This is a genomic window from Micromonospora cynarisoli, assembly GCF_030518815.1.
Taxonomy (GTDB): Bacteria; Actinomycetota; Actinomycetes; order Mycobacteriales; family Micromonosporaceae; genus Micromonospora; species Micromonospora wenchangensis.
This window is the reverse complement of the sequence record NZ_CP130426.1, coordinates 6919269-7380641: the sequence shown is the minus strand read 5'-3', so window position 1 is coordinate 7380641 and position 461373 is coordinate 6919269. Positions and strand designations below refer to the sequence as shown.

The 461373-nt window shown below is 73.0% G+C and carries 393 protein-coding genes, 1 tRNA gene, 3 rRNA genes, 6 pseudogenes and 2 riboswitches (2 of these 405 running past the window's edge); of the genes and pseudogenes, 140 read left to right on the top strand and 263 right to left on the bottom strand.

The features are described 5' to 3' along the window. Positions 1–1951 carry the 3' portion of a beta strand repeat-containing protein gene (locus Q2K16_RS32345; protein WP_302742469.1) on the top strand. 689 nt of this gene lie to the left of the window's left edge, so only the last 1951 of its 2640 coding nucleotides appear in the window; its start codon lies off the left edge, out of view; it ends in the stop codon at positions 1949–1951. A gap of 97 nt (positions 1952–2048) precedes the next feature. Here the strand turns inward: Q2K16_RS32345 and Q2K16_RS32340 are convergent, their stop codons facing one another. Genes Q2K16_RS32340 through Q2K16_RS32325 form a run of 4 tightly spaced genes read right to left on the bottom strand, consistent with a single transcriptional unit; the run spans position 2049 to position 5084 of the window. Further along, positions 2049–2762, bottom strand: coding sequence for a glycosyltransferase family 2 protein (locus tag Q2K16_RS32340; RefSeq protein WP_302742467.1), 714 nt, complete (start codon positions 2760–2762; stop codon positions 2049–2051). A 5-nt stretch (positions 2763–2767) separates the two neighbouring features. Next, the gene (locus tag Q2K16_RS32335; protein ID WP_302742465.1) at positions 2768–3394 is read right to left on the bottom strand and encodes a class I SAM-dependent DNA methyltransferase; all 627 of its coding nucleotides are present in this window, start codon (positions 3392–3394) and stop codon (positions 2768–2770) included. After that, complete coding sequence (locus tag Q2K16_RS32330) at positions 3391–4128, bottom strand: PIG-L deacetylase family protein (protein ID WP_302742463.1); 738 nt, start codon at positions 4126–4128, stop codon at positions 3391–3393. The genes Q2K16_RS32335 and Q2K16_RS32330 overlap by 4 nt, the downstream gene beginning before the upstream one ends. Further along, positions 4122–5084 carry an acyl-CoA dehydrogenase family protein gene (locus Q2K16_RS32325; protein ID WP_302742461.1) on the bottom strand — a complete coding sequence of 321 codons (963 nt, stop codon included), beginning with the start codon at positions 5082–5084 and terminating at the stop codon, positions 4122–4124. The genes Q2K16_RS32330 and Q2K16_RS32325 overlap by 7 nt, the downstream gene beginning before the upstream one ends. Positions 5085–5497: 413 nt before the next feature. On the opposite strand from Q2K16_RS32325, the gene Q2K16_RS32320 reads away from it, so the two are divergent. From Q2K16_RS32320 to Q2K16_RS32290, 7 genes are all read left to right on the top strand, one after another. Continuing rightward, entirely contained in the window at positions 5498–8338 is a 2841-nt protein-coding gene (locus Q2K16_RS32320; RefSeq protein WP_302742459.1) for a PQQ-dependent sugar dehydrogenase, read from the top strand. A gap of 51 nt (positions 8339–8389) precedes the next feature. Continuing rightward, entirely contained in the window at positions 8390–10486 is a 2097-nt protein-coding gene (locus Q2K16_RS32315; protein WP_302742457.1) for a ThuA domain-containing protein, read from the top strand. Between the two features lie 145 nt (positions 10487–10631). Then, positions 10632–10967 (top strand): hypothetical protein, encoded by a 336-nt coding sequence (locus Q2K16_RS32310; RefSeq protein ID WP_302742454.1) that lies wholly within the window; start codon positions 10632–10634, stop codon positions 10965–10967. 245 nt (positions 10968–11212) lie between these two features. Next, the gene (locus Q2K16_RS32305) at positions 11213–12046 is read left to right on the top strand and encodes a CPBP family intramembrane glutamic endopeptidase (RefSeq protein WP_302742452.1); all 834 of its coding nucleotides are present in this window, start codon (positions 11213–11215) and stop codon (positions 12044–12046) included. Continuing rightward, the gene (locus Q2K16_RS32300; RefSeq protein ID WP_302742450.1) at positions 12046–13203 is read left to right on the top strand and encodes a sensor histidine kinase; all 1158 of its coding nucleotides are present in this window, start codon (positions 12046–12048) and stop codon (positions 13201–13203) included. The genes Q2K16_RS32305 and Q2K16_RS32300 overlap by 1 nt, the downstream gene beginning before the upstream one ends. Then, entirely contained in the window at positions 13200–13859 is a 660-nt protein-coding gene (locus Q2K16_RS32295; RefSeq protein WP_302742448.1) for a response regulator, read from the top strand. Before Q2K16_RS32300 ends, Q2K16_RS32295 begins: the two co-directional genes overlap by 4 nt. 136 nt (positions 13860–13995) lie before the next feature. Further along, the gene (locus Q2K16_RS32290) at positions 13996–14955 is read left to right on the top strand and encodes a TIGR03557 family F420-dependent LLM class oxidoreductase (RefSeq protein WP_302742447.1); all 960 of its coding nucleotides are present in this window, start codon (positions 13996–13998) and stop codon (positions 14953–14955) included. A gap of 67 nt (positions 14956–15022) precedes the next feature. Here the strand turns inward: Q2K16_RS32290 and Q2K16_RS32285 are convergent, their stop codons facing one another. From Q2K16_RS32285 to Q2K16_RS32260, 6 genes are all read right to left on the bottom strand, one after another. After that, positions 15023–16252, bottom strand: coding sequence for an MFS transporter (locus Q2K16_RS32285; RefSeq protein WP_302742446.1), 1230 nt, complete (start codon positions 16250–16252; stop codon positions 15023–15025). Position 16253: 1 nt separating this feature from the next. Next, entirely contained in the window at positions 16254–17615 is a 1362-nt protein-coding gene (locus Q2K16_RS32280) for a condensation domain-containing protein (RefSeq protein ID WP_302742445.1), read from the bottom strand. 5 nt (positions 17616–17620) lie between these two features. Beyond that, on the bottom strand, positions 17621–20071 hold the full coding sequence (locus tag Q2K16_RS32275; protein WP_302742444.1) for a tetratricopeptide repeat protein: 2451 nt from the start codon (positions 20069–20071) through the stop codon (positions 17621–17623). 94 nt (positions 20072–20165) lie between these two features. Further along, complete coding sequence (locus Q2K16_RS32270) at positions 20166–20300, bottom strand: hypothetical protein (protein ID WP_302742442.1); 135 nt, start codon at positions 20298–20300, stop codon at positions 20166–20168. 94 nt (positions 20301–20394) lie between these two features. Then, positions 20395–21546: a hypothetical protein gene (locus tag Q2K16_RS32265; RefSeq protein ID WP_302742440.1), complete on the bottom strand. Its 1152-nt coding sequence runs from the start codon at positions 21544–21546 to the stop codon at positions 20395–20397. Between the two features lie 6 nt (positions 21547–21552). Further along, a complete protein-coding gene (locus tag Q2K16_RS32260; RefSeq protein ID WP_302742439.1) occupies positions 21553–21864 on the bottom strand; it encodes a hypothetical protein in 312 nt (103 codons plus the stop codon). Between the two features lie 222 nt (positions 21865–22086). Between Q2K16_RS32260 and Q2K16_RS33320 the strand changes: the two genes are divergently transcribed. Then, entirely contained in the window at positions 22087–22545 is a 459-nt protein-coding gene (locus tag Q2K16_RS33320) for a hypothetical protein (RefSeq protein WP_489671949.1), read from the top strand. A gap of 50 nt (positions 22546–22595) precedes the next feature. Here Q2K16_RS33320 and Q2K16_RS32250 read toward each other — a convergent pair whose 3' ends face one another. Then, positions 22596–23141, bottom strand: coding sequence for an LmbU family transcriptional regulator (locus Q2K16_RS32250; RefSeq protein ID WP_302742436.1), 546 nt, complete (start codon positions 23139–23141; stop codon positions 22596–22598). Positions 23142–23504: 363 nt separating this feature from the next. Here Q2K16_RS32250 and Q2K16_RS32245 point away from each other — a divergent pair, with 363 nt between their 5' ends. Beyond that, on the top strand, positions 23505–24014 hold the full coding sequence (locus Q2K16_RS32245; RefSeq protein ID WP_302742434.1) for a SigE family RNA polymerase sigma factor: 510 nt from the start codon (positions 23505–23507) through the stop codon (positions 24012–24014). After that, positions 24011–25237: a hypothetical protein gene (locus Q2K16_RS32240; RefSeq protein ID WP_302742432.1), complete on the top strand. Its 1227-nt coding sequence runs from the start codon at positions 24011–24013 to the stop codon at positions 25235–25237. Before Q2K16_RS32245 ends, Q2K16_RS32240 begins: the two co-directional genes overlap by 4 nt. A 126-nt stretch (positions 25238–25363) precedes the next feature. Here Q2K16_RS32240 and Q2K16_RS33315 read toward each other — a convergent pair. The 14 genes and pseudogenes from Q2K16_RS33315 to Q2K16_RS32170 all read right to left on the bottom strand — a co-directional run. Beyond that, a pseudogene (locus tag Q2K16_RS33315) lies at positions 25364–25993 on the bottom strand (IS1634 family transposase); the annotation flags it as partial. Positions 25994–26054: 61 nt separating this feature from the next. After that, positions 26055–26564 (bottom strand): RICIN domain-containing protein, encoded by a 510-nt coding sequence (locus Q2K16_RS32230; protein WP_302742430.1) that lies wholly within the window; start codon positions 26562–26564, stop codon positions 26055–26057. Positions 26565–27013: 449 nt separating this feature from the next. Next, on the bottom strand, positions 27014–27358 hold the full coding sequence (locus Q2K16_RS32225; RefSeq protein ID WP_302742428.1) for a hypothetical protein: 345 nt from the start codon (positions 27356–27358) through the stop codon (positions 27014–27016). A gap of 186 nt (positions 27359–27544) precedes the next feature. Beyond that, entirely contained in the window at positions 27545–28168 is a 624-nt protein-coding gene (locus Q2K16_RS32220) for a helix-turn-helix transcriptional regulator (RefSeq protein ID WP_302742427.1), read from the bottom strand. A 657-nt stretch (positions 28169–28825) separates the two neighbouring features. Then, positions 28826–31099, bottom strand: coding sequence for a hypothetical protein (locus tag Q2K16_RS32215; RefSeq protein ID WP_302746693.1), 2274 nt, complete (start codon positions 31097–31099; stop codon positions 28826–28828). Positions 31100–31135: 36 nt separating this feature from the next. After that, the gene (locus tag Q2K16_RS32210) at positions 31136–34381 is read right to left on the bottom strand and encodes a right-handed parallel beta-helix repeat-containing protein (protein ID WP_302742425.1); all 3246 of its coding nucleotides are present in this window, start codon (positions 34379–34381) and stop codon (positions 31136–31138) included. Beyond that, positions 34378–36843: a hypothetical protein gene (locus Q2K16_RS32205; protein WP_302742423.1), complete on the bottom strand. Its 2466-nt coding sequence runs from the start codon at positions 36841–36843 to the stop codon at positions 34378–34380. The genes Q2K16_RS32210 and Q2K16_RS32205 overlap by 4 nt, the downstream gene beginning before the upstream one ends. 5 nt (positions 36844–36848) lie before the next feature. Continuing rightward, the gene (eccB, locus tag Q2K16_RS32200) at positions 36849–38183 is read right to left on the bottom strand and encodes a type VII secretion protein EccB (protein WP_302742421.1); all 1335 of its coding nucleotides are present in this window, start codon (positions 38181–38183) and stop codon (positions 36849–36851) included. 7 nt (positions 38184–38190) lie between these two features. Beyond that, a complete protein-coding gene (gene eccD / locus Q2K16_RS32195) occupies positions 38191–39594 on the bottom strand; it encodes a type VII secretion integral membrane protein EccD (RefSeq protein ID WP_302742420.1) in 1404 nt (467 codons plus the stop codon). Continuing rightward, complete coding sequence (eccCa, locus tag Q2K16_RS32190; RefSeq protein ID WP_302742418.1) at positions 39591–43562, bottom strand: type VII secretion protein EccCa; 3972 nt, start codon at positions 43560–43562, stop codon at positions 39591–39593. Before eccCa ends, eccD begins: the two co-directional genes overlap by 4 nt. Positions 43563–43581: 19 nt before the next feature. Further along, positions 43582–46182, bottom strand: a complete 2601-nt coding sequence (locus tag Q2K16_RS32185) for a hypothetical protein (RefSeq protein WP_302742416.1) — start codon at positions 46180–46182, stop codon at positions 43582–43584. Then, positions 46182–46964: a hypothetical protein gene (locus Q2K16_RS32180; RefSeq protein WP_302742415.1), complete on the bottom strand. Its 783-nt coding sequence runs from the start codon at positions 46962–46964 to the stop codon at positions 46182–46184. The genes Q2K16_RS32185 and Q2K16_RS32180 overlap by 1 nt, the downstream gene beginning before the upstream one ends. Before the next feature lie 107 nt (positions 46965–47071). Continuing rightward, positions 47072–47362 carry a WXG100 family type VII secretion target gene (locus tag Q2K16_RS32175; protein ID WP_302742414.1) on the bottom strand — a complete coding sequence of 97 codons (291 nt, stop codon included), beginning with the start codon at positions 47360–47362 and terminating at the stop codon, positions 47072–47074. Positions 47363–47392: 30 nt separating this feature from the next. Continuing rightward, positions 47393–47725, bottom strand: coding sequence for a WXG100 family type VII secretion target (locus Q2K16_RS32170; RefSeq protein ID WP_302742412.1), 333 nt, complete (start codon positions 47723–47725; stop codon positions 47393–47395). 256 nt (positions 47726–47981) lie between these two features. On the opposite strand from Q2K16_RS32170, the gene Q2K16_RS32165 reads away from it, so the two are divergent. Genes Q2K16_RS32165 through Q2K16_RS32155 form a run of 3 tightly spaced genes read left to right on the top strand, consistent with a single transcriptional unit; the run spans position 47982 to position 50103 of the window. Then, positions 47982–48386 (top strand): YbaB/EbfC family nucleoid-associated protein, encoded by a 405-nt coding sequence (locus Q2K16_RS32165; protein WP_302742411.1) that lies wholly within the window; start codon positions 47982–47984, stop codon positions 48384–48386. 8 nt (positions 48387–48394) lie between these two features. After that, positions 48395–49099, top strand: a complete 705-nt coding sequence (locus tag Q2K16_RS32160) for a WXG100 family type VII secretion target (RefSeq protein ID WP_302742410.1) — start codon at positions 48395–48397, stop codon at positions 49097–49099. Then, a complete protein-coding gene (locus tag Q2K16_RS32155; protein WP_302742408.1) occupies positions 49099–50103 on the top strand; it encodes a hypothetical protein in 1005 nt (334 codons plus the stop codon). The genes Q2K16_RS32160 and Q2K16_RS32155 overlap by 1 nt, the downstream gene beginning before the upstream one ends. A gap of 25 nt (positions 50104–50128) precedes the next feature. Here the strand turns inward: Q2K16_RS32155 and Q2K16_RS32150 are convergent, their stop codons facing one another. Further along, the gene (locus tag Q2K16_RS32150; protein WP_302742406.1) at positions 50129–51769 is read right to left on the bottom strand and encodes a protein kinase domain-containing protein; all 1641 of its coding nucleotides are present in this window, start codon (positions 51767–51769) and stop codon (positions 50129–50131) included. A 353-nt stretch (positions 51770–52122) separates the two neighbouring features. On the opposite strand from Q2K16_RS32150, the gene Q2K16_RS32145 reads away from it, so the two are divergent. The 3 genes from Q2K16_RS32145 to Q2K16_RS32135 all read left to right on the top strand — a co-directional run bounded on the left by Q2K16_RS32145 (position 52123) and on the right by Q2K16_RS32135 (position 62161). Next, on the top strand, positions 52123–60825 hold the full coding sequence (locus Q2K16_RS32145; protein WP_302742405.1) for a DUF8616 domain-containing protein: 8703 nt from the start codon (positions 52123–52125) through the stop codon (positions 60823–60825). A 366-nt stretch (positions 60826–61191) separates the two neighbouring features. Beyond that, positions 61192–61521 (top strand): HflX-like GTP-binding protein, encoded by a 330-nt coding sequence (locus Q2K16_RS32140; protein ID WP_302742404.1) that lies wholly within the window; start codon positions 61192–61194, stop codon positions 61519–61521. A 112-nt stretch (positions 61522–61633) separates the two neighbouring features. Next, on the top strand, positions 61634–62161 hold the full coding sequence (locus tag Q2K16_RS32135; RefSeq protein WP_489671948.1) for an HAD domain-containing protein: 528 nt from the start codon (positions 61634–61636) through the stop codon (positions 62159–62161). Positions 62162–62416: 255 nt separating this feature from the next. Here the strand turns inward: Q2K16_RS32135 and Q2K16_RS32130 are convergent, their stop codons facing one another. Next, positions 62417–62743, bottom strand: coding sequence for a hypothetical protein (locus Q2K16_RS32130; RefSeq protein ID WP_302742401.1), 327 nt, complete (start codon positions 62741–62743; stop codon positions 62417–62419). Positions 62744–62751: 8 nt separating this feature from the next. Between Q2K16_RS32130 and Q2K16_RS32125 the strand changes: the two are divergent. Both Q2K16_RS32125 and Q2K16_RS32120 read left to right on the top strand, forming a co-directional pair. Next, positions 62752–62853: pseudogene (locus Q2K16_RS32125) on the top strand (DNA-binding protein); the annotation flags it as partial. A gap of 3 nt (positions 62854–62856) precedes the next feature. Continuing rightward, positions 62857–64070 (top strand): annotated as a pseudogene (locus tag Q2K16_RS32120) (tyrosine-type recombinase/integrase). A gap of 115 nt (positions 64071–64185) precedes the next feature. Here the strand turns inward: Q2K16_RS32120 and Q2K16_RS32115 are convergent. The 22 genes from Q2K16_RS32115 to Q2K16_RS32010 all read right to left on the bottom strand — a co-directional run bounded on the left by Q2K16_RS32115 (position 64186) and on the right by Q2K16_RS32010 (position 89008). Continuing rightward, positions 64186–64259, bottom strand: a tRNA-Pro gene (locus Q2K16_RS32115). A gap of 184 nt (positions 64260–64443) precedes the next feature. Continuing rightward, entirely contained in the window at positions 64444–65841 is a 1398-nt protein-coding gene (der, locus tag Q2K16_RS32110; protein WP_302742399.1) for a ribosome biogenesis GTPase Der, read from the bottom strand. Then, positions 65838–66518: a (d)CMP kinase gene (gene cmk / locus Q2K16_RS32105; RefSeq protein WP_302742397.1), complete on the bottom strand. Its 681-nt coding sequence runs from the start codon at positions 66516–66518 to the stop codon at positions 65838–65840. Before cmk ends, der begins: the two co-directional genes overlap by 4 nt. A 183-nt stretch (positions 66519–66701) precedes the next feature. After that, on the bottom strand, positions 66702–67472 hold the full coding sequence (locus Q2K16_RS32100; protein WP_204962026.1) for a pseudouridine synthase: 771 nt from the start codon (positions 67470–67472) through the stop codon (positions 66702–66704). Beyond that, a complete protein-coding gene (gene scpB, locus Q2K16_RS32095) occupies positions 67459–68466 on the bottom strand; it encodes an SMC-Scp complex subunit ScpB (RefSeq protein ID WP_302742394.1) in 1008 nt (335 codons plus the stop codon). The genes Q2K16_RS32100 and scpB overlap by 14 nt, the downstream gene beginning before the upstream one ends. 4 nt (positions 68467–68470) lie before the next feature. Further along, entirely contained in the window at positions 68471–69547 is a 1077-nt protein-coding gene (locus Q2K16_RS32090) for a segregation and condensation protein A (RefSeq protein WP_302742392.1), read from the bottom strand. 65 nt (positions 69548–69612) lie between these two features. Continuing rightward, positions 69613–70536 (bottom strand): ParA family protein, encoded by a 924-nt coding sequence (locus tag Q2K16_RS32085; protein ID WP_088644512.1) that lies wholly within the window; start codon positions 70534–70536, stop codon positions 69613–69615. 171 nt (positions 70537–70707) lie between these two features. Continuing rightward, positions 70708–71670, bottom strand: a complete 963-nt coding sequence (locus tag Q2K16_RS32080) for a site-specific tyrosine recombinase XerD (protein ID WP_302746692.1) — start codon at positions 71668–71670, stop codon at positions 70708–70710. Between the two features lie 116 nt (positions 71671–71786). Continuing rightward, a complete protein-coding gene (gene ald, locus Q2K16_RS32075; protein ID WP_302742389.1) occupies positions 71787–72902 on the bottom strand; it encodes an alanine dehydrogenase in 1116 nt (371 codons plus the stop codon). 337 nt (positions 72903–73239) lie between these two features. Then, positions 73240–73845 (bottom strand): NUDIX domain-containing protein, encoded by a 606-nt coding sequence (locus Q2K16_RS32070; protein WP_204962031.1) that lies wholly within the window; start codon positions 73843–73845, stop codon positions 73240–73242. Continuing rightward, a complete protein-coding gene (gene pyrG / locus Q2K16_RS32065; protein WP_302742386.1) occupies positions 73842–75623 on the bottom strand; it encodes a CTP synthase in 1782 nt (593 codons plus the stop codon). Before pyrG ends, Q2K16_RS32070 begins: the two co-directional genes overlap by 4 nt. Before the next feature lie 125 nt (positions 75624–75748). Next, positions 75749–78142 (bottom strand): hypothetical protein, encoded by a 2394-nt coding sequence (locus Q2K16_RS32060; protein WP_302742385.1) that lies wholly within the window; start codon positions 78140–78142, stop codon positions 75749–75751. After that, positions 78142–79317: a glycosyltransferase family 4 protein gene (locus tag Q2K16_RS32055; RefSeq protein WP_302742383.1), complete on the bottom strand. Its 1176-nt coding sequence runs from the start codon at positions 79315–79317 to the stop codon at positions 78142–78144. The genes Q2K16_RS32060 and Q2K16_RS32055 overlap by 1 nt, the downstream gene beginning before the upstream one ends. Next, a complete protein-coding gene (gene murJ / locus Q2K16_RS32050) occupies positions 79314–80984 on the bottom strand; it encodes a murein biosynthesis integral membrane protein MurJ (protein ID WP_302742381.1) in 1671 nt (556 codons plus the stop codon). Before murJ ends, Q2K16_RS32055 begins: the two co-directional genes overlap by 4 nt. 1 nt (position 80985) lies before the next feature. Beyond that, entirely contained in the window at positions 80986–81852 is an 867-nt protein-coding gene (locus Q2K16_RS32045; protein WP_302742380.1) for a hypothetical protein, read from the bottom strand. 58 nt (positions 81853–81910) lie between these two features. Beyond that, positions 81911–82846: a copper transporter gene (locus tag Q2K16_RS32040; RefSeq protein WP_302742379.1), complete on the bottom strand. Its 936-nt coding sequence runs from the start codon at positions 82844–82846 to the stop codon at positions 81911–81913. Positions 82847–82873: 27 nt separating this feature from the next. Further along, the gene (gene steA / locus Q2K16_RS32035) at positions 82874–84052 is read right to left on the bottom strand and encodes a putative cytokinetic ring protein SteA (RefSeq protein WP_302742378.1); all 1179 of its coding nucleotides are present in this window, start codon (positions 84050–84052) and stop codon (positions 82874–82876) included. A 119-nt stretch (positions 84053–84171) separates the two neighbouring features. Next, positions 84172–85929: a DNA repair protein RecN gene (gene recN / locus Q2K16_RS32030; protein ID WP_302742377.1), complete on the bottom strand. Its 1758-nt coding sequence runs from the start codon at positions 85927–85929 to the stop codon at positions 84172–84174. A 161-nt stretch (positions 85930–86090) separates the two neighbouring features. Beyond that, positions 86091–86975, bottom strand: coding sequence for an NAD kinase (locus Q2K16_RS32025; protein WP_302742376.1), 885 nt, complete (start codon positions 86973–86975; stop codon positions 86091–86093). A 109-nt stretch (positions 86976–87084) separates the two neighbouring features. Then, on the bottom strand, positions 87085–87930 hold the full coding sequence (locus Q2K16_RS32020; protein ID WP_302742374.1) for a TlyA family RNA methyltransferase: 846 nt from the start codon (positions 87928–87930) through the stop codon (positions 87085–87087). An 18-nt stretch (positions 87931–87948) separates the two neighbouring features. Then, positions 87949–88209: a hypothetical protein gene (locus Q2K16_RS32015; protein WP_302742372.1), complete on the bottom strand. Its 261-nt coding sequence runs from the start codon at positions 88207–88209 to the stop codon at positions 87949–87951. 97 nt (positions 88210–88306) lie between these two features. Continuing rightward, complete coding sequence (locus Q2K16_RS32010; protein WP_302742370.1) at positions 88307–89008, bottom strand: phasin family protein; 702 nt, start codon at positions 89006–89008, stop codon at positions 88307–88309. A gap of 112 nt (positions 89009–89120) precedes the next feature. Here Q2K16_RS32010 and Q2K16_RS32005 point away from each other — a divergent pair, with 112 nt between their 5' ends. Beyond that, on the top strand, positions 89121–89456 hold the full coding sequence (locus tag Q2K16_RS32005; RefSeq protein ID WP_302742368.1) for an SCP2 sterol-binding domain-containing protein: 336 nt from the start codon (positions 89121–89123) through the stop codon (positions 89454–89456). 72 nt (positions 89457–89528) lie between these two features. Here Q2K16_RS32005 and Q2K16_RS32000 read toward each other — a convergent pair whose 3' ends face one another. Further along, positions 89529–90548 (bottom strand): HAD-IIA family hydrolase, encoded by a 1020-nt coding sequence (locus Q2K16_RS32000; protein ID WP_302742367.1) that lies wholly within the window; start codon positions 90546–90548, stop codon positions 89529–89531. Beyond that, positions 90545–91570 carry a tetratricopeptide repeat protein gene (locus Q2K16_RS31995; RefSeq protein ID WP_368052583.1) on the bottom strand — a complete coding sequence of 342 codons (1026 nt, stop codon included), beginning with the start codon at positions 91568–91570 and terminating at the stop codon, positions 90545–90547. Before Q2K16_RS31995 ends, Q2K16_RS32000 begins: the two co-directional genes overlap by 4 nt. A 207-nt stretch (positions 91571–91777) precedes the next feature. Between Q2K16_RS31995 and Q2K16_RS31990 the strand changes: the two genes are divergently transcribed. Continuing rightward, a complete protein-coding gene (locus Q2K16_RS31990) occupies positions 91778–92998 on the top strand; it encodes a hypothetical protein (RefSeq protein ID WP_302742364.1) in 1221 nt (406 codons plus the stop codon). Positions 92999–93266: 268 nt separating this feature from the next. On the opposite strand, the gene rrf is transcribed toward Q2K16_RS31990, so the two are convergent. The 4 genes from rrf to tyrS all read right to left on the bottom strand — a co-directional run bounded on the left by rrf (position 93267) and on the right by tyrS (position 100602). Continuing rightward, positions 93267–93383 (bottom strand): 5S ribosomal RNA (gene rrf / locus Q2K16_RS31985). Between the two features lie 100 nt (positions 93384–93483). Continuing rightward, positions 93484–96593 (bottom strand): 23S ribosomal RNA (locus tag Q2K16_RS31980). Positions 96594–96981: 388 nt separating this feature from the next. Next, positions 96982–98495 (bottom strand): 16S ribosomal RNA (locus Q2K16_RS31975). Together the 16S, 23S and 5S rRNA genes form the textbook arrangement of a ribosomal RNA operon. Positions 98496–99315: 820 nt before the next feature. Then, complete coding sequence (gene tyrS / locus Q2K16_RS31970; RefSeq protein WP_302746691.1) at positions 99316–100602, bottom strand: tyrosine--tRNA ligase; 1287 nt, start codon at positions 100600–100602, stop codon at positions 99316–99318. Between the two features lie 116 nt (positions 100603–100718). On the opposite strand from tyrS, the gene Q2K16_RS31965 reads away from it, so the two are divergent. The 4 genes from Q2K16_RS31965 (at position 100719) to Q2K16_RS31950 (ending at position 103097) form a co-directional block, all read left to right on the top strand. Then, complete coding sequence (locus Q2K16_RS31965) at positions 100719–101093, top strand: PaaI family thioesterase (RefSeq protein ID WP_302746690.1); 375 nt, start codon at positions 100719–100721, stop codon at positions 101091–101093. 99 nt (positions 101094–101192) lie between these two features. Next, positions 101193–102419, top strand: a complete 1227-nt coding sequence (locus Q2K16_RS31960) for an NRAMP family divalent metal transporter (RefSeq protein ID WP_302742362.1) — start codon at positions 101193–101195, stop codon at positions 102417–102419. A 2-nt stretch (positions 102420–102421) separates the two neighbouring features. Continuing rightward, positions 102422–102793: a hypothetical protein gene (locus tag Q2K16_RS31955; protein ID WP_302746689.1), complete on the top strand. Its 372-nt coding sequence runs from the start codon at positions 102422–102424 to the stop codon at positions 102791–102793. Continuing rightward, a complete protein-coding gene (locus Q2K16_RS31950) occupies positions 102780–103097 on the top strand; it encodes a PRC-barrel domain containing protein (protein ID WP_302742361.1) in 318 nt (105 codons plus the stop codon). The genes Q2K16_RS31955 and Q2K16_RS31950 overlap by 14 nt, the downstream gene beginning before the upstream one ends. 12 nt (positions 103098–103109) lie before the next feature. Here Q2K16_RS31950 and Q2K16_RS31945 read toward each other — a convergent pair whose 3' ends face one another. The 3 genes from Q2K16_RS31945 to Q2K16_RS31935 form a co-directional block, all read right to left on the bottom strand. Further along, positions 103110–104432, bottom strand: a complete 1323-nt coding sequence (locus Q2K16_RS31945) for a hemolysin family protein (RefSeq protein WP_302742360.1) — start codon at positions 104430–104432, stop codon at positions 103110–103112. A gap of 176 nt (positions 104433–104608) precedes the next feature. Beyond that, positions 104609–105247, bottom strand: a complete 639-nt coding sequence (locus Q2K16_RS31940) for a hypothetical protein (protein WP_302742359.1) — start codon at positions 105245–105247, stop codon at positions 104609–104611. A gap of 9 nt (positions 105248–105256) precedes the next feature. After that, positions 105257–105760 carry a GNAT family N-acetyltransferase gene (locus Q2K16_RS31935; protein ID WP_302742358.1) on the bottom strand — a complete coding sequence of 168 codons (504 nt, stop codon included), beginning with the start codon at positions 105758–105760 and terminating at the stop codon, positions 105257–105259. A gap of 136 nt (positions 105761–105896) precedes the next feature. On the opposite strand from Q2K16_RS31935, the gene Q2K16_RS31930 reads away from it, so the two are divergent. The 3 genes from Q2K16_RS31930 to pflA all read left to right on the top strand — a co-directional run bounded on the left by Q2K16_RS31930 (position 105897) and on the right by pflA (position 109519). Continuing rightward, positions 105897–106349, top strand: coding sequence for a hypothetical protein (locus Q2K16_RS31930; protein WP_302742357.1), 453 nt, complete (start codon positions 105897–105899; stop codon positions 106347–106349). A 144-nt stretch (positions 106350–106493) separates the two neighbouring features. Then, a complete protein-coding gene (gene pflB, locus Q2K16_RS31925; RefSeq protein WP_302742355.1) occupies positions 106494–108737 on the top strand; it encodes a formate C-acetyltransferase in 2244 nt (747 codons plus the stop codon). Further along, positions 108734–109519 carry a pyruvate formate-lyase-activating protein gene (pflA, locus tag Q2K16_RS31920; protein ID WP_302742353.1) on the top strand — a complete coding sequence of 262 codons (786 nt, stop codon included), beginning with the start codon at positions 108734–108736 and terminating at the stop codon, positions 109517–109519. Before pflB ends, pflA begins: the two co-directional genes overlap by 4 nt. Positions 109520–109583: 64 nt before the next feature. Here pflA and Q2K16_RS31915 read toward each other — a convergent pair whose 3' ends face one another. Beyond that, positions 109584–110054: a cyclic nucleotide-binding domain-containing protein gene (locus tag Q2K16_RS31915; RefSeq protein WP_302742352.1), complete on the bottom strand. Its 471-nt coding sequence runs from the start codon at positions 110052–110054 to the stop codon at positions 109584–109586. A 178-nt stretch (positions 110055–110232) separates the two neighbouring features. Between Q2K16_RS31915 and Q2K16_RS31910 the strand changes: the two genes are divergently transcribed. From Q2K16_RS31910 to Q2K16_RS31900, 3 genes are all read left to right on the top strand, one after another. After that, a complete protein-coding gene (locus Q2K16_RS31910) occupies positions 110233–112983 on the top strand; it encodes a cation-translocating P-type ATPase (protein WP_302742350.1) in 2751 nt (916 codons plus the stop codon). A 49-nt stretch (positions 112984–113032) separates the two neighbouring features. Further along, positions 113033–113917, top strand: coding sequence for a universal stress protein (locus tag Q2K16_RS31905; protein WP_302742348.1), 885 nt, complete (start codon positions 113033–113035; stop codon positions 113915–113917). Between the two features lie 108 nt (positions 113918–114025). Beyond that, positions 114026–114895 carry a universal stress protein gene (locus Q2K16_RS31900; protein ID WP_302742346.1) on the top strand — a complete coding sequence of 290 codons (870 nt, stop codon included), beginning with the start codon at positions 114026–114028 and terminating at the stop codon, positions 114893–114895. 3 nt (positions 114896–114898) lie between these two features. On the opposite strand, the gene Q2K16_RS31895 is transcribed toward Q2K16_RS31900, so the two are convergent. From Q2K16_RS31895 to Q2K16_RS31880, 4 genes are all read right to left on the bottom strand, one after another. Beyond that, positions 114899–115522, bottom strand: a complete 624-nt coding sequence (locus tag Q2K16_RS31895) for an FMN reductase (RefSeq protein ID WP_302742345.1) — start codon at positions 115520–115522, stop codon at positions 114899–114901. Then, positions 115519–116664, bottom strand: coding sequence for an LLM class flavin-dependent oxidoreductase (locus Q2K16_RS31890; protein WP_302742343.1), 1146 nt, complete (start codon positions 116662–116664; stop codon positions 115519–115521). The genes Q2K16_RS31895 and Q2K16_RS31890 overlap by 4 nt, the downstream gene beginning before the upstream one ends. 113 nt (positions 116665–116777) lie before the next feature. Continuing rightward, entirely contained in the window at positions 116778–117176 is a 399-nt protein-coding gene (locus Q2K16_RS31885; protein ID WP_302742341.1) for a hypothetical protein, read from the bottom strand. A gap of 302 nt (positions 117177–117478) precedes the next feature. Then, positions 117479–118084 (bottom strand): DNA-3-methyladenine glycosylase, encoded by a 606-nt coding sequence (locus Q2K16_RS31880; protein ID WP_302742340.1) that lies wholly within the window; start codon positions 118082–118084, stop codon positions 117479–117481. A gap of 97 nt (positions 118085–118181) precedes the next feature. Between Q2K16_RS31880 and Q2K16_RS31875 the strand changes: the two genes are divergently transcribed. Then, positions 118182–118589, top strand: coding sequence for a DNA-binding protein (locus Q2K16_RS31875; RefSeq protein ID WP_302742339.1), 408 nt, complete (start codon positions 118182–118184; stop codon positions 118587–118589). A gap of 136 nt (positions 118590–118725) precedes the next feature. After that, a complete protein-coding gene (locus tag Q2K16_RS31870) occupies positions 118726–119076 on the top strand; it encodes an MmcQ/YjbR family DNA-binding protein (protein ID WP_302742338.1) in 351 nt (116 codons plus the stop codon). 135 nt (positions 119077–119211) lie between these two features. Here the strand turns inward: Q2K16_RS31870 and argH are convergent, their stop codons facing one another. From argH to argC, 7 genes are all read right to left on the bottom strand, one after another. Further along, positions 119212–120675: an argininosuccinate lyase gene (gene argH / locus Q2K16_RS31865; RefSeq protein ID WP_302746688.1), complete on the bottom strand. Its 1464-nt coding sequence runs from the start codon at positions 120673–120675 to the stop codon at positions 119212–119214. Between the two features lie 91 nt (positions 120676–120766). Continuing rightward, a complete protein-coding gene (locus tag Q2K16_RS31860) occupies positions 120767–121276 on the bottom strand; it encodes an arginine repressor (protein WP_088645179.1) in 510 nt (169 codons plus the stop codon). Continuing rightward, positions 121273–122202 carry an ornithine carbamoyltransferase gene (gene argF / locus Q2K16_RS31855; RefSeq protein WP_302742337.1) on the bottom strand — a complete coding sequence of 310 codons (930 nt, stop codon included), beginning with the start codon at positions 122200–122202 and terminating at the stop codon, positions 121273–121275. Before argF ends, Q2K16_RS31860 begins: the two co-directional genes overlap by 4 nt. Next, positions 122199–123449 (bottom strand): acetylornithine transaminase, encoded by a 1251-nt coding sequence (locus Q2K16_RS31850; protein WP_302742335.1) that lies wholly within the window; start codon positions 123447–123449, stop codon positions 122199–122201. The genes argF and Q2K16_RS31850 overlap by 4 nt, the downstream gene beginning before the upstream one ends. Further along, complete coding sequence (gene argB / locus Q2K16_RS31845) at positions 123446–124372, bottom strand: acetylglutamate kinase (protein WP_302742334.1); 927 nt, start codon at positions 124370–124372, stop codon at positions 123446–123448. The genes Q2K16_RS31850 and argB overlap by 4 nt, the downstream gene beginning before the upstream one ends. Beyond that, complete coding sequence (gene argJ, locus Q2K16_RS31840) at positions 124369–125541, bottom strand: bifunctional glutamate N-acetyltransferase/amino-acid acetyltransferase ArgJ (protein WP_302742332.1); 1173 nt, start codon at positions 125539–125541, stop codon at positions 124369–124371. Before argJ ends, argB begins: the two co-directional genes overlap by 4 nt. Then, positions 125538–126539, bottom strand: coding sequence for an N-acetyl-gamma-glutamyl-phosphate reductase (argC, locus tag Q2K16_RS31835; protein WP_302742330.1), 1002 nt, complete (start codon positions 126537–126539; stop codon positions 125538–125540). Before argC ends, argJ begins: the two co-directional genes overlap by 4 nt. Before the next feature lie 219 nt (positions 126540–126758). On the opposite strand from argC, the gene Q2K16_RS31830 reads away from it, so the two are divergent. Continuing rightward, on the top strand, positions 126759–128492 hold the full coding sequence (locus Q2K16_RS31830; RefSeq protein ID WP_302742329.1) for a beta-1,3-glucanase family protein: 1734 nt from the start codon (positions 126759–126761) through the stop codon (positions 128490–128492). Between the two features lie 313 nt (positions 128493–128805). Here Q2K16_RS31830 and pheT read toward each other — a convergent pair whose 3' ends face one another. From pheT to Q2K16_RS31785, 9 genes are all read right to left on the bottom strand, one after another. Continuing rightward, positions 128806–131352 carry a phenylalanine--tRNA ligase subunit beta gene (gene pheT / locus Q2K16_RS31825; protein ID WP_302742328.1) on the bottom strand — a complete coding sequence of 849 codons (2547 nt, stop codon included), beginning with the start codon at positions 131350–131352 and terminating at the stop codon, positions 128806–128808. Positions 131353–131392: 40 nt separating this feature from the next. Next, on the bottom strand, positions 131393–132472 hold the full coding sequence (pheS, locus tag Q2K16_RS31820) for a phenylalanine--tRNA ligase subunit alpha (RefSeq protein ID WP_302742326.1): 1080 nt from the start codon (positions 132470–132472) through the stop codon (positions 131393–131395). Positions 132473–132642: 170 nt separating this feature from the next. Further along, complete coding sequence (locus Q2K16_RS31815; protein WP_302742324.1) at positions 132643–133524, bottom strand: TrmH family RNA methyltransferase; 882 nt, start codon at positions 133522–133524, stop codon at positions 132643–132645. 31 nt (positions 133525–133555) lie between these two features. Next, positions 133556–133948: a 50S ribosomal protein L20 gene (gene rplT / locus Q2K16_RS31810; RefSeq protein ID WP_030335718.1), complete on the bottom strand. Its 393-nt coding sequence runs from the start codon at positions 133946–133948 to the stop codon at positions 133556–133558. Between the two features lie 33 nt (positions 133949–133981). Beyond that, positions 133982–134176 carry a 50S ribosomal protein L35 gene (rpmI, locus tag Q2K16_RS31805; RefSeq protein ID WP_088645193.1) on the bottom strand — a complete coding sequence of 65 codons (195 nt, stop codon included), beginning with the start codon at positions 134174–134176 and terminating at the stop codon, positions 133982–133984. A gap of 18 nt (positions 134177–134194) precedes the next feature. Further along, positions 134195–134845: a translation initiation factor IF-3 gene (gene infC / locus Q2K16_RS31800; RefSeq protein ID WP_302742323.1), complete on the bottom strand. Its 651-nt coding sequence runs from the start codon at positions 134843–134845 to the stop codon at positions 134195–134197. Between the two features lie 374 nt (positions 134846–135219). Then, positions 135220–135690 (bottom strand): PH domain-containing protein, encoded by a 471-nt coding sequence (locus Q2K16_RS31795; RefSeq protein ID WP_302742322.1) that lies wholly within the window; start codon positions 135688–135690, stop codon positions 135220–135222. Between the two features lie 176 nt (positions 135691–135866). Continuing rightward, positions 135867–136712, bottom strand: a complete 846-nt coding sequence (gene hisG, locus Q2K16_RS31790) for an ATP phosphoribosyltransferase (RefSeq protein WP_302742320.1) — start codon at positions 136710–136712, stop codon at positions 135867–135869. Positions 136713–136758: 46 nt separating this feature from the next. Further along, entirely contained in the window at positions 136759–137022 is a 264-nt protein-coding gene (locus tag Q2K16_RS31785) for a phosphoribosyl-ATP diphosphatase (RefSeq protein WP_067305135.1), read from the bottom strand. A gap of 237 nt (positions 137023–137259) precedes the next feature. Here Q2K16_RS31785 and Q2K16_RS31780 point away from each other — a divergent pair, with 237 nt between their 5' ends. From Q2K16_RS31780 to Q2K16_RS31770, 3 genes are read left to right on the top strand one after another with little or no spacing between them, the layout of a single operon-like run. Then, positions 137260–138129 (top strand): ABC transporter substrate-binding protein, encoded by an 870-nt coding sequence (locus Q2K16_RS31780; protein ID WP_302742319.1) that lies wholly within the window; start codon positions 137260–137262, stop codon positions 138127–138129. Between the two features lie 5 nt (positions 138130–138134). Next, a complete protein-coding gene (locus Q2K16_RS31775; protein ID WP_489671836.1) occupies positions 138135–139004 on the top strand; it encodes an amino acid ABC transporter permease in 870 nt (289 codons plus the stop codon). 2 nt (positions 139005–139006) lie between these two features. Continuing rightward, positions 139007–139750, top strand: a complete 744-nt coding sequence (locus Q2K16_RS31770; RefSeq protein ID WP_302742317.1) for an amino acid ABC transporter ATP-binding protein — start codon at positions 139007–139009, stop codon at positions 139748–139750. Positions 139751–139850: 100 nt separating this feature from the next. On the opposite strand, the gene ribH is transcribed toward Q2K16_RS31770, so the two are convergent. From ribH to rpe, 7 genes are all read right to left on the bottom strand, one after another. Next, the gene (gene ribH, locus Q2K16_RS31765; protein WP_088645198.1) at positions 139851–140351 is read right to left on the bottom strand and encodes a 6,7-dimethyl-8-ribityllumazine synthase; all 501 of its coding nucleotides are present in this window, start codon (positions 140349–140351) and stop codon (positions 139851–139853) included. A gap of 2 nt (positions 140352–140353) precedes the next feature. Further along, the gene (locus tag Q2K16_RS31760) at positions 140354–141631 is read right to left on the bottom strand and encodes a bifunctional 3,4-dihydroxy-2-butanone-4-phosphate synthase/GTP cyclohydrolase II (RefSeq protein WP_302742315.1); all 1278 of its coding nucleotides are present in this window, start codon (positions 141629–141631) and stop codon (positions 140354–140356) included. Continuing rightward, positions 141628–142323, bottom strand: coding sequence for a nicotinamide riboside transporter PnuC (gene pnuC / locus Q2K16_RS31755; protein ID WP_302742313.1), 696 nt, complete (start codon positions 142321–142323; stop codon positions 141628–141630). The genes Q2K16_RS31760 and pnuC overlap by 4 nt, the downstream gene beginning before the upstream one ends. Then, positions 142320–142985: a riboflavin synthase gene (locus tag Q2K16_RS31750; RefSeq protein WP_302742311.1), complete on the bottom strand. Its 666-nt coding sequence runs from the start codon at positions 142983–142985 to the stop codon at positions 142320–142322. Before Q2K16_RS31750 ends, pnuC begins: the two co-directional genes overlap by 4 nt. A gap of 1 nt (position 142986) precedes the next feature. Beyond that, complete coding sequence (gene ribD, locus Q2K16_RS31745; protein WP_302742309.1) at positions 142987–144048, bottom strand: bifunctional diaminohydroxyphosphoribosylaminopyrimidine deaminase/5-amino-6-(5-phosphoribosylamino)uracil reductase RibD; 1062 nt, start codon at positions 144046–144048, stop codon at positions 142987–142989. 140 nt (positions 144049–144188) lie between these two features. Continuing rightward, a riboswitch (FMN riboswitch) is annotated at positions 144189–144359 on the bottom strand. A 62-nt stretch (positions 144360–144421) separates the two neighbouring features. Beyond that, the gene (locus tag Q2K16_RS31740; protein ID WP_302742308.1) at positions 144422–145381 is read right to left on the bottom strand and encodes a response regulator; all 960 of its coding nucleotides are present in this window, start codon (positions 145379–145381) and stop codon (positions 144422–144424) included. A 1-nt stretch (position 145382) separates the two neighbouring features. Next, positions 145383–146063 (bottom strand): ribulose-phosphate 3-epimerase, encoded by a 681-nt coding sequence (rpe, locus tag Q2K16_RS31735; RefSeq protein WP_194822218.1) that lies wholly within the window; start codon positions 146061–146063, stop codon positions 145383–145385. Positions 146064–146321: 258 nt separating this feature from the next. On the opposite strand from rpe, the gene Q2K16_RS31730 reads away from it, so the two are divergent. Beyond that, on the top strand, positions 146322–147212 hold the full coding sequence (locus tag Q2K16_RS31730; RefSeq protein ID WP_302742305.1) for a septum formation family protein: 891 nt from the start codon (positions 146322–146324) through the stop codon (positions 147210–147212). Positions 147213–147356: 144 nt separating this feature from the next. Here Q2K16_RS31730 and Q2K16_RS31725 read toward each other — a convergent pair whose 3' ends face one another. The 18 genes and pseudogenes from Q2K16_RS31725 to pyrR form a co-directional block, all read right to left on the bottom strand. Continuing rightward, positions 147357–148883, bottom strand: a complete 1527-nt coding sequence (locus Q2K16_RS31725; protein ID WP_302742304.1) for an RsmB/NOP family class I SAM-dependent RNA methyltransferase — start codon at positions 148881–148883, stop codon at positions 147357–147359. Next, positions 148880–149806, bottom strand: a complete 927-nt coding sequence (gene fmt, locus Q2K16_RS31720; protein ID WP_302746686.1) for a methionyl-tRNA formyltransferase — start codon at positions 149804–149806, stop codon at positions 148880–148882. Before fmt ends, Q2K16_RS31725 begins: the two co-directional genes overlap by 4 nt. An 8-nt stretch (positions 149807–149814) precedes the next feature. Beyond that, entirely contained in the window at positions 149815–150375 is a 561-nt protein-coding gene (gene def, locus Q2K16_RS31715) for a peptide deformylase (RefSeq protein WP_302742302.1), read from the bottom strand. A gap of 109 nt (positions 150376–150484) precedes the next feature. Next, the gene (locus Q2K16_RS31710) at positions 150485–151468 is read right to left on the bottom strand and encodes an AAA family ATPase (protein WP_302742300.1); all 984 of its coding nucleotides are present in this window, start codon (positions 151466–151468) and stop codon (positions 150485–150487) included. A gap of 190 nt (positions 151469–151658) precedes the next feature. Further along, positions 151659–153701, bottom strand: coding sequence for a primosomal protein N' (locus tag Q2K16_RS31705; RefSeq protein ID WP_302746685.1), 2043 nt, complete (start codon positions 153699–153701; stop codon positions 151659–151661). 71 nt (positions 153702–153772) lie between these two features. Next, positions 153773–154966, bottom strand: a complete 1194-nt coding sequence (gene metK, locus Q2K16_RS31700) for a methionine adenosyltransferase (protein ID WP_302742298.1) — start codon at positions 154964–154966, stop codon at positions 153773–153775. Between the two features lie 89 nt (positions 154967–155055). Continuing rightward, positions 155056–156264 (bottom strand): bifunctional phosphopantothenoylcysteine decarboxylase/phosphopantothenate--cysteine ligase CoaBC, encoded by a 1209-nt coding sequence (coaBC, locus tag Q2K16_RS31695; RefSeq protein WP_302742296.1) that lies wholly within the window; start codon positions 156262–156264, stop codon positions 155056–155058. A 14-nt stretch (positions 156265–156278) separates the two neighbouring features. Beyond that, a complete protein-coding gene (gene rpoZ, locus Q2K16_RS31690) occupies positions 156279–156542 on the bottom strand; it encodes a DNA-directed RNA polymerase subunit omega (protein ID WP_007075826.1) in 264 nt (87 codons plus the stop codon). 60 nt (positions 156543–156602) lie between these two features. Continuing rightward, positions 156603–157134, bottom strand: a pseudogene (locus Q2K16_RS31685) (nucleoside/nucleotide kinase family protein); the annotation flags it as partial. A gap of 25 nt (positions 157135–157159) precedes the next feature. Further along, complete coding sequence (gene mihF / locus Q2K16_RS31680) at positions 157160–157477, bottom strand: integration host factor, actinobacterial type (RefSeq protein WP_067309448.1); 318 nt, start codon at positions 157475–157477, stop codon at positions 157160–157162. A gap of 174 nt (positions 157478–157651) precedes the next feature. Beyond that, positions 157652–158491 carry an orotidine-5'-phosphate decarboxylase gene (gene pyrF / locus Q2K16_RS31675; protein WP_302742284.1) on the bottom strand — a complete coding sequence of 280 codons (840 nt, stop codon included), beginning with the start codon at positions 158489–158491 and terminating at the stop codon, positions 157652–157654. A 71-nt stretch (positions 158492–158562) separates the two neighbouring features. Next, positions 158563–159837 carry an adenosylmethionine--8-amino-7-oxononanoate transaminase gene (locus Q2K16_RS31670; protein ID WP_302742283.1) on the bottom strand — a complete coding sequence of 425 codons (1275 nt, stop codon included), beginning with the start codon at positions 159835–159837 and terminating at the stop codon, positions 158563–158565. Between the two features lie 91 nt (positions 159838–159928). Beyond that, positions 159929–160981 (bottom strand): quinone-dependent dihydroorotate dehydrogenase, encoded by a 1053-nt coding sequence (locus tag Q2K16_RS31665; protein ID WP_302742282.1) that lies wholly within the window; start codon positions 160979–160981, stop codon positions 159929–159931. 115 nt (positions 160982–161096) lie between these two features. Continuing rightward, positions 161097–164492 (bottom strand): carbamoyl-phosphate synthase large subunit, encoded by a 3396-nt coding sequence (gene carB, locus Q2K16_RS31660; RefSeq protein ID WP_302742281.1) that lies wholly within the window; start codon positions 164490–164492, stop codon positions 161097–161099. Beyond that, on the bottom strand, positions 164485–165696 hold the full coding sequence (carA, locus tag Q2K16_RS31655; protein ID WP_302746684.1) for a glutamine-hydrolyzing carbamoyl-phosphate synthase small subunit: 1212 nt from the start codon (positions 165694–165696) through the stop codon (positions 164485–164487). The genes carB and carA overlap by 8 nt, the downstream gene beginning before the upstream one ends. 241 nt (positions 165697–165937) lie before the next feature. Beyond that, on the bottom strand, positions 165938–167269 hold the full coding sequence (locus Q2K16_RS31650; RefSeq protein WP_302742280.1) for a dihydroorotase: 1332 nt from the start codon (positions 167267–167269) through the stop codon (positions 165938–165940). Then, entirely contained in the window at positions 167266–168219 is a 954-nt protein-coding gene (locus Q2K16_RS31645; protein ID WP_302742279.1) for an aspartate carbamoyltransferase catalytic subunit, read from the bottom strand. The genes Q2K16_RS31650 and Q2K16_RS31645 overlap by 4 nt, the downstream gene beginning before the upstream one ends. A 49-nt stretch (positions 168220–168268) precedes the next feature. Further along, positions 168269–168850: a bifunctional pyr operon transcriptional regulator/uracil phosphoribosyltransferase PyrR gene (gene pyrR, locus Q2K16_RS31640; RefSeq protein WP_302742278.1), complete on the bottom strand. Its 582-nt coding sequence runs from the start codon at positions 168848–168850 to the stop codon at positions 168269–168271. A gap of 286 nt (positions 168851–169136) precedes the next feature. Between pyrR and bldD the strand changes: the two genes are divergently transcribed. Beyond that, complete coding sequence (gene bldD, locus Q2K16_RS31635; RefSeq protein ID WP_013285505.1) at positions 169137–169625, top strand: transcriptional regulator BldD; 489 nt, start codon at positions 169137–169139, stop codon at positions 169623–169625. A 95-nt stretch (positions 169626–169720) separates the two neighbouring features. Here bldD and nusB read toward each other — a convergent pair whose 3' ends face one another. From nusB to aroB, 4 genes are all read right to left on the bottom strand, one after another. After that, positions 169721–170131, bottom strand: a complete 411-nt coding sequence (gene nusB, locus Q2K16_RS31630) for a transcription antitermination factor NusB (protein WP_302746683.1) — start codon at positions 170129–170131, stop codon at positions 169721–169723. A 23-nt stretch (positions 170132–170154) separates the two neighbouring features. Continuing rightward, entirely contained in the window at positions 170155–170712 is a 558-nt protein-coding gene (gene efp, locus Q2K16_RS31625; RefSeq protein WP_088645221.1) for an elongation factor P, read from the bottom strand. Between the two features lie 140 nt (positions 170713–170852). After that, entirely contained in the window at positions 170853–171311 is a 459-nt protein-coding gene (gene aroQ / locus Q2K16_RS31620) for a type II 3-dehydroquinate dehydratase (protein ID WP_302742257.1), read from the bottom strand. Beyond that, a complete protein-coding gene (aroB, locus tag Q2K16_RS31615; protein ID WP_302742256.1) occupies positions 171308–172384 on the bottom strand; it encodes a 3-dehydroquinate synthase in 1077 nt (358 codons plus the stop codon). Before aroB ends, aroQ begins: the two co-directional genes overlap by 4 nt. Positions 172385–172547: 163 nt before the next feature. Here aroB and Q2K16_RS31610 point away from each other — a divergent pair, with 163 nt between their 5' ends. Together Q2K16_RS31610 and Q2K16_RS31605 are read left to right on the top strand one after the other, a co-directional pair. Next, the gene (locus Q2K16_RS31610; protein ID WP_302742254.1) at positions 172548–173069 is read left to right on the top strand and encodes a DUF2243 domain-containing protein; all 522 of its coding nucleotides are present in this window, start codon (positions 172548–172550) and stop codon (positions 173067–173069) included. Then, positions 173066–173845: a cytochrome c oxidase assembly protein gene (locus Q2K16_RS31605; RefSeq protein WP_302742253.1), complete on the top strand. Its 780-nt coding sequence runs from the start codon at positions 173066–173068 to the stop codon at positions 173843–173845. The genes Q2K16_RS31610 and Q2K16_RS31605 overlap by 4 nt, the downstream gene beginning before the upstream one ends. Here the strand turns inward: Q2K16_RS31605 and Q2K16_RS31600 are convergent. From Q2K16_RS31600 to Q2K16_RS31500, 21 genes and pseudogenes are all read right to left on the bottom strand, one after another. Further along, complete coding sequence (locus tag Q2K16_RS31600) at positions 173835–174341, bottom strand: shikimate kinase (RefSeq protein ID WP_302742252.1); 507 nt, start codon at positions 174339–174341, stop codon at positions 173835–173837. The two genes, Q2K16_RS31605 and Q2K16_RS31600, sit on opposite strands and share 11 nt — an antisense overlap. 28 nt (positions 174342–174369) lie before the next feature. Next, complete coding sequence (gene aroC / locus Q2K16_RS31595) at positions 174370–175548, bottom strand: chorismate synthase (protein ID WP_302742250.1); 1179 nt, start codon at positions 175546–175548, stop codon at positions 174370–174372. Positions 175549–175648: 100 nt separating this feature from the next. Then, a complete protein-coding gene (locus Q2K16_RS31590; RefSeq protein WP_302742249.1) occupies positions 175649–176536 on the bottom strand; it encodes a sulfotransferase family protein in 888 nt (295 codons plus the stop codon). A 13-nt stretch (positions 176537–176549) separates the two neighbouring features. Beyond that, positions 176550–178151: a lipopolysaccharide biosynthesis protein gene (locus tag Q2K16_RS31585; RefSeq protein ID WP_302742248.1), complete on the bottom strand. Its 1602-nt coding sequence runs from the start codon at positions 178149–178151 to the stop codon at positions 176550–176552. 731 nt (positions 178152–178882) lie between these two features. After that, a pseudogene (locus tag Q2K16_RS33310) lies at positions 178883–180166 on the bottom strand (O-antigen ligase family protein); the annotation flags it as partial. Positions 180167–180173: 7 nt separating this feature from the next. After that, positions 180174–181103, bottom strand: a complete 930-nt coding sequence (locus Q2K16_RS31575; RefSeq protein ID WP_302742245.1) for a glycosyltransferase family 2 protein — start codon at positions 181101–181103, stop codon at positions 180174–180176. Beyond that, entirely contained in the window at positions 181096–182739 is a 1644-nt protein-coding gene (locus Q2K16_RS31570; RefSeq protein ID WP_302742244.1) for a Wzz/FepE/Etk N-terminal domain-containing protein, read from the bottom strand. Before Q2K16_RS31570 ends, Q2K16_RS31575 begins: the two co-directional genes overlap by 8 nt. A gap of 188 nt (positions 182740–182927) precedes the next feature. Then, positions 182928–184934 carry a delta-60 repeat domain-containing protein gene (locus tag Q2K16_RS31565; protein ID WP_489671947.1) on the bottom strand — a complete coding sequence of 669 codons (2007 nt, stop codon included), beginning with the start codon at positions 184932–184934 and terminating at the stop codon, positions 182928–182930. Between the two features lie 133 nt (positions 184935–185067). Further along, complete coding sequence (locus tag Q2K16_RS31560; protein ID WP_302742242.1) at positions 185068–186012, bottom strand: glycosyltransferase; 945 nt, start codon at positions 186010–186012, stop codon at positions 185068–185070. 87 nt (positions 186013–186099) lie between these two features. Beyond that, entirely contained in the window at positions 186100–186939 is an 840-nt protein-coding gene (locus tag Q2K16_RS31555) for a phosphatase PAP2 family protein (RefSeq protein ID WP_302742241.1), read from the bottom strand. A gap of 307 nt (positions 186940–187246) precedes the next feature. Beyond that, positions 187247–188482, bottom strand: a complete 1236-nt coding sequence (locus Q2K16_RS31550) for a hypothetical protein (protein WP_302742240.1) — start codon at positions 188480–188482, stop codon at positions 187247–187249. 114 nt (positions 188483–188596) lie between these two features. Next, positions 188597–190105, bottom strand: coding sequence for a glycoside hydrolase family 16 protein (locus Q2K16_RS31545; RefSeq protein ID WP_302742238.1), 1509 nt, complete (start codon positions 190103–190105; stop codon positions 188597–188599). A 205-nt stretch (positions 190106–190310) separates the two neighbouring features. Further along, positions 190311–191120 (bottom strand): shikimate dehydrogenase, encoded by an 810-nt coding sequence (locus Q2K16_RS31540; RefSeq protein WP_302742236.1) that lies wholly within the window; start codon positions 191118–191120, stop codon positions 190311–190313. Then, entirely contained in the window at positions 191117–192352 is a 1236-nt protein-coding gene (gene mltG, locus Q2K16_RS31535; RefSeq protein WP_302742235.1) for an endolytic transglycosylase MltG, read from the bottom strand. Before mltG ends, Q2K16_RS31540 begins: the two co-directional genes overlap by 4 nt. Further along, positions 192349–192810, bottom strand: coding sequence for a Holliday junction resolvase RuvX (ruvX, locus tag Q2K16_RS31530; RefSeq protein ID WP_302742234.1), 462 nt, complete (start codon positions 192808–192810; stop codon positions 192349–192351). Before ruvX ends, mltG begins: the two co-directional genes overlap by 4 nt. Positions 192811–192882: 72 nt before the next feature. Continuing rightward, positions 192883–195561, bottom strand: coding sequence for an alanine--tRNA ligase (gene alaS / locus Q2K16_RS31525; RefSeq protein WP_302742232.1), 2679 nt, complete (start codon positions 195559–195561; stop codon positions 192883–192885). After that, on the bottom strand, positions 195558–195863 hold the full coding sequence (locus Q2K16_RS31520; protein WP_067312326.1) for a hypothetical protein: 306 nt from the start codon (positions 195861–195863) through the stop codon (positions 195558–195560). Before Q2K16_RS31520 ends, alaS begins: the two co-directional genes overlap by 4 nt. A 34-nt stretch (positions 195864–195897) precedes the next feature. After that, the gene (locus tag Q2K16_RS31515; RefSeq protein WP_088647310.1) at positions 195898–196359 is read right to left on the bottom strand and encodes a DUF948 domain-containing protein; all 462 of its coding nucleotides are present in this window, start codon (positions 196357–196359) and stop codon (positions 195898–195900) included. A 147-nt stretch (positions 196360–196506) separates the two neighbouring features. Next, positions 196507–197112, bottom strand: a complete 606-nt coding sequence (locus tag Q2K16_RS31510; RefSeq protein ID WP_302746682.1) for a hypothetical protein — start codon at positions 197110–197112, stop codon at positions 196507–196509. Between the two features lie 3209 nt (positions 197113–200321). After that, positions 200322–201821: a replication-associated recombination protein A gene (locus Q2K16_RS31505; RefSeq protein ID WP_302742228.1), complete on the bottom strand. Its 1500-nt coding sequence runs from the start codon at positions 201819–201821 to the stop codon at positions 200322–200324. 75 nt (positions 201822–201896) lie between these two features. Beyond that, a complete protein-coding gene (locus Q2K16_RS31500) occupies positions 201897–202109 on the bottom strand; it encodes a hypothetical protein (RefSeq protein ID WP_302742227.1) in 213 nt (70 codons plus the stop codon). A 130-nt stretch (positions 202110–202239) separates the two neighbouring features. Between Q2K16_RS31500 and Q2K16_RS31495 the strand changes: the two genes are divergently transcribed. Then, positions 202240–202983 (top strand): GNAT family N-acetyltransferase, encoded by a 744-nt coding sequence (locus tag Q2K16_RS31495; protein WP_302742226.1) that lies wholly within the window; start codon positions 202240–202242, stop codon positions 202981–202983. Here the strand turns inward: Q2K16_RS31495 and Q2K16_RS31490 are convergent. The 7 genes from Q2K16_RS31490 to Q2K16_RS31460 form a co-directional block, all read right to left on the bottom strand. Then, complete coding sequence (locus Q2K16_RS31490; protein ID WP_302742224.1) at positions 202954–204321, bottom strand: MFS transporter; 1368 nt, start codon at positions 204319–204321, stop codon at positions 202954–202956. The genes Q2K16_RS31495 and Q2K16_RS31490 overlap by 30 nt on opposite strands. Next, on the bottom strand, positions 204318–204923 hold the full coding sequence (locus Q2K16_RS31485; RefSeq protein WP_302742223.1) for an ArsR/SmtB family transcription factor: 606 nt from the start codon (positions 204921–204923) through the stop codon (positions 204318–204320). The genes Q2K16_RS31490 and Q2K16_RS31485 overlap by 4 nt, the downstream gene beginning before the upstream one ends. A gap of 192 nt (positions 204924–205115) precedes the next feature. Beyond that, positions 205116–206936, bottom strand: coding sequence for an aspartate--tRNA ligase (aspS, locus tag Q2K16_RS31480; protein ID WP_302742222.1), 1821 nt, complete (start codon positions 206934–206936; stop codon positions 205116–205118). Positions 206937–207106: 170 nt separating this feature from the next. Continuing rightward, a complete protein-coding gene (locus Q2K16_RS31475) occupies positions 207107–208159 on the bottom strand; it encodes a S1 family peptidase (protein WP_302742221.1) in 1053 nt (350 codons plus the stop codon). A gap of 722 nt (positions 208160–208881) precedes the next feature. Then, the gene (locus tag Q2K16_RS31470; RefSeq protein ID WP_302742220.1) at positions 208882–209817 is read right to left on the bottom strand and encodes an acyl-ACP desaturase; all 936 of its coding nucleotides are present in this window, start codon (positions 209815–209817) and stop codon (positions 208882–208884) included. Positions 209818–209888: 71 nt separating this feature from the next. Continuing rightward, positions 209889–211211 (bottom strand): histidine--tRNA ligase, encoded by a 1323-nt coding sequence (gene hisS / locus Q2K16_RS31465; protein ID WP_302742218.1) that lies wholly within the window; start codon positions 211209–211211, stop codon positions 209889–209891. A 70-nt stretch (positions 211212–211281) separates the two neighbouring features. After that, positions 211282–212001: an MBL fold metallo-hydrolase gene (locus tag Q2K16_RS31460; RefSeq protein WP_302742217.1), complete on the bottom strand. Its 720-nt coding sequence runs from the start codon at positions 211999–212001 to the stop codon at positions 211282–211284. Positions 212002–212261: 260 nt separating this feature from the next. Here Q2K16_RS31460 and Q2K16_RS31455 point away from each other — a divergent pair, with 260 nt between their 5' ends. Both Q2K16_RS31455 and Q2K16_RS31450 read left to right on the top strand, forming a co-directional pair. After that, positions 212262–213146, top strand: coding sequence for a peptidylprolyl isomerase (locus Q2K16_RS31455; protein ID WP_302742215.1), 885 nt, complete (start codon positions 212262–212264; stop codon positions 213144–213146). 60 nt (positions 213147–213206) lie between these two features. After that, positions 213207–214049, top strand: coding sequence for a peptidylprolyl isomerase (locus Q2K16_RS31450; RefSeq protein ID WP_302742213.1), 843 nt, complete (start codon positions 213207–213209; stop codon positions 214047–214049). Between the two features lie 80 nt (positions 214050–214129). Here Q2K16_RS31450 and Q2K16_RS31445 read toward each other — a convergent pair whose 3' ends face one another. The 12 genes from Q2K16_RS31445 to Q2K16_RS31390 all read right to left on the bottom strand — a co-directional run bounded on the left by Q2K16_RS31445 (position 214130) and on the right by Q2K16_RS31390 (position 227745). After that, positions 214130–216562, bottom strand: coding sequence for a RelA/SpoT family protein (locus Q2K16_RS31445; protein ID WP_211291471.1), 2433 nt, complete (start codon positions 216560–216562; stop codon positions 214130–214132). Positions 216563–216841: 279 nt separating this feature from the next. Further along, a complete protein-coding gene (locus Q2K16_RS31440) occupies positions 216842–217408 on the bottom strand; it encodes an adenine phosphoribosyltransferase (RefSeq protein ID WP_302742211.1) in 567 nt (188 codons plus the stop codon). Between the two features lie 100 nt (positions 217409–217508). Next, positions 217509–218708: a protein translocase subunit SecF gene (gene secF, locus Q2K16_RS31435; RefSeq protein ID WP_302742209.1), complete on the bottom strand. Its 1200-nt coding sequence runs from the start codon at positions 218706–218708 to the stop codon at positions 217509–217511. A gap of 1 nt (position 218709) precedes the next feature. After that, positions 218710–220632 (bottom strand): protein translocase subunit SecD, encoded by a 1923-nt coding sequence (secD, locus tag Q2K16_RS31430; RefSeq protein ID WP_302742207.1) that lies wholly within the window; start codon positions 220630–220632, stop codon positions 218710–218712. 230 nt (positions 220633–220862) lie between these two features. Then, positions 220863–221156, bottom strand: a complete 294-nt coding sequence (yajC, locus tag Q2K16_RS31425) for a preprotein translocase subunit YajC (RefSeq protein WP_489671835.1) — start codon at positions 221154–221156, stop codon at positions 220863–220865. A gap of 192 nt (positions 221157–221348) precedes the next feature. Then, positions 221349–222413 (bottom strand): Holliday junction branch migration DNA helicase RuvB, encoded by a 1065-nt coding sequence (gene ruvB / locus Q2K16_RS31420; RefSeq protein ID WP_088644008.1) that lies wholly within the window; start codon positions 222411–222413, stop codon positions 221349–221351. Positions 222414–222447: 34 nt separating this feature from the next. Next, a complete protein-coding gene (ruvA, locus tag Q2K16_RS31415) occupies positions 222448–223050 on the bottom strand; it encodes a Holliday junction branch migration protein RuvA (RefSeq protein ID WP_302742202.1) in 603 nt (200 codons plus the stop codon). Next, entirely contained in the window at positions 223047–223574 is a 528-nt protein-coding gene (gene ruvC, locus Q2K16_RS31410; protein ID WP_302742201.1) for a crossover junction endodeoxyribonuclease RuvC, read from the bottom strand. Before ruvC ends, ruvA begins: the two co-directional genes overlap by 4 nt. A 95-nt stretch (positions 223575–223669) precedes the next feature. Next, on the bottom strand, positions 223670–224278 hold the full coding sequence (locus tag Q2K16_RS31405) for a TetR/AcrR family transcriptional regulator (protein WP_302742199.1): 609 nt from the start codon (positions 224276–224278) through the stop codon (positions 223670–223672). A 12-nt stretch (positions 224279–224290) separates the two neighbouring features. Beyond that, complete coding sequence (locus Q2K16_RS31400; RefSeq protein ID WP_302742197.1) at positions 224291–225856, bottom strand: MFS transporter; 1566 nt, start codon at positions 225854–225856, stop codon at positions 224291–224293. Between the two features lie 84 nt (positions 225857–225940). Continuing rightward, positions 225941–226618, bottom strand: a complete 678-nt coding sequence (locus Q2K16_RS31395; protein ID WP_302742195.1) for a transcriptional regulator — start codon at positions 226616–226618, stop codon at positions 225941–225943. A gap of 89 nt (positions 226619–226707) precedes the next feature. After that, complete coding sequence (locus Q2K16_RS31390; RefSeq protein WP_302742194.1) at positions 226708–227745, bottom strand: aminotransferase class V-fold PLP-dependent enzyme; 1038 nt, start codon at positions 227743–227745, stop codon at positions 226708–226710. Between the two features lie 153 nt (positions 227746–227898). On the opposite strand from Q2K16_RS31390, the gene Q2K16_RS31385 reads away from it, so the two are divergent. Further along, a complete protein-coding gene (locus tag Q2K16_RS31385) occupies positions 227899–228759 on the top strand; it encodes an SPFH domain-containing protein (RefSeq protein ID WP_302742192.1) in 861 nt (286 codons plus the stop codon). 37 nt (positions 228760–228796) lie between these two features. Here the strand turns inward: Q2K16_RS31385 and dnaE are convergent, their stop codons facing one another. The 4 genes from dnaE to Q2K16_RS31365 form a co-directional block, all read right to left on the bottom strand. Next, positions 228797–232327 carry a DNA polymerase III subunit alpha gene (gene dnaE / locus Q2K16_RS31380; protein WP_302742190.1) on the bottom strand — a complete coding sequence of 1177 codons (3531 nt, stop codon included), beginning with the start codon at positions 232325–232327 and terminating at the stop codon, positions 228797–228799. A 168-nt stretch (positions 232328–232495) separates the two neighbouring features. After that, positions 232496–234076: an MDR family MFS transporter gene (locus Q2K16_RS31375; protein WP_302742188.1), complete on the bottom strand. Its 1581-nt coding sequence runs from the start codon at positions 234074–234076 to the stop codon at positions 232496–232498. A gap of 10 nt (positions 234077–234086) precedes the next feature. Further along, positions 234087–234740 carry an acyl-CoA-like ligand-binding transcription factor gene (locus Q2K16_RS31370; RefSeq protein ID WP_302742186.1) on the bottom strand — a complete coding sequence of 218 codons (654 nt, stop codon included), beginning with the start codon at positions 234738–234740 and terminating at the stop codon, positions 234087–234089. 141 nt (positions 234741–234881) lie between these two features. Next, the gene (locus tag Q2K16_RS31365) at positions 234882–235859 is read right to left on the bottom strand and encodes a hypothetical protein (RefSeq protein WP_302742185.1); all 978 of its coding nucleotides are present in this window, start codon (positions 235857–235859) and stop codon (positions 234882–234884) included. A gap of 195 nt (positions 235860–236054) precedes the next feature. Between Q2K16_RS31365 and Q2K16_RS31360 the strand changes: the two genes are divergently transcribed. Beyond that, positions 236055–236594, top strand: coding sequence for an RNA polymerase sigma factor (locus Q2K16_RS31360; protein WP_302742182.1), 540 nt, complete (start codon positions 236055–236057; stop codon positions 236592–236594). Next, a complete protein-coding gene (locus Q2K16_RS31355; RefSeq protein ID WP_302742180.1) occupies positions 236587–237108 on the top strand; it encodes a RodZ family helix-turn-helix domain-containing protein in 522 nt (173 codons plus the stop codon). The genes Q2K16_RS31360 and Q2K16_RS31355 overlap by 8 nt, the downstream gene beginning before the upstream one ends. Here the strand turns inward: Q2K16_RS31355 and Q2K16_RS31350 are convergent. Both Q2K16_RS31350 and Q2K16_RS31345 read right to left on the bottom strand, forming a co-directional pair. After that, positions 237105–237602, bottom strand: coding sequence for a hypothetical protein (locus Q2K16_RS31350; protein ID WP_302742178.1), 498 nt, complete (start codon positions 237600–237602; stop codon positions 237105–237107). The genes Q2K16_RS31355 and Q2K16_RS31350 overlap by 4 nt on opposite strands. A gap of 11 nt (positions 237603–237613) precedes the next feature. Continuing rightward, positions 237614–238585 carry a serine/threonine-protein kinase gene (locus Q2K16_RS31345; RefSeq protein WP_302742176.1) on the bottom strand — a complete coding sequence of 324 codons (972 nt, stop codon included), beginning with the start codon at positions 238583–238585 and terminating at the stop codon, positions 237614–237616. A 136-nt stretch (positions 238586–238721) separates the two neighbouring features. Here Q2K16_RS31345 and Q2K16_RS31340 point away from each other — a divergent pair, with 136 nt between their 5' ends. The 3 genes from Q2K16_RS31340 (at position 238722) to Q2K16_RS31330 (ending at position 240762) form a co-directional block, all read left to right on the top strand. Continuing rightward, complete coding sequence (locus tag Q2K16_RS31340; protein WP_302742174.1) at positions 238722–239336, top strand: hypothetical protein; 615 nt, start codon at positions 238722–238724, stop codon at positions 239334–239336. Between the two features lie 122 nt (positions 239337–239458). Then, on the top strand, positions 239459–239800 hold the full coding sequence (locus Q2K16_RS31335) for a PadR family transcriptional regulator (RefSeq protein WP_302742172.1): 342 nt from the start codon (positions 239459–239461) through the stop codon (positions 239798–239800). Next, positions 239797–240762: a permease prefix domain 1-containing protein gene (locus tag Q2K16_RS31330; RefSeq protein ID WP_302742170.1), complete on the top strand. Its 966-nt coding sequence runs from the start codon at positions 239797–239799 to the stop codon at positions 240760–240762. Before Q2K16_RS31335 ends, Q2K16_RS31330 begins: the two co-directional genes overlap by 4 nt. A gap of 120 nt (positions 240763–240882) precedes the next feature. On the opposite strand, the gene Q2K16_RS31325 is transcribed toward Q2K16_RS31330, so the two are convergent. The 7 genes from Q2K16_RS31325 to pgsA form a co-directional block, all read right to left on the bottom strand. Continuing rightward, positions 240883–241635, bottom strand: a complete 753-nt coding sequence (locus Q2K16_RS31325) for a YebC/PmpR family DNA-binding transcriptional regulator (protein WP_088644024.1) — start codon at positions 241633–241635, stop codon at positions 240883–240885. A 261-nt stretch (positions 241636–241896) separates the two neighbouring features. Beyond that, positions 241897–242502 carry a pyridoxal 5'-phosphate synthase glutaminase subunit PdxT gene (gene pdxT / locus Q2K16_RS31320; protein WP_302742169.1) on the bottom strand — a complete coding sequence of 202 codons (606 nt, stop codon included), beginning with the start codon at positions 242500–242502 and terminating at the stop codon, positions 241897–241899. Between the two features lie 31 nt (positions 242503–242533). Continuing rightward, positions 242534–243451, bottom strand: a complete 918-nt coding sequence (gene pdxS, locus Q2K16_RS31315; RefSeq protein WP_302742168.1) for a pyridoxal 5'-phosphate synthase lyase subunit PdxS — start codon at positions 243449–243451, stop codon at positions 242534–242536. 179 nt (positions 243452–243630) lie between these two features. Further along, entirely contained in the window at positions 243631–244134 is a 504-nt protein-coding gene (locus Q2K16_RS31310; protein ID WP_302742166.1) for a hypothetical protein, read from the bottom strand. A gap of 5 nt (positions 244135–244139) precedes the next feature. Continuing rightward, positions 244140–245312, bottom strand: coding sequence for a glycosyltransferase family 4 protein (locus Q2K16_RS31305; RefSeq protein WP_302742164.1), 1173 nt, complete (start codon positions 245310–245312; stop codon positions 244140–244142). A gap of 14 nt (positions 245313–245326) precedes the next feature. Beyond that, on the bottom strand, positions 245327–246268 hold the full coding sequence (locus Q2K16_RS31300; RefSeq protein ID WP_302742163.1) for a phosphatidylinositol mannoside acyltransferase: 942 nt from the start codon (positions 246266–246268) through the stop codon (positions 245327–245329). Then, complete coding sequence (gene pgsA / locus Q2K16_RS31295) at positions 246265–246885, bottom strand: phosphatidylinositol phosphate synthase (protein WP_302742161.1); 621 nt, start codon at positions 246883–246885, stop codon at positions 246265–246267. Before pgsA ends, Q2K16_RS31300 begins: the two co-directional genes overlap by 4 nt. A gap of 250 nt (positions 246886–247135) precedes the next feature. On the opposite strand from pgsA, the gene Q2K16_RS31290 reads away from it, so the two are divergent. Beyond that, positions 247136–249289, top strand: a complete 2154-nt coding sequence (locus tag Q2K16_RS31290; RefSeq protein WP_302742159.1) for an elongation factor G-like protein EF-G2 — start codon at positions 247136–247138, stop codon at positions 249287–249289. Between the two features lie 179 nt (positions 249290–249468). On the opposite strand, the gene Q2K16_RS31285 is transcribed toward Q2K16_RS31290, so the two are convergent. From Q2K16_RS31285 to thrS, 4 genes are all read right to left on the bottom strand, one after another. Further along, positions 249469–250527, bottom strand: coding sequence for an aldo/keto reductase (locus Q2K16_RS31285; RefSeq protein WP_302742158.1), 1059 nt, complete (start codon positions 250525–250527; stop codon positions 249469–249471). Positions 250528–250634: 107 nt separating this feature from the next. Next, positions 250635–251318, bottom strand: a complete 684-nt coding sequence (locus tag Q2K16_RS31280) for a CG0192-related protein (protein WP_302742156.1) — start codon at positions 251316–251318, stop codon at positions 250635–250637. A gap of 24 nt (positions 251319–251342) precedes the next feature. Further along, on the bottom strand, positions 251343–251915 hold the full coding sequence (locus Q2K16_RS31275) for an HIT family protein (RefSeq protein ID WP_489671834.1): 573 nt from the start codon (positions 251913–251915) through the stop codon (positions 251343–251345). A gap of 80 nt (positions 251916–251995) precedes the next feature. Next, entirely contained in the window at positions 251996–253999 is a 2004-nt protein-coding gene (thrS, locus tag Q2K16_RS31270; protein WP_302742154.1) for a threonine--tRNA ligase, read from the bottom strand. A gap of 211 nt (positions 254000–254210) precedes the next feature. On the opposite strand from thrS, the gene Q2K16_RS31265 reads away from it, so the two are divergent. Next, positions 254211–255062, top strand: a complete 852-nt coding sequence (locus Q2K16_RS31265; protein WP_302742153.1) for a DUF1775 domain-containing protein — start codon at positions 254211–254213, stop codon at positions 255060–255062. A 17-nt stretch (positions 255063–255079) separates the two neighbouring features. On the opposite strand, the gene Q2K16_RS31260 is transcribed toward Q2K16_RS31265, so the two are convergent. Beyond that, a complete protein-coding gene (locus Q2K16_RS31260) occupies positions 255080–256003 on the bottom strand; it encodes an ADP-ribosylglycohydrolase family protein (protein ID WP_302742151.1) in 924 nt (307 codons plus the stop codon). Positions 256004–256076: 73 nt separating this feature from the next. On the opposite strand from Q2K16_RS31260, the gene Q2K16_RS31255 reads away from it, so the two are divergent. Both Q2K16_RS31255 and Q2K16_RS31250 read left to right on the top strand, forming a co-directional pair. Beyond that, complete coding sequence (locus tag Q2K16_RS31255; protein WP_145918861.1) at positions 256077–256766, top strand: response regulator transcription factor; 690 nt, start codon at positions 256077–256079, stop codon at positions 256764–256766. A 29-nt stretch (positions 256767–256795) separates the two neighbouring features. Further along, entirely contained in the window at positions 256796–258199 is a 1404-nt protein-coding gene (locus Q2K16_RS31250) for a HAMP domain-containing sensor histidine kinase (RefSeq protein WP_302742149.1), read from the top strand. Positions 258200–258425: 226 nt separating this feature from the next. Here Q2K16_RS31250 and Q2K16_RS31245 read toward each other — a convergent pair whose 3' ends face one another. Then, positions 258426–259445 (bottom strand): adenosine deaminase, encoded by a 1020-nt coding sequence (locus Q2K16_RS31245; RefSeq protein WP_302742147.1) that lies wholly within the window; start codon positions 259443–259445, stop codon positions 258426–258428. Then, positions 259442–260236: a trans-aconitate 2-methyltransferase gene (locus Q2K16_RS31240; protein ID WP_302746680.1), complete on the bottom strand. Its 795-nt coding sequence runs from the start codon at positions 260234–260236 to the stop codon at positions 259442–259444. Before Q2K16_RS31240 ends, Q2K16_RS31245 begins: the two co-directional genes overlap by 4 nt. Before the next feature lie 87 nt (positions 260237–260323). Between Q2K16_RS31240 and Q2K16_RS31235 the strand changes: the two genes are divergently transcribed. Together Q2K16_RS31235 and Q2K16_RS31230 are read left to right on the top strand one after the other, a co-directional pair. Next, positions 260324–261307 (top strand): aldo/keto reductase, encoded by a 984-nt coding sequence (locus Q2K16_RS31235; protein ID WP_302742146.1) that lies wholly within the window; start codon positions 260324–260326, stop codon positions 261305–261307. A gap of 88 nt (positions 261308–261395) precedes the next feature. Then, complete coding sequence (locus Q2K16_RS31230; protein WP_302742145.1) at positions 261396–261590, top strand: hypothetical protein; 195 nt, start codon at positions 261396–261398, stop codon at positions 261588–261590. A 115-nt stretch (positions 261591–261705) separates the two neighbouring features. On the opposite strand, the gene Q2K16_RS31225 is transcribed toward Q2K16_RS31230, so the two are convergent. From Q2K16_RS31225 to Q2K16_RS31195, 7 genes are all read right to left on the bottom strand, one after another. Then, entirely contained in the window at positions 261706–261909 is a 204-nt protein-coding gene (locus tag Q2K16_RS31225) for a cold-shock protein (RefSeq protein ID WP_011905669.1), read from the bottom strand. A 365-nt stretch (positions 261910–262274) separates the two neighbouring features. After that, complete coding sequence (locus Q2K16_RS31220) at positions 262275–262547, bottom strand: DUF4235 domain-containing protein (RefSeq protein ID WP_302742094.1); 273 nt, start codon at positions 262545–262547, stop codon at positions 262275–262277. Further along, positions 262544–262909, bottom strand: a complete 366-nt coding sequence (locus Q2K16_RS31215) for a DUF3618 domain-containing protein (RefSeq protein WP_302742093.1) — start codon at positions 262907–262909, stop codon at positions 262544–262546. Before Q2K16_RS31215 ends, Q2K16_RS31220 begins: the two co-directional genes overlap by 4 nt. Beyond that, positions 262906–263340: a phage holin family protein gene (locus Q2K16_RS31210; protein ID WP_204927659.1), complete on the bottom strand. Its 435-nt coding sequence runs from the start codon at positions 263338–263340 to the stop codon at positions 262906–262908. Before Q2K16_RS31210 ends, Q2K16_RS31215 begins: the two co-directional genes overlap by 4 nt. A 188-nt stretch (positions 263341–263528) precedes the next feature. Beyond that, on the bottom strand, positions 263529–264767 hold the full coding sequence (locus tag Q2K16_RS31205; RefSeq protein WP_302742090.1) for a mechanosensitive ion channel family protein: 1239 nt from the start codon (positions 264765–264767) through the stop codon (positions 263529–263531). A gap of 80 nt (positions 264768–264847) precedes the next feature. After that, positions 264848–265669, bottom strand: coding sequence for a DUF1206 domain-containing protein (locus Q2K16_RS31200; RefSeq protein ID WP_302742088.1), 822 nt, complete (start codon positions 265667–265669; stop codon positions 264848–264850). A gap of 60 nt (positions 265670–265729) precedes the next feature. Beyond that, positions 265730–266092, bottom strand: coding sequence for a hypothetical protein (locus Q2K16_RS31195; protein WP_302742086.1), 363 nt, complete (start codon positions 266090–266092; stop codon positions 265730–265732). A 79-nt stretch (positions 266093–266171) separates the two neighbouring features. On the opposite strand from Q2K16_RS31195, the gene Q2K16_RS31190 reads away from it, so the two are divergent. Beyond that, on the top strand, positions 266172–267398 hold the full coding sequence (locus tag Q2K16_RS31190; RefSeq protein WP_302742084.1) for a cysteine desulfurase-like protein: 1227 nt from the start codon (positions 266172–266174) through the stop codon (positions 267396–267398). A gap of 11 nt (positions 267399–267409) precedes the next feature. On the opposite strand, the gene Q2K16_RS31185 is transcribed toward Q2K16_RS31190, so the two are convergent. Beyond that, positions 267410–268897 carry a glycoside hydrolase family 3 protein gene (locus tag Q2K16_RS31185; protein ID WP_302742082.1) on the bottom strand — a complete coding sequence of 496 codons (1488 nt, stop codon included), beginning with the start codon at positions 268895–268897 and terminating at the stop codon, positions 267410–267412. A 139-nt stretch (positions 268898–269036) separates the two neighbouring features. Here Q2K16_RS31185 and Q2K16_RS31180 point away from each other — a divergent pair, with 139 nt between their 5' ends. From Q2K16_RS31180 to Q2K16_RS31160, 5 genes are all read left to right on the top strand, one after another. Then, the gene (locus tag Q2K16_RS31180) at positions 269037–269162 is read left to right on the top strand and encodes a hypothetical protein (protein WP_255470159.1); all 126 of its coding nucleotides are present in this window, start codon (positions 269037–269039) and stop codon (positions 269160–269162) included. 111 nt (positions 269163–269273) lie between these two features. After that, complete coding sequence (locus tag Q2K16_RS31175; RefSeq protein WP_302742080.1) at positions 269274–270224, top strand: TIGR03557 family F420-dependent LLM class oxidoreductase; 951 nt, start codon at positions 269274–269276, stop codon at positions 270222–270224. Positions 270225–270397: 173 nt separating this feature from the next. Next, positions 270398–272029, top strand: a complete 1632-nt coding sequence (locus Q2K16_RS31170) for a RecQ family ATP-dependent DNA helicase (RefSeq protein ID WP_302742078.1) — start codon at positions 270398–270400, stop codon at positions 272027–272029. A 62-nt stretch (positions 272030–272091) separates the two neighbouring features. Continuing rightward, positions 272092–272595 carry a hypothetical protein gene (locus Q2K16_RS31165; protein ID WP_282266572.1) on the top strand — a complete coding sequence of 168 codons (504 nt, stop codon included), beginning with the start codon at positions 272092–272094 and terminating at the stop codon, positions 272593–272595. Positions 272596–272842: 247 nt separating this feature from the next. Then, the gene (locus Q2K16_RS31160) at positions 272843–273877 is read left to right on the top strand and encodes an AraC-like ligand-binding domain-containing protein (protein WP_302742075.1); all 1035 of its coding nucleotides are present in this window, start codon (positions 272843–272845) and stop codon (positions 273875–273877) included. A 189-nt stretch (positions 273878–274066) separates the two neighbouring features. Here Q2K16_RS31160 and Q2K16_RS31155 read toward each other — a convergent pair whose 3' ends face one another. From Q2K16_RS31155 to Q2K16_RS31120, 8 genes are read right to left on the bottom strand one after another with little or no spacing between them, the layout of a single operon-like run. Then, the gene (locus tag Q2K16_RS31155) at positions 274067–275050 is read right to left on the bottom strand and encodes a DNA topoisomerase IB (RefSeq protein ID WP_302742073.1); all 984 of its coding nucleotides are present in this window, start codon (positions 275048–275050) and stop codon (positions 274067–274069) included. A 1-nt stretch (position 275051) separates the two neighbouring features. Beyond that, entirely contained in the window at positions 275052–276029 is a 978-nt protein-coding gene (locus Q2K16_RS31150) for a glycosyltransferase family 9 protein (protein ID WP_302742071.1), read from the bottom strand. Beyond that, positions 276026–276727 (bottom strand): SDR family oxidoreductase, encoded by a 702-nt coding sequence (locus Q2K16_RS31145; RefSeq protein ID WP_302742069.1) that lies wholly within the window; start codon positions 276725–276727, stop codon positions 276026–276028. The genes Q2K16_RS31150 and Q2K16_RS31145 overlap by 4 nt, the downstream gene beginning before the upstream one ends. Continuing rightward, positions 276724–278217 (bottom strand): PfkB family carbohydrate kinase, encoded by a 1494-nt coding sequence (locus Q2K16_RS31140; RefSeq protein ID WP_302742067.1) that lies wholly within the window; start codon positions 278215–278217, stop codon positions 276724–276726. The genes Q2K16_RS31145 and Q2K16_RS31140 overlap by 4 nt, the downstream gene beginning before the upstream one ends. Next, positions 278214–279008 (bottom strand): D-sedoheptulose-7-phosphate isomerase, encoded by a 795-nt coding sequence (locus tag Q2K16_RS31135; RefSeq protein ID WP_302742065.1) that lies wholly within the window; start codon positions 279006–279008, stop codon positions 278214–278216. Before Q2K16_RS31135 ends, Q2K16_RS31140 begins: the two co-directional genes overlap by 4 nt. Then, positions 279008–280225 carry a glycosyltransferase gene (locus Q2K16_RS31130; protein ID WP_302742064.1) on the bottom strand — a complete coding sequence of 406 codons (1218 nt, stop codon included), beginning with the start codon at positions 280223–280225 and terminating at the stop codon, positions 279008–279010. Before Q2K16_RS31130 ends, Q2K16_RS31135 begins: the two co-directional genes overlap by 1 nt. Beyond that, positions 280210–281184 (bottom strand): glycosyltransferase, encoded by a 975-nt coding sequence (locus Q2K16_RS31125; protein WP_302742062.1) that lies wholly within the window; start codon positions 281182–281184, stop codon positions 280210–280212. Before Q2K16_RS31125 ends, Q2K16_RS31130 begins: the two co-directional genes overlap by 16 nt. Then, positions 281181–282878, bottom strand: coding sequence for an HAD-IIIA family hydrolase (locus Q2K16_RS31120; protein WP_302742060.1), 1698 nt, complete (start codon positions 282876–282878; stop codon positions 281181–281183). Before Q2K16_RS31120 ends, Q2K16_RS31125 begins: the two co-directional genes overlap by 4 nt. 195 nt (positions 282879–283073) lie before the next feature. On the opposite strand from Q2K16_RS31120, the gene Q2K16_RS31115 reads away from it, so the two are divergent. Beyond that, positions 283074–283523, top strand: a complete 450-nt coding sequence (locus tag Q2K16_RS31115; RefSeq protein ID WP_368052528.1) for an SRPBCC family protein — start codon at positions 283074–283076, stop codon at positions 283521–283523. Between the two features lie 89 nt (positions 283524–283612). Then, positions 283613–284380: a polyprenol monophosphomannose synthase gene (locus Q2K16_RS31110; RefSeq protein ID WP_088644061.1), complete on the top strand. Its 768-nt coding sequence runs from the start codon at positions 283613–283615 to the stop codon at positions 284378–284380. A 28-nt stretch (positions 284381–284408) separates the two neighbouring features. On the opposite strand, the gene Q2K16_RS31105 is transcribed toward Q2K16_RS31110, so the two are convergent. Continuing rightward, on the bottom strand, positions 284409–286013 hold the full coding sequence (locus Q2K16_RS31105) for a phytoene desaturase family protein (RefSeq protein ID WP_302742056.1): 1605 nt from the start codon (positions 286011–286013) through the stop codon (positions 284409–284411). A 70-nt stretch (positions 286014–286083) separates the two neighbouring features. Here Q2K16_RS31105 and Q2K16_RS31100 point away from each other — a divergent pair, with 70 nt between their 5' ends. Beyond that, positions 286084–287517, top strand: coding sequence for an aldehyde dehydrogenase family protein (locus tag Q2K16_RS31100; RefSeq protein WP_302742055.1), 1434 nt, complete (start codon positions 286084–286086; stop codon positions 287515–287517). Positions 287518–287568: 51 nt separating this feature from the next. Here Q2K16_RS31100 and Q2K16_RS31095 read toward each other — a convergent pair whose 3' ends face one another. After that, positions 287569–287970, bottom strand: coding sequence for a ChaB family protein (locus tag Q2K16_RS31095; RefSeq protein WP_145918831.1), 402 nt, complete (start codon positions 287968–287970; stop codon positions 287569–287571). 165 nt (positions 287971–288135) lie between these two features. Here Q2K16_RS31095 and Q2K16_RS31090 point away from each other — a divergent pair, with 165 nt between their 5' ends. From Q2K16_RS31090 to Q2K16_RS31075, 4 genes are all read left to right on the top strand, one after another. Next, positions 288136–289119, top strand: coding sequence for a YihY/virulence factor BrkB family protein (locus tag Q2K16_RS31090; protein ID WP_302742053.1), 984 nt, complete (start codon positions 288136–288138; stop codon positions 289117–289119). Between the two features lie 62 nt (positions 289120–289181). Then, positions 289182–289598, top strand: a complete 417-nt coding sequence (locus tag Q2K16_RS31085) for a DUF2795 domain-containing protein (protein ID WP_302742052.1) — start codon at positions 289182–289184, stop codon at positions 289596–289598. 52 nt (positions 289599–289650) lie between these two features. Continuing rightward, a complete protein-coding gene (locus tag Q2K16_RS31080) occupies positions 289651–290112 on the top strand; it encodes an SRPBCC family protein (protein ID WP_204961292.1) in 462 nt (153 codons plus the stop codon). 104 nt (positions 290113–290216) lie between these two features. Continuing rightward, on the top strand, positions 290217–290480 hold the full coding sequence (locus Q2K16_RS31075) for a hypothetical protein (RefSeq protein ID WP_145918827.1): 264 nt from the start codon (positions 290217–290219) through the stop codon (positions 290478–290480). 124 nt (positions 290481–290604) lie between these two features. On the opposite strand, the gene Q2K16_RS31070 is transcribed toward Q2K16_RS31075, so the two are convergent. Then, positions 290605–291942 (bottom strand): MFS transporter, encoded by a 1338-nt coding sequence (locus Q2K16_RS31070; RefSeq protein WP_302742048.1) that lies wholly within the window; start codon positions 291940–291942, stop codon positions 290605–290607. Positions 291943–292103: 161 nt separating this feature from the next. On the opposite strand from Q2K16_RS31070, the gene Q2K16_RS31065 reads away from it, so the two are divergent. Further along, positions 292104–292316 (top strand): hypothetical protein, encoded by a 213-nt coding sequence (locus Q2K16_RS31065; RefSeq protein ID WP_302742047.1) that lies wholly within the window; start codon positions 292104–292106, stop codon positions 292314–292316. 18 nt (positions 292317–292334) lie between these two features. Here Q2K16_RS31065 and Q2K16_RS31060 read toward each other — a convergent pair whose 3' ends face one another. Then, positions 292335–293168 carry a hypothetical protein gene (locus Q2K16_RS31060; RefSeq protein ID WP_302742046.1) on the bottom strand — a complete coding sequence of 278 codons (834 nt, stop codon included), beginning with the start codon at positions 293166–293168 and terminating at the stop codon, positions 292335–292337. Between the two features lie 207 nt (positions 293169–293375). On the opposite strand from Q2K16_RS31060, the gene Q2K16_RS31055 reads away from it, so the two are divergent. Both Q2K16_RS31055 and Q2K16_RS31050 read left to right on the top strand, forming a co-directional pair. Beyond that, entirely contained in the window at positions 293376–294305 is a 930-nt protein-coding gene (locus tag Q2K16_RS31055) for a hypothetical protein (RefSeq protein ID WP_302742045.1), read from the top strand. Positions 294306–294494: 189 nt separating this feature from the next. Beyond that, the gene (locus Q2K16_RS31050) at positions 294495–294860 is read left to right on the top strand and encodes a DUF6401 family natural product biosynthesis protein (protein WP_302742044.1); all 366 of its coding nucleotides are present in this window, start codon (positions 294495–294497) and stop codon (positions 294858–294860) included. Between the two features lie 64 nt (positions 294861–294924). Here Q2K16_RS31050 and Q2K16_RS31045 read toward each other — a convergent pair whose 3' ends face one another. After that, a complete protein-coding gene (locus tag Q2K16_RS31045) occupies positions 294925–295797 on the bottom strand; it encodes a mechanosensitive ion channel family protein (protein WP_302742041.1) in 873 nt (290 codons plus the stop codon). A 187-nt stretch (positions 295798–295984) separates the two neighbouring features. On the opposite strand from Q2K16_RS31045, the gene Q2K16_RS31040 reads away from it, so the two are divergent. Both Q2K16_RS31040 and Q2K16_RS31035 read left to right on the top strand, forming a co-directional pair. Beyond that, positions 295985–298105, top strand: a complete 2121-nt coding sequence (locus Q2K16_RS31040) for an ATP-binding SpoIIE family protein phosphatase (RefSeq protein ID WP_302742040.1) — start codon at positions 295985–295987, stop codon at positions 298103–298105. A gap of 163 nt (positions 298106–298268) precedes the next feature. Then, positions 298269–299564, top strand: coding sequence for a cation:proton antiporter (locus Q2K16_RS31035; protein ID WP_302742038.1), 1296 nt, complete (start codon positions 298269–298271; stop codon positions 299562–299564). A 21-nt stretch (positions 299565–299585) separates the two neighbouring features. Here the strand turns inward: Q2K16_RS31035 and Q2K16_RS31030 are convergent, their stop codons facing one another. Continuing rightward, on the bottom strand, positions 299586–300524 hold the full coding sequence (locus tag Q2K16_RS31030) for an NAD(P)/FAD-dependent oxidoreductase (RefSeq protein ID WP_302746679.1): 939 nt from the start codon (positions 300522–300524) through the stop codon (positions 299586–299588). Positions 300525–300635: 111 nt separating this feature from the next. Here Q2K16_RS31030 and Q2K16_RS31025 point away from each other — a divergent pair, with 111 nt between their 5' ends. Further along, entirely contained in the window at positions 300636–300851 is a 216-nt protein-coding gene (locus Q2K16_RS31025; RefSeq protein WP_302742036.1) for a DUF3072 domain-containing protein, read from the top strand. 2 nt (positions 300852–300853) lie between these two features. On the opposite strand, the gene Q2K16_RS31020 is transcribed toward Q2K16_RS31025, so the two are convergent. Genes Q2K16_RS31020 through Q2K16_RS31010 form a run of 3 tightly spaced genes read right to left on the bottom strand, consistent with a single transcriptional unit; the run spans position 300854 to position 304065 of the window. Continuing rightward, on the bottom strand, positions 300854–301354 hold the full coding sequence (locus tag Q2K16_RS31020; protein WP_302742035.1) for a metallophosphoesterase family protein: 501 nt from the start codon (positions 301352–301354) through the stop codon (positions 300854–300856). A 43-nt stretch (positions 301355–301397) separates the two neighbouring features. Further along, positions 301398–302177, bottom strand: coding sequence for an SDR family oxidoreductase (locus Q2K16_RS31015; protein WP_302742034.1), 780 nt, complete (start codon positions 302175–302177; stop codon positions 301398–301400). Between the two features lie 40 nt (positions 302178–302217). Then, the gene (locus Q2K16_RS31010) at positions 302218–304065 is read right to left on the bottom strand and encodes a glycoside hydrolase family 15 protein (RefSeq protein WP_302742032.1); all 1848 of its coding nucleotides are present in this window, start codon (positions 304063–304065) and stop codon (positions 302218–302220) included. A 139-nt stretch (positions 304066–304204) separates the two neighbouring features. On the opposite strand from Q2K16_RS31010, the gene Q2K16_RS31005 reads away from it, so the two are divergent. Continuing rightward, positions 304205–304792, top strand: coding sequence for a YflT domain-containing protein (locus tag Q2K16_RS31005; RefSeq protein ID WP_302742030.1), 588 nt, complete (start codon positions 304205–304207; stop codon positions 304790–304792). 64 nt (positions 304793–304856) lie between these two features. Here Q2K16_RS31005 and Q2K16_RS31000 read toward each other — a convergent pair whose 3' ends face one another. Next, a complete protein-coding gene (locus Q2K16_RS31000) occupies positions 304857–305444 on the bottom strand; it encodes a DUF1684 domain-containing protein (protein ID WP_302742029.1) in 588 nt (195 codons plus the stop codon). 193 nt (positions 305445–305637) lie between these two features. After that, positions 305638–306165, bottom strand: a complete 528-nt coding sequence (locus Q2K16_RS30995; protein ID WP_302742028.1) for a GNAT family N-acetyltransferase — start codon at positions 306163–306165, stop codon at positions 305638–305640. Between the two features lie 145 nt (positions 306166–306310). Here Q2K16_RS30995 and Q2K16_RS30990 point away from each other — a divergent pair, with 145 nt between their 5' ends. Further along, positions 306311–306793, top strand: coding sequence for a MarR family winged helix-turn-helix transcriptional regulator (locus Q2K16_RS30990; RefSeq protein WP_302742026.1), 483 nt, complete (start codon positions 306311–306313; stop codon positions 306791–306793). Between the two features lie 10 nt (positions 306794–306803). Further along, a complete protein-coding gene (locus Q2K16_RS30985) occupies positions 306804–307790 on the top strand; it encodes a pirin family protein (RefSeq protein WP_302742024.1) in 987 nt (328 codons plus the stop codon). 60 nt (positions 307791–307850) lie between these two features. Here the strand turns inward: Q2K16_RS30985 and Q2K16_RS30980 are convergent, their stop codons facing one another. Continuing rightward, positions 307851–307979 (bottom strand): hypothetical protein, encoded by a 129-nt coding sequence (locus Q2K16_RS30980; RefSeq protein WP_269756975.1) that lies wholly within the window; start codon positions 307977–307979, stop codon positions 307851–307853. Positions 307980–308115: 136 nt separating this feature from the next. Between Q2K16_RS30980 and Q2K16_RS30975 the strand changes: the two genes are divergently transcribed. After that, the gene (locus Q2K16_RS30975; protein ID WP_302746678.1) at positions 308116–309705 is read left to right on the top strand and encodes a phospholipase D family protein; all 1590 of its coding nucleotides are present in this window, start codon (positions 308116–308118) and stop codon (positions 309703–309705) included. On the opposite strand, the gene Q2K16_RS30970 is transcribed toward Q2K16_RS30975, so the two are convergent. Then, the gene (locus Q2K16_RS30970; RefSeq protein WP_302742023.1) at positions 309654–310406 is read right to left on the bottom strand and encodes an acetoacetate decarboxylase family protein; all 753 of its coding nucleotides are present in this window, start codon (positions 310404–310406) and stop codon (positions 309654–309656) included. The two genes, Q2K16_RS30975 and Q2K16_RS30970, sit on opposite strands and share 52 nt — an antisense overlap. Positions 310407–310728: 322 nt before the next feature. On the opposite strand from Q2K16_RS30970, the gene Q2K16_RS30965 reads away from it, so the two are divergent. Next, entirely contained in the window at positions 310729–311550 is an 822-nt protein-coding gene (locus tag Q2K16_RS30965) for a SigB/SigF/SigG family RNA polymerase sigma factor (protein ID WP_088644086.1), read from the top strand. Between the two features lie 143 nt (positions 311551–311693). Here Q2K16_RS30965 and Q2K16_RS30960 read toward each other — a convergent pair whose 3' ends face one another. Genes Q2K16_RS30960 through Q2K16_RS30950 form a run of 3 tightly spaced genes read right to left on the bottom strand, consistent with a single transcriptional unit; the run spans position 311694 to position 314485 of the window. Then, on the bottom strand, positions 311694–312287 hold the full coding sequence (locus Q2K16_RS30960) for a GNAT family N-acetyltransferase (protein WP_302742022.1): 594 nt from the start codon (positions 312285–312287) through the stop codon (positions 311694–311696). Beyond that, entirely contained in the window at positions 312284–313804 is a 1521-nt protein-coding gene (locus Q2K16_RS30955) for an APC family permease (protein ID WP_302742021.1), read from the bottom strand. Before Q2K16_RS30955 ends, Q2K16_RS30960 begins: the two co-directional genes overlap by 4 nt. A 54-nt stretch (positions 313805–313858) precedes the next feature. Next, positions 313859–314485: a GOLPH3/VPS74 family protein gene (locus Q2K16_RS30950; protein ID WP_302746677.1), complete on the bottom strand. Its 627-nt coding sequence runs from the start codon at positions 314483–314485 to the stop codon at positions 313859–313861. A 142-nt stretch (positions 314486–314627) separates the two neighbouring features. Between Q2K16_RS30950 and Q2K16_RS30945 the strand changes: the two genes are divergently transcribed. From Q2K16_RS30945 to hrpB, 3 genes are read left to right on the top strand one after another with little or no spacing between them, the layout of a single operon-like run. Further along, complete coding sequence (locus Q2K16_RS30945) at positions 314628–315473, top strand: helix-turn-helix domain-containing protein (RefSeq protein ID WP_302742020.1); 846 nt, start codon at positions 314628–314630, stop codon at positions 315471–315473. 43 nt (positions 315474–315516) lie between these two features. Continuing rightward, the gene (locus Q2K16_RS30940) at positions 315517–315717 is read left to right on the top strand and encodes a DUF397 domain-containing protein (protein ID WP_302742019.1); all 201 of its coding nucleotides are present in this window, start codon (positions 315517–315519) and stop codon (positions 315715–315717) included. A 25-nt stretch (positions 315718–315742) separates the two neighbouring features. Continuing rightward, a complete protein-coding gene (hrpB, locus tag Q2K16_RS30935) occupies positions 315743–318253 on the top strand; it encodes an ATP-dependent helicase HrpB (protein ID WP_302742017.1) in 2511 nt (836 codons plus the stop codon). A gap of 22 nt (positions 318254–318275) precedes the next feature. Here the strand turns inward: hrpB and Q2K16_RS30930 are convergent, their stop codons facing one another. Continuing rightward, on the bottom strand, positions 318276–319001 hold the full coding sequence (locus tag Q2K16_RS30930; protein ID WP_302742015.1) for a PP2C family protein-serine/threonine phosphatase: 726 nt from the start codon (positions 318999–319001) through the stop codon (positions 318276–318278). 264 nt (positions 319002–319265) lie between these two features. Here Q2K16_RS30930 and Q2K16_RS30925 point away from each other — a divergent pair, with 264 nt between their 5' ends. Continuing rightward, positions 319266–321875 (top strand): glycoside hydrolase family 9 protein, encoded by a 2610-nt coding sequence (locus tag Q2K16_RS30925; RefSeq protein WP_302746676.1) that lies wholly within the window; start codon positions 319266–319268, stop codon positions 321873–321875. Between the two features lie 134 nt (positions 321876–322009). Next, positions 322010–322420 (top strand): hypothetical protein, encoded by a 411-nt coding sequence (locus Q2K16_RS30920; RefSeq protein WP_302742014.1) that lies wholly within the window; start codon positions 322010–322012, stop codon positions 322418–322420. A gap of 45 nt (positions 322421–322465) precedes the next feature. On the opposite strand, the gene Q2K16_RS30915 is transcribed toward Q2K16_RS30920, so the two are convergent. From Q2K16_RS30915 to Q2K16_RS30880, 8 genes and pseudogenes are all read right to left on the bottom strand, one after another. After that, complete coding sequence (locus Q2K16_RS30915) at positions 322466–322660, bottom strand: DUF397 domain-containing protein (RefSeq protein WP_302746675.1); 195 nt, start codon at positions 322658–322660, stop codon at positions 322466–322468. Further along, positions 322657–323424, bottom strand: a complete 768-nt coding sequence (locus Q2K16_RS30910) for a Scr1 family TA system antitoxin-like transcriptional regulator (protein WP_302742012.1) — start codon at positions 323422–323424, stop codon at positions 322657–322659. The genes Q2K16_RS30915 and Q2K16_RS30910 overlap by 4 nt, the downstream gene beginning before the upstream one ends. Positions 323425–323617: 193 nt before the next feature. Further along, a pseudogene (locus tag Q2K16_RS30905) lies at positions 323618–324181 on the bottom strand (snapalysin family zinc-dependent metalloprotease); the annotation flags it as partial. Positions 324182–324277: 96 nt separating this feature from the next. Next, positions 324278–324535 (bottom strand): UBP-type zinc finger domain-containing protein, encoded by a 258-nt coding sequence (locus tag Q2K16_RS30900; protein ID WP_302742008.1) that lies wholly within the window; start codon positions 324533–324535, stop codon positions 324278–324280. After that, on the bottom strand, positions 324535–326112 hold the full coding sequence (locus tag Q2K16_RS30895; RefSeq protein WP_302742006.1) for a Na+/H+ antiporter: 1578 nt from the start codon (positions 326110–326112) through the stop codon (positions 324535–324537). Before Q2K16_RS30895 ends, Q2K16_RS30900 begins: the two co-directional genes overlap by 1 nt. A gap of 37 nt (positions 326113–326149) precedes the next feature. Continuing rightward, positions 326150–327115, bottom strand: coding sequence for a TIGR03885 family FMN-dependent LLM class oxidoreductase (locus Q2K16_RS30890; protein WP_302742004.1), 966 nt, complete (start codon positions 327113–327115; stop codon positions 326150–326152). 66 nt (positions 327116–327181) lie between these two features. Further along, complete coding sequence (locus Q2K16_RS30885) at positions 327182–328594, bottom strand: NADP-dependent succinic semialdehyde dehydrogenase (RefSeq protein WP_302742002.1); 1413 nt, start codon at positions 328592–328594, stop codon at positions 327182–327184. A 12-nt stretch (positions 328595–328606) separates the two neighbouring features. After that, positions 328607–328870, bottom strand: a complete 264-nt coding sequence (locus tag Q2K16_RS30880) for a DUF6343 family protein (protein WP_302742000.1) — start codon at positions 328868–328870, stop codon at positions 328607–328609. A gap of 258 nt (positions 328871–329128) precedes the next feature. On the opposite strand from Q2K16_RS30880, the gene Q2K16_RS30875 reads away from it, so the two are divergent. Further along, positions 329129–329983, top strand: coding sequence for a GDSL-type esterase/lipase family protein (locus Q2K16_RS30875; protein WP_302741999.1), 855 nt, complete (start codon positions 329129–329131; stop codon positions 329981–329983). 106 nt (positions 329984–330089) lie between these two features. On the opposite strand, the gene Q2K16_RS30870 is transcribed toward Q2K16_RS30875, so the two are convergent. The 3 genes from Q2K16_RS30870 to Q2K16_RS30860 all read right to left on the bottom strand — a co-directional run bounded on the left by Q2K16_RS30870 (position 330090) and on the right by Q2K16_RS30860 (position 332157). Further along, positions 330090–330935 (bottom strand): EcsC family protein, encoded by an 846-nt coding sequence (locus tag Q2K16_RS30870; RefSeq protein ID WP_302741998.1) that lies wholly within the window; start codon positions 330933–330935, stop codon positions 330090–330092. 34 nt (positions 330936–330969) lie between these two features. Then, a complete protein-coding gene (locus tag Q2K16_RS30865; RefSeq protein WP_168222413.1) occupies positions 330970–331119 on the bottom strand; it encodes a hypothetical protein in 150 nt (49 codons plus the stop codon). A gap of 159 nt (positions 331120–331278) precedes the next feature. Beyond that, on the bottom strand, positions 331279–332157 hold the full coding sequence (locus Q2K16_RS30860) for a peptidase M23 (RefSeq protein ID WP_302741996.1): 879 nt from the start codon (positions 332155–332157) through the stop codon (positions 331279–331281). A gap of 418 nt (positions 332158–332575) precedes the next feature. Between Q2K16_RS30860 and Q2K16_RS30855 the strand changes: the two genes are divergently transcribed. The 3 genes from Q2K16_RS30855 to Q2K16_RS30845 all read left to right on the top strand — a co-directional run bounded on the left by Q2K16_RS30855 (position 332576) and on the right by Q2K16_RS30845 (position 334809). Beyond that, complete coding sequence (locus Q2K16_RS30855; protein ID WP_302741994.1) at positions 332576–333496, top strand: proteasome assembly chaperone family protein; 921 nt, start codon at positions 332576–332578, stop codon at positions 333494–333496. A 123-nt stretch (positions 333497–333619) separates the two neighbouring features. Then, on the top strand, positions 333620–334432 hold the full coding sequence (locus Q2K16_RS30850; protein ID WP_302741992.1) for an exodeoxyribonuclease III: 813 nt from the start codon (positions 333620–333622) through the stop codon (positions 334430–334432). A 56-nt stretch (positions 334433–334488) separates the two neighbouring features. Then, positions 334489–334809, top strand: coding sequence for an antibiotic biosynthesis monooxygenase family protein (locus Q2K16_RS30845; protein WP_302741989.1), 321 nt, complete (start codon positions 334489–334491; stop codon positions 334807–334809). 16 nt (positions 334810–334825) lie between these two features. Here the strand turns inward: Q2K16_RS30845 and Q2K16_RS30840 are convergent, their stop codons facing one another. The 3 genes from Q2K16_RS30840 to Q2K16_RS30830 all read right to left on the bottom strand — a co-directional run bounded on the left by Q2K16_RS30840 (position 334826) and on the right by Q2K16_RS30830 (position 336783). After that, positions 334826–335146 (bottom strand): hypothetical protein, encoded by a 321-nt coding sequence (locus Q2K16_RS30840; protein ID WP_302741987.1) that lies wholly within the window; start codon positions 335144–335146, stop codon positions 334826–334828. Positions 335147–335185: 39 nt separating this feature from the next. Next, entirely contained in the window at positions 335186–335848 is a 663-nt protein-coding gene (locus Q2K16_RS30835; protein ID WP_302746674.1) for a class F sortase, read from the bottom strand. 320 nt (positions 335849–336168) lie between these two features. Next, a complete protein-coding gene (locus Q2K16_RS30830) occupies positions 336169–336783 on the bottom strand; it encodes a hypothetical protein (RefSeq protein WP_489671833.1) in 615 nt (204 codons plus the stop codon). Positions 336784–337004: 221 nt separating this feature from the next. On the opposite strand from Q2K16_RS30830, the gene trmB reads away from it, so the two are divergent. From trmB to Q2K16_RS30815, 3 genes are all read left to right on the top strand, one after another. Beyond that, a complete protein-coding gene (trmB, locus tag Q2K16_RS30825) occupies positions 337005–337631 on the top strand; it encodes a tRNA (guanosine(46)-N7)-methyltransferase TrmB (RefSeq protein WP_489671946.1) in 627 nt (208 codons plus the stop codon). A gap of 146 nt (positions 337632–337777) precedes the next feature. Beyond that, complete coding sequence (locus Q2K16_RS30820) at positions 337778–340291, top strand: DEAD/DEAH box helicase (RefSeq protein ID WP_302741982.1); 2514 nt, start codon at positions 337778–337780, stop codon at positions 340289–340291. Positions 340292–340410: 119 nt separating this feature from the next. Then, the gene (locus tag Q2K16_RS30815) at positions 340411–341055 is read left to right on the top strand and encodes a hypothetical protein (protein ID WP_302741980.1); all 645 of its coding nucleotides are present in this window, start codon (positions 340411–340413) and stop codon (positions 341053–341055) included. 231 nt (positions 341056–341286) lie between these two features. On the opposite strand, the gene Q2K16_RS30810 is transcribed toward Q2K16_RS30815, so the two are convergent. Then, the gene (locus Q2K16_RS30810) at positions 341287–341766 is read right to left on the bottom strand and encodes a cytidine deaminase family protein (protein ID WP_302741978.1); all 480 of its coding nucleotides are present in this window, start codon (positions 341764–341766) and stop codon (positions 341287–341289) included. 233 nt (positions 341767–341999) lie between these two features. Between Q2K16_RS30810 and hrpA the strand changes: the two genes are divergently transcribed. Continuing rightward, complete coding sequence (gene hrpA, locus Q2K16_RS30805) at positions 342000–346055, top strand: ATP-dependent RNA helicase HrpA (RefSeq protein ID WP_302741976.1); 4056 nt, start codon at positions 342000–342002, stop codon at positions 346053–346055. Here the strand turns inward: hrpA and Q2K16_RS30800 are convergent, their stop codons facing one another. Next, the gene (locus Q2K16_RS30800) at positions 346056–346994 is read right to left on the bottom strand and encodes a LysR family transcriptional regulator (RefSeq protein ID WP_302741974.1); all 939 of its coding nucleotides are present in this window, start codon (positions 346992–346994) and stop codon (positions 346056–346058) included. It abuts the gene before it with no gap. A 29-nt stretch (positions 346995–347023) separates the two neighbouring features. Here Q2K16_RS30800 and Q2K16_RS30795 point away from each other — a divergent pair, with 29 nt between their 5' ends. The 9 genes from Q2K16_RS30795 (at position 347024) to Q2K16_RS30755 (ending at position 355862) form a co-directional block, all read left to right on the top strand. Next, positions 347024–347755: a succinate dehydrogenase cytochrome b subunit gene (locus Q2K16_RS30795; RefSeq protein ID WP_302741972.1), complete on the top strand. Its 732-nt coding sequence runs from the start codon at positions 347024–347026 to the stop codon at positions 347753–347755. Position 347756: 1 nt separating this feature from the next. Next, positions 347757–349694, top strand: coding sequence for a fumarate reductase/succinate dehydrogenase flavoprotein subunit (locus tag Q2K16_RS30790; protein WP_302741970.1), 1938 nt, complete (start codon positions 347757–347759; stop codon positions 349692–349694). Continuing rightward, complete coding sequence (locus Q2K16_RS30785; RefSeq protein ID WP_145918780.1) at positions 349691–350452, top strand: succinate dehydrogenase/fumarate reductase iron-sulfur subunit; 762 nt, start codon at positions 349691–349693, stop codon at positions 350450–350452. Before Q2K16_RS30790 ends, Q2K16_RS30785 begins: the two co-directional genes overlap by 4 nt. Before the next feature lie 161 nt (positions 350453–350613). Continuing rightward, complete coding sequence (locus tag Q2K16_RS30780; RefSeq protein WP_302741966.1) at positions 350614–351798, top strand: zinc-dependent alcohol dehydrogenase; 1185 nt, start codon at positions 350614–350616, stop codon at positions 351796–351798. After that, positions 351795–351962, top strand: a complete 168-nt coding sequence (locus Q2K16_RS30775; protein WP_302741965.1) for a hypothetical protein — start codon at positions 351795–351797, stop codon at positions 351960–351962. The genes Q2K16_RS30780 and Q2K16_RS30775 overlap by 4 nt, the downstream gene beginning before the upstream one ends. 78 nt (positions 351963–352040) lie before the next feature. Further along, complete coding sequence (locus Q2K16_RS30770) at positions 352041–353057, top strand: serine hydrolase (RefSeq protein ID WP_302741963.1); 1017 nt, start codon at positions 352041–352043, stop codon at positions 353055–353057. Between the two features lie 177 nt (positions 353058–353234). Continuing rightward, complete coding sequence (locus Q2K16_RS30765; RefSeq protein WP_302741961.1) at positions 353235–354380, top strand: MBL fold metallo-hydrolase; 1146 nt, start codon at positions 353235–353237, stop codon at positions 354378–354380. Between the two features lie 184 nt (positions 354381–354564). Next, positions 354565–355221, top strand: a complete 657-nt coding sequence (locus Q2K16_RS30760) for a sugar transferase (RefSeq protein WP_302741960.1) — start codon at positions 354565–354567, stop codon at positions 355219–355221. After that, positions 355218–355862, top strand: a complete 645-nt coding sequence (locus Q2K16_RS30755) for a NeuD/PglB/VioB family sugar acetyltransferase (protein ID WP_302741959.1) — start codon at positions 355218–355220, stop codon at positions 355860–355862. The genes Q2K16_RS30760 and Q2K16_RS30755 overlap by 4 nt, the downstream gene beginning before the upstream one ends. A 35-nt stretch (positions 355863–355897) precedes the next feature. On the opposite strand, the gene Q2K16_RS30750 is transcribed toward Q2K16_RS30755, so the two are convergent. Then, complete coding sequence (locus tag Q2K16_RS30750; protein WP_302741957.1) at positions 355898–357409, bottom strand: deoxyguanosinetriphosphate triphosphohydrolase family protein; 1512 nt, start codon at positions 357407–357409, stop codon at positions 355898–355900. Between the two features lie 194 nt (positions 357410–357603). Between Q2K16_RS30750 and Q2K16_RS30745 the strand changes: the two genes are divergently transcribed. The 4 genes from Q2K16_RS30745 to Q2K16_RS30730 all read left to right on the top strand — a co-directional run bounded on the left by Q2K16_RS30745 (position 357604) and on the right by Q2K16_RS30730 (position 364093). After that, positions 357604–360075, top strand: a complete 2472-nt coding sequence (locus tag Q2K16_RS30745) for a Tex family protein (protein ID WP_302741955.1) — start codon at positions 357604–357606, stop codon at positions 360073–360075. 136 nt (positions 360076–360211) lie between these two features. Beyond that, positions 360212–360646 (top strand): hypothetical protein, encoded by a 435-nt coding sequence (locus Q2K16_RS30740; RefSeq protein WP_302741954.1) that lies wholly within the window; start codon positions 360212–360214, stop codon positions 360644–360646. A gap of 208 nt (positions 360647–360854) precedes the next feature. After that, on the top strand, positions 360855–361988 hold the full coding sequence (locus Q2K16_RS30735) for a DegT/DnrJ/EryC1/StrS family aminotransferase (RefSeq protein WP_302741953.1): 1134 nt from the start codon (positions 360855–360857) through the stop codon (positions 361986–361988). Positions 361989–362260: 272 nt separating this feature from the next. After that, the gene (locus Q2K16_RS30730; RefSeq protein ID WP_302741952.1) at positions 362261–364093 is read left to right on the top strand and encodes an asparagine synthetase B family protein; all 1833 of its coding nucleotides are present in this window, start codon (positions 362261–362263) and stop codon (positions 364091–364093) included. 19 nt (positions 364094–364112) lie between these two features. Here Q2K16_RS30730 and Q2K16_RS30725 read toward each other — a convergent pair whose 3' ends face one another. From Q2K16_RS30725 to glgC, 12 genes are all read right to left on the bottom strand, one after another. Then, the gene (locus Q2K16_RS30725) at positions 364113–365246 is read right to left on the bottom strand and encodes a glycosyltransferase (RefSeq protein WP_302741951.1); all 1134 of its coding nucleotides are present in this window, start codon (positions 365244–365246) and stop codon (positions 364113–364115) included. 182 nt (positions 365247–365428) lie between these two features. Next, positions 365429–366823 carry an MATE family efflux transporter gene (locus tag Q2K16_RS30720; RefSeq protein WP_302741950.1) on the bottom strand — a complete coding sequence of 465 codons (1395 nt, stop codon included), beginning with the start codon at positions 366821–366823 and terminating at the stop codon, positions 365429–365431. After that, entirely contained in the window at positions 366820–368046 is a 1227-nt protein-coding gene (locus tag Q2K16_RS30715; RefSeq protein ID WP_302741949.1) for a polysaccharide pyruvyl transferase family protein, read from the bottom strand. Before Q2K16_RS30715 ends, Q2K16_RS30720 begins: the two co-directional genes overlap by 4 nt. A 41-nt stretch (positions 368047–368087) precedes the next feature. Next, positions 368088–369419, bottom strand: coding sequence for a glycosyltransferase family 4 protein (locus tag Q2K16_RS30710; protein ID WP_302741948.1), 1332 nt, complete (start codon positions 369417–369419; stop codon positions 368088–368090). Next, entirely contained in the window at positions 369413–370168 is a 756-nt protein-coding gene (locus Q2K16_RS30705) for a class I SAM-dependent methyltransferase (protein WP_302741946.1), read from the bottom strand. Before Q2K16_RS30705 ends, Q2K16_RS30710 begins: the two co-directional genes overlap by 7 nt. 228 nt (positions 370169–370396) lie before the next feature. Next, entirely contained in the window at positions 370397–371680 is a 1284-nt protein-coding gene (locus tag Q2K16_RS30700) for a hypothetical protein (RefSeq protein WP_302741945.1), read from the bottom strand. 264 nt (positions 371681–371944) lie between these two features. Continuing rightward, positions 371945–373069, bottom strand: coding sequence for a non-hydrolyzing UDP-N-acetylglucosamine 2-epimerase (wecB, locus tag Q2K16_RS30695; RefSeq protein WP_302741944.1), 1125 nt, complete (start codon positions 373067–373069; stop codon positions 371945–371947). After that, positions 373066–374301 carry a glycosyltransferase family 4 protein gene (locus Q2K16_RS30690; protein ID WP_302741942.1) on the bottom strand — a complete coding sequence of 412 codons (1236 nt, stop codon included), beginning with the start codon at positions 374299–374301 and terminating at the stop codon, positions 373066–373068. Before Q2K16_RS30690 ends, wecB begins: the two co-directional genes overlap by 4 nt. Then, positions 374298–375425 carry a polysaccharide biosynthesis C-terminal domain-containing protein gene (locus tag Q2K16_RS30685; protein ID WP_302741941.1) on the bottom strand — a complete coding sequence of 376 codons (1128 nt, stop codon included), beginning with the start codon at positions 375423–375425 and terminating at the stop codon, positions 374298–374300. Before Q2K16_RS30685 ends, Q2K16_RS30690 begins: the two co-directional genes overlap by 4 nt. After that, complete coding sequence (locus Q2K16_RS30680; protein WP_302741939.1) at positions 375419–376459, bottom strand: polysaccharide biosynthesis protein; 1041 nt, start codon at positions 376457–376459, stop codon at positions 375419–375421. The genes Q2K16_RS30685 and Q2K16_RS30680 overlap by 7 nt, the downstream gene beginning before the upstream one ends. Positions 376460–376850: 391 nt before the next feature. Next, positions 376851–378494 carry a phosphoglucomutase (alpha-D-glucose-1,6-bisphosphate-dependent) gene (gene pgm, locus Q2K16_RS30675; protein ID WP_302741938.1) on the bottom strand — a complete coding sequence of 548 codons (1644 nt, stop codon included), beginning with the start codon at positions 378492–378494 and terminating at the stop codon, positions 376851–376853. A gap of 73 nt (positions 378495–378567) precedes the next feature. After that, positions 378568–379800 carry a glucose-1-phosphate adenylyltransferase gene (glgC, locus tag Q2K16_RS30670; RefSeq protein ID WP_302741936.1) on the bottom strand — a complete coding sequence of 411 codons (1233 nt, stop codon included), beginning with the start codon at positions 379798–379800 and terminating at the stop codon, positions 378568–378570. Between the two features lie 95 nt (positions 379801–379895). On the opposite strand from glgC, the gene glgA reads away from it, so the two are divergent. After that, entirely contained in the window at positions 379896–381098 is a 1203-nt protein-coding gene (gene glgA, locus Q2K16_RS30665; RefSeq protein WP_302741934.1) for a glycogen synthase, read from the top strand. Between the two features lie 291 nt (positions 381099–381389). Here the strand turns inward: glgA and Q2K16_RS30660 are convergent, their stop codons facing one another. Both Q2K16_RS30660 and Q2K16_RS30655 read right to left on the bottom strand, forming a co-directional pair. Next, positions 381390–381701: a hypothetical protein gene (locus Q2K16_RS30660; RefSeq protein WP_088645400.1), complete on the bottom strand. Its 312-nt coding sequence runs from the start codon at positions 381699–381701 to the stop codon at positions 381390–381392. Positions 381702–381768: 67 nt separating this feature from the next. After that, complete coding sequence (locus tag Q2K16_RS30655) at positions 381769–382077, bottom strand: hypothetical protein (protein WP_302741932.1); 309 nt, start codon at positions 382075–382077, stop codon at positions 381769–381771. Positions 382078–382237: 160 nt separating this feature from the next. Here Q2K16_RS30655 and Q2K16_RS30650 point away from each other — a divergent pair, with 160 nt between their 5' ends. Together Q2K16_RS30650 and glgB are read left to right on the top strand one after the other, a co-directional pair. Beyond that, positions 382238–384409: an alpha-1,4-glucan--maltose-1-phosphate maltosyltransferase gene (locus Q2K16_RS30650; RefSeq protein ID WP_302741931.1), complete on the top strand. Its 2172-nt coding sequence runs from the start codon at positions 382238–382240 to the stop codon at positions 384407–384409. Then, a complete protein-coding gene (gene glgB / locus Q2K16_RS30645) occupies positions 384397–386499 on the top strand; it encodes a 1,4-alpha-glucan branching protein GlgB (RefSeq protein WP_302741930.1) in 2103 nt (700 codons plus the stop codon). Before Q2K16_RS30650 ends, glgB begins: the two co-directional genes overlap by 13 nt. Before the next feature lie 27 nt (positions 386500–386526). Here the strand turns inward: glgB and Q2K16_RS30640 are convergent, their stop codons facing one another. Beyond that, positions 386527–387567: an App1 family protein phosphatidate phosphatase gene (locus Q2K16_RS30640; RefSeq protein WP_302741928.1), complete on the bottom strand. Its 1041-nt coding sequence runs from the start codon at positions 387565–387567 to the stop codon at positions 386527–386529. Positions 387568–387716: 149 nt separating this feature from the next. Here Q2K16_RS30640 and Q2K16_RS30635 point away from each other — a divergent pair, with 149 nt between their 5' ends. The 4 genes from Q2K16_RS30635 (at position 387717) to Q2K16_RS30620 (ending at position 391996) form a co-directional block, all read left to right on the top strand. Continuing rightward, a complete protein-coding gene (locus Q2K16_RS30635) occupies positions 387717–389345 on the top strand; it encodes a hypothetical protein (protein WP_368052526.1) in 1629 nt (542 codons plus the stop codon). A gap of 22 nt (positions 389346–389367) precedes the next feature. Beyond that, positions 389368–390168 (top strand): peroxide stress protein YaaA, encoded by an 801-nt coding sequence (gene yaaA, locus Q2K16_RS30630; RefSeq protein ID WP_302741927.1) that lies wholly within the window; start codon positions 389368–389370, stop codon positions 390166–390168. A gap of 97 nt (positions 390169–390265) precedes the next feature. Further along, on the top strand, positions 390266–390931 hold the full coding sequence (locus Q2K16_RS30625) for a hypothetical protein (RefSeq protein ID WP_302741926.1): 666 nt from the start codon (positions 390266–390268) through the stop codon (positions 390929–390931). A 102-nt stretch (positions 390932–391033) separates the two neighbouring features. Further along, positions 391034–391996 (top strand): TAXI family TRAP transporter solute-binding subunit, encoded by a 963-nt coding sequence (locus tag Q2K16_RS30620; protein ID WP_489671832.1) that lies wholly within the window; start codon positions 391034–391036, stop codon positions 391994–391996. A 4-nt stretch (positions 391997–392000) separates the two neighbouring features. Here Q2K16_RS30620 and Q2K16_RS30615 read toward each other — a convergent pair whose 3' ends face one another. The 5 genes from Q2K16_RS30615 to Q2K16_RS30595 all read right to left on the bottom strand — a co-directional run bounded on the left by Q2K16_RS30615 (position 392001) and on the right by Q2K16_RS30595 (position 399206). Beyond that, positions 392001–393497, bottom strand: a complete 1497-nt coding sequence (locus Q2K16_RS30615) for a sensor histidine kinase (protein ID WP_302741924.1) — start codon at positions 393495–393497, stop codon at positions 392001–392003. A 10-nt stretch (positions 393498–393507) separates the two neighbouring features. Further along, positions 393508–394164: a response regulator transcription factor gene (locus Q2K16_RS30610; protein ID WP_302741923.1), complete on the bottom strand. Its 657-nt coding sequence runs from the start codon at positions 394162–394164 to the stop codon at positions 393508–393510. 170 nt (positions 394165–394334) lie between these two features. Next, positions 394335–396089 (bottom strand): CDP-glycerol glycerophosphotransferase family protein, encoded by a 1755-nt coding sequence (locus Q2K16_RS30605; protein ID WP_302741922.1) that lies wholly within the window; start codon positions 396087–396089, stop codon positions 394335–394337. A 214-nt stretch (positions 396090–396303) separates the two neighbouring features. Then, entirely contained in the window at positions 396304–398400 is a 2097-nt protein-coding gene (locus Q2K16_RS30600; RefSeq protein ID WP_302741920.1) for a DUF6077 domain-containing protein, read from the bottom strand. 167 nt (positions 398401–398567) lie between these two features. Continuing rightward, positions 398568–399206, bottom strand: a complete 639-nt coding sequence (locus Q2K16_RS30595) for a TetR/AcrR family transcriptional regulator (protein WP_302741918.1) — start codon at positions 399204–399206, stop codon at positions 398568–398570. A 178-nt stretch (positions 399207–399384) separates the two neighbouring features. Here Q2K16_RS30595 and Q2K16_RS30590 point away from each other — a divergent pair, with 178 nt between their 5' ends. The 4 genes from Q2K16_RS30590 (at position 399385) to Q2K16_RS30575 (ending at position 404520) form a co-directional block, all read left to right on the top strand. Then, a complete protein-coding gene (locus Q2K16_RS30590) occupies positions 399385–400278 on the top strand; it encodes an ABC transporter permease (protein ID WP_302741916.1) in 894 nt (297 codons plus the stop codon). Beyond that, the gene (locus Q2K16_RS30585; RefSeq protein ID WP_302741914.1) at positions 400271–401089 is read left to right on the top strand and encodes an ABC transporter ATP-binding protein; all 819 of its coding nucleotides are present in this window, start codon (positions 400271–400273) and stop codon (positions 401087–401089) included. Before Q2K16_RS30590 ends, Q2K16_RS30585 begins: the two co-directional genes overlap by 8 nt. A gap of 171 nt (positions 401090–401260) precedes the next feature. After that, the gene (locus Q2K16_RS30580) at positions 401261–402769 is read left to right on the top strand and encodes a bifunctional cytidylyltransferase/SDR family oxidoreductase (RefSeq protein ID WP_302741913.1); all 1509 of its coding nucleotides are present in this window, start codon (positions 401261–401263) and stop codon (positions 402767–402769) included. Positions 402770–402792: 23 nt separating this feature from the next. Continuing rightward, positions 402793–404520, top strand: a complete 1728-nt coding sequence (locus Q2K16_RS30575; protein WP_302741912.1) for a CDP-glycerol glycerophosphotransferase family protein — start codon at positions 402793–402795, stop codon at positions 404518–404520. A 55-nt stretch (positions 404521–404575) separates the two neighbouring features. On the opposite strand, the gene Q2K16_RS30570 is transcribed toward Q2K16_RS30575, so the two are convergent. The 4 genes from Q2K16_RS30570 to Q2K16_RS30555 all read right to left on the bottom strand — a co-directional run bounded on the left by Q2K16_RS30570 (position 404576) and on the right by Q2K16_RS30555 (position 409059). Continuing rightward, entirely contained in the window at positions 404576–405412 is an 837-nt protein-coding gene (locus Q2K16_RS30570; protein WP_302746671.1) for a C39 family peptidase, read from the bottom strand. A 275-nt stretch (positions 405413–405687) separates the two neighbouring features. Beyond that, positions 405688–405832, bottom strand: a riboswitch (cyclic di-AMP (ydaO/yuaA leader). Between the two features lie 497 nt (positions 405833–406329). Then, on the bottom strand, positions 406330–407088 hold the full coding sequence (locus Q2K16_RS30565) for a hypothetical protein (protein ID WP_302741910.1): 759 nt from the start codon (positions 407086–407088) through the stop codon (positions 406330–406332). Between the two features lie 137 nt (positions 407089–407225). Next, complete coding sequence (locus Q2K16_RS30560; protein WP_302741909.1) at positions 407226–407621, bottom strand: hypothetical protein; 396 nt, start codon at positions 407619–407621, stop codon at positions 407226–407228. A 211-nt stretch (positions 407622–407832) separates the two neighbouring features. Then, complete coding sequence (locus Q2K16_RS30555; protein ID WP_302741907.1) at positions 407833–409059, bottom strand: acyltransferase family protein; 1227 nt, start codon at positions 409057–409059, stop codon at positions 407833–407835. 182 nt (positions 409060–409241) lie between these two features. Between Q2K16_RS30555 and Q2K16_RS30550 the strand changes: the two genes are divergently transcribed. From Q2K16_RS30550 to pseI, 3 genes are all read left to right on the top strand, one after another. Next, positions 409242–410567, top strand: coding sequence for a polysaccharide pyruvyl transferase family protein (locus Q2K16_RS30550; protein WP_302741905.1), 1326 nt, complete (start codon positions 409242–409244; stop codon positions 410565–410567). A gap of 89 nt (positions 410568–410656) precedes the next feature. Further along, positions 410657–411775, top strand: coding sequence for a glycosyltransferase family 2 protein (locus tag Q2K16_RS30545; RefSeq protein WP_302741904.1), 1119 nt, complete (start codon positions 410657–410659; stop codon positions 411773–411775). Between the two features lie 64 nt (positions 411776–411839). Further along, a complete protein-coding gene (pseI, locus tag Q2K16_RS30540; protein ID WP_302741903.1) occupies positions 411840–412889 on the top strand; it encodes a pseudaminic acid synthase in 1050 nt (349 codons plus the stop codon). A gap of 44 nt (positions 412890–412933) precedes the next feature. Here the strand turns inward: pseI and Q2K16_RS30535 are convergent, their stop codons facing one another. The 4 genes from Q2K16_RS30535 to Q2K16_RS30520 are packed head-to-tail and all read right to left on the bottom strand — an operon-like array spanning position 412934 to position 415646. Further along, a complete protein-coding gene (locus Q2K16_RS30535; protein WP_302741901.1) occupies positions 412934–413368 on the bottom strand; it encodes a hypothetical protein in 435 nt (144 codons plus the stop codon). Between the two features lie 28 nt (positions 413369–413396). Further along, complete coding sequence (locus tag Q2K16_RS30530; protein ID WP_302741900.1) at positions 413397–414143, bottom strand: SDR family NAD(P)-dependent oxidoreductase; 747 nt, start codon at positions 414141–414143, stop codon at positions 413397–413399. Further along, positions 414136–415398, bottom strand: coding sequence for an AMP-binding protein (locus tag Q2K16_RS30525; RefSeq protein WP_302741899.1), 1263 nt, complete (start codon positions 415396–415398; stop codon positions 414136–414138). The genes Q2K16_RS30530 and Q2K16_RS30525 overlap by 8 nt, the downstream gene beginning before the upstream one ends. Beyond that, complete coding sequence (locus Q2K16_RS30520; RefSeq protein WP_302741897.1) at positions 415395–415646, bottom strand: acyl carrier protein; 252 nt, start codon at positions 415644–415646, stop codon at positions 415395–415397. The genes Q2K16_RS30525 and Q2K16_RS30520 overlap by 4 nt, the downstream gene beginning before the upstream one ends. Positions 415647–415735: 89 nt before the next feature. On the opposite strand from Q2K16_RS30520, the gene Q2K16_RS30515 reads away from it, so the two are divergent. Further along, a complete protein-coding gene (locus Q2K16_RS30515) occupies positions 415736–416248 on the top strand; it encodes a GNAT family N-acetyltransferase (protein WP_302741895.1) in 513 nt (170 codons plus the stop codon). Between the two features lie 106 nt (positions 416249–416354). On the opposite strand, the gene Q2K16_RS30510 is transcribed toward Q2K16_RS30515, so the two are convergent. Further along, a complete protein-coding gene (locus Q2K16_RS30510; protein WP_302741894.1) occupies positions 416355–418145 on the bottom strand; it encodes a hypothetical protein in 1791 nt (596 codons plus the stop codon). 346 nt (positions 418146–418491) lie between these two features. Here Q2K16_RS30510 and pseB point away from each other — a divergent pair, with 346 nt between their 5' ends. From pseB to Q2K16_RS30475, 7 genes are all read left to right on the top strand, one after another. Beyond that, the gene (pseB, locus tag Q2K16_RS30505; RefSeq protein WP_302741893.1) at positions 418492–419475 is read left to right on the top strand and encodes a UDP-N-acetylglucosamine 4,6-dehydratase (inverting); all 984 of its coding nucleotides are present in this window, start codon (positions 418492–418494) and stop codon (positions 419473–419475) included. Beyond that, positions 419472–420629: a DegT/DnrJ/EryC1/StrS family aminotransferase gene (locus tag Q2K16_RS30500; RefSeq protein ID WP_302741891.1), complete on the top strand. Its 1158-nt coding sequence runs from the start codon at positions 419472–419474 to the stop codon at positions 420627–420629. Before pseB ends, Q2K16_RS30500 begins: the two co-directional genes overlap by 4 nt. 12 nt (positions 420630–420641) lie before the next feature. Next, positions 420642–421478: a hypothetical protein gene (locus Q2K16_RS30495; RefSeq protein WP_302741890.1), complete on the top strand. Its 837-nt coding sequence runs from the start codon at positions 420642–420644 to the stop codon at positions 421476–421478. After that, positions 421475–423280: a class I SAM-dependent methyltransferase gene (locus tag Q2K16_RS30490; RefSeq protein WP_489671831.1), complete on the top strand. Its 1806-nt coding sequence runs from the start codon at positions 421475–421477 to the stop codon at positions 423278–423280. Before Q2K16_RS30495 ends, Q2K16_RS30490 begins: the two co-directional genes overlap by 4 nt. Before the next feature lie 83 nt (positions 423281–423363). Beyond that, positions 423364–424092 carry a cytidylyltransferase domain-containing protein gene (locus Q2K16_RS30485; RefSeq protein WP_302746669.1) on the top strand — a complete coding sequence of 243 codons (729 nt, stop codon included), beginning with the start codon at positions 423364–423366 and terminating at the stop codon, positions 424090–424092. Further along, positions 424089–425171 carry a PseG/SpsG family protein gene (locus tag Q2K16_RS30480; RefSeq protein WP_302746668.1) on the top strand — a complete coding sequence of 361 codons (1083 nt, stop codon included), beginning with the start codon at positions 424089–424091 and terminating at the stop codon, positions 425169–425171. Before Q2K16_RS30485 ends, Q2K16_RS30480 begins: the two co-directional genes overlap by 4 nt. Positions 425172–425184: 13 nt before the next feature. Further along, positions 425185–425817: an alpha-ketoglutarate-dependent dioxygenase AlkB gene (locus Q2K16_RS30475; protein WP_302741888.1), complete on the top strand. Its 633-nt coding sequence runs from the start codon at positions 425185–425187 to the stop codon at positions 425815–425817. 25 nt (positions 425818–425842) lie between these two features. On the opposite strand, the gene Q2K16_RS30470 is transcribed toward Q2K16_RS30475, so the two are convergent. Both Q2K16_RS30470 and Q2K16_RS30465 read right to left on the bottom strand, forming a co-directional pair. Beyond that, positions 425843–428332 (bottom strand): DNA gyrase/topoisomerase IV subunit A, encoded by a 2490-nt coding sequence (locus Q2K16_RS30470; protein ID WP_302741886.1) that lies wholly within the window; start codon positions 428330–428332, stop codon positions 425843–425845. Between the two features lie 38 nt (positions 428333–428370). Beyond that, a complete protein-coding gene (locus Q2K16_RS30465; protein WP_302741885.1) occupies positions 428371–430428 on the bottom strand; it encodes a DNA gyrase/topoisomerase IV subunit B in 2058 nt (685 codons plus the stop codon). Positions 430429–430740: 312 nt separating this feature from the next. Between Q2K16_RS30465 and Q2K16_RS30460 the strand changes: the two genes are divergently transcribed. The 4 genes from Q2K16_RS30460 (at position 430741) to Q2K16_RS30445 (ending at position 435253) form a co-directional block, all read left to right on the top strand. Next, on the top strand, positions 430741–431997 hold the full coding sequence (locus Q2K16_RS30460; RefSeq protein ID WP_302741883.1) for an SGNH/GDSL hydrolase family protein: 1257 nt from the start codon (positions 430741–430743) through the stop codon (positions 431995–431997). Positions 431998–432386: 389 nt separating this feature from the next. Beyond that, positions 432387–433601, top strand: a complete 1215-nt coding sequence (locus Q2K16_RS30455) for a glycosyltransferase (protein ID WP_302741882.1) — start codon at positions 432387–432389, stop codon at positions 433599–433601. Positions 433602–433665: 64 nt separating this feature from the next. After that, positions 433666–434529: an alpha/beta hydrolase family protein gene (locus Q2K16_RS30450; RefSeq protein WP_302741880.1), complete on the top strand. Its 864-nt coding sequence runs from the start codon at positions 433666–433668 to the stop codon at positions 434527–434529. 100 nt (positions 434530–434629) lie between these two features. Then, positions 434630–435253 carry a hypothetical protein gene (locus Q2K16_RS30445; protein ID WP_088647384.1) on the top strand — a complete coding sequence of 208 codons (624 nt, stop codon included), beginning with the start codon at positions 434630–434632 and terminating at the stop codon, positions 435251–435253. A gap of 69 nt (positions 435254–435322) precedes the next feature. On the opposite strand, the gene Q2K16_RS30440 is transcribed toward Q2K16_RS30445, so the two are convergent. Beyond that, positions 435323–436219 (bottom strand): DUF72 domain-containing protein, encoded by an 897-nt coding sequence (locus Q2K16_RS30440; RefSeq protein WP_302741877.1) that lies wholly within the window; start codon positions 436217–436219, stop codon positions 435323–435325. A 157-nt stretch (positions 436220–436376) separates the two neighbouring features. Here Q2K16_RS30440 and Q2K16_RS30435 point away from each other — a divergent pair, with 157 nt between their 5' ends. Beyond that, entirely contained in the window at positions 436377–436883 is a 507-nt protein-coding gene (locus tag Q2K16_RS30435; protein WP_302741875.1) for a DinB family protein, read from the top strand. A gap of 291 nt (positions 436884–437174) precedes the next feature. After that, positions 437175–437435, top strand: a complete 261-nt coding sequence (locus tag Q2K16_RS30430) for a hypothetical protein (protein WP_302741873.1) — start codon at positions 437175–437177, stop codon at positions 437433–437435. 155 nt (positions 437436–437590) lie between these two features. On the opposite strand, the gene Q2K16_RS30425 is transcribed toward Q2K16_RS30430, so the two are convergent. Continuing rightward, a complete protein-coding gene (locus Q2K16_RS30425; protein WP_302741872.1) occupies positions 437591–438097 on the bottom strand; it encodes a mycothiol transferase in 507 nt (168 codons plus the stop codon). A gap of 101 nt (positions 438098–438198) precedes the next feature. Next, positions 438199–438570: a VOC family protein gene (locus Q2K16_RS30420; protein WP_302741870.1), complete on the bottom strand. Its 372-nt coding sequence runs from the start codon at positions 438568–438570 to the stop codon at positions 438199–438201. A gap of 264 nt (positions 438571–438834) precedes the next feature. On the opposite strand from Q2K16_RS30420, the gene Q2K16_RS30415 reads away from it, so the two are divergent. Further along, positions 438835–440229, top strand: a complete 1395-nt coding sequence (locus Q2K16_RS30415; RefSeq protein ID WP_489671945.1) for an acyl-CoA synthetase — start codon at positions 438835–438837, stop codon at positions 440227–440229. 4 nt (positions 440230–440233) lie between these two features. Here the strand turns inward: Q2K16_RS30415 and Q2K16_RS30410 are convergent, their stop codons facing one another. From Q2K16_RS30410 to Q2K16_RS30395, 4 genes are all read right to left on the bottom strand, one after another. Beyond that, positions 440234–441073, bottom strand: a complete 840-nt coding sequence (locus Q2K16_RS30410; RefSeq protein ID WP_302741867.1) for a metallophosphoesterase family protein — start codon at positions 441071–441073, stop codon at positions 440234–440236. An 85-nt stretch (positions 441074–441158) separates the two neighbouring features. Further along, entirely contained in the window at positions 441159–441797 is a 639-nt protein-coding gene (locus tag Q2K16_RS30405; RefSeq protein ID WP_302741865.1) for a 4'-phosphopantetheinyl transferase family protein, read from the bottom strand. Continuing rightward, the gene (locus Q2K16_RS30400) at positions 441794–442843 is read right to left on the bottom strand and encodes a 2-oxoacid:ferredoxin oxidoreductase subunit beta (protein WP_302741864.1); all 1050 of its coding nucleotides are present in this window, start codon (positions 442841–442843) and stop codon (positions 441794–441796) included. Before Q2K16_RS30400 ends, Q2K16_RS30405 begins: the two co-directional genes overlap by 4 nt. After that, the gene (locus Q2K16_RS30395; RefSeq protein ID WP_489671944.1) at positions 442836–444671 is read right to left on the bottom strand and encodes a 2-oxoacid:acceptor oxidoreductase subunit alpha; all 1836 of its coding nucleotides are present in this window, start codon (positions 444669–444671) and stop codon (positions 442836–442838) included. The genes Q2K16_RS30400 and Q2K16_RS30395 overlap by 8 nt, the downstream gene beginning before the upstream one ends. A 424-nt stretch (positions 444672–445095) precedes the next feature. On the opposite strand from Q2K16_RS30395, the gene Q2K16_RS30390 reads away from it, so the two are divergent. The 3 genes from Q2K16_RS30390 to Q2K16_RS30380 are packed head-to-tail and all read left to right on the top strand — an operon-like array spanning position 445096 to position 448562. Further along, positions 445096–446613 (top strand): serine/threonine-protein kinase, encoded by a 1518-nt coding sequence (locus Q2K16_RS30390; RefSeq protein ID WP_302741844.1) that lies wholly within the window; start codon positions 445096–445098, stop codon positions 446611–446613. A gap of 18 nt (positions 446614–446631) precedes the next feature. Continuing rightward, positions 446632–447936 carry a sensor histidine kinase gene (locus Q2K16_RS30385; RefSeq protein WP_302741842.1) on the top strand — a complete coding sequence of 435 codons (1305 nt, stop codon included), beginning with the start codon at positions 446632–446634 and terminating at the stop codon, positions 447934–447936. Then, positions 447900–448562 carry a response regulator gene (locus Q2K16_RS30380; protein WP_302741841.1) on the top strand — a complete coding sequence of 221 codons (663 nt, stop codon included), beginning with the start codon at positions 447900–447902 and terminating at the stop codon, positions 448560–448562. The genes Q2K16_RS30385 and Q2K16_RS30380 overlap by 37 nt, the downstream gene beginning before the upstream one ends. A gap of 118 nt (positions 448563–448680) precedes the next feature. Here Q2K16_RS30380 and Q2K16_RS30375 read toward each other — a convergent pair whose 3' ends face one another. The 3 genes from Q2K16_RS30375 to Q2K16_RS30365 all read right to left on the bottom strand — a co-directional run bounded on the left by Q2K16_RS30375 (position 448681) and on the right by Q2K16_RS30365 (position 455049). Continuing rightward, a complete protein-coding gene (locus Q2K16_RS30375) occupies positions 448681–451245 on the bottom strand; it encodes an FtsX-like permease family protein (protein ID WP_302741840.1) in 2565 nt (854 codons plus the stop codon). Continuing rightward, entirely contained in the window at positions 451245–452054 is an 810-nt protein-coding gene (locus tag Q2K16_RS30370) for an ABC transporter ATP-binding protein (RefSeq protein ID WP_302741839.1), read from the bottom strand. Before Q2K16_RS30370 ends, Q2K16_RS30375 begins: the two co-directional genes overlap by 1 nt. A gap of 151 nt (positions 452055–452205) precedes the next feature. After that, on the bottom strand, positions 452206–455049 hold the full coding sequence (locus Q2K16_RS30365; RefSeq protein WP_368052525.1) for a helix-turn-helix transcriptional regulator: 2844 nt from the start codon (positions 455047–455049) through the stop codon (positions 452206–452208). A gap of 829 nt (positions 455050–455878) precedes the next feature. Between Q2K16_RS30365 and Q2K16_RS30360 the strand changes: the two genes are divergently transcribed. Further along, positions 455879–456148 (top strand): DUF5988 family protein, encoded by a 270-nt coding sequence (locus Q2K16_RS30360; RefSeq protein WP_302741837.1) that lies wholly within the window; start codon positions 455879–455881, stop codon positions 456146–456148. Positions 456149–456204: 56 nt separating this feature from the next. Here the strand turns inward: Q2K16_RS30360 and Q2K16_RS30355 are convergent, their stop codons facing one another. Then, positions 456205–456981, bottom strand: a complete 777-nt coding sequence (locus tag Q2K16_RS30355; protein WP_302741835.1) for a thioesterase II family protein — start codon at positions 456979–456981, stop codon at positions 456205–456207. Between the two features lie 217 nt (positions 456982–457198). After that, complete coding sequence (locus Q2K16_RS30350) at positions 457199–458977, bottom strand: MFS transporter (RefSeq protein ID WP_302741834.1); 1779 nt, start codon at positions 458975–458977, stop codon at positions 457199–457201. Positions 458978–459059: 82 nt separating this feature from the next. Here Q2K16_RS30350 and Q2K16_RS30345 point away from each other — a divergent pair, with 82 nt between their 5' ends. Continuing rightward, positions 459060–459647, top strand: a complete 588-nt coding sequence (locus Q2K16_RS30345; protein ID WP_302741833.1) for a TetR/AcrR family transcriptional regulator — start codon at positions 459060–459062, stop codon at positions 459645–459647. A 90-nt stretch (positions 459648–459737) separates the two neighbouring features. Here Q2K16_RS30345 and Q2K16_RS30340 read toward each other — a convergent pair whose 3' ends face one another. Continuing rightward, positions 459738–460001, bottom strand: a complete 264-nt coding sequence (locus tag Q2K16_RS30340) for a PqqD family peptide modification chaperone (protein WP_302741832.1) — start codon at positions 459999–460001, stop codon at positions 459738–459740. A 211-nt stretch (positions 460002–460212) separates the two neighbouring features. Next, positions 460213–461373, bottom strand: partial view of an SDR family NAD(P)-dependent oxidoreductase gene (locus Q2K16_RS30335; protein WP_489671943.1) — the 3' end only. It continues 19935 nt past the right edge of the window; 1161 of the gene's 21096 nt are visible here — the last part of the coding sequence; the start codon falls outside the window, past its right edge; its stop codon occupies positions 460213–460215.

Sequence of the window (461373 nt, the reverse complement as noted above, 5' to 3'; positions counted from 1 at the left end):
GCTCTGCGAGCGTCCACCGGCGGCGCCGACCACCGCGACGATCACCCCCGACGAGGGCCCGCAGTCGGGCGGCCAGACCGTGACGATCACCGGCACCGGCTTCATCCCGGGCGGCACCACGGTCACCTTCGACGGCGTCCCCGCGACCGACGTCACGGTCGCTCCGGGCGGCACCTCCCTGACGGCGGTCACCCCGCCCGGCGCGATCGGCCCCGCCGAGGTCGTCGTCAGCACCGTGAACGGCACGGCCGCACCGCTGGGCTACACGTACCTGGCCGACGGCAGCGCGGCCACCATCACCGGCCTCACACCGACCTCCGGGCCGACCGCCGGCGGCACCACCGTGACGATCACCGGCACCGGCTTCACCGGGACGACCGGAGTGGACTTCGACGGCCTGCCCGGCACCGGATTCACCGTCAACCCGGCCGGCACCACGATCACCGTGGTCACCCCGCCGAACGCGGCGGGCCCGGCCCTGGTCGAGCTGGTCTTCCCGGCCGGCCGGGTGACCGCGCCGACGTTCACCTACGTCGCACCGACGATCACCTCGATCGTGCCGGACACCGGACCGACCACCGGCGGCACCACGGTGACCATCACCGGCACCGGGTTCACCGGGGCGACCGGCGTGACCTTCGACGGCACCCCGGGCACGAACGTCACGGTCAACCCGGGCGGCACCTCGCTGACCGTGGTCACCCCGCCCGGTCAGGTCGGCCCGGTGGACGTCACCGTGCTCCTGCCGGGCGCGGACGCGACCGCCCCTGACGGTTTCACGTACGTGGCAGCGCCGCCGACCGTCGCGTCGATCACCCCGAACACGGGTCCCCAGTCCGGCGGACAGACCGTGACGATCACCGGCACCGGCTTCGTCCCCGGTGACACGACCGTCACCTTCGACGGCACACCGGCCACCAACGTCACGGTCGCCCCGGGCGGCACCTCCCTGACGGCGGTCACCCCGCCCGGCGCGGTCGGACCGGCCGTCGTGGTCGTGGCCACCGGCGGCGGAACGGCAGCACCGTTGGACTACACCTACCTCGCCGACGGCAGCGCCGCGACCGTGACCGGGCTGACCCCGACGAGCGGACCGACCTCGGGCGGCACCACGGTCACCATCACCGGGACCGGGTTCACCGGCGCCACCGGGGTGACCTTCGACGGGGTGCCCGGCACCGGGTTCACCGTCAACCCGGCCGGCACCACGATCACCGTGGTGACCCCGCCGAACGCGGCCGGGCCGGCAGACGTCCGACTGGTGTTCCCCGCGGGCACCGCCACCGCGCCCGTCTTCACGTACGTCGCACCGACGATCACCTCGATCGTGCCGGACACCGGACCGACCACCGGCGGCACCACGGTGACCATCACCGGCACCGGGTTCACCGGCGCCACCGGCGTGAACTTCGGCAACACACCCGGCACCAACCTGGTCGTGAACCCGGACGGCACGTCACTGACCGTGGTCACCCCACCGGGCTCGCCCGGGACGGTGGACGTCACCGTCGTGCTGCCCGGTGACGACGTCACCGCACCGGACGGGTTCACCTACGAACCCGTCCCGCCGCGCATCGACACCGTCAGCCCCGGGCAGGGGCCGACCGGTGGCGGCACGACCGTGACGGTCGGTGGCTCCGGGTTCGTACCGGGCGGCACCACGGTCACCATCTGCGGAACCACCATCCCGGCCGACCAGGTCACCGTGTCGCCGGACGGTCGCTCGCTGACCTTCCGCACGCCGCGCTGCGCGGCCGGTGACACCACGATCGTGGTGAGCACCGGCGGCGGCACCTCCAACGGAATCACCTTCCGCTACGTCGGGGGGAGCCTGCCGGTGACCGGTGACGCCCTCACCGCGCCGCTGACCGTCGGGGTGATGCTCACGCTCCTCGGCACCGTCCTCGTCGTGCTGACCCGCCGCCGGCACCGCGCCGGCCGCATCGGCTGACCGGACGCTCCCGGCCAGGGTCCCACCGGGCCCTGGCCGGGAACCGCCCTTCCCGGTACGCGCATGGCTGGGCGACGGGCAGGTCGTCACGTCAGGCTCACCCGCCGCACGGCGTCCGCTCCGGCGCCACCGTCGAGGGGGCCGCCGGCAGGTCGTCGAGGGCGTCGAGGTAGCCGGCGAAGCCGTGCGGGGCCCGGCCGTGACGGCGGGCACTGGTCCGCACCGCACAACCGGCGTCGGCGACGACCCGCATGGCAAGTCGACGACCACGCTCGACGAGATCGTGGTCCTCACCGTGACGCAGGTCGGCGAATCCGCCCAACCGCTCGTACGCGGTGGCGGCGCAGCCCAGGTTCGCACCGTGCACGTGCCGGTGGCCGGCACCGGTCAACCCCTGCCGGTAGCGGGTCTCGAACCGTTCGCGCACACGGGTGGAGCGGGACGCCCACTCGGTGACCCGTACGGTCCCGACCAGCAGCTCGGTGCCGACGCGGGCATGACGCAACTGCCAGCCGCCCCACCGGCGGGGCACCCGGCTGTCCGCGTCGGTGGTGCCGAGCCACAACCCCTGCGGGCCGTTGCGCAACGCGTACGCCATGCCGGCGGCCCGGGCCCGGCCGACGTTACGGGCCCGCACCGTCAGCACGACGACACCGAGACGTGCGGCGACGGCAGCCGTGGCATCCCGACAGTCGTCGGCCACCACGATCACCTCCGCGCGCACCGGCAGGTGCCGCAGCGAATCGAGGACTGAGGTCAGACAGCCGGGCAGCAACGCCTGCTCGTCGTGGGCGGGCACCACGACCGCCATCCGGTTCACCACAGACCCTCGGCCTGCGCGACGGACCTGGCCGGCGGCGGCACCCGCAGGAACACGTCCAGGAGGAAGTCCGCCTCCTCGTGCCGTGTCGTCCGCGTCAGGCCGTCCACGCCGGCGAGCAGCCGGTGCACGTCGTCGCCACTGCGGGCGTGCTCGGCCACCGCCGGCCGCCAGTGCACCGCCACCAGCGTGCCGCCGGGTTCGAGCGAGTCCACCGTACGGGCCACCAGCCGATCCAACCCGGCGTCGTCGAAGTAGTAGCCCAACTCGGAGAGCACGATCAGGTCGAACCGGTCGTCCCCCACGGCCGGCCACTGGTCGGGAACACGCATCCGTTCCACCCGGACGTGTGGCTGCTCCGCCACCCGCCGCCGGGCGCTCGCCACCGGCGCGGCGGCGATGTCGACCGCCAGCAACCGGTCGCACCGCGGGGCGAGGCGACGGGTGAGCATCCCCGTCGAACAGCCCGGTTCGAAGGCCGACCGGTACCGCCGGCGCGGCAGACACGCCACCGTCACCTCGTGCTTACGCTGGTCGTACCAGCGGGTTTCGAAACTCCACGGGTCCTCCGCCCCGGCGTACATGTCGTCGAAGTAGCCGGCCGGGGTGCCGCCCGAGGTCATGGGACGAACACCGTTTCGTAGGGGCGCGCGAAGCGGGCGAGAACGTTCGGGGGCAGGATCGCGGCGTCGGCGGGTGCCGGCCCCAGCGGCAGCACCTGGCTACGGAAGGCGTCGACCGCCGCCAGCTTGGCCGATCTGGCCGGCCCGGTCAGGTCGACCCGACGCGCCCGGTGCCACGGCACGTCGGAATGGTCCGGCCGGGCCCAGTGCCACGTCCACACCGGGAACTCCAGCAGGATCGCGCCCGTACGCCGGCAGGCGACCGCCGCCGCCCGTCCCACCGCCTCGTGGTCCGGGTGTCCGTCGCCGCGCCACGTCGTGACACACCACCGACCCGGTGCCAACCGGCCGGTCAACGCCTCGACGAGCGCCGACTCGTCGACACCGCCGTCGGGATGTCCGAGATGGTCGATGGCGGTGGGGGCGACCCCGAGCAGTCCGCAGGCCGTGACCGTCTCGGCCCGCCGGATCGCGGCCAGCGCCGCCCGCGAGTAAACCGTCGAGTCCGGATGGGAAGCCTCCCCGTCGGTGACCACCGCGATCTCGACGCCGCCGGCGAGCATCGCGACCAGGCCACCCACCCCGAGCACCTCGTCATCGGGATGCGGGGCCACGACCAGCGGCGGCACCGCCCGCACCCGGTCGTCCAACGCCAGTACGGGCCAACCGGCCGGTGCCGGCCATGCGCGCCAGTTGCTCTCGTCGGTGCCCGCGTCGACGATCGGCCTCACCATCCGGGGTCCCCGACCGCCGCCGCCAGCTCGCCGAGGTGGGCCAGGTCCGCCTCCGCGTGGCTCTGCCGTAGGTACACCGTCAGGTCGGCGACCCTACGGGCATGGTGGGCGTCCTGGCACAGCGGGCCCGCCCCCAACGCCCGGCCGACCCGGTCGACGACCGTGGTGGCGGTCGCCTCGACGGTGGCCCGCACCTGGTGGGCCAACCGGTCCGCGTCCCCGGTGGGGTTCGCGTCGATCTCGTCGGCGGCGGCGAACAGCACGGTGCGGGCGGCGGTCAGGGCCGCGTCGACCGCCCCGAGGTGCGCCAGGGCGTGCGGGCCGAGACGGCGGTGCCGTGCCGCGACGTACAGGGTGTCGGCGACACCGACCGCCCCGCCGTACCAGCACGCCGCCACCCCCAACCCGCCGTGCCAGAACCCCGGCCGTGCCGTGTAGCTGCCGGGCCCGCCCACCGCAACGGCGGTCACGCCGTCGAAGCTGACGGTACGGCTGTCGCTGGCGGCCATGCCGACAGCCGGCCACGTGTCGGGCAACGCGGTGACCCCGGCGGCGTCGACCTCGACGGCGAACAGCCGGACGCCGTCGCCTGCGGTCGCGGTGACCAGGGCACGGGACAGCAGACCCGCCCCGGAGCACCAGGGCCGGTCACCTGTCAGCCGCCACCGGTCGCCATCCCGGGTCGCCGTGACCGACGCCGGCACGGCCGCCCACACACCCCACGGCTCACGGCGGCACCCAGGATCGACCGGCACGCCGAGTTCGGCGAGGATCGCCAGGGCGTCGGCGTGCCCCTCGCCCAGCCGGGCCAGCGTCAGGTCGGCGCGGCCGAGTTCGACGAAACGCAGGAAGCGGTCACGGGTCCGGCCGCCGCCGGGCAACGGCAGGTCGAGCAGCCCGGCGCGTACGGCCGACCGGAACGCCGTCCCGGGGTCGTCGCCTCCGGGGGTCACCACCGGGTTCCCGCCGCCCGGAACGGCCTGCTGGACCGCCGATGCCCGGGACGGCCCGATCCGCCGTCGACCACGGGCAACGTTTCCGGACGACCGGCCGTCATCGGGGCACCTCCATCAGTGCGACACGCGGCCCGCACGGGTCGCCGCCGGAAGATGCCCCTCTCCCTCGGGACGAAACATGGCATGGCCACGACTACGAAACTTTTTGTGGATCAGGCGAAAGTCCGCCGTGGTTCAACAGAAGGTATGGACAGGGGGATCGAAAAAGCTTAATGTCTTCGCCATCACGGAAGTGTTTCAGCGAGGTGAACCGGCGGCGCGGTGATCCATCGACCCCCTCCCCCGCTACGGCATCCGGCGCGACGGCGCGCGCCCGCCCTGGCATTCGAACGTCAGGAAGGGACGGACAGCCAGTGTCCTCACACCATGGCGCGTTCGGCCGGCGAACGGCGTCGGTCAGCTCCGCACTACTCCTGGTGGCCACCGCCGGGCTGGTCGCCGTCGGCAGCCCGACCCCCGCCCAGGCCCACACCATCAACCCCACCGACTTCCAGCAGGTCACCCTCGCCAAGGGCGAGCCCGAGGTCGGCGAGCCCATGACCATCGCCGTGCTGCCCGACCGGTCGGTGCTGCACACCGCCCGCAACGGCACGCTGCGTCGCACCGACGCCGCCGGCACCACCACCGTGGTGGGCACGATCCCCGTCTACACCCACGACGAGGAGGGACTGCAGGGCGTCGGGGTGGACCCGAACTTCACCACCAACCGGCACGTCTACCTGTACTACGCCCCGCCGCTGTCCACCCCCGCCGGGGACGCCCCGGCCACCGGCACGGACTTCTCCGCCTGGCAGGGCGTGAACCGGCTCTCCCGGTTCACCCTCAACGCCAACTGGACGCTGAACACGTCCAGCCAGGTCAACATCCTGGACGTGCCGGCCGACCGGGGCATCTGCTGCCACGTCGGCGGGGACATCGACTTCGACGCGGCCGGGAACCTGTACCTGTCGACAGGCGACGACAGCAACCCGTTCGACTCCGCCGGCTACGCGCCGATCGACGAACGGACCAACCGCAACCCCGCCTACGACGCGCAGCGCAGCGCGGCCAACACCAACGACCTGCGCGGCAAGATCCTGCGGATCAAGGTGAACGCGGACGGCAGCTACTCCATACCGGCCGGTAACATGTTCGCCCCGGGCACCGCGCGGACCCGTCCGGAGATCTACGCGATGGGGTTCCGCAACCCGTTCCGGATGAGCGTGGACAAGGCCACCGGGGTCGTCTACGTCGGCGACTACGGCCCGGACGCCGGCACCACCGGCACGCGCGGCCCCAGCGGGCAGGTCGAGTTCAACCGGGTGACCGGGCCGGGCAACTACGGCTGGCCGTACTGCACCGGCACCAACACCGCCACCGAGACGTACGCGGAGTGGGACTTCGCCGCCGGCACCGCCGGTGCCAAGTACAACTGCGCCGGCGGCCCGGCCAACAACTCGTTCCGCAACACCGGCCTGCCCAGCCTGCCCGCGGCACAGCCGGCCTGGATCCGGTACGCCGGTGACGCCGGCAGCCCGGCGGAGTTCGGTGGCGGCTCCGAGTCGCCGATGGCCGGTCCGGTCTACCGGTACAGCGCGTCGAACCCGTCCACCACGAAGTTCCCGCAGTCCTTCGACGGCCAGTTCTTCGCCACCGAACTGGGCCGGGGCTGGATCAAACCGATCCACGTCAACGCCGACGGCTCCCGGGGCACCATCGACGCGTCGTTCCCCTGGAACGGCAAGCAGGTCATGGACTCCGCGTTCGGTCCGGACGGCGCGCTGTACGTCCTCGACTACGGCACCGGCTACTTCAACGGTGACGCCAACTCGGCGCTGTACCGGTACGACTACGTCGCCGGTGGCAACCGCGCGCCGACCGCCGCCGCCGCTGCCGACAAGACCTCCGGGGCGGCACCGCTGACGGTGACCTTCTCGTCGGCCGGGTCGTCGGACCCGGAGGGCGGCGCGCTCACCTACTCGTGGGCGTTCGGTGACGGCACCACCTCCACGGCGGCCAACCCCAGCAAGACGTTCACCGCCAACGGCACCTACAACGTCACCCTGACCGTCCGGGACCCGCAGGGCGCGACCGGCACCGCCAGCGTGCAGATCGGCGTCGGCAACACCGCCCCGACCGTCACCATCACCGGCCCGGCGAACGGCTCGCTGTTCTCCTACGGCGACACGGTGCCGTTCAGCATCACCGTCACCGACCCGGAGGACGGCACGATCGACTGCGCCAGGGTCAAGATGACCTACGTGCTCGGCCACGACCAGCACGGCCACCAGATCACCTCGGCCAACGGCTGCTCCGGCACGATCACCATCCCGGTCGACGGTGAGCACGACGACGCGGCGAACATCTTCGCGATCTTCGACGCCGAGTACACCGACGCCGGCGGGCTGACCACCCACCAGCAGCACACCCTCCAGCCGCGCAAGCGCCAGGCCGAGCACTTCAAGACCTCGTCCGGGATCACCGTCTACGACAAGACCCCCGCCGAGGGCGGCAAGACCGTCGGCAGCATCGACAACGGCGACTGGATCGCGTTCGAGCCGTACCGCCTCGACAAGGCCACCTCGTTCAGCGCCCGGGTCTCCTCCAACGGCGTCGGCGGCACCCTCCAGGTGCGGACGGGTTCACCCACCGGCACGGTGCTGGGCCAGGCGACCGTCCCGGTCACCGGCGGCTGGGAAACCTTCACCACCGTCACCGGCACCATCTCCGGCGCGCCGGCCAGCACCGGCACGCTCTACCTCACCTTCGCCGGGGGTACCGGGGCGCTGTTCGACCTCGACACGTTCACGTTCGTCACCGGCGGCACCACCGCGGGCACCGGGCCGATCGTCGGGCTCGGCGGCAAGTGCCTCGACGTCCGCAACGCCGCCACCGCCGACGGCACCCAGATCCAGATCTACACCTGCAACGGCACCGCCGCACAGACCTGGACGGTCACCCCGAACAGCACCGTCAAGGCACTCGGCAAATGCCTGGACGTCTCCGGCGGGGGCACCGCCGACGGCACGAAGATCCAACTCTGGACCTGCAACGGCACCGCCGCCCAGAACTGGTCGGCGCAGGCCGACGGCACCCTGCGCAACCCCCAGTCCGGCAAGTGCCTCGACGTGTCCAACAACAGCGCCACCGACGGGCAGGCCGTCCACCTCTGGACCTGCCTGGCCGCCGCCAACCAGAAGTGGACCCTGCCGTGACCCGGCAAGCGGGGCACCCGGCACGCTCCTCCACCCGTTCGGGAGAGTGACATGCGCAGACTCCTTCGATCCGTCCTCGGCGCGGTGACCGCCGCCGCCGCGATCCTCGCCGTCCCGACGTCGGCCGGTGCGGCCGACGCCCCGTACGACGTGCTGGTGTTCTCCAAGACCGCCGGGTTCCGGCACGATTCGATCGCCGTCGGTATCCAGACGATCCGGGAACTCGGCACGGCGAACAGTTTCACCGTGACCGCTACCGAGGACGCGTCCCGGTTCACCACCGCGAACCTGGCCCAGTACGAGGCGGTGGTCTTCCTCAACACCACAGGCGACGTCCTGGACGCCGCCCAGCAGTCCGCCTTCGAGTCGTACGTCAACGGCGGCGGCGGTTACGTCGGCGTCCACGCCGCCGCCGACACCGAGTACGGCTGGTCGTACTACGGCAGCCTGGTGGGTGGCTACTTCGCCTCGCACCCGGCCATCCAGCAGGCGAACGTCCGCGTCGAGAACCGGGCGCACCCGGCCACCGGGCACCTGCCGCAGACCTGGACCCGCACCGACGAGTGGTACAACTACCAGACCAACCCGCGCGCGGGCGCCCGGGTCCTCGCCACCCTGGACGAGTCGTCGTACTCGGGCGGCTCGATGGGCGGTGACCATCCGATCTCCTGGTGCAAGACGGTCAACGCCGGCCGGTCGTTCTACACCGGCCTGGGGCACACCCAGGGGTCGTACACGGAGGCGGCGTTCCGCAGCCACCTGCTCGGCGGCATCCGGTACGCGGCCGGGCGGGCGAAGGCCGACTGCCGCCCGGAGAGCGGCTACGTCACCCTCTACAACGGGTCCACGACCGGCTGGTCGCAGGCCGGTCCGGGCAGCTTCGGCAACGCCGACGCCACCCTCACCTCCGTCGGCGGCATGGGCCTGTACTGGTACAGCGCCAAGCAGTTCACCAACTACTCGCTGAAGCTGGACTGGCGGATGGCCGGCGACGACAACTCGGGCGTCTTCATCGGCTTCCCACCGTCGACCGACCCCTGGTCGGCGGTGGACAACGGGTACGAGATCCAGATCGACGCCACCGACGCGGCCGACCGCACCACCGGCGCGGTCTACACGTTCCAGTCCGCCGACCTGGCCGCCCGGGACGCCGCCCTGAACCCGCCGGGAGAGTGGAACACCTACGAACTGCTGGTCGAGGGGGAACGCCTCCAGGTCCTCCTCAACGGGCGGAAGATCAACGACTTCACCAACACCGACCCGGCCCGCTCGCTCGCCGGCCACGTCGGGCTCCAGAACCACGGCACGGGCGACGACGTGTCGTTCCGCAACGTCCGGATCAAGGAGCTGGGCGGCACCCCGGGCGGCACCACCACCGTGCAGGCCGAGGCGTTCGGCTCCGCCAACGGGGTCAGCGCGTTCACCAAGGCCGGGGCCAACGGCGGGCAGACCCTCGGCTACGTCGACCCGGGCGACTGGGCCGCGTACCCCGGTCTCGACCTGACCGGAGTCACCTCGCTGCGGGCCCGGGTGGTCTCCGGTGGGGCGGGCGGCACCATCGGCGTCCGGACCGGCTCGGCCACCGGCCCGCTGCTCGGCCAGGTGGCGGTGCCCAACACCGGAAGCTGGACCACGTACGCCGACGTCAGCACCACCCTGGCCGGGGTGCCCACCGGTACTCAGACCGTCTACCTGACCTTTACCGGCTCCGGGACCGGCCTGTTCGACGTGGACGACTTCACCCTGGTCCGGGGCGGCGGCACCCCCGGCACCGGGCCGATCGTCGGGCTCGGCGGCAAGTGCCTCGACGTCCGCAACGCGGCCACCGCCGACGGTACGCAGATCCAGATCTGGACCTGCAACGGTTCCGCAGCGCAGACCTGGTCGGTGACCCCGAACAGCACGGTGAAGGCACTGGGCAAGTGCCTGGACGTCTCCGGTGGTGGCTCCGCCGACGGCACGAAGATCCAACTGTGGACCTGCAACGGCAGCGGTGCCCAGAACTGGTCGGCGCAGGCCGACGGCACCCTGCGCAACCCGCAGTCCGGCAGGTGCCTCGACGTGTCCAACAACAGCGCCACCGACGGCCAGGCCGTCCACCTCTGGACCTGCCTGTCCGCCGCCAACCAGAAGTGGACCCTGCCGTGACCCGGTAGGCGGGCCCCCTGCCCCCGCTGTCGGACCGGCGGCGGGGGCACGTCGGGTCTGACGGCCCCCCGGTCGCCGCGCGGACACCGCCGCCTACACCGCCGCGATCGCCCTCGACCCCGCAACCGCCGGCCGCGAGGTCCACGTGATCGGTCGACAACTGTCCCTGCTGGAACTCCACCACGAGGTCGAGGCGGCATCCGGACGCCGGTGGGGCCTGGTCCGCAAGGGCACTCCACGGGACCTGCGCGCCGAGATCGCCCGCCGCCAGTTCACCGCGTCCAGCATGTTCGAATACCTGGCTCTGCGATACCAGATCGCGATGCCCGACGGGTCGGCCTCACTGCGGGACATCCGCAACGCCGACTACCCCGACGTGCAGCCGACCTCGGTCGCCGCCTACCTGGTAGGCCCCGGTGCGGCCCACTTCGCCGTACCGGACAGCAACTGGCAGCAGAACGAGTGGCCCACCGCTCCCTGATCCGCCGACCGGGACGACCGACCCTCGACCCGGGACGGATCAGAGCCGGTCCTGACCGGCCATCGACCGGGTGCCCCGATCAGACCGTCGTACGCCCCGGGCTGGCCCGGCGCGACGCCAGGCTTGTCCCCCGTGAGAGCTACCCGCAGGTGTCCACCGCACGGTGACGATTCCCGGCCCGCCGATCCCTAGCGTTCCAGGTGACCCGCGGCACGCCGGCCGCCCACCTCGCAAAGGAACCCGTCATGCGTGTGTTGAAACAGGTCCTCGCCGTCGCGGCAGCCGGTCTCGTCGGTAGCCGGGCCGTCGCGGCGGTGCAGGACGACCCCTGGCTCACCCTGCTCCTCGGCACGGCGACCGCCGTGGCCACGCTCCTCGCGTACCGGTGGGTGGTGCGCCGTACCGAACGACGGGAGGTCACGGAGCTGACCCGGGCCGGTGCCGGCGCTCGGATCGTCCGGGGAACGTTCGTCGGGTGCGCCATGTTCGCCGCCGTCGTCGTCACCATCGCCCTGCTGGGCGGCTACCACGTGCACGGCGTGGGTTCGGTGACCGGCGTGGTGGGGCTGTTCGGGTTCATGGCGGCTGCGGCCGTGACCGAGGAGCTGCTCTTCCGGGGCCTGCTGTTCCGCCTCGTCGAGGAACGCCTCGGGACCTGGCTGTCGCTGCTGCTGACCGGCGTGCTGTTCGGTCTGGTCCACCTAGCCAACCCGGACGCCAGCGTGTGGGGCGCGACCGCCATCACCATCGAGGCGGGCTTCATGCTCGCCGCCTGCTACGCCGCCACCCGCACCCTGTGGGTGCCGATCGGGCTGCACTTCGGGTGGAACTTCGCCGCCGCGGGGATCTTCAGCGTCGTGGTCTCCGGCAACGGCGAATCCCAGGGCCTGCTGGACGCCACCATGTCGGGCCCGACGCTGCTCAGCGGCGGCGACTTCGGGCCGGAGGCCAGCCTCTGCACGGTGCTGGCGGGGCTGACACTGACCGTGGTGTTCCTGGGGCTGGCCCACCGACGGGGTCACATCGTCCCGCGTCGCCGCCCGGTCGACGCGCCGACGGCAGACGTTACCGTCTCCTGATGGTCGACCTGGGGACGCTTGCGGACCGGTGGCGGCGCTGGCCCGTCACGGTCCGGGACCTCCCGCTGGCGCTGTTGCTCGCCCTCGCCTGCCTGCCGGTCCCGGTGTTACAGGACCGCAGTACGCAACTCGGTGACCTGCCCGGCCGCCCGTTCGACATGTTGGCCGTGGTGGCGATCGCCCTGGAGTGCCTGCCGCTGGCCGTACGCCGGCGCTGGCCCGGGGTCTGCCTCGCCCTGGTGTCCCTCGGCTTCACCGTCGACCAGGTACGCGCCTACCACACGGTCGCGGGCACCGCGCTTGCCATCGCGTTGCTCAGCGCCGGCGTCCACCTGGAGCGTCGTCGACGTGCCACCCTGGTCGTGGGCTCCGCCGCGTACCTCGCCCTGGCCGTCGCCCTGCACCGGCAGGGATCGACGGAGGGCGTGGGTGGTTTCCTCACCTTCTACCTGGCGTTGACCGTCGCCTGGGGCGCCGGGGCCTGGCTGCGGCAGAGCCGGGCCGTCGAGGCCGAACGCCGCCAGCAGGCCGCCGTGGCCGCCCGCGCCACCGAACGCGCCCGCATCGCCGGTGAACTGCACGACGTCGTGACGCACCACGTGACGGCGATGGTCGTGCAGGCCGAGGCGGCACGCTACCTGACGACCGCCCCGGACCGCCTCGATACCACCCTCACCGCCATCACCGACACCGGCCGGCGTGCCGTCGCCGACCTGCGGATCCTGCTCGACCTGCTCAACCCCGACCACCACGCCGACCCGCGTGTGCCGTCCGTCGGGGAGCTGCCCGCGCTGGTCGAGCAGACCCGGCGGGCCGGGCAGCCGGTGGAGTTCACCCAGGAGGGCAGCCGGGCGGAAACCACGGGCGGCGCGGAGGCCGTCGCCTACCGGGTGGTGCAGGAGTCGTTGACGAACGCCCTGAAGTACGCCCATGGCAGTCGCACCGCCGTGCACGTCCGCCACGGGAAGAGGGAGATCACGGTGGAGATCACGACCGCCGGCCCGGGTACGCGCCCCGCAGGCCCGGGTGGGGGTGGACGCGGCCTGGCCGGGCTACGGGACCGCGTCACCGTGCTCGGCGGCGAGTTCAGCGCGCAACGCCGGGACGACGACGGCTTCGTCGTCCGGGCCCGCATCCCCACCGGCAGCACGTCGTGACCGCGCCGATCCGGGTGCTGGTCTGCGACGACCAGGCACTGATCCGTACCGGCTTCGCCACGATCATCGGCGCTCAACCCGACCTGGAGGTGGTGGGCGAGTGCGGGAACGGGCGCGAGGCGGTCGACCTCGCCGGCCGGCTGCGCCCGGACGTGGTGGTGATGGACGTACGGATGCCGGTCCTCGACGGCATCGCGGCGACCCGCCTGCTGGCCGGCAGCGGGGCGACCCACCCGGTCAGGGTGCTCGTGGTGACGACGTTCAACCTCGACGAGTACGTCTACCAGGCGCTACGCGCCGGAGCGAGCGGCTTCCTGCTCAAGGACGCCCCGCCAGCGCAGTTGCTGCACGGCATCCGCACCGTCGCCGGCGGGGCCGCGCTGCTGGCACCCGAGGTGACCCGCCAACTCGTCGGCAGGTACGCGGCCCGCATCCGCCCCGCCGAGGGCACACCGGACGACACGGGACTGACGCCGCGCGAGTTGGAGGTGCTGCGCCTGATCGCCGACGGCCTGTCCAACAGCGAGATCGCGGCCCGGCTGGTGATCAGTCAGGAGACCGTCAAGACGTACGTCTCACGCATCCTCACCAAGCTCGACCTGCGCGACCGCGTGCAGGCGGTGGTGTACGCCCACCGGACCGGGCTGGTGACCTGAGCGCCCCGGCCCGCCAGCGCGCACCCGCAGCAACCGCTACTCGCCGACAGCAGGAGTTTTCCGGTCCGACAGTTTCCGTCCCGTCCGGGTGGAAAGGTGACAGTGAGGTCGAGTCGCCCAGCGTCGGGAAGATGCCATGCAGATCGGGTACAAGCTGTCGAGCGAGGGGTTCGGGCCGCAGGAGCTGATCCGGCAGGCCGTACGGGCCGAGGAGGCCGGCTTCGACTTCGTCGAGATGAGCGACCACTTCCACCCCTGGCTCGACGTGCAGGGCCACTCGTCGTTCACCTGGACGGTGCTCGGCGCGATCGCGGCGCGCACCGGACGCATCGGCCTGGCCACCGGGGTGACCTGCCCGACCGTGCGCTACCACCCGGCGATCATCGCGCAGGCCGCAGCGACCCTGGCCATCGTCTCCGACGGACGGTTCACCCTCGGCGTGGGCGCGGGGGAACGACTCAACGAACACGTCGTCGGCCGGGGCTTCCCGAGCGTACGGGGACGCCACGAACGCCTCCGCGAGGCACTGGAGATCATCCGGCTGCTCTGGCGGGGCGGCTACCGCTCCTACGAGGGCAGGCACCTCCAGGTGGAGGACGCGCGGGTGTTCGACCTGCCGGACGAGCCTCCGGTGATCGCGGTGGCGGCGAGCGGTCCGGTGTCCGCGGCGATCGCCGCCGAGTACGGCGACGGGTTGTTCGCCACCGAGCCGAAACCCGACCTGGTCGAGGCGTACCGGCGCGGCGGCGGCGACGGTCCGCGCTACGCCGAGGTGCCGCTGGCGTGGGCGCCCGACGAGCAGCAGGCCGTGCGGGTGGCGTGGGAGACCAGCCGCTGGGCGGTGACCGGCTGGAAGGTGATGAGCGAACTGCCGAACCCGACCAACTTCGACGCCGCCTCCCGCACGGTCACCGACGACGACATCCGGGCCCAGTTCGCCGTCGGACCCGACCCGGACACGCACGTGGCGGCGGTGCGGAAGTACGTCGACGCGGGCTTCGACCACCTCGTGCTGCAGAACGCCGGCCCCGACCCGGACGGCTTCATCGACTTCTACCGCGACACCCTCGCCGCCCGCCTGCGCTCCCTCGGCTGATCACCTCCCACCTCCGAAGCCCACCCGCACGGCACCGGGCGACCCGCCGAGATCTGACCGCCGGGGCTCAGGCGGGCTGCCGGTCGGCGGGGATGCGCAGGCGCAGCAGCGGCAGGCAGGACAGGAGCAGACCGACCGCACCCACCCACAGGGCCACCCGGGCACCGGCGGCGGCTCCCAGCACGGTGCCCAGCAGCGCACCCACCGGCATCGCCCCGCCGAGCAGGAACCGCATGGTGGCGTTCATCCGGCCGAGCAGTTCGGGCGGGCACAACTGTTGGCGCAGACTGACCTGGGCCACGTTGGAGGCTGTCGCCCCCGCCCACAGCAGCAGGTAGCCGCCGGCCGCCAGCCCGATCCCGCCGACGCTGTCGATCAGGGGGGTGAGCAGCGCGAACGGCGCGGTGACGAGCAGGCAGAGCCAGACCGAGCGGTACTGCCCGAGCCGGCGGGTCAGCCGCCGGGCCACGACCGCGCCGAGGATGCCGCCGGCGCCACCCGCGCTGAAGTACGCGCTGGCCGTCGCCGGGGACGCGCCCAGCTCGCTGACCAGCCGCACCGGCACCATCGTCTGCACCACCAGGGCGAACATGTTGTACGCGCCGCCGGCCAGCGCCAGTACCCGCAGCACCGGGTGGCGCAGCACGTAGGCCACGCCGTCGCGGATCTGCCCGGTGAGCCGGGACCGGCCGGTGGTGACGGGCCGTGGATCGGCCGCCCGGATCCGGGCCAGGTACGCGGCGGACCCGGCGAACCCCACCGCGATCAGCAGGACGGCGGGGCCGGTGCCGGCCAGGTCGACGGCCAGCCCGGCCAGCGCGGGCCCCGCGACCTGCGCCACCGCGAGGGTGGTGCTCAGCCGGGCGTTGCCCTCGACCAGCTCGTCGGCCCGCACCACCCGGGGCAGGTAACTCTGGTGGGCGACGTCGAAGAACACGGTGAGCACCCCGACGCCGAGGACGACGACGTACAACTGGCCGAGCGCCACCCCGCCCGGTGCCGCCGGCACGGCCAGCGAGGCGATGAGCGCGGCCCGCCCCAGGTCGGTGCCGATGAGCAGCCGTCGCTGCCGCACCCGGTCGACGACCGCGCCGGCGGGCAGGCCGACGACCAGGAACGCCACCGTGCCCAGGGTGCCGACCAGACCCACCTGCCAGGCGGAGGCGTGCATCGGGCCGGCCGCCACCAACGGCAGCGCCACCAGGGCCATCCGGGCACCGAACTGGCTCGCGACCGCCCCGAGCCACAGGGACCGGAAGTCGTGCTGCCGGAGCAGCCCGCCACGGCGGTCCGCCACGTCAGGTCGACGCGGCCGGGGCCGGGGCGTCGACCGCCCGCAGCCACGTGGCGCGCAGCAGGTCGGCGGCCCGGTCGGCGGCGATGTCGGGCTGCTCGGCCAGCAGCGCGAAGAACCGGACCAGGGCGGCACCGAACGGCGCGGCGGCCGGCAGCACCTCGGGGTCGTGGTGGACGGTCACCTCGGGCTGCTCGGCCGACCACGCCACCGCCAGGTGCAGCGCGTTGTGGGCGGGGAAATCGCGCCGGCCTGCGGGCGGGCGTACGGTGCCGCGCAGCAGCCGGTCCGCCGGACCGATCGTGGCGCCGCCCAGCGTGACGGTGGGCTCCGCCGCCACCACGTTGAGTACGAGGCGACGCCGTTGCCGCAGGGCCTCGACGCCGCCGAAGTCGGTGAGCCACTGGCCGAGCAGCGGCGGCGCGGCGGCGTTGACGGCGGTGAGAGCACGGATGCGGTCGGCGAGCGAGGCGGAGGGCAGATGGTCCGGCGGTACGCTCACCACGGCCTCGTGCAACGCCCCGGGCACCTCGACGCTCTCCCGCGTCCACCGGCCGCCCCGCGCGTACAGCACCGGGACGTCCGCGTCGGCCCAGAGTTCCAGCAGGAACGACAGAGCCGCCAGGAGCAGACCGGAGCCGGTCGCGCCGGTGAGTTCCCGGCCGTACCGGATGGCCTGGGTGGACGTGCGGTCGAGCCGCAGCGGCCAGGCGGTGGTGGCGGTGGTGTCCCGCCACGGTTTCCAGCGCCCGCCGGGGAAGGCGACGGCCGGGACGTCCCGGCTCATCGCCTCCGCCCAGAACTCCCGGGACGCCGTGCGCCGCGGATCGGTGGCGACTTCGGCCGCGTGCGCGAAGAACGACGGCAGCGGCGGCAGTGTGCGCCCCGGATGCTCGTACGCCGCAGCCGTGCGACGCACGAACCGGGTGTGTGTCGCGTGGTCGGCGAAGCCGTGGTCCACCACGAGGGCGAGCGCGTGCTCGTCCGGGGCCAGCCGCACCAGGCAGGCACCGGCCAGCGGGTCGTGGCGCAGGTCGATCGGCGCGTACACCGCCTCGCCGAGTGCCGCCCCGGCCACCGCCGACCGCCGGTCCGCCGGCACGTCGGCACAGTCCACGATGGTCACCGGGAAGGGCTGCTCGGCTCCGTACACCAGCTCCGGACCTGCGGCGAACCGGGCCCGCCACACGTCGTTGCCGGCGGCGACGGCCCGCATGGCGGCGGCCAGCCGCGGCACGTCCACCTCGCCCCGGACGTGCCACAGCGTCCAGGCCCGGGGCATCGGGTTGTGCCGGGGCAGGCCGGCCCCGTCGGTGTCGCTGAGCAGCAGCAGTTCACGCTGCGCGCCGTAGGGTGGCACCCCCACCCGGCTCACCCCGGGAACGCGGGCAGCTGCGACCACGCCGGTTGGCCCGCGATCCAGGCCGCCAGCACTCCCCCGTCGTCGGGCAGCAGGCCGCGCAGGTGCAGGTCACGCAGCCGACGCAGCGGCGTCACCCCGGTCGGCCAGTGCGCGAGCGACAGGCGGTAACACTCGGCGGCCAGGTCCGCCCGGCCGAGTTGCTCGTGCAGCTGGCCGGCGTTGAACCAGGAGATCCGGCCGTACGGGAACTGCAGGTGCGCGGCCCGCAGGTACGCCTGAAGCGCACCGTCGTGGTCGCCGGCCTGGTACCGCAGCTCGCCCGCGGTGAGCCAGGTCTTCGGGTCGATCGGGTCGATCCGCTGCGCCAACTCGTCGACCAGGGCCAGCGCGGCGTCGTGTTCATCGAGGAACGTGTGGGTACGCACGGCGGTCTCCACGGCCGGGAAGTAGTTGTCGGCGGCGATGATCCGGGTGTGTTCGTCGTGCCCGGTCACCTCCCGGGCGATGCCGAGCCACCGGTCCATGTCCGCGCGCAGCAGGTCACGGTCGCCGGTGAGGAACGGCAGGAACCCCATGGCCCGGAACCATCTGCTGGTCATGATCGCGGCGTCGAACTCCGACACCTCGGGCAGCCCGGTGTACCGGGCCAGGTCCTCCTCGCCGAGCTTGCGCCACCTGGCGATGGTGTCGGGCTCGCGGCGTCGGGCCGCGTTGACCGTGGCGTTGATGGTGGTGACCACCCGCGTGCGGGCGTACCGGACGTCGTCGCCGAGCTGGTCGTACAGCGTGCGGAAGTGCGGCTCCAGCTCGGCCGCGTGCCCCGTGGTGAGCATCTGCTCGGCGAAGATCCAACTGGCCAGCGCGTACGCGCTCTCGGGGGCGCGTACCGGCACGTCCGGCCCGGGGAGGATCCGTTTGGCCTCGGCGTGGAAACCCAGCGCGGACAGCAGCCGGCCCAGCAACGCCCGGTCCAGCAGCGGCAGGTCCGACACGTTGGCCAGCCGGTCCCGTACCTCGGGCGGGCAGCCGTCGGATGCCGCCAGCCACGTCGCGTAGTCGGCCGAGGCGGCATCGGAGGCGTACCCGTACACCGCCGCCGTCGCCTGTAGTTCGTCGCGGAACATGACGGCCGTGGCCCGCTGCGGGTGGATCTCCCGGAACCACGGCTCACGACGCTCCAGCACGGCGGCGTACGACATCAGCGGCGTGTGGATCGCGACCGGCGGCGTGTCGACCGGGTCGAGGATTGCGCTCGGGCTCAGGTCGAGGAACGGCCGGTAGCGCTCCAGCGGAAGCGGACGCGCCCCGGCCGCCGGATGCTGCACCGCGACCGCCCACCGCACCGCGTCGGCGCAGACCCTGCCTTCCAGTGCTGGACGCCGCGCCACGAGCACCGCCAACCGGTCCCGCTCCGCACGGCAGTCCGTGGCCAGCAGGTCCGCCACCGCCCCCACCAGCTCACCGGTGTCTGCTGCTGGAGCCGACCCATCGGTGGGCTCGCTGTTCGCGCCGGGGGTCGCCAGGTCGAGCAGTCCGGCCAGCGCGGAGGTCCGCTCCGTCAGGCCGGTCCGGGCGGCCACCCGGTAGTGGGTGCGGGCCGCCTCCCGGTCGCCCGCCGCCCGGGCCGCGTCCGCCGCGAGGAGCCGGGTGGCTGCGCCGGTCGGATCGAGGGCGAGGGCGGCGCTGGCGAACTCGTACGCCGACCCGACACCGGTCCCGTCCAGGGCGGCGCGGGTGGCGGCCCGCAGCAGTGCCAGCGCGGCGTCGCGGGCGAGGAGGTCGGTCCGGTCCGCCCCCAGGTCGTGGGCGACGGCGCGGACCGTGTCGGCGTCGGGCACCGGCTCGCCCGGGCAGCGCAGCCGCACGGCGAGGATCCGGGCCTGGGCGACCGCCCCGATCCGGTCGCCGGCCAGAGCAGCGGCCAGGGACTCCGCCGTGGTGAGCGCCTCCCCGGCGGGCTGCCCGTTGGCCACGGCGGACCGGGCGTGGGCGAGTGCGGTGGTGAGGCGGACCGGCAGGCCCGCCGCCTCGGACGGCACCGGGGGAAGTGGCTGCCGGCTGTCCTCGGCGAGCAGGAGGTCACGCCAGGCGTGGACCGGGGGCGGTGCGTCCCCACCGATGCGCCGCAGCAGTTGCGCGGCGTCGTCCCGGCGGCCCAGGGCGCGCATCAGGCGGGCGGCCCACAGCAGACCGGCGTGGTCCTCGGTGGTGAGCCGTTCCGCCACCTCGGGTGGCGCGACGAGTGGGTCCGTGGCGTCGAGCAGGCCGGCGCAGCGCATCGCGCGACGCAGGTCGGCGGGGGGCGCGTGGACGGGTAGCCAGCCGCAGGGGTCGGGCCGGTCGGCACAGAACAGGGCCGCTTCGGCGACCAGGGACGGCGCGACCGTGGGATCGGCGGTCAGGTCGATGAGCGGGCGCAGCGGCAACGCCGCCGGGTCCCGCCAGGTGAGGTCGGCCAACCCTGTCCTCCCGCCCGGTCGGTTGGTTCGGTGCCGAGGGGCGGACACGCGACGATGGGACAGCCCGTGCCCGCCCGGTTGGTGACCGACGACGTCAGTTGATGACGGCGTTGATCAGACCCACGGCGGTTCCTTCGAGGTCCTCGTAGCGCTCCATGCTCGACACCTCCTCCCGACCGGACGAGGAAGACGGGCGATGACGGCCCCTGATCCCGTCATTCTCGCCCATCAATTGAGTTGAATCAATCAGTTGAAGGCTGATCTCAGGGCCGGCCACGGCGCACGTCGGCGACGGTGGCCAACTCACCGGGCGGTGATCCGCGTCAGGTGTCGAGGCCTACGCGGTTGAGGCGTTCGAGCAGGCTGGGCTTGCGGGCGTGCACCGCCCGTAGCTCAGCCAACCGACCCCGGAACGATGAGCTGTCCCCGTCGCGTTCGCCAAGATCGCGCAGATCGACGAGGAGTTGTACGGCGGTGTCGTACTCGCGGGGTCTCTTCGTGGCGACGAGTTCGTCGACCTGCTGCCATGCGGCGGTCTGGCCGCTCGCGAGGGTGTCGAGGTGCCGTTGCCGGGCGGCTGCGGCGGACCGTTCCCGGCGAACCCGGTCACGTTCGCGCCGCTCGGCGTCCCGTCGTTCCCGCTCGGCGCGCAACTCCACGGCCGTGGCGAGCAGTTCCCCGGCGGTGCGGGCTGCCGTCGGGGTGGACGCATCGGTGGGCTGCGCGTCGCGGTAGCGGCGCAGTAGTCGGCTGCGCAGGTGACTGTCGCCGCCGGTGATCAGGTCGGCCAGGATGGCGTCCTTGTCCCGAGCGGGCAGCCCGACGACCCAGGTGCGTAGTTGCGCGGCGGTCGGTTCACCGGAGACGGCCGGCGTCGACCGGGCCGCCGCAGCCGCGATCAGGTCGGGGTCGATGCGCAGGAACTCGACGACGGCGGTGAGGGACGCGTCGAGGGTACCCAGGCCGGCGGGTACGGGCGGTTCGGGCTCGTCGTCGGCGATGTCCTCGGACTGCACGCAGCGCAGCCAGGCCAGGTAGAGCAGGCGCAGGTCGCCGGCGGCGAGGCAGGCCCGGACCGGGATGATGGAGGCGAGCAGACCGTGGCCGTCGAGGTCCCACTCGTCGGTGCCGTCCTCGTCCTCGTCGTGCAGGTCGATGATGACGTGCTTGCCGGCGGTCCAGGCGGACGCGCTGTCACCCGCGCAGTACCGGGCCACGGTAGCGGGGTCGAGCACGTGTTTCGGTAGCCGCAGCGTGAGCTGACGGGTGCCCCAGTTCGCCAGGTACAGGTGCGCGTCGAAGTACCGCTCCATCAGTTTGCGCGGGTCGCCCTTGAAGTCGCCCCATTCGTAGGTGTTGACGAAGCTGGTGGCGGTGATGTCGGCGCGGGTCGACAGCGACCGCAGCTCGGCCCGCTCCCGACTGGTGAGGGGCCGGTCGACGGCGGTGAATTCGTAGTACTGGTATTCGCTCATCGCGGCCTACCTTCCGGCCCAGTGCCGATAGGCGTCGATCCACCCGGCACCGTCCGGCGCGGGGGTGGGTAGCGGCAGGTCGAGCAGGTCGATCCGCTGCCGGTGGCGGGCTCGGGCGCAGACCGCGACGATACTGTCCGCGGTCAGGTCGATCTTGCTTACGGTGACCTCGACGCCGAGGACGGTGGTGGTGAACGGCATCGCCAGATGTTGCTCGATCATGGTGAACAGGCCGGTGAGCTGTTCGTCGTCGCCGTACACGTCGACGGTGGCTTCCTCGATCATCGCCTCCACCGCGGCGTTGCCTCTCAATGCCATCGGCGGAGGATATCGGACCGGTGTCGGGGTGTTCGGAGCCCGATGCGCGAGGATGGTCGGCCTGGGTTCGGGGGCCGAGTTCGTCGATCTCCGGCGGGAGGTGGAGCGGTTACGGGCGGAGAACGCCCGGCTGGCGCGTCTGCTGGAGCTGCGCGGTCAGGACACGAGTGCCGCGCCGGAGCAGTTGTCCGTGCCGGTTGACCCGAGGGCGGCTTCGGCAACCTGGGCGCCGCGCCGCTTCGGGGTCGCCGCCGCAAGGACGGACTGACCGTCTTCCTCGACCTCGGCACCCTCGGGCCGCACGCCGACCAGTGGGCGCTCCTGTCGACACTGGACCGGCTCAGCCCCGGCGACGCCGAACCCATGGCCCGACAGACCGAGCAAGCCGTCACCGACGCCGATGTCGCCACGATGAGCCGGTCCGCCGCGACCCAGGTCCATCCTCCGCTACCTCTGGTGGTTCACGCGGAGGCCGGTGCCGGGCTGAGCATCGACGCCAGACAGCTCACCCCCGCCGCACTGTCGACGCTCAAACACGCCGCCGCCATGGATCACAGGTGGCCTGCGCATTCGGCCCAGGGGCGTACGACCGGTACCGGGCAGGCCCGGCGGGCTGCCTGTGGTGTGCGGCGGGTGACACCGGATCGGCCGGCCATCCCCGCCCGGGCCCAAGGGCGGTAGCCGCTGCCGCCGGAGGCGGGGGATCTCAATCAGCCGACGCAGCGTGCCGCCTATGCCGGTTCGTCGAGGCAGGCGGCGGCGGCCTCGTCCAGCATGGCGACGATCCAGTGTTCGAAGCTCTCCCGGCTTCGCTGGGCTGCTGCCTGCCAGCGCAGAACACGATCCCGGTCGGCGGCTATGCGAGGGATGGCTACCGCCGCAGCCTTGTCCTCGCCACCCTCGTTGCGGGCCGCCCGGAGACTGAGCCGCAGCTTGTTGCGTGACCAACGCAGGTTTTCCGCTCGGTCGAGCCACATCTCCTGCTGGTCCTCGGACAGTCCCGCGACCTCGGCGTGGTGCTGGAAGCTGAGCGCCTCGCGGCGACGCGCATGGGGGAAACGGCGTGCCGTCGACGCGTAGTTCCTGACCGTCTTGTACTCCAGGCCAACCATCTCGACGGCACGCTGGTAACGGTCGGTGTACCGCTGCTGCCCATGAACGATCCAGTCGCCTATGCACCAGGCCGAGGAGTTCACCACCTGGGCGAGACGGTAACCGGCGCGCTGCCAGCCCTCGAAGTCCAGTCCGCTGGGGATTCGCAGGCCGGTCGGGGTCACGAGGATCTGGCTCGTCGGCGACCCGGGCGGTGCTGTCCTCCTTCGGGCTGTCGGCAGTCCCGTCGCCCGCTCCGTCACGCCGGACCCCGCTCGTCGGTCGCTTGGCACCGTCCGTACCCCCATATTCTGCACAAAGGTGAAGCCGGCCGTACCGGCCCTCACCTTGGTCTGACTCTGCACCCGGACGCGCCTGGTGCCGGATCTGTTGCATCGGGGACATCGACGATGCCACTCGGCGGAGTTTTGTCCCGGCGTGTACCCTCTGGCCGTGGTCGGCGCCGCACCTCCCCGCAGCCCGGTCCTCCGGCGGCGGCCGGGCGCGTCCGCTTTTCGCACGGCCGGCCCGGGCGGACGGGGCAGCGCATGGTAGACGAGCCACAGTTCGCCGAGTTCGTCCGAAACCGGGCGGCGGCGCTTTACCGGTACGGGTTCATGCTCACCGGGAACCACCATGACGCCGACGATCTCGTGCAGGATGCGCTCATCAAGCTTCACGCGCACTGGAACCGGGTCGTTCGCAAAGAAGATCCGACGGGATTCGTGCGAACGACCATGGCTCGACTGAACATCTCGGTCTGGCGGCGCCGCCACCGCGAACTACCGAGCCCGCAGGTGCCGGAGCAGGCCCGCACCGATACCGCGCTGGCCCGAGCGGAAGAAAACGACTACATTAGGCAGATCGCCGAGAGCCTTCGGGCATTGCCACCGCGTCAACGCACCGTGCTGGTCCTCCGCTATTACGAACAATTGTCAGATGAGGAAATCGGCGCCACTCTCGGGGTGAGTCGCGGAACGGTGCGAAGCCAGGCCGCACGCGGGTTGGATAAACTGCGAACGGCCGGGATCAAGGAGTTGGCGGACGAATTGACATGACCATTCCGGAGCTACCCAGGGCGATGGAGAAGGTGGCCGAGTACGCCGCCGCACCCCCGGCTGACCTGCTGGAACGGGTCGTCGCCGGCCGGCGCCGTCAGCGCCGGCGGCGGGTCACCCTGACGGCAGCAGCCGCGGCCACCGTCGTGGCCGCCGGGTCCCTGGTTGCTCTCGAGCGGCTGTCGCCCGAGCCGCCCGCGCCACCGGCCACCGTCACGAGGTTCCGGCTGCCGGCGATGCCGCAATCCCCGCCGGTGCTGTCCGACACCTGGCCGGCGGCGATCATCACTGCGGATCTCCCGAAGGTCCCGAATGACGCGGCCCCCGTCGTCATCGGCCGAATCGGCTCGAAGCTGCTGGTGGGCTCGGAGCGCCCAACCACCGGTGCGAACGCGGTAACATTGGTGCAGGAAGGCCGGATCTGGACCTTCGACCCCGGCCCCCGCCGCTACCAAACCGCGATCGAACTCGCGGAAGGAGCCACGGATTTCCGCGCCTCAGTCGTCGGCGGCGCGATCGCCGTCATCTCAAGCAAAAGTCTGGGCGGAAAACGGACGACCAGAATCGATTTCCGCCATTACATTGGCGATCACAAAACCGCCAGCGCCGACATCGCCGGCACCGGGGCGATCACCGGGACGTACGCGGACGACCGGTACGGATACTGGGACGTCGAATCTCCACCGGGTCAGGCGCGCATCTTCCGGGTACCGTTCGGCGGTACATCGAACGACAGTGCGCCGATAGAAGGATTCGACGGGCTGCGCATCGACGGATCGGGCTGGGCCCGCAATGCCGAGAGCACCGAATTTCGTAACCTCACGACCGGTGAGCGACGCCGGGCGGTCCCGCCCGCCGGCTCGGACAATTTCCGCTGCGTGCCGGCGTTCTGCCTGGGCCACGACACCAGGGGCTGGTTCGTGCAGCGTCTCGACGGCAGCGAGCGAGCCGATCTGCCCTACCCTGGAGTCCCAGCCCTGATCGGCGGGCTCACGGCCGCGTCGGGTCCCGGCCGTCCGCCGGTCGACAGCGGCATGCTCCTGCTGGCGGACGGCGTTCTTCTCGATCCAATAAGCGGGCGATACGGAGCCGTCACGCGCGGGCCGCACTGTGACCTCCGGGCAAGCCAGGCGGATGGCGGCCTCGTGCTCACCTGGCGGATGCAGGACAGCGGAGCCTGTGCCGACCCCCGGACAACGGCCTACCTCGCCGCGACCGACTGAAGCCCCGTCGCGGAACGAGCCTCGACGGTTGGATGCCAGCGATGAGACAGGCTGTACAGGTCAGCACGGCCCGCCGTTCACCTCCGACCCGAGTGGTAGCGGGGTAGGACCACGCCGAGGTCGGGCAGGAGGGCTCGGTGTCGTGGAGCCGACGATGAACAGGAATCCGTCGTCTTCCAACGCCAGGAGGTTCACCGCGGACAGCATCCCGGCGTCGGCCACGACGACGAGTCGCGGGCCTGGTGGCGGTCGCGGAACCGGGGTCAGGACCGGGATCAGCTCCCTGGTCTCGGCCTTGCTGGCGGCGAACAGGTCCACCACCGGCGACGGGGTTCCCGTCGCCGGTGGTGAGCAGCCCGACCTGCGGGTCGACCGGGCGTTCCTCGCTCGTCCCGCCCTTGCGCAGCCCGTCTTCGCGTTCGACCTCGACGTGCAGCGTGGTCACGCCATAGGCACGACCGCCAAGCCACCGCCGCAGGGGGCGCACCGGTGACAGGCCTGCGCGATCACGAACCGGTCCAGGCTCCCCCGATGCGGCAGCGCATGAACCTCACCCGACCCCGCAGCAGCGCCCAGAACACCTCATCACCGAGACGACCCACGTAGCGGCCGTTCAGGACCTCCCACAAGATCGGCGAGGACGTGCCCTCGACCACTGTGGACGTCCCGCGCACACCGACGCCGGCCCCGCCTGTGCACGATCTGGACTGCGGCCGCTCCCGAGACGGTCTTCACCCGCCGCACCAACGTGCCCACCCGGCGAAATTGCCGATGCAGACAAAGCCGCATCGCCACATTTCAGGTGTGGGAGGATCGTTCAGATCGCGAACGCCCACAGTTCGTAAGGGTTGTTGACATCGCAGGCGCTGGTGTACACGTGTCCCACCTCGTTGCTGTCCAGACAGCGGCTCGTCTGCATGCCGAAGATGAGCGTGGGGTTGCCGCCGAAGCCAGCCGCCCAGTTCTGATAATTGTTGTTGCCGTCGCACGGGCTCGTGTAGACAACGCCCGCGGTGTTGCCGTCCAGACAGCGACCCGTCGCGTCACTCCTGAGGTTGTACTGGCCGAACGGTGAGGTGTACACCGACCAGTGCAGGTAGCCGTTGCCGAAATCGCAGCGACTGGTGTAGACGCTACCGTTCTCGTTGCTGTCCAGGCATCGGCCGGTTGCCCGGTCGACCAGCAGGCCACCTCCGACCGGCCCGGCAGCCGAGGCCGGACCGGGATCGGTGATCACCATTCCGGCACTCGCGACGACGGCCATCGCCGCCAGCGCGACCCGCCGTGACCAATGATGTGAATTTTTGGCTCGTGGGGCCAGCGTCATGTCGAACTCCTGATCGTGTGTGGACGAAAGTTCGCGGACGTCCGGCCCGCGCGGAGGTGAATCGGTTGCGGACAACTGCCCGCATGGGCACGACGCATCCCGATCTCGTTGATGACATCTATATCGGCATTTCCCCCTTGTCCGCAACCTGCCGAGACGCGCCTCGTCGGCATTCGTTCAGTTGCATCGCATCGACCGATGTCCGTCCCTCCACGACGCGCGGGCGGACGGATTCGACGAAGGCCACAATGGCTGGCACCGCAGCCAGCACTCGCGCACCCGCTCGCGGGGAACCCCCACATGCGGGCGTGACCGCAAAGGCGCGTCAGGAGCGAGAGGCTCGTGCTTGTCCCGCCGGCGGGACAAGCCGCCCATCTGCACCGATGCCATCGGCGCAGCCAGTGATCAAGCGGCCAGCGGTGCCGCACTCCATCGGTGGAACGATCACCTCAGCGGGGGCCGGCAGCGCCGTCATTACCACCGATCTGTCCTGCCGCGCGCCGGACCGCCTCGATGTACTTGGGTAGTTCGACGCTGGCCACTTCCAGTCGGCCAGGGCAAAGCAACTCGGAGAAGGCCGCGTCGGCCATTTCCTGACCCATCCGATCGTGGGGCCCACTCACGAACTGTCCACGACGCAGCGCTCGCAGCAGCCGCAGTCGGAGCAGGACTATCGCAAGAGTCCGCTCCAGGCTTGCGACGACCTCGTCAGCCTCTGCTGGCGGTAGAACCAGCCGACCCTCGCGAGCGAGCGTGAGGAAGACCTGTCCGGCGAACGGTGTCTGCAGAATCATGGGCATTGGGTGATTCCACCAAGGGGCCTCTCCCGGGAACAGGGATGTGAACGGACCGATGCCCGGAGTAGCCAAGTGTTCTGCCCGCAGGTGCGGGGTACGCCTGACCTCTCAGGCCACGAGCGTGGCTGAAAGATGGCGACGGCACCGTAAGAAATACGCAAATCCTGCGATCCGCTCCGGGGGTCAGATTAATCCCGTACGGACGGCATAGGCCACCGCGTGTGACCGATTACGCAGGTTGAGCCGTCCCGTCACGCCGTGAATGACGTTCTTGACGGTGCGCTCGGAGTAGCTGAGTCGTTCGGCGATCTCCTGGGTGTCCAACCCGTCCGCCATGAGCCGCAACACATCCAGTTCACGGGTGTTGAGACCGGCCGAGTTGAGTCCGTACGGAATCAGCACCTCCCGCTGAAGCCGATCGAGATGCTTGAGCACCTCGCCGATCAGGCTCGGCGGTAGGACGCCACCTCCGGTGGCGGCAGTCAATACGGCCTGCCGCAGGCGCTCGGCAGTCGCCACACCACGTGGAATGACTGCCACCACACGGCATTCCAGCGCCGCCAGGAAGTCAGCTTCGCTAAGGACACCGACGACCAGGACCACCGGCAACGACGTTGAGTTCACCGACCTGCGCAGCACGGCGAACTCGGCCTGGGTGAGTTCCTCGCAGCAGAGCACGACCACGTTGGCTTCACTCAGTCCGTCCGCAGGCACCACCTCGATTCCCGGGTGGGATACCAGCGAGCTCACCAGCCCTGTGTGGGTGACTGGGTCCGGAGCCTGCACGATGACCCGCACCTCATCCACTTGATTCCTCCAGTCTGCGCATCGGGCCAGAACAACAGGTGAGTGTTCAAGACCTGTCTTCATGCAATCTCGGAGCGGCATGGACTGGGGGCATCGCGAACAGCCGAAGGCGACAGAACGACATGACCGCCCCCCAGGTCACCACCCGCTACCCGGCCGAGGCTCAACGTCTATGGACTACACGTCGCCACACTCTATGCCAACCGGCACAGTATCGACGAGAGTGATCGACTCAGCGCACGCCCCACACTCGTCGACAGACGATTCTCCAGGGCTTTCAGAGACTGTCCCGCCGGCGGGACACCAGAGAACCCCTCCGAACGGTGCCACCGCAATGCAACGAAACCGCACCGTACTGGGACCCGGGCTCGAACCTCCACTTCCGTGCGCTCGAAGTGCCGTTGGCAAACGCATGCGGAAGGGCTGGAACGGGAACGCCGACCGCACCGAAAGCCGACCGCACCAGAGCATCGGTCGGGTGCGGCGATCGGCCCCGGCCACCGCCGTCGAATACATCTACCACCACGTCCCCGCGCTGCGCCAACCGCTGGCACCGGTCCGGGGCCCGCCGGACGATCGGCTCGCTGCTCACCTGCGAAAGCGGCACCTACCGGCTGAACCTTCGCACGCCGTCGCGACCCGACCTGCGCCGCTGCGCTACAGGATCAGGCCCGGCAGCGACGTGAACCACTGCCCCGCCGCCGGGCCGATACGCCTGCACGGCTGGGCACCGGCCCACTTGGCGAGGCTGCCCCGAAGCGCAGTCAGCGCGAGTTCGTCGAAGGACACCCGAGACGACACCGGCTCCCCCTCCTCCGACATTTCGGTGGCGGCCAGTTCCCGGGCCAGGACCAGGCCCCGCCGACCGGCCGCCGGTTCGCGCACGTCCAGCAACTTGAACCCGGTTCCCGGAACGAACACCACCCGATCCAGCACGCGATGCTCGTCCTCCGGTTCCAGAAGCGCGGTACGCCGACCGGTCAGCGACCACACGAGCACATCGGTGTCGCCGACTCGCTCGGCGCAGGGCGCAGACAGCGTGGTGACGAAACCCAGGTCACGGACGGCAGTCAGGTCACGATAGAGGGACCAGTCGCCGACCGACGGCGACGTCCGGTAGACGGTGGCGCCCCGGTGCACCGGCAGGCGCAGCAGAGCCTGCCGCACGCACCGACCGAACGGCGTGTGCGGGCCGTCCTCGCCGCTGCGCAGCCCGGCGTTGACCGCGCGTCCGTGCGAGCCCAGGAACAACCGCAGGACGACCGCATCGGTCAGCGCGTCGCCGGCCGCTTCGGCAGCGTCACCCGTTCGGCTCGACTCCCCTGCGAGGATCCGGGCAACCGGGCCGGACATGTCGTCGAAGAGCCGGCCGAGGCCGCGGCGCAGCGTGGCTCGCGCGGCCTCGAGTTCGTCGTCGGACTCGACAGGTGCCGGGATTGCGCGACGGGACTGGACGCGGAAGGCGGGTTTCGTCTTCTCGCCGGTCGGATCTTCGGCCTCGGGCCGCGAGGGTGCCGGCGGCGGCACGGCGTCGCCTACCGCCGACGCCGCGGCCGGTCCGTCGAGGGCCGGGGCCACGGGAACGATCGAGGTCGGCTTGCCCCCACCGCCGACCATCCGGAAGCGGATGGTGGCTTTCTCCTCGGCCGACGGACCGGCCGGGCGGGTGGGGTTGAACTGCGGCACGGACGAGGCCGCCAGCACGACGCCGTAGTCGCGCGCGCCGATGTCCAGCCGGGCGGCAAGGTCATCGGCCAGCTCCCGCATCCGGTGCGTGTCCGGGGCCGAGGTGTCGTCGAAGAACAGCGCGGCACGGCCAGGGTCGGGCTGGGCGGCCCGCAACTTTCCGGCGCTCGCGGGCGGGGTGGGCGGCCGGACCCACAGACCGGCAGCAACCACCTCGACGACCGCGTCCGCCGCGTACCAGTAGACGCGCTCGCTGATCTGCTCGGCGTCCTCGATCGGCGGCCGGTGGCGCAGCGGCCGGGGCCGGTGTGTCCTGCCGGCGGGCCGCCGTGGGGCGAAGCCGAGTTCGAGCACGTACGGCTCCCAGCCGAGTCTGCCGTCGTCGCACACGGTGCGGACGGCGAGGCGGTCCGGCGTGCCGACCGGTAAGCCGGTGTAGCAGACGACGGTCGTCTGCAGGACGTCGGCCAGGCCCTGCCCGAACACCTCTGCGCCGGGAAGCCGCAGGTCGCCGTACTGAGCGAAGCGGACGCGCTCCCGCGTCTCGGAATCCAACAGCCGCCAGAACCGGATCACGTCGTCGAGGTGCAGGGCGGGCAGCATCGGGCAACCGATCACCACCGTCATCGTCTCGGTCGTACAGGGCACGTCGGCGACCAGCCGGTTGCGGAACCGCGCCACGATGGCGTGGTTGCCGGTCGGCCGGATCCACAGACCACCGGGGAACGGCTCGATCTCGCCGGTCGAGCTGGACGCCCGCACGTCGGTGACGGCCCCGTCCCACGGCGGGGCCGGGTACCGGTTGCCGACCGGCACGGGCACCCGGCCACGCCGGAACCGCACCCAGCCGCCACCGCTCGCGGAGTCGACGTACAGGGCCCCGGCGGCACCGCGCACCAGCACCCCGTCGGGAGCGACGACCTGACGGTTGAGGCGCTCGGCGAGCCACTGCCCGACCAGCCCGGCCATCGCCCTGTGCTGGCCGCAGGCGATCAGCCGGATGCCGCGGCGCCGCCGCGGCAGCGCCGCCGCGATCGCCTCCCAGGAGCTGGTCGGTAGGTCAGCGCCGAGATCCAGCACCACGATGTCGTGGTCCGGATCGGCGGTGACCGCGAGCGCGAGGTTCTGCGCCTCCAGGCTGACCTGGCCGGCGAGGTGCAGCACCAACGCGTTGCCGACCGTGTGCCCGACGATCGCGCTCATCCCGGCACGGCCGCCCAGCAGCCCGCGCAGTCTGAAGGCCATCACCACTGTTTCCTTCTCTCACCCTGTCCCGGCACGTCAGCGGACCGAGGCGAGGCCACCTGACGCCCGGTCGCGGACCCCGTACGCGGCAAGCCCCCTGACGTCAGCGACGGTGAGCGTGCGCGCCGCCGCGGTGCGGGCGAGCGCCGCCGAGAGCCGGTGCGCGGCCAGGACGGTCGGTTCCGGCAGGTCCGGCACCATGTCGGCCAATGCGGCGCGGACGTCATCCGGGACTTCGTGGCCGTGGCGGACGAGGTGCCGCACGGCGACCTCGGCCAGTTCGGTCATGGTGAACTCGGGGAAGGCCCACTCCGCCGCGAAGCCGTCGCGCAGTGCCGGCACCTGGCGGAACAGCGCGGCCAGCGCGACCGGTTCGCCGGTCAGCACCACCACCGGATCGCCAGCTTCGGCCAGCGCCACGGCGAGCGCCTCGGCCACCTCGGCCGATTCACCGGTGCCGTGGTCGCCGTGGTCGACCACGAGCACGCCGCCCTCGGCATCGCGGAACGCCTGGGCGACGAGGCTACGCGCCTGCCCGGGCCAGCGGGCGGACAACGCCCCTGCGAAGCCGGCGGTGACGACATGCCCGGAGGCGACGATGTTGAGTTCGGACAGCGCCTGGGCGTACAGCCGGGCGATCTCCTGCCGGCCACTGCCACGCCGTCCGGTCAGCACCACGTTGCCCTGGTTGCCATACCCGCGACGGCGGAGGCGCAGACCGGCCAGCCGTAGCACGGTGGCACCCAGTTCCCGCCGTACCGGATCCAGGCCGCAGAGTTCCCCGACGCGCCGCCACGCGCGGCTGGCCCGCAGCGCCTCCGCGGGATCGGCCGCCGTGTCCGGCGTCGCCGGGCCGGGGTGCAGGTCGCGTAGCTGGGCCAGTTCCGGATCGAGATCGGCGAGTGTGAGCCGGTTCAGCTCGTTGTCGCGCACCGGGGGCCTGAGCGCGAGCCGCGACGCCTGGTTGTTCACGATCGCCTCGAACAGCTTACGGGCGACCCTGCCGTTGCCGAATGTCGAGCCCTTGGGCACCCGCTCAAAGTACGTGCGCAGCCCCTCGACGGCGTCGTCGGTCAGCTCGTAGTAGTGCTTGCGGCACAGGTTGGTCGCGATGGTGACCAGTTCGTCCACGCTGTAGTTGGGGAAGTCGACCGTACGCGTGAATCGGGACGCCAGTCCCGGGTTGGACTCGAGGAACTTCTCCATCAGCTCCGAGTAACCGGCGACGATGACGACCAACTCGTCGCGATGGTCCTCCATCATCTTCATCAACGCGTCGATGGCCTCCTGGCCGAAGTCCGGTCCCGAGCCGCCCGAGCCCGCGCTCAACGTGTACGCCTCGTCGATGAACAACACCCCGCCGATCGCCTTGGTGACCAGCTCGGTGGTCTTGATGGCGGTGGAGCCGATGTACTGCCCCACCAGATCGGCCCGGGCCGCCTCGACAATGTGCCCGCTGGACAACACCCCCAGCTCGGCCAGCACCGTGCCGTAGAGCCGAGCCACCGTCGTCTTGCCGGTCCCCGGCGGGCCCGCGAACACCAGGTGCTGGCTGATGGGTGGCATCGGCAGGCCGATCCGACGCCGCGTCTCGGCCATCTTGATCAGGTTGATCAGGCCGGTGACCTCGCGCTTGACCCCGTCCAGTCCGATCAGGCCGTCCAACTCGCCCAGCGCACCGGTGAGCTGCTTCCCCTGCTCCGGCCCGTTCTCCGGCTCGGCCGGCCGCAGGTCGCTCCGGTCCTCGTCAAGATCTTCGATCACCACCTGGTGCCGCTCCGGCCGGCGCACGGCGTCACCTCCGCTGCCCCGGATGGTGCACCGTGCCAACCGGACCGCCTTGTCGGACTCGACGTGGACGCCGTCCGACGCACTGTCCAGCACTTCGCACTCGGTCATGGTGAGCTGGCCGTCCGATTCGACCCGCACGCCGTGCCCGCCCGCGCCCCGAACCCGGGTGCGGGTCGCGGTCAGCGTGGCCTCCGCGCACACCTGCAGGCCGTCAGCGGCCGGTTCGTTCACCTCGCTGTCGGTCACCGCGGCCTGCGCGCCGCGGCCGACGAGCAGGCCGCCGCCGCTCAGCCGCAGCGAGACCAAGGTCGCGACGGCGGTGCCGGACAGGCTGACCGCGGCGTCGCTGGCCGTCGTCACCCGGCTGTCGCCGACCTGGATCCGGGAGGTGTCGCGCCCGTCCGTCCGGCCCGATGCCACGGTGGCATCACGCATCCGCACCTGGGCGTCGCCTTCCAGCACGATGCCTGCGCCGGCGGTGGCGGTGGCGTGCAGCCCGACGATATCGGCCTGGGCCGCGGTGATCGTCGCGATCCGCTCGGTGGTTCCGGTGATCGTCGTGGCCGTGAAGGTGGGCCGCGCCCCGGCGTCGACAAGCAGTCCGATCGGGGCATCGGCCACGGTGCAGTCGGTGAAGACCGGTGCCGCGCCGCCGGTCACCTGGATCGCGGTCCGGCCCACGCTGCGGAACGTGCAGTCGGTGAACCGGGCCGCCGATGCGCCGGCCAGATGGGTCGATTGCACGGCCGCGCCGGTGAACGCGCAACGGGTGAACGTCACCGCGCCGCTGCCGCGCAGATACAGGTCGACGTTCGCGCTTCCGATCACGGTCAGGCGGTCGGCCGTCAGGTTGCCGCCCTGCTCGACCACGATCGCCGGCTTGGCCGCGTCGACGATCTCACAGTCCTCCAGCGTGCAGTCCGCCTCGGCGTTCACGCACACCGCGTTGCCGGCGACGCCGGCCACCCGGCACTGCCGCAGCGTGAGCCGCCCGGTCTCGGTGACCACGACGGCCGAGGACGCCAGGTCGGCGAACACCGTGTCCTCGATCGCGCTGGGCCGGGCCCCGGTGACCACGACGCCGGCGCCTGCCGAGCTGGCTATGTGGCAGCCGCGCGCGGCCAGTGAGCCCTCGAGCCGGGCCAGGAGGGTGGTCCACGATCGGCCCCGCACCCGGCAGCCGTCGAACGCGGCCTCCCCGTGGTAGACGTCGACCGCCGCCAGGCTCTCGTCGTGGCAGCTCAGGCTCAGATGGCGCAGCGTGACGCCGGCGCCGCCCACGACGAGCACGCTTCCGGACACCGCGTGCACCTCGACGGTGTCCGGGCCGTCCGCGGCGACGATGCTGACCCGCTTGCTGACCGTCAGGTTCTCTTCGTAGCGGCCGGGGCGTACCACGATCGTGGCGTCGTCGTCGGCCCGCGCGAGCGCCGCGCCGATGGTGGGTAGCGCGTCCGGCCCGCGGCCGACCACGAGCTTCTGCCGGTTCATCGTCTCTCCTCGGTCTGCTCCGCCAGTCCCGGCACCGCGCCGATGCGGGGCCGGGTCGGCTCTCCCACCCGTGCGACCGGGTCGGCGTCGGCCCACCGCTCGGCGTACCGGCCCAGGGAGGTCGTCGCCAGTTCGTCGAAGGACGCCCGGTCGTCCCGTATCCGGCCGTCCGGGTGGATCTCGTTGGGGCCTACCTCGCGCAGCAGCAACCGCCCGTGACGGCCGGGAACGGGAGGCGTCCGGTCGAGGATCTTGAACGTGGTGCCGGGAAGGAACAGCACGCGGTCGTCGGCGTGATCGTCGCCGTCCGGTTCCAGCGCCGCGGTCCGCCGCGCGGTCATCGACCAGATGAGCACGTCGGTATCGCCGGTCAGGTCGGGGCTCGGCTCGATCAGCGCGCCGAGAAAACCCCACTCGGTGAGCAGTGTGCGGTCCCCCAGCAGAGCCCACCGGTCCGGTGCCAGGGACGTGGTGAGCCACACCGGGCCACGGTGCGACGGGAGACGTGTCAGCCCCGAGGCGACACAGCGGGCGAACGGAACGTGCGGGCCCTTACGGGCCGAGCGCAATGCCGAGTCGATCGTGCGGCCCTGCGCGGTGAGGTAGAGCCGAACGGCGACCGCGTCGGTCAGCGCGTCGTCCGGTGTGGCACCGGGGCCGCCCTGCAGCGCCGGGTGTTGGGCGAGCACCCGGCTGACAGTCGTCGCGACCAGGTCGAACTCCCTGCTGAGGGTGCGCCTCAGCCACGCGCGTTCCTCGGCGATACCGCGGCCGGGTACGGGCAGCGCAGAGGCACTGCGGTCGGGCACCGGCTGCAGCCGGTGGGCCACCGGCGGCGGGGTGGGCAGCGGCGTGTTCTCCGCCGGTGCCCGGTCGAGCGGCGCCGTCTCGACCGGCGGCATTTCGACCGGCGCCATCGTCACCGTCATCTCGACCGGCGCCAGCGCCGTCGGGGCGACCGGAGGCGGGGGCAGCGGTGGCGGTACGGACCGGGCGGCCGGCTCGACGGGTACCGACGGTGCCGCCACGGCCAGCAGCGTCGCTGCTTCCGGTTCCTTCGTGAGCGGCTCGGAGTGGGCCGGGGCCGCGACGGCCGGGACCTCGGTCGCGAACGCCGGTACCGGGTCCGCGGGAGCCGCGACGGTCGGCGGCCCGACGGCGGACTCGGGCACCAGCCGGCCGGCCGCGCTCACCGGTCCCGGGGCGGTCGCCGCGAGCAGGACCGACGCGGCCTGCGGCACCGTGCGCTCCCGGGTCGCGGGGTCGAGCTGCGCGGCGATGTCCGCCGCGACCGCGCGCATCCGGTGCGCTCGCGGGCCGCGGGAATCGTCGAAGACCAGTACGGGCCGCTGCGGATCAACCGGGGTGGCCCGGATCCGGTCGGCGTCGCGGGGCACCTCGTCGGGCCGCACCCACAGCCCGGACTGCAGGACTTCGATCACGACGTCCTCGCCGTACCAGTAGACGCCCGTGTCCACCGGCTCGCCGAGTTCCAGCGGGGCCCGGTGCCGCACGATCCGTGGCGTGCAGGCGGGGGCACCAGCACGCTCCCGCGGTGTGTAGACCAGTTCCTCCGCGAACGGCTGCCAGCAGAGCCCACCGCCGTCATCCACGGTGAACAGACGGGGCCGATCAGGGGTGCCCACCGGCACCCCGGCGGCGCAGACGACCGGGCCGGTGAGAGTGTCAGCGAGCGCCTGGCCGACCGCGTCGGTCCCCGGGGTGTCGACCGGCCCGAATTCGACGAACCGCACCCGCCGGCGGTCCTCCCCGCCGAGCCTGCGCCAGAACCGGTGCACGTCGTCGAGCGACAGCTTCGGCGAACCGGGGCAGCCGAGCAACACGACGAGCGTCTCGGGCCGGCACGGAACGTTGACGTGCAGCCATTCCCGGTGCGTACGGGCGGCGTCGCCGTCGGAGCTGTCGTGGATCCACACGCCGCCCGGCACCGGCTCGGCCACCCCGGTCGAGCTGGTCGGCACCGGGTCGGCGGCGAGCGTCTCCCACTCCGGCCGGGGGAAGCGCTTACCCTCCAGCTGCGGTGGCCGGCCGGGCCGGTACCGAATCCAGCCGGTGCCCGGCCCGGAGTCGACGAACAACGCACCGGCAGCACCCCGGTGGACCGCGCCGTGCGGGGCGACCACCGCGCGACTGAGCCGCTCCGACAACCATTGACCGACCAGGCTGCTCGGTTCGGCCTGCTCTCCGCAGAGCACCAGGCGGATGCCCCGACGCCGGCGGCGTGGCAGCGACGCCGCTACCGACTCCCAGGCCAGCGCGGACATACGCTCGGCGACGTCGAGCACGACCAGGTCGTGGTCGGGATCGGGCGGCACCGACATGGCGAGCGCCTGCGCCTGCGCGCTGATCCGCTCGCGGGGGTGCAGCACGATCGCGTTGCCCACGGTGTGCCGCGGTATGCCACGGTCGTCGCGTCGCTGCCAGGCCGACATGAGGGACATCGGCGTCACCGATCCGACTCGGCGACGACCGCCGCGCGGGTGAGCGCCGGGCCGCTGGGCAGATCCAGCAACAGATCGCGGGGGAACGGCACGACGGGCGCGGCGGTCAGGCCGAGCGCCCGGTTCGCGTCCGCGTCCGGCAGGCCGAAGCGCTCACCCCGGCCGCCGATCAGGACCAGATCCGCAGCGGCGCCCCTCGTCCGTGGCACGGGCTGGACGACCATCCCTGCGCCCGGGCGCAGCGCCGCCCCACCGCCCGGCGCGCCGGCGGCGAACTCGCGGGACGTCAGGACCACCCGCACGTCGATGCCGCCGTCGGGCGTCGGGCTCTGCCGTTGGCACAGCACCGATCCTGGGAGGCCCGCCGGGGTCGACGTGCTCAGCTCGGCAAACGGCTCCCACAGGGTGCGGTCGGCGGAGCGGGGGGCGGCCGCGACCGCGGCGGCGGACAACGTCACCGCCCGGGTGCCGGACGTGGCCTGCACGATCTGGAACATGGTCCGGTTGATCGGCGCGAGCCCGTCGGCGCGCAGCACGAACAACTGCTCCCGGCCTTGGGCCGCAGCCTGCGTGAACAGCGCTCCGACGGTGGCCCGGCGGCCGTCGATCGTGACGATGGTGCGGCCGTCGCCCGGGAGGGAGGGGACCTCCAGGTCGTCCCCGGCCGGCACCATCGTCAGCCATCGCGGCGGCGCCGTGACGGCGACGGCGTTCGTGGCGCCGAGCGCCACCGGAATCCGTTTGTCGCTGATCCGGTGGCGGTGCCCGCGCCAGATCAGATAATCGTCGTCGGCACCGCCACTGACCAGCATGAACCGGTCCGGGGGCAACTCCGTTGCCGGGGCGGACGGATCGAGATTGACCCCGAGCCGCCCGGCGTCGCCGAGGCAGACCAGCCACGGGCCGCTCAGCACGTCCTCGGGGCCGGTGGGCAACAGCTGCGGTGCGCCGGGGATACCGATCGGCGCGCCGCGCGGGACGCCGGCCAGCGAACTGCGGGAGACCAGCCGCACCGACGGACCGCCGCTGACGATCCGCGCGGCGGCCGGGTCGATCACCGGGTGCAGGCGCTCGCCGGCATAGACGTACCGGTCACCTGTCTCCTTCTCGACGAGGATCGCCCGGGCGGTACGCCAGGAGTCGTTACCGCCGGGCACGATCCAGCCGTAGATACCGAAGCAGACCACCACGAGCACCGCGACCATCACGCCGGCGCCGAGGCCGAGCACCGTCCGGCGCATCGGGTTGTCCGCCATCGACGGGTCACCCAGCAGCAGCGCCGAACTCATCCGGGCCATCTGGAACTGGTGCGCATGCACGTGGTCACGTTGGGTTTGCATGGTCGTCCTATCCGAACAGCCCGCGGGCCCAGGCGTAGGTGTGCAGGAGCTGCAGGCAGACCGGCAGCACGGCGAAGGCGATCACGACGTCGAACACCGTCGCGGTGAACTCCCAGATCGGCAGCAGGCGGCGCGGCCACGGCCGGATCGAGGCCAACACGGTCACCACGAACAGCACCGTGAGCAGGATCAGGATCAGCACGAGCCACCCGGTCGTCACCCGCCCCGAGGCGCGGATCACCACCATGACCGCGCCGGCCGAGCCACCCGCGGTCAACGCCACGCGCTGCCAGGTGTCGAGAAAGACGCGGGCCCGCAACAGCACCCCGGCGGAGAGCACGACGACGATCGCCCACGACGCCCAGCCACCGGCCGGCAGGATCACCGCGAACAGCACCGGCAGAGCCACGCTGACGCACACCACCAGCACGATCAGGTAGTTCTCGGCGCGGTTGGCCCGGCTCGCCACGTCCTCGGCCGGGTACGGCTCCGTGTCGTACTGCAGCTCGCTGCCGGTCTTGGGTAGTTGCGGACCACGCAGCCGGCCGGCCCGCAGCACAAGGTTCGGCGCGAAGAGCACCAGGGCGAACAACACGGTCGCGCCCAGCCCCGCGGCACCGGCCGCGTCCAGGCCGCCGAGGGCACGCAGCCCGAGCACACCGACGACGATCACGCTCAACCCCGCGATGGCCAGGAACACCGGGTACCTGACGGCAGGCGCCCACACCGCCTGCACCACGACGAGCAGCAGCGCGACGATCCCGGCGGCGCCGGCACCGGCGGCCAGACCCGGACCCGTGACGACGGCGCGGGCGGATTCCCCGTCCACGAGGTCGGCCGTCACGATCGCGGCCAGCCCGCACGCGCCGATGCCGGCCAAGGTCGACAGGCCTGGGGTGGGCAGCAGGTGGGCGGCCAGCACGGCGGTGACCAGCAGCCCGACGGCCAGCGCACCGCCGAAGCCCTGGCGCAGCCCGCCCGGACCGGCGTCGAGCAGCACTACGGTCAGCAGCGCCAGGACGACGGCCGACACGCCGATGAACAGCGGCCGCCGATACCCGGCCTGCCACCGGTCAGCGCGTTTGTTCACGGCCTCGGCGATGCCCTCGGCGATGTCGTCGAAGTGCAGTTCCGGCAGCTGGTTGACGACCGGGCGCAGATGCAGCCGCTCACCTTCCAGCCAGTCCAGCGACTCGGGAGTGCCGGCCGGATCGAACGGCGGGCCGCCCAGCCGCTGCAGCACCCAGGACTCCTCGGCGCCGGCCAGATCGGCGCCGGCCGGACCTGCCGTATGCTGCAGGAGCACCGGCAGCAGGGCGGCCACCGTGGTGGTGGCCGGCACGGCGAGGTCAACTCGCTTGGCCGGGCCCTCCACCGAGATCCGGCACAGCTGGTCCCCCGCGCTCGTCACAGCTTCTCGTCCCCTCGGTCCACTTCGCCGGTCTGGATGAGCTGCACACCGCGCCGGGTGACCAGTTGGGCCCGGCCCGGCGGCAGCTTGCGCGGAGTCGCCTCACCCAGGAACCGGCCCTCGTCCTTCGGGTACGACAGCAACGTCGCCGGCGTCCCCAGCTCCCACATCCGCCGGATCGCGGGGTCCCGCATCGCGGTCATCGCGCCGGAGGTGCTGCGGGCAACGATGAGGTGGAACCCGACCGCGACCCCCTGGGCGATCATCGGCAGCAGCGGGGTCAGCGCCGAACCCCCGGCCGGGCCACCGAGCAACTCGTAGTCGTCGACCACCACGAACAGTTCGGGGCCCTCCCACCAGTCGCGGCGGCGCAGGCGTTCGGCGGCCACATCCATGCTCGGCAGCCGCCGGCCCAGCGAGACCGCCGCCTGCTGAGCCAACTCGGCCAGCCCCTCGCCGGTGATCGCGTAACCCACGCGGTAGCCGCCCGGAACGGCGTCCTCCAGGTCCCGACGGGAGTCACCGACGACCACCTTGGCCTGTTCCGGGGTGTACCGCTGCCGGATCGCCCGGAGAACGAGCCGCAGGATGTTGGTCTTGCCGGTCTCGTTGTCGCCGAGCACGAGCAGGTGCGGGGTGACCATGAAGTTGTGCCAGACCGGCGCCAGCCGCTGCTCGTCGAGCCCGAGACACACCTGCAGGTCGGGCTGCGGTGACGGCAGCGCGGCCACGGGCACCCGGGACGGGAGAAGTCGTACCGGCGGCGCCGGCTCGCCCGGCCAGAACGTGGCGATCTCCTCGACGATCGCCTTGGTCGCCTCGGCGAGATCGCCGACGGAGGTGCGGCCGTCGAGCCGCGGCAACGCGGCGAGGAAGTGCAGACCCGCCGACGTGAGACCGCGGCCCGCCTGGGCGGGGACCGTCGCCGCCCGACGCGAACCGACCTCCGACTCCATCGCGTCGCCGAGCCGCAATTCCAGCTTGGTGCCGAGCAGATCGCGTACCCAGGTGCGCACCTCCGACCACCGGTTCGCGGTCACCAGGACGTGAATGCCGAACGACAGGCCACGCGAGGCCAGTTCCCCGAACGCCTGGTCGAGGTCGGCGAAGTCCTGCTTCATCGTGAACCAGCCGTCCACGACGAGGAAGACCCGGCCGTGCGGATCGTAGATCCGGCCCTCGGCGCGCGCGGTGAGATACGCGCCGATCGACTCGAAGCCGTGCTCGGCGAAGGCCGCCTCCCGGCGCTCCATCACCTGCCGCAACTCCTGGATGGTCCTGACCACCCGGTCGCGTTCCATCCGGGTCGCGATCGACCCCACGTGCGGCAGCCCGGCCAGCGACGCGATACCGCCACCGCCGAAGTCCAGGCCGTAGACCTGCACCTCGTACGGAGTGTGGGTCAGCGCGAGCGCGAGCACGATCGTGCGCAGCAGCGTGGACTTGCCGCTCTGCGGTGCCCCGGCGATCCCGACGTGGCCCTCGGCACCGGCCAGGTCGGCGACCAGCAGGTCCCGCAGTTGTTCACCGGGGCGGTCGACCACACCGACCGGCACCCGCAGGCGGCCGTGCATCTCGGCCGCCTCGACGCCCATGCCGCGCACCGCATCGGGCACGACGCTCGGCAGCAGGGAGTCGAGACTCGGCGACTCGGCGAGCGGCGGCAGCCAGACCTGGCGGGCGGGCGGACCGCTGCCCTCCAGCCGGGCGATGATGACGTCCATGAGCATCGCGGTCTCGGTCGCCGTCACCGGCTCGGCCGGCACCGCGCCGCCGTCCGCCGCCTCGGTCGGCGGCCGGCGGCGCGGCCGAGCCGCGCTGCCACTGGTGAACGGGACCACCTGGACCAGGGCCCGCTCCCGCTCGGCGTCGCGCTCCAGCGGTGCGGCCGGCCGCTCGTACGGCCCGGAGACGTACGCGCCCTTGAACCGGATGAGGCTCGTGGTGTCCATCTTGAGGTAGCCGTTGCCGGGCTCGGACGGCAGTTCGTAGGCGCTGCCCACGCCGATCACCGATCGCGACTCCATCGAGGAGAACGTGCGCAGGGCGATCCGGTAGGACAAGTGGCCCTCGACCCGGTTGATCCGGCCCTCGTCCAGGCGTTGCGAGGCCAGCAGCAGGTGTACGCCGAGGCTGCGGCCCAGCCGGCCGATCGAGACGAACAGGTCCATGAACTCCGGTTTGCTCGACAGCAGCTCGCTGAACTCGTCGACCACCACCAGCAGCACGGGCAGCGGGGCGAGCGGGGCACCGGCACCGCGGGCCTTCTCGTAGTCGAACAGTGACGCATACCCGCTCGCGCGGAGCAGTTCCTGCCGCCGGGTCAGTTCGCCGTTGAGCGCGTCCTGCATGCGGTCGACGAGCTGCAGCTCGTCAGCGAGGTTGGTGATGACCGCCGAGGTGTGCGGCAGCCGTTCCATGCCGAGAAACGTGGCGCCGCCCTTGAAGTCGACGAGCACCAGATTCAGGATGTCCGACGAGTGCGTCATCGCGAGGGCGCAGACCAACGTGCGTAGCAACTCGCTCTTGCCCGAGCCGGTGGCGCCGATGACCAGGCCGTGCGGACCCATGCCACCCTGGGCCGACTCCTTGAGGTCCAGCTCGACGACCTCACCGTCCTCGGTGACCCCGATCGGCACCTGCAGCCGAGCCCGCTGGGCCTGACGGGCCCGGGTCAGACCGGCGATGTCGTAGGTGTGCGGGTCCCGCACACCGAGCAGCGTCGTCAGCTCGAAGTCACTGTTCATCGGCTCGTCGACCAGTTCGAGGGTGCCGCTGGTGCGCTTCGGCGCAAGGACCCGGGCCAGGGTCTCGGCCTGTTCGAGGGTCATCGCGTCAGGGACCGCGCTGCCCTTGGCGTCGCCGGCCGGGAACTCCACCCGGTCGGCGTGCACGGTCAGCCGCAGCACCCGCGGGCCGCCCGGGAGCCGGTTGGTGAGATCGAGCAGGCCGACGTTACGGATGCCCTGGCCGAGCAGACGCGAACCGTCCGGCACGGTGGTGTGGTGCGCCACGATCAAGATGTACGGATCGGTGACGCTCGGCGACACCGTCCGGTCGTCGCCACGGTCCAGCAACTCCGGGCCGAGCAGATCGAACAGATCGTCGTGGTCGGCGGCGAACAGCCGCACCGGGCCGGCTTCATCCTCGGCCGTCGGGTGCGCGTTGTGCGGCAGCCACTTGACCCAGTCCCAGTGCTTCTCGCGTTCCGCCTCGCTGCACAGCACGGCGACGCGCAGTTCGTCGGGCGCGTGAAAGGTGACCAGCTGAGCGATCATCGCCCGGGCCAGCGGCAAAGTGTGATCGAGCTGCCCCTCCAGCTCGACGCTGGCGACACTGCGCAGGCCCACCGAGATCGGTACGCCGGACACCGTCCGGTACGCCTCCCCGAACCGGCGCAGTGAGATGGACGACAGCGGCTCCAGGTCCTCGATCGGCTTGGTGGACGGTGCCACGTACGTCACCGACGAGCCCTGCTCACCGAGCCCGATCCGCACCCGGGCGAAGTCGTCGTGGCTCGCCCGTCGCTCCCAGATCCGGCTGCCCATGGCGATCGACCAGAGCGCGCCCGGAGCCGGGTTGTTCCAGAGCACCGCCTGCCGCTGCTGCTGCGCGGACTCGCGGGCCCGACGGCGGATCTGCGCGATGTAGCGCAGGAAGTCCCGGCGCTCGCCGCGCATCTTGGTCTTGCGATCGGCGGCGTTGCGGCCGATCTGCATGGCGCCCATGCCGAGCATGCCGACGCCCATGATGATGCCCATCACATACATCACCGGCGAGCGGTTCGACATGCCGTAGAGCAGGAACATGCCACCCATGCCCAGGCCCATCGGGATGACCATGGCGAAGGCGCGCAGGTCCGGCTGAGCCGCTTCGGCCATCACCGGCGGTTCCTGCAACTCCACCTGGTCGTCGGGCAGCGGCGGGGCGTCGGCACGGGGCCGACGCTTGACGGTGACGACGCTCATCGCGTGCCTCCCACGCCGCTCACCCGATCACTCCGCCGGCCGGTCCGCCGCCCGGCCGCTGCCACACCGAGGTGTCCCGGTCGAGCAGGTCGGCGGCGTGCCGTTCGGGTGGCGTCGCCTCGTCGTCCGCGTCACGCGGGCGCTGTTCCTGGCGTAGCCGCTGCTGTTCCGCGCGGGCCTTCTCCTCGTACTGGCGGAGGATCTCGGCACGCTGCTCCGGCGTGAGGTCGGGGCCGCCGGACCGCACCGGCATTTCGGCCAGCAGCAGCGCCTCGAGGGATCGACCGGCGGGGCGGGCGCGAACGGCCGGTTCGCGGGGCGTCAACGGTACGTCGACCGGAGCGCCCGGTGGCTCGTCGCTCGTCCACGGCAGCCGCTCGCTGTCCCACGAGCTGATGTCGTCGTCCGACTCGCGCACCACGGCGACCCGGTCCGGCGGTGGCACGTCGGCGCCGGGGCTCCATGTGGTCGTCCGCTCGGCCAGCAGTTCGCCGGCCTCGGAGCGTTCTTCACCACGCCGTCGCTGCGGCACCGTGGGCGGAACCGGGAACAGCGGGCCGGCTGGCGGCGTGGTCGCGCTCAGGCCCGGCCGGGCACCGTCCGGCGCGTCCGGGCCACCCGTGGCGGAGGCGGCCGTCCAGTCCGTCTCGTCAGCGCCGAGCAGACCCGACGTGTCTGACCGATCGGTCGGAGCCGTACCCGGCTGCGGAGGCGACATCGGCGGCGCCCCCGGACCCGCACCTGCAGACGCGGCGGCCACCCGGGACGCGACCGGGGTCGTGCTGCCGGGCAGGGCAGGGGCCATGGCGCCCGGGACGGCACCGCTGGGGGCGTCCGGTGTCCCGGGAACCACTCCGGGCTTCCAGTCCGACGCGTCACCACCGAGCAGGCCCGACGAATCCGACCGATCCGTCGGACCCGTACCCGCCTGCGGCGGCGACATCGGCGGCAACATCGGCGGCGACCCCAGACCCGCACCCGGCCCCGACGGCGCACCGGCACCCGGGCCGTTCGGACCACTCAGGCCCGCACCCGGCGTGGTGCCGGCCGGCGCGTCCGGGGCACCGGGAACCGTACCCGGCTTCCAGTCCGACGTGTCACCACCAAGTAGACCCGACGAATCCGACCGATCCGTCGGACCCGTACCCGCCTGCGGCGGCGACATCGGCGGCAACATCGGCGGCGACCCCGCACCCGGCCCCGACGGCGCACCGGCACCCGGGCTGTTGGGCAGACCAGCACCCGGGGTGTTGGGCACACCGGCACCCGGAGCGTTCGGCAGGCCCGCACCGGCCGGGTCGAACGCCGGCGGTGTGGCACCCACGCCCGCGCCCCGTGGTGGTGCGCCGTCGAAGTCGGGTGGCGGGATGTCGGTGGATCGTGGGGTCGTGCTCTTTCCCGGCGTGGGGGGCGGCGGCAACGACGGTGCCTTCAGGCCGGACGAACCGCTACCCGGCCCCTGGCCGAATCCGGGCAGCCCGGCACCCGGACCGAACCCCGGGAGCCCGGCTCCCGGGCCCGAGCCGGCGCCGGGCGGGTCGGGCGGCGGCGTGACACGCAGCGCCGGGGGCAGCTGAGGATTCGGCGACGCCGTACTCAGGGTGGGCACTGCGGGCGGCGGCACCGTAGCGGTCGGCGGCGGGGTGACCGGTGGCGGCTCCACCTTCGGCGTCGGTACGGGCGGCGGCGGCCCGACCGGCGGCGGCACAGGTGGCGGCGGCGGCCCGACCGGCGGCGGCAGCGAGGCCGGCGGCGGAGTCGACCGAGGCCCGGCGGGGGGTGGCGGCGTCGACGGAGGCGGGGTGGGGGGCGGCGGCGGTGGCGGAACCGGTGGCGGGACGGGCGGCGGGACCGGCGGCGGTGGCTGCGGAGTCGGGGGCGGTGGCGGCTGAGGGGCCGGGGGCTGCGGCTGCGGCTGCGGCTGCGGCTGCGAGCCTCCACCCGAGGTGGCCGCGATCCGATCCACCCGGGATGTCTGCACCCGCAGGTACTCGCGAACGACAAGGGCCATGACCTTGCGCATCGCGTCGGTCAGGGCATCGGACGCACCCGGGATCAGGCTGATGTGCACCGTGCCGTCCCCCGTATCAGGAACGTGGTTGCGCGCCCAGTTGGCGTAGTACAGGTCGATGTAGTTGACCTGGTTCTGGCCCCATTCGAGAACGTTCCCGCTGTGGATCAGCGCATTGGGGACGCTCAGCTCCAGACTGGTCGTGGAGTAGTTGATGCGACGGGCCTGCTGGACGAGCGCGTTCGAGATGTCGGTGACCTTGTCGAGGAACGCCTGGGCGGCGGCGCCCTGCCACGCTCCCCCGGGACCGGCGAGCCCCTTCGCCTGCTCCCTCAGGTTCTGACCCACACCGAGCAGGACGGACTGCGCCTGGTCGAACGTCCGGCCCGCGTGGCGCAGAGACTCCGCCGAGATCAGGGCTCGGCTCTCCGCCGCCAGGGTCGCGTTGCCGGGACTGTTGTTGACCGCGGCGGCTCCGGTCAGGGCGGCGAGGATCCACTTCCAGTTGTGTTCGGGCTTGTTGTAGTCGTCGACGTCGGTCGGGCTGCTCTGCGCCCCGCCCGCCAACGTGTAGGTGCCGTCCTTTTCCTTGACGATCGAATCAGCCATCAGGGGGCCTGCCCCTTGCCGGTGCCGTTGGCGTCGTTGGCGCCGGCTCCGGTGCCCGTCCCGGTGGTGGCCGGGGGCTGGGTGCTCGAATTCCCGAACTCGTTGAAGCCGCTGATCTTGCTGAAGGAGTCCTGGAACGCCGCGTTGAGCTGCTGGGCGCTCAGCTTGCTCCACTCCTCGGCGGTGTCGAACTCCTTGACCAGCTTGTCGATGTCGGCCCGGATGAAGCCGAACGTCTCGGCCACGCTGCGCAGGAAACCCAGGGTGTCGTTGCGGAGACCGACCTGAACGGCGGAGGAGATGCGCGCGGCCGCTCCGAACGTCCCGGGTCGCACGTTCACGGTCGACACCGACCTGTACTCGGCCAGCACGAGATCTTCGAGGATCTTGACGTTCGCGGCGAACCGTCTCAGCGCGGTCGTGCTGACCACAAGATCCTTGCCGTCACCACCGGGTGCCTTGATCGGAGGCGGCATGCCGGCGGTGGCCGGCGGCGTGGGAACGGCCTTCGGGTCGGTCGGAATGCCGTCGTTACTCGGGGGCGGGGGGATCTTCCCGTCCCCCTCGCCGTAGTGGTCGATCCGATCCTGCACCTTGGCGACGATCTTCAGCTTTTCCTCGGTGCTCAGATCCGGCGCCACGTGATGCCGTTCGGTGGTGGGGTTCTCACCGCCGCCGGTCACGGTTTCGACGAAATCCGTGTCCTTGGTCCAATAGATCTGCGCTTCGAGGGCCGTGATGACACCCGAGTTGACGAGCGCCTGGACCGTTTCCGTCGACATGTTCGTCCTTTCCTCGCGAAGCTCGTCCTTGGCCCGCCGGAGCCGGCGCCGGGTCGATCGGCGTCGACAGCCGGCGCCGAGGTTGCCGAGAACAGCGCCCGGAGGTCCTAGTTGGACCAGATCTGGGCGGCCCGCTGGTCGGCGCTGCCGTAGCCCTCGGAGATGTCGAACAGTGCCTTCCGGCCGGCGTCCAGGGACGCGGTCATCGTGCTCAGGCCGGCCCGCCACTGCGCCTCGGCCAGGGCATAGGCTTGCTGCGCCGCACCGTCCCATTCACGCAGATGTGCACGGCAGTTCTGCTCCAGCTCGGCCAGCGCCGACTGGAGATTCTTGTTCACCGAGTTCATGTGGTCGAGCGTTTGGTCGGCGACGATGAAGTTGAACCTGTACGAACCCATGATCTGAGCCTTTCGATGGTCGTCGGTCGATCAGATGCCGGGCAGGCCCTGGGTCTGCAGAGTGCTGAAACGCTGAGCGGTCGAGGCCGCGAGGTCTTCCTGCGTCCGGAACAGCGCGGCGTTGCCGCCCAGGCTCTCGATCATGCTGTGCAAGGCGGCGATGGCCTTCTGGAAGCCCTCCTCCCAGTGATCCATGGCCTGGCTGAACGCCATCGAGGCGTCGCCCTGCCACGTGTTCTGCAGCACCGCCATCTCGCTGTTCACACTGGCCAGCTGGCCGGTGAAGATCGAAGCCTTCTGCTCGAACTCGGCACGAGCCGCGCTCATGCCCTCCTGGGTGGTCGATACCTGGGATAGCGCCATCACACGTCCTCTCGCGGTTTCTTCGTGTGCCGGGAGCTTCGCAGCCGACACGAGCCGCAGCACGGGTGGAAACTCGTTCGGTGCACTCGTGGACCGGTGACGTTGCCCTCCACGGGCATCCCCGGCCGAGCCTCGCCACGCGCGCCTGCCCGTGCGGGGAAGCGGACGTGCCCCTCCAACCCCAGTCGGCCCCGTGCCGCTTGTCGTCGCGTCCATGCACCCGGTTCGCTGAATTCCCCGACCGCAGGAGACAGGCGTGAGCGACAACGATCGACTCGAAAAGATCATCGAGGAGTACCAGAGCCGACGCCTGAGCTTCACCGAGCTGCAACAGCGCGTCCAGGCCATCTCGGCCACCGCGACGTCACCGCGCCGCGAGGTCGAGGTGACCGTCGACCACGCCGGCAAGCTGACGGACATCACGTTCACGGGTACCGGGTACCGGCGGATGGCGCCCAAGGAGTTGTCCGCACTGATCCTGCGGACCTGCGAGGACGCCCGCGCCAAGGCCGTGGAAGAGTCCGCGGAACTGCTGGCCCCGCTGATGCCGGGTCATCTCGACGCCCGCACGTTGCTGTCCGGGAAGGCGAGCCTCGACCAGATGATGCCGGCCGACGGGCCGTGCCTGCCCCCGTTCGTCCGCGAACAGCTGAGCCGTTAGGAGCCATCGTGTCCGAGCCGCTGTACGTCGATCCCGAGAACCTCGCCACGTACAGCCGTCCGTACGTGGCGGCGTCGCAGCAGTGGTCTCAGCTGGCCGACACGGTCGCCGACCTCCGGGCCCGCTACCAAGGTGTGTGGGGCGACGACGAACTGGGCCGGCAGTTCGGCCCCTCGTTCGTGGAGGGTATGGACTCGATCGAACAACGCGTCAAGACGATCGGCACCACGCTCACCGGACATGCGGAGGGCCTGGTGGAGAGCACCCGGATCTTCCGCGACGCCCGGGAGGACGCGGACTTCGTCGCCAACACCTTCCGCATCCAGACGGAGCCGATCGGGACCGAGGCCCCTCGACGGGAGAACCTGGTGGCGGCCACCCGAACCGCCGACACCATGCTTACGGGCACCCTGCCCAACCTGGTCCGACTGCCGTCGGAAAAGGACACCGCGGTCCTGCCGGACGTCGTACACCTGCCCACTCCGGCGGACGGCGGATCCCCGCCCGCCGGCTACGTCCGCTCGGTCAACCCCCACGACCAGCCCACCGGCACACCGGAAAACCTCGTCCACTCCGACGCCGTGCATCTCCCGCTCGTGGGAGAGCGACCCGATCTGGTGCACCTCCCCGGTCCGCACGACCAGCACGCCGAGCCACCGGTGACGCCCATCCGCGAAGACGAACTCGCCCTGCCCGTAGCGGAAGGATCCTGATGACCACGGCGGCCCTGCACGAGTTGCTGCTACGTCTGGCCGGCAACACCTCCGACGAACTCACCACAGGTGCCCGCGAGGAGTTGGCCGCGGGCCGCGCCGACGTGGCCGCCCGCCTGATCGCGTCCACCGCCGGTAACGGCTGGTTCCGGCCCACCGACGACGATCTGGCCCTGCTCCGATCCGCCGATCCCACGGTCGCGCTGCCGCCGTACGCGCCCGGCTCCGGCGCTGACTGGGAGTTCGCGCCGACGATCCCCGTCGAGGATGCACCAGGTGTGGTCGCGCTGGACCTGAGCGGCGACGGGCCTCCCGGTGACGTGGCCGACCGCACGGCCGTTCGCAGTACGGCCGGCATGGACGGCGCCGTCGCGCTCTGGTGTGCATGGCGCGCGCCATACGAGTTGAACCCCGACATCGGCCGCGTCTACCTGCTCCTGACGAATGACGCGCCGGACCGGCTCCCCGGTGTCACCGGCGAGCTGCAGGCGGCCCTGCGGACGGCGGGAATCGGCCAGCCTCAGGTCGAGGTCTTCCGCCCGGACACCGAGCTGCCGTGGTACCAGCGGCAGGCGCGCGGCCGCTCGGCCCTGCTCTGGGCACGGACGCCGCCGACGCCGGTGACCATCGCCCGCGACTTCGACACCATCGACCCTGTGCTCGGGCCCGGCTTCGACCCCGACCACGACCACCTGGAGGCCGCGGAGGCCGCCCAGGTGCTCGGCTACCTCGACGCCGGTGAGCCGCTGCTGTCCACGACCACCCGCGAGCCCGACGTCCTCGACACGTCGCTGGGTCAGGTGGTGCCGCAGAGCTTCCGTACCGACGGCACGTGGATCTGGACCGACACCGTCGCCTACTACCTGCGCACCTACGGCCTGGCCCCCGACGGGGAGTTCCTCGCCCACATCCGCGATCGCGGTTATCAAAGCACATCGATCGATGACGTCCTCCGGCACCGCGCGCTGGTCGAGCTGTTCCGCCCGGTCACTGAGCGGGCGTGACGGGCTGGACCGCGAACGGACCCGGTCAACGGACTTCGATCTCGTACAGCGAGTAGCCGTATCTCCCCGCCCGCTGCGTCCCGGTCAACCGGACGAAGCGGGCCGGCAGCTCGGCGACCGGCACCGTCACGGTGCCGCCGGTACCCGAGGCGGTGGCGAAGACCCGGGACCACGTGGTGCCGTCGGCCGACACGTCCACCTGGTAACTCACCGCGTACGCACGTTCCCAGCGCAGCACCACCTCGTTGACCTGCCACCTGGCGCCCAGGTCGACCCGCAGCCACTGCGGGTCACTCCATTCGCTACCCCAGCGGGTGGACAGGTCGCCGTCGACCGCCCGCAGGGGCGACCGGGACACACCCTCCGCGCTGGACGCCTCCACCGGCACGCCCAGGGCCAGGTTGCGGCCGGAGGCATTGATCGCGGCCTGAGGTACGGCGTCCTTCGCGGTCCGTGTGCCGGCGGCCGGCGACCGATGCGACGGTGACGGCGACGAGGTCGACGGGCGAGCCGGTGGCGACACCTCGGCGATCGCCGTCACGGACGGCAACGGGCTCGCAGGCACCGCCCGGCTCGGCAGCGCGGCGGCACTCTCGATCGGGCTCGGCGCGGCGGTCCGATCCTCCGCATCCCTGCCGGCGTCGCGGGACACACCCCAGCCGACGGCCGCGAGCGCACCCAGCACGGACAGGATCGTCGCGGCGACGAGTGGCCGCCGCCCTCCACCCCGGCGGGACGCCACCAGCCGCTTGGTCGGACCATCACCAGCAGCGGCGTCGACATCGTGTGGATGGTCCGCTTCCGGTCCGGGCCCGCACGTCGCCTCCGGCACGGGTTGTTCACCCAGCAGCATCGCCAGCAGCTGCGGGGCGGTGGGGCGATCGTCAGGCTCCTTGGCAAGGGCGAGTCCGACGATGCGGCGCAACGGCTCGGGCACCCCGTCGAGCCGGGGCTCCTGCGTCAGGATCCGGGCGGCGGTGGCCGACGGCGAATCACCCCGGAACGGCGTCCGTGCCGTGCCGGCGTACGTGATCACGCAGCCCCAGGCGAACACGTCGGCCGCGGCGGAGATCGGGACATCGGGGTCCTCGGCGAAGCGCTCCGGCGCCATGTACGCGACTGTGCCGACCCTCATGTCCGTACTCGTGAATCTGCTCGTCGTCACGAACGCCCGCGCCAACCCGAAGTCGATCACCTTGGGACCGCTGCGTGGCAGCAACACGTTGCCCGGCTTCAGATCGCGGTGGATCACGCCGGCGCCGTGGATGCCCGTCAGCGCCGTGGCCACCCCGACGGCCAGCGAGTGCAACGCGCCGCCGAGCAGCGGCCCCCGCTCGTTGACGACCTCCTCCAGGCTCGGCCCGTCGACGTACTCGACCACCAGGTACGGCGGATCGTGCTCAAGGTCGGCGTCCAGGTACTCCGCGGTGCAGAACGAGGGCACCTGCCGGGCCCGCTCCACCTCACTGCGGAACCGTCCGCTGAATTCCGGATCGGCGGCCAGCGCCGGCTGGATCAGCTTGACCGCCGCGTGGCGGCCGTCGTCGTCCTCGGCGAGGTAGACCACACCCATGCCGCCGACCCCCAGTCGGCCCACCAACTGGTAGTCACCCAGGCAGGCCGGGTCGGCGGAGGTCAGCGGGCTCACCCGGTACGCGGTATCCACCTGGTCTCCTGCCTCCAGACGGTTGCTCCGGCCCGCTCTCGGCGGTGAACGCCCACGTCACGACCGAGTCGGCGTGCGTCTCCACCTTCGCTTACCGGCTCCGGATCGCCCCGGTCCAGGCGGCCCGGTCTGCTCGATCGGTAAAGCTCCGCCGCCTGAAGCGGCTACCCACGGGTAGCGTGCCCAGGCCGTCGACCGACAGGGGCAACGACGCAGGGGTGTTCGAGCAGATAGACAGGCACCCCCCTCCTGCACGACCGAGCCAGGCCCGACATTGGTTCCTGTGCCATCGGCCCGGTGTCCGAGATCCGGACACGCCCGGGGACAGCCACGACATCACCGGAGTCCGCGTCATGGATCTACACATCCCCACCGACCCCGAATACCAATGGGCCTACACCGCGATCCTGGTCGCCTCCGGCGAACAACTCCCCGAAGCCGACATCACCGCACTACGCCAGATGACCGCCGAACTCACCACCCTCATCACCACGATGAGCGGACTCACCACCACCGGCCTGCCCACCACCCTCACCAACGCCCTGAGCGGCCACACCGCCGACACCTTCACCACCGCCGTGCACAACACCACCGTCGGCGTCCCCGACGACATCACCCTGCTCCACCAGCTCACCGAACAAGCCAACACCTTCGCCCTCGACGCCGAAAACACCCAGTACGCCATCACCATCGCCCTGTTCCTCACCGTCTTCGACATCTTCCTCGCCCTACTCTCCGGCTTCGCCTTTCTCATCCCGGCACACATCGCCACCGGCGCCGGCATCACCCGCACCCTCATCCGAACCCTCAAGACCCGCCACCTCACCCGGACCACCCTCACCAAACTCCGACCCCACACCCCACCCGCCCGCACCACACCCCCCACCCCATTACGAACCGCCACCGACACCCCAGCTTCAGCCATCAAGACCACCACTGACACACCACCGGCAACTACCACGCACACACCCGCCCCCCGCACCAGAAAACAAACCCTCACCCGATACACCGGCGAAGTCGTCCAGGAAGGCATCGAAGAAGGCGCCCAGGAAACAGCCGAAGACCTCGGCGCCAACCTCTGGCAAGTCAGCGACGGCACCCGCCGCCTCAACCAGATCAGCCCCGAACAACTCAAAATGGCATTCCTCGGCGGACTCACCATCGGAGCCATCGCCACCGCCTGGTCCGGCCTCGCCAAAAACCTGCTCCCCCGCTTCTCCCACACCTACAACGGCCGCGCCGTCAACGGCGCGATCGGCGAAATCCTCGGCGAACTCCTATTCGCCAGCCTCGTCGGTAGCACCTTCACCCCCTGGGCCACCGCCACCAGCAGCATGCTCCACTCCTACGCCAGCGACTACGCCCGCCAACTCAGCCACGCCATCACCAACACTCCCAACCCCCACCACCCCAACAACCGCACCCCCCATGGACCAAGCCCCACCGCCACCGATCACACCACCACCCACACCATCAACACCCACTTCGACAGCCTCATCGACCACATGCAGAACACCTCCTTCAGAAACACCGTCCCGATCCTCGACCTCCTCCGGCAAGAAACTCACCACCAGCACACGGACCGCCCACCCGTCCCCCCGAGCCTCACCACCACTCCGGCTTCCACAGCGGACGAAGTGACACCGCAACAGCAGAGCCCGACCGCACCCGGCCCGACCCGGCCACCCACCACAACGACGACTGCCACCACTGGCGCCGGCACCGGCCCGTCAGCCCTGATGCCAACCGGCGCGGACAGAGACGCCGGACTCCCGGCAATCGGAAAAACCCCGGCAACCACCACGACCGAAGCTCAGGCCGGATTCTCCGCTCCCGACGTGCAGACAGAGGCGACCAGGGTCGACGGTCCCCCGGCCTACGCGGTCGACGCTCCACCCGCCTACGAGGTCGACGCTCCACCGGCGCTGAAGGCCGACGGCCCACCTGCCTATGCGGGCGACAGCCCCACGGCGACCCACGACGTGCCACCGCCCGACAGCAGAGCCGCACCGACAGCCGGCACCGATACACCCAGCGCGGGCAACACCCCCGGATCGACACCCGTTGCCAGCGACGGACAGGCGGTGAGCAACGCAGCAGCGCCGCAGGCCGACAAACCCGCAGCGGCACCAACGTCGACGACATCTCCTCCGGGCACCTCCTCTGCGGGCACCGCTGCCCAGTCGCCCGCCGCGCGCGCCACCACCGTGACCGCGAGCCCTCAGCCGGCGTCCGTAGCTCCCGTCACGTCTCAGCCGGGCACCGGCGACGCCCACCGCGGCGACACCACGACGAGCCCGACCACGGCGACACCGGCGCGCGGGGAACCGACCGGACGATTCACCGAGATCGACGGCCCGGCGGTGGAGACCTCCCTCGACGGACCGGCGACCGCCGACAGCCCGGCGCCGTACCAGGCCAGCACCCCGACCGGGACCCCGCCGGGCCGTGCAGACGCCGTCGCATGGTCGGCCTTCGCGCAGACCGTCGACCGGCCGGGCACCCTCGACGCTGCCACCCCGGGTGGCCTCAGCGTCCGCGGCCTGCCGGCTGCCGACGTCGCGCAGCAGTTCGCCGGGGAACTCGCGGATCTCCGGCGTGTGTTGACCGAGCACGTCGTCGCCGTCGACCACCCCCTGCCCCCGATCGAATCCCGGTTGCAGACGGGAGGCCTGATCGGCGTCGACGCCGTGCCGCACCCCACACCGGTCACCGCACTCCCACCATCGCAGCGGGCGACGGTGTACGTCCCTTCCGGCCTGAACCTGACCGACCCGAATGCGGACCCGGCTCATCACCGGTACGCCCAGGAAGCCGTCACCACCGGCACCTACCGGGTCTACGGCATCGGTAGCCCGGACGGGATCCACCTCGGCAACCGCACGGTCAGCGCCCCCGAGCTCGCCGATCTGATCACGACCGACCCACGCCGGACCGACCCTCGTCAGCCCGTGGAGCTCATCGCCTGCGACACCGGCACCGGCTCGTTCATCAACGAGCTACGCCGACTCCTCCCCGGCACACCCGTCCAGGCACCGCTCGGACCGGTGTGGACCACGACCAGCGGTCATGCGATCGTCGCCGACATCGTCCACGTCGACGGGCGACCACGGCCCGTCCTGCCGGCCGGCAGTCGCACGGGCTGGACCCTCGGCACGGCCACGGCGGAACCCGGCCGGACAGCCGCCGACGACCTGACCGTCACCGAGGAAGTCGTCCCGCAGCAGCTTCCTCCCGGTGACCTCGAACTCGCTCCGGCGACGCACTGGGCGCTCGCTCTCGAGACCGAACTGCACGAGTTCGAGCTGAGCGGGACTCCGCTCACCTACAACGACGTCATCGCCGTCGGGCCCGGCGTCACCATCAAGGTCGACAGCGGCGACCGGTGGAAGATCCCGGAGATCGTCTCCGCACCCGGATCCGTCGATCCCGCCGAGGTACGACCGGACGGTTCCGCCACGGATCTCACCCGACGCACCCTCGATGTCGTCCAAGCCTTCCGGTCACTTCAGCCCAACGAGCGCAAGAGCCTGCCCGAGGTGCTCGCGGGCGTCAACGGGTTCGAAGCCACCGGCAAGGGCCCGGCATTGACGGTCCGGCGCATCGATCCTTCCGAGCTGTGGCAGGACGGTTCTGCCTTCTCCGGTACGTACACGCAGTTCAACACCGGCGTGGCGTACTGGCGCCTGAGAACCGAGCTCGCCGCCGACCTGGCGGCGCAGCCGCAGCACAGCGACTGGATCATTCAGCACCTTCGGAACGACCTCGTGAGCAACGGCCTGAGCATCGGCGACCATTTCGGTGCCACTCTCGCGGAAACCGACTCCCGCGTCGGGCCACTCGACGCCGAGGTGCTCGCCGGCACGCTCGCGCTGGCCTACCCACATGTGATGGCACCGATCGTCAGTGAACTGATCGGCCATTCGGACGTCATCAGCAAGCAGCTCCTCATCGACGCGAGCCGCATGACGTTCCGGGCTCTGCGCAGGGACCAACCCGTATCCGTCCGCCGTTTCCTCAGCGACAACGCCGCGACGATCCGATCGCGTTTCAGCGCGGTCACTCGGGACACACTGGTCACCCGGTTCGGCGAGTCCCGCGCTGTCGGACATCTGCGCGCGCAGGACCTGATCGACGCGCAGGGCGACCTCGATCTGTTCGCCGCGAACGCGGCTGGCCGGGCGCGTAGGGACTACCTGAACAATCTCCTGTTCGACGAGGTCGACGAGCGCGGCGTCCCGGTGCCCTTCATCGACCAGAACCGGGCTGTGGGGATCACCACGCAGTTCGACGAGTCGGACAACCGTGGCGGCCTCCCCCATCCGCTGGTCGTCGTGGAGAAGCGATACGTCAACCACTACCTCGCCGAGCAGGAAATCGCCTCCTTCGTCGAGCAGCTCATGGACAGGAACGCCGGGGCGGCCCCGCCGGAGCTGACCCGTGCCGATGCCATCCGGCTGCTGGCCGCGAACGAAGCCGGGATCCAGGCAATAGCGCAGGCGAACACCGAGCTGACCAACTCCCTGACCGAGTGGGAGGCGCAGATCGGCCAGGCCGGTTGGGCGAACTCGAACAGCGCCGCCGAGCACGACCTCCGGCGCGCGGCGCGCAATCTGGCCGAGGCCGAACTGAGCTTGACCTATGCGCAGGAGCGCCGCGCGGACGTACGCCGGTCCAGCTCGCTGGACGATCTGCGGGCGAAGTTCGACCACCTTGAGCGCAACGCCGCAGAGCAGTTTCGGGCCGCCACCGGTAATCACCGCGCGATCACCGCCGGGCTGGCCGCGGCCCGGAATCACCGGACGTTCACGCCGGTCGACGAACCACGCCTGGCAGCGATCACCGGCCGGATCCAGAGTTTCCCCGCACCACCACCGGCTGCGGTCAACGGAGTGGACCAGGCTCGCCGCCGCCTCGCCGAGGCGCGCGAGAATCTGCGGGACATCACCGGTCTGCTCGCCGAAGCCGGACAGGCACCGCCCAGCCGGCAGGAGTCCCTCCGCTCGCTCCGAGACCTGGCTACCGCGCACGCGCAACAGGCACACGGCGACTACTGGTCGGTCATCGCGACACTGATCCCCGCTGTCGCGGCGCAACCCGCCACCGTGAAGACCACGTTCGAGAACCTGAACGCGGACATCACCCGGGCCAACGACGCCTGGCGGCAGGAACGTGGCCGAACCCCGACCATCAGTCACCTCGACACCGCCCGGTCCAACCTCGCCGACGCGCGGCAGGCCGGCTCGGTCGCCGACCAGCTCCGTGCATCGCCGGCCCCACCTGATGCGGACATGACGCGGAGCAGCCGCACGAATGTGCAGGCCGCCGTCGGCAACCTCGTCGACGCCCTCCACGACGTACGGGCGATGCCGGAGATCGCCCCCGAAACGCCCGCCGAGGGCAACGCCGCCGTCCGAACCCTCCTCGACTCGATGGGCTCGGAGCTGGCCCGGGACAGCGACGACCTCGTCGAGACGGAGTTCAACCGGACGCTCGCGGAACGACACCTCGACGTGGCCTTCGACAATCGCCGGCTCGCGTCCGCGTACGCGTCGACCCTCGCCGACCGACCGGCCAGCGACGCCGGACGGCAACGGGCCGATGCGCTCCGCGATGCCGCGGACGATCTGGCCGATGCCGCCCAGCACCAGTGGGACCAGGCGGCCGACCGGCACGCCCAGGCCGTCCGTCACCGGCCGCGCCCCGGCGGCACGCTCTGGGGCCACGGTGCCGAACCGATCTACACCGACGCCGGCCTCATTCTGCTCGACCAGAACGACGAGACCCACGCCCGTCTGATCACCGCGGCCCGCAACGCCGGACGCAACGACCGCTACTACACGGTGTACGGCGAGGGTCGTGACGGCCGGCCGATCATGAACGGTCGCGAGGTCTCCGGGCCGCAGTTGACCGCCGCACTCGAACGGGACCCTAACTGGCAGGCCAAGCCACGCCCGATCCGGCTGGTCGTCTGCGAAACCGGAACGTCGTACGTCCACGAGGTGGCCGCCCTCAATCCGGGCGTACCCGTCAGCGGCCCGCTCACCGCCGTCTGGGTCACCCCGGGCGGTGACGCGTTCCCCGCCGCCGTGGACCGTTCCGGCGGTCGTCCCCGGCCCGCCCCTCCCGACGCACGGACCGATCTCTGGGTCACCGCCGTATCCCAGGAAGCGGGGCGCACCCCCCGGACCACCGCCATGCCCGACCTCCCCGGCACCCGGCACCCGGATTGGTCGCAGCGGGCCGACGCCCGCGTCCACTTCCTCGACGACGGCGCGGCGTCCGGCTTCGGCCCGGTGCAGCCGGTCTTCTCCGCGGCCGGGCTGCGGCTACTGCACGAGAGCGACAGGGCCCGGGTGGCCGCCTTCGACGATCTGGCGGACGGCGACGACTACAAACTCGCCATGGAGGGCCAGGAAGGCCGGGTCGAGGCCGGTGGTCACACGTGGAACGCCCGCGATGTCGCACGGTTGATCAAGGGCGATCCGGCGTGGACACCGGCCCGGAACATCTCCGTCATCGGTTGTGACGCAGGGATGCACTTCGTGCAGGAGCTCGCCGAGGAGTTCCTGGAGTATCCCGGACTGCGCATCACGGGAGCGCTGGGGCCGACCTGGACGAAGGACCGTCACGTCTTCGTCGCCCGGGCCACCGTGTCCGACGGCCGGCTCAGACCCGGCCGGCGCCTCGACGGTGACAGCTGGCTCACCTACGTCGTGCGGCCGGGCGGGCGGATCGACAGCGAAGGTCACGCGCAGTTCCATCTGCCGGGTTCGCCGCCGCCACCACCCGCCGCCGTCGCCGAAGCCGAGGTCATGTGGCGCCTCGGCATCGAGGTCGAGATATACGTCGAGCTCGATCGGCTCCTACTTCCCGATGAGGGGCCGGATGACGCTTATCTCGCTGGTGAGGAACTCCTGGCCACCTCCGACGACTTCACCTTCGTGGTCGAGATCAAGTACCGCCTCGACGACTCCGTGGACAGTGATCAGGACGACGACTCGGTCGAGGACCGGCCCGCGTACATCCTCGAGGTCGTCACGAGGCCGACCCGCGTGCTCCACGGTGAGAACGGGGTCGACTACGGGGTGGTCCTGCCACGGCTGGAAGGCATCGTACGCGCCCTCCAGCGTGTCCCGAACGGCCAGCGCGCACTACTGGCCGACGTACTGGCGCACGTGCCGGGCATCCAGTTCGAGAACTATCTGACCAATGACCCCGGACAACCGGTCATCTCGAAGGGCTCCGCGATCGAGGTCGTGGGCGGCGAGTTCGGCGCGCTCGGCAAACAGTGGACGCTCGGTGTCGAGAATCATATATGGATCGACATGCTGAGATATGCCGTCGCAAGCTACGACCGCACGGACGACGACCGCCCCCGGCAGATGGCCGACAACGGCGTCGCACTCGGCCGGGAGATCAAGCGGTTGTTTGACGTCTACACGTCCGGACGAGCGTTGCCGTGGGAGGGCTCGGCCGTGGGAGGGCTCCTCGCCGTGACGCTGCCCATACTCCAGGCATTGGTTCTGCTCAGAACCGACCGCACCGACAGCATCCTCAAGAGCTTCTTGATCATGGCACCCCGACACGACCCGCTGACCATGCGCGTCGGGCAGTCCGAGGAGGCGTTGGCGTTCCTCTCCAGTCAGGCGGATGCCATTGAGAACCTGATCCGGCCCTATCTGTCGACGGTCGATCCAGACGGTGAAATCGTCGATCCCATGGATCTCGACGGGTTCGGCGCGGCTCTGCACAGCGTGCTGCACGGACAGTGGTATCCGGACGGATCACCGGTGCCGCCTTTCAACTATCGTCACTATTTCGACATCGCGCCGAGCATCGATCAGGAAGACCCGCCCACGATGTCACCCTTCGAGCTTCGCAATCTGCGATACCACCGGCGCGACGGCATCGCCGGACTGCGCCGCCAGACCAACGAACTGGTCCACCGCACACGGGACGCCCCCGAACAAACCGTCACCAGCGGTGAGAGACGACGGCGCATCAACGGGAATATCAGGCTTGCCAACCGGAACATCGGCCACGCCCTCGAACAGGTTTACGCGTCAATCACGCTGGCTTATTCCGCCCCCTCGGACCTGATTGGCATGGCCCTGTCGCAGACTCAGGAGATCATCCAGGACGCGGTCCGGAACCTGGCCTTCGCGGCGAACGCCCTGGACGCCTTCCGCAACGACAACACGGCACGGGAGAACCACCTCGCGGCCCAGCGCACGTACGAGAATGCCACGACCCTCGAAACGGACATCCAGGCCGGTCGCTACGGCTGGTATCCCGATCCGTTCGTGGGAGCGGTCTTCGTCCCGGACAGCATCGGCACCGAGCACCGTCCGCCGCCGAGACGGCTGCCTCCCACCGCGAGCGCGACCGAACTGTCGACGATCCTCGCCCGGATGGCCGGGGTGTTCGTCGAGCACGGCGCGGCGGTGCGGGACCGGCTGTCCGCCATGCCGCAGGACGATCAGGTGACTGACGCGACCGCGTCATGGCTGAACCTGGCCAGGATGCTCAACGTCGCCCGGACCGAGGCCGGAGCGGCACGGGTCCGGGAGTTGACGCAGAATCTGGTCTGGGAGTACGAACGTGTGCACGAGCTGGTCACCGCAGCCGGTGCCGGCGACGGACTCCCACCGGTCAGCACGACGTTGCCGCCCGACGACTTCGCTGACGGCAGCACCCTGTCGCTCGCCCGGGCCGCGGACGACAGCGAATTCGCCGCGCTCGAACAGTTCGCCCGCGACGGCGCCATCGCCGAGGTGGCCACCCGGGACGCGCTCACCCCGGCCCAGTACTTCGCCCGCGAGGCCATGAAGATCGAGTTCACGGGTACCGACGCGAGCGACTTCGACGCCTACTACCGTGCTCGGGCCGACAGCGAGCACGCCCGCGCCTACGAACATCACTACGCCGCCCTCGTCGGCACCGAACCGCCGGTATCGGGAACGGTGCGCGAACCATCGCACAGCCGGCCGGCGTATCCGTCGATCGCCCCCGTCCCCACCGACGGAGACTCGCGGACACGACCACCCGCCTGAGCACGGGCCCGAGAGCCTCCCGACGGTCGTCCTCAGCCTCGGAACGCCACGGGGGCGGGCGCTGCCCGGCACCTGGTTGTCCTGGGAGATGTGCCGAACAGCACCCGCTCAGCGTCGGCCGGAATCAGCTGAGCTGGACGCCCCGCCCCTGCCGGGAGTGTGTTGATTTCTACGCAGTCCCTTCAAAGAGGCCGGGCTGCCAGACGACCGGGATGCCTGCCGCCAGCTCGCCCAGTGATGAACTCCCATGACCTGGACGTCCTGAGCGGGCACCACGACCGCCCGCGAGGCGGCGGGGCTTTGTAACCTTGCGTAGTGACAGGAAGGCAAACTGGGCACCCAAGCATCCGGCTGGCAGGTGCCGGCGTGATGCTGGTTGGCTTGTTCTCCGCCAAGGACAAACAGGTTGAGGCGAAACTTGACCTTCTGGCGGCTTCAGTGGAAGCACGTGGTGGACGAGTGGTTGGCCGGCAGGTCCAGAGGCGGGGTATCTCCCGCGGCGGCGCGAGCAGGATGACGTCGCCGTTCTCCCGGCGAACCCTGCTCAGCTCGGGCAAGGCCCACGAAGTCGCCGACGCATGCCGGTCAGCCGCGGTCGCGATGGCCATTTTCGTCAACCCGTTGACCGAGCATCAGCGGACAGTTCTCAGCGATCTGTTCGGCTGCCCGGTGGTCAGCGGCGACGACCTCGCCTGAACATCCGCCCATGCCGTTCTCGCGCCGCTGAAGGTCACCGGCCGCTGGCGTCAACGGCCCCGACCGCCCGTCGCGGTACGGTTCCGCAGTGCCCGCCAACGTCAGACGACCATTGATCTTTGTCGACATCGATGACGTGCTGATCCCACTACGGGCCCGACCGCACCAAGTCGGTACTCGTTGGAGCGGCACAGCGGCGGACGGTGCCGACCGCCACGGCAATCCCCTGTTGGACCGGCTCGATCCCGCCGACGGTCAACGGCTACTCGCCCTGCCAGGTGAGCTGACCTGGGCCAGCACCTGGATGGCCGAAGCCAACGAGGTCGTAGCACCCAGGATCGGTCTTCCCGCCCTCCCCGTCATCGACTGGCCCGACGACGAGAAACCACCGCGTGGAGTGCACTGGAAGACCAGACCGTTGGTGCGCTGGGCGGCAGAACGCCCATTCGTCTGGCTCGACGACGAAACCACCGACGCTGACCGGCGATGGGTCGCCGTACATCACCCACAACCGGCACTCCTGCACCACGTCGATCCACAGCGCGGACTGACCCACAGCGACCTCACGGCAGTACGCCGGTGGCTGGACCACCACAACGACATCGGCTGCTGCCGCGAGTCGGGCGGTCCGGCCGACTGACCGGACAGCCGACAAGCGATCGACGTGCTGCCAAGCGACCCAGGCGTGTTCCTGACGCCGATCGGTATCCACTCGCGGCGATGTAGTCGTGTCGGCTGGTCCCACCGACGAACGTTCACGGGAAGGACTCGTCGTCTCCAGCCAAATACACCCATGATCGCCTAAATGCAGTGATGCCTGCCTCAGGCAGCCATCCGGTTGAGAGGGGCCTGTTTCGCAATTAGGTAAGCACAGCTGCACCTCTCGGGTGGGGGCTCAGTCCGCTCCCCCTCCGCCGCCGGCATCGAAGTTCGCAGCGTCTCCATACCAGGCGTTCTCCACGATGGCGGCGGAGTGCCGATCGGGAACACCACGACCCCGGTGAAAGATGTCGCGATCAGGGCGCGGCGAGTCGCGGCGCATCGCCCGCATCGCCGCCCGCGCGGCCGCCGCCTTCTCCGCTGCACTCTGCGGCCGACGACCTCTGCGCTGGAGGATCAGGACCACGACGCCCGCCACAAGCCCGATGCCAGCGAGCAAGAGACACCACTGCATGTCCTCACGGTAGAAACAGCCCGCATCTGGACGGAGAAGCTCTCTCATGCCGCCGTAGGTGCAAGGGCCCCCGCGCCATCCGCGTCGGCAACACCCTGCGCTACCGGCGCAGTGAGGTCGAACGCTGGCTCGACGACCACACCGACTCGGAGCGGTGAGTCATGGCCCGACCCGAACTTCCCATCGGCACCTGGGGTGGCATCCGTACCGAGAAGCTCGCCCCCAACCGGTTCCGCGCCCGGGCCCGGTTTCGTGACTACGACGGCAAGACCCGCGACATCGAAACCACCGACGCCACCCGTGCCGCCGCCGAACGGGCGCTGAAGGTCAAGCTACGTGACCGCACCATCCCCAACGACGACGAGATCACCCGGGAGACCCGCGTCAGCCGGCTGGCCGAAGCGTGGATCGAAGAGATCACCGCCGAGGAACGGATCGCGCCCCAGACCATCCACCGGTACGAGACCAGCGTGCGTACCGCGATCCTGCCCGCCCTCGGCAACCTCCGAATCCGCGAGACCAGCGTCGGACGACTGGACCGGTTCCTCCGCGAGATCGCCAAGGACCGCCCCGCAGCGGCCAAAGGCGTCAAGGTGGTCCTCAGCCAGATGTTCGCGCTGGCCGTCCGTCACGGAGCGATCCCCACCAACCCCGTACGCGACACCGGTCGGGCTCCGCAAACCCCGCCGCACCGTCGTCGCCCTCTCCGACGAACACCTCCACGCCGTCCGCACCGCCAACCGCGACTGGCAGCGACCGATCCCCGGCAAAACCCGGCCCCCGACACACCGGCGACCTGGCCGACGTCGTCGACCTCATGCTCGCCACCGGCGCACGCATCGGCGAGATCCTCGCCCTGCGCTGGGAAGACCTCGACCTCGCCGCCGAACGCCCCACCCTGACGATCTGCGGCACCCTCGTCTTCGTCAAAAGCCAGGGAAACTACCGTCAACCCTGGACCAAGAGCGACGCCGGCTACCGGAGGATCGTCCTGCCCCGCTTCGCCGTCGGCATGCTCATGGCCCGCAAACTCGACGCCCCCGACAACCCCCACGACGCGATCTTCGCGTCCCGACGCGGCACCTGGCTCTCCCCCAACAACGTCCGCCGCCAGTGGCGTCAGGCCCGCGCCGACACCGACCTCGCCTGGGTCACCCCGCACACCTTCCGCAAGACCGTCGCCACCCTCATCAAGGAGGAGAAGGACACCAAGAGCGCGTCCGCGCAGCTCGGACACTCCAGCGAGGAGGTCACCGACACCTACTACATCGCCAAACCCGTCCAAGCCCCGGACGTCTCCGACATCCTCGAACGGCTCGGTGCCCACCGCCAGCGCCGTTCCACACCAGCAACACCCAACGATGCACATGGATGACAGAACCTGACCGCCACCCCTGGTAAACGGGGGGTTTTCGGGGGGCGATTCAAATCTTCATAGAAGAAAGTCAAAGCCCTGACCAACGTTCCCGCTGGTCAGGGCATTTTATCTGTCGGGACGGCCGGATTCGAACCGACGACCCCTTGACCCCCAGTCAAGTGCGCTACCAAGCTGCGCCACGTCCCGATGCTCCCCGCGTGGTCTCCCCCGCGGCAGCCGGTACAGCTTAGCGCAGGATCTTCGCACCGCGCGCACAGCCCCCCGCCGCGCCGGTGGGCACCGCCACCACCCCTAGAGCATCCTAGGAAAGAGGGGATACGACACAGGCTGCCGTCCCGGGGTAAAGCGGGCAGCCTGTGTCGACAGCGGATCAGCCGTGGGCCTTGCCCCGACCGCCGGGACCGAGCTTCTTGCGGGGGCGTACGGAGATCTCTACCGGGCTGCCCTCGAAGCCGAACTCCTCGCGGAGCTTGCGCTCGACGAAACGCTGGTAGCCGGCGTCCAGGGGGGCGGTGGTGAACAGCACGAACCGGGGCGGGGAGACACCCGCCTGGGTGGCGAACAGGATCTTCGGGGCCCGGCCGCCGCGCACCGGGTGCGGGGTGGCCTGGACCAGGGCGGTGAGCCACTGGTTGAGTTGCGCGGTGGGCACCCGGGTCTCCCAGCTCGCCAGCGCCCTGCGCAGCGCGGGGGCGAGCTTGTCGACGGCCCGGCCGGTCTGCGCCGACAGGTTGAGCCGGATCGCCCAGGGGATGCGGCGCAGCTCCCGGTCGATCTCCTTGTCCAGGTAGTACCGGCGGTCGGCGTCGACCAGGTCCCACTTGTTGAAGGCGATCACCAGGGCCCGGCCGGCCTCGACGACCATGGTCAGGATGCGCTGGTCCTGTTCGCTGATCGGCTCGCTGGAGTCGAGCAGCACCACCGCCACCTCGGCCGCCTCGATCGCGCCTGCGGTGCGCAGGCTGGCGTAGTACTCGGTGCCGCTGGCCTTGCCGACCCGCTTGCGCAGCCCGGCGGTGTCGACCAGTTGCCAGGTTTCGCCGCCGATCTCGACGAGGCTGTCCACCGGGTCGACGGTGGTGCCGGCGACCGAGTCGACGACGGCCCGTTCCTCACCGGAGAACCGGTTGAGGAGGCTGGACTTGCCGACGTTGGGGCGGCCGACCAGGGCCACCCGGCGGGGGCCACGCGGCCGGTTCTCGACGATCTTCGGGGCCTCGGGCAGGGCGTCGAGGATGGCGTCGAGCAGTTCCCCGGAGCCCCGGCCGTGCAGGGCGGAGACCGGGTGCGGCTCGCCGAGCCCCAGCGACCACAGCGAGGTGGCCTCCAGCTCGATGGCGCTGTTGTCGGTCTTGTTGGCCACCAGGATCACCGGCTTGGCGCTGCGCCGCAGCATCCGCACCGCGGCCTCGTCCACGTCGGTCGAGCCGACCATCGCGTCGACCACGAAGATCACCACGTCGGCGGTGAGCACCGCCGTCTCGGCCTGCGCGGCGATGGCCGCCGCCCGGTCCTTCGCGTCCGGTTCCCAACCGCCGGTGTCCACCACGGTGAACGAGCGGCCGTTCCACTGCGCGTCGTAGGGTACCCGGTCCCGGGTCACCCCGGGGGTGTCCTCGACGACCGCCTGCCGGCGGCCGATGATCCGGTTGACAAGCGTCGACTTGCCCACGTTGGGGCGGCCCACCACGGCCACCACCGGCTGCGGACCGGTCGGCTCGTCGGTCTCGACGTCCGGTTCGCGTAGCTCCACCCAGCCGTCGCTCATGCCACTCCCCGCTCGGTGAGCAGCCCACGCAGCCGGTCGACGACCTCGTCGATGCCCAGCTCGGTGGTGTCCAGTTCGACGGCGTCGGCGGACTGCCGCAGCGGGTCGACCGTGCGGGTGGAGTCGAGGCGGTCCCGGCGGGCCAGGTCGGCGGCGGTCGCCGCGACGTCGACGGCGTCCTCGGCGCTGCGCCGCCGGGCCCGGGCCGCCTCGGAGGCGGTCAGGTAGACCTTCAGGTCGGCGTCGGGGGCCACCACGGCACCGATGTCCCGACCCTCGACAACGATCCGGCCGGCGTGGGTGATCAGTTCCCGCTGCCGGGCCACGAGCAGCGCCCGCACCGCCGGGACGGCGGCCACCGCGGAGACCGCGCCGGTCACCTCGGGGCCCCGGATCTCCCGGTCGACGTTCACCCCGTCGACGGTCACGCCGTACCCCTGGGGGTCGGTGCCGATGCGCAGCTCGACCTCCTCGGCGACCTTGCCCACCGCGGCGGCGTCGGTCAGGTCGACACCGGAGCGCAGCACCGCCCAGGTGATCGCCCGGTACATCGCGCCGGTGTCCAGGTAGCGGGCACCGAGGCCGACGGCGAGCCGCCGCGAGACGGTGGACTTCCCCGAACCGGACGGCCCGTCCACAGCGACCACGCAGCGCCCGGCCCGTACGTTTTCCTCCACCGTTGTCCTCCTCAGCCCGTATCTCGCGGGTCGCCGGTCGTCCCGACGCCGTTGAGCGGTCGTCAATCGTCGTCCATCATCCCGCGCCTCGCGGGTCCCTCCGCGCCGCCGGGGCGGCGCACGCCACCACCGGCCCGCGGGCCGCGTGGAAGCCTACCGGCACACGTACCCGCTGCGGCGGGGTCAGTCACCCACGGCCTTGAACAGGGCGGCGACCTCCGCGTTGGTCAGCCGCCGGATCCGCCCGGTGCGCAGGTCACCGAGCTTGATCGGCCCGATCGAGGTACGCACCAGCCGCGACACCGGGTGCCCGACCTCGGCCAGCAGCCGCCTGACGATGTGTTTGCGCCCCTCGTGCAGGCTCAGCTCCACCTGGGCGGTTCGCCCCAGGGTGTCCACCACCTTGAACGAGTCGACCTTCACCGGCCCGTCCTCCAGCTCGACGCCGGCCAGCAGCCGCTTGCCGAGGTTACGCGGGATCGGCCCGGCCACCTCGGCCAGGTAGGTCTTGAGCACCTGGTACGACGGGTGCATCAGCTTGTGGGTCAGGGTGCCGTCGTTGGTGAGCAGCAGCAGCCCCTCGCTGTCCGCGTCGAGCCGCCCGACGTGGTAGACCCGCTGCTCGACCCGGTTGCCGATGAACTCGGCCAGCTCGTTGCGGCCCTTCTCGTCGGCCATCGTGGTGACCACCCCGCGCGGCTTGTTCATCGCCACGTACACCAGGCGGTTGTCGGCCTGGAGGCGTTCCCCGTCGACGTGGATCACGGCGGTGGCGGGGTCGACCTTGTCCCCGAGCTGGGCGACCCGTCCGTTCACTGTCACCCGACGCCGGAAGATCAGATCCTCGCAGGCACGTCGGGAGCCGACGCCGGCGGCGGCGAGCACCTTCTGGAGGCGCTCGGCACCCTCGTACACCGGAGCGTCGGGCTTGGGGGAACGGTTATCGCGTGGCATCGGCAAGCTCTTCTACGTCGTCGGGCAGGAACGGGGCGAGCGGGGGCAGGTCGGCGACCGAGTCCAGGCCCAGCTTCTCCAGGAACATCGTGGTGGTCCGGTAGAGGAACGCCCCACTGTCCGGTTCGGCGCCGCACTCCTCGACCAACCCTCGGGAGACCAGGGTACGGAGCACCCCGTCACAGTTGACACCCCGGATGGCCGAGACCCGACCCCGGGTCACCGGCTGCTTGTAGGCGACCACCGCGAGTGTCTCCAGGGCGGCCTGGGTCAACCGGACCGACTGCCCGTCCAGCACGAACCGTTCCACGTGCGCGGCGTATTCCGGCCTGGTGTAGAGCCGCCAGCCTCCGGCCGCCCGGCGCAGCTCGAAACCGTGCCCGGCGGCGGTGTAGCCGGCCGCGATGTCGTCGAGCACCGGCCCGATCCGTTCCGGTTTCTGCTCCAGCACCTGCGCCAGCACCAGTTCGCTGACCGGCTCGTCGACCACCAGCAGGATGGCCTCCAACGCGCCGCGCAGCTCCGCGTCGTCGAGTTCGGGCGCCGGCGGCGGGGCGACCGTCGCCCGCCGTCGCCCGGCCGGCTGCCGCTTCGGTACGCCCGCCGCGCCCCGCTCCCCCACCGCGTCCGGGCCGGCGTCGCCGCCACCGGGCCCACCGGCCGCGGTTGCGGCCTCGGCCGCACCGGGACTGCCTCCCTGGGTACCGACCGTCGCGGCGCCTGCCGCCCCGGACTCGACCGTCCCGGTACCCGGTGCCTCGGCGTCGACCGTCCCCGCGTCGGCCGCTTCGGCGTCGGCTGCCGCCGGGTCGGCCGCTGCCGTTGGCGCGGGCGGCCCGGGAACCGTGTCCGTCGGGGGCACACCGGGAACGTCCACACCCTCGGGCTCGGACGGGGTGGCAGCCGGCTTCCGCGCGGGGGCGGGCCGCTCCCACGGGGGAATCCAGGCGGCGGCCTGGTCGGCCAGCGAGTCCCGACGCTCCTCGTCGTTCATCACGTCACTCCTGCATCGATGCGGGTTCGTCCACCGTCCCGGCCGACGCCGGACCAGCAGGCCCAGGGCCGGCGGGCACCGGGCCGGCGGACACCGGCTCAGCGGGTCCCGGGTCGGTGGCGGCGTCCACCACGGCGGGCGCGGCACCGGCCGGGGTGTCGGCGGCGGCACCGGCCGGGTCGGGGTCGGCGGGGGTGCCGGCGTACTCGTCGACGTGCAGTTCGGCACCGCCCTCGGCGGGGCCGGTCCAGCGCACCGTCAACTCCTCCAGGGCCTCCTCCTGGACAAACGCGACCAGCCCCTCCCGGTACAGCTCCAGCAGCGCCAGGAAACGCGCCACCACCTCCAGGGTGATCTCGCAGTCGGCGCAGAGCAGGGCGAAGGTGGCGATCCCGGCCCGGCGAAGCCGCTCGGCGAGGACCGCCGCGTGTTCCCGCACGCTGACCCGGACCAGGTGCACGTGCGCGATGGACACCTCGGGCACCGGCTTCGGGGTCATCGCCCGCACGGCGAGCGTGAGCAGCCGTTGCGGGCCGATGCCGAGCACCAGGTCGGGCAGGGCCTCGGCGTAGCGGGCTTCCAGGGTGACCGCACGCGGGTAGCGTCGCCCGCCGACCGCCTCCAGTTCGGCGATGTGCGCCGCCGCCTCCTTGTACGCCTTGTACTGCAACAGCCGGGCGAAGAGCAGGTCCCGCGCCTCCAGCAGGGCGAGGTCCTCCTCGTCCTCCACCTCGGCCGACGGCAGCAGCCGGGCCGCCTTCAGGTCGAGCAGGGTGGCGGCGATGAGCAGGAACTCGCTGGTCTCGTCGAGGTCCCACTCGTCGCCCATGGCGCGGATGTAGGAGATGAACTCGTCGGTGACGGTGTGCAACGCCACCTCGGTGACGTCCAGCTTGTGTTTGCTGATCAGTTGCAGCAGCAGGTCGAACGGGCCGGTGAAGTTCGCCAGCCGGACGGTGAAGCCGCTCTGCCCGGCCTGCGGCACCCCCGCCGGGTCGGTCGCCACGTCGGCGGCGACCTCGGCGGCCAGCACGGGCGGCTGCTGCGGGGTCGTCGGTGGGTCCAGCGGCGGCGCGGTCACCGGACGACCGTAGTCCACGTCCCGGACGTCGTCGCCGTCCGGGACGCCCCGGCGTGCACCCCGGCCTACCGGTCGGCCTGGGCCGCGATCACCTCACGGGCCAACTGCCGGTAGTTACGGGCCCCCGAGGAGGCCGGGTCGAGGGTGGTGATCGGCGCACCGGCCACCGTGGACTCGGGGAACTTCACCGTCTTGGTGATCACGGTCTGATAGACCTTGTCGCCGAACGCCTCGACCACCCGTTGCAGCACCTGCCGGCAGTGGGTGGTGCGGCTGTCGTACATGGTGGCGAGGATGCCTTCGAGTTCCAGGTCGAAGTTGAGCCGCTCGCGGACCTTGTCGATGGTGTCCAGCAGCAGCGCCACCCCGCGCAGGCTGAAGAACTCGCATTCCAGGGGGATGAGCACACCGTGCGCGACGGTCAGCGCGTTGATCGCCAGCAGACCCAGGGAGGGCTGGCAGTCGATCAGGATGTAGTCGTACTCCTTGCGGATGGTCCGCAGTACCCGGGCCAGGGCCATCTCCCGGGCGACCTCGTTGACCAGCTGAATCTCGGCGGCCGACAGGTCGATGTTGGCGGGTAGCAGGTGCAGGCCGGCCACGTCCGTCTTGATCAGGACGTCCTCGGCGATGACGTCGTCCTGCATGAGCAGGTTGTAGACGGACAGGTCGAGGTTGTGCGGGTTGACGCCGAGGCCCACCGACAGGGCGCCCTGCGGGTCGAAGTCGACGAGCAGCACCTTGCGGCCGTACTCGGCCAGGGCCGCACCCAGATTGATGGTGGTGGTGGTCTTGCCCACCCCACCCTTCTGGTTGGCCATCGCGATGATCCGCGCCGGGCCGTGCCGGTCGGTGGGCATCGGCTCGGGGATCGGCTTGCGCATCGTGTAGGCGGCCGGATCGGCCGGGCCCAGGTCGGCGCCGAGCGACGCCTGCTGCTCACGGAGCTCCGACGTCCAGGCGTCGGCACGGTCACCGTTGCCAGCCATGTCCTCGTTGCCCCCTCCCGACGACCACCCGGCGTCGGAGCTGTCCGACGTCCTTCGCGGCGCCGCTGCGCACCCCGGTTGTCGCCCAGGAGGTCCGCGCCGATGCCGACTCTACGCCACCGGCGACCAGCGCGTTCGGCACCGGTCCGGCGTGTCGGGCATAGCGGCCGGTCAGCGGGCCGGCGGGGGGTCCGCGTCGCGGGCGCGGGGGTGCGTGGTGGCGTACACCTCGCGGAGCCGGTCCACGGTGACCAACGTGTACACCTGGGTGGTGGTGACCGAGGCGTGGCCGAGCAACTCCTGCACCACCCGCACGTCCGCGCCGCCGTCGAGCAGGTGGGTGGCGTAACAGTGGCGCAGGGTGTGCGGGGAGACGGCGTGCGGCCCGTCCACCGGCAGTCCGGCCCGGCGGGCGGCCCGCCGCAGCACGGTCCACGCCCCCTGCCGGGTCAGCGGCCCACCCCGGGCGTTGACGAAGACCGTCGGGGTGCCCCGCCCTGCGGCGACCAGCGCCGGGCGGGCCCGTACCAGGTAGGCGCGCAGCGCATCGACGGCGTACCCGCCGATCGGCACCAGCCGGGTCCGGCCGCCCTTGCCGCGCAGCAGGGCGGTGCCCTCGTCGACGTCCAGGTCGTCGACGGCCGCGCCGACCGCCTCGGAGATCCGCGCGCCGGTGCCGTACAGGAACTCCAGCAGCGCCCGGTCGCGCAGGGCCAGGGCCGCCCCGTCGCCGGTGGCGGTGACCGGGCCGGCGGTCTCCAGCAGCCGGACCACGTCGTCGACCGGCAGCGCCCGGGGCAGCCGGCGGGCCGGGGTGGGTGGGCGCACGTCGCGGCTGGGGTCGACGCCGGCCAGGCCCTCGCGGACGGCGAAGCGGTGCAGCCCGCGTACGGCGGAGGCGGCCCGCGCGGCCGAGGTCACCGCCAGCGGCGGGTGGTCGTCGTCGCCGGCGCGCAGCCGGGCCAGGTGCGCCTCGACCTGCCGGGCGTCGACGACGGCCAGGTCGCGTATCCCGGCGGCGGCCAGGGTGTCCAGGTAACGGTCCAGGTCCCGCCGGTACGAGGTGAGGGTGTTCACCGACAGCCCGCGCTCGACGGTGAGGTGGTCAAGGTAGCCGCGCACGGCCCGACGCAGGGCCGGCGCAGGCTCCCCGCCCGCCCCGACCCCGTCGTCACCTGCCGCCCCCGCCCCCTCGGCCCCGGCCGCGCGGGGCACGGCGTCGGGTGCCGGGGCGTGCGTCGTCCGCCCGGTCAGACCAGCACCTCGTCCAGCGGGAGGGTGGTCATGCCGTGCGCCTCGGCGACCGGGCCGTAGACGACCCGACCGTCGTGGGTGTTCAGGCCCAGCGCCAGGGCGGGGTCGTGGCGCAGCGCGTCGCGCCAGCCCTGGTCGGCAAGCTCCAGGGCGTACGGGAGGGTGACGTTGGTCAGCGCGTACGTGCTGGTGTGCGGCACCGCGCCGGGCATGTTCGCCACACAGTAGAAGATCGAGTCGTGCACCTGGTAGGTCGGCTCCGCGTGCGTGGTGGGGCGGGAGTCCTCGAAGCAGCCACCCTGGTCGATGGAGATGTCGACAAGCACACTGCCCGGCTTCATCCGGGACACCAGCTCGTTGGAGATCAGCATCGGGGCCTTCGCGCCCGGGACGAGGACCGCGCCGATGACCAGGTCGGCGTCGAGCACCGCCCGTTCGATCTCGTACGCGTTGGACGCGACCGTCTGCAGGTGGCCCCGGTAGATGGCGTCGGCCTGCCGAAGCCGGGCCACGTTCTTGTCCAGCAGCAGCACCTCGGCCTGTAGGCCCAGCGCGATCGCGGCGGCGTTCATCCCGGACACGCCCGCGCCGATGACGACGGTCTTCGCCGCGTACACCCCGGAGACGCCGCCCATCAGGATGCCCCGGCCGCCGCCCTGCCGCTGCAGGTGGTACGCGCCGACCTGCGGGGCGAGCCGACCGGCCACCTCGGACATCGGGGCGAGCAGCGGCAGCGACCGGTCGGGCAGCTCGACGGTCTCGTAGGCGATGCCGGTGACCTTCCGGTCGACCAGCGCGTCGGTGCACTCCTTGGAGGCGGCCAGGTGCAGGTAGGTGAACAGCACCTGCCCGGCGCGCATCCGGTGGTATTCCTCGGCGATCGGTTCCTTGACCTTCAGCACCAGCTCGGCGGTGTCCCACACCTCGTCGGCGGTGCCGAGGATGGTGGCCCCGGCGGCGGTGAACTCGTCGTCGGTGAGGCTGGACCCGACGCCGGCGCCGGCCTCGACGAAGACCTGGTGACCGTGGCGGACGAACTCGTTGACGCCCGCCGGCGTGATCGCCACGCGGTACTCGTGGTTCTTGACCTCGCGGGGGATTCCGACCTTCACGTAAGACACCCTTCTCCGGGATGCCGCACCCCGGACTGCGCGGCGCCCCGCCGGCTCCGTTGCCGACGCGGTCCACCGTTCCCGCCGGCGGCAGTCTAGGCGTGCCGTCCACCCCCGACGGGCGGCACAGTGACAACCGGTGCCCGATGCGCCTGACGGTGTGTCAGGCATACCGCGCGGGCCTGCCGTTCGGCGTCACACCCATCGTCGCACCGCGCGGCCCCGCCCACCGGACGGGAAACGCTCCCGCAACGACGTCGTGACGCACCGCGGGCAGGGTGGGCGCGCGACGCAGGGGCCGCGCGGCGTACCGCGGCGGCCCCTGTCGGCGGACGGATCAGCGGTGCAGCGGGGTGTCGGCGCGGCGCAGCACCGACCAACCGGCGTCCCGGGCCCGCGCGGCGGCCAGCAGCCCGGCCACGCACGGACCGTTGGTGATCTCCCCGGCCAAGGCCATGCCGACCGCCTCGTCCAGGTCGATCCGGACGACCTGCAGGTCGGCCTCCTCGTCGTGTCGCTCGTGCCGCTGCCCGACGGGCACCTCGGCCAGTTCGCGGGCGAGGAACACCCGGACCACCTCGTCGGAGAACCCCGGCGAGGTGTGCACGTCGACCAGCAGGTCCCACCGGGCGGCGGTCAGGTCGGCCTCCTCGGCCAGCTCCCGGGCGGCGGCCACCGGCAGATCCTCACCGGCGACGTCCATCAGCCCGGCGGGCAGCTCCCACAGGTGCCGTCCGACCGGCTGCCGGTACTGCCGCACCAGCACCACCTGACCGGCGTCGTCGAGGGCGACCACGGCGACCGCGCCGACGTGCCGGGCGTAGTCGCGGGTGGCGGTGCCCCCACCGGGCATGGTCACCTCGTCGGTGACCACGGTGAAGATCCGCCCGGCGTACCGCTGCACCCGGGAACGCAGCTCGTAGCGGTGCTCGACGGCGCTCACGACGCGGACGACGCCGTCGCCGGGGCGCCGTTGCGGGACGCGTTCTTCGCCGCCGCCTGCGTCCCCTTCCTCGTCGTCTCGGCCGCCGCCCCGGGCACCGGGTCGAGGTCCACCGGCAGCTGGTCGGCCTGCGAGTACGCCACTGCCGCCTTGACGAACCCGGCGAACAGCGGGTGCGGACGGGTCGGTCGGCTCTTCAGCTCCGGATGCGCCTGGGTCGCCACGAAGAACGGGTGCAGACTGCGGTCCAGCTCCACGAACTCGACCAGCCGGCCGTCCGGGGAGGTGCCGGAGATGTGCAGGCCCGCCTTGGTGAGCTGGTCCCGGTAGGCGTTGTTCACCTCGTAACGGTGCCGGTGCCGCTCGCTGATCTCGGTGGCGCCGTACGCCTCGGCCACGATCGACCCCTCGGCCAGCGTCGCCGGGTACGCCCCCAGCCGCATGGTGCCGCCCAGGTCACCCCGGCCGGCGACGATGTCCTCCTGGTCGGCCATGGTCGCGATGACCGGGTGCTTGGCGTCCTCGTCGAACTCCAGGGAGTTCGCCGCGTCCAGACCGGCCAGGTGACGCGCCACCTCGATGGTCATGCACTGCAGGCCGAGGCAGAGCCCCAGCAGCGGCACCCCGTTCTCCCGGGCGTACCGGGCGGTGCCGATCTTGCCCTCGATGCCGCGGACGCCGAACCCGCCGGGGATGACGATGCCGTCCACACCGGCCAGGGCCGACGCCGCGCCGGCCGGGGTCACGCAGTCGTCGCTGGGCACCCAGCGCAGCTGCACCCGGGCCCGGTGGCCGAACCCGGCGGCCCGGATCGCCTCGCTGACCGACAGGTAGGCGTCGGGCAGGTCGACGTACTTGCCGACGACGGCCACGGTGACCGTGTGGTGTGGCTGGTGCACCCGCTCCAGCAGGTCGTCCCAGCGGGTCCAGTCGACGTCACGGAAGGACAGGCCGAGCCGGCGCACCACGTACGCGTCGAGACCCTCGCGGTGCAGCACCTTGGGGATGTCGTAGATGCTCGGCGCGTCCGGGGCGGCCACGACCGCCTCGGCGTCGACGTCGCAGTAGAGGGACAGCTTCTCCTTGAGCTTCTCCGGGATCTCCCGGTCGCAGCGCAGCACGATCGCGTCGGGCTGGATGCCGATGTTGCGCAGCTGCGCCACCGAGTGCTGGGTCGGCTTGGTCTTCAGCTCCCCCGACGGCGCCAGGTAGGGCACCAGCGACACGTGCAGGTAGAAGCAGTTGTCCCGGCCCAGGTCGTGGCGCACCTGCCGGATCGCCTCCAGGAACGGCAGCGACTCGATGTCGCCGACGGTGCCACCGACCTCGGTGATCACCACGTCGGGGATCTGACCGTCGGCGTCCGGGTCGGCCATGCCGAGGATCCGCGCCTTGATCTCGTTGGTGATGTGCGGGATGACCTGGACGGTGTCGCCCAGGTACTCGCCGCGTCGTTCCTTGGCGATCACGTCGGAGTAGATCTGGCCGGTGGTGACGTTGGCCTTGCCGGACAGGTCCCGGTCGAGGAACCGCTCGTAGTGCCCGACGTCGAGGTCGGTCTCCGCGCCGTCCTCGGTGATGAACACCTCGCCGTGCTGGAACGGGTTCATCGTCCCGGGGTCGACGTTGAGGTAGGGGTCGAGTTTCTGCATGACCACCCGCAGCCCGCGTGCGGTGAGCAGATTGCCGAGGCTGGAGGCGGTGAGGCCCTTACCGAGCGAGGAGGCGACGCCCCCGGTGACGAAGATGTGCCGGGTCGTGCGTGCTGAAGGGGCCAAGGCCTGCTCCCGTGTCGTCCGTAGCGGTCGTGCGAACCGCCGTGCCGATCAAGTGATCACGCGATCCACGGGATTCCACGGTAACACCTCCCCCGGGGGCACCCGGCGTCGCACCCGACCTCGGGCTATTCGGCTCCGACGCCGCGCCGGCCGGCCGGCGTCCCGGTCGCGGCCGACACCCCCGGCGTGGCGGCCCGCGCCACCGGAACCCGTGTCGCACTGCGGCCCGCCGGCCGTGTCCCGGCGTCCGGGCCGCCAGCGCCACCGTCGACCGGCCCGGCCGGCCCGCCGCCGTCGGACGCCGCCGCGGCGTCGGGGCCGTCGCCCGCACGGGCCGCCCCACCGTCGCCATCGGGTCGCCCGCCGGTGGGGTCACCGCCGGACGGTCCCCCACCCGGGCCGTCCGGACGCTGGCCGGTGCCGGGCTGGGTGCGGTCGGTGGAGTGGTCCAGCACCCGCAGTGCGGCCAGCGCCGCCATCGGCACCACCAGCGCCCCGGCCGCCCCGGCCACGTCCAGCGCGGCACCGCCGAGCAGCCCGGCGATCACCGAGGCCAGCGCCGTGCCCGCCAACGCCGCCCGGATCGCCGGGTAGATGCCGAACAGCCGCATCAGCCCACCCCAGGGTTGCAGCAGCGCGAACCACACCAGCAGCACACCGACCACCGCCAGCACCGTCAACGGGCTGTTCACCAACGTCTGGAAGTTCGCCGTGCTCGACCGGTGCACGGTCAGTCCGCCCGTGCCCTCCCCCAGGGCGGTCAGGAACCGACCCAACGCCCCCCGCTCCTCCACCGGACGCCGCAGGTCCACCACCGCGAACCCGATGGTCAACGCCAACCCGGCCATGGTCGCCCACACCAGCCGGCTGACCGTCAACCAGCCGCCGGTGCTGATCGCGGCGGCCACCGCCACCCCGGCGGTCAACGCGATCGCCCCGATCGAGTCGGCCCCCAGGTAGGGGCTGCCGACCACCACCACGGCCAACCCGCCGACCGCCACCACCACCATCGGCCGCCACTGCCGGCGGACCCGCTGCGCCAGCCACCCGGCGCTGAGCAGCGAACCGGCGAGGAACACCCCCAGGCCCACCGTGCCGAGGCCGGAGAACCGGCCACCCTCCAGGGCCGAGTAGCCGACCACCCCGTTGAGCTGCAACCGGGCCCCGCTGAGCACGTCCGCGCCGACCACCAGCGTCGCCAGGGCGGCGACCGCGCCGAGCGGGCCGAGGGTGCGGTCGTGGCCGGGGGTGAACCGGACCAGGGCCGTCGCGCCGACGATCAACGCGACCGTCACCAACCCGAAGTACGCCCCCGCGTGGTCGCCCCGCCACCACGGCACCGCGTCGGCGAGCAGCGCCGCGGGCACCGCCAACGCGACGGCGATCAGCAGCAGCTCCACCGTCGCCACGATCCGCGGCGACACCGGCGGCCGGCTGTGCGGGCCGGCGAGCCGCCGCGCCCGACGCAGCAGCGGCAGCACCGCGACGGCCAGGGCGATCTGGGCGGCGGCGAGCAGCCCGAAGAACCAGCCGGCCACGGCCCGCTGGGCGGCGGCCTCCCGGTCGGCGTCGGCCGGCGCGGCGATCGCACTGGCCAGGTCGTCGGGGCGACCGTCGACCTTCACCGCCGGCCGGCCCAGGAAGAGCCGCTCGGGCATCGGCCGGCCCAGCGCCGTCAACGCCGTCGGCGCGAGGTCGACCAGTTGCAGGTAACCCTCCCGGCCGGTGCTGGCGGAGGTGAGCCACCCGTGCTCCCACCCCGGCCCGTCGGCGACGACCACGTGCAGCCGGGCCGGCGCCTCCGTGTCGGACACCCCGGCGACCAGCACCAGCGACCGCTGCGGCCGGGCGGCCAGCACCTTCGCCAACGCCTCGTCGGCCCGCCGGGCGTCGGCCCGCCGCTCGGCCGGGTCGGTGCCGCTGACCGTGCCCAGGTCGACGATGCTCAGCACACACGAACCGAGCAGCCCGGCCGGGTCGGCAGGCAACGCCGGGGCGTACCTGTCGACCCGGCCGAAGGGGCGGGCGGCGGCGACGGCGGCACCGGGGCCGACCGCCACCGAGCAGCGCACCGACTCCGACAGCGAACCGGGCACCGTGCCCCACGGCTGCCGGTCGGCGTTGTAGGCGACCACCCGTTCCTGGTCGGGCAGGTTCGCGCCGATCCCGTCGGGCTGCTCCACGGTCACCGCCGCCGGTGGGCACCCGCCCGGCCGGCGGCTGCCGTTCCAGCCGGCGTAGCTGCCCGCGCCGAGGGTGAGCCAGCCGTCCACCGGGCACGTCGGTCGGTGCGCGGAACGGGTCGACAACGAACCGATGGACCCCTGCTGGGCCATCCGCCACAGCGTCGGGGTGCTCTGCGGGTCGACGTCGGACCAGCGCAGCCCCGCCACCCCGGCCAGCACCACGTAGTCGGCGGTGCGCCGGGGCGGGCTGCTGTCGGGGCGGGCGGCCAGGGCGGTGACCCCGAGCGCCACCACGACCAGGGTGAGCAGGACCGGGGTGAATCGGCGCAGCATCAGGCGCGTCCCGTCGAGGGGGTGTCGGTGCCGGGGGCGGACGCTCCGGCACGCCCGGCCGGGTCGGCGTCCAGTTCGGTGTAGAGGGCCCGCAACGCGGCGACGGTGTCGGCCTCGGTGGGCCACGCGGCGGCCCGGGCGGCCCCCCGCCTCGCCAGGTCGGCGCGCAGGCTCGGGTCGTCCAGCAGCGACCGGACGGCCGCGTCGACCGCGTCGACGTCACCGGGCGGGACCAGCAACGCGCCGTCGCCGACCAACTCGGGCAGCCCGCCGACGGCCGTCGCCACCAACGGCACGCCGGCGCGCAGCGCCTCCTGGGCGAACAGTTGCCGGGCCTCCCAGTCGCTGGTCACCACCGCCAGGTCCGCCCCGGCGAGCAGGTCCGCCACGTCGGTACGGTGCCCGAGCAGCGTCACCGGGGCGCGGGCGGCGGAGATCCGGGCCGCCAGCGGCAGGTAGGCGGGGCCACTGCCGGCGATCACCACCACCGGCGGCGGGATGCGGGTACGCCACCGGGCGGCGGCGTCGACGAGCACGTCGTAGCGCTTCTGCGGGTGCAGCCGGCCGACGGACAGCACCAGCGGCTGCCCGGCGGCGACACCGAACTCGGCGCGTACGGCGACGCGACGCCGACGCGGGGCGGGCAGGGCCGGGGCGGCGACCGGGGCGAGCCGGGCGTCGGTGGCGCCCAGCGCGGCGGCCCGCTGCACCAGGTCGGCGGAGGCGCCCAGGGCGACCCGGGCGGAGCGGGCGACGACCCGTTCGGCGAGCCGGGACAGCCGCCCACGCAGCCCCCCGGCGAGCACCGCGTTGTGCCAGGTGACCACGAGCGGCGCGACGGGCCGGGCGAGCGCGGCGACCAGCCCGGCGCGCAGCCCGTGGGCGTGCACCACCCGCACGGGCGTGCCGGCCAGCGCCCGGCGCAGCGCGGTGACCGCCCGCGCGTCGGCGGGGGTGGGGTTGGCCGAGATCTCCACCGGTGTGAACCGGGCCCCGGTGGCGGTGAAGTCGAACTGTTCGGCGGTGGCGGCCGGGCCGCAGACCAGCACCGGCTGGCCGGCCTCGACGAGCCCGCGCGCCACCGACCGGACGTGCTGGCCCACCCCGCCGGTGCTGGAGGCGAGCAGCAGCACCACCGTGCCCCGGGCGTCGGGGGCGGACGTCGCGTCGGTCATGGGGAGAGGGTCTCCTTCCCGTCACCGGCGTCGCGGGCAACGCCGTCCTGCGGGTCACCCGCCGGTCGCCGGCCACCCAGCCGACGCCGTACGCCGGTGAGCAGCGGCCCGACGTCCCGCCGGTCCACCAGCCAGGCGACGGCGAGGAACAGCACGCCGACCACGGCCCCGGACAGCATGCCCTGCACGAGTGCCCCGCTCGTCGTCGGGGTGCCGCCGCCGGCCGCCAGCCGGGCGGTGAGCCCACCGGCCGGGGCGGCGACCAGCGCCGCCAGCAGGCCGGCGGTGGCGGCCCGACCGGCACCGGCCAGGGCCGCCGGCCCGGCGCTGCGGCGCACCGCGGCGACCAGCAGCACCCCGAGCAGCAGCATGCCCACGGAGTTGGCCAGGGTGACGGCCAGCACCCGGTCGGCGCGCGGCAGCAGCGCCGCGAGCGGCACCGCGACCAGCGGCACCACCAGCCAGCCGGTGGTGATGGCGGCGGTGGCGGCGCGGGTGGCGCCCCGGGCGTAGAGGGCCCGCGACAGCACCGCGAACAGCCCGTAGCCGACCAGGCCGGGGGCGAACCCGGCGATCGCGGCGGCGGTCGGCTCCGCGCCGAGCGGGAAGAACCGGCCGACCGGTTCGGCGGTGCCGACCAGCGCCGCCGCACCGAGGAAACCGAACAGCAGCACCCCCCGGGTGGTCGAGGCGACCGTGCCGCGGTAGCCCTGCTCGTCACCGGACGCGGCGGCCGCCGACAGGCCCGGGTACGCGGCGACCGCCAGCGGCACCGCGAGCACCGCCCAGGGCAGCAGGTAGACGGTCTGGGCCAGGTTGTACACCTGCGGCGAGCCGGTCGGGCCGCCGGAGACCCGGTTGAGGATGACCACCAGGGCCAGTTGTTGGGCGGTGACGGTGACCGCCCCGGCGACGGCGAGCCCACCGACGCGGGCCCGCGCGTCGGCGGGGAACGCGTAGCCGGGCCGCCAGGTCAGCCCGAGCCGCCGCAGCGGGACCAGCAGCGACAGCGACAGCACCACCACCCCGAGGGTGGTGCCGCCGGAGAGGATCAGCTCACCGCCCCGGCTCACCTGCGCGATGCTCGCGTCCCGCCCCTGGGTGACGCCGAAGACGAGGTAGACCACCACGACGGTGAGGCTGGACAGCAGCGGCGCGACGACCGGCCAGGCGAACCGGCGGTGCGCCTGGAGCACCCCGGTGAGCACGATCCCGATGCCGTAGAGCGGCAGCTGCGGGGCGAACACCCGCAGCATCCGCGCCCCGGCGGCCAGTTCCGCCGGGGACCGCCCGTCGGAGATCGCCGCCACGATCGGGTCGGCGAACACCGCCACCAGCGCCGCCAGCGGCACCAGCAGGGTCACCGTCCAGGTCAGCAGCGCCCCGGTAGTCGCGGCCACCGCCCGCCGGTCACCGGCCGCGACCGGCCCGGCCAGCAGCGGTACGACCAGACTCGCCAGCGCCCCACCGGCCACGATCTCGAAGATGATGTTCGGCACGGTGTTGGCGATGACGTACATGCCGCCGAGGTCGCTGCGTTCGACGACCCAGGTGAACACGGCGGTCCGGCCGAACCCGGCGAGCCGGGCCAGGACGGTGAGCACGGCGATCAGGGCGGCGGCGCCGGCCACCCGACCGGTGCCGGCGAGGGGGGCCGGTCTGGTCACGTCAGTCGGATCGCCGGCCCAGCGCGTCGAGTTCCCGCAGCACCGGGGTGCGCTGGATGACCGCCGTGAAGCTGACCTTCTCGCTGGCCGCGGTGAGACCGGCGAGGACGGCGAGCAGCCCGGCCCGGCCGAGGGGGCCGGTGCGGGCGGCCAGGGCCACCCCGAGCAGCGCGCCGAGCGCGTTGGCCCCGCTGTCGCCGATCATCACCCGTTCGCCGAGGTCCTCGTCGAGCAGCCCGGCGGCGGCACCTACCGCACCGGCGGCGATACCTGCGTGCGGGCCACCGGCCAGCGGCACACCGAGCAGCACCCCCGACTTCAACGCCCGGCCGGGACGCAGGTCCAGCAGGTTGAGCAGGTTGGCGGTGCCGGCCACCACCCCCGCGCCGAGCAGCACGTCGGCGGTCCGGCCGAGCGCGCCGTGGCGCTGCCGGCGGGGATGCGCGGCGACCCGCGGGTCGGCGGCGAGCAGCACGGCCGCGGCAAGCCCGGCCGCACCCACCCCGGCGACCTTGACCATGCCGGCGGTGACCCGGCCGGCCCGCAGGGCGGCGAGGTGACCGGCGAACCCCTTGGCGGCCCTCTGCTCCGGGCGGACGCCGACCACGTCGTCGTAGAGGCCGACCGCGCCCGCGCCCAGACCGGCGACGAGCACCGCCGCGCCGGCCGGGACGCTGGCCGCGCCGAGCGCCCCCGCGCCGGACGCCCCGACGGCCAGCGCCGGGCCGGCGGCGAGGCTGACGGTACGGCCACGGAAGTTGGTCCGCTCCAACGCCGGCCCCGCCGGGGAGGTACGGGCCTGCCGCAGCGCGTACCGGGCGGCGGCGGCACCGGCGGCGGCGGCGAGCAGCCGCCCGATCCCGCTCATGCGGCACCGCCTGACGGCGCGGACGGGTGGTAACCGGTCACCGGGGTACGTGGTTCGCTCACTGGGGCAGTCTAGGCACCAACGTGGCGTTGTCGCCGACGCCGTACTGACCCGTCCGCTTCTCGGTGAGCTGTTGCACCAGGGCCAGGCTGGTGACCAACTGCCCCTGCACGGTGTTGGCGTTGTCGACGGTGGAGATGGTCTGGGCGAGCACCGGGTCGCCCCGGACCACTGCCACCAGGTTGCCGCCGGCGGAACCATTGCCGCCGACGACGATCGCGCCGGTCCGGTCGAACTGCTCGGCGATCTTCACCACCGACTCGTCCTTCTTCGCCGAGTCCTTGTCGACGTACGGCTGCCCGCTGACCACCACCACGGCCTCGGCCGGGCCGGTGACCTTCTCCTCACTGGTCAGGTAGCCGGCGTTGACGTACGCGGCCAGCACCGCCCGCCGGTCGGCGTCGGTCACCGGCGCGGTGCCCTGCGGCCGGTCGAGCAGGACGCTGGCCAGCAGGGCGCTGGAGGTCTCCACGCCGTTGCCGTTGCCGGGCAGCGCCGAGGCGGGGGCGGTGGGCCGGGCGGCGGTGACGGCCAACTCCATCAGGCTGGTGTTGTTGTCCGGGTTGACGAACTTGTCCTGGATGTCGACCCGGCCGGTCACCGAGGCCCCGGCGGTCTGGAGCATCTTCAGCACACCCTCGGTGTGCTCCCGCCCGGTGGGCAGGCTGAGCACCATGACCCGCTTGCCCGTCAACTTGCCCGGGAGGATGATCTGCGCCATCTCGGCGGCGAAATCCTCCTCCATGTCCAGTTCCTTCTGCAGACTGTTGACCGACTGCCGCATCTGCTGGTTGTCCTTGCGCAGCGAGTTGACGGTCTCCTTCAGCGAGTCGGCGACCGGCCCGTTGAGGGCGGCCGTGCCGACCACCAGGCCGATCGCCAACGCCAGGAAGACCGCGGTCAGGGACACCACGTGGTACCGGAAGTTGATCACGCTTGCAGCCTCTTGATCGGTCGGGAGCTAGAAGAGCTGGCCGAGCTGGAACACGAAATTGTCCCACCACTCGGAGACCACACCCAAATACGCCTTGCCGACGGTGGAGACCGCCACGGCCGACGCCATCGCGGCGATCGCCGACAGGACCAGCAGCAGCAGCGACGACCCCGAGATGCTCTGCCGGTACAGCCGGCTCACCCCCTTGGCGTCGACCAGCTTCCCGCCGACCTTCAACCGGGTCAGGAACGTCGAGGCCATCCCCCCGCGCCCCTTGTCCAGGAACTCCACGAGCGTGGCGTGGGTACCGACCGCGACCAGCAGCGAGGCACCCTTCTCGTCGGCCAGCAGCATCGCCAGGTCCTCGCTGGTCGCCGCCGCCGGGAAGGTGATCGCCGGCACCCCCAGCCCGTTGACCCGGGCCAGACCCGGCGCCCGGCCGTCCGGGTAGGCGTGCACGATCACCTCGGCGCCGCACCGCAACACGTCGTCGGTGACCGAATCCATGTCCCCGATGATCATGTCGGGCGTGTACCCCGCCTCGACCAGCGCGTCCGCCCCGCCGTCCACGCCGATCAACACCGGCTTGAACTCCCGGATGTACGGGCGCAACACGTCCAGGTCGGCCTTGTAGTCGTAACCCCGCACCACGATCAGACAGTGCCGCCCCTGCACCGGCGTCTGGATGTCCGGCACACCCACCCCGTCGAGCAGCAGGTCCCGCTCCTGACGCAGGTAGTCCATCGTGTTGGCGGCGAACGCCTCCAACTGCACCGACAGACCCTCCCGGGCGTCGGACATCGCCTTGGCGACCGTCTCGGCATCCTGCAGGTCACCGTGCGCGACCGGCTCGTCGCCCAGGAAGACGGTGTTGCCCTCGATCCGGATGGTGTCACCCTCCCGGATCCGCTCGAACACCCCCTCACCGAGGTCGTCCAGCAGCACGATGCCGGCACCGATCAACACCTCCGGCCCCAGGTTGGGATACCGACCCGACACCGACGGCTTGGCATTCAGCACCGCCGCGACACCGACCGCGACCAGCGAATCGGCCGCCACCCGGTCCAGATCGACATGGTCGATCACCGCGATGTCGCCGGGGCGGAGCCGGCCGACCAGCCGCTTGGTACGGCGATCCAGACGTGCGGTGCCGAGAACTGAGTCCGGTTCCGCGTTCCGGGCCCGGCGCAACGTGGGTAGACGCATCGTGACCATCCTGGCATGGGAGGCAGGCATTTCCGTCGCGACATGCCTGAGCAGGGCCGCCTACCCAGGGAAGCACACCAGAGCACAGGCCGGTGTGCCTCCGCTCACAATCGTTGCCCTCAGGGCCGCCTTTCCTTCGCCGCAACGGCCAGCAACTCCTCGGCATGCGCGATACCCAGATCCGAATCCGGCAAACCCGCAAGCATCCGCGCCAACTCCCGGGCCCGCTCCGTGTCCTCCACCACCCGCACCCCACTGGTCGTCACCGCACCACCGGTGTCCTTCGCCACCACCAGGTGCCGGTCGGCGAACGCCGCCACCTGCGGCAGGTGCGTCACCACCAACACCTGGTGACTGCGCGCCAACCGCGCCAACCGCCGCCCGATCTCCACCGCCGCCTGCCCACCCACACCCGCATCGACCTCGTCGAACACCAACGTCGGCGGCCCACCCGAACCGGCGAACACCACCTCGATGGCGAGCATCACCCGGGACAGCTCACCCCCGGAGGCACCCCGCTGCAACGGCAACGACGGCGCACCCGGATGCGCCAACAACCGCAACTCCACCTCGTCGGCACCGTCCGGACCGACCCCGCACTGCACCCCGTTGACCGGCAACGTCGGCTCCGACCGCCCACCCGGCCGGGGCAGCACCGCCACCTCGATCCGCGCATGCGGCATCGCCAACCCCGCCAACTCCACCGTCACCTGCTCGGCGAACCGCACCGCCGCCTCCTGCCGGGACACCGACAACCGCCCGGCCAACTCCGCCACCTCACCGGCCAGCCGCTGCGCCTCCCGGTCCAACTCGTCGAGCAGCTCGTCGGAGGTGTCCAGGTCGGACAACCGGGTCCGGGCCCGCTCCGCCCACGCGATCACCCCGTCGACGTCGTCGGCGTACTTACGGGTCAACGCCCGCAACGCCGCCCGCCGCTCGTAGATCGTCTGCAACCGGGCCGGGTCGGCGTCCAACGCCGCCAGATACGTCGACAACTCCGCCGACACATCCGCCACCAGAGTCGCCGCCTCCTCCAACCGGCCGGCCAACTCGCCCAACGCCGGATCGGTGCCGGCCTGCGCCTCCAGGGTCCGCCGCGCCGTACCGAGCAACGCCGTCGCATCCGGCGTGTCGTCGGCCGCCTCCACCCCACCGGCCACACACAGATGCGCCAGCTGCGCCGCCGTCCGCAACCCCTCGGCATGCTCCAGCCGCTGCGCCTCGGCCTTCAACTCGTCGTCCTCACCCGGTTGCGGATCGACCCGGGTGATCTCGTCCAACCCCAACCGCAGCAGATCGGCCTCCTGGTGCCGGGCCCGGGCGTTGCTGCGCCGGTCGGCCAGATCGTCGACCACCTGCCGCCACCGCCCGTACGCCTCCCGCAGCGCGTCGACCAGCTTCTCGTGCCCCGGCCCGGCGAACCGGTCCAGCGCCGCCCGCTGCTCCGCCGGCCGCAACAGCCGCAACTGGTCGGACTGGCCGTGCACCGCCACCACCTGCTCGCCGACCTCACCGAGCATCGACACCGGCATGCTCCGGCCACCCAGATGCGCCCGCGAGCGCCCCTCCACCGTCACCGTCCGGCTCATCAGCAGCGAACCGTCGTCGTCGGGCCCACCACCGGCATCCACGATCCGGGCGTGCACCACGTCGGCCACCCGGCCGTCGAGCCGCAGCCGCCCCTCCACCGTCGCCCGCCCCGGCGCGGCCCGCACCCGACCCGCGTCGGCCCGCCCGCCGAACAGCAGGCCGAGACCGGTCACCACCATCGTCTTGCCGGCACCGGTCTCACCGGTGATGACGTTCATCCCGCCGGCCAGCGGCAGGGTGGTGTCCTCGATGACGCCCAGTCCGGTGATCCGCAGCTCTTCCAGCACAGCACCCGACAGTAGACGCGTGCTGCGACAGTTGACCAGCCGGCACGGGGCGCCGCACCGGCAGGAAATCCTCCACCCGCCGGCCACCGGCACAGCACCGCTGGTCGACGGCCCGCAGGTGACCACCGACACCAGCACCGGCCCCCACCCGGGGCCGGGAATCAGCGGCGGCTACCGCGCCAACCCTGCACCGGCAGACCGAACTTCGCCACCAGCCGGTCGGTGAACGGCCGGTCCCGCAACCGCACCACCCGCACCGGCAGCGCACCCCGACGCACCGTCACCGTCGCCCCCGGCGGCAGGTCGTACACCCGCCGCCCGTCACAGCACAGCACCGCCAGCGTGGTGAACGGATCGACCGTGATGACGAACGTGGACGTCGGCGCGGTCACCAGCGGCCGGCTGAACAACGCGTGCGCGCTGATCGGCACCAGCAGCAGCGCCTCCACCTCCGGCCAGACCACCGGCCCACCACCGGAGAACGCGTACGCCGTCGAACCGGTAGGCGTGGCGCACACCACACCGTCGCAGCCGTACCGGGACAACGGACGACCGTCCACGTCGACCAGCAACTCCAGCATCTGGGCACGCTCGCCCTTCTCGACGCTGATCTCGTTGAGCGCCCACGACTCGATCGTCGGGCCACCGTCGAACTCGGCCGTGACGTCGAGGGTGAGCCGCTCGTCCACCGTGTAGTTGCGCCCGACCACGTCCCGCACCGCCGTGTCGAGATCGTCGATCTCGGCCTCGGCCAGAAAACCCACCTTGCCCAGATTGATCCCGAGCAGCGGCACCTTCGCCGGCCGGGCCAGCTCCGCCGCACGCAGGAACGTGCCGTCCCCGCCGAGCGCGAAGACGATCTCGGCACCCTCCGCCGCCTGGAGACCGTCCACCGGCACCACCCCGGGCAGATCGAGATCCTCGGCCTCCTCGGCCACCACCCGCACCTCGAAACCGGCCGCGATCAGATCGGCGGCGACCGCCCGCGCGTGCTCGGTGCTGCGCCGCCGCCCGGTGTGCGTGACCAGCAGGGCCGTCCGGCTCACCGGTGCCACCGTCCGCCCCGCACCCGGCCAGCCCCACCATCGTCGAGGTCCACCGGACCCGCCTCCCGTCCACCCTCGCGGAACACCGTCCCGACGCCACCCACCACGCTCACCCTGCCACCTTCCCCGACACCGGGTCCGGCCCGGGGCCGTTCGGCCCGGCGTCCACCACCGCGCGCACCCGCCCGGCATCCGCCGGCGGCGCGTCCCGGCGCAACCATACGAAGAACTCCACGTTGCCACTCGGACCCGGCAGCGGACTGGCCGCGACGTCCGCCAACCCGAGCCCGAGCCCGGCCGCGCCCGCCGCCACCTCCAGCACCGCCTCGGCCCGCAACGCCGGATCACGCACCACCCCGCCCGCGCCGACCCGCTCCCTGCCCACCTCGAACTGCGGCTTCACCATCAGCGCCAGGTCACCGTCGGCCCGGGTGCAGCCCGCCAGGGCGGGCAGCACCAACCGCAGCGAGATGAACGACAGGTCCGCCACCGTCAGGTCCACCTCCCCACCGATCACCTCCGGGGTCAACGTCCGCACGTTGGTACGGTCCATCGCCCGCACCCGTTCGTCGGTCCGCAACGACCAGGCGAGCTGCCCGTACCCGACGTCCACCGCCACCACCTCGGCCGCGTCCGCACGCAACAGCACGTCGGTGAACCCCCCGGTCGACGCCCCCGCGTCCAGACACCGCCGGCCCGCCACCCGCAACCCACCGGGACCGAACGCGGCCAGCGCGCCGGCCAGCTTGTGCCCACCCCGGGAGACGTACTCGTCGATCGGGTCCGCCCCGGTCACCAGCAGCGGATCGGCCGGGTCGACCATCGCGGCGGCCTTACGCGCGGGCACCCCGCGCAACTGGACCCGACCGGCCTCGATCAACGCACCGGCCTGCTCCCGGGACCGGGCCAGGCCGCGACGGACGAGTTCGGCGTCGAGCCGGGTACGACGTGCCATGGGGGTGGTTCTCTCCGGTCAGGTCTGATCGATGGTGGCAAGGGTTTCCCGCAACGTCTGGTACGCCGCCTCGTACTGCGCGATCTGGTCGGCAGGCGACAGGCCCTCGGCGTTGGCCATCGCCCGCACGGCGGCGTCGACGGCCGGATGCCGGGCGTCGTCGACCTCGTCGTCGTACCCGACGACCGGCGACGAACCGGGACGGCCGGCGGGCGGCCCGGGACGGGCAGCCGGCGGACCCGGCCGACCGGCAGGCGGCGGACCGGGCGTGCCGGGCATGCCCTCCGCCGGCGTTCCCGCGACCGGACCGGGACGGCCGGCGGCCGGCGGACCGGGACGGAACGGGCCGGTCACGACCGGCTACCCACGGGACGACTCATCCGGCACCGCCGGAACCCGCCGCACCGGAGCCGGGCCGCGTGGCCGGGCGGGACGCCGGACCACCCTCGCCGGGGTCGGCCGACCCGGCGGACGACTGGTCCGCTCCCGCCTCCGGCACGGCCCGCTTCGCCACCGCCTTCTTGGCGACTGCCTTCTTCGCCACGGCCTTCGTGGCCACGTCCGTCGTCGCCACCGCCTTCTTCGCGACCGCCTTCTTCGCCACCGCCCTGCTCGGCGGGGTGGTTCCGCCCGTCGCAGGAGCCGGACGACCCGGGACAGCGGTTCCCGCGTCCACCCCGGCACCTGTGGCACCGCCGGCGTCGGTCACCGGGCCGGTCGTCGGCGGGACGGTCGTGTCGGGTGCCGCCTCACCGACCGGCAACCCGCCCGGTGCGCCCTTCGCCTCACGGAGCTGCCGTTCCAGCTCGTGCACCCGGCGGGTCAGCTCGGCGACCTCGTCGGCCGTCGCCAACCCCACCGCGCCGAGCGCCCGGTCCACCTCGAAACGGACCAGCTTGGTCAACGCCTCCCGGTTCGCCGCGCCGGTGGCGAGCAGCTCCTCGGCGAGCGCCTGCAACTGGACGGCCGTCGCGCCGCCCGTACCGGCCAGCCGCCGGGCGGCGTCCTGTGCCCTCTTCCGGGGCGCCTCCGTCAGGCCCAGGGCCAGCTCCAGGTAGGCGCGCCACGCGTCCTGCATGACTCAAGTCCTTCCGCGGGGGCAGTGTGCGGCCCTCACGCTACCGGGCGCCCCGAGCCGTCCCTTGCGGTACGGTGCCGGAAAACGGCGTGGCGGGTACGAAGGAGACGATGTGGCAAGCGTGGACGAGTGCCGACAGGCCCTGCGGGATCTTGCCGACCGGTTGGACCGGCACGCCGACGCCGCCAGCAAGATTGATCTGGACCGGACCCTGGCCTGCCGGATCACCGATCTGGAGACCGCGTTCCACGGCCGGATCGAAGGCGGACGGCTGGTCGACCTCGCCGACGGCGACGACCCCAAGGCGAAGATCGCCCTGGTCACCTCCAGCGACGACCTGGTCGCCCTGGTACGCGGCCAGCTCGACGTCACCAAGGCGGTCGCCGCCCGCCGGGTCTCCATCAAGGCCAGCCCGTTCGACCTGCTGAAACTGCGCAAGCTGCTCTGAGCGGCGACCCGGCGACGAAAGGGCCGGCACCGATGCTCGGTGCCGGCCCGCTCCGCCGTCAGGTGACGTGCGTCAGGTGGCCAGGCCGAACCCGGCCAGCGCCTGCTCCGCCTCCGGCGAGGCCGGGCGCACGTCCGCACCGGTACCCGCCTCCCAGGCGACCGCGCACAGCACGGCCACCGCGTCCAGCGGCCGGCCGGCACCGCGCAACTCCACCGCACCGTCCACCGCCGCCGCCGACCACCCACCGGCCTGCGGGGCACCGGGAACCCGGACCACCGCCGTCGGATCGAAGAGCCCGGCCAGGTCGGCCGCCACATGGGTCGGCCGCCGCTGCTCGGGGGCACCCAACAGCTCGGGTACGTCGCTGACGCCGGTCAGCACCAGCAGGCTGTCCAGCCCGGCCCGGCGGGCACCCTCGATGTCGGTGTCCAGCCGGTCACCGACCACCAGCGTACGGCCGGTGCCGGCCCGCCGGGCGGCCGTGGTGAACAGCGCCGGCTCGGGCTTGCCGACCACCACGTCGGGCGCCCGGTCCAGGGCGTGCCGCAGCGCGGCAACCAGCGACCCGTTGCCGGGCAGCGGACCCCGTCCACTCGGCAGCGTCCGGTCCGTGTTGGTGGCCACCCAGGTCGCCCCGGCCCGGATCGCCACCGACGCCTCGGCCAGGTCCACCCAGCCCACCTGCGGGCCGTACCCCTGCACGACGGCGACCGGTGCGGCGTCGGCACGGTCGACGGGGGTGAGCCCGACGGCGCTGATCTCGGCACGCAGCGCCTCGGCACCGACGACGAGCACCGCCGCGCCGGCCGGAAGCCGGTCCCGCAGCAGTTCCGCGGAGGCGGCGGCCGAGGTGAGCACCTCCGCCGGATCAGCCGGTACGCCGATGCCCGTGAGCAGGTCGGCGACCTCGCTGGAGCGCCGCGAGGCGTTGTTCGTGGCGAACGCCACCGACCGGCCCTCGGCCCGCAGCGCGCCGAGGGCCTCGACCGCGCCGGGGATCGGCCGGTCGATCAGGTAGATCACTCCGTCCAGGTCGAAGACGACCAGGGCGTACCCGTCGACCAGCCGGTCCCCGGCGACCCCGGTCATCGCTGGTCCGCCTCCGCCGCCGCGTCGCCGATCGGCCGCGCCCCGCCCGGGGCCGTCACCTCGTCGGCGCCAGCCGTCGGGGACGCGACTGTGCCGGGCCGGTCGTCCGCAGCGGCACCCGCGACGTCGTCGGTGTCCCGTGCGGTACCGGCGGGCAGATCGTCACCGGCACGGTCGTCCCGGTTGGCATCGCGGACATCCTGGTCGGCGTCGGCGGCGTCCCCTCCGGCCTCGGCGGCGTCCGGGCGGCTCGGCGCGGCACCCGTGTCGTCCCCGGCCCCGTCACGGACCTCGTCGCGGTCGTCGTGGCTGTCGCGAGCCTCGTCGTCGACGTCGTCGTCCTCGTCACGGTCGTCGGCGGTCCGCCGGGCCCCGGCGTCCGGGTCGGCCGGCAGCGTGCCGGTGGCCTCCCCTGCGGCGGCGGATTCCTCGTCCGGCTCGTCGTCCTCGTCGTCGCCCTCGATCACCACACCGTCGAGTTCCAGCAGCCGCTCCGGGGCGTCGGTCTCACCGTCGGCGTCCACGTCGGCGGCGCGCGAGAACCACTCCCGGGCCTCCTCACGGCGGTCCACCGCGAGCAGCGCATCCGCGAACGCGTACCGCAGCCGCGCGGTCCACGGCTCGGCCACGTCGGTGGTCAGCTCCGGAACCTGGAGCATCGCCACCGCCGCGTCCTTCTGCCCCAGGTCACCCCGGGCACCTGCGGCGACGATCAGCAGTTCGACCGCGACCGCCTTGTCGAGCTTGTCGCTGTCGGCGCCCCGGAACAGGTCGATCGCCCGCTCCGGCCGCCCCAGCGCCCGCTCACAGTCGGCCAGCACGGCCAGGTGGCTCTGCAATCCGGTCATCCGGTGGTACGTACGCAGCTCGGCGATCGCCGTCTGCCACTCCCCCGCGTGGTACGCGGCCAGGCCGACCGCCTCACGTACGGCGGAGATCCGGGCGGCCAGCCGCCGGGCGGCCATCGCGTGGGCCAGCGCCTCCGCCGGGTCCTCGTCGATCAGCTGACCGGTGGCGACCAGGTGCCGGGCGACGGTCTCCGCCACCGGCTTGTTCAGCGACAACAGCTCCGCGCGGACGGCCGTGTCGAGGTCACTCGCGGAGATCTCGTCCGGCAGCACCGGCGCGACCGCCCGGCCGTCGGTCTCGTCCCGACGATCCCGGTCGGGGCCGAACCCACCCTCCCGACGGCGGTCGTCCCCCCGCTGGTCGTCCCGGCGCGGCCGGTCGTGGCCGCCGCGCTCGCCGCCCCGGAAACCACCCTCACGACGGTCGCCGCCGCGCGAGTCGTCGCTGCGGAAACCGCCCTCGCGGCGGTCACCACCACGGAAACCGCCGTGGCGGGAGTCACCGTCCCGGCGGAAGCCACCGGGCCGGGAGTCACCCTCACGCGGACCCGACCGGAAACCACCCTCACGACGGTCCCCACCCCGGAAACCAGCGTCCCGACGGTCAGCGCCGAAGCCGCCCTCGCGGCGATCGCCGCCACGGAAACCACCCTCACGGGAATCCCCGCCGCGGAAACCGCCCTCACGACGGTCGCCGCCGAAGCCACCGGGCCGACGGTCGCCGCCCCGGAAGCCGCCCTCGCGGGATTCACCACCACGGAAGCCACCCTCACGCGGGCCAGACCGGAAACCGCCCCTGTCACCACGCGAATCGTCACGACGGTCCCCACCCCGGAAACGACCGTCACGCGAGTCACCGTCCCGACGGAAACCACCAGGCCGGGAGTCACCATCACGCGGACCCGACCGGAAACCACCCTCACGACGGTCACCACCACGGAAGCCACCCTCACGGGAATCGCCGCCACGGAAACCACCCTCGCGGCGGTCACCACCACGGAAACCGCCGTCGCGGGAGTCACCGTCACGGCGGAAACCACCGGGCCGGGAGTCACCATCACGCGGACCGGAGCGGAAGCCGCCCTCACGACGGTCACCGCCCCGGAAGCCGCCGTCGCGGGAGTCGCCGCCACGGAAACCGCCGTCGCGCGGACCCGACCGGAAACCACCACGGTCACCACGCGAATCGTCACGACGATCCCCACCCCGGAAACCACCGTCACGCGAGTCACCGTCCCGACGGAAACCACCAGGCCGGGAGTCACCATCACGCGAACCCGACCGGAAACCACCCTCACGACGCTCACCGCCGAAGCCGCCCTCACGACGGTCATCGCCACGGAAACCACCGCCACGGGAATCCCCGCCACGGAAACCGTCCTCACGACGGTCGCCACCCCGGAAACCGCCTTCGCGGCGGTCGCCGGAGAAGCCGCCCTCACGACGGTCGCCACCTCGGAAGCCGCCGTCGCGGGAGTCGCCGCCACGGAAACCGCCGTCGCGCGGACCCGACCGGAAACCACCCCGGTCACCACGCGAATCGTCACGCCGATCCCCACCCCGGAAACCACCGGAACGCGAATCGCCGTCACGCGGGCCTGATCGGAAACCACCCTCGCGCCGATCGCCGCCTCGGGGTCCACCCCGCGATGCGCCGCGGTCGTCGCGGTCGCCACGGTACGGGGGACGATCGTCCCGGCGGGGGCCGGCGTCCCGCCCCTGGGGACGGTCGGAGCGGTCTTCGTATCGGCGCGGACGATCTCCGCCCTGCGGTCCTGAACTCACAGGTACATCCTTCCTGATTGCGCCACCTGCGGCGCGACGCAGTCGAGGGCCGACCCGGATGGGGCGGCCCTCGACTGGAAAGGTTGTCCGGCGGTGTCCTACTCTCCCACACCCTCCCGAGTGCAGTACCATCGGCGCTGGAGGGCTTAGCTTCCGGGTTCGGAATGTAACCGGGCGTTTCCCCTCCGCCATGACCGCCGTAACACTATGAACATATCAAACAACACACACACCCACACAAACGCGTGTAGGGGGTTGTTTGGTGTTTGTTCAGAGTTGCACAGTGGACGCGTAGCAGCCTTGTTATCAAGTCCTCGGCCTATTAGTACCGGTCAACTGAACCCGTTACCGAGCTTACATTTCCGGCCTATCAACCCAGTCGTCTAGCTGGGGGCCTTACCCCCACAATGTGGGGTGGGATACCTCATCTCGAAGCAGGCTTCCCGCTTAGATGCTTTCAGCGGTTATCCCTTCCGAACGTAGCTAACCAGCCGTGCCCCTGGCGGGACAACTGGCACACCAGAGGTTCGTCCGTCCCGGTCCTCTCGTACTAGGGACAGCCCTTCTCAAGTATCCTACGCGCACGGCGGATAGGGACCGAACTGTCTCACGACGTTCTAAACCCAGCTCGCGTACCGCTTTAATGGGCGAACAGCCCAACCCTTGGGACCTGCTACAGCCCCAGGATGCGACGAGCCGACATCGAGGTGCCAAACCATCCCGTCGATATGGACTCTTGGGGAAGATCAGCCTGTTATCCCCGGGGTACCTTTTATCCGTTGAGCGACACCGCTTCCACACGCAAGTGCCGGATCACTAGTCCCGACTTTCGTCCCTGCTCGACCTGTCAGTCTCACAGTCAAGCCCCCTTGTGCACTTGCACTCAACACCTGATTGCCAACCAGGCTGAGGGAACCTTTGGGCGCCTCCGTTACCCTTTAGGAGGCAACCGCCCCAGTTAAACTACCCACCAGACACTGTCCCTGAACCGGATAACGGCCCGAAGTTAGATACCCAAATCAACCAGAGTGGTATTTCAAGATTGCCTCCACCCATACTGGCGTACAGGCTTCACCGGCTCCCACCTATCCTACACAAGCCCATTCAGATACCAATGTCAAGCTATAGTAAAGGTCCCGGGGTCTTTCCGTCCTGCCGCGCGTAACGAGCATCTTTACTCGTACTGCAATTTCGCCGGGCCTGTGGTTGAGACAGTGGGGAAGTCGTTACGCCATTCGTGCAGGTCGGAACTTACCCGACAAGGAATTTCGCTACCTTAGGATGGTTATAGTTACCACCGCCGTTTACTGGCGCTTAAGTTCTCCGCTTCGCCCCAAAGAGCTAACAGGTCCCCTTAACGTTCCAGCACCGGGCAGGCGTCAGTCCATATACATCGAATTACTTCTTCGCATGGACCTGTGTTTTTAGTAAACAGTCGCTTCCCCCTGCTCTCTGCGGCCATACAACGCTCCACCCGCACGGGGCTTCACGTCTCCGGCCCCCCTTCTCCCTAAGTTACGGGGGCAATTTGCCGAGTTCCTTAACCACAGTTCGCCCGATCGCCTCGGTATTCTCTACCTGACCACCTGTGTCGGTTTGGGGTACGGGCCGCTCGAAACTCGCTAGAGGCTTTTCTCGGCAGCATAGGATCACTGACTTCACCTGAATCGGCTCGGCATCACGTCTCAGCCTCATGTACCGCGGATTTGCCTACGGCACGGCCTACACGCTTACCCCGGCACAACCACCGGCCGGGCTCAGCTACCTTCCTGCGTCACCCCATCGCTTGACTACTACCCGCCAGGTTCCCACGCTCCCCACCGCAGACCCGAAAGTCCTTGGCAGCTCGGGTGGTTAGCACAACGAGGTTCATCAGGGACGCTCCTTCGCGGGTACGGGAATATCAACCCGTTGTCCATCGACTACGCCTCTCGGCCTCGCCTTAGGTCCCGACTCACCCAGGGCGGATTAGCCTGGCCCTGGAACCCTTGGTCATCCGGCGGAAGGGTTTCTCACCCTTCTTTCGCTACTCATGCCTGCATTCTCACTCGTGCCGCGTCCACAACTAGGTCACCCCGCTGCTTCACCCCCGGCACGACGCTCCCCTACCCATCCACACACCTGCACGCACCATCAAGGGCACGCGAAGTTAAAATGTGAATGCCACAGCTTCGGCGGTGTGCTTGAGCCCCGCTACATTGTCGGCGCGGAACCACTTGACCAGTGAGCTATTACGCACTCTTTAAAGGATGGCTGCTTCTAAGCCAACCTCCTGGTTGTCTATGCGACCCCACATCCTTTTCCACTTAGCACACGCTTAGGGGCCTTAGCTGGTGATCTGGGCTGTTTCCCTCTCGACTACGAAGCTTATCCCCCGCAGTCTCACTGCCGCGCTCTCACTTACCGGCATTCGGAGTTTGGCTGATTTCGGTAAGCTTGTAGGCCCCCTAGACCATCCAGTGCTCTACCTCCGGCAAGAAACACACGACGCTGCACCTAAATGCATTTCGGGGAGAACCAGCTATCACGGAGTTTGATTGGCCTTTCACCCCTAACCACAGATCATCCCCCAACTTTTCAACGTTGGTGGGTTCGGCCCTCCACGCGGTCTTACCCACGCTTCAGCCTGCCCATGGCTAGATCACTCCGCTTCGGGTCTAGAACATGCGACTCAAACGCCCTCTTCAGACTCGCTTTCGCTACGGCTCCCCCACACGGGTTAACCTCGCCACATGCCACTAACTCGCAGGCTCATTCTTCAAAAGGCACGCCGTCACCCCGCAAGGCTCCGACGGATTGTAGGCGAACGGTTTCAGGTACTATTTCACTCCCCTCCCGGGGTACTTTTCACCATTCCCTCACGGTACTCGTCCGCTATCGGTCACCAGGAAGTATTTAGGCTTACCAGGTGGTCCTGGCAGATTCACGGCAGATTACAGGAGTCCGCCGCTACTCGGGAACACCCACAGAAGATCAGCAACTTTCACCTACCGGACTCTCACCGACTACGGTTGGCTTTTCCACACCATTCGGCTAGCCACTGACTTTATAACTCCTCGAACAAGTGTCAGCCTGTTCAGCAGGGTCCCACAACCCCGACCACGCAACCCCTGACAGGTATCACACGCAACCGGTTTAGCCTCAATCCGCTTTCGCTCGCCACTACTCACGGAATCACTAAATTGTTTTCTCTTCCTACGGGTACTGAGATGTTTCACTTCCCCGCGTTCCCCCCACACACCCTATGTGTTCAGGTGCAGGTGACACCACATGACTGGTGCCAGGTTTCCCCATTCGGACACCCTGGGATCACAGCTCGGTTGACAGCTCCCCCAGGCCTATCGCGGCCTCCCACGTCCTTCATCGGCTCCTGGTGCCAAGGCATCCACCGTCCGCCCTTGACAACTTGACCACAAAGATGCTCGCGTCCACTGTGCAATTCTCAACAAACAACCAACCCACAACCCCAAAGCCCCACACCAGCAACCCCACCCCACCCACAGGCAGAACAGAATCCGGTATGCGAGACCAGGCCATGCCTGGCAGACCACCGAAGCCAACGCTCCAGAACAGTCCTCCGAAAAAACAACCCACCGGTTGTTCCTTCAGGACCCAACAGGGTGCCCACATCCCTCCACCAGCCGCACCAGAACCCCGCTCCCACCACCAAAGTGGCTGTACTAGGCGTCCCAGCCGTTGCCAGGGAAAAACTTGCCAGTGTCTCCGCCATCCGAGCACCCCGACCCGACATCCGCAGGCCGCGGGCTCCATACCGGCTTTCACCGGATGGTGCTCCTTAGAAAGGAGGTGATCCAGCCGCACCTTCCGGTACGGCTACCTTGTTACGACTTCGTCCCAATCGCCAGCCCCACCTTCGACGGCTCCCTCCACAAGGGTTGGGCCACCGGCTTCGGGTGTTGCCGACTTTCGTGACGTGACGGGCGGTGTGTACAAGGCCCGGGAACGTATTCACCGCAGCGTTGCTGATCTGCGATTACTAGCGACTCCGACTTCACGGGGTCGAGTTGCAGACCCCGATCCGAACTGAGACCGGCTTTTTGGGATTCGCTCCACCTCACGGCATCGCAACCCATTGTACCGGCCATTGTAGCATGCGTGAAGCCCTGGACATAAGGGGCATGATGACTTGACGTCATCCCCACCTTCCTCCGAGTTGACCCCGGCAGTCTTCGATGAGTCCCCGCCATAACGCGCTGGCAACATCGAACGAGGGTTGCGCTCGTTGCGGGACTTAACCCAACATCTCACGACACGAGCTGACGACAGCCATGCACCACCTGTGACCGCCCCCGAAGGACCTCCCATCTCTGGAAGTTTTGCGGCCATGTCAAACCCAGGTAAGGTTCTTCGCGTTGCATCGAATTAATCCGCATGCTCCGCCGCTTGTGCGGGCCCCCGTCAATTCCTTTGAGTTTTAGCCTTGCGGCCGTACTCCCCAGGCGGGGCGCTTAATGCGTTAGCTGCGGCACAGAGAACCGGAGAGGCCCCCACACCTAGCGCCCAACGTTTACAGCGTGGACTACCAGGGTATCTAATCCTGTTCGCTCCCCACGCTTTCGCTCCTCAGCGTCAGTATCGGCCCAGAGACCCGCCTTCGCCACCGGTGTTCCTCCTGATATCTGCGCATTTCACCGCTACACCAGGAATTCCAGTCTCCCCTACCGAACTCTAGCCTGCCCGTATCGACCGCAGGCTTGGAGTTGAGCCCCAAGTTTTCACGGTCGACGCGACAAGCCGCCTACGAGCTCTTTACGCCCAATAAATCCGGACAACGCTCGCGCCCTACGTCTTACCGCGGCTGCTGGCACGTAGTTGGCCGGCGCTTCTTCTGCAGGTACCGTCACTCACGCTTCGTCCCTGCTGAAAGAGGTTTACAACCCGAAGGCCGTCATCCCTCACGCGGCGTCGCTGCATCAGGCTTCCGCCCATTGTGCAATATTCCCCACTGCTGCCTCCCGTAGGAGTCTGGGCCGTGTCTCAGTCCCAGTGTGGCCGGTCGCCCTCTCAGGCCGGCTACCCGTCGTCGCCTTGGTAGGCCATCACCCCACCAACAAGCTGATAGGCCGCGAGCCCATCCCAGGCCGAAAAACTTTCCACCCCACCCCATGCGAGGCAAGGTCATATCCGGTATTAGCCCCCGTTTCCGAGGGTTATCCCAAAGCCTAGGGCAGGTTACTCACGTGTTACTCACCCGTTCGCCGCTCGAGTACCCCAAAGGGCCTTTCCGCTCGACTTGCATGTGTTAAGCACGCCGCCAGCGTTCGTCCTGAGCCAGGATCAAACTCTCCAACAAAAACCTGTCGAACAGCAATCCCGACAACAAACAAATGTTGCCAAAGGAATCCCAACCGAACAGACCAATACTCACAAGCCTGCCCAGCACGGGGTATAAAACAATTGGCACTGGCTTTACAAGCACCCTGTTGAGTTCTCAAAGAACAACCACACACCAACCAAACCACCGCACTAACGGTGACCCGACCGGGGCATTTCGTTCACCACACCCCGCGCTTCCGCGCCGGGCACTTTTACCACATTACCCGGTGGTATCCGCCGTGTCAAACCGCTCTGTCACGATCCACACCACTTCCACCACACTTTTCCACACACCACGAACACCACCAGCTCACACCGGAAGCACTCACGATTCCCGACAGACCGGCCGATACGGTCTCCCGCACCCCCGCCCGGTTCCCTGCCGGCGTCAAACACTACCCGGTCGGTTTCGCCTCACCAAATCGACCCCCCGGGCCGATCCGAGCACCGCCCGGTCCGTGCTCCGCGAAGGACAACCCCACGAAGCCGGTGCCTCACACCGCGCTCCGGCCTTCGAGGCATTCGCCCCGGTTCGTCCGTTCCGCGCTGGCAGAGAGAAAGTTACGCGTCCGCCGAGTTGATCGTCAAATCCGGCGGACGCGTCGCACGTCACACTGCCGCCCACCGGCCCGCCCGCCGGGGGAGCCTCCTCGCCGGCCGCTCACCGGGGACCGACGGGACCGACCGGGAACGGTGAGGACGGCCGACAGGGGACGGACGACGGACCGACCGGGGACAGACGGCAGTAGCACCTGGATCGGGATGGAGATCGCCATCCACCCGCCGAGGTTGGCCGGTCAGGAGCGCAGCTCGACCCCGGCGAAGGACCGCTTACCCCGCCGCAGCACCAGGTAGCGCCCGTGCAGCAGGTCGGCCGGGTCGACGGTGGCGTCGACGTCGGTGACCCGGGTGTTGTTCACGTACGCGCCGCCCTCGGTGATCACCCGGCGGGCCTCCTTGAGCCCGCCGACCAGGCCCGCGTCGCGCAGCAGCCCGGCCACGTCGGGCAGGTCACCGGAGAGCTGCACCAGGCCGGCCTCGGTCAGCGCAGCCCGCAGCGTCTCCGGAGCCAACTCGTCGAGCGAGCCCCGGCCGAAGAGCGCCTGGCTGGCGGCGACGGCCTGCCGGGTCTCCTCCGCGCCGTGGACCAGGGTGGTGAGTTCCTCGGCGAGGGCGCGTTGGGCACCGCGGGCCGCCGGCCGTTCCGCCGTCTCCTTCTCCAGCGCCTCCAGCTCCTCACGGGAGCGGAAGCTGAAGTAGCGCAGGTAGCGGGTGACGTCCCGGTCGTCGGCGTTGACCCAGAACTGGTAGAAGGCGTACGGGCTGGTCATCTCCGGGTCGAGCCAGACCGCGCCGCCCTCGGTCTTGCCGAACTTGGTGCCGTCGGAGCGGGTGACCAGCGGGGTGGTGAAGGCCTGCACCGGGCCCGCCCCCCGGCGACGGACGTAGTCGACGCCGGCGGTGATGTTGCCCCACTGGTCGGAGCCGCCGTACTGGAGCTGGCAGCCGTGCCGGCGGTGCAGCTCGAAGAAGTCGTTGGCCTGGAGCAGCTGGTAGCTGAACTCGGTGAAGCTGATGCCGGTCTCCAGCCGGGCCCGCACCACCTCGCGGGCCAGCATCTTGTTGACCGGGAAGTGCTTGCCGACGTCACGCAGGAACTCGACCACCGACATCTCGCCGGTCCACTCCAGGTTGTTGACCAGTTGCGCCGCGTTCTCCCCGGTGTACGACACGAACGGGGCGAGCTGGTCGCGAATGCGCTGCACCCAGCCGGCCACCACCTCGGGCGGGTTGAGGGTGCGCTCGGCGCTCTCCTTCGGGTCGCCGATCTGGCCGGTGGCGCCGCCCACCAGCAGCAGCGGCCGGTGCCCGGCGAGTTGGAGCCGGCGGGCGGTGGTGACCTGCATCAGGTGGCCGACGTGCAGGCTGGGCGCGGTCGGATCGAAGCCCACATAGAAGGTGGCCGCCCCGCCGTCGAGCAGGTCGCGCAACTCGTCGGGGCCGGTGGAGTCCTGGATCAGGCCGCGCCACCGCAGGTCTTCGGTCAGGGAGTCCCGCCCGTGCGGGAGGTTGCTGTCGGTCACGGTCACCGATTCTCCCCCATTGCCGACCTGCGGCCGTACCGGGTTTGCCGCCCGGCGGCCCGACTAGGCTGGCCGGGCCGGTGCGACGAGGAGGAACAGCCGTGGAGATCCCGGAGATGACGGACGGCCTGGTCGGTCTGCTCGGGCTGACGTTCGACGAGGCCAGCGGGGACCGGGTGGTCATCCGGTGGGAGGTGCGGCCCGAGCTGCACCAACCGGCCGGCATCCTGCACGGCGGGGTCTACTGCGCGGTGGTGGAGACGGTGGGCAGTGTTGGCGGCACGCTGTGGCTGGGCGACCGGGGCAGCGTGGTCGGGGTCTCCAACCAGACGGACTTCCTCCGCGCGGTCCGCAAGGGCGAGCTGGTGGCCGTGGGCACTCCGGTGCACCGGGGGCGCAGCCAGCAGCTCTGGCAGGTGGAGATCACCGACGCGGAGGGGCGGTTGGTGTCGCGGGGTCAGGTGCGGTTGCAGAACCTCAGCCGGGACTGACCCGCCGGGCGGGAGCGGCGATCCTGCCCGGTTCGCCCGGCATGAGCGGTATTGCGCCGATATCGTCGCCTCGATGACCGCCGCCGATCCCGTCCCGACGTGAGGAAGCTCCTCGCCGCCACCCTCGGGGTGCTCTCGGCCATCGGCGGTTTCGTCGACATCGGCGACCTGGTGGCGGCGAGTCAGGCGGGAGCACGCTTCGGCATGGCCCACGCCTGGGTGCTGCTGCTCGGCGTGGTCGGCATCTGCGCGTACGCGGAAATGGCCGGCCGGATCGCGGCGGTCAGCGGACGGGCGGTGTTCGACCTGGTCCGGGAGCGGTTGGGTCCCCGCGTGGCGCTGCTCAACCTGGCGGCGTCCTACCTGGTCACGGTGCTGACCCTGGCCGCCGAGCTGGGCGGGGTGGCGCTGGCGCTGCAACTGGCCTCCCGGGTGAGTTACCTGCTGTGGGTGCCGGTCGCGGCGTTCGCGGTCTGGCTGGTGCTGTGGCGGATGCGGTTCCAGCTCATGGAGCGGGTGTTCGGGCTGGCCGGACTGACCCTGCTGGTCTTCGCCGTGGCGCTGTTCTGGCTGCCGACGGACTGGGCGGCGCTCGGCCACGACGCCCTGCACCCCGGCACGGCCGGGCAGGGCTGGGGGGCGTACTGGTTCGTGGCGGTGGCGTTGTTCGCCTCCACGGTCAGCCCGTACGAGGTGTTCTTCTTCTCCTCCGGTGGGGTGGAGGAGAACTGGGGCGCCGCCGACCTGGCCGACGCCCGGTCGAGCGTGCTGATCGGATTCCCGGTCGGCGGCCTGCTGGCGTTGTCGCTGATCGCCACGGCCGCCGTGGTGTTTCATCCGGTCGGGGCGTCGCTGTCGACCCTCGACCAGGTCGCCCAGCCGGTGGTGCTGGCGTTCGGCGGGGTGGGGCTGGCGGTCGCCGCGCTGGCCTTCTTCGCGGTGACCTTCGGGGCCGCGTTGGAGACCGGGCTGTCGGCGGCGTACGCGGCGGCGCAGTACTTCGGCTGGCAGTGGGGCAAGCGGGTCAGCCCCCGGGAGGCCGCCCGGTTCCACAGCGTCCTGCTGGTCAGCGTGCTGGCCGCGACGCTGCTGCTGTCCACCACCGTCGACCCGGTACGGCTGACCGAGTACATGCTGGTCGCCAGCGCGGTGGTGCTGCCGTTGACGTACCTGCCGATCCTGGTCGTCGCCAACGACCGGACCTACCTGGGCGACAACGTGAACGGGCCGTGGCGGAACCTGCTCGGCGCGGTGTTCCTGCTGGTGATCGTGGCGGCGTCGGTGGCGGCGCTCCCGCTGGCGGTGGGGACGGGGATGGGGCGGTGAGGATGCAGCTCGGCCGGCAGCTGCTCGACCGGCAGATCGTCGACGCCGACGGGCTGCTGCTGGGCAAGGTCGACGACATCGAGTTCGCCGTCGACGACGGGGGCCTGCCGTACGTGGCGTGCCTGCTGACCGGGCAGGGCGCGCTGGGGCGGCGGATCGGTGGCCAGGTCGGGCGGCTGCTGGTGGCGCTCGCCGACCGGTTCGCCGAGGAGGCGTCGTCCCCGCTGCGCATCCCGTTCGGCCAGGTGGCCCGGATCGACAGCGCGGTCCGGCTGCGGGCCCGCGCCGACGAACTGCCCCGCCCGCCGGTGGAGACGTGGCTGCGGCGGCACCTGATCGACCGGATTCCGGGGGCCGACCGTGCGAGCGGGTGAGTTGCTCGGGCGCACCGCGTACGACCTGCACGGCCGGCGGCTGGGGCGGGTGGTGGACGTGGTGGTGCGGGGGGACTTCCCGGACGGCCGGCTGCGGCTGACCGACGTGCTGGTGACCGGGCACTGGTGGAGCCGGGTGTGGGGCCGGCTGATCGGGGCGCAACGGCACCCGTCGGGGCCGTGGGTGATCCGGGTGACCGCGCGGGCGTTGAGCCGCGACACCAGGCAGTTCCCCGCCGACCAGGTGCAGTTGCGCCCGCCGGTGCCGGGTTTCCCGTTCGGTGACCCGGCCCCCTCGGACTGACCCCGGGTCGGGTCAGGCGTGGGCCTCGTCGGGGACGGGTTCCGGTTCCTCGGCGGGGGTCGCGGTCGGGGCGTGGTGCAGCCGGATCTGGGTGATGGCGCGCTGGTCGACGCCGGTGACGGTGATCTCCCAGTCGTCGATGGTGACCTGCTCCCCGGCGACGGTGGGGATGTGCCCGAGGCAGGACAGCACCATCCCGGCGACGGTGGTGTAGTCACCTGCGGGCCGGTTGGGCACCTCGACGCCGATGTCGGTCAGGTCGTGCACGGGGAAGGTGCCGGGCAGCACCAGCGAACCGTCGGCCTCGGTGCGCACCGCGCGGACGTCCCGGTCGGTCTCGTCGTAGATCTCCCCGACGATCTCCTCCAGGATGTCCTCCAGGGTGACGATGCCGTCGACCGCGCCCCGCTCGTCGACCACCAGGGCGATGTGCTGCCGTTCGGCCTTGAACTGGCGCAGCGCGTCGACCACCGGCAGCGAGTCGGGCAGCAGCATCGGTGGGCGGGCGCAGTCGTCGACCGGCCGGTCGTCCGGCACCCCCACCAGGTCGCGCAGGTGGATCACGCCGACCGCGTCGTCGAGGCCGCCGTGGCGGACCACCGGGGCCCGGGAGTGGCCGGTGGCGGCCAGCAGCAGCCGGGCGGCCTCCGCGGTGGTCCCGCTGTCGAGCGTGAAGACCTGCAACCGGGGTACGAGCACCGCGCGCAGCTGCCGGTCGGCGATCTCCACCGCGCCGGCGATGATCGTGCGTTGCTCCTTGGTGAAGCCGTGGTTGCCGGCGACGATGTCGCGCAGTTCGTCCGGGCCGATCTCGTCGGGCTGGTGCTTGGGGTCGACCCCGGCGAGGCGGACCACCAGGTCGCTGGTGGCGCCGAGCAGCCACACCGCCGGGCGGGTGAAGCTGGACAGGATGTCCAGGGGGCGGGCCACCAGCAGCGCCCACCGTTCGGCGCGCTGCATCGCAATCCGCTTCGGGGCCAGCTCGCCGAAGACCAGGGTGACGAAGGTCAGGACCAGGGTGACCAGCACGATGGCCACCGTCTCGGCGGCCCCGCCGAGGAACCCGAGCAGCGGGACCAGCGGCCTGGCCAGGGAGACCGCCGCGGCGGCCGAGGCGAGGAACCCGGCCAGGGTGATGCCGATCTGGATGGTGGCGAGGAAGCGGTTCGGGTCCTTGGCGAGCCGGGCGAGCACCCGGCCGGCCCGGCTGGAGCGTTCCAGCCGCTGCACTTGGCTGTCCCGCAGCGACACCAGCGCCATCTCGCTGCCCGCGAAGATCGCGTTGAGCACCACCAGGACTCCGACCAGGGCCAACTGGCTCCAGTAGCTCTGCACGCCCGGCACTCTCCCTCAGGCGGTGGGCGTCGGCGACGGGCCGACGCCGCCGGACGGAGGACCCGCCCGGCGTAGCCCAGTCTGTGCCCAACCGTGCGGTCCGCGAATCCTCCCGGTGGCCCCGATCGGCGACCGGTGGCGGGTCCCAGCGGCATGCCCGTGCGTCCGGGTGGCGGTCAGCCGCGTCCGGCGGCGGCGGGCGTCAGGTCGAGGACGTACGCGTCGCCCTCGGGGCGGAAGCCGAGCCGGTGGTAGTAGGGGGCGACCATGCCGGGTGGGCTGACCACCCGGCGGAACCCCCGGTCGGTGAACAGGCTGCTGCGGCGGTAGACGAACTCGCCGGGGGTGAAGTCGCGGAAGCGGCGGGTGACGTAGTCCAGGTCGATCTGGGCGGTGCCGTCGGCCTCGGCGTGCGACAGCACCACCCCGACCACCTCGTCGTCGCGGACGACGAGGAAGGCCGACCGGTCCGCGTCGGCCGGGGGTGGGCGGAAGTCGGGGTTGAACCGGGCGATGTCGGCGGCGTGCACCCGCAGCGTGTGGGCCAGGAACTGGTCACCGACGCCCACCTCGACCACCTGGTAGGCGCGGTCGTCGTGCCGGGTGGCCAGCATCGCCCGCAGGTACCACACGTTGATCACGGCGAGCACCACGTTGAGGCCGACCATCGGCCAGACCTGCACGGCGGCGTTGTAGCCGATCAGGATCAGGCAGCCGACCAGGTTGAGGGCGCGCAGCCGCAGGATGCGGGTCTGCAGCAGCGACCAGACCAGCAGCGCGGAGCCGGCCCAGCCGACGAGTTCGAGCCAGTTCACCCCGCGAGACTAGTGCCCGCCCTGGTCAGCGGGGGCGGCGGGCAGTTCCAGCAGCCATTCCTCGACCTCGACGCCCCGGCCGTCGGCGAACCCCGAGTCCTCACCGACGATGACGAAACCGCACTTGCGCAGCACCGCCAGGGAGGCCCGGTTGTCCTTCGCGGCGCGGGCGCGCAACGGCCGGTGCGGCAGCTCCCGCAGCAGGGCGGTCAGCGCGGCGGTGGCGTGGCCGCGCCCCCACCGGCGCGGGTCGATCCAGTAGCTGACCTCGGTGTGCCCGTCCACCGGGAAGGCCGCCACGTGCCCGACCACCGCGCCGTCGACGACGACGGTGCGGTTGACCACGTTCGGGTCGGCGCGGATGCGGGCCCAGTGTGCGTCGAAGACCGCCCGGTCGGTGGGATCGACCGGGCCGAACGCCGCCATCCAGGCCGCCTCCGGGTCCTGCTCGTGGGCGAAGAAGTGCGGCAGGTCGTCGTCGCGCACCGGGCGCAGGGACACATCGGCGGTCACCGCCCGGAGGATACGCACCGGCACCGACAGGACGGGACCTGTGGCCCGGTCGGCGTACCGTCCGGCCCTGCCGGTGGGCGCCCCGGGGTTGCTACCAACGAGGGGACAGGTCCGACCTGCGAGTGGAGGCACCACCATGACCGCGATCTTCAACCCGACCGGACCCGCCCCGCTGGGCCCGCCGCCGGTGCCTCGTACCCCGGTGGAGGCGACCAGGACGACGACGGCCGGGCCGGTGGGGCCGGTGCTGGCGCTGCCCGGCTCGCCGGCCGCCGCGCTGGTGCCGGTGACCCGCGACGGACGGGCCGTCGGGGCGTTCGTGCTCGCCGACGGGCGGGTCCGCTACCGGGCGCTGCCCGACCCGGACCGGGTGCTCGCCGTCGCGGCCGGTACCGCCGCCGTCGCCCTGCTCACCGCGGGCGTGGCGGTGGTGGCGCGGCGTCGGCCGCCGGCGATCGGCACGGTCACCATGGGGCCCGGCGGCTGGGTCAGCCTGCGCGGCGCACGGGTGCCCGCGCTGCGCCCGGCGACGCCCCGGCCGTGGTGGGCCCGGCTGCTGCGCGCCCAGCGACTCGTCGTGCAGCGCTGACCGGCCGCCGGGGGTCTTTGGTCCCGGGCGGGGGTGGTCCTGCGCCTCTGCCCGGGACGGCCCGGCCCGACGAGGCTGATGGTGCAGGCGCAACACCCCGGCGACCCAGGCCGCCGGACCCCGACCAGCGCGGAAGGACCGATCATGACCGGCACCGCACATCTCGACCCGTGGCGCGGCTTCACCGGCGACGCCTGGCGCGACACCGTCGACGTGGCCGCCTTCGTCCGGGACAACCACGAGCCCTACACCGGGGACGCGTCGTTCCTCACCGGGCCCACCTGCCGCACCCTGGAGGTCTGGGGCACGCTGCGGGCGATGTTCGTCGAGGAACGCCGCCACGGCGTGTACGACATCGACGCCGCCACCCCGTCCACCATCACCGCGCACGCCCCCGGGTACATCGACCGGGAGCGGGAGCTGATCGTCGGGTTGCAGACCGACGCGCCGCTGCGCCGGGCCATCATGCCCGCCGGTGGGCTGCGGATGGTGGAGACCGCGCTGAAGGCGTACGGCTACCCCGCCGACCCGCAGGTGCACCGGATCTTCACCACGTACCGCAAGACGCACAACGACGCGGTGTTCGACGCGTACCCGGCCGACGTGCTCGCCGCGCGCCGCTCGCACGTCATCACCGGGCTGCCCGACGCGTACGGGCGGGGGCGGATCATCGGCGACTACCGGCGGGTGGCGCTGTACGGGGTGGACCGGCTGGTCGCCGAGCGGAAGGCACTCAAGGCGGCGCTGGACGACCGGCCGTCGACCGACGAGGTGATCCGGGACCGGGAGGAACTCGCCGAGCAGATCCGGGCCCTCGGCGAGCTGGCGCAGATGGCGGCGGGCTACGGCTACGACATCTCCGGCCCGGCCACCACCGGCCGGGAGGCGATCCAGTGGCTCTACTTCGCCTACCTGGCCGCCACCAAGGAGCAGAACGGCGCGGCGATGTCGCTGGGGCGTACCGCCGGGTTCGTCGACGTCTACCTGCGGCGGGACCTCGCCGAGGGGCGGCTGACCGAGATGGACGCCCAGGAACTGGTCGACGACTTCGTGATCAAGCTGCGGATCGTCAGGTTCCTGCGCACCCCCGAGTACGACCAGCTCTTCTCCGGCGACCCGACCTGGGTCACCGAGGCCCTCGGTGGGATGGACGCCAACGGCCGGCCGCTGGTCACCCGGACCAGCTTCCGCTATCTGCAGACCCTCTACAACCTCGGTCCCGCGCCGGAGCCGAACCTGACGGTGCTCTGGTCGCCCCGGCTGCCCGTCGGGTTCAAGCGGTTCTGCGCCCAGGTGTCGCTGGACACCAGCGCCATCCAGTACGAGAACGACGACCTGATCCGCCCCGCCTACGACGACGACACGGCGATCGCCTGCTGCGTGTCGGCGATGCGGGTGGGCCGGGACATGCAGTTCTTCGGCGCCCGAGCCAACCTCGCCAAGGCCCTGCTGTACGCGATCAACGGCGGGCGCGACGAGATCACCGGTGAGCAGGTCGCCCCGGCCACCGCCCCGGTCGGCGGGGAGACCCTCGACTACGCCGAGGTGCTGGCCGCCTACGAACGCACCCTGGACTGGCTGGCCGAAACGTACGTGGACGCGTTGAACGTGATCCACCACCAGCACGACAGGTACGCCTACGAGCGGCTGGAGATGGCCCTGCACGACCACCCGGTGCGCCGGTTCATGGCCACCGGCATCGCCGGCCTGTCGGTGGCGGTGGACAGCCTCGCCGCGATCCGCTACGGCCGGGTCAAGGTGCTGCGCGACGACACCGGGCTGGCGATCGACTACGTGGTCGAGGGGGAACCGCCGACGTACGGCAACAACGACGAGCGGGCCGACACGATCGCGGTGTGGCTGACCGAGACGTTCGCGGCGAAGCTGCGCCGGCAGCGCACCTACCGCGACGCCGAGCTGACCATGTCGGTGCTGACCATCACCTCGAACGTGGTGTACGGCAAGCACACCGGCAACACCCCGGACGGCAGGCGGGCCGGTGAGCCGTTCGCCCCGGGCGCGAACCCGATGAACGGCCGGGACACCCACGGGCTGGTGGCCGCCGCGCTGTCGGTGGCGAAGCTGCCGTACGACGCCGCCCGCGACGGCATCTCGCTGACCTCGACGGTGACCCCGGACGGGTTGGGCCACACCCGCGACGAGCGGATCGACAACCTGGCCGGCGTGCTGGACGGCTACACCGACGCTGGCGGGTTCCACCTCAACGTCAACGTGCTGGACCGGGCCACCCTGGTCGACGCGATGGCGCACCCGGAGCGTCACCCGCAGTTGACCGTCCGGGTCTCCGGGTACGCGGTGAACTTCGTCCGGCTCACCCGGGAACAGCAGGAGGACGTGGTGTCCCGGACCTTCCACGGGTCGCTGTGAACGTCCGGCCGCGCGACGCCGTCGCCACCGCCACCCGGCGGGGCGACGGCGTGCCGACCGGGGCGGTGCACTCGTGGGACGTGTCGGTGGGGGTGGACGGGCCGGGGACCCGGTTCGTGGCCTTCCTCGCCGGCTGCCCGCTGCGCTGCCGGTACTGCCACAGTCCGGACACCTGGTACCGGCGCAGCGGCCGGCACCGCACGGTCGACGAGCTGATGGCGGAGATCGAGCCGTACCGGCGGTTCATCGCGGTGGCCGGGGGCGGGGTGACGATCAGCGGCGGCGAGCCGTTGATGCAGCCCCGGTTCACCGGTGAGGTGCTGCGCCGCTGCCACGATCTCGGTTTGCACACCGCGTTGGACACCTCGGGTTTCCTCGGGGTCCGCGCCGACGACGCCCTGCTCGACGCCACCGACCTGGTGCTGCTGGACGTCAAGTCGTGGGACCCGGCGACGTACCGGCGGGTCACCCGCACCGGGTCGGTCACCCCGACGTTGCGTTTCGGCCGCCGGCTCGCCGACCGGGGCACCCCGATCTGGGTACGGTTCGTGCTGGTGCCCGGCCTCACCGACGCCGAGGAGAACGTGGCGGGCGTCGCCGACTTCGCCGCCGGGCTGGCCACCGTGCAACGGGTCGAGGTGCTGCCGTTCCACCGCCTCGGCGCGCACAAGTACGCCGAGCTGGGGCTGACCTTTCCGCTGGCCCGCACCGAGCCGCCGACTTCGGAGCTGGTGGCCCGGGTCCGGGGCCAGTTCGCCGAACGCGGCCTGACCGTCACCTGACCCCGCACCCCCGGCGCGATCCCGCCCGACGGCGGGGGTGCCGGTGCGTCGCCGTCGGTCGCGGTCAGCTCGCGGCCGAGGTCGGATAGCCGTACAGGTCGAGCAGCCGGCCCCGGGACGCCTGGAGCCGGTCCACCACCACGCTCATGAACCGGGTGGTGAGCTGCCGACCCAGGGCGTCGTCGGACTCCATCAGCCGGCGCACCCCCTCGGCGGTGAACTCCACGGTCGGGGTCCGCCGGACGGCGACCGCGCCGAACTGCCAGCGGTACGGCGGGAACAGCCACGACCAGCCCAACACCCCACCCGGCCCGATCGACTCGATGCCCACGTCGCCGCGGGCGGGGACCGGGAAGTCCAACGCCACCTCACCGCCCCGGACCAGCCAGAACCGTTCCGCCGGCTGACCGGCGCGGAACAGCCGGTGACCGGGGTGCCAGACCACCGGTCGGGCGTACCCGGTCAGCCGGGGCAGCCACTGCGGCGGCAGCCCGGCGAGGAAGGGGTGCTCGGTGAGCATCTCCAGAGGGGTCATCGGGGTGCCCTTCGCCGGTGGTAGTCGCCTCCATGGCACACCCGTCGGCGACGGAACGGCAGGGCCTTTGGTCCCGTGACCTGCGGCGGATCGCCTCTGCCGGGCCGGCCGGCACGGCGCGACGCTGGACCGGGACGGCGTGCCCCGGACGCGCCGCGACGAGACGGGGAGGTCACCGGTGGCGACATCCGGTGCAGGGTCGGTGCTGGCGGACGACACCCGCGACGCGGAGCCGGTGACCGCCGGCCTGTCCACCGCCGAGGCGATGGCGCGGCTGCGCGCGGACGGCCCGAACACCGTCGCCGCGCCGGCCCGGCGGTGGCTCGTCGGCCGGGTGCTGCGCCAGCTCACCGATCCGCTCGTCGCGCTGCTGCTGGCCGCCGCGGTGGTCACCACCCTGCTCGGCGACTGGCCGGACACGGCGGTGATCGTGCTGGTGGTGGCGGTGAACACCGTCATCGGGGTGGTGCAGGAGGTCCGCGCCGACCGGGCCATCGCCGCCCTGGACCAGCTCTCCGCCCCCACCGCCCGGGTGGTACGCGACGGCCGGGACGTGGTGCTGCCGGCCGCCGACCTGGTCCGCGACGACCTGGTCCGGGTGGAGGCCGGTGACGTCGTCCCGGCGGACCTGCGGCTGGTCGAGGCGAACCGGTTCCAGGTCGACGAGTCGGCGTTGACCGGCGAGTCGGTGCCGGTGCAACGCCACGACGGTGAGGAGGCGCGGGCCGGCACGGTGGTGACCACCGGCCGGGCCGGCGGCACGGTGATCCGCACCGGCGCGGCCTCCGCGCTGGGCAGGATCAGCGCGCTGGTCGCCGGCACCCGGCCGGCCCCGACCCCGTTGCAGCGCCGGCTGGCGGTGCTCGGCCGGGTCCTCGCGGTGGTCGTGGTGGCCCTGTCCGGGCTGGTCTTCGCCATCGGCGTCGCCGGGGGCCGGCCGGTGGTGGAGATGGCGGTGACGGCGGTGAGTCTGGTGGTGGCGGCCGTACCGGAATCGCTGCCGGCGGTGGTGACCCTGGCGTTGGCGCTGGGCGCACGCCGGATGGCCGGGGCACGGGCCATCCCGCGCCGGCTACACGCGGTGGAGACCCTCGGCTCGGTCACGGTGATCGCCTCCGACAAGACCGGCACCCTCACCGAGGGCCGGATGGCGGTACGGACCGCGGTCACCCCCGACGGCACCAGGTACGACGTCGACGGGGTCGGCTACGCCCCGCACGGGCGGGTGGGCCGCGACGGCGTACCGGTGGCCGTGCCGGAGGACCTGCGCCGGCTGGCCCGCGCCGGGCTGCTCTGCAACGACGCGACGCTGTCGCCGCCGCAAGACGACCGGCCCGACTGGGGCGCGGTCGGTGACCCGCTGGAGGCCGCCCTGGTCGCCTTCGCCGGCCGGTGCGGGCTGGAGCCGACGGCCACCCGCAGCGCCTGGCCCCGGATGGCCGAGCACCCGTTCGCGCAGGCCACCCGCCGGATGGTCACCGTGCACCGGGCCTGCGGCGGGCAGCGCCTGGTGGTCTGCAAGGGGGCACCGGAGAACGTGCTGACCACGCCCCTGCTGGACGCCACCGCCGAGGAGATCGACGCGCTGACCACCGCCGCCCGCGAGTTGGCCGCCGAGGGGCTGCGGGTGCTCGCGGTGGCGTCCGCGCTCGTCGACACGACGCCCGACCTGGCGGCACCGGTCGGGTTGCGCCCGGTGGGGCTGGTCGCCGTCGGTGACCCGCTGCGGGCCGGGGCCGCCGGGATCGCCGCCGGTCTCGACACCGCCGGGGTACGGCTGCTGCTGGTCACCGGCGACCATCCGGCGACCGCCGCCGCGATCGGTGGCCGGCTCGGCCTGTGGCAGCCCGGCGACCCGGTGGTGCGGGGCGACACCGACGACGCCACGCAGGCCGGGCCGCACGCCCGGGTGTTCGCCCGCACCCAGCCGGAACAGAAGCTGGACATCATCGCCGACCTCCAGGCCCGGGGGCACGTGGTGGCGATGACCGGGGACGGGGTCAACGACGCCCCGGCGCTGCGCCGCGCCGACATCGGGGTGGCGATGGGCGGCGGCACCGAGGTCGCCCGGCAGGCCGCCGACCTGGTGCTGGTCGACGACGACCTGGCCACCGTCGCCGTCGCGATCGGCGAGGGCCGGCGGATCTACGACAACATCCGCCGGTTCCTGCGCTACGCCCTCTCCGGCGGCGTGGCCGAGATCGTGGTGATGCTGCTGGGTCCGCTGTTCGGGCTGCCCGTACCGCTGCTGCCGGCGCAGATCCTCTGGATCAACCTGCTCACCCACGGGCTGCCGGGGGTGGCGCTCGGCGCGGAACCCGCCGAGCCCGGCACTCTGCGCCGGGCACCCCGCTCACCTCGCGAGTCGGTGCTCGGGGCCGGGCTGGGCCGCGACGTGCTGGTCACCGGGGCGCTGATCGCGTCGGTGGTGCTGGCCGCCGGGGTGACCGCCGCCCACGCCGGGCTGCCCTGGCAGTCGGTGGTGTTCGTGGTGCTGGGCCTGGCCCAACTCGGGGTGGCACTCGCCGTCCGGGCACCCCGGGCGGCCGGGGCGGGGCGGGCCAACCCGGGGCTGCTCGTCGCCGTGGTCGGCTCGGCGCTGCTCCAGGTCGGCGGGGTGCTGCTGCCGCCGCTGCGGATGCTGCTCGGCACCGACCCCCTCGACCCCACCGTCCTGCTGGCCTGCCTGGCGGTCAGCGCCCTGCCCGGCCTGGCGCTGCGGCTGGCCCGCCGCCCCACCACCGGCACTCCGGCCCTGCCCGACCCCCGGCGGCCGGCCGGGGCGGTCACCGACGCGGTGACCGACGTCCCGCGGGCCGCCGTCACCGATCCCACCCGGGTCGCGGTCACCGATGCGGCCCTCGACGGGCCGGGCCGGGAACGTCCGGTGCGGGACCAAGGACCCACCGGCGGGGCCGGACGCCCCTGACCGGGCGGGCCGGGCCCGACCAGGCTGGAGACGGACGAAGGAGGACGTGATGACCAACAGAGCCGGTGCCCCCGTCGTGGTGGGTGTGGACGGTTCCCGATCGGCGTTGGACGCGGTCGGGGTGGCCGCCCGGGAGGCCGTCGCCCGCAACCGCCCGCTGCGGGTGGTGCACGCGTTCATCTGGCCGCTCTTCGGCGTCCCGCTCGGCCCCGCGCCCGTCGGGCCGTCCGACGGCGGGCTGCGCAACGAGGCCGAACGGATCGTCACCGAGGCGGTCGCCGAAGCCGGCAAGGTCGCCCCGGAGTTGACCGTCACCGGGTACCTGTCCGACGGCGCGCCGACCCCGGTGCTGCTGCGCGAGGCCCGCGACGCGGCGCTGGTGGTGCTCGGCACCCGGGGGCTGGGCGGCTTCGCCGGACTGCTGATCGGTTCGGTGGCGGTCCAGGTTTCGGCCCGCGCCGACTGCCCGGTGCTGGTGGTCCGGGGTGAGCCACGGGCGGACGGCCCGGTGCTGGTCGGGGTGGACGGGTCGGCGCTGTCCACCGAGGCGCTCGGGTTCGCCTTCGCCGCGGCGGCGCAGCGCGACACCGGGCTGCTGGCCGTGCACGCCTGGCTGACCCCGGCACCGATCGGCCCGGGTGACGTGCTGCCACTGGTCTACGACGTGGAGGCGCTCGCCGCCGAGGAGGAACGGGTGCTCGCCGAGGCGCTGGCCGGCTGGTCGGACCGCTATCCGGACGTGCCGGTGACCCGGCGGGTGGTGCCCGGCGCGGCGGCCCGGGTGCTGGTCGAGGAGTCGGCGTCGGCCCAGCTCACCGTCGTCGGCGCGCACGGCCGCGGTGCCCTGGGCGGGGTGCTGCTCGGTTCGGTCAGCCACGCGGTGTTGCACCACGCGCACAGCCCGCTGGTGATCGTCCGACGCCGGCCGGCCTGACCGCAGGTGGCGGCACGCCCGGCCGGGTCACCTGCCGGCGCGGGCGGGCCGGCACGTCGACAATGGGTCGGACCGGCGACGAGGGCCGGACCGACCCCGGGAGGGCTGATGAACCGACAGGTGGTGGTGGGGGTGGACGGATCGCCGGCCAGCCTGGCCGCCGCGGAGCAGGCCGCCCACGCGGCGGTGCTGCGTGGCGCGTCCCTGCACCTGGTGCACGGCTACCTGCACCCGCTCGGGTACGGCGTCCCGCTGAACCCGTACGACCTGGGGGTGCCCGCGCCGTCGGAGGAGGCGCAGCGGATGTTGGAGCGGACCGCCGCCGAGCTGGCCGACAGGTGGTCGGGGCTGACCGTGCAGGCGCGGCAGGTCGCCGGTGGGGCGGGCGCGACGCTGGTCGAGGAGTCCCGTCGGGCGGACCTGGTGGTGGTGGGCAGCCGGGGTCTGGGCGGGTTCACCGGGTTGCTGCTCGGCTCGGTCGGCGCGCAGGTCGCGGCGCACGCGCACTGCCCGGTGCTGGTGGTGCGCCCGGAGACTCCCGCGGGTCGCCCGGACGGGCCGGTGCTGGTGGGCGTGGACGGCTCGCCGGCCGCCGGGGTCGCCGCCGACCAGGCCGCCGCCGAGGCCGTCCGGCGGGGGGTCCCACTGGTGCTGGTGCACGTCGGCCCCGCCCCGCAGGAGGGGGACGGGGCCGACGCGGAGCAGGCCGAGGCCGCGTACCGGGCGCATGCGGTGCGGCTGCTCGCCGAGGCGTCCGCCGCCGTACGCGCCGACCACCCGGACGTGGTGCTGCGGGAGCATCCGGTCCGGGCGGTCGGGGTGGCGCAGGGCCTGGTCGAGGCGAGCGCGACGGCGTCGGTGCTGGCCGTCGGCACCCGGGGTCGGGGTGGTTTCACCGGGCTGCTGTTGGGTTCGGTCAGCCAGGCGGTGGTGCAGCACGCCCACTGCCCGGTGCTGGTGGCCCACCCGTACCGGTGAGGCTCAGTCCTCCCGACCGCCGAGGAGCTGCGCGAAGTCGGTGGTGAGGGCGAACGGGTCGGCCGGACCGGCAGCCGGCGGACGCCTGTCGACCTGGTCGGCCAACTCCCGGCCGGCACGCTGGATGCGGGCCCGCAGCGCCCCCTCGGCGGTGCCGCCGGACCAGTCCTCCGGCGCGGCGAAGACCGACGTCGGCAGCACCACCGCCCGCAGGTAGCCGAACATCGGCCGGACGGCGTGCTCCAGGGCGAGGGAGTGCCGGGCGGTGCCGCCTGTCGCGCCGATCAGCACCGGCCGGTCGACCAGCGCCTGGGCGTCCACCACGTCGAAGAAGGACTTGAACAGCCCGTTGTACGACGCGTTGAAGATCGGCGTGACGGCGACGATGCCGTCGGCACCGGTGACCGCGTCGAGGGCGGCCCGCAGCTCGGTCGACGGGAACCCGGTGAGCAGGTTGTTCACCACGTCGTGGGCGTGGTCGCGCAGCTCCACCACCCGCAGTTCCACCTCGTCGCCGCGCCGGACCAGCTCGTCGCGGGCGGCCGTGGCGAGCTGGTCGGCGAGCAGCCGGGTGGACGACGGTTGGCTCAGCCCCGCCGACACCACGGCCAGGGTGCGGCGGGTCATCGCCGACCCTCCGTCCCGGCCCCGGCCAGGTCACCGGCGTCGGCCGCCCCGGTGGCCGCCCGGTCGGCGGCGTCGCGGGCGGCGACCAGCGACGCGTGGGTGGGCGCGACCGGCACGTGCGCCGGGCGCAGCGCGTCGAACTCCTTGCGCAGCACGGGTACGACCTCCTCGCCGAGCAGGTCGAGCTGCTCCAGCACCGTCTTGAGGGGCAGCCCCGCGTGGTCGAGCAGGAACAGCTGCCGCTGGTAGTCGCCGACGTACTCGCGGAAGCCGAGGGTACGGTCGATGACCTGCTGCGGGCTGCCCACGGTGAGCGGGGTCTCCCGGGTGAACTCCTCCAGCGACGGCCCGTGCCCGTAGACCGGCGCGTTGTCGAAGTACGGCCGGAACTCGCGTACCGCGTCCTGCGAGTTGCGCCGCATGAACACCTGGCCGCCGAGCCCGACGATGGCCTGCTCGGGCGAGCCGTGGCCGTAGTGGGCGAAGCGCTGCCGGTAGAGGCCGACCATCCGCTGGGTGTGCTCCCTGGGCCAGAAGATGTGGTTGGCGAAGAAGCCGTCACCGTAGTACGCGGCCTGCTCGGCGATCTCGGGGCTGCGGATCGAGCCGTGCCAGACGAACGGCGGCACGTCGTCGAGCGGGCGCGGGGTCGACGTGAACGACTGCAACGGGGTACGGAACTTGCCCTGCCAGTCGACGACGTCCTCGCGCCACAGCCGGTGCAGCAGCTCGTAGTTCTCGACGGCGAGCCGGATGCCGTTGCGGATGTCCTGCCCGAACCACGGGTAGACCGGTCCGGTGTTGCCGCGCCCCATCATCAGGTCCACCCGGCCGTCGGCCAGGTGCTGGAGCATGGCGTAGTCCTCGGCGATCTTCACCGGGTCGTTGGTGGTGATCAGCGTGGTCGAGGTGGACAGCAGCAGCCGCTCGGTGCGGGCCGCGATGTGCCCCAGCATGGTGGTGGGCGAGGAGGGGACGAACGGGCGGTTGTGGTGCTCGCCGGTGGCGAAGACGTCGAGACCGACCTCCTCGGCCTTGAGGGCGATCGTCACCATCGCCTTGATCCGCTCGTGCTCGGTCGGCTCCCGTCCGGTGGTCGGGTCGACCGTGACATCGCCGACGGTGAAGACTCCGAACTGCATGACCAGCTCCTCGCGTCTGAGATGCCGGGACCGTTCGTGGTGCCCGGACGTCGCGCACAACATAGTTGCTGAGTCAACTATTCCGGCGGCGACTCTGCACGGGGTGGCCCCGGTCACCCCGCCGCCGGCCGCTCCCCCTCCGTGGGCGTACCCGGGCCGGGCTGGTCCGATGCGCCCGGCGGCGGACCGGCGGGGGCCGGCGGCGCGACGCCTGCGGAACCGGTGGCCGGCGGCGCGGCGTCGGACGGGCCGCCCGTCGGCGACGGGCCGGCGGGTGGCGCGGGGTGCGACGGCGCGGCGGGCGGGCCGTACCCGGCCGGGTGGCTCGGGCCGTACCCGGCCGGGCCGGGCGGGGGCCAGGACGGGGCCGGGGGCGGCCCGGGTGGGGTCGGCCGGCGGCGGCCGAACTGCACCGCCACCACGACGACCACGGCCAGCACCAGCATCACCAGCAGCGGAACGACCAGGCAGGCCAGTCGGCCGGCCAGCACTCCGGCGTCGTGTACGTCCATCCGGCCACCTCCAGGGTCACGATTGCGCGCGAATGCTAACCAATTTCGCCGGGACCGGCCGCCCCTGCCTTGCTGCGACGGTGGAAGACGACTGGTATGTCGCCCGCTGCCTGGAACTGGACGTGGCGAGCCAGGGCGAGTCGGTCGACGAGGCACTGGTCAACCTGCGGGAGGCCGTCGAGGCACATCTTGAGGAGGTCGCGCAGCCCACCATCGAGGCGACCCCTCCGCCGGACTCGGGCGAGGTCCGCCAGGACCGGCAGCCCCTCCCCGCGCTGGGATTTCCCGACCGGATCCGCCGGTCAGGTGCGACGTCGGGGTACGTGCCGGCGGTAGGTGCTGACCGTCGGGTCGCCGGTGATCCAGAACCGCCAGGGCACGTCGTGGGCGGCGGCCACCCCGACCCGTGGGCCGGCGGAGACCTCCGCGCGGGTGACCGGGCGGGTCGGCGGGGTCAGCAGCAGGGGGCCGCTCCCGTCGAGCACGCGGGTGCCGTTCGCCGACGCGGTGACGCCGAGCGCGACGGCCAGCCGGGCCGGCCCCCGGGCCAGGTCGCGGTCGGCGACGTCACCCCGGCGGGCGCGGGCGGTCGGCAGCCCGTCGACCACCTCACCGGCGCGCAGCAGGACGGCCGCCGCCTCACCGTCCCGACCGCAGACGATGTTGAGACACCAGTGCATGCCGAACACGAAGTACGTGTAGGCGTGCCCGGCCGGGCCGAACATCACCCTGGTCCGGGGAGTGGGCCCCCGGTGGGCGTGCGACGCCGGGTCCTCGCCGGTGCCCGCGTACGCCTCGACCTCGGTCAGCCTGATCCGGACGCCGTCGGCGGCGAGTTCCCAGCCGAGCAGGGTGCGCGCCGTGTCGGCGACCTCGGTGGCGGGGGCGTGCAGCCACGGGTAGTCCACCGGTCCAGGTAACGCCACCCGGCGAAGATCGGCAAACCGAGGGCAACCCCTTGAACATTTCGTTGACAACGTTTCGTTGGTAGGTTGGGATGGGGTCATGAGCGACGCCTTCACCGCACCCGACGCAAGCCGCGCCCGGGCCGAACGGACCTACGCCGCGCTGCACCGGCTCAGCGAGCGGCACGCCGACACCGACACCCGGCGACGCCGGCACACCAACCCGCACCTCGCCGACCCGTGGGAGGCCGTCTGCGTGGTCACCGCGCTCGCCGCCGGCGGAATCGTGCCCGACACCGACGAGGAACCCGTCGACGGCACCGACCTGATGGCCGCGCTGACCCTGCTGCCGCACCTGCGGGCCGAACTCGACGTGCTGGAGGCGGGCCTGCTGACGACGGCACGGGCCCGGGGACTGACCTGGCAGGCGATCGGCCACGGCCTCGGCCTGGGCAGCGCGCAGGCCGCCCGGCAACGCTACGAACGGCTGGCCGCCCGGACCGCCTGACCCCCGACCGGTCACCTGCCGTGATCTCCAGCCGTCCGCCAGCGGCGACGCGGTGGCACCGGCCAGGACGGCCGACCAGCCGGAGCGGGTCGGTTCGGGGAGACTGGGCCGACCACCACCGCACCGGGAGGACACCATGACCCGCGAGGAGATGCTGGCGTACTGCCTCGGCAAGCCGGGAGCCTGGCTGGACCGGCCCTGGGAGGGCGACGAGGTGGTGAAGGTGGGCAGCCGGATCTTCGCGTTCCTCGGCGCACCCGACGGCACCGACCGGGTCGGGGTGAAGTGCGGCCCGAGCCGCGAGGTCGCCGACGAGTGGCTGCACCGGTTCCCCGCCGACGCCCGACCGATGCCGTACGTCGGCCGCTCCGGCTGGAACGCGCTCGACCTGGACGGTGCCATCCCCGACGACGAACTGGTCGAGGCGGTCGACGGCTCGTACGAGGCGGTGCTGGCGAAGCTGCCCCGCCGCGAACGCCCCGCCTGACCGTGGCGCGGCGACCCACCCGCCCCGCCTGACCGGCGGCCACCCGCACGACCGGCCGCCACGTGGACCGGCCCGACCGCGTCCGGTCGCCCGCGCCCCGGACCACGGGACGACCGACGACCGGCGCGGGTCGGCTCAGCGGGGGACGACCCGCTCGGCGGCCCACTCCCGCCAGCCGGTGAGCTGGTCGGACGCGGCGGCAAGCTGGTCGGCGACCGGGCCGGGGCCGGTGGAGCCGGGGGTGATCCGGGCGGCCAGCGCCGACCGGACCGACAGCACGTCACGCACCGACGGGTCGAGGTGCTCGCTGACCGCCGCCAGGTCGGAATCGGACACGTCGTCGAGGGCGCAGTCCCGGGCGACGCAGAGCGCCACCAGCTTGCCGGTGATCTCGTGCGCGTCACGGAACGGCACGTTGCGCCGTACCAGCCAGTCGGCGACCTCGGTGGCCAGCGAGAAGCCCACCGGCGCGGCGGCCACCAGGCGGTCCACCCGGACCGTCATCGTGGAGATCATTCCGGCCAGCGCCGGCAGCAGCAGCTCCAGGGTGTCGACCGCGTCGAACGCGGGCTCCTTGTCCTCCTGCATGTCCCGGTCGTAGGTCATCGGCAGGCCCTTGAGCATCGTCAGCACGCTCATCAGCCCGCCGACCAGCCGGCCGGACTTGCCCCGGGCCAGCTCGGCGATGTCCGCGTTCTTCTTCTGCGGCATGATCGACGACCCGGTGGCGAACGCGTCGTCCAGCTCCACCCAGCCGAACTCGTGCGACGTCCAGAGCACCACCTCCTCGCCGAGGCGGGACAGGTGCACCCCGACCAGCGCGGTGACGAAGAGGAACTCGGCGACGAAGTCCCGGTCGGCGACCGCGTCCATCGAGTTGGCGAACGACGTCCGGAAGCCCAGCTCCTTGGAGACCGCCACCGGGTCCAGCGGCAGGCCGGAGCCGGCGAGCGCGCCAGCACCGAGCGGGCTGACCGCCGTCCGGTGGTCCCAGTCGCGCAGCCGCTCCAGATCCCGCAGCAACGGCTGGACGTGGGCCAGCAGCCAGTGCCCGAAGGTGACCGGCTGGGCGTGCTGGAGGTGGGTCATCCCCGGCGCCGCCGTGTCGACGTGCCGTTCCGCCTGCTCCACCAGGGCCTCGGCCAGCTCGACCAGCCGGGCGGCCACCCCCCGGGCGTGATCCCGCAGGTAGAGCCGCAGGTCGGTGGCGACCTGGTCGTTGCGGGAGCGGCCCGCGCGCAGCTTGCCGCCGAGGCTGCCGAGCCGCTCCAGCAGGCCTCGCTCCAGCGCGGTGTGCACGTCCTCGTCGTCGATCGTCGGGCGGAACTGCCCGGACGCGCAGGCCGCCTCCAGGTCGTCCAACGCCGCCAGGATCTTCCCCAGCTCGTCGGGGTCGAGCAGCCCCGCGCCGGCCAGCACCCGGGCGTGCGCCCGGGAACCCGCGATGTCGTACGGGGCGAGACGCCAGTCGAACTGGACGCTCACCGACAGCCGCGCCAGGGCCTCGGCGGGGCCGCCGGCGAACCGGCCACCCCACAGGCTCGTCCGGTTCGTCGCGGCGCTGTTCTCGGTCAGGCTCTTGTCGTCCACGCCGCTCATTCTGGCAGTGCTCACCTTTCGCTCCCCGACGGTGGGGTACCCGCCCCCGGTGCCGGCTCGTCCGTCGTCCGTGAACCCGTGACCCGGTCGGTCACGGGGTGTTCGTCTCGCCGCCGTCGTCGCGGCGGGCCCACCCGGCGAGCTTCTCGCCGAGGGCGGCCCCGCCGTCGGCCTCGCGGGCCACCACCAGGATGGTGTCGTCACCGGCGATGGTGCCGACCACCTCGGTCAGGCCCGCCCGGTCCACCGCGCTGGCCAGGTAGTGGGCCGCGCCCGGCGGGGTGCGCAGCACCGCGATGTTGCCGCTGGAGTCGACCCCGTTGAGCAGTTCCCGCAGCAGCCGGATCAGCCGGGCGGGGGCCGCCTCGGCGTCGCGCAGCGGCCGGTGGCCGTCCTCCGGGATCAGGTAGCCGGCCCGCCCGTCGCCGCCCCGCGCCTTCACCGCACCCAACTCCTCCAGGTCCCGGGAGAGGGTGGCCTGGGTGACCTGCACACCGTCGGCGGCCAGCAGGTCGGCCAGCTCGGTCTGGGAACGGATCGCCCTGGCCCGGATCAACTCGACGATGCGGGCGTGCCGGGCGGCGCGGGTCGGGGCGGTCATGATGAGGATGCCTCCAGGAGAAAGGTCAGCAGCGCCTTCTGGGCGTGCAGCCGATTCTCCGCCTGGTCGAAAACCACGCTGTGCGGGCCGTCGAGCACCTCGCTGGTGATCTCCTCGTCCCGGTGCGCGGGCAGGCAGTGCAGCACCTTGACGTCCGGCCGGGCGTGAGCGAGCAGTGCGGTGTTCACCTGGTACGGCAGGAACGGCGTGATCCGGTCCAGCCCGTCGTCCTCCTGCCCCATCGAGGTCCAGGTGTCGGTGGCGACCACGTCGGCGTCCCGGACCGCCTCCACCGGATCGACAAGCGCCCGTACCGAACCGCCCGTACCGGCGGCGATCTTCTCGGCCCGGCCCAGCACCCCCGGATCGGGCTGGAACCCGGCCGGCCCGGCGACCCGCACGTGCATCCCGGCGGTCGCCCCGGCCAGCAGGTACGAGTGGGCCAGGTTGTTCGCCGCGTCCCCCACGTACGCCAGGGTCCGCCCGGCGGTGCCGCCGCAGTGCTCGCGGACGGTGAGCAGGTCGGCGAGGAGCTGGCACGGGTGGTAGCCGTCGGTCAGCGCGTTGACCACCGGCACGGTGGCGTGCGCGGCCACCTCGGCGATCCGGTCGTCGCCGTGGGTACGCAGCACGATGGCGGCGACGTAGCGGGACAGCACCCGGCCGGCGTCGGCCAGCGTCTCGCCCCGCCCGAAGTGGGTGACCTGGGTGTCCACCACCAGCGGATGACCACCGAGCTCGGCGATGCCGGCGTCGAAGGAGATGCGGGTGCGCAGGCTCTGCTTGTCGAACAGCACCGCCACCGAACGCGGCCCGGCCAGCGGGGTGAACCCGAACCGGTCGGCCTTCATCCGGGCGGCCAGGTCGAGCACGGCCGACTGTTCGGCCGGGGTGAGGTCGTCGTCGGCCAGCAGGTGCCGGATCATGTGCGGGTCTCCGTCGGGGTCGGGGTGGAAGTGGACGGCGGCACGGCGCGGGTCTGCGCCCCGGGCGCAGCCGCCGTGCCGTCGGCAGCGGCGTCGAGGGCCGCGGGGAGGGCGGCCAGGAACGCGTCGACCTGCTCGGCGGTGAGGACCAGCGGCGGGGCGAGCCGGATCACCCCCGGCTGCACCGGGTTGACCAGGAACCCCGCCGTGCGCAGCGCTTCGGCCACCGGGCCGGCGACCGGCGCGGCGAGGACGATGCCGAGCAGCAGCCCGGCCCCGCGTACCTCGGTGACGAGCGGGTGGCCCAGCGCCTCGACGCCCCGGCGCAGCCGTTCACCGGTGCGCTTGACGTGGTCGAGCAGCCCCTCGCTGGCGATCGTGGAGACCACCGCGAGGGCGGCTGCGCAGCTCACCGGGTTGCCGCCGAAGGTGGTGCCGTGCGAGCCGGCGCGCAGCAGCTCGGCGGCCCGGCCGAAGGCCAGGCAGGCGCCGATCGGCAGCCCGCCGCCGAGGCCCTTGGCCAGGGTGACGACGTCCGGCTCGACCCCCTCGGCCTGGTGGGCGAACCAGTACCCGGTCCGCCCGATGCCGGTCTGCACCTCGTCGAGCACCAGCAGCGCCCCGTGCCGGGTGGTGATCCGTCGCGCCTCGGCCAGGTAGCCGGGCGGCGGGACGACCACACCGTTCTCGCCCTGCACCGGCTCCAGGATCACCATCGCCGTCGCGTCGGTGACGGCCGCCGCCAGCGCCGCCACGTCGCCGTACGGAACGTGGTCGACGTCGCCTGGCAGCGGGCGGAACGGGTCGGCCTTCGCCGGCTGGCCGGTCAACGCGAGCGCACCCATGGTGCGGCCGTGGAAACCGCCGACGGTGGCGACGACGTGCGACCGGCCGGTGAGCCGGGACAGCTTGAACGCGGCCTCGTTGACCTCCGCGCCGGAGTTGGCGAAGAACACCCGGCCCGGCCGGCCAGCCAGCGCCAGCAGCAGCTCCGCCAACGCCACCGGGGGTTCGGCGACGAACAGGTTGGAGACGTGGCCGAGGGTGGCGACCTGCTTGGAGACGGCGGCCACCACGGCGGGGTGGGCGTGCCCGAGGGAGTTGACCGCGATGCCGCCGAGCAGGTCGACGTACTCCCGGCCGGCCTCGTCGACGACGACCGCGCCCGAACCGGAGGCCAACGCCAGCGGCGGGGTGCCGTAGTTGTCCATCATGGACTGCTGCCAGCGTTCCACCAGCGTGCTCATGAACCGACCGTGCCTTCCTGGTTGGTGGACCCGGCCGGGGTGTCGACGACCATCGTGCCGAACCCCTCCGAGGTGAAGACCTCCAGCAGCGTGGAGTGGGCGACCCGGCCGTCGACGACGTGCGCGGCGGGCACTCCCCCGCGCACCGCCCGCAGGCAGGCCTCCATCTTGGGCACCATCCCCGCCTCCAGGGACGGCAACAGCTTCGCCAACGCCTCCGTGCCGATCTCGCTGACCAGGCTGTCGGTGTCCGGCCAGTCGGCGTACAGGCCCGCGACGTCGGTGAGGACGACCAGCTTGCGGGCCTGAAGGGCGATCGCCAGCGCGGCGGCGGCGGTGTCGGCGTTGAGGTTGTGCAGCACCCCGTCCGCGTCCGGCGCGACCGTCGAGATGACCGGGATCCGGCCGGCCGCGATCAGGTCGGTCACCGCCGACACGTCCACCGACTCCACGTCGCCGACCTGCCCCACGTCGACCGCCTCACCGTCGACCCAGGCGGGCCGGCGCACGGCGGTGAACAGGCCGGCGTCCTCGCCGGACAGGCCCACGGCGAACGGACCGTGCGCGTTGATCAGACCGACCAGTTCCCGGCCCACCTGACCCACCAGCACCATCCGGACGACGTCCATCGCCTCCGGGGTGGTGACCCGCAGGCCGCCCTTGAACTCGCTGGCGATGCCGAGCCGACCCAGCATCGCCGAGATCTGCGGCCCGCCGCCGTGCACCACGACCGGCTTGAGCCCGGCGTACCGGAGGAAGACCATGTCGGCGGCGAAGGCCCGTTGCAGGGTCGGGTCGACCATCGCGTTGCCGCCGTACTTGACCACCACGGTGGCCCCCGAGAACCGGGCCAGCCAGGGCAGCGCCTCGATCAGCGTCTCGGCCTTCGCCTGGGCCCGGGTGAGATCCGCGGACAGGCTCATGTCGAGTACGCCGAGTTCTCGTGCACGTACGCGTGCGACAGGTCGTTGGTCCAGATCGTGGCCGCCGCCGCGCCGGCGTGCAGGTCGATCCGGATGGTGACGTCCCGCCCGGTCAGGTCGACCTTGGCCCGGTCCTCGGCGGCGGCACCGCCACGGCACACCCAGATCCCGTTGACCGCCACGTCCACCGCGTCCGGGTCGAACACGGCGGCCGTGGTGCCGACCGCGGCCAGGATGCGTCCCCAGTTGGGGTCGTTGCCGAACAGCGCCGTCTTGACCAGGTTGTTGCGGGCCACCGAACGGCCCACCTCGACCGCGTCGTCCTCGTCGGCGGCACCGGCCACCTCGATGGCGACCTGTTTGGTCGCCCCCTCGGCGTCGGCCACCAACTGCTGGGCCAGGTCGTGACAGGCCGCCGTGACGGCGGCGGTCAACTCGGCCTCGTCGGGTTCCACCCCGGACGCCCCGCTGGACAGCAGCAGCACCGTGTCGTTGGTGGACATGCAACCGTCGGAGTCGACCCGGTCGAAGGTGACCCGGGTGGCCGCCCGCAACGCCGCGTCCAACAACTCCGGCCCGGCCACCGCGTCGGTGGTCAGCACGCACAGCATGGTGGCCATGCCCGGGGCGAGCATGCCCGCGCCCTTGGCCATCCCGCCCACGCTCCACCCGGTGCCCCGGGCGACGGTGGTCTTCGGCCGGGTGTCCGTGGTCATGATCGCCTCGGCGGCGGCCGGACCGCCGTCGCGGGCCAACGCCCGGATCGCGGTACGCACCCCGGGTAACAGCTTGTCCATCGGCAGCCGCTCACCGATCAGGCCGGTCGAGCAGACCGCCACGTCAGCGGCGCCCAGCCGCAGCCGGGGGCTGGACCCGGTGAGCGCCGCCGCGGTGTGCTCGGCGGTGGCGTGGGTGTCCTGGAAGCCGGCCGGTCCGGTGCAGGCGTTCGCGCCACCGGAGTTCAGCACCACCGCGCGGACCACGCCGCCCCGGACGACCTGCTGCGTCCAGCGCACCGGCGCGGCCTTGACCCGGTTGGTGGTGAACACGCCGGCCACCCCGGCGTCCGGACCGTCGTTGACGACCAGGGCCACGTCGGTGGCCCCGCCGCTCTTCAACCCGGCCGCGACACCGGCCGCACGGAAGCCCCGAGGGGCGGTGACACTCATGGGGCAACTCCAAAGAGGGGCAGGCCGGTGGTTTCGGGCAGGCCGAGCATCAGGTTGGCGTTCTGCACCGCCTGGCCGGCGGCGCCCTTGCCGAGGTTGTCGATGGCGCTGACCACGATCACCCGGCCGGAGTCGACGTCGACGGTGGCCTGGAGGTGGCACGAGTTCGCCCCGGCGGTCGCGGCGGTGTGCGGCCACGCCCCCTCGGGCAGCAGGTGCACGAACGGCGCGTCGGCGTACGCGTCGGCCAGCACCGCGCGCGGGTCGGCGTCGCCGGTGGGCACGGCGGTGACGGTGGCGAGGATGCCGCGCGGCATCGGGGCCAGCACCGGGGTCAGGGACAGCCCGGTCGCGCCGGTGGCCTGCTTGATCTCCGGGACGTGCTGGTGGGCACCCACCTTGTAGGGCGACAGGTCCCCCATCACCTCGCTGCCGAGCAGGTGCGCCTTGGCGGCCCGGCCGGCCCCCGAGGTGCCGGAGGCGGCCACCACGACCACGTCGGCCGGCGCGACCGCACCGGCGGTGATCAGCGGCGCGAGGGCCAGGGTGATGGCGACGGCGTAGCAGCCGGTGTTGGCGACCCGGGTCGCCCCGGCGATCGCCGCCCGCTGGCCGGGCAGCTCCGGCAGGCCGTACGTCCACGCCCCGGCGTGCGGGCCGCCGTAGTAGCGGGACCAGGCGTCGGCGTCGCGCAGCCGGTGGTCGGCACCGAGGTCGACCACCCGCACCGACCCGGGCAGCTCGGCGGCGAGCGCCGCCGACTCGCCGTGCGGCAGGGCCAGGAAGACCAGGTCCGCGTCGGCCAACGTCGTCGGATCGGTCGCCGCGAACACCAGGTCCAACCCCACGAGCTGCGGGTGTACGGCGCTGACCGGTGCACCGGCCTGACGGTGCGCGGTGGCGGCGACCAGGTCGAACTCGGGGTGACCGGCGATCAGGCGCAGCAGCTCGCCCCCGGCGTAGCCGCTCGCCCCGGCGACCGCAACTCGAATACCCATTCCAACCTCCGCATGACTATGCAGAGAAGGCTAGCGGCCCACCGACCGTCTGTGCAAGTTAATACAACCTACTGCATGGACATGAAGAAGTGACCTGGACCACGTACATGCATTGACAGCCGTGATGGTATTGGCCATCCTGAGAGAGCGCTCTCTAGTCGCCCATCAGCCACATACCACCCGCCTGCCGCGTGCGGCCAGCGGTCGAAGGAGCCGTCGTTGCGTACCCCGAGAAGCTGGGCCACCGCCCTCGCCGCGATCGCGATCGCCGGCGCCACCACCCTCGGCCTCACCACCGCGCCCACCCGCGCCGTCGGACCGTCCCCGCTCCCGCTGACGGTCACCAACAGCACCGGCCGGGCCGAGGCCGTCCACCTCTACCTCCTCGGCGTCGACCTCGCCTCCGGCCGGCTCGGCTACGTGACCCCCGGGGGCGTCTTCACCCCCTGGCCCGCCGGCGGTCAGCCGCCCACCCCCGCCCCCGACGTCTCGATCGCCGGACCCGCCAACGGCGGCTCCGTCACGCTCCGGGTTCCCCGTGGCCTCTCCGGGCGGGTCTACTTCTCCTTCGGCCAGAAGCTGCGCTTCTCACTGACCCCGGACGGCCTCGTTCAGCCGGCCCCCTGGGCCGCCGGCGACCCCAACCGCGACATCCTGTTCGACTGGTCCGAGTTCACCTACAACGACGCCGGACTCTGGCTCAACAGCACCCAGGTCGACATGTTCGCCGTCCCGCACGCGGTCAGCGTCACCGGTGCGAGCGGCACCACCCGACGGGCCGGCCAACTCGTCGGCGGCGGCAGGCAGGCCGTCATCGACGCCGTCCGTGCCCAGCCCGGCTGGGCGGACACCGTGCAGACCCGGTCCGACGGCACGGTGCTGCGGGTGCTCTCCCCCGGCAAGGCCGTCGACGCCGGCCGGTTCGCCTCCGGCTACCTCGACCCGTACATCGACGCGGCCTGGCGCTCCTACACCACCCGGACGCTGACCGTCACCCCGTTCACCGACCGGCCCGACGTGCGCTACCTCGGGCGTACCACCGGCACCACGATGACGTTCACCGACCCGGCCGGCCGACAGGTCGCCACCTTCACCAGACCCTCCAGCTCCGACGTGTGGGACTGCGACGGGGCCCTCGCCGCCCCCAACGACCAGGTGGTCGGGCCGATCGCCCGGACGCTCTGCGCCGCCCTGCACCGCGCCACCCTCGACACCATCACCACGCAGCCCGGCGGCGGCCCGGCCGACTTCTACCGGGGCACGCTGACCAACCACTACTCCCGGATCATCCACCAGCACATGGTCGACGGCCGGGCGTACGGCTTCGCCTTCGACGACGTGCTCGCCCAGGAGTCCCTGGTACACGACGGCGACCCGCGCGCCGCCGGCCTCACCCTCACCCCGTTCACCGGCACGGCCACCCCGACGCCCACCGCCGGCCCGACCCGCACCGCCACCCCGACCCCGTCCCCCGGCCAGCCGTGGAACGCGACCCGCCACCTCCAGGCCGACGGCACCCTGGCCGGCACCACCGGACCCACCGGCACGATCAGCCTGGCGGCGGCGAACGGCAACCACGACGGCACCCCCACCAACGCCCGGGTCTTCACCGCCCGTGGGCTCACCGGCACCTGGACCGGCGCAGCCACCACCTTCGACCTGGCCGTCGACGCCGGCACCGCCGTCGGCGACGGCGTCCAGGCCCGGGTGTCGTACGACCTCACCGGCGACGGCACCGCCGACCGGGTCGAGACGTACGTCTACTTCGCCACCGACCCGGTGCCCGGCGTCGAGCGCTACCGGCATACCCAGGGGCTGCGCTCGGCCACCGGCACCCTCGGCAACCTGCGCGGCGGGACGGTGACCGTGCAGGTCTGGAACGCCATCGGCGGCACCCCGACCACCCTCGGCGTCGGCGACGCCTCCCGCGTCGTGCTGCCCTTCACCGGCTGACCGTGCGGCGTCTTCCGGAGGCGGCCCGGCCTCCGGAAGACGCCCCCACTCACCCGGTCCGCTGGACGAGCCCGTGTTCGCGCTCGTACGTCCGCAACGCGACGTCCCATGCCTCGGTGTACTCCGACGGGTCCAGGTTGAGATCGTGGTGGCCCCGGACCGCCGTACGGGACCTTCCTGGAACGGCTCGACCCCCCGGTACGGGACGCGTTGCTGGCCACCGGCGTGCGCCGGCAGGTATCACCGACGTCGCGTGAACCCGCGACGGCCCCGACCCGGTGACCGGGTCGGGGCCGTCGTCGGCCGGCACACCTCAGGCGCCGCGCAGGGTCGCCCCGAAGCGCTGGGCGGCCACGGCCACGGCGGCGTCCCGCGCGGCCACCGCCTCCTCCACGGTCAGCGTCCGGTCCGGCGCCCGGAAGGTGAGCTTGTAGGCCAGCGACCGGCGACCCGCGCCGAGCGACTCCGACGCGTACACGTCGAAGAGCCGGACGTGCTCCAGCAGCTCGCCGGCGCCCTCGACCAGCGCGGCCCGGACGTCGGCGGCCGGCACCGTGTCGTCCAGCACCAGCGCCACGTCGATCAGCGCCGGGGGGAACCCGGACACGGCCGGCGCGGACACCACCGGGGCCGCCGGCAGGGCGTCCAGGTCGAGTTCCATGGCGCTGGTCCGGCGGGGCAGTTCCAACGCGGCCAGCACCGCCGGGTGCAGCTCACCGGCGTGACCTACCACCTCCCCGTCGACCAGCAGCGCGGCGCACCGGCCGGGATGCCAGGGTGCCCGCTCGGCGGCCCGCACCTCGATCCGCTCGGCCGGCAGGTCGGCGGCGGCCAGCACGGCCCGGCCGGCCTCCACCGCGTCGGCCCAGCCGGCGGCGCGGCCGGCACCCCACCAGCCGGCCGGCTCCACGTCACCGGTGAGCACCACCGCGACGTGCCGGGGCTGGGCGGGCACCACCGCGTCGGCGGCGGCGAACTCGGCGTCGGTGGGCCGGCGGTCCACCCCCATGGTCGGCGGCGCGCCCACACCGGGACGCGGGTGGAACACCGCCCCGATCTCGTAGAGCGCCAGGTCACGGTGGCCCCGGCCCAGGTTGCGCCGGAGGATGCCCAGCAGCGGGCCGAGCAGGGTCGTGCGCAGCAGCGGCTCCTCCTCTGACAACGGGTTGGCCAGCCGTACCGCCGGCCGGCGCGGATCGTCGGCGGGCAGCCCGAGCTGGTCGGCCAGCTCCGGCGCGACGAACGGCAGCGCCAGCACCTCGACGTAGCCGCGCTCGGCGAGCGAGCGGGCCACCGCCCGGCGGCGACGCTGCTGCCAGGTCAGCCCCCGGCCGGGGGGCGCGGTGGGCAGCACCGACGGCACCCGGTCGTATCCGTCGAGGCGGACCACCTCCTCGACCAGGTCGGCCGGGTCGGTGAGGTCGGGCCGCCAGGTCGGCGGGGTGACGGTGAGCACGTCGCCGCCGCCGGCGGTCGTCGCGACCGTGCCCGCGTCCTCGGCCAGCCGGTCGGCGCCCCGGATCACCGTGCAACCCACCTGCTCCAGCAGGTCGACCACCCGCTGCGGGGAGTAGTCCACCCCGACCCGGCGCGACGGCAGATCGACCGGGAGGACGACCTGCCGCATCGGCCGGACGTGGTCGAGGTCGAGGATCTCCGCGCCGGCCTCGCCCCCGCCGTGGGCGGTGAGCAGCTCGACGGCACGCTTCAGGGCCACCAGCGGCAGGGCCGGGTCGACGCCCCGTTCCCACCGCTTGGCCGCCTCGCTGAACAGCCTGTGCCGGCGGGCCGTGCGGCCGACCATCACCGGGTCCCAGTGGGCGGCCTCCAGTAGCACGTTCGTGGTGCCGCCGACCACCTCGCTGGTCTCGCCGCCCATCACCGCGGCCAGCGAGACCGGGCCGGTGTCGTCGCAGATCACCATGTCCTCGGCGGTGAGCGAACGGACCACACCGTCCAGGGTGGTCACCTTCTCGCCCGCCTCGGCCCGGCGCACGACCAGCGGGCCGGTGAGCCGGTCGGCGTCGAAGGCATGCATCGGCTGGCCCAGTTCGAGCATCACGTAGTTGGTGACGTCGACCGCCAGGGAGATGCTGCGGACGCCGGCCACGGTCAGCCGCTGCCGCATCCAGCCGGGCGTGGCCGCCGTCGGGTCGACCCCCCGGACCATCCGGGCGGTGAACCGGTCGCAGCCGACGGTGTCGCGCACCTGCACCGGGTACGCCGGCTCCGCCGTACCGGCGGGCGCGGGCACCCGGCCCGGGTCGCGGAAGGCCACCCCGAGGGCGTACGCCAGCTCGCGGGCGATGCCGCGCACGCTCAGCGCGTACCCCCGGTCGGGGGTGATCTCCAGCTCGACCACGACGTCGTCGAGGCCCACCACGGGACGGGCGTCGTCGCCGGGCCGGGCCTGGATGTCCGGCGGCAGCACGATGATGCCGGAGTGGTCGTCGCCGAGGCCCAGCTCCATCGCCGAGCAGATCATGCCGGCCGACATCCGGCCGTACGTCTTGCGCGCGCCGATCGTGAAGTCGCCGGGCAGCACCCCGCCGGGCAGGATCACCACGACCCGGTCGCCGGGGGCGAAGTTACGCGCCCCGCAGACGATCTGCTGCGGCTCGCCGGTGCCGTTGGCGGTGCCGACGTCGACCAGGCAGTGCCGGATCGGCTTCTTGAACCCGGTCAGCTCCTCGATCTCGCGGACCTCACCGACGACCAGCGGACCGGTGACCGTGCGGCGCAGGTCCACCACGGACTCGACCTCGATGCCGAGGTCCACCAAGGCCTGTTCCAGGTCCTCGGTGGGCAGGTCGACGGGGAGGTCGACGTACTCCCGCAGCCAACTGACAGAAACTCGCATGACTCAGACCACCGTCTCCGTGACTCGTACCCGCATCGCCCTACGCCCCGGCCCCGAACGCGCGGGTGAACCGCACGTCGCCCTCGGCCATGTCCCGCATGTCGCTGACCCCGTGCCGGAACATCACCGTCCGGTCGATGCCCATGCCGAACGCGAACCCGGAGTAGACCTCGGGGTCGATGCCGCAGGCGCGCAGCACCCTCGGGTTGACCATGCCGCAGCCGCCCCACTCGACCCAGCGCGGGCCGTCACGGTGCTCGGGGAACCAGACGTCGAACTCCCCCGACGGCTCGGTGAACGGGAAGTAGTGCGGACGCCAGCGGGTCTTGGCCCCCTCGCCGAACATGGCGCGGGCGAAGTGGTCGAGGGTGCCGCGCAGGTGCGCCATCGTGATGCCCCGGTCGACCACCAGGCCCTCGACCTGGTGGAAGACAGGCGCGTGGGTGGCGTCCAGCTCGTCGGTGCGGTAGACCCGGCCGGGCACCACCACGTAGATGGGGGGCTTGCGGGTGAGCATGGTGCGCGCCTGCACCGGCGAGGTGTGGGTGCGCAGCACCAGGCCGGAGGTCTCCGCGCCGGGCGGCGGTGCGATGTGGAAGGTGTCCATCAGCCCGCGCGCCGGATGGTCGGCGGGGATGTTCAACGCGTCGAAGTTGGTCCACTCCAGCTCGACCTCGGGGCCCTCGGCCACCTCGTAGCCCATCCCGACGAACAGGTCGCTGATCTGCTCCATCAGGGTCGACAGCGGGTGCCGCGCCCCCCGGGGCCGCCGGTCGTACGGCAGGGTCACGTCGACCCGCTCCTCGACCAGCACCCGGGCGGCCTGCTCCCGGTCGAGCACCTCGGCGCGGGCCGTGTACGCGGACTCGATCGCCCGGCGGGCCTCGTTGACCCGCTTGCCGGCGTCGGCCTTCGCGGCCGGCGGCAGCGCGCCGATCTCCCGGCGGGCCAGCGACACCGGGGACCGGTCACCGAGGTGCGCGGGGCGCAGCGCGGTCAGCGCGTCGGGGTCGGCGGCGGCGGCGAACGCCTGCTCGGCGTCGGCCACGGCCCCGGCCAGGGCGGCCGGGTCGAGCAGGGCGACCTGCTTCGGGTCGTACGGATCGTTGCGGTAACTCATGGCGTACGGGCACTCCCTCACGGCGGCGCCGGCCCTTCCGGGCGGCTAGGCGAGTCTACGGACGCGCGGCGGTGCCGCAGCCCGCCGGTGGGAGTTACGCGCGGAGGAAGGTCAGGCCCACCGCCCGCCGACACCGGCGGGCTGGCTAAACGAACGCCGTGGCGCGTTCCTCACGTGACCGGCTCCCCTGCTGGGTGTGCGCCCGACCGGGGTCGGCGCAGTGCTCGGGCTGAAGCGTACAGGCAGACGGCGGCAGCCGCAGCCAGGTTCAGGCTCTCGGCCCGCCCGTGCAGCGGCACCCGGACCCGGGCGTCGGCGGCGGCGGTCAGCTCCCCGGGCAGACCGTGCGCCTCGGCACCGAACAGCCAGCCGGTGGGGGCGGCGAGCCGGCCCTGGTCGGCGAGGTCGTCGAGGTCGCTGTCGCCGTACCCGGTGGTGGCGAGGACGGTGAGCCCGGCGGCCCGCAGCGCGTCGACCACGGCCTGCGGGTCGGCGGCGCGGACCACGTCGACGTGGAACAGGCTGCCGGCGGAGGCCCGCACGCACTTGCCGTTGTACGGGTCGACGGTGTCGCCGGCGAAGACCACCACGCCCGCGCCGGCCCCGTCGGCGGTGCGCAGCACGGTGCCGGCGTTGCCCGGGTCACGGATGCCGGCGAGCACCGCGACCAGGCGGGGGCCGCGCGCCAGGGCGGCGTCCAGTGGCACGTCGAGGTGCCTGCAGACGGCGACCACGCCCTGCGGGGTGACGGTCTCGGTCAGCGCGGCCAGGGCCTCGTCGGTGACCTCGGAGACGGGCAGGTCGGCGCGGGCGGCACCGGCGGCCAGGTCGGCGTGCCGGTCCAGCGCGGCCGGGGTGCCGAACAGCTCCACCACCGTGCCGGTGCGGTCGAGGGCCTCGCGGACGGCCTGCGGCCCCTCGGCCAGGAACCGGCCGGTGGCGTCACGGTCGCGTCGGCGGTGCAGCCGGCGGGCGGCGACCACCCTGGGCGTACGCGGGGTGAACGGGCCGGTGACGGCGTCGAGGCGTCTCCCGCGCGGTGGTGACTGCATGGGAGACGCCTCGATCTGCTGCCGGGGTGGGTCAGGCGGCCTGGGCCGCGGCGCCACCGGTGCCCTCGGCCGCCACGGCGGCGCGGGCCAGCTCGACGATCGCGGCGAACGCCGCGGCGTCGTTGACGGCCAGGTCGGCCAGGATCTTGCGGTCGACCTCGATGCCGGCCAGGCGCAGGCCCTGGATCAGCCGGTTGTAGGTCATGCCGTTGGCCCGGGCGCCAGCGTTGATGCGCTGGATCCAGAGCTGCCGGAAGTCGCCCTTGCGGTCACGACGGTCCCGGTAGGCGTACTGCATCGAGTGCAGCACCTGCTCCTTGGCCTTGCGGTACAGCCGGGAGCGCTGACCGCGGTAACCGCTCGCGGTCTCCAGCAGGGTACGACGCTTCTTCTGGGCGTTCACAGCCCGCTTGACGCGTGCCATCTCAACTCCTTGTTAGGTTAAAGGTGGCGCGCGTCAGCGGCCGAGCAGCTTCTTGATGCGCTTGACGTCGGACTTGGCCAGCTCGACCGTGCCGGTCAGCCGCCGGGTCTGGGTGGACGGCTTCTTCTCCAGGTTGTGGCGAAGGCCGGCCTGCTGGGCGACGATCTTGCCCTTGCCGGTCACCTTGACCCGCTTGCCCATACCCGTGTGGCTCTTCATCTTCGGCATGTGGAACGTCTCTCCCTGTTACTGGCCGCTGGCGTCAGCGGTCGGGCCGGTCTCGCCGGCTGCTGCGGTCTCGCCGGCCGCCGGGGTCGCGTCACCTGAGGGGGCGGCCGATTCCTCCGCGGCCCGGTCCCGGGGGCCACCACGGGACGCCGTGGCGGCGACCGCGGATGCCTTGACGGCCCGGTGCGGAGCGAGAACCATGATCATGTTACGGCCGTCCTGCTTCGGAGCGGCCTCGACGTATCCCAGGTCCGTGATCTCGGACTCGAGCCGGCGCAGGAGCCGGTAACCCAGCTCCGGGCGGCTCTGTTCGCGACCGCGGAACATGATCGTCACCTTGACCTTGTCGCCGGCCTTGAGGAACCGCACCACGTGACCCTTCTTGGTCTCGTAGTCGTGCGGGTCGATCTTCGGCCGGAGCTTCATCTCCTTGATGACGGTCTGCTGCTGGTTACGCCGCGCTTCGCGCGCCTTGAGTGCGCTCTCGTACTTGAACTTGCCGAAGTCCATGAGCTTGCACACCGGCGGGCGCGCCATCGGCGCAACCTCGACCAGGTCCAGGTCGACGTCCGCGGCCAGCTGCAGGGCGCGCTCCAGCGGGACGATGCCCACCTGCTCACCCTCAGGGCCGACCAGTCGGACCTCACGTGCCCGGATCTGTTCGTTCACGCGTGGTTCGACGCTGATGTGGCCTCCTCGAGTCGAGTCTGCTGCGTGGCCGACCCCGCGTGGCCCCCGGGTGGGGGCGACCCGGAAAGCAGAAGGCCCCGGCGCATGCCAGGGCCCGCTCGACCGGTCGGCACGATCACATGATCGCGCATCCGGCACCGGGACGGACCCGGAACCGGTGACCGGACCCGGCCGCCTCGGGGGCGACTCGGGTGGGAGCAGGCGCTCCGCTTCGGGACCACCCACACGCCACAGGCGGGGGCAGTCTGGTCGACGTGGCAACACTACACCCCGGCGCAGCCATCCCCCAAACCGGGCCCGCAGGTCAGCACGGTACGAGAACCCCGGCAGCGGGCGGCGGAGGGGCGGGGCGGTCAGCGGGCCGGGGCGCCGCCGAGGTCGGCCAGGTGGGCCTGGTGCAGCCGGCGCAGCGCGCGGACCCCGTCGACCGCGATCTCCTTGTCGGCGGCCTGGAGCGCCACCATCGGCAGCAGGTCGTCGTCGTGCAGCTCCAGGCTGGCCCACGGCGCGCCCCGGTCGAAGCGCACCCCCCGGACGACCTCCCAGGGCAGCTCGTACGAGCCGAGGATGTTGCGCACCCGGACCCCCCGGGCGTCCGCCTCGACCCGGGGCCTGGTGAACAGCAGGATGCCGAGCGCGCCGAGCACCCCGAGGCCGACCATGGCGACCTGGTCGCCGCGCTGGAAGGTGCCGTAGCCCTCGCCGGTCGCCCCGGTCAACGAGGTGGCCACCAGGCTGAAGACCACCAGCAGGGCGATCGCCGAGGCCCAGCAGACGACCCGGATACGACGCGGCCTGAGACGGATCAACGCGGTGTCGCTCACCGGTCCAGTGTGCCATCCGGCCCCGGCAGGCGTCGCGCCGCCACCCGCCCCCCCGGGGCTGGTGGGGTCGGGTGGGTCGGGACGACGGGGCCGACACAGCGGTGTCCGCGGGGGAAGATGCCGCTGTATCGGCCCCACAACGGTCGAGCCCGAGGGCAGGCCGGGCGGCCCCGGGGTCAGAGGCGGCAGGCGTGGATGTTGGTGACCAGGATGGCGCGGGCGCCCAGCTCGTACAGCTCGTCCATGATCCGGTGCACGTCGTCGCGGAGCACCATCGCCTGCACGGCGACCCAGCCCTCCCGGTGCAGCGGGGAGACCGTCGGCGACTCGATGCCCGGGGTCAGGCCGCTGGCCCGGTCGAGCAGGCCGGCCGGCACGTCGTAGGCGAGCATCACGTACCGGCGGGCCACCAGCACCCCGTGCAGGCGACGCAGCAACTGCTCCGCCTGCGGGTGGGCCGGCGCGCCGGCCCGGCGGACCAGCACCGCCGAGGAGCGCAGCAGCGGGTCGCCGAACACGACCAGCCCGGCCTGGCGCAGCGTCGCGCCGGTCTCCACCACGTCGGCGACGACGTCGGCGACCCCGAGCCGGATCGCGTTCTCCACCGCGCCGTCGAGCCGGATCACGTCGGCCTTGACGCCCAGCTCGCCGAGGTACCGCTCGACCAGCCCCGGGTACGCGGTGGCGATCCGGTGCCCGCCCAGCTCCTGCACGTCGCCGACGTCCTCGGGACGGGCGGCGAAGCGGAAGGTGGCCCGGCCGAACGCCAGGTCGACCACCTCCTCGGCGGGCGCGCCGGAGTCGATCAGCAGGTCCCGGCCGGTGATCCCGACGTCGAGGTCACCCGAGCCGACGTAGGTGGCGATGTCCTTCGGGCGCAGGTAGAAGAACTCGATGTCGTTGGCCTCGTCCGGGCAGACCAGGTCCTTGGGGTCGGTGCGCTGGCGGTAGCCCGCCTCACGCAGCATCTGGGCGGCCTTCTCGGCCAGGGCCCCCTTGTTGGGTACGGCGACACGCAGCATGACGGAGTGCTCCTTCGATCGGATCAGATCAACGACGCGGGCGCACTCACAGATGTCGGTAGACGTCCTTCAACTCCAGACCGCTGGCCAGCATCAGCACCTGCACCTGGTACAGCAGCTGGGAGATCTCCTCGGCGGTGCGCTCCGGGCCCTCGTGCTCGGCGGCCATCCACGACTCGGCCGCCTCCTCGACGACCTTCTTGCCGACGAAGTGCACCCCCTTGGCCAGGGCGTCGACCGTGCCGGAACCCGGCGTGCCGGCGGCGGCCTTGGCCTGGAGCTCGGCGAACAACTCCTCGAACGTCTTCACGGAACCGGATTCTTCCAGCCGCCCACCGACGCCGTGCGCTCCGGGTCCGGCCGGGTCGCCCCGCCCACACCACGTTCCCGCAGGCTGGGACGGGGCCGGGGACGCCGGACGCCCCGGCCGACCGGGGCGCGGGTCACCGGCCACCGGCAACGGGCCGGACACGTTTGCACATCGATCTCCCATCTACCTGATGGGACACCCTTCGAGGGATCGGTGCTCTTCTCTATCCTGGCGGCCATGGTCAGCAGCAGCTCACGTACCCGCGCCGCCGCCACCGCCGCCGTGCTCCTCGTCGCCGTGGCCGGATGCGCACCGCAGGACCCCACGCCCACCCCCGACGCCGTCCCCACCGCGGCGTCCTGCGCCAAGGACAGCCTGAAGACCCGGACGCCGGGCAAGCTCACCGTCGCCACCGACGAACCCGCGTACGAGCCGTGGTTCAAGGGCGACAAGCCGGACAGCGGCGAGGGTTTCGAGTCCGCCGTCGCGTACGCGGTCGCCGAGAAGCTCGGGTACACCCGTGCCGACGTCACCTGGATCCGGGTCAAGTTCGACACCGCCATCGCCCCCGGCCCGAAGACCTTCGACTTCGACATCAACCAGTTCTCCATCACCGAGGAACGCAAGCAGGCGGTCGACTTCTCCGCCCCGTACTACCTGGTGCGGCAGACGGTCATCGCGCTCAGGTCGTCGAAGATCGCCGGAAAGAAGTCGGTGGCGGACCTGAAGAACGCCAAGCTCGGCGCGCAGGTCGGCACGACCAGCTACCAGGCGATCACCGCCCTGATCAAGCCCTCGGTCAAGCCGCAGGTCTACAACAGCAACGACGACGCCAAGAAGGCCCTGCAGAACGGCCAGATCGACGGGCTGGTGGTCGACCTGCCGACCGCGTTCTACATCACCGGTTCGGAGGTCACCGACGCCACCATCGTCGGCCAACTGCCGCAGGTGGGTGCGCCGGAGGCGTTCGGGCTGCTGCTGGACAAGGACTCCCCGCTCACCCTCTGCGTCAGCCGCACGGTCGGTGAACTCGCCGAGGCCGGCACGCTCAAGCAGCTGGAGCAGAAGTGGCTCGCCCAGGTGGCGGGGGCGACCGAACTCCAGTGAGCCGGGTGTCACCAGCCAACGACAGCCCGCCGGTGGACCGGCCGTACCTCCCGTCGGCGGCGCAGCGGCGGCGGGCCGCGTACCGGCGTCGGCAGACGACCCGCAGCGTGCTGGTCGCCGCCGCCTCCACGGCGGTGCTCGGCACGCTGCTGGTCGTCGCGGTCACCGGCGCACCCGGCTGGGACCGGGTCCGCCGGTCGTTCCTCGACCCGACGATCGCCCGCGACGCCCTGCCGGAGGTGCTCGCCGGGCTGTGGCTCAACGTCCGGCTGCTGGTCTGCTGCGCCGTCGGGGCGCTGCTGCTCGGCCTGCTGATCGCCCTGCTGCGGACCCTGCGCGGGCCGGTCTTCTTCCCGGTCCGCGCGCTCGCCGCCGGCTACACGTACACCTTCCGTGGCCTGCCGCTGATCATCGTGCTGTACGTGCTCACCCTCGGCGTGCCCGGCCTGCGGTTGCAGGGCATGCCCCCGGTGCTGGTGCTCGGCGGGCTGGCGCTGGTGCTCACCTACGGCGGCTACCTGGCGGAGGTGTTCCGGGCCGGCATCGAGTCGGTCCACCCCAGCCAGCTCGCGGCGGCCCGCTCGCTGGGGCTGACCTACCGGCAGACCATGCGGCACGTGGTGCTGCCGCAGGCCGTCCGACGGGTCGCGCCGCCGCTGCTCAACGACGTGGTGGCGTTGCAGAAGGACGTCGGCCTGGTCTCCCTGGCCGGTCCGATCGACGCCGTCCGGGCGGCCCAGATCGCCACCGCGCAGAACTTCAACTACACCCCGTACATCGTGGCCGGGGTGCTGTTCGTGCTGCTCGCCATCCCGCTGATCGCGGTCACCGACTGGGTGACGCTGCGTGCGGCCCGACGCCAGTCCGGAGGCTGAGAATGGCCGTGCTGACCTGCCGGGGGCTCCGCAAGGAGTTCGGCGGCCGGGTGGTGCTCGACGGGCTCGACCTGACCGTCGACGAACACCGGGTGGTGGCCCTGATCGGGGCGTCCGGGTCGGGCAAGTCGACGCTGCTGCGCTGCGTCAACCTGCTGGAGGAACTCGACGACGGGACCATCACGCTCGACGGCGAGGAGATCTCCGGCCCCCGGGTCGACCCCGACCGGGTCCGCCGACGCATCGGCATGGTCTTCCAGTCGTACAACCTGTTTCCGCACCTGAGCGTGCTGGAGAACGTCACCCTCGCGCCGCGCCGGGTGCACCGGCGGGCGCGCGCCGACGCCGAGGCGCAGGCCCGGGAGCTGCTCGCCCGGGTCGGGTTGGGCGACCGGGCGGACACCTACCCGGACCGGCTCTCCGGCGGCCAGCAGCAGCGGGTGGCGATCGTCCGGGCACTGGCCAACTCGCCCCGGCTGATGCTGCTGGACGAGGTCACCTCGGCGCTCGACCCGGAACTGGTAGGCGAGGTGCTGGCGATGATCCGGGACCTCAAGGCCGACGGGATGACGATGGTGCTGGCCACCCACGAAATGGGGTTCGCCCGGGAGGTCGCCGACCAGGTCTGCTTCCTCGACGCCGGCCGGGTGGTCGAGGCCGGGCCGCCCGCGCAGGTGTTCGGGGAGCCGACCCAGCCCCGTACCCGGCAGTTCCTCAGGCGGATCATCGAGGCCGGCCGGCTGTAGCCGCGGGGTGCCCTCAAGTGGCGCGATGTTGCGGGGTCCGACGGCCGTGGACCCCGCAACATCGGCCCACCAGGCCCAACCCAACGGCCCCGGCGGGTGGTCAACCGGCGAAGCCGACCCGGTGGCCGTTGGCCGTGGACACGGCCCGAACCGCCAGCGCGGCGTCCAGGGCGGCGACCGTCGCCGACCAGCCCTTGTCCTCGGCGGAGCCGGGCAGCCCCGCCCGGTCCCGGGCCTGGTCGAGGTTCTCCACGGTCAGCACCCCGTGCGCCACCGGCTTGCCCTCGTCCAGGGCGACCCGGGTCAGGCCGTCGGTCACCGACCGGCAGACGTAGTCGAAGTGGGCGGTCGCGCCGCGCACCACCACACCCAGCGCCACCACCACGTCGCAGCGCCGGGCCAGCGCCTGCGCCACCACCGGCAGCTCCACCGAACCGGCCACCCGGGCCGTCACGACCCGCGCCCCGCACGCCTGCGCGGCGGCCACCGCCCGGTCGAGCATGTGGTCGGTCAGCTCGCCGTGCCAGCGCGCCGCCACCACCCCGACGGTCAGCCCGGCGGCGTCCACCGGGGTCACTCCGGGTTCACCGAAACCCGCCATCGTCATGCTCCGATCTCGTCGCCGGGGACCGGCCGGCCCAGCGGGGCCTCGGTCACCTCGTCCAGCTCGTCCAACAGGTGGCCCATCCGGTCCCGCTTGGTCCGCAGGTAGCGGACGTTCTCCGGGTGCGGCCGGACCGGCAGCCCCTCCCGGCCGGTGACAATCAGCCCGTACCCCTCCAGCCCGGCCCGCTTGGCCGGGTTGTTGGTGAGCAGCCGCATCGACCGCACCCCCAGGTCGTAGAGGATCTGCGCGCCGGTGCCGTAGTCCCGGGCGTCGGCCGGCAGGCCCAGGTCGAGGTTCGCGTCCACGGTGTCGCGGCCCTGGTCCTGGAGCTGGTACGCCTGGAGCTTGTGCAGCAGGCCGATGCCGCGCCCCTCGTGCCCACGCACGTAGAGCACCACGCCCCGCCCCTCCCGGGCGACCCGGGCCAGCGACGCCTGCAACTGCGGCCCGCAGTCGCAGCGCAGCGACCCGAAGACGTCCCCGGTCAGGCACTCGGAGTGCACCCGGACCAGCACGTCGTGGCCGTCGCCCAGCTCACCGAAGACCAGCGCGACGTGCTCGGCCGGGTCGTGTTCGGCCCGGTAGCCCAGCGCCCGGAACACCCCGTACGGGGTGGGCATCCGCGCCTGCGCCACCTGCTCCACCTGCTTCTCGTGCCGCCGCCGGTAGGCGACCAGGTCGGCGATGGTGACCAGGGTGAGCGAGTGCTCGGCGCAGAACTTCTCCAGGTCCGGCAGGCGCATCATGGTGCCGTCGTCGTTGACCAGCTCGCAGAGCACCCCGGCGGGGCGCAGCCCGGCCAGCCGGGTCAGGTCGACCGCCGCCTCGGTGTGCCCGGGGCGACGCAGCACCCCGCCGGCGCGGGCCCGCAGCGGCACCACGTGGCCGGGGCGGGCCAGGTCCGTCGGATCGGTGCCGGGGTCGGCGAGCAGCCGGATGGTGTGCGCCCGGTCGGCGGCCGAGATGCCGGTGCTGACCCCCTCCCGGGCGTCCACGGTCACCGTGTAGGCGGTGCCACGCCGGTCCTGGTTGGTGTGGTGCATCGGCGGCAGGTCCAGCCGGTCGCACTCCGCCTCGGTCAGCGGCACGCAGACGTAGCCGGAGGTCCAGCGGACCATGAAGGCGAGCAGCTCCGGGGTGGCCAGCTCGGCGGCGAAGATCAGGTCGCCCTCGTTCTCCCGGTCCTCGTCGTCGACCACCACCACGGGCCGGCCGGCGGCGATGTCCGCCACCGCCTCCTCGATCCGGGCGAAGGTGACCGCCTGGGTGCTCATGCCACGACCTCCGAGTAGGTGGACGGAATCCGTGTCGACGCCGTACGGCTGGCCCGCGAGGTGCGCCACCAGGCGGCGAAGCCCCAGCCGCAGAGCGCGCCGTAGACCAGGTACATCGCCGCCGAGGGGTAGAAGCCGCCGCGCAGCAGCAGCGGCACGCCCACCGCGTCCACCGCGATCCAGACCAGCCAGAAGTCCACCCAGCCCCGGGCCATCCCGTAGGTGGCCAGCAGGCTGCCGGTGAGGATCCAGGCGTCCGGCAGCGGCCCCCACGAGCCGAGCGCGGCGAGCAGCGGGTAGCCGAGCGCGGTGCCGAGCACGGCGGCCAGCAGCAGACCGAGCCGTTCCCGGCCGGTGGCCCAGCGGGGGCTGACCGCCGGGGCGTCCCCGCCCTGGCGGCGGTTGCGCGACCAGCGCCACCAGCCGTAGACGCTGACCGCGAAGAAGAAGACCTGCCGGCCGGCCTGGCCGTAGAGGTCGTGCGCCTGCGGGGTGGCGAACACGCCGCCGAGGAAGACGGTGAACAGCAGCCCGTTGCCGATCATGCCGACCGGCCAGGCCCAGACCAGCCGGCGCAGCCCGAGCAGCGCCGAGACCAGCCCGAAGGCGTTGCCGACGATCTCCCGGACCAGCACCGGGGAACCGACGACGTACACCTGCGCGTCGAGCAGCCAGCCGACCGGCCCGCTCACCGCACCCCTCCGGCGGCATCCCCGGGCACCACCGGTGCGGTGCCACCGGGCCCGACCGGGCCGGCGGGCAGGCGGGCGTCGAGGAGGCGTTCGACGTACTTGGCGAGCACGTCCACCTCCAGGTTGACCGGGGCGCCGACCCCCCGCCCGCCGAGCGTGGTGAGCTTGAGGGTGGTGGGGATCAGCCCGACGGCGAACCAGTCGTCACCGACCGCCGCCACGGTCAGCGACACCCCGTCGACGGTGATCGAGCCCTTCTCCACCACGTACCGGGCCAGCGCGGTGGGGAGCCGGAACCGCAGCGTCTCCCACTGCGCGGCCGGTTCCCGGGAGAGCACCTCACCGACGCCGTCGACGTGGCCCTGCACCAGGTGCCCGCCGAGCCGGCTGTTCAGCGCGGCGGCCCGCTCCAGGTTGACCGGGTCGCCGGGGCGCAGCCCGCCGAGCGCCGAGCGGCGCAGCGTCTCGCCCATCACGTCGGCGGTGAACACCCCGCCGTCGACGTCGACCACGGTCAGACAGACGCCGTTGACCGCGATGGAGTCGCCGTGCCGGGCGTCGGAGGTGACCAGCGGGCCGCGGATCGCGACCAGCGCCGAGTCACCCCCGGTGTCGGCGATCCGGACGACCTCGCCCAATTCCTCGACGATGCCGGTGAACATCTCAGGCCTCCCTCTTCCGGGGCAGCGCGGTGATCCTCAGGTCGGACCCGACCCGGGTAACGTCGGTGATCTCCAGATCGATGGCGTCGGCGATGGTCGTCACACCCGCGTCGACGAGCGCGGTCGGGCCGGCCCCGAGCAGCTTCGGCGCGACGTACCCGACGACCCGGTCGACCAGGCCGGCGGCAAGGAACGCCCCGGCCAGCCGGGGACCGCCCTCCAGCAGCGCGGCGCGTACCCCCCGGCGGTGCAGTTCGGCCAGCAGGGCCGGCAGGTCGACCCGGCCGTCCGGGCCGGCCCCGACCTCCGCGACGGTGGCGATCCAGGTGCGGGCGGCGCCGTCGCGGACCCGGGCGTCGGCGGGGGTACGTCCCGCGCTGTCGACCACCACCCGCAGCGGCTGGCGGATCGCCAGGGTGCCGTCACGCAGGTTGCGGGCGGTCAGCCGGGGATCGTCGGCGAGCACGGTGCCGACCCCGGCGACGACCGCGTCGACCGTGCCGCGCAACGCGTGCACGTCCATCCGGGCGGCCTCGGAGGTGATCCACATGCTGCTGCCGTCGGCCGCCGCGGACCGGCCGTCGAGGGTGGCGGCGTACTTCCAGATCAGGTACGGCCAGCCGCGCCGCATCGAGGTCAGCCAGGCGACGTTGCCGGCCTCGGCCTCGTCGGCGCGTACCCCGAACTCGACCCGCACCCCGGCGGCGCGCAGGGTGGCGGCGCCGCCCGAGGCGACCGGGTTGGGGTCGGGTACGGCGATGACCACCCGGGCGATGCCGGCACGGATCAGCGCGTGACTGCACGGGCCGGTGCGACCGGTGTGGTCGCAGGGTTCCAGGGTGACCACGGCGGTGCCGCCCCGGGCCCGCTCGCCGGCCTGGGCGAGCGCGACGATCTCGGCGTGCGGCCCGCCGGTGTAGGCGTGGAAGCCCTCTCCGACGACGACGCCGTCCGCGTCGAGCAGCACGCACCCGACGACCGGGTTGGGGCTGGTGGTGCCGAGGCCCCGCGCGCCCAGTTCGATGGCACGACGCATCGCCTCGTCCACGGAGACGCCGCCCATGCCCTGCCCTCTCGCTCGCCGGTCCCCGCGCGGGCGGTACGGGAGCAGGCGGGCAGGCGGCGGCGGAACCGGGAACGGCAGGGCCGCCCCCCGGGGAGCCGACACGGTCGCAGAGACGCCCGCGCAGGCCCGCCCCGCCCGCGCGCTGTCTCCCATCCGGACTGTCGGGGGTGCGGACGGACCGCTCCCCCACCGTCGGCCCCGGATTCTCACCAGGTCCACCGGGCGGCACAGCCGTCCGGGTCGCGGGCTTACCACGTTGACCGTGGATCACCGCCGGTTCGGAATTTCACCGAGCCCCGCCAGCGCGTGGTGGGTACATGCGAAGTCTTACACGTCAACCCGGGGAGTCCGCCACCTCCAGCGTGCTACTTCACACCCCGTCGGCCCGTCGCCTGTCGACCGCGACGTATGACCCCGGTTGGCTCTTGGCGACCGTTTTCATCTCACTGGCCACGGCGATCGCGGCCAGCGGGTCGGTGAAACGCTTGCGGGCGTCGGAGAGCGAGACGCCGATCGACAGGGTGACCAGGGCGGCCCGCCGGATGTTGCCCCGCCGGTCCTTCAGCTCGACGAAGCCGCGTTCCCGGTCGGTCGGGTCGTAGAGGGTGTCGGCGGTCTTCTCGAAGTCGACCACGGCCCGGGAGGTCAGCGGGCGGATCTGGTCGGGGGCGCAGACGATCACGAAGTCGTCGCCGCCGACGTGGCCGAGGAAGGCCGGCGGCAGCCCGATCGCGACCACCGCCCGGTACAGGCTGCGGGCCAGCGCGGAGATGAACTCGTCGCCCCGCACGAAGCCGTACCGGTCGTTGACGCTCTTGAACCGGTCGATGTCGATGTAGCCGACGGCGTAGTCGACGCCGCTGCGGACCCGGTCGCTGATCTCCCGGCGGATCCGGCTGTTGCCGGGCAGGCCGGTCAGCGGGGAGACCTCGCGGAACTCCTTGTTGCGGCGCAGCGTGGAGCTGACCCGGGCCACCAGCTCGGCGGTGTCGAACGGCTTGACCAGGTAGTCGTCGGCACCGGCGCTGAGCCCGTGCACCTTGTCCACGGTCATGCCCTTGGCGGTCAGCATGATCACCGGCAGGGCCGAGGTGATCGGGTTGGCGCGCAGCCGGCGGGTCAGTTCCAGGCCGTCGATGCGCGGCATCATCAGGTCGACCACGGCCAGGTCCGGCTTGTGCTGCTCGATCATGTCGAGCGCCTCCTGGCCGTCACCGGCGTGCAGCACCTCGAAGCCGTGCAGCCGCAGGTTGAACTCGACGAAACGGGCGATGTCCTCGTCGTCGTCCACGACCAGGATCACGTCGGGACGGTCGCCGCTGGGCTCCACCTCAGGCCCCGGCGTTGGCGCGCTCCGCCAGCCCGCGCAGGCGGCGTACCGCCTCGGCCGGGTCGTCCGCCCCGTACACGGCGGTGCCGGCGACGAAGGCGTCCGCGCCGGCCGCCGCGGCCTGCTCGATGGTGTCGGCGGCGATCCCGCCGTCGACCTCGATGCGCAGTTCCAGGTGGCCGCTGTCGACGTGCCGGCGGGCCGCCCGCACCTTGTCCAGCAGTTGCGGGATGAACCGTTGCCCGCCGAAGCCGGCCTTGATGGTCATGATCAGCAGGGTGTCGAAGCTGGGCAGCAGGTCGAGGTACGGCTCGATCGGGGTGTCCCGGTCGATGGCCAGCCCGGCCTTGGCCCCGGCCGAGCGGAGGTCCTTGGCGAGGGCGACCGGGTCGTCGCACGCCTCGGCGTGGAAGGTGACGTTGTACGCGCCGGCGTCGGCGTAGCCGGGGGCCCACCGCCGCGGGTCGGTGATCATGAGGTGCACGTCGAACGGAAGCCGGGTCACCGCCCGCAGGCTCTGCACCACAGGCAGGCCGATGGTCAGGTTGGGCACGAAGTGGTTGTCCATCACGTCGACGTGCAGCCAGTCCGCGGCGTCCTCGACGGCGCGGACTTCATCGGCGAGGCGGGCGAAATCGGCGGCGAGGATGCTGGGCGCGATGATCGACGGCGGTACGGTCACGGGGCCAGTGTACGAACGCGGCCATCCGCCGCGGACAGCACGGCACCATGAGCGACGCCCTGTGACCCAGGCGTGACCCGTGGTGCACCATCGGCTCCTTTTCCCGGCAGTCGGGGACGAGGAGCCGGTGCCGACTGGCCGAACGGCCCGCAAGAGAGAACACTCCATCAGGGACGGTCACGTATGATGCTCGCCCGGCGGCGGGCGACGCCGGGTGGGGCACGGCGACGGGCCGCCGATCCCCGGAAAGGGCGGACGATGCGACGGTGGCTCGTGGCGCTGGCGCTTGCCGGCACGGTGACGGTGGCATTCAGCGGCTGCGTGCCGCAGCACGGTGCCGACGGCGACCTGCTCGACGACTGGCCGGTGCTGCCGGTGGCCCAGTCGTTCGTGCCCGCCACGGACGCCTGCCTGCCCCGGATCACCCCGGTCGTGCAGGCCGGCACCTACGAGACGGTGGACTGCGCACGCAGTCACCTGGCCGAGACCATCCACGTCGGGACGTTCACCGGCGCGGTGACCCGGGGTGAGCGGCCCGAGCCGGGCTCCGCCGCGTTGCGTCCCGCCCGCACCGAGTGCGACCAGCGGGCCCGCGACGTCCTCGGGGGCGACTGGCACTCGGCCCGGCTGACCATGAACATCGCGCTGCCGGCGAACTCGGCGTGGAACAGCGGTGCGCGCTGGTTCCGGTGCGATCTCAGCGAGACCGACAGCATCGACAACACCCGGCCGGTCAACCGCGTCGGCAGCCTGCGCGGGGCGATGATCGGCGACAATCCGCTCAGCCACCGCTGCTTCGATCCCAAACTGATCGGCAACAACCTCAACTACATGGCCCCGGTGCTCTGCTCCGAGCCGCACCGCGCCGAGTTCGTCGGCGTCTACCTGGAGCGCAGCGACCTGAGCTGGGCCGATTTCAGTCGCGCCAACCAGCGGGTGCACCGGCGGTGCATGGCGTTGATCGCCGGCTTCGCCGAGGTGCCCAACAACAGCGAACTGCCGTACCGGGCCGGGTCGATCTTCTATCCGCCGTCGCAGCGGGAGTGGGAGGAGGGCGACCGGGGCATCCGCTGCTTCCTGTGGAGCGACGACCGGAAGCTGACCCGCTCGATGCGCGGCGTCGGCCCCAAGGGCCTCCCCGCCATCTGACCCACCCCCCCTGCCCGTACGCCGGCGCGCGGTTGCCGCCCTCGGTGATCAAGAGGTTCGCGTCATCCGGCGACGGACCGTTGACGCAATTCTCTTGATCACCGGGGGTGGGCGGAACGGTGACGGGGACGGGGCAGGGCGGGGTCAGGTGCGGCGGAGGAGGGCCAGGAACATGGCGTCGGTGCCGTGGCGGTGCGGCCAGAGCTGGACGGTGGGGCCGTCGCCCAGACCGGGCATGCCCGGCGGCAGGACCGTCCGGGCGTCGACGAAGTCCGCCGGCACCCCGGCGCGGCGGGCCGCCTCGGTGACCGTCACGTGCGTCTCCACCGTGTGCGGGGAACAGGTGACGTAGCCGACCAGCCCACCCGGACGGGCCGCCCGCAGCGCGGCGGTGAGCAGTTCACGCTGCAACCGGGTCAGCGGCGGCAGGTCCGACGGCTGCCGCCGCCAGCGCGACTCGGGCCGGCGGCGCAGCGACCCCAGCCCGGTGCACGGGGCGTCGACCAGCACCCGGTCGAAGTGCCCCTCCGGCAGTTTCGGATCGGCACCGACCGTGCGCCCGTCGGTGTGCAGCACACTCACCGGCAAACCCCGGGTGGCCTGCTCGACCAGCCGGGCCCGGTGCTCGGAGACCTCCACCGCCGTCAGCCGGGCACCCCGCTGCGCGGCGAGCGCGCCGAGTAGGCCCGCCTTGCCCCCGGGGCCGGCGCACAGGTCCAGCCAGCGACCGTCGTGACCGTCCAGCGGGGCCGTCGCCAGCGCGTTCGCCACCAGCTGGGAACCCTCGTCCTGCACGTGCGCCCGGCCGTCGGCCAGCGCCGGCAGGTCACCGGGCGCGCCACCGGCCAGGTAGACCGCGTACGGGGAGAATGCGCCAGGCGCGCCGCCGACCTCGTCGGCCAGCTCGACCGGGTCGACCCGGCCCGGGCGGGCGCACAGGTGCACCGGCGGGCGCTCGTTGTCCTCGATCAGCAGGCGGGTCACCTCGCCCAGGTCACCGCCGAGGGCGTCGGCGAAGGCCCGCACGATCCACTGCGGGTGGCTGTAGGTGACGGCCAGGTGGCCGACCGGGTCGGCGGCCATCGTCGGGGCGAGCTTGGCCGTCCACGCGTCGACGTCCTGGCCGGCCACCTCGCGCAGCACCGCGTTGGCGAAGCCGGTGGCCCCCTCCCCCACCGTGCGGACCAGGTCCACCGTGGAGGACACGGCGGCGTGCGCCGGAACCCGGGTGTGCAGCAGCTGGTAGGCGCCGAGCCGCAACGCGTCGCGGACCGGCGGGTCGATCCGCGCGACGTCCCGGCCGGCCGCGGCGGTGAGGATCGTGTCGAGGGTGCCGAGCTGCCGCAGGGTGCCGTAGGTCAGCTCGGTGGCGAAGGCGGCGTCCCGCCCGGCCAGCCCCTGCTCGCGCAGGATCGCCGGCAACACCAGATTGGCGTACGCGTCGTCGCGGTGCACCGCCGCGACCGCCTGGTAGGCGGCGTACCGGGGCAGGTCCACTGCCGGGCGGACCGGTCGGCCGGGTCGCCCGCCACGCCGGTCGGCCCCGGCCCGGTCGCCCCGACCGTCGGTGCGGGCGGGGCGGTCGCCCCGGGTGCCGCCGGACGGCCGCCGGTCGTCGCCGCGCCGGTCGGTGTCGGCCGGACGGTCCGGGCGTGCGGTCGGCCCGGTCACGCGAGCTCCTCCCCGACGCCGACCCGGACGCCACGCGCCCAGTCGGTCGCCGGCATGGCCTTCTTGCCCGCCGCGCGCACCTCACCGAGCTGCACCGGCACCGTCGCCGTGCCGGCCAGCACGCGGGACTTCTCCACCAGCAGTTCTCCAGGTTTCAGGGTGGGGCCGTTACCGACCGGGGTCACCGGGCCGAGCTTGACCCGGTCGCCGCGGAACGTCGTCCACGGGCCGGGCGCGGGGGTGCAGGCACGCACCAGGCGGTCGACCGCGAACGCGGGGTCGCCCCACCGCACCCGGGCGTCGTCCACTGTCAGTTTCGGGGCCAGCGAGACCCCGTCGGCGGGCTGCGGTTCGGCCCGGGCGGTGCCCGCCGCGATCGCGTCCAGGACGGCGACCAGCAGCCCGGCACCGGAGTGGGCGAGCCGCTCCAGCAGGTCGCCGGAGGTGTCGGTGGGGCGGATCTCGTCGGTGAGCGTGCCGTAGACCGGTCCGGTGTCCAGCCCCTGCTCCAGTTGGAACACGCTGGCCCCGGTCAGCTCGTCGCCGTGCAGCACCGCGTGCTGCACGGGTGCCGCGCCGCGCCAGGCGGGCAGCAGCGAGAAGTGCAGGTTGACCCAGCCGAAGCGGGGGATCTCCAGCGCCGCCGGGGGCACCAGCGCGCCGTAGGCGACCACCGGCACGCAGTCGGGGGCCAGCGTACGGAGCCGGTCGAGGAACTCGGGCTCCCGGGGGCGGGCCGGGGTGAGCACCTCGACGCCGTGCTCGTCGGCCCAGACGCCGACCGGGGAACGCAGCACGCCCCGGCCCCGACCGGCGGGCGCGTCGGGGCGGGTGACCACGGCCACCACCTCGTGTCCGGAGGCGTGCACCGCGGCTAGGGCGGGGACGGCGACCGCCGGCGTGCCGGCGAAGACCAGACGCATCGGGGAGGTCACCGGCCCAGGCCGAAGGGGTTGCCGGCGGCGTGCGGGCTGACCTTGACCGTCGGCGGGGCGGCCTCGTCGTACCAGTCGGCCTGGCGGATCGCCTTCATCGCCTCCTTGCGCCCGGCCGGGTCCAGCCGGTCGACGAAGAGCACCCCGTCGAGGTGGTCGGTCTCGTGCTGGACGCAGCGGGCCATCAGCCCGGTGCCGACGATCTGCAACGGGTCGCCGTAGCCGTTGAAGCCCTTGGCGATCACGTTCTGCCGGCGCTTGGTGTCGAAGTAGAGCCCGGGGATCGACAGACAGCCCTCCGGGCCGTCCTGCTCCTCGGTGTCGGGGAACTCCAGCACCGGGTTGACCAGGTGGCCGAGCACGTCGTCCACCTCGAAGGTGAAGACCCGCAGGCCCACCCCGAGCTGGGGGGCGGCCAGCCCGGCACCGCTGCGGTCACGCATCGTGTCGGTGAGGTCGGCGATGAGCCTACGCAGCTCGACGTCGAAGTCGACGACCGGATCGGCCGGCGTGCGCAGCACCGGGTCCCCGAACAGACGGATGGGCTGGACGGTCACGCGGGGTGGCTCCTTCGTTGGACGGCGTGGTGCCGTACCAGTCTACGGAGTCCGGCGGCGGCACCGGCCGGCGTACCGCGACAGGTGGTGATCGGGGTGTGCGGCCGGCTCAGGCGCCGGCCCCCGGGTCGCCGGCCAGTACGGCGTCCCCGCCGAGCAGGGCGTGCGCGGGCAGCGGGAGCCGGGTGCCGTGGGCGGCCTCCCAGTCGTGCACGAGGCTGGGGCGCACGTGGGCGGCGAAGTAGTCGACGGCGCTCGTCTGCCCGACGACCGGCTCGTCCATCTCGGCGACGAGCTGCGCGGGCACCAGCCGGAAGCCGCTGCGCAGCGCGGCGCTGAGCCGGCGGTGCCCGTCGACGACGAAGAAGTACTCGCCGGTGAAGCCGATCCGCAGCGGCGCGAGGGCCTCGTCGCCGGCCGCCGCCAACTCCTCGACGAGCCCGGACCCGTCGAGCCCGCGCAGGGTGGCGACGTCCTCGGTGGGGTAGACCCGGGCCGGGTCGAGCAGCAGCAGCGGGGGGGCGTCGCGCAGCACGTCGGCGGCGAGCCGGCCCTCGTAGGCGTCGACGATGTGCGTGATGACCTCCTCGGCGGAGGCCCGGGTGGTGTCGCAGACCAGGTCGTAGTTGCGCAGCCGGGCCTTGTCGACGCCGTAGCGGAGGATGAACCGGTTGCGCTCGCTGTCGCTGCGTTCGCGCAGTTTGGCCTCCGCCTCGGCCAGCGAGGTGTAGCTCTCGGCCGGCCCGGAGGGGCGCAGCAGCACCCGGCGGGCCGCCTCGGCCGGCTCGGTGATCATGTGCACCTTGAGCGCGTCGGTGAAGAAGTGCCAGGCCAGCCGGGAGTCCATCACCAGCGACTCGCCGGAGGCGGCGATGTCGCGCTGGAGCTGGTCGACGTAGCCGTCGACGGCCTGGTCCAGCTCGGCGTGCAGGTTGAGCTGGAGCGCGGTCATCTGGCGCTCCTGGGCCATCTGCCGGTAGAGGTCACCGACGCTGACCCGGCGCAGGCCCAGCCGCTTGGCGATCTCGACGGAGACGGTGCTCTTGCCGCTGCCGAGGTCACCGTTGAAGACGATCGACTGACGAACGGTCACGACTGGTCCACCCCTGCTCACCGGCTGATTGACATCATCGATCTGGCGTCGACCCGACGCGTTCCGCCTTCGTCGCGCCATTCGTGCGCCCGGGCATGACGGGCGATGCTATCACGCGTACGCCCGCCGTCCGGCGGACCCGGGGTGCGACGGCGGGCTGGCCGGGCACCCGACGGAACTGATCGGTGACTCAGAAGAGACTGAGCGGGTCGACCTGGAGGCGGACCGGTTCGGCGGCCCGCCTGGCGCTGCGGACGCCGGCGGCGGTGTGCAACGCCCCGGCCAGCGCGGCGGCCCGGGACCGGGGCACCCGGACCAGCATCCGTTCCCGGTCCTCGTCGGCGGGGACCGGGCCGAGCACCTCCGCCCCGTCCGGCAGCCGGGCCTGCGCCAGCAGGTCGGTCACCGCCTCCGCGCCCCCGGTGACGCTGGCCATCTTCACCGCCGGGGGGAAGCCCAACTCCCGCCGCTCGGCCAGCTCCCGCGCGGCGAACCAGCCCGGGTCCCAGCGCAGCAGCGCCTGCACGGGGGCCAGCGCCCCGTCGGCGACCACCACCACCTTCCCACCGGCCGGGGCGGGACGGGCCAACGCCGCCGCGGACAGCCACCGCCGCAGCGCCTCCTCGCCGGCCCGCAGGTCGGCCCGGGTAAGCAGCGCCCAGGAGTCCAGCAGCAGGACCGCGCCGTACCCGCCGTCGGCCACCGGTTCGGCGCCCGGGGTGGCGATGACCAGCGCGGCACCGCCCGGCACGGCGGCGAGCACCTCGTCGCGGCCCGAGGTGCGTACCGGCACACCGGGAAACGCCCGACCCAACTCCTCGGCGGTCCGGCGGGCCCCGGTGACGGCCGCCCGCAGCCGCCGCCCGCCGCACTGCGGGCAGGCGTACGCGGCGGTGACCCGGCCGCACCAGCGGCAGGCCGGGGGGGCGTCGGCGGCGCGCAGCGCCAGCGGGCCGGCGCAGTGCGGGCAGCGGGCCGGGGTGCGGCAGTCCGCGCAGGAGACCGAGGGCAGGTAGCCCCGGCGGGGCACCTGGACCAGCACCGGCGCGTCCGCACGCAGGGTGTCCCGGGCGGTGGTCCAGGCCAGGCTGGGCAGCCGGGCCGTCGCCGCGCCCGGGTCGCGGGCCAGTTGCGGGTCGTCCCCGGTCGGGGCGATCGCCGGGGTACGCGCCCGCAGGGTCGCCCGGTCCGCCACCACCTCGCGGGCCCACCCGGTCTCCACCAGCAACTGCCCCTCGGCGGTCCGGGTCCAGCCGCCGACCAGCGCGGCGGCGTCGGCGAGCCGGGCCCGGGTGAGCAGCACCTCCCGCGCGTGCGGGTAGGGGGCCCGGGGCTCGGCGTGCAGGTCGTCCCCGTCGTCCCAGATCGCCACCAGACCGAGCCGGTCGACCGGGGCGAACATGGCGGCCCGGGTGCCGATCACCACCGGCACGTCGCCCCGCCGGGCGGCCAGGAAGGCCCGGTAGCGGCGGGCCGGCCCGAGCGCGGCGGAGAGGGTCACGTGCCGCCCGGGGCCGAGCAGGGCGGTCAGCGCCACGTCGAGCCGGTCGAGGTCCCGGGCGTCGGCGACCACCACGACCGCGCCCCGCCCACCGGCGAGGGTGGCGGCGACCGCGTCGGCGTAGCGGGCCGCCCAGTCCTCCCCGGCCAGCGCCGACCAGACCGCCCGGGGGGCCCGCCCGTCGGCCAGCGCCGTCAGGAACGCCGGGCCGGCCGGATAGTCCCGCCAGCCACGCGGGTCGACGCCGGGCGGAGCGGCACCTGCCGCATCGCGCGGGACGACGCCGGCCGCACCGGGCGGGTTGGTGCCGGCGGCACCGGGCGGATCCAGTCCGTCCCCGGCGCGCGGGTCCGGGTCGTCCCCGGGGGGCGGCGTCGGGCCGCCGCCGGCCGGGTCGGGGTCGGCCGGGTCGGGGTCGGCGCAGGATTCCTTCTCGACCCGGGCGTGTCGGGGCGGGACGGCCAGCCGGAGCACGTCGGCGAGGTTGCCGGCGTACCGGTCGGCGACCGCGCGGGCCAGCCGGGCCACCTCGGGGGCGAGCACCGGCTCCGGCGAGACCACCTTCTCCAGGTAGGCCAGCCTGCCGTCGTGCGCGGAGGTGTCGACCCGCTCCAGCAGCCACCCGTCGACCAGTTGACCGGCGAAGCGGACCTTGACCCGCACCCCGGGGACCGCGTCGTCGGTCAGCCCGGCGGGAACCAGGTAGTCGAAGGGACGGTCGAGGTGCGGCAGCGCGACGTCGACGCAAACCCGAGCGACCGGCGACCCGTCAGCGGGTCGCCGGTCGCTGGGCGTGGTGCCGGTCAGGCGCCCGCTACCGACTTCAGGTCGGCGGCCCGGTCGGTGTTCTCCCAGGTCAGCTCCGGCAGCTCCCGGCCGAAGTGACCGTAGGCGGCGGTCTGCCGGTAGATCGGGCGCAGCAGGTCGAGGTCCCGGATGATCGCGGCCGGACGCAGGTCGAAGACCTCACCGACGGCCTTCTCGATCGCGGCCACCGGCACCGTCTCGGTGCCGAAGGTCTCGATGAAGAGACTGACCGGGTGGGCCTTGCCGATCGCGTACGCGACCTGCGCCTCGCAACGCTCGGCGAGGCCGGCGGCGACCACGTTCTTGGCCACCCACCGCATCGCGTACGCCGCCGAACGGTCCACCTTGGACGGGTCCTTGCCGGAGAACGCGCCGCCACCGTGCCGGGCGTACCCGCCGTAGGTGTCGACGATGATCTTCCGCCCGGTCAGACCGGCGTCGCCCATCGGGCCACCGATCTCGAACCGGCCGGTCGGGTTGACCAGCAGCCGGTAGCCCTCGGTGTCCAGACCCAGGCTCTCCAGCTCCGGGGCGATGACGTGGTCCCGCACGTCCGGGGTGAGCAGCGAGTCCAGGGAGATGTCGGCGGCGTGCTGGCTGGACACCACGACGGTGTTCAGCCGCACCGGGCGCAGCCCCTCGTACTCGATGGTGACCTGCGTCTTGCCGTCGGGCCGCAGGTACGGAATCGTGCCGTCCTTACGCACCGCGGACAGCCGCTGGGCCAGCCGGTGCGCCAACGCGATCGGCAGCGGCATCAGCTCGGGCGTCTCGGAGCAGGCGAAGCCGAACATCATGCCCTGGTCGCCGGCGCCCTGCGCGTCCAGCGCGCTCTCCGACGCCCCGGTCCGCAACTCGAAGGCGTTGTCGACGCCCTGGGCGATGTCCGGCGACTGCGCGCCGATGGAGACGCTGACGCCACAGGAAGCGCCGTCGAAGCCCTTCTTCGACGAGTCGTAGCCGATACCGAGGATCGTCTCGCGGACGATGGTCGGGATGTCGGCGTACGCCTTGGTGGTCACCTCGCCGGCGACGTGGACCTGACCGGTGGTGATCAGTGTCTCGACCGCCACCCGGCTGTGCGGGTCCTGGGTGAGCAGGGCGTCGAGGATCCCGTCGCTGATCTGGTCGGCGATCTTGTCCGGGTGGCCTTCCGTGACCGATTCGGACGTGAAGAGGCGGCGTGTCACGGCACTCCTAAGCTCTTTAGATAATCGTTGCGCAGCAGTCTAATCACCCTCGTGTACCGCTTACGACCGGACGAGCCGGCATCCACCGTTCAGGATTGGACGGACCAGCTGTCGCGCACGAGGTCCCAGACCCGGTCGGCCAGGTCCTCCTTGGCCTGCTCGGGCAGGTGGTGCACGCTGCCGTCGGCACCGATGACGGTGGCCGCGTTGGTTTCGGCGCCGAAGACCCTGTCGACGCCGACCTCGTTGACGACGACGAGGTCGGCGCGTTTGCGGGCGAGTTTGGCCCGGCCGTTGGCCTCGGCGTCGCCGGTCTCGGCGGCGAACACCACCAGCACCTGCTCCGGTCGACGGCGACGGCCCAACTCGGCGGCGATGTCGGGGTTGGTGACAAGCGCGATGGTCGGCGCGCTGCCGTCGTCCGACTTCTTGATCTTTCCGGTCGCGTAGGTCGCCGGTCGGAAGTCCGACGGTGCCGCCGCCATCACCACCGCGTCGGCGGCCTCCGCGGCGGCCAGGGTGGCCACCCGCAGCTCCTCGGTGGTGCCCACCCGGACCAGGTCGACCCCGGCCGGATCGGGCAGCGAGACGTTGGCGGCGATCAGGGTGACCCGGGCGCCCCGGGCGACGGCGGCCCGGGCGAACGCGTAGCCCTGTTTGCCGGAGGAGCGGTTGCCGAGGAAACGGACCGGGTCGAGGGGTTCCCGGGTGCCGCCGGCGGTGACCACCAGGTGCCGGCCGGCCAGATCGGCGGGGGCGTCGACGCCGCGGGCGAGGGTCCGGCGGGCGACGGCGAAGATCTCGGCCGGGTCGGGTAGCCGACCCTTGCCGCTGTCGACGCCGGTGAGCCGGCCGACGGCGGGCTCGATCACCCGTACCCCCCGGGCCCGCAGGGTGGCCACGTTGGCGACGGTGGCCGGGTGCTCCCACATCTCGGTGTGCATCGCCGGGGCGAGCACCACCGGACAACGGGCGGTGAGCAGGGTGTTGGTGAGCAGGTCGTCGGCGAGGCCGTGGGCGGCCCGGGCGAGCAGGTCCGCCGTGGCCGGCGCGACCACCACCAGGTCGGCCTGCTGGCCGAGCCGCACGTGGGGCACCTCGTGCACCGCGGACCAGACGTCGTCGGCGACCGGCTGGCCGGACAGCGCCGCCCAGGTCGGCGCCCCGACGAAGCGGAGCGCCGACGCGGTGGGCACGACCCGGACCCGGTGGCCCGACTCCGTGAACAGCCGCAGCAGCTCGCACGCCTTGTAGGCGGCGATGCCACCGCCGACTCCGAGCACGATCTCGGCGGACATCGGGGGTACTGGGGTTACGGCTGGTCGGTCGGCTCGGCGGTGAGCAGGCCCGCGTTGATCTCGCGCATGGCGATGGAGAGCGGCTTCTCCTGCGGGGTGGTCTCCACGAGCGGGCCGACGTACTCAAGCAGGCCCTCGCCGAGCTGGCTGTAGTAGGCGTTGACCTGACGCGCCCGCTTGGCGGCGAAGATCACCAGCGCGTACTTCGAGGTGGTCTTCTCGAGCAGCTCGTCGATCGGCGGGTTGGTGATGCCCTCGGGGTTGGCGATGGATCCCACGAAATACCTCTGCCTCTGAAGTGGCTGGTAGCTCGGCCGCGCGGGGCGGCCGGTCGCCCGACCACGCTGCGGTGGCCGGGCGGGAGCCAGATTAGGACGAACCGAGCAAGCCTACCAGCTCAGCGGCGGCGCGCTCGGTGCGGTCGTGGTGGACGACGCGCGTGGCGACGGCCACCAGGGCCGGGTCCGGGCGGTGTCCGGGCGGCAGCAGCAGCACCAGGCTGCTCTGCGGCAGGGCCTCGTGGACGACGAGCGCCCCGGGCGGGTCCAGCGGCAGCAGCACCGGCCGACCCCGCGCCAGCCGGTCGATCAGCGGGGCGCGCGGGGTGCCCCGGCGGTACGGCCCGGCCCGGGACCACTCCAGCAGCTCGCCCGCGGCGATCATCCGGTCGAACTCGGCCGGCTCCCGGAAGAGCCGGTCGAGGCCGTCGGACTCGCCGGTGCGAGGCGCCCGGGTGGTCACCGGGACCGGCACCCACACGGCGGGAGAACGCGCCCGGACCGCCTCGACCACACCGCCCCGGCCGGCACCCGAAGGTCCGGTCAGGACGGTGAGCCGTGCCGCCGGGCACGCCTCCTCATCCGTGCTCACCGCTTGTTTGTACCTGCTGCGACGGTCAGTTGGCGGCGAACTCTCCAAGCAGCGCCTTGCGCTGCTGCTCGCCCAGGCCACGCAGGCGGCGGCTGTCGGCAATCTTGAGCTTCTCCATGATCTGGGTGGCCCGGATCTTGCCGATACCCGGCATCGCCTGCAGCACGGCCGACACCTTGAGCTTGCCGACGACGTCGTCGGACTCGGCTCGCGCAAGGACGGCAGCCAGGGTGGTCTTGCCCTGCTTGAGCTGCTCCTTCAGCTCAGCACGGGCCTTGCGGATCTCCGCGGCCTTTTCCAGCGCGGCAGCGCGCTGCTCGGGGGTCAGTGACGGGAGCGGCACCAGTTCTCCTCAGGTCCCTATCGCGACGGGCGGAACGCACCGCCGCTCTGTGAAACGTGGTGTCGCTGGCAACCAAAGGGGTCCGTGGTTCCCAGCGCGGGGAAAACTAGCGTTCGGCGGAGTTTTCGGCAACGTGGACGCGCGATGATCAACGTAAAGTGACCGAGCCGTCAGTCAGTGTCCGGCAGCCAGAATGTGCCGGCAGTCGGCCGCCAACCGGGCCGCCGCGGCCCGCAACGCGTCGGCGTCGGGACCCGCGTTGAGTACCTCCCGGGAGTACGACGGCAACACTGCGGACAGGCTCGGACCGAACACGGTGGGTAGATCGGCCGCCGTCGCACCCTGCGCGCCGAGGCCCGGAGCGAGCAGTGGGCCATTGACCCGCGACAGGTCGTGACCGGTGTCGCCGATGGTCGCGCCGACCACCAATCCGATGCTGCCCAGCGGCTCAGCACCCCTGTTGAGCTGGGAAATCTCATCGATAACAAGTTGTGCGACGGTACGCCCACCGGGGGTGACGGCACGCTGCACGTCCGCCCCCTCGGGGTTCGAGGTGAGCGCTAACACGAAGACTCCGCCGCCGTGCGCGGCCGCCGTCTCGAACATCGGGGCCAGCGAACCTACTCCCAGGTAGGGGCTCGCCGTGAGCGCGTCGACATACATCGGGCTGGATGGATCAAGGTATGCGGAAGCGTACGCGGCGACGGTCGAGCCGATGTCGCCACGCTTGGCGTCAAGGAGAACGAGCGCGCCAACATCACGTAACTGTCGGATAGTTGACTCAAGAATCGCCACCCCGCGGCTCCCGAATCGCTCGAAGAAGGCCGACTGAGGCTTGAACACCGCAACCCGGTCACCAAGCGCTTCCGCGACGGTCCGGACGAACCGTTCCAGACCGTCGACGTCGTCCGCGAGGCCCCAGCGGGCCAGCAGACCCGGATGCGGGTCGATGCCCACACAGAGCGGCCCGCGCTCGGCCACCGCCCGGTGCAGACGGGTTCCGAAGGTCTCCATCCGTTACTCCCTCTCGTCTCGTACTCCGCTGCTGCGGGACGACGGTCGCCGCCCCAGTTCCGCCCCGGCACTCAGCCGGCCGCCACGGCGGCGGCGATCCCGGCCGCGATCCGGGCCACGTCGTCGTCCCCGGCCACGTACGGCGGCATCGCGTACACCAGGTCGCGGAAGGGGCGTAGCCACACGCCCCGGTCAACCGCGGCGGCCGTCGCCGCCGCCAGGTCCACCTCGTGGTCCAGCTGCACCACGCCGATCGCGCCCAGCACCCGCACGTCCGCCACCCCCGGAGCGCCCCGCAACGGCTCCAGACCGGCCCGCAGCCCCGCACCCACCCGCGCCACCTCGGCCGCCCAGTCGCCGGCCCGCAGCAGCCCCAGGGAGGCGTTGGCGACGGCACAGGCCAACGGGTTGCCCATGAACGTCGGCCCGTGGGCGAGCACCCCGTCGGCGGAGATGCCCCGGGCCACCTCCGGCGTGCACAACGCGGCCGCCAGGGTGAGGTAGCCACCGGTGAGCGCCTTGCCCACGCAGAGCACGTCCGGGGTCACCCCGGCGTGCCCGGCGGCGAACATCGACCCGGTCCGGCCGAACCCGGTGGCGATCTCGTCGAAGATCAGCAGCACCCCGTGCGCCCGGGTCACCTCGCGCAGCACCCGCAGGTACCCGGGGTGGTGGAACCGCATCCCGCCGGCCCCCTGCACCACCGGCTCGACGATCACCGCCGCCAACTCGTCGGCGTGCCGGGCGACCGCGTCGGTCAACGCCGTCACGTACGCCGGGTCGGGCGGGTCGGTGAAACCGCCGGGCGGCACCGGCGCGAAGACCTGCCGGGGCAGCACGTCGCCCCAGAGGTGGTGCATCCCGCCCTCCGGGTCGCAGACGCTCATCGGGTGGAACGTGTCGCCGTGGTAGCCGCCCCGCCAGGTGCCCAGCCGGCGACGCCGCGGCCGGCCGGTGGCCCGCTGGTACTGCAGGCACATCTTGATCGCCACCTCGACCGACACCGACCCCGAGTCGGCCAGGAAGACGTGCGCCAACCCCGGCGGGGCCAGCTCGACGAGCGTCTCGGCCAGCCGGACCGCCGGCTCGTGGGTGAGCCCGCCGAACATCACGTGACTCATCCGGCCGAGCTGGTCGGTGACGGCCGCGTCCAGCACCGGATGCCGGTACCCGTGGATCGCCGCCCACCACGACGACATCCCGTCGACCAGTTCCCGGCCGTCGGCCAACCGCAGCCGGACGCCCTCGGCGCTGTGCACCACGTACGGCGGCTGCGCCGGCGGCAGCGCCGCGTACGGGTGCCAGACGCGGGCCCGGTCGACGGTCAGGATCTCCTCGGGCGTCACGCGTGCTCCTCCGTACCCTCGTCGGTGGCGGCGTCGGGGCGGACGGGCGCGCCGGGCGGGCACGACCGGAACCCCGGACGTGCCCGCCGGCTCACCTGCCGCCCACCGCCCGGTCACCCGCCGGGACCCCGGTCCCGGCCGGAACCCGGGCGGCGGCCCGCACCAGGGCCGGGCCCCGGTAGATGAACCCGGTGTAGAGCTGGACCAGGCTGGCCCCCGCGTCGAACATCCGGGCCGCGTCGTCCGGGTCGAGGATGCCGCCGACCCCGATCACCGGGAGCCGGCCCCCGGTCTCCCGGTGCACGAACGCGACCATCTCCCGGGCCCGCCCGGTCAGCGGACGGCCGGACAGCCCACCGGTCTCGACGCCACGGTCCCGGTCGGCGGGGGCGAGCCCGTCGCGGGCCAGCGTGGTGTTGGTGGCGATCACACCGGCCGCGCCCCGGGCCAGGCACACCTCCAGCAGTTCCGCCACGGCCGGCTCGGTGAGGTCCGGGGCGATCTTCACCAGCACCGGCTTCTCCCCCACCAGGGCGGCCAGCAGGGCGTCCAGGTGCGCCTTGTCCTGCAACGAGCGCAGCCCCGGGGTGTTCGGCGAGGAGACGTTGACCGCGAAGTAGTCGCCGTACCCGCGCAACGCCCGGTACGAGGTGAGGTAGTCCTCGACCGCGTCCTTTAGGGGGGTCACCTTGGACTTGCCCAGCGAGATGCCCAGCGGCACCCCCAGCGGGCGGGGCGCGGCGGCCAGCCGGTCGGCCAGCGCCTGCGCCCCGGCGTTGTTGAAGCCCATCCGGTTGATCACGGCGGCGCTGTCGGGCAGCCGGAACAGCCGGGGCCGGGGGTTGCCCGGCTGGGCGTGCGCGGTGACCGTGCCCACCTCGACGAAGCCGAACCCGAGCGCCGGCCAGGCCGGCAGGGCCACCCCGTTCTTGTCCATCCCCGCCGCCAGGCCCACCGGGTTGGGGAACTCCACCCCGAACACCGTCCGGGGCGCCCGGTGCAGGTTGCGGGCCCGCAGCAGCGCCAACGCCGCCGGCCGCCGGGACAGCGTCGCCAGCCGCCGCAGCGTCCACTCGTGCGCCGCCTCCGCGTCACCGCCCCCGATCCGGAACAGCACCCGCCGTACGCCCCGCTCGAACATCACGATGCCTCCCGGCCGACGCTCTCGTCGGTGATCAGGAGGTTCGCGTCACCGCACCCGCCGTCAGGTGACCGAAACCCCGTGACCACCGAACCGAGCGGGGGGTGGGAGCAGGGGGTCACTGGGCGGCCCGGAGGGCGGCGTGGAGCTCCTGGAGGGGACGCACGCGCATGTCGCCCCGGATGCGGGCCTCGATGCCCATCACCGCCGCCGCCACCCCCGGCACCGTGGTGATGCAGGGGATGTCGGCCGTGACGGCGGCGCTGCGGATCTCGTAGCCGTCCGAGCGGGCGCTCGCGCCCGACCCCTGCGGGGTGTTCACCACCAGCGCCACGTCCCCGGCGAGGATCATCGACACCGCGTCCGCGCCCTCGCCGCTCTGGTAGTGCTTGCGGATCTGCTCACAGGCGATGCCGTGCCGGCGCAGCAGCTCGGCGGTACCCGTGGTGGCGACGATCGCGAAGCCCAGGTCGGCCAGCCGCTTGATCGGGAAGATCATGGACCGCTTGTCCCGGTTCGCCACCGAGACGAAGATCTTCCCGGTGGTCGGCAGCGACCCGTACGCGGCGGACTGGCTCTTGGCGAACGCGTGCCCGAAGCTGGTGTCGATGCCCATCACCTCACCCGTCGACTTCATCTCCGGGCCGAGCAGCGAGTCGACGCCCTTGCCGGCGGGGGTGCGGAACCGCTTGAACGGCAGCACCGCCTCCTTCACCGCGATCGGGGCGTCAGGCGGCAGCTCGCCACCGTCGCCGGCCGCCGGGAGCAGCCCCTCGGCGCGCAGCTCGGCGACGGTCGCGCCGAGGGCGATCCGGGCCGCCGCCTTGGCCAGCGGCACGGCGGTCGCCTTCGAGACGAACGGGACCGTCCGGGACGCCCGCGGATTCGCCTCCAGCACGTACAGCATGTCGTCCTTGAGGGCGTACTGGACGTTGAGCAGACCGCGCACCCCCACGCCCCTGGCGATCGCCTCGGTGTAGCGGCGCACCTCGGTCAGGTGCGAGCCGGCCAGCGTGATCGGCGGCAACGCGCACGACGAGTCGCCGGAGTGGATGCCGGCCTCCTCGATGTGCTCCATCACCCCGCCGAGGTAGACCTCACCGTCGGCGTCGCAGAGCGCGTCCACGTCGATCTCGATGGCGTCGTCGAGGAACCTGTCGACGAGCACCGGGTGGTCCGGGGAGATGTCGGTGGCCCGCCCGATGTAGTCGCGCAACGTGGCGTCGTCGTAGACGATCTCCATGCCCCGCCCGCCGAGCACGTACGACGGGCGCACCAGCACCGGGTAGCCGATCTCGTCGGCGATCGCCTTCGCCTCGTCGTACGAGGTGGCCGTGCCGTGCGCCGGGGCACGCAGGCCGGCGCGGGCCAGCAGCGCCCCGAACGCGCCGCGCTCCTCGGCCAGGTGGATCGACTCCGGGGAGGTGCCCACCACCGGCACCCCGGCGTCCTTGAGCCGCTGCGCCAGCCCCAACGGGGTCTGCCCGCCGAGCTGCACGATCACCCCGACCACGCCGGGGCCGCCGGCCGCCCGGCCGGACGAGTCCTCGGCGTGCCAGACCTCCAGCACGTCCTCGAAGGTCAGCGGCTCGAAATAGAGCCGGTCGGCGGTGTCGTAGTCGGTGGAGACGGTCTCCGGGTTGCAGTTGACCATCACGGTCTCGTAGCCGACGGAACCGGCCACGTCCGCCGCGACGGCGCCCGCCGTGCCGCGCGGGGCGGCCCGCAACGCCTGGACGGCGTGCACGCAGGAGTAGTCGAACTCGATGCCCTGGCCGATCCGGTTCGGCCCGGACCCCAGGATCAGCACCTTGGGCCGGTCCGACGCGGCGACCTCGGTCTCCTCGTCGTACGTCGAGTAGTGGTACGGGGTGCTCGCCGCGAACTCGGCCGCGCAGGTGTCCACCGTCTTGTACACCGGCCGCACGTCGAGCCGGTGCCGCAGGGTGCGGACCCCGTCCTCGGCGGCCAGTTCCGGACGCAGCGCGGCGAGCTGCCGGTCGGACAGCCCGGCCCGCTTGGCCCGGCGCAGCAGCCCGGCGTCGAGCACCGGGGCGGCCACGATCTCGGCCCGCAGCTCGACCAGACCGGCGATCTGGTCCAGGAACCACGGGTCGATCCCGCCGGAGGCCGCCGACACCTCGGCGACCGACGCGCCCAGCCGCAGCGCCCGCTCCACGGTGTAGAGCCGGCCGTCGTGCGGCATCCCCAGCGCGGCGAGGGTGTTCTCCCTCGTCGCGTCCTGCGGGTCCGGCCGGGTCCAGAACCCCGCCGCCGACGTCTCCATCGACCGCATCGCCTTGTTGAGCGCCTCGGTGAAGTTCCGGCCCAGGCTCATCGCCTCGCCCACCGACTTCATCGTGGTGGTCAGCTCCGGGTCGGCGCCGGGGAACTTCTCGAACGCGAACCGGGGGATCTTCACCACCACGTAGTCGAGCGTCGGCTCGAACGCGGCAGGCGTCTTGCGCGTGATGTCGTTGGGGATCTCGTCGAGGGTGTAGCCGATGGCCAGCTTCGCGGCGATCTTGGCGATCGGGAAGCCGGTGGCCTTCGACGCCAGCGCCGACGACCGGGACACCCGGGGGTTCATCTCGATCACCACGATCCGGCCGTCGGCCGGGTTCACCGCGAACTGGATGTTGCAGCCGCCGGTGTCCACCCCGACCTCACGCAGCACCGCGATGCCCAGGTCCCGCAGGTTCTGGTACTCCCGGTCGGTGAGCGTCATCGCCGGGGCGACGGTGACGCTGTCGCCGGTGTGCACGCCCATCGGGTCGACGTTCTCGATCGAGCAGACCACCACCACGTTGTCGTGCCGGTCGCGCATCAGTTCGAGCTCGTACTCCTTCCAGCCGAGCACGCTCTCCTCGATGAGCACCTCGTGCACCGGGCTGGCGGCCAGGCCGGCACCGGCGATACGGTCCAGGTCCTCGTCGGTGTGCGCCATGCCGGACCCCAGGCCGCCCATCGTGAACGACGGCCGGATCACCACCGGCAGGCCCAGCTCGGCGACCGTCTCACGGACCTCGTCCATCGAGTGGCAGACCCGCGACCGGGGCACCAGCGCGTCCGGGTCGGGCAGCCCCAGCCGTACGCCGGCCTTGGCGACGATCTCCTTGAACAGCTGGCGGTCCTCACCCCGGTTGATCGCCTCGATGTTCGCGCCGATCAGCTCGACGCCGTACTTGTCGAGCACCCCGGCGGCGTGCAGGGCGACCGCGGTGTTCAACGCGGTCTGCCCGCCCAGGGTGGGCAGCAGCGCGTCGGGCCGCTCCTTGGCGATGACCAGCTCGACGAACTCCGGCGTGATCGGCTCGACGTAGGTGGCGTCGGCGAACTCCGGGTCGGTCATGATGGTCGCCGGGTTGGAGTTGACCAGGCTGACCCTGATCCCCTCGCTGCGCAGCACCCGGCAGGCCTGGGTGCCCGAGTAGTCGAACTCGCAGGCCTGTCCGATCACGATCGGCCCGGAGCCGATCACCAGGATGTGCTTGAGATCGTCGCGCTTAGGCATTCGTGCGCCCCTCGCTGTGGTTCCGGCCCGCGCCGGGCTGCCCGTCCGGGCCACGGCCCTCGATCAGCTCGGCGAAACGGTCGAAGAGGTAGTCGGCGTCGTGCGGGCCGGCTGCCGCCTCCGGGTGGTACTGGACGGTGAAGGCGGGCACGTCCACGGCCCGCAGCCCCTCGACGACGTTGTCGTTGAGGCAGACGTGCGACACCCGCACGCCGCCGAACTCGGTGTCGATGACCTGGTCGGGGACGACCGCGCCGGCCGGCCCGTCGCCGTGGCCCGGCCAGGCCACCGCGAAGCCGTGGTTGTGGCTGGTCACCTCGACCTTGCCGGTGGCCCGGTCGAGCACCGGCTGGTTGATGCCCCGGTGGCCGTAGCCCAGCTTGTAGGTGCCGAAGCCGAGCGCCCGGCCGAGGATCTGACTGCCGAAGCAGATGCCGAACAGCGGAATCCGCCGGCCGAGCACCTCCCGGGCCAGCGCCACCGGCCCGTCGGCGGTGGCCGGGTCACCCGGGCCGGGCGAGAAGAAGACCGCGTCCGCTCCGGTGGCCAGCAGGTCCTCGATGGTGGATCCGGCGGGCAGCACGTGGGTGGTGACCCCCCGGGCGGCCAGCCGCCGCGGCACGTTGCGCTTGATGCCCAGGTCCAGCGCGGCGACGGTGTACCGGTGCTCGCCCTCCGCCTCGACCACGTACGGCGCGGCGGTGCTCACCTCGGCCGACAGGTCCGCGCCGACCATCTGCGGGGACTCCCGCACCCGTTGCAGCAGGGCGCGCGGATCGTCCTCGACACTGGAGATGCCGACCCGCATCGCGCCACGCTCACGCAGGTGCCGGGTGAGCGCCCGGGTGTCCACCCCGGCGATGCCCACCACGCCCTCCACGCCGAGCCGGTCCTCCAGCCCGCCGGTGGCCCGCCAGTTGGAGCCGACCCGGGCCGGGTCACGGACCACGTACCCGGCGACCCAGATCCGGTCGGACTCGTCGTCCTCCGTGTTCACCCCGGTGTTGCCGATGTGCGGGGCGGTCTGCACCACCACCTGCCGGTGGTAGGACGGGTCGGTCAGGGTCTCCTGGTAGCCGGTCATGCCGGTGTTGAAGACCGCCTCGCCGAAGGTCTCCCCGACACTGCCGTACGACTCACCGTGGAAGGTGCGCCCGTCCTCCAGCACGAGGATCGCGGATCTACGCTTGTTCGTCGCTCGGATCACCGGGCCTGCCCTCCGATCCGGACTGCGGGACTCCGCTTCGCTACGTTCCTCGCTCGAATCACGCGCCCTCCCCCGATCCGGACTGCGGGACTCCGCTTCGCTACGTTCCTCGCTCGAATCACGCGCCCTCCCCCGATCCGGACTGCGGGACTCCGCTTCGCTACGTTCCTCGCTCGAATCACGCGCCCTCCCCCGATCCGGACTGCGGGACTCCGCTTCGCTACGTTCCTCGCTCGAATCACTTGACAGCCTTTCCGTCCAGGACCGTCGGCTCGCCGCGCAGGAAGGTCGCCACGATGCGACCCGGCAGCGTCATGCGGGCGTACGGGGTGTTGCGACTGCGGCTGGCCAGCTCCGCGGGCTCGACCACCCGACGGGCGGCCGGATCGACCAGGGTCAGGTTCGCCGGCACCCCGGGTGCCGGGTCGAGGCCGTGGCCGTCGAGGCCGGCGATCCGGGCCGGGGTCCGTGACATCCGGTCGGCGATCAGGTCCCATCGGGGGCCGAGCACGTCGAGGGCGATGGACAACGCCGTCTCCAGGCCGAGCATGCCCGGCCTGGCGTACGCCCACTCGCACTCCTTGTCCTCCACGGCGTGCGGGGCGTGGTCGGTGGCGACGACGTCGATGACGCCCTCGGCGAGCGCGGCACGCAGCGCGGCGACGTCGGTGCCGGTGCGCAGCGGCGGGTTGACCTTGAACACCGGGTCGTAGCTGGCCGTCGGGCTCCAGTCGGCCCCGAGCCCGGGGCTGGCCAGCGCGCCGCGCCCGGCCACCACCTCGTCGGTGAGCAGCAGGTGGTGCGGGGTGACCTCGGCGGTGACCCGTACCCCGCGCGCCTTGGCCTGGCGCAGCACCTCGACGCTGCCGGCGGTGGAGACGTGGCAGACGTGCAGCCGGCTGCCGACGTGCTCGGCGAGCAGCACGTCCCGGGCGATGATCGCCTCCTCGGCGACGGCCGGCCAGCCGGTCAGCCCGAGCCGGGTGGAGACCTCGCCCTCGTGCATCTGCGCACCCTCGGTGAGCCGGGGCTCCTCGGCGTGCTGGGCGATGATCCCGTCGAACGCCTTGACGTACTCCAGGGCCCGGCGCATCAGCTTCGGGTCGGCGACGCAGTGCCCGTCGTCGGAGAAGATCCGCACCCGGGCCGGCGAGTCGGCCATCGCGCCCAGCTCGGCGAGCCGCTCGCCGGCCAGGCCGACGGTGACCGCGCCGATCGGCTGCACGTCGACCAGCCCGGCCTGCCGGCCGAGCCGCCACACCTGCTCGACCACGCCCGCGGTGTCGGCGACCGGCGAGGTGTTCGCCATCGCGCAGACCGCGGTGTAGCCGCCGAGCGCCGCCGCCCGGGAGCCGGACTCCACGGTCTCGGCGTCCTCCCGGCCGGGTTCACGCAGGTGGGTGTGCAGGTCGACCAGGCCGGGCAGGGCGACCAGCCCGGTGCCGTCGACGACGGCGGCGTCCGGCGCGTCCAGCCCGGGGCCGGTCTCGGCCACGACGCCGTCGCGGAGCAGCAGGTCGGTCGGCGCGCCGCCGACGACGCTCACGTTCTTGATCAGGTACGCGGTCACCGGTTGTTCCCTCCGAGCAGCAGGTAGAGCACGGCCATCCGCACGGAGACCCCGTTGGCGACCTGTTCGACGATGGTGGAGCGGGGCGAGTCGGCGACCTCGGGGGTGATCTCCATCCCCCGGTTCATCGGCCCGGGGTGCATGACGATCGCGTGCTCGGGCAGCCGGCGCAGGCGCGGGCCGTCCAGCCCGTAGCGGCGGGCGTACTCGCGGGCCGAGGGGAAGTAGGAGTCGTTCATCCGTTCCCGCTGCACCCGCAGCATCATCACCACGTCCACCCCGGGCAGCACCGCGTCGAGGTCGTAGCAGACGTCGGTGCCGGGGTCGGCGTCGGTCGCCGCGGACCCGACGCCCGCGCGGGCGGCCCAGTCGACCGGGATCAGCGTCGGCGGGCCGACCAGGGTGACCTTGGCACCGAGGGTGCTCAGCAGCAGCACGTTGGAGCGGGCCACCCGGGAGTGCAGCACGTCGCCGACGATCGCCACGTGCAGGCCGGCGAGCCGGCCCAGTCGGGCCCGCATGGTGTACGCGTCGAGCAGCGCCTGGGTCGGGTGCTCGTGGGTGCCGTCGCCGGCGTTGACCACCGAGCCGTCCACCCAGTTGGCCAGCCGGTGCGGGGCCCCGGAGGCGGGGTGCCGGACGACCACCGCGTCGGCCCCCATCGCCTGGAGGGTCAGCGCGGTGTCCTTCAGGCTCTCGCCCTTGGTGACGCTGGAACCCTTGGCGGAAAAGTTGATCACGTCGGCGCTGAGCCGCTTGGCGGCGGCCTCGAACGAGATCCGGGTCCGGGTGGAGTCCTCGTAGAAGAGGTTCACCACCGTCCGGCCGCGCAGCGCCGGCAGCTTCTTGACCTCCCGGCCGGCGACCGTGGCCATCTCGGCGGCGGTGTCGAGGATCTCGGTTGCGGTGTCGGCGTCCAGGTCGCCCCCGGAGAGCAGGTGTCTGATCATGAGCGGGGCCGCCTCTCGTTCGGGCCTGCCGGGTGGCGTCGGGTCGGGTTCACCGGGTCCCCCCGCAGAGCCGGACCTCGTCGGTGCCGTCGGTCTCGACGAGGGTGACCTTGACGCTCTCGGCGAGCGCGGTCGGGATGTTCTTGCCGACGTAGTCGGCGCGGATCGGCAGTTCCCGGTGCCCCCGGTCGACCAGCACGGCGAGCTGCACCGAGGCGGGCCGGCCGACGTCGTTGAGGGCGTCCAGGGCGGCCCGGACGGTACGGCCGGAGAAGAGCACGTCGTCGACGAGGACGACCCGCTTGCCGTCGATGCCGCCGGGGGGCAGCTGGGTCGGGCCGACCGCGCGGGTGGCGTGCCGACGCAGGTCGTCGCGGTAGAGGGTGATGTCGAGCACCCCGACGGGGACGTCGACGTCCTCGAAGGTGCTGATCCGGGCGGCGAGCCGCCGGGCCAGCGGGGCACCCCGGGTGGGGATGCCCAGCAGCACGGTGTCGGCGGCACCCTGGGTCTTCTCCAGGATCTGGTGGGCGATCCGGTCGACGACGCGCTGGACGTCGGCGCTGGCGAGGATCACCTTCACCGAGGGTTGCCGCTCGGGCGACGGGTCGGCAGCCGGTGGGCAGGCCACGGCGGACCTCCTTCCCCGCCTCACGGGACGGGTCGTTAAAGGATGTCGGGGGTGTCCGGTCGGGTCGTGGGGCCCGACCGGGGCTGGCGGCCACGTTACCAGCGGTCACCTGGCCGTTCGCCGCGACCCACTGATCCCCGGATCAGGACGGTGAAATGCGGACAACTCACCCGCTATCTCCGATGGGAATGTCACGAGCACTTGACCACGTGTCGCAATCCCCGTACCGTCACGCTCCGTAGCGATCGCGGGGAGAACCCCAAAGCACAGCACTGGGAGTGTCCGAATGCCCTCTGAATACGCCAAGTCGCTGGGCGCCCGCCTGCGCTCCATCCGCCAGCAGCAGGGCCTGTCCCTGCAGGGGGTGGAGGAGAAGTCGAACGGACGCTGGAAGGCGGTGGTGGTCGGCTCGTACGAGCGCGGCGACCGGGCCGTGACCGTGTCCCGACTGGCGGAGCTGGCCGACTTCTACCGCGTTCCCGTCTCGGAGCTGTTGCCCGACGGCAGCGGGGTACGGCACGAGCCCACCAGCAAGATCGTCCTCGACCTGGAGCGGCTGTACGACGAGGCCTCCGAGGACCTCGCCTACGTCGCCCGCTACGCCCGCGCCATCCAGCAGCAGCGTGGTGACTACAACGGTCGGGTGCTCTCCATCCGCGCCGACGACCTGCGCGCCCTGGCGATCGTCTACGACGCCTCGCCGTCCGGTCTGATCGAACGGCTCACCGAGCACGGTGTGCTGGTCGCCGACCCGCGGGCGTTCTTCGCCTCCTGATCCGCGGTTCACGCAACGAGAAGGGCCCGTGCCGTCCGGCACGGGCCCTTCTCGTCACAGCGCGCAGGTCCCGCCCGCGCCACGGGCGACCACGCTCAGCGGGTGGCGTACTCGGCGATCCGGCCGAGGATGCCGTTGAGGAAACGCGGCGAGTCGTCGGTGGACATCTGCCGGGCCAGCTCCACCGCCTCGCTGATCGCCACCGCGTCGTCGATCTCGTCGACGTAGAGCAGCTCGTAGACGGCGATCCGGGCCAGGTTGCGGTCGACCGTCGGCATCCGGTCCAGGGTCCAGCCCTCGGCGTAGCTGGCGATCACCTCGTCGATCCGGTCGAGGTGCCCGGCGACCCCCTCGACCAGACCGATCGCGTAGTCCAGGTGCTCCGGACGCGGCTTCTCGATCCGCTCGACGTAGCCGGCGAGCACCTCGACCGGGGGCCGGTCCCGCAGGTCGGCCTCGAAGAGCACGTCCAGCGCCCGCTTCCGCGCCTTGCGGCGCGACGGCATCTGCTGCTTGGGCCCCTCGGCCATCAGGCTCGGCCGAGGTAACGGCCGTCGCGGGTGTCGACCTTGATCTTCTCGTCGGTGGTGATGAACAGCGGCACCTGCACGGTCGCGCCGGTCTCGACGGTGGCCGGCTTGTTACCGCCGGTCGACCGGTCGCCCTGCAGACCCGGCTCGGTGTAGGTGACCTGGAGCACCACGCTGGTGGGTAGCTCGATGTAGAGCGGCACACCCTCATGGGTGGCGACGGTCGCCTCGGCCTCGGGGAGGAGGTAGTTGGCGGCCTCGCCGACGGTGCCGCCGGGGACGGTGATCTGGTCGAACGTCTCCAGATCCATGAAGACGTAGTCCTCGCCGTCGGCGTAGAGGTATTGCATGGTGCGCTTGTCGACGGTGGCGGTCTCGACCTTGGTGCCCGCGTTGAAGGTCTTGTCGACGACCTTGCCGGACAGCACGTTCTTCAGCGTCGTGCGGACGAACGCCCCACCCTTACCGGGCTTGACGTGCTGGAACTCGACGACGGACCACAGCTCCCCGTCGAGGTTGAGTACCAGGCCGTTCTTGAGGTCGTTGGTGGATGCCATTTCCTGCCTTGATCATCAATTGGCGGACAGACCTGACAAGTCTACTAGCTGCGTCTAATCGGCGGCGGGGCCGTCGACCGGGGCCCGGCCGACCCCCCACGGACCACCCCGGCCTTCACGCAGAGTTACGAACGGCACGGTCAGTCGGTCCCGCCGAGCCGGGTGGCGAGGTGCCGCAGCGCGAGCTGGTAGCCGTCCACGCCGAGACCGCAGATCACCCCGGTGGCCACCGCCGACACCACCGAGTGGTGCCGGAACTCCTCCCGGGCGTGGATGTTGGAGATGTGCACCTCGACCAGGGGCGCACGCAGCAACGCGCAGGCGTCGCGGACCGCGATCGAGTAGTGCGACCAGGCCGCCGGGTTGAGCACCACCGCCGCGCCCTCGTCCGCCGCCCCGTGCAGCCAACCGACGAGTTCGTGTTCCGCGTCGGTCTGCCGGACCACCACGTCCAACCCCAGCTCGCGGCCCGTCTCGACGCAGAGCGTCACCAGGTCGGCATAGCTGGTCACCCCGTACACGTCGACCTGGCGGCTGCCCAGCCGGCCCAGGTTCGGCCCGTTGAGCACGTACACCCGGGGGTTGTCGGGGCCGGTCACCGGCTGACCTCCCGGTAGGCGGCGTGCAGCAGCTCGTCGTCCGGGCCGTCCAGGATCGCCGGGCGGGCCAGCCCGTCGAGCACCACGAACCGCAGCCTGCTCCCCCGGGCCTTCTTGTCCACCCGCATCGCGGCCAGCAGGGCCGGCCAGGCGTCCGCCGGGTAGCTGGTCGGCAGGTCCAGCGCCGACAGCACGCGGCGGTGCCGCTCGGCGGTCGCCGCGTCGAGCCGGCCGGCCAACCGGGCGAGGGTGCCGGCGTAGACGGTGCCGACGGAGACCGCGTGCCCGTGCCGCCAGCGATACCCCTCAACCTTCTCGATCGCGTGCGCCAGCGTGTGCCCGTAGTTGAGCACCTCCCGCACACCCGACTCGCGCAGGTCACCGGAGACCACGTCGGCCTTGACCCGGATCGCCCGCTCGATCAGCTCCCGGGCCACCGGGCCCGTCGGGTCGACGGCGGCCACCGGGTCCGCCTCGACCAGGTCCAGGACCACCGGGTCGGCGATGAAACCGCACTTGACCACCTCGGCCAGCCCGGCGGCCAGGTCGGCCGGCGGGAGGCTGTCCAGCGTGCCCAGGTCGGCCAGCACCCCGACCGGCGGGTGGAAGGACCCCACCAGGTTCTTGCCGGCAGCCGTGTTCACCCCGGTCTTGCCGCCGACGGCGGCGTCGACCATGCCGAGCAGCGAGGTCGCCACCGGCACCCACCGCACCCCGCGCAACCAGCAGGCCGCGACGAAGCCGGCCAGGTCGGTCACCGCACCGCCGCCCACCCCGACCACCGCATCGGTACGGGTGAAGCCGGCCGCACCGAGCTGCTCCCAGCAGTCGGCGGCCACCTCGACCCGCTTGCCCGCCTCGGCGTCGGGCACCTCGATCGCCAGCGGGCTGATCCCCGCGCCGGCCAACCGCTCGCCGATCTCCTCGGCCAACGCCCGCAGGGGCGGCGCGTACAGCACCGCCGCCCGGGTCGCGTCGGGCAGCAACGCGGGCAGCTCGGCCAACAGGCCCCGCCCGACCAGTACGTCGTACGGCCGTTCGCCGCCGACCGGAATCCGGGTCACCTCGTCCATCGCCGGCAGCCTAGTCCAGCCCTCGCCCCGGCACGGGGAGTGTCCACCTGATGGCGCCCGCCCGGCGTGACCTGACGACCGGGCCGGCGTTTAGCCCCACGGGCCCCGGGCACCGGGGACGGGACCGACCCGAACGTGCCGACCCGAACATGGAGGAACCCCCATGGGCAGCACCACCGTCGACGGCGCGGACATCCGGCTCCCGGCCACCGTCCTCGGCGTCGGCCTCGGCGGCTTCGCCGACGGCATCGTCCTGCACCAGGTGCTCCAGTGGCACCACATGCTCAGCAGCACCGGCAGCGACAACGTCGGGATCGGGGCGTACCCGGTGGACACCGTGCCCGGGTTGCAGATGAACACCCTGTGGGACGGGCTGTTCCACGTGGTGACCTGGGTGGCGGTGCTCACCGGACTGGCCCTGCTCCACTCCCGGGTCACCCGCTCCCGGGGCCGGCTGTGGCGCTCCGGCAAGCTCTGGGGCTGGGCGCTGGTCGGGTGGGGGCTGTTCAACCTGGTCGAGGGAGTCGTCGACCACCACCTGCTCGGCATCCACCACGTGCACGGCGGCCCGCACCAGACCGCCTGGGACGTCGGTTTCCTGCTGCTCGGGGCGGCGCTGGTGGCCCTCGGCTGGGCGGTGCAGCGCCGGGCCACGACCGTGGACACCTGCGCCGAACGGCGATGACCGGGACGCACGGCGGCGGGGTCGGGCTGCTGCTGCTCGTACCCCCGGTGGTGTTCTGGGGTTACCTGGCCGCCGCGCTGCGCCAGCGCGACCCGGGGCGCGCCGGGTGGAGCCACTGGCGGACCGCCAGCTTCGGCGCGGGCAGCGCGCTGCTCGCGGTGGCCCTGCTGCTGCCCGCGCACGACCTGGTCGGGCACATGTGGCAGCACCTGCTGGTCGGCATGCTCGCGCCGCTCGGGCTGGTGCTCGGCGCACCCGGCACGCTGGCCCTGCGCACCGTTGCGCGCCACACCGGCCGGGCCGCCCTGCGGCTGCTGCGGCGGCCCGCCGTGACGGTCGCCAGCCATCCGGTCACCGGGCTGCTGCTCACCGCCGGGGGCCTCTACCTGCTGCACCTGACGCCGCTGTACCGGGCCACCCTGACCCACCCCGGCCTGCACCCGGTGCTGCTACTGCACTTCCTGGTCGGCGGGTACGTCTTCGCCTGGTCGATCGCCGGCCCCGACCCCGGGCCGCACCGCTGCGGCGTGCCGGTGCGCCTGGTGGTGCTGGGCCTGTCCGTCGCCGCCCACGCCACCCTCGCCCAACTGATGTACGCCGGCCTGGTCGACGCCGCCGCGCCGGCCGCCCAACTGCGGGCGGCGGCGACCCTGATGTACTACGTCGGCGACCTGGCCGAGATCCTGCTCGCCCTGGCCCTGCTGGTCACCTGGCGACCCGCGCCCCGCCGGGACCGGGCGGCCCCGACGGGGCGGGCGGGCGTGGTCAGGGCCTGATCAGGGTGACGATCTCGGCCGCGATCTCCTCCGGCGTACGGCCGTCGGTGAGCACCGTCGCCGTCGCGACCTCCGCGTAGAGCGGCCGACGCTGGTCCATCAGGTACTTGAGGGTGGCGCGCGGGTTCACCGACAGCAACGGTCGGCCGGCACCGAGCCCGACCCGCTTCACCGCGTCGGTCAACTCCACCGACAGGTGCACCACCGTGTGCCCGATCAGCGCGGCCCGGTTCTCCTCGGCGAGGACCGCCCCGCCGCCGAGGGCGAGCACCCCGGCGTGTGACGTCACCGCCGCCAGCACCGCGGCCCGCTCCAGCGCCCGGAAGTGCGCCTCACCCTCGTCGATGAAGATCTCCGGGATGGGCTTGCCCGCCATCTGCTCGATGTCGGTGTCGGTGTCCCGGAACGCCACCCCGAGCAGGGTGGCCAACTCCGCGCCGACGGTGCTCTTGCCGCACCCGGGCGCCCCGACCAGCACGCAGACAGGCTTCGTCACTGGTTCGGCCCTTCCTGACAGCCGCCGCTCACCTGATGATCAGGGTGTCGAGGTAGCCGGCGAGGTTGCGGCGGATCTCGGCCACCGAGTCACCACCGAACTTCTCCACCACCGCCTCGGCCAGGACCAACGCCACCATCGCCTCCGCGACCACCGCCGCCGCCGGCACCGCACACACATCCGACCGCTGGTTGATCGCGGTCGCCGGCTCCCCCGTGGTGACATCCACCGTGGCCAACGCCCGGTTCAGCGACGAAATCGGCTTCATCGCCGCCCGCACCCGCACCGGCTCACCCGTCGTGATCCCACCCTCCAGACCACCTGCCCGGTCGGTGACCCGACGCACCCCGGTCGCGGTGGCCATGATCTCGTCGTGCGCCTCCGAGCCTCGGGACCGGGCCTGTTGCCACCCGTCCCCGATCTCGACACCCTTGATTGCTTGGATCGACATCAACGCCGTCGCCAACCGGGCATCAAGCTTCCGATCCCACTGCACGTGACTACCCAAACCCGGCGGCACCCCGTACGCCAACACCTCCACCACCCCACCCAACGTGTCCGCAGCCTTCTTCGCCGCATCGACCTCGGCGACCATCCGCGCACTGGCCTCCTGGTCGAGGCACCGCAACGGGTCCGCATCGATCCGCTGAGCGTCCTCGGGGGTGGGCCGTAGCCCCGGCTTCACCGCCACCGACCCGAGTTCCACCACATGCGACACGATCTCAATGCCCAGAGCTTGCCTGACCAGGGCCTTCGCCACCGTCCCGACAGCGACCCGGGCGGCGGTCTCCCGCGCACTCGCCCGCTCCAGAATCGGCCGGGCATCGGTGTGGCCGTACTTCTGCATCCCCGCCAGATCCGCATGACCGGGGCGGGGACGGGTCAACGGAGCATTACGCGCCTGACTCGCCAACTCGCCCGGATCGACCGGGTCGGCGGCCATCACCGTCTGCCACTTCGGCCACTCCGAATTCCCCACCCGGATCGCCACCGGACTACCCAGGGTCAACCCGTGCCGCACACCACCGACGACCTCGACCTCGTCCTGCTCGAACGCCATCCGGGCGCCCCGGCCATAACCGAGCCGACGACGCGCCAACTCACCCGCGATGTCACCGGTGGTCACCGCCACCCCGGCCGGCACCCCCTCCAACAACGCCACCAGAGCCGGACCATGCGATTCACCTGCAGTCAGCCAACGCAACACAGCGGTCAGTCTGTCACGCCCGGTGCCGGCGACGGCACCGTGCCCGGCCCGTCCCGCCCTGCGGACGACGAGGTCCACCCCGGCGGGGCACCGGCAACGGTCACGACCAGTCGAAGCGCATGCCCAGCCGCTGTTGCAGCGCCGCGTTGTGCGGGGCGAAGTGGGCGCTCAGCTCGGCCCGGACCTGCTCCGGCATGGCGCTGCTGCGCCGGTGGTTGTGTGCCTCGTACGCGGCGAGCCGGTGCGGGGGCAGGCCGAGGAAGTCCAGCACCCGGGCGTACGTGGCGGCCGGCTCGGCGTACAGCGTCTCGCTGGGCAGGATCAGCAGCTGGGAGCGGTCGAACCGGTCCAGCCACGGCGTCAGGTGCTCCAGGTAGCGGCCACGGGCGCGGTAGGTGTACCAGTCGTACGCCTCGCTGAAGTACGTCGGGTCGGCGACCAGCTTCTCCCGCTCCCCCGCCGTCCGCTCCTCCTCCCGGGCCAGCGCCTCGGCGAAGTCCAGCGGCTCCTTGCCCTCGGTACGCCGCTCCTTCCAGTGCGAGTACGCCCGCTCTACCGGGTCCCGGAGCAGGAAGATCAACCGGACGTCGGGCATCAGCTCGGCGACCCGCTGAGCGACGAGCGGGTGGAACATGTACAGCGGCGCGGCCTCGCCGACGCGGACCGGCCCGCCGTGCCGACGCTCCAGGGCCTGCCGGTGCCGCACCGTCGGGAAGTGCGACCGGTACCACGCCTCGCCCCGGCCCCAGTTCTCCTCGAAGTAGTGCGAGGTCTTGGTGTTCCAGGCCGGAAAGAGCCGGGGCACCAGGGGGTGCGCCAGCAGGTAACGCCACAGCGAGGTGGTGCCGCCCCGCTTGGTGCCGGTGATCAGGAAGTCCGGCAGCGGCCGGCGCTCGCTGGTGCGTTCGCCGTACCTGACCAGTGAGCTGCGCACCTGGTGGGTGACCTGGTGCGGGACCACACCCTTGAGGCGGTCGCGGATCGTCATCGTCTCCCTCTCGTCACGCCGGTCTCGGCCTGAGCATCGTCACGGCGGCCCGGACCGTACGCCGGACCCGCCGGTCCAGCAGCAGCCCGGCGGCGACGACCGCCAGCACCACCAGGGCCAGCGCCAGACCGGCCACGCCCCGACCGGCGACCAGCGCGCTGAGCACCGCCACCACGGCCGCGCCGCCGCCGGCCCCGACCGCCGCCCAGCCCACCGAGCGGGTGAGCAGCGGCTCACCGATCGCCACCCGGGCGGCCACGGCAGCCAGCACGTTCTCGGCGACCACGCCGGCCGTCCAGGCGTACGCCGCGCCGAGCGCCCCGTGCTCGGGGATGAGCAGGAAGCCCAGCCCGACGGTGAGCGCCAGCCCGATCAGGGTCGCCTGGAGGTGCCTGGCACTGTTGCCGCTCATCAGCAGCATCGTCTGCACGATGCCCACCCCCGAGTTGACGAGCATCGCCCCGGCGAGAACCGCCAGCGGGGCGGCCCCGACGGTGAACCCGTCGCCGAAGAGGCTGAGGAACCCGGGCGCGAACACCGCCAGCAGCAGGTACGCCGGCCAGGACAGCAGGATGATCACGACGGTGACCCGCCGGTAGACCAACGCCGCGTCGGCGGTGCGCCCCTGCCCGAGCAGCCGGGACAACTGGGGTGCGACGGCCACCCGCAACCCCTGCATGATCAGCAGTCCGGCCAGGGCGTACCGGCCGACCGCGCCGAAGACGCCTGACTCGTCCGCGCCGGCCAGCGCCGAGGTGAGCAGCACCCCGACCCACATACTGCTCGCGTCGATGGCCGCCGATACCGCCCGGGGCAACGCGAAACCCCAGAGGGTACGCCAGTCCGCGCCGTCCGGCCGTAGCCGTGCCCCGGCGAGCAGGCCGAGGGGGCGCAGCAACAGGACGGCGGCGGCGACCACGGCCAACGCCACCGGCAGCAGCCAACCGCCGAAGCCGACGACCACCCCGGCACCGGTGGCGACCGTCGCCAGCAGCAGGGCGGGCCGGGCCAGCGGCACCAGCACGTACTGGATGCCGACCACGGCGGTCACCGGCCGGACCGCCCGGACGGCGGCGAGCAGCACGGTCATCGCCACCGTGACCGGCAGGGCGAGGAACGCCAGGCGCAGCAGCATCGGCCCGTCCGACCGGGCGAAGAAGACCGGGGCGAGCAGGTCGGCGGTGAGCGCGCCCACCGTCGCCACGACCCCGGTGAGCAGGAGCACCGGCAGCAACGCGACCGGCAGCAGCCGGGCGGCGTCGCCGTCGGCACCCACCCGGCGTCGGGGCAGGGCCCAGACGAGGGCGGTGTCCGCACCGGCGCAGCAGACCGCGGCCAGGATGGAGACCACGCCGATGGCGGTGAACAGCGCACCGGAGCCGTCGGTGCCGAAGCCGCGCACGATGACCACGGTGAGCAGGAAACCCAACGCGCCGTTGACCGCCGCGCCGACCAATCCGACCGCACCGTTGCGGGCACTGCGGCGTACCTCGCCGGAGCCGCCCGCCGCGTCGGTGACCGCCGGGCCGGTCGCCGGGGGCGGCCCCGGATCGGCGGCGCGGCGGTCGAGCTGCCGGGGCACCGCCGGAGTGGTTCCGGTTCCCGGTCGTCTCATGTCTGCTCCCTGCCGTCACCGGCGCGGGTCTGGTCCCCGGTGCCGCTCTGGTCCCCGGCGCGGGGCCGGTCGTCGGTCGGGCTGGTGGGTGGGGTGTCGCCGCCGACGCGTGCGGGTTGCACCACCGTCGGCGGCCACACCCCACCGGCCGGCCGGGAACCGCTGACAGGTGTCGCCGCCGGGGGCCGGGCGGGAGCCGGAGTCGGGGCCGGGGTCGGAGTCGGGGCCGCGACCGCAGGCGCGGTCGGAGCCGGCGCCGGGGCAGGTGAGCAGGGGCGGGCCGGGGCCTGAGCCGGGGGCCAGGACGGAACCGACGGGGCCGGTGGCCGGGACACGCCCGGGGACGCCGTCGCGGACGGAGCCGGGGTTCGGGGTGAGGGCGTGGATGCCGTCGCAGGCGGGGCCGGGGGTGCAGGCGGGGTCGGGGACGCCGTCGCGGACGGAGCCGGGACGCGGGGTGGGACCGGGGACGCCGGCACAGGTGCAGCCGGGACACGGGGTGGGACCGGGGGTACCGGCGCGGGCGGGACGGAGGGTGGCACGGCGGCGGTGGGTCGGGGCGGCACGGGGGCGGCGGCACGGGGTGGCGGGGACGGGACGGTGGCCGACGCCCGGGCCGGCACGGCGGCCGTTCCGGTGGCCGGGGCCGTGGCACCGGACGCCGTGCTGCCGGACGCCACGGTGCCGGTCGCCGAGGGCGGTACGCCGGAGCCGGCCGTCGCGGGGCGTGCCGCGCGGGCGTCGACGACCCCCGGCGCGAGGGTCACCGCACGGTTCACCGGCCCGCTGACCGCCGCCAGCCCGGCCCCGACCGCGAAGAAGATGACCGACATGTTCGGGTCGATGTAGGCGTACACCGGGATCACCACCAGGGCGATCACCGGGATGGTGCTCAGCCACTGCCCGGCCGGGGAGACCGCGCCGGCCAGCCGCTTGGCGATCAGCGCCAGCCAGGCCAGGAAGGCGACCAGGGCCGGGATGCCGTGGCTGTAGAGCACCTGCCAGACCATCCCCTGGGTGCCCAGCGGTTCCTCGGCGAGCGTGGTGTCGACGCTGTTCGGTGCGCCGTAGCCGAGCAGGGGCGAGCGTTCGACGGCCTGGAGGGTACGGACGTAGAGGTCCATCCGGTCGACGTTGGTGTCGGTGCTGCTGACCCGATTGTCGATCAGCTCCTGCACCGGCACCACCAGGCTGACCACCCAGACCAGCAGCACCAGCCCACCGATCGAGGCGATCAGCTTGGCGTTGCCCCGTACCAGCGCCCGCAGGCCCAGGTAGGTCAGCCCGGCTCCGAGGCCGAGGAACATGCCCCGGTTGAGGGTCATGAACGCCGGCACCATCGACAGCGGCAACGACACCAGCAGCACCACCCGGAACTTGCCGGTACGTACCGAGGTCAGGTATGCCAGCACGCACGGCACCAGCAGCGCGTACGCCGTACCCCAGTTGTTGGTGTACGGGTAGGGCGCGGCGGTCCGGTAGATCGGGGCCCGGGAGACCGGGTTGAACTCGTTGGCCCGCACGTGGGTCAACGCCTGGATGAACCGTTCCCCCGACATGCTGCCCGGCAGCAGCATCTCCACCGGGGTGGTGAGCTGGAACCGGGGTGCCAGCACGGCCAGCCAGCCCAGGGCGACCACGCCCAGCCAGTACCAGCCGAGGGGGCGGAGCACCTGCTCCCAGGGGACGCCGTCGCGGACCAGGTTGTAGACGTAGACGCAGACGATCAGGGCGGTCAGCATGAAGCCGAAGCGCAGCCCGGAGGTCAGGTAGGCGGTGGCCCGGTCGAGCCGGGTGAAGCTGAGCAGCACCAGGGCGAGCAGCACCAGCCAGCAGGCGGTGCCGGCGGGCAGCGCCACCCGGCCCCGGGTGACCAGCAGGCCCAGCAGCACCACCCCGAACACCGACCAGCCGAGGTAGAAGCCGCCGAGCACCCACCAGAGCGGGACCAGCCCGAACATGGCCAGCAGTGGCCAGGTGGGCAGCGGCGGCGGCCCGGCGGGCGATCCGGGCATCCGCCGGTCAGACACCCCGGCCCCGGCGCTGGGCGAGCTGGAGCACCCGCTCCCCCGACAGCAGCCCGAGCACCACCGGGACGGTCACCAGCACCCGCTTCTCCCGGGGGTTGAGCCGGATCACCCGGCCGAGTTCCCGCACCGCCTCGCCGCGCCGCCGGCCGGAGGCGAGCGCGAACGCGATCTGCCCGTGCAGGCGGGCCAGGCCGGTACGGCTCCCGGCCAGTTCGGGGTGCTTGTCGAGCAGGTAGCGGGTGGCCTCGACGATGGTCGCCCAGCGGCCGAAGAAGAACGAGCCGCCGTGCCAGTCGACCACCACGAGCACCTCGGGCACGATCACCACCGGGCCGTGTCCGGCGATCCGCAGCAGCCACTCGTAGTCCTCGCCGTACCCGCCTGGCAGTTCCTCGTCGACCGGGCCGATGGCCTCCCAGGTGGAGCGGCGGATGAGGATGGTGCTGGAGTGCACCTCCATGATCCGGTCCTCGACGAAGTCGGGCAGGCCGACCTCGGTCCGGTCGAGCTGTCGTTCCTTGGCGATGCCCGGCCCCTCCAGCCGGATGCCGCAGCTCGCGGCGGCGGCGTCGGGCCGCTGCGCCAGCAGTTCCACCTGGCGGCGCAGCTTCGCCGGCAGCCAGTGGTCGTCGTCGTCGCAGAAGGCGATCAGGTCGGCGGCGGCGGTGTCGAAGCCGGTGTTCCGGCCGCCGGGTAGCCCCCGCCGGTGGGTGTTGTGGACGTACCGCAGGGTGCGCCCGGCCGGCACGTCGACGTCCAGTTCCCGCAGGTCGGTGTGGTCGTAGACGACGACGCACTCCACCGGCCCGGGGTAGTCCTGGTCGAGCACCGCGCCCACGGCCCGCTCCAGCAGTCCGGGCCGGTCGCGGGTGGCGATCACCACGGTCACCGGCGGGTGCCCGGTGCTCGTCGACTCAGTCACGTTTCTCTCCCGTCACCACGAACCCGACCGGTTCGACGCCCACCGAGCGCAGCCGTTCCACCAGTTGGCCCAGCCGGCCGGTACGGGTCTTGTCGCGGGCGGCGACCAGCACGGCCCGGCCCTCCCGGGCGGCCCGGACACCCCGTTCGTCGTGCAGGGCGGGCGGGGCGTCGATCACTGTGACGCCGGCGGCCACCGGGGCCTCCAGCGGGACCAGGCGCACCGCGCCGGCACCGATGCGGACCTGCTCGCCGTCGGTGGCGGGGGCCTCCTTGGGCAGCACCCTGGGGATGATCTCGGTCTTGTCCGCGGAGGTGGTGGCGGAGCGGTAGACGCCACCGTTCTTCGGGTCGTCGGTGGGGAACGGCCGGGGCTTGCGGACCGGCTGAATGATCATGGTGTCCTCCGGGTTGCCGCCGGTGACCGGGGTGGGGGCGGCAGGGGCCGGGACACTGCTGGGCATCGGCCGGGGGCGGGGTACCCGGGGCCGGGTCGGCTCGACGGCCGGGTGCCGGCGCTGGGCGTCGGTGAGCAGGGCCCGGATGCGGTCCTGGCTCTCCGGCGCGACACCCAGGCGCACCTCGTGCCCGGCCTGGGCCAGTGCGGCGGCGACCCCGGCGGTGACCTGTTCCCGCTGTTCGTCGGCGGCGCTGGAGAGCAGCACCAGGGGCAGCGGCCTCGGCCCGTCCACCCAGCGGCCCAGGGCCAGCACCAGGTAGCGCAGGTCGGTGTCGGAGAGCCGACCCGAGCGGTCCCGCCCGACGGTGCCCAGCAGCGGTGCGCCGACCAGCGCGGAGGCTTCACCGGCGGTGCGGACCCGGCGGTCCATGGATTCCCGGACGAAGGCGACCAGCCCGCCGACGAGCAGGCCGCCGAGGAGCCCGGCGACCAGGATCAGCGGGGCGGCGTCCCGGCTGGACGGGACGGGCGCGCGGGCGGCGCTGGTGACCGAACCGGGGCTCAGATCCGCCGAGGCGATCTTGGAGCGCTGCTCGGCGAGGGTGGCGAGCTGGTCGTTGAGCGCCCGCAACTGGTCGAGCAGGGCACTGGTCCGCGGCGACGGGCTGGACGAGCCCTGGTTCGCCGGCAACGACCGCTGGGTGGTGGTGCGCTGGCTGGTGACCAGGGCGATGGTCTCGTCGTACGACTTGAGCACCGCCGCGCGCTGGTTCTCGTACATGCCCTTACGCAGTTCGAGGTACGACTCGGCGGCGCCGTTCGCGCCGTCGACCGCCTCGGCCTCGCTGTGTCCGGCGTAGCTGAACCGCATCACCTGCCCACCGACAGGCGTCTCCACGGTGAGCGCGTCGGCCACGTCGGTGGTGTCCCGGCCGGTGATCGAGGCGACCTTGTCGATGACGTCGTTGCTGGTGGCGATCCCGCTCTCGGCGGTCATGTTGACCGCCCGGTCGGCGCCGCCGGAGGGCACCGAGAACGGGTCGGTGACCACCGGGCGGACCACCACGGCCGTGGTGGCGGTGTAGGTGGCCGGGAAGACCAGCAGGTAGGCGGCCACCAGTAACAGCACCAGCCCGGTGACGGCGAGCACCGTGCGCCACCGCCGCAGCGGAATGCGGGCCAACTCGGCCAGGCCGACCGGGCGCTGCCGGGCGGGAGTGACGTCGGTCACGTCCATCAGTCAGGTCCTCTTGCGATGCGGGGTGGGCGGGTCGGCTCGGGCCGACGACGGCCCCGGTGCGAGCCGCTGGTGGTCCCATTGTCGCCGACCGTTCATCTGTGGTCGACAGCCGACCGGTCCCCTGCGCCGCGGGCGGTCCGTCGGTGTCCCGGGGACACCGGCGGACCGCCCGCGGCGGGTGTGGCTCAGGAGGTGGCGAAGAACAGCGTCTTGCTCGACCAGTTCACGCTGCCGCCGGCCGGGGCGATCTCGACCGAGGCGGCGCCGTCGACGGCGGTCTCGTCGAACGGCACGGCCTGCAGGGAGCCGTTGGTGTTGCCGTAGACGATCTTGCCGTTGACCCAGGCCATGCCCCGCACGTTGCCCCAGTTCAGACCCACGCTGGGCAGGGTGAACTCGGTGCAGCCGACGATGTAGCCGTCGGGCTCCAGGTACCTGTAGAACAGCTTGTTGGTACCGGCCTTGGTGTAGTACATCCGGCCGTCGAGGTAGAACGCGCCGGCCATCGTGGCGGGGTTGAACCAGTCGTTGTAGCCGCTGCTCACCCAGGGTGCGCCCACCGTGCCGCCGGTGAACATCGACACACCCAGGTAGCTGCCGCCGGGGGCGGTCGCGTCGGTCTTCGACCAGTAGAGCTTGTTGCCGACCGAGAAGGACGCGCCGGCCGCGGTGAGGTTCGCCTGCGCGCTGCTCACCGGCGTGCCCAGGGTGGTGCCGTTGAACGACACCTTGGCGGTCTGCCCGTTGCCGGTCCCGACGTACAGGTAGCCCGACGACGCCGTCGGCGCGTTGGTCGCCGCGACGGTACGGCCACCGGCGAGCGGGAACAGGCCCAGCCGCCCGTGGTACTCGTTGCCGAGGCCGTCGGAGTCGAAGCCGGCGTAGAGGCCGGTGCTGCCCCGCCACAGCTCCCACACGATCGGACCCCAGGTGGTGGTGCCGGCCGGCGCGCCCGAACGGGTCGGGTTCCAGACCAGCGGCATCCCGTTGATCGGGTCCAGCGCGCCGAGCCCGAACCGGTTGATCGCGCCGGAGCCGGCCGAGTCGTTGCCGTTGGCATTGTTCAGCCAGCGGAAGTGGCCCGCGACGTACACCACGTTGTCGGTGACCTCGATCGAGGTCACCGAGTCGGCACCGGTGTAGTTGACCCAGGTGGCGTCCAGGGCCGTACCCCGGTCGGCGGTCTCGAACCGGGCGATGGCGTCGCAGTACGCCCCGTCGCCCCGGCCGCCGTCGGCACCGATGACGAAGTACTTGCCGTCGTCGGAGAAGTCGACGTCGCGGGCGTAGAACGGGAACGAGCCGCTGTAGCAGGGCGCCACGTAGCGCTGGGTGCTCCAGTTGGCGACAGTCGGGGTGCCGTCCAGGTCGACGACCACCACCTGGTTGCGGGGCTGGCCGTTGACCTCGGTGAAGTTGCCCACCGCGACCAGGGTCTTGCCGTCCGGGGAGACGGCCAGGCCCCAGACCAGCTCGCTGCTGGCGCGGGCGACGCTGGCGTCGATCTGGAAGCTCGGGTCGATCGCGCCGGTCGTCGCGTCGAGCCGGGCCAGCAGCGAGTGCTCGGTGCCGTTGACCCAGTGGAACGCGCCGGCGATGTAGAGCTTGTTGCCGACCACGACGGTGCGGCGGACCAGGCCGCCGTCGCTGCGGCCGACCCAGCTGCCGATCGTCGCGCCGGTCGCCGGGTCGAGCTGGACGAGGTTCTTGCGGCTGACCCCGTTGACGTTCTTGAACGCGCCACCGACGATCAGCTTGCCGTCGGGGCTGGCGGCGAGGGCGTGCACCGCGCCGTCGAGGGTCGGGCTGAAGTCGGCCTTGAGCGCGCCGCTGGTCCGGTCGTAGGCGAACAGGTAGTTGCGGGAGGTCCAGCTGGAGTCCCCGGCGGCCTTGACCGAGGTGAAGGAACCGCCCACGTAGACCGTGTTGCCGATCTCGGCGAACGCCTTGGTGTCGCCGTCCTGCGCGTGCGGAATGTTGTCCGCCGGGTTGGCCGAGGTGAGCGTGCTGGTCACCGGGGTGAGGTCCGCCGCGTGGGCGGGCGCGGCCAGCAGGCCGACCGCGAGCACCGGTGCGGCGAGCGCGGCGAACCACCGTCGCCACACCGGTCGAGACGTTCTGTGAAGCACTGGCGCCCCCAAAAATGAAGTGAGATCGTGCGTAGCTTGCTCTGCCCGGACATTTCCCACCATCAACCGACCGGTCCGGTCGGCCACCGGCTCGGCCCTGTCCTGCCGTACGGGTCGCGTCCGGACGACCCACGCAGGACGAGAATCGCGCATCGACCGGCGGAGCCCGTCACCGGGCCGCCGTCCCCGGTCGACCTCATGCCGCCTCCGCCCACCGGAACGCCGGAACCGTGCCGGTGGCGGTCACCGTCCAGGCGGCCGCCCGGGTCAGGTCCTCGGTGCTGACGGCGTCGGCCTCCCGGGCCAGCACCAGGCCGCGCCTGTCGAGTTCCCGGGCCATCTCGACCTGGTGGTCGTCGACGTGTTCGCGGTGCCGGGCCCGCCGGGGCACGTAGACGGCGCGGTGGCCGGCGCGCATCGCGGCCAGTGCCGACCCCACCCCGGCGTGGGTGACGATCACGTCGGCCTCCCGCATGGCCTGCTGCATCTCGGCGTACGGCACCTGCCGGCGGGCCCCGGCCGGCATCCGGGGGATCCGGGTCGCGCCGACCTGCCAGAGAACCTCCGCCTCGGCGGGCACCACGTCGACCAGGCGTTGCAGCAGGCGCGGGAAGCCGAAACGGTCCTGGGTGCCGAGGGTCACCACGATCTTGGAGACCGGGCGCGGGGCGGCGGGCGCGGGCGCGTAGCCGTCGAAGATGGAGCCCCCGTAGCGCCACCTGCCGTTCGCCCAGCCCGGGTACTGCGTGTAGAGCCGGGTCCGGGGCACCCGGGCGACCAGTCGGCCGGTCAGCGACGGGCCGACGGTGCGGGTGGCGCTCTCGATGTAGTGGCAGTCCAGGCCGTGCCGGGCGGCGGGCAGGAAGAACGACATGGCGACGCTGGCACCGGTGCTGATCACCCGGCGGAACCGCCCGCCGCAGAGCACCCGACGGGCGGCCAACAGGTCGCGCAGCGCGCCCACCGGGTCGCGGGTGCTCGCCGGTGGCACGTGGATGACCTCGTGGCCGTCGAGCAGCGACCGGCTCTGCGGGGAGTCGAACGTCGCCCAGACGCAGTCGTGCTGCACCCCGAGCCGGGGCAGCAGGTCGTGCAGCTCGGCTAGGTGCCCACCGGTGGAGGCGACGAGGAGGGTGGTCACGTCGGTGGCCCAACTTCTGTGCGAGGAGTGGTGGGGGCCGGGTCCGGACGGCGCGGGACGGGTCGCGCCCACCGGACGGGGTACGGGTCAGGTGCCGGTCAACAGCCGGTCGTCGTCGGTGGTGGTGGTCGGTGCCGGGGCCGCGGGCCGGCGGACCCGACCGTCGGCGACCAGCACGGCGAGCACCATCACGCCGGTCAGCAGGGTGCCGAAGAACCACCCGCCGAACACGTCGGTGAGCCAGTGCTTCTCGGCGTAGATGCGGGTGTAGCCCTCCACCGAGACCAGCACGGCCAGGGCGGTGACCAGGCCGATCAGCACCCGGCGCGGCAGCCGCCAGGTCAGCGCGGCCAGCACCAGGACGGTGCCGAAGGTCATCAGCACCCGGCCGCAGCCGCCGGAGGGGTAGGTGCCCAGGTCGGTCGGCGGGTGGCCCCGGTCGACGACCTTCGCGAGGATCGTCTGGGTGTACTGCTCGACGACGAACTGCAACGGCATCGCCACCAGCGGTATCCACCAGCGGCGGCGACGCCAGGCGAGGGCGAAGCCGATCGCGGCCACCACGGTCACCCACTTGAGCGGGTAGCGGTCGCCGATCGGGGAGATGAACAGGTTGACGTCTTCCCAGAAGCCGACCCGGCGGGCGTGCACGTAGTCGAAGACCGGGTGGTCGACGTGGGGTTCGAGCCGGGAGATCGCCTCACCGAGCGGCCAGCAGACGGCGACGACCGCCGCCGCGCCGGCCAGCAGCACCACCACGGCCGCGCCGACCCGGCCGAAGGCGACGGTCAGTCCGGCCAGGGCGATCCGGAACCGTTCGGCCGTCGCGCCGGTGGCGACTGCCGACATCCAGCGCGACGCCAGCACCGGGACGACCAGCAGGGGAACCAGCACCGCCAGGACGGCCAGCACGTAGACGATGGTCACCGGTGGTCACCGTCGCCCGCACGGCCGGTGACCGGGGCGTGGTCCACCCCGGGCTGAATGACACGTGACGATCCCATCGTGCTCCCTGATTGTGCCGGCCGTCGACCGGACCCTGTGCTCCCGGACGCGGTCCCCGCGTCGTCCCGGGCCGGACCGACCACGCCGTCACCGGCCGGTGGTCGTCGAGTGGGGCCACCCTAGTGGAACGTGAGCCGGCTTCGGTAGCGAAGGTGAGGGCAGTGTGGGCTTTTCGCCGTTTTTCTGGTCGGGACCCCGACAGTTGTCCCAGCCCACGGGAATCCGCCGGTCAGGGGCGGGGTGTGCCCAGCCGGTCGGCGAGCGTGTGCAGCAGCGCGGGGTGCAACGTCGCACTCCAGCCACCCCCGCCGGCGGCCAGTTCCGCCGTCCGCAACCACAGCTCGACGAGATACGCGTCGGCGACGAACCGACGCCCCGCCGGGTCCAGGCCGAACGCCGCACCGTGCCGGTCCAGCATCCCGGTCATCTCCCCGCTCGCCCCCGCCACGTCCCGGCCGTGCAGCGACAGGGCGCTCTGGAACCCCTGGTGGGCGAGATCGAAGCCGAGCGGCCGGTCGGTGCCGCTGTTCTCCCAGTCCCAGACGACCAGCCGCCCCCGGTGCCGGCCGAGGTTCCACGGCACCCAGTCGCCGTGCCAGTGGCCGAACTCCACCGGCCGGTCGCCGTCGCGGGCGGCCAGGGCGGCCACCGCCGCGACCACCGGACCACCGGCGGCAGCGGCCCGCGCGGTCAGGTCGGCCAGGAACGCCGAACCGCTCAGCGGCCGGGGTGTCGACGGCGGGCCACCGCGCCGGGCCACCGCCAGCATCGCGGCCACCTCGGGGCGCAGCGGACGGCGGGGACGGCGCACCCGGGCCGGCATCGGCTCGACCAGGGTCACCGCCAGGTCACCCCACTGCACCTCGCGCAGCAGCCGGGGCACGTCCGGGAAGTCGCCGCCGTCGCGGGGCAACTCCCGCAGCGCGGCGGCCTCCGCGCGCACCATCGCCCGGGTGGCGTCGTTCCACCCGATCTTCGCGTACGCCCGCGCGACGCCCCGGTCGTCGAAGAGTTGCAGGGTCGGCTTGTGGTGCGGGTCGGGTGGCCGGATGCCTATCGCGGCGTGCAGCGGCCGGCCCGCCAGCCGGCCCAGGTGCGCGGCGAGCAGCAGTTCGGCCGGGTCGGCGTCGGTGGGCAGCGCCACGGTCAGCACCGGCATCCGGGCCAGCCCGGTCACCCCGAGCCCGGCCAGCACGCCGACGGCCAACCGGTTGGCCCGCACCCGGGGCGGGCGCAGCGCGTTGTACGCCAGCGTCGACGCCGCGCCCACCCGGCGGGAGGCGAGCGGAAGCAGGAACCGGGCCCGTTCCGCCGAGGGCACCACGGCGTACCGGGCGACCGGGCGGTGGGTGGCGGGCACCGGGTCGGGTGGCATGCCGAGCCAGATCCGTGGGTCGGCGAAGATGGCCCGGGTCACCCAGCCCAGGCCGTCCTGCCGGGTCCGTGGGTCCGTCGCCACCGTCATGCCCTCCACCTGTCCCGCCCGACCGCCGCACGCCCCGGACACGATAGGGGCAGCGGACAAGCCGCCGCCCGGCGGGCCGGGGCCCGCCGGGCGGCGTACGACGTGCCGGGCGGCTCAGCGTTGCCAGACGCGGACGTAGTCGACCCGGAAGTCGGCAGGGAAGCGGGTGGCCGCGTCGGGGTCACCCAGCCAGCCGCCGACCTGGAAGTTCAACCGCAGGTTGAACGGCTTGTTGAACGCCTCGTCGAACCACGGGGTGGTGCTGCGGTCCCGCTGCCAAACCTGCCGGCCGTCGATGTACCAGCGGATCACCCCCGGCTCCCACTCGGTGGTGTACGTGTGGAAGCCGTCACCCGGGTAGCCGGTCGGGAAGTCCCACCGCTGGTCCTGCTTGACCGGCGTGTAGTCGTAGAAGATCGCCTGGGTGGCGGCCCCGTGCAGGGACGCCCCGCCGGGCAGCTCCACCACGTCGATCTCGCCCTTGCCGCCGTCGTCGGGACGCAGCCAGAACGCCGGCCAGAGCCCCTTGGAGTCGGTCGGCCCGTTGGGCGACTTCGCCCGCATCTCGAACCGGCCGTACGTGAACGACGCCTTGCCGATGGTGTCCAGGTAGCTCTGGGTGTACTGCCGGGTCTGCGAGCTGCACACCGCGGTCTCCCGCTGGACCCGCAGGGTCAACACCCCGTCGCTGATGAAGGTGTTGTCCGGGTCGTCGACGTTGCAGCCCTTGTCGATGTCGCGGCCCTCGTTGTCGCGCAGGTTCCACCGCCTGAGGTCGACCGTCGGCCCGGTGAACTCGTCGGACCAGACCAGCCGCCAGCCGGGCACGTCGGTGCCGGGGCGCACGGTCGGCGTCGGGCGCGGGGCGGCCGTGGTCGGCGCGGGTGGGCTGACCGTCCGGCTCGGCGTCGGCGACGGCGACGTACGGGTCGGCGACGGTGTCGGGGCGGCGGTGGTCGGTGCCGCCGTGGTGGCCGGCGGGCGGGTCGGTGACCGGTCGCCACGCTGGTAGGTCAGCACCAGGCTCGGCCGGATGGCGGCCTTGGCGTTCTCCCGGGACGCCCAGTAGATCCGGGTGTTCCAGTTCTCCTGGGTCAACGCGAGGGTGACCGGCCCGTTGCCGGTGACGGCGGCGGAGACGTCCCACTCGTTGTAGCCCTGGGCGACCCGGTCGACGGCCGCCAGCACCGGGCCGAGGGCGGGCCGCTGGGCCCATGCGCCCGCGCCGGCGGCGGTGCCCTGGGCGGTGTGGGCCCGCACCCGGGAGGAGAACTGCTGCCAGGCGTACACCCGCAGGGAGGCCCTGACGTCGACCGCGTCGGCGGGCAGGCCCCGCACCTCGAACTCCAGCACCGCGTCGCGCCGGCCGCTGCGGTTGCCGTCGCAGAGCTGCGGGCAACTGGCCAGGGTGGTCTTGACCCCGTTGTCGCCGTCCTGCGGGACCTGGGTGACCGTGGTGTCAGCGACGGCGGCGAGCGTGATCGGCGGCACCTCGGCGGCGATCAGCGGCATCATCGTGGCCATGACGCCGCCGACCGCGGTGACACTCAGGACACTGAGGACGACCGCCTTGCGTCGACCGCTGATGGCCGGAAGTGCGCGGTGGATTCCGTGCCGGCTCAAGGAACACTCCCCCGGTGGGCGACGATTACCGGCAGCAGCGTATCCACCACGACTGGATGTGGCAGGTCGGAAACCGAACTGCCGACACGACTTAACCAAAGAATAAGGGAGCAGGGGTTGCTTTTCGGCGGGCGAGCAGACGAATGCATGCTTCGGCGAGGTTACGCCTGATTGACCGGAAAGTCGGCGATGCGGTGCCGGTGGGTCAGCGGCGGGCCGCGGCCAGCGCCGCCCGCATCGCGTCGACCGGTGCCGGCACCCCGGTGAACTGGGTGAACTGTCCGACGGCCTGGGCCAGCAGCAGATCCAGCCCGGAGACCACCAGCCGACCGGCGGCCAGCGCAGAGGCCGCCAACGGGGTCGGCCACGGGTCGTACAACGCGTCGAAGAGCACCGTGGACGGTCCCCAGTCGACCCCGGCCGCGACCGGGTCGGCCACCCCCTTGGGCACGGTGGAGACGACCAGGTCGGCCCGGGTGTGCGCGGCGGCGTCGGACCACGCAGCCGGGACCAGGTCCACCCCGACCGCCGACGCCACCTGCCGCAGCTGCGCCACCGCCTCCGCCCGCCGGGCCACCACCGTCACCGTGGTCGCCCCGAGCCGGGCGGCGGCGGCCAGGGCGGCCCGGGCGGTGCCCCCGGCACCGAGCACCGTCACCGCGGCACCGGGGCGCACCCCGGCCGCGGACAGCACGTCCACCATGCCGGTGACGTCGGTGTTGTCGGCGTACCACGAGCCGTCGGGCCGACGGACCAACGTGTTGGCCGCGCCGACGGCGGCAGCGACCGGCGACGTCTCGTCGGCCACCGCGAGCGCCGCCTCCTTGCCCGGCATGGTCACCGACAGCCCGGCCCACTCCGGGCCCAGACCGGCGACGAGCGCCGGCAGCTCCTGCGCCCCGCACTCGATCCGGGTGTACGACCAGCCGTCGAGCCCGGCGGCGGCGTAACCCGCGTTGTGGATCACCGGGGAGAGGGAGTGCGCGATCGGCTGGCCGAGCACCGCCGCCCTCACCTGCAGTTCTCTCCGCTCAGCACACCGTTGGTGCACATCTTGCGGATGAGACCCCGGTACTCGGCGTCGGTGGTGCCGTAGCCCATGGTGCCCTTCTTGTCGACGGTCATAAAGTAGACCCAGGTGCCGTTGGGCGGGCTCATCGCCCCCTTGAGGGCGTCCTCGCCGGGGTTGCTGATCGGGGTGATGGTCAGCCCGTCCGCGCCGTGCGTCCGGTACGGGTTCCTCGGGTCGTTCAGCTCGGACTGCTTGAGGACGTCGGAATCCTTCGGGTCCTTGCCCTGCAACCGCAGCCAGTAGTTGATCGCGCTGTCGATCTCCAGGCACTTGCAGTGGTAACGGTCGGTGTAGACCCGGTTGTAGATCACCCGGGCCACCTTCGGCATGTCCACGTGATTGACCGACTCGGCCTGCGCGATCGACGCCGTGATCAACGCCTCGTACGGCGAGATGCCCCGGTCGGCCTCGACCGTCTCGACGAACTTCATCTCCCCGGTCACCTCAAGGAACTTGTCCACCATCAGCGACAGGATCTGTGCGGCGGTCGCCTTCGGCGGCAACTCGTAGGTGGCCGGGTAGAGGAAGCCCTCCAGGCTGCGCGGCCCCTTCTTGCCGTCCTTGCGGTTGAACCAGAACTCCGGGACCCCCAGCTTGACCGGGTCCTTCGCGGCGGCCTTGAACTCGGCGACCGGGATCTTGGTCTCCTTGGCCAGCAGGTCGTAGATGGCCAACGTGATCATGCCCTCGGGGATGGTGACCCCGTTGACCACCCGGCTCTTCGGGTCCAGCAACAGGGCCAGCGCGTCGGTGGCGCGCATCTCCTTCCTGACCTTGTACCGGCCGACCTGGATGTTCTTGCTGAGCGCGTTGTCGTCGGCCGCCTCGACGAAGGCCTTGGTGCTCTTGACCACACCCGCGTCGTAGAGGGAGTTGCCGATGTCGGTGGCGGTGTCGCCCTGCTTGACGTCGACAAGCGCCTCACCGGTGCCCGGCCCGTCGAAGTCCGGGGTGACGAAGTGGTTACGGATCCGGTCGAAGCCGTAGAAGGCCCCGCCGCCGATGCCACCCAGCAGCACCAGAGCCATGAACAGGGCGAAGATGGTCTTCCCGAGCCCGCCACCCGACTTGCCGCCGCCCGACTTGCCGTTGCGTCGGTTGACGAAGCCGCGCCGGTGCCGGCCCTTCTCCCCCCTCTCCTGCTCGTCGAACCCGAGGTCCAGATCGTCGATCATTCCGTCCGCCTCCGCTGCGCTTCCAGCCAGCTCTGCAGGATCTCGACCGCGGCGGCCTGATCCACCACCGCACGTTGGCGTTTTCCCCGGACGCCACGCTCGGCAAGCCTACGAGACGCGACGACAGTTGACATCCTCTCGTCGGTGAGGGTCACCGGAACCGGGGCGATCACCTCCGCCAGCCGACCCGCGTACGCCGACACGTGCTGGGCCGCCGGGCCGTGCCGACCGGCCAGGTTGACCGGCAGACCGACGACGACCTCGACGGCCTCGTGCTCGACGACCAGCTGCGCGAGCTGGGCGAGATCGGTGGGCACCGCGTCCGCGCCGGTGGTCACGTCCCGGGCCAGGGTGACCAGCGGAGTGGCCAGGATGCCGTGCGGATCGGACCGGGCCACCCCCACCCGGACCTGCCCCACGTCGACGCCCAACCGGACCCCACGGGACGACTCACTCACGGATGGTCACCCTCCCCGCTGACGAGCCAGGGCGGACCAGCTCGGGTCCGCCCTGGCTCGGGTGCTGAACGGTCACGCGTCGGCGATCGCCTTCTCGACCGTGAGCAGCAGGTTCGGCGCCTGCGCGGCGGGCAGGCCACCGCCCTGCGCCACGTCCTGACTGCCCCCGCCACGCCCGGAGAAAGCCGCCTTGACCAGGTCGTTCGCCGCCAGGCCACGCCCACGGGCCGCCGCGTTCACGGCCACCACCAGGGATGCCTTGCCGTTCGACCGGGCCGCCACCGCCACCACGGCCGGCCGCGCCGGGTCGATCTTGCCGCGGATCTCCTGGGCCAGGGTCCGCACGTCGTTGCCGGCCGCGCCCTCCGGCGCCTCGGTGCCGACGTACGCCACCCCCCGGACGTCCTTCGCCTGCCCGGCCAGCGCCGCCGCCCCGCCCAGCACCAGCTGGGCGCGGAGCTTCTCCAGCTCCTTCTCGGCGTCCCGCAACTGGGTGACGGTCTGCTCCACCCGGTCGGCGACCTGCTCGCCGGGCACCCGGAACAGCTCGGCCAGCCGGGACACCAGCAGGTGCTCACGGGCCAGGAAACCGAACGCGTCCATCCCGACCAGCGCCTCGATCCGGCGGACCCCGGAACCGACCGACGCCTCGGAGAGGATCTTCACCAGCCCGAGCTGGGCCGACCGGGCCACGTGGGTGCCGCCGCACAGCTCCCGGGCGTAGTCGCCGACCTCGACGACCCGCACCCGCTCGCCGTACTTCTCGCCGAACAGCGCCATCGCGCCGATCCGCCGCGCCTCCTGCTGGGTGGTGATGAAGGCGTTGACCTCCAGATCCGCCAGCAGCACCTCGTTGACCTGCTGCTCCACGTCGTGCAGCACACTCGGCGACACCCCCGTCGGGGTGTTGAAGTCGAACCGCAGCCGGCCCGGAGCGTTCAACGAACCCGCCTGGGTCGCCGACTCGCCGAGGAAGTTCCGCATCGTCTGGTGCACCAGGTGGGTCGCCGTGTGCGACCGGGAGATCGCTCGACGGCGGGTCACGTCGATCTCCGCGTAACCGGTCTCGCCGGCCCGCACCTCGCCCCGGACCACCTTCGCCCGGTGCACGATCAGCCCCGGCACCGGCTGCTGCACGTCGAAGACCTCGACCTGGCCGGCACCGACCGTGATCAGCCCCTGGTCGGGCTGCTGACCGCCGCCCTCGGCGTAGAACGGGGTGGTGTCGAGCACCAGCTCGACCGTCTCCCCCTCGACCGCCGCGCCCACCGTCGCGCCGCCGCGCAACAGCGCCCGGACCCGGGACTCCCGCTGCAACTCGGTGTAGCCGGTGAACTCCACCTCGCCGCCGTCGTCGCGCACCGACCGGTACGCCGACACGTCGGTGTGTCCGGTCTTGCGGGCCTGCGCGTCGGCCTTCGCCCGGCTGCGCTGGTCGGCCATCAGCCGGCGGAAGCCCTCCGCGTCGACCTGGAGCCCCTGCTCGGCCGCGATCTCCAGGGTCAGGTCGATCGGGAAGCCGTACGTGTCGTGCAGCTGGAACGCCTTCTCCCCCGACAACGCCGGTCTGCCCGCCGAACGGGTCTCCGCGATCGCCGTGTCCAGGATCGTCGTCCCCGCCCGCAACGTCGACAGGAACGCGTCCTCCTCGGCGTACGCGTACTGCGAGATCCGGTCGAACTCCTCCGCCAGCTCCGGGTACGACGGGGACATGCAGTCCCGGGCCACCGGCAGCAGCTCCGGCAACGCCCGCTCCTGCCAGCCCAGCAGCCGCACCGCCCGGATCGCCCGGCGCATGATCCGGCGCAGCACGTAGCCGCGCCCCTCGTTGCTCGGGGTCACCCCGTCGCCGATCAGCATCAGCGCGGTCCGCACGTGGTCGGCGACCACCCGCAGCCGTACGTCGTCCGGGTGCGACTCGCTCGCCACGTGCCCCGAGTGCGCGCCGTACCGCTTGCCGGTCAGCTCCGCCGCCCGGTCCAGGATCGGCCGCACCTCGTCGATCTCGTAGAGGTTGTCCACGCCCTGCAGGATCGAGGCCATCCGCTCCAGGCCCATGCCGGTGTCGATGTTCTGCGCCGGCAGGTCGCCCAGGATCGGGAAGTCCTCCTTCCCGCTGCCCGGACCCCGCTCGTACTGCATGAAGACCAGGTTCCAGAACTCCATGTAGCGGTCCTCGTCGACCGCCGGGCCGCCCTCGCGGCCGTACTCCGGACCCCTGTCGTAGAACAGCTCCGAGCACGGGCCGCACGGGCCGGGAATGCCCATCGACCAGAAGTTGTCCGCCTTGCCCCGGCGCACGATCCGCTCCGCCGGCACCCCCACCGACCGCCAGATCTCGAACGCCTCGTCGTCGTCCAGGTAGACCGTCGGCCAGACCCGCTCGCCGTCCAGCCCGTAACCACCCTCGGCGACCGGCTTGGTCACCAGGTCCCAGGCCAGCGGGATCGCCCCGGCCTTGAAGTAGTCACCGAAGGAGAAGTTGCCGTTCATCTGGAAGAACGTGCCGTGCCGGCTGGTCTTGCCGACCTCGTCGATGTCCGGCGTGCGCAGGCACTTCTGCACGCTCACCGCCCGCCGGTACGCAGGCGTCTGCTGCCCCAGGAAGTACGGGACGAACTGCACCATGCCGGCGTTGACGAACAACAGGTTCGGGTCGCTGATGGCGGGCAGCGGAGCGGACGGCACCACGGTGTGCCCGTTCGCCTCGAAGTGGGCGAGGTACCGCCGCTTGATCTCCGCCGTCTTCATCGCTGGGGTTCCTCCGGAAAGATCTCTCGGTCACCGATGCGCGGGTCCTCCCGCAGCTCGGCGAACTGGTCGTCGAACGCCTCACCCCGGGCGAACGCCTCGTGGATCTCCTGCTCGCGCTCGGCCATCCCGATCCGTACGTCCTCCACGAAGCTACGCAGCGACTCGACCAGACCGCCAGCGGATTCGGACAGCCCACTGGCGATCCCCGCCGGGGTGTACGCCTGGGCCGTCCGGGTCGCCTTACGGACCACCACCACGCCCACGGCCAGCCCGATACCGAGCCAGAAAAGTCGCCTCATGTCCCCTATCCTCCTGTGCGCCGCCGGCCCGGGGTCAGCGGTTGCCGCGCCGGGCGGCCCGACGCTGCTGCTTGATGGTGTCGCGCACCTCACGCTCGGTCTCCGCGGTCCGGCGCGCCGACGCGGCCCGGCGGACGCCGTACCCGAAGGCCGCCACCTTCACCAGCGGGTTCGCCGCGGCGGCCGAGACGACGGTGGCCAGGTTCGCCACGTTGGCGGTGACGTTCTGCGCGTGGCTGGTCATCGTGTCGACCTTCGCGAGCTGGAGGTTCACCCCGTCGAGGGAGGTCTGCACCTGCTCCAGGGCGACGTTGACGTTCTTCACCGTGGTGTTCACGTCCCCCAGCAGCGGGGCGGTCTGCTCGTTGAGGTCGTTGATCATCCGGGTCGTCGCGTCCACGGTGTGCCGCAGCCGCAGGATCGGCACCGCCAGCACGAGCACCAGCATCAGGAACGCGCCGGCCGCGATCAGCGCAGCGATCTGTCCACCATCCACGCAAGTCCTCCTCAAGCAGGGTTCCGGGGCCCGACGCCCCGGAACACGCGACCCGGATTCCCGCCGTCGCGGCGTGACCCGCACGGGGTCGTCGGGAGCAGGCGGGCCTGCCAGCCCCAGACCCTACCGTCCGTGATGGAAACCGGCTCAGGATGGTGAGCGTGTCAGATCGCCGAGCGGATCATCGGTGATCGTCGGGAACGGGTCCTCACCGGTCAGCGACGGGTCGGTGCTCGGCTGTGGCCGGGTCCGTTCGTCGTCGATCGCGTTACGGACCTTCACCGAGACCAACGAGCCGGTGCACTCCCCCGCCGCGGGCGGGACCGGGGTGGTCGGCGGCACCGCCGGGTCCCCGCTCGCCTGCGGTGCCGCGCAGGTCGGCTCCCGCACCCACAGGTCGAGGGTCAACTCGTCGCGCCGCCAGCAGGTGTAGCTGCCCTTGGCCGGCTGCTCCGGGCAGCGGGTGACCTCCCACCGCCGCCAGCCCTCCGCCCGCAGGGCCTGCTCGTAGACCCGGGCGGTCTCCTCCGGCGTCCGGTCGGACTCCACGGTGCGCTCCCGCAACCGGCAGTCCTGCAGGCACCAGCGGCTGCCACTGACGTTGTCCACCGTCTTCGCGGTCGCCCAGCCGGGCACACCCAACTCGTCGAGGGTGTCGAAGACCGGGTCCCGGCTCAACGTCCGCATCCCGAAATAGAGCGGGAGCGCCCCGAGGAGCACCACGCTGACCAGCACCAGCACTCCCAGCCGCAGCCGACGCCGCTCCCCCGACCGGCGTCGTGGCTCGGTGCCGGTGGGCGCGTCGGGGTCGACTCCGGACGCGTCGTCCCCGGTGGCCGGGCGCAACGGCCCGCCCGCCGGGCCGTCGGAATCGGACCGGACCTCCTCCGGCGGGGTCACCCGGGCCACACCCGGCCCGTCGGCCCGTCCGGGCGGCACGGCGGCGGAACCCGCCGCCCCCGCCCGGTCGGCGGAACGCACCGGCGGAGCCGCCCGGCCGACGGATTCCTCAGGTCGTACGCCCGGCGCGGTGGCCCGGGCCACCGCCGCCGCCGCGCCGACCCCGCCCGCACCGGCGGGCCGGGGGCCGGCGTCGGCGGCCGGTCCGGGCCGTCGGCCCCCCTCCGGCCCCGCCGCACGGCGCGGGTCGTCGGCGGGTACGGGCGGACGTGCGGTGCCGGTCGCCGGACCGCCCGGGCGCACGGTGCCGGTGGCCGGACCGCCCGGGTGGGCCGGACCGTCGGCACGCGCGGCACCGGAGGCCGGGCCGTCCGGACGTGCCGTACCGGTGGCCGGGCGGGCGGTGCCGGAGGCCGGGGCGTCCGGGTGGGCGGTGCCGCGCGCCGGGGTGCCGGGGCGCGGTGCCCGTGGATCGGGCTCGCCGATACGCGGGCCGCCCGGGGCCGGGACATCGGGGTGGGGGCCGCCACCGGAGGGGCCCGCCGGGCGGGGTCCGTTCGGGACCGGAACACCGACCCGGGGAGCGCCGGAGGTGGGTGCTGCGGCGGCACCGTCCGGACCGGTGTCACCGGGCGGGCGTACCACCGGTGGGGTCGCCGCCGCACGCGGACCGCCGGCGACCGGCGCGACACCGGGCACCGGCACGGCGGCCGTGGCACCGGTCCGGGGACCGCCGGGCGGCGTGCCCCGGACCCCGGGAGAGCCGGGCCCGTCAGGACCGGGGGGACGCGAGCCACCCGGCACCGGCGCGCTACCGGGTACCGGAGCCGAGCCACCGGCCCGGGGACCGCCGGACGCCGCCCCGGGGGCACCGGAACGTGGGCCCCGGGCCGGGTCCGGTGCCGGGCCGGGACCGGCGTGGGTGCCCCGGGCGGGACGGTCGGGCATCTGCGGCCCGGGGCCGGCCGGACGGCCGGGGGTCCCCTCGGGCGGGTTCGGCCGGGCCGTTCCCCGGGTCGGGCCGGGCTGATCGGGCCAGGACGGCCCCGCCTGCTCCGGCCGGGACGGCCCGACGGGGGTACCTGTCGTATCCGGGCCACCCCGACGGGGCGGGGCGGCCGGGGTGGCCGCCGCCGACGGGTCCGACCGGCCGGACGGCGGGGTCGACCGGTTCAGCACCCGCAGGGCTGGGTCGGTGTGCGAGGTACGCCCGGCCTGGCGCAGCCAGTCGGCCGGGCGGTCCGGGCGGTCACCCCGGGGCCGGTCGCCCGGGGGCGGCGGGACCGTCGGCTGGCCGGCCGTCCCGCCTTCGTCGGACCGGCTCCGCCGGCCCCGTGCCCCGTCGGCGTCCGGACGGGCCCGGGGGCCGGGGGTGTCGGTGCCGGCGGGGTGCCGCCATCCGCCCGACGGCTCCTCGTCGTCGGGGCGGGCCCGACGACCCACGGGTGGGTCGCCGTCCGGCCCGGGGCGGTGGACGGCCGGCTCGCCGTCGGGGCGGGCCCGCCGACCGGGCGGTGCGGCGACGTCGGTGGGCGGGCGGCGACGGCCGTTGTCGTCCCGGGCGGCCGGACCTGGCCGGCCGGGAACGGGCGGGGCGGCCGGCGCATCCGGTGCGGCCGGCGTGACCCCGGGAAGTGACGGCGCGTTGCCGGTCAGCGGCACCAGCGGCTGGTCCGGCTCGGCCGCGCGCCGGCGGCCACCCCGCCCGGCGGCCGGCCGGTCCGCGGGCTCGCGGCCCGCGCCGGTCGTAGCGTCGGCGGGACGGCCCGGCGCACCGGGGCCGGGTGCGGTCACCTCGGGGCGCGGGCCCACAGGTGCCACGGCGGCGGCCCGGGGGCCGCCGGCCGACGGGTCGGGCAGCAGCCCGGCACCGGCCGGGGCACCCCCGCCGGCCCGGGGAGCACCACCCGGGTCCACTTCGGCGGAGGCGGAAGCCGGGCCGGATCTGGCCGGCTCGACCGGTCCCGCCCGTCGGCCTCTCGGGCGGTCGTCCGGCACCGTCCGGCGGCTGCGCAGGGACGGCTCGGCGGGAGTCCCGACGCCGGGCCGGTCCTCGGGCACCGCTCGGCCGACGGGTGGCCCGGCCGGGCCACCGGGGGGCGGGTCACCGGGGGGCGCACCGCTAGGGCCGGCCCAGCCGACCGGGGGCGCCTGAGCCGACGGAGGTGCCTGATTGACCGGGGGGGCCTGGCCGACCGGGGGGGCCTGGCCGACCGGGGGGGCCGCCCTGCCGGTCCCGACGCCGGGGACCGACGCGCGGCCGGGGGCCGGGGCGGCGGCCCGGACCGGGCCGGTGTTACCGGGGCCGGGGTCGGGGCGGGACGCCTCCTCGGGCCGTTGCGGGCCCGGCCGGCCGGGCGACGCCGGGTCCGGCCACGGCCCTGCCCCCGGGCGTGGGCGCTGCTCGGGGGGTGCGGGCCAGCCCGGCCCACGGACCGGCGGGGCGGCCGGCCCGGCCGGGTGCGGCGGCGGCCCGTCGACGTGGGGCCCCGGCCGGCCGGGGCGGGACTGATCGGCACCTGCCGGCACCGGACCCGGCCGGGTCACCCCGGCCGGTGGCGGCCCGACCGGGCCACCGGGCTGCGGCGGGCGTGCCACACCGGGGGCCGTCGGCTCCCGGTGCGGGCCCGGTTGACCGGGGAACGGGGCTGCCGGGGGCCCGGACTGCGGCCGGCTGACCGGCGGTGCCGGCTCCGGCCGGGGCCCGGCAGGCGTCGGGTGCGGTCGGGAATCCGGCTGCGCGGGGCGGGGATCGGCCGGGTCGGGGCGGAGCACCGGCTGACCGACGCGCGGCGCGACCGGCCCGGACTGCGGCGCGACCGACCCCCGGCCGACGGGTGGCGCGACCGGGCCACGCACGGGCGGGACCGGGCCGCCGTCCGGGCCGAGTTCGGTGCGCTGCTGCTTCGCCGTACGCAGGTCGTCGATCCAGCCGAAATCCTCGCCGACCGGCTCGGGCGGGGTCTCGTCGCCGCCCCGCCCCCGACCCCACCGACGTCCCTTGGCGCGAGGTTCACGCCGCTCGTCGGGACCGTCCTGCGGTTGCTCCCCACCTCGCGATGTCACTGCCGAACCTCCCCGGCGGCGTCGCCGCCGTCCTCGTCCGCCCCACCGGCGTGCCCCGTGCCCGACGGGTGCCGGCCGTTGACCACCGGCACCGGACCGTCGGGGCGCGTCGCCGGGGCGGACAGCCCCCGGACGATCCGGCGCAGCAGGGGCAGCCGGGCGGCCACCGACCGCTCGGCCCCGTGCCCGCTGGGCCGGTAGTAGTCGGTCCCGACGAGATCGTCGGGAGCGTACTGCTGGGTGACCACTCCGCGCTGGTCGTCGTGCGGGTAGCGGTAACCCGTGCCGTGCCCGAGCCCCCGGGCGCCGGCGTAGTGCGCGTCGCGCAGCCCGCGCGGCACCGCGCCACCCCGGCCGGCCCGTACGTCGGCCATCGCCGCCCCGAGGGCGGTGGTCGCCGAGTTGGACTTCGGCGCGGTCGCCAGGTGGATCACCGCCTGGGCCAGGTTGAGCTGGGCCTCGGGCAGGCCGACGTACTCCACCGCGTGCGCGGCGGCGGTCGCCACGCTCAACGCGGACGGGTCGGCCATGCCGACGTCCTCGCTGGCGAAGATGACCATGCGGCGGGCGATGAACCGGGCGTCCTCCCCGGCGACCAGCATCCGGGCCAGCCAGTGCAGGGCGGCGTCGACGTCCGAGCCGCGCATGCTCTTGATGAAGGCGCTCGTCACGTCGTAGTGCGCGTCGCCGTCGCGGTCGTAGCGCACGGCCGCCACGTCCACCGCCTGCTCGGCGGTGGCCAGGTCGATCCGGTCGACGTCGAGCGCGGTCGCCGAGGCCGCCGCCGCCTCCAGGGCGGTCAGCGCCTTGCGGACGTCGCCGCCGGCGAGGCGTACCAGATGGTCCTCGGCGTCGGTGGCCAGGGTGAGCGTGCCGGCGAGACCACGCGGGTCGGTCACCGCGCGCCGCAGCAGCGCGCGCACGGCGTCGTCGTCGAGCGGCTGGAGGGTGAGCAGCACGCACCGGGACAGCAGCGGCGAGATGACGGAGAAGTACGGGTTCTCGGTGGTCGCCGCGAGCAGGGTGACCGTGCGGTCCTCGACGGCGGCGAGCAGCGAATCCTGCTGGGTCTTGCTGAACCGGTGCACCTCGTCGATGAAGAGCACGGTCTGCGGGCCGCCGGAGCGGCGCTGGCGGCGGGCGGTCTCGATGACGGCCCGGACGTCCTTGACCCCCGCGGTCAGCGCCGACATGGCCACGAACCGGCGGTCGGTGGCCCGGGCCACCAGGTGGGCGATGGTGGTCTTGCCGCTGCCCGGCGGGCCCCAGAGGATGACCGACAGCGCCGCGCCACCGCCGACGAGCTGCCGCAGCGGGGCCCCGGGGGCGAGGAGGTGTTCCTGCCCGACCAACTCGTCGATGCTCGCGGGGCGCATCCGCACCGGCAGCGGGGCGTCCTGCCCGACCGAGGCGAAGTCGTCGACGCCTGCGGGACCCGCGGGGGCGCTGGGCGCCACGGCGGGTGCACCGAGGGAGAAGAGGGCGTCGGAATCCATCAGGAAGACAGTACCGGGCGCGGCCCACGACGCCGGAATCGCGCCGTGGGCCGCGCCCGTTCTGATCCGTTGCGGTCAGCCGCGGCCCGGCCGACGGCCCCGGTACCACCGGCCGCCGCCACCGCCGCGCGGGCCGCTGCCCACCCCGGCCAGGTAGAGCGCGAGCAGCAGCAGACCGATCAGGACCAGGGTGTTCCAGTTGAACAGGTCGGGGGCACCGAAGTTGGTGTTGAGCAGGTCCAGCAGGAGCGCGAAGCCGAAGACGACGGCCGCGAGGATGGCGAGCATGGTTTATGTCCTCCGGTAGGGGGTCCCAGTAGGTCGGCCCCGATGTACCCGATCGGTCGACCCGTCAATCTCCATCGTGGAGATCGGCGTCGCCGGGGCGGCCCGACCGGCCGGGTTCTAGGCTGCTCGCATGATCGACACCGACCGGGAACTCGCCGGCCGGGCGGCCGTCCTCGCCGCCACCGACCACCACCCGTTCGTCCGGCACGCGGTGCGGCCCGACGACGCGCCCCGCGCCTGGGCCCGCGACGGCGCGGTGGCCTGGCTGCTCCCGGTGGCGGAGAACGGCCGGGCCGGTGGCGTGGTGGGCCCGGTCGACGCGGCGGTGGAGCTGGTGGCGGCGCTGGTCGCCGACGGTGCGGTCCGGTCGGGCCAGTACCTGCAGCTGCCCCGGGCCGACCGGGAGTTGCTGGTCGACCGGTTCGCGGCGGCCCGGGTCGACGACTGGGACTTCCTCTGGACCACCGCCGCCCCGCCCCGGCAGCCCGGGCAGGAGCGGGTGGTCCGCCTCGGTCGGGCGGACCACCCGGCGCTGGCGGCGCTGATCGACGACGCCTTCCCCACCTCCTCGTCGCGCCCGCAGGACCCGACGGTCACCGGCTGGTACGGCATCTGGGACGCCGACCGCCTGGTCGCCTGCGGTGCGGACCGCAGTCGCGGCGACATCGGCTTCCTCGCCGGCCTCACCGTGGCCCGCGACCGGCGGGGTCGGGGGCTCGGCGCGGCGCTGACCGCCGGGATGACCCGGGCCCTGTTCGCCCGGTACGACCACGTCGCCCTCGGCGTCTACACCGACAACCTGGCCGCGCTGCGGCTCTACCGTCGGCTCGGCTTCACCGGCACGCTACCGCGCAGCTCGGTGTGGCTCGGCTGAGGTCGCTGCGCCGGCCGGCTGGACGTCCCCGGTCGCGGTCGTGGCCGGACCGGCCCCGGGTCCGGTTCCGCAGGGATCGGCTCCGGCGGGCGTGGTCGGGGTGGCCCGACGGCCGGCCCACCAGGCGGGCAGGTAGAGCGGGGCGGCCACCGCCAGCGCGACCGCGCCGACCACCATCGCCGTGCCGACCCCGGACCGGTCGGCCAGGGCGGTGAGCAGCACCGCGCCGAGGGCGAACCCCGGTTGACCCATCATCGAGTTCAGCGAGATGACGCTGGTCCGGTAGGGCCCGTCGACCTGCCGGTGCAGCAGCCCCAGGTGCAGCGGGTTGGACGCGCCGTGCACGGCGTAGCAGGCCAGGTAGGCGACCAGCACCCCGGCCGGCCCGGCGAGCAGCCCCATGCCCAGCACGGTGACGCCCTGGAGGATCCGCAGCAGCCCGGCGGCGGGGGCGGTGCCGAGCCAACGCAGCAGCAGCGGGGTGGCCGCCGCGCCGGCCGCCGAGACCAGCCAGGCCGCCGAGTTCGCCGGGCCGAGCAGCGCCGCCGCCCGCTCGGGGTCACCGACCACGTCGGCGAGCCGGAGCGGCAGCAGCGACTCGAAGGTGACCATGCCGAAGCCCCAGAACAGCTCCACCGACACCAGGGCCAGCAGCACCCGGGAGCGGCGCAGCAGGCCGACGGCCTGACCGACCATCCGGGGCGCTGCCACGACCGAGGCGCGCAGCGCGCCGGCGCCCCGGGCGGGGCCGGTCTCGACCAGCAGGATCAGCAGGACGACCAGGGCGACGGCCTGGAGGGCGGCGGCGACCAGCACCGGCACGGTCAGCGCGCTGACCGGCCCGATCGGGCCGAGTGCGATGAGGCCACCGCTGAGCAGCGCCCCGGCGGCGATGGTGACGCCCGCGACGGTGCCGGCGAGGCCGAGTCCGGGCTCGTAGTCGACGTCGCGGTCGGCGGCCAGGGTGGACTCGACGTACCAGGAGTCGAGCGGGCCGCTGTCGAGCGCCCGATAGACCCCTTGCAGGGCCCAGACCAGGAAGAACAGCGCGAACGAGTCGGCCACCGCGAACAGTCCGAGCGACAGCAGGCTCACCGCCCAGGCGGTGACCAGGACCAGCCGGCTGCCGAGCGCGTCGGCCAGGCCACCGGTGGGCAGTTCCAGCGCCAGCACGACCAGGCCCTGGGCGGTGGAGACCAGGCCGATCTGGGACAGCGACAGGCCGCGTTCCTGCATCAGCAGGATCATCACCGGGATGGTCAGGCCGGTGGGCAGCCACCGCAGGCCGTAGAGGGTCAGGTAGCGGAACCGGACCTGGCGTACGGCGAGCGTGCTCATCGGGGCCCCTCCAGCAGCGGGTAGGCGGCCAGGAACACCTGCACCGGGCGGGCCTGCGGATCTACGGGCGCGTGCTCCGTCTCGCGGCGGTACCGCTCCAGCACCTGCCACACCTCGGCGGTGAGCGCCTCCAGCCGGTCCGGCGCGACGGTCAGGAAGATGTCGCTCATCCCGATCGCGTCCCGCCACGCGGGGGTCGCCTGGTGCTGGGTGGCGAACCAGCGTTCGGCGTGCTCGACGAGCAGGCGTACCTGGTCACCCTGGATCCACTCGATCGCGGCCCGCGCGTCGGGGTCGTCGTCGAAGTCGGTCGGTTCCCAGTTGGTGACGTCGTGGGCCGCCTGCCACCAGCGCTGCCGGCCGGTGCCCCGGTCGGGGTCCTCGGTGACCAGCCCGACCTCGGCGAGCTGCCGCAGGTGGTAGCTGGTGGCCCCGGTGTTGGTGCCGAGCAGTTCCGCCAGTGCGGTGGCGGTGGCGGGCCCCTGCACCCGCAGTGCGCCGAGCAGCCGCATCCGCAGCGGGTGCGCCAGCACCCGCACCTGCCGCCTGTCGATCCGCACCTCGCGCGGCCTGCCCCGCCCCCCGATGTCCTCGCTCTCCATACGATGCACAATAACTGTGCACAGAAAATATGCACAACTCTTTTGCATCCACCCCCTTCCCCACCCCTGAAACGATCAAGAGGTTTACGTCACCGCAGAGTGCGCGGATGACGTAAACCTCTTGATCGACGCTGCCGGTGGCTCGACGCTGCCGGATGGAGCGGTGCGGGGCCGGGCCCCGGGGTGGGTGGGTCAGACCGGGTCGGCGACCGGGGCGGCCGGGCCGGCGGTACCGGCGGACGCGGCGGCGGGCTTGGGCTTGGCGTCGATGCCGGCCTCGGCACGCTGCTGGGCGGTGATCGGGGTGGGGGCGCCGGTCAACGGGTCGAAGCCACCCCGGGTCTTCGGGAAGGCGATCACCTCGCGGATCGAGTCGGCCCCGGCCAGCAGCATGCAGACCCGGTCCCAGCCGAACGCGATGCCGCCGTGCGGCGGGGCGCCGTACTTGAACGCCTCCAACAGGAAACCGAACTTGTCCTGCGCCTCGGCGGGGGTGATGCCGAGCAGGTCGAAGACCCGCTGCTGCACGTCGCCCCGGTGGATACGGATCGAGCCGCCACCGATCTCGTTGCCGTTGCAGACGATGTCGTACGCGTACGCCAGCGCCCGGTCCGGAGCCTCCTCGAACCGGTCGACCCAGTCGGCGTTCGGCGAGGTGAACGGGTGGTGCACGGCGGTCCAGCCGCCCGCTCTGCCGTTCTCCTGGTCGGAGGCCGGCTCGAACATCGGCGCGTCGACCACCCAGCAGAACGCCCAGGCGCTCTCGTCGACCAGCTTGGCCCGCTTGGCGATCTCGATCCGGGCCGCGCCGAGCAGTTCCTGCGCCTCCCGGGTGTTCGTGCCGGCGGCGAAGAAGACCGCGTCCCCCGGCTTGGCCCCGACCGCGTCGGCCAGCCCGCCCAGGTGCTCGGCGGAGAGGTTCTTGGCCACCGGGCCGCGCGCCTCGCCGGTTTCGGCGTCCAGCACCACGTACGCCAGGCCCCGCGCGCCGCGCGCCTTCGCCCAGTCCTGCCAGCCGTCGAGTTCCTTGCGGGTCTGCGCCGCGCCGCCCGGCATCACGACCGCGCCGACGTAGCCGCCCGCGTCGATCGCGGCGGCGAAGACCCGGAACTCGGTGCCGCGCAGGTAGTCGGTCAGCTCGGTCAGCTCGACGCCGTAGCGCAGGTCGGGCTTGTCGGAGCCGTACCGGGCCATCGCGTCGTGCCAGGTGATCCGCGGGATCGGCCGGGAGATCTCGTGCCCGGCGAGGTCCTTCCAGAGCGCCGCGACGATCGCCTCGCCGAGGTCGATCACGTCGTCCTCGGTGACGAAGGACATCTCGATGTCGAGCTGGGTGAACTCCGGCTGCCGGTCGGCCCGGAAGTCCTCGTCGCGGTAGCAGCGGGCGATCTGGTAGTACCGCTCCATGCCGCCGACCATCAGCAGCTGCTTGAACAGCTGCGGCGACTGCGGCAGCGCGTACCAGCTGCCGGGCTGGAGCCGGACCGGGACCAGGAAGTCGCGGGCGCCCTCGGGGGTGGACCGGGTCAGCGTCGGGGTCTCGATCTCCAGGAAGTCCCGCTCGTGCAGCACGGTGCGGGCGAGCTGGTTGGCCCGCGAGCGCAGCCGCATCGCCTTCGCCGGGCCGCTGCGGCGCAGGTCCAGGTAGCGGTAGCGCAGCCGGATGTCGTCGCCGGCCTCGACCTGGTCGTCCACCGGCAGCGGCAGCGGCGCGGCCTCGGAGAGCACCTCCAGCGCGCTGGCGGTCACCTCGATCTCGCCGGTGGGCAGCTCCGGGTTCTCGTTGCCCTCGGGGCGGCGGGTCACCTCGCCGGTGACCTTGACGCAGAACTCGTTGCGCAGCGCGTGCGCGTCCTCCTCGCGGAACACCACCTGGACCACGCCGGAGCCGTCGCGCAGGTCGACGAAGATGACACCGCCGTGGTCGCGCCGGCGGGCGACCCACCCGGCGAGCGTCACCGTGGTGCCGGCGTCCGTCGCGCGCAGGCTGCCGGCGTCATGGGTACGGATCACGACTTGCGTCTCCTCATCTGCGGTACGGCTGTTCCCCCGCATTGTGTCAGCCGCCCGGCCCGCCCGGTTGCGGGGTGAGCAAGGCCCCGCCCACCTGCCGGGGACACGCGAGCGGGCCGCCGGTGTCCCGACGGCCCGCTCCCGGGTGGATCAGATGCTGCGGAGGTGGATCAGATGATGCTGACGCCGTAGACGCTCAACGGCTCGGTGACCGGCTGGAAGTAGGTGGTGCCGCCGGAGGTGCAGTTGCCGCTGCCGCCGGAGGTGAGGCCGAGCGCGCTGGTGCCGGCGAAGAGCGAGCCGCCGCTGTCGCCCGGCTCGGCGCACACGGTGGTGCGGATCAGGCCGGAGACCGAGCCCTCGGCGTAGTTCACCGTGGCGTTGGTGGCGGTCACCGAACCGCTCTTGACGCCGGTGGTGCTGCCGGAGCGGCGCACGCTCTGGCCGACGTAGGCGTTGGCGGCACCGGTGACGTCCTGGTAGCTGCCGTTGTAGAGGTAGACGTTGCCGGTCGCGTTGGCGGAGTTGCTGTGCCTGACGATGCCGTAGTCGTTGCCCGGGAAGCTGGTCCCGGTACGGGTGCCGAGCACGGAGGTCTGCCCGGAGTTCGAGTACCAGGTCGAGCCGATGTTGGTGCAGTGCCCGGCGGTCAGAAAGAAGGTCTGGCCGGCGCTGTTGCGCACGTTGAAGCCGAGCGAGCAGCGACCGCCGCCGGTGTAGATCGCCTGACCACCGGAGATCCGGGTGCTGAGCACACCGGCCTCGGCCTCGACCCGGACGGCGCCGCCGGTGCGCGCGGCGGCGGCCTTGACCCGCGCCAGCTTGGCGCCGGTGACGGTGCTGTCGACCGAGACGACGACCTGGTTGGTGACCGCGTCGGTCCACCAGGCGGTGCCGGGGATCTTCGCCGAGCGCTCCAGTTCGGCGGTGGCGGAGCGCAGTTGGGCCGCGCCCCGGGTGACGAGCTTCGCGGTGGCGCCGGCGGCGCGGACCTGCTTGGCAGCGGCGGTGTCGGTGACCGCGACGATCATCCTGCCGCTGGCGTCGGCGTAGGTGCCGGCGGCACGGTCGCCGAGGCGCTCGGCGAGGCTGGCGGCGGCGTCGGGGGATGCGGGCGAGGCGGGGGCCGCCTGGGCGGGGGCACCCATGAGCGCGCCGGTGACCAGGGTTCCGGCCATGGCGACGGCGGCGGCGCGGCGGAGTGAGGACCTCGTGGGTCGCATGTAACAACCTCCGGGAGGGGGTGACGGGCGGCGTCACGGAGACGCGCCCGGGGACAACCCGGCCGACCTGGGGAAACCGGCCGAGTGACTGAAGTATTCACATATTTAAGATCGTAAGCAAGACATGAGTTTGCCCGGATTCACCCCACCAGCGGTTATGACGGTCAGGCAACACCGTGGATACATCTATGTCAGACCCCGGCCGGAGCGTCCCGCACCCCGCACCGCCCGGCGAGCCCCGGTCGGGCCGGGGAGAACCCGGCCGAGCGGAGACCCCGACCCGACCGGGAGGACGTCTCCGCCGGACGGCACGGCCGGGACGGGGAGCAACGGCGCGGTCGCCGCCCCTCACCGAGAGTCAGGAACGCTCACGGCCCACGCCCCGACGCCCGGTCGACAGGCACGCGAGGGTGGTCGCCCCCCGTGCTTCCGTGCCGTACTGAGCGGCAGGTCAGTACGGCGGCGGTCCGACGGCGGCGGGGCCGGACAGGGCGGGGCGGACGGCGGCGGGCAACGGGGCGTCATGCCCGTCGCGCGGTCACCGGCTGTCACCGGACGCCGGGGACGAACGGGTCATCCCGATGGCCGTGCCTCCGTCGACGCGGTCCCCGGGAAACGCGGAGGAGACCGGAACGACAGGTCCCCTCCACACGTCACACCGGACCGTCCGGTGCGGGCACGCGCCCACGTCCGCCGTCGTGGCGGGCGGGCGTACCCGGTCGTCAGGCGCGGGCGGCCAGCTTCGCGGCCCGGGCGTCGCGCTTCTCCTCGAACCGGGACGCCGCCTGCTCCAGGCCGTCCAGGTGGGCGGCGATCCGGTCCCGGGCGGCCTCGCCCTCGGCGTCCAGCCCGGCGACGTTGAACACGTCCCACTGGCGCAGCACCGGGGCGACCACGTCGTCGCGGTGCTGACGCAGGTCGTAGATCCCGGCCAGGGCGATCGTCACCGACTTGCGGGCGAAGCCCTCGATGCCGACGCCGGGCATCTGGAAGTCCTCCAGCACCTCGGCGATCGCCCGCATCGTCTGGTCGGGGGCCACCTCCAGGGCAGCCCCGAGCAGGTTGCGGTAGAAGACCATGTGCAGGTTCTCGTCGGCCGCGACCCGGCTCAGCAACGCCTCGCAGACCGGGTCGCCGGTGATCCGCCCGGTGTTGCGGTGCGAGATCCGGGTGGCCAGTTCCTGGAACGACACGTACGCCAGCGAGCGCAGCATCGACGAGTCGTGCGAGTTGCTGTAACCGGCGGTCATGTGCACCATCCGGGCCCGCTCCAGGGCCACCGGGTCGACCGCCCGGGTCACCGTCAGGTAGTCCCGGATGGCGGTGCCGTGCCGGCCCTCCTCGGCCGTCCACCGGCCCACCCAGGTCCCCCACGCCCCGTCCGGCCCGAACAGGCTGGCGATCTGGTGATGGTACGAGGGCAGGTTGTCCTCGGTGAGCAGGTTGACGATCAGCGCCGTGCGGGCCACCTCGGGCAGGGTCGAGTCCCCCTCCGACCACGCCTCGCCGCCGAGCGGGCCGTCGAAGGTGCGCCCCTCGCTCCACGGCACGTACTCGTGCGGGAACCACTCCTTGGCCATCGACAGGTGACGGTCGAGGTTCTTGGCGACCACGGGTTCGAGTTCGTGGAGCAGCGCGGTCTGGCTCAGTTCGGTCACAGGGGCCTCCCTACGGTGGCGTAACTTACGCCACCGTAGGTCCCCGTCGGCGTACGCGCCAGTAACCGGGCTCAACCGACCACCGGTGTCAGGTCCGCAGGCGGCGGCGACCACCGGTCCGCCACCGCGTCCACCTGCTCGCCCGAACGGATGTCCTTCACCTGGTGACCCTCGCCGCCCGGGAACCACACGTACGGGATGCCGCGCCGCTCGGCGTAGCGGATCTGCTTGCCGAACTTCGCCGCGGTCGGCGACACCTCCGTCGGCACGCCCCGCGAGCGCAGCGCCTCCGCCACGGCGTTGCTGGCCGCCCGCTCCTCCTCGGCGCCGACGGCGACCAGCACGCAGGTCGGCACGCTGCGCGAGATCGACAGCGCCTCGGCACCGAACAGCAGGCCGAGCAGCCGGGTCACCCCGATCGAGATCCCCACCCCCGGGTACGACACGCTCCCGGCGCTGGCCAGGTTGTCGTACCGGCCGCCGGAGCAGATCGAGCCGAACCGCTCGTAGCCGACGAGCTGGGTCTCGTAGACGGTGCCTGTGTAGTAGTCCAGGCCCCGGGCGATCCGCAGGTCGGCGACGCACAGCCCCGGCGCGTGCGCGGCGGCCGTCTCCACCACCGCGACCAGCTCGGCGACACCCTCGTCGAGCAGCGGATCGCGCACCCCCAGGGCGTGCACCGCGTCGGCGAAGGACGCGTCCGGCGCGGAGATCCCGGCCAGCGCCAGGCAGGCGTCGGCCTGCGCCGCGCTCGCCCCCGCCGTCTCGGCCAGCAGGTCGGCCACCTTCGCCGGGCCGATCTTGTCGAGCTTGTCGACCGCGCGCAGCGCCGCCTCCGGGTCGGTCAGCCCGATGCCCCGGTAGAAGCCCTCACAAATCTTGCGGTTGTTCACCTGGATCAGCACCGGCGGGATGGGCAGCGACCGCAGCGCGTCCCCGATCACCAGCGGCATCTCGGCCTCGTAGTGCGCCGGCAGGGTGTCCCGGTCGACGATGTCGATGTCGGCCTGGAGGAACTCCCGGTAGCGCCCCTCCTGCGGGCGCTCGCCCCGCCACACCTTCTGGATCTGGTAACGGCGGAACGGGAACTGGAGCTTGCCGGCGTTCTCCAGCACGTACCTGGCGAACGGCACGGTCAGGTCGAAGTGCAGCCCGAGCGCGTCGTCACCGGCCGGGCCGTCCGCGTCGGCCTGCAACCGGCGCAGCAGGTAGACCTCCTTCGAGGTCTCCCCCTTGCGCAGCAACTGGTCCAGCGGCTCCACCGACCGGGTCTCCAGCGGGGCGAACCCGTACAGCTCGAAGGTGTGCCGGATCCGGTCGAGGACGAACTGCTCGATCATCCGCTGCGAGGTGGTCCATTCCGGGAAGCCGGAGATGGGCGTGGGCTTGCTCATGACGTACTCCTTGCGGGTCCGCGCCGGGGCGCGGGGGATCGACAGGTCCGCGCTCGGCGCGGAGGAACGACTAGAGGCCGCGGGTGGGCGCGGCCGGGCGCGCACCGCCCGGGTCGGCCAGATCGGCGAGGTACGGGTTACGCGCCCGCTCCCGGCCGATGGTGGTCGCCGGGCCGTGGCCGGGCAGCACGACGGTGTCGTCGGCCAGCGGGAGGACCTTCTCCCGCAGGCTGGTCAGCATCCGGGGCATGCTGCCGCCCGGCAGGTCGGTGCGGCCGATCGAGCCGGCGAAGAGCACGTCACCGGAGAGGCAGAGCTGGTCGGCCTCCCAGGGCGAGCCGGCGCCGGGCAGCCGGAACAGCACCGACCCGCCGGTATGGCCCGGCGCGTGGTCGACGGTGACCTCCAGGCCGGCCAACGCCAGCGTCGCCCCGTCGGTCAGCTCCGCGACGTCGTCGGGCTCGGCGTACGGCAGCCGGCCGCCGAACAGCGCGGTGAGGTCCATCGAGAGCGCCTTGGTCGGGTCGGCCAGCAGCTCCCGGTCCTCCGGGTGCACGTACGCGGGGATGCCCCGCGCGCCGCAGACCGGCGCGACGGAGAAGGTGTGGTCGAGGTGGCCGTGGGTGAGCAGCACGGCGGCCGGGTGCAGGCGGTGCTCGGCGAGCACGGCGTCGAGCCGGTCGAGCACCCCGATGCCGGGGTCGACCACCACGCACTGCTCCCCCGGCGCGGTCGCCACCACGTAGCAGTTGGTGCCGAAGGCGTCCGCGGGAAAGCCGGCCACGAGCACGTCCGCTCCCCTTCCGTCTCAGTCGTCCGTCTCCTGGGCAGCCTAGTCGTCGGCGCGATCCGATATCCGCGCCCACCCGTACCACGGGCCCCGTACGGCACAGTGACGCACTTTGATAAACCCAGGCCGGCCCTCGTACACCACTTTCACAGCAGGTACCCGTACACTCTGGCGGGCGTGTGGCGTGGCGCACCCGCGGGCACGGCGGGCGCGAACGGCCCGACCGCCGGTGACGACCAGGGTAGAGGAGGGGAGCACGGGTGGCTTCCAGCAGGGACCGGCAGCGCAAGCTCGCGCGGGAGAAGCTCGACCGGCAGTTGGCCCGGCGGGCCGCCGCCGCCCGTCGGCGTCGACGTATCCAGGCCGGGGTCGGCGCGGCAGTGGTGCTGGTGCTGATCGTGGCCGGCGCGGCGTGGGGGCTGGGCGCGTTCGACCGGGAGCCCGAGCAGAAGGCCGCCGAGGACGTCTGCCTCTGGACGCCGCAGGACGCCGCCGCCAACACCAACCTCAAGGACGTCGGCACCCCGGCCACCAAGGATCTTCCCACCACCGGGGTACGCACGATGACCATCGACACCGACCAGGGCGGCCCGATCACCGCCGAGCTGGATCTCGCCGGCGCCCCCTGCGCCGGGGCGAGCATCGCCCACCTGGCCGGGGCGTCGTTCTACGACAACACCAAGTGCCACGAGATCACCGCCGAGGGGGCGTTGCGCTGCGGCGACCCGAGCGGCACCGGCCTGGGCGGCCCCAGCTACTCGTTCTACAACGAGAACGTCCCGACGGTGCCCGAGGCGAGCCCGTCGGCCAGCCCCGCCCCCGGGCAGCCGCCGGCCTACCCGAAGGGCACGGTCGCGATGATCGGCAACCCGCCGGGTGCCAACGGCAGCCAGTTCCTCGTCTTCTTCAAGGACTTCAGCCCGGCCCAGCCGGCGTACCCGGTCATCGGTCGGGTCACCGGCGGGCTGGACGTGGTCGAGAAGATCGGTGCCCTGCCGACCGTGGACAACGGGGCGGGCGCCAAGGTCAAGCCGAAGACCGACGTGATGATCCGCAAGCTCACCGTCGGCGAGGCGCAGGCCGCCCCGGCGCCAGCGACTGGTTCCCCGGCCGCGTCCCCGGCGGCCAGCCCGAGCGCCGGCTGAGCCGGCCCACAACCGTACCTGCGGCCCCGCCGCGCCAGAGAAAGCCCAGGAGGAGTGACCGTGACGTCCACGAGAGAGCGGCAGCGCGCGGCGGCGCGGGCCCGACTTGAGCGGGAGATGGCCGAGCGTTCGGCCAGGGCCCGCAAGCGCCGGCAGACGCAGGCGATCGTCGGGGCCGCCGCGATCCTGGTGCTCGTGGTCGCCGGCACCGTCTGGTTGGCGACCAGCCTCGGTGGCGACGACGACGACAGCAAGCAGCAGGCCGCCGGCACCGAGGGCTTCTCGCAGTGCGCCTACACCGAGACGCCCAAGGAGGGCCGGCCGGCGCAGGTCAAGGACGTCGGGCTGCCCCCGAACCAGCAGGCCAACAAGGGCACCCAGACGATGACGATCGACACCAACCTGGGCCCGATCGTCGCCAAGATCGACCGGACCAAGGTGCCCTGCACCGCCGGCAGCTTCACCCACCTGGCCAGCAAGGGCTTCTTCGACAACACCAAGTGCCACCGGCTGGTGACCGAGGGCATCAAGGTGCTCCAGTGCGGCGACCCGAGCGCGACCGGCAAGGGCTGGCGGCAGACCGACGGCACCGGCGGGCCCAGCTACGGCATGGCCGAGGAGAACCTGCCGACCGACAAGCGGCCCCCCTACCCGGAGGGCGTCATCGCGATGGCCAACTCCGGGCAGGCGGGCAGCACCGGCAGCCAGTTCTTCATCGTCTACGGCGACTCGCAGCTCGACCCGAACTACACCGTGCTGGGCACCATCACTGCCGGCATGGACCTGGTCAAGCAGGTCGGGGCCGCCGGCGACGACAAGGCGTACGCGCAGCAGGCGGGGGGTGGCCACCCCAAGAAGGAGGTCACCATCACCAAGCTGACGATGAGCGACATCGAGAGCTGACCCGCACCGTACGACGAAGCGCCCGCCGGCTGAGCCGGCGGGCGCTTCCGTGTCGGGTGCCTGCGGGGCGTGGCTGACGGTCAGGCGCCGGAGGTGACCCGGTAGGCGTCGAACACCCCGTCGACCTTGCGGACGGCGGCCAGCAGGTGCCCCAGGTGCTTCGGGTCGGCCATCTCGAAGCTGAACCGGCTCACCGCCACCCGGTCGCGGGTGGTGGTGACCGTCGCCGACAGGATGTTGACCCGTTCCTCGGAGAGCACCCGGGTGACGTCGGCCAGCAGCTTGTGCCGGTCGAGGGCCTCCACCTGGATGGCCACCAGGAACGTCGACGCGGAGGTGAGCTTCCAGCTGACCTCCACCACCCGCTCGACCTGGGCCCGCAGGTCCTCGGCGTTGGCGCAGTCGTCCCGGTGCACGCTGACCCCGCCGGAGCGGGTGACGAACCCGAAGACCGAATCCGGGGGCACCGGCGTGCAGCACCGGGCCAGCTTGATCCAGACGTCGCTGACGCCCCGCACCACGACCCCGGGATCGCTGCTGTTCTGCCGACTGTGCGGCGGACGGGTGGCGACGGCGGTCTCGGCGATGTCCTCCGCCGCGCCCTCCTCACCGCCGTACGCGGCCATCAGCTTCTGCACCACCGACTGCGCCGACACCTGGCTGTCGCCGACCGCCGCGTAGAGCGAGGCGACGTCGGCGAGGTGCAGGTCCCGGGCGATCGCCATCAACGCGTCGGAGGTGAGCATCCGCTGCAACGGCATGCCCTGCTTGCGCATCGCCTTGACGATCGAGTCCTTACCGGCCTCGATCGCCTCCTCACGCCGCTCCTTGTTGAAGTACTGGCGGATCTTGGTACGCGCCCGGGGGCTCTTGACGAAGCTCAGCCAGTCCTGCGTCGGGCCCGCCGTGTCGGACTTCGAGGTGAAGATCTCGATCACGTCGCCGTTGGACAGCGTCGACTCCAACGGCACCAGCTTGCCGTTGACCCGCGCCCCGATGCACTTGTGCCCCACCTCGGTGTGCACCGCGTACGCGAAGTCCACGGGCGTCGACCCCGTCGGCAGCGGGATGACGTCACCCTTCGGGGTGAAGACGTACACCTCCTGGCTGGACAGGTCGAACCGCAACGCGTCGAGGAACTCCGACGGGTCGGCCGCCTCCCGCTGCCAGTCCAGCAACTGCCGCAGCCAGGTCATCTCGTCGATGTGCGCCGGCGGACCGACGATCTGGGTGCCCTTGTGCTCCTTGTACTTCCAGTGCGCGGCGATGCCGAACTCCGCCGTGCGGTGCATGGCGTACGTGCGGATCTGCATCTCCACCGGCTTGCCGGTGGGCCCGATGACCGTCGTGTGCAACGACTGGTACATGTTGAACTTGGGCATCGCGATGTAGTCCTTGAACCGGCCCGGCACCGGCTGCCAGTTGGCGTGGATGACCCCCAGCGCCGCGTAGCAGTCCCGCACCGTGTCGACCAGGATGCGCACCCCGACCAGGTCGTAGATGTCGTTGAAGTCCCGCCCCCGCACGATCATCTTCTGGTAGATCGAGTAGAGGTGCTTCGGCCGGCCCGTCGTTTCCGCCTTGATCTTGGCGGCCTTCAGGTCGGTGCCGACCTTCTGGGTGACCTGTTTGAGCAGCGACTCCCGCTGCGGCTGGTGCTCCCCGATCAGCCGGAGGATCTCCTCGTACCGCTTGGGGAACAGGGTGCCGAAGGCCAGGTCCTCCAGCTCCCACTTGATCGTGTTCATGCCGAGCCGGTGGGCCAGCGGGGCCAGGATCTCCAGCGTCTCCTTGGCCTTCTGCTCCCGCTTGGGCGCCGGCAGGAAGGACAGCGTGCGCATGTTGTGCAGCCGGTCGGCCAGCTTGATCACCAGGACCCGGGGGTCCTTCGCCATCGCCACGACCATCTTGCGGATCGTCTCCGCCTTGGCCGCGTCGCCCAGCTTGACCTTGTCCAGCTTCGTCACGCCGTCGACGAGCAGGGTGACCTCGGGGCCGAAGTCGGCCCGCATCTGGTCGAGGGTGTACTCGGTGTCCTCGATCGTGTCGTGCAGCAGGGCCGCCACCAGCGTGGTGGTGTCCATCCCCAGGTTGCCCAGGATGGTCGCCACCGCCAGCGGGTGGGTGATGTACGGGTCGCCGGACTTGCGGTACTGGCCGGAGTGCCAGCGCGCGGCGGTGTCGAAGGCCCGCTGGAGCAGCCGGGCGTCGGCCTTCGGGTGGTTCTCCCGGTGGCTGGCGATCAGCGGTTCGAGGACCTCGCTGACCTGGGAGGTCTGCCACGGGGCGTTGAACCGGGCCAGCCGCGCCCGGACCCGACGACCGGTCGGGGCGTTGGAGAGCGCGAAACCGGCGCTCGGCGACGGGTCGTCGTCGAGCGACGACCCCACCGCCAGGCCGTCGGGCGTGCCGCCGACGTCGTCGCCGGCCCCCGTCGGGCCGGCCGCCGGATCGTTCTTCCGAGCGGTCACCGCGCCGTCAGCGTCGCCTGTCGGGTGCACCGTGCCCTCCACCGGAGGGACGACATCGTGGGACACCGGCCTCCTCACCGATCGCCGGGACCACGCCGGCCGTACGGCCGACGCCTGTCTTGCCGAACCGGCCGTCACGCCGGCGTGTTCCCCGCCGGCCGCCGTCGGGCCGATGGCACTGCCCGCCGGCCCTGCGGCCGGCACCTGACCACCGCCCGGACGGGTGACCGCCCGGTCAGCAATGGGCAATGCTACCCGCACGGTAGGTGCCGTGCCGCTCCGCCGGACGGTCCGTCCCAGGTCGGCGGGACGACCCAGGAATCAAACGGTCAGCAGGGCATGGACCGGACGCCCGGTGAGCCGCTCCCGCCCACCCAGGAAGCCCAACTCCAGCAGCACGGTGAACCCGGCCACCGTGCCGCCGGCCCGCTCGACCAGGTCGAGGGTCGCCTCGGCGGTGCCCCCGGTGGCCAGCACGTCGTCGACCACCAGCACCCGGTGCCCGGCGGTGAAGGCGTCCTGGTGCACCTCCAGCGTCGCCTCGCCGTACTCCAGGGCGTAGGAGGCCGAGTACGCCGGCCGGGGCAACTTGCCCGCCTTGCGCACCGGCACCACCCCCAACCCGGTGGCGTACGCGATCGCGGCGGCGACGACGAAGCCCCGGGCCTCGATGCCGACCACGATGTCGAAGCTGTCCCGCCCGTGGTGGTCGATGATCCCGTCGATCACCTCACGGAACACGTCGCCGTCGGCGAACAACGGCATCAGGTCCTTGAACATGACCCCGGGCTTGGGGAAGTCCGGCACGTCCAGCACCCGGCTGGCGACCAGCCGGGCCACCTGCGGGCCGCTGTCTCCGCGTACACCGGTGCTGTGGGTCTCCGTCACGGTGGTCGGCTCTCCTTCGATACGACGACGGCGTCCGTCACGCTGTTGGCACAGCATGGCGGACGCCGTCGACTCGACGTGTGGCGGGTCGCCCTGTCGGTCAGCGCCGCTTCGCGCCGCCGGGCCGGTTGCCGCCGCCCCCGGCGGGACGGCCGCCCCGGGCACCGGCCGACCGCTTGGCCGCCGGACGCGCGCCGACCTTCGGCGCGCTGCCGGCCAGGGCCGCCGCCTCCGGATCGATCGGCTCGTCGGTGGCCTCCTCGGCGGCGGCCTGCCGGGCCGCACCGCGCGGGGTGATCTCGCCCCGGGCGATGGCGCCCCGGCGGGCCAGCACCCGCTTGGTGTGCGCGTCGATCCGCGGGTCCTGGTTCTTGAGCAGCACCAGCAGCGGGGTGGAGAGCAGGATCGAGGTCAGGAACGCCATCGCCATACCGACGAACAGCACCAGGCCCAGGTCCTTCAGGGTGCCCGCGCCGAGCAGGCCGGCACCGATGAAGAGCAGACCGCCGACCGGGAGCAGGGCGACCACCGAGGTGTTCAACGATCGCATCAGGCTCTGGTTGAGCGCCAGGTTGGCCGCCTCGCCGTAGGTCTGGTTGTTGTTGGCGGTGATGCTCCTGGTGTTCTCCTGGACCTTGTCGAAGACCACCACCACGTCGTAGAGCGCGAAGCCCAGGATGGTGAGGAACCCGATGATCGTCGACGGGGTGACCTCGAAGCCGACCAGCGAGTAGATGCCGGCGGTGAGGATCAGGTTCATGAACAGCGAGATGATCGCGGCGACCGCCATCCGCCACTCGAACCGCAGCACCAGGTAGGCCGCCACCACCAGGACGAAGATGACCAGGCCGAGCAGCGCCCGGGAGGTGACCTGGCTGCCCCAGGCCTCGCTGACCTGGCTGCCGCTGATCTGGTCGGCGCTGATGCCGAACTCGTCGGCCATCTTGGCCTTGACCGCGTTGGCCTGGTCGGCGGTGAGCTGCGAGGTGCGCAGCTCGTAGTACTCGCCGCTGGTGCTGCCGACCTTCTGCGCGGTCACCACCTCGGCGCCGCCGCCCTCGGCCGCCAGCGCGTCGTCGACCTTGCGCTCGGCCTCGTCGAGGGTGCCGACGCTGGCCGGCACCTGGAACGAGTTGCCGCCGGCGAACTCGATGCCCAGACTGAAGCCGCGAATCGCGAAGCTGAGCACGGCGACCAGCACCAGCACCCCGGCGACGGTGAACCACAGCTTGCGCCGGCCGACGATGTTGAGACCGGCCTCGCCCCGGTAGAGCCGGGACGCCAGACCACTCTTAGCCATCTCAGGCCTCCTTGACGCGCGGGTTGCGGGCGGTGCCCGGCTCGGCCGAACGGGGTGGCAGCGCCCGACCGAGGCCGCTGACCCGTGGCGACAGGAACGCCGGGGTCCGGGCGAACATCGTCATGATCGGGTGTCGGAACAGGAAGACGACCACCAGGTCGAGCACGGTCGCCAGGCCGAGGGCGAAGGCGAAGCCCTTCACCGTGCCGACCGAGACGATGTAGAGGACCACGGCGGACATCAGGGTGATCGCGTTGGCCGAGATGATCGTCCGGCGGGCCCGGATCCAGGCCCGGGGCACCGCGCTACGCGGGCTGCGCCCCTCCCGGATCTCGTCCTTGAGCCGTTCGAAGTAGATGACGAACGAGTCCGCCGCCACACCGAGCGAGACGATCATGCCGGCGATGCCGGCGAGGGTGAGGGTGAAGCCGATCGACCGGCCGAGCACCACCAGCGCGCCGAAGACCAGCAACGCGGAGAGCACCAGGCTCAGGAAGATGACCGAGCCGAGCAGCCGGTAGTAGAAGAACGAGTAGATGATGACCAGCAGCATGCCGATGCCGGCGGCCAGCAGACCGGCCCGCAGGTGGCTGTCGCCCAGCGTCGCGGTGACGTTCTGCTGCTCCTGCGGCACGAAGGTGACCGGCAGCGCGCCGTAGCGCAGCTGGCTGGCCAGCGCGTTGGCCGACGTGTTGTCGAAGCTGCCGGTGATCTGCGAGTCGCCGGTGAGCACGCCCTGGATCTCGGGCGAGGAGACGATCTCGTTGTCCAGCACCACGGCCACCCGGCACTTGCCGTCCTGGCCCAGCGCCGTCTGGTCGCAGCCGCCGCCGGTGTTGTTGAACGCCTCCCGGGTCAGCTCGGTCCACTTGGACTGGCCGTCGCCGGTGAAGTTCAGGCTGACCACCCAGGTGCTGGCCTGGTCGAGGACCGCGTTGGCGTCCTTGACGTCGGTGCCGACCACCTTGGCCTGGTCGAGCAGGTACTTCGCCGCGCCACCCTCACAGGCGACCGCCTGCTGCTTCTCGTCCTTGATCGACGCGGGGGGCCGCTTGTCGAGCTGGGCGCAGGTGATGGTCGGCACGTTGAACTGCATCTGCGGGGTCAGTACCGCGACCTCCTGCGGGGAGAGCGCGCCGAACGGCTTGAACGTCTCCGCCAGGGCCGGGTTGGTGGTCAGGTCGGCCGGGGCCTGGAGCCCGCTCGCGGCGGCCCAGGCGGCCGCGCCGACCTTCTTCTCGACGGCCTTGCGCTGCTCCTCGATGCTCTGCGGCACCGGGGCCTCGCTGGCGCTGGGCGAGGCGGCCGGTGCGCTCGGCGAGGCCGACCCGGACGGGGTGGCGCTGGCGCTCGGCGCGGAGGCGCCGCCGCCCTGGCCACCGGCGCTCGGCGAGCCGGACACCGTCGGCGAGGCGCTACCGGAAGCCTTCGGCGACGCGCTCCCCGACGGGGCCGGCGAGGCGCTACCGGACGGGGCCGGCGACGCGCTGCCGGACGGGGCCGGGGCGGCGACCGCGCCGCTGCCGTCGGCGGCCTTGAGCACCTTGCGGAAGCGCAGCTCCGCGGCGCTGCCGACGTCGGTCAGGTCGCGGTTCTCACCGGGCAGGGAGATGACGATGTTCCGGTTGCCCTCGGTGACCACCTCGGCCTCGGCCACGCCGTAGGCGTTGACCCGGCTCTCGATGATCTGCCGGGCCTCCTCCAGGTTGGCCGACGTCGGGGGCTTGCCGTCGATGCTGTTGGTCGCCTCCAGCGTCAGCCGGGTGCCACCGATCAGGTCCAGGCCGAGCCGCGGCTCCAGCCGGTCCTTCCAGCCGCCGCTGGCACCGCCCGAGAAGAACACCAAGGAATAGAGGACGACGAAGATGAACCCGAGCACGGCGAGCTGCCGCCCGGGGCGCATCTGTCCCTGAGGTGGTGCCACGGCTGTCTGTCTCCCTGTAACGGTCGCGCCGCCGGCGCAGCGGCGACGAGGTCGGAGCGGGGTTCCCGCCCCGACGTGCTCTGCGCGGGCCGTTCCCGACCGACGGCACGGCGCACCACCGCCGACGTGGTGGCGTCGGGCGGACGGTGCGGGTGCCGACCCCGGGGACCGGCCCACCTATCCAGTTGTCCCGCCGCTACCCGCCCGTGGTGCCGGAACGGGTGGCGGCTTCACTCCTTGACGGCTTCCGCGTCCTCGGTGACCGGCTCGTCGGCCTCGGGGCGCTCGGCCCGGGTGACCACCCGGGCGATGGCCGGACGGGCGTAACGGGTCTGCACGCCGGGGGCCACCTCCAGCAGCACGGTGTCGTCCTCGACACCCACGACCGTGCCGTAGAGCCCGCCGATGGTGACGACCTCGTCACCGGGGCCGAGCGCGGACTGCATGGCCTCAGCCTCGCGGCGGCGCTTCTGCTGCGGCCGGATCATCATGAAGTACATGACCCCGAAGAGCAGGGCGATCATGAGGATCGGCGTCAGACTGCCGGCGCCTCCGCCGGACTGTGCTGCGTAAAGCACGGTGTGCGACCTTCCCATTGGCCTCCGTTACGGCACGTGCGCGCCGGAGCGGAGGCGGATATTCACATCCTGTACAGACCGCGGCGAGTCTAATCCCTGCACCTGGGAACGCCGAATGCGGCGCAGATCACGTTCAGATCACGGTGGATCGGGTGCGTTCGAGAAGAGATCGGGCACGGCGGGGGCTTCCACGCCGAATGTACCATTTGGCGGGGTGCGGCCGAGGTGTCGCCAGGCGGCCTCGGTGGCCACCCGCCCCCGGGGCGTACGGGCCAGCAGTCCGGCGCGGACCAGGAAGGGCTCGCAGACCTCCTCCACCGTGTCCGGCTGCTCCCCCACCGCCACCGCCAGCGTGGACAGGCCCACCGGACCGCCCCGGAACGAGTCGACAAGCGCGGTCAGCACCGCCCGGTCCAGCCGGTCCAGGCCGAGGGCGTCCACGTCGTACACGGTCAGGGCGGACCGGGCGGTCTCCAGGGTGACCACGCCGTCGGCCCGGACCTCGGCGTAGTCGCGCACCCGGCGCAGCAGCCGGTTGGCGATCCGGGGGGTGCCCCGGGACCGGCCGGCGATCTCCACCGCCCCCTCCGGGGTGATCGGCACGCCCAGGATGCGCGCCGAGCGGTGCAGCAGCGCCTCCAGGTCGGCCGGGGAGTAGAAGTCGAGGTGCGCGACGAAGCCGAAGCGGTCCCGCATCGGGCCGGTCAGCAGGCCGGACCGGGTGGTCGCGCCGACCAGGGTGAACGGCTCCACGTCGAGCGGGATCGCGGTGGCCCCCGGCCCCTTGCCGACGATCACGTCGACCCGGAAGTCCTCCATCGCGCTGTAGAGCAGTTCCTCCGCCGGCTTGGCGATCCGGTGGATCTCGTCGATGAACAGCACGTCGCCCTCGGCGAGGCTGGTCAGGATGGCGGCGAGGTCGCCCGAGCGTTCGATCACCGGCCCGCTGGTCACCCGGATGCCCGAGCCCAACTCGGCGGCCACGATGTTGGCCAACGTCGTCTTACCGAGGCCGGGCGGCCCGGACAGGAGGATGTGGTCGGGTGGGGCACCGCGCCGCATCGCGCCCTGCAACAGCAGGTCGAGCTGGTCGCGGACCCGGTGCTGGGCGATGAACTCGTCCAGCCGCCTCGGTCGGACGCTGACCTCCGCGTCCCGCTCAGCGTCGTCGGCGTACGCGGAGACCAGGCCGTCGCCGCTCATGCCGGCCGCCCCGGCCGCGACCGTGCCACGCCGGTCACCGGGTCCGGCCGAGCAGTCGGATGGCCTGCTTGAGCAGGACCGGCACCGGCGGGGTGGGCCCGTCCACGGTCTCCGCCACGGCGGCCACCGCCTGGTCGGCCTGCCCGGCCGTCCAGCCGAGCCCGACCAGCGCCTGGCGGACCTGCTCCGGCCAGGCGCCGACGGTCACCCCGGCCGCGCCGTCGGGGCCCACCGGGACCGGGCCGATCCGGTCGCGCAGCTCCAGCACCAGCCGTTCGGCGCCCTTCTTGCCGATTCCCGGCACCCGGGTCAGGGCGGCGGTGTCGGCGTTGGCGATGGCCTTGCGGACCGCGTCCGGGGTGTGCACGGCAAGCACCGCCTGGGCCAGTCGCGGGCCGACCCCGCTGGCCGTCTGGAGCAGCTCGAACAGCTGCTTGGCGTCGTCGTCGGCGAAGCCGTAGAGGGTGAGCGAGTCCTCCCGGACCACCAGGCTGGTGGCGAGCCGGGCCGGCTGGCCGACCCGCAGCTCGGCCAGGGTGCCGGGGGCGCACTGCACGGCCAGGCCGACTCCCCCGACCTCGACCACCGCGTGGTCCGGGCCGGTCGCGGTCACCGTGCCGCGCACGCTGGCGATCATCGTGCTCCTCCTCGTCGTGCCCGGTCGGCGGCCTCGGCCAGCCTGGAGCGGGTGCCGCCGCGCCACACGTGGCAGATGGCCAGCGCCAGGGCGTCCGCCGCGTCGGCAGGTTTGGGCGGCTCGGCCAGCCGCAGCAACCGGGTGACCATCGTGGTCATCTGCTTCTTGTCGGCCTGGCCGGAGCCGGTCACCGCCGCCTTGACCTCGCTCGGGGTGTACGTCTGCACCGGCAGCCCGGCCCGCGCCCCGGCCAACACGGCGATGCCGCTGGCCTGGGCGGTGCCCATCACGGTGCGGACGTTGTGCTGGCTGAACACCCGCTCCACGGCGACCGCGTCGGGCCGGTGCTCGGCCACCAGGTCGGTCAGCGAGCGGTCCAGGTGCAGCAGGCGCAGCGACAGGTCGTCGGTGGGATCGGTGTAGACGACGTAGTAGGCGACGAGCGTGCAGGGGCGGCCCGGCACCCCCTCGACCACGCCGACCCCGCACCGGGTCAGGCCCGGGTCGACGCCCAGCACGCGCACGCCGCCTCCTCCGGGCCCTCGACAGTACGGGTGTTCGACACCCTACTGGCCCACCCCGACACGCCGGTGGGCGGACACGCCGTCCGACGGTGGGCTCAGCGGGCCCGCAGGCCGTCGAGCACGCCGTCGACGACCTTCTCGGGGAGCAGCCGGTCGTCCAGCTCCGGGTGCCAGCGCATCAGCCGCTGGACCAGCATCGGCCCGGTGAGCAGCGCCATCGCCACCTCGATGTCGAGATCGGCGCGCAGCTCGCCTGCGGCCACGCCCCGGCGGAGCACCTCCCGCATGATCTTCCGCCGGGGCTCGATGATGTTCTGGTAGAGCTGGAAGTGGTCGGGGCTGCGGTTCACCTCGGGCACCAGGCACGGCATGATCCGCTCGGCCCGGGGGTCGATGTTGTGCCCGACGGCCCCGACCAGCAGCACCAGGTCGTCGCGGACGGAGTGCCCGGCCGGCTGGGCGACCACCCCCTTGAGCCGGCGCAACGCGTCCAGCAGGAGGGCGTCCTTGCCGGGCCAGCGGCGGTAGATGGTGGCCTTGCCGACCCCGGCGCGGGTGGCGATCGCCTCGATCGACAGCGCCTCGATGGTGCTGCCCTCGGCGAGCAGGTCGAGGACAGCCTCGATGATGGCCTCGTCTGCGCGGATGCTCCGCGGTCGCCCGGGCGACCGCGGAGCATCGGCGGTGGGGTTCATGTCAGACATCGTCCTGCGAACCTATGTGGTTCCGGCCAGTTCCCGCTCCGCCACCGGCGTGGCGGTGACGGCCGCGTCGGGCCGGCCCGGCATCCAGCGCAGCACGATGACGATGCCGAGGGCGGCCACCACCGCGGAGATCGCCGCCGCCCAGTGCATGGCCGAGACGAAGGCGTCGTTGGCCGCCGCGATCAGCCGTGGGGCCGCCGGGCCGAGCTGCGCCGCCGCCGCGTACGCCCCGGAGACCGACTCGGTGGCCGCCTCCCGGGCCGGTGCGGGCAGGGCGTCGACGGCCGTGGCGATGTCCTCCCGGTAGACCGCGGAGAGCACCGAGCCGAGCACCGCTACGCCCAGCGCACCGGCGACCTGGCGGACGGTGTTGCTCACCGCCGATCCGACGCCGGCCTTCTCGCGGGGCAGCGCCGACATGATCGACTCGGTGGCCGGCGGCATGATGTTCGCCATCCCGACACCCTGGAGGAAGAAGGCCACCAGCACCACCCAGATCGGCGTGGTGGCGTCGATGAAGGCGAACGCGGCAAGCGCCACGGCGGTCAGCGCGAGGCCGACCGTGGCGACCGCCCGGCCGCCGTACCGGCGCACCATCGCGGCGCTGCGCGGCGCGAAGACCAGCTGCGCCCCGGCGAACGGCAGGAAGAACAGGCCGGTCTCCAGCGGGCTGTAGCCCCGGACGAGCTGCATGTAGAACGAGCTGAAGAACATCACGCCCATGGCGGCGAAGAAGACCAGGCCGACGATCGCCACCGGGGCGGCGAACCGGGGCACCCGGAACAGCCGTACGTCCAGCGAGGGGTGGTCGCTGCGCCGTTCGTGCGCGACGAACCAGGCCAGCACCGCCACCCCGCCGAGGATCGCGGCCCACACGGCCGGCCGGCCGAAGCCGTGCTCGCCGCCGTCGATGATGCCGTAGGTCAGCGCGACCAGGCCGACGACGGAGAGCAGCACGCCGAGGATGTCGACCCGGCCCGGCCTGGGGTCCCGCGACTCGGGCACCAGCAGGGCCACCAGCAGCACCCCGAGCGCCACCACCGGCACGTTGATCAGGAACACCGAGCCCCACCAGAAGTGCTCCAGCAGCGCGCCGCCGAGGATCGGGCCGATCGCCACCGCCAGGCCGACCGCGCCGGCCCAGACGCCGATGGCGCGGCCCCGCTCCCGGGGGTCGAAGACGTTGGAGATGATCGACAGGGTGACCGGCATGATCGCCGCCCCACCGACGCCCATCAGGGCGCGGGCCGCGACGAGCTGGCCGGGGTTCTGCGCGTACGCCGAGAGCAGGGACGACAGGCCGAACAGGACCAGGCCGATGAGCAGGAACCGGCGTCGGCCGGCCCGGTCGCCGAGCACGCCGAAGGTGAACAGCAGGCCGGCGAAGACGAGGGTGTAGGAGTTGATCGCCCATTCCAGCTCGCCCTGGCTGGCCCCGAGGCCGTGCACCGGGTCGGCCAGGGTGCGCAGGGCGACGTTGAGGATGGTGTTGTCGAGGACGACGACGAGCAGGCTGACCACCAGCACGCCGAGGATCGCCCATCGTCTCGGATGTCCGGTGTTCTCGTGCGGTTGCATACGCTCCGGTGCTCCCCCCGGTTGCACCCGCGCCGCCTCGATACGGAACGGGTCAGACTCGTAACGACACTCACCTTACGAGCCTCATGTTTCGATACGACACCGGTTCGTATCGGTTGTGGTACGGGTCACCCCGGTCAGGCCGGCAGGCGCGCAGGCGGCAAGCGCGGCGGAGAAGCTGGTCAGCCGGGTAGCCGGGGGCGCGAGCGGCTCGATCCAGCCCGGCCCGGCGGCGTACACCCGTACCCCCGGGACGTCGCGGCCGAAGCGGACCAGGCGGTACGCGCGGCCGGTGACCGGCGTCTGCGACCAGACCACCACGATCCGCGGGCGGGCCCGCAGCACGGCGGAGCCCAGCGCCACCCAGGGCAGCGCCGGCCCCAGGTGCAGGCAGCCCCGACCCTGCTCGCGCAGCGCGGCGGCCACCGCGTGCAGACCCAGGCAGTGCGCCTCGTTCTCGGCCCCGGCGAGCAGCACCCCGTCGGTGCGCAACCGCCGGCCGGGAGCACGCCGGTGCACGTCCAACCCGATCCGGATGCCCTCGGACAGGGCGTGCTCGACGGCGATCTCGGCGGCGTCGCGCCCGCGCAGCCCGGCCAGCAGCGGCACGCACACCGCCTCCCACACCGCCGCCACCCCGGCGTCGGCGGCGAACTCCAGCACCAGCGCGGCCACCAGGTTCGCGTCGAGGTCCTCGGCGGCGGCCGAGAGCCGCTTGTGGGCCGTCTCGACGGCCTCGACCGGCATCGGATCCGACAACACCAGACGCACCCCCCGGGTAGGACACCGTTACCAGGGGTTCGCCCGGACGGGGCGATTCGGATGCGCCGCCGGGGAAAAACTGCGGTGGCTCAGCCGGTGAGCGCCTCCAGCGCCAGGTCCACGTCCGCCTCGGTGGTGTAGAGGTGGAACGCGACCCGGACCTGCCCGGCGCGCACCGCCGCCCGCACCCCGGCGCGCGCCAGCCGCTGCCGCGCGTCGGGCACCGGCACCGCGACGATGGCGCTGTGCCCCGGCGGCCGGCCCAGCCCGGCCAGGAACCGGTTCGCCAACGCCACGTCGTACGCCCCGATCGCCGCCGGGCCGAGCGCGGCGACCAGCTCCAGCGCCGGGGCGGTGCCCACCCAGCTGAACCAGGCCGGGGAGCTGTCGAACCGGCGGGCGTCGTCGGCCAGCCGCAGCGGCGGACCGTAGTAGGTGGACAGCGGCTCCTTGCCCGCGAACCAGCCGGCGGCGTCCGGACGCATCCGCTCGCGCAGCCCCGGGGCCAGGTAGGCCAGCGCCGAGCCGCGCGGCGACACCAGCCACTTGTACGTGCCCACCGCGACCGCGTCGGCCAGCGCCGCGTCGAACGGCAGCCACCCGCACGCCTGGGTGGCGTCCACCACCACCAGCGCGTCGTGCGCGCGGGCCGCGGCCACGATCTCGGCGTACGGGGCGACGGTCCCGTCGGCGGACTGCACCAGGCTGAACGCGACCAGGTCGGTGCCGGCGTCGATCGCGTCGCACAGGCCGGCCAGCGGCACGGTGCGCACCCGCACCCCGCGCTCCTCCTGCACCAGCCAGGGGAAGAGGTTCGCGGTGAACTCGACCTCGGGGACGACCACGGTGGCCCCGGCGGGCAGGGCCGCGGCGATCGGCCCGAGCAGCTGCGACACGCTGCCGCCGACCGCGACGTCGGCCACCGGCACCCCGACCAGGCCGGCGAACGCCTCCCGGGACCGCCCGGTCGCCTCCTCCCACACCTCGTGGGAGGTACGCCCCACCCGCCAGTCGGCCAGGGCCTCCTGCACCGCCGTCCAGACCGGCTCGGGCGGGAGCCCGTAGGTGGCGGTGTTCAACCAGCCGGGTTCCGGCTGCCACAGCTCGCGTGCCTGCGCCAACTCCATGCGTCGAGGCTAGTGACACCACCGCACGCCCGGTCAGCACCAATCCGCCGGTGGTGGCCCGCATCCGCCGGCCACCCGACCGGCACCGGCTTGACCGGCTGACCTAGGTTGATGATCCACACAGCGACGCTCTCCCTGGAAGGGTGATGCCCCGTGCCCGTCGGCTTCACGTTCGCCGTCATTCTCGCCGTCGGGGCGCTGGTCGCCGGCGCGGTGCTGCTCCTCGCCCGCCACCGGGGCGTCAAGCGCACCTCCGCGCTGGTCGCGCTCGGCTGCCTGGCCGGCGCGCTGCTGTTCGGGATCGGCGCCAGCGCGCACTCCGTGCCGATCCGCTCGGTCGGCATCGTCACCAGCTTCAACAAGCCGACCGGCGAGGTCACCGGCTCCGGGCTCAAGTGGGTCGCCCCCTGGCAGAAGGTCGGCGAGTGGGACGCCGGCCGGCAGAAGTACGACCACATCGGCGGCGACCAGTGCGTCCGGGTACGGACCGGCACGCTCGCCGACGCCTGCGTCGAGGTGCTGATCGAGTGGCAGGTCAAGCCGGAGAACGCGCCGAAGCAGTTCATGGACTACAAGGGCGACTTCGAGAGCTTCCGGGGTCAGCGGGTGGGGGTGCAGCTCGACAGCGCGGTCAACGACGCCTTCGCCACGTACAACCCGCTGGAGAAGATCGACGCCCGGACGGGGAACCTGAACGTCGACCTCAAGCCGTTCGCCGAGAGCATCCGGAGCAACGCCGAGGGCCGGCTCTCCGGCGACGTCGACATCCTGTCCGTCACCATCACCCGGGTCAACCACGACGACAAGACCGAGGGCAACATCAAGGCCTTCCAGGACAAGCTCGCCCAGACCCGTAACCTCGAACAGGACCGCCGCAACGCCGACATCCAGAAGCAGATCACCGAGACCAACGCCAAGGTCGACAAGGTGTCCCGCTGCCTGGAGATCGCCGAGAAGAACGGCAGCACCCCCGGGCTGTGCATCAACCCGGGGATCGTGACCGGCGGCAAGTGACAGGTGCGCCGGGCGGTGGCGGCCACCGCCCGGCGGGTCAGCTCACGTTGGCCGGGCCGAGGACGCTCTTGAGGTCACCCATCAGTGCGGTGGTGGCGGCCACCCGGAACGGGCCGAGCCGCAGGGTGGTCACCTTGCCGCCGTTGAGCAGCTTGACGTGCACCTCGGTGTCGCCCGGGTGCAGCACCAGGGTCTCCTTGAGCCGTTCCACGAGCGGCGGGGTGCAGCGGTGCACCGGGATGGTCAGCGTCACCGGCTTGCTGCCGGGGGTGCTGCTGACGTCCGGCATGGACATGTCCATCGCCATGATCCGGGGGGTGTCGTCGCGCCGGTCCACCCGGCCCTTGACCACCACGATCGCGTCCTCGGCGATGTACTGGCCGATCACCTCGTAGGTGTTCGGGAAGAACAGCGTCTCCACCCCGCCGGCCAGGTCCTCCAGCGCCGCCGACGCCCAGGCCCGGCCCTGCTTGGTGACCCGGCGCTGCACGCCGGAGAGGATGCCGGCCAGGGTGACCACCGCGCCGTCGGGCACGGTCCCCTCCTCCGACAGCGCGGCGATGGTGGTGTCGGCCGCCGCGCCCAGGACGTGTTCCAGGCCGAACAGCGGGTGGTCGGAGACGTAGAGGCCGAGCATCTCGCGTTCGAAGGCGAGCTTGTCCCGCTTGTCCCACTCGGCGTCGCCGATGGTCGGCATCACGGTGGTGCTGCCGGTGTCGGCGTCACCGAAGCCGGCCCCGAACAGGTCGTACTGGCCGACCGCCTCCTTGCGCTTGACGTCGGCGAAGGCGTCGATGGCGTCGGCGTGCACGGCGAGCAGGCCCTTGCGGGTGTGCCCCAGCGAGTCGAACGCGCCCGCCTTGATCAGGGATTCGATGGTCTTCTTGTTGCAGACCACCGCGTCGACCTTGGACAGGAAGTCGTAGAAGTCGGCGTACTCGCCCTTCTCGTCGCGGCACCGCATGATCGCCGCGACCACGTTCGCCCCGACGTTGCGCACCGCGGCCAGGCCGAAGCGGATGTCCTTGCCGACCGGGGTGAACGGGCCGGCGGAGGTGTTCACGTCCGGCGGCAGCACCTGGATACGCATCCGGCGGCACTCCGACAGGTAGAGCGCCATCTTGTCCTTGTCGTCACCGACGGAGGTCAGCAGCGCCGCCATGTACTCGGCCGGGTAGTGCGCCTTGAGGTACGCCGTCCAGTACGACACCAGGCCGTACGCCGCCGAGTGGGCCTTGTTGAAGGCGTACCCGGCGAACGGGACCAGGACGTCCCACACGGCCTGGATGGCCTCGTCGGAGTAGCCGCGCTCGCGGCAGCCGTCGCGGAACGGGATGAACTCCTTGTCGAGGATCTCCTTCTTCTTCTTGCCCATCGCCCGGCGCAGCAGGTCGGCCTGGCCGAGGGTGTAGCCGGCGAGGATCTGCGCGGCGCGCTGCACCTGCTCCTGGTAGACGATCAGGCCGTGGGTGGGCGCGAGGATCTCCCGCAGCGGCTCCTCCAGCTCCGGGTGGATCGGGGTGATCTCCTGGAGGCCGTTCTTGCGCAGCGCGTAGTTGGTGTGCGAGTCGACGCCCATCGGGCCGGGCCGGTAGAGCGCCAGCACGGCCGAGATGTCCTCGAAGTTGTCAGGCTTCATCAGCCGCAGCAGCGAGCGCATCGGCCCGCCGTCGAGCTGGAACACCCCAAGGGTGTCGCCCCGGGCGAGCAGGTCGTAGGCGGGCTTGTCGTCCAGCGGCAGGCTCAGCAGGTCGAGTTCCCGGCCGTGGTTGAGCTGGATGTTCTTGACCGCGTCGTCGATGATCGTCAGGTTGCGCAGGCCGAGGAAGTCCATCTTCAACAGCCCGAGCGACTCGCAGGTCGGGTAGTCGAACTGGGTGATGATCACCCCGTCGGCGTCCCGGCGCATCAGCGGGATGTGGTCGATGATCGGCTCGGCGGACATGATCACGCCGGCGGCGTGCACACCTGTCTGCCGGATCAGCCCCTCGATGCCCTTGGCGGTGTCGATCACCTTGCGGACGTCCGGGTCGGACTCGTAGAGGCCCCGGATCTCGCCGGCCTCGGCGTACCGGGGGTGCTTCGGGTCGAAGATGCCGGTGAGCGGGATGTCCTTGCCCATCACCGCCGGGGGCATCGCCTTGGTGATCCGGTCGCCGACCGCGTACGGGAAGCCGAGGACCCGGGCCGAGTCCTTGATCGCGGCCTTCGCCTTGATCGTGCCGAAGGTGGCGATCTGGGCGACCTTGTCCTCACCCCACTTGTCGGTCACGTACTTGATCACTTCGCCGCGCCGACGCTCGTCGAAGTCGATGTCGACGTCGGGCATCGAGACCCGCTCGGGGTTGAGGAACCGCTCGAAGATCAGCCCGTGCGGGATCGGGTCCAGGTCGGTGATGCCCAGTGCGTACGCGACGAGCGACCCGGCCGCCGAGCCACGCCCGGGGCCCACCGCGATGCCCTGGCTCTTGGCCCACTGGATGAAGTCGGCGACCACCAGGAAGTACGACGGGAAGCCCATCTGGTTGATGACGCCCAGCTCGTACTCGGCCTGCACCACGTGCCCCTCGGGGATGCCCCCGGGGTAACGGCGGGCCAGCCCCTTGAAGGTCTCCTTGCGGAACCAGGACTCCTCGGTCTCCCCCTCCGGCACCGGGAACCGCGGCATCAGGTTGTGGAACTCGAACATCCCGCTCGGGTCGACCTTCTCGGCCACCAGCAGGGTGTTGCGGCAGCCCTGCTGCCAGAACTCCGAGGAGTCGACGGCGCGCATCTGGTCGGCGGACTTGACGAAGTAGCCGCCGCCCTCGAAGCGGAACCGGTTCGGGTCGGCGACGTTGCTGCCGGTCTGCACGCAGAGCAGCACGTCGTGCGCCTCGGCCTGCGCCTCGTGGGTGTAGTGCGAGTCGTTCGTGACCACCGGCGGGATGTCCAGCTTGCGGGCGATGGTGATCAGATCCTCGCGGACCCGCTGCTCGATGGAGAGCCCGTGGTCCATGACCTCCAGGAAGTAGTTCTCCTTGCCGAAGATGTCCTGGTAGGCGGCGGCGACCTTGAGCGCCTCGTCGAACTGGCCGAGCCGCAGCCGGGTCTGCACCGCGCCGGACGGGCAGCCGGTGGTGGCCATGATGCCCTCGGCGTGCTCGGCGATCAGCTCCATGTCCATCCGGGGCCACTTGACGTAGTGCCCCTCCATGGACGCCCGGGAGTTGAGGGTGAACAGGTTCTTCAGGCCCTGCGCGTTGCGCGCCCACATGGTCTTGTGGGTGATCGCGCCGTTACCCGAGACGTCGTCGCTCTTCTGTTCCGGCCGGCCCCACTTGACCCGGGCCTTGTGGTAACGCGACTCCGGCGCCACGTACGCCTCGACGCCGAGGATCGGGGTGACGCCGGCGGCCATCGCCTGCTTGTAGAAGTCGTTCGCGCCGTGCATGTTGCCGTGGTCGGTGATCGCCACCGCCGGCATCCCCAGCCGGTTGGCCTCGGCGAAGAGGTCCTTCAGCCGGGCCGCCCCGTCGAGCATCGAGTACTCGGTGTGCACGTGCAGATGCGCGAACGAATCACCCATGCGTGACGCCCCCCGGCGGTGTGGATCAGACCTGCTGTCGAGTCGACCGGCCCACCCTACCGGCCGGCCGGAGAGCGTCCCGCACGCCGCTCCGGGGCGCTCCCGGCAGGTGCGACCGACCCCGGTCCCGGCCGGCGCGGACGCCGGTCGGGACCGGGGTCGGGGCGGCTAGTGCAGCGCGGTCAGGGCCGCCGCCTCCTGCTCGGCCCGCGCGTCGCCGCTGACCTCGTGCAGCGGCTTCTCCCTGATGAACACGACCGCGACCAGGGCGAGCAGGGCGATCGGGGCACCGATGAGGAACAGCTCGGAGGTGGCGGTGGCGTACGCGTCCCGCACGATCGCCAGGACCGGGGCGGGCAGCGCGGAGAGGTCGGGCACCTCGGTGGTTCCGCCGCCGGTGACGCCGGCCGCCGGGCCGAGCCGCTCGGTCATCAGGCCGGTGACCCGGTTGGCCAGCACCGCGCCGAGGGCGCTGACCCCGATCGCGCCACCCATGCTGCGGAAGAAGGTCAGCACCGAGGTGGCCGCACCGAGTTCGTGGGCGGGCACGTCGTTCTGGGCGGCGAGGACCAGGTTCTGCATGAGCATGCCCACGCCGGTGCCGAGCACGGCCATGTAGAGGGAGAGCAGCGGCACGCCGGTGTCGGCGTCGATGGTGCTCAGCAGCAGCATGCCGACGGTCATCACGGCCGCGCCGGCCACCAGGTAGACCTTCCACCGGCCGAAGCGGGTGATGAGCTGACCGGCGACGGTGGAGGAGATCAGCAGGCCGAGGATCATCGGCAGGCTCATCAGGCCGGCGACGGTCGGCGACTTGCCCAGCGAGGTCTGGAAGTACTGCGACAGGAAGACCGTGCCGCCGAAGAGGGCCACCCCGACCAGCACACTGGCGACCGTGGTCAGCGTGACGGTACGGCTGCGGAAGATCCGCAGCGGGATGATCGGCTCGGCGACCCTCGACTCGACCCAGACCGCCAGGGCCAGCAGCACCAGCCCGCCGACGACCATCAGCGCCGTCCAGCCCGAGGCCCAGGCGAACCGGTGCCCGGCCAGCGACGACCAGACCAGCAGGGTGGACACGCCCGCGGTGATCAGCAGCGCGCCCCACCAGTCGATGCGGGCCCGGCGGCGGACCACCGGCAGGTGCAGGGTGCGCTGGAGCAGGACGATCGACAGCAGGCTGAACGGCACGCCGATCAGGAAGCACCAGCGCCAGCCGAGCCAGGAGGTGTCGACCAGGACGCCGCCGATCAGCGGGCCGGCGATCGTGCCGACGCCGAACACGGCGCCGAAGATGCCGGCGTACCGGCCCAGCTCGCGGGGCGGGATCATGGCCGCCATCACGATCAGCGCCAGGGCGGTCATGCCGCCGGCGCCGACGCCCTGCACGATCCGGCTGGCCAGCAGGGTCTCCACGTTGCGGGCGAGCCCGGCGATCAACGAACCGAGCACGAACAGGCCGAGCGAGAGCTGGATGAGCAGCTTCTTGCTGTAGAGGTCGGCCATCTTGCCCCACAGCGGCACGGTGGCGGTCATCGCCAGCAGTTCGGTGGTGACGATCCAGGTGTAGACGGTCTGGCTGCCGTTGAGTTCGGCGATGATGCGCGGCAGCGCGTTCGCCACCACCGTCGAGGCGAGGATCGCCACGAACATGCCCACCATCAGGCCGGAGAGGGCCTGGAGGACCTCCCGGCGGGACATCCGGCCGGCGCCCGCCTCGGGCGGTGTCGACGCGGCAGTTGCGGTCATGGACGTTTCCTCACAGGGTGGGATGCGCGCCCGACGCGGTCGCGCCGGGCCGGTCGGGGGTACGGGGGTCGGGCAGCCCGGCGGCGACGGCGGCGAACGCCTCGTCGAGCAGCCCGGCCAGGGACCGGGACCCGCCCCCGGTGGCCCAGCGGACCATCGCGGTACGCAGCGCCGCCCCGGTGACCGCCACCACGAGGGCGGGATATCCGTCGTCCGGGTCGTGGCCGGTCCGCGCCGCGAGCGCCTCGACCATGGCCCGCTCGGTCTCCGCGTTGCCGGAGACCAGGCGAGCCAGCAGCGACGGATGCTGCATCACCACCTGCATCCGCAGCAGCCACAACGCGGCGTCGCCCTCCACGTCGTCGATCGCGCCGGACAGGGCCGACCGGATCGCCGTCAGCGCCGGCACCTGCGCCGGTACGGCGGCCAGCGCCCGCAGCACCCGTTCCCGGTCGCCCTCGGTGTCGCCGACCAGCGCGTCGTCCTTGGTGGCGAAGTAGTTGAAGAAGGTCCGGGCGGAGACGTCCGCCGCCTCGCTGATCTCCTCGACGGTGACCTGGTCCAGCCCCCGCTCGGCGACCAGGCGCAGCGCGGCGGCGGCCAGTGCGGCGCGGGTCTGCCGCTTCTTGCGGTCCCGCCGCCCGAGTCCCTCGTCGCTGGTCACCGGGGGAGCCTACGAACAAAAATGCAGAGCCTGCAAACTTGCGCAGTGTGACATGAAACTCGGCGGGGGCCGGAGACGACCGTGGGCCCCGGGCGGTCGCCCGGGGCCCACGGTCCACGGGTCAGCGCGGACCGGCGTGGGTCATGCGCCAGTGGTACGACGTGCCCGGCGGCTGATCACCAGCACGACGGCACCTGTGGCGACCATCGCGACGCCGGCACCGAGCATCCCGAGCAGGCCGGCGGCGCTGCCCCCGGTCACCGGCAGGTGCGGCTGGGCCGTCGGCTCTGTCGGCGTCGGGTACGGCGCGGTCGGCGTCAGCGTCGGCGACGCCGTCGGCTGCGTGGGCGAGACCGTCGGCGAGGCGGTCGGCTGGGTCGGGGACGCCGTCGGCTGGGTCGGGCTGGCGGTCGGCGACGTGGGGGCCAACGGCCGCTCACAGGCCGCCTCCGCCACGATGACCGTGCCCACCGGGATGTCCACCACTTCCCCGCCGTCGACCGAGCCGGTCAGCTGGACGCTGGCCCGTACGGCGACGGCGGCGGCGGTGTCGGCGGTGACCGTCTCGACGCCGGTGAGGGTGACGGTGAGGCTGGCCCCGGTCAGGCCGGGCACCGTCACCGCCGTGCTCGCGGTGACCCCGGGGGTGTTCGGCACCAGCACGACCGGCGTGCCGAACAGGCTGAGCCCGACGACGTTGGTGTCCGCCGTGGGGGTCCCGACCCGCGGGCAGTTCACCGCCGCGGTGATCAGCTCGGCGTCGAGGACGGGCACGCCCAGCACGCCGAGAGCCAGATCGGCCACGTCGGAGTTGGCCAGGGACGCGTCCTGACCCCGGGTGGCGCTGACCTCCAGCACGGTGCCGCTGGCGGTGACCCCGACGGCACCGGGGACCACCACGGCCAGGCCGGTGCTGGAATCGGTGCCCCCACCGGCCGGTGCGGTCGCGCTGCCGATGGTGGCGTTGGCGCCGACCACCGGCACACCGAGGACGCTGGCGGAGAGATCGACCACCACGCCCCGCGCGCTCGCGTCACCCGGCGCGGCCACGGCGGGTCCCCCGGTCGCCAGCGCGATGAAGCCGGCGATCCCGGTGCCGGCGACGACCACTGTCGCCACTGATGCCATTCGACTTACCAGTTTCACGATCTCGCCTCTGTTCGGGTCCTCCCGACGATCGGGAGGATTATCTGAAATGGAGGCTAAACGGATCTAAATGTCAAAGTAGTAGATTCCGGATAATGGAGGGTGGCCCGGTCGGTCCCGGCGGCCTAGCCTCGACGGCACCACACCACGGCGGTCGGGGGGACGGCCATGCTCCTCGCGGACGACATCGACGACCTGGCCCGGGCCGCCGCCCGGGGCGAGCCCGGGGCGCTGGACGCGCTGCTGACGGCGGTACGCCCCGAGGTACTGCGGCTGTGCGGCCGGCTGCTGCCCCACCGGGAGGACGCCGAGGAGGCCTGCCAGGACGCCCTGCTCGCGGTGGCCCGGGGCATCGGACGCTTCGAGGGCCGCTCGTCGTTCCACACCTGGCTGTACCGGCTCACCGCCAACCGGGCCCGGTCGACGTACCGGACGCTGCGCCGACGCTGGCAGGTCGAGGCCGGCGGGGTGCCGCTGCCCGACCCACCGGATCCCCGCCGCACCAGTGTGGTCGCCGGCACCCGGCTCGACCTGCTCGACGCGTTGGACGCGGTGCGCCCCGAGGTGGCCGAGGCGCTGACCCTGCGCGACCTGCTCGGCCTGTCCTACCGCGAGATCGCCACCCTGCTCGACCTGCCGGAGGGCACCGTGAAGTCCCGCGTCCACCAGGCCCGCCGCCAGGTCCGGGAACGGTTGACAGGTGGCTGAGCGGACCGGCCGGTGGCTGGCCGCCACGCTGGTGCTCGTACCGGTGACGGGCTGCGCGGCCCCGGTCGCCCCGCTCCCGGTCCGGCCACCGACGGCCTCCCCGGCGACCCCGGCGGCGACCACCGTGGCCCCGACCCCGCCCGGACCGGTCCCGGGCAGCGTGGGCGCGACGCCGTCGCGGCCCGCGCCGCCACCGTCCACTCCCGAGCGGACCCCGGGCACCCGGCCCCCGTCGGCCAGCCCCCGGCCGAGCGCCTGCCTGGGCCCGGTCCGCTACGACCTGGTCCTCGCCGACACCGAGCTGGCGCTGGTGAGGTCGCTGTGCCTGAGCGTCGGCGGGGTGCTCCGGCTCCAGGGGATCGGCCCCGGCGAGGTCACGGTGGACCGGGAGGACCTGGTCGACCAGAACTACGAGGCCGCCGTGGTCGACCTCCGTTTCCTGCGCCCCGGCACGGTCGGGGTGACCATCCCGTACGACGGGAGGACGTACCTGGTCACGGTGGTGGTCGTCTAGGCCGGCCGGACCCGCACCCCGGCCAGCAGCGCGTCGACGACGTCCGGCCCGCTGCCCGGCGGCGGGACGACCTGCACGTAGAGCAGCCCCGCCCGGCCCGCCCGGGTGGCCGCCTCGACCAGCACGGGCCGGCCCGCCGGGCAGGCGAAGCGGGCGACCACCCAGACCGTCACGCCCCGGCGGACCCGCCGCACCGGGGCGGCAACACAGTCGGCGTGCGGACGCTGCGCGACGAAGTCCGCCGGGGTGGACCGCCGGCCCAGGGTCGCGGAGAGGCCGACGAAGGCCCCCGGCACGGTCGGGTCGGTCGCCCACCGTCCCGGGTCGGGCGAGACGACAAGCGCCGGTTCCAGCCGCCCGCGCGCGTCGTACCGGCCGGCCCAGCCCGTCCCGGCGGCCCGCCAGCCGGCCGGCAGGAGCACGCTCACCGGCCCGCTGCGTCCCCACCGGCCGTCGACCGTGGACCGGGCGGCATCACCCCCGGTGGTGCCCACCGCGACCAGGATCAGGGCACCGACCCCGGCCAGCCCCAGCCGGTGGGCCGCCCGGCGACCGGCAGGCGGACCCGCCCGGCCGGCCGCGCCCGCCCCGGTCGGAGCGCCTCCCCCGGAGGGAGCGCGGCCCGGGGACGGAGCGGCTCCCCGCTGCCGACGGTGTGGTGCCGGGCGTCGGCGGGGCGGGGCCACGGAGGGGACTGCGGGGTGGCGGGGCCGTCGGGTGGCCCGGCGGCCCGGCGCAGCGCCGCCCGGAAGGCGTCCGCGTCGGGGTAACGGTCGGCGGGGTGGGGCGCGGTGGCCCGACGCAGCACCGCCACCACCGGCGCGGGCACCCCGTCCAGGCACGGCCGGGGACCGGGGCCGCCGAGCAGCCGCAGGCCGAGCCGCCCCAGCCCGAACACGTCGCTGCGGGTGTCCACCACGGCCAGCGGATCGTCCTGTTCGGGCGCCATGTAGCCGGGCGTGCCGGCGCGGGCGGTCAACCCGGAGGCGGCGGCGAGCGCCTTGGCCAACCCGAGGTCGGCGATGACCACCCGTTCCCCGTCGGCGGTCGAGGTGAACAGCACGTTGCCCGGGGTGAGGTCGCGGTGCACCACCCGCTCCCGGTGCAGCACGGCGACCCCGGCGGCGATATCGTCGAGCAGCGCCAGGGCCGGCGGCACCGGCGGCGTCCCGGCGGCCAGCCGGTCCCGCAGACTTCCGCCGTCGGCCAGGGCCAGCACGGCGTACGGCCGGCCGTCGGGTAGTTCGCCGACGGCGTGCACCCGTACCAGCCGGGGGTGGTCGAGTCGCCGCAGCAGCCGGGCCTCGTCCCGGAAGCGTTCGCGGACCCGCAGGTCGTGGCTCCAGTTCTCGGCCAACACCTTGATCGCCACCCGGGAGTCGAGGGCGGGATCGTGGCCGAGCCAGACGGTCGCGAAGGAGCCCGTACCGAGCAGCCGTTGCACCCGGTAGGGCCCGATCCACGCCGGAGTGCCCATCGTTCCACCCCCACCGCACGGTAACCGGCGTCGACGGGTGGTGGGGTCCGCCGGAACCGGTCGGAAAACCGACGAACGGATCCCGGGCGGGCGGAGACCAACAGAACGACAGACCCGTACCCGCGAAGGAGTTGTCATGCATCGTCTCCGCACCATCCTGCTCACCGGCGCGCTGGCCCTGGTCGTCGTCGCGCCGGCCGTGCCGGCCGGGGCGCACCCCGGCGTCCGGCCGGGGTCCACCGTGGACCGGGCCCCGGGCGTCGCCGTCGACCTGCGGTCGAGCGACCTCCCGGTGCGGTCCACCGGCGACACCGACCTGCTCAGCGTCCGGGGCGCGGGCCCGTTCCGGATCGGCGCGTCACTGACCCGGCTCACCGCGGCCGGACTGATCGACTGGACGGCCGTCGACTGCGAGGGCGTGGTCGTCGCCGGCGTCACCGGCGAGTGGGCCGGGAAGATCATGGTGGCCTTCCGCAACGGGCGGCTGGTCGAGGTGGGTACCGCCACCGCGCCGCCCCGCTCGCCGGCCGGGGCGGGCGTGGGCATGTCCTTCGCCGAGGTGGCGCAGATCTACGGCACCCGGGGCACGTTCATCCGCAACGACGCCGGGGACGCCACGGCGTACCTGGTGCGGTTCGGCAACCGGGTCGAACTGTTCACCGGGCACCCGATCCGGCCGGGCGTCGGCTACTTCCAGGCCGGCACGGCGGATCACGTCGAGCGGGCCTTCCGGCAGGGCCGCCCCTGCTGACCCACCCCGGACCGGGCCGGGCCGGGGTGGCGGGGTTCCCGACGCCCCGGTCCGCATGGTGTCGCCCCCCACATTGCCGTTTCACTCGACATTAGTGTGTGACACACAGTATGGTGTGACGCATGGTCAACGAGGAGGTTCTGCGGACCCATCTCCAGGAGCTGCGCCGCGGCACGGTGGTGGTCGCCAGCCTGCTGGCCCTGCGCGAACCCGACTACGGCTACGCGCTGCTGCAACGCCTCACCGGGCACGGCTTCCCGGTCGACGCCAACACCCTCTACCCACTGCTGCGGCGGCTGGAGGAACAGGGGCTGCTGACCAGCGAGTGGAACACCGAGGAGAGCCGACCGCGCAAGTTCTACCGGACCAGCGCCGACGGCGAGACCGTGCTGGCCCGGCTGCTCGACGACCTCGCCGCCGTGCAGACCTCCGTGACCGGGCTGATCGAAGGAGTCGACCGATGAGCACCCTGACCGACCGCTACCTCGCGGCCACCCTGCGGGCGGTGCCGGCGCCACGGCGGGAGGAGATCGCCACCGAACTGCGGGCCGCCATCGCGGACATGGTCGACGACCGGGTCGGCGGCGGGCAGGACCCGACCACCGCCGAACGCGAGGTGCTCACCGAACTGGGCCACCCCGAGCGGCTGGCCGCCCGCTACGCCGACCGCCGGCTCCAACTCATCGGCCCGGCCTACTACCTGATCTGGCAGCGGCTGCTGCGCCGGCTGCTGACCGTCATCCCCGGCGCGGTGGGCGTCATCGTCGGCGTGGTGCAGGCGACCGTCGGCGACAACCCGGGCGGGGCCATCGGGTCGGGCATCACCGCGGCCTTCCAGACCGCCGTGCAGATCGCCTTCTGGGTGACCCTGAGCTTCGCGATCCTGGAACGCACCAACGCCTCCCTCGACCTGCCCGAGTGGAACGTCGACCAGCTACCCGAGACACCCGTGGAGCGCGACATCCGGCTCTCCGACACCTGCGCCTCGGTGGCGATGATCCTGCTCACCCTGGCCTTCCTGCCCTGGCAGCACTTCCGGTCCTGGGCCCGGGGCACCGACGGCACGCGCATCCCGCTGCTCGACCCGGCGCTGTGGACGTCCTGGCTGCCGGTGCTCGCCGCCGTGCTGGTGGCCACCGTGGCACTGGAACTGGTCAAGTACCGCACCGGCCGGTGGACCTGGCCGCTCGTCGCGGCCAACGCCCTGCTCGACCTGGCCTTCGCCGTACCGCTGAGCTGGCTGGTGCTCACCGACCGGCTGCTCAACCCGGACCTGGTCGCCCGGTTCGGCTGGCTGCGCGACGGCGACGGCCTCGGCGTCACCTCGCGGGTCACGGTCGTGGTCATCGTGGCGGTCACGGCATGGGACGTCGCCGAGAGCGTGCTCAAGGCCCGTCGGTCGGCCGCCGCCGGGACCGACGCCTGAACCCCGGTCCCGGTCCGACGCACACGGGGACGTCGGACCGGGACCGGTACCACGCACAACGGGCCGGTCGGCGGGGAGCACGTCCCCGCCGGCCGGCCCGCCGGTGCCCCGGCCCCGCCCTCAGGCGTCCACCGCTGCCATGACGTCGTCCGAGACGTCGAAGTTGGCGTAGACGTTCTGCACGTCGTCGCAGTCCTCCAGCACGTCGATCAGCTTGAAGACCTTGCGTGCGCCGTCCTCGTCCAGCGGCACGTTGACGCTGGGGATCAGCGAGGACTCCGCCGACTCGTACTCGATCCCGGCGTCGCGCAGCGCGGTGCGGACCGCGATCAGGTCGGTCGGCTCGGAGACCACCTCGTACGCCTCACCGAGGTCGTTGACCTCCTCGGCACCGGCGTCGAGGACCGCCATCATCACGTCGTCCTCGGTGGTGTCGGCCTTGGGGACGATCACCACGCCCTTGCGGGAGAACATGTACGACACCGAACCGGCGTCGGCGAGCGAGCCGCCGTTGCGGGTCAGCGCGGTACGGACCTCGGTGGCGGCCCGGTTGCGGTTGTCGGTCAGGCACTCGATCAGCATGGCCACGCCGTTCGGGCCGTACCCCTCGTACATGATGGTCTGCCAGTCGGCGCCGCCGGCCTCCAGGCCGGAGCCGCGCTTGACCGCGCGGTCGATGTTGTCGTTCGGTACCGAACTCTTCTTGGCCTTCTGAATGGCGTCGAAGAGGGTCGGGTTGCCGGCCGGGTCACCGCCGCCGGTGCGGGCCGCGACCTCGACGTTCTTGATCAGCTTGGCGAACATCTTGCCGCGCTTGGCGTCGATGACGGCCTTCTTGTGCTTGGTGGTCGCCCACTTGGAGTGGCCGGACATCTCATACCTCCGTCTGTTGACTCACGCCCCGCGTCGACTGGCCGCGCCGACTCCAGACCAGGACCGGCCGCGCTGGAGGGCTGCGACGGGCAGCGCCCGCGCCGAACCGCGGCAATCCTACCGAGGGCACCGACCCCGCCGTCACACCCGGCGCGTCACCACGACCGAGCCACCGGGAATTCGTCACGAATGACCGGATTCGTTCGCGGGTGGGCCGGCCCGGTCACGGGGCGGGCCGGCCCGGTCACGGGGCGGGCCGGCTCAGCGGGTGTCGGCGACCAGGTCGGCGAAGTAGCGGTGCAGGCGCAGGTCCCCGGTCAGCTCCGGGTGGAACGAGGTGGCCAGCAGGTTGCCCTGGCGGACCGCGACCACCCGGTCGACCGCCGGCCCACCGGCGACCCGGCCCAGCACCTCGACGTCGGGATCGACCCGCTCGACCCAGGGGGCCCGGATGAAGACGGCGTGGAACGCGGGCCCGTCGACCCCGGCGATGCGCACCGGGGCCTCGAACGAATCCACCTGCCGACCGAACGCGTTGCGCCGCACCGTCATCCCGATGCCGGCGAAACCCCGCTGGTCGGGGCGGCCGTCCAGCACCTCGGCGGCCAGCATGATCATGCCGGCGCAGGAGCCGTAGACCGGCATCCCGGCGGCGATCCGCTTGTCGACCGGCTCCCGCAACCCGAAGACGTCCACCAGCTTGCTCATCGTGGTGGACTCCCCGCCGGGGACGACCAGCCCGTCGACGGCGTCCAGCTCGGCCGGCCGGCGCACCGGGCGGGCGTCGACGCCGACCCCGGCCAGGGCGGTGAGGTGCTCCCGCACGTCGCCCTGCAACGCCAGCACCCCGATCACCGGTCCGCGCACGGCTCCCCCTCCCGCCGTCGTGGCCCCCGGGTCACCAGCCGCGCTCGGCGAGGCGGTGCGGCTGCGGGATCTCGTCGACGTTGATGCCGACCATCGCCTCGCCCAGCCCCCGGGACACCTTGGCCAGCACGTCCGGGTCGTCGTGGAAGGTGGTGGCCTTGACGATCGCGGCGGCCCGCTGGGCCGGGTTGCCCGACTTGAAGATGCCGGAGCCGACGAAGACGCCCTCCGCGCCGAGCTGCATCATCATCGCGGCGTCGGCAGGGGTGGCGATGCCGCCCGCGGTGAACAGCACCACCGGCAGCTTGCCCGTCTCGGCGACCTCCCGGACCAGCTCGTACGGGGCCTGCAACTCCTTGGCGGCGACGAACAGCTCGTCGGCCGGCAGGGAGCTGAGCCGGGCGATCTCCTGACGGATCCTCCGCATGTGCATGGTGGCGTTGGAGACGTCCCCGGTGCCCGCCTCACCCTTGGAGCGGATCATGGCCGCGCCCTCGGTGATCCGGCGCAGCGCCTCGCCCAGGTTGGTCGCGCCGCACACGAACGGGACGGTGAACGCCCACTTGTCGATGTGGTTGGCGTAGTCGGCAGGGGTCAGCACCTCGGACTCGTCGACGTAGTCGACGCCGAGCGACTGGAGGATCTGCGCCTCGACGAAGTGGCCGATGCGGGCCTTGGCCATCACCGGGATGGAGACGGCCGCGATGATGCCGTCGATCATGTCCGGGTCGCTCATCCGGGACACGCCGCCCTGGGCCCGGATGTCGGCAGGCACCCGCTCCAGCGCCATCACGGCCACCGCGCCGGCGTCCTCGGCGATCCTGGCCTGCTCGGCGGTGACCACGTCCATGATCACGCCACCCTTGAGCATCTCGGCCATGCCCCGCTTGACGCGGGCGGTGCCCCAGACCTGGGCGTCACCGGCGTTCGGGGAGGTCGTTTCGGGCACGGCTCATCACTCCTCGGACGTGCTGGGGGTGGGTTCCGGCTGATGCTACGACCGGGGCGACGCCGTTCCGACAGCCAATCGGCCCCACGGTGGCCTGCCCTGTGGCCCCCGTCACCCCGCCCCGGACCGTCCCGTCACCCCGCGACGGCGGGGTCCGCTCCGGCCGGCCCGGCCGTGGGTCAGCCCGTCGGGACGTCGGCGGGCAGGGCCAGCGTGGGGTCGTCGATGTCGAAGTAGCGCGGCCACGGGTGGCGACGGCCCATCCGGCACAACCGCACCAGCGGCCGGCTGCGCGCGGTACGGGCGTCGCGGACCAGGTCGGTGTGCACCTGCCGGGACAGGGCCAGCCGCCGGCTCGCCGCGATCACCGCCTCGCACGCGGGATCGACCGGGTCGAGCCGGACCGCCCGCAGTTGCCGGGTGAGGTCGTTCTCGGCCGCCTCCCGCTCCTCGGGAACGGCGTCCAGGGCGATCCGGGCCGCCGCGTACAGTTCGACGCCGTAGCGCTTCTCGGCCAGCACCGCCGCGGCGGCGGCCCGGCGCAGCAGGTGCGCGTCGAGCGCCCGCGCCGCCGACTCCGCCCGGGTCTGCAACCGCTCGACCCGACCGGCCGTCCAGACCAGGTAGACCCCGGTCAGGCCGACCAGGACCACGGTGGCCAGCACCGCCCACAGGTGCGGCATCGTCGTCACTCCCGACCACCCAGCCCCGTCCACTCCTGGTCGATGACCCGGCCGTCGGTGGCCTCGATGGCCGCCGCGTAGACCTCGAGCACCCGGCGGGCCACCACCGGCCAGTCGTAGTGGGCGACCACCTGGTCGCCGCAGGCGGTCAACGCGGCCCGCTGCTCCGGGTCGTCGAGGAGTTCGGCCAGGGCGGTGCGCAGACCTGCGGAGTCACCGGTCGGGAAGAGCCGGCCCGCCCGTCCACCGTCGAGCACCCGCCGGAACGCGTCCAGGTCGCTGGCGACAACGGTGGCACCGGCCGCGAGCGCCTCGGTGAGGATCATGCCGAACGACTCGCCGCCGGTGTTCGGCGCGACGTAGAGGTCGACGCTGCGCAGCATCCGGGCCTTGTCGACCTCGGAGACCAGGCCGAGGAACGTCACCCGGTCCCGGACCTCGACCGGGAACCGCCCGAACAGGTCGTCCGGGTCGCCGGGCCCGGCCACCAGGAGGCGCAACCCGGGCCGGTGCGGGGCCAGCGCGACGAAGGCGTCCCGCAGGATCGGGAAGCCCTTGCGGGCCTCGGTGAACCGGCCGAGGAAGCCCACCGTCCCACCCCGGCCCGGGGTGCACTCCCCCGGCCAGCCGGGCAACGGCTCGACCCCGGCGAACTTCGCCACCGCCACCCCGTTGGGGATCTCCACCGCCCCGCCGTCCAGGTGCTCGACCTGCACCTTGCGGGCCAACGCGCTGACCGCGATCCGGGCGGTGATCCGCTCCAGCAGGATCTGGAGCACCCCCTGGGCGGCGGCGAGCACCCGGGACCTGGTGATCGCGGTGTGGAAGGTGGCCACCACCGGGCCCTGGGCGGAGAGCACCGCCATCATCGACAGGCTCGGGATCAGCGGCTCGTGCACGTGCAGCACGTCGAAGTCGCCCCGGGTGATCCAGCGCCGCACCCGGGTGGTGGAGACCGGCCCGAACAACGCGATCCGGGCCACCGAGCCGTTGTACGGCAGCGGCACCGCCCGGCCGGCGGACACCACGTACGGCGGCAGCGTCGCCTCCTCGTCGGCGGGGGCCAGGACGCTCACCTCGTGCCCCAGCCCGAGCAGCGCCTCGGCCAGGTCCATGACGTGGTTCTGCACCCCGCCCGGGACGTCGAAGGAGTACGGGCACACGATGCCGATCCGCACTGGCGCCCCCTCCCTCAGACCGATCCGGCGCTGGCCGGGGGCGGCGGCGCGGTGGGCCCGCCGTCGGTGGAGCCCCGCTGGTCCAGCCACATCCGCTGCAACATGTGCCAGTCTTGCGGATGACGGGCGATGCCCGTTGCCAGACGGTCGGCAATCCGCTGGGTCAGTACCCGGACCCGCTCGTCCAACGGTGCGCTGTCCGGTTCGGGGACCGGCAGCGGGCCCTCCAACTGCGCGCGTGGCATCTCCGGTTCGTACCACAGCGAGGCAACGTAGAGCGGGGCGCCGGTGCGGATGGTCAGCAGGGCGGGGCCGGGCGGCATCTTGGTGCGCGCGCCGAAGAAGTCCACCTCGATGCCCCGGGCCGACAGGTCCCGGTCGGCCAGCAGCGGCACCACCGCACCGCTGCGCAGCCGGTCCACCAGCACGTCGAAGGCGGGGCGGGCACCGCCGTGGGTGGGCAGGATCTCCATGCCGAGACCCTGGCGGAAGGCGAGGAAACGCTCGTAGACACCCTCCGGCTTGAGCCGTTCGGCGACCGTGGTGATCGGCCAGCCGTTGGCCGCGACCCAGGCGCCGGCGGCGTCCCAGTTGCCGGCGTGTGGCAACGCCACCACCGCGCCCCGGCCGGCCGCCACGTCGGCGGCGAGCATCTCCGACCCGCCGAGGTGGAAGCCGGCGAGGATCTGCCGGCGGCTCAGCGACGGCAGCCGGAACGCCTCCATCCAGTACCTGGCGTACGACCGCAGCCCCTGCTTGACCAGCGCGTCCAGCTCCGGATCGGGAAGTTCGGGGCCGACCACCCGGCGCAGGTTGGCGCGTAGCCGGGTCGCGGCCTTGCCCCGGGCGCGGTGGGCGCGGTCGGCACCGGCCCGGAAGGCGGCGGCGACCACGGGCCGGGGCAGCGCGCGGGCCAGCCGCCAGCCGGCGACGTAGCCGAGTTCGGTGAGGTTCACTCCCGGCCGACCAGTTGCGCCTGCCGGTACACGTGGGCCACCCGCTGCCCGACCGTGAAGATCGACACGGCGGCGAGGAGCCAGAGCGAGATCTCCAGGGCCGGGCCGACCCCGAGGCCGGTGAGCAGCCCACCGATCCCGACGATCAGCAACCGTTCGGTCCGTTCCGCGACCCCCACGTTGCCGCTCATCCCCAGCCCCTCGGCGCGGGCCTTGACGTAGGAGACCAGGCCGCCGGCGGCCAGGCAGAGCAGCGCGGCGGCCACCCCGGAGTGGTTGCCCTCGGTGGCCAGCCAGTAGGCGACCGCGCCGAAGACCGCGCTGTCGGCGACGCGGTCCATCGACGAGTCGAGGAACGCGCCGAACCGGGTCGAGCCGCCGCTCATCCGGGCCATCGTCCCGTCGAGCATGTCGGTCAGCGCGAAGAACGTCACGATCAGCGCTCCGGCGACGAGCTGACCACGGGCGCCGAAACCGAGCGCGCCGACGAGCACGCCGACGGTGCCGGCCACGGTGACCACGTTGGGGGACACGCCGGCGCGGAGCAGACCGCGCGCGACCGGCTCCACGACGCGGGTCATCCCCGCGCGGGCCGTCACTTGGAAGATCTTCGCCATGGCGGTCCCACGATAACGGCCGGCAGCGGCGGGCGGTACGGCCGGTCGCCCGACCCGCCCGGAAGGCTTGTGCCGACCCCCTGCCGGGTGTGAGATCGGGGTGGAAGGTGAGCCAGCTCACCGTCACGGCCGTTGACCGTCGTCCGGCCGGCGGGTCACCGGAGGATAGCGCCGCGGCACCCGCCCTGGGCCCGCTTCCCGTCGCGCGCGGCGGTCGCCATCCACCACCGGCTGAGGGAGGTGCGCCGCGATGGCGCAGAAGAACCACGACAGGGGGGCCACCGGCGGCGTGCCGGCGGTGACCGACCCCGGCACGGTACGCAACGTGGTGCTGGTCGGGCACTCGGGGGCCGGCAAGACGACCCTGGTCGAGGCGCTGCTCGCGGCCAGCGGCACGATCGACCGGGCCGGCAGCGTCGCCGCCGGCACCACCGTCGGCGACCACGACCCCGCCGCGGTACGCCAGCAGCGTTCCGTCGCCCTGTCCTGCGCGCCGCTGGTGCACGCCGGGGTGACGGTGAACCTCCTGGACACCCCCGGGTACGGCGACTTCGTCGGCGAGCTGCGGGCCGGTCTGCGGGCCGCCGACGCGGTGCTGTTCGTGGTGTCCGCCGTCGACGGGATGGACGCCGCCACGGCCGCCCTGTGGGAAGAATGCGCCGCGGTCGACCTGCCGCGTGCGGTGGCGGTCGCCCGGCTGGACCATCCGCGCGCCGACTTCGACGAGGCGGTGGCGCTGTGCCAGCGGGTCTTCGGCGACAACGTGCTCCCGCTGCACCTGCCGATGCTCGGTGACGACGGCGAGTCGGTGGCCGGCCTGCTGGCGCTGGTCACCCGCCGGGTGCACGACTACTCGGCCGGGTTGCCCGCCGCCGTGCGGGACCCGGACCCGCAGCACCTGCCGGCGATCACCGAGTCACGGGGTGAGCTGATCGAGGGGATCATCGCCGAGAGCGAGGACGAGACCCTGATGGACCGCTACCTCGACGGCGAGGAGATCGACACCGGGGTGCTGCTCGCCGACCTGGAGAAGGCGGTCGCCCGGGGGCACTTCTACCCGGTGGTGCCGGTCTGCGCGGCCACCGGCGTCGGCCTGGACGTGCTGCTCGACGCCCTGGTGTCGGCGTTCCCGTCGCCCTTGGAGCGGCAGGTGCCGGCGGTCACCGGGCTGGACGGCTCCCCCCGCCCGCCGCTGGACTGCGACCCGGACGGCCCGCTGGTCGCCGAGGTGGTCCGGACCACCGTCGACCGGCACGTCGGCCGGGTCTGCCTGGTCCGGGTCTTCTCCGGCACCCTGCGCCCCGACCAGACGGTGCACGTCTGCGGGCACGGGATGGCCGACCGGGGCCACCCCGACCACGACGCCGACGAGCGGATCGGGCACGTCTACCGCCCGCTCGGGGCGGCCCTGCGGGAGGTGGACGCCTGCGTCGCGGGCGACATCTGCGCGATCACCAAGTCGGGCAGCGCGGAGACCGGCGACACCGTCTCGGCGCGCGACGAACCGCTGCTGATCGCGCCGTGGGAGATGCCGGAGCCGCTGCTGCCGGTGGCGGTGGCGGCCCGCAGCCGGGCCGACGAGGACGCCCTCGCCCGCAACCTGGGCCGGCTGATCGTCGGTGACCCGACGCTGCGGCTGGAACGCAACCCGCAGACCCACCAGCTGGTGCTGTGGTGCATGGGCGAGGCGCACGCCGACGTGGTGCTCGACCGGCTCCGGGCCGGCGGGGTGGAGCTGGACACCGAGCCGGTGCGGGTGCCGCTGCGGGAGACGTTCACGGTGGCCGCCACGGGGCACGGGCGGCACGTCAAGCAGTCCGGCGGGCACGGCCAGTACGCGGTCTGCGACCTCACGGTGGAGCCGTTGCCCCGGGGCGCGGGGGTCGAGTTCGTCGACCGGGTGGTCGGCGGGGCGGTGCCGCACCAGTACGTGCCGTCGGTGGAGAAGGGCGTCCGGGCGCAACTTTCGCGGGGGCTGGTCGCCGGGCAGCCGGTGGTGGACGTGCGGGTGACCCTGGTCGACGGCAAGGCGCACAGCGTCGACTCGTCCGACGCCGCGTTCCAGACCGCCGCCGCGCTCGCCCTGCGCGACGCCGCCGGGCGGGGCGAACCGACGCTGCTGGAGCCGGTCGACACGGTGCTGATCCGGGTGGCGGACTCCGCTGTCGGTGCGGTGCTGGGCGACCTGTCCGGCCGGCGGGGCCGGGTGCTCGGCACCGGGGCCGACCCGGACGCCGAGGGCCGCACCCTGATCCGGGCCGAGGTCCCCGCCCTGGAACTGCTGCGCTACGCCGTGGAGCTGCGGGCCCTGACCGCCGGCACCGGCACCTTCCGCCGGGAGTTCGCCCACTACGACCCGATGCCCGCCCACCTGACCAACGCCTTCACCCCCACCCCGAAATAACCCCTCCCCCTCCCCCTCCCCCCTCCCCCCACCTCGCCCCCGCCCCACCCTGGCAGCGTCGATCATGGAGTTGTGGTGGGGGTTGAGCCCCCATATGCCACGTATGCGGAGCCCCACAACTCCATGATCGACGGGGTGGGGTGGGGTGGGGTCGGGTGGGGTGGGGTGGGGGGTGGGGGTTAGGGGCGGGCGGTGGGGAGGGGGGGTAGTGGCCAGTGCGGCCGGTCGGCGTCGCGTAGCGCGGCCGTCCGCAGGGCGGCGAGTTGGCGTTCCACGGCGGCGAAGTGGTCCGGGGTGAGTGGGCCGAGGTGCAGCGCGGCGGCGTTCTCCTCCACCTGGGCGACGGTACGGCAGCCGGGGATCGGCACCGCCCGGCCGCTGCGCGCCCAGATCCAGCCCAACGCGCCCTGGACCAGGGTCCGGCCGTCGGCGGTCAGCGCGCCGCGTACGGCGGTGACCCGGCGCAGCCACTCCGGCGCGGGCCGGCCGCCCCGGAACCACTCCAGCCAGCCGGGGGCCATCCCGCGCACGTCGTCGCGGGGCAGCGTGGAGGCGGTCGTGTACTTGCCGGTGAGCAGCCCCATCCCGAGCGGCCCCCGGTTGACGCTGGCCAGGTCGTGTTTGTCGCAGGTGGCCAGCATCACCGGGGCGTCGCGCAGCACCGACAGGCTGTGCTGGATCGCGGTGGCGTGCGGGGCGGCCTGGGCGAAGCCGGCAGCCCGGTCGGCCCGGTCGGTGCTCCAGCCGTACGCCCGGACGAGGCCGTCGGCGACCAGGTCCTCGCAGGTCCCGACCAACGCCTCCACCCGGGGCAGCGGCAGGTCGCCCAGGTGCAGTTGATAGAGGTCGATCCGGTCGGTGTCCAGCCGGCGCAGCGAGGCGACGACCGCCCGCCGCAGGTACGCCGGGGAGGCGTCCTCGCCGGTGGCCTGCCGGGACCGTTCGTCGAAGGTGTACCCCCACTTGGTGGCGATCACCGCCTCGTCCCGGCGGCCGGCCAGCGCCCGCCCGAGGACCCGTTCACCGTGCCCCGCGCCGTACGTGTCGGCGGTGTCGAAGAGGGTCACGCCGAGGTCGAGCGCGCGGCGTACGGCCCGCACCGACTCCTCGTCGTCGACCGCGCCCCAGCCCAGCGGCTGGGACCCTTCGGCCCAGGGGCCACCGATCGCCCAGCACCCCATGCCGAGGGCGCTGACCTCGATGCCGCTGCGACCCAACACCCGTGTCGTCACTGCCATTGACGCATCGTGTCACCTTCCGGGCGGCGCGGCGGGCGAACCTGACCCAGCGTGCCCGATCGACCACATGCGACACCCGGTGGACGGCCCCGGCTCCGGGGTGGCGGTCAGCGGGGCAGGACGCGGGCCAGCGGCAGCGGCGTCGGCTGCCCCGGCCAGGCGCCGGTCAGCGTGCCGGCGTCCGACCCGCCGCCGGACGACCCGCCGCCGGACAGGCCCACACCGGACAGGCCGCCACCGGACAGGTCGACGCCGGACAACCGGCGGGCGACGGCCAGGTCGACGGGGTCGGTGCCGATCACTGTCGGGTCGCCGTCGCGCACCTGGCGGACCGCGCCGACGACGGTGGCCGGGACGCGGCCGGTGACGGCGACCGTCATGGACGGTTGGCGGGGCTCGCGTCCCGCGTCGGTCTCGAAGTACTCCTCGGCCTGGCCGACGCCGGTCCGGATCGCGGTGACCAGGGCGGCGGCGTAGACCGGGTCGCCGCAGGCGTCGTAGACCCAGCGGGGGCCGAGCACCGAGTGCCGGGTGGTGCCGACCAGCCACCGCTCGGCACCGGCCAGCGGCGCGCCCCGGTAGGTCAGCGGAACCTGGTACACGGGTGAGTCGCCGACCCGGACGAGCATCGTCTCGATGCCCACCTCGCCTGCCGGGTCGTCGAACCGGTAGGCGGCCACCCGGACCGGCTCACCACCGGCCGGGCCCGCGTACCACGGTTGGCCGGGCAGCCAGCCGGCCAGGAGTTCGAGTTTGCTCGGGCTGATCTCCGCCCGGTGCAGCAGCGCCATGGTCACCTCCTGGGTGCGGGCCGGTCAGGACGGCCAGGCGTGGGCGAGCAGTTCGCGGGTGTCGGAGAGCAGTTGCGGCAGCACCTTCGTGCGGCCGATCACCGGCATGAAGTTGATGTCCCCACCCCACCGGGGCACCACGTGCTGGTGCAGGTGGGCGGCGATGCCGGCACCTGCCACCCCGCCCTGGTTCATTCCCAGGTTGAACCCGTGTGCGCTGCTGACCTGCCGGACCACCCGCATCGCGGTCTGGGTGAACGCCGCCAGCTCCACCGTCTCGGCCTGGTCGAGTTCGGTGTAGTCGGCCACGTGCCGGTAGGGGCAGACCAGCAGGTGCCCCGGGTTGTACGGGTAGAGGTTGAGCACCGCGAAGACGTGGGCGCCCCGGGCCACCACCAGGCTCCGCTCCTGCGGCAACCCGGGGGCCAGGCAGAAGGGGCAGCCGGTGGGCTTCTCGTAGCCCCCCTCGGGGCGGTCCTCCCCGGAGATGTAGGTCATCCGGTGCGGGGTCCAGAGCCGGTCGAGCCCGTCCGCCAGGCCGTCGTCCGCCGAGCCGTGGTCCGTGTCGCCGTCGAGGTGCCGCTCCGCCCCAGTCACACCGCCGATCCTACGATCCCCCACCACGACCGCCACCGACCCGTCGGCACGCGGCCGGTGGCGGGCGGGGTCGGGCCGGGTCAGTCGGTGGCGGACGGCCCCGCGTTGGCCCGCGAGGAGACCACGTCGAGCACGTGGTCGACCGCCTCGGCGACCGGCACCCCGTTGCGCTGGGAACCGTCGCGGTAGCGGAACGAGACGGTGCCGGCGGCCACGTCGTCGTCCCCGGCGATCACCATGAACGGGATCTTCTGCTGCTGGGCGGTGCGGATCTTCTTCTGCATCCGGTCGTCACCGGCGTCGACCTGGGCCCGGATGCCCTTGGCGCGCAGCGCCGCGACGAAGCCGTGCAGATACTCGGTGTGGTCCTCGCGGATCGGGATGCCGACCACCTGCACCGGGGCCAGCCAGGCCGGGAACGCCCCGGCGTAGTGCTCGGTGAGCACCCCGAAGAACCGCTCGATCGACCCGAACAGCGCCCGGTGGATCATCACCGGCCGCTGCCGGCTGCCGTCGGCCGCCTGGTACTCCAGGCCGAACCGCTCGGGCAGGTTGAAGTCGACCTGGATGGTGGACATCTGCCAGGTCCGGCCGATGGCGTCCTTGGCCTGGACGGAGATCTTCGGCCCGTAGAACGCCGCGCCGCCCGGGTCGGGCACCAGGTGCAGGCCGGACTCCTCGGCGGCCGACCGCAGCGCCTCGGTGGCCCGCTCCCAGTTCGCGTCGGTGCCGACCGACTTGTCCGGGTTGCGGGTGGACAGTTCCAGGTAGAAGTCGTCCAGGCCGTAGTCGCGCAGCAGCTCCAGGACGAAGGCGAGCAGCGACTTCAGCTCGCCGGCCATCTGTTCCTCGGTGCAGAAGATGTGCGCGTCGTCCTGGGTCATCCCCCGGACCCGGGTCAGGCCGTGCACCACGCCCGACTTCTCGTACCGGTAGACCGTACCGAACTCGAACATCCGCAGCGGCAGCTCGCGGTAGGAGCGGCCCCGGGACCGGAAGATCAGGTCGTGCATCGGGCAGTTCATCGGCTTGAGGTAGTAGTTCGCCCCCTCCACCTCCATGGGGGGGAACATCCCGTCGGCGTACCAGTCGAGGTGCCCGGAGACCTCGTACAGGTGGCCCTTGGTGATGTGCGGGGTGTTGACGAACGAGTAGCCGGCCTCCTCGTGCTTGACCCGCGAGTAGTTCTCCATCTCCCGGCGGATGATGCCGCCCTTGGGGTGGAAGACCGCCAGGCCGGAGCCCAGCTCGTCGGGGAAGCTGAACAGGTCGAGGTCCACCCCGAGCTTGCGGTGGTCGCGCCGGGCGGCCTCCTCCAGCAGCTTCAGGTATGCCTTCAGCTCGTCGCGGGTCGGCCAGGCGGTGCCGTACACCCGCTGGAGCTGCGGGTTCTTCTCCGACCCACGCCAGTAGGCGGCGGCCGAGCGCATCAGCTTGAACGCGCCGATCAGCCGGGTGTTCGGCAGGTGCGGGCCCCGGCACAGATCCGACCAGCAGACCTTGTCCTCGCCGGCGGCGAGGTTGTCGTAGATGGTCAGCTCGCCGCCGCCCACCTCCATCACCTCGCTGGTGTCCAGCCCCTCGCCCTTGACCTCGATCAGCTCCAGCTTGAACGGCTCGGCGGCCAACTCGGCCCGCGCCTCGTCGAGGCTGCCGAAGCGGCGGCGGCGGAACCGCTGGCCGGACTTGACGATCTCCTGCATCCGCTTTTCCAGCTTGGCCAGGTCGTCGGGCTGGAACGGCTTGTCGACGGCGAAGTCGTAGTAGAAGCCGTTCTCGATCGGCGGGCCGATGCCCAGCTTGGCCTCGGGGAAGACGTCCTGCACGGCCTGGGCGAGCACGTGCGCGGTGGAGTGCCGCAGCACGTCGAGCCCGTCCGGCGAGTCGAGGCTGACCGGTTCGACGGTGGTGTCCTCGGCGGGGGTCCAGTCCAGGTCGCGGAGCTGGCCCTGCGGGTCGCGGACCACCACGACCGCCTTCGGGCCGGCGGCGGGCAGCCCGGCCGCGGCCACCGCGTCGGCCGCCGTCGTCCCGGCGGCCACGACGACGGGGTCGGCCACGACGGGGGTACGGGGTGCGGACACGGTGAACTCCTCAACGGCAGGCGGCACGGATAGGCCGGACGCGCCGGCTGCTTCGATGCTATCGGTCCCGCCGTCGCCCCCGGTCGCCGGGAAAGGATGCCCGGTCGCGGTATCGACACGCGCCGGCGTTGAACCTTTTCGGCCCGCCGTCCGAACTACCAGGTGTGGCCGGAGCCGGTGTCGGCCACGGCGAGACGGATGGGGGCGGAAGATGACGACGATCCGTGCCGGCTTTCGGCGGCGTCGGACCGTGCTGGTGCTGGCGGCGGTGGCGGCCGGGGTGTTCGGCGCCCCGGGCGCGGCGCTGGCGGACGGGCTGACGTCCAGCCCGAGCCAGGCGGTCCAGGGCGACGCGGTGGAGCTGACGTTCGTGGTGCCCGAGCAGCGGCCCGGCGCGCGCACCGAGAAGATCGAGTTCAGGATGCCGCCGGACGCCCCGATCGGCGAGGTGTACCCGCTGTCGGTGGACGGTTGGGCACCCCTGATCACCTCCCGCGAGCTGGAAGCGCCGGTGGCCGGCATCCACGCCCCGTCGGTGAGCACGGTGACCTCGGCGGTGGTCTGGACCCGGGGTGCCGGGCCGGCGATCCCGGGTCCGGCCCGGCTCTCGGTGGCCATGGGCCCGCTGCCGCAGGCCGACCGGATGACCTTCGAGGTGGTGCAGACCTACTCCGACGGGACGGTGGTGCGCTGGGCCGACCCGGCCGGGGGTGGGCATCCCGCCCCGTCGCTGGCGCTGGTGCCGCCGGCTCCCGGCGCGGCGACCGGGCACCACGGCGGCGCGGCCGACGGGACGGACGCCCAGGCGGCCCCCGCCGCCGACGCCGCGCCGGCCGACGACGGCGGTCCCAGTGCGGATCTGCTGCTCGGCGGCGGCCTGCTGGTCGGGTTGGGTGGCGGCGCGGCGATCGGCTGGGTGGCGAGCCAGTCGCGTCGCCGGGCCGCCGCCGACGACGCGCGGGACGACGATCCGACGGCGGACCCCGGCTCCGCCCCCGGCGAACGGGGCTGGCGGCTCGACGGGCACGCCCACACCGGCACCGAGCGGGTGTCGACGCGCTGAGCGTCGGCCGGGCCGGTTCAGTCCAGCCACTCCGGCAGCGCCTCCCGGGCGGCCACCCAGTCGGCGGGCACCCCGCCGGGCGTGCCGACCCCGGTGTGGCCGCCGATGATCCCGCCGACGATCGCGGCGGTGGTGTCGACGTCCCCGCCCGCCTCGACGCAGGCGTGGATGGCGGCCGGGTAGTCGGCCAGGTGGGTGGCGACCACCCAGAGGGTGAACGCGACCGTGTCCTGGGCGGTCACCCGCGCGCCGTTGCCCAGCGCCGCGACGGCCTCGTCGAGGCCGCGGCCGAGCAGGCCGATCGCCCGGCGTACCCCCCGGTGCACGGCGCTGGCCGGGTCGACCGACCCGGCGACGGTGCTGAGCAGCCGGGTCACGTCGGGACGGGGTTCCCCGTCCAGCCGGGCCCGGGCGGCGAGCGAGGCGGCGACGGCCACCGCGACCGCGCCGGCGATGCCCTCCGGGTGGGCGTGGGTGACCTCGGCGCTGACCCGGGCCCGGGACGCCGCGCGGGTGGTCGAGTCGGCGTACCAGGCGCCGAGCGGGGCGACCCGCATCGCCGCGCCGTTGCCGCAGGAGCCCTCGCCGTCGAAGGCCGACGCGGCGGCCACCGGCCACGGGGTGCCGGTGCGGATCAGTCGCAGGATGGTCACCGCGCCGGGCCCGTAGCCCCGGTAGGGCTCGGCCCGGGTGGCGAAGGCCAGCGCCAGCCGGTCGGCGTCGACGTCCCCGTGGGTGGCGAGTTCGGCGAGCACCGAGCAGGCCATCTCGGTGTCGTCGGTCCACTGCCAGGGCGGCGGGGGCAGCCGGCCGGCCGCGAGGTCGTCGGGTCGCCGGCCCGGGACGAAGAACTGCGAACCGAGGGCGTCGCCGACGGACAGCCCGGCGAGGCTGTCCCGGGCCAACGCCAGCCGGGCGTCGGGAAACAGGGTGAACGGCATCGTCGTACCATTTTGCCCGGTTCGCCGATACGCCGCAACGCGCCCGACTTGCCACGGGCAGTACGGTGCTGACGTGGCCACCGTGCTCCTGGTCGAAGACGACCACGTCGTCCGTGGCGCGATGCTGCGTTCGCTCAGTGAACGGGGGCACGCGGTGCACGCGGTCGGCACGGCGCTGGACGCGCTGCGTCGGGTCGCCGCCGAGACCCCCGACCTGGTCGTGCTCGACCTGGGCCTGCCCGACCTCGACGGCTCGGACGCGCTGCGGATGCTGCGTGGCATCACCGACGTGCCGATCATCATCGCCACCGCCCGCGACGACGAGCAGTCGGTGGTCCGCCTGCTGCGGGCCGGCGCGGACGACTACATGGTCAAACCGTTCACCGGTGCCCACCTGGACGCCCGGATCACCACCGTGCTGCGCCGGGTAGGCCGGGCCAGCCGGACGGTCGCGCCGGCCGTGCACACCGTCGGCGGGCTGCGGGTGGACGTGGGTGAGCGCAGCGCGGTGCTCGACGGGGAGCCGCTGGCGCTCACCCGTAAGGAATTCGACCTGCTGGCGTACCTGGCGGCGCGGCCCGGCCGGGTGGTGTCCCGGCGGGAACTCTTGGAGGAGGTATGGCGCCAACCGTCGGTCGGCGAGGACCAGACCATCGACGTGCACCTGTACTGGCTGCGCCGAAAGATGGGCGAGTCCGCGGCGAAGCCGCGCTACCTGCGCACCGTGCGGGGGGTGGGGTTCCGGCTGGTGGCCCCCGACTGAGGCCGGCGCTTGCCGCGTTGACGGCCGGGATGTGCGCGCTTGTCGCGTCGGCGTTCCTCGTCCCGCTCGGGTTGACCCTGCGTGAGGAGGTGCGCGAGGAGGCGCTTGCCGACGCGGCGCGGCGCGGGGCGCTGGTCACCGGCGCGCTCGCCGTCAGCACCGAGCCGGCGGCGGTCCGCCGCGCGGTCGAGGCCACCGGGGACGACCCGGTGACCCGTCCGGTGGTGCACGGGCTGGCCGGGGAGCAGCCGGCCGGCCGGGCGTCGGTCGACGACCTGGCGCGGGCGCGGGCCGGGGAGCAGTCCCGGGTGGTCGACGTCGACGGCGGGCTGCTGCGGCTCGACCCGGTGGTGCTCGACGGCCGGGTCGCCGTGGTCGAGGTCTTCGTGCCCGACGCCGTCCTCGACGAGGGGGCGGGCGGCACCTGGCTGCTGCTCGCCGGGGTGGCCGTGGCGCTGGTCGGCGCGGCGGTGATCGTGGTGGACCGGGTCGCCGGGCGGGCGGTCGACTCCACCCGGGCCCTGGTCCGCGCCGCGCTCGCCGTGGGCGACGGTGACCTGGGGGTACGGGTCGAGCCGAGCGGCCCGCGCGAGCTGGCCGAGGCGGGGTACGCGTTCAACCGGATGGCCGACCGGCTGGTCGCCGCCCGCACCGACGAGCGGGAACTGGTGGCGGACCTGTCGCACCGGCTGCGTACCCCGTTGACGGTGCTGCGGCTCGACGCCGAGGGGCTGGACTCCGACGACACCAGCGTCGGCTCGTTCAGCGCGGCGGAGCTGGACCGGCGGCGGACGATCCGGCGCATCCGGCAGGCGATCGTCACCCTGGAGGGCGAGATCGACGTGCTGATCAAGACGACGCGCAAGGCGGTGGCGCACGAGGCCGGGCCGGCCGAGTGCGACGTCAGCGAGGTGGTCCGGGACCGGATGGTGTTCTGGGCGGCGCTGGCCGGCGACCAGAACCGCCCGCACCGGGTCAGCGGCGCGCAGTTGCGGATTCCGGTGCCGGTGCCCCGGGCCGAACTGGCCGCCGCCCTGGACGCGGTGATCGGCAACGTCTTCCGCTACACCCCGCAGGGCACCGCGTTCGAGGTGGCCGTCTCCCGCCGGGACGGGTACGTGGCGATCCGGATCGACGACGCCGGGCCGGGCATCGCGAACCCGGACCGGGCGTTGCGGCGCGGGGCCAGCGACCAGGGCTCGACCGGGTTGGGCCTGGACATCGCGAGGCGGGTGGCGTTGCAGGCCAACGGCTCGGTCAGCCTCGACCGGGCCCGCCTGGGCGGGGCGAGCGTGGTGATGCTGCTGGCCGATCCGCAGGCCACGCCCCGGCAGGTCAACCGGTTCGGGCTGGTGGGCCGGATGGCGCGGGAGGCCCGGGAGCAGAAGGGCGGGGGCCGCCGCTGGCCCCGGCAGCGGCCCACCGACGGTTGAGGAACGGGCGCTGACTGTGCTGTGGCGCAAGGTTTCCTTAGATCCGGATTAACGACGGCGACGCGGGTCCGGCGCGCTGAGAGGATCAGGTCCGAACCCAACGGTTCCACCGGCCTGTCGCCCCTGACACCCACCGGCCGGTGGATCGGTACGCGCGGCGGGGGCACGGTCCCCCACACCAGCTCCCGCCGCGTGTACACCACTCTTCCCGGTCACCCGTGACGGTTCAGCGGGTCGCCACGAAGGCGTCGATCTCGGTGATGATGCGGGCCTGCCCGGCCGGGTCGAGGAACGACGCGGACACCGCCTCCCGGGCCAGCGCCGCGAGTCCGTCGGGGCCGGTGTCGAGCAGTCGGGCGGCGACGGCGTACTCGTCGTTGAGGGTGGTGCCGAACATCGGCGGGTCGTCGGAGTTGATGGTGACCCGGACGCCCGCGTCAACGAGCCGGCGCAGCGGGTGCTCTTCGATCCGGGCGACGGCCCGGGTCCGTACGTTGGACGTCGGGCAGACCTCCAGCGGGATGCGCCGCTCGGCCAGGTACGCGAGCAGCTCCGGGTCCTGCGCGGCGGAGATGCCGTGGCCGATCCGCTCGGCGCCCAGCTCGCGCAGGGCGTCCCAGACGGTCTGCGGGCCGGTGGTCTCCCCGGCGTGCGGCACGGAACGCAGCCCGGCCGCCCGTGCCTGGTCGAAGTACGGCTTGAACTGCGGCCGGGGCACCCCGATCTCGGGGCCGCCGAGGCCGAAGGCGACCAGCCCGTCGGGGCGCTCGTCGAGGCTGATCCGCAGGGTCTCCTCGGCGGCCGGCAGGCCGGCCTCGCCGGGGATGTCGAAGCACCAGCGCAGCGCGATGCCGAAGTCGGCCTCGGCGCGGCGGCGGGCGTCCTCGATCGCCTCGCAGAACGCCGGTGCGGGGATGCCCCGGCGCACGTGCGAGTAGGGGGTGACGGTCAGCTCGGCGTAGCGGACCTGCTGGCGGGCCAGTTCCCGGGCCACCTCGTGGGTGAGCAGCCAGACGTCGTCGGGGTCGCGGATCAGGTCGACGACGCTGAGGTAGATCTCGATGAAGTGGGCGAAGTCGCGGAACGCGAAGTAGTCGGCGAGCGCGTCCGGGTCCGCCGGGACGGGGCTGCGTCCCTCGTGCCGGGCGGCCAGTTCGGCGACGATCCGGGGGGACGCGGAGCCCACGTGGTGCACGTGCAGCTCCACCTTGGGCAGTTCGGCGATGAAGGCGGACAGGTCGGTCACTGCTGCTCCTTGTGCCGGGCACCCGTACGGGCGACCACGAAGATCCGACGGAACGGGAAGTACACCTGACCCTGCCGTACCGGGTACGCGCGGGCCAACAGGTTCCCCAGCGCGGCGCGGAAGCCGGCGAGGGCGGTGTCGGCCAGCGCCGCCCGAACGGGCCGCAGGGCGGTGCCGTCCAGCCAGGTCAGCACGGGATGTTCGGCGTCGGTGGGGGCGGGCAGCCGGTGCAGGTAGGTGGTCTCCCAGGCGTCGACCGCGCAGCCGGCGGCGGTCAGCGCGGTGGCGTACCCGACCGGGTCGTCGACGGGGTCCTCGCGCAGCAGCGGTCGGACGGTGGCCGCCCAGCGGGGGTCGGCGGCGACCTCGCGCAGCGCCCGGTGCGAGGGGCCGGCGAAGTTGCCGGGCACCTGGAACGCCAGCCACCCGCCTGGCGGCAGCGCGCCGGCCCAGCGGCGCAGCAGGGCCGGGTGGTCGGGCACCCACTGGAGCACCGCGTTGGCGACCAGCACGTCCACGTCGGGGGTGGGCCGCCAGTCGGTGACGTCGCCGACGGTGAACGTGACGGGGGTGTCGAGCGTGCGGGCCCGCCCGATCATCTCCGGGGAGGAGTCGAGGCCGGTGATCCGGGCGTCCGGCCAGCGCCGGGCGAGGGTCGCGGTCAGGGTGCCCGGACCGCAGCCGAGGTCGACCACCGCGCGTGGCCGGTCGGCGTCGACCCGGGCCAGCAGGTCGTGGAACGGGCGGGACCGCTCGTCGCCGTAGCGCAGGTAACTGCCCGGGTCCCACATGACCAACCCCCCATACCGTACGTACGTCTTGCTATGACGGTACGGCCGGCGCTGCGCCCCGGCAAGCAGGTCACTAGGCTCGACCGCATGGAACAGCGCAGCTTCGACCGGCTCGGCCGGCAGGTGGGTGTGGTCGGCCTCGGGGCCTGGCAGCTCGGCGCGGACTGGGGACAGGTCAGCGAGGGCGACGCCCTGGCCGTCCTCGCCGCCGCCGTGGAGGCCGGCGTCACCTTCCTCGACACCGCCGACGTCTACGGCGACGGCCGCAGCGAGCAGCTGATCGGGCGGTTCCTGCGGGACAACCCCGGACACGGGCTCACCGTCGCCACCAAGATGGGCCGCCGGGTGCCGCAGACGCCGCAGGCGTACACCCTGGACAACTTCCGGGCCTGGACCGACAGGTCCCGGGCCAACCTCGGCGTGGACACCCTCGACCTGGTGCAGTTGCACTGCCCGCCCACCGAGGTCTTCGCCGACGACCGGGTCTTCGACGGCCTCGACACCCTCGTCGCCGAGAAGCGGATCGCCGGGTACGGCGTCAGTGTCGAGACCTGCGACCAGGCGCTCACCGCGATCGCCCGGCCGGGGGTGGCCAGCGTCCAGATCATCCTCAACGCGGTCCGGCTCAAGCCCCTCGACGAGGTGCTGCCGACCGCGGCGGCGGCCGGCGTCGGGATCATCGCCCGGGTGCCGCTGGCCAGCGGTCTGCTCTCCGGCCGGTACGACGAGCACACCACCTTCGCCGCCGACGACCACCGCACCTACAACCGGCACGGGGAGAGCTTCGACGTCGGCGAGACCTTCTCCGGCGTCGACTTCGACCTCGGCCTGACCGTGGTGCGCCGGCTCGCCCCGCTGGTCGGCGACGGGCGCACGATGGCCCAGTTCGCCCTGCGCTGGGTCATCGACCAGCCCGGGGTGACCGTGGTCATCCCCGGCGCGCGCAACCCGGAACAGGCCCGGGGCAACGCCGCCGCAGCCGGGTCCCCCGCGCTGACCGGGGCCGAGCTGGACACCGTCCGGTCGGTCTACGACGAGCTGGTCCGGCCCCGGGTGCACGACCGGTGGTGAGCCACGCCGGCCGGGTCGTCGCGTCGGTGCGGTCCGGCCGGCATCCTGGTGACCGGGCCGGATCGACCGGCCCACGGAGGGGGGACCGGTGAGGGGATGGCTCACGCTCACCCTGGGCCTGCTGGCCGTGGTGGTCGGTGCCGTCTGGACGGTCCAGGGCCTCGGGTACGTCGACGGCAGCCTGATGAGCGGCGAGCGGTTGTGGGCCGTCGTCGGGCCGCTGCTGGTGCTGGCCGGTCTGGTGCTGCTCTGGCGCGGGCTGCGGGCCCGCCGGCTGCCCTGACCGGCGCCGGGCCCGGGGGTCGATGCGGAAAGCCCCGCGTCCTGAGGGGACACGGGGCTTCTCGTCGATCCGGCTGGCCGGACCACCCGGGCCGGCGGATGCCGACCGGCTTCGCTCAGAGGGGGCGGACCTGCTCGGCCTGCGGACCCTTCTGACCCTGGGCGATCTCGAACTCCACCCGCTGGTTCTCCTCCAGCGTGCGGTAGCCGCTGGTCTGGATGGCCGAGAAGTGGACGAACACGTCAGCACCCCCGCCGTCGACGGTGATGAAGCCGAAGCCCTTGTCAGCGTTGAACCACTTCACGGTTCCCTGCGCCATGTGTATCTCCTTCTAAAACCGGCGGCCGAGCACGCTGTGCGGCCGATTGGCCGTTTGCGAGCGGCGACGCCCGGGCGGGCCCCCCACAGCGGGAGACCGCTCGTGCCGACACCGTCTCGCAACAGCGGGGATCAGCAAACCACGTACCCAAAAACTCTGCACAGCCTAATCGACGAAATTCTCCGACATGTGACCTGACGGATGCCCGACGCACGCTGGCCGGGTCGTCCGCACCCAGGCGAAAGGCCCCCCGTCAGTCGATGCGTACGGGGGGCCACAGGTCGTCGTCACCATCCGGAAGGGGAGCCGTCGCGGCTGGTCACCGGCCCGGCGACCGGCCCGACTGACCCGCCCGGCCGGGCGGGTCAGTCGGGCCAGCGCCCGGTCAGCCGCCGGACACCGACCGCGCCACCACGGTCCACCGCGGCGCGGACGACCGCGAAGATCGCCCCCTGCAACGCCGCCGCCGCGAGGATCTCACCCCAGCGGCGGTCCTCGTCGGTGGGGTTGGGCGCCTCACCGTCCCCGGCGGTCGCCTTCCACACCTGCCGGAAGATCGTCCCGGCCAGCGCGCCCGCCGCCAGTCCCAGCAGCACCCCGACCGGCTTGTACGCGGTCCTGCCGATGCCCTTGCTCACCTGCGCCTCCCCCGAACGATCAACAACACCACCACGGCGGCCACCGCACCGGCCGCTATCGTCGCCCACGGCACCGGATCGCGCCGCACCGCCACCCCCGTGTCGTGGGCCTGGGTCCACGCCCGGTCGACGCCCTGGGCCGCCTGCCCCCGCACCCGGGCCACGGTCGACGCGGCCTGTTCGCGCACCCGCTCGCGCGCCTGCTCCGCCGAGTCCTTCAGCCGGGCCTTGACGTCGGCCTTGGCGGCCAGCAGCTCCATGGTCTCGCCCAGCTCCACCCGGGTGCGCCGGATCTCCTCGCGTAGCGCCTCGGTGTCGCCGGTGCCGTTGCCGGTCCCGTTGCTGCCTGTCGTGCCGGTCATGCCCGTCCCCTGTCCTTCACCGCGGCGGCGACCGTGTCCACGTCCGCGCGCACGCTGCGGACCGTCGCCTCCGGCATCGGGGGGACCGCGTGGCTGACCTGCTTCTTCCCCACCAGGGCGAGCACCCCGGCGACGAGGAAGAGCACCACCGCCACGATCAGCGCCGCCGCCCACGCGGGCAGCACCAGGGCCAGCAGCAGGATCGCGGCGGTGACCAGTGCGCCGAGCCCATAGAGGGCCAGTGCCCCGCCGCCACCGAAGAGGCCGATCCCGATGCCTGCGTGCTTGCCCTTCTGGGTCAGTTCCGCCCGGGCCAGGGCCAGCTCGTCCCGGACCAGTCGGGAGACCTGCTCGGTGGCCCGCTGCACCAGTTCGGCGGTGGACGGCTCGCTCCCGGTCCGGGACGTACGGTGGTTCGCGACGTCAGCCATGCTGTCCTCCTTTCGTCATCACCGCGCTGTATGCCCGGAGCCGCCGTCCGTCAATCCTGCAATCCTGCGCACGGTGCCAACCACATCTGACCGCAGGTCGGGCCGGGGTGTCCGGAAAACGCCGAAGCGGGTACGACGCAGCCCCCGCGATCGGAGATCGCGGGGGCTGCGCGGTGGCGGCGGCCGACTCAGCGGCGGGCGTCGGCCCCCGGGTCGGCCCCGACGGTGACGGCCTCGCCCCGGGCGTCCGGATCCGGGCCGACGAACGCCTCGCTGCGGGCGTCGCCGTCGTCACTGCCGCCGAAGACCCGGGCGTCGTCGGGCACGTCGCCCTCGGCGCGGCGGCGGACCTGGCGGCGCGGCGGCACCCACTGCCAGGGCAGGCTGCCGGCGCCGTCGCCCACCTCGGCGCGGGTCCGGGGCAGCGCGGTGGGCCGGTGGTCGCGGACCCAACCGACCAGGTGCTCCCGCACCAGGCAGCGCAGGTCCCACAGGCTGCCGGCGTCGGCGGCGCTGACCAGGGCGCGCACCTTGATCGCGCCGCCGGTCGCGTCGGTGACCTGGAGCACGCAGACCCGGCCGTCCCACAGGTCGGTGCTCTCGACCAGCCGGCGCAGTTCCTCCCGCATCGACTGCACCGGCACCGACCAGTCGAGGTGGAACTCGGCCGTGCCGAGCACCGCCGCCTCGGTCCGGGTCCAGTTCTGGAACGGGGTGCTGGTGAAGTAGGAGGTGGGCAGGATCAGTCGCCTGTCGTCCCAGATCTGGACCACCACGTAGCTGAGCGTCAACTCCTCGATCCGGCCCCACTCCCCCTCGACCACCACCACGTCGTCGAGGCGGACGGCGTCGCTGAAGGCGAGCTGGAGGCCGGCGATGACGTTGCCGAGCAGGCTCTGCGCGGCCAGCGCGGCGACCACACCGACCACACCGGCGCTGGTGAGGACGCCCGCGCCGACGCCGCGTACCGCCGGGAAGGTCATCAGCATCACGCCGACGGCGAGCACCACGATCACCACGATGGTCAGCCGGCGCAGCAGCACCACCTGGGTGCGTACCCGCCGGGCGTGCCGGTTGTCGGGCACGTCGACCCGCAGGAACCGGGCCAGCGCGGTGTCCTCCGCCACCACCAGCAGGGAGGCGACCAGCCAGGCCACCGCGGCGACCACCCCCAGCACCAGGATGTGCAGCACGGCCTGCCGCCACCCGGTGCCCACCGCGTAGCCGGTGGTCCAGCGGACCGCGAACTGGACGGCCACCACCGTGCCGGCCACCTGCAACGGCCGGTGGACGTGCGCGGTCAGCTCCGTCATCAGGTGGGACCGCCGTCCGAGCCGGCGGATCAGCCGGTGTACCACCTCGACGAGCAACAGAGCGATCGCCGCCGCGGTGGCCGCGGCGGCGATCGTCTCGAGGTAGTCCTGCACGTGGTTGTCTCCCTCCGGCCGGGCTGGTCGCAATCGGGCAAAGGCCCAATGGTGCCCGGCGTTTCCGGTATCGACCAGGCTCAGATCTTGCGGAACCGGGACTGGAAGAAGCAGTAGACCCCGAAGGCGGCGATGCCGAGCGCCATCAGCGCCAGGATGAACGGTCCGTACGACTGGTCCCGCAGGGTCCGCAGCGCGGCGTCCAGGCCACGGGCCTTCTCCGGGTCGTAGTTGACCGCCGCGACCACGATCAGCAGACCGGCGACGGCGAACACCGCGCCCCGGGCGATGTAGCCGGACATGCCGAGCCTGCGGGTCAGCTGCCGGGTCTTGCCGTTCATCTCGTTGGTCTTCAGGTTCCGCTCGAACTTCTTCTTGTAGCCGTAGATCATCATGCCGATGCCGACGGCGGCGAGCACCAGGCCGGCGAGCCCGACCAGCCAGCGACCGCCGCTGGAGGCCATCAGCTTCTCGCTGAACTGCTCCTGCTGGTCGGCGCTGTTGGAGCTGGCGTCCTGCACCACCTGGATCGAGGTCCAGGCGAGCCAGAGGAAGACGACGGTACGGACGCCGGAGGCGATCCGCTCGAAGAGACGTTCCTTGCCGCGCTTGGCGTGGTGGCCAACGGCCGCCTCCAGCGCCTGCCAGATGGCCATGGCGATCAGGCCGACGGCGATCGCGATCAGCAGGAACTTGCCCATCGGCTGGGCGCCCAGGGCGCGCAGGGCCCCGTTCTGGTTGCCCTCCTCGGCGGAGCCGGCGAAGGCGATCTGGAGGATGACCCAGGCGAAGAGCAGGTGCACGATCCCGTAGCCGATGAAACCGGCCCGGGCGAGGAGTTCCAGCCAGCGGCTGTCCGCGGTGCGGGCAGCGGTGGCTTCGGCGTTCCGGGTGAGTGACATGGGCCCACAATCTCCGTTCGGGGAGATCCCCAAACGTGGCGTCACCGGCCCGGGGGCAGGTCAGCTGCCGGCGTTGCGCGACACCCGGATCTGGACCTGCTGGTCGGTGACGCTGTCCAGGGTGACCGCGAAGCCGCCCACCTCGGTGGCCTGCTGGCCGATGGTCAACGAGAGCTGCTCGCCGGCGACCTCGACGGTCACCTGGTCGCCCTGCGCGCCGATCAGCTTCGCCTCGACGCCGAGGATGGAGGCGCGGGCGTCGACACCCCGGTCGAAGGTGACCGTGCAGGCGTCCAGGCCGCAGTCGGTGTCGGCGCCGTCGGAGCTGCATCCGGCCAGCACGGCCACGCCGAGCGCCAGGCCGGCCAGCAGGCCGGCGGTCCGCCGGAGGGAGGTGGGGGTGGTGGCGCTTCGCTTCGTCACCCCACCAAGGGTACGAGACGTCGCCCACCCCGGCACCCGGGTGGATCTTCAGGCCGGTCGGGCGGGCTAGGGTCCGGGCATGCCGTTCGACATCACCCGTACCCGGGCCGCGTACCCCGCGCTCGCCGAGGGTTTCGCCCACTTCGACGGTGCCGGTGGCACCCAGACCCCCCGGTCGGTGATCGACGCGGTGGCCGACGCGATGCGGACCGCGGTGGGCAACCGCAGCACCGCCTTCCTGCCCGGCCGCCGGTCACTGGAGCTGGTGGCGGGGGCCCGCAGTGCGGTGGCCGACCTGCTGGGCGTGGCACCGGACGGGGTGGTGCTCGGGCCGAGCGCCACCGCGCTGACGTACACCCTGGCCCGGACGCTCGGCGCGGACTGGGGCCCCGGGGACGAGGTGGTGGTCTCCCGGCTCGACCACGACGCCAACGTGCGGCCCTGGGTGCAGGCGGCCGGGGCGGCGGGGGCGACCGTACGCTGGGCCGAGTTCGACCCGGTCACCGGCGAACTACCCGCCGACCAGTACGCCGACCTGGTCGGCGAGCGGACCAGGCTGGTGGCGGTGACCGCCGGCAGCAACGCGACCGGCACCATGCCGGACGTGGCGGCGGTCGCCGCGACGGCCCACGCGGCCGGCGCGCTGGTCTGCGTGGACGGCGTGCACTCGGTGCCGCACGGCCCCACCGACCTGGCCGCCACGGAGGCCGACTTCCTCGTCACCAGCGCCTACAAGTGGTCCGGTCCGCACCTGGCCGCGGTGGTGGCCGACCCGGCCCGGTGGGCGGGGCTGCGCCCGGCCAAGCTGCTCCCCTCCTCCGACGCCGTGCCCGACCGGTTCGAGGCCGGCACGCCGAGCTTCCCGCTGCTCGCCGGGGTGGCCGCCGCCGTCGACCACCTGGCCGGGCTGGACCCGACGGCCACCGGTGACCGGCGGGCCCGGGTCCGCGCCGGGCTGGCCGCCGCGCAGGCGTACGAGGGGACGCTGTTCGCCCGGCTGGCCGCCGGGCTGGCCGCCCGGCCTGCGGTCAGCGTCCTGCCGGCCGGCGGGCGGCGCTGTCCGACCGTGTCGTTCCGGCTGGCCGGGTGGACGCCGGCCGGGCTGGCCGCCGCGTTGGGTTCCGCCGGGCTCTGCCTGTCCAGTGGGGACTACTACGCCTACGAGTACTTCCAGGCGCTCGGGCTGCGCGACAGCGGCGGCGCCGTACGGGCGGGCGTCTACCACTACAACACGGTCGACGAGGTGGACCGGCTGCTCGCCGAACTGGACCGGCTGGCCGACCAGGGGGAACCGGCGAACCGCTGAGGGTGGGCGGGTCAGCGGCTCCCGGTGAGCAGTTCGGCGGCGGCGCGGGCGGCGGCCCGGGTCGCGCCGTGGGTGGCCAGGTGCAGCCCGCCGGTGACCAGCTCGGGCAGGCCGAGTTCGACTATCACCGCGTCCGGACGGGTGGCCAGCGCCCGGTCGACCGCGGCCCGCATCCACGGGTGCCGGTGCAGGTCCCGCACCACCAGCACCAGTGGCCGCCCGGCCGCCCCGCTGGTCGCGTCGGCGGGCAGGTCGGCCTCGGTGAGCCGGACGGTGGTGGTGCCGGGGAGCAGGTCGGCCAGGGGTGCCCCGAGGCCCCACGGGGTCTCCGCGCCGATCGCGATGTTGTGCGGCGCGGCGAACTCGACCACGTGCGCGGCGGCGGTCAACGGCAGCCGGCCGACCGCGTCGCCGCTGACCCGTACCGCCCGCCGGGCGGCGGTCAGGCCGACCGGTGAGCCGTCGGCGGGGCGCGGGGCGGGCTCGGGCCGGCCGGCGCGGGCGGCGGTGCTCCACTCGGCGAGTTGGCCGACCCGCTTTGCGGCCTCGGCGAGGCGTTCCTCGGGCAGCTCACCGGCGAGCACCGCGGCCACGATCGCGTCGCGCAGGTAGCGGGCGGCGGCCTCGTCGGCGCGTTCGCCGCCCACGCAGATCGCGTCCGCCCCGGCGGCGAGGGCCCGTACGGCGGTGCCGGCGAAGCCGTACCGGTCGGCGACGGCGCGCATCTCCACCGCGTCGGTGACCACCACGCCGGAGAAGCCCAGTTCCTCGCGGAGCAGGTCACCGAGGATGCGACGGCTGAGGGTGGCCGGCAGGTCGGGGTCGAGGGCGGGGACCAGCAGGTGGCCGGTCATCACCGCCTGCACCCCGGCGGCGACGGCGGCCCGGAACGGGACCAGCTCGCCGGCGTCCAGGCGGGCCCGGCTGGCCCCGATGCGGGGCAGGTCGTGGTGTGAGTCGACCCGGGTGTCGCCGTGGCCGGGGAAGTGCTTGGCGCAGGCGGCGACGCCTGCGGACTGGAGGCCGCGTACCCAGGCGGCGGTGTGCCGGGCGACCAGGTGCGGGTCGGCGCCGAAGGATCGCACCCCGATCACCGGGTTGGCCGGGTTGATGTTGACGTCGGCGTCCGGGGCGTAGTTGAGGGTGACGCCGAGGTCGGCGAGTTCGACGCCGAGGTCGCGGGCCACGTCCTCGGTGAGCGTCGGGTCGTCGACCGCGCCGAGGGCGAGGTTGCCGGGGCGGGAGCTGCCCCGGCCGGACTCGATCCGGGTGACGTCGCCGGCCTCCTCGTCGATGGCCACCAGCACGTCGGGGCGTTCGGCGCGCAGCGTCGCGGTGAGCGCGGCCACCTGTTCCGGGTCGACGACGTTGCGGGCGAACAGCACCACCGCGCCGAGCCCCTCGGCCAGCCACCGGCAGACCCAGTCGGGCGGGGTGGTGCCGACGAAGCCGGGTTGCAGGACGGTGGCGGCCAGACCCGCCAGGTTGCGCTCGTTCATCCGGCCCCGGTACCCCCGTCGCGTGTCGACGGCCCGATGCCGTCGCGGTGCTGCCATGGTCACACCGGGCGAGGTAATAGTCAATAAACCTTACTGTTACTGTCTGGCGTCGGTCGGGGCGACGTGCGACAGTGCGGGGATGGACCTGCCGCCGCTCGCCGACGCCACCTCGCCGGCCGACATCCCCGGCGTACGCCTGCTCGGCCTGGTGGTCGGCGGGTTGCTGCTGCTGGCCGCCATCCGGGCCATGTTCGGCCGTCGCTGAGTCCGGCCGTCGCCGAGTTCGGCCGCCGCCGGCCGACTGATCCCGCACCGGCCGGGGTACCGCTAGTGGATGTCACGCCGCACCCGGCGGCGCGCCCAGCGAGGGGGCACCATGAGGATCGGCTACTTCCTGTCCAGTGAGGAGTTCACCCCGGCGCAACTGCTGGAGCAGGCCCGGGCCGCCGAGCGGGCCGGCTTCCAGGCACTGTGGATCTCCGACCACTACCACCCGTGGACGGACGCCCAGGGGCAGAGCCCCTTCGTCTGGTCCGTCATCGGGGCGCTGAGCCAGGTCACCACACTGCCGGTGAGCACGGCGGTGACCTGCCCGACGGTCCGCATCCACCCGGCGGTGCTGGCGCAGGCCGCGGCGACCAGCGCGGTCATGCACTCCGGCCGGTTCGTCCTCGGCGTCGGCACCGGCGAGGCGCTCAACGAGCACATCCTCGGCGACGCCTGGCCGCAGACCGACGTCCGGTTGGAAATGCTGGAGGAGGCCGTCGCGGTGATGCGGGAACTGTGGCGGGGCGACTTCGTCAACCACCACGGCCGGCACTACACGGTGGAGCACGCCCGCGTCTACACGCTGCCCGACACGCCCCCGCCGGTGTACGTCTCCGGCTTCGGACCCAAGGCCGTCGACCTGGCCGCCCGGATCGGCGACGGCTACGTCAGCATGATGCCCGACGGTGACCTGGTCAGCCGGTTCCGGGACAACGGCGGCGGCGACAAGCCGTGCCAGGCCGGGTTCAAGGCCGCGTACGCCGACACCGAGGACGAGGGCGCGCGGATCGCGTACGAGACGTGGCCCAACGCCGGCGTGCCGGGCGAGCTGTCCCAGGTGCTGCCCTCCCCCCGGCACTTCGAGCAGGCGGCCCAACTGGTCACGCCGGATCAGGTGCGGCAGGGCTTCGTCTGCGGCGACAGCGCCGACGCGCACCTGGAGATGATCGACAGGTACGCCAAGGCCGGCTTCGACGAGGTCTACGTCGGCAACGCCGGGCCGCACTGGCAGGGTCTGTTCGACCTCTACCAGCGCGAGGTGCTCCCCCACCTGCGCTGAACCCGCCCGCCCCGACCGACCACGGATCACCGGCACACGGTGACCCGTGGTCGACCAGGTGTGCGCGCCCGGTCACCGCGCCTGACCTGCGCCGTACCGGCCGCCGTGGGCGGTGTGCCCGATCCGGTGGGAGCGGTTTCGGGGTCGATCCGCCCGGGTACCTCCGGCCCTCGATGAAGCTGTCCATGCACTCGACGACGTTGCGCCGCGCGGCGCGCAGCCTGTTCGGCTGGAAAGCGCTGCGGCCCAACCAGCTCGCCGCCATGCGCGCGGTGATGAAACGACGCGACGCCCTGGTGGTGCTCCCCACCGGAGCCGGCAAGTCGGCGATCTACCAGATCCCGGCGAGCCTGATCCCCGGGCCGACGGTGGTGATCTCCCCCCTGCTGGCCCTCCAGCAGGACCAGATCGCCGCGCTCAACGAACGCCAGCGCCCCGAACTGCGTGCCGTGCGGATCAGCTCCGACGAAAGCGCCGCCCAACAGGCCGAGGCCATCGCCGAGATCCGGCAGGGGCGGGCGGAGTTCCTCTTCATCACCCCGGAGGCGCTGGCCAACCCCGACCGGATGGCCGAGGTGAAGTCGCTGCGACCGGCCCTGGTGGCGATCGACGAGGCGCACTGCATCTCGGCGTGGGGGCACGACTTCCGCCCCGACTACCTGGCGTTGGGCCACCTGATCGACGGCCTCGGCCGGCCGCCGGTGGTGGCACTGACCGCCACCGCCTCCCCGCCGGTACGCGACGACATCGTCGCCCGGCTGCGGCTGCGCGACCCCGAGGTGGTGGTCTCCGGGCTGGACCGGCCGAACCTGTTCGTCGAGGTCGCCTACTGCCCCACCGACGACTACCGCTGGCGGCGGCTGATCGCACTGCTGCGCGACGACGAGCGGCCCGGCATCATCTACGTGCCGACCCGGCGGGCCGCCGAGGAGCTGGCCGAGCGGTTGACCACGGCCGGGTTCCCGGCCGAGTACTACCACGGCGGGATGCCCACCGCCGCCCGGCACGGGCTGCACGAGGCGTTCCTCGCCGACCAGGTGCCGATCATGGTGGCGACCTCGGCGTTCGGCATGGGTATCGACAAGCCGAACATCGCCTGGGTGGTGCACATGGCGCTGCCCGACTCGCCGGACAGTTACTTCCAGGAGATCGGCCGGGCCGGACGCGACGGTGCGCCGGCCCGGGTGCTGCTGCTGTGGCGGGCCGAGGACGTCGGCCTGCAACGCTACTTCTCCGGCGGCCTGCCCGACGAGACCGAACTGCAGGACCTGGCCGCGCTGCTGCGTCGGCGGGCGACGACGAAGAAGGCGCTGCGCGAGGCGACCGGCCTCGGGCCACGCAAGCTCGGGCAGTACCTGGCCCTGCTGGAGCAGATCGGGGCGGCCGAACCCCGGGCCGGGCAGAAGATCGGCGCACCGCGCTACTCCCCCACCCCGGCCGAGGCCGGCGCGGCGGCCCTGGCCGAGGCCGAACGGCAGCAGACGGTGACCCGGTCGCGTACCGACATGATGCGTGCCTTCGCCGAGACCACCGGGTGCCGCGGGCAGGTGCTGCTCGCCTACTTCGGCGAGCAGATGTCGCAGGTCTGCGGGCACTGCGACAACTGCCACGCCGGCACCAGCGTGGCAAGCGACGGCGCGGTCGGCCCGTTCCCGGTGCACAGCCAGGTCCGGCACCCGGAATGGGGTCCCGGGTTGGTGCTCAACTACGAGGAGGACCGGATGACGGTGCTCTTCGACGAGGTCGGCTACAAGACGCTCTCCGTGCGCGTGGTGTCCGAACAGGGTCTGCTGACGCTGGACTAGCCTGACCGGGCGACCGCCCGCGTGCGGTGTCTGCAGTGAAACGAACCGAGAGGGGCTCAGTCGTGATCGAACAGCCGGCGTACACCGGGTTCGGGTTCTCCGACGAGGAGTGGGGGCTGCTGGTCGGCCTGCCGCAGTCGGTCCTGACCGCGGCGAGCGCCGCCGAGTCGGACGGCGCCCGACGCACCCGCGCCGAGAACGCGGCCGGGCTGGAGACCATCGCCGCCGGCCGGGAGTCGGCCAGCCCGCTGGTCGCCGCCGTCGCCGGGGAGATCGTCTCGCGGGTGGGCGACCCGGAGGCCGGCGAGGAACTGCCGGTGATCTCGCCGGCCGACCCGCAGGCGCTCATCGACGACGTGCTGGTCCGGGCCGGGCAGGCGGCCACCCTGCTGGCCGCGAAGGTCGACGAGGGCGAGGCCGGGGCGTACCGGCACTGGCTGGTGGAGATCGCCGACCAGGTGGTCGGGGCGGCATCCAGCGGGGGGCTGCTCGGCATCGGCGGCGACCAGGTCAGCGACTCGGAGCGGAAGTTCCGCGACCGCCTCTCCCAGGTCCTCAACGACTGACCTCGACCCACGGCCGACGGGCCGGGCCAGCCTGACGGCGGCCCGGCCCGTCGGCGTCTGGTGGGCGGTGCGGCCGTGATCGACCCGATGTCGCCGGAGGGGCGGTGTCCCGATGGCTTCGATGCCGCTGTTTTGGCGAAACAGCGGCATCGACACCCCCACGACCCCACCCGGCCCCGGACGGAGCGGGCTGGTGCGGTCCTCGTCCAGAATGGAGGGGAAGTGCCCGCCGACGGGGAGGCCGGACATGGTGCACCGCACGGTGATCGACACCGAACAACTGCCGCCGACGGAACGGTTCGGGATGTGGCTGGACCTGGTCGCCCGGACCGCCGCGCCGCTGCGCATCCGCTCCGACCACCAGCACGACTTCCGGGCCCGCGCCGAGTTCGTCGAGCTGGGCCCCATCCGGCTGGTGCGCTACCGCTACCCGTCACTGGAGGCGGTGCGCACCCCGAAGCTGGTCCGGCGCACCGAGGTGGACTTCCACATGCTCGCCCTCACCACCAACGGCACCGGCGTCGCCGGGCAGGCCGGGCGGGAGAGCCGACTCGGCGCCGGTGAGTTCACCTTCTACGACGGCTCCCGGCCGCACGAGGTGAGCCACCTCGGCGACGGCAACGGCGCGGAGCACGCCGCCTCGATCGTCGCCCTGGTCCCGTACGGGGCGATCCCGCTCACCCCGGACCAGCTCGCCCCGCTGCTGGCCGGCCGGATGTCGGCAAGCGAGGGGATCGGTGCGCTGGTCGCCCAGTACCTGACCCGGATCACCACCCATCCGGAGCAGTACCAGCAGGCCGACGCCGAGCGGCTGGGCGGGGTGGCGCTGGACCTGATCTCCACCATGCTCGGCAGGTACCTGGTCGCCGAGGACGAGATGCCGCGCGAGGTACGCCGCCGGGCGCTGCTCGCCCAGGTGCGGGCGTACGTCCAGCGGCGGCTGGGTGACGCCGGGCTGACCCCGGCCACCATCGCCGCGGCGCACCACATCTCGGTACGCAGCCTGCACCGGCTCTTCGAGGAGGAGCACGCCACCGTCGCGTCGTACATCCGGGAGCTGCGGTTGGAGCGGTGCCGGCGGGACCTGGCCGATCCCGCGCTGGCCCACCGGCCCGTGCAGGCCGTCGCCGCGCGCTGGGGTTTCCGGGACAAGGCGCACTTCAGCCGGGCCTTCCGGGCTGCCCACCAGCTCACCCCCCAGGCGTACCGGACGCTGCACCTGCAACAGGCACGGATCGACAACAGCACGGCGTCCGCAGTCAACCCGGGGCCGACATACTGACTGCGGGCCGACGGTCACCGACCGGCCGGCCCGACGGTAACGGGGGACCGCGGCGTGGCGTCCGTGACCCAGGTGGGTCACGGACGGCCGCCCGGTGCCGCAGGCACGACCGCCGTCGCCCGGATGGCCTCCCGGCCGCACCCGCCCCGACCCCGTCGCGCCTCCCCCCAGGAACAGCGGCGGGGTCGGTCAGGTCTCCGCCAGCAACTCCAGCACCGACCGTTCGACCTGCTCACGTGGGGCGTCGGGGGGCACCGGCAGCACCACGCCGTCGTGGTAGAGGTCGACCACCCGGGGGTCCACGTACGACGTTCGGGCCACCGTGGGGGTGTTGCCGAGCAGCTCGGCCACCGCCCGCATCACCCCGGCCACCGCCCGGCGGCGGGCCGTGACCGAACGCTGCGTCCCCACGGTCGCCAGTTCGGTGGCCGCGCGGACGGTGGCGTGCCAGGTGCGGAAGTCCTTCGCGGTCATCTCACCGCCGCTGGCGTCGCGCAGGTAGCCGTTGACCTCGTCGCTGCGCACGTCCCGCCAGGCCCGGCCGTCCCAGTAGCCGAAGAGCCGTTCCTCGGTGCGCCGTCGTCGCCGCAGGTCGGTCAGCACCTGGCACAGCTGCGGGTCCTCGATCCGGCGGACCTGTTCGATGCCGCCCTTGGCCGGGAACTCGAAGACCACGCAGCCGCCCCGGCACCGGGCGTGCTCCGGACGCAGGGTGGACACGCCGAAGGTGGCATCCTCCCCGACGGCGTACTGCTCGTTGCCGACCCGGAAGGTGCCCATGTCGAGCAGCCGGGCGACGGTGGCCAGCACCCGGTCCCGGTTCAACCCCCGCCCCGCCAGGTCACCGGCGACGCGCTCGCGCAGGGTCGGCAGCCGCCGGGCCACCTCCAGCACATGGTCGAACTTCGCCTCGTCCCGCTTGCGCCGCCACTGCGGGTGGTAGAGGTACTGCCGGCGTCCGGCGGCGTCGGTGCCGGTGGCCAGGATGTGCCCGTTGGGGTACGGCGCGATCCACACGTCGGACCAGGCCGGCGGGATGACCAGCTGACCCAGCCAGGCCAGGGTGTCCGGGTCCCGGACCCGTTCCCCGTGCCGGTCCAGGAAGGTCCAGCCCTTGCCGCTTCGGCGACGTCCGTACCCCGCCCGACCCGGATCACTGCGCCGCAGTCGCACCTCAGACCCGTACCGTTTCCTCGGCCTCGTCCACGGCGGCCAGCACCCGGTCGACCGGGAGCGCCGCCCATCCCGACGCCGTTCCTACCCCCGGCGCGGCGGCGCAATCCTCGCCCGCGGCCCAGAGCACCCGGTGCCACGGCCGGTCGGCAGGCGGGCCCCAGCGGGCCGGCGGCACCGGGCCGAAGAGCAGCACCGACGGGACGCGGTAGGCGGTGGCCAGGTGACCGACCCCGGTGTCCCCGCTGACCACCAGCCGGGCGGCGGCCACCAGGGCGGCCAGCTCACCCAGGTCGGTCCGGCCGGCCAGCACCGCCGACGGGGGCAGACCCGCGCCGGCCGCCACCCGGGCGGCCAGTTCCCGTTCGCCGGCCGAGCCGGTCACCACCACCCGATGCCCCCGGTCGGCCAGCCGCCGGGCCAGCACGGCGAACCGGTCCGCCGGCCACCGCTTCGCCTCGACCTTGCTGCCCGGATGCACCACGGTCACCCCGGCCGGCAGCCGGCCCGGCGGCGGCCGGCGCAACGCCAGGTCGGTGCGGTCGGCCGGGATGCCGTACCAGTCGAGCAGCCGGCACCAGCGGTCCACCTCGTGCTCGTCGTCGTCCCAGTCGGGCCCGTCGGCGTGCCCGGCCGGCGGGCACCGGAAGGCCACCAGCCGGCCCGCGCCGGCCAGCATCAGGTGCGAACGCGGCCCCCGTCCGTGCAGGTTCACCGCCACCTCCGGCGCCGGCCCGGACCACGGCGGCGCGCCGTGCGACGACCGGCCGGCCGACGGCGGGACGGGCCAGGGCGGCGGGCCGAGGTCGTCGGTGGGCAACAGCCGGTCGACCCCGCCGACCAGCTCGACCAGCGGACCCAGCCAGGCCGGCGCGGCCAGCACCAGTTCCTCGCCCGGATGCCCGGCCCGCAGGGCGCGCAGCGCGGGCACCGCCGTGGCCAGGTCACCGACGCCGAGTGCCCGCAACACCAGGATCACGGGTACGAGGTCTCCTGCTCGGCGCAGACCACCAGTTCCCGCACGGCGCTGCCGGGCGGCTGGGACAGCGCGAACATGATCGCGGCGGCGGTGTCGGCCGGGTCGTTGAGCTTCGCGTCCGGCCCCGGCCGGTACTGCGGGTCGCGGTCGTCGAAGAAGGCGGTCCGCATCCCGCCGGGGATGAGCAGGGTCACCCCGACGCTGCCGGCCAGCTCGGCGGCGAGCGACCTGGTGAAACCGACCACCCCGAACTTCGCCGCGCAGTACGCGGTGGCGTCCCCGACCGCCTTGACGCCCAGGGTGGAGGCGACCGTGACGACGTTGCCCCGGGACGCCTCCAGGTAGGGCAGCGCGGCCCGGACCACCGCCACCGTGGCGAGCAGGTCCACCACGACGATCCGTTCCCAGGTGTCGCGGGGGACGTCGGCCAGCCTGCCCGGCACGTCCATGCCGGCGGCGGTCACCACCGCGTCCAGCCCGCCGACCCGTTCGGCCAGGTCCCGGGTGGCCTCCTCGGCGGCCCGGGTGTCGGCCAGGTCGCACTCGATCCACGGCACCCCGTCGTCGGGGCGCTGCCGGTCCAGCACCAGCGGTCGTCCGCCAGCCTGGGCGACGGCGGTGACCACGGCCGCGCCGAGGCCGCTCGACCCGCCGGTGACCAGGACGGCCGGACCGGCACCGGGTGGACTGCTGCTCATCGTGTTCCCTCCGTCGTCGGATGCGCCGGGCGGGACCCGGTGGGTTCCGCCCGCGCGCCGCCGGCCGGGCCGGTGCGCCGGCGCTCACCCCGGGCCGCCGCGATCATGTCGGTGGTGGAGCGCCCGTCCAGGTAGGGCACCACCACGCTGTCCCCGCCCCACCGGCGCAACAGCTCGCCCTCCGGGAGGGTCGGCTCGTCGTCGACGCCGGTGGCGTAGTCCCCGCCCTTGACCCAGATGTCGGGCCGCAGCCAGCCCAACGTCGCGTGCGGGGTGGGCTCGTCGAAGACCACCACCGCGTCGACGCAACCCAACGCCGCGAGCAGCCGGGCCCGGTCGCCCTGCGGGATCACCGGCCGGTCGGGGCCCTTGAGGCCGGTGACGCTGCTGTCGGAGTTCAGGCAGACCACCAGGCAGTCGCCGAGCTGCCGGGCGGCCTGCAACGTCGCCACGTGTCCGGCGTGCAGCAGGTCGAAGCAGCCCCCCGTGGCGACCACGGTGCCGCCGGCCGCGCGGACCTCGGCCACCACCGCGCCCGCCGCGGCGGCCCCGATCCGTTCCCCGCCGCCGACCAGCACCGGCGGGCAGTCCCGCACCGGCACGGGCAGCGCGGTGGCCACTCCGCCGTCCGCCACGTACGCCGACGCCGCACCGACAGCCGCCTGGACCGCCTCGGAGACCAGCGCGCCCCCGGCGAGCGCCACCGCGGCGGCCGAGGCGAACCGGTCCCCCGCCCCGCAGGTGTCCCCCTCGGCGTTGACCGGCGCGGAGACCATCAGCGGCGTCGCCCCGGCGGAGCAGAGCAGCGCGCCGTCGCCTCCGAGGGTCACCACCACCGCGCCGGCCCGCCAGCGTTCCCGCAGCCCCTGGCCGGCCCGGGCGGCGACCGCCAGCCGGGACCCGCCCGGCGGCACCTTCGCCAGTTCCCGGGCCTCCGGCTCGTTCGGGGTGACCAGCCGCACCCCCGGCACCGCGACCGGACCCCGTGGGTGCGGGTCCCAGACCACCGGGGCGCGGGTCGCGGCCAGCGCCGCCCGCAGCGCCGGTTGTCGGGCCACCCCCCGGCCGTAGTCGCTGACCAGCACCGCGGACGCCCCGGCGAGCAGCCGCAGCACCACCTCGGTGGGCGGCCCCGGCTCCCCCGCCATGCCACCCCGGTCGTGGCGCAGCAGCACCCGGCCCCGGGCGCGCAGCCGGACCTTCTCCGGGGTGGCCCCGGCCAGCGGCAGGCCGTACACCTGCACCCCGGCGGCGGTGAGCAGGGAACTGAGCCGGGCCGCCCCGGCGTCGTCGGCGAGCGCGGTCACCAGCGCCACCTCGGCACCCGCGGCGGCGGCGAAGACGGCGGCCAGGCCGGCCCCGCCGGGCCGGTCGGCGGCGGCCGTCTCGTCCAGCACCGGCACCGGCGAGTCGGGGCACAGCCGGTTCACCACCCCCTCGACGTCCCGGTCGAGCAGGGTGTCCCCGACCACCACCAGCGGGCCCCTCATGCCGGGTCCCCGTGCCGTCCGTCGGCCGCCGGGTCGACGACCACCTCCACCCCGGCCCGTACCGGCCCGTCGCCGGCCACCGGCGGGGCGGGCGGGTCGTCGGCCGCCGTCCGGTCCACCGGCGGGGCGGCCGGGTCCACGGGCCGGGCCGGCGACGCGGCGGCTGCGGTGGCCGCCGCCTGGCCGGCCAGCGCGGTCAGCGCCGTGGGCAGTGCCCGGTCGACGTACTCGCAGAGCACGTGGGTGGAGACCAGGTGCAGTTCCTGCACCACCTGACTGTCCGGCGAGGCGACGCCGAGCGCCTCGTCGCAGGCGTCGGCGAGCGGGTTCGGCGTCGGGCCGGTGAACGCCCAGCAGCGCAGCCCGGCCTCCCGGGCGGCCGCCACGGCGGCGAGCAGGTTGCCGCTGGCCCCGCTGGTGGACATCAACAGCAGGACGTCACCGGCCCGGCCGTGGGCCCGCACCTGGCGGGCGAAGACCTCGTCGTAGCCGTAGTCGTTGCCGATCGCGGTCAACGCGGAGGTCTCGGCGTGCAGGGCGATCGCCGACAGCGGCCGGCGCTCGTCGCGCAGCCGGCCGACCAGTTCGGCGGTGAGGTGCTGGGCCTCGGCGGCGCTGCCCCCGTTGCCGGCGACCAGCAACCGCCCGCCGCCGACCAGGATGCCCGCCAGCTCGGTGCCCCAGCGGGCCAGCAACGGCTCCGCCGCCCGGTACGGCAGCAGCGCCTCGGCCAGCAGGGTCAGGTGCGCGTCGAGCAGGCCGGCCCGCGCCGCCCGGGTCGAGGTCGTCATCAGGCGACCACCCGGCTCGGCTTGCGTACGGCGGCGACCTCGGCGTACACCTCGGTCAACCGGTCGGCGGCGGCGGCCCACGAGTAGTCGCGGCGGGCCCGCCGCAACGCGGCGGTGGCGTAGCCGTAGCGGCGGGCCGGGTCGCCGAGCAGGCCGGCCAGCGCGTCCCCCAGCGCCTGCGGGTCCCGGGCCGGCACCAGGTCACCTGTCACCCCGTCGACCACGGTGTCCCGGATGCCGCCGACCGCCGTGCCGACGACGGGCACACCGCAGGCCATCGCCTCCAGCGGGGTCAGCCCGAACGGCTCGTACCAGGGGGCGGCGACCAGCACGTCAGCCGACCGGTACCAGCGGCCCATCTCCTCCCGGGGCACCGCCCCGACCAGCCGGACCCGGTCGGCGACCCCGCAGGTGCCGGCGAGCGCCCGCAGCCGCCTGGCGTACGGGTCGGTCTCCAGCAGCCCGGCGGGCGGCCCGCCGACGACCACGCACTCGGCGTCGGGCACCAGCGCCATCGCCCGGATCACCGTCTGGAAGCCCTTGCGTTCCACCAGCCGGCCGACGGTGAGCACCCGGGGCCGGTCGGCGTCGCGGTCGACGGCCGGGCCGAGCGGGGCGAAGGTGTCCAGGTTCACCCCGGACGGCACGACGGTCATCCGGGACCGGGGGACACCGAGCCGGACCAGTTCCCCGACCTCGTCGCGGCACTGGGCGACGACCCGGTCGACGGCGCACCCCAGTTCCCGTTCGTAGCCGATCCGCCGGGCCGGGCTGGTGTCCTGCACCCCCTGGTGACGCCGCTTGACCGTGCCCAACGCGTGGTACGTCTGCACCACCGGCACCCCGGTCTGCCGGCCGGCGGCAAGCGCGGCCAGTCCGCTCATCCAGAAGTGCGCGTGCACCACCTCAGGCGTCCAGTCCCCGCCCCGCCACCGACCGGTGAGCCAGTGGCTGAACTCCTTCATGTGCGGCAGCAGGGCGTCCTTGGCGACCGGCTCGGCCGGGCCGGCGGGCACGTGCACCACCTCGTAACCGTCCGGGGCGCGGACGGCGACCGGCAGGTCGACGGCGTCGCGCCGGGTGTAGACCCGGACGTCGTGGCCGGCCGCCACCAGCGCGGCGGAGAGTTCCGCGACATGCGTGTTCTGCCCGCCGGCGTCCTCACCGCCCAGCACGGCGAGCGGGCTGGCGTGCTCGGAGATCATCGCGATGCGCATACTTCCTCCTCCAGCAGGCGGTCCCAGTCGGCGAGGAAACGGTCCAGGCCGTAACGGCCCAGCGCGGCGGTACGCGCCCCGGCACCCGCCCGGCGGGCCTCGGCGGGGTCGGCGACGAACCGGGCGGCGGCGGCCAGCAGGGTGTCGATCCGGGTGGACAGCGCCCCCGCCCCGGGGGGCACCGCCTCCACGGCCTCGGTGGTGGCCAGCGCTACCACGGGCATGCCTATCGTCATGGCCTCGATCAGGCTCAACCCGAGCGAGGTCCACCGGCACAGGTGCAGGTAGGCCCGCCGCCGGGCCAGTTCGGCGTGCATCAGGTGCTGCGGGACGTCGTCGTGGCTGGTCAGCCGGTCGGCCGGCAGTCCGAGGTGGTCGGCGAGCCCGGCCACCTTCATGCCGAAGACATCCAGCGGGGCGATCTCGGCGAACCGGGCGAGCAGGTCGCTGCCGGTGATCCGCCCCCGGCGTACCGGCTCGTTGATCACCACGGCGAGCCGGTCCAGCTCACCGGTCCAGGTCACCGCGGGCGGGACCACCCCGTGTTCGACGACGGCGGTGCGGGTGGTCCCGTTGTCCCAGAACAGCTCGTTGAAGTGGGTGACGTGGGCGAGCAGCAGGTCGTCCCGGTCGGCCATCGGGTGCCTGGTGTTCGGCACGTCGCCCTTGGGGGTGTTGTGCTCGACGTAGACCGCCGGCACCGCCCGGCCCACCGGCCGGCCGAGCCACTGGCCGGCCAGGTCGTACTCCTCGGGGCGTTGCAGCAGCACCACGTCGACGTCGGCGTGGCGCAACTGCTGCGGGGTCACCTCGACGGCGCTGTCCGGCCACGGGTAGGTGCGCGCCCGGCCCAGCCCGTACGGGCCCCGGTCGGGGGTGACCGGCACCAGGTAGCGGTGCTTGCCGTGCACGAAGGACGTGGCCCAGGCGCCGTGCACGTGCCAGAGCAGGATGTTCATCGGTGACTCCCCCGCCCGGCGGTCACCGGCGTCGCGCCGGCCGGCGGCGACCCGACCGGGGCGTCGGCGGGGACGCCGAGCAGGCGTACCGCGTCGAGGACCCGGCCCGGTTCGACGGCCGACAGGCAGGGGTGGCCGGGCACCGGGCAGACCGTGGCCCGGGTGTCGCGGCAGGGCGCGGCGGCGTCGCCCAGCCGGACGGTCGGCACCCGGTAGGGCCCCCACTGTCCGTAGGGGACGGTGGGGGCGAACAGGCTGACCACCGGCACGCCCAGCGCGGCGGCCAGGTGCGCCGGCCCGGTGTTGCCGACCACCAGCGCGCCGGCGTCGGCGAGCACCCCGGCCAGGTCGGCCAGACCGGTCCGGCCGCCCAGGTCGATGCCGGTGTCGCCGGCCACCCGGGCGGTCAGCGCCGTCTCGTCGGGCCCGCCGGTGACCGCGACCCGGTGACCCGCGGCGGTGAGCGTCCGCACGATCCGGGCCGCCAACTCGGGTGGCACGGCCCGGCTCGGCACCGCCGAACCGGGATGCAGCACCAGGTACCCGGGACCACCGAGCCCGGCCGGCGGGGGCGGCACCCGGTCGGCGCGGACCCGCAGTCGCGGATCGTCGCCGGCCGGCAACGCGAAACCGGCGGCGGCGGCCAGCGACAGCGCCCGTTCCGGCTCGGGCAGCCCGGCGGGAACCCGGTGCCGCACGTCGAGCAGGGAGCCCGGGTAGTCGTCGCTGATCGCGCTGACCGTCGGCACGCCGGCCAGCCGCAGCAGCAGCGCCAACGGCAGCGGCGACTGGTGGAACGAGGTGAACACGACCGCCTCGTCGGCCCGTACCGCGCGCAGCCGGTCGGTGAGCCGGTCGATGTCCGCCGGGTCGACCGGGTCGGGTGCGCCGTCGATCCAGGGCAGCGGCCACTCGACGATCTCGTCGACGCCGGGCAGCAGGGCGGCGGCGTCGCGGCCCCGGGGGCCGCAGAGCAGCACGACCCGCTCGGCGTACGCGGCGACGGCCCGGACGGCGGGACCGGTGACCAGGACGTCGCCGGCGGAGTCGCTGCGGACCACCAGCACGGTGCCGGCCCGGCGCGGCGGTGGCCCGGCGACCAGGGCGGACCGGGTGAGGATCAGCTCCACGGCGGCGGGCAGGTCGGCGGCGACCTGCCCGGCGGCGGCGACCTCGACGGCCCGGGTGGTCGGGGTGGGCACGAGCACCCCGGCGGCACCGGCTGCGGCGGCGGCACCCAGGTCGGCGGCGATGTCCCCGACCAGCACGCAGCGGTCCGGGGTGGTGCCGAGCGCCCGCGCGGCGGCGTGCACCATGCCGGGCGCGGGTTTGCGGCAGACGCAGCCGGCCCGCTCGTCGTGCGGGCAGCACTGCCAGGTGTCGAAGGGGCCGAGCAGTTCCTCGATCCGCGCGTTGACCGCCCGCAGTTCGGCGGCGGTGAACAGCCCCCGGGCCAGCCCCGACTGGTTGGTGACCACGCCGAGCCGCAGCCCGGCGGCGCGCAGCCGGTCCAGCGCCGCCCGGGCGCCGGGCACCGGGCGTACCTTGTCAGGGTCGCCGTTGTACGGCACGTCCTCGACCAGGGTGCCGTCCCGGTCGAGCAACACCGCGTCGTACAGTGCGCGGCCGCCCCGGCCAGCGACCGGATCAACCCGGCCTGACCTGCGCTGATACGGCTCCGCGTCCCGTCGCACGGGCGGCGGGTTCCCGAGGCCCCGGGGAGTAAACCTGGCCCTACCGGGCGGTACGCCGCCCGGCCCGCTCCCCGGCGGCGGGCCGGCACGCGCCGTCGACCCGCCCGCGTCGGTGCAGCGTTACCCGTCGGGCCGGAGAAGCTAACGCGGCGGGTTAGGCCGGGCGGGCCCGGGTACTGCTCAACGGTGGCAGTCGTGGAGAAAGTGATCGATGCACCCCCGCAGCAGGTCTTCGACGTGCTGGCCGACGGCTGGACGTACAGCGACTGGGTGGTCGGCACGGTGCACGTGCGCGACGTCGACGCGCAGTGGCCCCGGGTCGGCACCCGACTGCACCACCGGGCCGGCCCCTGGCCGTTCTCCCTGGAGGACGCCTCGACGGTGCTGGTCTGCGAGCCGCCGCACCGGCTGGTGCTGCGGGCCGGTCTGTGGCCGGCCGGGGCGGCGGTCGTGGTGTTCACGCTGACCCCGGAAGGGGACGGCGCGACCCGGGTCCGCATCGGCGAGGACTTCGCCGCCGGCCCGTTGCGTTGGGTCCGCAACAAGCTCAACGACCTGGTGCTGCACCAGCGCAACAAGGAGACGCTGCGCCGGCTCTCCGACATCGCCACCCGGCAGAAGGCCGACGCGCGCGCCGAACGGTGACCTGGCGGTCGCGGGGAGCCTCGGCGGGGTCCCGCCGGGCTTTTGGCTACCCTGTGGGGGAATGCCGACCGCGACTGAGGATGTCCGAGATGATCGAACCCGTGGAGCTGCCGTCACCGTGGCGGGACGCACGCCTGACCGTCGTGGTCCCCACCTACAACGAGGCGGGCAACCTCCCGGTGCTGGTCGACCGGCTGCTGGCCCTTCCGCTGCCGGGCCTGAAGGTGCTCGTCGCCGACGACAACTCGCCGGACGGCACCGGTGAGGTGGCCGACAAGCTGGCCATCGAGAACCCGGACCGGGTGCAGGTCGTGCACCGGGCCGGCAAGGAGGGCCTGGGCCGGGCGTACGTGGACGGCATCGGCCGGGCCCTCGACGGCGGCGCGGAGTACGTGGCGCAGATGGACGCCGACCTGTCGCACCCGCCGGAGGCGCTGCCCGGGATGCTGGGCGCGCTGCTGTCCACCCAGGCGGGGGTGGTGATCGGTTCGCGGTACGTGCCGGGCGGGCAGCTCGACGAGGCGTGGCCGCTCTACCGGCGGGCGCTCAGCGGCTGGGCCAACCTCTACGTGCACACCCTGCTGCGGGTGCGCATCCGCGACCTGACCGCCGGCTTCAAGATCTGGCGGGCCGACGCGTTGCGCGACATCGGCCTGCACCGGGTGCAGTCGAACGGTTACAGCTTCCAGGTGGAGATGCACTATCTGGCCACCAAGCTCGGGCACACCATCCTGGAGGTGCCGATCCGGTTCGAGGAGCGGCGCGACGGCATGTCCAAGATGACCACCGCGACCAAGGTGGAGAGTGCGCTGATGCCGTTCAAGCTGCGTACCCGGCACCGCAACCTGGACTCCTGACCCCGTACCGGGGTCGTGGGTGGACGGTTCAGCGGTAGAGCGTCCGGTGCGCGGCGTCGATGACGCCGGCGTACACGCCGCCGGTGACGGCGCGGTCGCGGGCCAGCGCCGCCCGGGCGGCGTTCGCGCCGGGCGCGCCGTGCACCCCGCCGCCGGGGTGTGCCGACGCGCTGGCCAGGTAGAGCCGGTCGACAGGGGTGTCGGCCCGGCCCAGGCCGGGGATCGGGCGCAGGAACAGCTGCTGGTACGCCGCCGCGGTACCACCACCCAACGCCCCGCCGACCAGGCTCGGGTCGCCCTGTTCCAGCTCGGCCGGCCCGGCGACGTGCCGGCCGACGACCAGCCCGCGGAACCCGGGGGCGGCGGCCTCCAGCACGTCCTCCATCCGCTGCACCTGCCGGGCGACGTCCTCGGCCCGCCAGTCCCGCCGGAACGGCAGGTGGGTGTACGCCCACAGCGACTCGGTGCCGGCTGGCGAGTGCGTCGGGTCGGCGGTGGTCATCTGCCCGGCCAGCAGGAACGGGGTCGTCGGGATCTCACCCCGGGCCAGTTCGGCGGAGTAGCTGGTGAGCCCGTCGAGGTCGGCGCCCAGGTGCACGGTGCCGGCGCCGGCCACCGCCGGGTTGGTCCACGGCAGCGGGGCGGACAGCGCCCAGTCGACCTTGAGGGTGGAGCCGTCCCAGCGGAAGTGGGCCAGATCCTCGACCAGCCGGGGCGGTAGCTGGGCGGCCCCGACCAGGTCCAGGTAGAGGGCGGGGGCGGGCACGTCGGCGAGCACCGCCCGGCGGGCCCGCCACATCGTCCCGTCGACGGTGCGGACCCCCACCGCCTTGCCCCGGGCGGTCAGCACCCGGTCGACCTCCGCCCGGTAGCTGATCCGGCCGCCCCGCTCGGTGAACCGGGCCACCAGCGCGTCGGTGATCCGCTGCGCGCCGCCGACCGGCACCGGCCAGCCGACCTGTTGGCCGAGCATGGCCAGCAGCCAGCCGTAGACGCCGGAGCCGGCCTCCTCGGGGGACAGGTCGGTGTGCAGGGCGCAGCCGGCCAGCAGGGCGGGGCCGCCGTCGCCGGCGAACAGTTCCGCGCCGAGCTTGCGGACCGGCAGGACCAGCCGGCGGGCCAGCCGCAACGCGCCACCGACCCGCAGTCGGCGCAGCAGGCCCAGCCCGCCGCGTACCGGGGGGAACGGGGTGGTGATGGCGTCGAGCATCGGCCCCGACACCCGTGCCCAGTCGGCGTACGCGTGCCGCCAGCGGTCCCCGTCGCCGGGGGCGAACGTCTCCAGCGAGGCGGCGGTGGTGTCCAGGTCCCGGTTGATCACCGCGGCCCGCCCGTCGGGCAGCAGGTGGGCCAGCACGTCGGGGGCGTGCGTCCAGGTCAGCCCGTAGCGGGGCAGGTCGAGGCCGGCCAGCACCGGGGAGGCGTACCCGAGGGGGTAGAAGGAGCTGTACAGGTCGCTGAGGTAGCCGGGGGCGGTGACCTCGGCGGAGCGGACCGCCCCGCCCGGCGCGCCGGTCGCCTCCAGCACCAGGACGTCCCAGCCGGCGTCGGCGAGCAGGTTGGCGGCCACCAGGCCGTTGTGTCCGGCACCGATGACGACGGCGTCCGCGGTGTCCGTGCCCGGCGAGATCATCAGATCCGGCTACCCGGCCGGCAACCGGGCGAAACGCGTTTGCTTCGACGGGAGCGGGGCATCCCGCCGCATGTACCGGGTGGAGCAACTCATCGGTGGGGTGTGGGGCGCGGGCGGGGCGGGCGGTGAGCTGACCGTCCTCGATCCGGCGGACGGCAGGCCGGTCGGCACCGTGCCGGTGGCGACGGCGGACGAGGTCGCCAAGGCGGTGGAGGCGGCCCGGGAGGTGGCCGCCGAGTGGGCGGCGACGCCGGCGGCCGGGCGGGCGCACCTGTTGCACGAGGCGGCGGACGCGGTGGCGGCGGCGGCCGAGGAGCTGGCCGCCGCGACGACGGCGGAGATGGGCAAGCCGCTGGGCGACGCCCGGGGCGGGGTGGCGGCCGGCGTCGGCACCCTGCGCCAGTACGCCGAGCTGGGCCCGCTGCGCGGCGGCCGGACGCTGCACGGCGACGGCGACGCGATCGACTTCATGCAGCCGCAGGCGCGGGGGGTGGTCGCCGCGATCACCCCGTGGAACGACCCGGTGGCGGTCTCCTGCGGGCTGCTCGGCGCGGCCCTGGTCACCGGCAACGTGGTGCTCTACAAGCCCAGCGAGCGGACCCCGGTCACCGGGTGGCTGCTGGCCCGGCTGTTCGACGGGGTGTTCCCGGCGGGGGTGCTGTCCCTGCTGACCGGGGGTGCGGAGGTGGGTGCGGCGCTGGCCGCGCAGCCGGTGGACGTGGTGGCGCACGTCGGGGCCACCGCGACCGGCCGGGCGATCGCGGCGGCCTGCGCCCGCACCGGGGCCAAGGCGCTGTTGGAGAACGGCGGCAGCGACCCGCTGGTGGTCGACGCCGGGGTGGACTCGCGCTGGGCGGCCGAGCAGGCGGCACTCGGGGCGTTCGCCAACGCCGGGCAGCTCTGCGTGGCGGTGGAGCGGATCTACGCGCACCGCGACGTCGCCGAGGACTTCGTCGACGCGCTGGTGGAGCGGGCCGGGGCGCTGGTCGTCGGGCCGGGCCGCGACCCGGCGACCGAGCTGGGCCCGCTGGTCGACCGGCGGCACCGCGACCAGGTGCACGGGCAGGTCACGGCGGCGGTGGCGCAGGGGGCGACGCTGCGCGCCGGTGGGGTGCTGCCGGACGGGCCGGGGGCGTTCTATCCGGCGACGGTGCTCACCGACTGCCGGCACGAGATGACAGTGGTCCGGGAGGAGACGTTCGGGCCGGTGGCGGCCGTGGTGACGGTGGACTCGTTCAGCGAGGCGCTGCGGTGTGCCGCCGACTCGCCGTACGGGCTGGCGGCGACGGTGCTGACCGGGTCGATGAGCCACGCCCAGCGGGCCTGGCGGGAGCTGCCGGTGGGCACCGTGAAGGTCAACGCGGTGTTCGGGGGCGCGCCGGGTGGTGCCGCGCAGCCGCGCCGGGGCAGCGGCCAGGGCTTCGGGTACGGCCCGGAGCTGCTGGACGAGTTCAGCACGGTCAAGGCGGTGCACCTGCAACCGCCGGCGGGCGGGCACTGGTGAGCCGGGGCCGCCCCGAACCGGGGCGGCCCCGCGTTCCGCGCGTACCCCCGGTCAGTCGCCGCGGGCCTTGCGGGTGGCCCGGTTGTTGGCCTTCTCGATGGCCTTGACCAGTTCCGGCTTGGTCATCCGGCTGCGGCCGGGCACGTCCAGTTTCTTCGCCACCTGCATCAGGTGGTCCTTGGTGGCGTTGGCGTCGACCCCACCGGCGGTGGGGGCCCGGCGGGCGGGGCCACCGCCTTCGGCCTGCCGGTCGCTGGGCCCCTTGCGGCCCTTCGGCTCCCAGTGGTCGCCGACCTTCTCGAAGCTGTGCTTGACGGCGGCGAAGGCGGCGCGGTGCGCCCGCTCCCCCTCGCCGTAGGTCTCCACCGCCGAGTCGTGCGTCTTCTCCCAGGTGCGCTGTGCCTTTTCCGGGGAGCGCCGCAGCGTGCTGGGCAGTACCTCGCGCCCGGGCATCCCGTCCTCCTCCGCGTCGGTTTTCTGGCTGACCGAACGGTTCCCTGCGCCGGCACCGGCAAACACCGACGTCGGGTTTGTCGATTTCCGCCGTCGGGTACCGCCCCGCCCAGACGCGCGCCGGACGCCGGGTCCGCCGGGTCGTCGGGCGACGAGGAGCCGAGCATGGCAGCGACGACGGAGCAGACCACGGTCGCCGGTGGCGGGTCGGAGAGGGGCGTGCCCCGCCGGGTACGCCAGTTGAGCTGGTCGACCTGGCGCGGGGTGCTGGTCCGCAGCGGCCGGAGCTTCGTGACGGACAACTGCGCCGACTGGGCGGCGGCGTTGACCTACTACGGGGTGCTCGCCCTGTTCCCGTCCACGGTCGTGGTGGTGGCCCTGGTGGGGCTGGTCTCCGACGGGGAACGGACGGTGGACACCGTGTTGGGCCTCGCCCGCGACATCGGGGCCGGTTCGGTGGTCGGCAACGAGGGTTTCGTGTCGGTGGTGCGCACCGTGGTCGACCAGCAGAGCGGGACGAAGGTGCTGCTCAGCTTCGGTCTGCTGGGCGCGTTGTGGTCGGCGTCCGGGTTCATCGGCGCGTTCACCCGGGCTTCCAACGCCATCTACGGGGTGCAGGAGGGTCGCCCGTTCTACCGGCTGCGCCCGTTGCAGATCGGGTTGGCCGGGGTGTCGCTGCTGCTGCTCGCGGTGGTGGCGCTCGGGTTGATCGTCAGTGGCCCGGTGACCGACGCGGTGGGCGACCTGGTGGGTGCCGGCGGGCTGGCCCGGACGCTGTGGAGCGTGGCGAAATGGCCGGTGTTGGCACTGGTGATGATGACGCTGTTGTCGCTGATGTTCTGGATCGCCCCCAACGTCCGGCAGCCCCGGTTCCGGTGGCTCACCCCCGGCGGGGCGGTCGCCCTGCTGTCCTGGGTCGTCGTCTCCTTCGGCTTCGGCCTGTACGTGGCCAACTTCGGCTCGTACGACGTCACCTACGGCAGCCTGGGCGCGGTGATCGCCTTCCTGGTGTGGCTGTACCTGTCGAACTCGGCGCTGATGTTCGGGGTGCAGATCAATGCGGAGTTGCAGCGGGGCCGCAGGTTGCAGGCGGGCGAGGACGACCCGGGTGAGCCGGTGCTGCCGCCGAAGGCCACCGCCGGTTCGTGACCCGTCGGGTTCGGCGTCCGGGTCGGCGTTTCCGCCGTGCGGGTGCGGGTAGCACAACAGACATGGAACGTGGCAGCAGCAAGCACGCACCGAGGGTGGACGACCAGATGAGCCAGGAGGTCAGCGGCCTCGTCCAAGGGCCGGGCACCGGCGGCTCCCGGGTCGAGGAGTTCCGCGAGGCGGAGCCGGCCGGCGAGGACCAGCCGGGGGCGACCACGGCACCGGCGGGCGACCTGCGGACCGGCACCCCGCAGGGGATGACCTCGGAGGACGTGGAGGCGCGCAGCCGGCTGGGCCGGTTCATCACGATGACGGCCCTGCCCGGGGACCGGCTGACGCTGGTCGCCAACGCGCGGGAGAACGACGCGCCCGACGACCTCGTGGCCGCCCTGGAGCGCCTGCCGGAGGGCACCCGTTACCAGACGATTTCCGAGGTGTGGGCCGCACTCGGGCACCGGAACGAGACGACGCGTTGGTGACCGGATCGGCCCACGATCCGGACGAGCACCAGCGGCCAGAGGAGGATTTCGCATGAGCGGCGTCATCGAGCACGTGGACGTGTCGGTACCGGTACGTACCGCCTACGACCAGTGGACCCAGTTCGAGGAGTTCCCCCACTTCATGGAGGGGGTGCAGGAGGTCCGGCAGCTGTCGGAGACGATGACCCACTGGACGGTGGAGATCGCCGGGGTCAAGCGCGAGTTCGACGCCGAGATCACCGAGCAGCTCCCCGACGAGCGGGTGGCCTGGAAGTCGACAGGCGGCACCCAGCAGGCCGGTGTGGTGACGTTCCACCGGCTCGACGAGGGCAACACCCGGGTGACCCTGCAGATGGACTTCGAGCCGCACGGAGTGGTCGAGCAGGCCGGCGACAAGCTGGGTGTGGTCGACCGGCGGACCAAGGGCGACCTGGAGCGGTTCAAGCAGTTCATCGAGCGTCGCGGTCAGGAGACCGGGGCGTGGCGCGGATCGGTCGACCGTCCGCAGCCCTGATCCCCTCCCCCGACCCGGACCTACAGCCTCGACGGCCGCCGGCTCCCGGCGGCCGTCACTGCGTCCGACCGTTTGCGATCATCGGGTCGGGGTACCGCGAAGGTATGACGGACAACGACGGCAGGGTCTGGCGGGACGAGCAGAGGACACCGCTGGAGGAGCTGGACCGGGCGATCGCCAGGTCCACCATCGACGGGCAGGCCGACGACCCGACCGGCAACGACGCGGGCGAGGAGGCCGCCTTCGGGCACGGCCCCGAACCGGTGGACCGGGGTGCCGGCCCGCAGGCCGAGCGCCGGGAGATGACCGACACTGAACGCGCCTACCGCCCCTCCACGACGGGACGCACCGGCCCCGACACCATGTGACGGTCGGGGTCCGCGTCGGTGGCACGGGGGCCGATGATGCGGTGTCCCGGTCGAACGAACACCGCATCATCGGCCCAGAAGCCCGATCGCGCGGGACGGCGCAGCCCGGTCGGGCGGCGACGGCTCAGCCGGTGGGCGGCGCGGCGGTCCGGCGCGCGGCCGCCGCGTGCGCCACCAGCAGGGCCACCGCCAGCGCCGTCAGCACCGGGCCGAGCAGCCGCACCGACGTGTCGCCGAGCAGCACCCCGAGCCCGGCCGGGATGAGGGCCGCCCCGATCCCGGCGGCACCGATCTGCACGCCGATCACCCGGTCGGCGTGCTCACGGCCAACCCGTTCCGCCGTGCTCAGGGTGAGCAGCGGGAACACCGGCGCGGCGGCGAAGCCGAGCACGATCAGGCCGACAACCGTGACCCAGCCCGGGGCCGGTAGCGCGATCAGCGCCGCCCCGACGGCCATCCCCAGCAGGCTGCCCCGCAGCACCCGGGCGGTGCCGAGCCGCTCGGCGACCAACCCCTGCACCACCCGGCCGACGAAGAGGCTGGCCCAGTACCCCGAGACGCTGAGCCCGGCGACCGCGTCGGGCACCCCCCGCCCCTCGGTGAGCAGCAGGAACGCGTAGAGCCCGGCGGACACCTCGATGGCCACGTAGACGGCGAAGGCGAGCGCGCCGAACCAGACGGCGGGCAACCGGAGCGTCTCGCCGATCCGCACCCCGGCCGGCACCGCCGACCCGCCACGCTTGGCCGCCGTCGAGTCGTCGGCCGACCCGCCATGCCCGGACACCGCCGGACCGTCGACCGGTCCGGGGTGGCCGGCCGGCCCGACGACCGTGTCGTCGGGCCGCGCGCCTACCGTCCGGTCGACGGGCGCGGCGTGCGGCGGCGTCGGAGGACCAGCGGGGCGGTCCCGCCACGCGCCGACGGTGAGCGCGAACGCGGTGGCCAGCGCGAGCTGGGCGGCGGCGGTGACCGCGTACCCCCAGCGCCAGCCGGCGCCGGTGCTCAGCATCGCGGTCATCACCAGGGGGCCGATGGCCACGCCGAGGCCGAAGAAGGCGTGCATCCAGTTCATGTGCCGGGGGCCGAACGCCCCGGCGGCGTACGCGTTGAGGCCGGAGTCGATCGCCCCGGAGCCCAGGCCGAGCACCAGCGCACAGCCGATCAGCACGGTCAGCGCCGGTGCGCTGGCATACCCGGTCAGCGCGAGGCTGGCCAGCAGGGTGCTGCCGGCCAGCAGCCGGCCCACGCCCAGCCGGGCGAGGGTGAACCCGGCCAGGACGCTGGAGGTCAGATACCCGATCGTGCCGGCGGTGAGCACCAGCCCGACCGCGCCGGTCGGTACGCCGAACTCGGCGCTGATCGAGGGCCAGCCGACGCCGAGCAGGCCGTCGGGCAGGCCGAGACTGACGAACGCGAGGTAGGCGAGCAGGAGCAGGGAGGTACGGGGCGGGGCGACGGACACGGAGGCTCATCCTGCCGCATCATCGAGAACGGGTCGACGTGATTGTCACCTCCCCCGAACCGGTGGTTTGGAACGCCCGGACGGGCAGGAAACCGGACAGCTCGTCCAGAATCCGCCGTTCGGCTGACGGTAATCCGAAGGGGTCGCGCAAGACTTTCGGGATGCAACAGGGCTCCGGTTTCCTCACCCCTCGTCAGCGTCGCCTGGCTTGGCTCGGCTTCCTGCTCGCCGCCGTCCAGGCCCCGGTCTCCGCCCGGTTCTCCTCCGACGACTCGTGGCTGTTCAGCCTCTGCGTGGCGCTCATGGTAGCCACCGTGATCATCGCCGACGACGCCGGCCGTCGTCGCCCGGCCGACGCCACCTCCGCGGACTGACCCGCCCGGCGACCCCTCTCACGGGGTCGGGCCGGGGAACTCCCGCTGCGGGCAGCTGAGCGGGTGGGCCGGGTCGACCCGGTGCAGGGCGTACCCGGTGCCCTGCGTCGGGACGTGCGTGCTCGGCGCGCGGTCGCCGATCTGGATCAGGGCGTGCCAGCCGGTGCGCTGCGCGGTGTACCGGGTGCAGCCGTCGATGACCTCGGTGTGCTGCCGGGCCGCCACGGTGGCCCGGCCCTGGACGAAGCTCGTCGGGTCGGCCGGGTCGCTCTCGGCCAGCAGCAGCGAGGACGCGGCCGTCGTGGTGTGCGCCCAGAACGACTCCCCCGCCGTCAGCCAGAGGTCGGCGACGGTGACCACGTCGTGGTCGACCAGGCTGGAGAAGGTCAGGTCGGGGTCGGACGCGCCGGTGGTGCCGGAGTGCGTCACCGGCGGCAGGGTGATCGTGGCGGTGTCCGTCCGCTGCTGCACCCAGTACAGGCCGGGGGTGTACGCGCCGACCACGGCCGTGTAAGCGTCGAACGGCAGGTGTCCGGCCGTGGAGTCGACCACCACGAAGTCGGTGCGGCCGAGCCCGTAGACGCTGGTGGCGAGCGTGCTGCCGGCGGCGTCGCGCAGGGTCAGGTCCCAGTCGGCGGTGGCGGCGGGCTGGACGGCGACCACCGACCAGTGCCGCTGGTAGGTGCGGTAGGTGTAGTCCTGCGCGGTCCGGGCGATCTGCACGTCGCCGTCGCCGAGCGCGGTGCCGGCCACGGCCGCCCCGGCGTGGGCGAGCGGCACGGTCAGGGCCAGGGCGACGGTGCCGGCGAGGCGCGCGCCGAACCACCGGCGGGCGGAACGGGACAGGGCCATCGGTGGGAGTCCTTCCGGGTGGGATCTGGACTGTAGCGACGCCGGAGGGCCCCGGGCGTCGTCCCGCGCTGTCGGATATCGGCCCCGCCACGGCGGCCACCGGTGTGCGACCTTGTCGGCACGCCGCCGCACACCGGCACCGGGCCCGGCACCCGCCGCGCCCCCGGTCGCCGTACACCGGCATCCCTACCCCGAGGAGCGCCGACCGTGACGAGACGACCGACGGTGTGGACGTGGCTGCTGGGCCTGCTGGCGGTGGTGGCGCTCACCCCGACCCCGGCGGCGGCGGCCCCGGGCGGCGGCGAGCGGGACGCCCGCGGCCTAGCCGCCCTACGCAGCGCCGCCGCGCAGGCGACGTGGTCCACCGGCCCGGTCGCGCCCGGCGTCACCCAGGGCTGGGTGTGGAACAACGCCAACCCGCTGAACGCCGCCTACCAGGTGGGGCTGTCGCCCACCGGGGCCGGCGACACGGCCCCCTGCCAGTTCGAGGTGACCCGGACCTGGTACTCCCGGGAGCCGGGCGGCGAGCGGCGGTTCCACTTCGTGGTCCGCAACAGCGGCACGCTCACCTGCACGGCCACCGTCCTGCTGTCCTGGCTGACCCCGACCCACGACTGGTCGACCGGCGCGCTCGCGCCCGGGGCCAGCGGCAACTACGGCTGGGTGGAGCAGATCGCGCCCACCGTGTCGTACCTGCTGGGGTTGACGCCGACCGGGGCGACCGCGACGGCCGCCTGCCAGTTGGAGATCACCAGGAGCTGGTACCGACAGGAGCCGGACGGGGTACGCAAGTTCTACTTCGTGCTCCGCAACATTGGCACCGTCACCTGCTCCGGTCAGTTCCAGCTCGCCCAGAGCGACCCGTCGGCGTCGTGGTCGACCGGGACCCTGGCCGTCGGGGCCTCGGCCACCTGGACCTGGAACAACGCCAACCCGCTGACCGCGGTCTACCTGCCCGGGCTGGCCCCGACGGGGGCCGTCGGGGGCACCGCCTGCCAGTTGGAGGTGACCCGGAGCCGGTACGTGCAGCGGACCGACCCGGACGGCTCCCGGCAACGGCAGTACGTGCTGACCGTCGGCAACGTCGGGCAGCTGCCCTGCGGCGGCACCCTCCTGCTCGGGGCGCTGACCCCCTGACACGCCGGGCGGATTCCGGCGTCGCGTCCCGTTGCTGTCCGCCCCGACGCCGACGGTGGCCGGTGCGCCGTCTGGCCGCCGGGGCGCGGATCGGTCCCGGCGGCGGAGGACCGACCGACCGGCGGGGGAACCCGTACCGGCCGGGTGGCCGACTCCGCCGGGGTTACCGGGTGGTTAACCTCGGTCCTCATGCGAGTGCCGTACCCCCAGGTCGCCACCCGGACCGCCGTGCGCGCGGCGCGCTCCCACCTGGCCCTGCTCACCGCCTCGGTCGGTGCCCCCGGCCTCGCTGCCGCCGCGGCCCGGCCCGGCCTGCTCGCGCTGGTCGACCAGCACGCCGCGGCGATCCGGGACAGCCTCGACGGTGACCGCCGCCCGCTGACCCCGGCCGCGCTGTCCGGCTACGCCGAGGGGGTCCGCGACACCGCCCACGCGCACGGCCTGCTCCCCGACGGCGCGGCGGACTTCACCGCCCCGGACTGGGTGCTGGTCCGCCTGCTCGCGGTCTGCGCCCTGGCCCGCACCCTCGACCCCCGGCACCTCGACCCGGCCTGACCCGGTATCCGCCGGCAGGGTGCCCGCGCCACGCGCGGACACCCTGCCGGTGAGTGCTGCCGACTCAGCTGCCCGGACGGCCGAACTGCTGGGTCTCGTCGCCGGAACCCGACTGGTAGGTGCCCCGGCCACCGGCCATCGTGCGGGCCTCGTCGACGCGCGGCATGGCCTGCGTCCGCTCGCCGCCCCGGTCGGCCATCTGCCGGCTCATGTCGCCCTGCCCGGCCGCGCGGGCCCGCCGGTGCTCCTGGACCGCCCGCGACTCCTCGGCCGCCCGGTCCAGCCAGCCGTCCCAGCGGGACTGCATCGGCTTGACCAGACCACCGCCGACGCCGACGATCAGGATGCCGGCCACGGTGGCGAGCACCGCGATCAGGACCGGCGTGGTGACCGTGGTGGCGATGCCGACCTGGTTCAGCGCGGCGATCACCCCGAGCGCCAGGATGAAGACGGCCACGAGGTCGGCCAGCACCTTGCCGTACGACAGGCCGCCGAGCGCACCGGAGACCAGGTCCCGCACGGCGTTGGCGATCGCGGCGGCGACGACCACGATGACGATCGCGATGAACGCCCGCGGCAGCCACGCCACCACGCCCCGGATGAGGTCGCTGATCGCGTTGGGTCCCCACACCCCGAACGCGAACTGCAGGGTGAACAGCAGCACCGCGTAGTACGCCAGGCGGGCCAGGATGTCACTGGCGTCGTACTTGGTGCGTTCCAACGCGCGTCTGATCCCGCCCCGTTCGACCGCCCGGTCGAAGCCCACCCGTTCCAGCGCCGCGTCCACGATCTTGAGTACCGCTCGGGCGATGAGCCAGCCCACCACGAGGATGACGATGAACGCGATGGCTCTCGGCACGAACAGCAGCACCGACCGCCACATGTCGGTCAAGGCGCTACCGATGTCGACCTGCCTGACCGCAAGGGTTTCCGGCATGATGTCCCTCCTGTCCAATGGACTGCGCCGCCCGGTTACCCGTCCGCCGCAGTAGCACGCCGGAGAATCCGCACCGATTTTCCCGACATGTCTATGGAAAACCTGCCGGAACTGCACGAAGGTCGGCGTCAGTGGAGGCGCCGGGCATGATCGGGTCGCCCGGGCCGGCTCCGGATAGGCTGCGGACATGCCAGGCACGGTCGGGCGGGTCCCGACGTCACCAACCCCCGCACCGGGGCCGGCCGGGGTCACACCGGAGGCGGCGGCCGTGCCGACCCACCCGTGGGCCGGCACCCCGCTGGGCCCGCAACAGGGTTGGGACGTGACCGTCCGCGTCCTGGTCGACGTGATCCTGTCCTGCCCCGTGCCGATGGCGCTGCACTACGGCGACGACTTCGTGCTGCTCTACAACCAGGCGTACGCGGAGGTGATCGGCGACCGGCACCCGGACGCGATGGGCCGGCCGGCCCCCGAGGTCTATGCCGACCTGTGGCACGCCCCGGGCGTCGGCGAGGTCATCGAGCGGGCCTACCGGCACGGCGAGTCCTTCCTCCAGAAGGAGTCGGTGCTCCCCGTCCACCAGCAGGGCACCGGCGAGCACACCGTTTTCACCCGGGGCCACTCCCCGGTCCGCGACAGCACCGGTCGGATCGTCGGCGTGCTCACCGTCGCCGCCCAGACCAGCCAGCTCACCCAGCAGTTGCAGAGCCTGTCCGACTTCGCCGCCGCGCTGTCGGGCACCCTCACCCTCGACGACGTGGCCCGGGTGACGCTGCGCTACGCGTTGCACTCCTTCGACGCCGACCAGGTGTCCTTCGCCGTCGACGACGGCCCCGCCTGGCGGCTGGTCCGGCGCATCCGGGGCGAACTGCTCGACGAGGCCGACGAGCGGCTGCCCCCGCTGTGGCGGCCGGTCCCGGCGGACACCACGGCGCCGGTGGTGGTCGGCGCGCGTAGCGGGGTGCCCCTGTTTGCCGGCGACGGCCAGCCGCTGCGGGACACCGCCGTCGACCGGCACGACCAGAAGGTCCGCTCGCTGGCCGCGGTGCCGCTGCGCTCGTCGGTGATCCGCGGCGGCCTCGCCGTGGGCTACCAGACCCCGCACGGCTGGACGGCGGCGGAACGGGCGCTGCTGGCCGCCTCGGCCGAGCTGGTCGGCCAGGCGGCGGAGCGCGCCCGCCGGTTCGAGACCCAGCACGGCACCGCCCAGCTGCTGCAACGCAGCATGCTCCCGGAGCAGTTGCCGGCGCTGCCCCGGCTGCGCATCGCCGCCCGCTACGACCCCGGGGTCGACGGCAACGCCGCCGGGGGCGACTTCTACGACGCGTTCCTGCTCCCCTCCGGCGATCTGGGCGTGGTGCTGGGCGACGTCGCCGGACACGACGTGCAGGCGGCGGCCCGGATGGGGCAGGTACGCGCGGCACTGCGGGCGCTGGCGCTGACCGATCCCCGCCCGGACGCCGTCCTGGCCGGGCTGGACCGGCTGGTGGCGAGCCTGGGCACCGAGACCGGCACGCACGAGCTGTTCGTGACGGTGGCCTTCGGGGTGGTCGACGCCGACCGGGGCGAACTCACCCTGGCCAGCGCCGGGCATCCCCCGCCGCTGATCCGGCGGTCCGGGCCGGACGGCGTCGCCACCGCCGTCTTCGTCGAGCTGCCGACCGGCGCGCCCCTGGGGTTGGGCTGCCGGCCGCACACCGCGACCGTGCCCTTCACCCCCGGCGACACCCTGCTGCTCTACAGCGACGGGGTGGTCGAGCGGCGGCGGCAGAGCCTCACCGCCGGCCTGGCCGGGTTGGCGGCGGCGGTGGCCGGGGCGGCCAGCGGTGACCCCCGGGCGCTGTGCGCGGTCGCCACCGGCGCGGTCCCCGGCGCCACCGAGGACGACGTGGCGGTGCTGGCGGTCGAGCACGCGCTCAAGCCGAGCCGGTCGGCCGGGATGGAGATGCCCGCCGAGCCGACCGCGCCCAGCCGGGTACGCCACTGGATGACCGCGCAGCTGGCCGAGTGGCAGGTGCCCGAGGCGGTGATCGGCGCGGCGGTGCTGTGCACCAGCGAGCTGACCACCAACGCGTTGCTGCACGCCGGCACCGCCGCCCGGGTGGAGATCGACCTGAGCCCGGAACGGCTGCTGGTGTCGGTGGCCGACTCGGGCACCAGGGGCACGGTGACCCGGGCCCAGACCGACACGCTGAGTAGCCGGGGCCGGGGCCTCGGGCTGATCGAACAGCTCTCCGACGCCTGGGGCACCGACCCGACGGTACGGGGTTCGACGGTCTGGTTCGAGATCCTCCTGCCCACCGGCTGACGCCCCCACCGGTGGACCCGACCCGGCCCGGCCGGCGGGCATCGGCGGCCACTGATCGCCCCCCGTGCCGGGACAAGCCGGACACCCAGGCTTAGCCCGGCCGGTCGCGGGGCACAGTCCCACCCCCGCCCACTCCCGTGGCCGGGGGTGAGAGGTGGTCGGGGTGGAACTGGTCGATGTCGAGTTCGCGCTGGTGGGCGTGGGTGCCCTGCTGGCCGGGGTGCTCCCCCGCCTGCTGGAGCGTCGCCCGTTGTCGATGCCGATAGCGTTCCTCGGCCTCGGGATGCTGGTCTTCGCCCTGCCGATCGGGCTGCCCGCACCGGACCCGCTGCGGTACCCGCAGGTCGCCACCCACCTGACCGAGATCGGCGTGATCGTGGCGCTGATGGGCGCCGGCCTGAAGATCGACAGGCCGTTGAGCTGGCGGAAGTGGTCGTCCACCTGGCGGTTGCTGGCGATCGCGATGCCGCTGTGCATCGCGGCGGTGGCGCTGCTCGGCTGGTGGTGGGCGGGCCTGGTGCCGGCCGCCGCGCTGCTGCTCGGCGCGGCTCTCGCCCCCACCGACCCGGTACTCGCCTCCGACGTGCAGGTAGGCGAACCCACCGACGCGGAGGACTCCGAGGACGAGGTGCGCTTCGCGCTGACCTCCGAGGCCGGCCTCAACGACGGCCTGGCCTTCCCGTTCGTCTACGCGGCCATCGCGATCGCCACCGCCGGGCTCGCCCCGTCGGGCTGGTTCGCCGAGTGGTTCACCGTCGACGTGCTCTACAAGCTGGCCGTCGGGATCGGCGGTGGCCTGCTGGTCGGCTGGCTGCTCGGCAAGCTGTTCTTCCGCGCCCCGAGCGAGCTGCGGCTGGCCCGGCACGCCGAGGGCTTCCTCGCGCTGGCCGCCACCTTCCTGGCGTACGGGCTGGTGGAGGTCATCGGCGGGTACGGGTTCCTGGCCGTCTTCGTCGCCGCGCGGGCGATCCGGGCGGCCGAGCGGACCCACGAGTTCCACGCCGTGCTGCACGACTTCGCCGAGCAGACCGAGCGGCTGCTGACCGTCCTGCTGCTGCTCCTGTTCGGCGGTGCGGTGATCACCGGTCTGCTCGCCCCGCTCACCTGGCAGGCGGCGACGGTCGGGCTGGCCCTGGTGTTCGTCATCCGGCCGCTGGTCGGTTGGCTGTCGCTGCGCGGCGCACCGGGTCGACCGGCCGAGCACTGGGTAATCTCGTCGTTCGGCATCCGGGGCGTCGGCTCGTTCTACTACCTGGCGTACGCCACCACCAAGGCGGACTTCGCCCAGGCAGACCTGATCTGGGCGACGGTCGGCCTGGTGGTGGTCGTGTCGGTGGTGGTGCACGGGATGGCCGCGACCCCGGTGATGCAGTTGCTGGACCGGGCCGGCGAACGCACCTCCGACCCGTCGGAGCGGGACCGACGCGACGAACCGGCCCTGGACGCCGCCCGGGGCTGATCGGGCACCGGGACGGCACAGTCAGGTGAGCCGGCGGACCAGTTCGCGGCCCAAATCCCGGCCGGAGCGCCAGGCGCTCTGCACCCGGGGCCTGCCGAAGGCGTCCCCGGCCAGCCCGACCAGGTCGTCGTCGAGAAAGAACCCGCCGTCGGGGTCCGGCTCGACCGGCCGGGCGTACGTCCACCGGTGCACGTGGACCTGCTCAGCCGGGTCCGGCAGCCCGAGCAGGTCCCGCACGGCCTCCTCGATCGCCGGGCCGGCCGCGCCGGGCTGGGCCAGGTGCCCGGCGGCGAACTCGGGCGTGGTATGGGCGACCAGCACCGGCGCGGCGTCGCCCCGCCGGTCGCCGTCGTCGCAGACCAGGGCGAGCACCGGATGGTCGTTGACGAAGGCGCCCCGGAAGTCGACCCACCGCCGGCCGGGGAAGCGCAGCACCGCCGCGAGCACCGGCGACCACCGCTGCCGGCCGGCGGCCCGGGTGGCCCCGGCCAGCGCCGGGTCGAGCAGCAGGGCGGCCTGCGGCCCCGGGGTGCACAGCGCCACGGCGGCGGCGGGCCGGCCGTCCACCAGCGGGCCCGGCGCGACGCCCGACACGAACCGGTCCACGGTCACCGGCAGCTCCCGGGCCAGCTCCTCGACCAGGGAGCGCAGGCCGCGCGGGGCGGCCCAGCGGACCGGTCCGGGTACCGCCCGCCGGCCGTCCGGGCCGTACGCGACGAAGGTGTCGGTCCACTCCCGCACCAGCCCGGCGGCCTGCCAGCGCCGGACGACCTCGACGAAGTCCGGGTCGTCGGCGGTCAGGTACGCCGCACCCAGGTCGGCGGGGCGACCGTCGAAGCGCCGGCTGGCCATCCGGCCACCCGCCACCCGGCCGCGCTCCCGGATCTGCACCGGTACGCCCGCCCGCGCCAGTTCCCCGGCACAGGCCACCCCGGCGATGCCGGCACCCACCACGATCACGTCCGTGTCCACCTGTTGATCGTATGCAGCTGTTGATCGTATGCAGCCGGACCGGCATGACCGGGCGACCGGCGGGGTATTGGCACGGCTGTTCGAGGAAAGGGTGACGTGATGACCGACCGCTACGACCAGCAGCCCGACCCCCGTGGGGCGATCAAGGACCCGGCGGAGTGGGTGACCGGCGACGAGCCGCCGACCGCCGCCCAGGAGTCGTACCTGCACACCCTCGCCCGGGAGGCAGGCGAGGAGGTGCCGGACGACCTGACCAAGGCGGAGGCGTCCCGGCGGATCGACGAGTTGCAGGAGGAGACCGGCCGGGGCCGGTGACCTCAGCGGGGTGGCAGGCGGTGCAGCGCGACCCGGTCGAGCTGCCCCGCCGCCACCTCGGCAGTCAGGTACGTGGCGTACGGCTGGGCCCGCCGGTCGGTGGGTGAGCCCGGGTTGAGCAGCCGCAGGCCGCCCGGCGCGACGCTGTCCCAGGGGATGTGCGAGTGGCCGAAGACGAGCAGGTCCCGTCCGGGGAACCGGGCCGCGCAGCGCTGCTCCCGGCCGGTCTTCGGACCCGTCTCGTGCACCACCGCCACCCGCAGCCCGGCCAGTTCCACCTCGGCCACCTCGGGCAGCCGGGCCCGCAGGTCGGGGCCGTCGTTGTTGCCGTACACGCCGACCAGCCGCCGGGCCCGGTCGGCCAGCCGGTCGAGCAGGTCCACCTCGACCCAGTCCCCGGCGTGCAGCACCACGTCGGCGGCGTCCACCGCCGTCCAGACCTCGTCCGGCAGCTCCCGGGCACGCCGGGGCAGGTGGGTGTCGGCGATCATGAGCAGCCGCATCAGGCGGGCCTTCCGGGAGCGGGGCCGGGCGCGGCCGGCCGGCTCAGGCGCCCTGGCCCTGATTCTGCATCAGGCCGCCGTCCATGAAGTACGTCGACCCGGTGACGTAGTCGGCGTCGTCGCTGGCCAGGAAGACGGCCAGGCGGGCGATCTCGACCGGTTCGGCGGCCCGCTTCCACGGGATGCTCTGCACCTGCTCCGCCAGGTACTTCGGGTCGTCGATGGCCTCCTGGTTGAACGGGGTGAGCACCATTCCGGGTCCGATGTTGTTGACGTTCATCCGCATCGGGGCGACCTCCAGGGCGAGGCTCTTGGCCAGTTCGAGCATGCCGCCCTTGCTGGCGTCGTAGTCCGCCCCGCCGGCCCGGGCGACCTCCTGGTGGATCGAGGTGATGTTGATGATCTTCCCGCCGCCGCCCTGGTCGCGACGGTGCCTGACGAACCGTCGGCAGCAGAAGAACATCCCGTACAGGTTGGTACGGATGCACCGGTCCCAGGTGCCGGTGTCCAGATCGGCCACCCCGATGCCGGAGGCGTCCACCCCGGCGTCGTTCATCAGCACGTCCAGTGCGCCGAACTCCGCCAGCGCCTCGTCGAACATCGCCTCGACCTGGTGCTCGACGCTGATGTCGCCCTGCACCACCACCGCCCGCCGGCCGGCCTTCTCGATCTCGGCCCGGGTGTGGTCCGCACCGGCCCGGTCGTGCAGGTAGTGCACCACCACGTCGGCGCCCTCCCGGCCGAACTCGATCGCGGTGGCCTGCCCGATGCCCGAGTCCGAGCCGGTGATCAGGGCGGTGCGGCCGGTCAGTCGTCCGGTCATCAGCGTGCTCCCTCCGTCGGTCCGTGCCGGTCGGCACGGCTCACCTCGACGTCGCCACCACGTCGGTGCCGGTCGTCACGAAATGCGGCCGGTCCGTCGCGAGGTCGCGCCGTCGCTCGGCGATGTCGGTGAGCAACCCGGCCGCGTTGATCAGACCGATGTGCGAGAAGGCCTGCGGGAAGTTGCCCACCTGCTCGCCGGTGGCCTGGTCGATCTGCTCGGCGTAGAGGCCGAGGTCGTTGACCCGGCCGGCGAGGTGCTCGAACAGCCTGGTGGCCCGCTCCTGCTCGCCGGCCAGGGCCAGACAGCTCGCCAGCCAGAACGAGCAGATCACGAAGCCGGCCGGGTCACCGTCCCAACGGCGCAGCAGCCCGTCCCGGGACAGCCGCCGCTCCACCACGTCGATGGTGGAGCGCATCCTCGCCTCGGCGGCGGGCAGGAAGCCGACGAGCGGCATGAGCAGCACCGAGGCGTCCAACCGGTCGGAGTCGAAGGCCCCGGTGTACGCGCCCAGCCGGTCGTTCCACCCCCGCTGCAGCACCGCCGCGCGGACCTCGTCGCGGGCCCGCGTCCACCGCCCGACGTCGGCCGGGTCACCGAGGCGGGAACCGAAGCGGACCGCCCGGTCCAGCGCCGTCCAGCACTGCACCTTCGACGACACGTAGTGCCGTTCGGCGTCGCGGGCCTCCCACATGCCGGAGTCCGGCAGGTGCCAGGCCCGGACCGCCTGGTCGGCCAGGGCCCGCAGCAGGTGCCGTACATCCGGCGACATCGGGTCCAGGTAGTGCCGCATCAGCCAGGCGGCGTCGAGGATCTCGCCCAGCACGTCGTTCTGCCGCTGGGTCCAGGCGTCGTTGCCGACCAGCACCGGTCGGCTGTCGGCGTAGCCGCGCAGGTGGTCGAGGGAGTGCTCGGTGAGGTCCCGCTCCCCCTCGACGCCGTACATGATCGGCACCCGGCCGTCGTCGATGCGGCCCATCGCCCGCGCCACCCAGGAGAACTGCCGGTCGGCCTCGTCGGGGCAGGCGGACCGCCACAGCGCCTGCAGGGTGAGGCTGAAGTCGCGGACCCAGACGTAGCGGTAGTCGTAGTTGCGGTCGCCACCCAACTGTTCCGGCAGCGAGGTGGTGGCCGCCGCGACGATCGCCCCACTGGGCTGGTAGGTCATGCCCTGCACCACCATCGCGCTGAGTCGTACCTGGTCGCGGTACAGGCCCCGGTAGTCGTGCAGGTCGGCCCAGGAGCGCCAGCCGGCCACCGCATCGGCCACCACCCGGTCGGCGGCGGGCAACGCCGGTTCACCGCCGTCGTAGGTCGGGGCGTACCCGAGGGTGAGCCGCAGGGTGTCCCCGGCCCGCACGGTCGCCCGGCCGACGGCGTCGCCGTGCCGGCAGGCCAACGGCACGTCGGAGCGCAGGCTGAGCCGGCACGCGCCGGCCCGCGCGTCGATCACCCCGGCGGCGTGGGTCAGGTACGCGGTGACCCGCCCGTACTCGAACCGGGGAGCGAACTCGACGCGTACCGGCACCTCGCCGGAGAGCCCCTCGACGAGCCGGGCGAGCACCCGGGGCGAGCGCAGGCCGATGTCGTGCCCGCGCGCCCCCGGTTCCAGGGCCAGCGCGTCGGTGACCGCCACCGAGCCGGTGCCGGTGTGGAAGACGGTACGCAGCACCAGTGAGTCGTCCAGATAGGAGCGGGACACCCGGACGTCGGCGCTCTCCGGGGTGATCGACCAGTGCCCGGCCCGGTCGTCGAGGAGCCGCCCGAAGACCGACGGGCTGTCGAACCGGGCCGGGCACCACCAGTTGACCGAGCCGTGCCGGTCCACCAGCGCGGCGCTGCGCCCGTCGGCGAGGAAGCCGTGCTCGCTGATCCGTCCGCTGTCCACGGGTCGGGTTACCCGGGCTCCTCGTGCGGCATGCCTCGCCCGGCGGGGTTGTCCCCGGCGGGCGGCTCGGATTGCCTGGCGGCTCGGTGTTATCCCGGCGGGCCGGCGGGAACGCCTGTCGTTGACGAAGGAGGAGGCCATGACCAGAGCAGCGAACCCGACCGCCACCTGGCGACCCGGGATGCCGGGCGGCGACAACCTCCCGTCCGGTCCGGCCGGCCGGCCGGCGACGCCCCCGGGGGACGGACACGGCACGCAGACCGGCCCGCCCACGGTGACGATCGGCGCGTACCCGGACTACCCGTCCGCGCAGCGCGTGGTGGACTACCTGGCCGACAACCGGTTCCCGGTGGAGCACACCGCGATCGTCGGGACCAACCTCACCCTGGTGGAGACGGTGCTCGGCCGGCTCACCACGGGACGCGCCGCCCTGCTGGGCGCCGGCACCGGCGCGTGGTTCGGTCTGTTCATCGGCCTGTTGTTCGGCATCTTCACGGTCGGCAACTGGCTCGCGGTGATCCTGGTCGGACTGGTGATCGGTGCGATCTGGGGTGCCGTGTTCGGCGCGGTGGCACACGCCATGTCCGGCGGCCAGCGCGACTTCACCTCGGCCAGTTCGCTACGCGCCGGCCAGTACGCGGTGACCGTCGACGCCGCCCTGGCCGACCAGGCGCGGCAGATGCTCGGCCGGATGCACCTGACCCCGACCGGGGCCACCGCCCGCTGACCCACCCGGCGTGCACACCGCCCCGACGCCCGCGCGTCGGGGCGGTGCCGTCGCACCGCCGGCCTCAGCGGTGGTACGCCAGTTCGCCGGCCCGGATCGGCGTGGCGAGGCGGTTCTCCGGAGGCGGCAGCGGGCAGGCCCAGGTGTCGTCGTAGGCGCAGCTGGGGTTGTAGAGGTAGTTGGCGTCGAGGCGGACCCGGTGCCCGGGGAGCACGGTGAGTCCCCGCCCGAAGGTCCCCTTGACCGTGTCGGTGAGGTACCGACCGCCGCCGTACGTCTCCCGGCCGCTGGTGCCGTCGCGGACCGGCACGAACAGTCCTCCGCCGTACGCCTCGATCCACCACAGGGTCAACGGCCCCCACGGGGTCTCGGCGACCGCCAGCCGCCGGTAGCGGACCACCCCGTCGGGGCCGCCGGTGTCGATGCTCTCGGTGCCGGAGGCGGGTCGCAGCGGGGCCTCGACCACCGCCGCCGGGTCCGGCGGGAACCAGCCGAGCCCGGGGAAACCGGCCCGGTCGGCGGCCGGCAGCGGGCTGGCCGGGTGGCTGCGGAACAACCCGTCCCGGGCGGCCCGGAAGCCGGCCACGTCGGTGTCGGACAGGTAGAGCGCGGCGGTGCGTTCCCGCCAGTCGAGCACGTCGAGGTCGTCCACCAGTCGACCCTAACCACCCCCCGAGCCTCCCTCAGCCGCTCTCTCCCCCATGGTCGGCCCCCTCCCGGCACCCGAGCCGCCGTCCCCGGTGATCAAGAGGTTCGCGTCGAGAATCGGGCTGGGTATGACGTAAAGCTCTTGATCACCGAGGCGAGGCGACAGCGGGGGGCGGGAGGGGTACCGCGGGAGCGGGTCAGTTGTCGGTGGCCAGGCGGGCGTGCAGGTGCTCGTCGTGGCGGTGGCCGTCGCCGTAGCGGTACGACTCGCGCAGCGTCCCCTCCCAGCGGTAGCCGGCACGGGTGGCGACCCGGCAGGAGGCGGGGTTGTCGACCGCGTGGCACAGCTCGATCCGGTGCAGGTCGAGGTGGTTGAAGGCCCACCCGGTGAGCGCCCGCAGCGCGCCGGCGGCGACCCCGCGTCCGCGCGCCGGCCCGGCGGTCCAGTAGCCGACGGCGGCGTTGCCGTGCCGGATCTGGTGCACGGAGACCGCGCCGAGCAGCGTCCCGTCGGTGGCGTCGGTCACCGCCACGGAGACGTGGCTGCCGTCGCTCCAGTCGGCCCGCCGGGTGATCCACGCGGCGGCCTGGGCCAGGTCGGTCACCCCCTGCCCGTTCCACCTGACGATGTCGGGGTCGACCAGGGCGGCCAGCACGGCCGGGGCGTCCGCCGCCCGCCAGGGACGCAGCACCAGGCCGGGCGCGGTGATCTGCACAGGTTCCACCGGGGCAGTCTGGCAGCTCACCGGGGCCACCCGCCCGCCCTTCCTTTCAAATCCCGAACTTCCGCCCGTCAAGGAGGAATGTCTGCCTGCTCACACGAATTCCCGGCAGGTTGTTTAAATTTTAAAGAGTGCTACTGTTCGGGGCATGTCGGAGAGCCTGGACAGAGAGCGGATGGCCTGTTGGCGCGCCTACATCGAGGCCAGCCAGCGGCTGTTCACCCAGCTGGAGGACGATCTGCGCGCCGACGGCGAGCTGAGCTTCGCCGACTACCACGTGCTGGTCCTGCTCTCCGAGGCACCGGGCCAGCGGCTGCGGATGGGCGAGCTGGCCGCCCGGCTGGTCTTCTCCCCCAGCCGGCTCACCTACCAGATCTCCACCATGCAGCGGCGGGGTCTGGTCGCCCGGCAGTCCTGCCCCGGGGACCGCCGGGGCAGCGAGGCGGTGCTCACCGCCGCCGGGCTGCTGGCCCTGCGTGAGGCCGCGCCGGGGCACCTCGCCTCGGTCCGGCGGCACCTGATGGACGACCTCGACGACGCCGAGGTCGCCACCCTGACCCGGGTCTTCGACCGGCTCGGTCGGCGGCTGCGCGCCGACCGGGACGCGTCGACCACCCACCGCGACACCTGAGGAGCCCGCGATGCCCGCGATCACCGTCGACGACGTCCTCGTCCTGCCCCGCCTGCCCCGGCTCGACGAGACCACCAGCTACCGGCCGGTCCGCCGGCTGACCACCGCCCCCAGCGGCTACGAGGGTGAGGGTTTCCCGGTCCGCCGCGCCTTCGCCGGGGTGCCGATGTCGGATCTCGACCCGTTCATCCACCTCGACCAGATGGGCGAGGTGGACTACGCGCCGGGTGAGCCGAAGGGCACCCCGTGGCACCCGCACCGGGGCTTCGAGACGGTCACCTACATGATCGACGGGATCATGGACCACCAGGACTCGCAGGGTGGGGGCGGCACCATCACCGACGGCGACACCCAGTGGATGACCGCCGGCAGTGGCCTGCTCCACATCGAGGCCCCGCCGGAGCACCTGGTCGCCAGCGGTGGCCTCTTCCACGGCCTCCAACTCTGGGTCAACCTGCCCCGGGTGGCCAAGATGATGCCGCCGCGCTACCAGGACATCCGGGGCCGGGAGTCGGCACTGCTGACCACGCCGGACGGCGGCGCGCTGATCCGGATCATCGCCGGTGAGATCGCCGGGCACCGGGGACCGGGATCGACCCACACGCCGATCACCATCGCGCACGTCACGCTCCAGCCCGGTGCCGAGCTGGACCTGCCCTGGCGGGCCGACTTCAACGCGCTGGTCTACACGCTCTCCGGTCGCGGCACGGTCGGCACCGACCGGCGGCCCTTCCAGGGCGGCCAGTTGGCGGTGCACGGTCCGGGCGACGCGCTGCGGGTGACCGCCGACGGCAGGCAGGACGGCAACACCCCGGCCCTGGACCTCTACATCATGGGCGGACAGCCCATCCGGGAGCCGGTGGCGCACTACGGGCCGTTCGTGATGAACACCCGCGCCGAGCTGATGCAGGCCTTCGAGGACTTCCAGGCCGGCAAGCTGGGCGTGGTTCCCGCCCAGCGGCTGCCGCACACCGGCGGCCAGGGCGACCGCCCCTGAGAGCGACCTCCGCCGGGCGTCCCGGTGACCCCGGGACGCCCGGGGGCGGGACCGCGTCGGTCAGGAGACCGCGAAGATCCCGGCCACCCCGAGGATCACCATGAGCAGCACCGCCAGGATCGCGCCGCGTTCGCTCTCGACCGCATCCGTACGGTCCTCGGTCGCGGGGTTCGTCGTCTCGGCGGGCATGGCCTGGCCTCCTCGGCGTTCACGGCTTCGCGGGGTGCGGTAGGCCACCGTCCGGGCGGGTTCCGGGAGACCCGGAGTGCGCACCGGCGGCGGGGGTCCTACCGTGAGGACGTCGTCGACCTCGGGAGGCTGGAACGTGGCGATCGAGGACTGGTTCCTGACCGCTGAGGAACGCGCCAACCCGGTCTCCCGGATACCCGTCTGGACGTCCGGAAACCTCGCCGAGCCGTTGATTCACGGGTCGGCGTACTTCGACCGCCTGGTCACCGAGGTCGAGGCGCTCGGCGCGGGTGACCAGCTCTTCTTCACCGACTGGCGGGGCGACCCGGACGAGCGGATGCGCCCGGACGGCCCGACGGTGGCCCAGCTCTTCGCCCGGGCCGCCCAGCGGGGCGTGCTGGTCAAGGGGCTGCTCTGGCGCTCCCACCTCGACGCGTTGTCCTACAGCGAGGCGGAGAACCGCGACCTGAGCGAGACGGTCAACGCCGCCGGTGGTGAGGTGCTGCTCGACCAGCGCGTCCGGCGGGGCGGGTCGCACCACCAGAAGCTGGTGGTGCTGCGCCACCGCGACGCCCCGGAGCGGGACGTCGCCTTCGCCGGCGGGATCGACCTGTGCCACAGCCGCCGCGACGACGGCGACCACCACGGCGACCCGCAGGCCCTCGCCATGTCACCGCGGTACGGCCCGCACCCGCCGTGGCACGACGTGCAGTTGGCCGTCCGGGGTCCGGTGGTCGCCGCGCTGGACACCACGTTCCGCGAGCGGTGGACCGACCCGATGCCGTTGGACTCGGAGAACCCGCTGGCCTACCTACGGGACCGGCTGCGCGGTTCCGACCTGAGCCCCGATCCGCTGCCCGACCCGCCGGCCGGTCCGCCGCCCTGCGGCCCGCACCACATCCAGGTGCTGCGTACCTACCCGGCGGTACGGCCCCGATACGCGTTCGCCCCGGACGGCGAGCGGACGGTGGCCCGGGGCTACACCAAGGCGGTACGCCGGGCCCGCCGGCTGATCTACCTGGAGGACCAGTACCTCTGGTCGACCGAGGTGGCCGAGCTGTTCGCCGAGGCGCTGCGGGACAATCCCGACCTGCACCTGGTGGCGGTGGTCCCCCGCTATCCGGACGTCGACGGCGCGTTGGCGCTGCCGCCCAACATGGTGGGCCGGGAGCAGGCGCTGTCGTTGTGTGAACGGGCCGCGCCGGACCGGGTGCACGTCTTCGACGTGGAGAACCGGGTGGGCGACCCGGTCTACGTGCACGCGAAGATCTGCGTGGTCGACGACGTCTGGGCGAGCGTGGGCAGCGACAACTTCAACAGACGGTCCTGGACGCACGACAGCGAGCTGTCCTGCGCGGTGCTCGACGAGACCCGCGACGAGCGGGCCCCCGTGGACCCGGCGGGTCGGGGTGACGGGGCCCGGGTGTTCGCCCGGGACCTGCGGCTGCGGTTGTGGCGCGAGCACCTGGACCGCGACCCGGACGGTGCCGACGACGCCGACCTGCTGGACCCGGCCAGCGCGGTCGCGACGATCACCGCCACGGCGGACGCCCTGAAGCGGTGGCACGACTCGGGCCGCTCGGGCCCCCGCCCGCCGGGCCGGCTGCGCCCGCACCGGCCCGAGCGGCTGCCCTGGCACACCCGGCTCTGGGCGCTACCGGCGTACCGGCTGGTCTACGACCCCGACGGCAGGCCGCTGCACGCTCGCCGCAAGGGCACCTGGTAGGTCCCGCCGTCGGGGGCCGGCGGTGGCGGGGTGGGGTAGCGGGTCAACCCGCCCGGGTAGGCGAACGAGGCGCGCGGGGCGTAGCAGCCGCCGGCGAGGAGCAGGGGGTTCTCCGGGCGCAGCGCGTAGCTCGGGTGCCGCGGGTCGAGGAACTCCACCGACTCGATCTCGAACGGGTCGACCGGTTCGGAGACGTAGGGGTAGACCCCGCTGAGCAGTTCGCCGTCGCGTCGGGTGAAGTACCGGTGGTGGCCGGCGCGCAGCTCGTGGCCGGTGTGGCCGACGCGGGCCCGGGTCCGGATCAGCGGGACGCCGCCGACCTCGGTCTCGGCGACCAGCACGTCGCCCCGTACCCGCAGGGTGGTGCGGCCCAGCACGGCCGGGGCGCCCCGGGCGGCGGCGTAGTCGCGGACCCGGGTGCTGGAGGTGACGTAGTGGGTCCACCAGCCGCCGGGGGTGACCCCGTCGGGCGCGTCGACCCCGGCGAGGGCCACCCCGACGTAGGTCAGCGAGTAGGCGCCGAGGCCGGAGGTCTGGGCGGCGTCCTCGACGACGTACTGGTTCATGAAGACCTGCCGGTCGGGCCGGGGACGCAGGCCGGGCGGGACCAGGGCGGCGACCGCGTCCGGGTCGGCCGGCAACCAGCTGAAGTGCAGCGTGCGGCTGTCGACGACGAGTTGCGGGTCCGCGGGTTCGAGCACGTGTTTCCCTCCGTACGGCGATGGTCTCCCGCGACGCTACGGGCGGTCCTGTCGGCGGGACAAGGACGGATAGCCGACACCGCTGTCGTGCTGTCGGCTATCCGTCCCTGTCCCGCCGTGTCGACCGGTGCCCGTGATCACAATCGACGCGAACCATGTCCGATAGTGCGTCTATGTGATGGAAAATCACTTAAGTACATCAGCCTTTCGGCTAGATTTCCGCTCGCCGATCAGGCTATGGTGGCTTCCGAACGGCCCATCTGAAGCTAAACCGAAGCGTCACGTCTTTTTGATCGCGGACGAGGTGCAGGGAGGACCACCAATGACCGCGCCCACCATGAGCAAGCCGGCGGCGACACCGTCCACCACCGAGAAGCTGGACCCGCGCGCGCTCACCGACAGCGCCGCCGACCTGCTGAACGCGATGGCCGCGCTGCCTGCCGGCCACCCGTCCCGGGCCGCGCTGCGCGACCGGGCGATCGAGGCCTGGCTCCCGCTGGCCAACCACCTGGCCCACCGCTACAGCGGCCGGGGCGAGCCCACCGACGACCTGGCCCAGACCGCCGCCGTCGGCCTGATCAAGGCGATCGACAAGTTCGACCCGTCGCGCGGCGTCGACTTCGCCGGCTACGCCATCCCGACCATCATCGGCGAGCTGAAGCGGCACTTCCGCGACCGCACCTGGGACATCCGGGTCCCCAGGCGGCTCCAGGAACTGCGGCTGGCCATCTCCGACGCCAACAGCTCGCTGTTGCAGACCCTCGGCCGCTCGCCGACGGTCGCCGACATCGCCGCCCACCTCAAGCTCACCGAGGAAGAGGTCCTGGAGGGTCTGGAGGGTGCCCGCGCCTACAACGCGGTGTCGCTGTCCACCCCGACCGGCGACGGCGACCGCGCCACCGAGCTGGGCGACATGCTCGGCGGCGAGGACAACGAGTTCGAGCTGGCCGAGCTGCGGGTCGCCCTCGGCCCGGCGCTGGCCACCCTCGACGAGCGCGAGCAGAAGATCCTCACCCTGCGCTTCTACGGCAACCTGACCCAGTCGCAGATCGCCGACCAGATCGGCGTCTCGCAGATGCACGTGTCCCGGCTGCTCGCCCGGGCCCTGACCAAGCTGCGCGGTCAGCTCGACGGCACCTACTAGGGGTGGAGGCGGTCACCGACCCGGCGGGTCGGTGACCGCCACGACCACGGGGCCCGGTCGGCGGTTCGCCGACCGGGCCTTCCCTGTTCCACTGACGGACCGGCCCCGGCACGCGTACGTGCCGGGGCCGGTCCTCGTCCGGGTCAACCGACCGCCGGCTCCCGCCACATCGGATAGAACGGCGTACCGTCGGGCAGGCGGAAGACCTCCCGCAGCCGGTAGCCGTGCCGGGCGTAGAGGTCCCGCCCGGCCTCGCTGCTCGCCTCCAGGTAACCGGGCACCCCGTGGGCGTCCAGCCAGGCGTGGTGGTGCCGCAGCAACGCGGTGCCCAACCCCTGCCCCTGCCGCCCCGGCCGGACGGCGAGCAGCGCCAGGTGGTGGTGGTCGGGGTGCGGATGGTTGGCGGCGAACAACTCGTCGAGGTGCTGGAACCGGGGCGTCCACTCCCCGCAGGCGGCGGCCAGCCGGTCGTCGTAGTCCACCGGGGCCGGCGAGCCGTCACCGACCTGCGGGAACCAGACCGCCACCGCGTCGCGGTCGGCCGTGCCGAAGACCAGCCCGTGCCGCATCGCGTGGTCGACCAGGATCTCGAAGTTGTCGGCGAAGACGGCCTCCCGCTTGGCCTCGTCCGGCACCAGCCACCGGGTCGCCGGGAGCACCAGGAACGCCTCGGCGATCCGCTCGGCGACCCAGCGGGTGTCGGCGGCGGCGAGCCGTCCGATGGTCGGCGCGGTCACCGCCGGGACTCCACCGGCACCTGCTGCTCCACCGGCAGGGCGAACAGCGAGGTGGCCGCGCTCTCCGCGCCCCGCCCGATCCGGGCGTAGACGTCGGGGCGGTTGGAGCGCAGCACCAGGCCCCACAGCAGGCCGATCAGCGCGGCCACCGGGTAGATCCCCGGAATGATCCAACGCAGCGGCGAATCCGGCGCGACACCGAGCAGGGTGGCGAAGTTCGCCACCGCCACCGCCACGACGGCGGCAAGCGCGACGGTGGCCAGGGCCGGGGCGATCGCCCGCTTCCACAGCGACTCCGAGGTGTCGGAGCGGGCGAAGTAGACGATCACGGCGACGCTGGTGGTGGCGATCAGCAGCAGCACGCCGAAGCCGCCGCCGGTGCCGGCGTAGTAGAACAGCTGCACCACCGGGTCCCAGCCGTTGACCGCGTACAGCACGATCACCAGCAGGCCGAGCAGGCTCTGCGCCAGCGAGGCGACGCGGGGGGCGCCGGTACGCGGCGAGGTCTGCCCGAAGGCGGCCGGCAACACCCGTTCCCGGCCCAGCGCGAACGCGTACCGGGCGGTGGTGTTGTGGAACGAGATCATCGCAGCCAGCACCGAGGTCATGAACAGCGCCTGGCCGATGGTGACCGCCGTGTCGCCGAGGTGGGCGGCGGCCAGGTTGAAGATCAGTTCGATGCTCTGCTCACCGGCGGCGGCGGAGATGTTGTCCGGCCCGACGGCCACGGTCATCGACCAGGAGGACAGCGCGTAGAGCCCGGCGATGATCGCCACCGAGAGGTACGTGGCCAGCGGGACCGTCCGCCGCGGGTCCTTGCTCTCCTCGCTGAACACCACCGAGGACTCGAACCCGACGAACCCGGTCATGGCGAGCACCAGCAGCGCGCCCGCCCCCGGCACCAGGAGGTTGGCCGGGGCGAGGGCGGCGAAGCTGGTCGAGCCGCCCGCCGGGTGGCTGAGCTGCCCCAGGTCGAACACGACGATCACCACGATCTCGGCGATCAGCAGCACCGCCAGGACCAGGCCGTTGACGTCCACCCGCAGCAGGCCGAGGAAGGCGACCAGGGCCCAGGCGACCAGGGCCACCACGGCCCAGTGCGGTTCGATGCCGAACAGGGTGCCGAGCACCGGGGCGGCGGCGGCGCCGATCGCGCCGTAGAGACCGACCTGGAGCGCGTTGTACGCGATGAGCGCGACCCAGGCCGCGCCGACGCCGGCCGGGCGGCCGATGCCACGGGAGACGTAGGCGTAGAACGCGCCGGCGTTCTCGACCCGGCGGGCCATCGCCACGTAGCCGACGGAGAAGAGCGCCAGGACGGCGCCCACGGCGAGGAAGGCCAGCGGCATGCCGGTGATGCCGGTGACCGCGTAGCCGGTGGTGACCACGCCGGCCACCACGGTCAGCGGCGCGGCGGCGGAGAGGACGAAGAAGATGACCGACGGCACGCCGAGGCGGCCACGGGCCAGGGCGTCGCTGACGTTGCTGGGGCGGTCGACTGTCGGATTCGGGGGCATGGGGCTGCTCCGGAAGAGGGGAGAGGAGGGGGGAAGGGGGGTGGCGCGGCGAGATCAGGGGATGCCGCGCAGCACCGCCGCACCGACGGCGGCCTCGGTGTGCACGACGAGTTCCTTCAGGGGCGTCGGCAGCGAACCGACGAGGGTGGACAGCCGGTGGTGGGCGCGGGGGCCGGCGCTCCACAGCACCTCGCGGGTCAGCCCGGCGGCGGCCACCAGTCCGAGCAGCGTCGTGTCCGACACCAGCGGCTGTTCGGGCCGTTCGACCAGGGCCCGCAGCCGGGTCGCCGGCCAGGCGGCGGCGTTGAGGTCGATCGGCAGGTAGCTGACGGTGGTCCGCAGCAACCTGCGGTTCTCCTGCCGGCGCAGCACCCCGGCCCGGGCCAGCCGCTCCCCCACCGACGTGGTGGACGACTGGGCCAGGAAGGCGAGCCAGGTGCGCACCGCCTGGTGCTGCGACTCACCGATCAGCTGGTCGAGCACGGTGTGGGCCAGCGCGTCGGCCGGGGGACGCCGGTCGATCACGGTGACCAGTCCACCGGAGACGGTGATCTGCCCGAACAGGATCAGCTCGGCCAGCAACCCGGCGGCGAGACCGAGCCCGGTGGCGCTCGGGTGCAGTTTGGCCTTGCCGCGACTGTCGTTGTGGGCGATCAGAAAGAACTCGTCGGCGACCAGCAAACGAGCCTCCCACGCATTGTCCACAGGTGATCCACGCCGGGTGACAGGATGCCCGCAGAGCTCCAGCTTTGCAACTCCCAGATTCGATAGTTGCACTCCGTGCTCGTGCGACCTGCGGATCTTGTCGTGACAGACTCGGAGGGTGACCGTCAGCCCCACTGTTCGCCGCCGCCGCATCGCCCGTGAACTCCGCCAACTGCGGGAACGCGCGGGTATGACACTGGACGTCGCCGCCCGCCAGCTCGACATGTCCAAGAGCAACCTGTCCCGGATCGAGAATGCCCAGATCGGCATCAAACCCCGCGACGTACGCGCCGCGCTGGCCCTCTACGAGGTGACAGGTGTCGATGCCGAGGCGCTCATCGAGATCGCCCGGGGCGCCCAGCAGCGCGGCTGGTGGCAGAACTACAGCGACGTGCTGCCCGAGTGGTTCGAGTTCTACGTCGGCCTGGAGGCGGAGGCGGAGAGCCTGCGCACCTACGAGGCGGAGTCCGTCCCCGGGCTGCTGCAGACCGAGGCGTACGCCCGGGAGATGTTCCGTCGTACGGCCGGCGAGGAGGGGCTGGAGCGCAAGGTGGCCGCCCGGCTGCGCCGCCAGGAGGTGCTGCACCGGGACGCCCCCCGGGTCGAGCTGTCGGTGGTCCTCAACGAGGCGGTGCTGCTGCGCCCGGTGGGCGGGCCAGCCGTCATGGCGGAGCAGTTGACCCACATGGCCCGGGTCGCTCGGTCACCGAACGTTACATGCTACGTACTTCCGTTCTCGGCCGGGGGCCATCCCGCGATGAGCACCCCGTACGTGATCCTCACGTTTGCCGACGCGGCCGACAATTCCGTGGTTTACCTGGACAATCTCACGGTGGGCCTGGCGCTGGAGGAAGCGGGACACGTGCGCGGGTATACCCTTGTGCACGAGGAGCTGTGCCGGATGGCACTCGATCCGGAGCGGTCCCTGGCCCGCCTGGAGGAGGCTTCTCGTCACTTTGCGTGATCGCATCGCCGCGGCACGCCCTGGGGGGAACGGAAGGTACGGGATGCAGGCGCTGCCTCTGTCCATGATGGACTGGCGGACCAGCAGCCGCAGCAGCGGCAACGGCAACTGCGTGGAGATCGCCGCCACCGACGACCGGATCGCGGTGCGCGACAGCAAGGACCGGTGCGGCCCCGCGCTGGTCTTCTCCGCCGACGCCTGGACAGCCTTCGTCACCGGCATGGAGGCGGTACGCCGGGTCTGACGCCCGGCGTGCCACAGTGGCAGCCGTGCTCCGTGACGTACCCCTCGACCTGCCGGTGCGACCGGCGCTGGCACCCCTGCTGCGAGCGCTGACCGACGCCGGCGGCGCGGTCCTGGTCGCCCCGCCCGGCACCGGCAAGACCACCCTGGCCCCGCTCGCCGTGGCCGACGGGGTGGCCGGGCGGGTGCTGGTCGCCCAGCCCCGTCGGGTGGCCGCCCGGGCGGCGGCCCGGCGGATGGCCGACCTGCTCGGTGAGCGGGTCGGCCACCGGGTCGGCTACGCCGTCCGCGGCGACCGCCGGGTCGGCCCGGACACCCGGGTCGAGGTGGTCACCACCGGCCTGTTGGTCCGCCGGCTGCTGCGCGACCCGGACCTGCCCGGGGTCGACGCGGTGCTGCTCGACGAGGTGCACGAGCGGCAGCTCGACGCCGATCTCGCGCTGGCCTTCACGGTGGAGGCCCGGGCGGCGCTGCGGCCCGAGCTGTGGCTGGTGGCGATGTCGGCGACCCCGGAGGCGGAGCGGTTCGCCGCCCTGCTCGGCAGCGACCCGCCGGCCCCGGTGGTCCGCGCCGAGGCCGCCCTGCACCCGGTCACCCGGGTCTTCACGCCACCACCGCGCCCGGTCGCGCCGCCGGGCGCGGGACGGGTCGATCCGCTGCTGCTCGACCACGTCGCCGCGACCGTCCGGCGGGCCCTGCACGAGCAGGACGGCGACGTGCTGGTCTTCCTGCCCGGGGTGGGCGAGATCGGGGCGGTGACCCGCCGGCTGGCCGACCTGACCGACCGGGTGGCCGTCCTACCGCTGCACGGGCGGCTGCCCGCCGCCGCGCAGGACGCCGCGCTGCGCCCCGCCGACCGGCGTCGGGTGGTGCTCGCCACCTCGGTTGCGGAGAGCAGCCTGACCGTGCCCGGGGTCCGGGTGGTGGTCGACGCCGGCCTGGCCCGGGTGGCCCGCACCGACCTGGCCCGGGGGCTGGGCGCGCTGGTCACCGTGCCGGTGTCCCGGGCCGCCGCGACGCAGCGGGCCGGCCGCGCCGGCCGGCAGGCCCCGGGGGTGGTCTACCGCTGCTGGTCGGAGGGGACCCACGGCCGGCTCGCCGCGCAACCCGAGCCGGAGATCGCCACCGCCGACCTGACCGGTTTCGCGCTGGACCTGGCCGCCTGGGGCAGCCCGGACGGCGGCGGCCTGGCGTTGCCCGACCCTCCGCCACCCGCCGCGCTGACCGTGGCCCGGGAGACGCTGACCGCCCTCGGCGCGGTCGACGCCGACGGCCGGGTGACCGCCCGGGGACGGGCCATCGCCGCCACCGGCACCCACCCCCGGCTGGGCCGGGCCCTGCTCGACGGTGCCGCCCGGATCGGCCGGGACCGGGCCGCCGAGCTGGTCGCGCTGCTCGCCGAGGACGGCCTGGCCGGGCGGCACGACGATCTCACCACGGCGTGGCGGCGGCTACGCGACGACACCGACCCCGGTGCCACCGCCCGCTGGCGCGCCGAGGTCCGGCGGCTGCGTGCCGCGCTGCCCACCACCGAGCGGGGCGGTGGCGGGTGGCTGCCCGACGATCTGGCGGCCGGGCTGCTGGTGGGGCTGGCACATCCGGAGCGGCTGGCCCGGCTGCGCCGGGCCGGTGGGACGTCGTACCTGATGGCGGGTGGGACGGGTGCGGAGCTGGCAGCCGGGTCGGCGCTGGCCGGGACGGGCTGGCTGGCGGTGGCGGTGGCCGACCGCTCGCCGGGCGCGCCGACCGCCCGGGTCCGGCTGGCCGCCCCGCTCGACGAGGCGACCGCCCTGGAGGTCGGCGGCGCGTTGCTGACCGAAGCCCGCGAGGTCGGTTGGGTCGACGGTGACGTGCTGGCCCGCCAGGTGACCCGGCTCGGCGCGATCGAGCTGGTCAGCCGCCCGCTGGCCCGGCCGGCGTCGGAGCTGCTGGCCGCCGCCCTGGCCGACGGGCTCCGCCAGGCGGGCCTGGACCTGTTGACCTGGACCCCGGCGGCCCGGTCGCTGCGCCAGCGGCTGGCGTTCTGCAGGCAGGCGCTGGGCGGGCCGTGGCCGGAGGTCTCCGACGACGCGTTGCTCGCCGCCGCCGACCGGTGGCTCGGGCCGGAGCTGGCCGCCGCCCGCCGCCGGGCCGACCTGGCCCGGATCGACGTGGCCGGGGCGCTGCGCCGGCTGCTGCCCTGGCCGCAGGCGGGCCGGCTGGACGAGCTGGTCCCGGAACGCATCGAGGTGCCCAGCGGCTCCCGGGTCCGGGTCGACTACGCCGATCCGGCCGCGCCGGTGCTGGCGGTCAAGCTCCAGGAGACGTTCGGCTGGCAGCAGGCACCCCGGCTGGCCGACGGCCGGGTGCCGGTGCTGCTGCACCTGCTCTCCCCCGCCGGCCGGCCGGTCGCGGTCACCGCCGACCTGGCGTCGTTCTGGCGTACCGGCTACCCGCAGGTACGCGGGGAGCTGCGCGGGCGTTACCCGCGCCACCCCTGGCCGGAGGACCCGGTCACGGCCGCGCCGACCCGGCACACCACGCACCGCCGCCGCTGAGCCGGTACACCGCCGGTCGCCGTCACTCGTCGACGACGTCGGCGATGAGCACGGTGACGTTGTCCGGGCCGCCGGCCCGCAGGGCGAGGTCGATCAGGCGGCGGGCGCAGTCCTCCCGGTCCGGGGTTTCCCGCAGCACCTCGGTGAGGGTGTCCGGGCGGACGACGTTGGAGAGGCCGTCGCTGCACAGCAGCCAGCGGTCGCCGGCCCGGGGCACCATCGTGGCGTACGACGGGGAGACCTGCTCGCCCTGCAACGCCTGGGTGACCACGGCCCGCCGGGGGTGGCTGGACGCCTCCTCGGGGCTGATCACCCCCTGGTCGACGAGCATCTGGACGAAGGTGTCGTCCCGGGTGACCTGTTTGAGGGTGCCCTCGCGGAACAGGTAGGCCCGGGAGTCGCCGACGTGGGCCAGCGCCAGGCAGCTGCCGGTGCGGGAGAAGAGCAGGGCGGTCAGTGTGGTGCCCATGCCCTGCCGCTCCGGGTCCTCCCGGACGGCCTGGTGGATCCGCGCGGTGGCCAGCTCGATGCCGGTCTGCAACGCCGCTACCAGGGCGTCCTCGGGGGTCTCCACGTCCAGTGGGGCGACCGCGTCGATGGCGATCCGGCTGGCCAGGTCGCCTGCCGCCATCCCGCCCATGCCGTCGGCGACGGCGACGAGCCAGGCACCGGAGTGCAGGGCGTCCTGGTTTCCGCTGCGGATCAGCCCACGGTCGCTCGTCCCGACGGAACGAAGCTTCAGGGTCATGGGTGGCAGCCTGCCAGGCGGAGGGCGTTGTTGTCTCTAGGAGATCAGGACGACTGCGCGTGGCGCGGCGAATCTCACTGCCGCCGGCGTCGGTCGGGGCCGCTCCGGTACGCCCCGACCAGCCCGAAGGTCATCCAGTCGAATCGATTGACAGGGACGAGACGCGCTGGAAACATCTGGCTGATAGCTGGGAGCGCTCCCAGTGACAGGCATCGACAGCACACCCACCACTACCCCTTCCGCCCGGAAAGGAATCCCGTGATCCTGACCCGACGACGTCGGCGGCATCTCGCGGTACTGGCAGCGACGACCCTGATCCTCACCGGCGCCGGCACCGGCGTGGCCCACGCCGAGGTCCCGCCGGACGCGCCCGAGCAGATCAGCAACGGCGACTTCAGCGAGGGCGTCTCGCCCTGGTTCTCCTACGGCACCGGTCCCCTCGACGTCGTCGACGGCCGGCTCTGCGTCACCGTCCCCGCCGGGCTGGCAAACCCGTGGGACGCCGGCATCGGCCACGACGGGGTCCGGCTCAACGCCGGCGCGGAGTACAAGCTCAGCTTCGACATCTCGGCCACCCCCGGGCTGAGCATCAACGCCGTGCTCCAGCTCGGCAGCGCCCCCTACACGTCGTACGCGAGCGTGCCGGCGGTGGCCGCCCCGACGAGCAAGCGGGTCGAGCAGACGTTCACCGTCCCGGACGACAACCCGAACGCCCAGCTCATCTTCCAGGTCGGCGGGGCCGCCGCCGAGCAGCGGATCTGCCTGGACAACGTCTCGCTGCGCGGTGGCGAGGCCGCCCCGCCGTACGTGCCGGACACCGGCCCCCGGGTGCGGGTCAACCAGGTCGGCTACCTGCCCGGCGGCCCGAAGAACGCCACCGTGGTGACCGAGTCGACCGGGGCGCTGCCCTGGCAGCTCAAGTCGGCCGCCGGCACGGTCGTGGCCAGTGGCCGGAGCACCCCGCGCGGGGTCGACGCCGCCTCCGGGCAGAACGTGCAGACCGTCGACTTCTCGTCCTTCCGCACCCCCGGCACCGGCTACACGCTGGTCGCCGACGGCGAGACCAGCCACCCGTTCGACATCTCCGGCGACCTCTACGACCGGCTGCGGGCCGACGCGATGCAGTTCTTCTACGCCCAGCGCAGCGGCATCGAGATCGACGGTGACCTGATCGGCGAGGAGTACGCCCGCCCGGCCGGCCACCTCGGGGTGGCCCCCAACCAGGGCGACACCCAGGTGCCCTGCCAGCCCGGCGTCTGCGACTACTCGCTGGACGTGCGCGGTGGCTGGTACGACGCGGGCGACCACGGCAAGTACGTGGTCAACGGCGGTATCGCCGCCTACCAGCTGCTGAGCGCCTTCGAGCGGACCAAGACGGCGGAGACCGCCGCCGGTGGCGCGGCGCTCGGCGACTCGACGCTGCGGGTGCCCGAGCGGGGCAACGCGGTGCCGGACATCCTCGACGAGGCCCGCTGGGAGATCGAGTTCCTGCTCCGGATGCAGGTGCCGGCCGGCAAGCCGCTGGCCGGGATGGTCCACCACAAGATCCACGACAAGGCGTGGACCGGCCTGCCGCTCGCCCCACAGGACGACGCCCAGCCGCGTGAGCTGCACCCGCCGTCGACCGCCGCCACCCTCAACCTGGCCGCCGTCGCCGCGCAGTGCCAGCGCCTGTTCGCCCCGTACGACGCGGCGTTCGCGGCCCGCTGCGGCACCGCCGCGACGACCGCGTACGCCGCCGCCAAGGCGCACCCGGCGGTCTACGCCGACCCGAACGACGGCATCGGCGGCGGCGCGTACGACGACACCAACGTCACCGACGAGTTCTACTGGGCCGCGGTCGAGCTGTACCTGACCACCGGCAAGAAGGCGTACCTGGACGACCTGACCGCCTCGCCCCACCACACCGGCGACGTGTTCGCCACGGGCGGCGCGTTCAGCTGGCAGAGCGTGGGTGCGGTCGGCCGGCTCGACCTGGCCACCGTACCGAACGGCCTGCCGGCCGCCGACCGGGCCCGGGTCCGCGCCTCGGTGACCGCTGCCGCCGACAACTACCTGGCCACCCTGCACGCCCAGGCGTACGGCCTGCCGGTGCCGGGCGAGGCGGCCAGCTACGTCTGGGGCAGCAACAGCAACATCATCAACAACATGGTCGTGCTGGCCACCGCGTTCGACCTGACCCGGGACGCGAAGTACCGGGACGGCGCCGTGCAGGCGACCGACTACCTGCTCGGCCGCAACGCGCTGAACATGTCGTACGTGACCGGCTGGGGCGAGCAGAACGCGCGCAACCAGCACAGCCGGATCTTCGGCAACCAGCTCGACCCGGCCATGCCGAACCCGCCGGCCGGCTCGCTCGCCGGTGGCCCGAACGCCGCCCTGCAGGACCCGTTCGTCGCCCAGCTGCTCAAGGACTGCGCGCCGATGTTCTGCTACGTCGACGACATCAACTCGTACTCGACCAACGAGGTGGCGATCAACTGGAACTCGGCGCTGGCCTGGCTCGCGTCGTTCCTCGCCGACCAGGGGGAGGCCACGGCGGTGGCCCCGCGCACCTGCGCGGTCAGCTACCAGGTGCACGGCACCTGGCCGGACGGCTCCAACACCCAGGTCGTCCTGCGCAACACCGGTGACACCGCGATCAACGGCTGGACCCTGCGCTACGCCTACACCGGCGACCAGAAGGTCACCCAGGCGTGGACGGCCAAGGTGACCCAGTCCGGGGCCACCGTGACGGCGAAGAACGAGTCGTACAACGCGAAGATCGCGCCGGGTGGCAGCGTCACCTTCGGTCTGCTCGCCAAGACCGGCACGTTGGCCAATCCGGCACCGGACCTGATCACCGTCAACGGCGTCGCCTGCACGGTGTCCTGACCGGCGACTCCTACCCTCGGACCCCGGGCTGTCACCCGGGGTCCGAGCGCGCCGGGCGGTCGTCCCCCGACCGCCCGGCGCCCCCGCCCGACCGCCCGGCACGCCCGCCCGGCCCAGCAGTGGAGACGAGTCCGATGCCCGAGCCGACCACGATCTCCGACGCCGAGCGTCGGCGCATCGTCCACGAGTTCGTCGACGAGACCGTCGGCGACGCCCACCCCGAGGTGGTGGCGATGGTCCGTGACCTCACCCACCGGGTCCGCGACACCGTCGAACTGGCCCGCGCCGCCGGCATCGCCCCCGAGTCGCCCCGCGCCGGCCACGTGGTGGCCGCGCTGGTCTGCGCGTACGGCGAGGTCTTCGACCGGGTCGACGACGCCGGCTACCGCAGCGCGCTGCTGGCCCGCCTGGAGGTCGCCAACGACCCGCGGACCGAGCGGTACTTCCAGCTCCTCGCGACGGTCAACGGCTGGACCGCGCCGCCGACCCTGACTCCGGTGCTTGACTGGTTCATCGCCGCGCTGCACCACCACCCCGCGCCCTGACCCGCACCCGGTCGGCCGTCCCGGCGCGGCGGCGGGGCGGGACGGTCAGCCGATCTGTCGCGTCGCCCGGGCCAGGCGCAGGAAGCCACGCCAGGCGCCCGGGGTGAAGGCCAGGGTGCCGCCGGTACGGTCCTTCGTGTCGCGGACGAGGACGACGCCGGGCAGGTTGTCCGCCACCTCGACGCAGTTGCCACCGTTGTTGCCGCTCCTGGTGCTCTTGTGCCACCGAGCGCCGCTCAGCTCCATGATGCCGCCGCTTTCCTGACGAGTTCCAGGGATCGCGCCCGGGGTAGGGCCTCTCCCACTATGCGCGCCCACCGGCGCTCCAGGACAGCGATATCCGTGCGCTGGTCGATGATCTGCGCGCGTACCTGCCCATCGACGTGCGCCACTCGCGTGCCGTCGTCCAGCTCGGCGACGACAAAGGGTCCGCCGAGGCCGGCGTACATGCCCGTCTCGGCCGGGACCACGTGCACCTGCACGGTCGGCAGCTCGGCACAGGCGGCGAGATGGGCGCACTGCTCACGCATCAGCTCGGGCCGGCCCCGCAGCGGGCGGTGCAGCACCGACTCGTCGATGACGGCGACCAGCAGCGGCGGGCGGTCGCGGTGCAGGATCGCCTGGCGGGTGAGGCGGGCCGTGATGAGCTGGTCGACCTCCTCCTCGGTCAGGGTCTCCCCGGCCAGGGTCGCCCGCGCGTACGCCTCGGTCTGGAGCAGGCCGGGCACCCAGGCCAGCTCGAAACCGCGCAGCACGACGGCCTCGCGTTCGATGTCGGCCCACGGCCGGAACCACACCGGCTCGTGTCGCTTGTGCAGGTCGGGCCAGAGGTCCAGGACGTCCCGCTTGAGCAGCGCGGCGACCTCGGCACGATGCCGGGTTTGTGGAATTCGCCCCTGACTGGCCCAGCGCGCGGCGGTCTTCGGGTCGACCCCGATGCGGGCGGCGAGGCTCTCGGCTGTCTCACCCACCTCGGCCATCGCCTCTTTGACTGCGAGATTCATCCTGGCCCTCCCCGGACATCCTGGATATCCGGAGTCATCTTGCTACGCGGTGTGATCGTACCGCAACCCTTTGGCACGGTGAGATCAGGACGGCGTCGCTGGCGGGCCGGACCCCCGCCCGCGACGCCCACCGGGGCCGTTCCCGTGGAGGGGCGGGAACGGCCCCTCCATCGTGGATCGACCGGGCTCAGGAACCGGCGGCGACCGGCGTGGCGACGCCGTCGCCACGCCAGACGTAGCTGGCCCCGGCCGGGGCGGTGAGCGAGCCGGCGAACAGCGCGTTGACCCGGGACGCCTCGGCGGCGCTCGGACTGGCGTTGCGGCACGACACCGGGGCACTGCTGCCCGACATCAGGTCGGTGCACAGGCCGGTCCGGTTGTCCGGCAGGCCGAGGATGTGGCCGATCTCGTGGGTGGCGATCCGGGTCCGGTCGTAGCCCTGGTCGACGGCCTGGGTGCCCATCCAGACCCGGCCGTTGCCGAGGCTGGTGGTCTGCGCCCGGGGCCAGCCGGTGTCGACGTAGATGGTGATGTTGCCGGGGGTGCGGGCGACCAGCCGGACGTTGGTCACCGAACTGTTCCAGATCGTCGCGGCCTGGTCGAAGTTGGTGCGGAACTCCCCGGCCCGGCTCGCGTCGTAGTAGACCGTCCGCGCGGCGGCGGACGCCGAGCCGCCGCCCCCGGCGACCACGCCGGTCGCCGTGAGCACCAGCGCCAGCAGGGTCCCGGCGGTACGCGAGAACTGTCGTCGGCGCATCGTCCGACCTCCCATCGATAGAAGTTCACCGATGTTATGCGGTCGGCCGGAACCCGGTCGAATAGCGGTTACGTCATACCGCCGCCACCCGACGGCTCAGCCGATCTCCTCGTCGACGAAGCACCAGCGCCAGGACTCCCCCGGCTGGATGGACCGCATCACCGGGTGCCCACTCGACTCGAAGTGCTTCGTCGCGTGCTGGTACGGCGACGAGTCGCAGCACCCCACCTGCCCACACTCCACACACGACCGCAGGTGCACCCAGTCGTCGTTGCCGACGGCCACACACTCCGGGCAGGCGTCGGTGACGGTCGGCTCGGCGGTTCCCGCCCCGGTCAGGTGCGCACAGCTCATCAGTCACTCTCCCGTCGCAACAACGACTCCTCCAGGTCCAGGTCGCGGTACGCCCGCACCAGCACCTCCTCGGGAATCCGTCCCTCGTCCCGGGCGGCCCGGAAGACCTCCCGCTCGGCGTCGATCATCTCCTGCCGCAGCCGACCGTACGCCTGCGACGGCGTCTCCCGGTCGCTGCCGCCGAGCCGCTCCCACGCCAGGTTCGTGCGGCTCTGCACCAGCCCGCGCAACCGCTCCACCACGGCCGGCGGCGCGCCCCCGGCCAACTCGTCGAGCTTCTCCCGGGCCGCCCGGCCGGCCTGCTGCTGCACCGTCGCGGCGGAGAGCGCGTCGGCCACCGGGTCGTCGGGGGGCAGCCTCAACCGGCGGGCCACCCACGGCAGGGTCGCCCCCTGCCCGACCAGCGTCGCCACGATCACCGCGAAGGCCAGCCAGATGAACAACGCCCGCTGGTAGGGCTGGCCCCCTGACAGGGTCAGCGGCAGACCCAGCGCGGCGGCCAGCGTCACCACCCCGCGCATCCCGGCCCAGCCGATGACGATCGGGAACTGCACCGGCGGGCCCGGGTCCCGCTGCCGACCCCGGGGCACCAGCCGGGCCAGGTAGGTGGCCGGGAAGACCCAGACGAAGCGAGCCAGGAAGACCGCCGCCAGCACCGCCGCGGTAATCCCCACCAGCCGGCCGGCCGGTTCGTCGAGATCCCGCAGCACCTCGGGCAGTTGCAGGCCGACCAGCAGGAAGACCAGCCCCTCCAGCAGGAACTGGACCAGCCGCCAGAACGCGCCGGTCTGCAACCGGGAGGCCGCCGAGAGCAGCAGCGGCATCTTGTGGCCGATGCCCAACCCGGTGACCACCACCGCCACCACCCCGGAGGCATGGATCTCCTCGGCGGCGAAGACCACCGCGAACGGCACGATCAACGACAGCGCGTTGTCCAGCAGCGGGTCGGTGGTCCGCTTGTGCAGGTAGCCGAAGACCACCACGCCGAGCAACCCGACCAGCACCCCGCCACCGGTGGCGACCACCACCTCCTGCACGACGTACCCGAAGCTCACCGAGCCGGCGCTGGCGGTGGCCGCGACGATCGCCACCCGCAGCAGCACCAGCGCGGTGGCGTCGTTGACCAGGCTCTCCCCCTCCAGGATGGTCACCACCCGCCGGGGCAGGCCCACCCGCCGGGCCACCGCGGTGGCCGCGATCGCGTCCGGCGGGGCCACCACCGCGCCCAGCGCCACACAGATCGCGTACGGCAGTTCGGGCAGGAGCAGGTGCACCACCGTGCCCACCACGAACGCGGTGAAGATCACCAGCCCCACCGCGAGCAGCAGGATCGGCCGCAGGTTGAGCCGGAACGCCGGCACCGAGGTGCCCAGCGCCGCCACGTACAGCAGCGGCGGCAGGATGCCCACCAACACCAGGTCGGGATCGAGCCGCACGTGCGGGAACCCCGGCAGGAAGGACAGCCCGAGGCCGAGCACCACCAACAGGATCGGCGCGAGCAGACCCAGCTTGCGGGCCAGGGCGGCACCGAAGGTCGCGATCGCCAGGAAGACCACGACCTCGAACAGAGCTTCCATGGGGTAGCAGCCTAGGCGTACGGACGGCTCGGGGTGATCACCCGACGGCGCGCAGCTTCGGCAGCACCTCCGCACCGAACGTGTCGATGAAGGCGCGCTGTTCCTGCCCGACGTGGTGCAGGGCGATCTGGTCGAAGCCCAGCGACAGGTACTCCTCCAGCCAGCCGACGTGCCGGCCCAGGTCGGCCGACACGTTCACCACCTCGGCGACCTGCTCCATCGGCACCCGCTCGCTGACCACGTCGAAGTGCTCGGCGGTGTCGAGGTCCCAGCAGACCGGCGGCGCGAAGACGTTGCTGCGCCACTGCTCGTACGCGACCGCCTCCGCCTCGGCCTGCTCCGGCGCCCAGCTCACGTGCACCTGCAGGTGCAGCGGCCCCCGCCCGCCCGCGTCCCGGTAGGCGTCGATCATCTCGCGCAGGTGCGCGGTCGGGGCGTTCACCGTGATCAGGCCGTCCGCCCACTCGGCGCACCAGCGGGCGGTGGCCACGCTGACCGCCGCCCCGATCAGCGCCGGCGGTTCCTCAGGCCGGGTCCACAGCTTCGCCCGGTCCACCCGGACCAGGCCGTCGTGGCTGACCTCCTCCCCGCCCAGCAGCGCCCGGATCACCTCCACGCACTCCCGCAGCCGGGCGGTCCGCACGTCCTTGCGCGGCCAGCCGTCGCCGGTGATGTGCTCGTTGCTCGCCTCGCCGGTGCCCAGCGCCGCCCAGAACCGGCCCGGGTACATCGCGCCCAGGGTGCCGATCGCCTGCGCGATGATCGCCGGGTGGTAACGCTGGCCGGGGGCGTTGACCACGCCGAACGGCAACCCGGTGGCCTGGAGTGCGGCCCCCAGCCAGGACCAGGCGAACCCGGACTGGCCCTGCCGGGTGCTCCACGGCGAGAAGTGGTCCGACGACATCGCGGCGTCGAAACCGGCGCGTTCGGCGTGCACCACCGCCTCCAGCAGGCGGCTTGGATGGATCTGCTCGTGGGAGGCGTGGAAGCCGAACACCGTCATGGCGTCCCTCCGTACCCATGACGGTGTCCGGTTAAAGCTCGTCCGCGCCGGTCACCCGGCGCAGGGTCACTCGGCGTGCGCGCCGGCCCCCACGGTGGCCGCGCCCTCCCCCACCCAGACGGTCTTGGTGTTGCAGAACTCCCGCATCCCCAGCGCCGACAACTCCCGGCCGTAGCCGGAGTTCTTCACCCCGCCGAACGGCAGTTCCGGGTACGAGGTGGTCATGCCGTTGACGAACACGTTGCCGGCGTCCAGGTCGGTGGCGAACCGCTCCTGCTCGGCCGGGTCGGTGGTCCAGGCGTTCGCGCCCAACCCGAAGGGCGTGCCGTTGGCCACCGCGACCGCCTCGTCGTACGACGACACCCGGTAGAGCCCGGCGACCGGCCCGAAGACCTCCTCGGTCCACATCCGCATCTGCGGGTTCAGGTCGGTGACCACCGTCGGCGGGTAGAACCAGCCGTCACCGGTCGGCATCTCGCCGCCGCAGAGCACCGTCGCGCCGTGCGCCACCGCGTCCTGCACCTGGGCGTGGATCTCGGCCCGCCCGCTCTCGCTGGCCAGCGGGCCGACGTCGGTGTCGGCGTCCATCGGGTCACCGACCCGCAGCGCGGCCATGTTCGCGGCGAACTTTCCGGCGAACGCGTCGAAGACGTCGGTGTGCACGATGAACCGCTTGGCGGCGATGCAGGACTGGCCGTTGTTCTGGCAGCGGGCGGTGGTGGCCACCTCGGCGGCCCGGTCCAGGTCGGCCGAGGGCATCACCACGAACGGGTCGCTGCCGCCCAGTTCCAGCACCGTCTTCTTCAGCTCCCGGCCGGCGATCTGGGCGATGGAGCGGCCCGCGCCCTCGCTGCCGGTCAGCGTCGCCGCCCGGACCCGGGGGTCGCTGAGCACCCGGTCGACGGCGTCCGAGCCGACCAGCAGGGTGGTGAACGCCCCCTCGGGGAAGCCGGCCCGGCGGAACACGTCCTCCAGGTAGAGCGCGGTCTGCGGCACGTTGGAGGCGTGCTTGAGCAGGCCGGTGTTCCCGGCCATCAGGGCCGGCGCGGCGAACCGCATCACCTGCCAGAGCGGAAAGTTCCACGGCATCACCGCGAGCACCGCCCCGATCGGCTGGTAGCGGACGAAGGCCCGCTTCGCCTTCACCGCGGCGGCGTCGGCGGGCTCGTCGGCGAGCATCCGCTCCGCGTTCGCGGCGTAGAACCGGCAGGCGCTGGCGCACTTGGTGACCTCGGCCTTCGCCGCGGCGTAGGTCTTGCCCATCTCCGTGGTCATCAGCCGGGCGGTCTCGTCGCGTTCGGCGTCGAGCAGGTCCGCGGCGGCGTTCATCCACTGCGCCCGCTGGGCGACAGTGGTCCGGTGCAGGTCCCGGAACGCCAGGTCGGCCCGTTCGACGGCGGCGTCGATCTGCTCGGTCGACATCGGCTCGTACGACTTGAGCACCTGACCGGTGGCGGGGTTGGTGGTGGCGATGGGCATCTCGTACTCCTGTCACTCGAAGAGTGAGTGCCGCGCGCCCGGCTGCTCACGGCGACGGGCGGCACGGCGGCGCTGGATGACGACCAGGTCGACCACCGCCACGACGGCGAACAGCGCGCAGAGCACGCCCAGCCAGGCCAGCCCGGCCCAGAACGCCACGACCGCGAGGACGGTCATGGTGAGCAGGCCGAACAGGGCCAGCGCCAGGCGCAGGTTCAACGCGCTGTACGCGTGGCCGACCGTGCCACGGGCACGCCGGGGCTGCGATCTCGTCATCGTCTGGGCCTACCCGCGCACGGACGCCACTAACCGACCCGGACGCCCGGATCACCCGCGGGCGTCGCCGCTGGCCAGCGGGCCCGATGGCGGGCGGTCCGACCCCGCCCGGTCGGCCCGGTCCGACCCGGTCCTACCAGATTCATGTTTCTGGATGTCGACTCTGCCCGGAAGTCGACACGAGCGGGCCACCGCCCCCCGTACGGCCCGTAGAGTGACCGGGCTGTCGCTCTGCGCCGTCTGACCAGGGGAAGACGCATGCCTCGACGCTGGGTCGCCGCCGTGGCCTGCCTGTTGGCGCTCACCGCGCTCGCCTGTGAGGAGGGCGGCGGGGCCTCCCCCCGCCCGACGAAGAGCGGATCGACACCGACCGGCCTGCCCAGCACGATGGCCGCCCTCGGCGACTCGATCACCACCGGTTTCGGCTCCTGCCTGGTGCTCACCTCGTGCCAGCGCAACTCCTGGTCCACGGGGGACGGCATCCGGGTGGAGAGCCACTACCGGCGGCTGCTCGACGCCGACGCGCCGATCCGCAACCGGGCCCGCAACCACGCCGTGCCGGGTGCCCGTGCCGAGGCCCTCGCCGGGCAGGCCGGCGCGGCCGTCAAGGACAGGGCCGACTACGTCACCGTGCTGATCGGCGCGAACGACGCCTGCCGCGACGACATCGACGCGATGACCACGCCGGCCACCTTCCGCAGCCAGGTCGACCGGGCGCTGCGGGTGCTGCGCGAGGGCCGCCCGAAGGCCCGGGTCCTGGTGGCCAGCATCCCCGACCTCAACCGGCTCTGGGAGGTCGGGCACACCGAGTCCCGCGCGGTGCGGATCTGGAAGACCGGCATCTGCCCCGCCCTGCTGGCGAACCCCACCTCGGACGCCAAGGCCGACCGGGACCGCCGGGCCCGCTTCGCGGAGCGGATCGACGCGTACAACAGCCAGCTCAAGGCGGCCTGCCGGGCGTACGGGTCGCGGTGCCGCTACGACGGCGGCGCGGTGCACCGGGTGCGGTTCAGCCTGGACGAGGTCAACGCGCTGGACTGGTTCCACCCCAACGTCGCCGGGCAGAACCGGCTCGCCGACGCGACGTTCCCGGCGGCCGGCTGGCGGCTCTGAGCCACCCCGGCACCGGCCCGCTCCCGGGGCGGACGTCGCCCCGCGCCCGTGCCTCTCGCGGGCCGCGCCCGGCGGTCGGCCGGACGCGGCGTGCCGCCACGTCCGGTCAGGGGCGGCGCGGGTGGGGCAGTCCGCCCCGGTGCTCCCGGTAGAGCGCCTGGGCGCGCTCGGCGAGATCCTTGGTGGCCGACGAGTTGGCCCAGGTGCCGAGGATGATCGCGGCACCCGGAACGACCTTCGCGAAGACCCGCTTGGCCGCCCGCACCCCGGCCATCCGGGCCAGCCGGACGCCGAGTTGCAGCATCACCCGCCCGAGCGGGTTCTGGGCGGCGTGACCGAACAGCGCGCCCGCCCGCTCCCGACCGGCCGCGACGCCCAGCGCCAACCGGGCCGTCTCGGCCGCCTTGTGCACCCTCTGCAGGACGAGCAGGTCGGTGGCCCGGTCGGGGTGCACCGGGTCCGCGCCGTACGCGGCGGCGACGTGCAGCACCAGCCGGGCCTGGGTCCAGGCCAGGACGCCGACGTCGATGACCGCACCGGGCAGCCCCGCCGCGCCCGATACCGCTCCGGAGAGGCGGGCCCGGTTGACGAAGCGCCGGATGGCCTGCTCGGCCAACTGGTCGGCGGTGGCGTCGGGGCGTTCCACCCGGGTCCGGGCGACCCACTGCGCCGCCTCCGGGCCGAGCCGACGGACCGCCTCCAGGGCCAGGTGCTCCGGGGCGTACTGCGGGTCGTCCCGCATCCGGTCCCAGAGCCGGGCCGGCGGCGCCTCCGGCGCGTCGCCCGGATCACCGGCCGGAACCGCCGGAACCGGAGGCGACGCAGCCGCCGGAACCGTGGCGGTCGGCGACCCGACGGCCGGTGTCGCGGGGACGGACGGGCCGGCGGTGTCCGCCGGTACCGGCGGCGTGGGGGCGGTCGGTTCGTCGTCGACGGGCACGGCGTCGGTCACGGATGCTCCCGGGGTGGAATCGGTTCGCGGACGGTCAGCGGCGACGGCCCGACAGCTTGCCTGCCGCCTGCTTGAGCCGCGCCTGGTTCTCCGGCTTGGCCAGTTCGCGCCGGCCCCGGTCGACCAGCTGCTGCCCCTTGGGTGAGCGCAGGAAGGCGCTGATCCGCTGCATCAGTGCTGACATGTCGTCCTCCGATCGGGTGTCCTGCGTCATGTGTACCCGATCCGGGCAACCGCCAACCGTCCACTGTGTTCGGTCGAGGGTAGCCAGCAGGCGACGCCGACGCGAACCGGCCGGACCCCGGCCCGCCCGGGTGGGCCGGGGTCCGGCCGGGCCGGCGACTCAGACCAGGATGGCGGCGACCACCTCGGTGGCCCGCCACTCGTGCTGGGCGTAGAGGTCCGGGTAGGCGGAGATCTGCACGGCCTGCGCGGCGACGGTGAGCGGGAGGTCCTCCCAGCCGGGGATCTCCAGCAGCGCGGTGAGGAACGCCCGGGTGGCGAACGCCGGGTCCATCAGCTGGCCGACCTCGCCCCAGCCGCTGCTCGGTCGCTGCTGGAACAGCCCGACCGAGTCGTGGTCCCAGCCGATCGCCTGGTGCGGGTAGTTCTGCGACTCGGGCAGGACCCCGCTGGCGTAGTTGTAGAGGTTGCTCTCCTGCATCGCGGTGGCCACCGCGATGATCAGGGCCCGGCGCGGTACGCCCATCGCCCGGCCGGCCCTGACGATCTCCTTGGCGTTGTCCATCTGGGCCTGGTCGAGGCCGGCCACCGGGACGATCCGCTTCGGTCGGGGCTTCGGCTTCGGCCGGGGCTTGGGCTTGGTGGACCTGGTCGCGCTCGGGGTCGGGCTCGGGGTGGCGGCGGTCGGGCTGGCAGCGGCCGGGGCGCCGGGCACGACCGTGACCGGGGTACGGACCTCGGCACGGGAGGCGGCCTGCTGGTCGCGCTCGGCGAGGGCCGCCTCGGTGCCGACCCGGTCGTCGGCCCGCTCGCCTGGCAGGGCCTGGACGCCCGCGACGGCGGTGACGCCGAGGCAGCAGAGCACCCCGGCGGCGAGGAGCACCGGCCGGCGGCGGGGGTTAACGAGCCCGCCGAGGCGGGTACGGAGGGAACGGGGTTCACGGAGAACGCCGACCTGAACGGACGAGGGGGTGTCGTCCGAACGGCCAGTCATGCCCTGAGGGGCGCCCTGGTCGTCGATGGTGTCGTCGTCACGCATCCGCCGAGGCTAGGCATGCCCTTTCCCGGTCACCCACCAGCAGGAAGTGGCCCTCGCCACACTTTCCGGCGGTCCGGCGGGACGCCCACCCCGGACGCGGGACCGGGGCGACAGACCACTCCCAACGGGCATTACGGTCAGCAGCCGCGCCCGGCGTCCTCGGAGCGCGTCGACCACCCAGACCACCCGGGCCGACCGCAAGATCCATCATGTCCCCCTTTCGGGCGACACGCCGGAACCGTCCGGCCCAGCCGTCCCGACCCGTCCGGCGAATTGGTGGCTTCCTCCGGGTTTGATAGCCGGATCGGTCACGACGCGCCCAGTGATGGAATGGATGACGCCGACGGGTACGTTCCCCGAACCGGGTGCCGTCCGTGCGCGGTCGCCCGTAGGCGCATTTCCTCAGGAGGTCCGACCGGTGCTCGACCCACACGAGCTGTACCAGCTCACCGACGATCTGCCCGACCTCGGTCAGCCGGTGCTGATCCAGGCGCTCACCGGCTTCGTCGACGCCGGCAACGCCACCCGGCTGGCCCGCGAGCAGCTCCTCACCTCACTGGACGCCCGTACGATCGCCACCTTCGACGTCGACCAGCTCTTCGACTACCGGTCCCGCCGCCCGGTGATGACCTTCGTCGAGGACCACTGGGAGGACTACGACGCCCCGGAACTGGCCCTGCACCTGCTCAGCGACGACGACGAGACACCGTTCCTCCTGCTCACCGGCCCGGAGCCGGACCTTCAGTGGGAGCGGTTCGTGGCGGCGGTCAGCGCGGTGGCCGCCCGGCTCGACGTCCGGCTCACCGTCGGGCTCAACTCGATCCCGATGGCCGTCCCGCACACCCGGCCCACCGGGGTCACCGCGCACGCCACCCGCCGCGAGCTGATCGCCGGCTACGAACCGTGGTTGCAGCGGGTGCAGGTCCCGGGCAGCGTCGGCCACCTGCTGGAATACCGGCTCGGCGAGGCCGGCCGGGACGCCCTCGGGTTCTCCGCGCACGTGCCGCACTACGTCGCCCAGACGGAGTACCCGGCCGCCGCCGAGGTGCTGCTCACCTCGGTGTCCCGCAGCACCGGGCTGCTGCTGCCCAACGAGAGCCTGCGCTCCGCCGCCGAGGTGGTCCGGGTGGAGATCGACCGGCAGGTCGCCCAGACCGACGAGGCCGCCGCACTGGTCACGGCCCTGGAGGAGCAGTACGACGCGTTCGCCCGGGGTCGGGGGGAGAAGAACCTGCTCGCCGCCGAAACCGGCCCGCTGCCCACCGCCGACGAGCTGGGCGCCGAGCTGGAGCGTTTCCTCGCCGAGCAGACCCGACCCGGCGAGACCCCTGGCGCCTGACCCGCCGCCGGGCGGCGGCGACCCGACCGGGACGCCACCGCCCGGCCCGCCCAGCCGCATGCCCCCCGCGCGCCCGGGGCCGGCCCGGCGGCGGAGCGGGCCGCGATGCGGCAGGCTGGGCACATGCGCCTGGCGACCTGGAACGTGAACTCGGTGAAGGCCCGCCTGCCCCGGCTGCTGGACTGGCTGGCCGGCACCGCCCCTGACGTGGTCTGCCTCCAGGAGACCAAGTGCCCCGACGGAGCCTTCCCCGTCGCCGAGGTCGGTGAGCTGGGCTACGAGGTGGCCAGCCACAGCGACGGCCGGTGGAACGGCGTCGCCGTCCTGTCCCGCGTCGGCCTGACCGACGTCGCCGTCGGGTTCCCCGACGAGCCGGGCTTCCCCCGGCCCGAGGCTCGCGCCATCGCCGCCACCTGCGCCGGGGTCCGGATCTGGTCGGTGTACGTCCCGAACGGCCGCGCCACCGACGACCCGCACTACGCGTACAAGCTGGCCTGGCTGGCGGCGCTGCGGGACGCGGTGAGACCGGAGGTGGCCGCCGGTGGCCCCGTCGCCGTCTGCGGGGACTTCAACGTCGCCCCGACCGACGCCGACGTCTGGGACCCGGCGCTCTTCGTCACCTCGACCCACGTCACCCCCGCCGAGCGGGCCGCCCTCGCCGCCCTGCGCGACCTCGGCCTCAGCGACGTGGTGCCCACCCCGATGAAGGGCCCGCACCCGTACACCTACTGGGACTACCGGGCCGGCATGTTCCACCAGAACAAGGGCATGCGGATCGACCTGGTGTACGCCTCCGCGCCACTGGCCCGCGCGGTCCGCTCCGCGTACGTCGACCGGGAGGCCCGCAAGGGCAAGGGCCCCTCCGACCACGCCCCGATCGTGGTCGACGCCGACCTGCCCGGCACGGAGCCGACCGGCCCGACCGAGGAGCGGTAGCGCCGCCACCCGACCGGTCGGGGACCGGCCCGGCCACGCGGGGTTAGGGTGGGCAGATGGCAGTCGTGAAGATCAACGCGATCGACGTCCCGCCCGGTGCCGGCGAGGAGCTGGAGAAGCGGTTCGCCGCCCGGGCCGGCGCGGTGGAGAACTCCCCCGGTTTCCTCGGCTTCGAACTGCTGCGTCCGGTGGCCGGCGAGAGCCGCTACTTCGTGTACACCCGCTGGGAGACCGAGGAGGCGTACCAGGCGTGGGCGGCCGGGCCGTCGCGGGCCGCGCACGCCGGTGGTGGGGGTGGCGAGCAGCAGCGGCCGGTCGCCTCCGGCGCGACGCTGCTGGAGTTCGAGGTGGTCCAGCAGGTGGCCGGCAAGGGCTGACCGGGGTCCCGGGCGGTCAGAGCCAGGGCAGGACGGGCGCGGTGGTGGGGGCGGCGAGCCGGGCGAGCCAGCCGGCGATCCCGGCGGCGCCCTGCATGAACCCGGGCTCCGGCGGCAGTTCCGCCGGGGTCCGGGTGTGCTCGGTGTTGGACCAGGCGACCCCCGCCGGGGTGGCCTCGGCGCAGCCGAGCAGCACCCCGGCGGTGCCGGCGTACAGGTCGTCGAAGGGTTCGCCCGCCTCCCGCCAGCACGGGCCGCCGTCGGCGGGCACCGCCACCGACTCGATCAGGTGAAAGCCTGCCGCACCACGTCCGCCGTCACCGCGCGATCCTGCCATCCGCCGTCGTACGGCGTCGCCGCAATAACGTCGCGGCGGTCAGGGTGAACGGGTCGCCGCCAGCGAGGCGAACGCGATGACGTTGTCGGCGTATCCGGTGCGTCCGCCGATCCACTGGCCGCCGCACGTGATCAGCCGCAGGGCCGGTGCGCCGTCGCGGCCGTAGACCCGGTCGGCGGGCAGGGCCGACTTGTCGAAGAACTCCACCGAGTCGACCCGGAACACCACCACCCGCCGGTCGTCCCGGGTCACCTCGATCGTGTCGCCCGGCTTGAGTTTGCGCAGGTCGTAGAAGACCGAGGGGCCGTCCTTCGAGTCGACGTGGCCGACGATGATCGCCCGGCCGGGCTCGCCGGGGGTCGGGCCCCGGTCGTACCAGCCGGTCTCGTCGTGCCGGTCGAGCGGCGGTACGTCGATCGACCCGTCGCGGGCCTGACCGACCGGGGTCACCGGGGCGGCCACCTTGATCGCGGGCACGGTGAGCCGTACCGGGCGGCTGGCCGGCAGGCTGCCCGGCGCGGGGCTCTGCCGGGCGCCGGCGGCCGGGCGTTGCGACGGGCTGCCGGTCCAGTCCAGCGGCCCGACCGAACGGCCCAGCCCGGCGCCGGTGGCGAAGACCCCGAGCAGCACCAGCGCCACCGCCAGCGGCACCGACCAGGGACCACGCGTCGAGGACCGGCCGCCGTCCGGGGCGGCCGGCACCTGGCCGGAGCCGGTCGGGCCGCCGGTGGACGGGACCGGCGCACGGAACGGCGGCGACATCGGATCGTCGGGCGGACGGGCCGGGGTGCTGCGCCGCCCGGTCGCGGCGGCGGACGGCGGCGGACCGGGCACCGGGCCGGCCGGCGGGGGGATCAGGCCACCCCACCGGGGGCGGGGACCGCCGGGCACCGGGCCGCCGGAGGAACGACCGTGGGACGGCGGGCCGCCGGACGAAGGGACGGGCCGGGAGCCGGCAGGCAGCGGGCCGCCGGGGGGCGGGAGCGGGCCGTGGCGCGGCCCCGGGGAGGCGGACGGCACGGTCACTGCCCGGCGACGCCGCGCGGCCGGCGGGCCGCCACGATCCCGACGACGGCCCCGGCGATGGTCAACGCCAGTCCGCCGGGAACCAGCAGCCCGCCGGGCAGCCCGCCGTCGCCGGCCGCGCCGCCGAAGCCGGTGTGCGGCCCGGGGCTGGGCTTGACCTTCTTGACCACCTGGAGCGCCGTCGAGGCGGTCGCCCCGTCGGGGCACTCCAGCTTGACCCGGTAGTTGCCCGGCCGGACCCGTTCCCTGACCATCGGCGCGGCGGTGAGCAGCCCGTGCTGCGGCTGCACCTGGACCCGGCCGAAGGCGTCGGAGACGACTGTCGCCGGGATCGAGTTGTCGTGGCAGCTCGCCCGGATGCCGACCAGGTAACCCGGCTCGACGGTCCCCGGGGTCACCTCGACGAAGAGCACACCGGGCGGCGGCTGCGGGTCGCCGCCCCCGTCGGGCGGGGGCTGACCCGGCCCGGGGGCCGCAGCGACGGCCGGCAGGGCGACGGACGCCGGGGCGGCGGAGATCGGGGTGGCGGATGCCGGGGCGGTGTGCCACAGCGCGGGGACGAGGGCACCCGCGGCGACCGCCAGCGCGGTGCGGTGCAGCGGAACCGCCACGTCTCCCCCTTCCGGCGCCCCGGGGCAGCGCCGGACCGACCCGGACGCCGACCTGCCGTACGGGATGAATCGTCTCACCCTCCGACCGACGGCACATCCGATACGGCGGAACCGTCGCGTACGCTCGGGTCGCTGTGACCTCCATCGACCAGAACCCCGCCGTCCCGGTGGCCCGGCCGGGCACCGGGACGATCCGCACCTTCCACCCCCGACGGGGCCGGATGACCAGCCGGCAGACCGACGCGTTGGCCCGGCTGCGGCCGGCGTACGGGATCGAGATCGCCGACCTCGACGGGCCGGTCGATCCGGCCGGGTTCTTCGGGCGGGGCGCGCCGGTGGTGCTGGAGATCGGCTCCGGGATGGGTGACGCCACCGCGGCGATGGCCGCCGCCGACCCGGACCGTGACTACCTGGCGGTCGAGGTGCACACCCCCGGCATCGCCAACCTGCTCGACCTGGTGCAGCGCCACGGCCTGGGCAACGTCCGGGTCGCCCAGGGTGACGCGCTGGACCTGGTCCGGGCCATGCCGGAGCGCTGCCTGGACGCGGTGCACGTGTTCTTCCCCGACCCGTGGCCCAAGTCGCGGCACCACAAGCGGCGGATCATCCAGCCGGAGCACGTGGCGTTGCTGCGGTCCCGGCTGGCCGGCGGCGGGACGCTGCACTGCGCCACCGACTGGGCCGAGTACGCCGAGTCGATGCGGGCGACGCTGACCGCCGACCCGGAGCTGGTCGACGTGCACGGCGGGTACGCGCCCCGGCCCGCCCACCGCCCGGTGACCAAGTTCGAGCGCCGGGCCCTGACCGCCGGCCGTCCCGTCTTCGACCTGGTCCACCGTCGCCGCTGAGCCCGCTGTGTCGCCCGTCCGGCGGTGTCCGACCGCTGGTGATACCACCACCTCGGCCCACGGGCGGCTCCGCGCACGGCTGGTCGGGACGGGCCGGACGGCCCGGTTGGCGTACGGGGTGGTGGTGCGGGCACGATGGGGGCGCTATGACGCTGACTGCCGCGCTGCCTCGAAGCGCCGACCCCGACACCCTCTTCGACGCGTTCGCCGGCTGGGCGTCCGAGCGTGGGCTGGACCTCTACCCGCACCAGGAGGAGGCGATCATCGAGATCGTCTCCGGTGCGAACGTGATCATGAACACGCCCACCGGTTCGGGCAAGAGCCTGGTCGCGATCGCGGCGCACTTCACCGCCCTGGCCGACGACCGGACGAGCTTCTACACCGCGCCGATCAAGGCCCTGGTGTCGGAGAAGTTCTTCGCACTCTGCGAGGTGTTCGGCGCGGAGAACGTCGGCATGCTGACCGGCGACGCCAGCGTCAACGCCGACGCCCCGATCATCTGCTGCACGGCCGAGATCCTGGCCAACCTGGCGCTGCGGGAGGGGACCCGGGCCGACGTCGGCCAGGTGGTGATGGACGAGTTCCACTTCTATGCCGAGCCCGACCGGGGCTGGGCCTGGCAGGTGCCGATCATCGAGCTGCCGCAGGCGCAGTTCGTGCTGATGTCGGCCACCCTGGGCGACACCACCCGGTTCGTCGACGACCTGACCCGGCGTACCGGCCGGTCGACCGCCGTCGTCAGGTCGGCCGAGCGGCCGGTCCCGCTGATCTTCTCGTACGCGATGACCCCGCTGCACGAGACGCTGGAGGAACTGCTGGAGACCAAGCAGGCCCCGGTGTACGTGGTGCACTTCACCCAGGCCGCCGCGTTGGAACGTGCCCAGGCGCTGATGAGCGTGAACGTCTGCACCCGGGCCGAGAAGGACATGATCGCCGCCGCGATCGGCAACTTCCGGTTCACCTCCGGCTTCGGCAAGACACTGTCGCGGCTGGTGCGGCACGGCATCGGCGTGCACCACGCCGGCATGCTGCCCAAGTACCGCCGGCTCGTCGAGACGCTGGCCCAGGCCGGGCTGCTGAAGGTCATCTGCGGCACCGACACGTTGGGCGTGGGCATCAACGTGCCGATCCGCACGGTGCTGTTCACCGGCCTGAGCAAGTACGACGGGGTGCGTACCCGGCTGCTCAAGGCCCGCGAGTTCCACCAGATCGCCGGCCGGGCCGGACGGGCCGGCTTCGACACCCTCGGCCGGGTCGTGGTGCAGGCCCCCGAGCACGTGATCGACAACGAGAAGGCCCTGGCCAAGGCCGGTGACGACCCGAAGAAGCGGCGCAAGGTGGTGAAGAAGAAGCCACCGGAGGGCTCGGTCGGCTGGGGCGAGCCGACGTTCCAGCGCCTGGTCGAGGCCGAGCCGGAGCCGTTGACCTCCAGCTTCCAGGTCAGCCACTCGATGCTGCTCAACGTGATCGGCCGCCCGGGTGACGCGTTCGCCTCGATGCGGCACCTGCTCACCGACAACCACGAGGACGCCGCCGCCCAGCGCCGGCACATCCGCCGGGCGATCGCCATCTACCGGGCGCTGCGGGCCGGCGGGGTGGTCGAGCAGCTCGACGAGCCCGACGAGACGGGCCGCCGGGTCCGGCTCACCGTCGACCTCCAACTCGACTTCGCGCTCAACCAGCCGCTGTCGCCGCTGGCGCTGGCCGCCATCGAGCTGCTCGACGCCGACTCCCCGTCGTACGCACTGGACGTGTTGAGCGTGATCGAGTCGATCCTCGACGACCCGCGCCAGGTGCTCTCCGCGCAGCAGTTCAAGGCGCGCGGCGAGGCGGTCGCCGCGATGAAGGCCGAGGGCATCGAGTACGAGGCCCGCATCGAACTGCTCGACGAGGTGACCTGGCCGAAGCCGCTGGCGGAGCTGCTGCACGCCGCGTACGAGATGTACCGGCAGGGGCACCCCTGGGTCGCCGACCACCAGCTCTCCCCCAAGTCCGTCGTGCGGGACATGTACGAACGCGCGATGACCTTCGGCGAGTACGTGCAGTTCTACGGCCTGACCCGCTCCGAGGGCCTGGTGCTGCGCTACCTCGCCGACGCGTACAAGACGCTGCGGCAGACCGTGCCCGAGGACGCCAAGACCGAGGAGCTGGTCGACCTCATCGAGTGGCTGGGCGAGCTGGTGCGGCAGGTCGACTCCAGCCTGATCGACGAGTGGGAGCGGCTGCGCAACCCCGCCGACGTGGCGGACGCCGCCCAGGCGCACGCGTCGCTGGAGGAACGGGTGCCGGCGGTGACCCGTAACGCCCGCGCCTTCCGGGTGCTGGTGCGCAACGCGCTGTTCCGCCGGGTCGAGCTGGCCGCCCTGCGCCGCTGGTGGGACCTGGGCGAGCTGGACGGCGCATCCGGGTGGGACGCCGACGCCTGGGCGCAGGCGCTGGAGCCGTACTTCGCGGCGTACGACGGGATCGGGGTGGGCCCGGACGCGCGCGGGCCGGCGCTGCTCATGATCGAGCAGGGGCGGGAGACGTGGACCGTCCGGCAGATCCTGGACGACCCGGAGGGCGACCACGACTGGGGGATCAGCGCCGAGGTCGACCTGGCCGCCTCGGACGAGGTGGGGGCCGCCGTGGTCCGGGTGACGGACGTCGGGCAGCTCTGAGTTTTTCTTCGCAGGGGCCGTCCGGTGCGTCCGGACGGCCCCTTTTCTACCCTGGGCGATGTCACCCCCGTCGATTAGAATGTGTGTACTAATCGAGATCCTGACCTGGGAGGACGCTCGTGACCGCGCCCATCAACGCCCCCCTCACGCCGTACGCCACCCTCCTCGGTTTCACCAGGTACGTCGACCGCACCGGGCCCACCAAGGCAAGCTTCGTCGGCGGGCTGCGCAAGCAGCGGGCCAGCCGGCACGGCTTCAACCCGCACGGCCAGTTCGTCAAGGCGCTCAAGGCCGACATCGCCTTCCACACCGGCGGCACCCACCTCGCCGGGGTGGCCGATCTGGTCAAGCCGCGCTGGCGTCCGCTCTACCAGGCGCTGACGCCAGGCGCGACGGCGTGGCTGGAGTCACTCGGTGAGCCGGCCGGCGTCGACCTGGCGCAGACCCGCGACGCCCTCGCGATGCTCGGCGACCTGCCCGTCAAGATCAATCCCCACTTCGGCGTCCGGTACGCCGACGGCCACGCCGAGGCGGTACGGCTGCACTTCGACGAGACCCCGCCGAGCGAGGAGGCGGCCCTGGCCACCCTGCACCTGATGGCCCGGCACATGGACGCGGTGCTGCCGCACGCCGAGCCGGTCCTGGTCGACGTCCGGCGCGGGGTGGCCCACCGGACGCCCGAGCACGTCAAGCCGGCACAGGTCGAGCAGTGGCTGGCCGGCGAGGCGGCGGCCTTCCGCGCCATCTGGTCCACCGCCGCCTGACCACACTCCCGGCACACCCCGCTTACACATTGACCTGGGCAACTGCTCAAGACGGATCGGACGGCGACGTCGCCGTCCGATCCGTCTGTCGTTGCAGACCAGGTCCCTCTACCTCGATGGGTAATGGCGCAGGGAAGCACCAGTCGATCGGCGCTGGAACTCCGTCGAGTGCGTCTCCACCCACGACCAGGTGCTCGGCGGGTGCGAGCTGAACCTGCGCGCGACGACGGCTCAGTCCTCCGAGGCGGGGCGGCTCGCCGGGACCGTCGGCATCGGCCACTGCCCCGTCCGGACGATGGCGGAGGCGTCGAGCCGCTGCTCGGCCCAGATGTACGTGTCCGGCAGCAGATCGACCACCGGCACCTTGCGCAGCCCGTGCAGCGGTCCGACGATGACCTGGATGGTCGGGTGGTAGTCGAGCAGCACCTGCCGGCACCGCCCGCACGGCGGGATCACCCCACGCCCCCGGTCGCCCACCGCGACGATGGTCTCCAACTCCCCGACGCCCTGGGTTGCGGCGGCGCCGATGGCCACCAGCTCCGCGCAGGGGCCACCGGTGAAGTGGAACAGGTTCACCCCGGTGAAGACCCGACCGTCGGTGGTCCGGGCCGCCGCCGCGACGGTGTGGTTCTCGCCGCGGCAGCGCAGCTTGGCGACCGCCGTGGCGGCCTGGACCAGCGCGCGGTCCGTGTCCATCATCGTCGTCGTCATCCGGCAGCCCCCGTGGTCGCGTCGTCGGCGCCCAGCGTAGCCCGGGGGCGGCCCGTTTCCCGGGCAGCGCACCGGGGACGTGACAGGCCGTCCGCCGCACCGCGCACCCGCCCGCGACCTGCGCCGGGCGGGCCGGGGGCACCCACCTCGGCAGCGGCCGTGGCGGTGGCCGGGGGCCTCCGGGCGTAACCCGGGGGCGGTCCGGCCGCCGGCTGCCTATCCTTGGCGACGACATGCAGAATCCAGCCGCCTCCGGTCCCGCCGCGCCCGCCGACGCCCCGACCGCCCGTGAGCTGCACCGCCGGCTCACCCCGTTGATGTCCCGCGACCAGCGTCGCCTCCAGCGGCGGCTGGACGGGGTGCGCCGGCTGCGCGACCCGCAGCGGCGCGACGAGGCGCTGGCCGAGATCGCCGCTGAGGTGTCCCGGGCGGAGGGCCGGCTGGCCACCCGGCGGGCCGCCGTGCCGGCGATCACGTACCCCGCGCAGTTGCCGGTCAGCGAACGCCGCGACGACATCGCCGCCGCCATCCGGGACCACCAGGTGGTGATCGTGGCCGGCGAGACCGGCTCCGGCAAGACCACCCAGCTACCCAAGATCTGCCTGGAGCTGGGGCGGGGGATCACCGGCCTGATCGGGCACACCCAGCCCCGCCGGCTGGCCGCGCGTACGGTCGCCGACCGGATCGCCGAGGAACTCGGCACCGAGCTGGGCGACGTGGTCGGCTACAAGGTGCGCTTCACCGACCAGGTGAGCGACCGCAGCCTGGTCAAGCTGATGACCGACGGCATCCTGCTCGCCGAGTTGCAGACCGACCGGATGCTGCGCCAGTACGACACGTTGATCATCGACGAGGCGCACGAGCGCAGCCTCAACATCGACTTCATCCTCGGCTACCTGCGGCAGCTGCTCCCCAGGCGACCCGACCTCAAGGTGGTCATCACCTCGGCGACCATCGAGACCGACCGGTTCGCCAAGCACTTCGCCGACGCCGACGGGCGGCCCGCGCCGGTCGTCGAGGTCTCCGGGCGGACGTACCCGGTGGAGGTGCGCTACCGGCCGCTGGTGGAGGTCACCGAGGGCGACGACGACGGGGCCGACGACGAGGAGAACGTCCGCGACCAGATCCAGGCGATCGGCGACGCGGTGCAGGAGCTGGCCGCCGAGGGGCCGGGCGACATCCTGGTCTTCCTCAGCGGCGAGCGGGAGATCCGGGACACCGCCGAGGCGCTGGGCAAGCTGACCCAGTCGAAACGCGCGCTGCTCGGCACCGAGATCCTGCCGCTGTACGCCCGGTTGTCGGCCGCCGAGCAGCACCGGGTCTTCGCCCCGCACGCCGGACGCCGGGTGGTGCTCGCCACGAACGTCGCGGAGACCTCGCTGACCGTCCCCGGCATCAAGTACGTGGTGGACCCGGGTTCGGCCCGGATCTCCCGCTACTCCAGCCGGCTCAAGGTGCAGCGGCTGCCCATCGAGCCGGTCTCCCAGGCGTCGGCCAACCAGCGCAAGGGCCGCTGCGGCCGGACCTCGGACGGCATCTGCATCCGGCTCTACGACGAGCAGGACTTCGCCTCCCGGCCGGAGTTCACCGACCCGGAGATCCTGCGCACCAACCTCGCCTCGGTCATCCTCCAGATGACCGCGATCGGCCTCGGTGACCTCGCCGCGTTCCCGTTCATCGACCCGCCGGACCGGCGCAACGTCACCGACGGGGTCAACCTGCTGCACGAGCTGGGCGCGCTGGACCCGACCGAGACCGACCCGGCCAAGCGGCTCACCCCGCTGGGCCGGCGGCTGGCCCAGCTCCCGGTCGACCCCCGGCTGGCCCGGATGGTCATCGAGGGGGAACGCAACGGCTGCGCCACCGAGGTGCTGGTGATCGCCGCCGCCCTGTCGATCCAGGACCCCCGGGAACGGCCTGCGGAGAAGCAGGCCCAGGCCGACCAGGCGCACGCCCGGTTCACCGACCGGGAGTCCGACTTCGTGTCGCTGCTCAACCTGTGGCGCTACCTGCGCGAGCAGCAGCGGGAGCTGTCCTCCAGCGCGTTCCGCCGGATGTGCCGCGCGGAGTACCTCAACTACCTGCGGGTGCGCGAGTGGCAGGACATCGTCGCCCAGTTGCGGCAGGTGCTGCGTACCCCGGAGCAGGGTGACGGGCGGCGGGGCCGGCGGGGCGCGGCGCAGCCCCCGGCCGACGGGGGCCGGCGCGGGGTCGCCGCCGACCTGCCGGAGGAGATCGACACTCCGAAGGTGCACCAGTCGCTGCTGCCCGGCCTGCTGTCGCACATCGGGCTCAAGGACGCCCAGAAGCACGAGTACCTGGGCGCGCGGGGGGCGAAGTTCGCGATCTTCCCCGGCTCGGCGCTGTTCAAGAAGCCGCCGCGGTGGGTGATGGCCGCCGAGCTGGTGGAGACCTCCCGGCTGTGGGGCCGGGTCGCCGGGCGGGTCGAGCCGGAGTGGGTCGAGCCGCTGGCCCAGCACCTGGTCAAACGCAGCTACAGCGAGCCGCACTGGGAGAAGAAGCAGGCCGCCGTGATGGCCTACGAGAAGGTCACCCTGTACGGCGTCCCGCTGGTCACCTCCCGCAAGGTCAACTTCGGTCGGATCGATCCGGCGCTGAGCCGGGAGCTGTTCATCAGGCACGCCCTGGTGGAGGGCGACTGGCAGACCCACCACCAGTTCTGGCGGGACAACGAGAAGCTCCGCACCGAGATCGAGGAGTTGGAGAACCGGGCCCGCCGCCGGGACATCCTGGTCGACGACGAGAGCATCTTCGCCTTCTACGACCAGCGCGTCCCCGCCGACGTGGTCTCCGGCCGGCACTTCGACGCCTGGTGGAAGACGGCCCGCCGTCAGCAGCCCGACCTGCTCACCTTCACCCGGGAACTGCTGGTCAACGCCGGGCGCGGCGGGATCGACGAGGCCGACTTCCCGGACGAGTGGCGGGCCGACGGGGTGACCCTGCCGCTGACGTACACCTTCGACCCGACCGCGCCCACCGACGGCGTCACCGTCGACATCCCGCTGCCGCTGCTCAACCAGGTGCCGGCGGAGAGCTTCGACTGGCAGGTGCCGGGGCTGCGCGAGGAACTGGTGATCGCGCTGATCCGGACGCTGCCCAAGGCGGTACGGCGCAACTTCGTCCCGGTGCCCGACCACGCCCGCGCGGCGCTCGCCGCGATCACCCCGGGCGAGGAGCCGCTGCTGGACGCGTTGACCCGGCAGTTGCGCCGGATGACCGGGGTGACCGTGCCCCGCCAGGCGTGGGAGCCGGCGAAGCTGCCGCCGCACCTGCGGGTGACGTTCCGGGTGATCGGTGACGAGGACCGGCCGGTCGCCGAGGGCAAGGACCTGCCGGCCCTGCAACGTCAGCTCCGCCAGGAGGTACGCCAGGTGGTCGCCGCCGCCGCGCCGGAGGTGGCCCGCACCGGGCTGACCGGGTGGACGATCGGTGCCCTGCCGCGCACCATCGAGCAGGTCCGGGCCGGCTACCCGGTGACCGCCTACCCGGCGCTGGTGGACGAGGGCACGACGGTCGGGGTGAAGGTCTTCGACTCCGAGGCCGAGCAGGCCGCCGCGCACTGGGCGGGCACCCGGCGGCTGCTGCGGCTGACCGTGCCGTCACCGGCGCAGTTCCTGCAGGGGCGGCTGAGCAACGAGGCGAAGTTGGCGCTGAGCCGCAACCCGCACGGCGGGGTGCAGCAGCTCATCGCCGACGCCGCCGGGGCCGCCATCGACAAGCTGATCGCCGACGCGGGCGGGCCGGCCTGGGACGCCGACGGCTTCGCCGTGCTGCGCGACCGGGTCCGCGCCGACCTGGTCGACACGGTCGTCGAGGTGATGGGCCGGGTCCGCCAGGTGCTCGCCGCCGCGTACGCGGTGGAGCAGCGGCTCGGCGCGACCCGCAACCTGGCGGTGGTGGCCGCCCTGGCCGACCTGCGCCAGCAGCTCACCGGCCTGGTGCACGACGGTTTCGTCACCGAGACCGGCTACGCCCGGCTGCCCGACCTGCTGCGCTATCTGACCGCGATGGAGCGTCGGCTGGACCGGCTGACCGCCAACCCGCAACGGGACAGGGCCCAGCAGGACCGGATCGCCACCGTGCAGCAGGAGTACCGCGACATGGTGGCCGCGCTGCCCCCGGCCCGCCGCGCCTCGGCCCCGGTACGGCAGATCCGCTGGATGATCGAGGAGCTGCGGGTGAACGTCTTCGCGCAGGCCCTCGGCACCCCCTATCCGGTCTCCGAGCAGCGCATCTACCGCGCGATGGACGACGCCGAGGGGCGCTGATCAGGGCAGCGGTTCCACCCCCGGCGGCAGGTCGCTGGTGCTGGTGGCCGCGTGCACGTAGTCGAGCAGGATGCGGCGCAGTTCCCGCCCGGCGTGGGTGGGCACGACGTCGCGGCGGCGGGCCACCGCGATGGTCCGGCGCACCCCGGGCGGGGCGAGCCGGGTGACCCGGACACCGGGGCGGCGGCTGACCACGATGCCCGGCACCAGGGCGATGCCCAGTCCGGCCTCGACGAAGCTGAGCACGGCGTCCATCTCCCCGCCGTCGACCGAGAAGGTGGGCTCGAAGCCGGCCTCCCGGCACGCCTGGATGGTGGCGTCGCGCAGGTCGTAACCCTCGCGGAACATCACCAGCGGCTGGTCGCGCAGGTCGGTGATCCGCAACTCGCCGCTGACCAGCGCGGCGGGCAACGGCTCCACCGACGCGATCACCAGGCTCTCCCGCAGGATCGGGTCGACCCGCAGCCCGGGGTCGGCCCCCTGCGCGGGCATGATGATCAGGGCCAGGTCGAGGTCGCCGCGCAGCAGGTCGCGGACGAGGTCCTGTGAGCCGCCCTCCTCGACGCGCAGGTCGACGGCGGGGTGGGCGTCGCGGAACCGGCGCAGCACCGGCGGGGCGAGCGAGGTGGCCAGGCTGGGGGTGGCCCCGAGCCGGACCCGGCCCCGGCGCAGGCCGACGAGTTCCTGCACCTCCCGGGTGGCGGTGTCGACGTCGGCGAGGATGCGTTTGGCCAACGGCAGCAGCACCTCACCGGCGGCGGTGAGGGCGATGTTGCCGCGTACCCGCTCGAACAGGGGGGCGCCGAGGGTGGTCTCCAGAGCGTGAACTTGCTTACTCAACGACGGCTGCGTTATGCCGACGATGTCGGCGGCTTGGGTGAAATGTCGCACTTCAGCCACCGCGACGAAGTACCTCAGCTGATGGAGCTGCATCTTCATAGCTTACGGCTATCGAGACTGCGAGTTCGATGCATTGGACGACTGATCGCAGTGCTCCTAGCGTCGGTCAGGTGGTAATCACGAAAACTCGGTCGCCCATCCGCTCCAACGTCGGTCTCAAGGCCGTCATGGCGGTGACGGGCATCATGCTGGTGCTGTTCCTCGTCGCCCACATGCTCGGCAACCTCAAGGTGTTCACCGGCGAGACCTCGTTCGACCACTACGCCCACTGGCTGCGCGACATCGGCAAGCCGCTGCTGCCCGGGGTCTGGTTCCTGTGGATCCTGCGCACCGCGCTGGTGGTGGCCGTGATCGGGCACATCTGGGCGGCGACCGTGCTGGCCGTACGGGCCCGCGCCGCCCGCCCGGTGCGCTACGCCCACCGCAAGAAGGTCCAGGGCAGCTACGCCGCGCGCACCATGCGCTGGGGCGGAGTGATCATCCTGCTCTTCGTGATCTACCACATCCTGGACCTGACCACCGGCACCCTCAACCCGATAGGCGACGCCAGCAACCCGTACGGCAACGTGGTCGCCGACTTCGCCCCGGACCGCTGGTACGTGACGCTGTTCTACACGCTGGCGATCGTCACCGTCGGCTTCCACCTGCGGCACGGGCTGTTCTCCGCGCTGCGCAGCCTCGGCCAGCAGACCCCCCGGGGCGAGCGGCGGGCCCGTACCGCCGCACTGGTCTTCGCCGTCGTGCTCTGCGCCGGCTACCTGGTGGTCCCGTTCGCCGTACTCACCGGATTGGTGTCCTGACATGGAACTCTTCACCGAGGGCGAGCCGATCGCCGACACGAAGGCTCCCGACGGCCCGGTCGAGAAGCGCTGGGAGACCCGCCGCTTCGAGGCCAAGCTGGTCAACCCGGCGAACCGGCGCAAGCTGACGGTGATCGTGGTGGGCACCGGCCTGGCCGGTGGCTCCGCCGCCGCCACCCTCGCCGAGCAGGGCTACCGGGTGCGCAGCTACTGCTACCAGGACAGCCCGCGCCGCGCCCACTCGATCGCCGCGCAGGGCGGCATCAACGCCGCCAAGAACTACCGCAACGACGGCGACTCGGTGCACCGGCTCTTCTACGACACGGTCAAGGGCGGCGACTTCCGCTCCCGCGAGTCGAACGTGCACCGGCTCGCCGAGGTGTCGGTCAACATCATCGACCAGTGCGTCGCCCAGGGCGTCCCGTTCGCCCGCGAGTACGGCGGACTGCTGGACACCCGCTCGTTCGGCGGCGCGCAGGTGCAGCGCACCTTCTACGCCCGGGGCCAGACGGGCCAGCAGCTGCTGCTCGGCGCGTACCAGGCGCTGGAGCGGCAGATCGGCCTGGGCAACGTGGAGATGAACACCCGACACGAGATGCTGGAACTGGTCGTCGTGGACGGCAAGGCCCGCGGCATCGTGGTGCGGGACATGGTCACCGGTGAGATCAGCACCGAGATGGCCGACGCGGTGGTGCTCGCCTCCGGCGGCTACGGCAACGTCTTCTACCTCTCCACCAACGCCAAGGGCTGCAACGTCACCGCCTCCTGGCGGGCGCACCGCAAGGGCGCGTACTTCGCCAACCCCTGCTACACCCAGATCCACCCGACCTGCATCCCGGTCTCCGGCGACCACCAGTCGAAGCTGACCCTGATGAGCGAGTCGCTGCGCAACGACGGCCGGGTCTGGGTGCCGAAGGCCAAGGGCGACGACCGCGACCCCCGGCAGATCCCGGAGGACGAGCGGGACTACTACCTGGAGCGGATCTACCCGTCGTTCGGCAACCTGGTCCCCCGGGACATCGCCTCCCGGGCCGCCAAGAACGTCTGCGACGAGGGCCGGGGCGTCGGACCGACCAAGCTCGGGGTCTACCTCGACTTCGCCGACGCGATCGAACGACTCGGCCGCAAGGCCATCGAGGCCAAGTACGGCAACCTGTTCGAGATGTACGAGCGGATCACCGGCGAGGACCCGTACCAGGTGCCGATGCGGATCTACCCGGCCGTGCACTACACGATGGGCGGGCTCTGGGTCGACTACGACCTCCAGTCGACCATCCCGGGCCTGTTCGTGATCGGCGAGGCGAACTTCTCCGACCACGGCGCGAACCGGCTCGGCGCGTCGGCGCTGATGCAGGGCCTGGCCGACGGGTACTTCGTGCTGCCCGCCACCATCGCCCACTACCTGGCCTCCGGGCCGCTGGAGAAGGTCGACGCCAGCCACCCGGCGGCGGTGCAGGCCCGGCGCGACGTGGAGGACCGGATCGCCCGGCTGCTGGCCGTGAACGGCGACCGGACGGTGGACTCGTTCCACCGGGAGCTGGGCCAGATCATGTGGGAGCACTGCGGCATGGAGCGCTCCGAGGCCGGGCTGCGCAAGGCCATCGACGAGATCCGGGCGTTGCGGGAGCAGTTCTGGCAGCGGGTCCGGGTGCCGGGCGACGGCGAGGGGCTCAACCAGTCGTTGGAGAAGGCCGGCCGGGTGGCCGACTTCTTCGAGCTGGCCGAGCTGATGTGCATCGACGCCCTGCACCGCGAGGAGTCCTGCGGCGGCCACTTCCGGGCCGAGCACCAGACTCCCGACGGTGAGGCGCAGCGCGACGACGACCGGTTCGCCTACGTGGCGGCCTGGGAGTTCACCGCCACCGGTGAACCGGCCGTGCTGCACAAGGAAGACCTGAAGTTCGAGTACGTCCACCCCACGCAGCGGAGCTACAAGTGAACCTGACCCTGCGCATCTGGCGTCAGTCCGGCCCCCAGGACAAGGGGCGGATGGTGACCTACCCGGTCGACGACGTCTCCCCCGACATGTCGTTCCTGGAGATGCTCGACGTGCTCAACGAACGGCTGATCCTCGCCGGGGAGGAGCCGGTCGCGTTCGACCACGACTGCCGCGAGGGCATCTGCGGCATGTGCGGCCTGATGATCAACGGGGACGCGCATGGTCCGCAGCGCGGCACCACCGCCTGCCAGCTGCACATGCGGCAGTTCTCCGACGGCGAGACGATCGACATCGAACCGTGGCGGGCCCGCGCCTTCCCGGTGATCAAGGACCTGGTGGTCAACCGGAGCGCCTTCGACAAGATCATCGCAGCCGGTGGCTACATCACCGCCCCGACCGGCAGCGCCCCCGAGGCGCACGCCGCACCGGTGGCCAAGGCCAACGCCGACGCCGCCTTCGAATCCGCCGCCTGCATCGGCTGCGGGGCCTGCGTGGCGGCCTGCCCCAACGGCTCCGGCATGCTCTTCACCGCCGCCAAGGTCACCCAGCTCTCGCTGCTGCCGCAGGGCCAGCCGGAGCGCTACACCCGGGTGATCGGCATGGTCGACGCGCACGACGAGGCCGGCTTCGGCGGCTGCACCAACGCCGGCGAGTGCACCGCGGTCTGCCCCAAGGGCATCCCGCTGAACACCATCGGCCGGCTCAACCGGGACTACCTCACCGCCACCGCCAAGCGCGGCGACACCCCCGGTTCCTGAACGCCTGCGCCCGCCGCGACCGCCGTACCCCGCCCGGGGTGCGGCGGTCGCGCCGTTCCCGGGCCGTGGTCGCCCCGGGGCAGGCGGGACCGGGGTCGCCGGTTCAAGCGCCTGGACGGGGGTAGCAGTCCCGTCGACGGCACCGAGAGGGGAACTCAGGCATGAAGGCACTGACCTGGCACGGCAAGCGCGACGTCCGGGTGGACGAGGTCCCGGACCCCCGGATCGAGGCGCCGACCGACGCGATCGTGCGGATCACCTCGACCGCGATCTGCGGCTCCGACCTGCACCTGTACGAGGTGCTCGGGCCGTACCTGAAGCCCGGCGACATCCTCGGGCACGAGCCGATGGGCATCGTCGAGGAGGTCGGCTCCGGGGTGACCCGGCTCAAGCCCGGCGACCGGGTGGTCGTCCCGTTCAACATCGCCTGCGGGCACTGCTGGATGTGCGAGCGTCAGCTCTTCGCCCAGTGCGAGACGACCCAGGTGACCGCCGAGGGCAAGGGCGCGTCGCTGTTCGGCTACACCTCGCTCTACGGCTCCGTCCCCGGCGGGCAGGCCGAGTACCTGCGGGTCCCGCAGGCCCAGTTCGGCCCGATCACCATTGCGCAGACCGGGGCCGACGAGCGCTACCTGTACCTCAGCGACATCCTGCCCACCGCCTGGCAGGCGGTGAAGTACGCCGACACCCCGCCCGGCGGCACCCTCGCCGTGTTCGGGCTCGGCCCGGTCGGGCAGTTCTGCGCCCGGATCGGCCGGCATCTCGGCGCGGGCCGGGTGATCGGGCTGGACCTGGTGCCGGAGCGGCTGGAGATGGCCCGCCGGCACGGCATCGAGACACTCGACGTCAGCCAGCTCGATGACGTGCCCGGCGCGCTGGTCGACCTGGTCGACGGGCGGGGCCCGGACGCGGTGATCGACGCGGTCGGCATGGAGGCGCACGGCTCGACCAGCGGCAAGCTGGCCCAGCACGCCGCCGGGCTACTGCCGGACAAGCTGGCCGAGAAAATGATCGACAAGGCCGGTGTGGACCGGCTGACCGTGCTCAAGGCCGCTCTCAAGGCCGTCCGGCGCGGCGGCACCGTCTCGATCTCCGGGGTGTACGGCGGCGAGGTGGACCCGATGCCGCTGATGGAGATGTTCGACCGGGGCATCCAGTTGCGGATGGGCCAGTGCCACGTGCGCCGGTGGACCGACGAGATCCTGCCGCTGCTGTCCGGCGACGACGACCCGCTGGGCGTGGAGGACCTGCGGACCCACCGGATGCCGCTGGTCGACGCGCCGAAGGCGTACGAGATCTTCCAGAAGAAGTCCGACGGCTGCGTCAAGGTCGTGCTCGCTCCGTGAGTCGGGTGGTGGTGGTCACCTGTGCCACCAGCGGCGTCGGCCGCGCGGCGGCCCGGGAGTTCGCCGGGCGCGCCGTCGCCCCGCACGACGGCGTCGTGTCGCCCCGGACCCGGCCGGCGCGGCGGTGCGCGGCGGATGGGGCGGCCCGGCGTCGACGGCGGTGACCGGCCCCCACGGGCCGGCCCGCTCACCTAGAGTGGTGGCCCGGAGACAGCTCCGGGCCACCAGTCGACGGGAGAGACGTGACCAGCAGGGTGAACCGCAGGACGGCGCTGGGCCTCGGCACGGCCGTCACGGCCGGGGCGGTGCTCGTCGGCACACCGGCGTCGGCCGGCCGCCCCGGCAGGTCCGCCGCCCCCGCGGCGAGCCCCGAACTCGTCGCCCCACGGATCGCTGCGGCCGTCCAGCGGGAGAAGTCGCTGACCGGCGGCAACTGGCAGGTCCACCTCAGCCTGGAAAACGGCGTCACCCCGCTGGTCGCGGTCTCCGAGTCCGCCGACCGGCGGGTCGAGGCGTACAGCGTCAACAAGATCGCGGTGGCCGTCGCGGTGCTCGACCGGATCGACCGGGGGCTGCTCACCCTCGACCAGCGGGTCGAGGTGGCCGCCTCGACCGTGGTGCCCGGCGGCGACGGCATCTTCGTCCTGGACACCGCCTACCCCAGTTCGGTGACCGTCGGGCACGTGCTGGCCAACCTCCTCACCGTCTCCGACGACACCGCGTCGCGGCTCTGCGGCCTGGTCTGCCCGGCCGCCGAGATCAACCGCACCCTGGCCGCCAAGGGCTTCCCCAACACCCAGGTGCAGCCGCTGTCCGACCCCCACCGGTTCTATCTCGGCACCAGCACCGCCCGGGAGACGCACGCGCTGCTGCGCGCCCTGGTCGCCGGCACGCTGCTGTCGCCGTCGTCGACCGCCCTCGTGCTCAAGCTGCTGCGCTCCCCGGTCGCCTTCACCGACGGCATCCGGCGCACCATGTCCTCGGCGGAGCGGGCCCGGGTGGCCACCAAGGCGGGCTGGTTCGTCGACGCCCGGCACGAGGCCGGTGTGGTCTTCGACACCACCGGGGCGGCCGTGCTGACCTACGTGCTCTTCGCCGACGGCCAGGCCGACCGGGACAACTTCGGTGCCACCCACCCGGTGGTGCAGGCCCGGGCCCGGCTCGGGCGGTTCTTCCTGGACGCCACCGCGCAGCTCAGGGGCACCGCCGACGCGCCCCGGCACCGGGTGGCCCGGCAGCGACCCAGCAACGGCGGCTGACCGGCCCCGCCGTCCGCCCCGCCACCCGGCCTCCCACCGCCAGGCGTCGGGCCGCTCCTCGGCGGTCTCCCGCCGACCTACCGGCCCCCGAAGCGCGGCGGACCGTGGCTCGGCGTGGGCGGGAGCGGCCGGCGGTGACTACCGTGTACTGCGGGACACCGGCGAGGGGGACGACACATGGGGCAACCAGCGGAACGCACGGCCGGACGGACGCTCGGCGGGCGGCTGTGGCAGGTGGCGGGGTTGGCGGCGGTCGCCGGCCTGGCCTGGACGGCCCGGGACGTGCCGGCGGCGCTGGGCGGCCGGCTGACGGGCACACGTGCGGAACGGGCCGCCCGGTCGGCACAGTTCCGCGACGGCACCTTCCACAACCGGGTCGCCACCCGCACCATGCCCGGTGGCGATCCCGGCCGTAACCTGCTGCGGGAACTGCTCTTCGGCCAGCAGCGTCGCCGCCCGACCGCACCGGTCCCGCTGCTGCGGCCCGCCCCCGCCCCGACCACCGACGTCGCGCGGGAACTGAACGTCGTCTGGTACGGCCACGCCTCGACGCTCGTCGAGATCGAGGGGCACCGGGTGCTGATCGACCCGGTGTGGAGCGACAGGTGCTCGCCGTCGGCCGTGGTGGGGCCGAAGCGGCTGCACGAGCCCCCGGTACGCCTCGACGAGCTGCCCACCGTCGACGCGATCCTCATCTCCCACGACCACTACGACCACCTCGACATGGCAACCGTTCGGGAACTGGTCCGCCGGCAGTCGGCGCCGTTCCTGGTGCCGCTGGGCGTCGGCGCGCACCTGGACCGGTGGGGGGTGCCCGACGACCGGATCATCGAGCTGGACTGGTCGCAGGGGCACCGGGTGGGCGGCCTGGAGATCATCGCGACCGCCGCCCAGCACTTCTCCGGCCGGGGGCTGCGCCGCGACGGCACGTTGTGGAGTTCGTGGGTGGTCGCCGGGGCGCACCGGAAGGTCTTCTACACCGGCGACTCCGGCTACTTCGACGGGTACGCCGAGATCGGCGCGGAGCACGGGCCGTTCGACGTGACGCTGATGCAGATCGGCGCGTACGACCGGGCCTGGCCGGGCATCCACATGTTCCCCGAGGAGGCCGTCGCCGCCCACCTCGACCTGCGCGGCGACCTGCTCGTCCCGGTGCACTGGGCCACGTTCAACCTGGCCCTGCACGACTGGTCCGAGCCGGTCGACCGGCTCTGGGCCGAGGCCAAGGCGCGGGGTGTGCGGCTGACGGTGCCCCGCCCCGGCGAGCGGGTGGTGGTCGACGACCCGCCGCCGGTTGACGGCTGGTGGCAGGCCGTCGCCTGACGGTCGTCACCGCATCGGTCATTCTCCGGCGAAACGCGCCTTCTCCCACTTAGGCTTCCTTCCGCACCTGATCGGAGGAAACCGTGGATGCACGCCCTGTACCCGCCGTCGGGGACACCCGACCGGCAGCCACCGGTCGCCCACCCGCCCGTCCGGCCGTACCAGGTCGTCCGGCGGCGGTCCGATGAGTCCAGTCCTGAAGCGGCTGGTCGACCTCGTACTCACCGCCCTTGCCCTGCTCGTCGCCGGGCCGGTGATGGCGCTTGTCGCGATGGCCGTGCTGGTGTCGATGGGTCGGCCGGTGCTGTTCCGGCAGAGCCGACTCGGTCGGGACGGCAAGCCGTTCACCGTCCTCAAGTTCCGCTCGATGTCCGTGGGTGGCGGGGACGGTCCCGGCAGCGACGCCGGCCGGCTGACCCGGCTCGGCCGGTGGCTGCGGGACACCAGCCTCGACGAGCTGCCCAGCCTCTGGAACGTGCTGCGCGGCGACATGAGCCTGGTGGGGCCCCGACCGCTACCGGTCCAGTACCGGTCCCGGTACACCCCGCAGCAGTTCCGTCGGCACCTCGTCCGCCCCGGGTTGACCGGGCTCGCCCAGGTCAACGGGCGCAACGGCCTGGCCTGGGAGGAGAAGTTCCGGTACGACGTCTGGTACGTGGACAACCACACCCTCCTGCTCGACCTCCGGATCATGCTCAGGACGGCGATGACGGTGTTCCGCCGTGAGGGGATCACCGCGCCGGGCAGCGCCACGGCCCACGAGTTCCTCGGCTCGGAGTCCGACGTCGCCTGCCACGTCTCGTCCACACCGACCGGCGCCCCGGGAGGACGGACGTCATGAGCACCGCTCTGGTGATCGTCGGTTGCGGCGGGCACGGCCGGGAGATCGCCGCCCTCGTCGCCGCCGTCAACGACGCCGCCCACCGGCCGCCGTGGCGACTCGCCGGCTTCGTCGACGACGACCCCTCCGAGGCCAACCGGAAGCGGGTCAGCGCGCTCGGCGTCCCGCATCTCGGCACGCTGGAGATCCTGGGCCGGCTACCGGCCGGCACCCAGCTGGTGATCGGCATCGGTGATCCCCGGATCCGACGACGCGTCGCCGACCGGCTCGCCCCGCTCGGCCCGGCCCACCCGAACCTGGTGCATCCGGACGCCACCGTCGGGAGCGATCTGGTGTCCGCCGAAGGACTCGTGGTCTTCGCGGGCGCCCGGATCACCACCAACGTCACCGTGGGGCAGCACGTGCACATCAACCAGAACGCCACCCTGGCGCACGACTGCATGGTGGGCGACCACGTCTCCCTGCACCCGCTCGCCGCCGTTTCCGGGGACTGCCGGCTGGAGACCGGGGCGTTGGTCGGAGCCGGCGCGGTCGTCCTGCCCGGTCTGCGGATCGGTGCCGGGGCGACGATCGGAGCAGGGGCCTGCGTGGTGCGCGACGTACCGGCGGGATCCGTGGTCAAGGGTGTGCCGGCCCGCTGACGGGTGCCGCGCGTGCGACGGCCCGACCCGGCCGGTCAGAGCACGAAGGCGTCGGTCCAGAGCGCGCCGGAGCGGCCGGAGAGCACGTCCAGCATGGCCACCGCCTGACCGTCGGTGAGCTGCGCGACGAAGTCGACGATGGCCCGGCCCCGGGCCCGACCGATCCGGTCCGGGGTACGCGGGTGCAGCTCCGCCTCGGCCAACTCCACCAGGTCGGGCAGCCGGCGGGGCAGCCGGGACTCCTCCTCGGGGTCGAGCAGCCACTCCCACAGCGACTCGACCAGGGTGCCCAGCAGCCGGGCCTGGCCCCGCTGGTGCAGGGCCAGGTCGGGCCGGGCCAGCACGAACCGGTGGTGGACGAACTTGAGCACCTGCACCTCGTGCCACTGGGCGCGGGCCAGCAGCACGTGGCCGGAGCGCACGTCCGGGGCGGCGGTCACCGTGATCGCGTCGACCAGCCGGGTCGTCCATCGGGCCGAGAACCGGGCCACATACTGCTCCGCCTCGATGGAGCCGTCGAAGGGCAGCGCCAGCAGCCCGTCCACCAGTTCCTCGCGGACGTGCTCGACGGCGGCGGCGAACGCGTCGTCGTCGGCGATCCAGGCGTCCTTGCGGTGCAGTTGCCGGCGCAGCGCCTCGATCGCCGAGCCGGGTCGGCGGGCGGCGCCGGCCAGCGCGGCGTCGGTGACCGCCCGCAGGTGTCCGCCCTCGCGCTGCCAGGCCATCAGCTCGGCGGCGACGGTGCCCTGCTGGAGCACCCCCACCCGGTAGAAGTCCTCCACGTCGTGGATGGCGTACGCGATGTCGTCGGCGGTGTCCATGACCGACGCCTCGACGGTCTGCTGCCACGGCGCGATCCGCCCGTCGAACGGGGCGCGGGCCTGCCGCAGGTCGGCGAGTTCCGTGCTGTACGCGCCGAACTTCACCGAGCCGCTGTCCGGGTCGTCAGGTGGGGCGGCGGCACCCCGGGGGGCGGGACGCAGGTGCCGGGGGTGCGGGTCGGGGTGGTCCAGCCGGGTCCACGGGTACTTCAGCATCGCCGCCCGCACGGCGGCGGTCAGGTCGAGCCCGGTGGTGGCTGCCCCCCGGATCTCGGTGCTGGTGACGATCCGGTACGACTGGGCGTTGCCCTCGAAGCCGTCGGCCAGCCCGAGCCGTTGCCGGGCCAACCGGTCCAGCACCCGCTCCCCCAGGTGCCCGAACGGCGGGTGGCCGAGATCGTGGGCGAGGGCGGCGGCCTCCACCACGTCCGGGTCGCAGCCGCCCAGCTTGTCGACCAGGTCCCGCTGGGCCGGGTCGGCGGTCAGCCGCTCGGCGATCGCGCGGGCCACCTGGGCGACCTTGAGACTGTGGGTGAGCCGGTTGTGCACCAGCAGTCCGGAGCCGACCGGGCTGATCACCTGGGTCACCCCGCCGAGCCGGGCGAAGAACGGTGAGGCGACGATCCGGTCCCGGTCGGCCCGGAACGGGCTCGCGGCCAGGTCGCCGAGGGCTCGGGCGCTGCCGCCGAAGAGGCGACGGGCGCGCGGGTCCGCAGGTTGCTCCATGATCGCCACGCTAGCGCAGCCGGCCGCCCGGACGCGCCGGCTCGCGCCGGGCCGCCGGCGGGCAGGCCCCGGCGGGGTACGCCGGCCGGGGCGGGCGGGCGACGGCCGGCACGGTCCCGGCGGGGGTGGCGCGGGGCGTCGGGGGTGGGCGGCACAATGCAGCAGGGAACCCGAAACGAAGGCGGATCAACATCGTGACCCAGTCAGTCCATCAGCGGATCGCCGACGAGCTCGGCGTCGCCGAACGCCAGGTGCGGGCGGCCGTGGAGCTGCTCGACGGCGGTGCGACAGTGCCGTTCATCGCCCGCTACCGCAAGGAGGCCACCGGCCTGCTCGACGACGCCCAGCTGCGCACCCTGGAGGAGCGGCTGCGCTACCTGCGGGAGCTGGACGAGCGGCGAGCTGCGGTGCTGGAGTCGATCCGCAGCCAGGGCAAGCTGGACGAGGCGCTGGAAGCGCAGATCATGGCGGCCGACTCCAAGTCCCGGCTGGAGGACATCTACCTGCCGTACAAGCCGAAGCGGCGGACCCGGGCGCAGATCGCCCGGGAAGCCGGGCTGGAGCCGCTGGCCGAGACGCTGCTCGGCGACCCGACCCGGGACCCGAAGGAGACGGCCGCCGGGTTCGTCGACGCCGACCGCGGGGTGGCCGACGCCGCCGCCGCGCTGGAGGGCGCGCGGGCCATCCTGATCGAGCGGTTCGCCGAGGACGCCGACCTGATCGGCGCCCTGCGTGAGCAGATGTGGTCGCGGGGCCGGCTGGTCGCCCGGGTACGCGACGGGCAGCAGGACGCCGGCGCGAAGTTCGCCGACTACTTCGACTTCGCCGAGCCGTACCCGAAGCTGCCCTCGCACCGCATCCTGGCGATGTTCCGAGGCGAGAAGGAGGGTGTCCTCGACCTCACCATGGCCCCCGACGTCGAGGAGGACCCGGACGCCCCGCCCACCGGCCCGACCCGCTACGAGGCGGCCATCGCCGGCCGGTTCGGCGTCAGCGACGCGGGCCGGCCCGCCGACCGGTGGCTGGCCGACACGGTGCGCTGGGCGTGGCGGACCCGGATCCTGATCCACCTCGGTGCCGACCTGCGGATGCGGTTGTGGCAGGCGGCCGAGGAGGAGGCGGTCCGGGTCTTCGCGACGAACCTGCGCGACCTGCTGCTCGCCGCGCCCGCTGGCAGCCGGGCCACGATGGGTCTCGACCCGGGCCTACGGACGGGCGTGAAGGTGGCTGTGGTGGACGCCACCGGCAAGGTGGTCGCCACCGACACGATCTACCCGCACGAGCCACGCCGGCAGTGGGACGCCTCGATCGAGACCCTCGCCCGGCTGGCCGGGGCGCACCGGGTCGAGCTGGTCGCGATCGGCAACGGCACCGCCAGCCGGGAGACCGACAAGCTGGCCGGTGAGTTGATCAGCAGGCACCCGCAGCTCGGCCTGACCAAGGTGATGGTCTCCGAGGCCGGCGCGTCGGTCTACTCGGCCTCCGCGTACGCCTCGCAGGAACTGCCCGGGCTGGACGTGTCGCTGCGCGGCGCGGTCTCCATCGCCCGCCGGCTCCAGGACCCCCTCGCGGAGCTGGTCAAGATCGACCCGCGCTCGATCGGCGTCGGCCAGTACCAGCACGACCTGTCCGAGGTGAAGCTCTCCCGCTCGCTCGACGCGGTGGTGGAGGACTGCGTCAACGGCGTCGGGGTGGACGTCAACACCGCCTCCGCCCCCCTGCTGACCCGGGTCTCCGGCATCGGCGCCGGTCTCGCGGAGAACATCGTGCTGCACCGCGACGCCAACGGCCCGTTCCGCACCCGCGCCGAGCTGAAGAAGGTGGCCCGGCTCGGCCCGAAGGCGTTCGAGCAGTGCGCCGGCTTCCTGCGCATCCCCGGCGGGGACGACCCGCTCGACTCGTCGAGCGTGCACCCGGAGGCGTACCCGGTGGTCCGCCGCATCCTGGCCAGTACCGGGCAGGACCTGCGCTCGCTGATCGGGAAGTCGGCCATCCTTCGTGGGCTGCGGGCCACCGACTTCGTCGACGACACCTTCGGCCTGCCCACCGTCACCGACATCCTCGCCGAGTTGGAGAAGCCCGGCCGGGACCCGCGGCCGGAGTTCCGCACCGCCACCTTCGTCGAGGGGGTGGAGAAGATCGGCGACCTGACCCCCGGCATGCTGCTGGAGGGGGTGGTCACCAACGTGGCCGCGTTCGGCGCGTTCGTCGACGTGGGGGTGCACCAGGACGGGCTGGTGCACGTCTCGGCGATGTCGCACACCTTCGTCAAGGATCCGCGGGACGTGGTGAAGTCCGGCGACGTGGTGCGGGTCAAGGTGCTCGACGTCGACGTGCCCCGCAAACGGATCTCGCTCACCCTTCGCCTGGACGACGAGACGCCGGCGGGTGGCGGCCGTCCCTCGACCGGCGGGGAACGACGCGAACGCGGTGGCTCCCCGACCGGGCGCGGCGACACGCCTGGCGGACGACGGGGCGGTTCGGGCGGTTCCGGTGGTCCAGGCGGCTCGGGCGGGGCCCGTGGCGCGGGTGGATCGGCTGGTCAGCGGGGCGACCGGAGCGCTTCCCGGGGTGGGCAGCCGCAGCGGCAGGGGCGGGGTGGCTCGGCCCCGGCACCCACCAACGACGCAATGGCCGAGGCGTTGCGCCGGGCCGGTCTGGCCTGACGGTGAGGCTGGCCTAGGCGGTCCGCTACCCGCCCGCCCCACCGGGCGTGGGGCGGCACCCGCCCGGCGCGGCCCCCGCGCCGGCGTCGGGCGTGCTCCCGGGTCGGGGCGGGCAGGGCTCGCGTACCGTCGCGGCATGGGTGGTGACGGTGGTGCGCAGTGGCGGGAGCGGCAGCAGCGGGCGGTACGGGCGCACGCTGCTGCCGATGCCCGCCAGCGCGAGAGCGAGCACACACAGGCCGAGGAACTGGTCGCCTGGTTCACCGCCGAGGCGATCCGGCGCGGGTTACGGACCACCCGGCTGACGGCCCAGGGCTACGACGGGCAGGGCCGGTACCGGACCGGTCTGACCGGCTGGTACGTGGACCGGGCCGGTCTGCGCGCAGTTGACGTCGACGGCCGGTTCTACCTGCTCACCGTGCCGCCGAGCGTGCGCGCCCGACTGTTCGGCGTCGACGTGCCGCCGGCCCGGCCGCCGCTGGTCGTCGGGCGGGGTGGGCGGGACGGCGAATCGGTCCCGCTGCGTGACCTGCTGACCAGGCGGCTCGCTGCCGGCGACGAAGGAGTCTGACCTGACCGACCAGACCGGCGGCGGTCGGTGCCCGGCACCGTCGCCATCGTGGCGGCCTGGCATCCGACCGGTAACGTCCGCGCCGCACCCGGGGCGCCGAAGAGCCATCAGGGCTGTCGCGCATCAAAATGCGCAACCCGGGCGTTAGGGGAGATGAGCGCTGGGTTACCGGACCGGGCGTCGCATCCTCACGACGGAGGCAACCGCGATGAGCAGCCGAATCCACCTCTCCCCGCCCGACGTGGGACCACTGGAGGAGTCGTACCTGCTCCGCGCCGTTCGGTCGGGCTGGGTGGCGCCCGCCGGCCCGGATCTGGACGCCTTCGAACAGGAGGTGGCGGATCGGGTGGGCGTAGGGCACGCGGTGGGTGTCAGCTCGGGCACCGCAGCGCTGCACCTCGCCCTGCTCCTCGCCGGCGCAGGCCCCGGTTCCGTCGTCGTCGTGCCGACGTTGACCTTCGCGGCCACCGTCAACGCCGCGTTGTACACAGGTGCCCGGCCGGTCTTCGTGGACTGCGAGCTTGGCACGGGCAACCTCGACGTCGACCTGCTGCCCGACCTGCTCGTCCGGCTACGCCGCTCCGGTGAGCGGGTCGCCGCAGTGGTTTCGGTGGACCTCAACGGCGCCTGCGCGGACTACGGCCGCCTCGTCACCGTCTGCCGGGACGCCGAGGTGCCGTTGGTCGAGGACTCGGCACAGGCGCTCGGCTCCACCTACCAGGGACGGTCGGCCGGCTCCTTCGGACTGGTGGGAGTCTTCTCGTTCAACGGCAACAAGATCCTCACGACCTCCAGCGGAGGCATGCTGGTCTCCCACGACCCGGGCGTGATCGCCCAGGCACGCCACCTCGCCACCCAGGCCCGGGAGCCGGTGCCGCACTACGAGCACCGCGAGATCGGTTACAACTACCGACTGAGCAACCTGCTGGCCGCCCTCGGCCGGGCTCAGCTCCGGCGGCTGGACGCGATGATCGAACGACGCCGTTCCCTGCGGGAGCGGTACGCGAAGCTCTTCTCCGCGGTGCCGGGCACCCGCATCCTCGGTGACGGGGAGACGGGATCCAACTGCTGGCTGACCTCGCTGGTGGTGGACCCGGCCGTGGCCGGCTGGCAGACGGCCGACCTCGGCGCCCATCTCGCCCGGTACAACATCGAGACCCGCCCGATGTACAAGCCGATGCACCGGCAGCCGGTCCATCGCGGTCGCACCACGGTTCTCACCGGGGCCGCCGATCGACTCTTCGCCACGAGCATCTCGCTGCCCAGTGGTTCCCGGCTGGACGGCGAGGAGACCGGCCGGCTCGTCACGGCCGTCGAGTCCTTCCTCGACTCGCACCGCTGAGCTTCGCCCGGACGCCCGCCGACCGTGGCCGCGCACCGCTGCGACGGCCCGGTTCGGCGTCAGACCGGGGTGCCGCGCCCGGGGTCGGACCGGGTGCCGCTGCCGGCCGGGCGCGGGGCGACGAACCCCGGCTGCCAGGACAGCGGCAGCTTTCGCCCCCACACCCGGGTACAGCGCGATGTTTCACCATAAAAAGCTTCAACTGCTTACAAGGTACTAATTCCCCTAGGCTGGTCCCTGGCCCGACAGGCCCGGCGGAAGGACCGGAAGACATGTGTGGCATCTGCGGAGTGGTCCGCCCGACGGGAATCGTCGAACCGGACCTCCGTCTGGTTTCCTGGCTCAACGACAGGCAGCGGCACCGTGGCCCGGACGCGGCGGACCGTTGGGCCGGTGCCACCGTCGCGCTCGGACAGACCCGCCTGGCAGTCGTCGATCTGACTGACGCCGGCCGTCAACCGTTCGTCAGCCGTGACGGGCAGATCCGGGTGGTGTTCAACGGCGAGATCTACAACCACGGGGAGCTGCGCCGCCGGTACCGGCTCACGCACGTCGGCCGCTGCGACGGGGCAATCCTGCCGGACCTGTGGGCCCTGCTGGGCACCGACATGTTCCGCCAGCTCAGAGGGATGTTCGCAATCGCCGTCGAGGACGGCAGGGACGACAGCCTCACCCTCGCCCGCGATCCCTTCGGCGTCAAACCGCTCTACTGGACCAGGACCGACGACGGCGCCCTGGCCTTCGCCTCCGAATGCCGTCCCCTGGCGGGCCTGCACCCCCGGCTACGACTCAGCACCCCGGCCATCCGGCAGTACCTGATGTTCGGCGCGGTCGACCGGGACGAGTCACCGTACGCGGGCATCGCGGCGGTGCCCGCGAACGCCTGGATACGGTGGGATTCCACCCTGGGCTGCCGGACCGGCCCGCTGCACGACGAATTCCTCGGGGACCTTCCCGATGCCACGCCCGCCGACATGCGAGCCGAGTTCCTCCGTTCCGTGTCACTGCATCTGACCAGCGACGTGCCGGTGGCACTACTGCTCTCAGCGGGCCTGGACTCGGCGGCGGTCGCCTGGGCCGGGCGGGAGATCGCCGCCGAGCTGGTCTGCGTGACCGTGGACCCGAGCGGTCTGATGGGTGAGCAGGCGGGCGCCCGGCGGGTGGCCACCAGGTACGGCCACCGACACGAGGTCGTGGCACGAGGCCCCGACGAGCAGACGGTGGCCGAGTACTTCTCGGCCATGCAACGCCCGTCGATCGACGGACTGAACACCTTCCTGGTGAGCCGGGCGATCGCCGGTCTGGGCCTGAAGGTGGCCCTCTCCGGCCTCGGTGGGGACGAGATGCTCGCCGGCTACGGATCCTTCCGCGCGCTCCGCCGGCTGCCCCTGTTGCGGATCACCGATCGGCTACCGATGCGGCGCGCGGTGGTCCGTGCCTGCGCTGCCAGGAACGAGAAGTTGGCCCTCCTGCTCGGTGCCGACGGCCCCCGCGACGCCGCAGGGATGGGCGAGCTGTTCCGGCGGGTGCTGTCGGACCGGCAGCTGGCGACGCTGGGCGTGACCGTGCCACCGCCGTTGCCCCGGCAGGGCGGTCGGCCGGACGCGTCGGCCCTGGCGCTCTCCCGGCACGAGATACAGCACTACCTCGGCCGCGTGTTGCTGCCGGATGCGGACGCCTTCTCGATGGCGTCCTCGGTGGAGCTGCGGGTGCCGTACGTGGACGTCCCCTTCGCGCGACAGGCGCTGGCGGTGGCTCCGGAGCGCGGCGTCGGCAAGCGCGGCTTCGCCGCTGCCCTCGACGACCCGGAGCTGCGGCGGATCGCGGGTCAGGCCAAGAAGGGCTTCACCCTGCCGATGGACAGGTGGATGCGGACCGGACCGCTGGCCGCCAGCGTACGGTCGGCCATGTCGGCGGACGCGCCGGTCCGGTCGCTGCTGCGCCCCGAGGCGGTCGACGGTCTGCTCGCCGACTGGCGGGACGGTCGCTCGATCTGGTCGAAGGCGTGGACGGTGGTGGCTCTCGACGGTTGGCTGCGCAGCTTCCCGGCCGGCACCGTCGAGTCGGCCCTCCCGGAGACGACGTCCTCCGGCAGCCTTCGGTGAGATCGGGGCCGGGGCCGCCTCACCTGGCGGCGTCGGCCAACAGGATCTCGTCGAGGATGGTCGGCTGCGTCGCCCCGGCACGCCAGGTGCGGTAGGCCGCCGCAGCCGCGAGGCGGGCGGTCCGGCGCTGCTCGGGTGACATCGCGGCGATCCGTTCGACGTGTCCCCCCAACTCCTCGGCCGAGGGGTCGGTGAGCACCACGCCTCCTCCCGCTTCGAGCACCGACGACCACGGCGTCTCCGCGGAACAGATCACCGGACAGGACGCGGACAGGCTCTCCGCCACCACATGGCCGAAGTTCTCCCCCAGTGTCGGGAAGAGAAAGGCGTCGTACTCGTGGAACGTCTCGCGGACGGCCTCCGGTCGCAGCTCGCCACGGTACGTGGCACGCACGGTCGAGGGGAGCCGGCGGAGAGCCTCCCGGCACTGTTCCCAGTAGCCGTGATCCTCCACCGGGCCGTAGATGTCGAACACCACCTCCGCCCGGACGCGGCCGAGAGCGGTGAGCACCAACAGCAGATTCTTGATCGCAGCGATCCGACCGATGAAGACCAGTCGCGCCGGACCCGCCGTGGTGGTCACCGGCGGCGCGATGGGCTGCGCAGGCAGCGTGGACGGCCCGCTGTTCAGGCGGACCCGTGCCCAGGGGAAGAGTGTGACGATGTCGGCCGCCTCGCCGGCGCTCGTGGCGTGCCACTCCGGGTCGACCCGGCGAAGGACATGCCGCCACACGGAAAGAAAGAACTGCTTCTTCCGCGCCTTCACCGACAGCGCCCCGCTGGAGCACTCGCCGCGCGGGGCGATCAGAATCCGGGGGACCCGCACCAGCCGTGCCCGCACGGCCAACAGGGCGACGACGGATATCGAGGACCACATCCCGTTCAGGTACAGCAGGTCGAAGGTTCCGGGACGCACGTCGCGCCACAGCCGCACCCAGTGGCGCGGCCGGCGCAGGTCGAGATAGAAGATCCGGGCCCGACCGCGGTCCGCCCAGCGGCCGGACAGGCCCGGGTACGGCTCCCGCGCGCCCAAGTCCCGGTCGCGGGTGACGAGAGTCGGCAGGACCGACGACGACGTCGCGTCCAGGATCGTGGCGACCGACCGGACCGGACCGCCTCCACGGAACCCCGGCTCGAAGCACCCGGAGGTCATGAGCACGCGGAAGACACGGGGTCGGGGTCGGGGCCGGGGCCAGGGCCGCGCTCCCGGTGGTCGCCGTTCGGAGACCACCGGATCGACCCCGCCCCGCAGATGACTTCCCATCGGGCTCTCCGCCACCCTTCGAACTCGCCGGCCGCCACGCGCACCCTCTCAACGCCACGACGGCGAGACGGTTACGTGCCCGGCCGGGCGTGGAGACCCGCCCGTTCTTCGTGCCGCTTCCCCAACTCCCGCCCAGTACCGCCGCCGACCACCTGGACCGTCCGTTCTCCCGCCCCCTGGGCCGAGGCGGCCTCGACCTCCCCACCCACGGCCGGCTGCGCGACCTGCCGGTGAGCGACCCGCGGTCGGCGCAGGATCAGGCTGTAGCTGCGCCACCAGGTGAGTGCGCTGCAGAGCGCGACGGCCGCCATGGCGACGACCGCCCCGCCGGCCCCGAAAAGCCCTGCACCGACGACGATCGACGGAATCCGAACCGTGCCGAGGACCGCGCCGATCCGCAGGGCGCGGCCGCCGGCCTGCTCCACCCGATGACCGGCGAATCCCACGGTCGCCACCACCACCAACAGGTACTCCACCGCCAACGCGAGCAGCAGGGGCCGGGCGGCGACCCAGTTCGCACCGAGCGCGGTGGTTCCCCACCGGTCCGGCAGCGCGGGGACAGCCAACGCCACAGGTGCGGCGACTCCGGTCACCAGGGCCGTCAGGCGTACGGCCGCCCGCAGCCGAACCGGTCCCGGCTCGTCCCGGTAGCGTCCGAGGTAGGGGATCATGAGTGAGGTCGCCGCGCCCAGTAGCAGGTTCACCGGCCCGAAGACCGTCCGTCCGGCACTGATGGCACCGACAACCGCGCTGCCGGCGGTGAAGGCGAGCGCGGTGACGGCGAGTTGGGCGGAGCCGGTGGTGACGACGTACTGCACACCGAAGGTCACCGCGAGCCGCGACCCGGCGCGATCGAGCCCCCAGCGGGGACGTCCACGGTAGCCCCGCCGGCGGGCGGTGAGGTGACCCAGCAGCGCGCCGGTGCCGGCCCAGACGCTGAACACCAGTGGCGCGGGCAGCAGGCCCGCCAGGCCGAGCAGCGCCACCGCCGCAGTGACGAGCCCCCAGACGGTCTCCTGGACGGCGGCACGTCGCGGTGAGCCGATGCCGATCGCGAGCGCCTTGGTGTAGTCGTAGAGGACGAGGCCGGGCAGCGCCAGTCCGACGGTCATGAGGTAGGGGGACCCGGTGAGTACGCCGGTCATCAGCACGGCAAGCCCGGCGCCGGCACCGACAGCCACCGCCCGGCCCCCGCCGTCGCGCAGCACCACGGAGTCGGCCCGGATCGCCAGCACCGTGTCGGTGACCACGGCGCGGGCCAGACCCGACACCACGACATAGAACGAGAACGCCAGCGCGAAGCGGCCGACGCCGGCGATCGACTCGGTGCGGGCCACCGTCACCGCCAGCAGCAGGTTCCCACCGCTCGACAGGGCCGTCACCGCCAGCGCGCCGGGTGCCCGCCCCCGGACCAGCCGCCGGAACAGGCGCTGGCCGCGGGTTGCCGGACTGCCGGCCCAGGTCACCCGCCAGCCCGTCCGTCGACCGCCGCCGACTCGCGGAACGCTGCGGCACCCGCACCTGAGGGTTGCGTCCGTAGCTGGCGGCCGACCCGGCGGCCGATGTTGATCGCGGTACTCGCCGCCTGCAGACGCAGTCGGTGTGACAGCCGCAGCGCCGCCCGCCGGTCCCCCTCCACCGGCGGCCCCCCGCGCAACCAGTCGGCGACCACCTCGGCCGCCCGTGGTACGGCCGGATCGTCACCCACCGGCGACACGACCTCGTCGATGACCTCCAGCCCCCGGTAGGGTCGGCCGAAGAAGGCGGCGGTCTTCGGCGCGTAGGAGATCGGATGCAGTGGAATGCCGAGGGCCGCCCAGACGGCGTTCGAGTGCAGCTTCATGGAGACCGCCGCGGTGCATCCCACCATGCCCCGCAGAAAGGCGAGAATGTCCTGCCCCCGGTAGGCAGTCAGTTCGGTTCCCGGGGTGGCCAGCTGGTGTCGGACGCTCTGGCTGAACTCGACATCCGGGCCACCGGGCGTCGCCTCGAGCACGAAGAAGTGCACCATGTCCACGCCGTGTCGCGTCGCCACCCGGTCGATGTGCTCTGCCAGGCGGCGGGCGTCCAGACTGGGCCACCAGCGCAGGGCCACGCCGAGCACCCGCCGGCCAGCACGGGGGCATGGTGCCCCTCCCACACCGAACTGGTCGAGGAACTGCCGATCGACGAAGTCGTGACATCTACCGACCGCCCAGCCCAGCCGACGTTCGGAGAAGGCCACCGAGTCGCCGTCCCTCAGCCAGCAGGCGTCGAAAGGGCTACCCCACCGGCGGAGCCGGCGCTCCCAGTCGGCGGAGAGTGGACCGACACCGAGCCCCACCCCGAGCACCGGCACGAGCGGAACCGCGCGTGGCAACATGCCCAGCCACAGCAGCGGATTGTGCGGATGGTGACTGGTCTGCAACAGGCCTCCGCCGCCGAAGACGACGGCGTCGCAGTCGGCGAACAGCAGTTCGTTCCGGCGTGAGCCCGGCAGGTCACGTCCGGGCCTGACGGGCACGGGCCGGAGCGGCTGCGCCAGCAGTGACGAGATGCCCGCCCAGTCCACCGGCCTACCGAAACTGAGGTGACGGACCTCCGCGTCGCCCCGTCCGGCGGCGATGGACTGTGCAGCCGCCACCATTATCAGGTCGTCACCCAGGTTGCCCGCCTCGCCCATGCAGACGAGGCCGATCGTACCGGCCATCAGACCCCCTCTTCCTCGTCTGGTTCGGAGCGGTGACCGTCTCAGCGGGTTGATCGCCGGTCAGGGGAAGACCGGAGTGGACGGTTGAGCAGCACGTCGTAGGTGTCCAGGAAGTGACGCAGCGCGGCCTGGCGGGAGAAGCGTTCGAGGCAGCGCTGCCGACCCGCCGCGCCTGCCGCCGCACCTTCGCCGCCGAGCAGGTGGGACACCCGCTCGGCGAAGGCCCGGGAGAGCGCCTCCCGGCTGTCCAGCGGAAGCAACCAGCCCGTGACGCCGGGCTCCACGCACTCTCTCGCGCCGTGGGTAGCGGTGGCCACCACGGGCAGGCCGCAGGCCATGGCCTCCAACGCCGCGATACCCAGGCCCTCCTCGTGCGAGGTCTGCAGGAAGACCGAGGCCCCCCGGTAGAGCTCGATCAGATCGTGCGCCGACACGTCCGGGCGGACGGTGACCCGCTCACCGAGCCCATCGGCGGCGATCAGCGCGATGACCGACGCCGGCAGTTCTCCGCTACCGGCCAGGACGAGGCGTGGCGTGTCCGGCCGCTGCCGAACGAGTTCGCCGTAGGCATGGACCATCATGTCGAGGCCCTTGCGGGGATCACCGAGCCGGCAGACCGACAGGAGGTGTCCGTCCCGCGACCAGCCACCGGGACCGGGTGAGAACAGTGTGCTGTCGACACCGGGCGGTGCCAGCTGCACGCGCTGCTGCCCGAGCGCCCGCACCTGCTGAAAAATGGCCTGGTTCTCCACCAGGACGGCGTCGGCGGCGCGGAGTGCGGCGCGCTCCATCCGCCCGACGTAGCGGGTGGTCAGGCTCCGCCACCCGCGCAACGGCCACCTGTCGCTCGACGGGTACGAGCCTCGTTCCCAGGCCACGAAGGTGGCGGCCTGTAGGCACACCGGCACGCCCGATCCCAGCGCGGGCCACGCCCAGGCGGGTGACCCGCAGACCACCTGTACCAGGTCGTAGTTGCGCAGGGCGGCGGTCAGTTCGCGTCGCGGGCGGTACCGCATGAACTCGATCTCCACCGCGTTGGCACCCCAGTGCCATTCCGGAGTCCCTTCCCCGCCAGCGGTGGCGAGGCTCCGGCGCAGCCATGACGAGGGTGCCCCGAGTCGCCTGCTGTTGTGGTCTCCGCGTGCCGTCGCCAGATCGTGGACGTCGACCGTGTATCCGCCGGTGGCCAGTAGACCGTCCCGCAGCCACCGGCTCACCGCCGGAACCCCACCGGACAGGTGGTACGCGTGGGTGAGCAGTGCGATCCGGCGTGGCCGCTCCGGTTCGTCGACAGGAAGGGTGGCCCGCTCACCCGGCCCGTCTTCCCGCGTCAGGGCGTCACGGCCGTGCGCGTTCGGATCGGTGGTCAGCATGGGGTCTTCCGTCCGAGCAGGTAGAGGTCGGAACAGAGGGAGGGGAACGCGGTCAGCAGGCGATCGGCCACCGGGGTCAGCGTGCGGACGACCGCCAGTCGATGCCCGTACCCCTGCCAGTTCCGGCCCATGATCCGCACATCGACGAGACCCATGTCCCGGGCGATGTACCGCAGATCGTCGACGTCGGGCTCGCGGACGTGCCCACGGAAGGTCGGTTGTTCGTACCAGACCTCCATCGAGGACCACTTGCCGTGCCCCAGCGGTACGGTGAGCCGCTTGCGCAGCGCCACACAGTTCGGCACGCCCAGCAGGAACCATCCGCCGGCACGCAGTGCGGTCATCACCTCGGCGAAGAGCCGTTTGGGCGACGCGTGCCAGTGTTCCATGCTGTCGAACGTGGTGATGACGTCCATCGAGTCGGGGCCGAGCCCGAGACCGTCCGTGATCACGTCACGGGTTTCGATCTTGACGCCGTTCGTCCGGTGCACGTGCAGCGCCTCGTCTCCGGATGTCCGGTTGGCCGGGTCGGCGAAGTCGTCGATGAGGACCGCCGTCATACCGACGGCCGCGCACCCGACGGAGAACAGACCGGTGCCCCCACCGATGTCCGCGATCGATCCTCCGGGAGCCAGCCGGTGCACCAGCCCGATCTGGAACGCCTGGCGGTCTATCTCGCGGCGTAGCCCCTGCCGACGCCCGGGCGGATAGCTCAGCGCCAAACGCTCCAAAGAGTTTCTGATTCTCACCTGCTGCATCGAATTCCGCATTGGTCACCTCCGACGGCGGGACGGCCGACGCTAGCACGACCACGATCGCGACAGATCGAGAAACACGGGCCACCGCCGGAATATGCGCGGCGACCGCAAAAATGAATGCGAGTGCCATTCACCCGAGTCCCCGGAACCGGGGACCCGATCGAAGGTCGGGCTCGCAATTCGACAGGCGCCGCCGGAGGTCGCCGCCCGCCGGACCGGTCAGTGCGGCGAGCCGACCGGAAGGCCCGCCTCTGTCCTGGTACGGCGGTCCGGGTCGGGGCGAGCGCGGGTCAGCCAGAGCGCAGCGAAGATCGGCAGGGCTGCCACCACCTTCTGCGACGCTCCGATGACCGTGTCGGGATAGGTCGACGACCAGGTCAGCGGACCGCCGACGACGATGCAGAGCAGGCAGAGCCGCACCGGCCCGGGCGACCGCCGGGAGCGCAGCAGGAGTGCCACCAACCCCGCCATCGCTCCGTAGAAGAGGAACACCCCCAACGGGCCTTCCAGGAAGTACACCGTGCCCAGGGTGAGAAAGGTGTAGACGGACGTCGAACTGCCACCCAACGTCTCGTTGATCCGCTGCCCGGTCGACAGCTGGGGCCGCTCCGGGTCCAGGACCCGCGGGACCAGGCCGTACCGGAGCATCCCGAGCACCCCTGGCTGACCGACGTCGACCGGCACGTCGAACTGGGCCGCGCCCGTCACCTGCTGGTCGAAGCGGAGCCGGTCGCCCGCCGTCAGCTCCTGGGAGACCTGGATGCCGTGCCGCTGCCGGATCTCGTTCCGCTCGGCGAACAGCGCCGGCCACAGCAGCAGGAGTACGACCGCCACGAACGCGACGTGGCGCACCTTCAGGACACCGAGCAGCACGCCGGCGGCGGCCACGAACGACAGGCAGTTGACGAGGTAGGCGGAGATCGTCGTGAGGAAGGCCTGGGCGAGGCTGGCCAGCACCAGCCCGGAGGTCCAGAGCAGCACGCGGCCCAGCCGGGCCTGACCGCCGAGGTAGCTGGCGGCGAGCAGGGCGAACGCCAGGACGCTCCAGCCGGCGACCAGGGCGGTGTACCGGGCGACCGGCGACAGTGTCGTCACCTGGTAGACCTGGGTCACGATCGTGCCCCGGCCGGCGGCGGCACCCGCGATGTCGGCGCTCATGCTCACCACCGCCACGATGCGGGCGATGGTGAACAGTTTGGGGTAGGCGGAGTTCTCGGCCCGCAGGCCGCGCTGGAACTCGGCGAACGAGCCGCGCCGCAGCATCACGGTCTCCACCAGGATGGTCGCGAAGAGCGCGAACCCGAGCAACCGCAGGATGAAGCCGATCTGCGGGTTGTCGTAGTACACCGCGATCGGCAGGACGAACGCGCCGTACGGGGCGAGGACCAGGAGGGAGACCGGATAGTTCCGGCACAGGGCGAGGAGGGGACGCGCGGGGGAACGGCGGACGACGGGCGTGCCGGCGTTCATCAGCTCGCTGCCCGTCGGGCCGCCGGTCAGCAAGTGGACGTCCGTCCCGGCAGGCACAGGTCGGCGTCGAGCATCAGGCAGGGTCTGACACGTGTCGTGTTCATCGATTTCCCCACTAGGATTCCCCGGTACGGGCCGACGTTAGCATGACCGGAAACGGTCCACCGATTGCCGGCGCATTACCACAACCGCCGGAACGAATCGCTGAAAATGCGAGGCGGGCACCGAAGCATATTCGTTTCCGCCGCCATGAACACTTTACGGAAGTCAGCCACAGATCAGTCGGGAGCGGCCGGGTCAGCGCCGGATACCGGCCCAGTCGTGGTGCCGGCGGACGGTGGAGAGGATGAAGTCGACCACCCGGCGCGAGGTGTCCCGGACCTGGTAGTCGACCGGGCAGGGCACCCCGTCGCGGGCCACCTGTTCCACAGTCACCTCGATCGCCTCGACCACGCCCTGCGGGTCCAGGCCGGTCATGATGATCCCACCGGCGTCCAGGGCCTCCGGCCGCTCGATCGACTCGCGCAGGGTGACGGCGGGGAACCCGAGGACGGCGGCCTCCTCGCTGATCGTGCCGCTGTCCGACAGCGTGCAGTACGCCCGCGTCTGCAGGTGCACGTAGTCGAAAAGGCCGAACGGCTCGTGGAAGGCGATCCGGTCGAGGGTGGCCGCGTCCGGGGCGACCGCCTCGATCCGCTTGCGGGTCCGGGGGTGGGTGGAGACCAGCACCGGGTGACCCCACCGGTCGCGGACCGCCACCAGGCAGTCGAGCAGCCGGCGCAGCCGTGCCGGGTCGTCCACGTTCTCCTCCCGGTGGGCGCTGACCATGAAGTAGCGTCCCGGGGCCAGGTCGAGCTGACGCAGGATCGCCGACGCCTCGATGTCCTCGCGGTGGTGTTCCAGCACCTCGCGCATCGGTGAGCCGGTGAGCAGGATGCGCCGGGGATGCAGTCCCTCGGCGAGCAGGTTGCGCCGGGCGTGCTCGGTGTAGACCAGGTTGAAGTCGGCGACGTGGTCGACCAGCCGCCGGTTGGTCTCCTCCGGCACGTTGAGGTCGAAGCACCGGTTGCCGGCCTCCATGTGGTAGACCGGCACCCGCATCCGGCGGGCCATCAGCGCGGCGATGCAGCTGTTGGTGTCGCCGAGGACGAGCAGCGCGTCCGGTCGCGCCTCGGCGAGCACCTCCTCCATCCCGACCAGGACGCCGCCGAGCACCCTGCCCAACGACGCGGTGTCGACCCGCAGGAAACGGTCGGGATCGCGCAGCCGCAACTCCTTGAAGAAGACGTCGGAGAGGGTGGCGTCCCAGTTCTGGCCGGTGTGCACCAGGACATGCTCGACGGTCTGCTCCAGCCGGGAGATCACCCTGGACAGCCGGATGATCTCCGGCCGGGTGCCCACCACGGTCATGATCCGGGTCATGCCGGTCCTTTCTGCTGTGTCGCCTTGGTCAGGATGTCCTCGAACTGGTCCAGGCCCACCGGCAGCGACATGCGCTCCTGGTAGGTCCGTCGGGCGCAGCCGCCCATCCACGCCCGCTGGGCCGGTGGCGTGGCGGCGGCCTCGGCGAACCGCGCGGCGAGCGCGACCGGGTCGTCCGGCGCGGCGACCAGGCCGACGCCGGTCGAGGCGACCAGCGCCGCGGTGTCCCCGCCGGCGGAGGCGATCACGGGTACGCCGCAGGCCAGCGCGGCCTGAAGCTTGGACGGGACACTGCCGGCCAACGCCGGCAGGTCGCGCAGGCAGACCAACTGCCAGTCGGCTGCGGCGTACAGGGCGGCCATCTCCTGCGCGGGACGCCGGCCGAGGAACCGGACGTTGTCGGTGCCCAGGTCGGTAGCGAGCCGCCGGGCGGCCTGCTCCCCCGCCCCCGATCCGAGCAGCACCAGGTCGACGAGGTCCCGGACCGCGGCGGCGGCCCGGATCGCGGTCTCGATGCCCTGGAGGAGTCCGAGGTTGCCGGCGAACATGACGGTGCAGCGTCCCCGGTGGCCGAGCGCCGCCCGCGCCTCGGCCGTCGCCGGCACCGGCCGGAACAGGTCGTCGGTCCAGTTCCAGACCACCCGGATCCGGTCCGGGTCCACGCCCCGCCTGACCAGCAGGTCGGCCATGGTGGGCGAGATGACCACGACGGTGCTGGCCAGCCGGTAGGTCACGCGCATCAGCGCGTCGAGGTGGTGGGCGAAGCGACGGGCGGACCGACCGGTGGGTGCCATGCCCGACTGCAGCACCGACTCGGGCCACAGATCCTGTACGTGCAACACGACCGGGGTACGCCTGACACGCCGCAGCAGTGCCGCCACGGCCGCGCTGGTCGGTGGCGGGTGGTAGACGTAGGTGACGTCGACGTCACGCAGCCAGCCGGCGCCACCGACGACGCTGCTGACGCCGAAGGAGGCGTAGCTCAACGCCCGGCGGGCGACGGACCTGTCGTGACTGGGGTACGACGGCACCCGACGCACCACCACCCCGCCACCGTTCTCCTGCTGCCGGAGACGCTGCCGCCACCCCGGGTAGAGCCGCCCGAGCGGATAGCTCGGGAACGTGGTCAACACCCGCACGTCATGGCCCCGGCTGGCCAGCCCGGTCGCCAGGTTCCCCGGGATGAAGACCCCTTCGGGGGGATACCACTGACTGACCAGGCCGATCCTCACCCCACCACCGCCCGGGGCTGCGGCGCGGTCCGGTCCACCGGCTCAGGCCAGGTGTCGGGACGTGCCGGGTCGTACAACTCGTTGGTCCAGAAGAGGGTGACCAGCTCGTCGGGGCCGGTGTTGACCAGCTTGTGCGCCCACATGGTGGGCATGTCGACAAGGGCCGGTGCATCGCCGGAGACCGGGATGCGCCGTACCTCGTCGGTGCCGATCCGGCGCAGGCTGATCTCCGCGGTGCCCCGCAGCACCACGAACCGCTCCACCTTGGCCAGGTGGAAGTGTTCCCCCCGGGTCACCCCGGGCCGGGTGGTGGAACAGAAGGTCTGCCCCCCGCCGCCGTGCACCCGGACGGTCTCGACCAGTTCACCGCGCGCATCGGCCCGACGCGGCAGGGCGATCGGGTAGTGCGCGGGGAAGCAGTGCGACCGGTAGGTGTTGAACAGCCGTACGTCGTGCCGCTCCACCAGTGACGGCAGGTCACCACCCCGGTAGGTGGTGGCGATCGTGGTCAGCCGGTCGGCGAGTTCCCGTACGCCCACGCGCAGCAGCGGCATCGCGGGATCCCACGAGCCGCCGGCAGGTATCCCGAGCAGGGCGGCGGCGGCGTCGGTGACGTGCGCCAACCCCAGTTCCCGGTCGGCGTCCACCCGGGGGGCACCGCCCTCGGCCAGTTCCCGGCAGAAGGTGGCGACGGCGGAGTTGTACCAGGGCCGTCCGTGCTCGCCGAACAGGTTGGGCAGCCGCAGGTCGTCAAGGGGCGGGCCGGCCTCGGCGAGCAGCGTCGCCGCGGCGGCCTTGGCGTCCCCGTACGGGGTGCCGTTGCCGGCCTGGATGGAATTCGCGTAGCTGATGGAGGCCGGCGGCACGGCGGCACGGCGTACCCCCTCGGCGAGCTGTGCGGCGAGCCAGACATTGCCGGCGGCTACCTCTGCGGGGTCGCCCCGGTTGACGCCGGCCAGGTGCAGCACCCGGTCCACCCCGCTGATCCGGGCGGCGACCGCCGCCGGGTCGGTCAGGTCGGCCCGGTCGACCAGCACCGGCGCCGGCCAGCCGAGGGCCCGCGTGAGCACCCGGACGTGCCAGCCGAGGAATCCGTCGCCGCCGGTGAGCGCGATCCTCAGCACGCCAGAACCGGGTCACGCAGGGCGAGTTCGGCCCGCACCTCGGGCAGCGTCCGCAGCAGCTCGACGATCTCCGGCACGGTCAGCCGGGGCGCGTTGGCGGAGGTGAAGTCGGCGGTCGGGTCGGGCCGGAGATCCCCCTCCGACACGTAGAGCGCGTAGTTGAGGTCACGGGCGTCCATCGGCACCCGGAAGAACTCGCCGAAGTCCTGCGCCCGGCTCAGCTCCTCCCGGCTGGCCAGTGTCTCGTCCTGCTTCTCGCCGTGTCGTACGCCGATGACGTCCACCTTGGCCGGCACGTCGAAGAGCTGGCAGATGGCCGTGGCGAGGTCGCCGATGGTGCAGGCGGTCGCCTTGCGGACGAAGACGTCACCGGAGCGCGCGTACGCGAAGGCGTGCTCCACCAGCTCGACCGACTCGCCCAGCGACATCAGGAACCGGGTCATTCCGGCGTCGGTCACCGTGGGTGCGCGCCCGGCCTTGATCTGCTCGATGAAGAGCGGGATGACCGAACCCCGGGAGTACATCACGTTGCCGTAGCGGACGCAGGAGACGACGGTGCCGCTGCCGGGGTTGTTGCGGGCGTAGGCCTGGACCACCTTTTCCATCAGGGCCTTGCTCATCCCCATCGCGTTGACCGGGTGGACCGCCTTGTCGGTGCTGAGCACGACCACCGAGCCGACCTCGTTGCGGTCCGCCGCCTCCAGCACGTTGGCGCTGCCCAGCACGTTCGTGCGGATCGCCTCCAACGGGAAGAACTCACAGGAGGGCACCTGCTTGAGCGCGGCGGCGTGGAAGACGTGGTCCACGCCCCGGCTGGCGAGCAGGACCGTGTCCCGGTCACGGACGTCGCCGACGTAGTAGCGGACCCGGTCGTCGGCAAGTTGGCGGCGCATCGCGTCCTGCTTGGCCTCGTCGCGGCTGAGCACCCGGACCTCGGCGACATCCTGGGCGAGCAGTCGCCGCACCATGGTCCGACCGAAGGATCCGGTGCCGCCGCTGATCAACACCCGGCGACCGGTGATGGAAGAAGTCACTGTTGGTACACCCCGTTTCGTTGCCCACTCGTCTCGCGGACACCACGGCACCCCGCGAGCAGGGCCGGCGGTCTCCTCTCGGGCAACGACCGGAAACAGTCAGAGAAACGCTCAAATGGCATTCTCCGTGCCAGATAACCTAGAAGGTGGAAATCTAGCCATTACCGAGCCGGCAGCCGTCAGGGCGAGAGTGCGGGACGAGTCGCGGCGGACCCGATCAGGTAGGCGCTGGAGACGTACTGCCGGGGCGCGGACGGTAGGTAGTGCTCCCGCCACCGGCCGGCCCCGCTCGCTCTCCGTCGACCACGTCCGCTGCGAACGGCAGCCTGCCCGGCGGCCCGGGTGTCCCGCCCGGTCACCCGTGGACGGCCGGACGGGACACAGGTGGTACTCACGACGTCGACAGCACCTCGTCGACCAGGGACTTGGCCTCCTGCTGGATCCGCTTCAGGTGCTCCGGCCCCTGGAACGACTCGGCGTAGATCTTGTAGACGTCCTCGGTGCCGGACGGCCGGGCGGCGAACCAGCCCGACTCGGTGGTCACCTTCAACCCGCCGATCTTCGCGCCGTTGCCGGGCGCCTCGGTCAGCGTCGCGGTGATCCGCTCGCCGGCCAACTCCTCGGCGCCGACCTGCTCCGGGGAGAGCCTGCCGAGCACGGCCTTCTGCTCCCGGGTGGCCGGGGCGTCGATCCGGGCGTACGCGGGCGCACCGAAGCGGTCGGTCAGCGCGGCGTAGTGCTCGCTCGGGGTCCGACCGGTCGTCGCGATGATCTCGGCGGCGAGCAGGCAGAGCAGAATGCCGTCCTTGTCGGTGGTCCAGGTGCTGCCGTCGCGGCGCAGGAAGGACGCCCCGGCGCTCTCCTCGCCCCCGAAGCCGACCGTGCCGTCGAGCAGCCCGGGGACGAACCACTTGAAGCCGACAGGCACCTCCAGCAGCGGCCGGCCCAGGTCGGTGGCGATCCGGTCGATCATCGAGGAGGAGACCAGGGTCTTGCCGACGGCCGCCGCCGGGCCCCACTGCGACCGGGTACGGAACAGGTGGCCGATCGCCACCGCCAGGTAGTGGTTGGGGTTCATCAGGCCCCCGTCGGGGGTGACGATGCCGTGCCGGTCGGCGTCGGCGTCGTTGCCGGTGGAGACCTGGAACCGGTCCCGGGCGGCGATCAGCGACGCCATCGCGTTGGGCGACGAGCAGTCCATCCGGATCTTGCCGTCCCCGTCGAGGGTCATGAACCGCCAGGTCGGGTCGACCAACGGGTTGATCACGGTGAGGTCGAGCCGGTGCCGCTGCGCGATCTCGCCCCAGTAGGCGACGCTGGCCCCGCCGAGCGGGTCGGCCCCGATCCGCACCCCGGCGTCGCGGATCGCGTCGATGTCGAGCACCGACGGCAGGTCGTCGACGTAGCCGGCGAGGAAGTCGTACGTGCCGGTGGTGTCGGCGGCGCGCGCCCGCGCGTACGGGATGCGTCTGACCTCCTTGAGCCCGGCGGCCAGGATCGCGTTCGCCCGGTCCTGGATCCACCGCGTCACGTCGGTGTCGGCGGGCCCGCCGTTGGTGGGGTTGTACTTGAAGCCGCCGTCGTCGGGCGGGTTGTGCGACGGGGTGATCACGATGCCGTCGGCGAGCCCGTCGGTGCGTCCCCGGTTGTGGGTGAGCACGGCGTGCGACAGCGCCGGGGTGGGGGTGTAGCCGTCGCGGCTGTCCCGCAGCACCGTGACGTCGTTGGCGGCGAGCACCTCCAGCGCGTCGGCCTCGGCGGGGGCGGACAGCGCGTGGGTGTCCCGGGCCAGGAACAGCGGCCCGGTCAGGCCCTGGCTGCGGCGGTAGTCGCAGAGCGCCTGGGTGACGGCGAGGATGTGGTCGGAGTTGAAGGCGTTGCGCAGGCTGGACCCCCGGTGGCCGGAGGTGCCGAAGGAGACCTGCTGCGCCGGGTCGTCCGGGTCCGGGTGCTCGGCGTAGTAGGCGGTCACCAGCCGGGGCACGTCGACCAGGTCGGCGGGCTCGGCGGGCTGTCCGGCACGGGGGTGGGCCACTGCGGAAACCTCCTCGGGTGGTACGGGGCGGGTGTGTCGTCTTCCCGGCGGCGGCCGGGTCACACACCCGGGCTCAGGGCTCGACGCGCTGCCCCTTGCCGATGACGACGACGCCGTTGTCGGAGACCGTGTAGCGCTGCCTGTCCTTCTCCAGGTCGACCCCGATCTCGGCGCCCTCGGGCACGAAGACGTTCTTGTCGAGGATGGCCCGGCGGACCACCGCGTGCCGGCCCACCTCGACGCCCTCCATCAGCACCGCGCCGTCGACCTGCGCCCAGGAGTGCACCTTGACCTTGGGCGAGACCACCGAGTTCTCCACCAGCGAGCCGGAGATCACCGCGCCGGGCGAGATCATCGAGCCGACCGCCCGGCCGACCCGCTCGCCCCACTGGTGGACGAACTTCGCCGGCGGGTACGGCGGCTGGTCGGTGTAGATGGGCCAGTCGAAGTTGTAGAGGTTGAACACCGGGTGCACGTTGATCAGATCCATGTGCGCGTCGTAGAAGGAGTCGAGCGTCCCCACGTCCCGCCAGTAGCCCCGGTCCCGGTCGGTGCTGCCGGGCACCTCGTTGTCCTTGAAGTCGTAGACGTTGGCCTCGCCCCGCTCGACCAGCATCGGGATGATGCTGCCGCCCATGTCGTGCTTGCTGGTCTTGTCGGCCGCGTCCCGCTCGACGACCTCGCAGAGCGCCCGGGTGGAGAAGACGTAGTTGCCCATCGAGGCATAGATCTGGTCGGGGGCGTCGGGCAGGCCGACGGCGTCGGTGGGCTTCTCCCGGAACGACCTGATCCGTTTGCCGTCCGGGCCGACCTCGATCACGCCGAACTGGTCGGCCATCGACAGCGGCTGGCGGATGCCGGCGACGGTCACCGCGGCGCCGGAGGCGATGTGGTCGTCGACCATCTGCCGGGGATCCATCCGGTAGATGTGGTCGGCGCCGAAGACGATCACGTGGTCCGGCTGCTCGTCGTTGATCAGGTTGAAGCTCTGGTAGATGGCGTCGGCGGAACCGGCGAACCACCACGGGCCCCGGCGCTGCTGGGCCGGCACCGGCGTGACGTAGTTGCCGAGCAGGGTCGACATCCGCCAGGTCTTGGTGATGTGCCGGTCCAGGGAGTGGGACTTGTACTGGGTCAGCACGACGATCTTGAGAAAGCCGGCGTTCGCCAGATTGGACAGGACGAAATCGACCATGCGGTACATCCCGCCGAACGGGACGGCCGGCTTGGCCCGGTCCGCGGTGAGCGGCATGAGGCGCTTGCCCTCTCCGCCGGCCAGGACGATCGCGAGCACCTTGGCAGCCATGACCAGACGCTATCCATACCGCTGCGACTTCACCACTCGTACGGGCACAGTTCCGCGACCGGTGCGCAGCCGGAATCTGCACTAGGGTGCCGGGCATGACCGACTCCGCCCCGCTGCGCGTGGACCTGCTGACCCGCGAGTATCCGCCGGAGGTGTACGGCGGGGCCGGGGTGCACGTCGAGTACCTGGCCCGGGAGCTGCGCCGGCTCGCCGACGTCCGGGTGCACTGCTTCGGCGCGGCGCGCGACGAGCCGGGTGTCACCGCGTACCCCGAGCCGGCCGCCCTGGGTGGCGCGAACGCGGCGCTGCGCACCATGGGCGTCGACCTGACGATGGCCGCCGGGTGCGCCGGCACCGACGTGGTGCACAGCCACACCTGGTACGCCAACCTGGCCGGGCACACCGCAAAGCTGCTGTACGGGGTGCCGCACGTGGTGACCGCGCACAGCCTGGAACCGCTGCGCCCGTGGAAGGCCGAGCAGCTCGGCGGCGGCTACGCGCTCTCGTCCTGGTGCGAGCGGACGGCCATGGAGGCCGCCGACGCGATCGTCGCGGTCAGCGCGGGGATGCGCCGGGACGTGCTGACCGCCTACCCGGCGGTGAACCCCGACCGGGTCCGGGTGGTCTACAACGGCATCGACACCGCCCAGTACGCCCCGGACCCCGGCACCGACGTGCTGGACCGGCTCGGCATCGACCCGGCCCGCCCCAGCGTGGTCTACGTCGGGCGGATCACCAGGCAGAAGGGTCTGCCGTACCTGCTGCGGGCGGCCCGGGAACTGCCCGCCGACACCCAGCTCGTGCTGCTCGCCGGCGCGCCGGACACCCCGGAGATCGCCGCCGAGGTCCAGGGGCTGGTCACCGAGCTGCGGGCCAACCGGTCCGGAGTGGTCTGGGTGGCCGAGATGCTGCCCAAGCCCGAGGTGATCCAGGTGCTCACCCACGCCACCCTCTTCGTCTGCCCCTCGGTCTACGAGCCGATGGGCATCGTCAACCTGGAGGCGATGGCCTGCGAGACGGCGGTGGTGGCGACGGCCACCGGCGGCATCCCCGAGGTGGTCGCCGACGGCGAGACCGGGCTGCTGGTGCCGATCGAGCAGGCCGGCGACGGCAGTGGCGACCCGCTGGACCCGGACCGCTTCGTCGCCGACCTCGGCCGGGCGATCAACGAGCTGCTGGCCGACCCGAAGCGCACCGAGGCGTTCGGCCTCGCCGGCCGGCGGCGGGCCGTCGAGCACTTCTCCTGGGACGCGATCGCCGCCCAGACCCTGGAGCTGTACCGCTCGCTACGCGCATAGGGAGAGGTTCGGTACATTTTTCCGTACCCACCCCGGAGGTGGCCATGCGGAACACCGGCTGGTGTACCGGGTCACCAAGGACGACGTCGAGATCATCGCCTGCCGGTACCACTACGGCGACCGATAGCGCCGCGCCCCGCGTCACCCCGGTGCCGGTCCCGGGAAAGCCCGTATGCCTGTCAGGCATTCTCAGGCCTGACAGGCATCCGGGTCTCCGACAGGGGTGCCGCCGCACAGCGACGGCGGTGGCGAGCTACCGCGAGAACGAACGGGTGCGAGCGGCGTGAAAGGCTACGAGCAGGGCCGGACCCAGGCGGTGCTGACCCAGCCGTTGGTGTCACCCGAGGCGTCCCAGAGCGAGACGTGGTAGCGACCGTTGGCCTCCTGCGCCGCGAACATGCGGGTGTTGTAACCGACCGAGTGCGGCCACTTCGTGGTCGAGGAGGTGCTGTCCACGAACACGGACAGGCTGACGGCGGTGGAGCACTTGCTGTACTGGTAGTAGGCGGCCTGGGCGGCACCGCCGGTCGCCACGGCCGTGCCGAGGCTGGTCAGGGCGGTCGCCGTCAACAGAGCGAGCGCACGCTTGCTGGTCGTACTCACGGGTACCTCCGCGTCGTCGGGTGTGGTGCGGGGTCGGCGTCGCCGCCTTTGCCGTACGGCGGCCGGTTCAGCAGGCGCGGACCCAGGCGGTGCTGACCCAGCCGTTGGTGTCACCCGAGGTGTCCCAGAGCGAGACGTGGTAGCGACCGTTGGCCTCCTGCGCCGCGTACATGACGTTGTTCCAGCCGATCGAGTGCGGCCACCGCGTGGTCGACGAGGTGCTGTCGACGAAGAAGGAGAGCGAGACCGCGGTGGAGCACTTGCGGTACTGGTAGTAGCCGGCCTGGGCGGCGGTACCGGGCAGCACGGCCGCGACAAGGCCGGCGATCGCGGTGCCTGCCACGAGGGTTGCCGCGCGGGATTTGAGCCGATTCATCCTACCTCCAGATCGCGATCTGTCGATTGACCCGGCCGACCATACACACGTGGTGATCCGTCGGCAACGCCATGTGTCCGGACCTGGGCGGCGACGCCGGGACGGGGCGAAGGGGACGCTTGGTTGAGCGCGAGGGGATCTCGCACAGTAGGTTGGGCGGGTGAGCGGACGGTTCCCGATCGAAGACGTCTCCCCCGTCGTCGCCTGCGGTCGCTACCCGGCCAAGGCGGTGGTCGACGAGCTGGTGCCGGTGTCGGCCCGCGCCTACCGGGAGGGGCACGACGCGCTCGGCTGCAACGTGGTCTGGCACGGCCCCGACGGCGTGACCCGCCCGTTCACCCGGATGCGGCCGGGCGAGCCGGGGCAGGACCGCTGGCACGCCACCATCCGGCCGGACGCCGTCGGCGAGTGGTCGTTCACCGTCGAGGCGTTCCAGGACCCGTACCTCACCTGGCACAACGCGGTGACCAAGAAGGTCGCCGCCGGGCAGGGCGCGGCCGAGCTGGCCAACGACCTGGCCGAGGGCGTCCGGGTGCTCACCGCCGCGCTGGACCTCGTACCGGCCGACGCGGCCGGGCGGGTCACGGCGGCGGTGAAGGCGCTGGGCGACGAGCGGGCCGACCTGGCGCGACGGGTCGCCCCGGCCCTCGACCTGGCCGACCTGCTCTGGGCTCATCCGGTACGGGAACTGGTCACCACCGGCACCCCGCACCTGCTCTGGGTGGACCGCCCCCGGGCGCTCTTCTCCGCCTGGTACGAGTTCTTCCCCCGCTCCGAGGGCGCCATCCCGGCCACCGTCGACGCGCCGGCCCGCTCGGGCACCTTCGTCACCGCACTGGACCGGCTGCCCGGGGTCGCGGCGATGGGCTTCGACGTGCTCTACCTGCCGCCGATCCACCCGATCGGCCGGGTCAACCGCAAGGGCCGCAACAACGCGCTGACCGCCGGCCCCGACGACGTCGGCTCGCCGTGGGCGATCGGCGCGGCCGAGGGCGGCCACGACGCCATCCACCCCGACCTGGGTACGCCCGAGGACTTCCGCGACTTCGTCGTCGCCGCCGCCGAGCAGGGCCTGGAGGTGGCGATGGACCTGGCGTTGCAGTGCGCCCCCGACCACCCCTGGGTGACCGAGCACCCGGAGTGGTTCACCACCCGCGCCGACGGCAGCATCGCCTACGCGGAGAACCCACCGAAGAAGTACCAGGACATCTACCCGATCAACTTCGACAACGACCCCGAGGGCATCCGGGCCGAGGTGCTGCGGGTGGTACGGCACTGGATCGGCGAGGGCATCCGGATCTTCCGGGTGGACAACCCGCACACCAAGCCGTTCGACTTCTGGCACTGGCTGATCGCCGAGGTCAAGCGCACCGACCCGGACGTGCTCTTCCTGGCCGAGGCGTTCACCAGACCGGCGATCATGCACGGCCTCGGCAAGATCGGCTTCACCCAGTCGTACACCTACTTCACCTGGCGGACGACGGCGGCACAGATGCGGGAGTACTGCGAGGAGCTGGTCGCCTCGGTCGACTGGATGCGGCCGAACTTCTGGCCCAACACCCCGGACATCCTGCACGCGTCGTTGCAGCACGGCGGGCCGCCGATGTTCAAGATCCGGGCGGTGCTTGCCGCGCTGCTGAGCCCCTCGTGGGGCATCTACGCCGGCTTCGAGCTGTTCGAACACGTCGCCCGGCCCGGGGCGGAGGAGTACCTCGACAACGAGAAGTACGAGCTACGCCCCCGGGACTGGGACGGCGCGCAGGCGCACGGCCGCTCGCTCGCCCCGTTCGTCGCCACCCTCAACCGGGTCCGCCGCGAGCACCCGGCCCTGCACCGGCTGCGTAACCTGGTCTTCCACGACATCGACAACCCGGCGCTGCTCTGCTGGTCCAAGCGCGACCCGGACACCGGCGACACGGTCATCGTGGTCTGCTCGTTCGACTCGCACACCGTGCAGTGGGGCAACACGACGCTGGACATGCCGGCGCTCGGCTTCGACTGGCACGAACGGTTCACCGTGCACGACGAGCTGACCGGGGCCGGCTACGAGTGGGGGCAGCGCAACGCCGTCCGGCTCGACCCGTACCTGCAACCGGCGCACGTGCTGACCGTCCACCGCCCGGCCGCACCCGCCCCGGCCGACAGCCCGGCCGGCCCGCCCGGGACCGGGCCGGACGACGCGGACCCCTCCGCCGGCACCACCCCACCCGAACTGACCGTGGCGGAGGTGCCCACCGAACTGTCCGGGGGCACTGCGCCGACCGTGCCCGCCACCGACCCGACCGACGGCACCACCCCGACCGCCTCGAAGGACGACCGATGGACCAGCTGATCGCCGGCGCGACGCACGACCCGCACGCCCTGCTCGGCGCGCACCCCGCCGACGGGTGGACCACGATCCGCACCATGCGGCGGGGCGCCGGGGACGTGGCGCTGCTCGTCGGCGACGAGCGGCACCCGATGAAGCGGGTGCACGACGTCGGCGTCTTCGAGGCCCGCGTCGAGGGCAGCGTGCTCGACTACCGGGTCGACGTCGACGGGTGGGTCACCGACGACCCGTACCGCCATCCGCCGACCCTGGGCGAGCTGGACCTGCACCTGATCGGCGAGGGCCGGCACGAACGGCTCTGGGAGGCGCTCGGCGCGCGGGTCCGCGACGGCGGCGTCGCCTTCGCGGTGTGGGCCCCGAACGCCCGTGGGCTACGGGTGGTCGGCGACTTCACCGGCTGGGGTCCCGACGACGGCTGGCCGATGCGCAGCCTCGGGTCCAGCGGCGTGTGGGAGATCTTCGTGCCCGGCGCGCCGGAGGGGGCCCGCTACAAGTACCGCGTCCTCGGTGCCGACGGGCGGTGGCGGGACAAGGCCGACCCGTTGGCCGCGTACGCGGAGGTGCCACCGGCCACCGCCTCGGTGGTGCACCGGTCCCGCTACGAGTGGACCGACGCGCGGTGGCTGGAACAGCGGGCCCGCCGGCAGCCGCACCGGGAACCGATGAGCGTGTACGAGGTGCACCTCGGCTCGTGGCGGCCCGGCCTCGGCTACCGCGACCTGGCCGAACAACTCACCGCGTACGTCACCGAGATGGGTTTCACGCACGTGGAGTTCCTGCCGGTGATGGAGCACCCGTTCGGTGGTTCCTGGGGCTACCAGGTCACCGGCTACTTCGCGCCCACCTCCCGGTTCGGCGACCCGGACGACTTCCGGTACCTGGTCGACAGGCTGCACGCCGCCGGCATCGGGGTGCTGCTGGACTGGGTGCCCGCGCACTTCCCCAAGGACGAGTGGGCGCTGGCCCGCTTCGACGGCACCCCGCTCTACGAACACCCCGACCCGCGCCGCGGCGAACACCCCGACTGGGGCACGTACGTCTTCGACTTCGGCCGCCGTGAGGTACGCAACTTCCTGGTCGCCAACGCCCTGTACTGGTGCGACGAGTTCCACGTCGACGGTCTGCGGGTGGACGCGGTCGCCTCGATGCTCTACCTGGACTACTCCCGCCCGGAGGGGCAGTGGCTGCCCAACCGGCACGGCGGCCGGGAGAACCTGGAGGCGATCGCCTTCATGCAGGAGGTCAACGCCACCGTCTACAAGCACCACGCCGGGGTGGTGATGATCGCCGAGGAGTCCACCGCCTGGCCGGGGGTCACCCGGCCCACCAGCGACGGCGGGCTCGGCTTCGGCTTCAAGTGGAACATGGGCTGGATGCACGACACCCTGCTCTACACCGCGAAGGACCCGATCTACCGGCAGCACCACCACCATCAGCTCACCTTCTCCCTGGCGTATGCCTGGAGCGAGAACTACGTGCTGCCGATCAGCCACGACGAGGTGGTGCACGGCAAGGGGTCGCTGGCCGGCAAGATGCCCGGCGACACCTGGCAGCGGCTGGCCAACGTACGGGCGCTGCTGGCGTACATGTGGGCGCACCCGGGCAAGCAGCTGCTCTTCATGGGCTGCGAACTGGGCGACGACCGGGAGTGGAGCGAGGAACGCGGCCTCGACTGGTACCTCCTGCACGACCCGGCGCGGGCCGGGGTGCAGCGACTGGTCGCCGACCTCAACGCCGCCTACCGGGACACCCCGGCGCTGTGGGCACAGGACACCGACCCGGCCGGGTTCCGTTGGATCGCCGGTGACGACGTCGCCAACAACACGGTCTCGTTCGTCCGGATCGCCCCGGACGGCGCGACCCTGGTCTGCGTGGCGAACTTCTCCGCCGGCCCGCTGGAGGACTATCGGGTCGGCCTGCCGGCCGCCGGAACCTGGACCGAGGTGATCAACACCGACGCCCACCACTACGGCGGTTCCGGGGTGGGCAACCTCGGCGCGGTGCACGCCCAGGACGTCCCCTGGCACGGCCTGCCCGCCTCGGTGGCGCTGCGGGTCCCCCCGCTCGGCGTGCTCTGGCTCCGCCGCGACTGACCCGCCCGGGACGCCGGCCGGGGCCGCTCAGACCAGGCCGGCGTCGCGGAGCAGCTTCCACAGGCCCGCCCCGTCGGGGGCCGAGAGCCACTTCTGCCCCACCGGCCCCGCCGACGACGGCCGGTCGTTGGGTACGGGCAGGCTGCCGGCGAGCACCGACTGGGTCGGGGAGAGCCGGCGGATCGCCACCCCGGCGACGTTCTCCGGGTGGGCGGCGGCGAACTCGCGGTAGATCTCCTGGTCGTGCTGCCCGTCGTCGCCGATCAGCAGCCACCGGACGTCGGGGAACTCGGTGGCGAGCCGGGCCAGGGTGGCCCGCTTGTGCTCCCGGCCGCTGCGGAACCAGCGGTCGGCCGTCGGCCCCCAGTCGGTGAGCAGCAGCGGGCCGGCCGGGTAGAGGTGCCGGGACAGGAACCGGGTCAGCGTCGGCGCGACGTTCCACGCGCCGGTCGACAGGTAGAACACCGGGCTGCCCGGGTGGGCGGTGACCAGGCGTTCGTACAGCACCGCCATGCCGGGCACCGCCGTGCGGGCGTGCTCGTCGAGGACGAACGTGTTCCACGCGGCCAGCATGGGCCGGGGCAGCGCGGTCACCATCACCGTGTCGTCGATGTCGGAGAGGATGCCCAGCCGCACCTCCGGGTCGATGATCCGGACCAGCGCCTCGACCGGTTCGGCGTCGGCGACCCGCAGCCGCACCGACGCCCAGCCGGGGGTGAAGTCGGCCCTGACGACGGTGTCGACGAAGCCGCTGCGGTCGGCCCGGGCGGTGTGTACGCCGTCGCCGGCCTCGATGGTGACCTCGACGTGCTTGGCGGGCAGGGTGGCGAAGCTGCGCCAGCCGCGGACCTTCTCCAGTCGGCCCTGCCGCCGGTCGGGGCGGCTGAGCAGCACCCGGCACAGCACCCGGGCCCAGCCGGGCGCGCCGTAACCGGCGTACGCGACGATGTTGGGCTGCCACCCGGTGCGCCGCAGCCGGCGCTCCACCAACTGGTGCAGGGCGTCCTCGATCCGCGCGGCCCGGTGCAGGGTGGGTACGGCCAGCTGGCCTGCGGTGGTGGATGGCACGCTGCAACCCTGCCACAGGTGTCCGGCAGCGGCCAGGCGAGCGCCCAGGTAGCCGGCCCGCACCCGCCCGGCGGGAAGCCGGCTGGCCCGATCCGCCCCGGCGCGCCCGGTGGGCGTGACACACTCCGGTCGGGACGACGACGGGGGCGTTGGTCGTGTCGACACCTGTACCGCCCGACCGCGCGCGGCTGGACCGTCCGGCGCTGGTCGCGCTGCTGCTCGGGGTCGCCGGGGTGGGGTACCGGCTGGTCCTGACCCTGCTGACGGTGCCCGCCGCGAACAGCGACGAGGCGACGTTCGGGCTGGCCGCGCTGCACATCGCCGCCGGCCGGGAACACCCGGTGTTCCTGTACGGGCAGCACTACATGGGCATGGTCGAGTCCTACCTGGCGGCACCGCTGGTGGCGCTGGCCGGGCCGTCCTGGCCGGTGCTGCGGTTGCCGCTTGTCGCGTTGTACGCCCTCTTCCTCTGGTTGTCCCACCGGCTGACCCGGCGGCTCTACCGGCCGTGGTTCGCCACCTTCGTGGTCGGACTGTTGGTGCTCGGCACCGAACGGGTGGTGCGTGACCAGCTCACCGTGGTGGGTGGGCGGCCCGAGGGCAAACCGATGGTGCTGGCGATCCCGCTGGTCGCGGTGGGCCTGGCCGGGCGGCGGGGCCGGTGGCGGCGGCCCGGCTGGCGGCGGGCGGCCACGGGGTTGGCCGGGGTGCTCGCCGGGGCGGCGCTCTGGTCGGACTGGCTGCTCGCCCCCTACCTGGCGGTCGCCGGCCTGCTGCTGCTGTACGCGCTGCGCCGGGAGCTGTGGGGCTGGTCGGGGCTGCTGCTGGTGGCCGGGATCGCGGTCGGGATGGCGCCGCTGGCCTGGGACAACCTGGTCGCCCCGCCGGGCGCGGACTCGCTGTCGGTGCTGCGTCAGCTCAGCGCCGGTACCGGCCCGACGCCGCCGTGGGCGGACCGGGTGCGGGGCGGGCTGCTGGAGGGGGTGCCGCTGGCCACCGGCCTCTGCCCGGTCACCGGGTGCGCCAGGTGGCAGGAGTGGTTCGGGGTGCTCTACCCGGTGCTGCTGGCCGCCGCCGCCGGGCTCGCCCTGGTCGGCCACCGCCGGTCCGTGGGCCGGCCGGCGGCCGTGCGGGTCCGACCGCTCGCCCAGCTCACCCTGGTCGCCGGTGCCGCGCTGACCCTGCTGTCGTACGTCCGCAGCCCGCTCGCCGCGACCGACCCGCTCGCCAACGCCCGCTACCTGTCGGTGGTGCAGATCTCCCTGCCGGCGGTGCTCTGGCCGCTCTGGCTGGCGGCGGTGGCCTGCTGGCGGGGCAGCGTCGGGGTGGTCGGCCGGCTGGTCGGGGCGAGCGCCACCGCCGTGCTGGCCGGGTTGACCACCACCGCCGTGGTGGCGACGGGCCTGTTCCTGGCCACGCTGGACGCGCCCCGGGCCGACCAGCGGCGGGCCCGGGACCTGGCCGACGCGGTACGGCGTGCCGGGCTGCGGGAGGTCTACGGCGACTACTGGACCTGCAACCGGTTGACCTTCGACACGGGCGAACGGGTGGTCTGCGCGGTGCTCGACGGGCGGCTCACCCCGGGGCAGAACCGGTACCCGCCGTACTGGCGGCGGGTGGAGCGGGCGGCGCGACCCGGGTACGTGCTGCCGGTCGGTTCCCCGGCGGAACGCCGGCTGCGTCACCTGCTCGGGGACGGGGCCGACACCGCCCGGCTGGTCGAGGTCGCCGGGTATCGCGTGTACCACCCGCCGAGCGCCGTCCGGCCATGGCGCTGACCTCGGTCCGTACGCTGTGCCGGTGCTCATCCTGTTGCCGCCCTCCGAGGGCAAGGCCGACGCCGGCACCGGTCGTCGGCTCGACCTGACCCGGCTTTCCCTGCCCGAGCTGACCCCGGCCCGCGAGGAGGTGCTGGGCGCGTTGATGACGCTCAGCGCCACCGGCCGGTCCGCCGCCGCCGCGGACGCCGCCCTGGCCGCCCTCGGGTTGACCGCCGGTCAGCGGGGCGAGTTGGCCCGCAACGCCCGGCTGGACCGGGCCGCCACCGCGCCGGCCGGGCAGGTCTACACCGGGGTGCTCTACGAGGCGCTCGGCCTGGCCACCCTGCCGCCCGGGGCGCTGCGGACGGCCCGCCGGACCGTGCTGGTCAGCTCGGGCCTGTGGGGTGCGGTCCGGCTCGCCGACCGGATTCCGCCGTACCGGTGCCCGATCGGGGCGCGGTTGCCGGGGGTGGGGGCGCTGTCGGCGTACTGGCGGCGGGTGCTGTCGCCGGTGCTCACGGCGGCGGCCGGCAGCGGCCCGGTGCTGGACCTGCGCTCTGCCGCCTATGCGGCGACCTGGACGCCGCCGGCGGAGCTGGCCGGTCGGACGGTCACCGTGCGGGTGCTGCACGAGCGCCGGCCGGGGGAACGCACCGTGGTCAGTCACTTCAACAAGGCGACCAAGGGGCGGCTGGTCCGTGACCTGCTGCTGGCCGGGGCCCGACCACGGACCGCGACCGCGTTGATCGGCGCGCTGCGTGACCTGAAGTATCCGGTCGAGGAGCAGCAGGTGACGGCGGGCCGGCCCCGGCAGATCGACGTGGTGGTGACCGAACTCTAGGAACGCAAGATTTCCTCAAATCCGGTGCCGATGGCTGGAGGCGGGCCGATCGGCAGGCGACCGTTAGGGGAATCCGACGTCGAGAAGGAGCGGTCCGATGATCTCCGAACCCCGCCTGCTCGACCGACCGCGCCTCCCGTCGTCCCCGCCGCCGCTGGACTGGCTGACCCTGGCCGACGCGTTCGAGGTGGCCTGCCTGGTGCGCTGCACCCCGACGCCGACGGCCCGCCCGCACGCCCCCACGCCACAGGAGCGGGGGACTGTGGAGTTCAACCGGCACGACGCGGCGCTGCGGATGCGGCAACTGCTCGCCCGGCTCGACGTGCCCGTCGGGCACGAGGTGGTCACCGGTGGCCTGCGCCGCCGCTACGAGCTGCACCGGTTGCACGTGCCGGCGGGCCACCGCACCGGGTTCACGCAGCTGCGGGAGACGGGGTGGCGGCAGGGGCGTCGGGAACTGCTCGGGCCGGCCGTCGGCTCCTCCACCCCCCGGGCCGCCTGGCGGACCCGGCTCGCCTCGGCCGCCTGGCGTTCGGCCCTGCTGGCCGGCGGCCGGCACGTCCGGCGGCACATCCTCGGCATCCGGCTGGCCGACCGGGAACTGGCCGCCGTGCTGATCCGGTCGGCGGCGCTGCTGGAGGTGCCGGCGCTGCTGCGGCCGGGGGCCGGCTGCCTGGTGGTGAGCGTCGCGGACGGACCGGACCGGCTGCGGATCATGGAGCGGGCCGCGTTGGCACCCGCCCGGGTCCCCACCCTGGTCTGAGAACGGCCACCGGCCACCACACCACACACTGACCCGGGACTCAGACCGGTCACCGGCGGCCCGAGCTTGCGCCGGAGCCGGTGACGGCGCAGAGTGCACCGCGTGAGCCGTAGCCGGACCGGGCGCGGCCGGCGGCCCACCTCCGCCGGCGGGGCGCTGCTGATGCTGCTGGTCGTGGTGCTCGGCGGGCTGACCGCCTGCCAGGACACCCCCGACGAGCCGATCCCGATCCGGATCGCCACCGGCAGCCCGACCGCCGTCTACCACGCCTTCGGCCAGTCGCTGGCCACCGTCCTCAACCGTGAACTGCCCGGCGTCCGGGCCAGCGTGGTGGTCACCGCCGCCTCCGCCCAGAACGTCCGGCTGGTCGGCTCCGGTGCCGCCGAACTGGGCTTCACCCAGGCCGACGTGCTCGACACCAGCCCGACCACCCCGCCGAAGGTGCTCGCCGTCGCCCGCGTCTACGACGACCTGCTGCACCTGGTCACCACGGCCGGCGGCCCGATCCGTGACCTCGCCGACCTGCGCGGGCGACGGGTGTCGGTGGGCGCGGCCGGCTCCGGCACCGAGGTCACCGTGACCCGGCTGCTGGAGGTGGCCCGGCTCGGCGGGAACCAGATCCGGCAGGAACACCTCGGGCTGGACGACTCGGTGGCGGCACTGCGCGCCGGCAGGATCGACGCCTTCTTCTTCTCCGGCGGTCTGCCGGTACGCGGGGTGAAGGCGCTTGCCGACGCCACCTCGATCCGGCTGGTGAACCTCGGCGAGTGGACCGAGCCGCTGCGCCGCGCCTACCGGGAGGTGTACGTCTCCCGGGACATCCCCCGCTCCGTGTACGGGGTGGACCCGGTCACCACGGTCGCCAACCCCAACTATCTGATCGTCCGGGCGGACCTGCCCGAGCCCCTGGTCCGCGAGGTGACCCGGCTGCTGATGGAACGCCGGTCGGAACTGGCCGCCGCCCACCCGGCGGCCGGCCGGATGAGTCCCCGGTCGGCGATCGCCACCACACCGCTGCCGCTGCACCCGGGCGCGGCCGACTGGTACCGCTCCGCCAAACCCTGACCGCTCAGCCCCGCTCCGACACCGCCGACCGGTCGCCGCTGGACGTCGCCGGCCCGTCCGGCGGGGCGGTGCCGGCGGGCGGGACCCGGGCGGCAGGCAGGGCCGGGGTGGTGGGGTGCGCGGCCGGGTCGGGATCGGCCGGGGCCGGGAACCACAGCTCGGCGACCAGGCCCCGCGGCTGTCCCGGATGCATGGTGAGCCGGCCGTCAGAGGCGTCCACCAGCACCGCCACGATGGTCAGGCCGAGGCCCGCACCCTCGATGTTCTGCGCGTCCGGGGCCCGCCAGAACCGCTCGGTGGCCTGGTCGAGCTGGCCCGGGGTCATCCCCGGGCCGGTGTCACGCACCTCCAGCGCGGTGCCCCCGTCGGCGTACCGGACCGCCACGGTCACCTCACCGCCGTCGCCGCTGAACTTGATCGCGTTGTCGATCAGCGCGTCCAACGCCTGGTCGACGGCGGTCGGCACGGTCCGGGCGTAGGCCGGGCCGGACGCCGCCAGGCGCAACGTGACCGACCGGTGCCGGGCCAACGGCTCCCACGCGGCGACCCGGGACGCGGCCACCGCCGCCGCGTCCACGGTGACCCGCTCGTTCTGCTCCCGCTCCGCGCGGGCCAGGGTGAGCAGCCCGTCGAGGACCAGCGCCAACCTGTCGGTCTCCTCCAGGGCGAGCCGGTGCTCGGCCCGGCCGTCCTGGTCGACCACGCTCGGCCCCAGCTCCTCCACCCGCAGCCGCAGCGCGGTCAGCGGATTGCGCAACTGGTGACTGGCGTGCGCGACGAAGGCCCGCTGCCGGTCCATCACGTCGGCGACCACCGCCGCCATGTGGTTGAAGCTGGCCGCCAGCCGACGCAACTCCGGCGGGCCCCACCGGTCCTGCACCCGGGCGCCCCGGTCCCCCTCGGCGATCTCGTGGGTCACCGCGTCCAGCTCGGTCACCGGGCGCAACACCCAACCGGCCAGCCCGAACGCGGTGGAGACACAGGCCAGTACGGCGAGCAGCCCGATCCCGGCCAGCAGCAGCCACCACGCGGTGACCGTGCGGCGCACCTTCGCCACAGGCGTGGCGGTGACCACCGCGCCGAGCACCTCACCGCCGTCGTTGATCGGCACCGCCACCACCAGCGGGCCGTCCACCCACGGCCACACCGAGTCCGGCCCGTTGAACTGCTGCCCGGCCAGGGCGGAGTCCAGGGCCGCCCGGGTGTCCCGGCCGGTACGCCAACTCGTCGACACCACCAGCGCCCGCCCGTCCCGGTCGACGACGGCGGCCCCGATGCCGTAGAGCTGGTCGTAGCTGACGAGTTCGCCGGTCAGCGGCCCGGCCCCGCCGCCGCGCAGCGCCGGCCCGGCCAGCGAGGCGAACCGGGTCGCGTCGGCGAGCCGGTCGGCGCGGACCCGGTCGGTCTCCCGGGACGCCAGGGTCGCCGCGAGCGGGGTCTCCAACGCCAGGAGCACCAGCACCATCAGCAGCAGGTAGCTGATCACCAGTCGACGCCGCACCGGCTGCCCCTCACTCGCCCCGGAGCCGGTAGCCGACCCCGCGTACGGTCTCCACCAGCCGGGGGTCGCCGAGCTTGGCACGCAGCGAGCCGACGTGCACCTCGACGGTGTGCCGGTCGGCCCAGGTGGTGCCCCAGACGTCGAGCAGGATGCGGTCCCGGGGCACCGCCGTGCCGGGCTGACGGGCCAACGACAGCAGGATGTCGAACTCCTTACGGGTCAACGCCACCGGCTGACCGGCGACGGCGACCGTCCGGGCGGACACGTCGATGCGGACCGGCCCCACCTCGATCAGGTCCCGGGCCGGCGCGGCGTGGGCCGCCCGCCGCAGCACCGCCTCGATCCGGGCCTGCAACTCCACCATCGAGAACGGCTTCACCACGTAGTCGTCGGCGCCGAGCCGCAGCCCGAGCACCCGGTCGCGTTCCTCGCCCCGGGCGGTGACCGCGATGATGCCGAGCTGGCTGCTGCGCCGCCGCAACTCCCGGCACACCTCCGTGCCGTCCCCGTCGGGCAGGGTGAGGTCGAGCAGGACGAGGTCGCAGGGGGCGGCGGAGAGGGCGGCGGCGACGGTGGCCGCGTGCTCGACCTCGTACCCGCGTCGGGTCAGCGCCGAGGCGAGGGCGGCCGCCACCCGTCGGTCGTCCTCGACCAGCAGGATGCGCACCGGTGATCCCCATTCGTCGTACGGATGTCGAGCGAATGGTGGCAGAAGCGCCGGCCCGGGGGAAACGCCGGGCGACCCCACACCGGTCACCGGCCCGCTGCCGCCACTGCCCGTGGAAACGACGCGGGACCCGGGGCGGGCGTCCGCCCCGGGTCCCGCAGCCTGGTCGGTCAGCGGCAGAGCCGGCCGATCTCCTCCTGGAACCGGTCCATCGGGTTGGCCTCGGCCGGGCCGAGCAGGTAGGTCTTCAGCTCCCGCCGGGCGTCGGTCATCGGGTCGTCGCCGGCCCGGGTCACCGCGACGATCTTCTCCAGCTCGCCGCAGTCCCGGGAGAGCAGGTACGCCCCCCGGGAGGTGGGGAACTCGCGCCGGAACTCGTCCTCCGGCAGCCCGCTCGGGTTGGCCACCACGTACGGCCGCTGGCTTTGCACGAAGTCGGAGACCACGCTGGAGATGTCGCTGATCAGCAGGTCGGTCTGGTTGAAGCAGTCGAACAGGGCCGGGACCCGGCCGGTGACCACCCGGTGCCCGGGGCCGTCCAGCGAACCGGAGTCCGGGTCACCACCGGCGGCGCGGATCAGCGACACCAGCCGCTCGTGCACCGCCCGGGCCTCCTTGGAACGGGAGCCGGTCAGCGGGTGCGGCTTGTAGACCAGGCGCACCTGCGGCGAGGCGAGCACCCCCCGGACGATCCGCTCCCCCATCAGCACCAGCGAGGTGTGGTAGGGATCGTCGTCGAGCCAACCCTCCCAGGTGGGGGCGTACAGGACGGTGAACGGCCGGTCCGGGGCGGTCCCGCCGAAGGTGTGCACCCCGGCGAGCTGCGGCCGGCCGATCTCCACGATGTCCTCGTCGCGGACGCCGACCGCGGCCCGCGCGTACCGCTCCCGGCCGGCCAGGCCGGCGACCCACACCTCGTCGTACACCTTGCTGTACGGGTTGACGCTGGCCTGCTTGTCGCTGTCGCCGTGGCCGACGAACACGTGCTTCATGCCCGGCTCGCGCAGCATGTGGATGTTCGCGCCGACGTTGGCCGCGTAGAGGGCGGCCCGCACCGTGCCCAGTTCGAGGTTCATGAAGTCCGGGCCGGTCGGCACGCAGATCACCGGCAGCCGGGTGTCGGCCAGCTCGAAGAACGCCTCCCTGCTGCGCATCAGCACGACCGCCCGCTGGTGCAGCGCCTCGGTCGGGGCCAGCCACATGTTCGCCTGGTAGACGTCCTTGGCCGGGCCGGCGAAGTAGAGTGCGACCTCGGGGCGGTAGCCGTCGATCCACCGTTGGAGCACCGGCAGCACCGGGCTCTTGCCGGTGCCCCGCCCCCGCAGCCAGGTCACCGCGACGACCGCGCCGACCAGGGCGGCGAGCCCGGCGGCCAGCGCGGCGACCGCCAGCATGACGGTGACGTCGGTACGGACCGCCGCGACCACGGCGGCCGGGATCAGCAGCACGTTGAGCACCGCGAGTTGGACGCCGGCCAGGGCGGCGACCCACCCGGGCGGGCGGGGGGCCGACCGGATCGGCCCCAGCTCGATGTTGCGGACCAGCGCGGAGACCGGGTTCCGCCTGTCGATCATGGTGTTGAGGGCGCCCGAGAAGACGGCAGTCACCCAGACCGCCGCCGGCAGCACCAACAGCCAGGTCAGCTCGACCCCGGTGAGCGGGACCGTGGCGGCGACCAGCAGCACGCTGGCCAGGTCGCGGCTGAGCTGCCGGTAGCCCCGGTTGAGGCCGACCTTCTCCAGCAGGGTCTCCGAGGGGGGCGACCAGCGGGTGACGGCGAACTCGCCGACGACGGCGGCCAGCCCGGCCACGGCGAACAGGGCCACCCATCCGAAGCCGCCCGCGACGAGCATGACCAGGTAGGACAGCACCAGCAGCGCGCCTCGGGCGGCGGTGCCGGTGCGTTCCAGTAACGAGCCGAACAAGGGGGACGCTCCCTATGAGATCGATGACGGGCGGGGCCCGGCGGTCGGCGGCCTCGTCGTACGACGGGCGTGACCGCAGCACCGCGACCGACCGGGCCGGCCTGCGGGTGACTGCGACTTTAACGCGAGAGGACGTCCCGGTGTCGCTCGGGTATCCAGGTCCATTTCGGTCAGATGAGACGATACCTGGCGGTTGACACGGGACGTCCTCCGCTCAGCCCGCCCGGCCGTAGCAGGTCGTCGCGCCCGGTCCACGCCGCGAGGCGAACTCGGTGAAGCCCAGCTCGACGGCCGTCTCCCGGGCGTACCGGTTGCCGTTGTAGACGCAGATGGTGCCCACGCCGAGTCGCTCGACGGCGGCGGCGACCTGCGCCCGGTCGGGTTTCTCACGCCCGTCGGCGAAATGGGCCAGCAGCAGCCGGTCCTTGGCGAAATCGGAGTTCAGGTCGTACTCGACCAGGTAGAAGTCGCGGGGCAGGACGACCCGGACCCGGCTGGTGACGATCAGTGAGGTTCGCATGATCGTCGAGGGGGCGAGGACGAGCCCGTCCGGCCGGTCCTGTCCGGCGATCCAGAACGCGATCTCCTGCCGCTGCTGGGGCAGCTTCCAGGTGGGGCGGGTGTGCGTCTCCACCCAACTGTCCGGCGACCACATCGGGGTCGCCCAGACGGCGAACGAGGTGACCATCGCGGCGGCGACCAGCCCGCCGACCGCGCCGCGCAGCAGCCGCGACGGCGACGGGACGCTCACCGTGCAGAGCAGGCCGATCAGGGTCGGCAGGGCCAGCAGCCACGGCACCCGCCAGAGCACCACGGAGATGCCGGTCAGCGCGCCGAGCGTCTCCAGCACGCCGGGCACCAGCAGCACGCTCATCACCAGGGCAGCACCGGCGGCCAGCAGCGCCGGGGTGCGCCGGCGGGCCAGCAGCGGCCCGCACCACAGCGCCAGGCCGCTGATCACCCCGACGATCCCGACCAGCAGCGTGCGCCGGTAGGTGTACTCGGCGTCGAAGAAGGCGTCGTCCGCGCCGGCGGCGTCCATGCCGCCCAGCACGAGCCGGGACACCACGATCGCCCCCACCGGGTACGCCACGGCGGCGAGCCCGCCGACCACCGCGTCCCTCCACCGGCCGACCAGCAGCATGGCCAGCCCGGCAGCGCCGACCAGCATCGGCAGGATGATCGCCGAGGTCGTGGTGAGGCCGGCGGCGGTCACCGAGAGGGCGAAGACGAGCAGCAGCGAACGGCGGGACCGGGTGTCGAACCACTCGGTGAGGTAGAGCCACATCAGCGGGATGACCGCCGAGACGAACATCCCCTTGCCCTCGTAGAGGCGGGGCAGGTGGAAGGTGCCGAGCGCGGCGTCCGAGCCGGCCACCAGGTAGAGGTAGGTCACCGCGACGCTGAACGCGAGCACCGGCCGGCGCGGGGCCCACCGATGGGTGAGCCGCCACAGCGCCAGGACGGCCAGCACCGCCATCACCGGCAGCGCGAGGTACCAGGTGGCGGACGCGCCGTGGATGCCGAGTACGTGCGCGAGCGCGCCGTCGAAGACCTCGATCGACGGGGTGGGGGGCAGGGAGCCCATCGCCGGGGCGACGTTCTCGGTGAACAGGAAGTCGTTGGTGGGTACCAGGTCACGCTCGGCCACCCAGACCGTCTTGCCGACGTAGTAGACGTCGTCCGGGGTGTTGCGGGCCAGGTAGAGCGAGGAGATCGCCGCCCCGACCGAGATCAGCAGCGCGTACCCGGACTGGCCGGCGGTGGGGACGGGTGGCACGGGTGGGTCCGCGTCGTCGGCCCGCCACGCCCGCCCGGTGAGCAGCATGACGCCGATGCCCGCGACGGCACCGGCAGCGGCCGGGACCCACCAGGAGAGCACGTCGCCGGCCGGGGTGCCGGCGAGGCCGGCGGTGACGGCGGCGACCACCCCGGCGGCGACCACGGGCAGCAGGAAGCGGCGCGGCTGGCCCGTCCCGCCCGACGGGACGGGGTCGGCGGCCGGTACGGGGGGCGCGGCGGGGACGCGGGTCCGCCGCAGGGCGCGCACCCCGACCACGGCGGCGATGACGACGCAGCCGACGAGCCAGCTCAGGAAGGTCACCGACGGGCGCAGCCCGAACAGGAAGGACGCGTGGTAGAGCACCGTCCACAGCGCGAAGCCCAGCACCCCGGCGTCGGTGATGACGGCCGGGGCGGCGGCGAGCGCCGACCGCAGCCGGTGCGCGGGCTGCGGTCGTCCGGCGGCCGGCCCGGCGGGGGGTGGTGCGACGGGCGGGGGCGCGACGGCAACGGGGTCGGCGTTCGGCACGGGTCGTCCTTGTCGTCGTACGGGCACGGTACGCGAGAGTCGTACGGCCGGCGGGCGGCGGACGGTCGCCCCGCTCCGGTCCGGAAAGCAGGGTAACCGCAACCACCTCCGGTCGATGGCCGGTGGGCGGCGTGGCGGTGTCCCGGAGGAGGCCGGGCGGGGGCCGGTCAACCGGACACCGGCGCCTCCCGCTGACGGGGCACCGTGCCGTTCGCGGTCAGCCCGGTCGCCACCGACTCCACCAGCAGCTCCAGGTAGCTCGGGGTGAGCGGGGTCCGCGCGATGGCCAGCCGCCAGTACAGCGGGCCGACGATCAGGTCGACGGCCGCGTCGGCGTCGGTGTCGGCGGGCAGTTCGCCGCGTTGCACCGCCAGGCCGATCAACCGGCCGCCGATCTCCTGCTGCTTGGCCCGCAGGAGCTGCTGGAGGGTGGCGTCGATGGTCGGGTTGCGGGCCGCCTCGGCGAGCAGGTCGGGGATGATCTGCGAGGCCAGCGGGTGGCTGAGCGCGTGGGCGATCACCTGGAACAGCAGCGTCAGGTCGCCGCGTAGGCTGCCGGTGTCCAGCGCCGGTAGTTTGTTGCCGGCGGCGGCCACCACGGTCTCGATCACCAGGTCGAGTTTCGAGTTCCACCGCCGGTAGATCGCGGTCTTGCTCACCCCGGCCCGGCGGGCCACCGCCTCGATGGAGAGCCGCCCGTATCCGACCGCGGCGAGTTCCTGCGTCAGGGCACGGCGGATGGCCCTGGTGATGTCGCCCCGCAGCACCGCGGCGCCGGCCGGCGTACGCCTCTTGTCGCTGGTCATCGGGGACTCTTCGCACCTGTCACGGGGGCCAATGTAGCGCAACGACGGTACGGTTGCGTCCCGACGTGTTTTGGACTACCGTCCACGCAGCGACGAGGCTGCCCCGGCACCGCGCCGACCCACGGATCCCCTTCGTCGCGCGCATCCCGTTGGTACGAAAGATCGGAGCGCCCTTCCCATGGCCACCACCGCGCTGGTCGACCCCGAAACGGGCCTGACCCAGGCGCAGCTGGCCGCTCGGCACGGACTACGGGTCGCCGGTGAGCGCCCGTCCCTGACCGAGTACAGCCGCAGACTGTGGGCCTACCGGCACTTCACCGCCGCGTACGCCAACGCCAAACTGGTCGCTTCGTACAGCAACGCCAAGCTGGGCCAGATCTGGCAGGTGCTCACCCCGCTGACCAACGCCGCCGTCTACTACCTGATCTTCGGCGTGGTGCTCGGGCAGAACACCATTCCGAACTTCATCGCGTACCTGACCACCGGGTTGTTCATCTTCAACTTCACCCAGAGCGCGGTGCTGGCCGGCACCCAGTCGATCAGCGGCAACCTGGGGCTGATCCGGGCGCTGCACTTCCCCCGGGCCTGCCTGCCGCTGGCCGCCACGCTCACCCAGTTCCAGCAACTGCTGGCCTCGATGATCGTGCTGGTCGGCATCGTCCTGGTGACCGGCGAGCCGATCACCCTGGCATGGTTGATGCTGCCCCCGGCGCTGCTGCTCCAGGCGCTGTTCAACGCCGGGGTCGTGATGGTCGTCGCCCGGATGGGCTCCAAGGCCAGCGACCTCAAGCAGGTCATGCCGTTCATCCTGCGCACCTGGATGTACGGCTCCGGCGTGCTCTACAGCGTCAAGCTGTTCGACCGGCTGCCCGAGTGGGCCTCGACGATCATCCAGTTCAACCCGATCCTGGTCTACATCGAGCTGGCCCGGTACGCCCTGCTGGAGCAGGCGCCGCTGCTCAACGAGTCGGTGACCCAACTCTGGCTGGTGGCGGTCGGCTGGGCGGTGCTGGGCGGCATCGCCGGGTACGTCTACTTCTGGCGCGGCGAACAGGAGTACGGCCGTGGATGACCGGTACGAGACGTCCAACGACGTCACCGTGACCCTGCCCCGGATCGTCGAGCGGATCCCCACCGTGGTGGTCGACGACGCGCACGTGATCTACCGCGTGCACAAGGGCGCCGGGGGTGGGACCACACCGGTGGCCGCGCTGCGCCGGCTGGTCAAGCGCTCCTCCGCGCCCAACGTCCAGGAGGTGCACGCGGTCAAGGGGGTGTCGTTCACCGCCTACCGGGGTGAGGCGATCGGCCTGATCGGCAGCAACGGCTCCGGCAAATCGACCCTGCTGCGGACCATCGCCGGACTACTCCCGGTCAACCGGGGCGCGGTCTACACCCAGGGCCAACCCTCCCTGCTCGGGGTGAACGCCGCCCTGCTCAACGACCTGTCGGGCGAGCGGAACGTCACGCTGGGCTGCCTGGCGATGGGCATGCAGCCCGACGACGTGGCCCGGATGGCCCCGGAGATCATCGAGTTCTCCGGCATCAACCAGCGCGGCGACTTCGCCAGCCTGCCGATGCGGACGTACTCCTCGGGCATGGCGGCCCGGCTGCGGTTCTCCATCGCCGCCGCCAAGAAGCACGACGTGCTGCTGATCGACGAGGCACTCGCCACCGGCGACAAGGGTTTCCGCAAGCGCAGCGAGCAGCGGGTCCGGGAACTGCGCGAGGGGGCCGGCACGGTCTTCCTGGTCAGCCACCAACTCTCCTCGGTGCGGGACACCTGCGAACGGACCATCTGGTTGGAGTCGGGGCTGATCCGGATGGACGGGCCCACCGACGAGGTGATCCGGGCGTACGAGGCATTCGCCAACGGCAAGTAGTATTCCGGGCGCGCGTACCGCGTCGGTTCGACGCCCGGCGGACCGCGTCGTCCCGTTGGGGCGGCGCGGTCCGCGCGTTAAGGTTCATCCCGTCGCCACGCTGGCGCAATCTTCCGTTCAGGGTGAACCCCCGGGACGCGTGCAGACATCCCCCGAGAGTGAGGATCGGCAATGACGCAGGACCACACCACTGGCCCGGACGCCACACCGGAGACCCCGGCACCGTGGCGGCCCTCGCGGACGGTGGCGGTGGTGCTGGCCGGAGGCACCGGGACCCGGCTGGGCCTGGGCATCCCGAAGCAGTTGCTGAAGATCGCCGGCAAGCCGATCATCGAGCACACCCTGGCCGTCTTCGAGGCCGCCCCGGAGATCGACGAGATCATCGTGCTGATGGCCACCGGTCACGTCGCCGACGCCCAGCAGATCGTCGACAAGGCCGGCTTCCGCAAGGTCAGCAAGGTCATCGAGGGCGGCGAGACCCGCAACGCCACCACCCGGATCGCGCTGGACGCGGTCGGCGACGGCGACGTCAACATCCTCTTCCACGACGCGGTCCGCCCGCTGGTCAGCGCCCGGATCGTCCGCGAGTGCGTGAACGCGCTGTGGAGCTACTCCGCCGTCGACGTGGCCATCCCCTCGGCCGACACGATCATCCAGGTCGACGAGGACGAGTGCATCACCGACATCCCGGTCCGGTCCCGGCTGCGCCGGGGGCAGACCCCGCAGGCGTTCCGCTCGGGCACCATCCGGGAGGCGTACCGGCGGGCCGAGGGCGACCCGGACTTCGCCGCCACCGACGACTGCGGCGTGGTGCTGCGCTATTTGCCCGGCACCCCGATCAAGGTGATCGACGGGTCGGACGAGAACATCAAGGTCACCCACCCGGTCGACGTGCACCTCGCCGACAAGCTGTTCCAGCTCGCCGCCGCCCAGGCCCCCCGGCTGTCGCACCGCAGCTACAGCGAGGAGCTGGCCGGGCGCACGATCGTCATCCTCGGCGGCAGCTACGGCATCGGGCACGACCTGGCCGAGCTGGCCCGGGGCTACGGCGCGCAGGTCTTCCCGTTCAGCCGTTCCAGCACCGGCACCCACGTCGAGCAGACCGGCGACGTCGAGGCCGCGCTGAAGACCGCCTTCGAGGCCACCGGCCGGATCGACCACGTGGTGGTCACCGCCGGCATCCTGGAGAAGGGCGCGCTGGCCGAGATGGACGAGGAGACCATGGACCGGGTGCTCCAGGTCAACTTCGTCGGGCCGGTGATCGCCGCCCGGCAGTCCCTGCCGTACCTCCAGCAGACCAAGGGTCAGCTGCTGCTCTACACGTCCAGCTCGTACACCCGGGGCCGGGCCCAGTACGCGCTCTACTCGTCGACGAAGGCGGCGCTGGTCAACCTGACCCAGGCGCTGTCCGACGAGTGGGCCGAGTACGGCGTCCGGGTCAACTGCATCAACCCGGAGCGCACCGCCACCCCGATGCGTACCAAGGCGTTCGGTGAGGAGCCGGAGCACACCCTGCTGGCCGCCGAGACGGTCGCCCAGTCCTCGCTCGACGTGCTGATCTCCGACCTCACCGGCCAGGTGATCGACGTCCGGCGGGCCCCCGGCGAGGCGGCCCCGGTGCCGGCCCAGCCGACCACGGCCGAGCAGGACCGGCTGCCCAGCGGCGTCGACGCCGGCTGACCCGACCCCCGGAGACGTACGACATGCGTGGTGACCTGGTCAGGAAACTGATCGCACGGTGCCTGACCACCGGCCTGGCCGTGGTCGCCTTCCTGGTGGTGGCGCTCACCGGCGCGACCGGCTGGGGGCTGGCCCTGGCGGTGGCCGCGCTGGCCGCCGCCGGCTACGAACGCCGGGTCCGCCCCGACGCCGACATCGTCGCCGAGACGGTGCTGCTGGCCGCCGGCATCCTGGTCGGCCACGCCCGCCGGCTCGACGACGGGTTCGACCCGGTGCTGGCGCTGACCGCGCTGGTACTGCTGGGCCTCGTGCTGCTGGTGGGGCCGCTGCGCGACGCCGGCAACCTGGAGATCCGGGCGGCGAACCTACCGGTGCGGGCGTGGACCCCGCTGGTCGCCGCCCGCCTCGACGGCATCCTGCTGGGGCTGCTCGCGGTGGTGGCGGTGGCCGCCGCGTTCGCCCTGCCCGCCGTGGTCGCGTTGGCCGTCGTGCTGGTGGTCGCGGCCGGCTGCGGTGCGGTCGGCCTGGACCTGGCCCGGCGGCGGTTCCGGCCGTCGGCCGGGGGCGGCCCGGTGACCCGGGCGCTGCGCGCGCACCAGCCGGAGTTCCTGCTCTACTTCTCCGCCCCGCCCGGCTCGGAGTACCAGGTCACCATGTGGCTGCCCTACCTGGAGCGGCTCGGCCGGCCGTTCCTGGTGCTGCTGCGGGAGCCGGAGTTCCTGCCCACGATCGCCGCCGCGACGAGCGCCCCGGTGGTCTACTGCCCCACTCTCAAGGCGATGGACGAGGCGCTGGTGCCCAGCCTGCGGGTGGCGTTCTACGTCAACCACGGGGCCAAGAACAGCCACTGCATCCGGTTCACCCAGCTCACCCACGTGCAGCTGCACCACGGCGACAGCGACAAGGCCCCCAGCGCCAACCCGGTCTCGGCCATCTTCGACAAGATCTTCGTGGCCGGTCCGGCGGCGATCGAGCGGTACGCGCGGGCCGGCGTGGAGATCCCCGCCGAGAAGTTCGTCGTGGTCGGCCGTCCGCAGGTCGAAGCCATCGAGGTACGCCGGGAGGCCCGCCCGCCGGCCGCCCCGACCGTGCTCTACACCCCCACCTGGACCGGCCACCACGCCGACGCCAACTACTGTTCGCTGCCGGTGGCCGAGCCGCTGCTGCGCCGGCTGCTCGACCGGGGCGCCACGGTGATCCTGCGGGCCCACCCGTACACCGGGCAGAACCCGACCTCGGCCCGGCAGTTGGCCCGGCTCACCGAACTGCTCGCCGCCGACCGGACCCGTACCGGCCGGCAGCATTTGTGGGGTGCGGCGGCCAGCCGCGAGCTGAGCCTGACCGACTGCGTCAACCGCTCCGACGCGCTGGTCTCCGACGTCTCCGGGGTCATCTCCGACTACCTCTACTCCGGCAAGCCGTACGCGGTGACCGACCTGGGCGTCGACGGCGACGAGTTCCTGAGCCGTTTTCCGCTGGCCCGCTCCGGTTACGTGCTGCGCCGGGACATGGCCAACCTCGACGAGGTGCTGACCGGGCTGCTGGACACCGATCCGCTGGCGGCGGCCCGGTGGGACACCCGCCGCCGCTACCTGGGCGACTTCTCCGCCGACGCGTACGCCGACGGTTTCCTCGACGCGGCCCGCCGGGAGCTGGAGCCGGGCTGGACCCCGCCGGCCCCCCGGGCCGACGCCTATTGGGGCGATGTTGCGGTATCCGAGTCCGCTGACACCGCTACATCGGCCCCATGACGTGCACCGCCCCGGCCGCCCGTGCTCGGGCGGCCGGGGCGGGTGGGGTGGTCGGTCAGGCGGAGTAGCCCCGGGTGGCGATCCAGTTCGCCAGGGTGGTCACGCTGACCCAGTAGGCGGGCAGGGACGGGTCGGCCGAGTCGGCGATCCGCACGGTACGGCCGTTGTCCCGGTAGCCCACGGCGGCGACGTAGTGGCCGCCGGGGAAGGAGTGCCAGCCGCCGTCGAGGTCGGTGGCGTCCCCGGCCACGTTCGCGACAACGGCCCGCTTGTCGGTGACCGCCGCGACCACGTCGGCCCGGAGCCGCTCGACCTGCGCGTCGCTCGGGGTCCCGGCGAACATCCGGGTCCGGTACGGGTCGCCCTTGACCACGGCGTTGAGCACCCGGGTGGTGTCCTCGGCCGAGTTGGTGCCCATCTCGGTGGTGCCCAACTGGGCGGCGAGGGTGTCCTGGCCGCGCTCGATGCCGGCCGCGCTGAGCGCGTTGCGCACCGCCGCCGGGCCGCAGTAGTAGTAGGTGATCTGGGCCTGGTAGTCGTAGCGCAGGACCTTCGACGACGGGGGCTTCGGGGCCGCCTTGCGGGTCAGGTCCGGGTCGGCGGTGGCGCGGACCTTGGCCCGGGTGACGCGCGGCGACGGGGTGGGGCTGGTCGAGGGGGTGGCCGACGGGCTGGCCGGGGCGGGGGTGGCCACCCGGGCCTGGGCGCGGCTGGCGACGTCGTCGAGGCGGGGGGCGGTCTCGGCCACGGCGGTGGCGCGCTCGTCGGTCGGGGCGTCGTCGACCCCGGCGGCCAGGGCGGTGCCACCGGCGGCCAGGACGAGGAGCGCCGCCGAGCCGACGACCATCCGGTACGGGCGCTGGGCGCCCAGTCGGCGGAGCTGTCGCTTCATGTGGTGTTTCACGGGGTGTTCCTCCACGGGGCGAGGAGGCGGCCGGGCACGCCGGACCGGCACGCGGCGGGCACGCCACGCGCGGATCGGGTGTTCAGCCGCTCGTTCGGCAGGGACCGCCCGGCGGGAGCCGGACGGATCGGCGGGTCGCCCGACAGGGGTCGGGCGCAGGGGTGGACGGCCGGCTCAGCGCGTCAGGCGCGACGGTCCGGCGGCACCCCGGCACCGAGGTGGAGGGTTTACCGAGGGGGTGGGGTCATACTGCACGAGGATGGAACTCCTTCCGCTGCCGCCGACCGGGTTAGCTGACGGATTCGGGCGGGAAGATCGCCCTACCCCGGGCCGTGGCCCGGAGATTCACCCCAGGTGGTGCGTGTGGGTCCCCGGTTCGTGACCAGCACGATTGAGCGGGTCGGTGCGGCGTCGCCTCCTGCGATCGGAAACCGCACCGGACCGCAGCGACACTACTGGTCGCCCTTCGCTCCCGCCAAGCCCTTTGACCTGCGTAAACATCGTCGGACCGGCTTCCTTCCGGGGCACTCGGGCAGCGAGGGCCAGCTCCGGGGACGAAGCGTCGTCGGACCCCGGCGGGGCGACAACCGGACGACCCGGCCGCGACCTCCGATGATCATCGAAGTCGATGTGATGGCCTGTGACCGCCTGTCCGATTCGCCCCAGCCGTGACGCCCCCCACACCGGGCTGAGTAACAATTCGACCCCCGAGACGCCGGCCAGCGCGGCCCCGGGGTCCAAGGGGAGGAGCACCGCCCGCAACGGGGCCGAAGTCGCGGGGTCAACGCGGGGCGGACACCGCCACGTGCGCGTCATTGTGTCGATCATCCCGGGCAGGCCAGGCCGGGGCCGACCGAGAGCGATCCGAGCCTCGTCCGGCCCGGGAGCGGGAGGTCGTGGGCTGGTCAGCCGACCCGGGCCGGGTGCCAGCGGGTGGCCGGGGTCGGGCGGGTCGCCGCCGTCGCGGTGCGGGGCAGCGGGATCCGGCCCGGCCGCACCCGCTGGGTCGCCGCGTACGCCTCGGTGGCCAGGGAGCGGGCGGCCTCGGCGGCCAGCTCGGCGTCCCGCCACGCGACGCGTTCCCGCCAGGCCGCCGCCCGGTACGCCGCTCGCCGGTCCTCCCGGACCGCCCGGGCGAGCATCACCTCGTGCTCGACGGGGTGCCGGCGCGGGTCCCAGCCGTCGCGGTGCGCGAAGACGTCCCGCAGCCGCTCCACCGTCAGTTCGCCCCGCCAGTGCGCCGCCACCGCCTCCTGGTGCAGCCACCGTTCCCGGCCCGCGTACTCGGCAGGTGTCCGGGGGGTACGGGGGCTGGGCAGCGCCCCCGCGCCGGTGAACCGCCGGGCAGCCGTCTCCGCCTCGTCGTACGCCTGCCATGCCCGGTCCAGGGTGTCCTGGGCGGCCAGCCAGGCGGCCCGGCGACGGCGGGCGGTCTGGGCGGCCCCGGCGGCGGCGACGGCCACCTCTCCGGCGTAGCGGCGCAGGTCGGCGACCGGGGGTGGGGCGTCCGGCGGCGGCACGACGGCGGTGACGTCGGTCGACTGGTCCCGCTCGGGGCGGGCGACCAGGACGGCGAGGCCGGTCAGCGCGAGGACGAGCAGCAGGGACCAGATCGCGGTGGCGGTCGGCACCCCGGTCAGGAACTGGGAGAGCACGGTGTTCACGGGTCGACACCTCGCGGGCGGAATGTGGTGGTCGGGGCCGTACCGGGGCGGAACCGTCGCGGAGCGCCGTCCGGGCGGTACGGGGACGAGGTCGTGGCTGTAGTGGTGGCGGGGCGGGTGGGCCCGCAGGGGCGGGTTCAGCCAGCCGGGGGTGCCCGGGGACCGGCGACGGCGGGCACCCGACCGCTCGGTGTCACCAGAGTGGCGGCCGGAAGCTCCCGGGCCACACCGGCCGGCTCGGCGGACATCCCGGCGTCGGCCCGGTCGGTTGCCAGCACGTCGACCCGATCGGTCCCCCGGTCGTCGGCGCGGATGCCGTCGCCCCGGCCGAACGGGGTGTCGAGGGCCACGGCGGCGGGGAAGGAGTGCGACGTGTCGGCGGGCAGTGCGGTCGGGGCCGGGTCGAACAGCGCGGGGCCGGACAGCGCCGGGCCGGCGGCGGCGAACGCGAGTGCCACGGCGAGGCCGGCGAGCAGCCGGGACATCCCGCGCGCGACCCACCACAGGGGACTGGTGGGCGCGACCGGGAACACGTGACCACGCTACCGCCGCGCCGACCGGCCCGCAGCACCCCCGGGCGTGTCGCCGCGCCGGTCGCGCAGGGCGGCAGGTCCCGGCCCGGCGGGGCGACGGACCAGGCCCGGCATCCACCGTGGAGGGAGCCCCGCCGCCCGTGCCCCACCCGGCACCGTCGCCTGGGCCGGCCGGGCACAGGGCCGGGCCGGCAGGGCCGGGCCGGCAGGGTCAGTGCGGGTCGCGCGGTCCCGCGTACTCGACGGGGCGGCCGTCGCGCGGCCCGCCGTCGGCCCCCCTCGGCCCCGGCACGACTGCCGTCCCGCCGGCACCCGGAGCACCGGCGGCAGCGGCAGGATCAGCGTCGGGGGTGGCCGGGGTGGTGCGGCGACTGGGGGCGAGGCGGCGCATCATCGGGGTCTCCACGAAGCGGTGCAGCGCGGCGGCCAGCACCAGGTTCACCACCAGGAAGCCGAGCACGGCCAGCGGCCCCGACCAGCCGGGCAGCCCCACGCCCAGGTGCCCGGTGAGCCGCAGCACGGTCACCATCACCAGCACGTGCACCAGGTAGAAGGCGAACGACACCTCACCGAGCCAGATCAGGGTGCGGTGCCGCCACGGTGACCGGCGGCCCTGCACGTCGGCCCGGGCCGCCGCCGGGATGACCAGGATGTACGCCACCGACAGCAGCGCCGCCCACATCTCGGCCGGGATCCAGTGCGCCGCCACCCAGACGACCACGAAGAGCGCGCTGGCCAGGGGCAGCCCGGGGCCCCGCCAGTGGCCACGGCGCAGCAGCTCGGCGGCGGCGACGCCCAGCCAGAACTCGGTGGAGCGGACCAGCGGGAAGACCTGCGTGAACCACCAGTTGCTGCCCTCGGGCAGCAGTTGCTGGCCGGGCCAGAGCGCCAGGATCACCAGCGGCACCGCCGCCACCACGGCCCAGAGCAGGCCGGACCGGGCGCGCCGGATCGCCGGCAGCGCCAGCGGCAGGCAGAGGTAGAAGAACAGCTCGCAGGAGAGCGACCAGCTCACGTTGTTGATGCTGTAGAAGTAGCCGGGGGTGGGGTCCCACGCCTGGACGAGGAAGAGGTTCTCCAGCGCGGCGCGCGGGACCACCGGGTCGGCGAACCACCACATCACCAGCAGCGCCACCGCCCAGGTCAGCACGTGGTTGGGATAGATCTTGGCGAGCCGGCGTCGCCAGAAGTCCCGCCGCCGGTCGCCGTCGCGGGCCGACCAGACCAGCACGAAGCCACTGAGGATGAAGAAGAACTGCACCCCGGACAGGCCCAGGGTGAACAGCCAGTCGACCACCGCCTTGGCGTCGGGCTGGGCGACGATCCGCATGGTGCCGACGTGGTAGCCGAAGACCAGCATGGCGGCGATCCAGCGCAGCCCGGTCAGCGACGGCAGCCGGTTCAGCGCCGGGGACGCGGTGGTGGGCACGCTGGTCACCCGGGGCACCCTACCGGCACGCCCCGTCCCCGGCGACGGGCCGGGGTGGTGCGGATGTGCGGAAGGTGTACGAAATCCCTCCACTGCCCTAACATCGCGGGACCTGTCGGTGTCGGCGTACCCGTGGGGCAGGTCGGGCGGCCCGTCGGAGGCGCCAGGCCAACGAGGAACGGAGCGAAGTGGTGCACCAGCGGATCCTGATGCGGGCGAAGAAGGACCCGTTCGACGTACGCGGCCCGGAGGAGGCGTACGAGGGGAACTGGATCGGGGAGAACAACGGCAACCTGGTCTTCAGTCACGCCGCGCACAAGCTGCTGCGCACCTCCACCGCACGGATCACGTCGACCGAGTTCAAGGTCGACCTGCGCGACGCCGACCGGATCAACGAGCAGTACGACGTGTACGTCATTCCGCTGGCCAACGCGTTCCGGCGCAGCTACGCCCACCGCATCGAGCTGATGACGAAGCTGGTCGAGCGGCTGCGCATCCCGGTGGTGGTGTTCGGGGTCGGCGTACAGACCGACGTGCACGGCGACCGGGAGTACCTGCGTCCGATCGACGACGTGGTCAGCCGGTTCGTGCGGGCGGCGCTGGAGCGGGGGCCGAGCATCGGCGTACGCGGGGAGATCACCGCGCAGTACCTGAACACGTTGGGCTTCTCCGCCGTCGACGTGATCGGCTGCCCGTCGATGTTCCTGCACGGCGACCAACTCCGGGTGGAGAAGTCCGCGCCGGCCCTGACGACCGACGCCCGGGTGGCGCTGACCGTCTCCCCGTACGTCAAGTCGATGGCGAAGATCATCGCCTCGCACCAGGCCCGCTACCCCAACCTGCGTTACCTGCCGCAGGACCTCAAGACGCTTGGCACCCTGCTCTACGGCGACGCCCCGCAGGACCGGGGCAAGACCAGCGCCATCCCGATCCACACCTCGCACCCGCTGTTCACCGAGGACAAGGTGCGGATGTTCCTCGACCCGTGGACCTGGATGGACTACCTCGCCGGTTTCGACTTCGCCTTCGGCACCCGCATCCACGGCACCATCACCGCGCTGGTCGCCGGCACCCCCGGCTACCTGTTCGCGCACGACTCGCGCACCCTGGAACTGGCCCGCTACTTCGACATCCCGCACCGGCTGATGCCTGACGTGCCGGCCGACGTGGACGCCGCGCAGCTCTACGCCGAGGCCGACTACACCGGCCTGAACACCGGGCACCGGGCCCGTTACGAGGTGATGCGCGCCTTCCTCGCCCGGCACGACCTGGGCAACGCGTTCGACGACGGCGACAGCGCGGCCCGCTTCGACGCGCAGGTCCGCGAGACGGTGTTCCCGCCGGCGGTCCGACCCGCCTCGGCCAGTTCACCCGAGGAACTGCTGGCCCGCATCCAGTGGCTGCGCGACCGCAACGCGGCGCTCGGCGACGACGTACGGGAACTGCGTGACCAGCGGCTGCGGGCCCGGGTGCGGCGCGCGGTCCCCGCACCGGTACGGCGGATGCTGAACCGTTAACCTGCCGCTCGGCCGCTGTTCAGCAGCTCCATCTCCACCGGATACGTCACGTTCCGTGGCCGTCCATACCCGTGCACCAGGGTGGCGGGGTGGTCATCCAGCCCGCGCCCACCCCGCTGCTCAGCGTCGTCGTCCCGGTCCACGGGGTGGAGGCGTATCTGCACCAGTGCCTCGACTCGGTGCGCACGGACGTGCCGGCCGACGCGGCGGGCGCGGTCGAGATCGTCGCCGTCGACGACGCCTCGCCGGACCGGTGCGGGGAGCTGCTGCGCGCGTACGCGGCCCGGCATCCCGGGGTACGCACGGTGCACCTGACCCGCAACGTCGGGTTGGGTCCGGCCCGCAACGCCGGCCTGGACGTGGCGACCGGCGAATACGTCTGGTTCGTCGACAGCGACGACTGGTTGCCGCCGGGCACGGTCACGGCGGTGCTGGACCGGCTCCGGGCGCACCGCCCCGACGTGCTGATGCTCGACCACCTGCGGGTCCGCGACGACGGCCGGCGGGAGGTGGACGCGAGCAGTCACCTGCTGCGCGGCATCCCCGGGGTGGTCCGGCTGGCCGACCGTCCCGGGCTGCTGCGGGTACAGCACACCGCGTGGAACAAGGTGGTCCGCCGGGCGTACCTGCACGCGTTGGAGCTGCGTTTCCACCCCGGCTGGTACGAGGACATCCCGTTCAGCAACCCGCTGCTGATCGGCGCGGAGCGGATCTCCGTGCTGGACCGGGTCTGCTACCTCTACCGGCAGGGCCGGCAGGGTGCGATCACCTCCACCCGCAGCGGTCGCCACTTCGACGCCTTCGACCAGTACGACAGGCTGTTCGACTGGGTCGCCCGCCGGTACCCGGACGAGCGGCTGCGCGGTGAGCTGTTCGCCCTGATGGTCAACCACATGCTGGTGGTGGTCGGCAACGACGGCCGGCTCCACCCGCACCTGCGCCGGGAGTTCTTCCACCGGGTCGCCGCGCACTACCGCCGGCACCTGCCGCCGGGCGGCTACCCCCGGCCGGGCGGGGCGGCCGGGCTCAAGCACCGGCTGGTCGGTCGGGACAACTACCTCGCGTACGCGGTGCTGCGCCAGGCGCACCGGCTGGCGGGGTGGCTGCGCCGCCCGGCCGCCACGCCGGAACCGGTGCCGACGGCCGTCGGGCCGGCCCACCACTCCCCCGCCGACCGCGACGCGCTGGCGGGTCGCGGCAGCCGGTGACCCGCCGTCGGGGTCGGCGGCGGCCGGGGTACGAGCAACGAGCACAGGGAACAGGGGTCTGGGGATGACGACAGTGAAGATCGGGCCGCACCTGGTGGGGGCCGGGGAGCAGCCGTTCGTGGTGGCGGAGATGTCCGGCAACCACAACGGCGACCTGGGCCGGGCGCTGGCGATCGTGGACGCGGTGGCGGCCAGCGGGGCGCACGCGCTGAAGTTGCAGACGTACCGGCCGGACACCATCACCATCGACGTGGACACCCGGGCGTTCCGCATCTCCGGCGGGCACGAGCTGTGGGGCGGGCAGAACCTCTACCGGCTCTACGAGCGGGCCCACACCCCGTACGAGTGGCACGGGCCGATCTTCGAACGGGCCCGGGAGCGGGGGCTGACCGTGTTCTCGTCCCCGTTCGACCCGTCGGCGGTGGCGCTGCTGGAGGGGCTGGACGTCCCGGCGTACAAGATCGCCTCGTCGGAGCTGGTCGACCTGCCGCTGATCCGGCTGGTCGCGGGCACCGGCAAGCCGCTTGTCATCTCCACAGGCATGGCCACGCTCGCCGAGATCGACGCCGCGGTGCGCACCGCCCGCGACGGCGGGGCCGGCGGCATCGTGCTGTTGGCCTGCACCGCCGCCTACCCGGCCCCACCTGCCGACAGCAACCTGCGCCGGATTCCGGTGCTGGCCGACGCGTTCGGGGTGCCGGTCGGCCTGTCCGACCACACGCCCGGCATCGGGGTGCCGGTGGCCTCGGTGGCCCTGGGCGCCTGCTTCATCGAGAAGCACGTCACCCTCGACCGGGCCGACGGTGGCGTCGACTCCGACTTCTCGCTGCACCCCGACGAGTTGGCCGCCCTGGTGGTGGAGTCGGCGCGGGCGCACGCGGCGCTCGGCGGCACCGCCGTCGGGCCGACCCCGGCCGAGCGGGAGGGGCTACGGTTCCGCCGTTCCCTGTTCGTGGTGGCCGACGTCCGGGCCGGCGACGAGGTGACCGCCGCGAACGTCCGCTCGATCCGCCCGGCCGGCGGCCTGCCCCCGGTGGAGATCGACCGCGTCCTCGGCCGCACCTTCACCACCGACGTCCCCCGGGGCACCCCACTGAGCTGGGACCTCGTCTGACACCGCCCGTCCCGCACCGGGCCGCCGCGCGGGGCGGGGCGCGTTCAGGGGGCGAAGGCCACCGTGACCACCAGGTCGGCCAGGCGCAGGGTGCGCCACACCGCGCGGGTGTGCGGGGGTACGGCCAGCCCGTGCCGCCGCCACCAGGCCGCCACCGGCACCTCGGCCAGCTTGCACAGGCTCTCCGCCCGGGTCCAGCGGGCCCAGAAGTCGGCCGGGCCGAAGCGCGCGGCCAACGCGGGCGGGACCTCGGCGGTGGCCCGTTCGGCGTCGATCGCCACCCGCCAGCCGGGGGCGGCCGGCCCGTACCAGCCGACGCAGCGCCCGTCGTCGAGGTGACTGCGGGTGACCGCGTACCGCAGCTCGTCGGGGGTGCCGACGCGCAGGTGCCGTTCGGCGGCACCGAGCAGCGCCGGCACCGGCCGCAGCCCGCTGTTACCGGCCGGCCGGGCCGGGTGGGCCAGCGGCGGCCCTGCCACCCGCAGGCCCCCCGACCCGGCCCCGAGGTCAGATCGAGGCGGCACCGTCGACCACGATCACCTGGCCGTTGATGTTGGTGTGCGCGCACAGCAACATCCGCACCACCGGGACCACCTCGGCCGGTTCGGTCAACTGGCCGGTGGGGGTGCGACGGACGATCTGGTCGAGCTGGGTGCTGCCCAGCACGGCGGACATCTCCGAGGCGAAGAAGCCCGGCGCGACGGCGTTGACAAGCATCCGTCCGCCCAGCTCGCGGGCCAGCGAGCGGGTCGCCGCCTCCATCCCGCCCTTGGTTGCCGAGTACGCGACCAGGCCGGGGAAGCCGCGCTGGGCGCAGACCGAGGTGACGTTGACGATCCGCCCGCGCCGGCCCTGGCCGAGCATCCGCCGGGCCACCAGGCGGGTGAGCTGCAACGGCGCGGTCAGGTTGGTCTCGACGATCCGGGCGATGTCGGCGGTGGCGGTGTGGGTGTGCATCGAGTCCTGCCCGACGGCGGCGTTGTTGACCAGGCCGTCGACCGGGCCGAACCGTGCCTCGACCTCCCGGAGGAACCGCTGGGCCGCCGCGAGGTCGGTGACGTCCACCGCGCCGACGTGCACCCGGTCGGGGTGCCCGTCGGCCAGCTTCTCCAGCTCGGGGGTGACGGTACGGGCGAACGCGGCCACGGTGAGGCCGGCGTCGAGCAGGTCGGTGACGATGGCCAGGCCCAGCCCCCGGGACCCGCCGGAGACGAGGACCACGGTGCTGGCGGGAACGGGCGGGGAGTCAGACATCGCTCTTCAGGGTCTCCTTGACGGGGATCTCGGTCAGCAGGCGGATGCGCCGGGGCACCGCGTACTCGGGGAGCCGGTCGGCGCACCAGCGCACCAGCGCACTCTCGTCGGGCGGGGACGGCCCGTCCGGCTGCCCGGTGTCGCCCGGCGCGGCGGTGGGGACGACCTCGGCGACCACCATCCGGCCGAGCACCGGCGCGCGACGACCGATGACCCGGGCCCAGGCGACCCCGGGGTGGGCGGTGAGCACGGCGCGGACCAGCCCGGCGGAGACCTTGCTGCCGCCGACGTTGATCTCGTCGGAGTCCAGCCGACCGGTGATCACCACCCGGTCGTCGACCACCTGCGCCCGGTCACCGGTGCGGACCGGCCCGTCGAGGCCGGCACCGTGGTGCGGTGAGGTGATCACCAGTTCGTCGTCACGCAGGGAGAGGGTGGGTCGGCCCGGGGTCACCCGGTCGAGCCAGCCGACCGGGAACCCGGCCCGCCCGTCGTGCACCACGATCGACGCGCCGACCTCGGAGGAGGCGTAGATCCAGGAGATCCGGGCGGTCGGGAAGAGCGCCCGGAGCCGGTCCAGGACGGCCTGGTCGACCGGTTCGCCGCCGAGGGTGAGCTGGCGCAGCGGCACCCGGGCCAACGCCTGCGGATCGCGGTGCAGGGTGCGCCGCCAGAAGGTCGGGGTGCCGGATACGGCGTCGACGCCGTGCGCGGCGGCGGTCGCCGGCCAGTCGTCCAACTCGTCCGGGTCGACCACCACGAGGTGCTGACCGGGCTGGGTCAGCGACAGGGTGACCAGCTGCCACCAGGCGTAGCTGCCGGGGACGTACGGGCAGAGCCAGGTCCGTTCCGGCTGCGCCGACCGTACGGTGGTCAACGAGTCGAGGGTGTGCCCGACCCGCTTGGGCCGCCCCGTCGACCCGGAGGTGAGCAGCCAGAGCCGACCCGCCTCGGGTGCCCGGGGGACGGCCGGCGGCACGGTCCGCGGCACGCCTGCGGTGAGCACGGTGACGGCGAACCCGGCGGCGCGCAGCTCGTCCCGCATCGTCGCGTCGACCCGGGTGGGGGCGGCGAGCAGCAGTTCGGTGCCGTCGACGGCGTGCCGCCGGGCGACGGCCAGCGCGTCGGCGGCCCCGGCGGCGAGGACCACGCCGGGGGACGGCAGCGCCGGGGCGGGCAGGTCCCGCCAGCTCCGGGCCACCCCGGCGACGACGACCCGGTTGTCCAGCCCGGCCGGCGAGGTCGCGACGGTCACTGCCGCTGGAGTTCGGCGAGGAAGTCGAGGACGTCGCCGACGGTGGCGATGCGGCGCAGGCCGGGGGCGTCGAAGTTCAGCTCCTCGCCGGTGGCGTCCTCGACCCGTAGGGCCAGCTCCGAGAAGTCCAGCGACCGGAAGCCGATCTCCCGCAGGTCGGTGGAGTCGTCGTCGGGCAGCACCCGGCCCTGGTTACGCACCACCTGCGTCATGAGGTCGCGAATCTGCGCGCGACTCAATTCTTTCATGCGCCGGAGTGTACAGCCCGACAATTACCCGGCCCCTTTACCCGGGTAGGGTCCGCAGGGGTCCACCGGATGAACACAAAGGGGTACGGGTGTTGCGCGAGGCCACTACGGACGACGTTAACCTGATGTTGTCCTGGCGTAATCAGGAAACCAACCGGCAGGTCAGCAAGACCAGTCACGAGATCACCGCCGCCGAGCACGCGGCGTGGTGGTCGCGGGTGCGCACCGACCCGACCCGCCAGGTGTTGATCTATCTGCACGACGACCGGCCGGCCGGCGTGGTGACCTTTTTCGACCTGCGCCCGGACGGGCCGCAACGCACCGCTTCCTGGGGTTTCTACCTGGACGCCGACGGGCTGGCCGAGCGGGGGGCGACGCTGCCCGCCTGGCTGGGCGTGATGCGGGCGGCGGTGGACCACGCCTTCGACGTGCTCACGCTGGACCGGCTCGACGGCGAGGTGCTGGCGGACAACACGGTCGTACGGCAGATGAACCGACGGTTCCGGTTCGTCGAGGGCACCGGTCGACGCGAGACGCACGACGGCCGGGAAATCACCGTCGTCCCCATTTCCCTGAGCCGGGGCAACCGTCGTCGCCGCTGATTTCCCCGATTGTCCGGCGACCATTAACCGGCCCGCCACCCGTCGTTAACCGAATTGCACGGCCGACGCCCGGCGGGGCGGTTCCCGCCACGGCGCGGCGACGGGATCAGACACGCCGCCAGGCGGCCCAGTGCTGCTGCGGGTTGCCGCCGAGGCGGACGAAGCCGTACCGGGTGCCGTCCCAGTCGTCCGGCCCGCCGGGCGCCCACCGGACGAACACCACGTCGGCGTCGGCCGGCGGGTCGTCCCCGAACCACCGCACGTCCGCCCAGGTGACCTGGTGACTGAGGTTGAACCGGAGCACCCACTGCACGCCGAGCGACGCCCAGACCCGGTCGCCGGGGCGTACCCCCAGGTCGACCACCCGGGGGGTGGGCGCGGTCGCCGCGACCACCGGCCGGACCAGCCGGGCGGTGATCACCTGCATGGTGCCGAGGTTCACCGCCACCAACGCGGCGAGCACCGGCACCCGCCACCGGGGCAGCCGCAGGGCGGCGACCAGCAGCAGGCAGCCGGCCACCCCGACGGCCGCCCCGGTGAACGGCCGGAACTCCCGCCAGCCACCGGTGAGCGCCATCAGGTCCGGCGCACCGAACCCGCCGTAGCGCAGCTCGTGTCCCCGGCTGGCGACCCAGGCCAGCCGGGCGGCGATCAGGGTCGCGCCGGCCAGCAGCAGGCCCACCGCGACCGCCGCCCGCCGCCACCGCTGCCGGGGCGTCGCGGTCACCAGCGTCCCCACCCCGAGCAGCAGCCAGAACGGGGCGAGCATCTGCACGTACCGGCCGTAGATGGCGTCCAGCGGCTTGCCGGTGATGCCGGCCAGGATCACCGACGCGCCGGCCGCCACCCCCACGCTGGTCACCAGCGCCACCCCGACCGTCCACCGGGTCGCCCCGACCTCATCCGCCGGGCCAGCGGCGGGCGGCGGGGGCGCGGCGGGGGCGTGCCCCGGCGTCGCGGCGGGGGTGGGGCGGAGCAGGAGGCGGACGGCCCCGGCCCAGGCGACGCCGGCCAGCCCGAAGGTGATGACCACCAGGTACCAGAGCTGGGTGGCGACCGCCGCGCCGACCCGCAGCAGCCCCGGCCCGGAGGCGACCGCCCGGACGGTGCCGCCGCCTGGCGGGTCGCCCAGCAGGTAGACCCGGTCGCCGAGCAACCGGATGACCACCTCGTTGAGCAGCGCCAGCGCCAGCACCGGCAGCACTGCGGCGAGCACCTGCGCCGGGCTGACCCGTCGCCGCAGGAACAGCAGCAGCACCAGTCCGGCGTGCACGCCCACGATCACCAGGCCCCGGGAGTGCAGCAGGTGGAACGCCCCGACCAGGGCGCCGGCCCCGGCGGCGGCCAGCGGGCCGGGCCGGCGCACCCAGTGGTGCACGGCCAGCAGCCAGGCCAGCACCAGCGGCGCGAGCACCGCGTCGATCATCGCCACCCCGGCGTAGAACACCGTCGCCGGCAGGGTGGCCGCGACCGCGGCGGCGGCCAGGGCGACCGCCGGGCGTACCGGCACCAGCCGGCGCAGCAGCAGGTACGAAAGCGGCAGCACCGTCGCGTTGACCGCCGCGTTGACCAACTGCACCAGTCGGTAGCTGTCGGCGAAGTCCCGCTCCCCGAGGAACGCCGGGGAGATCAGCAGCGGGTAGCCGACCCGGCGCAACGGCCCGTTCTCGCTGCTGAAGCCGCCCGGCCCGCCGGCCAGCGCGCGGGCGGTGTGCAGGTAGCTGTCCTCGTCGGTGTGGGCGATGGGCAGCGGCACGTGCCGGGACAACCACATCCGCCAGCCGACGCCCAGCAGCCAGCCCACCACCAGCAGCACCGGCACCAGTCGACGGCGTCGGCCGGCCGGCTGCCCGGCCGGGTCGGCGACCCGGTGTCTCACCTCGGTGACGGCCACCATGCGTCGCCTCCTGCCTCGTCGGGGCACCCCCGTCGGCCCGCCCGGGACGCGCGACGGTCCCGGCCCGCAGGCCGGGCCGGTGGGGGCGGTGCCCGGCCGTGGGTGCCGGATGCGCCTGCGGCGGGTACCCGCCGACCGCGCCGGGCCACTGTAGTCAGCGACGTACCCGCTGGTCAGCCGGCAGCGGCGGGGTCGGCAAGTGTTCGCCCGCCGGGGGGCCGGCATTCACCCGACCAGCGTGGGCGGTTAACCCGGGGGCGTCGGTGCGTTAACCCGGCCTGGCTAGCGTCCGTCCGGTCGCCTGGCCCGGAGCCTGCGGCGCAACCACGAGCTGGGGAGCACCAAATTGAGTGAGTTGAATGGGTCCTCCATTCTGGTCACCGGCGGGACGGGGTCCTTCGGGAAGACGTTCCTCCGGTACGTCCTCGACGTGGCCGACCCGGCCCGGGTGGTGGTGTTCTCCCGCGACGAACTCAAGCAGTACGAGCTGCGCCAGCAACTCGGCGACGACCCCCGGCTGCGCTGGTTCATCGGGGACATCCGGGACCGGCACCGGCTCACCCGGGCCATGCACGGCGTCGACCACGTGGTGCACGCCGCCGCCCTCAAGCAGGTGGACACCGCCGAGTACAACCCGTCGGAGTTCATCGCCACCAACATCACCGGCTCGCAGCACGTGGTCGACGCGGCCATCGAGGCCGGCGTCCGGAAGGTGATCGCGCTCTCCACCGACAAGGCGTCCAGCCCGATCAACCTGTACGGCGCGACCAAGCTCGTCGGCGACAAACTCTTCGTCTCGGCCAACCACTACGCCGCCCAGCACCCCACCCGGTTCGCCGTGGTCCGCTACGGCAACGTGGTCGGCAGCCGGGGCTCGGTGGTGCCGCTGTTCCGCCGGCTCGCCGCCGAGGGCAGGAGCCTGCCGATCACCGACAAGCGGATGACCAGGTTCTGGATCACCCTGGACCAGGCCGTGCAGTTCGTGCTGGACAGCTTCGACCAGATGCAGGGCGGTGAGCTGTTCGTGCCCCGCATCCCCAGCATGCGCGTCCTCGACCTGGTCGAGGCCGTCGCCCCGGACGCCACCACCCACGAGATCGGCATCCGGCCCGGCGAGAAGCTGCACGAGGAGATGATCGCCCCCGACGACAGCCGCCGGACGCTGCGCGCGAAGGACCGGTTCATCGTCCAGCCGACGATCGCCACCTGGGGCTACCGGCCGCCCGTCGACTGCGAGCCGGTGCCGGACGGCTTCGCCTACCAGTCCGACGGCAACGACGAGTGGTTGAGCGTCCCCCAGCTGCGCGACATGCTCGGCATCGCCGCATGACGGCGATGCTCCCGTACGGCCGGCAGTCGGTGACCGACGACGACGTCGCCGCCGTGGTCGCCACCCTGCGCAGCGACTGGCTCACCACCGGCCCGCAGGTCGACGCGTTCGAGGCCGACCTCGCGGGCTGGACCGGCGGGGCCGGCTGCGCGGCGGTCGCCAACGGCACCGCCGCCCTGCACGTCGCCTACGCGGCGGCCGGGGTGGGACCCGGCGACGAGGTGGTGGTGCCGCCGATGACGTTCGTGGCGACGGCCAGCAGCGCGGTCGCCCTCGGCGCGCGGATCGTCTTCGCCGACGTCGAGGAGGAGACGTTCACCCTGGACCCGGCGGCGGCCGCCGCCGCGACCACCGCCAGGACGAAGGTCGTCGCGGCAGTCGACTACGCCGGCCACCCGGCCGACTACGACGCCCTGCGCACCGCCCTGGCCGGCTCCGAGGCGCTGCTGCTGGCCGACGCGGCGCACTCCATCGGGGCCACCTACCGGGGCCGGCCGGTCGGGTCGCTGGCCGACCTGACCACCTTCTCGTTCTTCCCCACCAAGAACCTCACCACCGCCGAGGGCGGCGCGGTCGCCACCGCCGACCCGCAGCTGCTCGGGCGGGCCCGCCGGTTCCGCAACATCGGGCTGGTCCGGGAACGCGACGAGCTGCGCGCGCCGGACGAGGGCGGCTGGCACCAGGAGGTGCACTCCTTCGGGTTGAACTACCGGCTGCCCGACGTGCTCTGCGCGCTGGGCCGCAGCCAGCTGCGCCGGCTCGGCGACTTCCTGGCCGCCCGCGCCCGGCTGGTGGCCCGCTACGACGAGGCGCTGGCCGACCTGCCCGGGGTGCTCACCCCGACCCGCCGGTCGTGGGCCGCCCCCGCCTGGCACCTCTACCCGGTCCGGATCCTCGACGGCCGCCGCCGCGAGGTGTACGACCGGATGCGCGCCGCCGGCATCGGTGTGCAGGTCAACTACCTGCCGGTGCACTGGCACCCGGCCTTCGCCGACCTGGGCTACCGGCGCGGGTCCTGCCCGGTGGCCGAGGCGTTCTACGCCCAGCAGCTCTCCCTGCCGCTGTACCCGGGTCTCACCGACACCGACCAGGACCGGGTGATCGACGCGCTCGGCGCGGCGCTGCGCGGCGTCACCGCGCCCACCGCCGCCTGACCGGGGGAACCGATGCACCACGCGAACCACTTCTACGGCCACGCGCACGTGCTGGCCCGCTACTGCGGGCTGGGCGACGGCCACCCGCCCCGGATCAACGGGTACGTCCAGCACGGCTGGAACATCGGCGACGGCCTCGCCCCCGGCCACCCGTACGCCGAGCGCACCCCCAGCCTGCTCTGGTCGGAGCAGACCCGGCGACGGGCCTGGTCGGTGGGGCGGCGCAACGTGGTGGTCGTCGGCGCGCCCTTCGCGTACCTGCTCGACCTGCGCCGCGACGACCCGCCGCCGGCCGCCCGGGAGGGCACCATCTGGTACCCGTTCCACGGCTGGGAGGGCCAGCACGTCAAGGGCGACCACCGGGAGCTGATCGCCCGGATCAGGGACACCGAACCCGGCCCGGTCACCGTCTGTCTCTACTGGCACGAGTACGGCATGCACCGGGTCCGCCGGCTCTACGAGAACGCCGGCTTCCGGGTGATCTGCCACGGCTACCGGGGCCACTGGTGGCGCGACACCGACCCGCTGTTCCTCGACAAGCAGCTCACCGAGCTGCGCCGGCACGCCCGGGTGGCGTCCAACCGGCTGACCAGCGCCATCTTCTACGGCATCGCCGCCGGATGCGAACCGGCCGTCTACGGCGACCCGATGATCCTGGCCAGGGAGGACGCCACCTTCGGCGGCACCGCCCGCATCCGCCGGCAGTGGCCGGAGCTGCACGGCGAGTCGGTGGACCTGCCGGCCGCCGTCGGGATCGCCCGCGCCGAGCTGGGCACCGACCACCGCTGCACCCCGGCCGAGCTGCGTGAACTGCTCGGCTGGGCGCATCCCGCAGGAGGAACGAGTTGACCACTGGAACCACCGCCCCCGTCGTCCTGCCCGGCGGGGAGATGCTGGCCTGGTCCGACCTGCCGGAGCAGCGGCTGGCCGACGGTGGGCCGCTGGGCGCGCTGGCCGCCCGGGTCGTACCGGCCGGGGCGCGGGTGCTGCTGGCCGGGCCGCACGACCCGGCGCTGCTCGACCGCCTCGCCCACGCCGAGGTGACCTGCCTGCTACGCAGCCACCCGGACGCGGTGGCACTGGCCGACCGGTCCGCCCGGGTGCTCGTCGGCGGCCCGACCGGGCTCGACCCGGCCGACACGTTCGACGTGGTGCTGGCCGGGGCCGGGCTGGACGCCGTCGAGTCGGTCGAGGGCGTCCGGCTGGGTTGGCCGGGGGTGCTGGCCCGGCTGGCCGCCGCCCTGCGCCCCGGCGGCACGCTGCTGCTGCGGCTGGACAACCCGCTGGGGGTGTCCCGGCTGGTCGCCCCCACCCCCTGGTACGCCGACCGGGGCGACGCGGCGTGGAGCATCGGCGGGGTGCTCGACGCCGGCCGCCCGGCCAACCGGGAGCAGCTACGCGCCCGGCTCGCCGAGGTGGGGTTGACCGCCGACGCCGGCTACGCCGCGTACCCCGGTACGGGTGCCGCGACGGCCCTGGTCGCCGCCGACGCGCTGGAGCAGCGGCCCACCTCGGGGCTGCTCGACGCGGTGCTGCACGGTGCCTGCGCCGGCGGGTTCACCGGCGGCCCGGTGCTCCAGGACCCGGCCCGGCTGGCGGTCGACGCGCTGCACGCCGGGCTCGGCGCGGCGCTGGCCCCCGGCTGGCTGACGCTGGCCCGCCGCCCCGGCCACGGCACGTCGACCGGTCCGGCGCTGCCGGTGGTGCTGGTGCAGACCGGCCCGCCCGGCGTGGGGGTGGTCGAGGTGTCCGACCGGCCGGACGGCTGGCACTGGGCGGTCACCGGCGGCAGGGCCGACCGGACCCGGCCGGCGCCCTTCGCCAGCCGGGAGGCCGCCCACCGGGACCCGGCCGCGCTCACCGGCCCGGTGCCGCCGGGCCGGCTGCTGCGCACCATGCTGCTCGACGGCTGCCTGCGCCGCGACCTGGACGCCCTGCGCCTGCTGCTGCGCGGCTACGCGGGATGGCTCGCCGAGCGGGCCGACCCGGACGGGCGGCTCACCGGGGCGGTCGCGCTCGCCGAACCGGACAACGTGGTCGTCGACGGGGACGCCTTCGCGGTGCTCGACCCGAGCTGGCGGGCCAGCGAACCGCTGCCCGTGGAGGTGACCCTCGCCCGGGGGCTGTGGCGGTTCGCGGTCACCCTGCTCACCGGCGGCTACGCGCACCCGTGGCCGTCCACCCTGGACGTCGCCGGGTTGACCGTGGTCCTCGGCGGGGTCGCCGGGCACGACCTGGACCGGGCCACCGTGGACGCGGCCGTGGAGACCGAGGCGGCGGTCGCCGCCGCCCTGCGCGGCCTGGACGCCGCCGGGCGGGGGACGCTCGCCACCGAACTGCGGGCGGTCACCCCCACCGACCCGCCCGCCGGGCCACGCAGCTACCAGCAGCTGCGCGAAGCCTGGGTACGCCAGCGGGAGGAGCTGACCCGACTGGCCGCCCTGCTGAAGTGGACCGAGGAACTGCTCACCTCGCGGGAACGGGCGCTGCGCCGGGCCGACGCCACGATCAACCTGCTCAGCGGCTCGCTCAGCTACCGGGTGGGTCGGCTCGCCATCACCCCGGCCCGGTTGGCCAAGCGGGGCGCGCGGGCGGCCAAGCGGCGGGCCCGCGAGGCGCTCGGCCCGAAGCCGCCGGAGGAGCAGCAGTGACCGCCCCGGCCACCCCGCCGACGGGCCGGCCCGGCAGCGCGGCGGTCCCCCGCCGGGACGCGGCCGGGACGCCCGGCTGCGACCTGCGGATCGTCGGGATCGTACAGGCCCGGATGGGTTCGTCGCGGCTGCCCGGCAAGGTGCTGCGCCCGCTGGCCGGACGCAGCGTGCTCGGCCGGGTGGTCCGGGCCGCCCGGGACAGCGCGGTCCTCGCCGACCTGGTGGTCGCCACCAGCGTCGACCCCGTCGACGACGCGGTGGTCGCCGAGTGCGCACGACTCGACGTGCCCGTGCACCGGGGGCCGGTGGACGACGTGCTGAGCCGCTTCGTCGGCGCGCTCGACGCCCATCCCGGCGACGCCGTGATGCGGTTCACCGCCGACTGCCCACTGCTCGACCCGGAGATCGTCACCCTGGTGGCGACTGTCTACCGGGCCGTCCCCGGGCTCGACTACGCCAGCACCTCGATCGCCCGTACCCTGCCCCGGGGGCTGGACGTGGAGATCATCCGGGCGGACGCGCTGCGTACCCTGGACCGGCTCGCCACCGACCACCACCGGGTGCACGTCACCTCGTACGCGTACGCCCATCCGGAGCTGTTCCGGGTGCTCGGGGTGACCCTCACCCCGGACCGGTCGACGCTGCGGCTCACCCTCGACACCGACCGGGACTGGGCGCTGGTCAGCGCCGTCGTCGACCACTTCGGCGACGTCAGCGTGCCGCTGGCGAAACTCGCCGACTGGCTCGGCGGGCGGCCCGACCTGCGTACCCTCAACTCCTCGGTACGCCAGAAGCGGCTGGAGGAGTCCTGAACCCGCCACGGATCGGGCTGCGCTGCGACGCCGGCCCGGACACCGGCGTCGGGCACCTGGTGCGCTGCCTGGCCCTCGGCGGGGAGTTCCTCGCCCGGGGCGCCCGGGTCGAACTGTTCGGCACGGTGCACCGGGTCGGCTGGGCCGCCGCCCACCTGGCCGCGTGCGACATCCCGGTCCACCCCGGTCCGGACACCCCCGCCGGGCTGGTCGAGGCGGCCCGTACGCACGCCCTCGACGCGTTCGTGCTCGACTCGTACGACCTGGACCCGACCGGGGCCGGGGCGCTGCGGGCGGCCGGCGTGGTCACCCTGGCCATCGTCGACGGCGACACCCGGGGCCAGGACGCCGACCTCTACCTGGACCAGAACTTCGGCGCGGACACCCCCGACGGTGATCCCACCGCACCCGGCGACGGGCGGCTGCTGGCCGGGGTCCGGTACGCGCTGCTGCGCGACGCGGTGACCGCCGCCCGCCCGGCCGCCCCGCCCCCGGCCACCCCGACGCCCCGCCCCCGGGTGCTCGCGTTCTTCGGCGGCACCGACGCGGTCGGCGCGGCCCCGGTGCTGACCCGGGTGTTGCTCGGCACCGGGCACCCGATGGCGGTGACCGTGGTCGTCGCCCGCCCCGGGATCGAGGCCGAACTGTCACAGATCGGCACCGGGCGGGGGCAGTCGCTGCACCTCGTCGCGCCGACCGACGCCCTGCCCGCGCTGATCGGCGCGGCCGACCTGGTGGTCAGCGCCGCCGGCACCTCCACCTGGGAACTGTGCTGTCTCGGTGCGCCCGCCGCCCTGGTCTGCGTGGTGGACAACCAGCGCGACGCGTACCGGCGGGTGGTGGCGCACGGGCTCGCCGCCGGCCTCGGCGAGCTGCCGGAGCTGGCCGCGCCGGGGTTGGCGGGCCGGGCCGCACGGGCGGACGCGGCCCGCACCCTGCGCACCCTGCTGGCCTCCCCCCGGCGGCGGGCGGCCCTCGCCGCCCGCGCCTGGGCCACCGTCGACGGGCGCGGCCGGCGGCGGGTGGCCGGGGCCGTCCTCACCCGGATCACCTATCGTACGGGTGTACTAAAACCCTGATAGGGTGCCGGGTATGCCGCAGGCCGCCTACCAACCGTCGATGCTCGACCTCACCGACGCCGGCCCGACGCTGACCCCGCTGGCCGGGCTGCGCCGCCGGCTGCTCACCCGGGGTGCCTGGGTCGACCACCTGCCCGGCTGGGTGCACGGCTCCGACGCCGTCCTCGACACCCTGCGCACCGGCGTCCCCTGGCGGGCCGAACGCCGCACCATGTACGACACGCAGGTCGACGTCCCCCGCCTGCTCTGCTGGTACGGCCCCGACCGCCCGCTGCCGCACCCGCTGCTCACCGCCGCCCGCACGGCACTGAGCCGGCACTACGCCGCCGAACTGGGCGAGCCGTTCGTCACCGCCGGGATGTGCCTCTACCGCGACGGTCGGGACAGCGTCGCCTGGCACGGCGACACCCTCGGCCGTTCCGCGCACACCGACACGATGGTGGCGATCGTGTCGTTCGGCGCGCCCCGCCCGCTGCTGCTGCGCCCCCGGGGCGGCGGCGACACCCTGCGTTTCCCGCTCGGCCACGGTGACCTGGTGGTGATGGGCGGGTCCTGCCAGCGCACCTGGGAGCATGCCGTGCCCAAGACCAGCCGCCCGGTCGGCCCCCGGGTCAGCGTCCAGTTCCGCCCCGTCGACGTCGCCTGACGCCGACGGGGCGGCCGGGGCGGCCTCAGTCGCGTTCGATGAGGTGCCCGACGACGGTCGGGCCGAGCATGACCGCGAAACCGGACCCGTCCCGGCGTGGATCGGCAGGCGGCAGCTCCACCGGGTCACCCGTCGCCGTCGCGCCCACCGGCCGCGCGCCGATCCAGGCCACCACCAGGTCCGTCTCACCCTTGAGGAACCGCTGCGCCCGCACCCCGCCGGTCGCCCTGCCCTTCGCCGGGTACGACGCGAACGGCGTCACCTTGACCGTCGCCCCCGTCGAGGTGACCACCATCGGCTCCCCGTGCACGGCGTCGTCGGTGCGGACCGCGCCGAAGAACACCACCCGGGCACCCGCCGGCAGCCCGATCCCGGCCATCCCGCCACCCTTGAGCCCCTGCGGGCGGACCAGGGACGCCGCGAACCGCAGCAGGGACGCCTCACTGGTCACGAAGGCCAACGTCTCGCTGCCGTCGTCGAGCCAGGTGGCCCCCACCACCTCGTCACCCGACCGCAGCGAGATCACCTCGAACTCGTCGGACCGCACCGGCCACTCCGGCGTGCACACCTTCACCACGCCCTGCCGGGTGCCCACCGCCAGGCCGGGGGAGCCCTGCGCGGTCGGGCCGAGCGGGGCCAGCCCGATCACCGTCTCCCCCGCCGCCAGCGGGACCAGCTCGGCGGCGGCCATCCCGCCCCGCAGCGACACCGTGCCGGCCTGCTCGGGCAGCACCGGCAGCGGCAACACGTCGACCTTGAAGGCCCGGCCGGCGCTGGTGACCAGGAGCACCCGGCCCCGGGCCGTGGTGTGCACGACCGCGCGTACCGTGTCGTGCTTGACCCGGCCGTTGCGCCGACGCCCCTCGGACGCCTCCTCCGACTCGGCCGCCGTCCGGGCGACCAGCCCGGTCGCCGAGAGGATCACCTGGCACGGGTCGTCGGCCACCTCCAGCGGCCCGGCCGGCACCGACGCGGCCAGCACCTCCTTGAGGTCCCCGTCGACCAGGGTGGTCCGCCGCGACCCGGAGAACTGCTTCACCACGGCGGCCAACTCGTCGGAGACGACCTTTCGGAGCACCTTCGGGTCGTCGAGGATCTTCGACAGCGCGGCGATCTCCCCGCGCAGCTTCTCCTGCTCGGCCTCCAGCTCGATCCGGTCGTACTTCGTCAACCGGCGCAGCGGGGTGTCCAGGATGTAGGTGGCCTGGATCTCGGAGAGCCTGAACTTCTGCATCAGGCCGTCCTTCGCGGCCTGGGCGTCCTCGCTGGCCCGGATCAGCTTGACCACCCGGTCGATGTCGAGCAGGGCGATCAGCAGGCCGTCGACCAGGTGCAGCCGTTCCTCCCGCTTGCGCCGCCGGTACGCGCTGCGCCGGGTCACCACCTCGTAGCGGTGGGCCAGGAACACCTCCAGCAGCGCCTTCAGCCCGAGGGTGCGCGGCTGCCCGTCGACCAGCACCAGGTTGTTGATGCCGAAGGACTGCTCCAGCGGGGTCAGCCGGTAGAGGTCGGCCAGCAACGCCTGCGGGTTGACCCCGACCTTGCACTCGACGACCAGCCGGGTGCCGCTCTCCCGGTCGGTGAGGTCCTTGACGTCGGCGATGCCGGTGAGCCGCTTGGTCTTGGTCACCTCGTTGGTGATCGCCGCGATGACCTTCTCCGCGCCGACGCCGTACGGCAACTCGACCACGGTGATCGCCTGTCGGCCCCGGCTGCCCTCCAGCGGGCCGATCTCCACCCGGCCACGCATCCGCACCACACCGCGCCCCGTCTCGTACGCCCGGCGCACCTCGTCGAGCCCGAGGAGCAGCCCACCGGTGGGCAGGTCGGGGCCGGGGACGAACTCCATCAGCTTGTCGAGGTCGGCGTCCGGGTGGTTGATCAGCCAGCGGGCGGCGGAGACCACCTCGCCGAGGTGGTGCGGGATCATGTTGGTCGCCATCCCGACCGCGATCCCGGACGCCCCGTTGACCAGCAGGTTGGGGAAGGCCGCCGGCAGCACTGTCGGCTGGGTCAGCGAGCCGTCGTAGTTGGGCTCGACGTCGACGGTGTCCTCGCCCAACTCACCGACGAGCAGCATCGCCTCCCGGGAGAGCCGGGCCTCGGTGTAGCGCGCCGCTGCCGGTCCGTCGTCCGGGCTACCAAAATTTCCATGCCCGTCGATGAGTGGCGCGTTGAGCGAGAAGTCCTGGGCGAGCCGGACCATCGCGTCGTAGATCGCCGTGTCGCCGTGCGGATGGTACTTGCCCATAACGTCCCCGACGATCCGGGCGGACTTCACGTGCCCCCGGTCGGGGCGGTGGCCCTGCTCGTGCATCGACCACAGGATGCGGCGGTGCACCGGCTTGAGGCCGTCCCGGGCGTCGGGTAGGGCGCGGGAGTGGATGACCGAGAAGGCGTACTCCAGGTAGGAGTCGGACACCTCGGTGACCAGCGGGTTGTCGAAGACCCGCGCGCCGGCCTGGTCGAAGGCGGACAGGTCCACCTTGGCGCGGTCGTCCTTACGGCGTGCCATCGTTCAGCTCTCTTCCGGGGATACGGCGGCCACGGTGCTCATGCGTCGATCGCGTCGCGGTCGACCCGGTCGGAGGAGTCGATCAGCCAGTTGCGGCGCGGCTCGACCTTCTCGCCCATCAGCAGTTCGAGGATGCGCTCGGCGGCGTCGACGTCGTCGAGGGTGATCCGGCGGACGGCCCGGGTGGCCGGGTTCATCGTGGTCTCCCACAACTCGTCGGCGTCCATCTCACCGAGGCCCTTGAAGCGCGGGATCGGGGTGACGATCTGTTTGCCGGCCTTCTCCAGCCTGCGGACCGTCGCCTCCATCTCGGCCTGGGTGTAGGTGTAGGTGGTCTGCGGGCTGCGCCCCTTCGTGGTGATCTTGTGCAGGGGCGGCATCGCGGCGTAGAGCCGGCCGGCCTCGATCAGCGGTCGCATGTAGCGCGCGAAGAGGGTGATCAGCAGGGTCCGGATGTGCGCGCCGTCCACGTCGGCGTCCGCCATGATCAGCACCCGGCCGTAGCGCAGCGCGGACAGGTCGAAGGTACGTCCCGAGCCGGCCCCGAGCACCTGCACGATCGCGGCGCACTCGGCGTTGTCGAGCACCTGCTGGAGGTTGGCCTTCTGCACGTTGAGGATCTTGCCGCGGATCGGCAGAAGCGCCTGATACTCAGCAGAACGGGCAAGTCGCCCTGTGCCGAGGGCGCTGTCCCCCTCCACGATGAATAATTCACTTCTATCGATTCCTGCGGCACGGCAGTCGACCAGTTTGGCGGGCATCGACGCGCCCTCCAGGGCGGTCTTGCGCCGGGCCGCGTCCTTCTGCTGCTTCTGGGTCAGCCGGACCCGGGCCGCGTCGACGATCTTCTGGAGCACCGTGCGCGCCTCGGCCTTGCTGCGCCGGTCCTCCAGCCAGGCCTTGACGTGCTGCTCGACCAGGGTCTGGAGCACCTTGGTGATGCCTGCGGTGGAGAGTTCGTCCTTGGTCTGCGAGGTGAACTGCGGTTCGGGGATGCGCACGTGCACCACCGCCGTCATCCCCTCCAGGACGTCGTCCAGGGTGGGCGGGTCCTCCTTGGGCTTGAGCAGGCCCCGGGTGTTGCGGACGGCGTCGGCGAGGGTCCGGGTCAGCGCCCGCTCGAAGCCCCGGCGGTGGGTGCCGCCGTGGGCGTTGCGGATGGTGTTGGTGAAGCACTCGACGGTGCGCTCGTAGCCGGTGCCCCAGCGGAACGCGACCTCGACCTCGGCCCGGCGCTGCACGTTGGACTGCATCACGCCGTTGGCGTCGGCGGCGTTCTCCCGGTACGTCCCCTCGCCGGTGACCAGCAGGGTGCCGGAGACCGGCCGGTCGCCTGCCGGCGCCAGGAACTCGACCATGTCGGTGAGCCCGTTGGGGTAGTGGAAGCGCTCCTCGGCCGGCTCCTCGGCGGTCTCGTCGCGCAGCCGGTAGTCGACCCCGGGGACCAGGAAGGCGGTGTTGCGCAGCTTCATCCGGACGGCCTCGACGTCGAGCCGCGCGCCCGTCTCGAAGTAGCGGGCGTCGTGCCAGTAGCGGATCGAGGTGCCGGTGCGCTGGCCCCGTTTCATCGCCCCGACGACCTGCAGGCCGGGCCCGGGGGTGAACGGGGCGTCCGGGCCGTCGCCGGCGAAGACGCCGGGCACGCCGTGCCGGAACGACATCGCGTGCACCTTGCCGCCGCGCCGGACGGTCACGTCGAACCGGCGGGACAGCGCGTTGACGGCGGAGGCGCCCACGCCGTGCAGGCCGCCGGAGGTCTTGTAGCCGGAGCCGCCGAACTTGCCGCCGGCGTGCAGCCGGGTGAGCACCAGCTCGACCCCGGAGATGCCGGACTTGGCGTGCACGTCGGTGGGGATGCCCCGGCCGTCGTCGTCGACCTGTACCGAGCCGTCGGCGTGCAGGATCACCTCGACAGTGGTGGCGTGACCGGCGACACCCTCGTCGGTGGAGTTGTCGAGGATCTCGTTGACGAGGTGACCCACGCCACGACTGTCGGTGGAGCCGATGTACATGCCGGGACGCTTGCGGACGGCGTCCAGGCCCTCCAGGTGGGTGAGGTCGTCTGCCCCGTAGAGGGTCTCAGGCTGTGCGGTCAACTGGTCGTACTCCCCGGTCTCGGCGGTGTGGTGCCGCTCACCGTCTCGATCTCCACGCGCGGCGTGCCGCAGCGAGCGTAGCCGTACGCCCCGACAGCGCCGTGCAGCCCCACGTCGGACGGCGGGTGCGCGTCCGCCGGGGACAACGCCGCCGGGCGTCGGGGCCTTCCCGGGCGGGGTGCGCGCCGGGCCCGAGACGACCGTTTCCACCATTCGACGATCGTGTTAAGAGGCATTGACGTCCATCTCGCCAAGTGATCTGATCCGGCCCTGAAGGATCTTTCACATTTCCATGGACAGATGGGGGACGTCATGTCCAGGTTCCACCGTAGCGCCCTCGCGGCGCTGCTCACCGTCGCCGCGGCCGCCCTGCCGGTCGCCGCCGGCCCGCCCGCGCCGGCCGCCGCCGCCCTGCCCACCGCCGCGGTCGCCCTCGGCGACAGCTTCATCAGCGGCGAGGGGGCCGGGGCGTACTCGTCGGTGACCGACGTCAACGGGGTCGCCCAGCCGTTCCCGGGCTGGTCGGCACCGAACAACAACGCGTACTTCTGCCACCGCTCACCGAACGCCTCACTGTTCAAGGCGGACCTGCCGGGGATCGCCGCCCGGTTCAACCTGGCCTGCTCCGGCGGCCAGCCGTACGACATCGCCAACGCCTCGGCCAGCCGGGCCAAGGGCCGCCAGGTCGCCGCCCAGCTCGCCCAGTTGCGCGCGGTCGGGCAGACCCACGACATCGACCTGGTGCTGGTCGGCCTCGGCTCGAACAACAGCTCGTTCACCTTCGGCAGCGTCGCCGAGAAGTGCGCGAACCGGTTCATCGCCGACGCCTGGACCGGGTGGTGGGAGTTCTGGGCGTACCTGGGCGGACCGGTGGAGCAGGAGCCCTGCTCGGACGCCGACCTGGCCACCTCCGCCCAGATCGCCGCCGCGACGGCGGAGACCACGGCGGCGGTCCGGCAGATCCTGACCACGCTGGACCAGATCGACGCCGACGGCCAGCACCGGATCGTCTTCCAGGACTACACCAACCCGCTGCCGCCGGAGCTGGCCTCGACCTACTGGGAGGAGGACAGCCGGGACGACACCCGGGACAAGTTCCGTGACCTGGGGGCCGAGCGGTACGCCGCCGGTTGCCCGATCCACCGGGCCAGCCTCGCCCCCGGCCAGCGTTTCTCGCAGGGCCTGGGCACCCTGGTGAACTCGGTCCGCAGCACGCTGGCCGCCGAGTTCCCCGCCGCCGACCTGGTCTACCTCAACGTGCAGCGGGCCTTCGACGGCGCCCGGCTGTGCGAGTCGGCGGGCAGCCCGGGCAACGCGCTGGCCACCCCCATCCGGCTCCAGGACGGCACCTCGGGCGTCTTCGTGACCAGCCTGTCCGGCTACGACAAGTTGGACATCCAGCGGATCGCGAACACCTGCGGGACGTACTTCCAGACCTGCCAGGAGTCCTGGCACCCGAGCGCCGCCGGCCACCAGGTGCTGGGCCGGTGCCTGACCGGTGCGGCGGCGACCAGTGCCCGCGCGGTCTCCTGCGTCCGCTCGCCGGACGGGACGATCCAGGTCAGCTGAACCGGCGGCCGGTGGGGCGAGCGTCCGGGTCGCCCCACCGGCCGACCGGTCCGTGCTCCGCCCGGGGCGCTCAGGTCGCCGCCGGGGTGCGGGCCACCGGGCCGGGCGCGGGGGCGTACGCCTGAGCACCTCACCGGCGAGGACGCGACCGGGTGGACGGTCACGGGGCACGCAGGGCGCTCGGACGGGCACGCAAAGTTGATGTTTACCGCCTCCGCGCTGGGCAACTGGTTCGGCATACCGGGCGGCGCGTGACGTCCGGGCACCGACGCCGTGCGGGCGGCCGGGTGCCCGTCGCGCGCCCGGTGCGCGGGACCGGGTGATGACGCCGGCCGGAGCCGCCGCACCGGATTCCGCCTCGCCGGTGACCGGCCCACGGAGGAGGAAGCATGCGCATCGCGATGGTCTCGGGGCACGCCAGCCCGCTCGCCGCTCCCGGACAAAACGCCGTGGGGCTGCACCTCCACGTCGCCGAGCAGGCGGCGGCGCTGGCCGCCGAGGGTCACGAGGTACGGGTCTACACCCGGCGGGACGACGTCACGCTGCCCGACACGGTGCCGACCGACGCGGGGTACCAGGTGTGGCACGTGCCCGCCGGTCCCGCCCGGCCGGTGCCCGCCGAGGAACTCCTGCCCCACCTGGGCGAGTTCGGCCGTTGGCTGACCGCGCACTGGCAGCAGGCCGGCTGGCGGCCGGACGTGGCGCACGCGCACTTCTGGCTGAGCGGCCTGGCGGCCGTGCACGCCGGCCGGCGTACCGGCACGCCCGTGGTGTTGACGTACCACGACCTGGGCAGCGCGTACCGCCGCCGCCATGGTGGCCGGGAGCCGGCCGGGCGGGGGCGGATCGGGTACGAGCGGGCGCTCGGGCGCGCCGTCGACCGGGTCGTCGTCCAGTCGCACGACGAGTTGGGGGAACTGGTCCGGCTCGGGGTGCCCCGGGCGAGGCTGGCGCTGGTGCCGTCCGGGGTGGACGAGCGGCTGTTCACTCCGAGCGGGCCCGCCGCCCCACGGGTCGCGGGCCGGCCCCGGCTGCTCACCGTGGGTCCGCTGCACGAACGCCGGGGCGTGCAGGACGTCGTGCGGGCGCTGCCCGGGGTGCCCGGGGCCGAGTACGTGGTGGTCGGGGGGCCGCCGGCCGGGTCGCTGCCGGCCGACGACGTGGCCCGCCGGTTGACCGCGCTCGCCGGGTCCTGCGGTGTCGCCGACCGGGTCCGGCTGGTCGGCGCGGTGCCCCGCGAGGAGTTGGCGGCCTGGTACCGCTCGGCCGACGTCCTGGTCGCCGCTCCGTGGTACGAGCCGTTCGGCCGTAGCCCGCTGGAGGCGATGGCGTGCGGCGTGCCGGTGGTGGGCACGGCGGTCGGCGGGATCACCGACAGTGTGGTCGACGGGCTGACCGGGGACCTGGTGCCGCCGCGTGACCCCCGGGCGCTGGGCACCGCGGTCCGCCGGCTGCTCGCCGACCGGGTGCGCCGTTTCGCGTACGCCACGGCGGCGTTGGACCGGGTGCGGGTGCGCTACTCCTTCCGGCACTGGGCCGAGCAGCTCGGCACCGTCTACGCCGCGGTCAGCGGGGTGGGTCGGCTGGCTCCGGCAGCCGCCTGACCGGCCGCGACGGCCCGGCCGGGCGGCGCGCGGACCACTTATTACCGGCCGGTAGGATGGGCCGGTGAGCGGGGACGCGGAGTACACGCAGGAGTTCGTCGACGTCGACGGGGCCCGGATCGGCATCCAGATCCATCCGGAGCCCGCCGGGTCACCCACCGCGCCGCTGGTGCTGATCTGCCCGGCGATGGGGGTCCGCGCCCGCTACTACCGCCCGTTCGCCGCCGCGCTGCGCGCCGCCGGCCTGGCCGTGGTCGTCGCCGACCTGCGCGGCACCGGGGCCAGCACGCCCACGCCGTCGCGGGCCTGCCGGTACGGCTACCGCGAACTGGCCGCCGACGTCGGCGCGGTCCTCGACGCGCTCAAGCCCCGGCGGGACGGCCGGCCGACGCTGCTGCTCGGGCACTCCCTCGGCGGGCAGGCGGCCCTGCTGCACCTCGCCGTGCACGGCGTCGACCAGGTCGACGGGCTGGCCCTGCTCGCCGTCGGCATGCCGTACTGGCGCAGCTACCCGGGCCTGCGCGGGTACGGCGTGCTGCCGTACAGCCAGGGGATCGCGGCGGTCGCCGGGACGCTCGGGGTCTGGCCGGGCTGGGGGTTCGGCGGCCGGCAGGCGCGCGGGGTGATCCGGGACTGGGCGCGCACCGCCCGCACCGGCCGCTTCCCCACCCTCGACGGGGTGGACGGCGACGCGGCGGTGGGCCGGCTGACCCTGCCGGTGCTGGCGGTCAGCGTCGACGACGACCAGTACACCCCGCACCCGATCGTCGACCACCTCTGCGCCAAGCTCACCGCCGCGCCGGTCACCCGGCACCGGTACACGGCGGCCGAGGCGGGGGCCCCGCTGGACCACTTCCGCTGGGTCCGGGCCGGCCTGCCGCTGAGCCGGCGGGTGGCCGACTTCGCGGCCGGTCTGCCCCGCCGCTGACCCCGGTGTCCGGTCCCGCACCGACCCGACGGCGGACGGGCGCGTAGCCCCCGGCGGGACGGGTATGCCGCTGCGCCCGAACACGGTGGAGGGGGATCAGATGTCGGAACGACACACCGCACTGCGCTCGATGCACGATCTCGGCCTGGCGGCCTGGTTCGGTGGCTCCCTGATGGGGGCGCTGGGCGTGAACGGAGCGGCGGCCCGGATCAGCGACTCGACCCAACGGCTTCCGGTAGCCTCGGCCGGCTGGTCGCGGTGGACCCCGGTCAACGCGGCGGCGATCGGCGCGCACCTGGCCGGGGCCGTGGGTGAGCTTGCCACCGAGAGCCCCCGGATGATGGCCCAGTCCGGGGTGGGTCGGATGAGCGCGGTGAAGACGGCGCTGACCGTCGGCGCGCTCGCGGTCACCGGGTACAGCCGGTTGGTGGGCATGAAGTTGCAGAACGCCGGCAACCCGCCGGTGTCGGGGACCACCGAACCCAACTACCAGACGCCCGCCGAGGTGGCGCACCGGCAGCGGCAGATGAAGGTCCTCCAGTGGACCATTCCGGCGTTGACCGGGGCGTTGGTGGTGGTCACCGCGTACATGGGTGAGCAGCAGAAGCCGGGCCAGGTGTTCCGGGGGATGCTCGGGCGCGCCGGTGGGCTGATGGGCGCGCCGATGACGATGGGCCGGCTGGCCGCGACGGGGGCCCGGCGGCGGATGGCGATGGCCGGCTGACCGGCGCGCCGGGACCGGCCGGTACGGGGACCGCCGCCAACGCCGCCGGCGGTCCCCGTACCGGCGTGGTCAGTGGCCGGCGGCCGCCGTCGTGGGGGTCACCCCGAGCAGTTCCGCCAGCCGGGCGGCGTCGCGCTGGGCCTGCCCCGCGCAGCAGTTGTTGAACAGCACGTGCAGTTCGCCGGACCGGTCGGCCAGGTCGGTGAGCAGGTCGGCCCAGCGGCGTAGTTCGTCGTCGGCGTAGGCGTACCGGAACCGGTCCTCCTTGCTGCCGTGTTCCCAGTGCGCGCTGTGGCCGTGCATCCGCACCAGCACCGGCTCGGCGGTACCGATCATGATCGGGGGCACCGAGGACGGGTGCCCCTGCGGCATGTCCACGCAGACCAGGCTGAGGTCGTGGTCGCGCAGGAAGGTCACCGTCTCGGCCGCCGCCGCACCGTCGAACCAGGACCCGTGGCGCAGTTCCACGGCGACCCGCCAGGGCCGGCACCGGTCGGCCAGTTCCGCGATCCGCCGCCGGGCGCCCTTCCCCCGCACCAGCCACGGCGGGAACTGCAACAGCACCGCGCCGAGCCGGTCGGCCGCCGCGAGCGGTGCCAGCGCCGCCCGGAACCGGGCCCACAGCTCGTCGTACGCCGCCTCGGGCAGGTCCCGGCGGCGGACCCGGGACGGCCCGGTGGCCGGGCGCAGGTCCCTCGGCAGCACCTGCACCGGCGTCGGGTGCCCGGTGAAGAGGCTGAACGCCTTGACGTCGAAGGTGAAACCCGGCGGGGTGGCCGCCGCCCAGCCGCCGGTGGTCTCCGGCACCGGGATGGCGTAGTACGAGGTGTCCACCTCGACCAGCCCGAACCGTCCGGCGTACCAGCCCAGCCGTTGGGCCGGGGTACGCACCGACCGGGGATACCAGCCGGCGCGCAGCAGCGTCTGATCCGCCCAGGACGACGTCCCCACCCTGATCGTTCCCATGTGGTCCAGTGCACCGCCCGGCGGCCGGATCGGCAACCGCTGGGGCGACGCCGGGCGGTTCCGCCCCGGCCGGGTGCCCGGTGGTGTGGCGGGGCGGAGAGTGTCGGAGGGTGGCCCTAGCGTGACCCTCGACGACATCGACCACGGAGGGTGGCGGATGACCACTTCGGAGCGGGTGCTCACCGGCGAACGGGCCGACCTGGTGCAGTCCCTCGGCCTGCACCGCGGCTTCCTGCGGCACACCGTGCGCGGGTTGACCGACGCGCAGGCGGCGGCCCGCAGCACCGTCAGCGAGCTGTGCCCGGGCGGCCTGATCAAGCACGTGACCACGGTGGAGCACCGGTGGGCGCGGTTCATGGTCGGCGGGGCCGAGGCGATGGAGAGCGAGCCGGTCGACTGGGGCGGCATGTTCCGGATGACCGCCGACGACACCCTGGCCGACCTGCTCGCCCGGTACGCCGAGACGGCGGCCCGCACCGACGAGCTGATCGCCACCCTCGACCTGGACACGGTCCACCCGCTGCCGGAGGCACCCTGGTTCGAGCCGGGGGCGAGCTGGTCGGTGCGCCGGACGGCGCTGCACGTGATCGCCGAGACCGCCCAGCACGCCGGGCACGCCGACATCCTCCGCGAGTCCATCGACGGCGCGAAGACGATGGGCTGAGCCCGACCGGTCACCGTGTGCGGTCGACGACGCGGGTGACGGTGGCCGACATCCCGTCACCGAGCCGGTCGCCGCGTTCGGCACGGCGGGTGTGACGTTCGGGCATGTCGCCAACCTCCCTCAAGGCGACCTGTCCGCCCGATTCTCACCCCAGCGCACACCGACCGGTCACGTACCGTAGGGGTGTCGACCGGGTTCGCGTCGCCGCCGACCGGGGTCGGGTGTGACCGGGGCCACGCCGGGTCCCGTCGGCGTGACGTCACACCCGGTGCCGACGCTGAGGGACACGAGATGACCCGATACCGCCTGGATCAGGAAACCGCTGAGCGGCTGCTCAGTGGGGCGGTCGACGGGTCGACCGGTCGGGTCCGGCCGTTGGTGACGCTGCTGACCGCGGTACGCGCCGCCGCCGCCCCGGCCGAGTTGCGCGGGGAACCGGCGGCGATGTCGGCGTTCCGGGCGATGGCCGTTCGCACGCCGGGGGCAGCCGCGGACGGGCCGGTGGTCGACGGTGACCGCGAACCGACCCGCTCGGCGGGACCCGGCCGGTGACCGGCCGCCGGCCCCGTCGCACCGGTCCAGGAACTCCGCCACCGACGTCCCCACGGCTTCCCTCCCCCACGGCGTGTCACGTGCCCGGTCAGCGTGCCGGCCGAGGGGTGGGGCCGACTCACCCGGACCGGACGGGACCGGGCAGGACGGGACGGTCAGGGCCGGAGCAGGCCCCGCAGGTAGGCGGCCTGCCCGACGTGCTGGAGATCGTCGGCGGCGATGCTGACCAGCCGGACCCCGAGGGTCACCGGCGGGTCCCAGCTCTCGTCGACCACCCGGTCCAGGTCCGCCGGGCGCAAACCGGCCAGGTACGCCCGCGTCCGGTCCGCCACCGTCCGGTGGTAGTCGACAAGCACCTGCGCGCTCTCCGGCCGGACCGTGGCGACCTGTTCCGGGGTGTGGCCGTACCCGGTGTCGGCCGGGTCGGCGGGAAGCCCGAACCGGGCCGCCTGGTCACCGGCCACCCACACCTGGTCGACCCCGAGCAGTTCGGCGACCTGCTGGTCCTGGATCCGGGTGAGGTGCCAGACCAGCCAGCCGACCGGGTTGACGCCCGGCCGGGGCGGGCGGCACAGATCCTCGGGGCTGAGCCCGTCCACCGCCGCGTCCACCAGGTCGGGCAGTTGGTCGTAGATTCCGGTCAGCAGGTCGTCGACGTCCACCGGGGCCTCCTCGTAGCGGCGTACCCGATCGGGATACCGCAGTAGGAGCCCGACAAACCGCTGCGCCGGGATGATCCGTGACCCGCGCGGGCGTCCCCTGGTCAGCTCGGCGGTTCGGGGCGGGTGATGGACCAGCTGCGGCCGTGCGGGTCCCGCAGCAGCACCTCGCGCGGCGTGCCGTTGGCGGCGCTGACCTGAGCGCCGGCCGCGCGGGCGCGGCGCAGCACCGCATCGGCGTCGGCGGAGGTGACGGTGAGCAGCGGCAGCCCGGCGGCGGCCCCGGGCGGGTCGACCCACTCGCTGACCGTGAACAGGTGACCGTCGACGACGAGGTCGGCGGCGAGCACCTGCCCGTCGGGAAGGCACTCCTGCCGGTACGGGACCGCGCCGAAGACCCGGGTGTAGAACGCGATGGCGTCGGACGCGTCGGTGACCGTAAGGTGCGGCGCGGCTGGTGGTTGCTCGGAAGTCATGACGTCGATGCCACCTTCCCCGTCGACAGGCGACGGAACCGTCTGGGTCGACCGTAGGCCGCCCGACCACCGCACCGGCACCCTTACCCGACCCCTCAAGCGTCCCGACGGCAGGCCGGGGCCGCCGTGCCGGCACCCCGGGTGGCGGAGCGTGGTGGGGGGTGGTGGGGGGCCGGTCGCCGCACTAGCGTCGGCGGCACGGGGCCGCGCCGCGCCCCCGCGCGATCGACCGGAGGGGCGTGGACCGTGTCGTTGCTGGCCGCGATGTCATCGTCGGTGGACGACCGTCCGGATCTGGTCCGGGTGGGTGACCGGTCGCTGTCCCGGTCCCGGCTGCTCGGGCTGGCCACCGCCGTCGCCGACGACCTGCACGGCCTGGACCGGGTAGCGGTCGAGACCACCCCGACGATCCACACCGTGGTGGGGGTGGTGGGCGCGTTGCTGGCGGGTACGGCGGTGGTGCCCGTACCGTCGGACGCCGGGCCCCGGGAGCGGGAGCACATCCTGCGCGACTCGGCGGCCCGGGCCCTGCTCGCGCCGGCGGGCACGACCCCGCACGGCTCCCCGGCGGACGGGTTGCCTGTCGTCCCGGTCGACCTGCGCCGGGTGTCGGCGACCACGCACCCGGAGCCCGGACCGGAGCGGACCGCCCTGATCCTCTACACCAGCGGGACCACCGGCGCGCCGAAGGGGGCGCTGCTGTCCCGGGGGGCGATCGCCACCTGCCTGGACGGGTTGGCCGACGCCTGGGCGTGGACGCCTGACGACCTGCTGGTGCACGGGCTGCCGCTGTTCCACGTGCACGGGCTGGTGCTCGGGGTGCTCGGGCCGTTGCGGGTCGGCGGCCGACTGCACCACGTCGGCCGGCCGCAGCCCGAGCGGTACGCGGCGGCCGGCGGGACGCTCTACTTCGGCGTACCGACGATCTGGTCGCGGATCGCCGCGGCGTCGGCCTCCGCGCGGGCCCTGCGCCGCGCGCGGCTGCTGGTGTCGGGCAGCGCGGCGCTGCCCACGGCGGTCTTCGACGACCTCACCGGGTTGACCGGGCACCGGGTCGTCGAGCGGTACGGGATGACGGAGACCCTGATCACGGTCAGCGCCCGCGCCAACGGCCCGCGCCGTCCGGGTGCGGTCGGGGTGCCGCTGCCCGGGGTACGCACCCGGATCGTCGACGAGCAGGGCCGGGACCTGCCCACCGACGGTACGGCGATGGGCGAGCTGCTGGTCACCGGCCCGACCCTGTTCGACGGCTACCTGAACCGGCCGGACGCCGACGCGGCGAGCCGTACCGCCGACGGCTGGTTCCGCACCGGGGACGTCGCCACGGTCGGCCCCGACGGTTGGCACCGCATCGTCGGCCGGGCGAGCACCGACCTGATCAAGAGTGGCGGGTACCGGATCGGGGCGGGTGAGGTGGAGGAGGCGTTGCTGGCCCACCCGGCGGTACGCGAGGCGGCCGTGGTAGGCCTGCCGCACCCGGACCTGGGCCAGCAGGTCACCGCGTACGTCGTCGGCGACGGGGTGACCGGGCCGGAACTGGTGGACTTCGTCGCCCGGCAGTTGTCGGTGCACAAGCGGCCCCGGGAGGTCCGGCTGGTCGACGCCCTGCCCCGCAACGCGCTGGGCAAGGTGCAGAAGAAGCGTCTCGTCGAGGGATGAGCCGTCAGACCTGCACGGGCGTCGGCTGCACCCGCCGCAGCCACGAGTCGGGGCGGGGGCGAGTCCGCCACTCCCGGGGGTAGCCGACGGAGACCTCCTCGAACCGCACCCCGTCGTGCCAGGTCACCCGGGGGATGTGCAGGTGCCCGTAGATCACCGCCGTGGCGTGGAAGCGGCGGTGCCAGTCGGCGGTGAGTTCGGTGCCGCACCACTGGGCGAACTCGGGGTAGCGCAGGATGTCGGTGGGCATCCGGACCAGCGGGTAGTGGTTGACCAGGATCTTCGGCACCGCCGGGTCGCTGCCGGCGAGCCGGATCTCGGTCAGCGCCACCCGGGCCCGGCACCAGGCGTCCCGGCTCGGGTGCGGGTCGGGGTGCAGGAAGACCTCGTCGGCGCAGACCACCCCGGCGGCGTGGGCCCGGGCCAGGGCCTGTTCCTTGCTGGTGACGCCCGGCTCGCGGAACGAGTAGTCGTAGCCGACGAACAGCGGCGCGACCAGCAGGGGGCCGCCGGGCCCGGTCCAGACCGGGTAGTCGTCCTCGGGGGTGCTCACCCCCAGCTCCCGGCACAGCCGCACGATCGCCTGGTAGCGGGCCTCGCCGCGCAGCCGGACCGGGTCCTGGGAGTGGGTCCACAGTTCGTGGTTGCCGGGCGCCCAGATCACCTTCGCGAACCGCTCGGCGAGCAGCGCCAACGCCCAGGTGACGTCGACGAAGAGTTCGGCGACGTCACCGGCGACGATCAGCCAGTCGCCTGTCGCGCGGGGCCACAGGCTCTCCACGATCTTCCGGTTCTCCGGGTACGCCACGTGCAGGTCGCTGACGGCGTAGATGCCGGCGTTCATCGGGTGCGGTCCCCTCGTTCGTCCGGGGTCCGCACGGCGGGGTGCGGCTCCGGGGCGGCTGGTGCGGTGCGGTCCGGCTCGGGTTTCAGTGCGGTACGGCGACGACGGTCAGGGTCAGGCCGGCGTCGTGCAGGTAGCGGCCGTCGAAGTCCCGAACGCGACCGGGGACGAGGACGCGGGCGGTGACGGTGCGGTCGGCCGGGTGCAGGACGATCCGGGCCTCGTCGAAGCCGAGGAAGATCCCGGTGATCGGAAACCAGGCCTTGTAGAGGGACTCCTTGGCGCTGAACAGCAGTCGGTCCCAGTGCGGTCCGGGGACGTCGGTGGTCAGCCGGTCCACCATGGCGCGTTCCTCGGGCAGGGCGATCGCGTCGAGCACACCGTCGGGCAGTGCCGCATCGGGTTCGGCGTCGATGCCGATGGCGCGTACGTCGACCGCGCGGGCGACCACGGCGGCCCGGTACCCGGCGCAGTGGGTGAGGCTGCCGACCACACCGGACGGCCAGACGGGTGCCCCACGGTCGCCGGTGAGCACCGGGGCGGGCGGTACGCCGAGGGCGCGCAGGGCCCGGCGGGCGCAGGTACGGGCGGTGGTGAACTCCCGCTGCCGCTTCTCGACGGCGTCGGCCACCAGCGCGGCCTCCTCGGGGTGCAGCGGCTCGGTGTCGCTGTCGTCGAACGCCTCGACGGCGACGACGCCCGGCGGCGTGATCCGGTCGATCATGCGTCGGCCAGTGGCCGGATCGTCCAGGTGTCGCCGGTGTGGAGGAGGGTGGTGAGTTGTTGTTCGGGGGTGTCGGTGGTGGTGTTTTTGGCGGTGGTGATTTGGTGGTTGATGGTGGTGTCGTAGGTGGGGCGTTGGGTTTGGCGGAGGATGCCGATGGGGGTGTGGCGGTGGTCGTGTTGGGGGAGGCGGGTGAGGGCGAAGGCGTAGGTGGGGTCGGTGGTGGTGGTGTCGTGGATGAGGATGTCTTCCGGGGGGGTGGTGGTGGTGTCGCGGATTTCGAGGTTGAAGCTGTGGGGTGGGTGGACGAGGCAGTGTTGTTTGTTGCGGCCGAAGGTGATGGGTTGGCCGTGTTCGAGGGGGATGAGGTAGTCGTCGCGGGTGTCGGGTTGTTTGAGTTGGTCGAAGGCGCCGTCGTTGAAGATGTTGCAGTTTTGGTAGATCTCGACGAAGGCGGTGCCGTGGTGTTCGGCGGCGGCGCGGAGGATGGTTTGGAGGTGTTTGCGGTCGGAGTCGATGGTGCGGGCGACGAAGGTGGCTTCGGCGCCTAGTGCCAACGACAACGGGTTGAAGGGGGCGTCGGCGGAGCCGGCGGGGGTGGATTTGGTGATTTTGCCGGTTTCGCTGGTGGGGGAGTATTGGCCTTTGGTGAGGCCGTAGATGCGGTTGTTGAAGAGCAGGATTTTGAGGTTGACGTTGCGGCGTAGGGCGTGGATGAGGTGGTTGCCGCCGATGGACAGGGCGTCGCCGTCGCCGGTGACGACCCAGACGGACAGGTCGGGGCGGGTGATGGACAGTCCGGTGGCGATGGCGGGGGCGCGGCCGTGGATGGAGTGCATCCCGTAGGTGTTCATGTAGTAGGGGAAGCGGGATGAGCAGCCGATGCCGGAGATGAAGACGGTGTTCTCGCGGCCGATGTTCAGTTCGGGCATGAATTGTTGGACGGCGGCGAGGATGGCGTAGTCGCCGCAGCCGGGGCACCAGCGGACTTCCTGGTCGGATTTGAAGTCTTTGGTGGTGAGTTTCACGGCGACGGGTTCAGGCATTTTTGCAGACCTCTTCCAGCATCGTCTCCAGTTCGGCGGCGGTGAAGGGTAGGCCGCGGACCTGGTTGTAGGTGATCGCGTCGGTCAGGTAGCGGGCGCGGATGACCTGGGCGAGTTGGCCGAGGTTCATCTCGGGGATGACGACGCGGTCGTAGGCGGCGAGGACGTCGCCGAGGTTGGCGGGTAGGGGGTTGAGGTGGCGTAGGTGGGCTTGGGCGATGGGGTGGCCGCGGTGGCGCAGGGTGCGGCAGGCGGCGCCGATCGGGCCGTAGGTGGAGCCCCAGCCGAGCACGAGGGTCCGGGCGGTGCCGTCGGGGTCGTCGACGTCGATGTCGGGCACGGTGATGGCCTGGATGCGGGCGGCGCGGGTGCGGACCATGTAGTCGTGGTTGGCCGGGTCGTAGGAGATGTCGCCGGTCTTGTCGGCTTTCTCCAGGCCGCCGATGCGGTGTTCCAGGCCGGGGGTGCCGGGGACGGCCCAGGGGCGGGCCAGGGTGTCGGGGTCGCGGAGGTAGGGCAGGAACGTGACGCCGTCGTCGCCGTTGGGTGTGGTGGCGAACTCGACGCGTAGGTCGGGCAGGTCGTCGACGGCGGGCAGCAGCCAGGGTTCGGAGCCGTTGGCGACGTAGTTGTCCGACAGCAGGATCACCGGGGTGCGGTAGGTCAGGGCGATCCGGGCGGCTTCGAGGGCGGCGTGGAAACAGTCCGACGGTGACTTCGCGGCGATCACCGCGACCGGCGCCTCGCCGTGGCGGCCGTGTAGGGCCATGTTCAGGTCGGCCTGTTCGGTTTTCGTGGGCAGGCCCGTGGACGGGCCGGCGCGTTGCACGTCCACGATCACCAACGGCAACTCCAGGGCGACGGCCAGGGAGATCGTCTCGGACTTCAACGCCACACCCGGGCCGCTGGTCGTGGTCACCCCCAGGGCGCCGCCGTAGGAGGCGCCCAGCGCGGCGCCGACCGCGGCGATCTCGTCTTCGGCCTGCATCGTGACCACACCGAGCCGCTTGTGTTTCGACAACTCGTGCAGGATGTCCGACGCCGGGGTGATCGGGTACGCGCCGAGGAACACCGGCAGGCCCGACCGCACCCCCGCCGCGACCAACCCCAACGACAAAGCGGCGTTACCGGTGATGTTGCGGTAGGTGCCCGGCACCATCCTCGCGGGTTTCACCTCGTACCGCACCGAGAAACTGTCGGTGGTCTCGCCGTAGTTCCAGCCCGCCTTGAACGCCGCGATGTTCGCCGCCACCAGATCCGGACGCTTGACGAACTTCCGCTCCAAAAACCGTAGCGTCGACTCGTACGGGCGGGAGTACATCCACGACAACAACCCCAGAGCGAACATGTTCTTCGCCCGCTCGGCGTCCTTCTTCGACACCGCCAACTCCGCCAACGCGCCCACCGTCATCGACGTCAACGCCACCGGATGCACCACGAACCCGTCCAACGACCCGTCCTCCAACGGGCTCACCGCATACCCGACCTTCACCAGGTTCCGACGCGTGAACTCGTCGGTGTTCACGATGATGTCCGCACCCCGACGCAGATCACCCAGATTCGCCTTCAACGCCGCCGGATTCATCGCCACCAACACGTTCGGCGCGTCCCCCGGCGTCAAAATATCGTAATCAGCGAAATGCACCTGGAAACTCGACACCCCCGGCAACGTCCCCGCAGGCGCCCGAATCTCCGCCGGGAAATTCGGCAACGTCGAAATATCATTACCCAACTGCGCCGTCTCCGAGGTGAACCTGTCCCCCGTCAACTGCATCCCATCACCCGAGTCACCAGCAAACCGGATCACCACCCGGTCCAACTGACGCACCTCGGTCCTACCGGCGGTCCCGCCGTCCGCCGTCGGCGCATCGTCGTACCGTGTCGTGGAGGTCATGGGCGATCACGTCCCTCTCTTCTGCACGGCGCGCACCACGACGGTGCGCCGCCGGCGAACGGCGGGCCGGCACCCGGCCCCGGCGGTACCAGCGCAGCCGTCGGCCGGCGCGGTACGGCCACGCAGGTCCGTACCGCCGGGGTCGGCGACCCGCCGTGAGCCGGCGGGATCGCCGACCGTATCAAGCGCCGGCGAGCGCGTGCGACCACACGCTAGGTTCCGGCCCCGGCCGTGCCAACCCTTAGCGATCCCCTACCCCCACCCACCTGCGGAACGCCTGGCGACGGGCCCTCCGGGGCGTCCACCGGGGACAACGCAGGGGGCGCGTGCCTCGACCCGACATGGGACACTTGTCTACATGGGCGAGCTGACCGGCGGCGCAGTGGCCGAGCCTGGGTCACCGCTACGGCCGGGCGACCCGGAGCACGTCGGGCCCTACCGGCTGCGTCGCCTGCTCGGCTCGGGCGGCATGGGGGTGGTCTTCCTGGCCGAGGCGCCGGGCGGGGGCCCGGTTGCGGTCAAGGTCGTCCACGACGAGCTGCGCTCCCGGCCCGAGTTCCGGCGACGGTTCGCCCGGGAGGTCGCCGCCGCCGGCCGGGTGGCCGACTTCTGCACCGCCCGGGTGCTCGACGCCGACCCACAGGGGCCGGTCCCCTATCTCGTCACCGAGTACGTGACCGGGTCGTCCCTGCACGAGCACGTGGCCCGGCACGGCTCGCTCTCCGGCCCGCAGGCCGAGGCGCTGGCCGTCGGCGTGGCCGCCGGGCTCACCGCGATCCACGCCGCCGGACTGGCGCACGGCGACCTGACCCCCCGCAACGTCCTGCTGTCCCCGTTCGGTCCCAAGGTCATCGACTTCGGGCTGGCGAGCCTGATCGAGGCGCTCGACCCGACCACCGGCCCCTCGTACGGCACCCCCGGCTGGTTGGCCCCGGAGCGTCTCGCCGGTTTCCCGCCGGCCCAGCCCGCCGACGTCTACGCCTGGGGCATCCTCGTCGGCTGGGCCGCCACCGGCCGGCTGCCGGTCGACCCCCGGGTCCACCCGGCCGGCCCGCCCGACCTGAGCGGGCTGCCCGCCGGCCTGGCGGCGGTGGTCGCGCGGGCGCTGCGCACCGAGCCCCGCCAGCGTCCCACCGCCCGGGAGGCGATGCTGATCCTGGTCGGCAGCGCCGACACGGCGAGCATCCGGTCGGCGGTGGAGCCGGTGGCGGCCACCACCGAGCAACTCGACGGCACCAGGTGGTACCCGGCGGCCGGCCAGCCGGCCACCCTGGTCGCCGCGACGCCGCCACGTCGCCCGCCGCCGTCCTGGCCGGCGGTGCTGACCGGGGTGGTGGCGGTGGTGGCCGTCGTCCTGCTGGGCGTGGTCGCGCTGCGCCAGGCCGACCAGCGGGGCGCAACGGATGCGGGGGCCGACCCGTCCACTCCGACGGGTGTCGTCACGCCGAGCCCCACCCCGAGCCCGTCGCCCACCCCGAGCCCCACCCCCGCCACCGCGTCCGGGCAGGACGGATCGCTGGAGTTCACCGTGCGGGGGGTGCACTGCGGATCACGGGAGATCGGGTTCTGGCCACTGACCCAGAAGGCGGACGGCGTGTTCTGCATGGTCGACGTCGACGTAGTCAACAAGGGCTCCAAGGGCACCATCGTCTGGCCGCTCAGCCAGCGGCTGGTCGACGCGGACGGGCGGGGATACACACCCGACACCCGCTCGCTGCTCTACTATCCGGACACGCAGCGGTTGACGAAGAACATCAAGCCCGGCGCGACGGTCAGCGGGGCGCTGGTCTACGACACGCCGGTCGGCACCGAACTTCGCCAACTCGTCGTCCACGACACACCCCTGAGCGCGGGCACCACCATCGATCTACCCTGACCGGGAGAGCCGGAGAACATGGACGTCGCCGTCGCCATCGGCCTCACCGGGCGGGCACTGACCCGGGCCCTGCACGCCACCGGGCGGGGCGTGGTGCTCGTCGCCACCGCCGCGCTCAGCCTGGCCCTCTTCATCGTCACCACCCTCGCCACGGCGTTCATCCTGCTCGGTGTCGGGGTGCTGCTGCTGCCACTGGTCACACCGCTGGTCCGCCGGCTCACCGGGCTGTGCCGCAACGTCGCCGCCCGGTGCGGGGTGCCGATCGCCACGCCCTATCTTCCCCTGCCACCGCTCGAACCGGGGATGTTCGGCTGGGTGCAGCGCTGCCGGTCCATTCTCACCGACCCGGCGACCTGGCGAGACCTGCTGTTCCTGCTGCTCAACACGCTGCTCGGGTTCGCCCTCGGGCTGCTGCCGCTCACCCTGCTGGTCTACTCGGTGGAGGGGCTGGTGCTCTCCACCGGGTTCTGGATGCTGATGCGGGAGTCGGGGGTCAACTTCTGGTACGGCTTCACCGCGCTGGACTCCTGGCCACACGCGGCGCTCGGGGCGTTGGTCAGTCTCGCGGTGTTCGGGCTCTGGGCGGCCGTCGCCCCGCACGTGACGGCCGGCCACGCGCACTTCGCCCGGTCGCTCCTAGGGCCGAGTGAACGCTCGGTGATCGCCTCCCGGATGCGGCACCTCTCCGAGACCCGTTCGGACGTGATCAACATCCAGGCCACCGAGCTGCGCCGGATCGAACGGGACCTGCACGACGGCGCACAGGCGCGGCTGGTCGCGATCGGCATGAAGCTCGGCGCGGCCACCCGCCAGTTGAGGACCAATCCGGACGCCGCCGAGACCCTGCTGGTCGACGCGCGCAACGCCACCGCCACCGCGCTGGAGGAGCTGCGCTGCCTGATCCGGGGGATCCATCCGCCGGTCCTCGCCGAGCGGGGGCTGGAGGACGCCATCCGGGCCATCGCGTTGGAGAGCCCGATCGACGTCGAGGTCACCACCGATGTTCCCGGCCGGATGGCCGCCCCGGCGGAGTCCGCCGTCTACTTCGCCCTGTCCGAACTGCTGAACAACGTCGTCAAGCACGCCAACGCCGACCGGGTCAGCATCGACGTGCGCCACGAGGCGGGTCTACTGCGGGCGGTGGTGATCGACAACGGTCAGGGCGGCGCGGACGCCACCCTCGGCACCGGACTCCGAGGCATCGAGCGACGCTGTGCTACGTTCGACGGGACGCTCGTCCTCAGCAGTCCCGAAGGTGGGCCGACCGTCGCGATCCTGGAGCTGCCGTGCGCGTTGTACTCGCCGAGGACCTCTTCCTTCTGAGGCAGGGGATGGTCCAGCTCCTGGAGTCCTACGACTTCGAGATCGTCGCGGCGGTCGACAACGGACCGGCTCTGCTCGACGCCCTGGTGACCATCCGCCCCGAGGTCGCGGTGATCGACGTGCGACTTCCCCCGACGTTCACCGACGAGGGGATCCAGGCTGCCCTGGAGGCCCGACGCCGCTGCCCCGGCCTGCCCATCCTCGTGCTCTCCCAGCACGTCGAGCAGCTGTATGCCAAAGAGTTGCTCGCCGATGCCAGCGGCGGCATCGGATACCTGCTGAAGGACCGGGTGCTCAACAGCGACCAGTTCGTCGACGCCATCCGCCGGGTGGCCGGCGGCGGCACCGCGATGGACCCGCAGGTGATCTCCCAACTGCTGGCCGGTCGGTCCCGCCGGGAGCCACTGTCCACGCTCACCCCACGCGAGCGGGAGGTGCTGAAGCTGATGGCCGAGGGATGTTCAAATACGGCCATCGCGCAGCGCCTCATCGTCAGCCAGGGGGCGATCGCCAAATACACCACCAGCATCTTCACCAAGCTCGACCTGACCCCGGCGGACGACAGCAACCGTCGGGTGCTGGCCGTGCTGGCGTACCTCAACGGCACCCGCGCCGACGTCTCCTGACCCACCCGACCGGGCCCTGCCCGGAGCGGCACCGCGGCGGTGTGCCGGCCCGGTTCACCCACGTCGATGCAGGAGCGCCCCCGGTCGGACGACCGGGGGCGCTCCTGGGTTTCTCGGGTCACTCGACGGCGATGGCGGCCTCCGCCGGCCGGGAGAGCATCGCCCGGCGTCCCGGCAGCAGGGTGGCGGCGAAGGTGAGCCCCACGGCGCCGGCCACCACGGCCAGGTAGATCAGGACCGACCCGGAGGGGACCGGCCGTCCCAGCACCACGATGCTGAACGGCATCAGGGTGGCGACGGAGGCGATGGTCCCGAGGACCACCCCGATGATGGCGACCATGCCGGCCTCGACGCTGAGCATCTGCAGGGCCTGTTGCCGGGTGGCGCCGACGAGCCGCTGCATGCCCAGTTCCCGGCGTCGACCGGCGGTCGCCACGATCAGGGTGTTCGCCACCGAGATCATGGTGTAGCCGGCGACCAGCGCGACGAGCAGGTAGTTGACCCAGGCCAGGGTCTTGGTGCGCTCGGCGAACGTGGTGATCGCGTCGCGCCCCTCGATCAGGGTCCCCGGTTGCCCGGCGGTCTGCTTGCGCAGGGTGGCGGCGAGCGCGTCCCGGTCGGTGCCGGGCTCGGCGGTGACCAGGATCTGCCGGGCCAGCCCGGTGGTGCTGTGGGCGGCGAGCAGCTCGGCGGGGAGCATGATCGTCTCGTACCCCTCCTTCGCCGGGTAGAGCGCGACCACCCGTACGTCCACCGCCGACCGGTCACCGAGGCGCAGGGTGATCTGGTCGCCGATGCCGACGTTGAGGTTCTTCCCGGCGACCTCGGGCAGCGCCACGGTGTCACCTGTGAGATCGGCCAGGTTGCCGGCACTCGCCTGCACCCCGGTGATGCCTGCGGCGCTGGCCCCATTCACCCCCTGGAGGGGCCACGGCGACTCGACGTGCGACCCGTCGTACGGCTTGTTGATCCAACCGGCGCTGGTGACGTACGCGGACGCCTCCTCGACGCCCGACGCGGACCGGATCGCCGCCACCGTGTCGGCGGGGAATCCGCCGGTGGTGGAGCTGAGCACCACGTCGGCACGCAGATTGTCGGAGTAGTAACGCTCCGCGGCCTCGTTCTGGGTGGTCTGCATGTAGAAGTTGGCAAGCGCCAGACCCACCGCCAGCATGATCGGGGTGACCGCGGAGGCGACCCGGACAGCGCGGGTCCGCACGTTGATCGTGCCGAGGTAACCGGCGAGTCCGAAGAACGCCCGCGCCGGCACGCTGAGCATGGCGGCCAGCAGCTTGGTCAGCCCCGGGCTGATCAGCGCGATGGCGATCGCCCAGCACATCACCGCCGGTCCGGCGGTCGCCGAGGCCACCGGGCCCCTCATCGCGATCGCGGTCACCAGGAAGAGCGCGAACCCGCCGCCGAAGAAGAGGAACGAGAACACCACCCGGGGCCAGGTGACCCACTTGCGCTGGAGGGCGGCCTCGGCGATACCGGCGGTCGGCCGGATCTTGGAGGGACGTCGACCGGCGACGTTGGCGGCCATCAGCGCGGCGAAGATCCCGACGGCCGGACCGATCAGATAGGGAAGGAAGCCCTGGTGGAACTCGACCACCGGCGAGATGACCCCGGCCTTCGAAACGATGTGGAAGAGCAGCGGCCCCAGGACCACACCTGGCACGCAGCCGAGGATCGCCGCGCCGACCGCCACCACCAGCGCTTCGCGGCGGACCATCGTCCGGATCTGCCGGGGCGTCGCGCCGATGGAGCGCAGCAGCGCGATCTCCTTCTGCCGCTGCTGCACCGACAGGCCGAGGGTGCTGGCGACCACGAAGATCGCCACGAAGACCGTCATGCCGGCGAACACACCGGCGAGCGGGATGAGCCCGGCCTGCCCGCCGACCGCCTCGGGGAACTCGGCCGCCCCACGGTCGTCGCCGGTCAGCACCACCAGCTTGCGGTCGGCGAGGGCCCGCTCGATCTTGCCGCGCAGGGCCTCCACGTCGGTGCCGGGCTTGGCCACCACGCCGATCGCATCGGCGCTGCCGGTGTGCGGATTGAGTCGCCGCTCGTCGTCCGCGGAGAAGAACAACGCCGTCTGGCCCGTCTCGACCGGCGGCGTGGCGATGCCGCTGACCTGGAAGGAGGAGCTCACCCCACCGACCACCACGTCGACCCGGTCACCGACCTTGACCCGGGCCAGCTTGGCCACCGCCCGGTCCAACACGACCTGGCCGGCCTGCGCGGGCGGCTGCCCGGCGAGCTTGTACGGCCCGAGCTGGGCCGACTCCCACCCGTGGCCCAGCGACTGGGTGCCGACGATCACCGGTGCCCCGTTGCGGACGACGGTGGCGACGAAGGACGACTCGGCGACCGCCCGTTCGACCCCGGGCACCTCCTGGATCTTGTTTACCAGGGTCGGGTCGATCCAGTACCGTTCGGCAAGCGGCACGGACTTGATGTCCTTGGTGTCCTGCGGGTCCTTCTTGGGCACGCCGTAGGTCTGCTTGCCGCTGACCACGACGTCGGCCGCCGCCAGGCGCTGCGGCGGGACCGCCAGCCGGATGCCCGTCTCCATCAGGCCACCGCAGGCGACGATCAGCGCCACCCCGAGGAAGACCGCGGCGAAGGTCGCGATGAACGCGAGCCTGCGGTAGCGCAGGGTGCGCCAGGCGAGGTACGTCATCAGAAGCCACTCCCGCCGGCGGACTGCGTCGCCCGGTTCTGCTGCCAGGCGGTCAGGTGGGTCATCCGCTCGGCCACCACGTCGGCGGTGGGGGCCTCCAGCTCACCGATGAACTGGCCGTCGGCGAGGAACAGCACCCGGTGCGCGGCGGACGCGGCGACCGGGTCGTGGGTCACCATGATGATCGTCTGGCCGCCGCTGGACACCGTCTCGCGGAGCAGTTGCAGCACCTCGATGGTGGTCTGGGTGTCAAGCGCACCGGTCGGCTCGTCGGCGAAGATGACCGCCGGCCGCATGATGAGCGCCCGGGCGATCGCGACCCGCTGCTGCTGACCGCCGGAGAGCTCGCTCGGCAGGTGTTTGCGTCGCTCCGCCAGCCCCACCCGGCCCAGCACCTCCACCACGGAGGAACGGTCGGGGCGACGCCCGGCCAGCCGGAACGGCAATCCGACGTTCTGCTCGACGGTGAGCGCCGGCATCAGGTTGAACGCCTGGAAGATGAAGCCGACCCGCTCGCGGCGGAGGATGGTGAGCTGGTTCTCGTTCATGCCGCTGAGTTCCTTGCCGTCCAGCATCACGGAACCGGACGAGGGCACGTCGAGCCCGGCCGCGCAGTGCAGGAAGGTGCTCTTGCCGGAGCCCGACGGCCCCATCACGGCGGTGAAGCTGCCCCGCGGGAAGCTCATGGTGACGCCGCGCAGCGCGTCGACCCGGTTCTCGCCGCGCCCGTATGTCTTGCGCACGTCCCCCAGTCGGACCGCGTCGACGGCACCGCTGGTGGGCGTCCGATTGTCTTTGTTCCAGTTCACCTCATGCTCCCCGCAGAAGAACGTCGCCTGACGGCGGTGGGTATACGTTCACGCTATGCAACGGGCAGGCGGCGCTCTATGGAGCTAATGACCCGAAGCGGTGGGTCTAGACCCACGCCTCGGGGTCGGCTTTCGAGGCTTCCGCACCAGCTCAGCTCGCCTGTACCGCCGCCGACTCCCAGTGCGCCCAGGAGCGCTCGGCCCCGCTCGGTGCCACGGCCAGCAACCCGGCCCCGGTGGCGTCCATCGGCAGCCCCAGCGACAGCTCGGTGCGTCGCCGGACGTTCAACTTCCGGTAGACCCGGGTCAGGTGCTGCTCGACGGTGCTCACCGTGATGTACAGCTTCTTGCCGATCTCCCGGTTGGTGTGACCCAGCGCGGCCAACGTGGCGACCCGCTGCTCGGCGTCGCTGAGCCGGGACATCTCCTCGTGCTCGGAGGGGGCGTCCGACTCGTCACCGCCCGAGGCGTCCCCACCGGGCAGCAGTCGACGACACAGCGCCTGCGCCTGGATGTCCTTGGCCAGCTGCATCGCGCTGCGGGCCACCACCCGTGAGGTGTTGAACTCACCGCGCCCGTAGTGGGCGCTGCTGAGCGCGGCGAGGGCGAGGAACAGCTGGTAGCGGTCGCCGGCCTCCTGGAGCAGGTTGGCCGCCTGACGCAGGCTGTTGACCCGTTGCTTGACGTCGAGCGCCGACCCGAGCAGCCGCAGCGAGATGCCCCTGGTGCGGGCGTTCTCGGCACCGGGCCGGGACAGTTGCTCGGTCACCAGCCCCTTGGCGAGTTCGGGTCGACCGGACCGCAGGTAGACCTGGGCCAGATCGCCCCGCCAGGGCAGCAGGGTGGGCAGGTCCAGCCTCCACTGGGTGGCCAGTTGCCCGCACGTCTCGAAGTCGGCGAGGGCCGCGTGCACGCGTCCGCCGGCCAGGTGCAGGTGGCCGCGGGCCCGCAGGTAGAGCGGCCAGAACCAGGTGTCCCGCATGGCATCCGGGATGACGTGCTTGAGCTGTGCCTCAGCCTCGTCCAGCTTGTCCATGCCGATCTTGGCGAGCAGCAGGTTGGACAGTGGCGAGCCGATCGCGACACCCCAGTTGTGCGGGGACATCGCGTCCAGCGCCTCACGGGCGAACCGTTCGCTGAGCGGCAGGTCGCCCTGCCGTAGCGCGATGTGCGACCGCACGTCGGACAGGATGGCGTGCCAGGTGGTCGCACCCCGCGCCCCGGCCTCGGCCCCGAGGACGTCACACCAGTGCACGGCCCGGTCCATCCGGTCGGCCCAGACGAGCGTCTGCAACGCGCACAGGGCCGATTCCAGTCCGACGTCGACCAGCAGGTGGCTACCGAGCACCTGCTCGGCGCGGGCGATCACGTCGTCGGTCACCCCGTCGGTGAGGACGGCGGTCAGCGACGGGGTGGCCGACCCGAGCGGGCCTTCCGCGCGGGCCGCTGTCACGGCCGACGCCGTCGCCGTCGGGCTGCCGGGGGTGGTGTCGAGTTCGGCGAAGGCGACCGGGAAGTGCAGCCGCAGCCACTCGGTGCACCCCTCCAGCTCGGCGGCGGTGGTGGCGTCCCACTGCTGTCGCGCCGCACGCAGGTGCCGCAGCGTCTCCTGGGCGTCCTCCCGGTGGCCGTGCCAGAGCTGGTAACGCAGCAGCGCCGCCGCGTGCCGCTCGGAGAGGTGCCCGGCGCGCAGCGCGTCGCGCTGGGACTGGAGGTGCTGGCTCACCGCTGCCGGATTGATCCGCCACTGGCAGTCGGCCAGCAGCGCGGTCAACGCCGCCTTACGGGGGGCGTCGTCGCACATCTCGTGAGCCAGTTTGAGCGCCTCCACCGCGTCGTCGACGCGGTCCTCGGCGAGCGCGTGGGTCGCCGACTCCTGGAGCACGGTGATCGCCCAGGGCTCGACCAGGCCGCCGGCCGCGAGCAGGTGGGCCCCGATCGCCGAGGCGGGCGCGCCCTCGGCGTGCAGCAGTTCGGCCGCACGGGCGTGCATCTCGGACAGCGCCTCCGGAGCGAGGTCGTGCAGCACCGCGGCCCGCGCCGCCGGATGGCGGAACCGGCCCGCCTCCAGCAGGCCGGACGTGGCCAGCGCGTCGAGTACCCACTGGACGCGGGCCGGCTTGCTGTCCAGCAGCCGGCCCAGCAGCGCCGGGGTGGCGAAGTCGCCGAGCAGGGCCAACCCGTGGGTCGTCTCCAGGATCACCGGGTCCCACCGCCGCAGGCAGGCCAGGACGGCCTGGCGGAACTGGCCGCCGACGACCACCTCGGTGCCGTCGGGCGCCCCCGCGGCCCGCCGGTCCTGGCCGAGCGCGTGTAGCAGCAGCGGGTTACCGCCGCTGACCCGGTGGTACGCCGGAGCGAGCGCCACGGCGGTGTCCCGGTCCATCCAGCCGCTCAGCAGCTCGACGACCCCCGCCTCCGAGAGTGGGGCCAGCTGGATGTTGCTGAAGCAGGCGTGCCGGGTGAGCTCGGCGCGGAACTCCGGATTGAACGGTTGGGGTTGGGGTGACTCGGTGAGCACCACCAACAGCTGCGCGGCGGTGAGCCGGCGTTGCAGGTAGAGCAGGGTCTGCAGGGTGGTCTCATCGGCGAACTCGACGTCGTCGACGAGCAGGACGAGCGGCCGTTCCCGGGCGAGGTCGAGCAGTTCGGCGCACATCCCCCGCACCGCGTTGATGTCGACCGCGCCCTCGGTGGTGGCCTCCCCAGGCTCGACGAACGTGGCGATGCGGCCCAGCGTCTCGGCCGGCAGCGGCACGCTGTGGAACAGTTGCCCCATCACGGCGGCAGGCAGCAGTCGCTCGGCCCGCGAGCAGGCGGCGCTCAGCACCAGACCGCCGGTCGTCTCGACGTGGTCGGCGAAGGCCCGTAACAGCTCGGTCTTGCCCGTGGCACCGGGGCCGCCGATCAGCGCGACCCGTCCCCTGCCCGTGGCGCTTCCGGAGTAAAGGTCCCGCAAGATGTCAAGCTCGCGGGTTCTCTCCACGAATTCCACCCGTCTCCCCCCAGGTCAGCGGTGACGCATCGAACGGGGCGCTGTCGCCTGGCGGGACAGGCCCCCGACGAAACCGTTCGGCTCGATGCCACGCGGTCCGCCGAGGCCTACCCGGCCACTGACCACGTCAGCCTGCAAACCGGGTCCTTCAATGAAGATGGTCAATTTAATGACGGCTTTCACCGCGCCTCGACGGCGACCCCAGCATACATAGACACCCGTACAAGACGGTAGTGGGGCGGTGATACTTCGTCACTGATATTACGCACGAGCGTGACGTTATGTCGGGTCGACGGCGTCGACCACGAAATTACCAATCGGTAGCAAATTCATGATCCAATAACCAGCCCACCGCGCCCACCTGCACAGATGGCCGCAGAATCGATCACCCAGCAGGTCGCTGACCTGGAAAAGGACCACTACAGAGGGTTCCCACCGGAACATTTACACCAAGTCGCCCTCAGCCACCTCCGACCACTACGACCTCGTCACACCGCCACCGAACGGACCAGAAGCATTAAAACGGGCAATTTACTCTTGAGGAAAAATTGAGTTTCGGTGAGAAGACGGAGCTATTACGGGCGCAATTCAAAGCTTGCCGCATTCCTGTCGACCTTGCGACATCGACACAGGTATCGCAAATGCGACCGGCCAGTCGGTAAAGTGGCCACAGGTTGTCCGGCGGCTGAAATCCAGTGGTGGACCGGCGGGTTAGGGGTTGCTTCCGGGTATACGCGAGCTTTCCCTACCGCCAGGCTGGAACCATCCGAGGGCAGTGACGTACGACACGGTATCGAAAGCGTCTCCGCCCCCAGCCGAGGAGGAAATCGTGGACGATCTCACATCGGTGAGCAGCCCGCGGCGATTCAGCGACGTTCGCGGTGACGACCACTTCGACGTGCTGCTGGAGGGTGGCCCGGTCGGCCTGCCGGCCACCACCCGGGCCCGCAGCGCACCGGCCGGCACCGGCCGGATCAAGGTGCCCTACCTGGGCGGCTACGAGCACTTCGAACGTTCTGGCGACCACGACGGCCGCAACGACGACGCCTCACAGGTGGTGGTCTTCCGCTGGACCATGCGGACCAAGATCGCCGAATGACGGTACGACTCAGGGGGCACCGGCGCTACCGGTGCCCCCTGAGTCGTCGTCGCGGATCAGCCGGTCGGCCCGCCGGGTCGTAGCGACGCCAACTCGGTGGCGATCAGCCGGATCACGTCGGCCGCATGGTCGTTGAGGTAGAAGTGCCCGCCCGGATACACCCGCACGTCACACTCGCCCGTGGTGTGTCGACGCCAGTCGTGCGCCTCGTCCAGGGTGGTCATCGGGTCGGCGTCGCCGGTGAGCACGGTGATCGGAGCGTCCAGGCGCTGCTCCGGATCGGCCCGGTAGGTCTCCACCGCCTTGTAGTCCCCGCGCACCGCCGGAAGAATCATCGGGAGCAGCTCCGGGTCGCCCAGCACGCGCGGGTCCGACCCGCTGAGCCGGGCCAGTTCCCGCAACACCCCGGCGTCGTCGCGGGTGTGCACGTACCGCTCGTCGCGGACCCGGGAGGGGGCCCGGCGGCCGGAGGCGAACAGCCGTACCGGCGGCCGGCCGGTCTCCCGCTGCAACCGCAGCCCCACCTCGTAGGCGATCACCGCACCCATGCTGTGGCCGAACAGCGCCACCGGCCGGTCCAGCCACGGCCGCAGCGCGCCGAACACCCCGTCGGCCAGCGCGGCGACGGTGTCCAGCACCGGCTCGTGTCGACGGTCCTGCCGGCCGGGGTACTGGATCGCCAGCACCTCCACGGTGGGCGTGAGCGCCCGGGACACCGGAAACAGGTAGCTGGCCGAGCCGCCGGCGTGCGGCAGCGCCACCAGCCGGATCGCGCTGGACGTCGACGGGTGGAACCGCCGCACCCACAGGTCGTTCTCTAGCGTTGCCGTCATCACTGGTCCTTCGGGGATCGACGCCGCGGGCACGCGCCCCGCAGCGGGACGTCTACAGCGGGAGGTCCCCGGGCCAGCGGTGTCCCGGCCGGCACGCCGACAGCGTCGCTGCGGTACCGGTGCCCGCTGACGAAGCGAGCGTAGGAACACCCGGGAGGCCGGGACAACCCCTACGCGGGTGCCCCGGCCCCCCTAGCCCGGCAACGGGATGCGGATCTCAGGCCACCGGATGGGCCGGACGGGTGCCGCCGGCCGGAGCGGCCGTGGACGGTCCGATGCGGACCTCCGGGCCGGGCGCGGCACCGGCGGGGCCGGCACCCTCGACGACCGTGCCGACCGGCAGCGTGTCGACCGGGACGGGTGCCGCGTCGACCGTGGCGGCGTCCGTGTCGGGGGCGGCGGACCCGTCGCCCGGCGGCCGGACGGCAGCGGCGGGGGTGGCGGGCTCGCCCTGACCACCCGACGTGTCCTGGCCCGGCACCGACGTGCCCACGTTGCGCAGTTGCACGGCGGCCAGTACCGCCGTCACCACCAGGATGCCGGCCGCGACGACCGCGGCGGTCCGCAACTCGGCGGCGAAAGCGGCGCGCGCCAGCGCCACCAGCGTGTCCCCCACAGCGGTGGTGAGCGTACGGCTCTCCTCGACCGCGCCACCCAGGGTCTCCCGGGCGGTCGCCCAGGAATCCGCCGACACCCCGTCCGGCGCCGCGCCGGAGAGCTGTCGCCGGTAGACGAACGTGCCGACGCTGCCGAGGATCGCGACGCCGAGCGCGGCACCGAGCTGACTGCCGGTCTCGGAGAGCCCGGCCGCGGCGCCGGCCCGCTCCGGCGGCGCGGTGGAGACGATCAGCTCGGCGCTCAACGTCAGCACCATCGCGACGCCACCGGTCATCAGCGCCTGACCGACGACCACCTGGGTCAGACCCGCCTCGTCGCCGACCTGGGCGAGCACCAGGCAGCCGGCGGCACCCACCAGCAGGCCACCGGCCGCGACGTAGGCCCGCCGGAAGCGCTGCGCCAACACCGGAGCCAGCACCGCCGCGCCGACGCCCGCCGCAGCGGCGGCCGGCAACGACCACAGCCCGGCGGTGAACGGACGCAGGCCGAGCACCAGTTGGAGGTACTGGCTGATGAAGAACATGAAGCCGACAAGCGCGAAGTTGGCGAGCACGTTCATCACGACCGCCGCGCTGAACGCCGGCGCACGGAACAGCCGGACGTCGATCACCGGGTCGGCGAGGCGTCGTTGCCGCCACACGAAGACGGCCAGGAAGAGCAACCCGCCGACCACCCCGGCCACCGGCGGCCAGTCCGCCCCATGTTCGGCGAACTGCTTGATGCCCCAGATCGTCGGCAGCACCGCGACGAACGCCAGCACCGTGCTGAGCAGGTCGAACCGCCCGGCCGCCGGGTCGCGGAACTCGGGGAGCAGCAGGGGGGCCAGGATCAGCAGGAGCACCATGATCGGAACGTTGATCTCGAAGACGGTGCCCCAGGAGAAGTACTGGAGCAGGGCACCCCCCGCCACCAGGCCGATGACGCCGCCAGCGGAGAACCCGGCCGCCCAGAGCCCGATCGCGGCACGCCGCTCGTTCTCGTCGTGGAACATGTTGCGGATCAACGACATGGTCGACGGCATGAGGGTCGCACCGGCGGCACCCATCACCGCCCTGGTCCCGATCAGCATGCCGGGACTGGTGGAGAGGGCCGTGGCCACGGATGCCGCACCGAACACGGCCGCGCCGATCATCAGCAGCCGACGGCGCCCGATCCGGTCCCCCAGCGTTCCCATCGGGATCAGCAGGCCGGCCAGCACGAAGGCGTAGACGTCGGTGATCCAGAGGAGTTGGCTGCTGGTCGGCTCAAGGTCCGCCGTGATGAACGGCAGGGCGTACGACAGCACGGTCATGTCCATGCTGATGATCAGTGTCACCATGACGAGAACCGCGAGGCCGATCCACTCGCGGCGGCCGGCCTTTGCCTGCGCTGTAGCCATGGCCGAAAGCTATCACCGCTTATATACAAGCGTATACATCCGGCGGGTGAATTAGGGGGTGGTTCCGAGTAGGGTGACGCCCGTGGGTCATCGGGAACGCCTGCTGGCAGGGGCCAGGGTCTGCCTCTACGAACGCGGCTACACACGCACCACCGCCCGCGACATCGTCGCCGCCTCGAACACCAACCTGGCGTCGATCGGTTACCACTTCGGCTCCAAGGAAGCCTTGCTGACCGCAGCTCTGGTCCAGGCGTTCGAGGAGTGGGGCGTCGAGATCGACCGGGTGCTGCGCGACGGCACCCAGCCCGACCTGATGGACCGGCTGGAGTCGATGTGGACCGGCCTGGTGGAGTCCTTCGGCTCGCACCGACCGCTCTGGGTCGCCGGGATCGAGGCGTTCGCGCTGGCCGAACACCTGCCGGTGCTGCGGGAGCAGTTGGCCGAGAGCTACAGCCGGGCCCGCCCCGCGCTGGCCGCCTTCGTCATCCAGAACGGCGGCGAGAACGTCAGCGAGGAGACCCGCAAGGCCGTCGGCTCGTTCCTGCTGGCACTGATGACCGGGCTGACGGTGCAGCGGCTGCTCGACCCCGAAGCAGCCCCCTCCGGCAAGGAACTGGCAGCGGCGCTGCGGCTGATCATCGGTGCGGTCGCCGGGGCCACCGACGACTGATCCGCCCTCCGGAACAGGGGTCGCGTCCGCCCCCTCGCCGAGGGCCGGGCCGGCACAGGGGGCCGACAGGGGTGGGACCCCGACCGACCGTCACTCCACCCGCACCAGTCCGGCGCGGAGCATGTCCTCCACCCACACGTCGACGTCCCGCCGGGTGGCCGCCGGATCGGCCGCCCACTGCCGGGCGAGAACACCCGCCGCGCGCTCCGGCGAGCCGCCCTGCTGCTGTAGGGCGATCCACATGGCCGCGGCGGTCGCCCCGAACCGGTATCGCAGTCCGTCCTCGGAGGTCAGCTCCAGCTGCCCACTCCGGGTGACCTTCGCGATGATTCCCTGTTCGAGTTGCACCCGCATCCTCCCTGCCTCTCCGCGTCCACCTGGTGGCACCTGCGGCGAACCGGTACGTCCATACCGCTTGGCAACTACCGTACGAGGTCGGGCGGTAACGCGATACGGTCATGGACCCACGTCGAAGGTGGACAAATACCCACCCCTCCACCGGGTGGGAAGACCCGAGGTCCGCCGGCCACCAGGGTGGCGGACCTCGGGTCCGGCAGCCGGAGGGTCAGTCCGACGCCTCCAGCTCGTCGTCGAGGATGTCGAACAGCTCGTCCGCGGAGACCGACGCCAGATCCCGGGCCGCCGGTTCCACGCTGGCCGTGCCGTACGCCGTGTTCCAGCGGGCCATCAACGCCTGCAGCCGGACGGTGATCCGGTTCCGCTCCGCATCGTCCGGCACGGTGCCGTCCAGCAGCACCTCCAACCGGGCCAGCTCGGCCTCCAGCGACGGCGCGGTAGGCGGCTCACCGCCCAGCTCCGTCCGGACGAACCGGGCCACCGCCGCCGGGCTCGGGTGGTCGTAGATGAGCGTCGCCGACAGCCTCAGCCCGGTGGCCGCACCGAGGCTGTTACGGAACTCCACCGCCGCGAGGGAGTCGAAGCCCAGCTCCAGGAAGCCCTTGTCCATGTCGACGACGTGCGGGCGGTCGTGGCCGAGCACCTCGGCCGCCCGACCCTGGACCAGCTCGGTGACCACCCGGTCGGCCTCCTCCGCCGGCAGACCGGCGAGCCGGTCCGCCAACGTCCGCTCCCCGGCCACCGCACCGGCCGCCACCCGACGCGCCGGAGCGCGGACCAGACCACGCAGCAACTGCGGCACCCCCTCGGCCCGGGCCCGCAACGCGGCCAGGTCGAGGCGGACCGGCAGCGCCAGCGCGGGCGTGGGGTGGGTGGTGGCGTCGAACAGCGCCAGCGCGTCGACGGTGGACAACGCACCCACCCCGGACCGGGCCATCCGCCGCAGGTCCGCCTCGCCCAGGTGTCCGGTCATCCCGCTGCCCGACTCGGCCCACAGACCCCAGGCCAACGAGGTGCCCACCAGGCCGTGCGCCCGACGGTGCTGGGCGAGGGCGTCCAGGTAGGCGTTGGCCGCGGTGTAGTTGGCCTGCCCGGCCGCACCGAGCGTGGCCGCCGCCGAGGAAAACAGGACGAACCAGCGCAGCGGCAGGTGCAGGGTGAGTTCGTGCAGGTGGCGGGCGGCCTCGGCCTTGGGGGCCACCACCCCCGCCAGCCGCTGCGGGGTCAGCGCGGGCAGCAGACCGTCGTCGAGCGCGCCCGCCGCGTGGATCACCCCGGTGAGCGGGTGCGCGGCGGGCACCCCGTCGAGCAGGGCCGCCACCGCCGACCGGTCGGCCAGGTCGCAGGCGGCAAGCGTCACCTCCGCACC

Coding starts and splice junctions, on each gene's coding strand:
- Q2K16_RS32340 (WP_302742467.1), bottom strand. CDS start 2,762: ATGGCGGTCGTGGTGCCCGCCCACGACGAGCAGGCGTTGCTGCCCGGC.
- Q2K16_RS32335 (WP_302742465.1), bottom strand. CDS start 3,394: ATGACCTCGGGCGGCACCCCGGCCGGCTACTTCGACGACATGTACGCC.
- Q2K16_RS32330 (WP_302742463.1), bottom strand. CDS start 4,128: ATGGTGAGGCCGATCGTCGACGCGGGCACCGACGAGAGCAACTGGCGC.
- Q2K16_RS32315 (WP_302742457.1), top strand. CDS start 8,390: ATGCGCAGACTCCTTCGATCCGTCCTCGGCGCGGTGACCGCCGCCGCC.
- Q2K16_RS32305 (WP_302742452.1), top strand. CDS start 11,213: ATGCGTGTGTTGAAACAGGTCCTCGCCGTCGCGGCAGCCGGTCTCGTC.
- Q2K16_RS32300 (WP_302742450.1), top strand. CDS start 12,046: ATGGTCGACCTGGGGACGCTTGCGGACCGGTGGCGGCGCTGGCCCGTC.
- Q2K16_RS32290 (WP_302742447.1), top strand. CDS start 13,996: ATGCAGATCGGGTACAAGCTGTCGAGCGAGGGGTTCGGGCCGCAGGAG.
- Q2K16_RS32270 (WP_302742442.1), bottom strand. CDS start 20,300: ATGGGCGAGAATGACGGGATCAGGGGCCGTCATCGCCCGTCTTCCTCG.
- Q2K16_RS32265 (WP_302742440.1), bottom strand. CDS start 21,546: ATGAGCGAATACCAGTACTACGAATTCACCGCCGTCGACCGGCCCCTC.
- Q2K16_RS32260 (WP_302742439.1), bottom strand. CDS start 21,864: ATGGCATTGAGAGGCAACGCCGCGGTGGAGGCGATGATCGAGGAAGCC.
- Q2K16_RS32245 (WP_302742434.1), top strand. CDS start 23,505: ATGGTAGACGAGCCACAGTTCGCCGAGTTCGTCCGAAACCGGGCGGCG.
- Q2K16_RS32240 (WP_302742432.1), top strand. CDS start 24,011: ATGACCATTCCGGAGCTACCCAGGGCGATGGAGAAGGTGGCCGAGTAC.
- Q2K16_RS32230 (WP_302742430.1), bottom strand. CDS start 26,564: ATGACGCTGGCCCCACGAGCCAAAAATTCACATCATTGGTCACGGCGG.
- Q2K16_RS32225 (WP_302742428.1), bottom strand. CDS start 27,358: ATGATTCTGCAGACACCGTTCGCCGGACAGGTCTTCCTCACGCTCGCT.
- Q2K16_RS32215 (WP_302746693.1), bottom strand. CDS start 31,099: ATGGCCTTCAGACTGCGCGGGCTGCTGGGCGGCCGTGCCGGGATGAGC.
- Q2K16_RS32210 (WP_302742425.1), bottom strand. CDS start 34,381: ATGAACCGGCAGAAGCTCGTGGTCGGCCGCGGGCCGGACGCGCTACCC.
- Q2K16_RS32205 (WP_302742423.1), bottom strand. CDS start 36,843: ATGTCCCTCATGTCGGCCTGGCAGCGACGCGACGACCGTGGCATACCG.
- eccB (WP_302742421.1), bottom strand. CDS start 38,183: ATGCAAACCCAACGTGACCACGTGCATGCGCACCAGTTCCAGATGGCC.
- eccCa (WP_302742418.1), bottom strand. CDS start 43,562: ATGAGCGTCGTCACCGTCAAGCGTCGGCCCCGTGCCGACGCCCCGCCG.
- Q2K16_RS32185 (WP_302742416.1), bottom strand. CDS start 46,182: ATGGCTGATTCGATCGTCAAGGAAAAGGACGGCACCTACACGTTGGCG.
- Q2K16_RS32180 (WP_302742415.1), bottom strand. CDS start 46,964: ATGTCGACGGAAACGGTCCAGGCGCTCGTCAACTCGGGTGTCATCACG.
- Q2K16_RS32175 (WP_302742414.1), bottom strand. CDS start 47,362: ATGGGTTCGTACAGGTTCAACTTCATCGTCGCCGACCAAACGCTCGAC.
- Q2K16_RS32170 (WP_302742412.1), bottom strand. CDS start 47,725: ATGGCGCTATCCCAGGTATCGACCACCCAGGAGGGCATGAGCGCGGCT.
- Q2K16_RS32155 (WP_302742408.1), top strand. CDS start 49,099: ATGACCACGGCGGCCCTGCACGAGTTGCTGCTACGTCTGGCCGGCAAC.
- Q2K16_RS32145 (WP_302742405.1), top strand. CDS start 52,123: ATGGATCTACACATCCCCACCGACCCCGAATACCAATGGGCCTACACC.
- Q2K16_RS32130 (WP_302742401.1), bottom strand. CDS start 62,743: ATGAGAGAGCTTCTCCGTCCAGATGCGGGCTGTTTCTACCGTGAGGAC.
- der (WP_302742399.1), bottom strand. CDS start 65,841: ATGAGCGACGGCTGGGTGGAGCTACGCGAACCGGACGTCGAGACCGAC.
- Q2K16_RS32100 (WP_204962026.1), bottom strand. CDS start 67,472: ATGCCACGCGATAACCGTTCCCCCAAGCCCGACGCTCCGGTGTACGAG.
- scpB (WP_302742394.1), bottom strand. CDS start 68,466: ATGAACGACGAGGAGCGTCGGGACTCGCTGGCCGACCAGGCCGCCGCC.
- Q2K16_RS32085 (WP_088644512.1), bottom strand. CDS start 70,536: ATGGCTGGCAACGGTGACCGTGCCGACGCCTGGACGTCGGAGCTCCGT.
- Q2K16_RS32060 (WP_302742385.1), bottom strand. CDS start 78,142: ATGCTGCGCCGATTCACCCCGGTCCTGCTCACCCTGGTCGTGGTGGCG.
- Q2K16_RS32055 (WP_302742383.1), bottom strand. CDS start 79,317: ATGACCGACGCGACGTCCGCCCCCGACGCCCGGGGCACGGTGGTGCTG.
- Q2K16_RS32045 (WP_302742380.1), bottom strand. CDS start 81,852: ATGAGCGGGATCGGGCGGCTGCTCGCCGCCGCCGCCGGTGCCGCCGCC.
- steA (WP_302742378.1), bottom strand. CDS start 84,052: ATGCGTCTACCCACGTTGCGCCGGGCCCGGAACGCGGAACCGGACTCA.
- Q2K16_RS32020 (WP_302742374.1), bottom strand. CDS start 87,930: ATGGCACGTCGTACCCGGCTCGACGCCGAACTCGTCCGTCGCGGCCTG.
- Q2K16_RS32015 (WP_302742372.1), bottom strand. CDS start 88,209: ATGCCCGGCACGCCCGGTCCGCCGCCTGCCGGTCGGCCGGGTCCGCCG.
- Q2K16_RS32010 (WP_302742370.1), bottom strand. CDS start 89,008: ATGCAGGACGCGTGGCGCGCCTACCTGGAGCTGGCCCTGGGCCTGACG.
- Q2K16_RS32000 (WP_302742367.1), bottom strand. CDS start 90,548: ATGACCGGGGTCGCCGGGGACCGGCTGGTCGACGGGTACGCCCTGGTC.
- Q2K16_RS31965 (WP_302746690.1), top strand. CDS start 100,719: ATGACGGACGGCCTGGTCGGTCTGCTCGGGCTGACGTTCGACGAGGCC.
- Q2K16_RS31955 (WP_302746689.1), top strand. CDS start 102,422: ATGCAGCTCGGCCGGCAGCTGCTCGACCGGCAGATCGTCGACGCCGAC.
- Q2K16_RS31930 (WP_302742357.1), top strand. CDS start 105,897: ATGACCGCGATCTTCAACCCGACCGGACCCGCCCCGCTGGGCCCGCCG.
- pflB (WP_302742355.1), top strand. CDS start 106,494: ATGACCGGCACCGCACATCTCGACCCGTGGCGCGGCTTCACCGGCGAC.
- Q2K16_RS31915 (WP_302742352.1), bottom strand. CDS start 110,054: ATGACCCCTCTGGAGATGCTCACCGAGCACCCCTTCCTCGCCGGGCTG.
- Q2K16_RS31905 (WP_302742348.1), top strand. CDS start 113,033: ATGACCAACAGAGCCGGTGCCCCCGTCGTGGTGGGTGTGGACGGTTCC.
- Q2K16_RS31900 (WP_302742346.1), top strand. CDS start 114,026: ATGAACCGACAGGTGGTGGTGGGGGTGGACGGATCGCCGGCCAGCCTG.
- Q2K16_RS31895 (WP_302742345.1), bottom strand. CDS start 115,522: ATGACCCGCCGCACCCTGGCCGTGGTGTCGGCGGGGCTGAGCCAACCG.
- Q2K16_RS31890 (WP_302742343.1), bottom strand. CDS start 116,664: ATGCAGTTCGGAGTCTTCACCGTCGGCGATGTCACGGTCGACCCGACC.
- Q2K16_RS31885 (WP_302742341.1), bottom strand. CDS start 117,176: ATGGACGTACACGACGCCGGAGTGCTGGCCGGCCGACTGGCCTGCCTG.
- Q2K16_RS31875 (WP_302742339.1), top strand. CDS start 118,182: ATGAGCGACGCCTTCACCGCACCCGACGCAAGCCGCGCCCGGGCCGAA.
- Q2K16_RS31870 (WP_302742338.1), top strand. CDS start 118,726: ATGACCCGCGAGGAGATGCTGGCGTACTGCCTCGGCAAGCCGGGAGCC.
- argH (WP_302746688.1), bottom strand. CDS start 120,675: ATGAGCGGCGTGGACGACAAGAGCCTGACCGAGAACAGCGCCGCGACG.
- Q2K16_RS31860 (WP_088645179.1), bottom strand. CDS start 121,276: ATGACCGCCCCGACCCGCGCCGCCCGGCACGCCCGCATCGTCGAGTTG.
- argF (WP_302742337.1), bottom strand. CDS start 122,202: ATGATCCGGCACCTGCTGGCCGACGACGACCTCACCCCGGCCGAACAG.
- Q2K16_RS31850 (WP_302742335.1), bottom strand. CDS start 123,449: ATGAGCACGCTGGTGGAACGCTGGCAGCAGTCCATGATGGACAACTAC.
- argB (WP_302742334.1), bottom strand. CDS start 124,372: ATGAGCCTGTCCGCGGATCTCACCCGGGCCCAGGCGAAGGCCGAGACG.
- argJ (WP_302742332.1), bottom strand. CDS start 125,541: ATGAGTGTCACCGCCCCTCGGGGCTTCCGTGCGGCCGGTGTCGCGGCC.
- argC (WP_302742330.1), bottom strand. CDS start 126,539: ATGGGTATTCGAGTTGCGGTCGCCGGGGCGAGCGGCTACGCCGGGGGC.
- pheT (WP_302742328.1), bottom strand. CDS start 131,352: ATGCGAGTTTCTGTCAGTTGGCTGCGGGAGTACGTCGACCTCCCCGTC.
- pheS (WP_302742326.1), bottom strand. CDS start 132,472: ATGAGTTACCGCAACGATCCGTACGACCCGAAGCAGGTCGCCCTGCTC.
- Q2K16_RS31815 (WP_302742324.1), bottom strand. CDS start 133,524: ATGCAGTCACCACCGCGCGGGAGACGCCTCGACGCCGTCACCGGCCCG.
- rplT (WP_030335718.1), bottom strand. CDS start 133,948: ATGGCACGCGTCAAGCGGGCTGTGAACGCCCAGAAGAAGCGTCGTACC.
- rpmI (WP_088645193.1), bottom strand. CDS start 134,176: ATGCCGAAGATGAAGAGCCACACGGGTATGGGCAAGCGGGTCAAGGTG.
- hisG (WP_302742320.1), bottom strand. CDS start 136,712: ATGCTGCGTGTCGCCGTACCCAACAAGGGGGCCCTGGCCGAGAAGGCC.
- Q2K16_RS31780 (WP_302742319.1), top strand. CDS start 137,260: ATGGTCAGCAGCAGCTCACGTACCCGCGCCGCCGCCACCGCCGCCGTG.
- Q2K16_RS31770 (WP_302742317.1), top strand. CDS start 139,007: ATGGCCGTGCTGACCTGCCGGGGGCTCCGCAAGGAGTTCGGCGGCCGG.
- ribH (WP_088645198.1), bottom strand. CDS start 140,351: ATGGCGGGTTTCGGTGAACCCGGAGTGACCCCGGTGGACGCCGCCGGG.
- Q2K16_RS31760 (WP_302742315.1), bottom strand. CDS start 141,631: ATGAGCACCCAGGCGGTCACCTTCGCCCGGATCGAGGAGGCGGTGGCG.
- Q2K16_RS31750 (WP_302742311.1), bottom strand. CDS start 142,985: ATGTTCACCGGCATCGTCGAGGAATTGGGCGAGGTCGTCCGGATCGCC.
- ribD (WP_302742309.1), bottom strand. CDS start 144,048: ATGGGCGGCGTCTCCGTGGACGAGGCGATGCGTCGTGCCATCGAACTG.
- Q2K16_RS31730 (WP_302742305.1), top strand. CDS start 146,322: ATGCGACGGTGGCTCGTGGCGCTGGCGCTTGCCGGCACGGTGACGGTG.
- fmt (WP_302746686.1), bottom strand. CDS start 149,806: ATGCGTCTGGTCTTCGCCGGCACGCCGGCGGTCGCCGTCCCCGCCCTA.
- coaBC (WP_302742296.1), bottom strand. CDS start 156,264: ATGTCCGCCGAGATCGTGCTCGGAGTCGGCGGTGGCATCGCCGCCTAC.
- pyrF (WP_302742284.1), bottom strand. CDS start 158,491: ATGGAGACCTTCGGAACCCGTCTGCACCGGGCGGTGGCCGAGCGCGGG.
- carB (WP_302742281.1), bottom strand. CDS start 164,492: ATGCCTAAGCGCGACGATCTCAAGCACATCCTGGTGATCGGCTCCGGG.
- Q2K16_RS31645 (WP_302742279.1), bottom strand. CDS start 168,219: ATGATCAGACACCTGCTCTCCGGGGGCGACCTGGACGCCGACACCGCA.
- bldD (WP_013285505.1), top strand. CDS start 169,137: ATGCCCTCTGAATACGCCAAGTCGCTGGGCGCCCGCCTGCGCTCCATC.
- nusB (WP_302746683.1), bottom strand. CDS start 170,131: ATGCCGTCGCGCCGCAAGGCGCGGAAGCGGGCGCTGGACGTGCTCTTC.
- efp (WP_088645221.1), bottom strand. CDS start 170,712: ATGGCATCCACCAACGACCTCAAGAACGGCCTGGTACTCAACCTCGAC.
- aroB (WP_302742256.1), bottom strand. CDS start 172,384: ATGGACGAGGTGACCCGGATTCCGGTCGGCGGCGAACGGCCGTACGAC.
- Q2K16_RS31610 (WP_302742254.1), top strand. CDS start 172,548: ATGGGCAGCACCACCGTCGACGGCGCGGACATCCGGCTCCCGGCCACC.
- Q2K16_RS31605 (WP_302742253.1), top strand. CDS start 173,066: ATGACCGGGACGCACGGCGGCGGGGTCGGGCTGCTGCTGCTCGTACCC.
- Q2K16_RS31590 (WP_302742249.1), bottom strand. CDS start 176,536: ATGACGATCCGCGACCGCCTCAAGGGTGTGGTCCCGCACCAGGTCACC.
- Q2K16_RS31585 (WP_302742248.1), bottom strand. CDS start 178,151: ATGAGACGACCGGGAACCGGAACCACTCCGGCGGTGCCCCGGCAGCTC.
- Q2K16_RS31570 (WP_302742244.1), bottom strand. CDS start 182,739: ATGGACGTGACCGACGTCACTCCCGCCCGGCAGCGCCCGGTCGGCCTG.
- Q2K16_RS31565 (WP_489671947.1), bottom strand. CDS start 184,934: ATGGTGGGAAATGTCCGGGCAGAGCAAGCTACGCACGATCTCACTTCA.
- Q2K16_RS31550 (WP_302742240.1), bottom strand. CDS start 188,482: ATGACGGTGGCGACGGACCCACGGACCCGGCAGGACGGCCTGGGCTGG.
- mltG (WP_302742235.1), bottom strand. CDS start 192,352: ATGATCGACGATCTGGACCTCGGGTTCGACGAGCAGGAGAGGGGGGAG.
- alaS (WP_302742232.1), bottom strand. CDS start 195,561: ATGAAGACGGCGGAGATCAAGCGGCGGTACCTCGCCCACTTCGAGGCG.
- Q2K16_RS31520 (WP_067312326.1), bottom strand. CDS start 195,863: ATGAGGCGACTTTTCTGGCTCGGTATCGGGCTGGCCGTGGGCGTGGTG.
- Q2K16_RS31505 (WP_302742228.1), bottom strand. CDS start 201,821: ATGGATTCCGACGCCCTCTTCTCCCTCGGTGCACCCGCCGTGGCGCCC.
- Q2K16_RS31500 (WP_302742227.1), bottom strand. CDS start 202,109: ATGCTCGCCATCCTCGCGGCCGTCGTCTTCGGCTTCGCGCTCCTGCTG.
- Q2K16_RS31495 (WP_302742226.1), top strand. CDS start 202,240: ATGATCGACACCGACCGGGAACTCGCCGGCCGGGCGGCCGTCCTCGCC.
- Q2K16_RS31490 (WP_302742224.1), bottom strand. CDS start 204,321: ATGAGCACGCTCGCCGTACGCCAGGTCCGGTTCCGCTACCTGACCCTC.
- Q2K16_RS31485 (WP_302742223.1), bottom strand. CDS start 204,923: ATGGAGAGCGAGGACATCGGGGGGCGGGGCAGGCCGCGCGAGGTGCGG.
- Q2K16_RS31475 (WP_302742221.1), bottom strand. CDS start 208,159: ATGCGACCCACGAGGTCCTCACTCCGCCGCGCCGCCGCCGTCGCCATG.
- hisS (WP_302742218.1), bottom strand. CDS start 211,211: ATGAGCAAGCCCACGCCCATCTCCGGCTTCCCGGAATGGACCACCTCG.
- secF (WP_302742209.1), bottom strand. CDS start 218,708: ATGGCTAAGAGTGGTCTGGCGTCCCGGCTCTACCGGGGCGAGGCCGGT.
- yajC (WP_489671835.1), bottom strand. CDS start 221,156: ATGATCGCCCTGCTCTTCGGGGTCATGTACTTCATGATGATCCGGCCG.
- ruvB (WP_088644008.1), bottom strand. CDS start 222,413: ATGAGCGGCGACGGCCTGGTCTCCGCGTACGCCGACGACGCTGAGCGG.
- ruvA (WP_302742202.1), bottom strand. CDS start 223,050: ATGATCGCCAGCGTGCGCGGCACGGTGACCGCGACCGGCCCGGACCAC.
- Q2K16_RS31405 (WP_302742199.1), bottom strand. CDS start 224,278: ATGTCTGACATGAACCCCACCGCCGATGCTCCGCGGTCGCCCGGGCGA.
- Q2K16_RS31400 (WP_302742197.1), bottom strand. CDS start 225,856: ATGCAACCGCACGAGAACACCGGACATCCGAGACGATGGGCGATCCTC.
- Q2K16_RS31390 (WP_302742194.1), bottom strand. CDS start 227,745: ATGGAGTTGGCGCAGGCACGCGAGCTGTGGCAGCCGGAACCCGGCTGG.
- dnaE (WP_302742190.1), bottom strand. CDS start 232,327: ATGGGTGATTCGTTCGCGCATCTGCACGTGCACACCGAGTACTCGATG.
- Q2K16_RS31375 (WP_302742188.1), bottom strand. CDS start 234,076: ATGACCGCAACTGCCGCGTCGACACCGCCCGAGGCGGGCGCCGGCCGG.
- Q2K16_RS31360 (WP_302742182.1), top strand. CDS start 236,055: ATGCTCCTCGCGGACGACATCGACGACCTGGCCCGGGCCGCCGCCCGG.
- Q2K16_RS31345 (WP_302742176.1), bottom strand. CDS start 238,585: ATGGGCACTCCGGCGTGGATCGGGCCCTACCGGGTGCAACGGCTGCTC.
- Q2K16_RS31340 (WP_302742174.1), top strand. CDS start 238,722: ATGCATCGTCTCCGCACCATCCTGCTCACCGGCGCGCTGGCCCTGGTC.
- Q2K16_RS31335 (WP_302742172.1), top strand. CDS start 239,459: ATGGTCAACGAGGAGGTTCTGCGGACCCATCTCCAGGAGCTGCGCCGC.
- Q2K16_RS31330 (WP_302742170.1), top strand. CDS start 239,797: ATGAGCACCCTGACCGACCGCTACCTCGCGGCCACCCTGCGGGCGGTG.
- Q2K16_RS31325 (WP_088644024.1), bottom strand. CDS start 241,635: ATGTCCGGCCACTCCAAGTGGGCGACCACCAAGCACAAGAAGGCCGTC.
- Q2K16_RS31310 (WP_302742166.1), bottom strand. CDS start 244,134: ATGCCGCACCTGTGGGCGGTGCTGGCCACCGTGGTCCTGGTCGGCCTG.
- pgsA (WP_302742161.1), bottom strand. CDS start 246,885: ATGGCGAAGATCTTCCAAGTGACGGCCCGCGCGGGGATGACCCGCGTC.
- Q2K16_RS31290 (WP_302742159.1), top strand. CDS start 247,136: ATGGCGCAGAAGAACCACGACAGGGGGGCCACCGGCGGCGTGCCGGCG.
- Q2K16_RS31285 (WP_302742158.1), bottom strand. CDS start 250,527: ATGGCAGTGACGACACGGGTGTTGGGTCGCAGCGGCATCGAGGTCAGC.
- Q2K16_RS31280 (WP_302742156.1), bottom strand. CDS start 251,318: ATGGCGCTGCTGCACCGGGCGGAGATCAGCCCGAGCAAACTCGAACTC.
- Q2K16_RS31265 (WP_302742153.1), top strand. CDS start 254,211: ATGACGACGATCCGTGCCGGCTTTCGGCGGCGTCGGACCGTGCTGGTG.
- Q2K16_RS31260 (WP_302742151.1), bottom strand. CDS start 256,003: ATGCCGTTCACCCTGTTTCCCGACGCCCGGCTGGCGTTGGCCCGGGAC.
- Q2K16_RS31250 (WP_302742149.1), top strand. CDS start 256,796: ATGTGCGCGCTTGTCGCGTCGGCGTTCCTCGTCCCGCTCGGGTTGACC.
- Q2K16_RS31240 (WP_302746680.1), bottom strand. CDS start 260,236: ATGTGGGACCCGGGCAGTTACCTGCGCTACGGCGACGAGCGGTCCCGC.
- Q2K16_RS31235 (WP_302742146.1), top strand. CDS start 260,324: ATGGAACAGCGCAGCTTCGACCGGCTCGGCCGGCAGGTGGGTGTGGTC.
- Q2K16_RS31225 (WP_011905669.1), bottom strand. CDS start 261,909: ATGGCGCAGGGAACCGTGAAGTGGTTCAACGCTGACAAGGGCTTCGGC.
- Q2K16_RS31215 (WP_302742093.1), bottom strand. CDS start 262,909: ATGACCGGCACGACAGGCAGCAACGGGACCGGCAACGGCACCGGCGAC.
- Q2K16_RS31210 (WP_204927659.1), bottom strand. CDS start 263,340: ATGGCTGACGTCGCGAACCACCGTACGTCCCGGACCGGGAGCGAGCCG.
- Q2K16_RS31200 (WP_302742088.1), bottom strand. CDS start 265,669: ATGTCACTCACCCGGAACGCCGAAGCCACCGCTGCCCGCACCGCGGAC.
- Q2K16_RS31190 (WP_302742084.1), top strand. CDS start 266,172: ATGCCGTTCGACATCACCCGTACCCGGGCCGCGTACCCCGCGCTCGCC.
- Q2K16_RS31185 (WP_302742082.1), bottom strand. CDS start 268,897: ATGAACGAGCGCAACCTGGCGGGTCTGGCCGCCACCGTCCTGCAACCC.
- Q2K16_RS31180 (WP_255470159.1), top strand. CDS start 269,037: ATGGACCTGCCGCCGCTCGCCGACGCCACCTCGCCGGCCGACATCCCC.
- Q2K16_RS31175 (WP_302742080.1), top strand. CDS start 269,274: ATGAGGATCGGCTACTTCCTGTCCAGTGAGGAGTTCACCCCGGCGCAA.
- Q2K16_RS31170 (WP_302742078.1), top strand. CDS start 270,398: ATGAAGCTGTCCATGCACTCGACGACGTTGCGCCGCGCGGCGCGCAGC.
- Q2K16_RS31160 (WP_302742075.1), top strand. CDS start 272,843: ATGGTGCACCGCACGGTGATCGACACCGAACAACTGCCGCCGACGGAA.
- Q2K16_RS31145 (WP_302742069.1), bottom strand. CDS start 276,727: ATGAGCAGCAGTCCACCCGGTGCCGGTCCGGCCGTCCTGGTCACCGGC.
- Q2K16_RS31140 (WP_302742067.1), bottom strand. CDS start 278,217: ATGAGGGGCCCGCTGGTGGTGGTCGGGGACACCCTGCTCGACCGGGAC.
- Q2K16_RS31135 (WP_302742065.1), bottom strand. CDS start 279,008: ATGACGACCTCGACCCGGGCGGCGCGGGCCGGCCTGCTCGACGCGCAC.
- Q2K16_RS31130 (WP_302742064.1), bottom strand. CDS start 280,225: ATGCGCATCGCGATGATCTCCGAGCACGCCAGCCCGCTCGCCGTGCTG.
- Q2K16_RS31125 (WP_302742062.1), bottom strand. CDS start 281,184: ATGAACATCCTGCTCTGGCACGTGCACGGCGCCTGGGCCACGTCCTTC.
- Q2K16_RS31110 (WP_088644061.1), top strand. CDS start 283,613: ATGATCGAACCCGTGGAGCTGCCGTCACCGTGGCGGGACGCACGCCTG.
- Q2K16_RS31105 (WP_302742056.1), bottom strand. CDS start 286,013: ATGATCTCGCCGGGCACGGACACCGCGGACGCCGTCGTCATCGGTGCC.
- Q2K16_RS31100 (WP_302742055.1), top strand. CDS start 286,084: ATGTACCGGGTGGAGCAACTCATCGGTGGGGTGTGGGGCGCGGGCGGG.
- Q2K16_RS31095 (WP_145918831.1), bottom strand. CDS start 287,970: ATGCCCGGGCGCGAGGTACTGCCCAGCACGCTGCGGCGCTCCCCGGAA.
- Q2K16_RS31090 (WP_302742053.1), top strand. CDS start 288,136: ATGGCAGCGACGACGGAGCAGACCACGGTCGCCGGTGGCGGGTCGGAG.
- Q2K16_RS31085 (WP_302742052.1), top strand. CDS start 289,182: ATGGAACGTGGCAGCAGCAAGCACGCACCGAGGGTGGACGACCAGATG.
- Q2K16_RS31080 (WP_204961292.1), top strand. CDS start 289,651: ATGAGCGGCGTCATCGAGCACGTGGACGTGTCGGTACCGGTACGTACC.
- Q2K16_RS31075 (WP_145918827.1), top strand. CDS start 290,217: ATGACGGACAACGACGGCAGGGTCTGGCGGGACGAGCAGAGGACACCG.
- Q2K16_RS31065 (WP_302742047.1), top strand. CDS start 292,104: ATGCAACAGGGCTCCGGTTTCCTCACCCCTCGTCAGCGTCGCCTGGCT.
- Q2K16_RS31060 (WP_302742046.1), bottom strand. CDS start 293,168: ATGGCCCTGTCCCGTTCCGCCCGCCGGTGGTTCGGCGCGCGCCTCGCC.
- Q2K16_RS31050 (WP_302742044.1), top strand. CDS start 294,495: ATGCGAGTGCCGTACCCCCAGGTCGCCACCCGGACCGCCGTGCGCGCG.
- Q2K16_RS31045 (WP_302742041.1), bottom strand. CDS start 295,797: ATGCCGGAAACCCTTGCGGTCAGGCAGGTCGACATCGGTAGCGCCTTG.
- Q2K16_RS31040 (WP_302742040.1), top strand. CDS start 295,985: ATGCCAGGCACGGTCGGGCGGGTCCCGACGTCACCAACCCCCGCACCG.
- Q2K16_RS31025 (WP_302742036.1), top strand. CDS start 300,636: ATGACCGACCGCTACGACCAGCAGCCCGACCCCCGTGGGGCGATCAAG.
- Q2K16_RS31020 (WP_302742035.1), bottom strand. CDS start 301,354: ATGCGGCTGCTCATGATCGCCGACACCCACCTGCCCCGGCGTGCCCGG.
- Q2K16_RS31015 (WP_302742034.1), bottom strand. CDS start 302,177: ATGACCGGACGACTGACCGGCCGCACCGCCCTGATCACCGGCTCGGAC.
- Q2K16_RS31005 (WP_302742030.1), top strand. CDS start 304,205: ATGACCAGAGCAGCGAACCCGACCGCCACCTGGCGACCCGGGATGCCG.
- Q2K16_RS30990 (WP_302742026.1), top strand. CDS start 306,311: ATGTCGGAGAGCCTGGACAGAGAGCGGATGGCCTGTTGGCGCGCCTAC.
- Q2K16_RS30985 (WP_302742024.1), top strand. CDS start 306,804: ATGCCCGCGATCACCGTCGACGACGTCCTCGTCCTGCCCCGCCTGCCC.
- Q2K16_RS30980 (WP_269756975.1), bottom strand. CDS start 307,979: ATGCCCGCCGAGACGACGAACCCCGCGACCGAGGACCGTACGGATGCG.
- Q2K16_RS30965 (WP_088644086.1), top strand. CDS start 310,729: ATGACCGCGCCCACCATGAGCAAGCCGGCGGCGACACCGTCCACCACC.
- Q2K16_RS30955 (WP_302742021.1), bottom strand. CDS start 313,804: ATGCCCCCGAATCCGACAGTCGACCGCCCCAGCAACGTCAGCGACGCC.
- Q2K16_RS30940 (WP_302742019.1), top strand. CDS start 315,517: ATGCAGGCGCTGCCTCTGTCCATGATGGACTGGCGGACCAGCAGCCGC.
- Q2K16_RS30930 (WP_302742015.1), bottom strand. CDS start 319,001: ATGACCCTGAAGCTTCGTTCCGTCGGGACGAGCGACCGTGGGCTGATC.
- Q2K16_RS30920 (WP_302742014.1), top strand. CDS start 322,010: ATGCCCGAGCCGACCACGATCTCCGACGCCGAGCGTCGGCGCATCGTC.
- Q2K16_RS30910 (WP_302742012.1), bottom strand. CDS start 323,424: ATGAATCTCGCAGTCAAAGAGGCGATGGCCGAGGTGGGTGAGACAGCC.
- Q2K16_RS30900 (WP_302742008.1), bottom strand. CDS start 324,535: ATGAGCTGTGCGCACCTGACCGGGGCGGGAACCGCCGAGCCGACCGTC.
- Q2K16_RS30895 (WP_302742006.1), bottom strand. CDS start 326,112: ATGGAAGCTCTGTTCGAGGTCGTGGTCTTCCTGGCGATCGCGACCTTC.
- Q2K16_RS30890 (WP_302742004.1), bottom strand. CDS start 327,115: ATGACGGTGTTCGGCTTCCACGCCTCCCACGAGCAGATCCATCCAAGC.
- Q2K16_RS30885 (WP_302742002.1), bottom strand. CDS start 328,594: ATGCCCATCGCCACCACCAACCCCGCCACCGGTCAGGTGCTCAAGTCG.
- Q2K16_RS30880 (WP_302742000.1), bottom strand. CDS start 328,870: ATGACGAGATCGCAGCCCCGGCGTGCCCGTGGCACGGTCGGCCACGCG.
- Q2K16_RS30875 (WP_302741999.1), top strand. CDS start 329,129: ATGCCTCGACGCTGGGTCGCCGCCGTGGCCTGCCTGTTGGCGCTCACC.
- Q2K16_RS30865 (WP_168222413.1), bottom strand. CDS start 331,119: ATGTCAGCACTGATGCAGCGGATCAGCGCCTTCCTGCGCTCACCCAAG.
- Q2K16_RS30860 (WP_302741996.1), bottom strand. CDS start 332,157: ATGCGTGACGACGACACCATCGACGACCAGGGCGCCCCTCAGGGCATG.
- Q2K16_RS30850 (WP_302741992.1), top strand. CDS start 333,620: ATGCGCCTGGCGACCTGGAACGTGAACTCGGTGAAGGCCCGCCTGCCC.
- Q2K16_RS30845 (WP_302741989.1), top strand. CDS start 334,489: ATGGCAGTCGTGAAGATCAACGCGATCGACGTCCCGCCCGGTGCCGGC.
- Q2K16_RS30840 (WP_302741987.1), bottom strand. CDS start 335,146: ATGGCAGGATCGCGCGGTGACGGCGGACGTGGTGCGGCAGGCTTTCAC.
- trmB (WP_489671946.1), top strand. CDS start 337,005: ATGACCAGCCGGCAGACCGACGCGTTGGCCCGGCTGCGGCCGGCGTAC.
- Q2K16_RS30820 (WP_302741982.1), top strand. CDS start 337,778: ATGACGCTGACTGCCGCGCTGCCTCGAAGCGCCGACCCCGACACCCTC.
- Q2K16_RS30810 (WP_302741978.1), bottom strand. CDS start 341,766: ATGACGACGACGATGATGGACACGGACCGCGCGCTGGTCCAGGCCGCC.
- hrpA (WP_302741976.1), top strand. CDS start 342,000: ATGCAGAATCCAGCCGCCTCCGGTCCCGCCGCGCCCGCCGACGCCCCG.
- Q2K16_RS30800 (WP_302741974.1), bottom strand. CDS start 346,994: ATGAAGATGCAGCTCCATCAGCTGAGGTACTTCGTCGCGGTGGCTGAA.
- Q2K16_RS30795 (WP_302741972.1), top strand. CDS start 347,024: ATGCATTGGACGACTGATCGCAGTGCTCCTAGCGTCGGTCAGGTGGTA.
- Q2K16_RS30790 (WP_302741970.1), top strand. CDS start 347,757: ATGGAACTCTTCACCGAGGGCGAGCCGATCGCCGACACGAAGGCTCCC.
- Q2K16_RS30780 (WP_302741966.1), top strand. CDS start 350,614: ATGAAGGCACTGACCTGGCACGGCAAGCGCGACGTCCGGGTGGACGAG.
- Q2K16_RS30765 (WP_302741961.1), top strand. CDS start 353,235: ATGGGGCAACCAGCGGAACGCACGGCCGGACGGACGCTCGGCGGGCGG.
- Q2K16_RS30760 (WP_302741960.1), top strand. CDS start 354,565: ATGAGTCCAGTCCTGAAGCGGCTGGTCGACCTCGTACTCACCGCCCTT.
- Q2K16_RS30755 (WP_302741959.1), top strand. CDS start 355,218: ATGAGCACCGCTCTGGTGATCGTCGGTTGCGGCGGGCACGGCCGGGAG.
- Q2K16_RS30750 (WP_302741957.1), bottom strand. CDS start 357,409: ATGGAGCAACCTGCGGACCCGCGCGCCCGTCGCCTCTTCGGCGGCAGC.
- Q2K16_RS30740 (WP_302741954.1), top strand. CDS start 360,212: ATGGGTGGTGACGGTGGTGCGCAGTGGCGGGAGCGGCAGCAGCGGGCG.
- Q2K16_RS30735 (WP_302741953.1), top strand. CDS start 360,855: ATGAGCAGCCGAATCCACCTCTCCCCGCCCGACGTGGGACCACTGGAG.
- Q2K16_RS30730 (WP_302741952.1), top strand. CDS start 362,261: ATGTGTGGCATCTGCGGAGTGGTCCGCCCGACGGGAATCGTCGAACCG.
- Q2K16_RS30725 (WP_302741951.1), bottom strand. CDS start 365,246: ATGACCTCCGGGTGCTTCGAGCCGGGGTTCCGTGGAGGCGGTCCGGTC.
- Q2K16_RS30715 (WP_302741949.1), bottom strand. CDS start 368,046: ATGGCCGGTACGATCGGCCTCGTCTGCATGGGCGAGGCGGGCAACCTG.
- Q2K16_RS30710 (WP_302741948.1), bottom strand. CDS start 369,419: ATGCTGACCACCGATCCGAACGCGCACGGCCGTGACGCCCTGACGCGG.
- wecB (WP_302741944.1), bottom strand. CDS start 373,069: ATGACCCGGATCATGACCGTGGTGGGCACCCGGCCGGAGATCATCCGG.
- glgC (WP_302741936.1), bottom strand. CDS start 379,800: ATGGCTGCCAAGGTGCTCGCGATCGTCCTGGCCGGCGGAGAGGGCAAG.
- glgA (WP_302741934.1), top strand. CDS start 379,896: ATGACCGACTCCGCCCCGCTGCGCGTGGACCTGCTGACCCGCGAGTAT.
- Q2K16_RS30655 (WP_302741932.1), bottom strand. CDS start 382,077: ATGAATCGGCTCAAATCCCGCGCGGCAACCCTCGTGGCAGGCACCGCG.
- glgB (WP_302741930.1), top strand. CDS start 384,397: ATGGACCAGCTGATCGCCGGCGCGACGCACGACCCGCACGCCCTGCTC.
- Q2K16_RS30625 (WP_302741926.1), top strand. CDS start 390,266: ATGATCTCCGAACCCCGCCTGCTCGACCGACCGCGCCTCCCGTCGTCC.
- Q2K16_RS30595 (WP_302741918.1), bottom strand. CDS start 399,206: ATGACCAGCGACAAGAGGCGTACGCCGGCCGGCGCCGCGGTGCTGCGG.
- Q2K16_RS30590 (WP_302741916.1), top strand. CDS start 399,385: ATGGCCACCACCGCGCTGGTCGACCCCGAAACGGGCCTGACCCAGGCG.
- Q2K16_RS30580 (WP_302741913.1), top strand. CDS start 401,261: ATGACGCAGGACCACACCACTGGCCCGGACGCCACACCGGAGACCCCG.
- Q2K16_RS30575 (WP_302741912.1), top strand. CDS start 402,793: ATGCGTGGTGACCTGGTCAGGAAACTGATCGCACGGTGCCTGACCACC.
- Q2K16_RS30570 (WP_302746671.1), bottom strand. CDS start 405,412: ATGAAGCGACAGCTCCGCCGACTGGGCGCCCAGCGCCCGTACCGGATG.
- pseI (WP_302741903.1), top strand. CDS start 411,840: ATGACGACAGTGAAGATCGGGCCGCACCTGGTGGGGGCCGGGGAGCAG.
- Q2K16_RS30530 (WP_302741900.1), bottom strand. CDS start 414,143: ATGTCTGACTCCCCGCCCGTTCCCGCCAGCACCGTGGTCCTCGTCTCC.
- Q2K16_RS30520 (WP_302741897.1), bottom strand. CDS start 415,646: ATGAAAGAATTGAGTCGCGCGCAGATTCGCGACCTCATGACGCAGGTG.
- Q2K16_RS30510 (WP_302741894.1), bottom strand. CDS start 418,145: ATGGTGGCCGTCACCGAGGTGAGACACCGGGTCGCCGACCCGGCCGGG.
- Q2K16_RS30500 (WP_302741891.1), top strand. CDS start 419,472: ATGACGGCGATGCTCCCGTACGGCCGGCAGTCGGTGACCGACGACGAC.
- Q2K16_RS30495 (WP_302741890.1), top strand. CDS start 420,642: ATGCACCACGCGAACCACTTCTACGGCCACGCGCACGTGCTGGCCCGC.
- Q2K16_RS30475 (WP_302741888.1), top strand. CDS start 425,185: ATGCCGCAGGCCGCCTACCAACCGTCGATGCTCGACCTCACCGACGCC.
- Q2K16_RS30470 (WP_302741886.1), bottom strand. CDS start 428,332: ATGGCACGCCGTAAGGACGACCGCGCCAAGGTGGACCTGTCCGCCTTC.
- Q2K16_RS30460 (WP_302741883.1), top strand. CDS start 430,741: ATGTCCAGGTTCCACCGTAGCGCCCTCGCGGCGCTGCTCACCGTCGCC.
- Q2K16_RS30455 (WP_302741882.1), top strand. CDS start 432,387: ATGCGCATCGCGATGGTCTCGGGGCACGCCAGCCCGCTCGCCGCTCCC.
- Q2K16_RS30445 (WP_088647384.1), top strand. CDS start 434,630: ATGTCGGAACGACACACCGCACTGCGCTCGATGCACGATCTCGGCCTG.
- Q2K16_RS30440 (WP_302741877.1), bottom strand. CDS start 436,219: ATGGGAACGATCAGGGTGGGGACGTCGTCCTGGGCGGATCAGACGCTG.
- Q2K16_RS30435 (WP_302741875.1), top strand. CDS start 436,377: ATGACCACTTCGGAGCGGGTGCTCACCGGCGAACGGGCCGACCTGGTG.
- Q2K16_RS30430 (WP_302741873.1), top strand. CDS start 437,175: ATGACCCGATACCGCCTGGATCAGGAAACCGCTGAGCGGCTGCTCAGT.
- Q2K16_RS30420 (WP_302741870.1), bottom strand. CDS start 438,570: ATGACTTCCGAGCAACCACCAGCCGCGCCGCACCTTACGGTCACCGAC.
- Q2K16_RS30415 (WP_489671945.1), top strand. CDS start 438,835: ATGTCATCGTCGGTGGACGACCGTCCGGATCTGGTCCGGGTGGGTGAC.
- Q2K16_RS30410 (WP_302741867.1), bottom strand. CDS start 441,073: ATGAACGCCGGCATCTACGCCGTCAGCGACCTGCACGTGGCGTACCCG.
- Q2K16_RS30405 (WP_302741865.1), bottom strand. CDS start 441,797: ATGATCGACCGGATCACGCCGCCGGGCGTCGTCGCCGTCGAGGCGTTC.
- Q2K16_RS30400 (WP_302741864.1), bottom strand. CDS start 442,843: ATGCCTGAACCCGTCGCCGTGAAACTCACCACCAAAGACTTCAAATCC.
- Q2K16_RS30390 (WP_302741844.1), top strand. CDS start 445,096: ATGGGCGAGCTGACCGGCGGCGCAGTGGCCGAGCCTGGGTCACCGCTA.
- Q2K16_RS30385 (WP_302741842.1), top strand. CDS start 446,632: ATGGACGTCGCCGTCGCCATCGGCCTCACCGGGCGGGCACTGACCCGG.
- Q2K16_RS30375 (WP_302741840.1), bottom strand. CDS start 451,245: ATGACGTACCTCGCCTGGCGCACCCTGCGCTACCGCAGGCTCGCGTTC.
- Q2K16_RS30355 (WP_302741835.1), bottom strand. CDS start 456,981: ATGACGGCAACGCTAGAGAACGACCTGTGGGTGCGGCGGTTCCACCCG.
- Q2K16_RS30350 (WP_302741834.1), bottom strand. CDS start 458,977: ATGGCTACAGCGCAGGCAAAGGCCGGCCGCCGCGAGTGGATCGGCCTC.
- Q2K16_RS30340 (WP_302741832.1), bottom strand. CDS start 460,001: ATGCGGGTGCAACTCGAACAGGGAATCATCGCGAAGGTCACCCGGAGT.